Annotated in this window: 365 protein-coding genes, 6 rRNA genes, 6 pseudogenes and 4 riboswitches (2 of these 381 only partly in view); of the genes and pseudogenes, 200 read left to right on the top strand and 177 right to left on the bottom strand. The window is 74.0% G+C overall.

Features of this window, described 5'->3' with window-relative positions; genetic code table 11:
* The 7 genes from ACW14Y_RS34705 to ACW14Y_RS34735 form a co-directional block, all read left to right on the top strand.
* Positions 1-1,048, top strand: partial view of a sulfate adenylyltransferase subunit 1 gene (locus tag ACW14Y_RS34705; RefSeq protein ID WP_380386040.1) — the 3' portion only. The gene continues 293 nt to the left of window position 1, outside the view; 1,048 of the gene's 1,341 nt are visible here — the last part of the coding sequence; the start codon falls outside the window, past its left edge; it ends in the stop codon at positions 1,046-1,048.
* A 193-nt stretch (positions 1,049-1,241) separates the two neighbouring features.
* A complete protein-coding gene (locus ACW14Y_RS34710; RefSeq protein WP_456984706.1) occupies positions 1,242-3,098 on the top strand; it encodes a prolyl oligopeptidase family serine peptidase in 1,857 nt (618 codons plus the stop codon).
* Complete coding sequence (locus ACW14Y_RS34715; RefSeq protein WP_167349777.1) at positions 3,095-3,253, top strand: hypothetical protein; 159 nt, start codon at positions 3,095-3,097, stop codon at positions 3,251-3,253. Before ACW14Y_RS34710 ends, ACW14Y_RS34715 begins: the two co-directional genes overlap by 4 nt.
* Before the next feature lie 131 nt (positions 3,254-3,384).
* A complete protein-coding gene (locus ACW14Y_RS34720) occupies positions 3,385-5,307 on the top strand; it encodes a RiPP maturation radical SAM C-methyltransferase (protein WP_456984707.1) in 1,923 nt (640 codons plus the stop codon).
* Entirely contained in the window at positions 5,288-5,962 is a 675-nt protein-coding gene (locus ACW14Y_RS34725) for a DUF5825 family protein (protein ID WP_456984708.1), read from the top strand. Before ACW14Y_RS34720 ends, ACW14Y_RS34725 begins: the two co-directional genes overlap by 20 nt.
* An 86-nt stretch (positions 5,963-6,048) precedes the next feature.
* The gene (locus tag ACW14Y_RS34730) at positions 6,049-7,248 is read left to right on the top strand and encodes a cytochrome P450 family protein (protein ID WP_456984709.1); all 1,200 of its coding nucleotides are present in this window, start codon (positions 6,049-6,051) and stop codon (positions 7,246-7,248) included.
* Entirely contained in the window at positions 7,241-8,521 is a 1,281-nt protein-coding gene (locus ACW14Y_RS34735) for an MFS transporter (RefSeq protein WP_456984710.1), read from the top strand. The genes ACW14Y_RS34730 and ACW14Y_RS34735 overlap by 8 nt, the downstream gene beginning before the upstream one ends.
* Before the next feature lie 10 nt (positions 8,522-8,531).
* Here the strand turns inward: ACW14Y_RS34735 and ACW14Y_RS34740 are convergent, their stop codons facing one another.
* The 3 genes from ACW14Y_RS34740 to tuf form a co-directional block, all read right to left on the bottom strand.
* The gene (locus ACW14Y_RS34740; RefSeq protein WP_456984711.1) at positions 8,532-8,993 is read right to left on the bottom strand and encodes a rhodanese-like domain-containing protein; all 462 of its coding nucleotides are present in this window, start codon (positions 8,991-8,993) and stop codon (positions 8,532-8,534) included.
* A 132-nt stretch (positions 8,994-9,125) separates the two neighbouring features.
* Positions 9,126-9,653 carry a hypothetical protein gene (locus tag ACW14Y_RS34745; RefSeq protein ID WP_456984712.1) on the bottom strand — a complete coding sequence of 176 codons (528 nt, stop codon included), beginning with the start codon at positions 9,651-9,653 and terminating at the stop codon, positions 9,126-9,128.
* Between the two features lie 120 nt (positions 9,654-9,773).
* Complete coding sequence (tuf, locus tag ACW14Y_RS34750; RefSeq protein WP_456984713.1) at positions 9,774-10,955, bottom strand: elongation factor Tu; 1,182 nt, start codon at positions 10,953-10,955, stop codon at positions 9,774-9,776.
* Between the two features lie 1,409 nt (positions 10,956-12,364).
* On the opposite strand from tuf, the gene ACW14Y_RS34755 reads away from it, so the two are divergent.
* The 3 genes from ACW14Y_RS34755 (at position 12,365) to rrf (ACW14Y_RS34765) (ending at position 17,489) form a co-directional block, all read left to right on the top strand.
* A 16S ribosomal RNA gene (locus ACW14Y_RS34755) occupies positions 12,365-13,888 on the top strand.
* A gap of 277 nt (positions 13,889-14,165) precedes the next feature.
* Positions 14,166-17,287 (top strand): 23S ribosomal RNA (locus tag ACW14Y_RS34760).
* Between the two features lie 85 nt (positions 17,288-17,372).
* A 5S ribosomal RNA gene (gene rrf / locus ACW14Y_RS34765) occupies positions 17,373-17,489 on the top strand.
* Together the 16S, 23S and 5S rRNA genes form the textbook arrangement of a ribosomal RNA operon.
* A 123-nt stretch (positions 17,490-17,612) precedes the next feature.
* Here the strand turns inward: rrf (ACW14Y_RS34765) and ACW14Y_RS34770 are convergent.
* Positions 17,613-18,770, bottom strand: a complete 1,158-nt coding sequence (locus ACW14Y_RS34770; protein ID WP_456984714.1) for a ricin-type beta-trefoil lectin domain protein — start codon at positions 18,768-18,770, stop codon at positions 17,613-17,615.
* A gap of 268 nt (positions 18,771-19,038) precedes the next feature.
* Here ACW14Y_RS34770 and ACW14Y_RS34775 point away from each other — a divergent pair, with 268 nt between their 5' ends.
* From ACW14Y_RS34775 to ACW14Y_RS34785, 3 genes are all read left to right on the top strand, one after another.
* On the top strand, positions 19,039-19,584 hold the full coding sequence (locus ACW14Y_RS34775) for a sigma-70 family RNA polymerase sigma factor (protein ID WP_380302521.1): 546 nt from the start codon (positions 19,039-19,041) through the stop codon (positions 19,582-19,584).
* A gap of 20 nt (positions 19,585-19,604) precedes the next feature.
* Positions 19,605-21,398 carry a hypothetical protein gene (locus ACW14Y_RS34780; protein WP_456984715.1) on the top strand — a complete coding sequence of 598 codons (1,794 nt, stop codon included), beginning with the start codon at positions 19,605-19,607 and terminating at the stop codon, positions 21,396-21,398.
* Positions 21,399-21,499: 101 nt separating this feature from the next.
* The gene (locus ACW14Y_RS34785; protein ID WP_456984716.1) at positions 21,500-26,227 is read left to right on the top strand and encodes an FtsK/SpoIIIE domain-containing protein; all 4,728 of its coding nucleotides are present in this window, start codon (positions 21,500-21,502) and stop codon (positions 26,225-26,227) included.
* A gap of 79 nt (positions 26,228-26,306) precedes the next feature.
* Here the strand turns inward: ACW14Y_RS34785 and ACW14Y_RS34790 are convergent, their stop codons facing one another.
* Positions 26,307-26,609 (bottom strand): WXG100 family type VII secretion target, encoded by a 303-nt coding sequence (locus ACW14Y_RS34790; protein WP_030396211.1) that lies wholly within the window; start codon positions 26,607-26,609, stop codon positions 26,307-26,309.
* A gap of 71 nt (positions 26,610-26,680) precedes the next feature.
* Positions 26,681-27,463, bottom strand: a complete 783-nt coding sequence (locus tag ACW14Y_RS34795) for a hypothetical protein (protein WP_456984717.1) — start codon at positions 27,461-27,463, stop codon at positions 26,681-26,683.
* 208 nt (positions 27,464-27,671) lie between these two features.
* Here ACW14Y_RS34795 and ACW14Y_RS34800 point away from each other — a divergent pair, with 208 nt between their 5' ends.
* From ACW14Y_RS34800 to ACW14Y_RS34810, 3 genes are all read left to right on the top strand, one after another.
* Positions 27,672-33,815: a putative T7SS-secreted protein gene (locus tag ACW14Y_RS34800; RefSeq protein WP_456984718.1), complete on the top strand. Its 6,144-nt coding sequence runs from the start codon at positions 27,672-27,674 to the stop codon at positions 33,813-33,815.
* 2,260 nt (positions 33,816-36,075) lie between these two features.
* Positions 36,076-38,685 (top strand): right-handed parallel beta-helix repeat-containing protein, encoded by a 2,610-nt coding sequence (locus ACW14Y_RS34805; protein WP_456984719.1) that lies wholly within the window; start codon positions 36,076-36,078, stop codon positions 38,683-38,685.
* A gap of 65 nt (positions 38,686-38,750) precedes the next feature.
* Positions 38,751-39,119 (top strand): MazG-like family protein, encoded by a 369-nt coding sequence (locus tag ACW14Y_RS34810; RefSeq protein ID WP_456984720.1) that lies wholly within the window; start codon positions 38,751-38,753, stop codon positions 39,117-39,119.
* A 48-nt stretch (positions 39,120-39,167) separates the two neighbouring features.
* Here the strand turns inward: ACW14Y_RS34810 and ACW14Y_RS34815 are convergent, their stop codons facing one another.
* A complete protein-coding gene (locus ACW14Y_RS34815; RefSeq protein WP_380302535.1) occupies positions 39,168-39,488 on the bottom strand; it encodes a hypothetical protein in 321 nt (106 codons plus the stop codon).
* A gap of 238 nt (positions 39,489-39,726) precedes the next feature.
* Between ACW14Y_RS34815 and ACW14Y_RS34820 the strand changes: the two genes are divergently transcribed.
* Positions 39,727-41,067, top strand: a complete 1,341-nt coding sequence (locus ACW14Y_RS34820; protein WP_456984721.1) for a GH1 family beta-glucosidase — start codon at positions 39,727-39,729, stop codon at positions 41,065-41,067.
* 24 nt (positions 41,068-41,091) lie between these two features.
* Here the strand turns inward: ACW14Y_RS34820 and ACW14Y_RS34825 are convergent.
* Positions 41,092-41,544 (bottom strand): annotated as a pseudogene (locus ACW14Y_RS34825) (protein kinase domain-containing protein); the annotation flags it as partial.
* Positions 41,545-41,794: 250 nt separating this feature from the next.
* Between ACW14Y_RS34825 and ACW14Y_RS34830 the strand changes: the two are divergent.
* Together ACW14Y_RS34830 and ACW14Y_RS34835 are read left to right on the top strand one after the other, a co-directional pair.
* Positions 41,795-45,160, top strand: coding sequence for a hypothetical protein (locus ACW14Y_RS34830; protein WP_456984722.1), 3,366 nt, complete (start codon positions 41,795-41,797; stop codon positions 45,158-45,160).
* Positions 45,161-45,662: 502 nt separating this feature from the next.
* Positions 45,663-46,145 (top strand): hypothetical protein, encoded by a 483-nt coding sequence (locus tag ACW14Y_RS34835; RefSeq protein ID WP_456984723.1) that lies wholly within the window; start codon positions 45,663-45,665, stop codon positions 46,143-46,145.
* A gap of 135 nt (positions 46,146-46,280) precedes the next feature.
* On the opposite strand, the gene ACW14Y_RS34840 is transcribed toward ACW14Y_RS34835, so the two are convergent.
* Positions 46,281-48,536 carry an MMPL family transporter gene (locus ACW14Y_RS34840; RefSeq protein WP_456984724.1) on the bottom strand — a complete coding sequence of 752 codons (2,256 nt, stop codon included), beginning with the start codon at positions 48,534-48,536 and terminating at the stop codon, positions 46,281-46,283.
* A gap of 141 nt (positions 48,537-48,677) precedes the next feature.
* Here ACW14Y_RS34840 and ACW14Y_RS34845 point away from each other — a divergent pair, with 141 nt between their 5' ends.
* The 6 genes from ACW14Y_RS34845 to ACW14Y_RS34870 all read left to right on the top strand — a co-directional run bounded on the left by ACW14Y_RS34845 (position 48,678) and on the right by ACW14Y_RS34870 (position 60,507).
* A complete protein-coding gene (locus ACW14Y_RS34845; protein WP_456984725.1) occupies positions 48,678-49,352 on the top strand; it encodes a TetR/AcrR family transcriptional regulator in 675 nt (224 codons plus the stop codon).
* Positions 49,353-49,703: 351 nt separating this feature from the next.
* Positions 49,704-50,426: an LURP-one-related/scramblase family protein gene (locus ACW14Y_RS34850; RefSeq protein ID WP_380302551.1), complete on the top strand. Its 723-nt coding sequence runs from the start codon at positions 49,704-49,706 to the stop codon at positions 50,424-50,426.
* Between the two features lie 835 nt (positions 50,427-51,261).
* Positions 51,262-55,884, top strand: a complete 4,623-nt coding sequence (locus tag ACW14Y_RS34855; RefSeq protein ID WP_456984726.1) for an AAA domain-containing protein — start codon at positions 51,262-51,264, stop codon at positions 55,882-55,884.
* Positions 55,881-56,732 (top strand): hypothetical protein, encoded by an 852-nt coding sequence (locus ACW14Y_RS34860; RefSeq protein WP_456984727.1) that lies wholly within the window; start codon positions 55,881-55,883, stop codon positions 56,730-56,732. Before ACW14Y_RS34855 ends, ACW14Y_RS34860 begins: the two co-directional genes overlap by 4 nt.
* Before the next feature lie 155 nt (positions 56,733-56,887).
* Complete coding sequence (locus tag ACW14Y_RS34865; RefSeq protein WP_456984728.1) at positions 56,888-58,141, top strand: hypothetical protein; 1,254 nt, start codon at positions 56,888-56,890, stop codon at positions 58,139-58,141.
* A 188-nt stretch (positions 58,142-58,329) separates the two neighbouring features.
* Positions 58,330-60,507, top strand: coding sequence for a DEAD/DEAH box helicase (locus tag ACW14Y_RS34870; protein ID WP_456984729.1), 2,178 nt, complete (start codon positions 58,330-58,332; stop codon positions 60,505-60,507).
* Positions 60,508-60,648: 141 nt separating this feature from the next.
* Here ACW14Y_RS34870 and ACW14Y_RS34875 read toward each other — a convergent pair whose 3' ends face one another.
* Positions 60,649-63,378, bottom strand: coding sequence for a hypothetical protein (locus ACW14Y_RS34875; protein ID WP_402725233.1), 2,730 nt, complete (start codon positions 63,376-63,378; stop codon positions 60,649-60,651).
* Between the two features lie 690 nt (positions 63,379-64,068).
* On the opposite strand from ACW14Y_RS34875, the gene ACW14Y_RS34880 reads away from it, so the two are divergent.
* The 3 genes from ACW14Y_RS34880 (at position 64,069) to ACW14Y_RS34890 (ending at position 73,983) form a co-directional block, all read left to right on the top strand.
* Complete coding sequence (locus ACW14Y_RS34880; RefSeq protein ID WP_456984730.1) at positions 64,069-66,426, top strand: hypothetical protein; 2,358 nt, start codon at positions 64,069-64,071, stop codon at positions 66,424-66,426.
* Positions 66,427-66,484: 58 nt separating this feature from the next.
* Complete coding sequence (locus ACW14Y_RS34885; RefSeq protein WP_456984731.1) at positions 66,485-72,601, top strand: AAA family ATPase; 6,117 nt, start codon at positions 66,485-66,487, stop codon at positions 72,599-72,601.
* 221 nt (positions 72,602-72,822) lie between these two features.
* Complete coding sequence (locus tag ACW14Y_RS34890; protein WP_456984732.1) at positions 72,823-73,983, top strand: AI-2E family transporter; 1,161 nt, start codon at positions 72,823-72,825, stop codon at positions 73,981-73,983.
* Between the two features lie 21 nt (positions 73,984-74,004).
* Here the strand turns inward: ACW14Y_RS34890 and ACW14Y_RS34895 are convergent, their stop codons facing one another.
* Positions 74,005-74,409, bottom strand: a complete 405-nt coding sequence (locus tag ACW14Y_RS34895) for a nuclear transport factor 2 family protein (protein WP_456984733.1) — start codon at positions 74,407-74,409, stop codon at positions 74,005-74,007.
* A 109-nt stretch (positions 74,410-74,518) separates the two neighbouring features.
* Here ACW14Y_RS34895 and ACW14Y_RS34900 point away from each other — a divergent pair, with 109 nt between their 5' ends.
* Both ACW14Y_RS34900 and ACW14Y_RS34905 read left to right on the top strand, forming a co-directional pair.
* Positions 74,519-74,968, top strand: a complete 450-nt coding sequence (locus tag ACW14Y_RS34900) for a MarR family winged helix-turn-helix transcriptional regulator (protein ID WP_456984734.1) — start codon at positions 74,519-74,521, stop codon at positions 74,966-74,968.
* Positions 74,969-75,046: 78 nt separating this feature from the next.
* Complete coding sequence (locus tag ACW14Y_RS34905) at positions 75,047-75,763, top strand: hypothetical protein (protein ID WP_380302559.1); 717 nt, start codon at positions 75,047-75,049, stop codon at positions 75,761-75,763.
* A gap of 34 nt (positions 75,764-75,797) precedes the next feature.
* On the opposite strand, the gene ACW14Y_RS34910 is transcribed toward ACW14Y_RS34905, so the two are convergent.
* Positions 75,798-76,484 (bottom strand): alpha/beta fold hydrolase, encoded by a 687-nt coding sequence (locus ACW14Y_RS34910; protein WP_456984735.1) that lies wholly within the window; start codon positions 76,482-76,484, stop codon positions 75,798-75,800.
* Positions 76,485-76,717: 233 nt separating this feature from the next.
* Here ACW14Y_RS34910 and ACW14Y_RS34915 point away from each other — a divergent pair, with 233 nt between their 5' ends.
* Positions 76,718-77,170 carry a VOC family protein gene (locus ACW14Y_RS34915; protein WP_456984736.1) on the top strand — a complete coding sequence of 151 codons (453 nt, stop codon included), beginning with the start codon at positions 76,718-76,720 and terminating at the stop codon, positions 77,168-77,170.
* A gap of 12 nt (positions 77,171-77,182) precedes the next feature.
* On the opposite strand, the gene ACW14Y_RS34920 is transcribed toward ACW14Y_RS34915, so the two are convergent.
* Entirely contained in the window at positions 77,183-80,089 is a 2,907-nt protein-coding gene (locus ACW14Y_RS34920; protein WP_456988329.1) for a helix-turn-helix transcriptional regulator, read from the bottom strand.
* A 140-nt stretch (positions 80,090-80,229) separates the two neighbouring features.
* On the opposite strand from ACW14Y_RS34920, the gene ACW14Y_RS34925 reads away from it, so the two are divergent.
* Positions 80,230-80,787, top strand: a complete 558-nt coding sequence (locus ACW14Y_RS34925; protein WP_380302565.1) for a TetR family transcriptional regulator — start codon at positions 80,230-80,232, stop codon at positions 80,785-80,787.
* Between the two features lie 42 nt (positions 80,788-80,829).
* Here the strand turns inward: ACW14Y_RS34925 and ACW14Y_RS34930 are convergent, their stop codons facing one another.
* A complete protein-coding gene (locus tag ACW14Y_RS34930; RefSeq protein ID WP_456984737.1) occupies positions 80,830-82,281 on the bottom strand; it encodes an amidase in 1,452 nt (483 codons plus the stop codon).
* A gap of 136 nt (positions 82,282-82,417) precedes the next feature.
* Between ACW14Y_RS34930 and ACW14Y_RS34935 the strand changes: the two genes are divergently transcribed.
* Positions 82,418-83,017 carry a TetR/AcrR family transcriptional regulator gene (locus tag ACW14Y_RS34935; protein ID WP_380390799.1) on the top strand — a complete coding sequence of 200 codons (600 nt, stop codon included), beginning with the start codon at positions 82,418-82,420 and terminating at the stop codon, positions 83,015-83,017.
* Between the two features lie 17 nt (positions 83,018-83,034).
* On the opposite strand, the gene ACW14Y_RS34940 is transcribed toward ACW14Y_RS34935, so the two are convergent.
* On the bottom strand, positions 83,035-84,675 hold the full coding sequence (locus tag ACW14Y_RS34940; protein WP_456984738.1) for an FAD-dependent monooxygenase: 1,641 nt from the start codon (positions 84,673-84,675) through the stop codon (positions 83,035-83,037).
* Positions 84,676-84,798: 123 nt separating this feature from the next.
* On the opposite strand from ACW14Y_RS34940, the gene ACW14Y_RS34945 reads away from it, so the two are divergent.
* Complete coding sequence (locus ACW14Y_RS34945) at positions 84,799-85,350, top strand: CGNR zinc finger domain-containing protein (RefSeq protein WP_380390795.1); 552 nt, start codon at positions 84,799-84,801, stop codon at positions 85,348-85,350.
* Between the two features lie 50 nt (positions 85,351-85,400).
* On the opposite strand, the gene ACW14Y_RS34950 is transcribed toward ACW14Y_RS34945, so the two are convergent.
* Complete coding sequence (locus ACW14Y_RS34950) at positions 85,401-86,150, bottom strand: hypothetical protein (RefSeq protein ID WP_456984739.1); 750 nt, start codon at positions 86,148-86,150, stop codon at positions 85,401-85,403.
* Positions 86,151-86,266: 116 nt separating this feature from the next.
* Positions 86,267-86,409, top strand: a riboswitch (SAM riboswitch).
* A gap of 194 nt (positions 86,410-86,603) precedes the next feature.
* Here ACW14Y_RS34950 and ACW14Y_RS34955 point away from each other — a divergent pair.
* The 4 genes from ACW14Y_RS34955 to rrf (ACW14Y_RS34970) all read left to right on the top strand — a co-directional run bounded on the left by ACW14Y_RS34955 (position 86,604) and on the right by rrf (ACW14Y_RS34970) (position 93,072).
* Entirely contained in the window at positions 86,604-87,317 is a 714-nt protein-coding gene (locus ACW14Y_RS34955; protein ID WP_030396176.1) for an IclR family transcriptional regulator, read from the top strand.
* Between the two features lie 629 nt (positions 87,318-87,946).
* Positions 87,947-89,470, top strand: a 16S ribosomal RNA gene (locus ACW14Y_RS34960).
* Positions 89,471-89,748: 278 nt separating this feature from the next.
* Positions 89,749-92,870: ribosomal RNA gene (locus tag ACW14Y_RS34965) — 23S ribosomal RNA — on the top strand.
* Between the two features lie 85 nt (positions 92,871-92,955).
* Positions 92,956-93,072 (top strand): 5S ribosomal RNA (gene rrf / locus ACW14Y_RS34970).
* A gap of 94 nt (positions 93,073-93,166) precedes the next feature.
* Here the strand turns inward: rrf (ACW14Y_RS34970) and ACW14Y_RS34975 are convergent.
* Positions 93,167-93,508 carry a hypothetical protein gene (locus ACW14Y_RS34975; protein WP_380393231.1) on the bottom strand — a complete coding sequence of 114 codons (342 nt, stop codon included), beginning with the start codon at positions 93,506-93,508 and terminating at the stop codon, positions 93,167-93,169.
* 177 nt (positions 93,509-93,685) lie between these two features.
* A complete protein-coding gene (locus ACW14Y_RS34980; protein WP_456984740.1) occupies positions 93,686-94,477 on the bottom strand; it encodes an alpha/beta hydrolase family protein in 792 nt (263 codons plus the stop codon).
* A gap of 99 nt (positions 94,478-94,576) precedes the next feature.
* Between ACW14Y_RS34980 and ACW14Y_RS34985 the strand changes: the two genes are divergently transcribed.
* From ACW14Y_RS34985 to ACW14Y_RS34995, 3 genes are read left to right on the top strand one after another with little or no spacing between them, the layout of a single operon-like run.
* Positions 94,577-95,272 carry a phosphopantetheine-binding protein gene (locus ACW14Y_RS34985; protein WP_456984741.1) on the top strand — a complete coding sequence of 232 codons (696 nt, stop codon included), beginning with the start codon at positions 94,577-94,579 and terminating at the stop codon, positions 95,270-95,272.
* A 1-nt stretch (position 95,273) separates the two neighbouring features.
* Complete coding sequence (locus ACW14Y_RS34990; RefSeq protein ID WP_380312185.1) at positions 95,274-96,659, top strand: AMP-binding protein; 1,386 nt, start codon at positions 95,274-95,276, stop codon at positions 96,657-96,659.
* Positions 96,649-98,193, top strand: coding sequence for a carboxylesterase/lipase family protein (locus ACW14Y_RS34995; protein WP_456984742.1), 1,545 nt, complete (start codon positions 96,649-96,651; stop codon positions 98,191-98,193). The genes ACW14Y_RS34990 and ACW14Y_RS34995 overlap by 11 nt, the downstream gene beginning before the upstream one ends.
* A 66-nt stretch (positions 98,194-98,259) precedes the next feature.
* Here ACW14Y_RS34995 and ACW14Y_RS35000 read toward each other — a convergent pair whose 3' ends face one another.
* Entirely contained in the window at positions 98,260-98,997 is a 738-nt protein-coding gene (locus ACW14Y_RS35000) for an SDR family oxidoreductase (RefSeq protein ID WP_456984743.1), read from the bottom strand.
* 152 nt (positions 98,998-99,149) lie between these two features.
* Between ACW14Y_RS35000 and ACW14Y_RS35005 the strand changes: the two genes are divergently transcribed.
* Positions 99,150-99,725, top strand: coding sequence for a TetR/AcrR family transcriptional regulator (locus ACW14Y_RS35005; protein WP_456984744.1), 576 nt, complete (start codon positions 99,150-99,152; stop codon positions 99,723-99,725).
* A gap of 78 nt (positions 99,726-99,803) precedes the next feature.
* Here ACW14Y_RS35005 and ACW14Y_RS35010 read toward each other — a convergent pair.
* Both ACW14Y_RS35010 and ACW14Y_RS35015 read right to left on the bottom strand, forming a co-directional pair.
* Positions 99,804-100,622, bottom strand: a pseudogene (locus tag ACW14Y_RS35010) (chitosanase); the annotation flags it as partial.
* A 672-nt stretch (positions 100,623-101,294) separates the two neighbouring features.
* Positions 101,295-102,455, bottom strand: a complete 1,161-nt coding sequence (locus ACW14Y_RS35015) for an iron-containing alcohol dehydrogenase (protein ID WP_456984745.1) — start codon at positions 102,453-102,455, stop codon at positions 101,295-101,297.
* Between the two features lie 134 nt (positions 102,456-102,589).
* On the opposite strand from ACW14Y_RS35015, the gene ACW14Y_RS35020 reads away from it, so the two are divergent.
* A complete protein-coding gene (locus ACW14Y_RS35020; RefSeq protein WP_456984746.1) occupies positions 102,590-103,564 on the top strand; it encodes a LysR family transcriptional regulator in 975 nt (324 codons plus the stop codon).
* 93 nt (positions 103,565-103,657) lie between these two features.
* On the opposite strand, the gene ACW14Y_RS35025 is transcribed toward ACW14Y_RS35020, so the two are convergent.
* The 7 genes from ACW14Y_RS35025 to ACW14Y_RS35055 all read right to left on the bottom strand — a co-directional run bounded on the left by ACW14Y_RS35025 (position 103,658) and on the right by ACW14Y_RS35055 (position 114,912).
* Positions 103,658-107,434, bottom strand: a complete 3,777-nt coding sequence (locus tag ACW14Y_RS35025) for an endonuclease/exonuclease/phosphatase family protein (RefSeq protein ID WP_456984747.1) — start codon at positions 107,432-107,434, stop codon at positions 103,658-103,660.
* A gap of 140 nt (positions 107,435-107,574) precedes the next feature.
* Positions 107,575-108,024 (bottom strand): peptidase inhibitor family I36 protein, encoded by a 450-nt coding sequence (locus tag ACW14Y_RS35030; RefSeq protein ID WP_380310160.1) that lies wholly within the window; start codon positions 108,022-108,024, stop codon positions 107,575-107,577.
* Between the two features lie 222 nt (positions 108,025-108,246).
* Entirely contained in the window at positions 108,247-109,956 is a 1,710-nt protein-coding gene (locus tag ACW14Y_RS35035; RefSeq protein ID WP_380300181.1) for an urease subunit alpha, read from the bottom strand.
* Entirely contained in the window at positions 109,953-110,771 is an 819-nt protein-coding gene (gene ureA, locus ACW14Y_RS35040) for an urease subunit gamma (protein ID WP_456984748.1), read from the bottom strand. The genes ACW14Y_RS35035 and ureA overlap by 4 nt, the downstream gene beginning before the upstream one ends.
* A gap of 80 nt (positions 110,772-110,851) precedes the next feature.
* Entirely contained in the window at positions 110,852-112,033 is a 1,182-nt protein-coding gene (locus ACW14Y_RS35045; protein ID WP_380300183.1) for an agmatine deiminase family protein, read from the bottom strand.
* Positions 112,034-112,334: 301 nt separating this feature from the next.
* A complete protein-coding gene (locus ACW14Y_RS35050; protein ID WP_456984749.1) occupies positions 112,335-114,080 on the bottom strand; it encodes a serine/threonine-protein kinase in 1,746 nt (581 codons plus the stop codon).
* Between the two features lie 202 nt (positions 114,081-114,282).
* Positions 114,283-114,912, bottom strand: a complete 630-nt coding sequence (locus ACW14Y_RS35055; RefSeq protein ID WP_380387966.1) for a TetR/AcrR family transcriptional regulator — start codon at positions 114,910-114,912, stop codon at positions 114,283-114,285.
* A gap of 220 nt (positions 114,913-115,132) precedes the next feature.
* Between ACW14Y_RS35055 and ACW14Y_RS35060 the strand changes: the two genes are divergently transcribed.
* The 9 genes from ACW14Y_RS35060 to ACW14Y_RS35100 all read left to right on the top strand — a co-directional run bounded on the left by ACW14Y_RS35060 (position 115,133) and on the right by ACW14Y_RS35100 (position 125,116).
* A complete protein-coding gene (locus tag ACW14Y_RS35060; RefSeq protein ID WP_380435463.1) occupies positions 115,133-116,335 on the top strand; it encodes an agmatine deiminase family protein in 1,203 nt (400 codons plus the stop codon).
* A gap of 214 nt (positions 116,336-116,549) precedes the next feature.
* Positions 116,550-117,554: an agmatine deiminase family protein gene (locus tag ACW14Y_RS35065; RefSeq protein WP_266314490.1), complete on the top strand. Its 1,005-nt coding sequence runs from the start codon at positions 116,550-116,552 to the stop codon at positions 117,552-117,554.
* 28 nt (positions 117,555-117,582) lie between these two features.
* Positions 117,583-119,235 (top strand): ABC transporter substrate-binding protein, encoded by a 1,653-nt coding sequence (locus ACW14Y_RS35070; RefSeq protein WP_380435467.1) that lies wholly within the window; start codon positions 117,583-117,585, stop codon positions 119,233-119,235.
* Entirely contained in the window at positions 119,232-120,191 is a 960-nt protein-coding gene (locus ACW14Y_RS35075) for an ABC transporter permease (protein WP_380300189.1), read from the top strand. Before ACW14Y_RS35070 ends, ACW14Y_RS35075 begins: the two co-directional genes overlap by 4 nt.
* Positions 120,188-121,042 carry an ABC transporter permease gene (locus ACW14Y_RS35080; RefSeq protein ID WP_380300190.1) on the top strand — a complete coding sequence of 285 codons (855 nt, stop codon included), beginning with the start codon at positions 120,188-120,190 and terminating at the stop codon, positions 121,040-121,042. The genes ACW14Y_RS35075 and ACW14Y_RS35080 overlap by 4 nt, the downstream gene beginning before the upstream one ends.
* On the top strand, positions 121,039-122,010 hold the full coding sequence (locus ACW14Y_RS35085; protein WP_380300191.1) for an ABC transporter ATP-binding protein: 972 nt from the start codon (positions 121,039-121,041) through the stop codon (positions 122,008-122,010). The genes ACW14Y_RS35080 and ACW14Y_RS35085 overlap by 4 nt, the downstream gene beginning before the upstream one ends.
* Positions 122,003-122,842: an ABC transporter ATP-binding protein gene (locus ACW14Y_RS35090; protein ID WP_380387962.1), complete on the top strand. Its 840-nt coding sequence runs from the start codon at positions 122,003-122,005 to the stop codon at positions 122,840-122,842. Before ACW14Y_RS35085 ends, ACW14Y_RS35090 begins: the two co-directional genes overlap by 8 nt.
* A 181-nt stretch (positions 122,843-123,023) precedes the next feature.
* Positions 123,024-124,235: an agmatine deiminase family protein gene (locus ACW14Y_RS35095; protein ID WP_456984750.1), complete on the top strand. Its 1,212-nt coding sequence runs from the start codon at positions 123,024-123,026 to the stop codon at positions 124,233-124,235.
* Positions 124,232-125,116, top strand: coding sequence for a DUF4436 family protein (locus tag ACW14Y_RS35100; protein ID WP_380300194.1), 885 nt, complete (start codon positions 124,232-124,234; stop codon positions 125,114-125,116). The genes ACW14Y_RS35095 and ACW14Y_RS35100 overlap by 4 nt, the downstream gene beginning before the upstream one ends.
* Before the next feature lie 19 nt (positions 125,117-125,135).
* On the opposite strand, the gene ACW14Y_RS35105 is transcribed toward ACW14Y_RS35100, so the two are convergent.
* Positions 125,136-125,828, bottom strand: coding sequence for a TetR/AcrR family transcriptional regulator (locus tag ACW14Y_RS35105; protein WP_456984751.1), 693 nt, complete (start codon positions 125,826-125,828; stop codon positions 125,136-125,138).
* A 132-nt stretch (positions 125,829-125,960) separates the two neighbouring features.
* Between ACW14Y_RS35105 and ACW14Y_RS35110 the strand changes: the two genes are divergently transcribed.
* The gene (locus ACW14Y_RS35110) at positions 125,961-127,166 is read left to right on the top strand and encodes an agmatine deiminase family protein (RefSeq protein WP_380387958.1); all 1,206 of its coding nucleotides are present in this window, start codon (positions 125,961-125,963) and stop codon (positions 127,164-127,166) included.
* A 253-nt stretch (positions 127,167-127,419) separates the two neighbouring features.
* Here ACW14Y_RS35110 and ACW14Y_RS35115 read toward each other — a convergent pair whose 3' ends face one another.
* The 3 genes from ACW14Y_RS35115 to ACW14Y_RS35125 all read right to left on the bottom strand — a co-directional run bounded on the left by ACW14Y_RS35115 (position 127,420) and on the right by ACW14Y_RS35125 (position 130,671).
* The gene (locus ACW14Y_RS35115; protein WP_380300197.1) at positions 127,420-128,664 is read right to left on the bottom strand and encodes an agmatine deiminase family protein; all 1,245 of its coding nucleotides are present in this window, start codon (positions 128,662-128,664) and stop codon (positions 127,420-127,422) included.
* A gap of 111 nt (positions 128,665-128,775) precedes the next feature.
* Entirely contained in the window at positions 128,776-129,825 is a 1,050-nt protein-coding gene (locus tag ACW14Y_RS35120; protein WP_380300198.1) for an agmatine deiminase family protein, read from the bottom strand.
* Between the two features lie 291 nt (positions 129,826-130,116).
* Entirely contained in the window at positions 130,117-130,671 is a 555-nt protein-coding gene (locus ACW14Y_RS35125; protein ID WP_456984752.1) for a TetR/AcrR family transcriptional regulator, read from the bottom strand.
* Between the two features lie 262 nt (positions 130,672-130,933).
* Here ACW14Y_RS35125 and ACW14Y_RS35130 point away from each other — a divergent pair, with 262 nt between their 5' ends.
* The gene (locus tag ACW14Y_RS35130; RefSeq protein ID WP_380300200.1) at positions 130,934-131,644 is read left to right on the top strand and encodes a hypothetical protein; all 711 of its coding nucleotides are present in this window, start codon (positions 130,934-130,936) and stop codon (positions 131,642-131,644) included.
* Positions 131,645-131,710: 66 nt separating this feature from the next.
* Here the strand turns inward: ACW14Y_RS35130 and ACW14Y_RS35135 are convergent, their stop codons facing one another.
* The 3 genes from ACW14Y_RS35135 to ACW14Y_RS35145 all read right to left on the bottom strand — a co-directional run bounded on the left by ACW14Y_RS35135 (position 131,711) and on the right by ACW14Y_RS35145 (position 134,802).
* On the bottom strand, positions 131,711-133,324 hold the full coding sequence (locus tag ACW14Y_RS35135; RefSeq protein WP_456984753.1) for a phytoene desaturase family protein: 1,614 nt from the start codon (positions 133,322-133,324) through the stop codon (positions 131,711-131,713).
* Between the two features lie 151 nt (positions 133,325-133,475).
* Complete coding sequence (locus ACW14Y_RS35140) at positions 133,476-133,892, bottom strand: hypothetical protein (RefSeq protein ID WP_456984754.1); 417 nt, start codon at positions 133,890-133,892, stop codon at positions 133,476-133,478.
* 61 nt (positions 133,893-133,953) lie between these two features.
* Positions 133,954-134,802: a helix-turn-helix domain-containing protein gene (locus ACW14Y_RS35145; RefSeq protein WP_456984755.1), complete on the bottom strand. Its 849-nt coding sequence runs from the start codon at positions 134,800-134,802 to the stop codon at positions 133,954-133,956.
* Positions 134,803-134,902: 100 nt separating this feature from the next.
* Between ACW14Y_RS35145 and ACW14Y_RS35150 the strand changes: the two genes are divergently transcribed.
* Positions 134,903-136,402 (top strand): amidase, encoded by a 1,500-nt coding sequence (locus ACW14Y_RS35150; protein ID WP_456984756.1) that lies wholly within the window; start codon positions 134,903-134,905, stop codon positions 136,400-136,402.
* Between the two features lie 65 nt (positions 136,403-136,467).
* Positions 136,468-136,806: a hypothetical protein gene (locus ACW14Y_RS35155; RefSeq protein WP_456984757.1), complete on the top strand. Its 339-nt coding sequence runs from the start codon at positions 136,468-136,470 to the stop codon at positions 136,804-136,806.
* Here the strand turns inward: ACW14Y_RS35155 and ACW14Y_RS35160 are convergent.
* Positions 136,790-138,034, bottom strand: a complete 1,245-nt coding sequence (locus ACW14Y_RS35160) for an MFS transporter (RefSeq protein ID WP_456984758.1) — start codon at positions 138,032-138,034, stop codon at positions 136,790-136,792. The genes ACW14Y_RS35155 and ACW14Y_RS35160 overlap by 17 nt on opposite strands.
* Positions 138,035-138,204: 170 nt before the next feature.
* Between ACW14Y_RS35160 and ACW14Y_RS35165 the strand changes: the two genes are divergently transcribed.
* The 3 genes from ACW14Y_RS35165 to ACW14Y_RS35175 are packed head-to-tail and all read left to right on the top strand — an operon-like array spanning position 138,205 to position 140,406.
* Positions 138,205-138,729 (top strand): MarR family winged helix-turn-helix transcriptional regulator, encoded by a 525-nt coding sequence (locus ACW14Y_RS35165; protein WP_456984759.1) that lies wholly within the window; start codon positions 138,205-138,207, stop codon positions 138,727-138,729.
* Positions 138,726-139,595 carry an ATP-binding cassette domain-containing protein gene (locus ACW14Y_RS35170; RefSeq protein ID WP_456988331.1) on the top strand — a complete coding sequence of 290 codons (870 nt, stop codon included), beginning with the start codon at positions 138,726-138,728 and terminating at the stop codon, positions 139,593-139,595. Before ACW14Y_RS35165 ends, ACW14Y_RS35170 begins: the two co-directional genes overlap by 4 nt.
* Entirely contained in the window at positions 139,555-140,406 is an 852-nt protein-coding gene (locus ACW14Y_RS35175) for an ABC transporter permease (protein WP_380300208.1), read from the top strand. Before ACW14Y_RS35170 ends, ACW14Y_RS35175 begins: the two co-directional genes overlap by 41 nt.
* Before the next feature lie 25 nt (positions 140,407-140,431).
* Here ACW14Y_RS35175 and ACW14Y_RS35180 read toward each other — a convergent pair whose 3' ends face one another.
* Entirely contained in the window at positions 140,432-140,956 is a 525-nt protein-coding gene (locus ACW14Y_RS35180) for a hypothetical protein (RefSeq protein ID WP_456984760.1), read from the bottom strand.
* A gap of 447 nt (positions 140,957-141,403) precedes the next feature.
* On the opposite strand from ACW14Y_RS35180, the gene ACW14Y_RS35185 reads away from it, so the two are divergent.
* Positions 141,404-141,904 carry a hypothetical protein gene (locus tag ACW14Y_RS35185; RefSeq protein ID WP_456984761.1) on the top strand — a complete coding sequence of 167 codons (501 nt, stop codon included), beginning with the start codon at positions 141,404-141,406 and terminating at the stop codon, positions 141,902-141,904.
* 52 nt (positions 141,905-141,956) lie between these two features.
* Here the strand turns inward: ACW14Y_RS35185 and ACW14Y_RS35190 are convergent, their stop codons facing one another.
* Entirely contained in the window at positions 141,957-142,568 is a 612-nt protein-coding gene (locus ACW14Y_RS35190; protein WP_456984762.1) for a TIGR03086 family metal-binding protein, read from the bottom strand.
* 181 nt (positions 142,569-142,749) lie between these two features.
* On the opposite strand from ACW14Y_RS35190, the gene ACW14Y_RS35195 reads away from it, so the two are divergent.
* The 3 genes from ACW14Y_RS35195 to ACW14Y_RS35205 all read left to right on the top strand — a co-directional run bounded on the left by ACW14Y_RS35195 (position 142,750) and on the right by ACW14Y_RS35205 (position 146,042).
* Entirely contained in the window at positions 142,750-144,018 is a 1,269-nt protein-coding gene (locus ACW14Y_RS35195) for a pyroglutamyl peptidase (protein WP_380300212.1), read from the top strand.
* A 171-nt stretch (positions 144,019-144,189) separates the two neighbouring features.
* The gene (locus tag ACW14Y_RS35200) at positions 144,190-144,462 is read left to right on the top strand and encodes a helix-turn-helix domain-containing protein (RefSeq protein ID WP_380435526.1); all 273 of its coding nucleotides are present in this window, start codon (positions 144,190-144,192) and stop codon (positions 144,460-144,462) included.
* 179 nt (positions 144,463-144,641) lie between these two features.
* Positions 144,642-146,042, top strand: a complete 1,401-nt coding sequence (locus ACW14Y_RS35205; protein WP_456984763.1) for an amino acid permease — start codon at positions 144,642-144,644, stop codon at positions 146,040-146,042.
* A 28-nt stretch (positions 146,043-146,070) separates the two neighbouring features.
* Here ACW14Y_RS35205 and ACW14Y_RS35210 read toward each other — a convergent pair whose 3' ends face one another.
* The 6 genes from ACW14Y_RS35210 to ACW14Y_RS35235 all read right to left on the bottom strand — a co-directional run bounded on the left by ACW14Y_RS35210 (position 146,071) and on the right by ACW14Y_RS35235 (position 151,091).
* The gene (locus ACW14Y_RS35210) at positions 146,071-147,441 is read right to left on the bottom strand and encodes a HEAT repeat domain-containing protein (protein WP_456984764.1); all 1,371 of its coding nucleotides are present in this window, start codon (positions 147,439-147,441) and stop codon (positions 146,071-146,073) included.
* A gap of 83 nt (positions 147,442-147,524) precedes the next feature.
* Positions 147,525-148,154: a cysteine hydrolase family protein gene (locus ACW14Y_RS35215; RefSeq protein ID WP_456984765.1), complete on the bottom strand. Its 630-nt coding sequence runs from the start codon at positions 148,152-148,154 to the stop codon at positions 147,525-147,527.
* 70 nt (positions 148,155-148,224) lie between these two features.
* Positions 148,225-149,217 carry a GlxA family transcriptional regulator gene (locus tag ACW14Y_RS35220; protein ID WP_456984766.1) on the bottom strand — a complete coding sequence of 331 codons (993 nt, stop codon included), beginning with the start codon at positions 149,215-149,217 and terminating at the stop codon, positions 148,225-148,227.
* 88 nt (positions 149,218-149,305) lie between these two features.
* The gene (locus ACW14Y_RS35225) at positions 149,306-150,082 is read right to left on the bottom strand and encodes a rhomboid-like protein (protein ID WP_456984767.1); all 777 of its coding nucleotides are present in this window, start codon (positions 150,080-150,082) and stop codon (positions 149,306-149,308) included.
* Positions 150,083-150,090: 8 nt separating this feature from the next.
* A complete protein-coding gene (locus ACW14Y_RS35230; protein WP_456984768.1) occupies positions 150,091-150,459 on the bottom strand; it encodes a hypothetical protein in 369 nt (122 codons plus the stop codon).
* Positions 150,460-150,518: 59 nt separating this feature from the next.
* Entirely contained in the window at positions 150,519-151,091 is a 573-nt protein-coding gene (locus ACW14Y_RS35235) for a DUF4291 domain-containing protein (protein WP_456988333.1), read from the bottom strand.
* Positions 151,092-151,353: 262 nt separating this feature from the next.
* On the opposite strand from ACW14Y_RS35235, the gene ACW14Y_RS35240 reads away from it, so the two are divergent.
* On the top strand, positions 151,354-151,884 hold the full coding sequence (locus ACW14Y_RS35240; protein WP_380300220.1) for a universal stress protein: 531 nt from the start codon (positions 151,354-151,356) through the stop codon (positions 151,882-151,884).
* 48 nt (positions 151,885-151,932) lie between these two features.
* Here the strand turns inward: ACW14Y_RS35240 and ACW14Y_RS35245 are convergent, their stop codons facing one another.
* A complete protein-coding gene (locus tag ACW14Y_RS35245; RefSeq protein ID WP_380300221.1) occupies positions 151,933-152,553 on the bottom strand; it encodes an L-threonylcarbamoyladenylate synthase in 621 nt (206 codons plus the stop codon).
* 149 nt (positions 152,554-152,702) lie between these two features.
* On the opposite strand from ACW14Y_RS35245, the gene ACW14Y_RS35250 reads away from it, so the two are divergent.
* Together ACW14Y_RS35250 and ACW14Y_RS35255 are read left to right on the top strand one after the other, a co-directional pair.
* Positions 152,703-154,001 carry a cytochrome P450 gene (locus ACW14Y_RS35250; RefSeq protein WP_456984769.1) on the top strand — a complete coding sequence of 433 codons (1,299 nt, stop codon included), beginning with the start codon at positions 152,703-152,705 and terminating at the stop codon, positions 153,999-154,001.
* A 204-nt stretch (positions 154,002-154,205) separates the two neighbouring features.
* Positions 154,206-155,399, top strand: a complete 1,194-nt coding sequence (locus ACW14Y_RS35255) for an agmatine deiminase family protein (RefSeq protein WP_456984770.1) — start codon at positions 154,206-154,208, stop codon at positions 155,397-155,399.
* A 21-nt stretch (positions 155,400-155,420) separates the two neighbouring features.
* On the opposite strand, the gene tatA is transcribed toward ACW14Y_RS35255, so the two are convergent.
* Complete coding sequence (gene tatA, locus ACW14Y_RS35260) at positions 155,421-155,729, bottom strand: Sec-independent protein translocase subunit TatA (protein ID WP_456988335.1); 309 nt, start codon at positions 155,727-155,729, stop codon at positions 155,421-155,423.
* Positions 155,730-156,030: 301 nt separating this feature from the next.
* Here tatA and ACW14Y_RS35265 point away from each other — a divergent pair, with 301 nt between their 5' ends.
* The gene (locus tag ACW14Y_RS35265) at positions 156,031-157,302 is read left to right on the top strand and encodes an ATP-binding protein (protein ID WP_456984771.1); all 1,272 of its coding nucleotides are present in this window, start codon (positions 156,031-156,033) and stop codon (positions 157,300-157,302) included.
* Between the two features lie 31 nt (positions 157,303-157,333).
* Here the strand turns inward: ACW14Y_RS35265 and ACW14Y_RS35270 are convergent, their stop codons facing one another.
* The 4 genes from ACW14Y_RS35270 to ACW14Y_RS35285 form a co-directional block, all read right to left on the bottom strand.
* On the bottom strand, positions 157,334-157,990 hold the full coding sequence (locus tag ACW14Y_RS35270; protein ID WP_456984772.1) for a DUF6058 family natural product biosynthesis protein: 657 nt from the start codon (positions 157,988-157,990) through the stop codon (positions 157,334-157,336).
* A 44-nt stretch (positions 157,991-158,034) separates the two neighbouring features.
* A complete protein-coding gene (locus tag ACW14Y_RS35275) occupies positions 158,035-159,333 on the bottom strand; it encodes an MFS transporter (protein WP_456984773.1) in 1,299 nt (432 codons plus the stop codon).
* Between the two features lie 177 nt (positions 159,334-159,510).
* A complete protein-coding gene (locus ACW14Y_RS35280; protein ID WP_380300227.1) occupies positions 159,511-160,671 on the bottom strand; it encodes a ThiF family adenylyltransferase in 1,161 nt (386 codons plus the stop codon).
* 273 nt (positions 160,672-160,944) lie between these two features.
* On the bottom strand, positions 160,945-163,095 hold the full coding sequence (locus tag ACW14Y_RS35285) for a prolyl oligopeptidase family serine peptidase (protein WP_456984774.1): 2,151 nt from the start codon (positions 163,093-163,095) through the stop codon (positions 160,945-160,947).
* 422 nt (positions 163,096-163,517) lie between these two features.
* On the opposite strand from ACW14Y_RS35285, the gene ACW14Y_RS35290 reads away from it, so the two are divergent.
* Positions 163,518-164,243, top strand: coding sequence for a VC0807 family protein (locus ACW14Y_RS35290; protein WP_456984775.1), 726 nt, complete (start codon positions 163,518-163,520; stop codon positions 164,241-164,243).
* A gap of 185 nt (positions 164,244-164,428) precedes the next feature.
* On the opposite strand, the gene ACW14Y_RS35295 is transcribed toward ACW14Y_RS35290, so the two are convergent.
* Together ACW14Y_RS35295 and ACW14Y_RS35300 are read right to left on the bottom strand one after the other, a co-directional pair.
* Complete coding sequence (locus tag ACW14Y_RS35295) at positions 164,429-165,277, bottom strand: CbtA family protein (RefSeq protein WP_402722795.1); 849 nt, start codon at positions 165,275-165,277, stop codon at positions 164,429-164,431.
* Between the two features lie 37 nt (positions 165,278-165,314).
* Positions 165,315-165,539, bottom strand: coding sequence for a CbtB domain-containing protein (locus ACW14Y_RS35300; RefSeq protein ID WP_030394041.1), 225 nt, complete (start codon positions 165,537-165,539; stop codon positions 165,315-165,317).
* Between the two features lie 324 nt (positions 165,540-165,863).
* On the opposite strand from ACW14Y_RS35300, the gene ACW14Y_RS35305 reads away from it, so the two are divergent.
* Entirely contained in the window at positions 165,864-166,520 is a 657-nt protein-coding gene (locus ACW14Y_RS35305; protein ID WP_456984776.1) for a histidine phosphatase family protein, read from the top strand.
* Between the two features lie 56 nt (positions 166,521-166,576).
* Here the strand turns inward: ACW14Y_RS35305 and ACW14Y_RS35310 are convergent, their stop codons facing one another.
* The 3 genes from ACW14Y_RS35310 to ACW14Y_RS35320 all read right to left on the bottom strand — a co-directional run bounded on the left by ACW14Y_RS35310 (position 166,577) and on the right by ACW14Y_RS35320 (position 168,437).
* Positions 166,577-167,131: a GNAT family N-acetyltransferase gene (locus tag ACW14Y_RS35310; protein WP_456984777.1), complete on the bottom strand. Its 555-nt coding sequence runs from the start codon at positions 167,129-167,131 to the stop codon at positions 166,577-166,579.
* 80 nt (positions 167,132-167,211) lie between these two features.
* Complete coding sequence (locus ACW14Y_RS35315) at positions 167,212-168,099, bottom strand: cytochrome P450 (protein WP_456988337.1); 888 nt, start codon at positions 168,097-168,099, stop codon at positions 167,212-167,214.
* Positions 167,982-168,437 carry a hypothetical protein gene (locus ACW14Y_RS35320; protein ID WP_456984778.1) on the bottom strand — a complete coding sequence of 152 codons (456 nt, stop codon included), beginning with the start codon at positions 168,435-168,437 and terminating at the stop codon, positions 167,982-167,984. Before ACW14Y_RS35320 ends, ACW14Y_RS35315 begins: the two co-directional genes overlap by 118 nt.
* Positions 168,438-168,790: 353 nt before the next feature.
* Between ACW14Y_RS35320 and ACW14Y_RS35325 the strand changes: the two genes are divergently transcribed.
* Both ACW14Y_RS35325 and ACW14Y_RS35330 read left to right on the top strand, forming a co-directional pair.
* Complete coding sequence (locus ACW14Y_RS35325) at positions 168,791-170,227, top strand: APC family permease (RefSeq protein WP_380300233.1); 1,437 nt, start codon at positions 168,791-168,793, stop codon at positions 170,225-170,227.
* 146 nt (positions 170,228-170,373) lie between these two features.
* Positions 170,374-172,011 carry an amidohydrolase gene (locus ACW14Y_RS35330; RefSeq protein ID WP_380435548.1) on the top strand — a complete coding sequence of 546 codons (1,638 nt, stop codon included), beginning with the start codon at positions 170,374-170,376 and terminating at the stop codon, positions 172,009-172,011.
* A gap of 132 nt (positions 172,012-172,143) precedes the next feature.
* Positions 172,144-172,334: riboswitch (cobalamin riboswitch) on the top strand.
* Here ACW14Y_RS35330 and ACW14Y_RS35335 read toward each other — a convergent pair.
* Entirely contained in the window at positions 172,304-172,504 is a 201-nt protein-coding gene (locus ACW14Y_RS35335; RefSeq protein ID WP_456984779.1) for a hypothetical protein, read from the bottom strand. It overlaps the preceding riboswitch by 31 nt.
* A 35-nt stretch (positions 172,505-172,539) precedes the next feature.
* On the opposite strand from ACW14Y_RS35335, the gene ACW14Y_RS35340 reads away from it, so the two are divergent.
* The 7 genes from ACW14Y_RS35340 to ACW14Y_RS35370 all read left to right on the top strand — a co-directional run bounded on the left by ACW14Y_RS35340 (position 172,540) and on the right by ACW14Y_RS35370 (position 179,617).
* Positions 172,540-174,069: a CoA-acylating methylmalonate-semialdehyde dehydrogenase gene (locus ACW14Y_RS35340; RefSeq protein WP_380387900.1), complete on the top strand. Its 1,530-nt coding sequence runs from the start codon at positions 172,540-172,542 to the stop codon at positions 174,067-174,069.
* Positions 174,066-175,214 carry an acyl-CoA dehydrogenase family protein gene (locus ACW14Y_RS35345; protein ID WP_380387897.1) on the top strand — a complete coding sequence of 383 codons (1,149 nt, stop codon included), beginning with the start codon at positions 174,066-174,068 and terminating at the stop codon, positions 175,212-175,214. Before ACW14Y_RS35340 ends, ACW14Y_RS35345 begins: the two co-directional genes overlap by 4 nt.
* On the top strand, positions 175,214-176,323 hold the full coding sequence (locus ACW14Y_RS35350) for an enoyl-CoA hydratase/isomerase family protein (RefSeq protein ID WP_456984780.1): 1,110 nt from the start codon (positions 175,214-175,216) through the stop codon (positions 176,321-176,323). The genes ACW14Y_RS35345 and ACW14Y_RS35350 overlap by 1 nt, the downstream gene beginning before the upstream one ends.
* Positions 176,320-177,204, top strand: coding sequence for a 3-hydroxyisobutyrate dehydrogenase (gene mmsB / locus ACW14Y_RS35355; protein WP_456984781.1), 885 nt, complete (start codon positions 176,320-176,322; stop codon positions 177,202-177,204). Before ACW14Y_RS35350 ends, mmsB begins: the two co-directional genes overlap by 4 nt.
* A complete protein-coding gene (locus ACW14Y_RS35360; protein ID WP_380387889.1) occupies positions 177,201-177,974 on the top strand; it encodes an enoyl-CoA hydratase in 774 nt (257 codons plus the stop codon). Before mmsB ends, ACW14Y_RS35360 begins: the two co-directional genes overlap by 4 nt.
* 123 nt (positions 177,975-178,097) lie before the next feature.
* On the top strand, positions 178,098-179,303 hold the full coding sequence (locus ACW14Y_RS35365; RefSeq protein ID WP_380387886.1) for a Shedu anti-phage system protein SduA domain-containing protein: 1,206 nt from the start codon (positions 178,098-178,100) through the stop codon (positions 179,301-179,303).
* Positions 179,300-179,617 carry a hypothetical protein gene (locus ACW14Y_RS35370; protein WP_380387883.1) on the top strand — a complete coding sequence of 106 codons (318 nt, stop codon included), beginning with the start codon at positions 179,300-179,302 and terminating at the stop codon, positions 179,615-179,617. Before ACW14Y_RS35365 ends, ACW14Y_RS35370 begins: the two co-directional genes overlap by 4 nt.
* A gap of 88 nt (positions 179,618-179,705) precedes the next feature.
* On the opposite strand, the gene ACW14Y_RS35375 is transcribed toward ACW14Y_RS35370, so the two are convergent.
* Complete coding sequence (locus ACW14Y_RS35375; protein WP_456984782.1) at positions 179,706-180,563, bottom strand: SAVMC3_10250 family protein; 858 nt, start codon at positions 180,561-180,563, stop codon at positions 179,706-179,708.
* 1,075 nt (positions 180,564-181,638) lie between these two features.
* On the bottom strand, positions 181,639-183,042 hold the full coding sequence (locus tag ACW14Y_RS35380; RefSeq protein ID WP_456988339.1) for a hypothetical protein: 1,404 nt from the start codon (positions 183,040-183,042) through the stop codon (positions 181,639-181,641).
* Positions 183,043-183,228: 186 nt separating this feature from the next.
* Positions 183,229-183,306: riboswitch (cobalamin riboswitch) on the bottom strand.
* Between the two features lie 373 nt (positions 183,307-183,679).
* Here ACW14Y_RS35380 and ACW14Y_RS35385 point away from each other — a divergent pair.
* The 6 genes from ACW14Y_RS35385 (at position 183,680) to metE (ending at position 194,567) form a co-directional block, all read left to right on the top strand.
* Positions 183,680-186,688, top strand: a complete 3,009-nt coding sequence (locus ACW14Y_RS35385) for a prenyltransferase/squalene oxidase repeat-containing protein (protein ID WP_456984783.1) — start codon at positions 183,680-183,682, stop codon at positions 186,686-186,688.
* A complete protein-coding gene (locus ACW14Y_RS35390; RefSeq protein ID WP_456984784.1) occupies positions 186,685-188,040 on the top strand; it encodes a hypothetical protein in 1,356 nt (451 codons plus the stop codon). Before ACW14Y_RS35385 ends, ACW14Y_RS35390 begins: the two co-directional genes overlap by 4 nt.
* A 4-nt stretch (positions 188,041-188,044) precedes the next feature.
* Positions 188,045-189,325, top strand: coding sequence for a CbiQ family ECF transporter T component (locus tag ACW14Y_RS35395; RefSeq protein ID WP_456984785.1), 1,281 nt, complete (start codon positions 188,045-188,047; stop codon positions 189,323-189,325).
* The gene (locus tag ACW14Y_RS35400; protein ID WP_456984786.1) at positions 189,322-190,977 is read left to right on the top strand and encodes an ABC transporter ATP-binding protein; all 1,656 of its coding nucleotides are present in this window, start codon (positions 189,322-189,324) and stop codon (positions 190,975-190,977) included. The genes ACW14Y_RS35395 and ACW14Y_RS35400 overlap by 4 nt, the downstream gene beginning before the upstream one ends.
* Positions 190,974-191,858 carry an ECF transporter S component gene (locus ACW14Y_RS35405; RefSeq protein ID WP_380390473.1) on the top strand — a complete coding sequence of 295 codons (885 nt, stop codon included), beginning with the start codon at positions 190,974-190,976 and terminating at the stop codon, positions 191,856-191,858. The genes ACW14Y_RS35400 and ACW14Y_RS35405 overlap by 4 nt, the downstream gene beginning before the upstream one ends.
* A riboswitch (cobalamin riboswitch) is annotated at positions 191,851-192,088 on the top strand. It overlaps the preceding gene by 8 nt.
* Before the next feature lie 163 nt (positions 192,089-192,251).
* Positions 192,252-194,567 (top strand): 5-methyltetrahydropteroyltriglutamate--homocysteine S-methyltransferase, encoded by a 2,316-nt coding sequence (metE, locus tag ACW14Y_RS35410; RefSeq protein WP_456984787.1) that lies wholly within the window; start codon positions 192,252-192,254, stop codon positions 194,565-194,567.
* Positions 194,568-194,624: 57 nt separating this feature from the next.
* Here the strand turns inward: metE and cobF are convergent, their stop codons facing one another.
* The 4 genes from cobF to ACW14Y_RS35430 all read right to left on the bottom strand — a co-directional run bounded on the left by cobF (position 194,625) and on the right by ACW14Y_RS35430 (position 199,154).
* Complete coding sequence (gene cobF, locus ACW14Y_RS35415) at positions 194,625-195,386, bottom strand: precorrin-6A synthase (deacetylating) (protein ID WP_456984788.1); 762 nt, start codon at positions 195,384-195,386, stop codon at positions 194,625-194,627.
* A 163-nt stretch (positions 195,387-195,549) separates the two neighbouring features.
* Positions 195,550-196,686: a bifunctional 2-methylcitrate synthase/citrate synthase gene (locus ACW14Y_RS35420; RefSeq protein WP_380307274.1), complete on the bottom strand. Its 1,137-nt coding sequence runs from the start codon at positions 196,684-196,686 to the stop codon at positions 195,550-195,552.
* Positions 196,687-196,707: 21 nt separating this feature from the next.
* Positions 196,708-197,613, bottom strand: a complete 906-nt coding sequence (gene prpB, locus ACW14Y_RS35425; protein ID WP_380307292.1) for a methylisocitrate lyase — start codon at positions 197,611-197,613, stop codon at positions 196,708-196,710.
* A 29-nt stretch (positions 197,614-197,642) separates the two neighbouring features.
* Positions 197,643-199,154 carry an MmgE/PrpD family protein gene (locus ACW14Y_RS35430; protein ID WP_456984789.1) on the bottom strand — a complete coding sequence of 504 codons (1,512 nt, stop codon included), beginning with the start codon at positions 199,152-199,154 and terminating at the stop codon, positions 197,643-197,645.
* A 266-nt stretch (positions 199,155-199,420) separates the two neighbouring features.
* Between ACW14Y_RS35430 and ACW14Y_RS35435 the strand changes: the two genes are divergently transcribed.
* Together ACW14Y_RS35435 and ACW14Y_RS35440 are read left to right on the top strand one after the other, a co-directional pair.
* Positions 199,421-200,839, top strand: coding sequence for a short-chain fatty acyl-CoA regulator family protein (locus tag ACW14Y_RS35435; protein WP_456984790.1), 1,419 nt, complete (start codon positions 199,421-199,423; stop codon positions 200,837-200,839).
* A gap of 209 nt (positions 200,840-201,048) precedes the next feature.
* On the top strand, positions 201,049-201,606 hold the full coding sequence (locus ACW14Y_RS35440) for an NUDIX hydrolase (RefSeq protein WP_456984791.1): 558 nt from the start codon (positions 201,049-201,051) through the stop codon (positions 201,604-201,606).
* A gap of 12 nt (positions 201,607-201,618) precedes the next feature.
* Here the strand turns inward: ACW14Y_RS35440 and ACW14Y_RS35445 are convergent, their stop codons facing one another.
* A complete protein-coding gene (locus ACW14Y_RS35445) occupies positions 201,619-202,254 on the bottom strand; it encodes an HAD family hydrolase (RefSeq protein WP_456984792.1) in 636 nt (211 codons plus the stop codon).
* Between the two features lie 152 nt (positions 202,255-202,406).
* Here ACW14Y_RS35445 and ACW14Y_RS35450 point away from each other — a divergent pair, with 152 nt between their 5' ends.
* Positions 202,407-202,616 (top strand): hypothetical protein, encoded by a 210-nt coding sequence (locus ACW14Y_RS35450; protein WP_456984793.1) that lies wholly within the window; start codon positions 202,407-202,409, stop codon positions 202,614-202,616.
* Between the two features lie 52 nt (positions 202,617-202,668).
* On the opposite strand, the gene ACW14Y_RS35455 is transcribed toward ACW14Y_RS35450, so the two are convergent.
* From ACW14Y_RS35455 to aceA, 3 genes are all read right to left on the bottom strand, one after another.
* Positions 202,669-203,535, bottom strand: a complete 867-nt coding sequence (locus ACW14Y_RS35455; protein WP_380388493.1) for a 3-hydroxybutyryl-CoA dehydrogenase — start codon at positions 203,533-203,535, stop codon at positions 202,669-202,671.
* 23 nt (positions 203,536-203,558) lie between these two features.
* Positions 203,559-205,172, bottom strand: coding sequence for a malate synthase A (gene aceB, locus ACW14Y_RS35460; RefSeq protein ID WP_456984794.1), 1,614 nt, complete (start codon positions 205,170-205,172; stop codon positions 203,559-203,561).
* Between the two features lie 139 nt (positions 205,173-205,311).
* A complete protein-coding gene (gene aceA / locus ACW14Y_RS35465) occupies positions 205,312-206,607 on the bottom strand; it encodes an isocitrate lyase (protein WP_456984795.1) in 1,296 nt (431 codons plus the stop codon).
* A 413-nt stretch (positions 206,608-207,020) separates the two neighbouring features.
* Here aceA and ACW14Y_RS35470 point away from each other — a divergent pair, with 413 nt between their 5' ends.
* A complete protein-coding gene (locus ACW14Y_RS35470; protein ID WP_380303378.1) occupies positions 207,021-208,445 on the top strand; it encodes a short-chain fatty acyl-CoA regulator family protein in 1,425 nt (474 codons plus the stop codon).
* A 233-nt stretch (positions 208,446-208,678) separates the two neighbouring features.
* Complete coding sequence (locus tag ACW14Y_RS35475; RefSeq protein WP_456988341.1) at positions 208,679-209,233, top strand: hypothetical protein; 555 nt, start codon at positions 208,679-208,681, stop codon at positions 209,231-209,233.
* A 7-nt stretch (positions 209,234-209,240) separates the two neighbouring features.
* Here the strand turns inward: ACW14Y_RS35475 and ACW14Y_RS35480 are convergent, their stop codons facing one another.
* From ACW14Y_RS35480 to ACW14Y_RS35525, 10 genes and pseudogenes are all read right to left on the bottom strand, one after another.
* Positions 209,241-210,884, bottom strand: a complete 1,644-nt coding sequence (locus tag ACW14Y_RS35480) for an amidohydrolase (RefSeq protein ID WP_456984796.1) — start codon at positions 210,882-210,884, stop codon at positions 209,241-209,243.
* Entirely contained in the window at positions 210,884-211,738 is an 855-nt protein-coding gene (locus ACW14Y_RS35485) for a PaaX family transcriptional regulator (RefSeq protein ID WP_380303382.1), read from the bottom strand. Before ACW14Y_RS35485 ends, ACW14Y_RS35480 begins: the two co-directional genes overlap by 1 nt.
* 106 nt (positions 211,739-211,844) lie before the next feature.
* Positions 211,845-212,606: a maleate cis-trans isomerase family protein gene (locus ACW14Y_RS35490; protein ID WP_340635584.1), complete on the bottom strand. Its 762-nt coding sequence runs from the start codon at positions 212,604-212,606 to the stop codon at positions 211,845-211,847.
* Positions 212,607-212,640: 34 nt separating this feature from the next.
* Entirely contained in the window at positions 212,641-213,546 is a 906-nt protein-coding gene (locus ACW14Y_RS35495; protein ID WP_456984797.1) for a fumarylacetoacetate hydrolase family protein, read from the bottom strand.
* A 16-nt stretch (positions 213,547-213,562) separates the two neighbouring features.
* The gene (locus ACW14Y_RS35500) at positions 213,563-214,678 is read right to left on the bottom strand and encodes a cupin domain-containing protein (RefSeq protein WP_456984798.1); all 1,116 of its coding nucleotides are present in this window, start codon (positions 214,676-214,678) and stop codon (positions 213,563-213,565) included.
* Complete coding sequence (locus ACW14Y_RS35505; RefSeq protein ID WP_380303388.1) at positions 214,675-215,679, bottom strand: carbon-nitrogen hydrolase family protein; 1,005 nt, start codon at positions 215,677-215,679, stop codon at positions 214,675-214,677. The genes ACW14Y_RS35500 and ACW14Y_RS35505 overlap by 4 nt, the downstream gene beginning before the upstream one ends.
* Positions 215,676-218,138 (bottom strand): oxidoreductase, encoded by a 2,463-nt coding sequence (locus ACW14Y_RS35510; protein ID WP_456984799.1) that lies wholly within the window; start codon positions 218,136-218,138, stop codon positions 215,676-215,678. The genes ACW14Y_RS35505 and ACW14Y_RS35510 overlap by 4 nt, the downstream gene beginning before the upstream one ends.
* On the bottom strand, positions 218,135-218,572 hold the full coding sequence (locus ACW14Y_RS35515) for an acyl-CoA thioesterase (RefSeq protein WP_380303444.1): 438 nt from the start codon (positions 218,570-218,572) through the stop codon (positions 218,135-218,137). The genes ACW14Y_RS35510 and ACW14Y_RS35515 overlap by 4 nt, the downstream gene beginning before the upstream one ends.
* 15 nt (positions 218,573-218,587) lie before the next feature.
* Positions 218,588-220,228 (bottom strand): annotated as a pseudogene (locus ACW14Y_RS35520) (AMP-binding protein); the annotation flags it as partial.
* A 183-nt stretch (positions 220,229-220,411) separates the two neighbouring features.
* On the bottom strand, positions 220,412-221,140 hold the full coding sequence (locus tag ACW14Y_RS35525) for an MBL fold metallo-hydrolase (RefSeq protein ID WP_380303392.1): 729 nt from the start codon (positions 221,138-221,140) through the stop codon (positions 220,412-220,414).
* A 104-nt stretch (positions 221,141-221,244) separates the two neighbouring features.
* Here ACW14Y_RS35525 and ACW14Y_RS35530 point away from each other — a divergent pair, with 104 nt between their 5' ends.
* A complete protein-coding gene (locus tag ACW14Y_RS35530; RefSeq protein WP_456984800.1) occupies positions 221,245-222,201 on the top strand; it encodes a GlxA family transcriptional regulator in 957 nt (318 codons plus the stop codon).
* A gap of 71 nt (positions 222,202-222,272) precedes the next feature.
* On the opposite strand, the gene ACW14Y_RS35535 is transcribed toward ACW14Y_RS35530, so the two are convergent.
* Positions 222,273-223,742 carry a phytoene desaturase family protein gene (locus tag ACW14Y_RS35535; protein WP_456984801.1) on the bottom strand — a complete coding sequence of 490 codons (1,470 nt, stop codon included), beginning with the start codon at positions 223,740-223,742 and terminating at the stop codon, positions 222,273-222,275.
* A 46-nt stretch (positions 223,743-223,788) separates the two neighbouring features.
* Positions 223,789-224,526 (bottom strand): DsbA family oxidoreductase, encoded by a 738-nt coding sequence (locus ACW14Y_RS35540; protein ID WP_456984802.1) that lies wholly within the window; start codon positions 224,524-224,526, stop codon positions 223,789-223,791.
* Positions 224,527-224,883: 357 nt separating this feature from the next.
* On the opposite strand from ACW14Y_RS35540, the gene ACW14Y_RS35545 reads away from it, so the two are divergent.
* Positions 224,884-225,597, top strand: coding sequence for a TNT domain-containing protein (locus tag ACW14Y_RS35545; protein ID WP_456984803.1), 714 nt, complete (start codon positions 224,884-224,886; stop codon positions 225,595-225,597).
* 109 nt (positions 225,598-225,706) lie between these two features.
* Here ACW14Y_RS35545 and ACW14Y_RS35550 read toward each other — a convergent pair whose 3' ends face one another.
* The 6 genes from ACW14Y_RS35550 to ACW14Y_RS35575 form a co-directional block, all read right to left on the bottom strand.
* Positions 225,707-230,494: an SAV_2336 N-terminal domain-related protein gene (locus ACW14Y_RS35550; RefSeq protein ID WP_456984804.1), complete on the bottom strand. Its 4,788-nt coding sequence runs from the start codon at positions 230,492-230,494 to the stop codon at positions 225,707-225,709.
* A gap of 6 nt (positions 230,495-230,500) precedes the next feature.
* Positions 230,501-231,637, bottom strand: a complete 1,137-nt coding sequence (locus ACW14Y_RS35555) for an AAA family ATPase (RefSeq protein ID WP_456984805.1) — start codon at positions 231,635-231,637, stop codon at positions 230,501-230,503.
* 41 nt (positions 231,638-231,678) lie between these two features.
* Positions 231,679-233,079, bottom strand: a complete 1,401-nt coding sequence (locus tag ACW14Y_RS35560) for a VMAP-C domain-containing protein (protein WP_456984806.1) — start codon at positions 233,077-233,079, stop codon at positions 231,679-231,681.
* A 100-nt stretch (positions 233,080-233,179) separates the two neighbouring features.
* On the bottom strand, positions 233,180-234,154 hold the full coding sequence (locus tag ACW14Y_RS35565) for a trypsin-like peptidase domain-containing protein (protein WP_456984807.1): 975 nt from the start codon (positions 234,152-234,154) through the stop codon (positions 233,180-233,182).
* Positions 234,151-234,630, bottom strand: coding sequence for a CU044_2847 family protein (locus ACW14Y_RS35570; RefSeq protein ID WP_456984808.1), 480 nt, complete (start codon positions 234,628-234,630; stop codon positions 234,151-234,153). The genes ACW14Y_RS35565 and ACW14Y_RS35570 overlap by 4 nt, the downstream gene beginning before the upstream one ends.
* Positions 234,631-234,748: 118 nt before the next feature.
* Positions 234,749-235,606 carry an alpha/beta hydrolase gene (locus tag ACW14Y_RS35575; RefSeq protein ID WP_402722692.1) on the bottom strand — a complete coding sequence of 286 codons (858 nt, stop codon included), beginning with the start codon at positions 235,604-235,606 and terminating at the stop codon, positions 234,749-234,751.
* A 230-nt stretch (positions 235,607-235,836) separates the two neighbouring features.
* Here ACW14Y_RS35575 and ACW14Y_RS35580 point away from each other — a divergent pair, with 230 nt between their 5' ends.
* Entirely contained in the window at positions 235,837-236,091 is a 255-nt protein-coding gene (locus ACW14Y_RS35580; protein WP_340635568.1) for a hexameric tyrosine-coordinated heme protein, read from the top strand.
* Between the two features lie 25 nt (positions 236,092-236,116).
* On the opposite strand, the gene ACW14Y_RS35585 is transcribed toward ACW14Y_RS35580, so the two are convergent.
* Positions 236,117-236,491, bottom strand: coding sequence for a DUF6401 family natural product biosynthesis protein (locus ACW14Y_RS35585; RefSeq protein WP_456984809.1), 375 nt, complete (start codon positions 236,489-236,491; stop codon positions 236,117-236,119).
* Between the two features lie 203 nt (positions 236,492-236,694).
* Here ACW14Y_RS35585 and ACW14Y_RS35590 point away from each other — a divergent pair, with 203 nt between their 5' ends.
* The 5 genes from ACW14Y_RS35590 to ACW14Y_RS35610 all read left to right on the top strand — a co-directional run bounded on the left by ACW14Y_RS35590 (position 236,695) and on the right by ACW14Y_RS35610 (position 241,596).
* Positions 236,695-237,621 carry an LLM class F420-dependent oxidoreductase gene (locus ACW14Y_RS35590; protein WP_380303416.1) on the top strand — a complete coding sequence of 309 codons (927 nt, stop codon included), beginning with the start codon at positions 236,695-236,697 and terminating at the stop codon, positions 237,619-237,621.
* Positions 237,622-237,872: 251 nt separating this feature from the next.
* The gene (locus ACW14Y_RS35595; RefSeq protein ID WP_380303418.1) at positions 237,873-238,619 is read left to right on the top strand and encodes an AAA family ATPase; all 747 of its coding nucleotides are present in this window, start codon (positions 237,873-237,875) and stop codon (positions 238,617-238,619) included.
* 308 nt (positions 238,620-238,927) lie between these two features.
* A complete protein-coding gene (locus tag ACW14Y_RS35600; RefSeq protein ID WP_380303420.1) occupies positions 238,928-239,956 on the top strand; it encodes a zinc metalloprotease in 1,029 nt (342 codons plus the stop codon).
* Between the two features lie 248 nt (positions 239,957-240,204).
* On the top strand, positions 240,205-240,675 hold the full coding sequence (locus tag ACW14Y_RS35605) for a universal stress protein (protein ID WP_380303422.1): 471 nt from the start codon (positions 240,205-240,207) through the stop codon (positions 240,673-240,675).
* A 48-nt stretch (positions 240,676-240,723) separates the two neighbouring features.
* Positions 240,724-241,596 (top strand): DNA-formamidopyrimidine glycosylase family protein, encoded by an 873-nt coding sequence (locus ACW14Y_RS35610; RefSeq protein WP_456984810.1) that lies wholly within the window; start codon positions 240,724-240,726, stop codon positions 241,594-241,596.
* 16 nt (positions 241,597-241,612) lie between these two features.
* Here the strand turns inward: ACW14Y_RS35610 and ACW14Y_RS35615 are convergent, their stop codons facing one another.
* The 3 genes from ACW14Y_RS35615 to ACW14Y_RS35625 form a co-directional block, all read right to left on the bottom strand.
* Positions 241,613-242,248, bottom strand: coding sequence for a nucleoside/nucleotide kinase family protein (locus tag ACW14Y_RS35615; protein ID WP_380435623.1), 636 nt, complete (start codon positions 242,246-242,248; stop codon positions 241,613-241,615).
* Positions 242,249-242,315: 67 nt separating this feature from the next.
* Positions 242,316-243,608, bottom strand: coding sequence for an outer membrane protein assembly factor BamB family protein (locus ACW14Y_RS35620; protein ID WP_456984811.1), 1,293 nt, complete (start codon positions 243,606-243,608; stop codon positions 242,316-242,318).
* Between the two features lie 92 nt (positions 243,609-243,700).
* On the bottom strand, positions 243,701-244,036 hold the full coding sequence (locus ACW14Y_RS35625; protein WP_456984812.1) for a DUF4326 domain-containing protein: 336 nt from the start codon (positions 244,034-244,036) through the stop codon (positions 243,701-243,703).
* A gap of 183 nt (positions 244,037-244,219) precedes the next feature.
* Here ACW14Y_RS35625 and ACW14Y_RS35630 point away from each other — a divergent pair, with 183 nt between their 5' ends.
* From ACW14Y_RS35630 to ACW14Y_RS35655, 6 genes are all read left to right on the top strand, one after another.
* Positions 244,220-246,691 carry a SpoIIE family protein phosphatase gene (locus ACW14Y_RS35630; RefSeq protein ID WP_380303432.1) on the top strand — a complete coding sequence of 824 codons (2,472 nt, stop codon included), beginning with the start codon at positions 244,220-244,222 and terminating at the stop codon, positions 246,689-246,691.
* A 147-nt stretch (positions 246,692-246,838) separates the two neighbouring features.
* Positions 246,839-248,566 carry a sensor histidine kinase gene (locus ACW14Y_RS35635; protein ID WP_456984813.1) on the top strand — a complete coding sequence of 576 codons (1,728 nt, stop codon included), beginning with the start codon at positions 246,839-246,841 and terminating at the stop codon, positions 248,564-248,566.
* 85 nt (positions 248,567-248,651) lie between these two features.
* Positions 248,652-249,320, top strand: a complete 669-nt coding sequence (locus tag ACW14Y_RS35640) for a response regulator (RefSeq protein WP_380303436.1) — start codon at positions 248,652-248,654, stop codon at positions 249,318-249,320.
* A 664-nt stretch (positions 249,321-249,984) separates the two neighbouring features.
* Positions 249,985-250,749 (top strand): transglycosylase family protein, encoded by a 765-nt coding sequence (locus ACW14Y_RS35645; RefSeq protein WP_456984814.1) that lies wholly within the window; start codon positions 249,985-249,987, stop codon positions 250,747-250,749.
* A gap of 276 nt (positions 250,750-251,025) precedes the next feature.
* Complete coding sequence (locus ACW14Y_RS35650; RefSeq protein ID WP_402722687.1) at positions 251,026-251,784, top strand: SDR family NAD(P)-dependent oxidoreductase; 759 nt, start codon at positions 251,026-251,028, stop codon at positions 251,782-251,784.
* 274 nt (positions 251,785-252,058) lie between these two features.
* A complete protein-coding gene (locus tag ACW14Y_RS35655; RefSeq protein WP_380308657.1) occupies positions 252,059-252,658 on the top strand; it encodes a TIGR03086 family metal-binding protein in 600 nt (199 codons plus the stop codon).
* 22 nt (positions 252,659-252,680) lie between these two features.
* Here ACW14Y_RS35655 and ACW14Y_RS35660 read toward each other — a convergent pair whose 3' ends face one another.
* Positions 252,681-253,877, bottom strand: coding sequence for an alpha/beta hydrolase (locus ACW14Y_RS35660; protein ID WP_456984815.1), 1,197 nt, complete (start codon positions 253,875-253,877; stop codon positions 252,681-252,683).
* 175 nt (positions 253,878-254,052) lie between these two features.
* On the opposite strand from ACW14Y_RS35660, the gene ACW14Y_RS35665 reads away from it, so the two are divergent.
* Entirely contained in the window at positions 254,053-255,078 is a 1,026-nt protein-coding gene (locus tag ACW14Y_RS35665) for a polyprenyl synthetase family protein (protein WP_456984816.1), read from the top strand.
* 42 nt (positions 255,079-255,120) lie between these two features.
* On the opposite strand, the gene ACW14Y_RS35670 is transcribed toward ACW14Y_RS35665, so the two are convergent.
* Positions 255,121-256,824, bottom strand: coding sequence for a hydroxysqualene dehydroxylase (locus tag ACW14Y_RS35670; RefSeq protein WP_456984817.1), 1,704 nt, complete (start codon positions 256,822-256,824; stop codon positions 255,121-255,123).
* A gap of 142 nt (positions 256,825-256,966) precedes the next feature.
* Between ACW14Y_RS35670 and ACW14Y_RS35675 the strand changes: the two genes are divergently transcribed.
* Complete coding sequence (locus ACW14Y_RS35675; RefSeq protein WP_380308648.1) at positions 256,967-257,278, top strand: hypothetical protein; 312 nt, start codon at positions 256,967-256,969, stop codon at positions 257,276-257,278.
* 1 nt (position 257,279) lies between these two features.
* On the opposite strand, the gene ACW14Y_RS35680 is transcribed toward ACW14Y_RS35675, so the two are convergent.
* Positions 257,280-257,795 (bottom strand): (2Fe-2S)-binding protein, encoded by a 516-nt coding sequence (locus tag ACW14Y_RS35680; RefSeq protein ID WP_456984818.1) that lies wholly within the window; start codon positions 257,793-257,795, stop codon positions 257,280-257,282.
* A gap of 126 nt (positions 257,796-257,921) precedes the next feature.
* On the bottom strand, positions 257,922-260,276 hold the full coding sequence (locus ACW14Y_RS35685) for a molybdopterin cofactor-binding domain-containing protein (RefSeq protein WP_456984819.1): 2,355 nt from the start codon (positions 260,274-260,276) through the stop codon (positions 257,922-257,924).
* 483 nt (positions 260,277-260,759) lie between these two features.
* Between ACW14Y_RS35685 and ACW14Y_RS35690 the strand changes: the two genes are divergently transcribed.
* Entirely contained in the window at positions 260,760-262,085 is a 1,326-nt protein-coding gene (locus tag ACW14Y_RS35690; RefSeq protein WP_456984820.1) for an MFS transporter, read from the top strand.
* Positions 262,086-262,148: 63 nt separating this feature from the next.
* Here ACW14Y_RS35690 and ACW14Y_RS35695 read toward each other — a convergent pair whose 3' ends face one another.
* Positions 262,149-262,790 (bottom strand): hypothetical protein, encoded by a 642-nt coding sequence (locus tag ACW14Y_RS35695; RefSeq protein WP_456984821.1) that lies wholly within the window; start codon positions 262,788-262,790, stop codon positions 262,149-262,151.
* Positions 262,791-263,129: 339 nt separating this feature from the next.
* On the opposite strand from ACW14Y_RS35695, the gene ACW14Y_RS35700 reads away from it, so the two are divergent.
* Positions 263,130-264,770 (top strand): alpha/beta hydrolase, encoded by a 1,641-nt coding sequence (locus tag ACW14Y_RS35700; RefSeq protein ID WP_402722682.1) that lies wholly within the window; start codon positions 263,130-263,132, stop codon positions 264,768-264,770.
* A 119-nt stretch (positions 264,771-264,889) separates the two neighbouring features.
* Here ACW14Y_RS35700 and ACW14Y_RS35705 read toward each other — a convergent pair whose 3' ends face one another.
* From ACW14Y_RS35705 to ACW14Y_RS35720, 4 genes are all read right to left on the bottom strand, one after another.
* Positions 264,890-266,146 (bottom strand): NAD(P)/FAD-dependent oxidoreductase, encoded by a 1,257-nt coding sequence (locus tag ACW14Y_RS35705; RefSeq protein WP_456984823.1) that lies wholly within the window; start codon positions 266,144-266,146, stop codon positions 264,890-264,892.
* Positions 266,147-266,288: 142 nt separating this feature from the next.
* Positions 266,289-266,720 (bottom strand): nuclear transport factor 2 family protein, encoded by a 432-nt coding sequence (locus tag ACW14Y_RS35710; protein ID WP_380308635.1) that lies wholly within the window; start codon positions 266,718-266,720, stop codon positions 266,289-266,291.
* A 5-nt stretch (positions 266,721-266,725) separates the two neighbouring features.
* Entirely contained in the window at positions 266,726-267,529 is an 804-nt protein-coding gene (locus ACW14Y_RS35715; protein ID WP_380308633.1) for an MBL fold metallo-hydrolase, read from the bottom strand.
* Between the two features lie 140 nt (positions 267,530-267,669).
* Positions 267,670-268,998 carry an MFS transporter gene (locus ACW14Y_RS35720; protein ID WP_456984824.1) on the bottom strand — a complete coding sequence of 443 codons (1,329 nt, stop codon included), beginning with the start codon at positions 268,996-268,998 and terminating at the stop codon, positions 267,670-267,672.
* A 101-nt stretch (positions 268,999-269,099) separates the two neighbouring features.
* On the opposite strand from ACW14Y_RS35720, the gene ACW14Y_RS35725 reads away from it, so the two are divergent.
* The 4 genes from ACW14Y_RS35725 to ACW14Y_RS35740 all read left to right on the top strand — a co-directional run bounded on the left by ACW14Y_RS35725 (position 269,100) and on the right by ACW14Y_RS35740 (position 274,529).
* Positions 269,100-270,197, top strand: coding sequence for a DUF5937 family protein (locus ACW14Y_RS35725; RefSeq protein ID WP_380308629.1), 1,098 nt, complete (start codon positions 269,100-269,102; stop codon positions 270,195-270,197).
* Positions 270,198-270,335: 138 nt separating this feature from the next.
* On the top strand, positions 270,336-271,238 hold the full coding sequence (locus ACW14Y_RS35730; RefSeq protein ID WP_380394497.1) for a PhzF family phenazine biosynthesis protein: 903 nt from the start codon (positions 270,336-270,338) through the stop codon (positions 271,236-271,238).
* Positions 271,239-271,393: 155 nt separating this feature from the next.
* Positions 271,394-273,169: an ALF repeat-containing protein gene (locus ACW14Y_RS35735; RefSeq protein WP_456984825.1), complete on the top strand. Its 1,776-nt coding sequence runs from the start codon at positions 271,394-271,396 to the stop codon at positions 273,167-273,169.
* Positions 273,170-273,296: 127 nt separating this feature from the next.
* The gene (locus ACW14Y_RS35740; protein WP_456984826.1) at positions 273,297-274,529 is read left to right on the top strand and encodes a phosphotransferase family protein; all 1,233 of its coding nucleotides are present in this window, start codon (positions 273,297-273,299) and stop codon (positions 274,527-274,529) included.
* A gap of 121 nt (positions 274,530-274,650) precedes the next feature.
* Here ACW14Y_RS35740 and ACW14Y_RS35745 read toward each other — a convergent pair whose 3' ends face one another.
* Both ACW14Y_RS35745 and ACW14Y_RS35750 read right to left on the bottom strand, forming a co-directional pair.
* The gene (locus tag ACW14Y_RS35745; RefSeq protein WP_380395207.1) at positions 274,651-274,923 is read right to left on the bottom strand and encodes a ferredoxin; all 273 of its coding nucleotides are present in this window, start codon (positions 274,921-274,923) and stop codon (positions 274,651-274,653) included.
* The gene (locus ACW14Y_RS35750; protein ID WP_380435798.1) at positions 274,920-276,176 is read right to left on the bottom strand and encodes a cytochrome P450; all 1,257 of its coding nucleotides are present in this window, start codon (positions 276,174-276,176) and stop codon (positions 274,920-274,922) included. The genes ACW14Y_RS35745 and ACW14Y_RS35750 overlap by 4 nt, the downstream gene beginning before the upstream one ends.
* 424 nt (positions 276,177-276,600) lie before the next feature.
* Between ACW14Y_RS35750 and ACW14Y_RS35755 the strand changes: the two genes are divergently transcribed.
* The 4 genes from ACW14Y_RS35755 to ACW14Y_RS35770 all read left to right on the top strand — a co-directional run bounded on the left by ACW14Y_RS35755 (position 276,601) and on the right by ACW14Y_RS35770 (position 279,131).
* On the top strand, positions 276,601-277,686 hold the full coding sequence (locus tag ACW14Y_RS35755) for an S-(hydroxymethyl)mycothiol dehydrogenase (RefSeq protein ID WP_380312694.1): 1,086 nt from the start codon (positions 276,601-276,603) through the stop codon (positions 277,684-277,686).
* The gene (locus tag ACW14Y_RS35760; protein ID WP_380312692.1) at positions 277,683-278,321 is read left to right on the top strand and encodes an MBL fold metallo-hydrolase; all 639 of its coding nucleotides are present in this window, start codon (positions 277,683-277,685) and stop codon (positions 278,319-278,321) included. The genes ACW14Y_RS35755 and ACW14Y_RS35760 overlap by 4 nt, the downstream gene beginning before the upstream one ends.
* Positions 278,322-278,390: 69 nt before the next feature.
* Complete coding sequence (locus ACW14Y_RS35765) at positions 278,391-278,792, top strand: pyridoxamine 5'-phosphate oxidase family protein (protein ID WP_380312370.1); 402 nt, start codon at positions 278,391-278,393, stop codon at positions 278,790-278,792.
* Between the two features lie 147 nt (positions 278,793-278,939).
* The gene (locus tag ACW14Y_RS35770) at positions 278,940-279,131 is read left to right on the top strand and encodes a hypothetical protein (protein WP_380312368.1); all 192 of its coding nucleotides are present in this window, start codon (positions 278,940-278,942) and stop codon (positions 279,129-279,131) included.
* A 121-nt stretch (positions 279,132-279,252) separates the two neighbouring features.
* Here the strand turns inward: ACW14Y_RS35770 and ACW14Y_RS35775 are convergent, their stop codons facing one another.
* Entirely contained in the window at positions 279,253-280,464 is a 1,212-nt protein-coding gene (locus ACW14Y_RS35775) for an alpha/beta hydrolase family protein (protein WP_456984827.1), read from the bottom strand.
* A gap of 146 nt (positions 280,465-280,610) precedes the next feature.
* Entirely contained in the window at positions 280,611-281,948 is a 1,338-nt protein-coding gene (locus tag ACW14Y_RS35780) for a DUF5685 family protein (RefSeq protein ID WP_380312364.1), read from the bottom strand.
* A 279-nt stretch (positions 281,949-282,227) separates the two neighbouring features.
* Between ACW14Y_RS35780 and ACW14Y_RS35785 the strand changes: the two genes are divergently transcribed.
* Together ACW14Y_RS35785 and ACW14Y_RS35790 are read left to right on the top strand one after the other, a co-directional pair.
* Positions 282,228-283,724 carry a hypothetical protein gene (locus ACW14Y_RS35785; protein WP_456984828.1) on the top strand — a complete coding sequence of 499 codons (1,497 nt, stop codon included), beginning with the start codon at positions 282,228-282,230 and terminating at the stop codon, positions 283,722-283,724.
* Between the two features lie 363 nt (positions 283,725-284,087).
* Positions 284,088-284,996 (top strand): ArsR/SmtB family transcription factor, encoded by a 909-nt coding sequence (locus tag ACW14Y_RS35790; protein WP_380435810.1) that lies wholly within the window; start codon positions 284,088-284,090, stop codon positions 284,994-284,996.
* A 129-nt stretch (positions 284,997-285,125) separates the two neighbouring features.
* Here the strand turns inward: ACW14Y_RS35790 and ACW14Y_RS35795 are convergent, their stop codons facing one another.
* Complete coding sequence (locus ACW14Y_RS35795; RefSeq protein WP_380313059.1) at positions 285,126-285,527, bottom strand: hypothetical protein; 402 nt, start codon at positions 285,525-285,527, stop codon at positions 285,126-285,128.
* Positions 285,528-285,722: 195 nt separating this feature from the next.
* Between ACW14Y_RS35795 and ACW14Y_RS35800 the strand changes: the two genes are divergently transcribed.
* The 3 genes from ACW14Y_RS35800 (at position 285,723) to ACW14Y_RS35810 (ending at position 288,597) form a co-directional block, all read left to right on the top strand.
* A complete protein-coding gene (locus tag ACW14Y_RS35800; RefSeq protein ID WP_456984829.1) occupies positions 285,723-286,286 on the top strand; it encodes a helix-turn-helix domain-containing protein in 564 nt (187 codons plus the stop codon).
* The gene (locus ACW14Y_RS35805) at positions 286,283-287,800 is read left to right on the top strand and encodes an MFS transporter (protein ID WP_380313064.1); all 1,518 of its coding nucleotides are present in this window, start codon (positions 286,283-286,285) and stop codon (positions 287,798-287,800) included. The genes ACW14Y_RS35800 and ACW14Y_RS35805 overlap by 4 nt, the downstream gene beginning before the upstream one ends.
* 104 nt (positions 287,801-287,904) lie before the next feature.
* On the top strand, positions 287,905-288,597 hold the full coding sequence (locus ACW14Y_RS35810; protein WP_380312872.1) for an alpha/beta fold hydrolase: 693 nt from the start codon (positions 287,905-287,907) through the stop codon (positions 288,595-288,597).
* A 40-nt stretch (positions 288,598-288,637) separates the two neighbouring features.
* Here the strand turns inward: ACW14Y_RS35810 and ACW14Y_RS35815 are convergent, their stop codons facing one another.
* Positions 288,638-290,092, bottom strand: a complete 1,455-nt coding sequence (locus ACW14Y_RS35815; RefSeq protein WP_402722672.1) for a DUF2252 domain-containing protein — start codon at positions 290,090-290,092, stop codon at positions 288,638-288,640.
* Between the two features lie 238 nt (positions 290,093-290,330).
* Here ACW14Y_RS35815 and ACW14Y_RS35820 point away from each other — a divergent pair, with 238 nt between their 5' ends.
* Positions 290,331-290,762, top strand: a complete 432-nt coding sequence (locus ACW14Y_RS35820) for a ribosomal maturation YjgA family protein (RefSeq protein WP_380312868.1) — start codon at positions 290,331-290,333, stop codon at positions 290,760-290,762.
* A gap of 7 nt (positions 290,763-290,769) precedes the next feature.
* Here ACW14Y_RS35820 and ACW14Y_RS35825 read toward each other — a convergent pair whose 3' ends face one another.
* Entirely contained in the window at positions 290,770-291,552 is a 783-nt protein-coding gene (locus ACW14Y_RS35825) for an SGNH/GDSL hydrolase family protein (RefSeq protein WP_380312866.1), read from the bottom strand.
* Between the two features lie 512 nt (positions 291,553-292,064).
* On the opposite strand from ACW14Y_RS35825, the gene ddaH reads away from it, so the two are divergent.
* A complete protein-coding gene (gene ddaH, locus ACW14Y_RS35830) occupies positions 292,065-292,889 on the top strand; it encodes a dimethylargininase (RefSeq protein WP_456984830.1) in 825 nt (274 codons plus the stop codon).
* A 106-nt stretch (positions 292,890-292,995) separates the two neighbouring features.
* Here the strand turns inward: ddaH and ACW14Y_RS35835 are convergent, their stop codons facing one another.
* Together ACW14Y_RS35835 and ACW14Y_RS35840 are read right to left on the bottom strand one after the other, a co-directional pair.
* The gene (locus tag ACW14Y_RS35835) at positions 292,996-294,210 is read right to left on the bottom strand and encodes a globin domain-containing protein (RefSeq protein WP_456984831.1); all 1,215 of its coding nucleotides are present in this window, start codon (positions 294,208-294,210) and stop codon (positions 292,996-292,998) included.
* Between the two features lie 131 nt (positions 294,211-294,341).
* Positions 294,342-294,821, bottom strand: a complete 480-nt coding sequence (locus ACW14Y_RS35840; protein ID WP_380312642.1) for an RrF2 family transcriptional regulator — start codon at positions 294,819-294,821, stop codon at positions 294,342-294,344.
* 437 nt (positions 294,822-295,258) lie between these two features.
* Between ACW14Y_RS35840 and ACW14Y_RS35845 the strand changes: the two genes are divergently transcribed.
* The 6 genes from ACW14Y_RS35845 (at position 295,259) to ACW14Y_RS35870 (ending at position 302,555) form a co-directional block, all read left to right on the top strand.
* Positions 295,259-297,118 carry a hypothetical protein gene (locus ACW14Y_RS35845; protein ID WP_456984832.1) on the top strand — a complete coding sequence of 620 codons (1,860 nt, stop codon included), beginning with the start codon at positions 295,259-295,261 and terminating at the stop codon, positions 297,116-297,118.
* Positions 297,115-297,564, top strand: coding sequence for a hypothetical protein (locus tag ACW14Y_RS35850; protein WP_456984833.1), 450 nt, complete (start codon positions 297,115-297,117; stop codon positions 297,562-297,564). The genes ACW14Y_RS35845 and ACW14Y_RS35850 overlap by 4 nt, the downstream gene beginning before the upstream one ends.
* A 165-nt stretch (positions 297,565-297,729) precedes the next feature.
* Positions 297,730-298,584, top strand: a complete 855-nt coding sequence (locus tag ACW14Y_RS35855) for an SAM-dependent methyltransferase (RefSeq protein WP_375910786.1) — start codon at positions 297,730-297,732, stop codon at positions 298,582-298,584.
* A gap of 224 nt (positions 298,585-298,808) precedes the next feature.
* Positions 298,809-300,476, top strand: coding sequence for a YVTN family beta-propeller repeat protein (locus ACW14Y_RS35860; RefSeq protein WP_380306976.1), 1,668 nt, complete (start codon positions 298,809-298,811; stop codon positions 300,474-300,476).
* 167 nt (positions 300,477-300,643) lie between these two features.
* Positions 300,644-301,396, top strand: coding sequence for a PAS domain-containing protein (locus tag ACW14Y_RS35865; RefSeq protein WP_456984834.1), 753 nt, complete (start codon positions 300,644-300,646; stop codon positions 301,394-301,396).
* A 25-nt stretch (positions 301,397-301,421) separates the two neighbouring features.
* Positions 301,422-302,555, top strand: coding sequence for an aminotransferase class I/II-fold pyridoxal phosphate-dependent enzyme (locus tag ACW14Y_RS35870; RefSeq protein WP_456984835.1), 1,134 nt, complete (start codon positions 301,422-301,424; stop codon positions 302,553-302,555).
* A gap of 21 nt (positions 302,556-302,576) precedes the next feature.
* On the opposite strand, the gene ACW14Y_RS35875 is transcribed toward ACW14Y_RS35870, so the two are convergent.
* The 3 genes from ACW14Y_RS35875 to ACW14Y_RS35885 form a co-directional block, all read right to left on the bottom strand.
* Positions 302,577-303,770, bottom strand: a complete 1,194-nt coding sequence (locus tag ACW14Y_RS35875; protein ID WP_456984836.1) for a GNAT family N-acetyltransferase — start codon at positions 303,768-303,770, stop codon at positions 302,577-302,579.
* 201 nt (positions 303,771-303,971) lie between these two features.
* Positions 303,972-304,784, bottom strand: coding sequence for a polysaccharide deacetylase family protein (locus ACW14Y_RS35880; protein ID WP_380306984.1), 813 nt, complete (start codon positions 304,782-304,784; stop codon positions 303,972-303,974).
* An 800-nt stretch (positions 304,785-305,584) separates the two neighbouring features.
* On the bottom strand, positions 305,585-306,016 hold the full coding sequence (locus ACW14Y_RS35885) for a hypothetical protein (RefSeq protein WP_380306986.1): 432 nt from the start codon (positions 306,014-306,016) through the stop codon (positions 305,585-305,587).
* A 314-nt stretch (positions 306,017-306,330) separates the two neighbouring features.
* Here ACW14Y_RS35885 and ACW14Y_RS35890 point away from each other — a divergent pair, with 314 nt between their 5' ends.
* From ACW14Y_RS35890 to ACW14Y_RS35920, 7 genes are all read left to right on the top strand, one after another.
* Positions 306,331-307,179 (top strand): serine/threonine protein kinase, encoded by an 849-nt coding sequence (locus ACW14Y_RS35890; RefSeq protein ID WP_380391664.1) that lies wholly within the window; start codon positions 306,331-306,333, stop codon positions 307,177-307,179.
* 7 nt (positions 307,180-307,186) lie between these two features.
* A complete protein-coding gene (locus ACW14Y_RS35895) occupies positions 307,187-308,851 on the top strand; it encodes a serine/threonine-protein kinase (protein ID WP_456984837.1) in 1,665 nt (554 codons plus the stop codon).
* A 73-nt stretch (positions 308,852-308,924) separates the two neighbouring features.
* A complete protein-coding gene (locus tag ACW14Y_RS35900; protein ID WP_380306992.1) occupies positions 308,925-310,025 on the top strand; it encodes a calcium:proton antiporter in 1,101 nt (366 codons plus the stop codon).
* Positions 310,026-310,321: 296 nt separating this feature from the next.
* Positions 310,322-311,659 (top strand): geranylgeranyl reductase family protein, encoded by a 1,338-nt coding sequence (locus tag ACW14Y_RS35905; protein ID WP_456984838.1) that lies wholly within the window; start codon positions 310,322-310,324, stop codon positions 311,657-311,659.
* A 258-nt stretch (positions 311,660-311,917) separates the two neighbouring features.
* Positions 311,918-312,244, top strand: a complete 327-nt coding sequence (locus tag ACW14Y_RS35910) for a hypothetical protein (RefSeq protein WP_402722661.1) — start codon at positions 311,918-311,920, stop codon at positions 312,242-312,244.
* Positions 312,241-313,866 carry an alpha/beta hydrolase gene (locus tag ACW14Y_RS35915; protein ID WP_456984839.1) on the top strand — a complete coding sequence of 542 codons (1,626 nt, stop codon included), beginning with the start codon at positions 312,241-312,243 and terminating at the stop codon, positions 313,864-313,866. The genes ACW14Y_RS35910 and ACW14Y_RS35915 overlap by 4 nt, the downstream gene beginning before the upstream one ends.
* 137 nt (positions 313,867-314,003) lie before the next feature.
* Entirely contained in the window at positions 314,004-314,429 is a 426-nt protein-coding gene (locus tag ACW14Y_RS35920) for a hypothetical protein (RefSeq protein ID WP_456984840.1), read from the top strand.
* Between the two features lie 25 nt (positions 314,430-314,454).
* On the opposite strand, the gene ACW14Y_RS35925 is transcribed toward ACW14Y_RS35920, so the two are convergent.
* Positions 314,455-314,847 (bottom strand): hypothetical protein, encoded by a 393-nt coding sequence (locus ACW14Y_RS35925; protein WP_380307002.1) that lies wholly within the window; start codon positions 314,845-314,847, stop codon positions 314,455-314,457.
* Positions 314,848-315,317: 470 nt separating this feature from the next.
* On the opposite strand from ACW14Y_RS35925, the gene ACW14Y_RS35930 reads away from it, so the two are divergent.
* The 4 genes from ACW14Y_RS35930 to ACW14Y_RS35945 all read left to right on the top strand — a co-directional run bounded on the left by ACW14Y_RS35930 (position 315,318) and on the right by ACW14Y_RS35945 (position 317,405).
* A complete protein-coding gene (locus tag ACW14Y_RS35930; RefSeq protein ID WP_456984841.1) occupies positions 315,318-315,776 on the top strand; it encodes a hypothetical protein in 459 nt (152 codons plus the stop codon).
* 67 nt (positions 315,777-315,843) lie between these two features.
* Positions 315,844-316,344 carry a hypothetical protein gene (locus ACW14Y_RS35935; protein WP_456984842.1) on the top strand — a complete coding sequence of 167 codons (501 nt, stop codon included), beginning with the start codon at positions 315,844-315,846 and terminating at the stop codon, positions 316,342-316,344.
* Positions 316,344-316,688: a PRC-barrel domain containing protein gene (locus ACW14Y_RS35940; RefSeq protein ID WP_380391687.1), complete on the top strand. Its 345-nt coding sequence runs from the start codon at positions 316,344-316,346 to the stop codon at positions 316,686-316,688. The genes ACW14Y_RS35935 and ACW14Y_RS35940 overlap by 1 nt, the downstream gene beginning before the upstream one ends.
* A gap of 78 nt (positions 316,689-316,766) precedes the next feature.
* Positions 316,767-317,405, top strand: a complete 639-nt coding sequence (locus ACW14Y_RS35945; RefSeq protein WP_402722656.1) for a DJ-1/PfpI family protein — start codon at positions 316,767-316,769, stop codon at positions 317,403-317,405.
* 42 nt (positions 317,406-317,447) lie between these two features.
* Here the strand turns inward: ACW14Y_RS35945 and ACW14Y_RS35950 are convergent, their stop codons facing one another.
* Positions 317,448-318,302: an ATP-dependent DNA ligase gene (locus ACW14Y_RS35950; RefSeq protein WP_456988343.1), complete on the bottom strand. Its 855-nt coding sequence runs from the start codon at positions 318,300-318,302 to the stop codon at positions 317,448-317,450.
* A 93-nt stretch (positions 318,303-318,395) separates the two neighbouring features.
* Positions 318,396-319,277: pseudogene (gene ligD, locus ACW14Y_RS35955) on the bottom strand (non-homologous end-joining DNA ligase); the annotation flags it as partial.
* A gap of 188 nt (positions 319,278-319,465) precedes the next feature.
* Between ligD and ACW14Y_RS35960 the strand changes: the two are divergent.
* On the top strand, positions 319,466-319,762 hold the full coding sequence (locus ACW14Y_RS35960) for a putative quinol monooxygenase (protein ID WP_045941811.1): 297 nt from the start codon (positions 319,466-319,468) through the stop codon (positions 319,760-319,762).
* 134 nt (positions 319,763-319,896) lie between these two features.
* Here ACW14Y_RS35960 and ACW14Y_RS35965 read toward each other — a convergent pair whose 3' ends face one another.
* The 5 genes from ACW14Y_RS35965 to ACW14Y_RS35985 all read right to left on the bottom strand — a co-directional run bounded on the left by ACW14Y_RS35965 (position 319,897) and on the right by ACW14Y_RS35985 (position 323,583).
* Complete coding sequence (locus ACW14Y_RS35965; protein ID WP_456984843.1) at positions 319,897-320,529, bottom strand: TetR/AcrR family transcriptional regulator; 633 nt, start codon at positions 320,527-320,529, stop codon at positions 319,897-319,899.
* On the bottom strand, positions 320,526-321,665 hold the full coding sequence (locus tag ACW14Y_RS35970) for a saccharopine dehydrogenase family protein (RefSeq protein ID WP_380307018.1): 1,140 nt from the start codon (positions 321,663-321,665) through the stop codon (positions 320,526-320,528). Before ACW14Y_RS35970 ends, ACW14Y_RS35965 begins: the two co-directional genes overlap by 4 nt.
* A 58-nt stretch (positions 321,666-321,723) precedes the next feature.
* A complete protein-coding gene (locus ACW14Y_RS35975; protein WP_456984844.1) occupies positions 321,724-322,068 on the bottom strand; it encodes an MmcQ/YjbR family DNA-binding protein in 345 nt (114 codons plus the stop codon).
* A 66-nt stretch (positions 322,069-322,134) separates the two neighbouring features.
* Positions 322,135-322,590: a VOC family protein gene (locus tag ACW14Y_RS35980; protein ID WP_456984845.1), complete on the bottom strand. Its 456-nt coding sequence runs from the start codon at positions 322,588-322,590 to the stop codon at positions 322,135-322,137.
* 54 nt (positions 322,591-322,644) lie between these two features.
* Positions 322,645-323,583 (bottom strand): helix-turn-helix domain-containing protein, encoded by a 939-nt coding sequence (locus ACW14Y_RS35985; RefSeq protein ID WP_380307024.1) that lies wholly within the window; start codon positions 323,581-323,583, stop codon positions 322,645-322,647.
* Between the two features lie 233 nt (positions 323,584-323,816).
* Here ACW14Y_RS35985 and ACW14Y_RS35990 point away from each other — a divergent pair, with 233 nt between their 5' ends.
* The 3 genes from ACW14Y_RS35990 (at position 323,817) to ACW14Y_RS36000 (ending at position 326,228) form a co-directional block, all read left to right on the top strand.
* Complete coding sequence (locus ACW14Y_RS35990; RefSeq protein WP_380391701.1) at positions 323,817-324,251, top strand: CBS domain-containing protein; 435 nt, start codon at positions 323,817-323,819, stop codon at positions 324,249-324,251.
* Positions 324,252-324,618: 367 nt separating this feature from the next.
* On the top strand, positions 324,619-325,188 hold the full coding sequence (locus tag ACW14Y_RS35995) for an RNA polymerase sigma factor (RefSeq protein WP_328953252.1): 570 nt from the start codon (positions 324,619-324,621) through the stop codon (positions 325,186-325,188).
* Complete coding sequence (locus ACW14Y_RS36000; RefSeq protein WP_456984846.1) at positions 325,185-326,228, top strand: hypothetical protein; 1,044 nt, start codon at positions 325,185-325,187, stop codon at positions 326,226-326,228. The genes ACW14Y_RS35995 and ACW14Y_RS36000 overlap by 4 nt, the downstream gene beginning before the upstream one ends.
* A gap of 143 nt (positions 326,229-326,371) precedes the next feature.
* Here the strand turns inward: ACW14Y_RS36000 and ACW14Y_RS36005 are convergent.
* The 4 genes and pseudogenes from ACW14Y_RS36005 to ACW14Y_RS36020 form a co-directional block, all read right to left on the bottom strand.
* Positions 326,372-326,788, bottom strand: a pseudogene (locus ACW14Y_RS36005) (NPCBM/NEW2 domain-containing protein); the annotation flags it as partial.
* 36 nt (positions 326,789-326,824) lie between these two features.
* Positions 326,825-328,498, bottom strand: a pseudogene (locus tag ACW14Y_RS36010) (NPCBM/NEW2 domain-containing protein); the annotation flags it as partial.
* Between the two features lie 148 nt (positions 328,499-328,646).
* A complete protein-coding gene (locus ACW14Y_RS36015) occupies positions 328,647-330,764 on the bottom strand; it encodes an alpha-galactosidase (RefSeq protein WP_456984847.1) in 2,118 nt (705 codons plus the stop codon).
* 494 nt (positions 330,765-331,258) lie between these two features.
* Entirely contained in the window at positions 331,259-332,068 is an 810-nt protein-coding gene (locus ACW14Y_RS36020; protein ID WP_380311202.1) for a DeoR/GlpR family DNA-binding transcription regulator, read from the bottom strand.
* 195 nt (positions 332,069-332,263) lie between these two features.
* Here ACW14Y_RS36020 and ACW14Y_RS36025 point away from each other — a divergent pair, with 195 nt between their 5' ends.
* Positions 332,264-333,367: a trypsin-like serine peptidase gene (locus ACW14Y_RS36025; RefSeq protein WP_456984848.1), complete on the top strand. Its 1,104-nt coding sequence runs from the start codon at positions 332,264-332,266 to the stop codon at positions 333,365-333,367.
* A gap of 125 nt (positions 333,368-333,492) precedes the next feature.
* Here ACW14Y_RS36025 and ACW14Y_RS36030 read toward each other — a convergent pair whose 3' ends face one another.
* A complete protein-coding gene (locus ACW14Y_RS36030; RefSeq protein WP_456984849.1) occupies positions 333,493-333,882 on the bottom strand; it encodes a transglycosylase family protein in 390 nt (129 codons plus the stop codon).
* 563 nt (positions 333,883-334,445) lie between these two features.
* Here ACW14Y_RS36030 and ACW14Y_RS36035 point away from each other — a divergent pair.
* Positions 334,446-334,859 carry a universal stress protein gene (locus ACW14Y_RS36035; protein ID WP_045943418.1) on the top strand — a complete coding sequence of 138 codons (414 nt, stop codon included), beginning with the start codon at positions 334,446-334,448 and terminating at the stop codon, positions 334,857-334,859.
* Between the two features lie 151 nt (positions 334,860-335,010).
* On the opposite strand, the gene ACW14Y_RS36040 is transcribed toward ACW14Y_RS36035, so the two are convergent.
* The gene (locus ACW14Y_RS36040; RefSeq protein WP_380311208.1) at positions 335,011-335,316 is read right to left on the bottom strand and encodes a chaplin; all 306 of its coding nucleotides are present in this window, start codon (positions 335,314-335,316) and stop codon (positions 335,011-335,013) included.
* Between the two features lie 316 nt (positions 335,317-335,632).
* Here ACW14Y_RS36040 and ACW14Y_RS36045 point away from each other — a divergent pair, with 316 nt between their 5' ends.
* The 9 genes from ACW14Y_RS36045 to yidD all read left to right on the top strand — a co-directional run bounded on the left by ACW14Y_RS36045 (position 335,633) and on the right by yidD (position 345,648).
* Positions 335,633-335,920 (top strand): hypothetical protein, encoded by a 288-nt coding sequence (locus ACW14Y_RS36045; RefSeq protein ID WP_380395333.1) that lies wholly within the window; start codon positions 335,633-335,635, stop codon positions 335,918-335,920.
* A gap of 124 nt (positions 335,921-336,044) precedes the next feature.
* A complete protein-coding gene (gene pdxR, locus ACW14Y_RS36050; protein ID WP_456984850.1) occupies positions 336,045-337,733 on the top strand; it encodes a MocR-like pyridoxine biosynthesis transcription factor PdxR in 1,689 nt (562 codons plus the stop codon).
* A 163-nt stretch (positions 337,734-337,896) separates the two neighbouring features.
* The gene (locus ACW14Y_RS36055) at positions 337,897-338,406 is read left to right on the top strand and encodes a hypothetical protein (RefSeq protein ID WP_380312982.1); all 510 of its coding nucleotides are present in this window, start codon (positions 337,897-337,899) and stop codon (positions 338,404-338,406) included.
* 224 nt (positions 338,407-338,630) lie between these two features.
* Positions 338,631-339,515 (top strand): DUF1963 domain-containing protein, encoded by an 885-nt coding sequence (locus ACW14Y_RS36060; protein ID WP_456984851.1) that lies wholly within the window; start codon positions 338,631-338,633, stop codon positions 339,513-339,515.
* A gap of 150 nt (positions 339,516-339,665) precedes the next feature.
* Entirely contained in the window at positions 339,666-340,748 is a 1,083-nt protein-coding gene (locus tag ACW14Y_RS36065; protein ID WP_380305171.1) for a hypothetical protein, read from the top strand.
* Positions 340,749-341,233: 485 nt separating this feature from the next.
* Positions 341,234-342,640 (top strand): family 2B encapsulin nanocompartment shell protein, encoded by a 1,407-nt coding sequence (locus ACW14Y_RS36070; RefSeq protein WP_380305173.1) that lies wholly within the window; start codon positions 341,234-341,236, stop codon positions 342,638-342,640.
* Between the two features lie 248 nt (positions 342,641-342,888).
* Positions 342,889-343,944, top strand: coding sequence for a hypothetical protein (locus ACW14Y_RS36075; RefSeq protein WP_456984852.1), 1,056 nt, complete (start codon positions 342,889-342,891; stop codon positions 343,942-343,944).
* Between the two features lie 160 nt (positions 343,945-344,104).
* Complete coding sequence (locus ACW14Y_RS36080; RefSeq protein WP_380305179.1) at positions 344,105-344,878, top strand: bestrophin-like domain; 774 nt, start codon at positions 344,105-344,107, stop codon at positions 344,876-344,878.
* A gap of 113 nt (positions 344,879-344,991) precedes the next feature.
* Positions 344,992-345,648 (top strand): membrane protein insertion efficiency factor YidD, encoded by a 657-nt coding sequence (yidD, locus tag ACW14Y_RS36085; protein ID WP_456984853.1) that lies wholly within the window; start codon positions 344,992-344,994, stop codon positions 345,646-345,648.
* A gap of 118 nt (positions 345,649-345,766) precedes the next feature.
* Here yidD and ACW14Y_RS36090 read toward each other — a convergent pair whose 3' ends face one another.
* On the bottom strand, positions 345,767-348,148 hold the full coding sequence (locus ACW14Y_RS36090) for a glycosyl hydrolase family 18 protein (protein WP_402722640.1): 2,382 nt from the start codon (positions 348,146-348,148) through the stop codon (positions 345,767-345,769).
* Between the two features lie 325 nt (positions 348,149-348,473).
* Between ACW14Y_RS36090 and ACW14Y_RS36095 the strand changes: the two genes are divergently transcribed.
* The 3 genes from ACW14Y_RS36095 (at position 348,474) to ACW14Y_RS36105 (ending at position 351,181) form a co-directional block, all read left to right on the top strand.
* Positions 348,474-349,148: a class I SAM-dependent methyltransferase gene (locus ACW14Y_RS36095; protein ID WP_380305185.1), complete on the top strand. Its 675-nt coding sequence runs from the start codon at positions 348,474-348,476 to the stop codon at positions 349,146-349,148.
* A gap of 166 nt (positions 349,149-349,314) precedes the next feature.
* The gene (locus ACW14Y_RS36100) at positions 349,315-349,899 is read left to right on the top strand and encodes a TerD family protein (protein ID WP_375911163.1); all 585 of its coding nucleotides are present in this window, start codon (positions 349,315-349,317) and stop codon (positions 349,897-349,899) included.
* Between the two features lie 178 nt (positions 349,900-350,077).
* Complete coding sequence (locus ACW14Y_RS36105; protein WP_456984854.1) at positions 350,078-351,181, top strand: DUF5954 family protein; 1,104 nt, start codon at positions 350,078-350,080, stop codon at positions 351,179-351,181.
* Between the two features lie 49 nt (positions 351,182-351,230).
* Here the strand turns inward: ACW14Y_RS36105 and ACW14Y_RS36110 are convergent, their stop codons facing one another.
* The 3 genes from ACW14Y_RS36110 to fxsT form a co-directional block, all read right to left on the bottom strand.
* Positions 351,231-352,592 (bottom strand): cytochrome P450, encoded by a 1,362-nt coding sequence (locus ACW14Y_RS36110; RefSeq protein ID WP_456984855.1) that lies wholly within the window; start codon positions 352,590-352,592, stop codon positions 351,231-351,233.
* A gap of 52 nt (positions 352,593-352,644) precedes the next feature.
* Entirely contained in the window at positions 352,645-353,586 is a 942-nt protein-coding gene (locus ACW14Y_RS36115) for an ATP-grasp domain-containing protein (protein ID WP_380305191.1), read from the bottom strand.
* Positions 353,587-353,766: 180 nt separating this feature from the next.
* Positions 353,767-356,646: an FxSxx-COOH system tetratricopeptide repeat protein gene (gene fxsT, locus ACW14Y_RS36120; protein ID WP_456984856.1), complete on the bottom strand. Its 2,880-nt coding sequence runs from the start codon at positions 356,644-356,646 to the stop codon at positions 353,767-353,769.
* A gap of 524 nt (positions 356,647-357,170) precedes the next feature.
* Here fxsT and ACW14Y_RS36125 point away from each other — a divergent pair.
* Entirely contained in the window at positions 357,171-357,338 is a 168-nt protein-coding gene (locus tag ACW14Y_RS36125; RefSeq protein ID WP_456984857.1) for a hypothetical protein, read from the top strand.
* A gap of 92 nt (positions 357,339-357,430) precedes the next feature.
* Positions 357,431-357,910, top strand: a complete 480-nt coding sequence (locus ACW14Y_RS36130) for an SRPBCC family protein (RefSeq protein WP_380390921.1) — start codon at positions 357,431-357,433, stop codon at positions 357,908-357,910.
* Between the two features lie 36 nt (positions 357,911-357,946).
* Here the strand turns inward: ACW14Y_RS36130 and ACW14Y_RS36135 are convergent, their stop codons facing one another.
* From ACW14Y_RS36135 to ACW14Y_RS36175, 9 genes are all read right to left on the bottom strand, one after another.
* Entirely contained in the window at positions 357,947-358,597 is a 651-nt protein-coding gene (locus tag ACW14Y_RS36135) for an SIMPL domain-containing protein (protein WP_380390923.1), read from the bottom strand.
* A gap of 134 nt (positions 358,598-358,731) precedes the next feature.
* A complete protein-coding gene (locus tag ACW14Y_RS36140; RefSeq protein ID WP_456984858.1) occupies positions 358,732-360,336 on the bottom strand; it encodes a lytic transglycosylase domain-containing protein in 1,605 nt (534 codons plus the stop codon).
* 232 nt (positions 360,337-360,568) lie between these two features.
* On the bottom strand, positions 360,569-361,501 hold the full coding sequence (gene pqqB, locus ACW14Y_RS36145) for a pyrroloquinoline quinone biosynthesis protein PqqB (protein ID WP_380305228.1): 933 nt from the start codon (positions 361,499-361,501) through the stop codon (positions 360,569-360,571).
* Between the two features lie 36 nt (positions 361,502-361,537).
* Positions 361,538-363,046: a pyrroloquinoline quinone biosynthesis protein PqqE gene (gene pqqE, locus ACW14Y_RS36150; RefSeq protein ID WP_456984859.1), complete on the bottom strand. Its 1,509-nt coding sequence runs from the start codon at positions 363,044-363,046 to the stop codon at positions 361,538-361,540.
* A complete protein-coding gene (pqqC, locus tag ACW14Y_RS36155) occupies positions 363,043-363,819 on the bottom strand; it encodes a pyrroloquinoline-quinone synthase PqqC (protein ID WP_380305205.1) in 777 nt (258 codons plus the stop codon). The genes pqqE and pqqC overlap by 4 nt, the downstream gene beginning before the upstream one ends.
* Complete coding sequence (gene pqqA, locus ACW14Y_RS36160; protein WP_380305207.1) at positions 363,816-363,974, bottom strand: pyrroloquinoline quinone precursor peptide PqqA; 159 nt, start codon at positions 363,972-363,974, stop codon at positions 363,816-363,818. The genes pqqC and pqqA overlap by 4 nt, the downstream gene beginning before the upstream one ends.
* A 283-nt stretch (positions 363,975-364,257) precedes the next feature.
* Positions 364,258-365,901, bottom strand: a complete 1,644-nt coding sequence (locus ACW14Y_RS36165; protein WP_456984860.1) for an outer membrane protein assembly factor BamB family protein — start codon at positions 365,899-365,901, stop codon at positions 364,258-364,260.
* 308 nt (positions 365,902-366,209) lie between these two features.
* A complete protein-coding gene (locus ACW14Y_RS36170) occupies positions 366,210-367,331 on the bottom strand; it encodes a DUF4185 domain-containing protein (RefSeq protein WP_456984862.1) in 1,122 nt (373 codons plus the stop codon).
* Between the two features lie 222 nt (positions 367,332-367,553).
* A complete protein-coding gene (locus ACW14Y_RS36175) occupies positions 367,554-368,258 on the bottom strand; it encodes a hypothetical protein (RefSeq protein ID WP_456984863.1) in 705 nt (234 codons plus the stop codon).
* 476 nt (positions 368,259-368,734) lie between these two features.
* Between ACW14Y_RS36175 and ACW14Y_RS36180 the strand changes: the two genes are divergently transcribed.
* Positions 368,735-369,118: a hypothetical protein gene (locus tag ACW14Y_RS36180; RefSeq protein ID WP_266272726.1), complete on the top strand. Its 384-nt coding sequence runs from the start codon at positions 368,735-368,737 to the stop codon at positions 369,116-369,118.
* 106 nt (positions 369,119-369,224) lie between these two features.
* Complete coding sequence (locus ACW14Y_RS36185; RefSeq protein ID WP_380305215.1) at positions 369,225-369,536, top strand: hypothetical protein; 312 nt, start codon at positions 369,225-369,227, stop codon at positions 369,534-369,536.
* A 41-nt stretch (positions 369,537-369,577) separates the two neighbouring features.
* Here the strand turns inward: ACW14Y_RS36185 and ACW14Y_RS36190 are convergent, their stop codons facing one another.
* The 5 genes from ACW14Y_RS36190 to ACW14Y_RS36210 all read right to left on the bottom strand — a co-directional run bounded on the left by ACW14Y_RS36190 (position 369,578) and on the right by ACW14Y_RS36210 (position 373,032).
* Complete coding sequence (locus ACW14Y_RS36190) at positions 369,578-370,309, bottom strand: ribonuclease H family protein (protein WP_402722627.1); 732 nt, start codon at positions 370,307-370,309, stop codon at positions 369,578-369,580.
* Between the two features lie 55 nt (positions 370,310-370,364).
* Complete coding sequence (locus tag ACW14Y_RS36195; protein ID WP_456984864.1) at positions 370,365-371,078, bottom strand: AAA family ATPase; 714 nt, start codon at positions 371,076-371,078, stop codon at positions 370,365-370,367.
* 131 nt (positions 371,079-371,209) lie between these two features.
* A complete protein-coding gene (locus tag ACW14Y_RS36200) occupies positions 371,210-371,977 on the bottom strand; it encodes a class I SAM-dependent methyltransferase (protein ID WP_380305220.1) in 768 nt (255 codons plus the stop codon).
* Between the two features lie 88 nt (positions 371,978-372,065).
* The gene (locus ACW14Y_RS36205) at positions 372,066-372,320 is read right to left on the bottom strand and encodes a ribosomal protein L7/L12 (protein WP_380439820.1); all 255 of its coding nucleotides are present in this window, start codon (positions 372,318-372,320) and stop codon (positions 372,066-372,068) included.
* A gap of 124 nt (positions 372,321-372,444) precedes the next feature.
* Entirely contained in the window at positions 372,445-373,032 is a 588-nt protein-coding gene (locus tag ACW14Y_RS36210; RefSeq protein WP_402722624.1) for a MarR family winged helix-turn-helix transcriptional regulator, read from the bottom strand.
* Positions 373,033-373,079: 47 nt separating this feature from the next.
* Here ACW14Y_RS36210 and ACW14Y_RS36215 point away from each other — a divergent pair, with 47 nt between their 5' ends.
* Both ACW14Y_RS36215 and ACW14Y_RS36220 read left to right on the top strand, forming a co-directional pair.
* A complete protein-coding gene (locus tag ACW14Y_RS36215) occupies positions 373,080-374,195 on the top strand; it encodes a DMT family transporter (RefSeq protein WP_456984865.1) in 1,116 nt (371 codons plus the stop codon).
* Between the two features lie 128 nt (positions 374,196-374,323).
* Positions 374,324-375,223: a spherulation-specific family 4 protein gene (locus ACW14Y_RS36220; protein ID WP_456984866.1), complete on the top strand. Its 900-nt coding sequence runs from the start codon at positions 374,324-374,326 to the stop codon at positions 375,221-375,223.
* Between the two features lie 96 nt (positions 375,224-375,319).
* Here ACW14Y_RS36220 and ACW14Y_RS36225 read toward each other — a convergent pair whose 3' ends face one another.
* Together ACW14Y_RS36225 and ACW14Y_RS36230 are read right to left on the bottom strand one after the other, a co-directional pair.
* The gene (locus ACW14Y_RS36225) at positions 375,320-375,631 is read right to left on the bottom strand and encodes a hypothetical protein (RefSeq protein ID WP_380390954.1); all 312 of its coding nucleotides are present in this window, start codon (positions 375,629-375,631) and stop codon (positions 375,320-375,322) included.
* 161 nt (positions 375,632-375,792) lie between these two features.
* Complete coding sequence (locus ACW14Y_RS36230; protein ID WP_380439814.1) at positions 375,793-376,578, bottom strand: GNAT family N-acetyltransferase; 786 nt, start codon at positions 376,576-376,578, stop codon at positions 375,793-375,795.
* A gap of 607 nt (positions 376,579-377,185) precedes the next feature.
* Between ACW14Y_RS36230 and ACW14Y_RS36235 the strand changes: the two genes are divergently transcribed.
* From ACW14Y_RS36235 to ACW14Y_RS36245, 3 genes are all read left to right on the top strand, one after another.
* On the top strand, positions 377,186-379,390 hold the full coding sequence (locus ACW14Y_RS36235) for an elongation factor G (protein WP_456984867.1): 2,205 nt from the start codon (positions 377,186-377,188) through the stop codon (positions 379,388-379,390).
* 339 nt (positions 379,391-379,729) lie between these two features.
* Complete coding sequence (gene ypfJ, locus ACW14Y_RS36240; protein WP_380306960.1) at positions 379,730-380,632, top strand: KPN_02809 family neutral zinc metallopeptidase; 903 nt, start codon at positions 379,730-379,732, stop codon at positions 380,630-380,632.
* A 174-nt stretch (positions 380,633-380,806) separates the two neighbouring features.
* Positions 380,807-381,172 carry a hypothetical protein gene (locus ACW14Y_RS36245; RefSeq protein ID WP_380306958.1) on the top strand — a complete coding sequence of 122 codons (366 nt, stop codon included), beginning with the start codon at positions 380,807-380,809 and terminating at the stop codon, positions 381,170-381,172.
* Positions 381,173-381,403: 231 nt separating this feature from the next.
* Here ACW14Y_RS36245 and ACW14Y_RS36250 read toward each other — a convergent pair whose 3' ends face one another.
* The 4 genes from ACW14Y_RS36250 to ACW14Y_RS36265 all read right to left on the bottom strand — a co-directional run bounded on the left by ACW14Y_RS36250 (position 381,404) and on the right by ACW14Y_RS36265 (position 385,994).
* Complete coding sequence (locus ACW14Y_RS36250; protein ID WP_456984868.1) at positions 381,404-382,393, bottom strand: hypothetical protein; 990 nt, start codon at positions 382,391-382,393, stop codon at positions 381,404-381,406.
* 103 nt (positions 382,394-382,496) lie between these two features.
* The gene (locus ACW14Y_RS36255) at positions 382,497-384,113 is read right to left on the bottom strand and encodes an alpha/beta hydrolase (protein WP_456984869.1); all 1,617 of its coding nucleotides are present in this window, start codon (positions 384,111-384,113) and stop codon (positions 382,497-382,499) included.
* 235 nt (positions 384,114-384,348) lie between these two features.
* Positions 384,349-384,987, bottom strand: a complete 639-nt coding sequence (locus ACW14Y_RS36260) for an NAD(P)-dependent oxidoreductase (RefSeq protein WP_456984870.1) — start codon at positions 384,985-384,987, stop codon at positions 384,349-384,351.
* Between the two features lie 59 nt (positions 384,988-385,046).
* A complete protein-coding gene (locus tag ACW14Y_RS36265; RefSeq protein ID WP_380439802.1) occupies positions 385,047-385,994 on the bottom strand; it encodes an EamA family transporter in 948 nt (315 codons plus the stop codon).
* A 101-nt stretch (positions 385,995-386,095) separates the two neighbouring features.
* Between ACW14Y_RS36265 and ACW14Y_RS36270 the strand changes: the two genes are divergently transcribed.
* A complete protein-coding gene (locus tag ACW14Y_RS36270; protein WP_380306949.1) occupies positions 386,096-386,602 on the top strand; it encodes a MarR family winged helix-turn-helix transcriptional regulator in 507 nt (168 codons plus the stop codon).
* Positions 386,603-386,626: 24 nt separating this feature from the next.
* Here the strand turns inward: ACW14Y_RS36270 and ACW14Y_RS36275 are convergent, their stop codons facing one another.
* Positions 386,627-387,502 carry a methyltransferase domain-containing protein gene (locus tag ACW14Y_RS36275; RefSeq protein ID WP_456984871.1) on the bottom strand — a complete coding sequence of 292 codons (876 nt, stop codon included), beginning with the start codon at positions 387,500-387,502 and terminating at the stop codon, positions 386,627-386,629.
* A gap of 28 nt (positions 387,503-387,530) precedes the next feature.
* On the opposite strand from ACW14Y_RS36275, the gene pdxR (ACW14Y_RS36280) reads away from it, so the two are divergent.
* The 6 genes from pdxR (ACW14Y_RS36280) (at position 387,531) to ACW14Y_RS36305 (ending at position 393,283) form a co-directional block, all read left to right on the top strand.
* A complete protein-coding gene (gene pdxR / locus ACW14Y_RS36280; RefSeq protein ID WP_456984872.1) occupies positions 387,531-389,123 on the top strand; it encodes a MocR-like pyridoxine biosynthesis transcription factor PdxR in 1,593 nt (530 codons plus the stop codon).
* Between the two features lie 183 nt (positions 389,124-389,306).
* Positions 389,307-390,638 (top strand): glycoside hydrolase family 3 N-terminal domain-containing protein, encoded by a 1,332-nt coding sequence (locus tag ACW14Y_RS36285; protein ID WP_456984873.1) that lies wholly within the window; start codon positions 389,307-389,309, stop codon positions 390,636-390,638.
* A gap of 323 nt (positions 390,639-390,961) precedes the next feature.
* A complete protein-coding gene (locus tag ACW14Y_RS36290; protein WP_266314713.1) occupies positions 390,962-391,789 on the top strand; it encodes a nucleotidyltransferase domain-containing protein in 828 nt (275 codons plus the stop codon).
* Positions 391,790-391,978: 189 nt separating this feature from the next.
* Positions 391,979-392,449: a hypothetical protein gene (locus tag ACW14Y_RS36295; RefSeq protein ID WP_380394424.1), complete on the top strand. Its 471-nt coding sequence runs from the start codon at positions 391,979-391,981 to the stop codon at positions 392,447-392,449.
* Positions 392,450-392,687: 238 nt separating this feature from the next.
* Entirely contained in the window at positions 392,688-393,062 is a 375-nt protein-coding gene (locus ACW14Y_RS36300; protein ID WP_456984874.1) for an ArsR/SmtB family transcription factor, read from the top strand.
* Positions 393,059-393,283 (top strand): DUF6126 family protein, encoded by a 225-nt coding sequence (locus ACW14Y_RS36305; RefSeq protein ID WP_456984875.1) that lies wholly within the window; start codon positions 393,059-393,061, stop codon positions 393,281-393,283. Before ACW14Y_RS36300 ends, ACW14Y_RS36305 begins: the two co-directional genes overlap by 4 nt.
* 55 nt (positions 393,284-393,338) lie before the next feature.
* On the opposite strand, the gene ACW14Y_RS36310 is transcribed toward ACW14Y_RS36305, so the two are convergent.
* Positions 393,339-396,377: a cytochrome P450 gene (locus tag ACW14Y_RS36310; RefSeq protein WP_456984876.1), complete on the bottom strand. Its 3,039-nt coding sequence runs from the start codon at positions 396,375-396,377 to the stop codon at positions 393,339-393,341.
* 429 nt (positions 396,378-396,806) lie between these two features.
* Here ACW14Y_RS36310 and ACW14Y_RS36315 point away from each other — a divergent pair, with 429 nt between their 5' ends.
* From ACW14Y_RS36315 to galE, 5 genes are all read left to right on the top strand, one after another.
* On the top strand, positions 396,807-397,586 hold the full coding sequence (locus ACW14Y_RS36315) for a sigma 54 modulation/S30EA ribosomal C-terminal domain-containing protein (RefSeq protein ID WP_380394452.1): 780 nt from the start codon (positions 396,807-396,809) through the stop codon (positions 397,584-397,586).
* A gap of 87 nt (positions 397,587-397,673) precedes the next feature.
* Positions 397,674-398,222 carry a hypothetical protein gene (locus ACW14Y_RS36320; protein ID WP_380394454.1) on the top strand — a complete coding sequence of 183 codons (549 nt, stop codon included), beginning with the start codon at positions 397,674-397,676 and terminating at the stop codon, positions 398,220-398,222.
* Positions 398,223-398,643: 421 nt separating this feature from the next.
* The gene (locus tag ACW14Y_RS36325) at positions 398,644-401,022 is read left to right on the top strand and encodes an RICIN domain-containing protein (protein WP_456984877.1); all 2,379 of its coding nucleotides are present in this window, start codon (positions 398,644-398,646) and stop codon (positions 401,020-401,022) included.
* Between the two features lie 106 nt (positions 401,023-401,128).
* Positions 401,129-401,803 (top strand): hypothetical protein, encoded by a 675-nt coding sequence (locus tag ACW14Y_RS36330; RefSeq protein WP_456984878.1) that lies wholly within the window; start codon positions 401,129-401,131, stop codon positions 401,801-401,803.
* Positions 401,804-401,986: 183 nt separating this feature from the next.
* Positions 401,987-403,066, top strand: coding sequence for a UDP-glucose 4-epimerase GalE (gene galE / locus ACW14Y_RS36335; RefSeq protein ID WP_456984879.1), 1,080 nt, complete (start codon positions 401,987-401,989; stop codon positions 403,064-403,066).
* Positions 403,067-403,130: 64 nt separating this feature from the next.
* Here galE and ACW14Y_RS36340 read toward each other — a convergent pair whose 3' ends face one another.
* The gene (locus ACW14Y_RS36340) at positions 403,131-403,325 is read right to left on the bottom strand and encodes an antitoxin (RefSeq protein ID WP_030393215.1); all 195 of its coding nucleotides are present in this window, start codon (positions 403,323-403,325) and stop codon (positions 403,131-403,133) included.
* Between the two features lie 201 nt (positions 403,326-403,526).
* Here ACW14Y_RS36340 and ACW14Y_RS36345 point away from each other — a divergent pair, with 201 nt between their 5' ends.
* Positions 403,527-404,132 carry a DUF6542 domain-containing protein gene (locus ACW14Y_RS36345; protein ID WP_456984880.1) on the top strand — a complete coding sequence of 202 codons (606 nt, stop codon included), beginning with the start codon at positions 403,527-403,529 and terminating at the stop codon, positions 404,130-404,132.
* A complete protein-coding gene (locus ACW14Y_RS36350; RefSeq protein WP_456984881.1) occupies positions 404,125-405,477 on the top strand; it encodes an LCP family protein in 1,353 nt (450 codons plus the stop codon). The genes ACW14Y_RS36345 and ACW14Y_RS36350 overlap by 8 nt, the downstream gene beginning before the upstream one ends.
* A gap of 92 nt (positions 405,478-405,569) precedes the next feature.
* On the opposite strand, the gene ACW14Y_RS36355 is transcribed toward ACW14Y_RS36350, so the two are convergent.
* Positions 405,570-407,873: a DUF7927 domain-containing protein gene (locus ACW14Y_RS36355; RefSeq protein ID WP_456984882.1), complete on the bottom strand. Its 2,304-nt coding sequence runs from the start codon at positions 407,871-407,873 to the stop codon at positions 405,570-405,572.
* 230 nt (positions 407,874-408,103) lie between these two features.
* On the opposite strand from ACW14Y_RS36355, the gene ACW14Y_RS36360 reads away from it, so the two are divergent.
* The gene (locus ACW14Y_RS36360) at positions 408,104-409,093 is read left to right on the top strand and encodes an endonuclease/exonuclease/phosphatase family protein (protein ID WP_380389140.1); all 990 of its coding nucleotides are present in this window, start codon (positions 408,104-408,106) and stop codon (positions 409,091-409,093) included.
* Between the two features lie 42 nt (positions 409,094-409,135).
* Here the strand turns inward: ACW14Y_RS36360 and ACW14Y_RS36365 are convergent, their stop codons facing one another.
* Positions 409,136-410,386 carry a DUF6777 domain-containing protein gene (locus ACW14Y_RS36365; protein ID WP_456984883.1) on the bottom strand — a complete coding sequence of 417 codons (1,251 nt, stop codon included), beginning with the start codon at positions 410,384-410,386 and terminating at the stop codon, positions 409,136-409,138.
* 530 nt (positions 410,387-410,916) lie between these two features.
* Here ACW14Y_RS36365 and ACW14Y_RS36370 point away from each other — a divergent pair.
* Positions 410,917-412,278, top strand: a complete 1,362-nt coding sequence (locus ACW14Y_RS36370; RefSeq protein WP_380309175.1) for a streptophobe family protein — start codon at positions 410,917-410,919, stop codon at positions 412,276-412,278.
* 57 nt (positions 412,279-412,335) lie between these two features.
* Here the strand turns inward: ACW14Y_RS36370 and ACW14Y_RS36375 are convergent, their stop codons facing one another.
* The 5 genes from ACW14Y_RS36375 to ACW14Y_RS36395 all read right to left on the bottom strand — a co-directional run bounded on the left by ACW14Y_RS36375 (position 412,336) and on the right by ACW14Y_RS36395 (position 418,006).
* Positions 412,336-413,106, bottom strand: coding sequence for a transposase (locus tag ACW14Y_RS36375; RefSeq protein ID WP_456984884.1), 771 nt, complete (start codon positions 413,104-413,106; stop codon positions 412,336-412,338).
* Positions 413,107-413,146: 40 nt separating this feature from the next.
* Positions 413,147-413,533, bottom strand: coding sequence for a DUF4259 domain-containing protein (locus tag ACW14Y_RS36380; RefSeq protein ID WP_456984885.1), 387 nt, complete (start codon positions 413,531-413,533; stop codon positions 413,147-413,149).
* Positions 413,534-413,627: 94 nt separating this feature from the next.
* Positions 413,628-414,695 carry a protein kinase domain-containing protein gene (locus tag ACW14Y_RS36385; RefSeq protein WP_456988346.1) on the bottom strand — a complete coding sequence of 356 codons (1,068 nt, stop codon included), beginning with the start codon at positions 414,693-414,695 and terminating at the stop codon, positions 413,628-413,630.
* A gap of 200 nt (positions 414,696-414,895) precedes the next feature.
* Positions 414,896-415,513, bottom strand: coding sequence for a hypothetical protein (locus ACW14Y_RS36390; RefSeq protein WP_402722600.1), 618 nt, complete (start codon positions 415,511-415,513; stop codon positions 414,896-414,898).
* 66 nt (positions 415,514-415,579) lie between these two features.
* Positions 415,580-418,006 carry an FHA domain-containing protein gene (locus tag ACW14Y_RS36395; protein ID WP_456984886.1) on the bottom strand — a complete coding sequence of 809 codons (2,427 nt, stop codon included), beginning with the start codon at positions 418,004-418,006 and terminating at the stop codon, positions 415,580-415,582.
* A 247-nt stretch (positions 418,007-418,253) separates the two neighbouring features.
* Between ACW14Y_RS36395 and ACW14Y_RS36400 the strand changes: the two genes are divergently transcribed.
* Positions 418,254-419,603: an acyltransferase gene (locus ACW14Y_RS36400; protein ID WP_456984887.1), complete on the top strand. Its 1,350-nt coding sequence runs from the start codon at positions 418,254-418,256 to the stop codon at positions 419,601-419,603.
* Positions 419,604-419,721: 118 nt separating this feature from the next.
* Here ACW14Y_RS36400 and ACW14Y_RS36405 read toward each other — a convergent pair whose 3' ends face one another.
* From ACW14Y_RS36405 to ACW14Y_RS36455, 11 genes are all read right to left on the bottom strand, one after another.
* Complete coding sequence (locus ACW14Y_RS36405; protein ID WP_380389129.1) at positions 419,722-420,681, bottom strand: alpha-ketoacid dehydrogenase subunit beta; 960 nt, start codon at positions 420,679-420,681, stop codon at positions 419,722-419,724.
* Positions 420,678-421,754 (bottom strand): thiamine pyrophosphate-dependent dehydrogenase E1 component subunit alpha, encoded by a 1,077-nt coding sequence (locus ACW14Y_RS36410; protein WP_456984888.1) that lies wholly within the window; start codon positions 421,752-421,754, stop codon positions 420,678-420,680. Before ACW14Y_RS36410 ends, ACW14Y_RS36405 begins: the two co-directional genes overlap by 4 nt.
* Positions 421,751-422,665 carry a phytanoyl-CoA dioxygenase family protein gene (locus ACW14Y_RS36415; RefSeq protein WP_380309188.1) on the bottom strand — a complete coding sequence of 305 codons (915 nt, stop codon included), beginning with the start codon at positions 422,663-422,665 and terminating at the stop codon, positions 421,751-421,753. The genes ACW14Y_RS36410 and ACW14Y_RS36415 overlap by 4 nt, the downstream gene beginning before the upstream one ends.
* A 37-nt stretch (positions 422,666-422,702) precedes the next feature.
* The gene (gene hppD, locus ACW14Y_RS36420) at positions 422,703-423,716 is read right to left on the bottom strand and encodes a 4-hydroxyphenylpyruvate dioxygenase (RefSeq protein WP_380309190.1); all 1,014 of its coding nucleotides are present in this window, start codon (positions 423,714-423,716) and stop codon (positions 422,703-422,705) included.
* Between the two features lie 68 nt (positions 423,717-423,784).
* Positions 423,785-425,047, bottom strand: a complete 1,263-nt coding sequence (locus ACW14Y_RS36425; protein WP_456984889.1) for a beta-ketoacyl-[acyl-carrier-protein] synthase family protein — start codon at positions 425,045-425,047, stop codon at positions 423,785-423,787.
* Positions 425,044-426,711 (bottom strand): class I adenylate-forming enzyme family protein, encoded by a 1,668-nt coding sequence (locus ACW14Y_RS36430; RefSeq protein ID WP_456984890.1) that lies wholly within the window; start codon positions 426,709-426,711, stop codon positions 425,044-425,046. Before ACW14Y_RS36430 ends, ACW14Y_RS36425 begins: the two co-directional genes overlap by 4 nt.
* Before the next feature lie 213 nt (positions 426,712-426,924).
* A complete protein-coding gene (locus ACW14Y_RS36435; protein ID WP_456984891.1) occupies positions 426,925-427,467 on the bottom strand; it encodes a beta-ketoacyl synthase chain length factor in 543 nt (180 codons plus the stop codon).
* Positions 427,464-428,585, bottom strand: coding sequence for a beta-ketoacyl-[acyl-carrier-protein] synthase family protein (locus ACW14Y_RS36440; RefSeq protein WP_456984892.1), 1,122 nt, complete (start codon positions 428,583-428,585; stop codon positions 427,464-427,466). The genes ACW14Y_RS36435 and ACW14Y_RS36440 overlap by 4 nt, the downstream gene beginning before the upstream one ends.
* Positions 428,582-428,920, bottom strand: coding sequence for an acyl carrier protein (locus ACW14Y_RS36445; RefSeq protein WP_380437092.1), 339 nt, complete (start codon positions 428,918-428,920; stop codon positions 428,582-428,584). Before ACW14Y_RS36445 ends, ACW14Y_RS36440 begins: the two co-directional genes overlap by 4 nt.
* Positions 428,917-429,192, bottom strand: a complete 276-nt coding sequence (locus ACW14Y_RS36450) for an acyl carrier protein (protein WP_266272667.1) — start codon at positions 429,190-429,192, stop codon at positions 428,917-428,919. The genes ACW14Y_RS36445 and ACW14Y_RS36450 overlap by 4 nt, the downstream gene beginning before the upstream one ends.
* A 223-nt stretch (positions 429,193-429,415) precedes the next feature.
* Positions 429,416-430,846 carry a class I adenylate-forming enzyme family protein gene (locus ACW14Y_RS36455; RefSeq protein WP_456988348.1) on the bottom strand — a complete coding sequence of 477 codons (1,431 nt, stop codon included), beginning with the start codon at positions 430,844-430,846 and terminating at the stop codon, positions 429,416-429,418.
* A 205-nt stretch (positions 430,847-431,051) separates the two neighbouring features.
* Between ACW14Y_RS36455 and ACW14Y_RS36460 the strand changes: the two genes are divergently transcribed.
* The 4 genes from ACW14Y_RS36460 to ACW14Y_RS36475 all read left to right on the top strand — a co-directional run bounded on the left by ACW14Y_RS36460 (position 431,052) and on the right by ACW14Y_RS36475 (position 435,489).
* The gene (locus ACW14Y_RS36460; protein ID WP_380309524.1) at positions 431,052-432,137 is read left to right on the top strand and encodes an alpha-hydroxy acid oxidase; all 1,086 of its coding nucleotides are present in this window, start codon (positions 431,052-431,054) and stop codon (positions 432,135-432,137) included.
* Positions 432,138-432,249: 112 nt separating this feature from the next.
* Positions 432,250-433,023 (top strand): class I SAM-dependent methyltransferase, encoded by a 774-nt coding sequence (locus ACW14Y_RS36465; protein WP_380437094.1) that lies wholly within the window; start codon positions 432,250-432,252, stop codon positions 433,021-433,023.
* A 169-nt stretch (positions 433,024-433,192) separates the two neighbouring features.
* Positions 433,193-434,134: an alpha/beta hydrolase gene (locus tag ACW14Y_RS36470; RefSeq protein ID WP_456984893.1), complete on the top strand. Its 942-nt coding sequence runs from the start codon at positions 433,193-433,195 to the stop codon at positions 434,132-434,134.
* Complete coding sequence (locus ACW14Y_RS36475) at positions 434,131-435,489, top strand: aminotransferase-like domain-containing protein (protein WP_380389121.1); 1,359 nt, start codon at positions 434,131-434,133, stop codon at positions 435,487-435,489. Before ACW14Y_RS36470 ends, ACW14Y_RS36475 begins: the two co-directional genes overlap by 4 nt.
* Positions 435,490-435,578: 89 nt before the next feature.
* Here the strand turns inward: ACW14Y_RS36475 and ACW14Y_RS36480 are convergent, their stop codons facing one another.
* From ACW14Y_RS36480 to ACW14Y_RS36500, 5 genes are all read right to left on the bottom strand, one after another.
* Positions 435,579-436,001: a hypothetical protein gene (locus ACW14Y_RS36480; RefSeq protein ID WP_456984894.1), complete on the bottom strand. Its 423-nt coding sequence runs from the start codon at positions 435,999-436,001 to the stop codon at positions 435,579-435,581.
* A gap of 305 nt (positions 436,002-436,306) precedes the next feature.
* A complete protein-coding gene (locus ACW14Y_RS36485; RefSeq protein WP_380309515.1) occupies positions 436,307-437,071 on the bottom strand; it encodes an ABC transporter permease in 765 nt (254 codons plus the stop codon).
* A 32-nt stretch (positions 437,072-437,103) separates the two neighbouring features.
* Positions 437,104-438,069: an ATP-binding cassette domain-containing protein gene (locus ACW14Y_RS36490; protein ID WP_456984895.1), complete on the bottom strand. Its 966-nt coding sequence runs from the start codon at positions 438,067-438,069 to the stop codon at positions 437,104-437,106.
* A 115-nt stretch (positions 438,070-438,184) separates the two neighbouring features.
* On the bottom strand, positions 438,185-439,366 hold the full coding sequence (locus ACW14Y_RS36495; RefSeq protein WP_380437104.1) for a glycosyltransferase: 1,182 nt from the start codon (positions 439,364-439,366) through the stop codon (positions 438,185-438,187).
* On the bottom strand, positions 439,363-439,662 hold the full coding sequence (locus ACW14Y_RS36500; RefSeq protein ID WP_380309510.1) for a hypothetical protein: 300 nt from the start codon (positions 439,660-439,662) through the stop codon (positions 439,363-439,365). The genes ACW14Y_RS36495 and ACW14Y_RS36500 overlap by 4 nt, the downstream gene beginning before the upstream one ends.
* Before the next feature lie 147 nt (positions 439,663-439,809).
* Between ACW14Y_RS36500 and ACW14Y_RS36505 the strand changes: the two genes are divergently transcribed.
* The 5 genes from ACW14Y_RS36505 (at position 439,810) to ACW14Y_RS36525 (ending at position 444,612) form a co-directional block, all read left to right on the top strand.
* Positions 439,810-440,742: a 3-oxoacyl-[acyl-carrier-protein] synthase III C-terminal domain-containing protein gene (locus ACW14Y_RS36505; protein ID WP_456984896.1), complete on the top strand. Its 933-nt coding sequence runs from the start codon at positions 439,810-439,812 to the stop codon at positions 440,740-440,742.
* A gap of 116 nt (positions 440,743-440,858) precedes the next feature.
* Positions 440,859-441,149 carry an acyl carrier protein gene (locus ACW14Y_RS36510; RefSeq protein WP_266272654.1) on the top strand — a complete coding sequence of 97 codons (291 nt, stop codon included), beginning with the start codon at positions 440,859-440,861 and terminating at the stop codon, positions 441,147-441,149.
* 3 nt (positions 441,150-441,152) lie between these two features.
* Positions 441,153-441,971, top strand: a complete 819-nt coding sequence (locus ACW14Y_RS36515) for a hypothetical protein (protein ID WP_380309505.1) — start codon at positions 441,153-441,155, stop codon at positions 441,969-441,971.
* The gene (locus ACW14Y_RS36520) at positions 441,968-442,729 is read left to right on the top strand and encodes a 4'-phosphopantetheinyl transferase family protein (RefSeq protein WP_456984897.1); all 762 of its coding nucleotides are present in this window, start codon (positions 441,968-441,970) and stop codon (positions 442,727-442,729) included. The genes ACW14Y_RS36515 and ACW14Y_RS36520 overlap by 4 nt, the downstream gene beginning before the upstream one ends.
* A 152-nt stretch (positions 442,730-442,881) precedes the next feature.
* Complete coding sequence (locus tag ACW14Y_RS36525; RefSeq protein ID WP_456984898.1) at positions 442,882-444,612, top strand: condensation domain-containing protein; 1,731 nt, start codon at positions 442,882-442,884, stop codon at positions 444,610-444,612.
* 43 nt (positions 444,613-444,655) lie between these two features.
* Here the strand turns inward: ACW14Y_RS36525 and ACW14Y_RS36530 are convergent, their stop codons facing one another.
* Positions 444,656-446,923: an MMPL family transporter gene (locus ACW14Y_RS36530; protein WP_456984899.1), complete on the bottom strand. Its 2,268-nt coding sequence runs from the start codon at positions 446,921-446,923 to the stop codon at positions 444,656-444,658.
* A gap of 175 nt (positions 446,924-447,098) precedes the next feature.
* Here ACW14Y_RS36530 and ACW14Y_RS36535 point away from each other — a divergent pair, with 175 nt between their 5' ends.
* From ACW14Y_RS36535 to ACW14Y_RS36565, 7 genes are all read left to right on the top strand, one after another.
* On the top strand, positions 447,099-448,271 hold the full coding sequence (locus tag ACW14Y_RS36535; RefSeq protein ID WP_380310616.1) for a sensor histidine kinase: 1,173 nt from the start codon (positions 447,099-447,101) through the stop codon (positions 448,269-448,271).
* A complete protein-coding gene (locus tag ACW14Y_RS36540) occupies positions 448,246-448,908 on the top strand; it encodes a response regulator (protein ID WP_380310614.1) in 663 nt (220 codons plus the stop codon). Before ACW14Y_RS36535 ends, ACW14Y_RS36540 begins: the two co-directional genes overlap by 26 nt.
* 221 nt (positions 448,909-449,129) lie before the next feature.
* A complete protein-coding gene (locus ACW14Y_RS36545) occupies positions 449,130-449,507 on the top strand; it encodes a hypothetical protein (RefSeq protein ID WP_380310612.1) in 378 nt (125 codons plus the stop codon).
* 122 nt (positions 449,508-449,629) lie between these two features.
* Positions 449,630-450,646 carry a hypothetical protein gene (locus ACW14Y_RS36550; protein ID WP_456984900.1) on the top strand — a complete coding sequence of 339 codons (1,017 nt, stop codon included), beginning with the start codon at positions 449,630-449,632 and terminating at the stop codon, positions 450,644-450,646.
* On the top strand, positions 450,643-451,452 hold the full coding sequence (locus ACW14Y_RS36555) for an SDR family NAD(P)-dependent oxidoreductase (RefSeq protein ID WP_456984901.1): 810 nt from the start codon (positions 450,643-450,645) through the stop codon (positions 451,450-451,452). Before ACW14Y_RS36550 ends, ACW14Y_RS36555 begins: the two co-directional genes overlap by 4 nt.
* Positions 451,449-452,243, top strand: a complete 795-nt coding sequence (locus ACW14Y_RS36560; RefSeq protein ID WP_456984902.1) for a polysaccharide deacetylase family protein — start codon at positions 451,449-451,451, stop codon at positions 452,241-452,243. The genes ACW14Y_RS36555 and ACW14Y_RS36560 overlap by 4 nt, the downstream gene beginning before the upstream one ends.
* Positions 452,244-452,282: 39 nt before the next feature.
* A complete protein-coding gene (locus ACW14Y_RS36565; protein ID WP_380437122.1) occupies positions 452,283-452,708 on the top strand; it encodes a hypothetical protein in 426 nt (141 codons plus the stop codon).
* Here ACW14Y_RS36565 and ACW14Y_RS36570 read toward each other — a convergent pair.
* The 3 genes from ACW14Y_RS36570 to ACW14Y_RS36580 form a co-directional block, all read right to left on the bottom strand.
* Positions 452,689-453,810, bottom strand: coding sequence for an MGDG synthase family glycosyltransferase (locus ACW14Y_RS36570; protein ID WP_456984903.1), 1,122 nt, complete (start codon positions 453,808-453,810; stop codon positions 452,689-452,691). The two genes, ACW14Y_RS36565 and ACW14Y_RS36570, sit on opposite strands and share 20 nt — an antisense overlap.
* Positions 453,811-453,824: 14 nt before the next feature.
* Complete coding sequence (locus ACW14Y_RS36575; protein ID WP_380310601.1) at positions 453,825-454,793, bottom strand: NAD-dependent epimerase/dehydratase family protein; 969 nt, start codon at positions 454,791-454,793, stop codon at positions 453,825-453,827.
* A gap of 115 nt (positions 454,794-454,908) precedes the next feature.
* A complete protein-coding gene (locus ACW14Y_RS36580) occupies positions 454,909-456,033 on the bottom strand; it encodes a DegT/DnrJ/EryC1/StrS family aminotransferase (RefSeq protein WP_380310599.1) in 1,125 nt (374 codons plus the stop codon).
* Positions 456,034-456,592: 559 nt separating this feature from the next.
* On the opposite strand from ACW14Y_RS36580, the gene ACW14Y_RS36585 reads away from it, so the two are divergent.
* Positions 456,593-456,961 carry the 5' portion of an MMPL family transporter gene (locus ACW14Y_RS36585; protein WP_380310597.1) on the top strand. It continues 1,866 nt past the right edge of the window, so the window shows 369 of its 2,235 coding nt (coding positions 1-369); it begins with the start codon at positions 456,593-456,595; the stop codon falls past the right edge of the window.

Raw genomic sequence — 456,961 nt, forward strand, 5'->3', positions numbered from 1 at the left:
GTTCATCCTCGCCGACACCCCCGGGCACGTGCAGTACACCCGCAACATGGTCACCGGCGCCTCCACCGCCGAGCTGACGGTCGTCCTGGTCGACGCCCGCAACGGTGTCGTCGAGCAGACCCGCCGGCACGTCGCCGTCGCCGCCCTGCTGCGCGTCCCGCACGTCGTCCTCGCGGTCAACAAGATGGACCTCGTCGACCACCGGGAGTCCGTCTTCGCCCTGATCGCCGAGGAGTTCACGGCGTACGCCACCGCGCTGGGCGTCCCCGAGGTCACCGCGATCCCGATCTCGGCGCTGGCCGGGGACAACGTGGTCGAGCCCTCCGCGCGGATGGACTGGTACGGCGGCCCGACCGTACTGGAGCACCTGGAGTCGGTGGAGGTCGGGGACGGCGCGGCCGAGGGCTCCGCCCGCTTCCCCGTCCAGATGGTCATCCGGCACGAGGGGGAGCGCTACTACGCGGGCCAACTGGTGGGCGGCCGGCTCCGGGTGGGCGAGACGGTGACCGTGCAGCCCTCCGGGCGGGTCACCACCGTCGTCGCGCTCGACGTGCTCGGCCAGGCGGCGGACGCGGTGGCCGCGGGCGCCTCGCTCAGCGTCCGGCTCGCCGACGAGATCGACGTCGGCCGGGGCGACATGCTCACCGCCGGGCCCCGGCCGCCGCGGATCACCAGGACGGTCGAGGCCACCGTCTGCCATGTCGCCGACACCCCGCTCACCGTCGGCCTGCGGGTCCTGCTCAAGCACACCACCCGCACCGTGAAGGCGATCGTCGAGGACATCCCGTCGCGGCTCGCGCTGGACGACCTCTCCCAGCACCCGGAGCCGGGGAGCCTCGTCGCCAACGACATCGGGCGGGTCAGGGTCCGCACCGCCGAACCGCTCGCGCTCGACTCCTACGCCGACTCCCGGCGCACCGGGGCGTTCCTGCTGATCGACCCGGCGGACGGCACCACCCTCGCCGCCGGGATGGCGGGCGAGGCCTTCCGGGCCGCCGCCGCACCGGTCGGCGCGGGGGCGGCGGAGGCCGACGGCTGGGACTTCTAGGACGTTTCCCCGTCGGGCGGTGTCCATTTCAATTTTCTTTCGGCCAACCGTGCGAGAGGTCTGTTCGAGGCCGCAGCACCCCCCTAGAGTGGACCGCGCCCCTCCACAAGTGACCTTTCCGTCACAGGAGTTCACTGGTTCATCGAGCGTTCGGCGCAGCCTGTTCCCACCATCGAGCCGGAAGGGCGGGTCCGTGACACAGGCGTTCCAGTCCCCGGGCTTCGCCGCGCTCGCGGCGGGCCGCGCGGTCGAGACGCGGCTCGTCGAGGAGCGCTGGCAGGCGGTGGCCTGGGACCTCGGCACGGACCGGCGCCGGGTGGTCACCGACCGGCCCGGCGGCGTGCACCTGAGCGAGATCGAGCCCGACGGCGACGCCATCTGGTGGTTCGACTCCGACAGCGACGAGCAGGGCCGCTGGCGGCGCGAGCCGTTCGCCGGCGGTCCGGACGGCGAGGCGCTGCACGGGGTGCCGCCCGGGCGCCCGTACGGTGTCGCCTTCGACCGGACCGGCGCGCTGGCGGCGGTGGCGGTCGGCGTCGACGGGGCCTCGCACTGCTACGTCGGACCGCCCGCGGGCGAGGCGCGGCTGATCGGCTCCGCGCCGGGGTACCTGAGTCTGGCCGACCTGTCGCCGGACGGCCGGCTGCTCGCCCTCGGCGGTCGGCCCGACGGGGACGACGCGGTGCTCCTGTGGCGGACCGACGGCGGCCCGGCGGTCAGCGCGGCCGGGGGCGCCGGACTGCGGCTCTGGCCGATCGAGTTCAACCCGCTCTCGGTCGTCGATCCGGAACTGCTGCTGGTGGTCGAGGAGGACGAGCGCTACACCGTCGCGACCTGGCGGGCCGGCACCGGGCTGCGCCGCTACCCGGGCCTGTCCTTCGACGCGCAGATATCGGCCGGCTGGTACCGGGGGCCGCGCGGGGTGCTGATCCAGCACGAGCGGGCCGGGCGGAGCCGGCTGCTCCTCGCCGAGCTCGACCCGTCGCCCGTCGTCCGGGAGCTCGGCACGCCCGGCGGCACCATCCACGACCTGTCCTGCGCCCCGGACGGCACCCTGCACTGCGTCTGGAGCCGGGAGTCCACCCCGCCCCGCCCGCTGGTCCTGCGCCCGGAGACGGCGGCGGGAGCGGGGGCGACGGACCGCCCCGGCCCCGATCCGGACCACCCCGGCCTGGACCTCGACGGCACCTCCCGCGGCCGCCGCTGGACGGCCCGCCCGTACGGACGGATCCACAGCTTCGTCAGCACCCCGCCCGGCCGGGGCCCGTGGCCGACGCTGTTCCTGGTGCACGGCGGCCCCGCCACCCACGACCGGGACTCCTACGACCCCCGGGTGAACATCCTGGTCGGCCACGGCTACGCGGTGGTGCGCACCAACTACCGCGGCTCCACCGGCTACGGCGCCCGCTGGCAGCACGAGTACGAGCACCGGGTCGGGCTGGCGCAGATCGAGGACCTCGCCGCCGTCCGCGCCGAGCTGGTCGCCGACGGCACGGCGCTCGCGGACCGCACCGGCCTCTGCGGGTTCTCCTGGGGCGGTTATCTGACCCTGCTGGCGATGGGCGTCCAGCCGGAGCTGTGGACGCTCGGCATGGCCGCCCAGCCGATCGCGGACTACCCCGCGACCTACCGCGGCACCACCCCGGCCCTGCGCGCGCTCGACCGGCAGCTCTTCGGCGGGAGCCCCGACGAGGTGCCCGAGCGCTACCGCGCGGCCGACCCCCGGTCGTACGTGCACCGGGTCCGCTCGCCCGTGCTGCTGGTCGTCTCGAAGGACGACGAGCGGTGCCCGCCCGAGCAGGTGGCCCGGTACGCCGCGGACCTGCGCCGGCTGGCGGTGCCGCACGAACTGCTCCGGGTGGACGGCGGCCACTACAGCCGCCGGACCGCCGACCACCGGTCGGTGCTGGCCGCGATGGTCCGGTTCGCCGGACAGGCCTGGCCGGCGCCACCCGCACCAGCCGCACCACCCGCACCACCCCACCGACCACCCCGGGGCGACCGTCCCGGGGGATCCGCCCAGCCGTTGGAAGGAGGTGAACAGCCATGAAGCGTCGCAGCATCCAGAACGACCCGATCGGTACCCCGGAGCGTGACCGTGGCGCGGTGATCGTCCAGAACTTCGCGCTCGACATCACCAAGGCCGCACCGGTCGCGCCCGCCCTCAAGGGGCAGCCGAAGCCGAAGCCGGAGTCCAAGAAGTGATTCCCGGTCGCTCCGGGGCGCCTCGGTGCCCCGGAGCGACACCCCGCGCACCGCCCCCGCGCACCGCCCCTGCCCACCGCCCGTTGCCCGCTGCCCGAGTCCACCGTCCGCGCACGACAGAAGTGGCCATCATGCGTATCGTCCTGCTGCACATGCCCTGGGGTGCGATCGACGTGCCGTCGCTGGCGCTCGGGATCCTGCACACCGCCGCCGCCCGCGCCGGCCACGAGGTCGAAGTGCGGTACGCCAACCTGGACTTCGTGGACTGGGCGGCCGAGACCGCCGGCTTCGGCGTGGACGACTACGAGTACTTCTCCGAGAAGTCCTACTTCCAGGGCGCGGGCGACTGGGCCTTCGCCGGCGCGCTGTACGGCGACGACGAGCCCGGCCCGGGCTTCGCCGAATCCGCCGACGCCGAGCGCTACTTCGAGTACCTGGCCACCAACGGCGCGAGCGAGCAGGAGATGGCCCTCACCCGGGCCACCCGGGAGCTCGCCCCCGTGTTCATCGCGCGACTGGTCGAGGAGCTCGCCGCCGACCCGCCGGACCTGGTCGGCTTCACCACCACCTTCCAGCAGAACACGGCGAGCCTCGCCGCCGCCCGGCTGCTCAAGCAGCGCTGCCCGCAGGTGCGCACGGTGTTCGGCGGCGCGAACTGCGACGGCCCGCAGGGCGCCGCGCTGCACCGCAACTTCCCCTTCCTGGACTACGTGGTGCGCGGCGAGGGCGAGGCGGCCTTCCCGGCGCTGCTGGCGGGCGGCGACCTCGCGGACGTCCCCGGGCTGTGCTGGCGGGACGGGTCCGGGACGTCGACGGCCAACGAGATGTCGAGGCGCCCGCTGCCGCCCGCGGCGATCCTGACGCCCCGCTACGACGGCTTCTACGAGCGGCTGGACGCCTCCGTCGCGGCCGGCTGGGTCGACCCCAAGCTCGTGCTCGAAGGCTCCCGGGGCTGCTGGTGGGGGGAGAAGCACCACTGCACCTTCTGCGGTCTCAACGGCTCCTCGATGGAGTTCCGTTCCAAGCCGCCGGCGGACTTCCTGGCCGAGGTGCTCACCCTCGCCGAGCGCCACCAGCTGCTGGACGTCTACGTGGTCGACAACATCCTGGACATGGGCTACTTCGACACGGTGCTGAAGTCCCTGGCCGAACTCCCGGTCGACCTGCGGCTGCACTTCGAGATCAAGGCCAATCTGCGCCGCCACCAGTTCCAGTTGCTCGGCGACTCCGGCGCGGCCCAGGTGCAGCCCGGCATCGAGAACCTGAGCACCCGGGTGCTGCGGATCATGGACAAGGGGGTGACGGGCTGCCAGAACGTCCGCGCGCTGCGGGACGCGCAGAGCGCCGGCGTCTCGGTCACCTGGAACTACCTCTACGGCTTCCCGGGCGAGCAGCCGGACGACTACGAGTCGGTGATCCGCCAACTGCCCGTACTGCACCACCTGGACCCGCCGACCGGCGCGGGGCGGATCGCGATCGAGCGGTTCAGCCCGTACTTCGACCGCCCCGAACTGGGCTTCGCGATCACCAGGCCGGCCTTCCAGTACCGGGCGACGTACCGGCTGCCGGAGAGCGAACTCAACCAGCTGGCCTATGTGTTCACCGCACCGCCGCGGGGGATCGGCGGGGAGCTCGCGGAGCGGCTGGGCGAGGCGGTGGACACCTGGCTCGCCCGGTTCCCCGACAGCCGGCTCACCTACCGGGAGGCGGGCGGGCGGATCGTGCTCGTCAACACCCGGCCCGGGTACGACTGGCGGGTGGCCGAGCTGACCGACCCGGTGGAGATCGCCGCCTTCCGGCTGCTGGGGCAGCCCCGCTCGCCCGCCGCGCTGGCGGCGAAGCTCCCCGGCGGCGCGGCGGCGGTCGCACCGGTCCTGGAACGGTTCACCGCGCTGGGCCTGCTGTTCCACGACGGGGACAGCTACCTCCAGGTCGCCGTCGAGTCCGACAACCAGGTGCTGATGCGGATGCGGCACCGGCACGGCCCCGCCGCCGTCCTTCCCGGCGCCGGGACCGAGACCGAGGAGGTGCTGGATGCCGTCCCGATCGGCTGAGCGGACCGACGCCGGGGCCTGGCGGGCGGCCGGCCCGGAGGCCGAGCTCTGGCTCGACTACGACCCCGCCGCACGGGAGTTGCCGGGCATCGCGCTCGGCCGCCGGACCCTGACCGGCCCGGCGGCGGAGGAGGTCACCGAACTGCACCGGGCCGGGGTGCGCTGCCTGCGGCTGACCGAGCCGGTGCGGCTGTGCGCCGACGCGCCGGCGGCCTCGGCGCGGGCCCTGATGCTGCTGCGCGAGGCGACCGGGCAGGGGCTGGCCGTGCTCTGGCACGCGGTCTGCACCGACGGCTGCGCGCAGCGGCGGCGGTTCCACCACCTCTACCCGCCGGAGGAGTTGACCGGTGCGGCGGCCGAGGTGGCCGTCGACTGGCGGGCGAGCTACTTCCCGAGCAAGTGCGTCTACCGGCGCGGCCCCGGCTTCGTCGAGGTGCGGGACCGCCGCTTCGGGACGCTGGAGCTGTTCACCGTCGACGAGCCCGGCCATCTGGCCCAACTGGACGCGCTGGCCGACGGCGTGGAGGTCGGGCTGCTGCCGGAGGCGGTGTACCGGGACTTCGCCGAGGCCGGCCTGATCGCCGAACACGCGGGGCGGGCCTGGTTCCTGCCCATGCGGGTGCGCCGCTGGCCCTTCCCGTCGCTGACCGTCTAGCCCGTCCCGGCTGTCCGTCCGACCCGCCCGACCCGCCCGACTTGTCCAGCCCGCCCGACCCGTCCGACCCGTCCGAGGAGAGAAGCATGAGCACCGCGGTCGACGACGCCGCCGCGCGGATGTCCGCGTTCATCCGCGACCCCTACCCCACGCTCGCCCGGATCCGCGAGGCCGGCGCGGTCTCCGTGGTGGAGTTCGGCGAGGGCCTGCCGGTCTACCTGGTGACACGGTACGAGGACGTCCGGGCCGCGCTGATGGACCCGAGGTTCGGGCAGGACGTCCGCCGCAGCCAGGCCATCGCGAGCGGACGGGGCGCCGGTCTGACCCTCGGCTCGGACGTCGTCCACATGCTCAACAGCGACCCGCCGGACCACACCAGGCTGCGCCGGCTGATCCAGGGCGTCTTCACCCGCCGCCGGGTCGACCTGATGCGGCCGCTGGTCGAGCGCATCTCCGGCGGCCTGCTGGACGGGCTGCGCGGGCGGGGCACGGCCGACCTGGTGACGGACTTCGCCTTCCCGCTGCCGATCATGGTCATCTGCGAGCTGCTGGGCTTCCCCCCGGAGGACATGCAGTCCTTCCGCACCTGGTCGACGGCGATCCTGACCCAGGGCGGCGAGATGACCTTCGACCAGGCCACCGGCGAACTGAACGACTACCTGAGGGAGTTGATGACCGCCCGGCGGGCTTCCCCGCGCACGGACATCCTCACCGACCTGGTGCAGGCCTGCGACGCCGGGGAGCTCAGCGAGAAGGAGGTGTTCTCGATGGTCTTCCTGCTGCTGATCGGCGGCCACGAGACCACCGTCAACCTGCTCGGCACCGCCACCCTGGCCCTGCTCCACCACCCGGACCAACTGGCCTGGCTGCGCGCCAACCCGGCGGAGATGCCGGTCGCGATCGACGAGTTCCTGCGCTACGAGTCCCCGGTGAGCATGGCCACGATGCGGTTCACCAACGCCGAGGTGACGGTCGACGACGTGGAGATCCCGGCGGACGAGCTGGTCCTGCTCTCGCTCGGCGCGGCCAACCGGGACCCGGCCCGCTTCACCGACCCGGACCGGCTGGTCCTGGACCGGAACGACCCGGGCCACCTGGCCTTCGGGCAGGGTCTGCACCGCTGCCTCGGCTCCTTCCTCGGCAAGCTGGAGAGCGAGGTGGCGCTCACCGGCCTGCTGGAGCGCTTCACCCGGATCGAGCTGGCCGCCGCGGAGGAGACCCTGCCGTGGCGCAACACGATCATGCTGCGCGGTCTGGAGTCGCTCCCGGTCTCGCTCGATGGCTAGCAGCACGGGCACGGGCGGCAGCACGGGCACGGACCGCGATGCCAAGGGCGGACTGCTGCGCTTCCGCCCCCGGATCGGCCTCGCGCCGCTGCGCTCGCGCGGCTACCGGCTGCTGGTGATCGGCCAGGGCACCTCGGAGTTCGGCAACGCCTTCCAGGTCGTCGCCCTGCCGCTGCTGGTCCAGGCCCTCGGCGGCGGCGCCCGCCAGCTGAGCCTGGTGGTCGCCGCCTACGGCGCGGGACGGCTGGCCGCCACCCCGCTCGGCGGGATGTTCGCCGACCGGTTCGGCGCCTGGCGGGTGATGATGACCGCCGACCTCGGCCGGCTGCTCGCCACCGCCGGACTGTGCGCGGCCGCCGCCGCCGGAACGGCGAACTTCTGGTTGATCGGCGCCCTCGCGCTGCTGGTCGGCCTCGGGGCGGGGGTGTTCCTGCCGGCCGCCTGGGCGATCACCCCGACCCTGCTGCCCGCCGAGGACCTGCACGCGGGCAACGCGCTCAACAGCACCGTGACCTTCGGCGCCGGCCTGCTCGGCCCGGCCGCCGCCGGCCCCCTGGTCGCCTGGCTGAACCCGGCCGTCGCCCTCGGCCTGGACGCGGCGACCTTCGCCGTGTCGGCGGCGACGCTGCTGCTGATCGGCCGCGGCAGCACGGTCGCACCACCCCGCCCGATCTCCGAACGGGCCTCCGTACCAAGGAACTTCCGCGCCCTGCTGCGGGAGTCGCCGCTGCTGCGCGCGGTACTGACGGTGACGGTGATCGCCAACCTGACGGTCGGCGGCGCCACCAGGGTCGCCCTGCCGACCCTGGCCACCGACGGCTTCGCCGCCGGCGCCGTCGGCCTCGGCCTGCTGCTGGCCGCCTTCACCGGCGGCGCGCTGGTCGGCGGCCTGTTCGCGGCCGGCCTCACGGCGGTGCGCTCGCGCGGCCGCACGGCCATGCTCTCCGGTCTGGTGATGGGTGCGGCGATCGGCCTGGTGCCGTTCACCGGCCTCGTCGGTGCCCTGCTGCTCCTGCTCGTCGCCGGCGGCGCCAGCACGGTGACCAACGTCCTGGTCGTCACCGGCGTCCAGAAGAGCACCCCGCCCGCCCTGCTGGCCCGGGTGATGGCGGCCATCACCTTCTGCGGGCTGGGCGTCTTCCCCGTCTCCGTGATCGCGGCCGGCGCGGCGGTCGAGGCCTTCGGCAGCAGCGGCGTCCTCGCGACCACCGGCCTCTGCCTGCTCGGCGCCTTCGGCTACGCCCTGACCCGCCCCGAGATCCGCGAGCTGTGAGCCCACCGCCTCAGCAGGCGCAGGAGATGCCCGAGCGCGGGGCCGTCAGGTCGTCGATCGGCCGCCGCTCGGTGCCCTCGGCGGTCTCGAAGGCGAAGCCCTCACGGACCCAGTACTCGAAGCCGCCGAGCATCTCCTTCACCCGGTAGCCGAGCCGGGCGAAGGCGAGCGCGGCCCGGGTGGCACCGTTGCAGCCGGGCCCCCAGCAGTAGGTGACCACGGTGGCCCCGCGGTCGACCAGCTGCCCGGCCAGCTCCGGGATCCGGGCGGTGGGCAGGTGCAGCGCACCGGGGATGTGCCCCTGCGCCCAGGCGACCTCGCTCCGCGAGTCGACGAGGACCAGCCCGGGCACCCCCGCCGTGAGATCGGCCCGCACGTCCGAGACATCGGCCTCGAAGCTGAGCCGGGAGAGGAAGTGCGCCTCGGCCACGGCCGGCTCGGTGGGCGGAACGGAGAGAACGGCGCTGGTCATGGTGGGCTCCCGAGGACTTGGTCGATCCGTGCTGACACCTCGATCCTGTCGCACCCCCACCCGGGCCCACGAGTGTCGTGATCGCCGCCGTTCGCCAAGATCCCGCCACCCTCTCGCCCCGCCGCAGCCGCGCTACCGCAGCGGCCCGCACTCGTCGACGAACACGGTCGGCTCCGACAGGAACACCTCGGCGTCCACCGGGCCGTAGGCGATGTTGTAGGTGTCCAGCCAGTAGGACCAGTCCTGCGTCCCCGCCGCGCTGCTGAAGCGGTGGTTCAGCTGCCAACGCACCCACTCGCCCGGGCGCAGCCGCACCGCCGGCGGCCTGCGAAGGCGGGGCGGCAGTCCGAACAGCGGGTCCACCCGGGGGAGTACCCGCAGTCGGCCGTCGGCCTCCCGGAGGCCGACGGCGATCCCGCGGAGCTCCTCCTGGGTCTCGCGCGGCGCGAAGCCCTCGCGCTCGGCCATCCGGACCACGTGCGCCGTCCGGACCTCGTGTGCCGTCCGGACCTCGTGCGCCGACCGGACCTCGTGCGCCGAGGAAGCCGGGCCGGAGGGCAGCACGAAGCCGACCGGGGCCGCGTTCCTCCGGGCGGCGCCCTCGCCTCCCCGGGACCGCTTGGTCCACGACGTCCTGACCCACTGCACCGTGTGCTCCACAGCAGCTGCCTCCTCCGACGTGCCTGTTCGACGTTCGACGTTGGACGTGCGGAGTTGGACGTGCGGCGCACGGCGGCCGCGCGGGCGGCCGGCCCGAGGGCCCGCCGCCCGCGCGGGGGGTCAGCCGAGTACGGTCTCCACCGTGCCCGCCGCCACCGTCCGTCCGCCCTCGCGGACGGCGAAGCCGAGGCCGGGCTCCAGCGGCACGGACTGGCCGAGCGTCACCGTGACCTCGACGGTCTCGCCCGGCAGCGCGACGGCGACCCCGTCGGGCAGCCGGACCTCGCCGACCACGTCGCCCGTCCGCAGGTGGAACTGCGGGCGGTAGCCGCCGGTGATCGGTGTCCGGCGGCCGCCCTCGGCCGTCGACAGCAGGCGCAGCCGGGCGGTGAAGCCCGTGTGCACGGAGGCGCTGCCGAGTGCCGCGACCACCTGGCCGCGCCGGACCTGCCCGCGCTGCACCCCGCGCAGCAGCAGCGCGACGTTGTCGCCGGCCTCCGCGGACTCCATGGTCCGGCCGAAGGTCTCCACGCCGGTCACCACGGACTGCACCTCCGCGTCGTGGCCGAGGACCTCCACCCGGTCGCCCGTCCGGACCCGTCCGCGCTCGACCGCGCCGGTCACCACCGTGCCGCGGCCGGTGATGGTGAGCACGTTCTCGATCGGCAGCAGGAACGGCGCGTCGGTGTACCGCACCGGCGTCGGCACGTGGGCGTCCACCGCGTCCAGCAGCCGCAGCAGCGCGGCCGACCAGTACGGGTCGCCCTCCAGCGCGCGCAGCCCGGAGACCGGGACCACCGGCAGGGACGCGCCGTCGTACCCGTGCGCGCCGAGCAGCTCGCGCACCTCCAGCTCGACCAGCTCCAGGAGTTCCGGGTCGCCCGCGTCGGCCTTGTTCAGCGCCACCACGACGTGCTCGACGCCGATCTGACGCGCCAGCAGGACGTGCTCGGCCGTCTGCGGCATGATGCCGTCCCGGGCGGAGACGACCAGGATCGCACCGTCCAGCTGGGCCGCACCGGTGATCATGTTCTTCACGAAGTCGGCGTGGCCGGGCATGTCGACGTGCGCGTAGTGCCGGGTCGCCGTCTCGTACTCGACGTGCGAGATGTTGATGGTGATGCCGCGGGCGGCCTCCTCCGGGGCCCGGTCGATCCGGTCGAACGGGACGAAGGTGCCGCCGTCGCGGTCGGCCAGGACCTTGGTGATGGCGGCGGTGAGGGTGGTCTTGCCGTGGTCGACGTGACCCATGGTGCCGATGTTCAGGTGCGGCTTGCTGCGCACGAAGGCCTGCTTGGCCATGGTTTCTCTCCGGGAGTCGTCAGTGAGCTGACGGGACCTCTGCGACGGGCCGACCTTCCCCGTCCGAGGTCCCGGGGACGACCCGGGGAAGGTCAGCTTCGTGCGCCGTCGAATGCGGCTGCGACTGCCAGGGCAGCAGCCATCGCGCCCGCGACTGCGGGGAATGCGGCGATGGCGTACTGGGACATGCGGTTCATCATGCCGATGCGCGAGGCGGCCCGCGAGCGAATTTCCGCGGGGCACCGGTCGGCGGTGCCACGGCGGCCCGGATCGCGGGCGCCGACGGTGGTGCGGCGCGCGGCGTCCTCGACTCCGGCCTGCCTTGACTGTGGCACTACGACCCGGGCGGGATCCTCTTCAGGGCCCGGGTCTCACCGTCCGGCCACCTGGCCGCCTGGCCGGCCTTCCTCAGCGGTGACTCCTACGCGGATATGTCGAGTGCTCCTCGCTCTCCCCGGACGGGACCGCGTCGCCTACAGGAGGAGGGATCCCGCGCAGCCCGACGACGACCTCTGGCGGCTGTACGTCCTGGACCTCCGCACCATGGCCGAGACCCCCACTGCGGAACGGCGCGGCATCGACGGACCAGGCCCTGTGGCTGGACGGCCGCACCCTCGCCTACGCGATGCCGAGCGACAGCGGCAGCGACTTGCGGAGCGTCCCCACCGGCGGTTCGGGAGCCGGCCCTGCTCGTAGCCGCCGCGCTTGCACCGGCAGTGGTGCGGTGAGGGACCTCCTTCAACGGCCCCGCGGCACGGCCGGGGCCTCCGGTCCGGGCCGGCCCCCGTGTCCGGGCGGGGGTGTCTGACGCGTCCGTCGCCCGTTTTGAATCGGGCACCGATCAGCAGTACTGTTTTCCAGTCGCTCGACAGGGAGCACCGGACACGCATCGGCGCGGACGGTCCCGGGGCGGCCAATCCTTCGAACACACGACTTCCCGTTCCGGGTCGGTCCCGCCATGTGCGCAATCGGCCCGGTGCAGTTCCGGCGTGCTCGTTTTCGGGATTGTGGCCGGATTCGCTTTTCGGAGCGTGGGTCGGCTAAAGTTTTGGACGTCGGACGGGGTGCGAATCCCGGAAAGACATCGGCTGGTCGGGCGAATGAAACTCCGGAAAACGGAGCGGAAAACGTCTGATAAGCTGGGAACACGAAAGAACGAAGCGCCCGGAGGGCCGGTGTGAAAGCCGCCTGAAGGAAGTGTCCGTTCCTTGAGAACTCAACAGCGTGCCAAAAGTCAACGCCAGATATGTTGACATCCCCGGCCTCGGACTTGTTCCGGGGTTGGAGATTCCTTTTGAAGTAAAACACTAGCGAGGACGCAGTGCGCGGGATCACCCTATTCCGGTGGTTGCCGTGCCGCTCGACGCGAGTGCCGACCGGCCCCTTCTAACCATTGGGCCGAGTAATCATTCACGGAGAGTTTGATCCTGGCTCAGGACGAACGCTGGCGGCGTGCTTAACACATGCAAGTCGAACGGTGAAGCCCTTCGGGGTGGATCAGTGGCGAACGGGTGAGTAACACGTGGGCAATCTGCCCTGCACTCTGGGACAAGCCCTGGAAACGGGGTCTAATACCGGATATGACCTGGGACCGCATGGTCCCGGGTGTAAAGCTCCGGCGGTGCAGGATGAGCCCGCGGCCTATCAGCTTGTTGGTGGGGTAATGGCCTACCAAGGCGACGACGGGTAGCCGGCCTGAGAGGGCGACCGGCCACACTGGGACTGAGACACGGCCCAGACTCCTACGGGAGGCAGCAGTGGGGAATATTGCACAATGGGCGAAAGCCTGATGCAGCGACGCCGCGTGAGGGATGACGGCCTTCGGGTTGTAAACCTCTTTCAGCAGGGAAGAAGCGCAAGTGACGGTACCTGCAGAAGAAGCACCGGCTAACTACGTGCCAGCAGCCGCGGTAATACGTAGGGTGCGAGCGTTGTCCGGAATTATTGGGCGTAAAGAGCTCGTAGGCGGCCTGTCGCGTCGGATGTGAAAGCCCGGGGCTCAACCCCGGGTCTGCATTCGATACGGGCAGGCTAGAGTGTGGTAGGGGAGATCGGAATTCCTGGTGTAGCGGTGAAATGCGCAGATATCAGGAGGAACACCGGTGGCGAAGGCGGATCTCTGGGCCATTACTGACGCTGAGGAGCGAAAGCGTGGGGAGCGAACAGGATTAGATACCCTGGTAGTCCACGCCGTAAACGTTGGGAACTAGGTGTTGGCGACATTCCACGTCGTCGGTGCCGCAGCTAACGCATTAAGTTCCCCGCCTGGGGAGTACGGCCGCAAGGCTAAAACTCAAAGGAATTGACGGGGGCCCGCACAAGCAGCGGAGCATGTGGCTTAATTCGACGCAACGCGAAGAACCTTACCAAGGCTTGACATATACCGGAAACGGCTAGAGATAGTCGCCCCCTTGTGGTCGGTATACAGGTGGTGCATGGTTGTCGTCAGCTCGTGTCGTGAGATGTTGGGTTAAGTCCCGCAACGAGCGCAACCCTTGTTCTGTGTTGCCAGCATGCCTTTCGGGGTGATGGGGACTCACAGGAGACTGCCGGGGTCAACTCGGAGGAAGGTGGGGACGACGTCAAATCATCATGCCCCTTATGTCTTGGGCTGCACACGTGCTACAATGGTCGGTACAAAGGGCTGCGATGCCGCGAGGCGGAGCGAATCCCAAAAAGCCGGCCTCAGTTCGGATTGGGGTCTGCAACTCGACCCCATGAAGTTGGAGTTGCTAGTAATCGCAGATCAGCATGCTGCGGTGAATACGTTCCCGGGCCTTGTACACACCGCCCGTCACGTCACGAAAGTCGGTAACACCCGAAGCCGGTGGCCTAACCCGTAAGGGGAGGAGCCGTCGAAGGTGGGACCAGCGATTGGGACGAAGTCGTAACAAGGTAGCCGTACCGGAAGGTGCGGCTGGATCACCTCCTTTCTAAGGAGCAATATGCCGCTTGCAGGCGAATGTCCTGCACGGTTGCTCATGGGTGGAACGTTGACTATTCGGCACAGGAAGAGACCAGGGGCTAGTACTGCTTCGGCGTGGAACGCGTTCTGGGATTGACTGTGTCGGGCACGTTGTTGGGTCCTGAGGGAACGGCCGTGAGGCTGTTGCTTCAGAGATGCCGGTCTCATGCGAGGTGGTCTTCGGGCTGCTGAGTGTGGGTGTCTGGTCGTTGTTTGAGAACTGCACAGTGGACGCGAGCATCTGTGGCCAAGTTTTTAAGGGCGCACGGTGGATGCCTTGGCACCAGGAACCGATGAAGGACGTGGGAGGCCACGATAGTCCCCGGGGAGCCGTCAACCAGGCTTTGATCCGGGGGTTTCCGAATGGGGAAACCCGGCAGTCGTCATGGGCTGTCACCCATACCTGAACACATAGGGTATGTGGAGGGAACGCGGGGAAGTGAAACATCTCAGTACCCGCAGGAAGAGAAAACAACCGTGATTCCGGGAGTAGTGGCGAGCGAAACCGGATGAGGCTAAACCGTATTGGTGTGAGACCCGGCAGGGGTTGCCGATACGGGGTCGTGGGATTTTTCTTGACCGGTCTGTAGGCCGGTCGGCGAGTCAGAAACCGTACAGGTAGTCGAAGGACATGCGAAAGGTCCGGCGTAGAGGGTAAGACCCCCGTAGGCGAAATCTGTACGGCTCGTTTGAAGAACTCCCAAGTAGCACGGGGCCCGAGAAATCCCGTGTGAATCTGGCGGGACCACCCGCTAAGCCTAAATATTCCCTGGTGACCGATAGCGGATAGTACCGTGAGGGAATGGTGAAAAGTACCGCGGGAGCGGAGTGAAATAGTACCTGAAACCGTGTGCCTACAAGCCGTGGGAGCGTCGGACATGCAGCTTGCTGTGTGTCTCGTGACTGCGTGCCTTTTGAAGAATGAGCCTGCGAGTTTGCGGTGTGTAGCGAGGTTAACCCGTGTGGGGTAGCCGTAGCGAAAGCGAGTCCGAACAGGGCGATACAGTTGCATGCCCAAGACCCGAAGCGGAGTGATCTAGCCATGGGCAGGTTGAAGCGGAGGTAAGACTTCGTGGAGGACCGAACCCACCAGGGTTGAAAACCTGGGGGATGACCTGTGGTTAGGGGTGAAAGGCCAATCAAACTCCGTGATAGCTGGTTCTCCCCGAAATGCATTTAGGTGCAGCGTCACGTGTTTCTTGCCGGAGGTAGAGCACTGGATAGGCGATGGGCCTCACCGGGTTACTGACCTTAGCCAAACTCCGAATGCCGGTAAGTGAGAGCGTGGCAGTGAGACTGTGGGGGATAAGCTCCATGGTCGAGAGGGAAACAGCCCAGAACACCGACTAAGGTCCCTAAGCGTGTGCTAAGTGGGAAAGGATGTGGAGTCGCAGAGACAACCAGGAGGTTGGCTTAGAAGCAGCCACCCTTGAAAGAGTGCGTAATAGCTCACTGGTCAAGTGATTCCGCGCCGACAATGTAGCGGGGCTCAAGCACATCACCGAAGTCGTGTCATTGCAGCATATAGGGCCAACGCCTGCTGTGATGGGTAGGGGAGCGTCGTGTGCCGGGTGAAGCGGCGGTGGAAACCAGTCGTGGACGGTACACGAGTGAGAATGCAGGCATGAGTAGCGATACAAGAGTGGGAAACTCTTGCGCCGATTGACCAAGGGTTCCTGGGTCAAGCTGATCTGCCCAGGGTAAGTCGGGACCTAAGGCGAGGCCGACAGGCGTAGTCGATGGACAACGGGTTGATATTCCCGTACCCGCTTTGAAGCGCCAACGCTGAACCAGGTGATGCTAAAGCCGTGAAGCCGGCCCGGAGTCTTCGGACAAAGGGACGTGGTGGAGCCGCTGGACCAAGTCTGTACTAGGTGAGCGATGGGGTGACGCAGGAAGGTAGTCCAGCCCGGGCGGTGGTTGTCCCGGGGTAAGGGTGTAGGGCGTTGTGTAGGCAAATCCGCACAACATGAGCCTGAGACCTGATGCCGAGCCGATTGTGGTGAAGTGGATGATCCTATGCTGTCGAGAAAAGCCTCTAGCGAGTTTCATGGCGGCCCGTACCCCAAACCGACTCAGGTGGTCAGGTAGAGAATACCGAGGCGTTCGGGTGAACTATGGTTAAGGAACTCGGCAAAATGCCCCCGTAACTTCGGGAGAAGGGGGGCCATTCCTGGTGACGGCACTTGCTGCCAGAGCTGGGGGTGGCCGCAGAGACCAGCGAGAAGCGACTGTTTACTAAAAACACAGGTCCGTGCGAAGCCGTAAGGCGATGTATACGGACTGACGCCTGCCCGGTGCTGGAACGTTAAGGGGACCGGTTAGCTCTGATTCGTCGGGGCGAAGCTGAGAACTTAAGCGCCAGTAAACGGCGGTGGTAACTATAACCATCCTAAGGTAGCGAAATTCCTTGTCGGGTAAGTTCCGACCTGCACGAATGGCGTAACGACTTCTCGACTGTCTCAACCATAGGCCCGGTGAAATTGCATTACGAGTAAAGATGCTCGTTTCGCGCAGCAGGACGGAAAGACCCCGGGACCTTTACTATAGCTTGATATTGGTGTTCGGTTCGGCTTGTGTAGGATAGGTGGGAGACTTTGAAGCCGTGACGCCAGTCATGGTGGAGTCGTCGTTGAAATACCACTCTGGTCGTGCTGGATGTCTAACCTGGGTCCGTGATCCGGATCAGGGACAGTGTCTGGTGGGTAGTTTAACTGGGGCGGTTGCCTCCTAAAGAGTAACGGAGGCGCCCAAAGGTTCCCTCAGCCTGGTTGGCAATCAGGTGTTGAGTGTAAGTGCACAAGGGAGCTTGACTGTGAGACTGACGGGTCGAGCAGGGACGAAAGTCGGGACTAGTGATCCGGCGGTGGCTTGTGGAAGCGCCGTCGCTCAACGGATAAAAGGTACCCCGGGGATAACAGGCTGATCTTCCCCAAGAGTCCATATCGACGGGATGGTTTGGCACCTCGATGTCGGCTCGTCGCATCCTGGGGCTGGAGTAGGTCCCAAGGGTTGGGCTGTTCGCCCATTAAAGCGGTACGCGAGCTGGGTTTAGAACGTCGTGAGACAGTTCGGTCCCTATCCGCTGTGCGCGTAGGAGTGTTGAGAAGGGCTGTCCCTAGTACGAGAGGACCGGGACGGACGAACCTCTGGTGTGCCAGTTGTCCTGCCAAGGGCATGGCTGGTTGGCTACGTTCGGGAGGGATAACCGCTGAAAGCATCTAAGCGGGAAGCCTGCTTCGAGATGAGCACTCCCACCTCCTTGAGAGGGTAAGGCTCCCAGTAGACGACTGGGTTGATAGGCCGGATATGGAAGCCCTGTGAGGGGTGGAGTTGACCGGTACTAATAGGCCGAGGGCTTGTCCTCAGTTGCTCGCGTCCACTGTGTTGTTCTGAAACAACGACCCCCACGGCATGGCCTGTCGTGGGTGCGGTTGACAGTTTCATAGTGTTTCGGTGGTCATAGCGTGAGGGAAACGCCCGGTTACATTCCGAACCCGGAAGCTAAGCCTCACAGCGCCGATGGTACTGCAGGGGGGACCCTGTGGGAGAGTAGGACGCCGCCGAACAATCATTGTGAAGAACCCCCGTCGGGAAACCGGCGGGGGTTCTTTGCGTTCTGCGTGAATTACCGCGGAGAACGCCGAGAATTCGGGAAGTGTGGCTCCTCGCGCGATCAGGGGGCGCAGGGCTCAGCGCAGGTACCACTTCTGGTTGGGGGTGCCGGAGCAGTCCCACAGCTGGAGCGGGGTGCCGGCGGCGGTGCCCTTGTCCTTGGCGTCCACGCACTTGTTCGCCTGGGGGTTGACGAGGTCCTCGGGGCCCGCGAGGACGAACCGCTGGGCGGGGCTGCCGTTGCAGATCGCCACCTGGATCTTGGTGCCGTTGACGACCGAGCCCCAGGCCACGTCCATACAGAGCTCGCCGGCCCGGACGGTGCCGTCCGGGCGGAAGTCCCAGGTCTGCCAGGCGCCGCCGGTGCAGTCCTGGAGCTCCAGACCGACGCCGTCGGCGAGCCGGTGGCCGATGGTGCCGATGCAGCGCTGCGAGCCGCGCCCGGCGACGGGACGGCCGGGCGGCGGAGCGGGTGCGGCGGGTGCGGGCGCCTGGGTGGTGGAAGCGGGCGCCGGGGCCGGGGCGGCGGCGGGTGGTGCCGGCGCCTGGGTGGTGACGGCCGGTGGGGCCACCGGGGCGGCCGGTTGGGCCGCAGGAGGTTGGGCCGCGGGGGCCGGGGCGGCGGGGGCCTGCGCGGAGGCCGCCGGTCGGTCGGCGGTGCCGACGGGTGCCGGTGCGCGGGTCTGCGGTCGGGCGGCGGCCGGCGGGGGAGCGGCGGGCCGGTCGGCGCTGTTCCGGTCGGTGGAGCCCGGCCGGTCCGGCGCCGCCTCGGCCGCCACCGGATCGGCCGTCACCGGGGCGGGTTCGGCCGCCGGGGGAGGCGCGGAGGGCACGTCGGCGAACGGCTCCGGCGCGGGCGGGACGGACGGCGGGCCGTCCGCGGGGTCGGGGGTGCCGGGTACGGCGGCGGTCGTCGTGATCGCGGGTCCGACGGGGACGGCTTCCCGGGCGGAGTGCGGTGCGGCGCCGTTCCCGGCGGGCAGCAGGGCGGAGCCGAGGGCGACGGCGCCGACCAGCGCGGCCGCGGCCGCCGTGGTGGTCCAGACCCTGGCCTGCGGCAGCAGCCCGCGCGGCGGGTTGGGGGTGTGGCGCAGGAAGCTGTCGGAGAAGCGCGAGGGCGCGGGGAGCCGGCCCGGTGCCGGGGTGCCGCCGTCCACGTGCGGCCGGGACGCCGCGAGCTGAGGGGACTCCCCGTCGGGCACGGCGGCTGACGGCGGGTCGGACGGTCCGGACACGTGGCCTCCAGGGCGAGGGCGGGCGCTGGGCATGCTCCTCCGGCCGTCCGGCCGCGACATGAACCCGGGGTGTCCCGCGGGTGGCGGCGGCCCGACGTTCATGGCGTGTCCATCTCACGACAGTCCGGGGTGGCCCGGAGTTCACCGAAGGATCGGCCGCCCTTTCCCCCGCAGCGCTACGGTGACGGCCGTCCGGGGGCGGACCCGTGATCCGATCGAGGACGCGGCACCGTCCGGACCGGTCCCGCGAGGAGAGCAAGGCACCATCATGGAGCACACAGCCGACCAGGCCCGGCCGGGGTCGACCACCGCACCGTGGGCGGAACTCCTGGCGGCCGAACGCGAAGTACTGCACCGCTTCATCAGCGGACTCAGCGGCAACGACCCGCACCGGGCCGAGGACATCGTCCAGGAGGCGATGTTACGGGCCTGGCAGTCCGCCGAGGCGCTGGACTGGGAACGCCGGCCGATCCGGCTGTGGCTGTTCACGGTCGCCCGCCGCCTGCTGATCGACGACTGGCGCAAGAACCGCGCGGTGCCGGTCGGCCTCGCGGTCGAGGCCTTCCCGACCCCCGCGGCGGACACCGCCGACCCGTCCGACCGGATCCTCGACCGGCTGGTGCTGGTCGAGGCGCTCCGCTCGCTCGACCGCATCCACCAGGAGGCCGTGGTGCACGTCCATCTCCTCGGCCGCCCCGGCGCGGAGGTCGCCCGCACCGTCGGGATACCCGGCGGGACCCTCAAGTCCCGCACCCACCACGGTGTCCGGTCGCTGCGCCGGCACCTCGCGGACCGGGGCGTGGTCGCCTCGTGACCGGTGCCGTCGTTCCTCTCGTGACCGGGGTCCGCCCCGGTGCCGTCGTTCCCTCCGAGGCCGGTGCGCTCGTCCGTCCCGAGGGCGGAGCCGTCCCCGGCGCCCCGGGCGGGCTCCCGGCCGCGGGGACCGCCGTCGCGTCGTTCCCGCCGGCCGGCCTCCTGCCGGCGATGCCCGGCACCACCACGCTGATCGGCATCGGCGGGGTGGTGCTGCTGCTCGCCGTCCTCGCCCACCTCGCCGCCCGCCGCGCGGGCGGCCGGCGCGTGCTCCAGCGCCGACTGCGCCGTGAACTCGCTCTCACCGCAGGCGCGTTCGCCGCCCCGGTCGCGGCACGCCTGCGGTACGGCCGTCAACTGCGGACCGTGCGGCGGCTGCTGACCGACCGGGCCGGCTGGGTGGACGCCGAGCGCGCCGCCCTCGGCGCCGGCCGGGTGGCGGGGGCGCGCCCGTACGCCGTGCTGCTCGGCGCGCACACCGCCGGGGTGCTGGTCGCCTGCGGCCCCGGCCGGCCGCCCGTCCCGCCCGAACCGTGGGTGGTGGACGAGGCGGACCCGAGGCTCTGGTGGGCGGCCCGGGACGAGCTCAGGTCGACGGCCGCGGAGGGCGGCCCGGCGCCGCTGCTGGCGCTGATCGGCACCGACGGCCCCCGCGCGGTGCTGCTCGACCTCGCGACCGGACCGGCCGTGACCGAGTTCGGCGGCGACCGGGTACTCGCCCGTGCCGTGGTCCAGGCGGTGGCGGCGCAGTTGGACGCCCGGCTCCCCGTGGGCGCGGTGGTGGTCGCCGACGGCGTCCACGCGCGGCACGCGGGTCCGGCGCCGGTCGAGGCGCTCGCCGAGGCCGACCGGTTCGCGGCGGACGGCGAGCCCGCCTTCGCGGTCTGTCCCGCGGCCCCCGACGGGTTCCGCCCCGCGACGGGCGCCCGGATGCTGGTCCTCGGCGGCGCGCGGGGCTCGGCCCGGCTGGTGACGGTCGACCGCGACGGCCTCCGGCTGCGCGGGACGGCGCTGCGGGTCGAGGTGGTCGCACTGGCTCGGGCCACGGCCCGGATCCTGCGGGCCCTGCCGCCCTACCCGGCCTTCGCGCCGGCCGAGTTGGACGACTCCGATCTGGTGGAGCCGGGCGGAGCGCCGGTGGAGTCGGTGGAGTCGGCGGAGCCGCCGGAGCCCGAGGCGTCGCCTGATCCGCCCGAGGCGTCGTGGGAGTCGGCCAAGTCGTCGGAGTCGACGGATCCGGAGGAGCCCGGGGAGTCCGTGGCGGGGCCGCTGCCGGACCCGGAGGCGGCAACGGATCCGGAGCCGTCGGAGGAGCCCGGACCGGACGGTGAACTGCCGGGCGCCGGAGCGTCGGTGGCGCTCGCGCCGCGGCTGTTCCGGGTCGGACCGGTGTACCCGGAGCCGAACGAGGGGAGCGGCGCCGGTGCGGAACCGCCGTTCCGGGTCGGCCCGGTGGCGCCTGACCCGACCGCCCTGCGGCTGCTGCTGCGCGGACCGGAGCCGGCGGAGGAGCCGGTCGGCGGATCCGGGTCCGTCGGCCCGAAGCCCCTTCCGGAGGCGGAGTCCGAGTCCTCGCTCCCGCCGGAGGCGGAATTCTGGCCCCCGCCGAACCCGGAGCCCGATCCGCGACCCGACCCCGAGCCGCAACCCGAGCCCGACCCGCGACCCGAGCCCGAGCCCGATCCGCCATCGGACCCGGACCCGGTCGAGGACGACTTCGCCGAGCCCGACCCCGGGCCGGCCGGGCCCGCAGCGGGTGTCTCCGCCCGTCCGTCCGCGACCGCCCTCCTGCCCGCCGCCCGGCCCGTCGGCTGACCGTACGGCCGGGCCCCGCCCCGGCACCCCGGTGCCCCGGCACCCCGGCCGACGACCTGCCCGCCCCGCCCCGCCTGCCCGACCCCCCTGGAGACCACCCGGTGAAGCTGACCGTCACCGTCGCCGACGGCACCGACCGCCGTGACCACGTCCTCGACCTCCCGCCCGGTGCGACCGTCGGCGAGCTGGCGGCGGCGCTGGACCGGCGGGACCCCGACCCCGCGGAGGCCGTCGGGAGCGCCGGTCCCGGGTACGACCCCGGTCCCCCCGGCGGTGACGTCGAGGCCTTCCTGGCCGGGACGGGCACCGCCGCTCCGCGCGGGCTCCACATCGGGCCGCGGCGTCTGGACCCGGGGACGGCGGTCGCCCGGGCGGGTGTGCGGGAGGGCGCCGTGCTCGGCCTCGGCGCCCCCGCCGACGAGCCCGACCGGGTCCGGAGCAGCGCGCCGGACCGGCGCCCGGACGACCCCGTGGAACTGGAGCTGCACCTCGTCTCCGGCCCGGGGGCGGGGCGGATCTGGCGGCTCGGACCGGGCAGCCACGAGATCGGCACCGACCCGTCCTGCACGGTCCGCCTGCGCGGCTCCGGCGTTCCCGGGGGCGGCCTCTGGCTGACCGTCGGCCCGGACGGCTCGGCGGGCTGGCACCGCGCGCCCGGCGGCACCGCGCGCCCGGACGCCCCCGACGGCGCCGCGGGTGGTACCCCGCCTCCGGAGGAGGGCGACGAGGCGGTCGCGCTCCGCACCCCGAGCCCGCCCGCCACCGACCGGACGGGCCGCACCGGTAGCGATCGCGCCGGTACCGACCGCACCGCCACCGGGGAGCGCGGCACCGCCCCCGCCCGCCGCGCCCGCCGCACCGGCCGGAACGCCCCGCACCCGGACTCCCACCGCACCCACGACGGCACCGCCTGGCCGCTCGGCGCCGACCTCACCGTCGGCGCCGTCCTGCTGCGCCTGGTCGAGCCGACCGAACCGGACGCCGCCGTGGTGCCGTCCGCCGACGGCCTCGGCGTCGACTACAACCGCCCGCCGCGGATCGTCCCGCACCTGGACGCCGAGCGGATCCGGCTGCCCCTGCCGCCGACCGCCCCCTCCCGGCGGCCGTTCCCGCTGCTGCTGATGCTGGCCCCGATCGTGCTCGGCATGGTCATGGTGGCGGTCTTCCAGTCGTACTTCTACCTGGTCTTCATCCTCTTCAGCCCGCTGATGGCCGTCTCCAACTGGATCGTCGGCCGGCGCGGCAACCGCAAGCAGCACGAGGAGGCGGTGGCCCGCTACGAGGCCCGGCGCCGGGTGCTGGAGCAGGAGGTCCGGACCGCCGCCGACCGCGAGCGCCGGGTCCGCGGGGTGGCCGGGCCGGACCCCGCGACGGTCGCGCTGACCGCCACCGGCCCCGGCGGCCGGCTCTGGGAACGGCGCCGGTACGACCCCGACCACCTGGTGCTGCGGATCGGCACGGTCGACCAGCCGTCCGTGAAGGAGATCGACGACCCGGCGCGGGACGAGAACCACCGCCTGGTGCGCTGGAGCATCCCCGACGTGCCGATCGGCATCGAGGTCGCGGAGTTCGGCGTGGTGGGGGTGGCGGGCACCGAGAGTTCCGTCCAGGCGCTGGCCCGCTGGCTGGTCGCCCAGTCCGCCGTCCTGCACAGCCCGCGGGACCTGCGCGTCGTCGTCCTCTCCGACCGCTCGCGCGCCGACGGCTGGGCCTGGGTGCGGTGGCTGCCGCACCTGCGCCCGCCCGGCGGCGGGGCCGGACCGGTGGTGGCCGTCGGCAACGATCCGGAGTCCACGGCCAACCGGATCTCCGAACTGGTCGCCCAGATCCAGGCCCGCCGGCGGGTGCTCGGCTCCTCCATGGGCAAGGCGATGTTCAACGAACCGGACGTCCTGGTGATCGCCGACGGGGCCCGGCAACTGCGGGACGTGCCCGGCATGGTGCAGGTACTCACCGACGGCCCCGGCGTACGGGTCTTCAGCGTCTGCCTCGACGCGCAGGAGCGGCTGCTGCCCGAGGAGTGCGGCACCGTCGTCCTCGCCGCCGGGCACCGCCTCACCGTCCGCCGGACCGGCGCGCCCGACCTCACCGAGGTGCGGGCCGACCTGGTCGGCGCCGGCTGGTGCGAGCAGGTGGCCAGGGCGCTCGCGCCGGTCCGCGACGTCAGTCCCGAGCACGACGCCGGACTGCCCCAGCTGGTCCGGCTGCTGGACCTGCTGCGGCTCGAACCGCCGGACCCCGCCGCCCTGCTGGCCCGCTGGCGCCGCCGCCCGGCCGCCACGTCCTTCGTCCTCGGGACGGGCTACGACGGGCCGCTCACCCTCGACCTGGTCCGGGACGGACCGCACGCCCTGGTCGCCGGGACCACCGGCTCCGGCAAGTCGGAGCTGCTCCAGTCCTTCGTGGCCTCGCTGGCCGCCGCCAACCGCCCGGACGAGCTCACCTTCGTCCTGGTCGACTACAAGGGCGGCTCGGCGTTCCGCGAGTGCGCCGAACTCCCGCACACCCTCGGCATGGTGACCGACCTGGACGCCCATCTGGTGGAACGCGCCCTGGAGTCGCTCGGCGCCGAACTGCGGCGCCGCGAAAGGCTGCTGGCCGAGGTCGCGGCCAAGGACCACCCCGAGTACCGGTCCAAGCGGGTCGCGGACCCGACGCTGCCCCCGCTGCCGCGACTGCTGCTGGTGATCGACGAGTTCGCCACCCTGGTCCGCGAGGTCCCCGACTTCGTCCCGGGGCTGATCGGCATCGCCCAGCGCGGCCGCTCGCTCGGCATCCACCTGGTGCTCGCCACCCAGCGGCCCTCGGGCGCCGTCACCAGCGACATCCGCGCCAACACCAATCTGCGGATCGCGCTGCGGGTCACCGACTCCACCGAGAGCCAGGACATCATCGACACCTCCGAGGCGGTGCACATCCCGGCCTCCGCGCCCGGACGCGCCCTGGTCCGGCTGGGTCACCGCTCCACCGTGCCGTTCCAGAGCGCCTGGGCCGGCGCGGCCCGCCCCGACGCGGCCGGCGCGGCCGCCGCCGAGCGGCCCCGCGGGCCGGTGCGCGCCACCGGACTGTCCTGGACCGGCCTCGGCCGCCCGCTCGCGCTGCCGCTCGCCGCGGGGGACCCCGCCGCCCCCGCCGCGCCCGTCCCGACCGACCTCCAGGCCCTGGTCGCCGCCGCCCGCGAGGCCGCCGCCGCCCTCGACGACTTCACCCCGCAGCCCAGCCCCTGGCTGCCCGCCCTGCCCGAGGAGGTGCAGCTCGACGAGGTGACGGAGCTGCTGCCGCCCCCCGGGGACGCGGCGCTCCCGGTGGTCCCCTACGCGCTGGAGGACGTCCCCCAGCTCCAGCAGCGCCGGGTCGCCACCGTCGACCTGGCCTCCTTCGGCCACCTGTACGTGATCGGCGCCCCCCGCTCCGGCCGGACGCAGGTGCTGCGCACCCTGGCCGGCTCGGTGGCCCGGACGGCCTCCAGCGCGGACGTCCACCTGTACGGGATCGACGCGGCGGGCGGCGGACTGGCCGCCCTCAACGCCCTGCCGCACTGCGGGGCGGTCGTCTCCCGGCACGACCAGGAACGCCTGGAACGCCTGCTGCACCGGCTCACCGCCGAACTGACGCGACGTCAGGAACTGTGCAGCGAGCGGAACGCGGCCGGCCTGAACGAGCTGCGCGCCGCCCTGCCGAAGCCGGAGCGGCCCGCGCACGTGCTGCTGCTGATCGACGGCTGGGACGCCCTGTCCGGGCTGCTGGACGACCACGACAACGGCCGGCTCGCCGACCTGGTCACCCGGCTGCTGCGGGAGGGCGCGGCGGCCGGCATCCACGTCGTCGCCACCTCCGAACGGTCACTGCTGGGCGGCCGGCTCGCCGCGCACAACGACCACAAACTGCTGCTGCGCCAGGGCGACCGCAACGACTACCAGCTGGTCGGGCTCTCGCCGAGCAAGGTGCCGGCCGGCATCCCGGCCGGCCGGGGCTGGCACACTCTCAGCGGCACCGAGACCCAGGTCGCGCTGCTCGCGCCCGGCGCCGGCGGCCGGGAACAGGCCAGGGCGCTGGCGGCGATCGGCGCCGAGAGCACCCGCCGGGACAGCGCCGTGCCCGCCGGGCTGCGGCCCTTCCCGGTCGCCGCGCTGCCCCGCTCGGTGGACTTCGCGGAGGCGTACGCGGCCGTCCCGGAGGAGTCCCGCCGCCCCCTGTGGGGACTGCTCGGCCTCGGCGGCGACGACGCCGGACCGGTCGGGGTGGACCTCGCCGGGGCCGCCGCGGCCTTCGCGGTGCTCGGCCCGCCCGGGTCCGGGCGCAGCACGGCGCTCGCCTCCCTGGCCGTCTCGCTGCTCGCCGGCGGCACCGGGCTGGTCGTCCTCGCCCCGCGCCACTCCCCGCTGCGGGCCCTGGCCCGGCACGCCAGGGCCCGGGTGCTGACCGACGCGGACCCGTCCGCGCAGGACGTGCAGGCCGCCCTGGACGCACTGACCGGCCCCCGCGTGGTGGTGGTCGACGACGCGGACCTGCTGGCGGCGCCCGCCTGCGACCGGGTGCTCAAGGAGGTCGCCGCCTTCGGCCGGGACCGGGGCCTCGGCCTGCTCTACGCGGGGTCGGCGGACGCCCTCCAACTGGCGATGGGCAGCTGGCTCAGCGCGGCCAAGCGGGCCCGCCGGGGTCTGCTGCTGGGGCCGAAGAGCCTCCAGGAGGGCGACATGATCGGCGTCCGGCTGCCGGTGCACCTGATCAGGGCCACCCCGGTCGCGGGCCGGGGCTGGACCACCGGGCGGGGCGGCGAGGCGATGGCCGTGCAGGTGCCGCTGACCGTGCTGCGCACCGAGGACTGAGTCGAGGACCGAGTCGGGGACCGGGTGGGCCGGGGTGCGCAGCACGGAGCTGCGCACCCCGGCCCGTGCGGCAGCGGTGTCAGCTGCTCTCGCGCAGGCTGCTCGCCATGTCCTGGTCCATCTGGTGCATCTGGTCCTTGATCTGGCGGAACTGCTTCGCGAAGCCCTTGATGCCCTCCATCGCGGCCAGCAGGCTGGTGTTGAACTTGTCGTACGCCTCCTGCATCGCCGGGCTGGACTGCTGGAACACCATGCCGTCGCCGAGCAGGTTGTTCACGTTGTTCTTCAGGTCGTTGAGCATCGGCACGATGTTCTCGGCCGCCGAGTCGAGCTGGCCCGAGGTGGTCTCGATCTTCTCGAAGTCGAGGGAGATGTTGGGCATGTCGCGGTCCTTTCGAAGGGGGGATCGCCGGCCGGGGAGGTCGTGGATCCCGGCCGGCCCGGGCGGGGCCCTCAGTCGTCCTGGGAGCTCCCGCCGCCGGTCTGCTGCCACTCCCGGCCCGGCCCGTCGCGGTGGTACTGGGTCGCGGTGCCGTCGTTGTCGGTGACGGTCATGTCGCCGCTGCCGTCCTCGTGCAGGTGCGTCTCGGCGTGGTTCTTGGTGCCGTCCGCGTACAGGGTGTCGGTGGTGAACGAGCGGCCGTGGTCGGAGTAGCTGGTGGTGGAGGTGTAGCTCTGCCCGTCGTGGGTGACGGTGGTCTCCTCCTTGATCACGTTGTGGTCGGCGTCCAGGGTGAGGTGGGTGTGCACCGAGCCGTTCGCGGTGTCGATGGTCTGGTCGACGGGCGGTGCGCCGGGGTCGGTGGCCCGGCAGAACTCCGGCACGCTGCCGTCCGCGCCGGGGTGGCACTGGTCGGCGTGGGCGTTGCGGTACTCCCAGGCGGCCTGCCGGTCGCGCCACTGGTCGAGCCCCATGTTGGCGCCCATCACGCCCAGCCCGTCGGCGATCTGGGCGTCCACGTCGAAGAAGCCGTCGGCGACCGCGCCGAACACGTCGCCGAGCTTCTTGAGATGGTCCACGGCCCGGTTCATCGGGTCCTTGGAGAGCCGGTAGAGGCTGCGGAAGCCGTTGGTGACGTTCGGGTCGCCGAACACCGCCTGGGCGTCGCCGAGCTTCCCCGAGCCGTACTGGGAGAACAGGCTGTCGTGGAGGGTCGGGGAGATCCGGTCGGCCAGGTTGTGCAGGTCCTTGCGGGCCTCGTGCAGAACGCCGTAGTCCATCGAGAAGTCGGGCACGGGATATCCCTCCGGTCGGATCGGCACGCGGTTCCCGGTCGACCACGTGCCGGCGGCCCCCGCGGTTCACCGGACACCGGGCGCCGTCCGTCGTGAACGGCGAACCCTGGACCGCCGTGAACCGCGCGGGACCCCGGCACGTGGTCCTCCCGAGAGGTGCCGCGCGCCGCTGCGGCCGGCCGTGTCCACGGACGAGGAGGAGACGACGGTGCCCCAGCGTCCGACCGACTGGAACGCCATCGGCCTGTCCGCCGACCCCACGCCGGGCGACCCGGACCGGATCGACGAGGTGCAGCGCTCGCTGGCCGACCTCGGCCGCACCGCCCGGGAGATCGACGACGCGCTCGCCGCCGTGCTCGACAAGACCGGCCAGGGCGCGTTCACCGGGCAGACGGCGGACGCCCTGCGGGACAAGATCAGCGGGCCGCTGCGGGCCTTCGTCCAGTCGGTGGCCGACGGCTTCGAGAACTCGGCCCGGGCCCTGACCACCTACTCCGGGGTGGTCCGCGACCAGCAGTGGCGCGCCGACAACGCGCTCTCCCAGGGCCGGGGCCTGGCCCAGGACGACACCCGGCGCACCGAGTTGGCGAGCACCGCCCGCCAGGCCGGCACCGCCCAGGACGAGGCCGGCCGCACCGCCGGCTCGGCCCTGAGCAGCGCCGCCCGGGGGATCAAGCAGCCGGTCTCCGACTGCGACCTGTTCTGGGAGGCGTTCCAGTGGCTGGCGATCGCGCTGATCCTGCCCGCGCTGATCTTCGGCGGGCCGATCGCGCTGCTCGCCATCGGCGTCAACCTGGCGATCTTCGTGAAGACCGCGGTCGACTTCTCCCAGGGCAAGGCCAGCGCGCTGGACCTCTTCCTGTCCGGCCTCGGCATGATCGCCCCGACCACCAAGGGCCTGCCGCTGCTCAAACTCATCAGCGCCGGGGCCAAGTTCACCTGGACCGGGATCAAGGGCGTCGCCCAGGCGGTCGGCGGCTTCTTCCGCGGCGTCTTCACCGGCGGCGGCTCGCACGCCTTCGCCTTCCTGCCGGGCCTCGCCGACCTCGCCCGAATGACCGGCGGCTGGGTGAAGGCCGGCGGCCTCTGGGTGCTGAACGGGGTCACCCGGCTGCCGCACTTCGCCGGCGTCACCTTCCGGGCGAGCGGGATCGCCGTGGTCAACGGCGTCAAGGGACTGCCCGCCCTGGTCCGGGGCCTGCCGGCCAACCTCGGCCGGTTCGGCTCCGCCTCCTGGGACTTCGCGCGCGCCCAGCTCGGCGGCGCCAAGTGGCTGCGGCTGGTGCTGCCCGTCGACGCGGCCGAGATCGGCCGGTACGGGCTGCGCGGCGCCCTGCGGATCGGCCTCTGGGAGCGCGGGGTCCTCGGCAACTTCCGGTACGGCGCGCCGCTGCTCGGCACCGCCGGGCGGACCGCGGCCGCCGTCCCCGTGCCGCCCCCGGTGCACACCGTGGACGCCCTGGTGGACCTCTCCCGCGCCGACCTGGCGAAGGTGCGGGTCGGGGACTGGGCCGGACCGCGCCGCCTGGAGATCCCGCACCTGGAACCGTCCGGCTCCGGCCTCTCCTACACCCGGCCGTCCGACTTCCGCCTGCACAACGACCTCGCCGACCGCCTCTCGCTCGCCCCGGACGCCGTCCGCAAGCTGGACGCGCTGCTCGACACCCCGATCCGCGACCTGCGCCCGGTCGGCAGCTGGACCGGCGGCACCGTCGTCACCCCGGGCGGACTGCACGTGGAGACCGGACTCGGCGTCGGCGCCGCACCCGGCGGCCTGCACGGGATCGGCGGACTCGTCGGCGGCGCACCGGCCCCCGCCCCCGTGCACCTGGCCGACACCCTCACCGTCGGCGGCCCCGCCACCGTCCACGCCCCGAACCTCCAGACCCAGGCCCTGGCCCTGCACCAGACCGGCGGCGCGCCGACCGCGCTCGGCACCGGCGCGCTGCACACCGCCGCCCCGGCGGCCCCGGCCGTGCACACGGCCGACCTGCTCAGCTCCTCCACCGTCGCCGTCCCGCACCTGAGCACCGGCACGCTGCCGACCGCCGCGCTGCACGGCGGCGGCACGGGCCTGCCGTCGGTCGTGACGGGTGCCGTGACCGTGCCCGGCCTCGGCACGACCGGTTCCGGCGCGCACCTGAACGGCGCCCTCGACCTGCTGGCCACCGGCTCCCCGCTGAACCGGGCCGACGCCCCGGTGTTCAGCACGGGCGGGAACCTCGGCGACCACAGCACGCGTGCCCTGGCGGCCAGCCAGGTCAACCTGCACCTGGGGGAGTTCGCGGCACCCCGGGTGACCCCGGCCACGACCGCGGCGCTGCCGCCGGTGCACGCCGTCACCCCGCCCACCGCCCTCGTCGGCGTACCCGGCCCCGGCGGCGTCACGGACCTCGGAGGCGCGGGAGCCGGGGCGCACGGCGGGCTCGGCCGGGTGGACGAGGCGCTCGGCCTGCTCCAGCCCGGCGGCCCCGGGCACGGCCCGGCCCAGGGGCTCGCCGGCCCGGTCCCGGCGGCACCGGCCCCGCTGCCGTCCGTCGTCGTCGGTCCGACGCCGCTGCCGCCCGTGACGCCGCTGACCCAGGGCCCGGTGGCGCCGCTGCCGCCGGTCGCCCCGGCGCACCCGGCCGCCGGGTCGGCGCACGACCTGCCGACCGTGCCCGGCACCGGCGGGCACGGCGGCCCCGAGCGGCTGACCGGTGCCCAGCTGGACCGGCTCTGGCGCGAGCAGGGCGACCGGGTGGCCGCGCTGTTCGGCGCGAGCGACGACCCCGGCCGGGGTGCCCGGCTGGACGCCTGGGCGGACCTCACCCTCGCCCGGCACGACCTCGGCCGGGCCGAGCGCCTGCTGTCCGACCTCCGGGCGCGCCCGGGCGGCGGCTCCCGGCCCAGCCCGGTGGTGATGCACGCCGAGGCGTCGGTGGACGCGGCCGCGTTCAAGGTCGACGTGGCCCTGGACCGGGTCACCGGACTGGGCGTCGACCCCGTCCGGATGGACCGCGACCTGGCCGCGCTGACGGCCGACAGCCTGCGCGAGCGCCCCCGGCTGCTCGGCGGCTCCGAGGGCGGCGGCGGGGTGCCCCCGCACCTCGGCCAGCAGCCCCAGCTCGCGCCGCACCCGGCGCCGCAGCACGGGCCGGCCCAGGCCGTCCAGCCCCCGCAGCACGTCCAGGCGCAGCCGCCGGTCCCGCAGCACGTCCAACCGCACCACGTCCAACCGCAGCACGTCCAACCGCAGCCGCCCGCGCCGCAGCCCGTCGTGCTCGCCCTCGCCGACCAGGGCACGGCGAGCCCCAACGGCCTGCGGGTCGAGTCCACCGTCACCCCGAACGGAACCGTCCACCGGGTCCTCGACTCCCACCACGTGCCCGACCCGATGCTGCAGCCGACGCCCCGGCCCGGCGGCGGCTTCGACCTGTACGACACCCGGCTCGGCACCACCCACTCGTACGACGGCGGGGGCCGTCTGGTCGCCGAGGACCTGCCGCTCACCGGCCTCGACGGCGGCCCGGTCGGCCTGCACGTCCACACCGACTTCGACGCCCAGGGGGCGGCCACCCACCGGGTGCTCGACCCCGACGGCGCGACCGGCCTCCAGGCCGCCCCGCGCCCCGGCGGCGGCTTCGACCTGCGCGACCCCGCCACCGGCGGCCACCGGGGCTTCGACCACGGCGGCGGGCTGGTCGAGGAGGGCCGCCCGCTGCTGCGCGGCGACGGCACGCCGTTCGGCCCGGTCCTGCTGCTCGGGCACGACAACGGAACGGTCACCCGCTCGCTGTCCGGTGGCGGCCACACCCTCACCGAACTGCCCGGCGGCGGCGGACTGCGGGTCACCGACCCTGCCACCGGCAGCTCGGCGCTGTACGACCGCGGCGGGGCCTTCCGGGCCGAGGGCCTGGCCCTGGGCGACGGCGTCGGCCTGCGTGGCCACCGTTTCGCGACCCGGCAGGGCGGCGGGTTCGTGGTGACGGACGTCGCGGGGGCGGTGGTGCCCGGTTCCACGGCGGTGGGCGTCGCGGGCGGCGGGGTGCGGGTCACGGAGGCGGTGTCGGGCGGTTCGGTGCGCTTCGGCGCGGACGGCCTCCAGGTGGAGCGCGGGGTGGCGTTGGCGGACGGGGCCGGGGTGCGGGGCGCGCGGTTCCTGGAGGGGACTCCGCCCCGGGTGACGGATGTGTCGGGTGCGGCGGTGCCGGGTCTGTCCGGCGAGGGCCTGGCGGGTGGCGGCTGGCGCGTCACCGACGCGGTGTCGGGTGTGTCCACGCGGTACACGGCCCAGGGTGGCGCGGTCGAGCGTGGTGTGGCGTTGGCGGACGGGGCCGGGGTGCGGGGCGCGCGGTTCCTGGAGGGGACTCCGCCCCGGGTGACGGATGTGTCGGGTGCGGCGGTGCCGGGTCTGTCCGGCGAGGGTCTGACGGGTGGCGGCTGGCGCGTCACTGATCCGGTGTCCGGGGTGTCGACGCGCTACACGCCGCAGGGCGCCGTGGTGGAGAGCGGGGTCGCGCTGGCCGACGGCGCCGGGGTGCGCGGTGTCCGGTTCCTGGAGGGGAACCCGCCGCGGGTGACCGACGTGACGGGCGGACCGACGGGTCTGTCCGGCGAGGGCCTGGCGGGTGGTGGCTGGCGGGTCACCGATCCGGTGTCGGGTGTGTCCACGCGGTACACGGCCCAGGGCGCCGTGGTGGAGAGCGGAGTCGCGCTCGCCGACGGCGCCGGGGTGCGCGGCGGCCGGTTCGTCGTCCCGCAGGGCGGCGGCGGGCACGCGCTCACCGACGCGGCCGGGGCCGTGCTGCCCGAGCGCGTGGTGGCGCACCCCGGTGGCGGGTTCCGGGTCGAGGGCGCGCCCGCCGTCCCCGGCGGCGGCGCTCCGTACGAGCGCTTCGCCGCCAACGGCACGCCGACCGCGGCGGTCGGCAACTGCTCGACGGCAACGGCACCGTCGTCGGCCACCTGGAGCGCCCGGTCCCGGCGCCCGGCCACCCGGCACCCGCCGGGCAGCCGGCCTGGCTGGACGCCGCCTTCCAGCCGGACGCCACCAGGGTGGTCACCGCCGACGGCGCCGGTCTGCGGGTCACCGCGCCGGGCGGCTCCTACCGGGTCTTCGACGACGCCGGACGCCTCACCGACGACGCGGCCCGGCTGCACGCGCCGGGCGGCGGCGCGCTCGACCAGTGGGTGGTGGTGCACACCCCGCCCGGCGGCCCGCGCACCCTGGAGGTCCTGGACGCCACCGGCACGCCGGTGCCGAACCTCACCGCCGCCGACCGCCCGGGCGGCGGCTTCCAGGTCACCGACGCGGCCGCCGACAACGGCTTCGTCCGCTACGGCGCCGACGGCGGCCGGCTGGAGACCGGCACCGCGCTGCGCGGCCCGGACGGCAACCCGGACCGGACCTTCGCCGTGCTGCCCCCGCCCGGCCCCGGCGGCGCCGCCCTCCCGGGCCACCTGGAGGACGCGGCCGGCCTGCGGATCCCCGAACGGGCCGTCACCGTCCGGGCCGACGGCGGCCTCCAGGTCTCCGTCGACCGGCCGAACGGCCCGCGGCACGGCGAGTTCACCGCCCACGCGCCGGGCGACGGACGGATCACCCACCAGGGCTTCAACGTCGTCGACGGCGGGCGGCGCACCGACCACCAGTACGTCGTCGACCACACCCCGGCGGCCGGCGCGACCTGGAGCCGGCAGCCGCACCCGGCGGCCGCCACCCCGCCGCCCGCCGGCACCGGCGCCTTCCACCACGGCCGGGTGGAGACCCTCGGCGGCGGAAACCGGATCCGGCTCGTCTCCTCCACCTACACACCCGTCGAGGTGTTCGAACGCCGGGTGCTGCCCGGCGGCGGTCTGCTGGACTCCTTCCGCCGCACCGACACCCTGCTGTTCGGCGACCTCGACCGCCGCACGGTCTGGACGCAGTGGGACGCCGCCGGCGGCCTCGGCGCGCACGGCACCCGGCGCTACGACACCTCCGGCTTCGGCTGGCGCGACCTCGACCACCGCGGCAACCCCGTGCACGAGTACCGGGACGGGCTGCAGAAGACCGGCGGGGTCACCGGTCACACCTTCGCCGTCCGCAACGCCGACCGCAGCTGGACCTGGCACCGCTTCGACGGCGCCGGCCAGGAACTCGCGCACGGCCCGCGCACCCCGCACCGGGACTCCGGCTGGACCGACCGGCTGGCCGACGGCACCGTGGTCCAGAAGCAGTGGGGCATGGGCCACGGCCCCGGCAAGGCCGGCCACTTCCTGGAGCACACCTGGCAGGGCGGCGGCGTGCGGCAGACCTGGGAGCGGCACTCCCCGCACGGCAAGGAGGTCGGCAAGCGCGAGGTCCTCGCCACCGACAACGCGGTGCTGACCACCAGCCGATGGTCCGAGCAGCGCCCGCCGCTGTGGGTGCGCCGGCACCTGGTGGGCGCCGGCGGGCCGCAGGGCGTCGCCGCGCACCTCGCCGACGACACCCGCTACCAGGTCTTCCTGTGGGACAAAGCGGGCGGCGTCAACCCGGGCGGCGGCGTCCGCTACGTCGGCATGGACGGCGCGGCGGTCGACCTCGGCGCCGACGGCCGCTTCGTCCGCTCCACCGGGAAGCTGCACGGCGGCACCACGCTCAAGGTCGGCGACCACGCCAACCCGCCCGCGCACCCGCCCACCAACCCGGCCCACCTGCCCTGGGAGGAGCCCGGACGGCGCGGCTACCGGGTCGAGGTGGTCCCGCCCGCCGGGGCCGGCCGCGACCACCCGCTGTGGCAGGACCGGTTCAGCCCGGACGGCGGCGCCAACTGGCAGGTCGCCCGGGAGGGCTCCGCGGACGGCTCGGTCCGCGAGTACCGGGTGCCGCCCCAGGTGGACCCGGCGACCGGCAACGTCCAGGGCCGGGGCACCCACGCCTGGGTCCAGCGGGACGCGCACGGCAACCTGACCGGCAGCCACGACATCTGGCAGGACCCCCAGGGCAACCGGCTGGAGGTCACCGGCACCGGCCGCCCGGACTCCGGGCGGTGGACCTGGACCGCCACCGACCACCTCGGCCACCGGACCACCGGCCGCCGCGAGTTCTTCCGCGGCTCCGACGACCCCCGGCTGCCCTGGGACGACTCCTTCCGGGACCTCGACGCGGGCGGCGCCCTGCTCCGGGAGCGCAACATGCTGGACGGCGGCCGCTGGGTCGACTCCTGGCGGGGCGCGGCCCCGCCCGGCGGCGGGCAGCGCTGGCACACCGCCAAGTACGAGGCCAACGGCACGGCCGTCGACTTCGGCGCCGGGCAGCAGGTCCGCCGCTGGTGGAACGCCGACACCCGGGCCTGGCAGGACGGCTGGACGGCCCGCACCCGGCACTTCCGCGACGAGTTCCGTCCGGCCGCCGGCGGCCCCGCCCTCACCCTGCGCGAAGTCCCCCCGCACCTCGCCCTCGGCGAGGGTCCGCTGCGCGTGCGCCAGTACATGCCCGGAGGTAACGCCCCGCACCCGGCCGGGAGTTGGAAGGAGTTCGACCACGGCGCGGTGGTCCGCGAGCGCAATCCGCTCGGCGACGGCACCTTCCTGGAGAAGGACGCCTGGCGCGGCCAGTGGCGCCGCTACGACCAGCACCAGCGGATCGTCGCCCAGCGCACCGACAGCGGCCTGGTCTGGGAGACCGGGCCCGGCGGCAACCTGCGGGTCACCGGCAACGAGTACGACTTCCGCGGCCCGCTGACCGAGATCCGCGGCTTCGGCCGGCGGATCCGCGAGGCCAACCGGCTGCCCTGGGGCGACTCGGTCGAGGTGCGGGTGCCGCGGATGCAGAACGCCCTCGCCGGCGTCCCCGGGCTGCCGGCGGCGCGCAACGGCGTCGTCCCGCTCGGCGAGGCCCTCTACCAGCCGTACTGGAAGGTGCTGGCGAAGAAGGTCGCGCTGGAGTTCGGCCAGGAGTTCGTCCTGGAGTTCGGGGCCAACCTGGCCGTCAACGGCATCGTCGCCGCCGCCAACAACAAGCCCTTCACCGGCAAGGACGTGCTCAAGTCCTTCGCCAACGCGGCGGTCGGGGCGGGCGTCAAGAGCCTGGTCTCCACCGGCATGCACGAACTGCGCGGCAGCGCGGCCGGCGGCCCCAAGTCGGTGTTCGGCAACGTCGACGGCGGCAAGCACGAACGGCGGCACCCCAACAACCACGACAAGAACTGGGCCAACGAGTGGGCGGGCAACGAGACCCCGACCCGCTGGCGCGGCGGCACCTACGACTTCTTCTACAACGCGGCGCTCGGCGGCGTCGTCGGCTGGGTCAACGGCGCGATGAACGCCTCCGTCTGGGGCGTCACCGGCGCCGACGGCAAGACCCATGTGCTCAGCGGCATGGACGCCTTCCTGGACGGCGGCATCGCCGGCCTGGCCGGTCTGACCACCGCGAGCAGCGCGGCGCTCGCCAAGAACGCCGTCATCGCCGGCGGCGGCAGCCGTCTCTTCCACCGCCAGGGCTTCGCCGAGTTCTGGCTCCAGCTCCCGTTCAAGATCTTCGAGAAGACCGTCACCTCGCTCTGGCTGACCAACGCCTACCGGGCGAGCATCGACCCCGCCTGGTACCGGGCGCCCCTGCCCGCCCCCGCTCCCGCCCCCGCGATGACGCAAGGACAGCAGCCCTGATGCCCCACCGGACCACCCGGACCCACGTCGTCGGCCCGCGCGGCCGAGGCACCCACCGCCTCGTCGCCGACGCCGTGCGGGCCGCGCAGCCCGGCGACACCGTGGTCGTCGCGCCCGGCCGCTACGAGGAGGCGCTGGAACTGGCCCGCCGGATCGTCCTGGTCGCCGAACAGGGCCCCGGCACGGTGGTGCTCGCGGCCCCGCCGGGCGGCGCCCCGGCGCTCGCCGTCCTCGGCCCCGACTGCCTGCTCCGGGGCCTCGAACTGGAGGGTGCCGACCCCGGGGACCCGGCCGTCACCGTCGCCGCCGGGGCCGGCCTCGTCCTCGACCACTGCACCGTCACCGGCGGCCGGATCGAGGTCCGGGGCCCCGAGGGCGCCGAGCCGGGGGACTTCCGCGAGGGCGAGGAGGGGACCTCCGCCGTCCTGCTGCGCGACTGCCGGCTGACCGGCGCCCGGCACGCCGCCCTGCGGCTGTCCGGCGGCGCCCGGGTCCGGATCGAGTCCACCACCGTCGCCGACATCGACGGCGTGGGCGCGGTGCTCGCGGGCACCGCCCGACTGGACGTCACCGGCCTGCGCCTGGAGTCCACCACCGGCTCCGGGATCCGGCTGCGCGGGAGGTCCCGGCTGCGGATGACGGACTCCCGGCTGACCTCGCCCGGCCGCGCCGGGCTGCTGCTGGAGGACACCGCCCACGCCCTGGTCACCACCACCCGGATCGAGACCCCCGGGACCGCCGGCCTCCACCTCGGCGGCGAGTCCCACGCCGACCTGACCGACAGCCGGGTGCTGCGCCCCGCCGCCAGCGCCCTGGTGCTCCAGGACGCGGCCCGGCTGACCGCCGACGGCTGCACCGTCACCGCCCCGGGCGCCAACGGGCTGCTCGCCACCGGTACGGCGCGCGCCGGCCTCACCGACTGCCGGCTGGAGGACTGCGGTTTCAGCGCGGTCCACCTCGCCGACCGGGCCGAGGCCTCGTTCACCGACTGCCGGGTCCGCCGCGGCGCCGAGCACGGCTTCCACGTGGCGGGCTCGGCCGGGCTGGCACTCACCGACAGCACGGTCTCCGGGATCGCCCTGACCGGGGTCGCCGTCACCGACGAGGCCCGGGCCACCGTCACCGGCTGCCGGATCGACAGCGCGCACACCGGGGTCTCCGTCGCCTCCCCGGCCGGCTCCCGGATCGACAGCAGCACGGTGGTCGGAGCCGCCAGGGCCGGTCTCGAGGTCTCCTCCGGCGGCCGCGCCGTGCTGACCGGCAACCGGGTCACCGGCGCGGGCGCCGCCGGACTCCTCTTCGACGCCGGCTCCGAGGCCACCGTGGAGGGCGGCTCGGTCGAGGGCGGCAGCGGCTCGGGCGTCGTCGTCTGGACCGGCGCCCGCCCGGTGATCAGCGGCCTGCGGATCGACGGCACCGGCCGCAACGGCGTCTACTTCGCGGAAGGCGCGGGCGGCCTGCTCACCTCCTGCGACCTGGTCGGCACCAGGCTGCCCGCCCTGCACCTGGCGGCCGGCGCCGCTCCGAGGCTGCGCCGCTGCCGGGTGCTGGACTGCCCGGCCCCGTTCGGCGGCGACGGGTCGGCGGCACCCGTCCTGGAGCAGTGCGACCTCGACGGCGCCCCGCTGGCGTTCGTCGGGGCGCTCCACCCGCCCGGCGTGCCTGTTGGGCCCGGCGCGCCCGGTGCGCCCGCCCTGCCCGGCGCGCCGCTGGTACCCCTCCCGCCCGGCGTCGGCGCCCCGCTACCGCCCGCCGCGGCCCCCGCTGAACTCCCCACCGCGGAGCCCGAGGAGGAGCACCTCGACGACCTGCTGGCCGAACTCGCCACCCTGGTCGGCCTGGAGCGGGTCAAGCACGACGTCCACTCGATGGTGAAGCTGATGCAGGCCGTCCGGCTGCGCGAGGAGGCCGGCCTGCCCGCGCCGCCGCTCAGCCGCCACCTCGTCTTCGCCGGCAACCCCGGCACCGGCAAGACCACCGTCGCCCGCCTCTACGGCCGCCTGCTCAAGGCCCTCGGCCTGCTGCGCCGCGGCCACCTGGTCGAGGTCGACCGCAGCGCCCTCGTCGGCGAGTACGTCGGCCACACCGGCCCGCGCACGGCCGCGGCCTTCAACCGGGCGCTCGGCGGCGTCCTGTTCATCGACGAGGCCTACTCGCTGGCCCCCGAGTCCGGCGGCCACGACTTCGGGCAGGAGGCGGTGGCGACCCTGGTCAAGCTGATGGAGGACCACCGCGACGACGTCGTCGTCATCGCCGCCGGCTACCCGGCGGACATGGCCCGCTTCATCGGCTCCAACCCCGGACTCTCCTCCCGCTTCACCCGCACCCTGCTCTTCGAGGACTACTCCGCCGCCGACCTGGTCGCCATCGTCGAGCACCAGGCGCGCGAGCACCGCTACGAGCTGACCGGTCCGGCGCGCCTGCGGTTGCTCGGCCACTTCGAGACGCTCCCGCGCGGCGCCGGCTTCGGCAACGGCCGCTCGGCCCGCCAGACCTTCCAGGAGATGACCGAACGCCAGGCCCAGCGGATGGCCGAGGCGGTCACCCCCACCCCCGACCAGCTCTCCACCCTCGAACCGGCCGACCTGCCCGCCCCGGCCCTCGGCTGACCGGCGGCGGCCGACCGGGCCGCGGGGTTGATCCCTCCCCCCGGCGCGGGCCAGGATCCCGACTCATGAACGACACCAACGACGTCAACGACACCAACGACAGCAACGACAGCAACGACACCTGGGACATCGTCAGCACCCTCGCGCACCGGCTCGACGCGCACTCCGACCGCACCGATGAGCAGCGCTGGACGCTGCAGGCCCTCAAGATCCAGGAGGAGGCCGGGGAGGTCGCGGAGGCCGTGATCGGCGCCCTCGGCGTCAACCCGCGGAAGGGCTACTCGCACGACTGGGACGACGTCCGCAGGGAAGCCTGCGACGTGGCACTCACCGCCCTGGTGATGCTCACCCGGATGGGCGGGGACCCGCGCCGCTTCTTCGAGGAGCACCTCCGCTCGGTGGCCGGCCGCGACCTCCCCGACACCGCGGCCTGACCACCAGGTGGCGGCCTGGCGCCGGTTCAGCGCCGGGTCAGCGCCGGTTCAGCGCTGGCAGAACACCTGGGACACCGCGGTGAACCAGCCGCCGGACTGCCGCACGTCCGAGGCGAGCCGGTAGCACTGGCTGCGCTGCCACCCGGCCGCCTGGGCGTAGGAGAGGGCGACATTGGTCGCGCTCTCGATGGCCGAGCCCATCGTGCCCCCGGTCCCGCTGCCGGTGAACTTCGCGGTCTCGGTCGCGGCGACCGCCCGGCCCGGGCCCGGCGCGACGGCCTGGGCGGAGGCCGCGCCCCCGAGCAGACAGGCCGAGGCGGCGAGCGCGACGGCGGTGACGCGCAGCCGGACGCTGGACGTACGGATCATGGGAACTCCTCGATGACGTGCGGCTTCTGGCGTGCCGCTTGTGGCGATCGGCGGGCCCGGAACCGGGCCGGCACGCCCAGTCTCAACAGCCCCGCCACGCCCGGCCAACCCCCTTCGACCCCCGTCGAATCCGGGCAGCCGCGCCCAGGGCCGTCGTCCCCCTGGCGTCCCGGCGAAGCGCCAGTAACATGAGCAGTCCTCACATTTCCTTCCTCATATTTCCATCCGGGAGGCTGCCATGCCGGACCGCTACGACCTGCCCACCGGTTTCCGCTGGGGTGTCGCCACCGCCGCCCACCAGATCGAGGGGGCGGTGGACGAGGACGGCCGGGGCCCCTCGATCTGGGACACCTTCACCGCCCGCCCCGGCGCCGTCCGCGACGGCCACACCGGCGCCGTGGCCTGCGACCACTACCACCGGTATCCCGAGGACATCGAGCTGATGCGCGGTCTCGGGCTCGACGGCTACCGCTTCTCCATCGCCTGGCCGCGCATCCAGCCCACCGGCAGCGGTCCCGCCAACCCCGCCGGACTCGCCTTCTACGACCGCCTGGTCGACGCCCTCCTCGAAGCCGGCATCACCCCGCTCCCCACCCTCTTCCACTGGGACCTCCCGCAGGCCCTCGAAGACCGCGGCGGCTGGCTGAACCGCGACACCGCCCACCGCTTCGCCGACTACACCGCGCTCGTCGCCGACCGCCTCGGCGACCGCGTCCCCGCCTGGATCACCCTCAACGAGCCCTTCGTGCACATGGTGTACGGCTACGCCCTCGGCATCCACGCCCCCGGCCGCGCCCTGATGCTCGACGCCCTCCCGGTCGCCCACCACCAGCTCCTCGCCCACGGCCTGGCCGCCTCCCTCCTCCACGAGCACGGCCTCGACGTCTTGATCTCCAACAACCTCACCCCGGTCGAACCGGCCTCCCCCTCACCCGCCGACCTCGCCGCCGCCGACGCCTACGACACCCTCCACAACCGCCTCTTCACCGACCCCCTCCTCCTCGGCCGCTACCCCGACCTCACCGCCTTCGGCACCGGCCCCGACCTCCACGGCGCCGTCCACCCCGGCGACCTCGACCTCATCACCGCCACCCCCCTCACCGGCCTCGGCGTCAACTACTACAACCCCACCCGCATCGCCGCCCCCACCGACCCGAGCCTCCCCTTCACCTTCGCCGAGATCCCCGACGTCCCCCACACCGCCTTCGGCTGGCCGATCGTCCCCGACGGCCTGCGCGACCTCCTCGTCGGCCTCCGCGACCGCTACGGCACGGCCCTCCCGCCGATCACCATCACCGAGAACGGCTGCTCCACCACCGAGGGCCTCGACGACCCCACCCGCGTCTCCTACCTCGCCACCCACCTCGACGCCCTCGCCACCGCCGTCGCAGCAGGAGTCGACGTCCGCGGCTACTACACCTGGTCCCTCCTCGACAACTTCGAATGGGCCGAGGGCTACCACCAACGCTTCGGCCTCGTCCACGTCGACTTCGACACCCAGCAGCGCAGCCCTCGCGCCTCCTACACCTGGTACCGCGACCTGATCGCCGCCCACCGAGCGAAGCTCGCTGCGCGGTAGCGGGGCCGGGTCCGATGGGCTGCGTTCCGGGGCGAGCAGCACGTTCGACGGCTTCAGGTCCCGGTGGACCACGCCGGCGCCGTGGATCGCTTCCAGCGCTTCGGCCAGGGCGGCGCCCAGGGCCAGCACCGGACCCTCGGGCTACGGACCGAGCCGCGCCACCGCGGCACCGAGGTCCACTCCGGGCACGTACGCCGTGGCCAACCAGGCGGGCCGTCCCTCCGGATCGGCATCGACGACCCCGGCGGTGAAGACACCGTTCACGCGACGGGCGGCAGCCACCTCGCGGGCGAAGCGGTGCCGGAACTCGCGGTCCTCGGCCAGTTCCGGGCGCACCACCTTCAACGCCACCAGTCGTCCCCCGGGCGTTCGTCCCAGGTAGACCTGACCCATCCCGCCGGCACCCAGCCGCGCCACGATCCGGTACCGACCCACCCACTCGGGGTCCCCGGTCTCCAACGCCTCGAACGTGCTCATCCCCGTCACCTCTTCGGCATCCCCGCCCACGGTCGCGCACCATGCGCAGCACATCCTTCCCGAAGCCCGGCCCGGGTGGGCGGCTTCTCCGGAAGCGGACGCGGAAGCGGAAGCGGAAGCGGAAGGCGGCACGGCCTCGGCCGCCGGACCCTGGTTGCTGCCTTCGCCCGTAAGACGCCTCGGCGGTCCACCACGGCCGGACGGCGGAAATTCCGTGGGAGGAACCGGCCGCACCGTCCAGAATGGCCGCATGTCCTACGAAGCCGATCAGTTGATCGCCGACCTCGACCCGCTTTCCCACCCGCAGCGCCAGCGCCATGTCGCCCGCAGGGCCCGGGAACTCGCCGTCGACGGCGAACTGGCGGCGTTGCTGGCCGGCCTGGAGCGATCCGGTGTGTACGGTCGTCGGCTGGCCGCGCTCGCCGCGTCGGCCGGCCGCGCCACCGGCTACCTCGCCGAGCGGCTGACCGACCCCGATCCGGTGGTCCGCGGCCACGCGCTGCGCGCCGCTCATTCCCAGGGCATTCCGGACGAGGCGATCGAGGCGGCCTTCAACGGCGCCTCCTGCGTGCTTCGCCGGGAGCTCGCCAGGGCCGTCCGGCGCGGCCGTCGGTACGGGCTGGCGGAGCGGCTGGTGGTCCGCCTGCGTGCCGAGTGGGGCGACACCGAGGCCGCCCGGTTGCTCTCCGCCGGCAGCCCCGGGTTCGTCGCCCGGATCCTGCCCGAGCTCGCGCACGCCGTGCCGCTCGCTCCCCTCGCCGCCCGCTTCCCGGACCAGGTGTTGGACCATCTGGAGCGGGTCCTCACCGAGCACCCCGAGGCGCTGCGGCTCGGGCAGCGGCACGCCTTCGCCGACGCCCTCGGCGCCGCTGCGCCGGCCCGCCCCGGGCGGGTCCTCGACCTGCTGGAACGGCTCGGCCCCCACCTCCCGCTGCGGAACGACCACCTGCCGCCGCTGGCCGCCACGGACGCCGAGCGCACCGTCCGGCTCCTCGCCGACCCGCGACGCGGCACGGTCGGCCCGTACACCACGCCGCCCTCGACCGGTACGCTCCGCCGGCTGGTGCACGCCGACCCGCCCTCGCTCCCCGCGCTGGGCCGCCGCTGGCTCGCCGCGCCCCGCTGCTTCGCCGCCCTGCTGCGAGCCCTCCCGCCGGGCCGGCGTGACGCGTTCCTCGACCTCGTCCACGCCGGCGCCCTCCCGAAGGAGGACGAACTCTCCCTCCTGTTCCCGCTGTTCCCGCACGCCCGGCGCCATGCCGAGGCGCGGCGGCTGGTCGCCGCACACCGCGCGCAGGGCCACCTCTGGGCGCGGATCGCCCCCGCCCTGGCGTACCTGCCCACGGAGGAGGCCCAACCGCAGCTACGGGCCGCGCTCTCCCGCCCGGACGCCGACGATCGGGCCGCCGCCTGGACAGCTCTGTTCGCCAACGCGGCCGCCTCCGCCGACCGGTCCGCCGTCCTGGACGCGCTCGGCCTGTTGCCGCGGCTGCGCAACGAGCAGGACCCGGTGCGCCGCGCGGCGCTGACCGCGCTCGCCCAGGTGCCCGCCCGGCTGGTGACCCGCGAGGCGGTAGCCGTTCTCGACGCCGCCGTGGACGACGCGGTCGACGCCCGCGACTGCTCGTACGGCACCCGCGCCGCCCTGCAACTGCTGGTCACCGAGGTCCTGCGCGAGCACGCCGTGGCCGACGGAACGGAGTTGGTCGCCTGGGCACTGCGGAGCCTGCGGCGGATCGCCGGGCAGACCGGCACGGTGGAGCTCGGCCGGCTGGAGCACCGGCTGCGGCGGGGCCAGGAACACGAGGTGTTCGCGACCCTGCGACCGTGGCTGGACGCCATGGCCGACACCGCGGACTACTGGCTGCTGTTCTCCCTGGCGCGCTCCCTCGGCCGACGCGCCCGCGGCATCCCGGAGCTGCAGGAACTCCTTCTGCGCGCCCTCCAGTTCGGGTCGGACAGCGCGTTCGGGACCGCCGCCGCCCTGTGGTTGGACGATCCGCGCACCAGGGGAGCCCGGGTCGCCGAGATCCTGGAACTCGAGCCCTCCGCCGCCGTCCTGGCTCCGGTGCGCGCCGTCCTGGCCGAACAGCGCACCGACCTGCTCGACCCGCTGCTTGCCCCCACTCCGCCGTACGGGCGGTTCCTCAAGCGGCCGCACCGTGCGACCCTGCTGGAGACCCGGTCGGCGAGCCGCTGGACGCCGCGCCAGTGGCAGGCGGCCGCCCGCCTCGCCGCCGCGGCGGCGAACGACGCCACCCTGCCGCTGTACAGGCGAGCCGAGGCCGTCCATGTCGCCGCCGGTATCCCGGAGTACGGTGAGATGGTTCTCCGCGCCCAACTGGACTCCTCCGAGGTGGTGCTCGTCGAGGCGGCGCTCGCAGCGCTGGCCTGGACGGACCGTCCTGCCGACGCGCTGGGTGACCTGCTGGCCCATGCGGGCGGGGACCGCGCCCGGGTCGCCGTCTACGCGGCCACCCGGGCCGCCCGATTCGCCGCGCCGGGCGAGCTCGCCGAGCGGCTCGGCGACCTGTTCTCCGGGACCAGGGACAGCAAGGTCACCAGCCGCAAGGAAGCCGTGCGGCTCGCCGCGGAGCACCTGCCGACCCGGACCGCCGCCGACGTGCTGGTCGCCGTGTACCGCGTCGAGGGCCAGCACCGCGATGTGCGGTCGGCCGCGGTCGCCTTCGCGACCGGTCTGCTGGACGCCGAACCCGTCTGGGAACTGCTCACCGAGGCCGCCGGGCCGGCCGAGGCCTCGGTGCGCCGCGCCGTACTCCGGGGCGTCCCGGGACGCCTCCCCGAGATCCATCGGGCCCGCTACGCCCGCCTGGTGGCCTCCGTCGCCGCCGCGCCGGATCCGGAAGTCGCCTCGCCCGCCATCGCCGCACTGTCGTGGTGGGCCGTGTGGGCCCCGGAAACCGCGGACGTGGCCCGACGGGTCGCCACCGATCCGGCGAACCGCGGCGCCTGGCGGGAGGCGGTGGGGACCGTCCGCGCGCTCGCCGCCTCCGGACTGCCGCACCCCCTCGGCGGCGCGGCCCCCGGAAGCCTGCTGCACGCCACTGTCACCGAACTCGCCGCCGCCGCGCGGACGGAAGCCGCCGAGGTCGGGGAGGACCGGGACCTGCCCGCCCGCCGGAGGTTGGCCCACCTCGCCGACCTGCCCGCGGACGACGACCACCGGCCGCTGCTCGCCGGCATCGCCGACCTGCTCGCCGCCGAACCCGACCTGGCGGGCATCAGGGCGGCCGCGCTGCGCGGGCTGGTCGATCCCGCAGCCGGTCCGCAGGCGCTGGCGACCGCGCTGGGCGCGCTCGCCGACGGGCATCAGGGCCGCCCGGCCGCGGCAGCGCTCACCGCGCTGGCACTGTCGCGCGAGCACGCCTCGGGACCGCTTCCGCCGCCCGGGACACTTGATGCGCTGGCGCGGACCGCCCGTCGGGACGGCGACACGGGCGCGGCCGCGGGACTGTTCGCCACAGCGCTGACAGAGGTGTTCGGGGGCCGCCTCGGCTGGCCCGGGGAATGGCAGGTCCTTCTGCACGAGCTGCGCCGCCACCCGTCGGCGGACGTCCGCGAGCGCGCCCACGCGGTCGTCACGCACCCGGAGTGACCGGCGGCCGGCTCCGGTGGCACACGAGGCCGGGCCGCCGGGTCGCCCGGGTTTCCGATCCGGCGGCCCGCGTCCGCCGGAGCCCGGCAGCGGCGTTGGCGCCGGTCGACATCGCCGGTCGGGGCTCCGGTGGTCGGCGGTCAGCGGCGACCGGCCGCCGCTGACCGCCGACCACCGGCGTGCACGGCCGCGCGGGTCGCTGCGCACGACCGCGCACGCCCGCTCGCGTCGAGCTGAGCCGTCGGCCCGGTCCGGAGCCGTTTCCCGCCGGGCGTCGCGCTGATGAGTGCTTGCTGAACCGTCCCCGGTCCGTTCGAGTGATGTCGAGTACCGTTCGTGACAGTCGCAGGCGGGCAATCGTGATTCATCGAAGCAGTCATTCGGGCCCAACCAGGGACCACACGTTGCCAGTTCGTCGTCGGACAGTCGGGGGCCCCCGTACCATCGGGGTGGTCGGTGGCGGTGGTGACGCCGGTCGGCTGACACACCAGGGAGGGTTCAGGTGGCGGACGGCAAGCACGAGGACGGCGAGGCGAACCTCTCGGAGCTGGCGGCGCTGCGACTGAGGCTCTACCTCGAGTCGCTCCAGCTCCTGTTGCCCGAGCGGCAGTTCAAGCTTCTGAGGGACCTTCTGTGCGGCTATGCCGAGCTCGGCGGTGGGCGGATCGAGGTGAAGCTGGACGACGAGGAGCGGGAGCTGTTCACGCCTGCGCTGCAGCGCGAACTGCTCGTTCTCCTCGGTCTGCTCGGTGCCCTGGCACCTGGGCATGAGGACCGCGCCGATCGTGTGGTGGCCGACCTCGGTGACGGTGAGTGGGTCAAGGGAGCCATGTCGCTCGTACCGCCGGAGGTCGCCTCCGACCCGACCCGTCTGCGCGAACTGCGTGACAGGTTCGACGCCGTTGAAGGCCGGCGGGCGGGCGACCGTGCGACGGTGGAGGGAATCGCAGAGGTGAGCGGGATGGCGGGGACGGAAGAGAACTGATCCGAGTGCGTTCGGCTCCGCGGACCACGGACTCACGTCTGCGTTCGGCCGGCCGGCCCGGTCGCGTCGGCGTGCTCGTCGGTCCCGTGACGGCGGACCGCGGGCGCCCCACGGCCCCGCGGTCCGCCGCTGCCACTACCGGGCCGCCGCCAGGGGGCGGGGTGCCTCGGTGGTGGGCTTCGGCTGGTAGTACTCCGTGTGTCCTTCGACGTGGAGGTGGGGGAGACGGCGGTCCAGCCAGCCGGGCAGCCACCAGTTGCCGCGGCCGAGCAGGTGCATCACGGCGGGTACCAGCAGCAGTCGGACCAGCGTGGCGTCGATCAGGATGGCCGAGCCCATGCCGACGCCGATGACCTTGATCGGCAGATCGGGGGAGGGGACGAAGGCCGCGAACACGGCGACCATGATGGCCGCCGCCGCGGTGATGACCCGCGCGGTGCCCGCTAGTCCGCTGACGATGGACTCGGCGTTGTCGTTGCTGCGGAGCCAGGCCTCACGCATCCGGCTCACCAGGAAGACCTCGTAGTCCATCGAGAGGCCGAACAGGACGGCGAAGGTCAGCACCGGCACGAACGCCGGCAGCGGGGTGGGGCTGTCGATGCCGATCAATCGGCCGGCGGTGCCGCCTTCGAGGACGAGCGCGACCACGCCGTACGCGGCTCCGACGGAGAGCAGGTTCATCACCGCGGCCTTGAGGGCGACGGCGACGCTGCGGAAGGCCACCAGGAGCAGGAGCATCGACACCGTCACCACACCGCCGACCAGCAGGGGGATGCGACGGGAGATGTTGTCGGTGCTGTCGATCGCGCTCGCGGTCGCCCCGCCGACGTGCACCCGGACGCCCGGGCCGACCGCGCCCGGGACGACATGGTCGCGGAGGTCGCGGACCAGGGCCTTGGTGGCGCCGGACTGCGGACCGCTGTCCGGGACGACGGTGAACAGAAGTGAGCGGCCGTCGGCGCCGGGCACCGGAGGGGTCACCGCCGTGACGCCGGGCACCGCCTTCAGGGCGGCGGGCAGCGCGGCTGTCGCGTCGGAGGGGGTGCCCGGCGCCAACTCGGCGACCAGGATCAGCGGTCCGTTGCTGCCCGGTCCGAAGCCGGCGGCCACCGTGTCGTACGCCAGCCGGTTCGAGCGTCCGGCGGGGTCGTTGCCCGCGTCCGGGAAGCCGAAGCGCACGCCCAGGAACGGTGCCGCGAGCGCCAGCAGGACGACGACGCCGGTGACGGCACCGAGGACGCGGTGACGCTCGACGAGCCTGCTCCAGCGCAGCCAGCCGGCGCCCACCGGGCTGCCGCCCCGGGCGGCGCGGCGCCGGGGCAGGGGGAGTCGGAGGCGCTCGATGTGTCGGCCGAGGTAGCCGAGCAGGGCGGGGAAGAGCGTGGCGGACGCGGCGATCACGACGAGCACGGAGAGGATCGCCGAGACCGCGGCGCCGCGCATGAACGACAGACCCATCGCGAACAGCCCGAGCATGCTGACCACCACGGTCATTCCGGCGACCACGACCGCGCGACCCGCGGTGTCGAGCGCGGCGACCGTGGCGGCCTCGGGTTCGAGCCCCTCGGCACGCCACTCGCGGAACCGGGTGACCAGCAGGAGCGCGTAGTCGATGCCGACGCCGATGCCCAGCATCGCGGCCAGCGAGGTGGACCAGTCCGGGACCGGCATGATCGCGGCGAGGACCGGCAGCAGGGTGGCGCTGACCGCGAGCCCGCCGAGCGCGGTGAGCATCGGCAGGCCGGCGGCCACGACCGAGCCGAAGGTGATCACCAGGATCACGGCGGCGGCCGCGATGCCGATGGCCTCCGAGCCGATCGCGCCCTGTTCGGCCTGCTGGACCGTCATACCGCCGAGGTGGACGCGCAGGCCGCCGTCGACGGGGCGGGCGAGGTCGAGCAGCCGCTGGGTGTCCGCCTTCGGCATGTCGGGTGCGACGGCGACGTCGAGGTGGATCTGCCCGAGGGCGGTGCGGCCGTCCGTCGACACCTTGCCGCGCGGCCCGTACGGGTCGTCGATGCCGCTGACGTGCGGCACCTCGGCCATCCGGGCGAGCAACTCCTTGACCCGGTCGCGGGTGGCGGTGTCGGTCACGCTGCCGTCCGCGCTCAGCACCAGGCTGATCGACTCACCGCCCAGCCCGGGGAAGTCCCGGGCCAGCAACTGCTGGGCCTGCTTGGAGTCCGAGCCGGGCGCGGTGTAGTCGGCGCTGTACTTGGCGCCGAGGCCGGCCGAGAGGCCGAAGGCCGCACCGGCGGCGAGCAGCCAGAGCAGCACCGTGCGGCCCCGGTTCCGGAAGCTCCAACCGGCTATTCGGCCGAGCGGGCCGGGCCGGTGTGGCCCGCTCTCCCCGGCGGCTGTCCGCCGGCCGTCGCGCAGTCCCTGGGACATGTGGTCCTCCGTGCGTCGTCAGGGGCTCCGCCCCCAGACAATGCGTTACGCTTCATAACGCACATGATGAAGCGTAACGTTCCCCTCGGTGGGTACCGATTGTCAACGCGGTGACTGGCGCGGCGGGCGGATGGAGATGCGATGACGGACGGGTCGCCCGACGAGAGCGGTCAGCTGAGCCGCCGTGAACGGCTGCGCGCCGACACCGTGGAGGAGATCAAGCGCGCGGCCCTGGGCCTGATCGTCGAGCGCGGCGCCGCGAACCTCCGCTTCACCGACATCGCCCGCAGTATGGGGATGACCCCGCCCGCCCTGTACCGCTACTTCGCCGACCGGGACGAGCTGCTCACCGCGCTGGTCGCCGACTCCTACGACAGCCTGTCGGACGCCTTGGCGGCGACCCGTGGGACCGTGCCGCCCGACGACCTGGACGGCCGCTTCGAGGCCACCTGCACCGCCTACCGCACCTGGGCGCAGCGGAATCCGGAGCGCTTCGCCCTGATCTTCGGCTCCCCCGTACCCGGGTACGCGGCCCCGCCGGACGGGCCGACCGTGGCGGCCGGCGAACGGGCGATGGCGCACATGGCCGAACTCGTCGCCGACACGGCCGAGCACGGTCGGCTCGGCAGCTCGCTGGCGCCGGACCCGGCGGAAGCCCTGATGCTGGCCTGGGCCACGGTGCACGGCTTCGTCACCCTCGAGGCGCACGGCCACTTCCACACGCTCGACCAGCAGGCGCGGGACCGCCTCTTCGCAGTCCAGGCGGGCGTCGCCGCGCGCACCGCGGGCCTGTCGCCGGCCGCGGACCGGCGGTGATCGGGGCCCGCGCGGCCCACGACGCCGGCTCGGGCGACGAGGGCGGCGCCATCGCGTCGGCCTCGTCCACGTCGACACCCAGAAGCGCACCCCGAGCGCCTCGTACACCTGGTACCGCGACCTGATGGCCGCCCACCGGGCCCCACGGGCGCGGCGGTTGAGGCCCGGTCGGGCTGCGGCGCTGTTGCCCCGGGTGTGACATCGGCCACACCGGGGCCCGTCGGCCGGTGGCCAACTGGCGCTCGCAGGTGCCGAATCCGCAGGTCAAGGGCACAATGCGGAGCTCCGGACGGGCCGGTGCCGGGCGAATGATCTGGCTGGCCGGGGAGGTTTGGGCCTAGCCTGCCCGCCATGTCCCAGAACACGAACACTCCCGGTTTCCCCGGGCAGCCGACCGCTCCGGCCGGCGACTCCGCCAAGGTCCAGCGCCAGGTGCAGAAGCAGGCGGGCGTCGGACCGGTCTCCGGTGGCGGCGGCACCCTCTTCTCCGAGCCCGTCCTGGTGGTGAACCAGAAGGCCAAGCTGATCGAGCTCACCAACGAGTACGCCGTCTTCGACCAGCAGGGCGCCACGCTGGGCTCGGTGGTCCAGGTCGGCCAGGGCGCTCTGCGCAAGGCGATACGGCTGCTCACCTCCCTCGACCAGTACCTGACCCACAAGCTGGAGATCCGCGACGCGCACGGCGCTCCGGTGCTGCTGCTCACCCGCCCGGCGAAGTTCATCAAGTCGCGGGTGATCGTCCAGCTTCCGAACGGTCAGGAGGTCGGCCAGATCGTTCAGCAGAACGCCATCGGGAAGATCAACTTCGCGCTGGAGGTCGGCGGCCGGAAGGTCGGCGCCGTCAAGGCCGAGAACTGGCGGGCCTGGAACTTCTCCATCGTCGACGAGACGGACACCGAGATCGCCCGGATCACCAAGACCTGGGAAGGCCTGGCGAAGACGATGTTCACCACGGCCGACAACTACGTGCTCCAGATCCACCGCCCGCTCGCCGACCCGCTGCTCAGCCTCGTCGTGGCGACCGCGCTGACCGTCGACACCGCCCTCAAGCAGGACGCCCGCGGCCTCGGCTAGCCACGCCCGCAAACCGACCGCAACCCGCCGTCGCCCGTGCCCCGCCCCTCCGTCCGGGGTCGGGGCACGGGCGGTGGACGGAGCGGGCTCGGCCGGGGTGGCGCCGGGTGTCCGCCGCGGCCTGGTCGCGCCGCATGGCGTCGGACCCGAGGCCCTCGCGACTGGGGTCGAGGGGACGGCATTGGGCCGGACCAGCGCCAGCTCGCAGCCGAAGTCGGCCAGCCGGTCGAGGCGTTCGGCGCGGACGGTGCCCGGTACCCGGGTTTTGCGGGACTGCTGGAGAGTCGGCCAGGGGTTCTGGTCCGGCGCATCGGCCCGATCTGCTCGAGGGCGGTCTTGTCGCCGGCGGACGGCGGCGGTCCCACTGCGCGGCCTCCAGCTCCCCGCCAGTGAGGCAGCCGAACGCGCCGACGAGTTCGTTGACCGGCATCCCGGCATCCCGGCATCCCGGCATCCCGGCATCCCGGCATCCCGGCATCCCGGCGAACGGCGCCGGCGCCGGGGTTCCGCTGTGTCCCTCATGGCCGGTGAGCAGTCGGGCGAGCGCCGCTCCGGCCGACGGCCCGCGTGGTGGCCTCCACGATGGCCGGGCTCCGACGTCCACCGTCACCTCATCGATAGGCGCCAGCGCGCCGCGGCGTCCGGGTGTCATCGCTCGGCAGTTCGTCAGAACGACTCCCAGTTCGAAAGAGAGCGGCGACAGAGCCGCAAAGGCATCCGTCACCCAGTGTTTATCGGTCATTGCCGAGTGTTGATCCGGCCACCTTGCCGCGACCCACCTCGAACCCCGGCGCCCGCCCCCATCCTGGAACGTTCGTCACCGACCGAGGGGAGAATGGTGAGCGTTCCACGACGCCATGCGAGTGATCCGGATGTCATCGGCCAGACCGCTGCGCTGGTCGGGTTCCTGCGCGAGGTCGTGCAGAGCAGTCATCAGCGACTCCGGGACACGCGTTCCTGGGGTCCGCTCTGGCTGGCCGACCTGCCGGCGAAGGTGCCCAGGCCGTCCGACGACGACCGACCGTTGTTGCTGCTCGACCACGTCCCGCAGGTGGCCGCACCGGAACTTCCGCCCGTGCTGGAAGGGTGGGTGGACGAGCGGTCGTACCAGGAGGCCGACGCCGAGGATCCACCGTTGGCGGAGGAGGGGCCGGACCGGGCCTGGGTTCCGGGCGTGGGTGCCGCCGGTCGCTGGCAGGACGGCGAGGCGACCGTCGTGAGAGAGGACGCCGAGGAGGTCCTGCGGGCGTACGGGCCGTGGCTCGCGCGCTGGCGCCTGTGGGCTGAACGGGAACGGGCCGAGCGGTCGCATCGGGAGCTCTACGAGAGGATCTATCACTGGCACCAGCAGTTGGCGCAGCAGGACGACCAGTACGAACTGGTCCTTGCCGTAGGCCTGTTGTCGTGGAGCGAGCCCAGCGGTGGCGTGATTCACCGGCATCTGCTCTCACGGCGGGTGGAGACCCAGGTGGACCGCCGGACTGCACGGATCACCGTGCGTCTCACGGGTGGCGGGGCAGTTCGTCTGGAGGACCGTGACTTCCTCGACACGGACGACGGATGGGTTCCGGAACGTGCCGCGGCGTTCGACGAGGAGCTCTCCACGAGGCCTCTCCACCTGCTGGGCGAGGAGGCGTTGGAGTGCCTCTCCCAGTGGCAGGACCTGGTGCTTCCCCGCCCGGTGGCGTTCAGCAGCAACTGGCGCCCGCCGACCGGGCCGGAAGGCGGTGCGCGGCTGACCTTCGCACCGGCGCTGATGATGCGCCCGAGGGACCGCAACGCGGTCCTGGGCTTCTACGACCGCATTGCCGAGAGCGTGGTGTCCGAACGGCAGGCTCCGCTCGGGCTCGCACAGTTGGTGATGTCGCTGGACGCCGAGGACCGGCAGAACTGGGGCGGGAAGTCGGCGCCCGCACTCTTCGGTGACGAGCCGCTGTTTCCCGGGAAGACCAATGCCCAGCAGCGATCCGTCCTCCAGCGACTGCAGCGCGACACCGGTGTGGTGGTGCAGGGGCCGCCGGGAACGGGCAAGACGCACACCATCGCCAATCTGGTCTCCGCGCTCCTGGCGCAGGGCCAGCGGGTGCTCGTCACCAGTGCGAGGGACCAGGCCCTGACGGTCCTCCGGGACAAGCTTCCTCCGGCTGTCCGGGACCTGTGCATCCTCCTGCTCAGCAGCACCAGCCAGGACGGAGCGAACGAGCTCGAACGCACCATCAACGCGTTGAGCGATCAGGTGGCGGCAGGCGACACCGAGCAGCTGCGGGACGAGATCCGCCGTCTGACCCAACGGCGGTACGAGGTGCGCAGCCGGATCAAGCTGCTGACCGAACAGGTGGTCGCGTTGCGGGAGGCCGAGGTCTACCAGCATCCGGAGGTCGCGTCGGGCTACTCGGGAACGCTCGCCGCGATCGTGCGGAAAGTGCAGGACGAGGCGGTGCGGTCGAACTGGATCGGAAGGCTGCCGGACCGGGTACCCGCCGTACCTCCGTTGTCGCCTGTCCAGGCGGAGGAACTGCTCGCCCTGCTGAGGGAGGGCGCCGGGAAGTGGGCGGAGTCCGGGGAGTACCCGTCGGCCGAGACACTGCCGACTCCCGGCCAGGTCGCGACGGCCCTTGCGGCGAGCAGGCTGAGTGTCAACGGGCTCTCTCCGGCGGCGGTCGAGATCAGGAACCTGCTGGCGGCGCTGGAGGCATCCAGGACCGACGAGCTGGCGGAACTGCTCGGCTCAGGTCGAAGCCGGTTGCACCGGCTGGGCATTCCGTGGGAGGCCACGCGCTGGGGCACCGAGAACTGGGTTGCGCGTGCTCTGGCCGATCGGCTCGCCCGGCACAACTCAGATCTCTGGCAGCGCGTCACGGATGTCGAGAGCGTCCTGTCCGACGTCACCGATGCCCTCGAACGGGTCGGTCTGACGACAGTCGTTCTCCCGGATTCGCTGACACCGGATCGTGCCCATCGTATGGCGTCCACGATTCCGGCCCTGGTGGCCTACCTCTCCGGGGGACGCCAGCTGCGTACGCGCTTCGCGTCGAGGGCTCAGCGGGAGGCCGACGAGTTGCTCAGCACCTGTCGGGTGGACGGGAGCCCGCCGGGCTCCGCGGACGACCTTCTTGCTGTGCTCGCCCACCTGCAGGCCCACGCGGCCCTGGTGGCCGTCGCCACCCGCTGGGAGCAGGTGGGCGCGCCCCTGACGGAGGGGCCGCTGGAGGTTCGGCTGGCCGTGCTGCGCGAGCGGCACCGGCAGCTGGCCGAGATCGACGCCTTCGGTCGGGTCCGCGAGCAGGTCGACGAGGTCCTGGTTCGTCACGGCGTCTACCTCGACCTGACCCGGCCGCAGGGGTGGCAGGACTTCGCCGAGGCCGCGTCGGCCTTGGCGGGTCGGCAGCGTGCCGAAGAGGCTTCGGCGTGGTTGGTCCATTGGGAGGGCCTCCTGCGTGGTGAGGACGACCGATCGGCGCCGCCGGCCGAGGCGATCGCCATGGCCCAGGCCCTGCGGGAACGCGACGTCGACCGGTATGCGAAGGAGCTCGAAGTTCTGGCGGCGGCGCAGCAGCGGGACCGACGGCGGCGACGGTGCGCGGAGTTGATCGGTCATCTCCGCGGTGTGTCGCCAGGGCTCGCGGCTCGACTCGAAGCCGAGGCGGACGATCCGGCCTGGGACGAGCGGCTCGGACGGCTCCGCGAGGCCTGGGCGTGGGCGAAGGCGTGCGAGTTCGTCGACGACGAACGTGCGCCGGGCCGGGAGCAGCGCCTGGACGGTGAGCTGACCGAGCACGAGGCGAAGCTGGAGGCGCTCACGGGAGACCTGGCCGCCGCGCACGGCCGGCTCCACTGCCTCGTCCGGATGACCGCGGAGCAGCGCTCGGCACTGCAGGCCTACCGCACGCACATGGCCTCGTTCGGCAAGGGCAAGGGCAAGAACGCGTCGCACTTCAAAGCGGCTGCCCGCAGCGCGATGGACATCGCGCAGGGGGCGGTGCCGACCTGGGTGATGCCCATCGCTCGGGTGGCGGAGATGATCCGGCCGAGGCAGGACGCGTTCGATGTGGTGATCGTCGACGAGGCCAGCCAGGCCGGTATGGACGCGCTCTTCCTCCTCTGGCTCGCGCCGCGGATCATCGTGGTCGGCGACGACAAGCAGTGCACGCCCCCCGTCACCGGATTCGGACGCACCCAGCAGATCCAGGACCGTCTGACCGCACACCTTCCGGAGGTTCCGGCCCACCTGCGGCAGCTGTACATGCCGCATTCCAACCTGTACCAGCTGCTGTCGGCGCTCTTCCCGTCGACGATCCGCCTGCAGGAGCACTTCCGCTGCATGCCGGAGATCATCGGCTGGTCCTCCGCGACCTTCTACACACCGCCGGGCCTCATCCCGCTCAGGCAGTACGGCGGCGAGCGGCTCGACCCGCTACTGACGCACTACATCGAAGGCGGGGTCGCCGAAGGACGCGACAGCCGGATCCGGAACCCCAAGGAAGCCGCAGCGATCGTGGACTGCCTCGCCGAGCTGACCGCGGATCCGACCTACGAGAACAAGACCATGGGAGTCATCGTGCTCCAGGGTACGTTCGGTCAGGTCAAGCTGCTGGAGCAGCTGATCGAGCAGCGCCTCCCCGCCCCGGTCCGGGAGCGCCACCGCATCCGGGTGGGCACACCGGCCCAGTTCCAGGGCGACGAGCGGCACGTCGTCCTGTTGTCGATGGTCGTGGACCGGGTCCGCCGCATCGCAGGCGGCCTGCGCAGCGAACAGCAGGCCTACAACGTTGCGGCCAGCCGGGCCCAGGACCAGATGCGACTCTTCTACTCCGTGCCGCCGGACCAGCTCAAGCCCGGCGACCTGCGGCTGAACCTGCTCGGCTACATGCAGAACCCGCCCGCGGGGCTGGCCGAGGCCGACGACATCGGTCCGGTGCTGCCCGACGTCCGGCGGGCCCCCTTCGACTCGCTCTTCGAACAGCAGGTCTACCTGCGGTTGAAGCAGCGCGGGTACCACGTTGTGCCGCAGTACCCGGCAGGCAGCAAGCGCATCGACCTCGTGGTGGTGGGTGCCAGGGGCCGCCTCGGTGTGGAGTGCGACGGCGACCACTACCACTCGACCCTCGACCAGCTCCGGTACGACCAGCAGCGGGACCGTGAACTGCAGCGGGTCGGCTGGAGGTTCTGGCGGATCCGCGAGAGCGAGTTCAGGTTCGACCCGGACGAGGCCCTGGCAGGCCTGTGGCCGGAGCTCGACCGGCAGGGCATCCATCCGGCCGACTACTCCCGGCAGACCTCCGCGTCGCAGGACGACCAGCCGTGGACGGCGCTCGAACTACCGGCCGGTGACGAGCTCCCCGACGAGGGGGCGGAGGAACACGAGCTGGAGGGAACGCGACGCCCCGGCAGCGCGGCCGGGATGCCTGTGGGATCCGCCCCTGACCCGAACACCGAATCGACCGGAGGAATGGCATGACCCAGTTCCAGGCCCAGCAGCACGGTCTCGTCCTGGACGAGAACACCCTGCAGGAGCTCGCCCGTGTCGTCGCCGGTGACGACGACCTCTACTACCGCCGCGGCTTCGAGATCGCGGGCTTCCTCAAGCGGGCCGGTTGGCAGGAGGTGCCCGAGTACGACGGCCAGTACCGCAGGGAGTGGGCGACCGAACTGCTGATGGAACGGCGCGACCGGCCTGGCGAGATCGAGAAGGTACTGCTCAGGCTGGCCGATCCCCGGGAGTACCTCGACGAGCCCGAGCTGCTCGGTGAGGTCGTGGCAGCGGTCAACACCTTCCTGATCCACGAGGGCTACCGGCTGGAGAACCCCGGTGGCGCTGCCCGGCTGGTGGCGTGCGACCCGGCGCTGGCCCACCCGACGCACTACGGTTCGACCGAGCTGAAGGTGGTGATGGCGGACCTCATCGCGGACGACGGCATGGCCGAGCTCCTGCAGTGGCGGCTGGACGAGGCGCGAACCTGTTACGCCAACGGCGCCCACGTCGCGGCGATCATCATGCTCGGCTCTCTGTTGGAGGGCGTGCTGCTGCAGAGCGTCGTCGAGCGGGACCCTTCTGTCCTGGGGCGGGCTTCGGAGGACCGCGTCTCCCTGCACACGCTGATCGAGGTGTGTCACGACGCTGGGTGGATCGGCGCGGATGCCAAGAGGTTCAGCCACGAACTGCGGGAGTACCGGAACTTCGTCCACCCCAAGGCCGAGGCCCGCCAGAGCCACCGGCCGGACCGCGACACCCTGGGCATCTGCTGGCAGGTGGTCAACGCCGCGCTCAACGACCTCGCTGAGACGCGCTCGGTCCGTGCCGGGTAGCCCCAACACGGACGACCGGCATCAACGACGCGATCCACAACCTGATCAGGGGAGAGACGATGGGAAAGAACGCAGCAGCAGTCCTGAGGGATCTCGTCCAGCCGTGGAACATCGCGATCCACTCGACCTCCGGCCTGGCAGGGAGCGTCGCCGAGGTGTCCGACGCGGATGACAAGGAACGGCGCGGGAAGAGCCAGGAACTGCTCCGCCGGAAGCCGGGGTTGCGTGCCGTGCCCGTGGCGGACCGCGGGCAGTCGATCGAGCTCACGCCGTGGACGTTGCTTCACACGCTCGGCAGGGCGAACGTCCTGGCCAGGCAGGGCGCCGGCAGGGGGCTGGCGGAACACTGGGCCAGCCTCAAGTACTGCCAGGCACTCAACGGCAACCACGGGCGCTTCATGACCCTCTCGGACGAGGGTCGCAACCCGATCCGTCACTACAAGGCGGTCCAGTCGGGTGAGTTGGGTATCGGGTTGGCCCTCGCTGTCGCTCAGGAGGTGCTCCGGCGGCGGTACCCGGACCACTCGGTGTCTGTCGTCGATGCCGAGATCGCCCTGCGCGCGGGGTGGACGCTGACCGGCAAGGAGGACTCGGCACTCCGGGCACCCAAGCGTCCGCACTTCTTCCTGGAGGTGTGGAAGCCCGGCGCACCCTCGAAGGTCGTGCTGGTCGCCTGCAAGGGAACACACGGGAAGCCCGCGCAGGTGCACGCCCAACTGTCCACTGCGGCAGTCCATGTGGAGGCGGTCCACCTCGGCAGGCCGGACGGGACGCCGGCCATGGTGTTCGGTACGGAGATCCCCGGCAAGGACCCCATCACGCTCCACCTGCTGGAGGCGGCCGGGGACGGGTCGCTGCGCCTCCCCACCGGGGCGGGCGCGGTCGATCTGGACATCCCGCCGGAGGACCGCGCCGTCGCACCGGGGATCGACCTCGCGTGGGGGACCGGTGATGAGCCGCGGACGGTGGCCGGGTACCACGTTCGACCGGAGGACTATGGATGGTTCCGTCGCGTCCTCGCACATGCGAACGCGGCCGGTCTGACGGCCTTCAGCGGAGGGGGTGGACCTACCGCGCGGTACCTGTCGAAGCGTCAGGGAAAGCGCCACTTCGAGCAGTACACGCATGCCGGAACGGGCATCGTCCAGGACATCGCGTACCCGGTGCACGGCGTCGACTTCGTGGGCACGGATCACGTCTTCCGGCTGAACGGCACGCGGGTGGAGGCGTTCTCCGGGGTCGCGAGGGACCTCTTCAAGTACCTTGCCGCCGGACGGGTCGAGGAGTACCGGCAAGGCGCCCACGCTCTCCGTGAGGAGTGGTCCGACGAACAGTGGGACCCCAAGTGGAACGGGCCGGTCTCGCTGAGCCGGGACGGTTCGGTGCTGGCGATCCGGGTCCTGGGCTGACACCAGGCTCGGCGGACGACGAATTCGGAGGCTTCGGCGGGAGGTTCGGCCTCCCGCCGGAGCCTCCACCGACCGCGGGCGTGGGTGAGGGGGGAATGGTGCTGTTGGGCGGTACGGGCGGGGCTCGGGGTGCAATCATGTTGGGGCCCGGAGGGCGCCCGGCGGTCGAAGCGAGGTAGGAGCGGTACGTGGCGGACAGGCAGCGGACCCTTCGCAAGCCCAAGGCTGTCCTCGCGGAAGCCGGGCGGCTCCACGCGGCTGCTCTCGCGGTCACGGAGGACCACCGGGATGCCGTCGCGCAGGTGACCCGGGCCGCAAGCGCGCTGAGGGACCGGCTGGTTCGCGAGGAGCTGGAGAGCATCCCCGTCGCACGGCTCAAGGACGTGACCGCGGGGCGCCTCAGGGTCGGCGCGTTGGAGGCCGCGGGTTTCCGCACCGTCCAGCGGATCGTCGAGGCCTCGGCGTACTCGCTGCAGTCGGTCCCGGGAATCGGTGCGCAGACCGCTGCCCAGACCGTCGCCGCTGCTCGCAGGATCGCCGAGGCGGCCGAGCAGAGCGTGGCGGTCCGGCTCGACGTCGACCACCAGGACGCGACGAGCACGGCACTGGTCACCGCGCTTCAGCGGCTCGTCGTCGCCGGTCCCGAGGCAGCCCGCGCCGATGAGGTCGCGCAGCGCGTTGTCGGCGAGGTCGCTGCCCTCGTCGCCACGGCCCAACCGGCGCGGGGAGCCATCCGCGGTCTGTTGGCCGGTCGGCGGCGGAAGCAGGAGGCCCTCGCCGCCGTCGAGCGGCTCACGGCTCTGCTGGCGGAGTCGGAGGCGCAGGCGATACCGATGCTCTTCGCACAGGCTTCCGCGGACCTGCTGCGGCCGCCGGCGTCCGACGTGGAGGCGTGGACGGACTTCGAGCACCGCTCGGCCGAGTTCTACGGCGTTCTCGCCGGGATCGCCGGGATCGCGGGGCTCGCTCCGGACGAGGTCAGCGCGTCCGAGGGCTTCCTCCCCGAGGAACTGTCCGACGGTGTCCGGGCCGAGCCGCTGGACGAGACGCGGTTCAGGGTCTCGCTGCGCGGCTACCAGGCGTTCGGAGCCCGATTCGCCCTCAGGCAGAAGCGGGTGATCATCGGCGACGAGATGGGCCTGGGGAAGACCGTTCAGGCGATCGCCGCGATGGCGCACCTCCGGGCGCGGGGGAGCACACACTTCCTCGTGGTCTGTCCGGCGAGCGTCCTCATCAACTGGATCCGGGAGATCGAGAGCCGGAGCAGTCTGCGCGCCTACCGGTTCCACGGCCCGGAGCGGGAACCGGCACGGGCCGAGTGGATCCGCGAGGGTGGCGTCGTGGTGGTGACATTCGACGGCCTCCGCCAGCTGGAAGTCCCTCCGGAGCAGGCCGTGGGGATGGTCGTGGTCGACGAGGCCCACTACGTCAAGAACCATGCGGCGCAGCGCTCCCGGGCCGTGGCCGCGTGGACCGACCGGGTCGACAGGGTGCTCTTCCTCACCGGTACCCCGATGGAGAACCGGGTCGAGGAGTTCCGCAACCTGGTGCGGTACCTCCAGCCCGAACTGCTGTCCCGGATCGACGACGGCTCGACCGCGGTCGGTCCGAAGGCGTTCCGGAAGGCGGTCGCTCCGGCCTATCTCCGCCGCAACCAGAAGGATGTCCTCACCGAGCTTCCTGACGCCGTTCATGTCGACGAGTGGGAGGAGTTCTCGTCGGCCGACTTCGCGGCGTACCGGGCCGCCGTTGCCGCCGGGAACTTCATGGCCATGCGCCGCGCCGCGTACGCGGATCCCGCACGGTCGGCGAAATTGCAGCGGCTGCGGGAGATCGTCGAGGAGGCTGCCGCCAACGGCCGGAAGGTCGTGGTGTTCTCGTTCTTCCACGAGGTCCTGGCGGCCGTCCGGGGATCACTGGGCCGAGAGGTGTTCGGTCCGATCGACGGCAGCCTCCCGGCGGCGCGGCGCCAGGACGTCGTGGACGGGTTCGCCGCGGTGGCGGGCCACGCGGTGCTGCTGAGCCAGATCCAGGCCGGAGGCGTGGGGCTGAACATCCAGGCGGCTTCGGTCGTCGTCCTGTGCGAACCGCAGGTGAAGCCCACCTTGGAGAGCCAGGCCGTGGGCCGGTCCCAACGCATGGGCCAGGTCAGGCGTGTCCAGGTGCACCGGCTGCTCGTCGCCGACAGCGTCGACCAGCGGATGCTGGAGATCCTGCGGGTGAAGGACCGGCTCTTCGACGAGTACGCGCGCCGGAGCGAGGTGGCGGAGTCGATGCCGGAGGCCGTGGATGTCTCGGAGCAGTCACTGGCGGTGCGCATCGTGGAGGAGGAACAGCTTCGGCTGGCTGCCCTGCCGCTCGACTGAGCCCGGCGTCCGATCCGAGGAGAGCCCACGACGAGCCCACCACGAGCCCACCATGAGCCCACCACGACACCGGCCCTACCGGAGGTCCCAGGTGAACGGCAGTGAGCCGAGCAGCGTGGGGGAGACCTCCGCCCCCGGGGCTCACTGGCGACCGGACGAGAGATGCGACGGCTCGTTCGTCCCACGCAGAACGTCCCGGGCCTCCTCGTCGCGTCCGAGCAGGGAGAGCATCCGCGCCCAGGTCGCCGTTGCGTTGCGGAGTTCGTCGCGGAACCGTTCCGACCCGGTCGCGAGCCATCGGTAGATGGCCACGGCCTCTTCGATCAGGGCCAGCATCTCGGGGAGGTCGCGAGACTGTGCCATGTGGACCCAGGCGACCGTCCAGAGCAGGTGCGCCAGATCGTGAGCCTCGTCCGTGCCGCCCGTCGTCGCCAGATGCCGGCGAATGGAGGCGGCCCGTTCCCAGACCCGCAGCGCCTCGTGATGGCGTCCGACCGTGAACAGCCGTGTGCCGGCCACCGTCAGTGCGAGGGCCAGCTCGACCTCGTGGACACCTGGACTCCGGGCGGCCAGTGTGTCCAACAGCCCGACCGCAGAGGCCGTCGCGGCGAGCGCGTCGTTCTGCAGGCCCAGGGAGAAGCTCGCGGTGGCCAGGCTGAGGAGGGCCACCGAGAGATCGTGCTCGTAGGCGACCGGGTTCACCTCGGCCAGCTCGCGCCAGATCCGGACGGCCTCCGACGCCTCCTCCAGGGCGGAGCGGAAGTGGCCGATCTCGAGTCTGCGGGCACTCACGTTGACCAGCGAAGCGGCGAGTCCGGCCTCGTGCAGGCCCGGGCTCGCGGCGACCAGCTGCCGTCGGATCGCCAGCGCCTGCTGGGCGGCGTCGACTGCCTCCGAGCGTCGACCGGCCCTGGCCAGGCAGACGGCGAAGTTCGACAGCGCTGCGGCCAGGCTCGGGTCGCCCCCGGCAGGTTGGTCGCCCATCGACTGGAAGCGGATCGAGATGGCTTCCTCGATCGCGAACAGGGCCTCTTTCCAACGGCCGGACTGCGCCAGATCGGCCGATTGGTTGGAGAGCGCGGTCGCGAGCCCGTCCCGATGCTCCGTCCGTCCTGCGTCCACGAGATTCCGAAAGGCCCGGACGGCTTGGCCCGTTGCCGTGAGGGCCTCGTCCAGACGGCCGTTCTTGGCCAGGTAGACGCCGACGTCGGAGAGGGACCAGGCGAAATGCGGGCCATGGGCGGAAGGGTTCTGCTCGCCCAGCTTCCGGCGGATCTCCATGAACCGCAGACCTGTCTCCAACGCCTGCGGATGGAGGCCGGCGTAGGACTGGCGCTGGGCCAGTGCTTCGAGCAGCCGTGCCCGCTCCTGCTGGGCCGTGGCGCCGGGGAGTCGTATGTCGGTGAGGCGCTGGACGAGGGAGACGATACCCGCGTTGAGTTCGGGGTGGCTTCCCGCAGGCAGTCGCTGTTCCACGGCGGACAGGGTCGCCTCGTCCAACTGCCGGATTTCGCTGAGGGCAGCCAGGGTGGCGCCGCCGCCGGCCAGGGCCAGCTCGGGCCGTGCACCGAGCAGCGGAGCCAGCTGCCGGGTGGCGACGTGCGGCCAGCGGGCGGCGGCCGCGACGAGGACGGTCATGGCTGTGCCCTGCCACTCGGAGGGCTGTGACAGCAACCGGAGCGGAGCCCCTCCGGTCCAAGGGTCGGGGGTGAACGAGGCGACGTTGTGGCCGGCTGTCATCAGCGCCAGAAAGTCCTCGGCGAGCCGGTCCGGATAGAGCGGCTCCAGCACGGTCTCCGGCGTGGCCGCCGGGTAGGCGACCGCATGGTCCTTCAGGAGTTGGTCGGCGTGCTCCGTGGTGCCGATGCCGATCCGGTCGACGGCGTCGAGCCCGGCGCGGTGGTCGAGCGGATTGGTCAGCACCGCGGTGTAGACGGCCTGCGCGAAGCTGTCGGCAGTGATGCGCACCCGCCCGTTGTCGTGCAACGCCTCCCAGTGCGCGCGTTCGCGGGTGAGGAGGTACGCGGAAACCGCCGCAGCGCCGTCGGGAGCCTCGTCCCGGCGGCGGTGGGCCTCCACCGCGGCCAGCGCAGCCATGTGTACACCCAGAACCTGCCGGTAGTCGGGGTCGCCGGACAGGCCGGCCGGCAGGGCCAGATCCTCCGTACCGGGTACGGCCAGCACCTCCGCGAAGCGCGCCCTGGCCGCCGCGTACAAGGACTCGGGCGAATTCTCCAGGTCGGCGAGCGGCGGTACGAAGAGCTCAGAGGTCGGCAGGTCGAACTCGGAGAGCCGGTACGCCAGGTTCTGCCACCAGGTGCCCTTGGGGCGGGCGACAAGCAGGACCCTGGCCCGATGTCCCTGGCGGACCGCATCGATGATCAGCTCGATGAGGTCCCCGACCGGCCAGCGCTCGGCGTAGTCGGCGACCATCAGCACGCCGGCGGTGTCCGTACCCGGTTTCCCCGGGACAGCCGCGGTGGGGTCGGTCGCGTGCCGGGCCTGCATGACCTGCCACCCCTTCGCTCGGCTCGCGGCGGCGAAGTGCGCGGCCAGACGGGACTTGCCCTGGCCGCCGGGGCCGTGGATGAGGAACACCGAGACACCGTCGGGTCCGTCGCGCCACTCGGCCAGGTCCGCCAGCTCCTGTTTGCGGCCGATGAAGTCGATCAGGGCGTGTCGGGCGTAGAGCAGGCGTGCCGGCTGCCGACGCGCCTGCTCGGTCGAGATGACCCGCCGGTCCAGCGGGAAGGCGTCGATCTTGTAGAGCGGACGCTGCTGGTTGACCGTCAGGCCGCCGTTGACGTCGTTCAGTTGGAAGACCGATCCGTAGATCGTTGAGCCTTCGATCCATTGGCGATGCACAACCACGGGTCAATCATGATGCCTTGACCGCCGCTCTGTTGCTGCTGTCGGCCTCACCGCTCCTTCTCGGTGTCTGTCGGCGTGATGGTCGAGCCGAGCAGCGGAACGGGCGGGAGGTCCGACCGTCTGTGCTCGCGCCGGTCAGTGGTGAAGCCCTCGACCCGACTGACCTGCGCGAGCGTCCGAGTCGCCTGGCGGAGGGGAGGTCGGCGAGGCCGCTGGGGTGCTCCCGATGGGGATGACGTCCGGTCGGATTCAGCAGTCGGCCCGTCTATCTTTGCAAAGCGCTGCCACACCGAGGGCATCGGTTGCACAATGGGTCAGTCCCGAACTAGCCGCCCGTTTGGAGCGTTTGGTGCTCATCGGGCGTATAGGTACCACCAAGAACGGACTGTAATGAGCATGTCGAACGGCAGTCTGATGCCGACTGGTGCGGCACCTCTCCTTCGACTCGCCATCGTGCGTCCCGGGAGAATGCCCGCCTCGGGCCTGATGGCGGCACTTCGCGATCGCTGTCGGCGAGTATCTCTGCAGTGCTGGGCCGGATTTCTGTGTTCTGGTCGCGTGCAGCGGTACGCGGGTCGACATTCCCGCCCGTGACGAGTCCTGTGGGCGGGAGGGTCGGGGCCCGCTTTCCGGGGGCCGCACGAGCTCACCCGTTCTGTGGTCCATTGGGGTGGCGATGGAAGGTGTTGTGTGACCGTATCGGACGTCATTGCCCACCGCGTGTGGCAGCCCTACGATGATGCTCCGCTGATCACCCGGGAGATGATCTCCGGGCTGGACTCCTGCGATCCTGCGGCGCGGAAGCGACTGCTGGCCTACCTTGAAGCGGTCGTCTCTCAGCGTGTCGTACCCGTTCACACCGCCGTGGCATTCAATGCTGTCTACTTCGGGTACGACTTGTCTGCGGGCGGCTACGTCGGTGGCCCCCTGGACATCGGCGACTTCCCCTCGGTTGCTCTCGGCGAACGGGTGGAGGCGCTGCCGGTTGGTGCGATGATCAATATCCGGACAGGTGGGGACCTGCTGCCGGCGGAGGTCGTTTACAAGGAGGGGGCGCACCCCGAACTCGGTCCCTACGGCGAGGTACCTGCCTGGCTCTCCGGCGCCCCGGCGGGAACGCGTGGACCGGGGATACTGGATCCCGGCGAAGCTCCGATCCTGCGTGAGCGGCTGGTGTTCGACACCACGGCGTTCGGTCAGGACCTGGCGCCGACCGCGAATCGGCTTCAGCGGCTGCGCCGTCAAGGTCGGACGGACGAGTTCGAGCACTTGGTGGTCGAGTCCCGGTACGCGCTGGTGGACGCCGACCTGGGTGATGCCGAGTACTACGCGCGCTACCTCGTCACCCGTGGCCGGGCTCAGCTCACCAGCGCGCTGGCGCCGTCGCCGCTTCTGTCGCTGATCGAGCCCGGCAGCGGCGATGACGCGCTCCTGGAAGCGATCAGGGGACTGATGGCCACGGTGCGGCAGGGCCTGGCCTCGCTGGACACGGCGCGCGTGTGGGGGGAGTACGCGTTCACACGCGAATCGATGGCACAGCGGCTCTCGGACCCATTCCCACCGAACCGTGATGATCTCCTCCGGCTGGCCGAGTCGGCCTCGAACCAGGCTGTTCCCCGGGGAGCGCGCCGTGCGGGCGTGGGGCGGCCGAAGCCGGTGTACACGGCGGTGGGGCCTGTGCTGCGCAGTCGTGCGTCGTGGCAGGACCGAATTCGGGGCACCGACTATCCGCTGGCCGTCTGCCATGCCAACTCGGTCCTGTCCGACTATGCGCGGCGCGAAGGCGACGAGACGACCGGGCTGTTGGCCTCGGGGGTGCGACTGTGTCTGGACGACCGCTGGCAGGGAGGTGGTGTCTGGCGCGCGGTCTATGTGGGGGACGCCGTGGCCGAGGCACCGCCGGAGGGTTCGGTGGACGCACCTGTCGGTCGAGGCTGGACCGAGTCGTTCCCGCCGCAAGCAGTCGGTCCGGAGCCCTCACTGCCGCAGGATCACGGCTCGGCGGACACCGAGGACCTGGCGGCGCAGAAGGACGTCGAGGATTCGGATTCTTGGCCCGATGACAGCGATCTGGGCGCTTCGGTTCTTCTCTCGGCGGACGACAGCCAGGTCGAGTGGGCCCAACCGCTCCGACTGAGTCACGTGTTGGAGCAGTATCTGCCGCTGCCCCGGGAGATCGCGGCGGAATTCCGCACAAGTGGAGCCGCGGCCGGTTCGGTCCGTGTGGTGATCCATCACGCCGGGCAGGAGCTGCCGGCAGATCGAGCCTGCCACGACACGAGCATGACGGAAAGCGAGGGGAGCGTCCGGTTCGACGGCCTCGCCTGGCCGCCGGACCTCTTCCCCGGGATCTGGCTCTCCTTCACCTGGCTCCGAGGCAGCAGGGTGGTGTACGCCCGAACGACCCTGCTGCCGCATCCAGTGACCGTCGACGGCGATCTCATCAGGCACCGTTACGATCCGATGGTTTTCACCCGGGACTGGGTTTATGCGCAGCCGGTCTCGGCCCGATCTTTGAATGATTCATTCGAAGAGCGTCTTCTGATGACGGCGGTCCGACGGCTCGGTCTGCTTGACCAGTTCGGGCGGGCCATGCTGGCGCGGGCCGACGTCCCCGCAGCCGTGGACGCGGTCATGGACGGCAGCGAACTGGCTGCCGACCGTGTCGAGGCTGTACTCGTCGGTCTGCTCGCAGCCCGCTGTCTGACCGTTGCGCGCGGCAGCCGGGGGAGCGACGGGAGGACGTACCATCCACCTCGAACGGGTCAGACCCTCGAAGAACTCGTCTGCTACACGCCGCGGTGCGTGAAGACACGGGGCGGGGCATCGATCGACGATCGTGGCCAGGACACATCTGCTGCGGCGGATCAGCAGGTCCATGAGCACGGCGTGGCCGGATTCCTTCGTCGTATCGGGCATCTGGGTCATCAGGCCACCGACGAACAACGGGCGCTCTATCACGCGGACCATCGACGGTTCCGGCTGACCGGTCCGGCTCAACTGCCACCTGGATTCACCTATGTGCGCCCACACAAGCGAGGACGCTGACCAGGGAGCCATTGCTCTCTTTGCCTCCGCACCATTACCTGCCTCAGGAGGAGCCTGCATGACCTTGCCCCGTCAACTCCGTGCTGCCAGCGGTCTGGAGGACGGCCCACCGTTTTCCGTGGATCTCCGATCTCCGGATTCAGGAAACGTGTCCGGGGAACTGCTCGAAGCCCTTGAGGCTCTGTCGACCGCACTGACAGACGCATGGGAGGGGGATCCCAAGCCATTGGCGGTCGCCCTCGCGAGGCTCACCGAGGCGGACGTTGAGCACGCTCTCAACTCGACGCCGGTGCAGTGGCGTCGCAACCTGCTGAGCACGCTCCGCATTCCAGTTGACGGAGCCAGAGTCAACCGGGCCCTGTGCCGCGATGTGCTGACACGCCTGCAGCGGAATCCGGAGACGTCGCGAGCGCGTTCGGCCGCCTGTCATTTGACGTATCCGGTCGTTCACGACCTGGCACTGGCGGGCTTTCGTCACGCCGGGGGTGTTCCGGAGGACGCCTCACGGCCCCTCACACACCGCTGGAGTCCCGCACTGCTGCGGTTGACCGCCTGGACTCGGCTCGAGGTGAGTATCGACGATGCCCATCTGTGGTCGTGGGCCATGCTGCAGCCATGGATGGTCGACATGGGGATCCCGGTCAAAGTCGCCCTGGCGGCTGCCCAGCGGGTGGTGGAGTTGGCTCCGGACACGACAGGGATGGACCGGGACGGGGATCAGGAGGAGCCGCTGAACACTTCCGCTCCCAGATCGACGGACCGGGCCGGCTCCGCTGATGAGGTCGAGTCGGGAGTCGACAGTGCCGCTCTGCCCGACGTCGAGGAGCTGAACAGCTCTTTGCGGCAGGTGGCCGACAAACTGCAGGCAGCCGTCGATCCTGCCCGGCGAACGGCTGAGGCCATAGCCCGGCAGACCCGCCCGATGGACGAGGACTTGGCGGCCTTGCTCGAAGTGGCCGCCGCCTTCGACGCCGCAGTTCTTGCCCTTGCCGCGCATGGCGTGGTGCCGACCACGTCGGACCTGGTGAGCTTCACACGGGCGACCGACGCCGCGGTGAGTCGTCTGACCTCGGCGCCCCTCCGCGAACGACTCGGTGAGGTGGCACGGTTGAAATGTCGGCCGGGTGATGCCGCGCTCGCCCAGGATCTGGAGGCCGCGCGGGAGAGGGCTCGCGTCATCGCGGGGACCGCCGACTGGAGTCTCGCTCACCAGGAGGACGCCGAGGCGATCAACGCGTTGCTGACCATGGTTGAGCTCCACGCAGCCGACCGTCACCCCGCCGAGATCCTCGCGTTGCTTCCAACCGCGGCGAAGAGCCGATGGCTCGCCTATCCGGCCGGGCGCTACACGGAGCTGCTGCTGCAGTCCGGCGGCGAGGACAGGGCGGAGGCCGCCCAGCAGGAGCCTGTGTTGTCGGAGCCCGCACTCGAAACCCCCGTGCCCGAGCCGGAGAGTGCCGCGGCCGCTCGGCGCGAACGCGACTCCACGGCGTCGGTCGGCCGAGGCGGGCACGGCAGCGGTGATGTGACCATGGCTGGTGAAGCAGCGGTGAGCCCGGCCGTCGTCGAGCCGCAGTCGACGGAGCAGCTTCCCGAGACGATCGACCGGGCTCGGTCGGTGGCGGCCGACGCACTGGGCCTGAGTCCGGCGGAGCCCGAGCCGACAGCGGAAACGGTCAGTGCCATCGGCAACGCCCCTTCCGCCCGCCACCAGTCGACGCCGGCCGACGGTTCCGCCGAGGGCCCGAGCCCGGAATCCCGTAAGTGTCTCGCCGGCCTCGTTTCGGCACAGCGCTACGGCCTCGCCGCGTCACTGGCCGCCGGCCTCGGTGAACCGTCGCAGCGGATCGCCGCGCTTCAGCTGGCAGCCTGTGCGGAGGCGGCGCGGTCGGCGAGCAGCGAGAGCGTCTCGCGTATTCGCACGCTGCTCGCGGGCCCGGACCTCGATGATCTGACGGCAAGTCGGGCGGACGCCGCTCTCGCTACCGCAGCGCTTCTGCGCGCCGTGCTCGTCACCGGCGACTCCGAGGCCGGTGCGTCGCTCAGCAGAGTCGCGACCGGGCTTCCACCTGGCCTTGTCCAGGCGGCGGACGAGGTGGCCCAACGCGCGCTCAAGTCCTTGCTGGTGCATTCTCCGCCGCTTGCGCTGGCCCGTGACTCGGCTGAGCTCGAGCGCGCGCTGGAGGATGCCAGGGAGGACTGCAGGCAGGGGCTCGACCAGGCGCCGAGTATCCGCTTTCCACGGGGAAACAAGATCGTCCGTCACTGGTGGGACCCCGAGAAGGGTCTGGTCGGGTCGCTTCTGCGGCACGCGGTCGACGACAACAGAACTGGACTCGAAGCGCTTTCGCGAACTGTGCGCGAGCTCCGCGACCCGGCGGTCATCCAGTCCAGGCTGGACCGGATGGATCGCGAGCTCATGTCACCGGGTGCCCGCAGTCGCCTGGAAGGACCGGCCCGGCAGGATCTGCTGCGGCACACGGCAGACCGGTTGGCCTTGGTCGACAGGTGGTGCCGTCTGGCCCGAGAGCTCGGCGCCCGAGACTCGGACTGGAGTGCCGACCAGGTCCAGGAGATGCGATCCGTAGTACTCGGTCTCCGCGAAGACGTTCTCCGCGAGGTACGCGAGCAGGCAGCCGTAGCGGACGTCGTCGCCGCTGCCACCCTGGAAGCGACCGTGACGTCGCTCGCCCGGACCTTCGACCTGCTGTCGGGTGTGGCGCGGCTCGACGACATCGAGCTCCCGGCGGAGCTCGCTCTGCACGCCGAACTTCTCAAGGTTCCCGGAGCAGTTGTGGATGCTGCCACGGGCAGCGTGCGGTACCCCGAGGTCCCGGCCGTGGAACTGGCGCAGGCGGCAGAGCGCTCTTGGGAGGAGGCGGTCCGGTCCCAGACGGCGCACGAACACTTCGCCACGGCGCATCAGCTCCTCGACCTGTGGACGAAGCGGCAGCTTCCGGGCCTCGGGGAGCAGCCTTCGCCGTCGGAGCGGCTGCGCACAGTCGTACTGGAGAGCGGCAAGCAGGTCGCGCAGGAACTGCGCGAAACCCGCCAGCGCCTGGAGGAGAGCCTCCGGCGGGCCCGTGTGGACGGTGCCCTCACCGAGGAGCGGGAGCGCGCGTTCGAGCGCCGTATCCAGGACGCCGTGCCCGAACCGGACTGCGACCTCGCCGGTGTCCGACGTGAACTCGAGGCCCTCTCGGGGGAGCTCAATCGGGCGCACGTAAGTCATTCGGCTGCGCTGCGTACTCGGCTTCGGGAGATCGATGGACTTCACGCCGACGATCAGGAGCGCGTGGAGCAGCTGATCGACACTGGTGATCTGCTCACAGCCGATGAACTCATCTCCAATCTGGTGAACGGGGAGAGCATTCCCGAGACCCGCTCGAAGGACCGGAGCCTGGCGGCCTTTTTCCCGCAGGTGCCGACCGAGTTGGCCGGGACGGGCATCTCCCGGGAGCTGATCGACGCTGTGCGCCAGCAGAAGCGTTTTCTTGAGCTGGAGGCGCTCGATTACTCCGCCCTGTCGCCTGAGATTGCGGAGCAGAGCGCACAGGCCTTGGCCGGCTGGGCGGACCTGGCGAGTCGGAAGGGCAGCGCGCGAACCCAGGGTGTCCGCGAGAGCGAACTGTTGATGCCAGCTCTTCGGCTGATCGGCTACAGCAGCAAGAAGGGCCCGCAGCGAGTCGACCAGCCGCGCTCGGGCAGCTACCGCTTCCTTGACATTCCGTCCGTGGACTACATCGGTTCGGCCCTGGTGCCGGCGTTCGGGTCTGGCCTGCGCGGGAGCCTCCGGGTGATGCTGGTCTGGGACCGGCCCTCGGCCGAGACGCTGACGTCCTGGATGCAGCAGGACCCCAATGACGACAGCCTGGTCGTTGCCTATTTCGGTACCCTCTCGGTACGCGATCGCAGCGTCCTTGCGGCGCAGAGTGCTCGTGGACGGCGGGCAACAGTCGTTCTGGACGACGCCGCACTTGCTCATCTGGCGGCCTGCGGCAATCAGCGTCTTGACTCCGCGATGCGTGTCCTGCTGCCGTTCTCCGCGGTCAATCCGTACGTCATGGGTAAACGTGCTCCGGTCTCCGAGGAGATGTTCTTCGGCCGTGACAAGGAGCTGAGCTCGGTTCAACGGGCCACCGGTGACCAGGTGGTCTTCGGTGGGCGGGGGCTGGGCAAGTCGGCGCTGCTGAAGCAGGCCGGGCGGAAGTACGAGGCGCAGGTCCCGGACTCGCGGTTCAGCCTGCTGCTCTCGCTCGACTCGACGTTCACCGGCACCAACGCTCCCTCGGCCACGGTCTGGGACCGGATCGGCCGACGGCTCATCGAGCGGGGTGGGCTCGTCCTGCCGCGAAGGGTCAAGGCCGACGGTGTACTGGCCTACCAGCACGTGCTGGACGGCATGAAGGCCTGGCTCAACGAGGACACCAAACGAGGACTGCTGATCATGCTCGACGAGGCCGATGGCTTCTTCGAGTCCGACTCCCCGCAGTTCACCGAGACCCGCAGGCTGCGTGACCTCGGTGCGGAGACGGAGGACAGGGTCAAGGTGGTGTTCGCGGGCCTCCACTCGGTGCAGCGATATGCGAAGATCGCGGTCAACAGCCCGTTCAGCCACCTCGCGCAGCGACCCACGGTGATCGGGCCGCTCAGGCCGCAGGACGCGGCAAAGCTGCTCATCGAGCCGCTTGCCGTGCTGGGTTACGAATTCCAGGAACCCGCCCTGGTGCACCGCATTCTGGGGCACTGCTCGTACCAGCCGTTCCTGCTCCAGATGTTCGGTCATCGGTTGGTGCAGACCATGCATGTCAAGCGAACCAGCGTGGCGTCAGGTCCGCCCTACACCATCACGCGCGCCGACGTGGAGGAGGTCCAATCGGACCGGGACCTCAGGGCGAGCATCACCGAGGCGTTCCATGACACGCTGCGACTCGACTCCCGCTACAACGTGATTGCGAATGTGGTGGCCCACCACGCACATCACTTCGGGTTGGATGCCAAGCTGAGCCAGCTCCAATTGCGGGAAGCGTGCACGTACTGGTGGCCGGAGGGTTTTGAGAACCTGGACACCGACCAGTTCCGTGCCTACCTCTCCGAAATGGAAGGGCTCGGCGTGCTCGCGCCGGATCCCGATCACCGCGGCTGGCACCTGCGCAGTGCCAACGCACTGAGCATGATCGGTAATCTGGGCATGGTGGAGGCCGAGCTGGAGGAAGCGTCGAGTCGAAAGGTGGCGGAGCACTTCAGCCAGTTCGAGGCGCGGCACCGGTCACGGGACGGCCAGTCGCACTCCCCGCTCACTGCGGACCAGATCGCCGATGTGCTTCCCGGGCACGGGAACCAGGCCCGCTTGATCATCGGCACCGTCGCTACCGGGATCGACCGGGTCGGCGCCGCTCTGCGGGACGTCGCGGAAGCCACCGGCTGGGAGATGCCGCATGTGTCGAAGCGATCGGACTTCGATCGCGAGCTCGTCGTGGGTCAGCCGGGCCAGCGGCGGGTTGTGGTGTCGGACCTCAGGGTGAAGACGCCGTCCGAGGAGGCATGCCGGGGCACGTTGGAGAGCGCCGTCCGGCGCACCCCGACTGCGGCCGGTGTCACCCGTTCAGCGGTCATCATCGCCGGGCCCGAGCAACCGCTGCTCTGGGCGATCGCCTACGGTGACAGTCAGGGCCACGGCATCGAGGTCGATTCGGTTTCCCTGCGTCGGTTCACCTCGGACGGGCTGCGCTCGTGGGCCCAGGACAAGGAGGCGTTCACCTCCGAATCACAGTTGGAACAGCTCCGGGACCGGACAGGCGGTTGGCCGGTACTGGTCCACAAACTGTCCGCCGCGCTGGACGAGGGGCTGCACGGGGACAGGGCGCTGCGTCAGGCAACGGCGGGTCTCGAAGACGTCGACGGGGCACGCGAGTTCCTGGTAGAGGCAGGCCTGGTTCCGCAGAGTGCGCAGTGGGCCGGCTACCGGGCCGTTCTGGAGTTCATGACAGCGGACGGCATGACTCTGGACGACCTGCACACCGCGATCGAGGCGGACACCGACGGCGACTCGATGGACGCGGCCTACGCACTCCGTCTGCTGCGTGCCCTCCAGGTCTTCGACGTGGCCGCTGATGGCAAGCACCACCTCGAGGCTGTCCTTCGGGAGGCTTGGAGGCGGGCTGGTATCGGTTGATCAGGTGCGGGTCACTCCACCGCCCGTGTGGAGTGACCCGCATTCGTATTGGATACGTCGGGATCCGCCGGGGCCCGTCCGATCGGCCGGGTGGGTGCCCGTCGGCGCGGGAGCACGGCGTGGGGGTGGTGGACCGGCTATCCAGGGTTCATGCCGCTCTCGCACCCCAGCAGTACCGGAGGACTCCCCGGAAGGCGCTCCGCGCCGGGTGGTGGTGCGGCATGCCGGTGAGGCGGCCCGGCCCTCGGCGCCCGGGCGGACCGGCGGCCGGTTCGGCGACCGGCCCGGCCGGTGCGGGTCCTGTGCTGCGGCGGCTCTCCGACTACGCCTGGCGGCTGCTCGTCGTCGCGGTGGCCGCGTACCTGGTGCTGACGGTGCTGGGGCGGTTCCACCTGATCACGCTGGCCGCCTTCCTCGCGTTGGTGATCACGTCGGTGGTGCGGCCGCTGGTCGATCTGGCCGGGCGGGTCGTCCCGCGTCCGTTCGCCGTGCTGATCGGCCTGGCTGTCGCGATCCTGGTGCCGGCCGGCCTGCTCGCGCTGATCGGCGAGACCGTGGCGGCCGATGTGGACCGGCTGAGCCGGGAGTTCCAGGGCGGTCTGGACCGGCTGGAGAAGGCGTTGGAGGGTGCGCCGCTCCACCTCGATCCCTCGACCTTCGACGACCTCCAGCGGAAGGTCGCCGACTTCGTCTCCGAGCACCGCTCGACGCTGATCAGCACGGCCCTCAGCGGCGCCGGGCGGCTGGTCGAGGTGGGGACCGGGGCCGCGCTCGCGGTCTTCATGTCGGTGTTCTTCCTGCACTCCGGGGACCGGATGTGGCGGTGGACCGCCGCCCAGTTCCCGGCCGCCGCCGGGGATCGCCTCGACCGGGGCGGCCGGGTCGCCTGGCGGACCTTCGCCGGCTACACCCGGGGCATCTTCGTCGTCGCCGCGACCAACGCGGTGATGGTCGGCATAGCCCTGTACTTCCTGGACGTGCCGCTGGCCCTGCCGTTGACGGTGCTGGAGTTCTTCGCCTCCTTCGTCCCGCTGGTCGGCTCGCCGGTCGCGATGCTGGTCGCCTCGGTGGTGGCACTGGCCGCCCGGGGGCCGGTGATCGCGATCGTCGTGCTGCTGCTGATCGTGGTGATCGGGCAGATCGAGGGCCATCTGCTCCACCCGCTGGTGATGAGCAGGGCGGTCAGCCTGCACCCGGTGGTGGTCGCCGTGTCGGTGCTCGCGGGCAGCATCGCGGCGGGGGTCATCGGCGCCGTGGTCGCGGTGCCCCTGGTCTCGGTGCTCTGGGCGGTCTACGCCGACCGGCGCGGTCCGGTGGAGGGGGAGGAGACGGTACCCGGGCCGGGGGCCGCGGCCTCGGTGCCGGTGGGGCGGCGCCGGTGACCCGCGCCGGGCCCGGTCGGTTCAGCGGGCGCTGCCGAGGTTCCGGTCGGCGTCGCTGCCTTCGAGCATGAGGGTGGTCTCCTCGATGCGGCGGAAGCGGCCGTCGGCGGCGAACTCGGCGAAGACGTAGACCTCCATCCGGACGGTGGAGCCGTCCGTCTTGACGACCTCCATGGTGTGCCGGTCGGCGTAGCGGTCGCCGTCGGCGAGCTCGTCGTGCACCGCGACCGATCCGCCGGCGACGACCGTGCGCAGGTGGGCGATGTGGGCGAGGAACTCGGTGCGGTCCGCCCAGCTGCCGTCGGTGCGCTGGCGGTAGTCGGGGGCGAAGTGCCGGTCGGCGGCCTCGTCGAGGTCGAGGCCCGGGGTGAGGAGGAGGTCGGTGAGGGCGGCGCGGATGTCGGTGTGGGTGGCGGTGGCGTTCACGGGTTCCTCCGGTGGGATGACGAGTGTCTCCCTGACACTCGATGCGTGCCTTGAGCACGCTTATGACTGTAGCAGGCGAAGCGTGCCTAGCGCACGCTAATCTGGAGGGGTGAACGATTCGACAGGACAGGACATCGCCGAGGCCCTCGGGCTGCTCCTCCGGCGCAGCACCCGCGCCAACCTCCACGCCCGGCTGACCGAGGGGCTGGGCGAGGGGGTCGACGACCTCACCTACCCGGTCCTCAGCGGCCTCGCCCGCACCGGCCCCCTCAGTGCCGCCGACCTCGGCCGCGAGATCGGGCTCGACCGCACCACCGTCACCCGCCGCGCCGACCGCCTGGAGCGGACCGGCCTGCTCGAACGCCGCCCCGACCCCGCCGACGGCCGCGCGACCCTGCTCGCGCTCACCGACGACGGCCACGCCACCGTCGCCGTGACCCGCCGACGGCTGGCCGCCGACATCGAGACCTCCCTCGCCGGCTGGCCACCGGCGGACGCCCGCACCTTCGCCCGCCTGCTGCGCCGCTTCCTCGACGAGGGGCCGTTCGCCCCCGACTGAACCCGCCACCCGCTGCCCAATAGCCTCTCCACGGGGATCGACCGATGCGACAGGGGTGTCATGACCGGGGGCGGGACAATGGACGATGACGGAACGGTCCGCGAGAGCGGAACAGCGGACGAGCACGGCGGGCGGCCGGCCGAGGAGTCGGCGCCGGACCGTCAGCCGGAGGCGGTGCCGCAGGAATCCGCGCCCCCGGCCCGGCGCCGCTGGTCGCGCGGCAGGCATCGGCTCGTCGCACTCGGACTGCTGGTGCCGGTCGCGCCGCTGGTCGCGCTGATGTACGAGGGGATGCTGGCCAGCCAGGACGGAGGGCCGGCGGTGGTCGTCGAGGTCGCCTACCACCCGCTGTCCGTCGGCGCCGCGATCGTGGTGCTGACCAGCCTCGCGATCCTGATCGGGATCCTCTCCGTGCCGGTCAGGGCAGTGCTGATCACCCTGTTCCTCACCGGCGCGATGGTGACATCACCCCTCGTGATGCTGATGTTCGGCGACATGCCGGAGAAGACCGCGGACCGACCGGCGCCGGGCCGGCCGGACCGCAGCCTGGTGATCCACGAGGGCGCCTCGACGATCGAGCCGATGTGGTGGGTCTCCGTGGACGAGGGCTCCGGGCTGACCGCGCACCGGTGGCCGGCCGGCTTCTTCGACGGTGTCAACGCCGTGAACGCGCTGGCCTCGGCGGAGTGGGACGGCCCGGACCGGATCCGGCTCGCGACCCGGGGCGGCGAGGTGTACGTGGTCGCCCTCGATCCGGAGACCGGCCGACCGGAGCGCAAGGTGCGGGCCGGGTGACCGGGGCAGCAGGTGCGGGCCGGGTGACCGGGCGCTACGCCGCGAGGCTCCGCGCGGCGTCGCGGATGACGTCGAGCACGAAGTCCGGGTGGGACAGCATCGGCACGTGGCTGCTGTCGACGGCGTAGGTCTTCGCGCCCATGCGTTCGGCGGCCGCGCGCTCCAGGTCCGGGTTCACGGTGCGGTCGTTGTTCGCGACGATGTACCAACTGGGCTTCGTGCGCCAGGCGGTGCCGGGGACCTGCTGACCGAACAGGTCCGGGACGGGCACGGCGCCCGTGGCCAGGACGAGCTGCTGCTCCTCCGCCGGGAGGTCGCCGCAGAAGTCGGCGATGCCCGCCTCGGTGAGCCAGATCCGGCCGCCGGAGATGTCGAGGCTCTCGAAGACGGGTGTGCCGGGGAACTTGCTCTGCTGGTCCTGTGAGGTCTCCTCCTCGTCGGGGGCGAGGGCGGCGATGTAGACCAGCGCGCCCACGCGGTCGTGCACGCCGGCCTTGGTGATCAGGGTGCCGCCGTAGGAGTGGCCGACGAGCACCACCGGGCCGGGTACATGGTCGATGGAGCGGGTGACGCACGCGACGTCGCCCGCCAGCGAGTCGAGGCCGTGCTGCGAGCACGACACCGTGTGGCCCTCGGCCTGGAGCGTGGGGACGAGCTTGTTGAAGCACGAGCCGTCGGCCCAGAGTCCGTGGGCGAAGACGATGCTGGCCTTGGTCGTCATGATGTCCTCCTGCGTCGATGTCGAGGCGTGCCGGAAACCGTCGAGGCGTGCCGGAAGCCGTCGGGGCGTGCCGGAAACCGTGCGGGCCGAAGCCCACTCCAGCCTCGGGGCTGCCCCGGACTTCCGCGCCCCCAGCCGGGCGCACGCCGCATCCGAACGGGTGGCCTGGCCGGGGTCGCGGCCGTCCGCCGGTTACCGTGGCCGGAGTTCCGCACCCACCCAGGAGGCCCCTCATGGCGGTCCGGCGCATGGACAACGTCCTCATCGTCGTCGAGGACCTCGACGCCGTCGTCGCGTTCTTCGTCGAGCTGGGGATGGAACTGGAGGGGTCGGGGCCGCTGGACTGGCCCGGGGCGGAGCGGGTCATCGGACTCCACGACGTCCGCCAGGACGTCGCGATGCTGCGGGTCCCGGACGGCCCCGGCCGGGTCGAGCTGGCGAGGTTCCACCGGCCGAGGGCGATCGCCCCCGAGCCGAGGGACGCCCCGGCGAACACGCTCGGCCTGCGCCGCGTCATGTTCGCCGTCGACGACCTCGAGGACGTCGTCACCCGCCTGCGCGCCCGCGGCGGCGAACTCGTCGGCGAGATCGTCCAGTACGAGAACGTCTACCGGCTCTGCTACGTCCGGGGCCCCGAGGGCATCGTCGTCGGCCTCGCCGAGGAACTCGGCCGACCGGGCCGATGACCGCCGCCGTGCTCAGGGTGCCGGGGTCGGTTGCGAGACGCGGGTGAGGGCGTCGCGGAGGGCGGCGCGGGTGGTGATGCCGAGCTTGGGGAAGGCGCGGTAGAGGTGGGCGCTGACGGTGCGGGGGGAGAGGCGCATCTGTTCGCCGATCTCCTTGTTGGTCAGGCCTCCGGCGGCGAGTTCGGCGACGCGGCGTTCCTGCCAGGTCAGCGGGACCGAGGTGGGGGCGGGGGCCTGGGGTGCGACGCCGGCGGCCCGGAGCTCGGCGTGGGCGCGGGCGGACCAGGCGGGGGCGCCGAGGCGGTCGAAGGCCTTCGCGGCCTGGGTGAGCGGGAGCCGGGCGGCCGCGGCGCCGTGGAGGCGGCGGACGGCGATGCCGTGGGCGAGCCGGATCCGGGCCAGTTCGAAGGGGAAGCGCTCGGCGGCCGGGTGGGACTGGGCGCGGGCGTAGTGGGCCGAGGCCTCGACGTCGTCCTCGGCCGTCATGGCCAGGGCGCCGTGGGTGACCAGGGCCAGCCGGGGGGAGAGGTCGGGCAGGCCGGCGTCCCGCGCGGCCAGCGCGTGGGCCCGGGCCTGTTCGGCGCGGCCGGTGTGCAGGGCGGCCTCGACGAGGTCCAGCAGGGTCCGCGAGGCCTGGTAGGCGTAGGGCCGGAACGCTCCCGGCGGCGTGATGCCGATGGCGTGCAGGAACGCGGTCTCGTAGTCGCCGGCGCTCAGCGCGGCGGTGGCGCCGACGGCGTCGGCGATCTGGGTCAGGAATCCGACGCCGCGCGGTCGGGCCCACGCCTCGACGGCGGTCTGCAGCTCGCGGGCCTCCGCCGTACGGCCGCGTACGGCGGCGAGCTGGGCCAGGTAGGCGCGGGTCTGGTGGGCGAAGAGACCGTGGCCGCGCTCGGTGGCCAGAGCGAGGGCGCGGTGCCCGGTGCGTTCGGCGGCGTCCCACTGGCCGAGCGCCAGTTGGTCGAGCAGGACCAGGTGCAGCATGACGATGCCGCTGGACATGGCGCCCGTGTCGAGTTCGCGGTCCACGACGCGCTCCAGGTAGGGGCGCAGCGGGCTCAGGACGTCGAGGTGGTAGGCCGACACGGCGAGGCGGGTGACGTCCCACGGGTCCTGCTCCTCCAGGCCGGCCGAGGCCCGCTCCACCCGTCGGGACCAGCCGGAGCCGTGCCGGACGACGTCGCTCCAGGTGCTGCCGTACATCCACGCGCGTTCGGTGGCGAGGTCGCCGAGGGTGGCGAGGACCTCGTGGGTGCGCCGCCAGGTGGCGCGGTCCCCGGCGTACTGGCTGACGGCGAGCAGGAGGCTGACGAGCCGGTCGAGCACCTCGTCGGGGCGGTCGGGTCCTCGGTCGGCGCGGTCGGCGCGGCCGGGGAGGTCGTGGCGGTCAGCGAGGCCGGGGAGGTGGTGGCCGCGGTCCGGGGAGTCCCGGAGCCGCTCGACGGCCGCGACGATCCGGCGGTGGGTGGCCCTGACCTCGCCGTCCCGGTACAGCGCCAGGTAGGAGTCGGCGAGGACGGCGGCGGGGCTCTCGTCCGTGCCGGGGGCGGCGGCCAGCGCGAGGCTGCGCGCCCGGCCGAGGTGGTCCGTCTGCCCGGCGACGTACGCCGCCTCGCCGAGCCGGCGGGACCGGTCGACCCGGGTCTCGCTCAGTTCCGCGGCGCGGGTCAGCCAGGAGACGGCCAGCCGCGCGCCGCCGCGCCGGGTGGCCGACCGGGCGGCGGCCTCCAGGTCGGCGGCCACGCCCTCCTCGGGGTCGACGGTGGCGGCCGCCAGATGGATGGCGCGCCGTTCCGGGTACTCCCGGTGCAGCTGCGCCAGCACCCGGTGGGCGGCGCGGCGTTGGTCGGGCGTGGCGAGCTGGACGACGCTCGACCGCACCAGCGGGTGCCGGAACGCGAACTCGCCGGCGCCCGGTTCGACGACCAGCAGGCCGCACGCGACGGCCTCGTCGACCTCGCGCATGCGGTAGCGCGCGATCGACGCCGGGCCGTCGCCGGGCCGGGCCGCCGCTCCGTCGAGGGCGCCCCGGAGCAGTTCCGCCCGGACGGTGTCGCCGAGGCGGGCGAGGCGGGCGGCGTAGATCTCCTGGATCCGCCGGGGGAGCGGTACGCCGTGCAGGCCGAGGAGGTCCTGGCCGGCCCGGTCGCCCGGTCCGTCGGCGAGGTGGGCGGGCAGTTCCAGCAGGGCGAGCGGGTTGCCGCCGGCCTGTTCCAGGACGAGCCCGCGGACCTGCCGGCCGAGCCGCGGGTGGTGCAGGTCCAGCAGGCGGGTGGCGTCCGCGTCGGCGAGGGCGCCGATCGGGGCTTCCGGCAGCGCCGCGGTGTCGAACGGCGAGGCGGTGTCGCCGCGGACGGCCACCAGGAGCTTGACGCCGGGGCGGCCGGCCAGTCGGCGGCCGACGAATCCGCACACCTCGGCGCTGGCCTCGTCCAGCCACTGGCCGTCGTCGAGGACGAGCAGCACCGGGCGGCCCTTCGACGCCGTCCAGGAGAGCAGGTCGAGGACGGCGATGCCGAGCGCCATGACCGGCGGTGGCGGTCCGTCGGGCCGGCCGAAGACGGCGTCGAAGGCGGCGCGGGCGGCGGCGCCCAGCTGCGGAGCACCGGAGGGCCGGTCGTCGGACAGCCGGTGGTCGGTGGGCCGGTCGTCGAACGGCCGACCGTCGCAGGGCCGATCGTCGGAGGTCGGGAGCAGCGGGTAGAGGAGCTGGTGCAGCCCGGCGTGCGGCAGCCCGCTCTCCGCCTCGACCCCGGTGGCGCGGACGACCAGTTGCCCGTCCTCGGCCGCGAGCCGCGCCGCCAGGTCGAGCAGGGTGCTCTTGCCGACGCCCGCCTCGCCCCGGAGGACCAGGGCCTGTCCGTCGGGGGCCAGCACGAACGCGGACAGCCGCGCCCGCTCGCCGTCCCGACCGACCATCACCATGCCCGGTTCCAACCCCGGTTCCCTCCCCTGCCCCGAAGGCGCGCGCCCGCGACCATATTCAACTGGACGGTTAGTTGATTACACTGTGGCCCTGGTGAACCTGTCAAGTAAACGGTTAGTTAGGAGCAGGGTGCATGGAGCGCGACGCCGAAGCCACCAAGCGGAGACTCATCGCGGCCGGCCGGGCCGAGTTCGCCGCACACGGGCTGAACGGCGCGCGTGTCGACCGCATCGCCGCCGCCGCGCGGAGCAACAAGGCGCAGATCTACCACTACTTCGGCAACAAGGCCGGTCTGTTCGACGCGGTCTGGAACGGGATCGTCGAGCAGATCGTGGCGAGCGTGCCGCTCGACGTCGACGACCTGCCCGGGTTCGCGGCCGGTCTGGGCGACCTCTACGCCGAGTACCCGGACCTGCCCCGGATCATCACCTGGCAGCGGCTGGAGCACGGTGACGCCTTCAACGAGCTCGCCGTGGCCGAGGTGCACAGACGCAGCGGCGAGATCGCCCGGGGGCAGGCCGACGGCCGGGTCTCGACCCGGTTCGAGCCCGAGGTCCTGTTCGCCCTGCTCGTCCATGTCGCGATGCTGTGGGCGGCCGCGAACCCGGAGGTGCTGACGGTCGTGGACGTCGCGGACCGGGCGCGCGGCCGCGAGCTGATCCGCCGCATCGCCACCGTCCTGGCGGAGTGAGTCGGCCGGGGCCGGGGCCGAGGACCCCGGCCCGGGGCCCTTTCAGCGGCCGCGACGGTGCCCCGCCCACACCGCGGGCCTCCGCTCCGACCACGGGTTCGCCCGTTCGAGCTGTCCGGCGAGGCGGAACAGGCGGCCTTCGAGCCCGTACCCGGCGGCGAACTGCATGCCGATCGGGAGCCCCGTCCCGGTGTCGGCCGCCAGCGGCACGGACATCGCGGGCGTGCCCGCCACGTTGAACGCCGCGGTGAACGGCGAGAGTTCGAGGATCCGCCGGAGCCAGCCGAGGCCGTCCAGGGCCTCCGCGCCCCGGCCGTGGGTGCCGAGGGGCACCGGCAGGTCCGGCACGGTCGGGGAGAGCAGGACGTCGTACGCCTCGAAGGTCCGGGCCAGGCCGCGGGAGACCCGGTTGCGGACCGCCAGGGCCGTCACGAACTCGGTGCCGCCCACCCGCCGCCCGTAGTGGTAGCCGGCGAGTGTGGGCGCTTCGAGGGTCGAGGAGTCGACCGGCCGGCCGAGGGCGGCGGCCAGTTCGTCGATCCAGGCGGTGAGGTTCACCGTCCACAGGCGGGCGTTGGCGAGGACGAACTCCTCCCAGTCGACGCCGAGTCCGGCCTCGGCCTCGGTCACCCGGTGGCCGAGCGACTCCAGCAGCAGCACGGTGCGCGCCAGCGCCTCGGCGACCGGCGGGGCGACGGGCCGCCCGCCCCACGGCCGGGTGAGCACGCCGATCCGCAGCGCTCCCGGCTCCCGGGTGACCTCCTCCGCGTACGGGCGGGCCGGCTCCGGTGCGGCGTACGGGTCGCCCGGCTCGGGGCCCCGGACCAGGTCGAGCAGGGCGGCGCTGTCGCGCACCGTCCGGCTGACGCTGCCGTGCACGGCCAGGCCGTTGAAGATCTCGTCGACGGCCGGGCCCATCGGCACCCGGCCGCGGGTCGGCTTGAGTCCGAACAGGCCGTTGTAGGCGGCGGGGACGCGGATCGAGCCCGCGGCGTCGGTGGCGTGCGCGATCGGCACGATCCCGGCGGCGACGGCCGCGCCCGCGCCGCCGCTGGAGCCGCCGGCGCTGCGGGTGAGGTCCCAGGGGTTGCGGGTCGCGCCGTACAGCACGGGTTCGGTGGTGGTGCTGTAGGCCATCTCCGGGGTGGCGGTGCGCCCGAAGGTCACCAGGCCGGCCCGGCGCAGGCGCGTCATCAGGGTGGAGTCGTCGGCGGCGACCCGGCCGGCGGCGAGGCGGCTGCCGAGCTCCGACCGCCGCCCGGCCGCGTCCACCCCGAGGTCCTTGACCAGGAACGGGACCCCGGCCAGCGGGGTGCTGCCGGGGCGGGGCGCGTCCTCGGCCGGCCAGGTCTCCACGACGGCGTTGATCCGCGGGCCGACCGCCCGCTCGGCCTCCCGTGCGGCCGCCTCCAGTTCGGCGGGGGTCACCTGCCCCCGGGCGACGAGTTCGGCGAGCCCCACCGCGTCGTGGCGCACGTACTCGGTGATGTCCATGGTCCCTCCCGGAAATCGCTGACGGTACCGCCCGGTCCTTGACGATACCGATCGGTATCGCGTGGAACGGACTGGTACCGTAGCAGCACCCTGGGGACGCTCAGCGGCCGCAACCGACCGGAGGCCACGAACAGCCATGACAACGCCCGTCAGAAGGCCGAGCCGGGTGGCGAAACTGCCGCCGCGCGAGCGCATCCTCGACGCCGCCGAGGAGCTCTTCCAGAGCGAGGGGATCCGGCGGGTGGGCGTCCAGGCGATCGCCGAGAAGGCCGAGACCACCAAAATGGCGATCTACCGCCATTTCGAGACCAAGGACGCCCTGGTCGCGGAGTGGCTGCGGATCGTCGCCGCCGACTATCGGGCGGCGTTCGACCGGGTCGAGGCCGAGCACCCGGACCGGCCCGAGGAACAGATCCTGGGCCTGGCCCGCTTCATCGCCGAGGGACTGCCGGCGGTCTCGTACCGGGGCTGCCCGTTCATCAACTCCCTTGCCGAGCTGCCCGACCGTTCCCACCCCGCGCGCCAGGTGATCGAGGGCCACAAGGAGCACCAGGCCCGGCGGCTGACCGCCGTCTGCGCGCGGGCCGGACTGTCCGACCCCGAGCAGGCGGCGGCCGAGATCACCTTCCTGCTCGAAGGCGCGCAGGTCAGCGCCCAGAACGGGAGCGTCGACCGGGTGGGGGAGCGGCTGCTGCGGGCGGTCGGGGGGATCGTGGCGCGGTACCGCCCGGCGTGATCCCGACGGAGGAGGGCTTAGACCGCGCGATCGGCAGGCGGCTCCGCCGAGAGGATCCGCCGCAGGACGCCGAGCAGTTCGGCCCCGTCCGCCGGTGGGCGCGGCGCCCGCCAGGCGATGTGGGCATCGGGCCGGACCAGGACCGCCCCGGTGGCGGGGACGCCGAACGCCCCGGTCCACTGCGCGGCGGTCCCGGGCGCGTCGTCCGCGAGCGGGCGCACGGTCACCGGCAGGCCCGCCGCCCCGGCCAGGTCGGCCTGCCGCTGCCAGGCGGCGTCCGGGGCCGGGGTGAGCAGGGTGAAGCCCCGGCCGAGCAGGTCCAGGGTGGACGCGGCGCCGTTCCCGCCGGCCGGCCGGAGGTGCGGGAGGCGGCTCCCGGGCACGCCGTCCGGGTGCTCGCGGCCCGGGTCCAGCGGCGGCCGCGGCGTCGGATCGGTGCGGGGGTCGGGCGCGGTGTCGGGGATGACGGCCGTGGAGCGGTACGCCGCCGTGAGCAGCAACTCGTCGTCGATCCGATAGCCGTTCCGGGCACGGGAGTTGTCCAGCGAGTGGTCGATGACCTGCCGGGCCAGCGGGCGGCGTTCGTCCTGGTAGCTGTCCAGCAGGGCCGGGCCGGCGGTCCCCGTGACGACGGAGGCGAGCTTCCAGGCCAGATTGTCCGCGTCGCCGATCCCGGTGTTCATCCCGTGCCCGCCGGTCGGGGGCACCACATGGGCGGCGTCGCCCGCGAGCAGCACCCGGGAGCGGCGGTAGGACTCCGCGAGCCGGGCGTCCATCCGCCAGGTCATGGTGTCCCGGACGGTGACGTCCAGGTCCGGCAGGCCGGCGGCCTCCCGGACCAGGCGCGCCAGCTGCCGATGGTCGCCCAGGGCCTCGGGGACTCCGCCGGCCACGGGGTCGAACGGGTACTGGTAGATCCAGTGGCGGTCGTTGTCCACGGCCATGAAGCCGCCGCGGCCCGGCTCGGTGAGGAAGTACGAGGCACTGGCCCGGTCGGCCACGACCTCGCCGAGCGGCGCCTCGAAGCGGACGCTGAGGTAGTGGCCGAGGCCGGTCGGCCCCTCCATCGCGATCCCGGCACCGGAGCGGACGGTGCTCGCCGCGCCGTCGCAGCCGACCAGCCAGTCGGCGCGCACGGTCCGTCGGTGACCGGTGGCCCGGCCCTCCAGGGTCGCCAGTACACCCTGCCCGTCCTCGGTGAAGGCGACCAGGCGGGTGGCGAACTCGACGGCGTCGGGGGCGAGTTCACGGGCCCGGCGGAGCAGCACGGCCTCCAGGGCGTCCTGGGAGCAGATCAGGCCCGGCGCGGGGGTGCGTTCGGCCCCCGCCGCCGCCCCGTCCGCCGTCCTGTCCGTCGGCCCGTGCGCCGCTTCGGTGCGGACGAAGTCCGGGTCGACCAGGCTCCGGCCCCGGTAGAAGCGCACGTGCGAGGCCGGGAGCCCGGCCCGCCGGATCTCCTCCTCCAGGCCGAGGCTCCGGAAGATCTCCATCGAACGTGCCGAAACCCCACGGGCCTTGGGGTGCAGCGAGGTGCCGGGACGGGCCTCGACCAGCAGGTGCCGCACGCGGTGGGCGGAGAGCAGGAGGGACAGGGTCAGGCCGACCGGGCCTCCGCCGACGATCAGTACGGGCGTCGCCGCGGGGAATCGGGATCGCACGGGTCGCATGCCACTCCAGACCGTTGTAACGGCTAATATTCGATTTCGAAGTTACCATGAGCGGGTAGGAGCGGGAGCGCGGCACCGTGGGAAGCTGCGGCGGACGATCGGAGAGACCACGCCATGACCGACGACCTCAGCGGCGGCAACCCCCGCGGCCTGCACTTCGTCACCGAACTCGCGAACACCGTCCGGGCCGACCCGGAAGCGGGCGCCGCCGAACTCCAGGGCCTCCTGGAACGCCACGGCGGGCCGCCCTTCCGGCTCACCGACGCCGACGCCCGGGAACTCCGCACCGCCACGGACCACTTGATCCGCATCCTCGGCACACGCGACGAGGACGAGGCCGCCGAGGCGATCAACACCCTGCTCGACCAGTACCCGGCCCGCCCCCGCCTCGTCCGCCTCCCCGGCCGGCCCTGGTCCCTGCACACCCAGGCACCCCCCGCCGCCGGCCTCACCCACTGGCTGCTCTCCACCGCCGCCCTCGCCCTCGGCCTGTGGCTGAGCGAACGCGGCTCCTGCGCCTGGGGCCGGTGCGCCGCACCCGGCTGCGACCGCTTCTTCATCGACGCCGGCCGCCGCGACCCGCAGCGCTTCTGCACACCGCGCTGCGCCACCCGCGTCCGCGTCGCCGCCCACCGGGCCCAGCGCGCCGGCGGCCGGACCGGGTGAGGGCGAGAGCGGCGGGGGCGTGATTCAGGGGCCCGGAAGGCCCTCGGGGTTCAGCACTGCCAGAGGAACGCCGCGTCGGAGCAGGGGGAGCAGGTGAAGGCGTAGGCCCGGCCGCTGCCGAAGTTCATGGCGGTGAGGGGATCGGGGCCCTCCTGGAGCTGGACGGCGAGCCGCATCGGCTCCGCGCAGGTCGCACAGCTCGGCGTCCGGTCGTACTGGAGCCAGGCGGGTGTGCCGTTGAGCTGGCCGAGGACGTGGTTCCGGGGACGGCCGGTCCGGGCCGCCCAGGCGGCGCGGGCGCTGTCGAAGTCCGGGGCGTCCGGGAGGAGTTGGGGTTCGACGGCGCGGGTGGCGCCGAGGAGCAGGACCTCGTCCTCGTCGTCGTCCTCGTCGTCCTCGAACTCGTCCTCGTCGGGGTCGTTCTCGTCGGGGTCGTCCGGGGTGTCGTCCTCCTCCCCGTTCTCGTCGAGGTCGGCCGGCCCCGGAAGGGGGATCGGCACCAGCCCCTGGGCCGGGAGGACCAGTGCGAGGTTGGCGCCCGAGCGGGCCTCCCAGTCCTGGCAGACACCCGGACGGTTCTGGCAGGCGAACAGCACCAGCAGCCGGTCCTGCTGCCCCGGACCTCCGGTGACGGCGGCGCCGGACCCGTCCAGCACGATCTGCGCGAGGAACTGCAGCGGGCCGCCGCAATCGGCACAGGACGGCCAGGCGGTGCCGGGCGGGGCGAGCGGCACGCCGCCGACGCGGGTGACCGTCGTGTCGGCCGCGACCGGGCCGCCCTCGGTGATCAAGGTCGTCATGCGGCCCGACTGTAGGACACCGCGCCGACAGCGCCGGGCCGGGCGCGGGCACTGCCCGGCCGCAGCCGGGGGGCGGGCTTGGCGGGCGGGAGGGGGAGTCTTGTATCGTTCCTCGCGAATCATCCAGAGGGGTGGAGGGACCGGCCCTACGAAGCCCCGGCAGCTCCCCGTTCGACCCGGCGTCCGAAGTACGCGCCGTGCCGTGCGGGATCAGTGCCAACTCCGGCCTGTCGCCAATGTGGCGCGGGAAAGATGAGGAGACACGGTGCTCTCTGTGCTGTCCTTCCCCCGGGCGCTTCCCGTCCCGGACCTTTCGCGTACCCGTCTCGTGCCCGGCGCAGCCAATCGGCCGACTTCTGCGGCCCGCCCTCGCTGACCACCCCCCGGCTCCCCGCGGGGGGCCTCCGCGAGCGCGCCCCGGGCGGCTCGCGGGACCTGAGACGGAGACATCCCATGGAGAACACGAGCGGCGTCGGCGTGCTCGACAAGGTCACCTCGATCCTCGGCACCCTGGAGGCCGGTCCGGCCACCCTGGCCGGACTCGTCGCGGTGACCGGCCTGGCCCGGCCCACGGCGCACCGGCTCGCCGTCGCACTCGAACAGCACCGGCTGGTCGCCCGGGACGTGGAGGGCCGCTTCATCCTCGGCCCCCGGCTCGGCGAGCTCTCGGCGGCCGCCGGGGAGGACCGGCTGCTGGCGGCCGCCGGTCCGGTCCTCGCCCGGCTGCGCGACGTCAGTGGGGAGAGCGCCCAGCTCTACCGCCGGCAGGGCGGCGTCCGGATCTGCGTGGCCGCCGCCGAGCGACTCTCCGGCCTGCGCGACACCGTCCCGGTGGGGGTCACCCTCCCGATGAAGGTCGGCGCCGCCGCCCAGGTCCTGCTGGCCTGGGAGGAGCCCGAGCGGCTCCACCGGGGCCTCCAGGGGGCCCGCTTCACGGCGACGGCGCTGAGCGGTGTCCGGCGCCGGGGCTGGGCCCAGTCGATCGGGGAACGCGAGCTGGGCGTCGCGTCCGTCTCCGCGCCGGTCCGGGGCCCGGCCAACCGGGTGGTGGCCGCCGTCACCGTCTCCGGTCCGATCGAACGGCTCACCCGCCACCCCGGAGCCCTGCTCTCGCAGACGGTCGTCGAGGCGGCCGACCGTCTCACCGAGGCCCTCCGCGTCACCTGACGCGCCCCGGTCGCGGGGAGGTCTGTCCGCCCCCGCGACCGAGGCCGCGGCCGCACCCCGGCGGTGCTCCCGGCCCGGCCGGGCGCGATTTGTTCTGGGCGCGCAGGCGGAGTACTGTCGCCCAGTCGCCTGGCAGGGAGCACCGGACACGCAACAGCGCGGACGGTCCCGAGGCGGCCAATCCTCTGGAAATAACATCGTCACCCGGCTTCGGGTTTCTTTGTCGTGTCCATTTGTGGGGATTGCGGCCGGATTCGCTTTTCGGAGCGGGGGTCGGCTAGAGTTTGGAACGTCGGACGGGGCGTCAAGCCGCAGAAGACAGCAGCGAGTTGGATGAAGGAAGCGCCGGGAACGGCACGGAAAACATCTGATAGGCTGGGAACACGAAAGAACGAAGCGCCCGGAGGGCCGGTGTGAAAGCCGCCTGAAGGAAGTGTCCGTTCCTTGAGAACTCAACAGCGTGCCAAAAGTCAACGCCAGATATGTTGACATCCCCGGCCTCGGATTCTTCCGGGGTTGGAGATTCCTTTTGAAGTAAAACACTAGCGAGGACGCAGTGCGCGGGGCCGCCCTATTCCGGTGGTTGCCGTGCCGCTCGACGCGAGTGCCGACCCGATTACGGGTAATCATTCACGGAGAGTTTGATCCTGGCTCAGGACGAACGCTGGCGGCGTGCTTAACACATGCAAGTCGAACGGTGAAGCCCTTCGGGGTGGATCAGTGGCGAACGGGTGAGTAACACGTGGGCAATCTGCCCTGCACTCTGGGACAAGCCCTGGAAACGGGGTCTAATACCGGATATGACCTGGGACCGCATGGTCCCGGGTGTAAAGCTCCGGCGGTGCAGGATGAGCCCGCGGCCTATCAGCTTGTTGGTGGGGTAATGGCCTACCAAGGCGACGACGGGTAGCCGGCCTGAGAGGGCGACCGGCCACACTGGGACTGAGACACGGCCCAGACTCCTACGGGAGGCAGCAGTGGGGAATATTGCACAATGGGCGAAAGCCTGATGCAGCGACGCCGCGTGAGGGATGACGGCCTTCGGGTTGTAAACCTCTTTCAGCAGGGAAGAAGCGCAAGTGACGGTACCTGCAGAAGAAGCACCGGCTAACTACGTGCCAGCAGCCGCGGTAATACGTAGGGTGCGAGCGTTGTCCGGAATTATTGGGCGTAAAGAGCTCGTAGGCGGCCTGTCGCGTCGGATGTGAAAGCCCGGGGCTCAACCCCGGGTCTGCATTCGATACGGGCAGGCTAGAGTGTGGTAGGGGAGATCGGAATTCCTGGTGTAGCGGTGAAATGCGCAGATATCAGGAGGAACACCGGTGGCGAAGGCGGATCTCTGGGCCATTACTGACGCTGAGGAGCGAAAGCGTGGGGAGCGAACAGGATTAGATACCCTGGTAGTCCACGCCGTAAACGTTGGGAACTAGGTGTTGGCGACATTCCACGTCGTCGGTGCCGCAGCTAACGCATTAAGTTCCCCGCCTGGGGAGTACGGCCGCAAGGCTAAAACTCAAAGGAATTGACGGGGGCCCGCACAAGCAGCGGAGCATGTGGCTTAATTCGACGCAACGCGAAGAACCTTACCAAGGCTTGACATATACCGGAAACGGCTAGAGATAGTCGCCCCCTTGTGGTCGGTATACAGGTGGTGCATGGTTGTCGTCAGCTCGTGTCGTGAGATGTTGGGTTAAGTCCCGCAACGAGCGCAACCCTTGTTCTGTGTTGCCAGCATGCCTTTCGGGGTGATGGGGACTCACAGGAGACTGCCGGGGTCAACTCGGAGGAAGGTGGGGACGACGTCAAATCATCATGCCCCTTATGTCTTGGGCTGCACACGTGCTACAATGGTCGGTACAAAGGGCTGCGATGCCGCGAGGCGGAGCGAATCCCAAAAAGCCGGCCTCAGTTCGGATTGGGGTCTGCAACTCGACCCCATGAAGTTGGAGTTGCTAGTAATCGCAGATCAGCATGCTGCGGTGAATACGTTCCCGGGCCTTGTACACACCGCCCGTCACGTCACGAAAGTCGGTAACACCCGAAGCCGGTGGCCTAACCCGTAAGGGGAGGAGCCGTCGAAGGTGGGACCAGCGATTGGGACGAAGTCGTAACAAGGTAGCCGTACCGGAAGGTGCGGCTGGATCACCTCCTTTCTAAGGAGCACTATGCCGCTTGCAGGCGAATGTTCTGCACGGTTGCTCATGGGTGGAACGTTGACTATTCGGCACACTTGGTTGGCATCCGCCAGTACTGCTTCGGCGTGGAAAACGGATTGTTGATGGGGTGTTTCGGGCACGTTGTTGGGTCCTGAGGGAACGGCCGTATGGTCGTTGCTTCAGAGATGCCGGTCTCATGCGAGGTGGTCTTCGGGCTGCTGAGTGTGGGTGTCTGGTCGTTGTTTGAGAACTGCACAGTGGACGCGAGCATCTGTGGCCAAGTTTTTAAGGGCGCACGGTGGATGCCTTGGCACCAGGAACCGATGAAGGACGTGGGAGGCCACGATAGTCCCCGGGGAGCCGTCAACCAGGCTTTGATCCGGGGGTTTCCGAATGGGGAAACCCGGCAGTCGTCATGGGCTGTCACCCATACCTGAACACATAGGGTATGTGGAGGGAACGCGGGGAAGTGAAACATCTCAGTACCCGCAGGAAGAGAAAACAACCGTGATTCCGGGAGTAGTGGCGAGCGAAACCGGATGAGGCTAAACCATGAGCGTGTGAGACCCGGCAGGGGTTGCGCTCATGGGGTCGTGGGATTTTTCTTGACCGGTCTGCCGGCCGGTCGGCGAGTCAGAAACCGTACAGGTAGTCGAAGGACATGCGAAAGGTCCGGCGTAGAGGGTAAGACCCCCGTAGGCGAAATCTGTACGGCTCGTTTGAAGAACTCCCAAGTAGCACGGGGCCCGAGAAATCCCGTGTGAATCTGGCGGGACCACCCGCTAAGCCTAAATATTCCCTGGTGACCGATAGCGGATAGTACCGTGAGGGAATGGTGAAAAGTACCGCGGGAGCGGAGTGAAATAGTACCTGAAACCGTGTGCCTACAAGCCGTGGGAGCGTCGGACATGCAGCTTGCTGTGTGTCTCGTGACTGCGTGCCTTTTGAAGAATGAGCCTGCGAGTTTGCGGTGTGTAGCGAGGTTAACCCGTGTGGGGTAGCCGTAGCGAAAGCGAGTCCGAACAGGGCGATACAGTTGCATGCCCAAGACCCGAAGCGGAGTGATCTAGCCATGGGCAGGTTGAAGCGGAGGTAAGACTTCGTGGAGGACCGAACCCACCAGGGTTGAAAACCTGGGGGATGACCTGTGGTTAGGGGTGAAAGGCCAATCAAACTCCGTGATAGCTGGTTCTCCCCGAAATGCATTTAGGTGCAGCGTCACGTGTTTCTTGCCGGAGGTAGAGCACTGGATAGGCGATGGGCCTCACCGGGTTACTGACCTTAGCCAAACTCCGAATGCCGGTAAGTGAGAGCGTGGCAGTGAGACTGTGGGGGATAAGCTCCATGGTCGAGAGGGAAACAGCCCAGAACACCGACTAAGGTCCCTAAGCGTGTGCTAAGTGGGAAAGGATGTGGAGTCGCAGAGACAACCAGGAGGTTGGCTTAGAAGCAGCCACCCTTGAAAGAGTGCGTAATAGCTCACTGGTCAAGTGATTCCGCGCCGACAATGTAGCGGGGCTCAAGCACATCACCGAAGTCGTGTCATTGCAGCATGAAGGGCCAACGCCTGCTGTGATGGGTAGGGGAGCGTCGTGTGCCGGGTGAAGCGGCGGTGGAAACCAGTCGTGGACGGTACACGAGTGAGAATGCAGGCATGAGTAGCGATACAAGAGTGGGAAACTCTTGCGCCGATTGACCAAGGGTTCCTGGGTCAAGCTGATCTGCCCAGGGTAAGTCGGGACCTAAGGCGAGGCCGACAGGCGTAGTCGATGGACAACGGGTTGATATTCCCGTACCCGCTTTGAAGCGCCAACGCTGAACCAGGTGATGCTAAAGCCGTGAAGCCGGCCCGGAGTCTTCGGACAAAGGGACGTGGTGGAGCCGCTGGACCAAGTCTGTACTAGGTGAGCGATGGGGTGACGCAGGAAGGTAGTCCAGCCCGGGCGGTGGTTGTCCCGGGGTAAGGGTGTAGGGCGTTGTGTAGGCAAATCCGCACAACATGAGCCTGAGACCTGATGCCGAGCCGATTGTGGTGAAGTGGATGATCCTATGCTGTCGAGAAAAGCCTCTAGCGAGTTTCATGGCGGCCCGTACCCCAAACCGACTCAGGTGGTCAGGTAGAGAATACCGAGGCGTTCGGGTGAACTATGGTTAAGGAACTCGGCAAAATGCCCCCGTAACTTCGGGAGAAGGGGGGCCATTCCTGGTGACGGCACTTGCTGCCAGAGCTGGGGGTGGCCGCAGAGACCAGCGAGAAGCGACTGTTTACTAAAAACACAGGTCCGTGCGAAGCCGTAAGGCGATGTATACGGACTGACGCCTGCCCGGTGCTGGAACGTTAAGGGGACCGGTTAGCTCTGATTCGTCGGGGCGAAGCTGAGAACTTAAGCGCCAGTAAACGGCGGTGGTAACTATAACCATCCTAAGGTAGCGAAATTCCTTGTCGGGTAAGTTCCGACCTGCACGAATGGCGTAACGACTTCTCGACTGTCTCAACCATAGGCCCGGTGAAATTGCATTACGAGTAAAGATGCTCGTTTCGCGCAGCAGGACGGAAAGACCCCGGGACCTTTACTATAGCTTGATATTGGTGTTCGGTTCGGCTTGTGTAGGATAGGTGGGAGACTTTGAAGCCGTGACGCCAGTCATGGTGGAGTCGTCGTTGAAATACCACTCTGGTCGTGCTGGATGTCTAACCTGGGTCCGTGATCCGGATCAGGGACAGTGTCTGGTGGGTAGTTTAACTGGGGCGGTTGCCTCCTAAAGAGTAACGGAGGCGCCCAAAGGTTCCCTCAGCCTGGTTGGCAATCAGGTGTTGAGTGTAAGTGCACAAGGGAGCTTGACTGTGAGACTGACGGGTCGAGCAGGGACGAAAGTCGGGACTAGTGATCCGGCGGTGGCTTGTGGAAGCGCCGTCGCTCAACGGATAAAAGGTACCCCGGGGATAACAGGCTGATCTTCCCCAAGAGTCCATATCGACGGGATGGTTTGGCACCTCGATGTCGGCTCGTCGCATCCTGGGGCTGGAGTAGGTCCCAAGGGTTGGGCTGTTCGCCCATTAAAGCGGTACGCGAGCTGGGTTTAGAACGTCGTGAGACAGTTCGGTCCCTATCCGCTGTGCGCGTAGGAGTGTTGAGAAGGGCTGTCCCTAGTACGAGAGGACCGGGACGGACGAACCTCTGGTGTGCCAGTTGTCCTGCCAAGGGCATGGCTGGTTGGCTACGTTCGGGAGGGATAACCGCTGAAAGCATCTAAGCGGGAAGCCTGCTTCGAGATGAGCACTCCCACCTCCTTGAGAGGGTAAGGCTCCCAGTAGACGACTGGGTTGATAGGCCGGATATGGAAGCCCTGTGAGGGGTGGAGTTGACCGGTACTAATAGGCCGAGGGCTTGTCCTCAGTTGCTCGCGTCCACTGTGTTGTTCTGAAACAACGACCCCCACGCCTGGTCACGGTGTGGGTGCGGTTGACAGTTTCATAGTGTTTCGGTGGTCATAGCGTGAGGGAAACGCCCGGTTACATTCCGAACCCGGAAGCTAAGCCTCACAGCGCCGATGGTACTGCAGGGGGGACCCTGTGGGAGAGTAGGACGCCGCCGAACAATCATTGTGAAGAACCCCCGTCGGGAAACCGACGGGGGTTCTTTGCGTTTTCGGTCTGCTTTTTCCGAATGTCGAACGGGGTGTTCCGGTGCGTCAGCCGTTGTAGGAGCCGACGGTGGCGTCGTTCAGGGCGTTGATGGCGTCGTCCCCGGCGACCTGGTTGTCGTCGCCGACGATGACCGTCCCGTAGTTGCCGCCGGCCGTCTGGGCCGCGTCGACGGCGCCGCCGCCCACTCCGCTCGAACCGTTGTGGGAGCCGACGGTGGCGTCGTGGCCGGCGTCGATGATGTCGTAGCCGGCGACCTGGTTGCCGTCGCCGACGATGACGGTCCCGTGGTTGCCGCCGGAGACGACGTCGGCGCTCGCCGCGGTCGGGACGGCGGCGAGGCCGAGGGCGGCGAGCAGCGCCAGGGTTCGGCCGATGTGACGGTTCATGAGGGGTTCTCCGCTTCTGTCCGACAATGCTTCTGTTCGGTGCAAATCGGTGCAAAGGTGACAGTAGGTGCGGAACCCGGCGGGGGCGGGTGATGGTCCGCCGCCCGTGGCGTGTCGGCCGGAGGGGTCGGCGGTCGGAGCGGTCGCTGGTCGGAGCGGTCGGTGGTCGACCGTCGGTCACCCGCCGGGCAGCAGGGTGCTCAGGAACCGGGTGGCGGCCGGCAGTAGGGCGAAGCCGTTGTGGGCGAGGCCGGGGACGACCTCCAGGGTCGCCGGGACTCCCCGCTCCAGGAGGTGCTGGTGCAGGGCGAGGGCCTGGCCGAGCCGGGTGGCGCCAAGGGGCCTGCGGAGCGGCCGGGTGTCGAGCTCCCCCACGGTCACATGCACCGGCAGCGGAGGCCGAACCGGTAGCGGCCCGCCCAGGGGGTGCGCGACGCCGAACTTCTCGGCCACGTCCGCGATTCCGGCGGGCCAGGGCAGCGCCGGGTCGAGCCGGGTGATCGAGCTCGGGGCGCCGACGGACACTCCGACCAGCCGCTCCGGGTGCAGATAGGAGAAGCGGAGGGCGAACTGGCCGCCGCCGGAGTAGCCGTGCAGCAGGAAGCGGTCCGATCGCACCGGCCACCGGGCGGCGGCCTCCTCGACCATCCACAGCAGCACCAGGTCGAACCGGACCTCGCGCCGGCGCAGCCGCTTGTAGCTCAGCACGTCCTCCGGTTCCGGGACGCCGACGGGGAACAGCGGCGCGAGGACGACGCATCCGTGGGTGTCGGCGAAGTCCGTGAGCGCGTCCCGGTAGCGCTCGGCGGTGCGGCGGTCCCCGTGCACGACGACCAGCAGCGGCCGGGGTCCGGCCGGGGCCCGGGGCGGCACGTACAGGCAGTAGGAGAACCGGGGGTCCGCCCGGCAGGCGAGGAACGGGGTCCGGCGGCGCTCCAGTCGCTGGGTGTGGCGGACGGCGAGGCTCATCGGACCTCCGGAATCGGTGACGGCACCCGACATCCTGGTGGCTGGGGCGGCGGAGCGCGGTACCCGGTCGACGGAGATCACCCATTGGGGTGAGCGAATATGACTGGCCGTCAGCAGCTGTGCAGACTGGTGGCCGACAAGCCGGAGACCAGGGACTGGAGCGTCATGGGTGGGGTAGTCGAGAAGCCGGTACAGGTACCGGCGCCAGCACCGGCACCGGCACCGACGGCGGCAGCGACGGTGGTGGTCGAGCGGGCGCTCGCGGCCCACCCGGGCGTGCTGGAGGCGGCGGTGGTGCCGGCCGGCGACGGGGTCGGCGTCCTGGTGGTGCTCGACGAGATGTCCACGGCGCTGGAGGTGCGCGAGGACCTGCGCGCCTCGCTGCTCGCCGCCGGGCTGGAGGCCGAGCCCGCGGTGCTGCCCGTCGTCCGGCTCCCCGCGCCGCCGCTCGGGACCTTCGAGGAACTCACGGCAGAAGTGGCCGAGCCGGCCGACTCGGCCGGGGCGGCCGGGTCGGGCGCCGCGGAGGTCTCCCGCTACGAGCCGCCGAGCGCCGGGCCGGAGGCGGACCTGGCGGGTCGGCTGGCCGGTTTCCTCGGCCTGCCGCGGGTCGGCGCCCTGGACGACTTCGTCGAGCTGGGCGGGGACTCGCTGGTCGCGGTGGCCTTCCTGCACGCGGTCCAGGAGGCGTACGCGGTGCCGCTGGGCGTGGTCGAGCTGTTCACCGCCGGTACCGTCCGCGGCATCGCCCGGCTGCTGGCCGCCCGGCCCGCGGCCGCCCCGCAGGTGGCGTGAGGTGCACGCGCTCCGGCTCGCGGCGGCGCCCGTGCTGGTGGACGGCGTCGAGGCCGTGCCCGCGTCGACCGTCGCCGCCGGTCTGGCGGCGGTCGGACGTGGCCTGGCCGGGCCGGACAAGGCGCTGGTCGCGATCCTGACCGGGCGCGGCCCGGCCGGTCTGCTGGTCTACCTGGGGGCCCTCGGCCTCGGCCACGCCGTCCTGGTGAAGGAGCGGCCGGACCTCGCCGCCCGGGACGCCCTGCTCGCGGCCTACCGGCCGGAGTTCGCGCTCGACGCGGGTGACGAGCCCGTCCCGGCGGGGTACCGGCCCGTCGGTGAGCTGTGCGGGGCGCGGCTGCTGGGCCGGACGGAGGCCGCCGGGAGCGCGATCCACCCGGAGCTGGCGGCGCTGATCACCACCTCGGGCTCGCTGGGCCGCCCCAAGGCCGTCCGGCTGTCGTACGCGAACCTGGCGGCCAACGCCGGCGCCGTCGCGGCCGCGCTGGGTCTCGGGCCGCAGGACGTCGGGATCACCTCGCTCCCGTTCGACTACAGCTTCGGCCTGTCCGTCGTGAACTCCCATCTGGTGGCGGGCGCGCCGCTGGTGCTCTCCCGGCTCAGCCCGACCTCGCGGCGGTTCTGGCAGCTCGCCGCCCGGACGGGTGTGACCGACCTCGGGGCGGTCCCGCTCACCTACCGTCTGCTGCACAGCACCGGCTGGCGGCCGGACGCGCTGCCCGCGCTGCGGCTCGCCTGCCAGGCCGGCGGCCCGCTGGAACCGGCCCTGGTCGAGCACTTCGGGCGGCTGATGGCCGGGCACGGCGGCGGGTTCTGCCCGATGTACGGGGCGACCGAGGCCACGGCGCGGATGTGCTGCCTCGACCCGGAGGAGCTCTTCGAGCACCTCGGTTCGGTCGGGCGGCCGGTGCCGGGCGGGCGGATCCGGCTGGAGGGCGCCGGCGCGGACGGCGTCGGCGAGATCGTCTACGAGGGGCCCAACGTCATGCTGGGCTACGCGTCCGGCCGGGCCGACCTGGCCGAGGGCCGCAGCGTGCCGGAGGTGCTGCACACCGGCGACCTCGGGCGGCTGGAGCGCGGGATGCTCTACGTCCTGGGCCGCAAGGACCGGCAGCTGAAGCTGTACGGCAAGCGGGTCCTGCCGGACGAGATCGAACGGCGGCTGGCGGCGGTCGGCCCGGCGGCGGTGGTGCCGACGGCGGCCGACAGCGCCGTGGTGTTCGTCGAGGGCCGCACCGAACCGTTTCGGGACGCGTGGCTGGAGGTGCTGCGCGAGCTCGGACTGCCCGCCGAGTGCCTGGTGCTGCGGGCGACGCCGGGTCTGCCGCGCACCGGCTCGGGCAAGGTCGACCTCGGCCGGTTGCGGGAGTCGGCCGATGCGCGCTGAGGGGGCCGTCGGGGCACCGGTGGTGGAGACCGGCTCGGGCCGGGTGCGCGGGGTGGCGGCGGACGGGGTGGTGGCCTTCCTCGGGGTGCCGTACGCCGCGGGCACCGGGGGCGGGGCACGGTTCCGGCCGCCCCGGCCGCACCCGGGCTGGGCGGGGGTGCGGGAGGCGGAGGCGTACGGTCCGGCCTGCCCGCAGCGGCCGCTGGCCGAGGCCTTCGGGGCGCGTCCGGCGGTGGTGCCGCTGCTGCCGCTGTTCGGCATCCCAACCGAGGCGGGCACGCAGGGCGAGGACTGCCTGGTGCTGAACGTCTGGACGCCGGGCGTCCGCCCGCCGGCGGCCCGCCCGGTGCTGGTCTGGCTGCACGGCGGCACGGACTTCGGCGCGGGCGACTGGCCGAGGTTCGACGGGGCGGCGCTCGCCCGGGCGGGCGGTCTGGTGGTGGTGACGGTGAACCACCGCCTCGGTGTGCTCGGCCACCTGGACCTGTCCTGGACCGGCCGTTCCGAGTACGCCGACTCCGGCCGGGTGGGGCTGCTGGACCTGTGGGCGGCGCTGGACTGGCTGCGGGACAACGTGGCGGCGTTCGGCGGCGATCCGGCGAACCTGACCCTGGCGGGCGGTTCGCGCGGCGCCTCCCGGGTGGCGGCCCTGCTGTCGGCGGGCGCGCCCGAACCGCCGTTCCGGCGTGCCGTCCTGAGCAGTCCGCCGCCGCCCCGCCCGGCCGCCGCGACGTCGCCGGAGGAGGCGGCCGGTGCGGTGCTGCGGCTGCTGGGCGTCCCGGCCGACCGGCCGGAGCTGCTGGCCGCCCGACCGGTGGGTCGACTCCTGGACGCCCAGGCGGTGTTGCGGGCCAGGGACCGGTTCGCGTTCCAGCCCTCGGCCGACGGCGGGCCGGTCGAGGAGCGGTGCTACGCGGACCTGGCGGCCGGTGCGGCCCCGGGCGTGCCGCTGCTGATCGGGAGCGCCCTGCACGAGACCACCCGGACCATCGACGCCGACCGGGCCTCCTGGGAGGGCCTGAGCGAGGCCGGGTTCGCCCGCCGCTGTTCGCGGATCGCCCGGCACGACGTCACCGGGCTGATCGCCGAGTACCGGCGCGAGCGGCCGCGCGACCCGGCGCGGCGGATCGCGGTCGCCGTCACCACCGACGCGCTGTACCGCTTCCCGGCGCTGGACCTGGCCTCGGCCCGGAGCGCCAACGCCACTGCCCCGACCTACGCGTACGTCTTCGCGGGCGGCACCGGCAGCCACGGCGAGGACGTCCTGTTCTTCTTCGACAATCTGCGCCACGCGGCCCTGGTGTCCCGGAACCCGGCCAACGCCGCGCTGGCGCGGGCGGCCAGTGCGGCCTGGATCGGCTACTGCCACGACGGGCGGCCCGAGATCCCCGGCGTCGGACCCTGGCCCGCCTACACCGAGGACCGGCGGGACACCCTGGTCTTCGGCACCCCCACCCGCTCGGTGGCCGACCCGTTCGCCACCCGCCGGGCCGCCTGGTCCGCCGTCCGCCGGGTGGCCGAGCCGGTCGGGTGACGGGGGCCGCCCGATCCGGACGATCGGCGCGGCCCTGCGGTGGGTGCGGTCCTGGGGCGGGCGCGGTCAGGCCTGCGCGGTGGGCCGGACCACGATCTCGCCGACGTCGATCCCCTCCGGCTGCTCGATCGCGAAGCCGACGGCGGCGGCGACGGCGGAGGGCGGCATGGCGATCTCGTCGCGCTGCCTGACCATCGCCGCCGCGATCTCCGGGGCGGCGCCCTTGCCGATGCCCTCGGTGTGGGTGAAGCCGGGGGAGACGAGGGTGACCCGGAGGTGGGGCCCCGACTCCTGGCGCAGCCCCTCGGTGAGGACCTTCACCGCCGTCTTGGTGGCCGCGTAGACACCCTGCGGCGACTTGACGGTGTAGGCCGCGGTGGAGCCGATGGTGACGAAGTGCCCGGAGCGCTGGTGGCGGAAGAGCGGCAGGGCGGCCGCGATGCCGTTGAGGAGGCCGGTGACGTGGGTCGCGACCATGGCGTCCCAGTCGTCCTGGCGCAGCTCGTCGAACGGCGAGACGGCCATCGTGCCCGCGTTGGAGACGAGCACGTCGAGCCGGCCGAACCGGTCGACGGCGGTGTCGGTGAGCCGTCGGAGGTCCTCGCGGCGGGTGACGTCGACGAGGACGCCGGTGGCGGTGCCGCCCCGCGCCGTGATGCGGTCGACGACCGCGTTCAGCCGGTCCTCGCGGCGGGCGCCGAGGACGAGCAGGGCGCCGCGTTCGGCGAGGTGGGCGGCGGTCGCCTCGCCGATGCCGCTGCTGGCACCCGTGATCGCGACGACCTTGCCCCGGATTCCCGACATGGCCGGCCTTCCCTTCCTGGGTGTGCGCCGGTGGTGGGCCGACGTAGAGTGAAAGCGGGGACGCCCCCGTTTTCCCGAAGGCTAAGTGGGGGCGCCCCCGTTTGGCAATCCGACCGGTGGACCGGGACGGGACGAGGAAGGAACGAGGAACGGTGACGGACGACGGGACCCAGCGCCCGCTGCGGGCCGACGCGCGGCGCAACCGGGAGAAGATCCTGGCCGCCGCCGTGCGGGTGTTCACGACGCAGGGGCTGGACGCGCAGATGGAGCGCGTCGCCAAGGAGGCGGGCGTGGGCAGCGCGACCCTGTACCGCAACTTCCCCACCAGGGAGGCCCTGGTCGAGGCGGTCTACCGGAACGAGGTGGCCCGGCTGTGCGAGGCGGCGCCCGCGCTGCTCGCCGAGCATCCGCCGATGGAGGCCCTGCGCGCCTGGACCCACCTCTTCCTCGACTACGTCACGGCCAAGTACGGCATGATCGACGCGCTGCGCGCCGTCGCCGAGGCGGGGGCGAGCCCCTACGGTCGCAGCCGGGAGATGGTCCGGGACGCCGTCGCCACGCTGATGGACGCCTGCGCGGCCGCCGGGGTGATCCGTACCGACCTCGGCCCCGCCGACCTCGCCGCCGCCCTCGAAGGCATCGCCCTCACCTCGGCGGGCGCCGAGCGCCGCCCGCAGGCGGAGCGGCTGCTCGGCCTCACCCTGGACGGGCTCGCCGTCCGGCCGTGAGTCCGTGCCGGTCGTGGGTCCGTGCCGACCCGTTCCGGTGCCGGTGCCGGTGCCGGTGACGCTGCCGGTGTCGGTGGCTCAGGACCGGATGGTGTAGGAGTCGCCGTAGACGGTCCAGCGCAGCGGCGTGGCCAGGGTGAGGTTCCCGGCCTTGAGGAAGACGCGCTGGACGGTGTCGACCCGGCCGGTGTCCTGGTGGGAGGGGTCGGCCTTCATGGCCGCGCGGCGGGCGTCGAGGAAGGCGTTCAGGAAGGCGGTCTCGTCACCGCCCTGGGACGGCGGCTTGGCCTTGCCGAGGGCGGCGGCGCGGATGCCGCCGAAGCTGAGCCGGTCGCTGCCCGGTCCGTGCATCACGATGGCGTCGTAGTACATGAACTGGCCCAGGGCGCGCAGGCCGTCCGCCTTGGCCTGGCCGACGGCCGGGTCGAAGTAGACCCGGTCGCGCTCGTCGTCCTGGGCCCGCTGGAAGGCCGGGTCCTGGGCGGCCCGGTGCCAGTCGGCGACGAAGGACGGGTCCAGGCCGGCGTGCGAGGCGGAACCGTCGACCTTCTCCAGGGCCGGGAGGTAGCGGGCCAGCACGTTGTCCGGCTTCAGGGCCCGGTAGTGCCGGACGAGTTGCAGCATGTCGTGGGTGCCCGAGGTGAAGCCGATGATCCCGCCGGTGTAGCCGCGCCCGTCGTGGATGTCCTCGATGTAGGTGTACTGGGCGCGCCAGTCGAGCGAGGAGTTCTCGGCGCTGGAGACCAGTTGCTGGGCGATGTCCTTCAACCGCGGGTTGTCCAGGCCGGCGCCGTCCACGACGGGGGCCGGGCCGGGGGGCTGGGGGACGGGGGCGGGGACTGCGGGAGCGGGGGTGCCGGGGGCAGGGGGGTTTCCGCCGGTCGCGGGGGCCGGCGGGGCGCCCTGGTCGGGTCCGGCCGGGGCGCCGGGAGCGGGGGTGCCCGGACCGGAGGCGCCCGGCGCCCGGGGCGCGGAGGCGGGGGCGGTGGTGCGGCCGGTGGTGGGGCCGGGCTGGGGCGCCCGGGCCGCGGCTGTGGCCGGTCGACCGGTTCCCGCCCCCGGAGCGGCGGGGGCCGGTACGGCGGTGGCGCCCCCGGCCGTCTTCGGCGCGGCCGTCGCCGTCGCGCCGGTGGCGGCGAGGGGCGAGGCGCTCGGGGTCCCGGCGGGCGATCCCGCCACGGGCGGCGCGACGGCGGGGTCGGCGGCCGGTCCGGTGGTCGGGACGGCCGGGCGGGACGGCCTCGGTGCGGCGGCCGGTGCGGCGGCCGGCGCGGGATCGGCCGAGCCGCCCGCGGTGAGGGCCGCGGCGCCCACCGCCGCGCCGAGGCCGCCCACGACGAGCGCGGCGATGCCCGCCCGCCGCCTGACCGTCCGACCGATCGCTCCGCGCTGCTCCGCCATGCTGTCCGCCCCTTGCCCGTCGCGCAGGTCCCCGCGGACCGGACCGGCGTCCGCGGGTTGTCGTCGAGCAGAGGAACGGACCCGGGCGGTACGGGGGTTCAGCCACCGGGGGCCGTGCTCCCGGGCGCCCTCCGGTGGACGGGAACCGGCCCCGGCCCCGGCTCAGGCTCAGGCGTAGACGCGGGCGTACAGCTCCTCGATCTGGGGGGCGGTCGGCACGGCCGGGTTGTTGGCGGGGGAGCCGGAGGCCAGGGCCTGTTCGGCCATCAGCGGGGTGAGCCCGGTCCAGGCGGCGTGGTCGATGCCGTAGCTGCGGGGGGTGGGGACGTCCAGGTCGTGGCAGAGGGTGTGCAGGGCGTCGACCAGCTTCGCCGAGGCGGCCGCCGCAGGGTCGGCGGTGGTCGCCACCCCCAGGGCGCGGGCGCAGTCGGCGTAGCGCTCGGGCGCCGCGTGGACCGAGAAGGCGGTCACCGCCGGGAACAGCATGGCGTTGGACAGGCCGTGGGCGACGTGGAAGTGGGCGCCGATCGGGCGGCTCATGCCGTGCACCAGGGCGACGCTGGAGTTGGAGAACGCGATGCCGGCCTGGGTCGCGGCGAGCATCATCGCCTCCCGGGCCGCGGCGTCCGAACCGTCCGCGTAGGCGCGGCGCAGATGGCGGCCGATGGTGGCGATCGCGGTGAGGGCCAGGCCGTCGGTGAAGGGGCCGGACTTGCGGCTGACGTAGGCCTCGACGGCGTGGGTGAGCGCGTCGACGCCGGTGTCGGCGGTCAGCCGGGGCGGCATCGAGAGCGTCAGTTCCATGTCGACGACGGCGGCGATCGGCAGGAACGCCGGGCCCAGGCACATCATCTTCTCGTCGGTGGCGCTGTCGGTGATGACGGTGACCTGGGTCGCCTCCGAGCCGCTGCCGGCGGTGGTGGGGACGGCGATCACCGGGAGGGCCGGCCCGAGGTTGACGTGCGGCGCCTTGTAGTCGCGCATCCCGCCGCCCTGCACGCCCAGCAGGGCGAGGGCCTTGGCGGTGTCCATCGGGCTGCCGCCGCCGAAGCCGATCACCGAGTCCGCCCCGTGCGCGCGCAGGGCCTCCAGGCCGGGGACGAGGGAGTCGGTGGTCGGGTCGGGCACGGTGCCGTCGAACAGCGCCGGGTGGAGTCCGGCGCCGCGCAGGATCCCCAGCAGGCGCTCGGCGGCGCCGGTGCCGGAGAGGAACGCGTCCGTGACCAGGAGCGGACGCCGCAGGCCGAGGCCCGCGACGACGGCGCCCAGTTCCTCGGCCGCGCCCCGGCCGATGCGCAGGATCCGGGGCAGGGACAGACTGGCAACCACGGGCAACCCCTCGGCGGTGGGAGGACGGTGGCCCCCGGTACGGGCGGGCTGGTCCGACTCTGCCGCCCCCGCGGTGTGCGTTCAACCGCCAATCGCGCAGAGGGGGTGTGCGGAAATGCAGATAGGCTGCGTCGATGCGCCCCCGCCCCCGCCCTGCTGAAGACACCCCGGCGGCGGCGGAGCGCCCCGGCGGGCCCGAGCCGCGCGACCTGCGCGCGGACGACCTGCGCCATCTGCTCGCCGTGGCCCGCACCGGGCGCCTGGTGAGCGCCGCCGACGCGCTGGGCGTGGACCACACCACGGTGTCCCGCCGGATCACCGCGTTGGAGCGGAGCCTCGGCGTGCGGCTGATGGAACGCGGCACCGAGGGCTGGGTGCTGACGGACGCCGGCCGGGCGGTCGCCGAGAGCGCCCGCACCATCGAGGACGCCCTGGTCCGGGTCGTGGACGCGGTGTCCGGCCAGGACCCGCCGTCGCTGCACGGCACCGTCCGGGTGAGCGCCCCCGACGGGTTCGGCACCTGCTTCGCCACCCCGGCCCTGGCCCGGGTGCGCCGCCGCCACCCCCGGCTCCAGATCGAACTCATCACCGCGACGCGGGAGTTGCCGCTGCGCCCGGCGGGCTTCGACCTCGCCCTGACGATCGGCCGGCCGCCCCGGAGCCGACTGGTGACCGAGCACCTCACCGACTACGCCCTCGGCCTGTACGCCGGTGACGAGTATCTTGCCCGGCGCGCGGCACCGGCCTCGGTGGCCGAACTGCGGGAGCACCCGCTGGTCTTCTACATCGAGTCGATGCTGCAGGTCGGCGATCTCGACATCGAACGCCATCTGCCGGGCTGCACACCGGCGTTCTCCTCCACCAATGTCTTCGCCCAGGTGGAGGCTACCCGGCTGGGCACGGGGGTCGGCGTGCTGCCGGCCTTCCTCGCCGACCGGGCCGGACTGCGGCGGCTGCTGCCCGGGGAGGTCGACATCCGGCTCCCGATCACCCTGGCCGTCCGCCGCGAGGCCGTCACCCACCCCGCCGTCCGGGCCGTCCGGGACGCCCTGCACCACGAGGTCGCCGAACGCGCCGCCGAGCTGCTCCCGCCGCGGGGCGACGGGTAGGGCCCCGGGCCGACCGGGCCGGACACGGGACGGCGGCCGCGGTACCCGGGAGAACCGGGTACCGCGGCCGCCGTCCGCGTCGGGCCGGGTCCGTTACTGGGTGACCGGGCGGAAGAGCCAGTGGAGGCGGGCGGTGCCGGCTCCGGGGCGGGTGATGGTGACGGTGTCGACCGTCGTGCTGCGGGTCAGGTCGAGGTGTTCGTAGGGGCTGGAGAAGTTGGACAGCAGGGTCCCGTTCGGGCCGTCGGCGGTCTTGCACCACAGGTAGCCGCTGTCATTGGGGCGGTAGTCGCCCATGGTGACGGAGTCGCCGTTCTGCGGGGTCCCGGGGTGGGCCGCCGTGGAGTTGGCGTACTGGCGCCCGTAGACCAGGTAGAAGCAGTTGTTGTCGCCGCCCGGTCCTGCGGCGATGGTGCTGAACCGCTGATGGTCGCTGTGCGCGTCCGGGGCCAGGTAGACCGGGTAGGGCGCGGTCTCCAGATCGTCGACGGCGAGTGCCGGGGTCGAACCGCCGGAGTCCGTCGCCACGATCTCGGTGAGCGCGGTGCTCTCCTGGGGGGTCTGCAGGAACCAGCGCTGGCCGGCCGAGCCGTTCTGGTCCCGGCCGACGATGCCGAGACCCGGGCCGAGGTCGGTGAGGAACTGGCGGGTGACGTAGTTCTGCAGGAGCCAGGTGCCGTCGCCCTGGGGAACCGGCTGCCAGAGCTGGTCGGGAGCCGTGTTCGGCCACAGCACCGTCCGGGCGTCCCGGGCCGCGCCCTCCTGGCCGAGATAGCGGCCGGCGTAGGGCGCGTTGGCGTAGTGCAGGCGGTAGAAGCCGCTGTACTCCGGGTCGGGCAACAGGTTGAACACCTGGGTCTGGATTCCGGCCCGGTTGATCGGCTGGTCACTGACCGCGTGGGTGCTGCTGCCGGGGGCGGCCACATTGGTGGTCGCGGCGCTGCGCAGCACGGTGGGGCCCTGCACGGGAACCGTCACCGACTGGGACGCCCGCGGCGGGTTCGGCAGGTTGCCGACATCCATCACGACGGGGTAGTGGTCCGACAGCAGCATGGTGTCGACCCGGTTCATGCCGAGGACGGTGGGGTTCGCGCCGCCGACGGGGACGGCCGCGTAGTCGAGGACGCGGTCCGGAGTGGTCGAGTTCGGCCGCCGGACGGTCGGATGGGTCGGAACCGCCGGGGCGTGCACCGTGAACTCGCCGGCGACCGCGGTGGCGAGCGAGGTGTCCCGCGTGTTCGGGTCGGCCGGGGGCAGCGGCGCGCGGTTGTAGTCGCCCACGGCGATCCAGGGCAGCGGGGTCCCGTTGGGGCCCGCGGTCGCCATCCGCTGCCGGATGTTCCGCAGCAGCCCCGGGTCGTCGCCGCCGCTCCCCGAGAAGCCGTGCACCGTGAAGTACACGACGCCGTCGACGTTGACGCCGAGCGCGGGCCGGCCGCGGGAGCCGCTGTCCACCCCGGCCTCGATGACGTACACGTCCTGCGACGGGACCTGGTAGCGGGTCATGAGGGCAAGGTTGACCCGCCCGGTCTCGGTGCGCGGGTCGGTGTCCGTGTGCAGCCAGTACAGGTAGCTCTGCGGCCTGGCGGCCGTGCCCCCGTAGCGGTACTCGCGGACCGGGGGAGTGCGGCCGATCCAGTCGAAGAACACCGGCGGGTTCTGCGGGATGTCCTGCGAGAACGTGGCGCCGCTGGGCGGGGCGCCGGCCTCCTGGAGGGCGATGACGTCCGCCTGGTTCTGCAGCGCCAGCTGGTTCACCCCCAGCGTGTACTTGTTCTCGTAGGAGGAGGAGTCCTCGCCCGTCCCGCCTGCGGAGCCCGCGCCCTGCATGTTCCAGGTGACGATCTTGCGGTGGTTGCCGGCGCGAGGGTCGAGCCCGCCGGTGTCCCGCAGGAACAGCGACGGCCGCTTGCCGACATCCGTGGGGACGACGCCCTGGCCGGCGTAGTCGAGGGTCTCCCGGCCGCCCCAGTCGGGGATGGCCTGGCCGCCCTGGGCGAGCGGCTGGAACCGGCTCGGCGCGCCGTTGGCGGAGCCGAACTGGTAGGCGGTGCCGCTCCCGGTGCCGTAGGGCGCGTACGGGAGGTAGGCGCCGCCGGGGGTGGTCTGCTTGACCATGGTGTTGTTGTAGAAGACGTTCTGCGGGCCGGAGGAGCCGGACCACTTGACCGCCTTGGGGCCGGCCGCCCACCAGATCGGGTACCACGTCCCCTCGTCGATCTCGCCGCCCTCGCCGCCGCAGTTGGTCTCGCAGCTGCCCGAGCGGTGCTCGTAGGGGACGCGCAGGGTGTTCTGCTCGAACAGGTTGTTGTGCTCCCACCCGCCGTGCAGGTTCAGGTCGGAGTCGAGGTCGTTGCGGAAGGCGACGTTGCCGCTGGCCGACCACTGGAAGGTGAAGTGGCGCAGGTTGCGGCTGAGGTTGTAGGCGTAGAGGGAGTCCCAGACCCGGCTGCCGCGCAGGTAGCCGTTGCCGCCCTTGCCCTTGTTCCAGGCGCCGTCGAAGCTGTTGCGCTCGATCTGGAGGTTGCGGGCGTCCTCGGTGACGATCGGGTGCGAGCCGGTCATCTCGGCCTTCAGCCCGCGCGCCCAGTCGTTGGCGGCCCACTTGAAGACGATGCCGTGCATCGCGTACTCGGGTGCCATGTTGCCGTAGTTGTGCACGGCCTGGGCGGGGGTGAGGTTGTAGCTGCCGCCGCCGAGCTTGGGCAGGCCGGTCATGTCCTGGGTGAAGGCGAAGTTCTCGAAGCCGACGCCCTGGACCACCTTCAGCGGGGTGACCTTGCTGGGGTACGGCTTGTCGCCGAGCGCGGTGGAGCCGTCCGAGGTGGAGTCGACCGGGAGGTCCCACTCCAGCGGGCGGTCCAGGGTGACCGTCCGGGCGGAGGCGTCGATCGCGGTGAGCCGGAACATCTGCTGCCGCATGTGGAGGTTGTCCATCTGGCTGCGGTCGGAGACGCCCTGCTGCTCGTAGAACTTGACGCTGTTGGCCGCGCCGACCCAGACGTAGCCGCCGAGGGCGAACTTCTTCATGTCGGCCTTGGCGTCCAGCTGCACCAGGTTCTGGCCCTGCCGGGCCGCCCAGCCGGGGTCGGCGGCCTGGGCGCCGACCTTGATGCCGGAGGCCCAGTGCTGGTTGACGCTGCCCTCGAAGATGTCCTTGCGGTTCGCCGGGGCGGCCGCCCAGTCGTCCTGGTAGCGCTCGGCGATGTCCCGGGTCTGGACCCGGAACAGCCCTCGGCCGGGCCAGATCCAGCCGCCGGTGCCGACGTCGCTGCCGCTGCCCGCCTTCATGCTGTCCTGGTCCCAGCGGCCGTTGACCAGGGTGTCGTAGCGGGTGTTGAGGTCGGGCCGGAACACCAGACGGGTGCCGCCGTCGCCGGAGCCCTGGCCGCGCAGCACGAGGTAGTCCGCGTCGGCGTAGATCTGCCGGGAGAGGTCGATCCGGCCGGCCGGCAGGGAGATCAGCGAGAGCCGGTCGAAGTTGGCGCCCGGCGAGCAGGCGGACTTGATGTCGTCGATCGCGCGCTGGAGGCCGGTGGTGTCGTCGACGCCGTCGTTCGGCCGGACCGCGTACTGGGAGGCGAGCCGGTCCGGGGTGATCCGGCAGGCGGGGTCGTCGGTCAGGCTGCCGTCGTCGGGCAGCGGCAGGCCGCCCCGGTACCCGGCCCGGGACCAGTCCGGCATGCCGGGGGGAGGGCCGGTCCGGTTGGCGTAGCTCAGGTCGGGGCCCTCCGCGCCGGGGCCGGCCGTGACGGCGGCCACCGGGGCCGCCCCGGCCGCCGGGGCGAGGACGGTGCCGGAGAGGGCGGGCAGGGTGAGGGAGAGCAGCAGGCCGGAGAGCAGCGCGGCCGCCGGTCGTAGGCGTTTCATCGGACCTCGTTCCGTGTCGTGGTGGTGTTCCCGGCCCGGGGAGAGGGGCCGGGAGACCGCACCGGAACGCCCCCGGCACCGTGCGGGAGCCGGGGGCGTCGGGGCGAAACGGCGCCGGAGCGCCGGGTGCGCCGGGCCCGTTACGGGCAGTAGAAGCGCAGGCCGGAGATCCGGTCGTTGAGGTAGTAGGTGCTGGTCCCGGCGTTGTAGTCGCCCTTGGTGCCCCAGCTCCACGAGGACGCGAAGTCCAGCTGGGAGGGGTGCAGCTCGCCGTAGGCGTCGTCCCAGAACTCGATCTGGCACTGGGAGTTGTTGATCCAGGACGAGACCTGGTCGTTGGCGAGGTCGCCGTTGAGGAAGTGGACCTTGGTGAGGCGGACGATCTCGTTGTTGCCGCCGGCCGGCGGCGGTACGACGATCGCCTTGGAGCCCAGGCCGCCGCCGTTCTGGTACAGGCAGAGTGCCCAGGCCGGGCAGCCGTCGTAGGGGGGATTGGCCGCGGAGGCCGGGGTCGCCGTGAGCAGCATGACCGCTCCGGCGACCGCGCCCGCGACGACGGTGGCAGCCGACTTGAACGATTTCAGGGCCACGGTGGAACTCGCTTTCCAGGACCGCCCGGGTCTGGACCCGGGCTGGTTGACAGTACGCATCGTGCGGCGGGCCCCGGGTCGGGGCCCGCCGCACGGTCAGCCTGCGGGAGTGGGAAGCGTGGGCGCATCAGTCATCTGACTGCATGACGTGTCTGTGCAGGTCGGAGCCGGTGCGGTCGGGTGTCGTCAGCTGCGCCCGGGTCGGCGCCGGGTGTCGACCGGTCAGAGGAAGTAGAGGCGGTTCAGCGGGACGTCCTGGGCGGGCTCGGAGTGCAGCGCGGTGCCGTCGAGGGTGACCAGGCCGCGCCGGGCGTCGACGAGGACCTCGCCCAGGCGGGTGTTGCGGACCAGGTCGGCGGGGCCGATGCCGCGGGTGTGGCGGACGGCGACCCGGCGGCGGCGGGTGGTCATGCTGTCGTAGGGGCGGGAGTGGGTGCCCGCCTCGGCGGCGGCGCGGCTGGTGAACGCGACCGAGAGGTCGGCGGGGGTGGCACCGTGGGCGCCGAACAGTGGCCCGAGGACCAGCGGCTGGCAGGTGTCGGTGGCGGCGTTGGGGTCGCCGGTCACGCCGTAGGCGGGGAAGCCGGCCTTGAGGACCATCTGCGGCTTGGCGCCGAAGAAGGCGGGCTGCCAGAGCACGATGTCGGCGAGCTTGCCGGTCTCGATGGAGCCGACCTCGTGGGAGAGGCCGTGGGCGATCGCCGGGTTGATGGTCAGCTTGGCGATGTAGCGCAGCACCCGCTGGTTGTCGTCGTCCGGCCCGTCGCCCTCCATCGGGCCGAACTCCGCCTTCATCTTCCCGGCCACGGCGAAGGTGCGGCGCACGGTCTCGCCGGCCCGGCCCATGCCCTGGGCGTCGGAGGAGGTGATGCCGATCGCGCCGAGGTCGTGCAGCACGTCCTCGGCGCCCATGGTGCCGGCCCGGATCCGGTCGCGGGCCATCGCGGCGTCGCCCGGCAGGTCGGTCTTGAGCGCGTGGACGGACACGATCATGCCGTAGTGCTCGGCGACCGCGTCCCGGCCGAAGGGCAGGGTGGGGTTGGTGGAGGAGCCGATGACGTTCGGCACGCCCGCCATCTTCAGCACATTGGGGACGTGGCCGCCGCCGCAGCCCTCGATGTGGAAGGCGTGGATGGTCCGGCCCTCCAGTACCCGCAGGGTGTCCTCGACCGACAGGCACTCGTTCAACCCGTCGGTGTGCAGGGCCACTTGGACGTCGTGGACCTCGGCGACGGAGAGCGCGGTGTCCAGCGCGCGGGTGTGCGCGCCCATGTCCTCGTGCACCTTGAAGCCGCAGGCGCCGCCCTCGGCGAGGGCCTCCACCAGCGGGGCCGGGTGCGAGGAGGAGCCCCGGCCGAGGAAGCCGATGTTCACCGGCCAGGCGTCGAAGGCGTTGAAGGCGTGCCGCAGCGCCCAGGGGGAGTTGACGCCGACGCCCCAGGCCGGGCCGAACTCCTGGCCGATGATCGTGGTGACGCCGGAGGCGAGCGAGGCCTCCATGATCCGGGGGGACATCAGGTGGACGTGGGTGTCGATGGCGCCGGCGGTGGCGATCAGGCCCTCGCCGGAGACGATCGCCGTCCCGGTGCCGACCACGACGTCCACGCCGTCCAGGGTGTCCGGGTTGCCGGCCCGGCCGATCGAGGTGATCCGGCCCTCCCGGATGCCGATCGAGGTCTTGCGGATGCCCTGGATCGCGTCGATCACCAGGACGTTGCTGATGACGAGGTCGCAGGTGTCCCGGACGGCGGCGGCCTTGAGGTGCAGGCCGTCGCGGGCGGTCTTGCCGAAGCCGGTCAGGAACTCGTCGCCCGGCCGCTGGGAGTCGGACTCGACCCGGACGACCAGACCGCTGTCCCCGAGCCGGACCCGGTCCCCGGCGCGCGGGCCGTGCACGGCGGTGTACTCGGCGGCGTCGATGCTCTGGCTCACGGCCGGTTCTCCTGTCCGTTGTCGGGTTCGTTGTCGCGTCGGCTCCCGGGCCGGTTCTTGGATCCGGTGTCGGGTCCGGTGGCGGGTCCGGTGGCAGATCCGGTGTCGGGTCCGTGCTCCGGTCCGTGGTCGGGCTCCGCCCCGAGGTAGCCCCGCTCGGCGGCGCGGCGCAGGGCCTCCCGCCGGATCCGGGGCGAGTCCAGCGGCCCGTCGACCAGGCCGGCGAAGCCGATCGCGACCCGCTCGCCGCCGATCGGCACCAGGCCGACCTCGACCGTGGTGTCCGGGTCGAAGCGCACCGAGGAGCCGGCCGGGACGGCGAGGCGCATGCCGTAGGCGGCGGCCCGGTCGAAGGCCAGCCTCGGGTTGGTCTCGAAGAAGTGGTAGTGCGAGGTGACCGAGACCGGCACCTCGGCGGTGTTGCGCACGGCGAGGGTGCGGACGGGCCGCGTCGGCGGCTCGGGGCGGTCCTCGGTGAGGACGGCGCCCGGGGCGTCCGAGGCCAGTCCGCCGCCGCCGAAGGGGTCGGTGATCACCGCGAGCCGGGTGCCGTCCTCGAAGACCGCCTCGACCTGGATCTCGGTGACGAGGTCGGGGACGCCGGGCAGGACGTCGTCGGCGCCGAGCACGGAGCGGCCCCGGGCGACGGCCTCGGCCAGCCGGAGGCCGTCCCGGGCGGCCTCGCAGACGGTGTCGGAGATCAGCGCGGTGGCTTCGGGGACGTTGAGCCGCAGGCCGCGGGCGCGGCGGGCGCGGGCGAGCTCGGCGGCGGTGAAGATCAGCAACCGGTCGCGTTCGGTGGGGGTCAGTTGCACGGGTGTCCGTTCTCCCTCGGGTGCGGGCAGGCGGGGTGCGGGCAGGCGGGTGCGGGGCGTGTCCGGGGTCGGGCGGCCGGTCAGCCGGCGGCGGGGATGTCGTGGGTGGCGCAGTGGATGCCGCCACCGCCGCCGGCGATGGTGTCGATCTGGAGCGGGACGATCTCGCGGCCGGGGAAGTACTCCCGGAAGACGTCGTGGGCGTGGTCGTCGGCCCGGGGGTCACCGAACAGCGGCAGGTAGACGCCCTTGTTGCCGAGGTAGAAGTTCATGTACGAGGAGACGAAGGCGTCGCCGCGCCCGGTGATCTTGTCGGGGTCGGGCTGCTGGAGCTCGACGACCTTGAGCCGGGCGCCGGTGGCGTCGGTGGCCCCGTCGAGCACCGAGCGGGCCTGGTCGGCGGAGCGGGACCAGACGTCCGGCGGGGTGCCCGGGAACGACCGGTCGAGCAGGACGACGCCGGGGGCGGCGAAGCGGACCAGGCAGTCCACGTGGGCGTCGGTGATGTCCTTGCCCTTGACGCCGGCCAGCCAGATGACCTTGGTGACCCCGAGCAGCTGCTTGAGCTCGGCCTCGACCTGGTCGCGGGTCATGCCGGGGTTGCGGTTGTCGTTGACGATCGAGCTCTCGGTGATGAGCAGGGTGCCCCGGCCGTCGCTCTCGAAGGAGCCGCCCTCGGCGACCAGCCGGGTCTCCACGCGCTCGATCCCGTACTTGGCGAGGACGCCCCGGGCCACCTTGGCGTCGTTGCCGTGCTGCTGCTTGCGGCCCCAGCCGTTGAAGTTGAAGTCGACGCCCTTGACCTTGCCGCCCTCCTCGACGAACACCGGAACGGTGTCGCGCGCCCACAGGTCGTCGACCGGGACGGTGAGCAGCTCGACGTCGGAGCCGCAGGCGTTGCGGGCCGAGGACTCCTGGCCGGGCCGGACCAGCAGCACCACCGGCTCGCGCTCGCCGACGGCCCGCGCCACCTCGGCGATGTCCTTGCGGACGGCGGTGAGGTGCTCGCCCCAGACGTCCTCGGAGGCGGGCCAGGACATCATGGTCCGCTCGTGCTTCTCCCATTCGGCGCCGAGCCGCCGCCCCTGCCCGGGGGTGCCTCCGGGAGCGCCTCCGGCCGGCCCGGAGGCGGCGGGGGAGGAGGGTTCGGCCGGGTCGATCAGGTCGTCCACGGCGGCGCAGCCGGACGCGCCGAGCGCGATCAGGCCGGCGCCGGCGAGCGAGCGCAGGACGGTGCGACGGGCGAGGGGGGAGTGGGACACGGTGGACTCCGGTGGGGCTGGGAGCGGTTCGGTCCGGCGCCGAGGGGGCGGGGTTCCGGGGAACGCCGGGTGCGGCGCCGGACCGGCGGCGGACGAGTCGTCCGGCATCGCCGTGAACTGCACTGTTGCACTGACTGAAAAATCAGTCAAGCCGAGAGGAGGGGCGAAGCCCCCGGCCGGGAGCAGTCCGGCCGGGGGCTTCGGGCAGGTGCCGCCGCCGCGGCGGAGCGGGCCCGGACGCTGCGGCGGCGCGCGGGTCCGGCCGGGCGGCGGGCGGGTTCGGGCGTTGCGACCGGTCGGTTCAGCCGTTGCGGCGGTAGTGGTCCACGGACACTCTGACCGGCCCCTCGCTGCCCGCGGTGGAGAGCACCCGGACCACGGCGAGCGACCGGCCGTCGGCGGACCGGACGCAGAAGGCTCCCCGGGGGCCGACGGCGGAGAACGGCACCCGCCCGGTCGGGCGGCTGCTCAGCCCCTTGACGCACTCGGCCACCCCCAGGGCGGCGTCCCGGCCGATGTAGGAGTCGGCGGTCTCCGGGACGAGGAACTCGTTCTCGCCCCGGCCCAGGTACCAGGACACGCTGTCGGCCGGGACCACGCTGCCGGTCGCGAGGTCGAACTCGTAGCCGGCGTCCGACGAGGTCAGCTCGGCCGCCCGGTAGGCGACGGCGTAGTCGGCGCCCGGCGTCGGTGTCGGGGCGGCGGACGGGGTCGGCGCGGACGGGGCCGGTGCGGAGGTGGCCGCCGGTGCGCCGGGTGAGGGGGCGGCGGACACCAGGTCCTCGGAGGTCGCGGCCTCCACCGTCTCCGGGGTGTCCAGCAGCAGCACCGTCGCCGCGGCGCCGACGGTCAGCGCGACGGCGGCGGTCACCGCGGTGCGCCCGAGGCCCCGGCCGCGGCGCGGCTTCGCCCGCGCGCGGTGGCCGTCGGTCGGGTCGTCGGCGAGGACCGCCGGCGCGGCCGCCGTCAGGGTCGCGTCCGGGGGCGGCAGCGTCGGCGCCACCAGGGTCGGGGCCGCCGCCGAGCGCGGGGCGAGCACCGTCAGGGCCTGGTCCGGATCGTCGCCGACGGACCCGCCGACGGACCCGCCGGTGGGTGCGCCGGCCGCCTCGGCCGGTACCTGCGGCAGCTCGGCGTGCCGGTTGATCTGGCTGGTCAGCGGGTGCGGCAGCCAGTCGTCGCCGAACCGCAGGTGCCCGGCGACGGCCGGGTGCTCGCGGACGGCTGCGATCACCTCGGCGGTGCTCGGGCGGTCCTCGGGCCGCTTGGCGAGGCAGCCCAGCAGCAGTCCGCGCAGGCCCTCCGGGACCGGTCCGAGGTCGGGTTCCTCGTGCACGGTCCGGTAGAGCGTCGCCGGGTCCGGGCCGTCCCCGAACGGCGGGGTGCCGGTCGCGACGTGGACGGCCAGGGCGCCGAGCGCGTAGACGTCGGTGGCCGGGGTCGCGGGGCGGCCGGTGGCCTGCTCGGGCGCCATGTAGGCGGGCGAGCCGATGCGCAGGCCGGTGCTGGTGAGCGCCCCCGCGTCGGCCGCCCTGGCGATGCCGAAGTCGATCACCCTGGGGCCGTCGGGGGCGATCAGGACGTTGCCGGGCTTGAGGTCGCGGTGCACCACGCCGGTGGCGTGGATCGCCTGGAGCGCCTCGGCGATGCCGGCGATCAGCAGCAGCACCGTCCGTTCCGGGAGCGGGCCGAAGCGCTGCACCACCTGGTGCAGGGACGGGCCCGGCACATAGGTGGTGGCCAGCCACGGGGTGGCGGCGTCCACGCCCGCGTCGACCAGCTGGGCGGTGAAGAGGCCGTGGATCCGCCGGGCGCTGGCCACCTCGTGGGCGAAGCGGGCCCGGAACTCCGGGTCCTCCGCGAGTTCGGGCCGGACCACCTTGAGGGCGACCGGCCGCCCGCCGGGGGTGTAGGAGAGGTAGACCCGGCCCATGCCGCCGGCGCCGAGCCGGGCGAACAGCCGGTAGCCGCCGACCTCGCGGGGGTCGTCCGGGGTCAGCTCCTGGAAGACCGGCGGCGTGGCGAAGGGGGATCGGTCAGCGGACATGCGGGCTGCCTCTCTCGGCGGGCTGGGCTGGGCGGGGCGGGACGCGGGCGCCCCGCCCCGGCCCGGCCGGGCCCGGGAGCGGGCGCGGTGGGGCACGAGCGGGGCAGGGTCGGACGGGCCGTGGGCCGCACGGGCCGGGGGGTCGGACGGCCCGTGGAAGGGACGTCCGGCCTGCGCGGTGCCGCCGAGTTTAGAGGTTGCGTCAGGATCGACCGAATCCGGCCCCGGCCGCGACCGCCGGAGCGCCGCGGCCGGGCGGGCCGGGCCGGTCCAGTTCCGCCCCGATCGCCCCGCGCAGCAGCAGCCGGGCGTGCTCGACCGGCAGTGAGCCGCTGTGCCAGCGCACGCTGAGGCCCTCGACCAGCGCGGTCAGCCGCTCGGCGGCGGCCGCGTGGGCCGGGGCGGTGCCGCCGGGGTCGGCCCGGGCGAGCAGTTCGGCGACATCGTGCACCCAGGTGTGGGTGGTCCGGGCGAGGTCCTCGCGGAGGTCCGGCTCGAAGACCGCGGTGGCCCTCAACTCGCCCCAGGCGATGCTGTTCTCGCGTACGTCGACGGTGTCCTGGAGCTCCAGCAGCAGCACCTGTTCCAGGTCCGCCCTGGGGTCCTCGGTGCGTGGCGCGGGGTCCGGTTCGGCGGTGTAGTGGTCGGCCCGGTCGCTGATGAAGTCGAGGGTCCGGCGCAGCAGTCCGGCGCGGTCGCTGAAGTGGTAGTAGATGAGCGAGGTGGACACGCCGGCCTCGGCGGCCAGCTCGCCCACCCGCAGTCCGCGGACCCCTCGGCGGGCGATCACGCGGGTGGCGGCTCTGAGAATTTCTGTCCGACGGTCCGACATGGGCGCCCACTCTACGCGTTTCCTGGCCGGTCGGACACGTTCCTGATGATCGTTTCAGGGGAATCGGTAAGCCCCGAAGCAAATGCTTGACTGAATTTTCAGTTCGGTGCAGGATGCGGGGCAACCCCACGGGACCACCCTCCCCACAGGGCAACCCCCACGGGCCCGTCCGCACAGGGCGACCCCCCCACACCTCCCACCTTCTGCCAGGGAGCGCGACATGCCCACCCCCACCCCCTCGCGTCGCGGCCTGCTCCGGTTCGGCGCCGCCGCGGTACCCCTGATCGCCCTCGGTTCCGCCGTCCCGGCCGCCGCCCGGGCGGCCGCCGCACCGGCCTCCGCCGACGCCGTCGCCCCGGCCGACCGGGCCGCCGCGCCGCTGCTGCGGATGCCCGCCGAGTCCGACCGCCACGACCGCACCTTCATGGCCTGGCCGGCCCTGCCCTCGGTCTGGCGGACCCAGCTGTCCGCCGTCCGCGACGACATCGCCAAGCTGGCCCACGAGATCTCCCGCTACGAGCCGGTCGTCGTGGTGGCCCGCCCCGGGCAGGCCGCCGACGCCCGCTACTACTGCGGTCCCGGCGCCTACTACCGGATCACCGTGGTCGAGATCTCCAACGACGACCTCTGGATCCGCGACTTCGGGCCGACCTTCGTGGTCGGACCGGGCGCGATCGCCGGCGTCGACACCAACTTCAACGGCTGGGGCAAGGACGGCACCCCCTACTACCAGCGGTACGCCGAGGACGCCGCGGTCGCCGGCACCCTCCTCGCCGAGTACGGGGTGGACCGGATCCGGGCCCCCTTCGTCGGCGAGGGCGGCGCCCTGGAGACCGACGGCGAGGGCACCCTGCTGGCCACCGTCAGCTCCTGGGTGAACCCCAACCGCAACCCCGGCATGTCCCAGGACGAGGTCGAACGCGCCCTGCGCACCACGCTCGGCATGGACAAGGTCATCTGGCTGGACGGCGTGGCCGGCCAGGACATCACGGACGCCCACATCGACTGCCTGGCCCGCTTCACCGCGCCCGGGCGCGTCCTGCTCGACCGGCCGGGACCCGGCACGGACCAGGTCTGGGTCAAGGTCTACGAGCAGGCCAAGCGGGCCCTGAGCACCGCCACCGACGCCCGCGGCCGCGCGCTGACCGTGGTCGAGCTGCCCGCCCCGGACCGCAAGCGGATCCGCGGCCGCGACCTCGGCAAGGACTTCCTCTCCAGCTACAGCAACTTCTACGTGGCCAACGGCGCCGTGTTCGTCCCCCAGTTCGGCCACGGCGCGGCCGACGCGCGGGCCCGCGCGATCCTCCAGGCCGAGTTCCCGACCCGCGACATCGTCCAGGTCGACATCGACAACATCGCCTCCGGCGGCGGCGGCATCCACTGCGCCACCCAGTCCCAGCCGTCCGTCCCGCCGCTCCGCTGACTCCCCGGCGGCCCGTCCGGTTCCCCACGGAGGCGGGCCGCCGGGGCTCCCCGCCCGCCCGGCAGCGCCGGGCCCGCAGCACCGCTCCCGCAACACCGGTCCCGCAGAGCCGCTCCCGCGGTGCCGGTCCCGCAGTACCAGTCCCGCAGCACCCGGCCGGCCCGCGCACCCGACGTGCCGGGCCCGGCCGGGCCCGAAGAGAACGAGGATCCCCATGACCCACCGCATGCCCGCCGAGTGGACCGAGCACGACGGCTGCCTGATGGCCTGGCCGGTCCGGTCGGACCTCTGGGGCGACAGCCTCGACGAGGTGAAGCGCGAGTACGCGGCCGTCGCCCGGGCCATCGCCGAGTTCGAGCCGGTCACCATGGTGGCCCCGCCCGGCCACGGCGACGAGGCCCGCACCCTGTGCGGCCCGGGCCTGACCGTCGTCGAGATCCCCCAGGACGACTCCTGGTTCCGCGACTCCGCGCCGATCTTCGTCCTGGACGAGGAGGGCCGCCGGGCCGGCGTCGACTTCCGCTTCAACGCCTGGGGCCGCAAGCACCACCCCTGGGACGCCGACGACCGGATCAGCGGCCTGCTGCTGGAGCACCTCGACGTGCCGGCGATCCGCTCCGAGATGATCCTCGAAGGCGGCGCGATCACCGTCGACGGCGAGGGCACGCTGATCACCACCGAGCAGTGCCTGCTCCACCCCAACCGCAACCCCGAGCTGGGCCGCGAGGAGATCGAGGCCGAGCTGAAGGCCCGGCTCGGCGTCACCAAGATCATCTGGCTGCCCTACGGCGGCGCCCTGGACACCGAGACCGACGGCCACGTCGACGGCGTCTGCGCCTTCGCCGCCCCCGGCAAGGTCGTGGTGCAGCTGCCCGCCGACCCCGCGCACCCCGACTACGTGCGGATGCGCGCCAACCGCACGGTGCTGGAGCACTCCACCGACGCCCAGGGCCGCCCGTTCGAGATCGTCGACGTCACCCAGGCCGCCTTCGTCGAGGTGGACGACGTCCGGGTCGAGGTCGGCTACCTGAACTTCTACGTGGCCAACGGCGGTGTCGTCGTCCCCGTCGCCGACCACCCCGAGGACGCCGGCGCGCTCGCCGTGATCGCCGCCGCGTTCCCCGACCGCAAGGTCGTCGGTGTGCGGGCCCGGGTGATCGCCTTCGGCGGCGGCGGTGTCCACTGCATCACCCAGCAGATCCCGGCCGCCCGCGCCTGACCCAGCCAGCGAACGGAGAACCACCCTCATGACTCCCACCGCACCCGCCAGACGCACCCGGACCAGGCGCCCGCTCCTCGCCGCCACCGCGCTGCTCGGCGCCGCCGCCCTGGTCGCCGCCTGCTCGGGACCGCCCCGCGGCGGCTCCGCCGACCGGGCCGACGTCCAGCTGTCGCCCTCCAGCCCGCCGGCCGCCGGGGACATCGACTCCTTCACCTGGGCCACCTACGCGGAGCCGCCCACCCTGGACTACCTCCAGGCCTTCGACTACCCGCAGAACACGGTCCTGTCGAACGTCTGCGAGAGCCTGATGCGCTGGACGCCCCAGCTCACCCTGGCCCCCGGCCTGGCCGAGAAGGCGTCCAACCCCGACCCCACCACCTGGGTCTACGACCTGCGCTCCGGCGTGCACTTCCACGACGGCTCGGTGATGACAGCCGAGGACGTCGTGTACAGCCTCGGCCGGCAGATGAACCCCGACAACGCGGCGGCCTGGGCGCAGTCCTTCCAGAACGTCGACACCGTCACCGCGACCGGCCCGCTCCAGGTCACCGTCAAGCTCAAGCGGCCCGACTCGCAGTTCCCGCAGTACATGGCCACCGCCGCCGGCACCGTCGCCGCCAAGGCCGGGGTCGAGGCCGCCGGCCGGGACTACGGCACCAGCGGGAGCCTCGACTGCACCGGCCCGTTCAAGCTCGGCAGCTGGACCAAGGGCCAGTCGATCGAACTCCAGCGCTTCGACGGCTACTGGGGCAACCGGGCCAAGGCCGGCAAGGTCTTCGTCCGCTTCCTCACCGACCCCTCCGCGCGCACCAACGCCATGCTCAGCGGCGAGGTCGACGGCGGCTACCTGATCCCCACCGAGAGCTACGACCGGCTCCGCAACGGCGGCACCGGCACCCTGTACTTCGGCGAGGGCCTCAGCACCGTCAACCTCAACGTCACCAGCATGGACGGCCCGCTCGGCGATCTCCGGGTCCGCCAGGCGCTGTCGCTGGCCCTCGACCGCACCGGCTTCGTCCGCACCGGCCTCGCCGGCGCCGGCACCGTCACCGGCTCGCTCACCACCAGGGCCGCCTGGGGCACGCTGCCCGAGGACGTGCGCGCCACCGCGTTCGCCCACCTCACCCCCACCACCCAGGACATCGAGCGGGCCAAGGCCCTGGTCAAGGAGGCCGGTGCCAGCGGCCGGACCCTCACCGTCGCCACCAGCAGCATCGGCCAGGACGTCTCGCTGCTCGCCACCGCCGTCCAGTCCGCCGGCGCCCGGATCGGCCTCAACATCCAGTTGCGGACCATCGCCCCGAACGCCTTCACCTCGCTGTTCACCGACCCCAAGGCGCGCGAGGGCCTGGACATGTTCCCGGAGACGTACTACGACTCCATCACCGACCCGCTCGACCTGCTCGCCAACTTCCGCACCGGCGCCTACCAGAACTTCGCCGGCTACAGCGACCCGGCCTACGACGAGCTGGTCGACAAGGCCTCGGCCGAGTACGACCCGGCCAAGCGCGGCGCGATCGAGGCGCAGCTCCAGCAGACCGCCTCCGAGAAGCTGCTGTGGATCCCGGTCGCCGAGTGGCCCACCGCCGTCTTCCTGAACAAGCGCATCACCGGCGCCCCGACCACCATCTCCTACCTGTACTACCCGTGGGCCGCCGACGTGGGGGCCGCGCGGTGACCTTCCTGCGATTCGCCGTCCGACGGCTGGTCGAGATGGCCGTCACCCTGCTCGGCGCCTCCTTCGTCGTCTTCGGGGCGATGTACCTGGCGCCGGGCAGCCCGGCGAGCTTCCTGCTGTCCGGGCGCTCGGCCTCCCCGGCCGCCCTGCAGGCGATCAACGAGCAGTACCACCTGGACGACCCCTTCCTGGTGCGCTACCTCCGCTGGCTCGGCCAGGTGGTGCAGGGCGACTTCGGCCGCTCGCTCACCTACCGCACCGACGTGTCGGGCCTGCTCGCCGACCGCCTGCCCGCCACCCTGCTGCTGGTGGCCATGGCCCTGCTGGTGGTCGTCGTGATCGGCCTGGTGCTCGGCTGGGTCGGCGCCGTCCGCGGCGGCGCGACCGACTCCGCGATCCTGGTCACCACCACCCTCGCCGTCGGCACCCCGTCCTTCGTCGCCGCGGTGCTGCTCCAGGGCCTGTTCGCGGTCAAGCTGGGCTGGTTCCCCAGCAGCGGCGCGGGCGACGGCCTGCTCGACATGGTCTGGCACCTCACCCTGCCCGCGATCGCCCTCGCGCTCTACCTGATCGGCATGCTCGCCCGGGTCACCCGCTCGGCGATGCTGGACGCCCTGGAGGGCGAGCACGTCACCGTCGCCCGCAGCCGGGGCGTGCCCGAGCGCGAGGTGATCCGCCGGCACGTGTTCCGCAACTCGCTGGGCACCGTGCTCACCACCGGCGGCCTGATCGTCTCCACCCTGCTGGTCTGCACGATCCTGGTGGAGTCCGCGTTCAGTGTCGGCGGCCTCGGCCAGCTCCTCGAACTGTCCACCACCACCAAGGACTTCCCGACCGTCCAGGCCATCTCCCTGATCATCGTGGCCCTGTTCATGACGGTGAACCTGCTCGTCGACCTGCTCCACCCGCTCGTCGACCCCCGGGTCACCCTCGGCTCCAGGAGGTCCGACGCATGAGTGTCGCCCTCGCCCGGCGGCCCGGCCTCGCCCGGGTCAAGTCCGCCCGCGCCCCGCTCTACCGGATCTGCCTCGGCCTCGCCGCCCTGGTCGTGCTCGCCGCGCTGCTCGCCCCCTGGCTGGCACCCGACGACCCGAACGCCGTCGACCTCGGCAACGCCCTCGCCGGTCCCTCCGCCGACCACCTGCTCGGCGTGGACGCGGCCGGCCGCGACACCCTCGCCCGGCTGCTGATCGGCGCCCGCACCTCGCTGCTCGGGCCGCTCGGCGTGGTCGTCTTCTCCACCGTCGCCGGTGTCGCCGTCGGCCTCCTGGCGGGCTGGCGCGGCGGCTGGATCGACTCCGTGCTGTCCCGCAGCACCGAACTCGTCTTCGCCTTCCCCGGCATGCTGCTCGCCATCCTGATCGTCGCCGTCTACGGCGAGGGCCTGATGGCCCCCGTCGTCGCCCTCGCGATCGCCTACCTGCCCTACGTCTCCCGCCTGACCCGCTCCCTGGTGCTGGCCGAACGCATGCGGCCCTACGTCTCCGCCTACCAGGTCCAGGGCCACTCGGCCGTCCAGATCTGCCTGCGGCACGTCCTGCCCAACATCGCGCCGATCGTGCTCGCCCAGTCCACCGTCAACTTCGGATACGCCCTCATGGACCTGGCCGGCCTGTCCTTCCTCGGACTCGGCGTCCCCGCCCTCACCCCCGACTGGGGCCGCATGGTCTTCGACGGCCAGACCGCGATCCAGCACGGCTACCCGCTCTCCGCGATCCTGCCCTGCGTCCTCATCGTGCTCACCGTCGTCGCCTTCAACGTCGTCGGCGAGCGCTGGGCCGACCAGGTCGCCCGGAGGACCCCGTGAACGCCCTCGACGTCCGGGAGCTGCGTCTGCGCCTGCCCGGCACCGCCCGCCCGGTGCTCGACGGGGTCGACCTCACCGTCGCCCCCGGCGAGACCGTCGCCCTGGTCGGCGAGTCCGGCTCCGGCAAGTCCCTCACCTCGCGCGCCGCCCTCGGCCTGCTGCCGCCCGGCGCCGTCCCCACCGGCGAGGTCCTCGTCGACGGCCGGGACGTCCTCACCATGGACGCCGCCCGGCTGCGCGAACTGCGCACCGGCCGGGCCGCGATGGTCTTCCAGGACCCTCGGGCGGCCGTCAACCCGCTGCGCCGGATCGGCGACTTCCTCACCGAGAGCGTCCGCCTCACCGGCACCATGAGCGCCGCCGACGCGGACCGGCGCGCCGTCGAACTCCTCGACGCCGTCGGCCTCGGGCCCGAGCTGATGCGCCGCTACCCCGGCCAGCTCTCCGGCGGCATGCTGCAACGCGTCATGATCGCCGCCGCCCTGATGGGCGACCCGGTCCTGCTGCTCGCCGACGAGCCCACCACCGCGCTCGACGTGACCAGCCAGGCCGAGGTCATCGCCCTGCTGGACCGGCTGCGCGAACGCTTCGGCACCGGCCTGCTGTTCGTCACCCACGACCTGGGCCTCGCCGCCGCCATCAGCGACCGGGTCTACGTGATGTACGCCGGGCGGATCGTCGAGTCCGGCCCCGCCGAGGCCCTGTTCGAAGCACCCCGCCACCCCTACACCGCGGCGCTGCTCTCCTCCACCCCGCGGCTGGACGGCCCGACCGGCCGCCTCGCCGCCATCGACGGCCAGCCGCCGGACCTGCGGCAGGAGCTCACCGGCTGCGCGTTCGCGGCCCGCTGCCGGTACGCGACCGACACCTGCCGGGAGGAGGCCCCCGTGCTGCGCCCGGCCCCCGGGCGGCCCGGGCAGCCGGCCGCCTGCCACCACCCGCTCGAAGGGAGCCCCGCCGATGTCTGAGGCAGCCACCGGCACCGCCCTGCCGGGCCTCGCGGCGGACACCGCCGCGCTGGAGGTCACCGGCCTGTGCCGGACCTTCGGCGCCGTCCGGGCCGTGGACGAGGTCTCCTTCACCCTCCCCGCCGGCGGCTCGCTCGGCATTGTCGGCGAGTCCGGCTCCGGCAAGACCACCACCGCCCGGATCGTCGTCGGCCTCGAACGGGCCGACGCGGGCCGGGTCCTGGTGAAGGGCCGGGCCCGCACCGGCGGCGCCCGGGGCAAGGCCGAACGCCTCGCCCGGGCCCGCGAGGTCCAGATGGTCTTCCAGGACCCGTACCTCTCGCTGGACCCGCGCACCAGCGTCGAGGCCGCCCTGCGGGAGACCCTGCGGCTGCACTTCCCCGGCACCGACCACCCGGCCCGGATCAAGGAACTCCTCGACCAGGTCGGCCTCGGCACCCGGGCCGCCGAGGCGCTGCCCCGGCAGCTCTCCGGCGGCCAGCGCCAGCGCGTCGCCATCGCCCGGGCGCTGGCCGTCCAGCCGGCCGTCCTGGTGCTGGACGAGGCGGTCGCCGCGCTGGACGTCTCGGTCCAGGCCCAGGTGCTCAACCTGCTCGCCGACATCCGCGAACAGACCGGCATCGGCTACCTGTTCATCACCCACGACCTCGGTGTGGTGCGGTGCGTCACCGACGAGGTCGTGGTCATGCGGCACGGACGGATCGTCGAGGCCGGCCCCACCGCCGAGGTCCTCGACGACCCGCGGCACGCCTACACCCGGCTGCTGCTGGAGTCCGTGCCCCGGCCCGGCTGGGATCCCGACCGGATCGCCGCCGCGCGCCGCGCCCTGTGAGCCCCCCGGCCCGGCAGCCGCTCGGGGTCTGCCGGGCCGGGGTCCCGTCCCCTTCCGGGGGCCGACGGTGGCGGGCCCGGGATTCACCCCGATGGCGGGTACCTGCCGCAGCCGGTCCTGACCCGGCTTTCAGTAGCGTGCGGGACCGTACCCCCTCAGGCACCTACCGGAACGAGGCCCCATGGCTCACCCGGCCCACCCGGCTCACCCCGGGCCGTCCCGCCGTTCGCTGCTGCGCTCCGGGACGGCGCTCGCCGCCCTCGCCCTGACCGCCGGCTGCTCCTCCGACAGCGGCGACGAGCAGCCGCCGAGCCCCGCCGGCACCGCCTCGGCCCCCGCGCCGTCCGCCTCCGGCAGCCCGAGTGCCGCGGCCGCCCGCGCGATGCCGGCCGAGTCGGCCCCGCACACCCGCACCTTCATGGCCTGGCCGGCCCTGGAGGAGGTGTGGGGCGACCAACTGTCCGGCGTCCGGGAGGACATCGCCGGGCTGGCCCGCGCCGTCGCCGGCTTCGAGCCGGTGGTGCTGCTGGCCCGCCCCGACCAGGCCGAGCAGGCCCGGCAGGCCTGCGGCTCCACCGTCGAGGTGCTGGAGCTGATGGTCGACGACCTGTGGGCCCGCGACACCGGCCCGACCTTCGTCACCGGCCCGCAGGGGCTCGCCGGGGTCGACCTCAACTTCAACGGCTGGGGCAACAAGCAGACCCACGCCAACGACAGCCAGGTCGCCCGCAACGTCCTCGACCACTACGGCGTCCCGCGGATCCAGGCGCCGATCACCGGCGAGGGCGGCGGCATCGAGGTGGACGGCGAGGGCACCCTGATGGCGACCGAGAGCTCCTGGGTCAACCCCAACCGCAACCCCGGCAAGAGCCGGGACCAGATCGAGGCGGCCTTCAAGGACCTGTTCGGCGTCAGCACCGTGCTGTGGTTCCAGGGCGTCGCCGGGCAGGACATCACGGACTGCCACATCGACGCCCTGGCCCGGTTCGCCGAGCCCGGCACCGTCGTCATCCACCGCCCAGGCCCGGACACCCCGCCGGACATCTGGACCACCGCCTCCGACCAGGCCCTCCAGGTCCTCGCCTCGGCGAAGGACGCCCGGGGCCGCACCCTCAAGGTGGTCGACCTCCCCGAGCCCGACATCGACCTGATCCCCGGCGCCGGGAAGGACTTCCTCGCCACCTACCTCAACTACTACGTCTGCAACGGCGGCGTGATCGTGCCGCGCTTCGGCGACCAGGCCGCCGACGACCGGGCCGCCGGGATCATCGGCGACCTCCACCCCGGTCGGAAGGTCTCCCAGGTGTCCATCAACCACATCGCCTCCGGCGGCGGGGGCATCCACTGCGCCACCCAGCAGCAGCCCGTCGCCCCCGGCACCAGCCCGACGTGAGCGGGCGCAGGCTGCGGGACCGGCGCTTCCTCCTCGTCCTGCTGATCCTCGCGGTGCTGTGCTCGGCCGGCATCGCCCTGTACCTCAACGAGCGCAACACCCGCCAGCAGACCCGGGAACTCTCCCTCCCCGGCACCGGCGACTGGGTCGAACTCGACGTCACCTCCCAGGACATCGACGCCGCCGGCGGCGAGATGACGCTCTACGTGGTGCCCGTCCCGCACGGCACCCTGGCCCAGGACCCGGAGTCCGGCACCTTCACCCGCCGGGTCGACATCACCGTCCGCGCCACGACCCGCACCGAGCTGCGGGCCGACCCGGGGGAGGCGGCGACACCCAAGCCGGTGTCGGCCAACCTCTACGACGGCACCCCGACCGACTACCCCTTCGACCGCTACCGCTTCGAGGTGCTGTTCTCGGCCGCGGACGCCACCGGCGCCGTCCCGGTCGGGGTGGTGTTCGGCGACGCCGACCCGTTCTTCGTCGTCCGGCCGACCGGCACCCCGTACGGGGCGGAGGGCACGGTGTTCGAGGGGCGGGTGAGCAGGGCGCGGAGCACCTTCATCCTGGCCTGGTTCATGATCGCGGCGATGTGGGCGCTCGCGCTGGCGGTGCTGGCCGGGGCGGAGGTGCTCTACCGGGGCCGGCAGGGCATGGTGTGGCCCTCGCTGGGGTGGATGGCGGCGACCCTGTTCGCGCTGATCGGCATGCGCAACGCGGCGCCCGGTACGCCGCCGATCGGCTCGCTGATCGACTACGTGGCCTTCTTCTGGGCGGAGGGCATCATCGCGGCGTGCCTGGTGGTGACGGTGGTCTCGGGCAGCCGGGTCGAGCACCGAAAACGGGTCGAGGCCGACGGGGCGGCCGGGGCGGGGCCGTGACGGGCGGGCTACCGGGCCCTCACGGCCGCTGGGGTCCGACGGTCGAGGCCAGCGAGTCCAGCAGGGTGCGCAGCACCCGTGCGGCGTCCACCGTCCCGTCCAGCGAGCCGATGGCGGCGATGCCGTCCACGGCGGCGGCGAAGGCCTCGCCGAGCGGGGCGGGGTCGGTGTCGCCGCCGCGCTCGTCCACGAGGGCCCGGAACAGCCGGACGAAGCAGGACCGCCACCGCCCGTACTCGGCCTCCAGGGCGACCCGGACCCGTTCGTCGTTGAGGGCGAGCCAGTGCAGCGCGGCGTGCAGCCGGGCGAGGTCGGGGCTCTCGGGGCGGGTGAGCAGGGTCAGCACGCGTTCGGCCCGCTCGGCGTAGCCGCCCGGGCCGGCCACGGCCTCCTCCAGCGGAGTGATCCACTCGGGCCTGATGTCCGCGACCACGGCCACGATCAGGTCGGTGCGGTCGGCGAAGTGGTAGTGGCACATCCCGTGCGAGACCCCGGACAGCGCGGCCACGTTGCGGGTGGTGAACCGGCCCGCCTCGCCGCCCGCGAGCAGGATCCGGGCCGCCGCGATCAGCCGGGCCCGGGTCTGCTCGCCCTTGGCCGAGGTCCGGGCGCGGCCGGTGCCGGCCGGGCGCGGGGCGGTCGCGCCCTTGGCGGTGCCGGTGACCGCGTCCTGGGTGGTGGCCGGGTCCGCGCCCGTCGCCTGTGTCGCCATGGCGGTCACTGTAACGACTGCCGGGGCCGGGGGAGGGGCCAAAGCTGCGCAAAGTATTGACCGAGCGCTTGGTCAGTTCTACCTTTTCGGTCAACTGCTCGACGAGCAGGGCACCTTGACCCGGAGGTAGAGATGAACGACCGCTCCAGATCCGACAGAGCGACCGGCGGACCGACCGACGCGAGCACCGCCGACAGCCTCGACCGCCGCCGGTTCCTGGCCGTCGCGGGCCTGGCCGCCGCCGGCACCGCGCTCACCGTCGCCACCGGCGGGTCGGCCGCCGCAGCCGCCGGCCGCAGCAGCGCCGGGGCGGACCGGGCCGCGGCCGCGGCCGGTTTCCGGGTGCCGATCGACACCCTGCGCCACACCCGTACCTGGATGGCCTGGCCGGACAGCACCAGCATCTGGCGCAACAAGCTCGCCGGCGTCCAGTCGGACATCGCGCTGATCGCCAAGACGATCGCGAAGTACGAGCCGGTGACCATGTGCGCCAACCCGGCCAGCGTCGCCAAGGCCCGTTCGATGTGCGGCTCGGCGGTCACCGTGATCGGGGACATCCCGGTCGACGACTGCTGGATGCGGGACACCGGCCCGGTCTTCCGCACGGACGGCGCCGGCGGCCTGGACACCATCGGCCTCAACTTCAACGGCTGGGGCAACCACCAGACCCACGCCAACGACTCGCTGGTCGCCGGACGGGTCGCCGCCTACCTGGGCCTGCCGTTCACCGCCGCCGGGCTGGTCGCCGAGGGCGGCGCGGTGGAGGCCGACGGGGCCGGCACCCTGATGGCCACCCGGAGCAGCATCCTCAACTCCAACCGCAACCCCGGCAAGTCCCAGGCCCAGGTCGAGAGCGCGCTGTGCGCCGCCTTCGGCGCCTCCAAGGTGATCTGGTTCGCGGGCATCGCCGGCCAGGACATCACCGACGACCACGTGGACGCCACCTCCCGCTACCTCGGCGGCACCACGGGCGTGGTCCAGATGCCGCTGGCGGGCGACACCGACGCCTGGTCCCAGGACGCGCGCCAGCAGTACCAGATCCTCTCGGCCGCCACCAACGCCCAGGGGCAGCGGTACACGGTCAGCCAGATCCAGGGACCCAACTACAACCTCATCCGCTCCACCGACCCGAACTTCGTCGGCTCCTACGCCAACTACTACCTGTGCAACAACGCGGTGATCTCCGCCCAGTTCGGCGACACCCGGGCCGACAGCGCGGCGAAGGCCACCCTCGCCCGCCTGTTCCCCGGTCGCACCGTCGAGCAGCTCAACATCGACCGCCTCGGGGCGGGCGGCGGCGGGATCCACTGCGTCACCCAGCAGCAGCCCGCCGTGTGAGGGGCACCGCGCAGGGCCGGTGCGTGACGGCCCTCGGGTGCGTGCTGCCCCGCGACTGCCCTCGTGCGGCAGCATCTGCGTGACTGCACCTGCGTGACTGCACCTGTGCGACAGCGGTTGCGTGACAGCGCGAGCGTGACGACGTTCGCGTGACACCCGCCCGGTGGGGGCGGGGCCGGGTCCGGTGGGGCGGACCCGGCCTCGGAGGGGCGGTCGGCCGGTCGGCCGGTCGGAGGGTCAGCCGCTGGGCCGGTCAGCCGACGGCGGGGATGTCGTGGGTGGCGCAGTGGATGCCGCCACCGCCACCGGCGATCCCGTCGATCTTCACGGGGACGATCTCGCGGGTGGGGAAGTACTTCTTCATCACCTGCTGGGCGTGCTCGTCGGCCTTCTGGTCCCCGAACTTCGGCAGGTAGACGCCCTTGGTGCCGATGTAGAAGTTCATGTAGGAGGAGACGAAGGCGTCGCCGCGCCCGGTGATCCTGTCGGGGTCGGGCTGCTGCAGCTCCACCACCTCCAGCTTCCGGCCGCGCGCGTCCGTCGCGTTCCCGAGCACCGAGCGGGCCTGGTCGGCGGAGCGCGACCAGACGTCCGGCGGAGTGCCGGGGAAGGCCTTGTCTAGCACGACGACGCCCGGCGCGACGAAGCGGACCAGGCAGTCCACGTGGGCGTCGGTGATGTCCTTGCCCTTGACGCCGGCCAGCCAGACGACCTTGGTGACGCCGAGGGCCTTCTTGAGCTCCGCCTCGACCTGGTCGCGGCTCATCCCCGGATTGCGGTTGGCGTTGACGACCGAGCTCTCGGTGACCAGCAGGGTGCCCTCGCCGTCGGTCTCGAAGGAGCCGCCCTCGGCGACCAGCCGGGTCTCGATCCGCTCGACGCCGTACTTGGCCAGGACGGTGCGGGCCACCTTGGCGTCGTTGGCGTGCTGCTGCTTGCGGCCCCAGCCGTTGAAGTTGAAGTCGACGCCCTTGACCTTGCCGCCCTCCTCGACGAACACCGGCACGGTGTCGCGCGCCCACAGGTCGTCGACGGTGACCGGGACGACCTCGACGGCCGCGCCGCAGGCCTTCTGCGCGGCGTCCTTCTGGTCGGGCCGGGCCATCAGGACGACCGGTTCCCGGGCCGCGATCGCCTGCGCCAGGCCGGCCACGTCCCGGCGGACCTCCGCGAGCTGCTCGCCCCAGATGTTCTCCGAGGACGGCCAGGACATCACCGTGCGCAGGTGGTTCTCCCACTCGGCGCCGAAGCGGCGGGCGCCGGTCGTACCGGGCGTGCCGGTGCCGGTGGGGGCGGCGGTGGCGCTCGGAGTGCCGGGCGCGGCGGTGGGGGTGTCGACCGGCGGGGTGGTGGGCTGTCCGGACGGCGGAAGGGCGCCGGTGCCGTCGGGGTCGCTCGCGCCGGTGGGGTCGCAGGCGGTGAGGCCGAGGACGAGGGCCCCGGCTCCGACGCCGGCGAGGGAGCGCATCACGGTACGGCGGGACATGGCGTTGGTCATACGGATCCTCCGGCTGGGACGGGGTCGGTGGGGGCGAGGGCGCAGCTGGTCGGGGTGCTGCGGTCGGGGTGCTGCGGTCGGGGTGCTGTGCGCGGCTCGGGCGTGCGCGGGCTACGGCAGGAACTGCGGCAGGGGCTCGTGCATGGTCGAGCAGTGGATGCCGCCGCCCCCGGCCATCAGGCGGTCGACGTCGATCTGCACCACCGTGCGGCCCGGGAAGGCCGCGGCGAGGGCCTCCTTCGCGGCGGCGTCCTTGTACGCGTCGCCGAACTGGGCGGTGATGACGCCGCCGTTGACGACGTGGAAGTTGAGGTAGGAGTCGACGAACTTGGAGCTGCGGGAGCGGACGGTGTCCGGTCCGTGCACGGGGATCACCTGGAGCCGGCGGCCCCGGGCGTCGGTCGCGGCGGAGAGGATGGCGAACTGCTCGCGGGCGTCCTTGGCCCAGGCGTCGTTGCGGTCGGCGGGCGGCAGCTGGACCATCACCACGCCGGGGCGGACGAAGCGCGAGGTGACGTCCACGTGGTCGTCGGTGATGTCCTGGCCCTTGATGCCGGGCAGCCAGATCATGGTGTCCGCGCCGTAGGCCTCCAGGACGGCGTCCTCGATCTCGTCCCGGCTCATGCGCCGGTTGCGGTTCTTGTTGACCAGGCTGCTCTCGGTGGCCATCACGGTGCCGTCGCCGTCGGTCTCGATGGCGCCGCCCTCGCCGACGAAGTCCGCGTAGGTGTAGCGCAGACCGCGCCTGGTGGCGAGGCGCTCGGCGACCAGGGCGTCGTCGTAGTGGACCTGCTTGTCGCCCCAGCCGTTGAAGTTGAGGACCACGGCGTCCAGGCCGCCCCGGCCGTCCAGGCGGAACACGGGCGCGGTGTCGCGCATCCACAGGTCGTCGGTGGGGATCGCGGTGATCACCTCCACCGCGGCGCCGCACCGGTCCTGGGCCTTGCCCGCCGTCCAGTCGTCGGGGGCGCACATCACCACCGGCTCGAACTCGGCGACGGTCCGCGCGATCAGGGCGATGTCCTCCTGGACGCCGCCCAGGCGCAGCCCCCACACGCCCCGGCGGGAGGGCCAGGACATCCAGGTCCGCGCGTGCGGGACGTCGTCCGCCGGCACCCAGGGGAAGTCCTCGGCGGAGCGGTCGTGGCGGAAGCGGGTCATGAGGGTTCTCTCCGATCGTGCGACGGTGCCGGGAGGGGTGCACGGGGCCATCGGATCCACTCTTCGCGCCACTACGCACCGGCGCACCACGGGAACGGCCGACGGCTGCACCCCGCCTGCGGTGTCAGCGTCGCACTGACTGAAAGTTCAGTCAAACTTCTGGGCAGAGTTTGACCCAGCATGCCGAATTGGTCACTCGGAGTGATGATCGGGGGTGTTCTGTCGGTGGATGCCCGGTTTGGCGGCTGCGCTCAGCAGTCGGGCCGGGACTTCGGGGGCTCGCCCCGGGGCTCAGGAGCCGAGCCGGGCCACCTCGGTGTCGATCGCCTCGGACAGCAGCGTCCGGGCGTGCGCCAGGGGGAGGCTCCCGCTGAGCCAGCGCACGCTGAGGCCCTCCAGCAGCGCGGTCAGCCGCTCGGCGGCCCCGGCCAGTGCGACCGCCGAGGACATCGGCTGCAGCATGCCGAGCAGTTCGGCGACCTCCTGCACCCAGATCCGGGTGGCCCGCGCCAGGTCCTCGCGCAGCGTCTCGTCGAACACCGCACTCGCCCGCAGCTCGCCCCAGGCGGTGCTGTTCTCCCGCACCTCGACGGTGTCCTGGAGCTCCAGCAGCAGCGTCTGCTCCAGCTCCTCGCGCGCGGTCGGCGGCGGGGCGTCGGGATCGCGCTCGGTCGTGTACCGCTCGGCCCGGTCGTTGATGAACTCCAGCGTCTGCCGGAGGATCCCGGTGCGGTCCTTGAAGTGGTAGTAGATCAGCGCGGTGGACACGCCCGCCTCGGCCGCGAGCTCCTCCACCCGCAGTCCGCGCACCCCGCGCCGCGCGATCACCCGCGCGGCTGCTTCCATGATCGACGTTTTACGACTGGCCACGATCCACCACCTTACCCGGGCGCCGTACGCCGGTGCGCCCACCGGCTGAAAGTCCCGTCAGGTGGGCATTCGGTGGTGCACGGACGGATTTCGGACAAAGTGGGTCCTGTGACGGACTTTCTCGGGGTCTGCACCAATTCATCACCCGGTGATCACTCTAGGGTTGCCCCGTCCCCGCCGGAGACCCCGGCGTCCGGGACGCTTCTTCGTTCCTCGACCCGACCGGATTGGATCGAACATGAGTACTCATCGGATGTGGAAGCGGCTGGCGGCCGCCGTCGCCGACCGTGGGACCGGCGCCGTCGTGGCGGCCTTCGCGCTGGTCGTGGCCGTCCTCCTGGGCGGCACGGTGGCCGGCGCGACCGCGGCCGAGGCCAAGCCCGCCGGCTGGGGCTCGGGCCGGTGGGCCTGTGCCGGCGAGGCCGTCGACCCCGGGAACGTCAACACCGACCACGATCCCAAGGGCTGCGGCGGCCGCGGCTCCTGGTACCAGGAGCCGGCCAAGGACGGCATCTGGACGTGCTCCGGCTCCCCGGTGGTGGCCGGGTACGTGATCACCGATCACAGCAAGCCCGGCTGTCGCGGCATCGGCGCGTGGCGCCACAGCCTGGTCAAGGACGGCATATGGACGTGCTCCGGCTCGCCGGTCGTGCCCGGCTACGTCATCAGCAACCACCTGCGCGCCGGCTGCGGCGGCATCGGCTCCTGGCAGCACAACCTCCCGCACGACGGCATCTGGACCTGCTCCGGCTCCCCGGTCGTCACCGGCTACGTGATCACCGGGCACCAGCGGACCGGCTGTGACGGCGCCGGTGCGTGGCTCCACAACATCGCCCGGGTCGGTCTGCTGACCTGTCCCGGTTCGCCCGTCCCGGCGGGCTTCCGGTCCACGACCTACCAGGCCGGTGGCTGCAACGGCCTCGGCGCCTGGGTGCTCGCGCGCGCCTGACGCACCGCCGACTCCACTGCGGTGGGGGCCGGCCGGGGTGTGCCCGGTCGGCCCCCGCCCCCCGCGCTACCGGGCCGGGGCAGTCAGGTCCTCCAGGGCGGCCCGCGCCGCGTTGTGCCCCGGGATGCCGCTGACGCCGCCACCCCGGACGGCCCCCGCCCCGCAGAGCAGTACGTCCGGACGGGCCGTCGCGACGCCCCAGCGCTCGGCCGCCGTCGCCCCTTCGTTCGTCCCTTCCGTCGCCCCGGGCTCCTCGGCCGCGAACGGGAAGGCCAGGTCGCGGTGGAAGATGTGGCCGCCCGGCAGGCCGAGCTCCCGCTCCAGCTCCGGCGGCGTCCGCGCCTCGACGCAGGGCCGGCCGTCGGCGTCCACGGCCAGGCAGTCGGCGATCGGCTCGGCCAGCACCGCGTCCAGCTGCGCCAGCATCGCGGCCAGGGCGCGCTCCTTGGCCGCCGGGTCGCCGAACAGCCGGGCGGGCATGTGCAGACCGAACAGGGTCAGCGTCTGCAGCCCCTGCCGGACGGCCTCCGGCCCGAGGATCGACGGATCGGTGAGGGTGTGGCAGTAGATCTCCGACGGCGGCGCCGAGGGCATCCGGCCGGCCGCCGCCTCCGCGTACGCCGTCTCCAACTGCCGGTAGCCCTCCGCGATGTGGAAGGTCCCGGCGAAGGCGTCGCGCGGGTCCGCGACGGGGTCGCGCAGTCGCGGCAGCCGGCGCAGCACCATATTGACCTTCAACTGGGCGCCCTCGGGCGCGGGTTCCGGCGCGGTGCCGAGCAGCCGCGCCAGCGTCGCGGGCGCGGCGTTCACCAGCACCCGGCGCGCGGCCACCGTCGCCTCGCCGTCGGCGTGCCGGTACGACACCTCGGCGTCGCCGCGCCCGTCGCCCGCGATCGCGGTGACCTCGTGCCCGGTCCGGATCTCCGCACCGGCCGCCAGCGCCGCCCCGGCCAGCGCGTCCGTCACCGCGCCCATGCCGCCGACCGGGACGTCCCAGTCGCCCGTGCCGTTGCCGATCACGTGGTAGAGGAAGCAGCGGTTCTGCCGGAGCGCGGGGTCGTGGGCGTGGGTGAAGGTGCCGATCAGCGCGTCCGTCAGGACGACGCCGCGCACCAGGTCGTCCGTGAAGGTCCGCTCGACCGTCTCGCCCAGCGGCCGTTCGAACAGGGCCGTCCAGGCGGCCTCGTCCCCGATCCGCCGGCGCAGCTCGGCCCGTGACGGCAGCGGCTCGGTGAGCGTCGGGAACACCCGCTCGGCGACCCGCCCGGTCGTCCCGTAGAACTCCTGCCAGGCCCGCCACTCGCGGTCGGAGCCGGTCAGCGCCCGGAACGACTCCCGGGTCCGACCGGGGTCACCGGCGTCCACCAGCAGGCCGGTGGGCTTCCCGTCCCGGACGGCCGGGGTGTAGGAGGAGATCCGGCGCCGCCGGAGTTCAAGTCGCAGCCCGAGCTCCCGCACCACCTTCGCCGGCAGCAGGCTGACCAGGTAGGAGTACCGCGACAGCCTGGCGTCGACCCCCGGGAACGCCGCCGCGGACACCGCCGCCCCGCCCGTCCGCGCCAGCCGTTCGAGCACCAGTACCCGGCACCCGCCCCGCGCGAGGTACGCCGCGGCGACCAGCCCGTTGTGCCCACCGCCGACAATCACGGCGTCGTACCGCGAGGACCCGTTGGTAGCCATGCGGTCACGGTACGCCACGGCCCTGCCGCTCCGGAACAGCCGTGCACGGCGGTCGCGGCGGCGGGCTGCCGGTTCGCGGGGTGAGGCTCCGCCCGGCTCGGCAGTCGGGCCTGCCTCCGTCGCGGTGCGGCGCTGCAGCCCTGTGGCGGGATCAGGGCGCGAAGTACCAGCAGTAGAGGTCGAGGTGCATTTCCGTGCGGCTGCCGGCCAGCGCCGCCGCACGTTCAAGAAGGTCCACCGCATCGTCCGGCGAGATCGGATCGCCCGGTTCGGAGGTGGCCTCGGCCCACACGAGGGCGGTGGCCCGTAGCCGGTCCCTTCCCGCGGCGGCCAGAGCCGTGCACAGCGGTTCCGGGACGGCGAAGACGGTGAATCCGTCGTTGGCCAGGGGCACCACATCACGGAGGTTGCTCATGGCGCCCGTCAGTCGGGCTTCCCAGATCTGAACCGCGTCGTCCGGGTAGATGCCGTCGCACCGCACGGCCGGGAAGTCGTGACTGCTGCGGGGGCGCACCTGACGGGCGGACTCGTCGTCCTGGGCGAGGAAGAACTCACCGATGAGCACCATGCTCCGATCTTCGCATCCGCCGGGGGCGGGGGTTCGTCGGTGCGAGGTCGGGCCGGGTGGTTCAGGACTGATCGCCGTCGGGCCTGGTGGTGGGCCAGGCCGTGGGGTCGACGGTGAGCCAGGGGGCGGTGGCGAGGGTGGTGGGGGTGGTGCCGGTGAACGTCCTGATGTCGCGGTGGAGGTGGGACTGGTCGGTGTACCCGGTGTCGGCCGCCACCCGGGCGGCGCTGTGGCCCGCGGCGAGGCGGTGGGCGGCGTCGTCGAAGCGGACGAGCCGGGCCGCGTGCTTGGGGCCGAGGCCGGTCTGGGCCTGGAAGCGGGACCACAGCCGTTTGCGGCTCCAGCCGATCTCGGCGGCGATCCGCTCGATCCGCACCGCGCCCCGGTGGGTGACCAACTGGTCCCAGGCGAAGGCGACTTCGGGGTCGACCGGGCGGCCGTCCGCGTACCGGTCGAGGAGCGCGTCCTCGGCGATCGCGAAGCGCTCGTCCCAGGAGGCGGTGGCGCGCAGGCGCTCCTCGGTCCGCGCGGCCTCGCGGCCCCACAGCTGGTCGAGCCCGACCACCGCGCCGGCCAACTCCGAGGAGGCGCCCAGGATCCGGTGCGCGACCGGCGGGGCGAGCCGGAGCTGCAGGCAGGTGATGGCGCTGCCGTGGCCGCGTACGCCGCCGGGCGCGAGTCCGACCACGACGCTGCCGCACGTCCGGCGGCCGGTCGCGTCGTCGACGGCGAGCGGCGGGTCGCCGAGGTCGAGGGCGACCGTGACGGCCGGGTACGGCACCACGTCCAGCTCGATCGGGGCCAGGGCGCGGAAGCCGGCCATGCCGACACCGCGGATACGGCCGGGACGCGGGGGAGTTGCGATGTCCCACAGCGGCGCGGGGGCGCGGGTCGGACCGACGGGGCGCATACCGCCAGGCTACGCGACATTCGTCCAAGACGCGGGGCCGCGGGCGGCGCGACTCTGAGGTGGGCGGACCCACCGCCCCGTTCGGAGAGGACAGTTCGCGATGAACCCGTCGATCGAAGCAACCAGTACCGTCGCCGCTCCCGGCACCGTCGCCGCCCACGGCACCACCCCCGCCACCGCCTACGGCTCCGCCGTCGAGCTCGCCGCCGCCGTCCGCCGGAAGGAGGTGAGCCCGGTCGAGGTCGTCGAGGACTGCCTCGCCCGGATCGACGCCCTCGACCCGGCGCTGAACGCCTTCTGCTTCCGGGACGACGACGCCGTCCGCGCGGCCGCCTCCGCCGCCGCCGACGCGGTCGTCCGGGCCGCCTCCACCGACGGGCTCCCGCCGTTCCACGGCGTCCCGCTGCCGATCAAGGACCTGCTGGACGTGGCCGGCTGGCCCACCACCTACGGGTCCGCGGGCGCCGGCCGGGGCCCGGCCGAGCGCTCGGAGCCGCTCGTCCGGCGGTTCCTCGCCGCGGGGTTCGTCCTGCTCGGCAAGACCACCACCTCCGAGTTCGGCAGCCTGCCGTTCACCGAGAGCGAGGCGCTCGGCATCACCCGCAACCCGTGGGACCGGGAGCGGACGCCGGGCGGCTCGTCGAGCGGCGCGGGCGTCGCCGTCGCCGCCGGGATGGCGCCGCTCGCCCACGCCGAGGACGGCGGCGGCTCGATCCGCATCCCCGCCTCCTGCACCGGCCTGGTCGGCCTCAAGCCCACCCGGGGCCGGGTGACCAACGGGGCCGTCGTCGTCGAGGGGCTCGGCATCGGCGGCGTGGTCACCCGCACCGTGGCCGACACCGCGGCCGTGCTCGACGTGCTCGACCGCCACGATCCGACCGCCTGGTGGTCGCCCCCGGCCCCGGACCGCTCCTTCGCCGACGCGATGTGGGCCGACCCGCCCGCCGGACTGCGGATCGGCGTCCTGGTGGACCCGCCGTTGGCCGGGATCGCCGTGGACCCGGCCTGCGTGGCGGCCGTCGAGGCCGTGCTGCGCACGCTCGAAGCGGCGGGCCACCACATCGTCGGGACCCCGCTCCCGCTGCCGCCGACCGAGGAGCTGGTCAAGGAGTTCACCGCGCTGTGGAACCTCGGTGCCGCCGGGGTGCCGCTGGCCGACCCGGAGCGGATCGAGCCGCACAACCGGGCGCTGCGCGACGCGGCGCACGCGATCGACTCGTGGGCCTACGCGGAGGGGGTGCGGCGGGCCCAGCGGATGTCGCGGCGCATCGTCGAGGGCTTCGTCGCCGGGTTCGACCTGCTGGTGACGCCCACCATGGCGTGCCTGCCGCCGCGCATCGGCGCCTGGCGGGCCGGTACCGACAAGGATCCGCTGGCGGCGCTGCGGAACAGCTATCCGATGGCGGTGTTCACCTCCCTGTTCAACGTGACCGGCCTGCCGGCCGTCTCGCTGCCGGTCCACCACGACGGGGCGACCGGCCTGCCGGTCGGGGTGCAGCTCGTCGCCGCGCCGTGGCGCGAGGACCTGCTGCTCCAGGTGTCCCGCACGCTGGAGCTGGCCCACCCCTGGGCCGACCGCCGCCCGCCCGGCCTGGGCTGAGTCCACCGGCGCCCGGGACCGGGCCGGGCCCACCCGGCCGCCGGCGGCCCGTGGATACTGATCGGATGCGAACGTACCCGACCGCCGCCGTCGCGGTGAACCTGCTGCTCGGCCTGCCGGCGGTGGTGCCGATCTGGCTGCTCTGGTACTTCGCCGTCAACTGGCCGCTGGCGGAGCTCGGTTGGACCGATCGCAATCCCACGGAGAACGACGGGATGCTGCCGTGGTTCATGCTCGCGGTGCCGGTGCTGTCGGTGTTCGCGGGCCTCTGGTGGCTGGCCAACCACCTGCTGCGCAGCCGCCGTCGGCACCGGTACGCGGACCGGGGCCCGGCCGGGGCGTACTGGACGACCAGCGCGCTGCTGACCCTGGTGCCCACGGGCGTGCTCATCGCCGTGCTGTAGCGGGGACCGGGGCGGTCAGCAGCGCGGTCCCGGCGGCGAGCAGCGCGGTGAGGCCGGCCAGGACGAGCACGGTGCCGGGGGAGGTCCGGTCCACGACCCCGCCCCCGGCCAGCGCGGCGATCCCGATGGTGGCCTGGAACGACGAGGTGAAGAGCACCCCGGCGGCCTCCGGGGCGTGCGGCGCCGCGGCGAGGAACCAGCTGAGCGAGCAGACCGGCACGGCTCCGTAGGCCGCTCCCCAGACCAGCAGCAGGGCGGTGGCGCCCGGCCGGTCGGTGCCGAGCACCGGCAGCAGCAGCGTGGCGGCCGCGAGCAGGACGGCGACCGACACGAAGGCGGGCCGCAGGGCGCGGGCCGCGCGGGCGCCGCCGAGGAGGTTGCCGAGCAGTCCGGCGGCTCCGTAGCCGAGCAGCAGGGCGCTGATCGTGCCGGGCCCGACCCGGGTGACCTCGGTGAGGAAGGGGGTGACGTAGGTGTAGGCGCCGAAGTGGGCCAGCACGATCAGGAAGGTCACCGCGAGACCGGCCAGGGTGCCCCGGCCGGTGAGCAGTCCGCGCAGCACGCCGAGGCCGGTGGTGGTGGCGGGCGGCGGCAGCGGGGGCAGCGTCGCCAGCAGGGCGGCCAGCGCGAGCAGCGTCAGGACGGCCATCGCGGCGAAGGCCGCGCGCCAGCCGGCGAGGGAGCCGAGCAGGACGCCGGCCGGGACGCCGAGAACGGAACCGAGCGGGACGGCCGTGAGGATCACCGTGTTGGCCCGGGCCTGCCGTTCGGCCGGGACGAGGCGCGGGGCGAGCCCGGAACCGATGGACCAGAAGGCGCCGATCACCAGGCCGAGGGCGACCCGGGCCAGCAGCACGGCGCTGTAGGCGGGCGCCACCGCGTTCAGCAGGTCCGCGAGGGCCAGGAGCAGCAGCAGGGCGCAGAGCACGGTGCGCCGGTCGGCCCGCCGGGTCGCGACGGTGACGGCGGGTGCGGCCACGGCGGCGACCAGGCCGGGCAGGGTCATCATCAGGCCGGTGGTGCCGTCGGAGATCCGGAAGGTGGCTCCGATCGGGCCGAGCAGTCCGACGGGGAGGATCTCGGTGGTGACGATGGCGAAGACGCCGGTCGTGACGGCGAGGACGGCCGGCAGGCCGCCGGTCCGGCGCCGGGTCCCGGCCACGGTCTCGGTCGCCGGCTCCGGCAGGTGCACGGGTACGGTCTGCGGCTTCGGCACGGTCTCGGGCACGGCGGAAGCTCCTGTTCTCCGAGGGGTGGGGCGGGCACGGACGCTCCGGCGACGGATCGTGGTCCGTGTCGAAGTCCACCAGGACGGAGGGGGGTCGGTCCGGCGTGAATCGGACGTGAACCGTCCCGCCCCTCGACAGATAGCTCTCACTGAGAGCTAAAATCGGAGACATGAGTGCCGCCACCCCGGACCCGTCCGACCCGGCGCTGGGCGAGGAGTTCTCCACCCTCCTCGTCGGGATCCAGCGCCTGGTGCGACGGCGGCTGCGCGAGGGCCTGGCCGAGCCCCGGCTGCGCGGTGCGCAGGTCGAACTGCTGCGGCTGGTGGCGGACTTCCCCGGCCTGCGGGTCTCCGACGCCGCCGCCGAGCTGTGCCTCGCCGCCAACTCGGTCTCCACCCTGGTCAACCAACTGGTCGGGCTCGGCCTGCTGCGCCGCGAGGTGGACCCGGCCGACCGCCGGGCCGCCCTGCTGTACGTCACCGGCGAGGCCGTGGAGCGGCTGGCGGCCTGGCGGGCCCGGCGGGAGGCGCTGGTCGGCGAGGTGGTGGCGGGGCTGCCCGCCGAGGACCGGGCGGCGCTGGCCGCCGCGCTGCCCGCGCTGCGCGGAGTGGCGACAGGCCTGCGCGAGCGCGCGGGCGAACCGGGCACGGCGGCCCCGGCCGCCGGAGGGAGGACCGGACCATGGCAACCATGACGACCGGGACGGCAGGGCCGGACGACGCGGTGGTCTGCCGAGGCCTGACCTACACCTTCCGCCGGGGCCGGCGGAAGGGCGGCGACACCACGGCCGTCGACGGCGTCGATCTGACCGTGCGGGCCGGCGAGGTCTTCGGCCTGCTCGGCCCCAACGGCGCCGGCAAGACCACCACCATCCGCGCGATCACCACCCTGCTGCCGACCGCCTCCGGGATGGTCCGGGTCTTCGGCCACGACGCGGCCGGACGCCGGGCGGAGGTCCGCCGCCTGCTCGGCTACGTGCCGCAGCAGCTCTCCGCCGACGCCGGACTGACCGGCCGGGAGAACGTCGCCCTGTTCGCCCGGGTCTTCGACGTGCCGCGCGCCGAACGGTCCGCGCGGGTCGCCCAGGCGCTGGCCGCCGTCGACCTCACCGAGGCCGCCGACCGGTCGGCCGGCACCTACTCCGGCGGCATGGTGCGACGGTTGGAACTCGCCCAGGCGCTGGTCAGCGCCCCCCGGCTGCTGGTGCTGGACGAGCCCACCATCGGCCTGGACCCGATCGCCCGCGCGAGCGTCTGGGAGCGGGTCGACGCCGTCCGCCGCGCCACTGGCATGACGGTGCTGGTGACCACCCACTACATGGACGAGGCCGACCGCCACTGCGACCGGATCGCCCTCATGGACCGGGGCCGGATCCGCGCCCTCGGCACCCCCGAGGAACTCAAGACCCGGGTCCACGAGCAGGACACCGCCCTGCCCGATCCCACCCTCGACGACGTGTTCCGCCACTTCTCGGGCCGCGGACTCGCCCGCGGCGAGAGCGCGGAAGGAGACTTCAACGATGTCCGCCGGACCCGTCGCACAGCCAACCGCGTCGGCTGACGCACCCGACCTGGGCCTGCTGCTGGTACCCCCGCCGCCCCGCACCGGCTGGCGCCAAGTGCCAGCCCGGGTCGCCGCGATGTGCGTGGTCGAGCTCCAGAAGCTGCGCCACGACCGCACCGAGGTCTACACCCGGGCGATCCAGCCCGCGCTCTGGCTGCTGATCTTCGGCGAGACCTTCACCCGGTTGAAGGCCATCCCCACCGGTGGGATCCCGTACCTGGACTACCTGGCCCCCGGGATCATCGCCCAGTCCGCGATGTTCGTGGCGATCTTCTACGGCATCATGATCATCTGGGAGCGGGACTCCGGTGTGCTCACCAAACTGCTGGTGACACCGACCCCGCGAGCCGCCCTGGTCACCGGCAAGGCCTTCGCCGCCGGGGTGAAGGCGGTCATCCAGGCCGTCGTGGTCGTACTGCTCGCGGCGGCGCTCGGGGTGGCGATGACCTGGAACCCGCTGCGGCTGCTCGGGGTCGTCGTGGTGGTGGTCCTCGGCTCGGCCTTCTTCTCCTGCCTCTCGATGACCATCGCCGGGATCGTGCTCACCCGCGACCGCTTGATGGGCATTGGCCAAGCCATCACGATGCCGCTGTTCTTCGGCTCCAACGCCCTCTACCCGGTCGACCTGATGCCCGGCTGGCTCCAGGCGATCAGCCTGGTCAACCCGCTCAGCTACCAGGTCGACGCCCTGCGCGGCCTCCTGATCGGCACCCCCTCGCACCTCCTGCTGGACTTCGGCGTCCTCACCTTCGCCACCGCCCTCGGCATCACCTCCGCCTCCGCCCTCCTGGGCCGCCTCGCCCGCTGAGCAGGGCCCGTGGGGGAGGGCGGTGCTACCGGGTGGAGATCCGCACTGCTTCGACGAAGGCGTTGGTGGCATCGTTCATCGCGGCCACGAGCTTGGCGTTGCCGCGATCGTTGGTCGTGGGGGACAGTCGCTCGCGATTGACGATCGCGGCAATGTCGATCGCGACAAGGAGGGCTGGCTGGTATGTAATTCCGTGCGACCGCTGTGCGTCGGTGAGTATCGGTCGGGCGGCGAATCGCGCCCGGTGAAAGGCCGACCGGACCTCGGCAGGTGCGAACAGGTCGAAATCGCTGACCAGGCCGTCGAGGGACGAGCAGTGGGCGGTCAAGGTCTTCAGCTGTCGGCGGTTCGAACCCACGACGCGCCAGGTGATGCCGGAGGCCACTTCGACGATCGCCAGGAAGGTCGCATGGGCGGCTCGGTACGACTCGCGCAGGTGGTTCTCCTGCGCCGCTCCTCCGATGTGCAGGCTGCCGATGCTCCCCGCCTGCACGGCGTTCGCCACCTCGGAACCGTCGATGCTGTTCCGGACCTCCTCGCCGTCGGTCATGCCGTCCCCGCCGTCCGTCCCCGAATCCGTCGCTGTCCGTCCAGAATAGGCCAGCCCTCAGCGGAATTTGAGGCTGAATCAGCTGCCCGGGCTCGGCTGTCGGGCAACGCGGCGGCGGCCTCGGATGCGGTCGCCCGACCACGCCGGGTCGCGGTCCGTGCTGGGCCGGCAGCTACCAGTTCGACGCCCTGCGCGGACTCCTGATCGGCACCCCCTCGCACCCGCTGCTGGACTTCGGCGTCCTCACCTTCGCGACCGCCCTCCTGGGCCGCCTCGCCCGCTGAGCGGCTGCTCCGGTGCGCCCGGCGGCAAACGGGGGAGTGGGTGTCGCCCGTTGGAGTGGATCGCCGGGTCCGTCCGTGCGGGGCGGGCGATCCGCTCGCGAACGGTGCGCTCGGATACGGATCGGCCATTGGGCCCTCATTCCGAACGATCCTGGAGCAACCTGTGCGACGTCCCTCCTTCTTCAAGCAGCCCTTCCCCGTGGCGGTCGCCGCCCTGGTGGTCGGTGCGACCGTCGCGACGGGCGTGCCGGCGCTGGCGGACGGTCAGGACCCGGCCCGAGCCCACCACCGGGCTGTGTCGGTCCCGTGGGTCACCATCAGCAGCAGCGGGTACACCACCGCCCAGGGCGGGGTGCCGCAGGAGCTGGGCAACTCCTTCGGCACCCGGACGACACTCCTCGACCAGTACGGCGAGAACACCATCGGCACGATCTACTCCACCTGCAGCAAGGTCGAGGCCGGCCCCGACCAGCTGTACTGCACCAGCCTGCTCAAGTTCGGCCCGGAGAAGCAGGTCACCCTGTCCGTGGTCGTTCCCCTCGGCGAGGGAGCTGCCAAGGAGTTCGACGGCACGATCACCGGTGGCAACTACGCCTACGAGGGTGTCACCGGTGTCGCCCACTTCGAGCTCAAGAACGGCAACTACGAGGTGACCTTCCCCTGAGTCGCCCCCCGCATCCGCCCGGGGCCGTCGGCGCGCAACGCGTCGGCCGGCCTCAGATGCGGTCGGCCGACCACGCCGGGTCGCGGCCGGTGAGGGCCAGCAGCTGGTCCTCGGCGTCCGCGCCCGGCGGCGCGGCGAACGGTGGGTCGAAGCGGCCGGTGCCGGCCAGGTCGCGGTAGCCGTGGAACTCCGCCAGCGCGTAGCGGGCGGAGCCCGGGGGGATCCGGCCGCGCTCGCCGAGGGCGCGGGAGAGGTCCCAGCTGTGGACGACGGTCTCGGCGATGAGTTCGCGGGCGTAGCCGCCGGCGTCCCGCACGCCGTAGCCGAGGTGGACCAGGAGGTCGGGGGCGCCGGGCCGGGCGAGTGCGCGTTGTGCGCTGCGCGTGGCCATGGTCCAGACGCCCAGCGGGTTGCGGCCGAGGACGTCGCCCTCGAAGCGGTGGCCGATCTGGGCCGGGGTGTAGCCGGCGATCGCCTGGCACACCCAGAGGTGCTGGGCGGCGAGGTGGTTCACCAGTGTGCGCACGTCCCAGTCGCGGCACGGGGTGGGTGCGGTCCAGAGGTCCTCGGGCGCCGAGCGCAGCAGCCGGGCCACTTCGGCGCCGGTGGCCGCGTAGTGCTCGCGGACCTCGGTGTGGAATCCGGGTGGGTGGGGACACTCCATCGCCGGGCCTCCGTTTCTGCCCTGCTCACTCCCAGTAAACCGCTACGGGGCGTGACCCGCCAGAGGGGTGGGGGCCGCTTCTGCTGGGGGTCTCCGGAAGAAGGCGCGGCCCGTGCTCACTGTGCGTGGTGGTGGTGAGGCGCTCTGGTGGAGCCGGGAGGGCCTCTGTAATGTCCACGCCATGACGACCGTTCGGCGCCGGGCCGCCCTCACCGCGACCCTCATCGGCGCTCTCGCCGCCTCGATCCTCCCCACCGCCGCCACCGCCCACGCGGCCGGTCCCGGCTGCCGGACCGTCGAGTCCGCGCCGCTCGACCGGGAACAGGCCCGCACCTCGGACCCGCGGACCGCCGCGCTGACCGACCGCGGTGGCTTCGGCGACTTCGTCGCCCGGTTCCCCGCCGCGCTGTGCAGCTCCCGGAACGCCGACGAGGCCGGTCGGCTCCTCGATGCCTGGGGCGGGGCGCTCTGGCGGGCCGGCGTGGACCGCGCCCAGGGCCGCCGCCCCGGCGGCGACCTGCCGACCGCCGACGACCGGCCGCTCTACTGGACCAGGGTCGCCATGACCGTCCGCCTCGCGCGCTGGCAGCCGGGCTTCACCGTCGACCCGGCCGCGCTGCGGCAGCGCTTCGAGGACGCCTCGCGCGGACTGGCCGACAGCGGGTTCAGCGGCCGCCCGGGCGTGCGGCGGATCTTCATCAGCGGCTTCGACCCCTTCGGCCTGGACGCCGAACCGCGCCGCGCCAACCCCTCCGGCTCGGCCGCCCTGCAACTCGACGGCCGCCGGATCACCCTGGCCGACGGCACCCCGGCCGAGATCCGATCGGTGCTCTTCCCGGTCCGCTACGGCGACTTCGACCGAGGCCTCGTCGAGCGCGCCTACGCCCCGAAGCTCACCCGCGGCCCCCGCGCCGCGGACCTCATCACCACCATCAGCCAGGGCTACCCCGGGCTGTTCACCCTGGAGGCCTGGGCCGGCCGCGCCCGCTCCGCCGACCCCTACCCCGACAACATCGGCGCGCTCTCCGGCGGCACCCGGGACCACCCCGTCAACGCTCCCGGGCTCGGCCCGGGCGCCGAGTTCATCGCCACCAGCCTGCCCACCGGCCCGATGACCGCCGTCCAGCAGCCCTACCCGGCGCGACTGAACACCACCGTCACCGAGATCCCGGCCGGCGGGACCGCGCCGGTCGACCGGGAGGACGGGCCGACCCCCGGTTCGCGGGCGGTCGCCGGCGGCGGCGGGGGCTACCTCTCCAACGAGGTCGCCTACCGCACCAACCGGCTGCGCCTGGAACTCGCCCCGCAACTGCCCGGCGGCCACCTGCACACCCCGGTGCTCACCGGCCTCCCGGACCGGCCGGAGCTGCTGACCGGGCCGGACTTCGAACAGAACGAGGCCGCGATCACCGGCGAGGTCCTCGACATCCTGCGGCACACCTCGGGCTGACGAGAGGTCGGCCGGTACAAGCAGGTGGATGCGGGCGGCGGCCGGGGTGCCGCCGCCCGCCGCCCCACCGGTGGATACGCCTGCCGCGCACATGGCAGAATCGTGCGGTCGCACATGTTCATCGGGGGATGACAGCTCATGTGGTCGGTGGAGAAGGAGCGGGACGTCGGTGTGCCCGACACCCGCGGCGAACGCGGGCCCGGCGCGCGGCGGCCCGTCGGGCTGAGCCGGGCCGAGCTCCGGGTGGCCGAGCTGGCGGCGCGAGGACGCACCAACCGTCAGATCGCCCATGAGCTCTTCCTCACCGTCAGCACCGTCGAACAGCATCTGACCAGCTCCTACCGCAAGCTCGGGGTCAAGCGCCGGGCGGACCTCCCGGTGTACCTGTTGCCGGACGCGAGGGCCGACGTGACGGTGGACGCGAGGGCCGGCGCGGCCGGTTGATCCCGGCCCCCGCGGCGGCACCGGACGAGTGACCGTCCGGGTGCTTCGCGACCGGAGGTTTTCCGGCGGGCGGGCCCGTCCGGAGAACAAATCCCATCGATTTGGTACAAGGTGCCGCCTGCACCAGCATGGGCGTCCGCTCCACCGAGCGCGCAGGACAGGAAAGGCCCGACGTCCCCATGCAGACCAGCCCGGCCGCGACCCGGCAGGCACCCCGACCCACGCGGACGGACCTCGACCCGACGCCCCCGCCCCAGGCTCCGGCCATGCCCCCGGCCGGCCGCCGCTTCGGTCTGCCGACCGCGACCGCGCTGGTGATGGGCAACATCATCGGCGGCGGCATCTTCATGATCCCCGCCGCCGTGGCCCCCTACGGAACGGTCAGCCTGCTCGCCTTCGCCGTGCTGACCGTCGGGGCGATCACCCTGGCCCTGGTCTTCGGCCGGCTCGCGCGCCGCGACCCGCGCACCGGCGGCCCGTACGTCTACGCGCGCGAGGCCTTCGGCGACTTCGCCGGCTTCCTGGCCGCCTGGTCGTACTGGGTCACCACCTGGGTCAGCAACGCCGCCCTCGCCGTCGCCGCCGTCGGCTACCTCGACGTGCTGTGGCCCCTCGGCCGGTCCACCGGCCTCACCCTCGCCTGCGCGCTCGCCGTCCAATGGCTGCCCGCGCTCGCCAACCTGGCCGGCACCCGGTACGTCGGAACCGTCCAACTCGTCTCCACCGTACTGAAGTTCGTCGCCCTGATGGTGGTTTCGGTGGCCGGTCTCACCGCCTTCGACCCGGCGAACCTCGGCCCCTTCGACGCGACCGGCGAGGGCTGGCTCGGCGGGACGACGGCCGCCGCCGCGATCCTGCTCTTCAGCTACCTCGGCGTGGAGTCGGCCGCCATGAGCGCGGGCCAGGTCCGCGACCCGGAACGCAACGTCGGCCGCGCCAGCGTGCTCGGCACCGCCGGCGCCGCGGTGGTCTACCTGCTGGGCACGCTCGCCGTGTTCGGCACCGTGGCCCACGAGCGGCTGATCCACTCCACCGCGCCCTTCTCCGACGCCGTGAACACCGTCTTCGGCGGCTCCTGGGGCGGAACGGCCGTCGCCGTCGCGGCCCTGGTCTCGATGACCGGCGCGCTCAACGGCTGGACCCTGCTCTCCGCCCAGGCCCCCTGCGCCGCCGCCAAGGACGGACTGTTCCCCGCCGTCTTCACCGTCGAACGCCGCGGCGTCCCCGTCGTCGGCGTCCTGGTCGGCGTCACCCTCGCCTCGCTGCTCACGGTCCTGAACTTCGCCTCGGGCGCGAAGTCCGCCTTCGACACCCTGGTGCTGGTCACCACCTTCACCGCGACGGTCCCCTACCTCCTCTCCACCGCCGCCCAGCTCCGCTGGCTGCTGCGCGGCGACCGCACCCGCGTCGCCCCCGCCCGCCTCGCCCGCGACCTCGTCCTCGCGCTGGGCGCCTTCGGCTTCTCCGCCTGGCTGGCCGTCGGCTCCGGTTACGCCGCCATCTGCCAGGGCGCCCTCTTCCTCCTCGCCGGCGTCCTCGTCCACGCGGTCCGGACCGCCCGGACCGCCCGCCGCCGCTGACGGTCCCCCCGCGGGCGGGTCACTCCGTTCAGCCCTGGTCGCTCCGATGGCTCGCCCGGTAGTTCCAGAGGCCGGAGGTCCGGTGGTCGTGCTGCGAGAACACGTCGAGCGGTCCGACCCGCGCGTACGCGGCCTCGGTGCGGGGGTCGTCGCGGAGGGCGAGTGCCCAGGCGGCCTCCAGGCGCAGATTCGCGTCGTCCTCGTCGAGGAGGACGAGGAAGGCCTCCAGGACGGGGGCGCTTCGGTCGTCGTAGCCGGAGAGGGACTCCGCGGCGCGGTGCCGAACGTCGCGGCTCTCGTCGCGGACCAGTCGGAGCAGGGCGTCCAGGGCCAACGGCTCCAGTCGGCGGTCGGGAGTGAACTGCGGGCCGAGGGCCTGGGCGACGGAAGCCCGGACCTCGGGCGCGGGATCGTGGACGAGGCCGAGCAGCGCCGATGCGGCCGCGTCGCTGCGGGCGGTCCGCTCCTGGCTCAGGCACCACACGACCTCGCCGCGGACGCGGGGGTCGGGGTGGCCGACATACCGCAGTCCGATGGTCTCCTGCTCCGGATGGTCGTGGCCGGCGTAGACGCCCAGGACGGCGGCGAGGACCCGCCCGTCGGGCTCCTCCAGTGCCCAGGAGGCCAGGAAGTCGCTGTCCTGGGCGAGGTCCGGCGCGCGGTCCACCGTTCCGAAGAGGTTCCGGTGCCACATCACCTGGGCGATGAAGTAGCGGCGCAGGGGATCGGGGTGCCGCCGTAGTTCGGTGAGCGCGGCCCGGATGCGTGGGCCGCCGCGCAGGCTCGGGTAGTAGGTGGCGGCGAACCAGTTGCTGTCGTCGTCCGGCGTGTGCGGGACGACGCGTGCCATCACTTCGTCGAGGGGCGGGAACAGACCGAAGGCCCATTCGAGGTGGGTGAGGATCGCCCCGTGCCCGTCCCGCACGGTGCGGCCGCCCAGAGACACCTCCTCGATCGTGTCGCCCGCCGGTTCGTCGACCCGGCGGACCGCGGCCGGTTCGGCGGATCCCGTCCGACGGCGCAGCTCCTCGACGACGCCGGTCTCGAACCAGTGCCGCGCGAGGTCGAGGAGTTGTTGCCGGGAGGTCTCCGGCAGACGGAGCCGAGGGGCCGTCCCGAGCACCATGGACACCAACGTGGGTGAGCCCGTGTCGACCGCCCGCAGCAAGGGGGTGCTGCCGTCCGGAAGCTCACGGTCCTGGTCGGCGCCCCCGTCGACCAGGACCTCCGCGGTGGAGTGGTCGAGCCTCGCCACCGCCGTGCAGAGCAGGGGCAGGCCGTCGGGACCCGGGGTGTCCGGTGGTGCGCCCTGTTCCAGACAGGCCCGCACCGCCTCGGTGTCCCCGGTGGTGACGGCACCGGCCAACCGGTCGGCCAGGTCCGACGGCGAATCCGTCATTGCTCCCCCTGATGGTGTTTCGAGGAGAGCAACCTAGTCGAGCGGCGGGCCGGTGCCCGGCCCGGGGTACGCCCCGGGGCCGGTCAGGCGGGGAGGGCGGCCGGGGTGGGGGCGACGAGGCCGAAGAGGTCGGTGACGGTGGTGAGGGCGGCGGCCTGCAGGGCGGCGGCGGGGACGAGGGTGCCGTCGGGGGCGGCGAGGGGGCGGGTGGCGGTGGTGGAGGCGACGACGGTGGGGCGGTAGCCGAGGCGGAAGGCGCCCTGGGCGGTGAAGGTGACGCACATGTGGGTCATGAAGCCGGCCAGGACGAGGTCCTTGCCGCTCTCCGGGGCGAAGCCGAGGCCGGTGAGGGTCGCGGTGAGCTCGGTGGCGTGGAAGGCGTCGGGGAAGGTCTTGACGACGACGGGTTCGCCGGCGACCGGAGCGACCTCGGCGCTGATGGCGCCGATGTCGGCCCGGATGTCGTACGGGGTGCCCGGGCCGCCGTCGTTGACGATGTGGATCACCGGGGTGCCCGCCGCGCGGGCGCGCCGCAGGAGGTCGGCGGCGGAGGCGAGGGCCTCCTCGGCGCCGTCCAGGGCCATCACGCCGGTGCGGTAGGTGTGCTGGAAGTCGATCATCAGGAGGACGGAGTCGGCCAGCCGGGGCAGCCGGTCGTCCAGGCCGATCACGGTGCGCAGGGGAGTGGCCGGGGTGGTGGTGTGCGTGGTCACAAAGGTGCCTTTCCAGGACATTTCGGGTGTTCGAGGGCATGCGGGAGCGCCGCGTGAAGGGAAGGGGTTGTCAGCCGGCCGGGGTGCGGAAGCGGCGGCGGTAGGCGGCCGGGGTGGTGGCGAGCCGGCGGCGGAAGGCCCGGTGGAGGGTCTCCGCCGAGCCGAGTCCGGCCGCTGCCGCGACCTGGTCGAGCGGTCGGTCGGTGGTCTCCAGCAGGCGCCGGGCCGCTTCCACCCGGGCCGCCTCGACGTAGCCGGCCGGGCCGGCGCCGGTCTCCTGGGTGAAGACCCGGGCGAAGTGCCGCTCGCTGAGGCACATCCGGGCGGCCAGGGCCGGGGTGGAGAGGTCGCCGTCGAGGTGCTCGGCGATCCACCGCAGCAGCTCGTCGATGTCGCGCCGCTCGCCGGCCGGGTGGCTCAGCGGGACGGAGAACTGGCTCTGCCCGCCCTGCCGCTTGAGGTACATCACCAGCTGCCGGGCCACCGCCAGCGCCGTCCGTTCGCCCTGGTCCTCGGCCACCAGGGCGAGGGCGAGGTCCAGGCAGGCGCTGATGCCGGCCCCGGTCCACAGTCGGCCCCGGTCGGTGCGGACGAAGATCGGGTCGGGGTCGACCGTCACCTCGGGATGATCGGCGGCGAGCTGTGCGGCGGTCGACCAGTGGGTGGTCGCCGTCCGCCCGTCCAGCAGCCCGGCGGCCGCGAGGACGTGGGCGCCCACGCACACCGAGGCCACCCGGCGGGCGTGCGGCGCGGTCTCGCGCACCCAGTCGACGACGGTGGTGTCGACCTTGGCCACCGGTCCGTGGTCGGTCAGTTCGACCGCGCCCGGCACCAGCAGGGTGTCCACGTCGGCGCCGACCTCGGCGAAGGAGAGGTCGGCGAGCAGCCGCACCCCCGCCGAGGTCCGGACGGCGCCGCCGACCGGACCGGCGAGCCGGACGTCGTAACCGGCCCGGCCACCGGTCTCCCGGTTGGCCAGCGCGAACACCTCGGCCGGGCCGGTGACGTCGAGGAGGTCGACATCGGGGAAGACCGCGATGACGACCCGGTGCGGAGTGGGCATGGCTCCATCCTCGGCCGGGCGGCCGGACGGCGGCAATGACGATTCCCTGTCACATCCGGACACGGCACGGGACGGCGGGAGGTGAGGGCTAGCGGGACGGGGCGCGGGCCGGGCACGGGTCCGGGTCGGTGGCCCCGGGCGTGGACGCAGGCGCTGCCCCGGACGCGGTCTCGGTCTCGGGGCGGGGTGCGGCGGGGGTGCGGCGGCGCAGTGGTGGGAGGCCGAAGCGGTGGGCGGCGGCGAGGGCGAGGCCCGCGAGCAGCGAGACCAGGTGGCCGACGGCGGCGGTGTCGCCGTCCGGGAGGCCGGCCAGCAGCGCGGGGGCCGCGACCGCCAGCATCAGCAGCCAGATCGCCCGCGACCACGCCGGGCGGGCCCGGGTGGCGGCCAGCGTCAGGGCGGTGACCACGACGTAGGACGGGCCGGTGTCCATCGCGTGCGCGGCCTCGGCCGGCAGCGAGCCGTGCTCGATCCGCCACCACACCAGGCCCTCGGTGAGAGCGGTGGCCGCGACGTGGACGAGGGCCACGGAGGCCACCGCCCGTCGGGCGCCGAGCGCCCCGACCACCGCGAACAGGGACAGCGCGAAGACCGGCCAGACCCAGATGGTGTCCTGCGGCACGAACACCGAGACGGTCAGCGACTCGATCGGATGGCCCTCCGGCCACAGGTGCAGATTGCCCAGGTCGGTGGACGCCCAGGTGCGCAGCGCGTGCACCCGTTCGGACGGCAGCAGGTGCAGCACCGGCCACATCGCGGCCAGCGCGGCCACGTACCAGAACGCCGGATTGCGCGGCAGGCGCCGTATCCAGGGGCCGAGCGAGGAGCCGAGCAGGGGGCCGGGGGGCGGGAGCTTCGTCGCCATGCCGGGCTCTACCGGCGGCGACGGGGGGACGTCGAGCCGCCCGCGAGCGCCGCCCCCGCGGCGACCGCGACCACGCCCGCCACCATCAGGCCCCGCCGGGAGCGGTAGGACATGACCGACCACCGCGAGTTCGCGGAGAGCAGCGAGCCGACACTCAGCCACGAGCCGATGGACAGCGCGGAGGCCGCGGAACCGGCCGAGCCGATCGACAGGATGCTGCCGACGGAGCCGACCGACAGCACCGAGCCGACCGAGCCGATGGACAGCACCGACCCCACCGAGGCGAGGGACAGGACGGAGTCCCCGGACGGCAGCGTCCACCCGTGCGAGAGCACCGTCGCCGGGGAGGATGACGAGGAATCACTTCGCTTGCTCATCCGCTGATCGTATGCGGCCGCGGTGACGCCCGGACGCCGCCCCGCCTCCTCCGGGCGTCTCAGCCGCCCAGGTGGGGCGGCAGGCCGCCGGTCACGGGGTAGGGCCGCTCGGCGGGCAGCAGGAGGCGGGCCGCCTCCGGCTCGCCGTCCCGGAGGTGCCCGTGGATCCGCCGCGCGAGCGGGGTGAGATCGGTGATCGACACCGTCCATTCGTCGGCGTAGCGCCGCGCGGCCTCGCCGCCGAGGCCCAGCTGCAGCGAGCGGTACGGCAGCGGCCGCAGGTGCAGGTCGCGCTCCGGGTCCCACTGCACCCGGGCGGGGGAGCGCTTCAGCAGCCGCTGCCAGGTCGCCCGGTCCGGATGGACGCCGCGCTCGTAGTGGGCGAGGCAGGCGTGCCGCAACGCCCACTCGAAGCCGGCCCGGTCGATCTCGACGGCGAGTACGGTCTCCTGCCCCTCCTTGGTGGCCCAGCCGCAGCGGTACATCATCCAGAGGAAGGAGGGCTTGATCCACGTCGTCCGGTTGCGCTTCCAGTGCGCCGGGAACCGGCCGTCGCGGGCGGCCGGCAGGCCGATCCCGGGGGAGTACGCCTGGTACACGGTCACGGTGGTGGCGGTGTGGACGGCACGGATGCGGTGCTTCGGCTCGGGGGCGGGCGCTTCGGGGGCGGTGTCCGAGAGGGCGGGCGCATTGGGGGTGTTGGACAGGGGCACGTCGATCAGGGTGGCGAGGGCCGCAGGTCGGCCGCCAGCGAATTACCCGGGGCGGGGGCGTCGCGTGTCTGCATGATGCAAGGCCACATACAGTTTAAGCCTTTGATTTGCAGGCTGTGATCCCTTGTGGAACCATAATCGCCAAGCACAGGGACGATCGAACACCGGAAAGTGAAGGATCATGTCGGACGGCGCACGCGTCATCGTCGGAGTCAGTGGCTCGCTGGGGAGCCTGACCGCTCTGCACCGGGCGGTGGGCGAGGCGCGCGACCGGGGTGCGGTGCTGGTGCCGGTGCTGGCGTGGACGCCGGCGGGCGGGGAGCACAACTACCGGCTGCGGCCCTGCCCGCCGCTGCTGCGGGCCTGGGAGGACATGGCCGCCGCCCGGCTGGAGGGGGCACTGGACGAGGCGTTCGGCGGGCTTCCGGCCGGGGTCCGGGTCGAGCCGCAGGCGGTCCGCGGACCGGCCGGGCCGGTGCTGACCGGGCTGGCCGACAGGCCGGGGGACCTGCTGGTGGTGGGCGCGGGCCGGCACGGCGCCGTCCGAGGTGCGGTGCGGCGGATGCTCGGCGGCGGCTCGGTGGGCCACTACTGCCTGGCCCACGCGCGCTGCACCGTTCTCGCGGTGCCGCCGTCGGACCTCCAGGACGACCTGCGCGCGCTGCGCCGGGGCGTCGACCTGCGCGAACTCGCGGCCCTCGCCGCCGCCTGATCCAACGCCGCAAGGGGCCCGAGGCTCAAGGCCCCGGGCCCCGAACGGTCACTCGAAGCGGCTGGGGTCGCCGGCCCCCCGCCGGACGATCTCCGGCTCGCCCTCGGAGAAGTCGACCACCGTGGTGGGCACCGTGCCGCAGTCGCCGGAGTCCACCACGGCGTCCAGGACGTGGTCGAGCCGCTCCTTGATCTCCCACCCCTGGGTCAGCGGCTCCTCCTCGCCGGGGAGGAGCAGGGTGCTGGAGACCATGGGCTCGCCGAGCTCGGCGAGCAGTGCCCGGGTGACGGCGTGGTCGGGGATCCTGACGCCCACCGTCTTCTTCTTCGGGTGCAGCAGACGGCGGGGGACCTCCTTGGTGGCGGGCAGGATGAAGGTGTAGCTGCCCGGTGTCGCGGCCTTGATCGCGCGGAAGACGTTGTTGTCGAGCTGGACGAACTGCCCCAGCTGCGCGAAGTCCTCGCACATCAGGGTGAAGTGGTGGCGCTCGTCGAGACGCCGGATGGTCCGGATCCGGTCGAGGCCGTCACGGTTGTCCAGCTGGCAGCCCAGCGCGAAACAGGAGTCGGTCGGGTACGCGATCAGGGCCCCGGACCGGAGACTGGCCGCCACTGTGCTGATGGTGCGCGGCTGGGGGGACTCTGGATGCACGTCGAAGTACTTCGCCATTGGCCGACCCTACGGGATCCCGGCGACCGGCGGGCGCAGCCGCGACGGCCGGCGGCCCGGTGGTGCCGCATCGCGTCGGAGCAGGTGGGGCCGGTCGGGCCGGTCGGCGTGCTGGTCCTCGGCCGGGGCGCGGCGTACGGTCCCTCGGTATGGCCATCGATCAGGCGCGGGCGAACCGGATCTTCCTTCCCGGGACCTATGCCGAGGGCGTGCCGTACGAGCTGTTCCGTGAGCTGCGCGCCGAGGCGCCGGTCTGCTGGGTGGAGGAGCCCGCGGTGGGGCCGTGGCCCGCCGGTCCCGGCTACTGGGCGGTGCTGCGGCACGCCGACGTCAAGCAGGTGCTGCGCACGCCCGAGCTGTTCTCCTCGCACCTCGGCGCGACCCAGATCCGGGACCCCGACTCGGCGGCCGACCTGGACTTCGCCCGCACCATGATGCTCAATCAGGACCAGCCCGACCACTCCCGGTTGCGGCGCGCCGTCGCCGCCGCCTTCACCCCGCGGGCGCTGCGCGAGCTGACGGCGGCCGTCGAGGCGCGCGCGGAGGAACTGGTCGGGGGGATCGCCCCGACCGGTGAGGTCGACGTGGTGCCGATCGCCGCCGACCTGCCGGTGTGGACGCTGGCGCGCATCCTTGGTGTGCCGGAGCAGGACCGCGCGCTGCTGGTCGACTGGTCGAACCGGGTGATCGGCTACCAGGACCCGGACCACGCCCGCTCCAGTACGGCGGACCCGTCCCGGCTCACCGCCATGGGCCGGGACGCGCTCGGTCACCGCCCCGCGGACCTGACCGCGCCCGACGGCCGCCCGCTGAACCCGCGCTCCCGCGCGGCGCTCGCCGACATGTTCGCCTACGCCCACGCGCTCGCCGAACAGCCGCCGCCGGGCAGCATGGTGGCCCGGATGCGGGAGGCCGGGCTGAGCGCCGCCGAGTTCGAGACGATGTTCTTCCTGTTCGCGGTCGCGGGCAACGAGACGCTGCGCAACGGCCTGCCCGGCGCCCTGTACTCCCTGCTCACCAACCCGGACCAGTACCGACTGCTGCGCCGGCGGCCGGAGTTGACCGGCTCCGCAGTGGACGAGCTGCTCCGGTACTGGCCGCCGGTGGTCGAGTTCCGGCGCACCGCCACCCGGGACGTCGTGCTCGCCGGGCAGCGGATCTCCGGCGGGGAGAAGGTGGTCGTCTACCACGCCTCCGCCAACCGCGACGGGACGGTGTTCCCCGACCCGGACCGCCTCGATCTCACCCGCACCCCGAACGACCACGTCAGCTTCGGCTACGGCCCGCACTTCTGCGTCGGCGCGCGGCTCGCCCGGATCCAGATGGCGGCGCTGCTGCGCCGGATCGTCGCCGCCTGGCCGGAGCCGGAGTTGGCGCCGGGGCCGCCTCCGGTGCGGCTGGTCTCGAACTTCCAGAACGGGTTGAAGGAGCTGCGCGTCCTCCGGTGAGGGGCCGCGTGACGGGCCGCATGGTGGGCCGCGTGAGGGGTGGTCACGCGCCCCGGGAGGTGGATATTGACTGAATTTTCAGTTCAAGGCAGGATGTGGCCGCCCCCACCGGCCTGCCCCGGGTGCACCGACGGGACGCCCCACTCGTCCCGTCTCCCGTCCATCGCACCCGGGGCAGGCCGCCCTCACCCACCGGAGGTACCGATGGACAAGCCCGACATCTCCCGACGCCGACTCCTGCGCCTCGGCGCCGCGGCCGTGCCGCTCGCGGCCCTCGGCCCCGCGCTGGTAGGCACCGTCTTCGCGGACACCGCCTTCGCCGACGCCGCCCCCGCGGCCGGCCCCGCGCCGACGCTGCGGATGCCCGCCGAGACCGACCCGCACGTCCGCACCTTCATGGCCTGGCCCGCTCCGAGCGCCGCCTGGGGCAGCCAACTCCCCGCCGTGCAGCGGGACATCGCCAATCTCGCCAAGGAGATCTCCCGCTTCGAGCCGGTCGTGATGGTGATCGGGCCCGAGCTGGTGGCCGCCGCCGCCCCGCTCTGCGACACGGCCGCCGTCCCCGGCTCCAAGGGCATCACCTTCCTGCCGGTCGGCAACGACGACCTGTGGATCCGGGACTTCGGCCCGACCTTCCTGGTCGGCCCGGGGGCGGTCGCCGGCCTCGACACCAACTTCAACGGCTGGGGCAAGACCGGCACCAGCTACGAGCAGAACTTCGCCAAGGACGCCAGGGCCGCCGCCGCGCTGCTCGCCCAGTACGGGATCGCGCGCGTCCAGGCCCCGTTCGTCGGGGAGGGCGGCTCGCTGGAGACCGACGGGCAGGGAACCCTGCTCGCCACCGTCAGCTCCCTGGTGAACCCCAACCGCAACCCCGGACTGAGCCAGGACGAGGTCGAGCAGCGGCTCAAGTCCTCGCTCGGCCTGGAGAAGGTGATCTGGCTGCCCGGTCTGGCGGGCCAGGACATCACGGACGGCCACATCGACTGCGTGGCCCGGTTCAGCGCGCCCGGGCGGGTGATCCTGGACCGGCCCGCGCCGAACAGCACGTCGATGTGGCTCCGCGTCTACACCGAGGCCAAGCGGGTGCTGCAGACCGCCACCGACGCCAGGGGCCGCGCGCTGACGATCGTGGAGCTGCCGGGGCCGGACCACACCAGGATCCGGGGGAAGGGGTCCTCGTTCCTGTCCAGCTACACCAACCACTACACCGTGAACGGGGCCGTCCTGGTGCCGCAGTTCGGGCACCAGGAGGCCGACGACGCGGCCCGGACGATCCTCGCGGCCGAGTACCCGGGGCGCACCGTCGTCCCGGTGGTCATCGACGCCATCGCCAACGGCGGTGGCGGCATCCACTGCGCGACCCAGTCGCAGCCGGTCGTCCCCGCGGCGGTCTGACCTGCGGGCCGACCGGTCGGCTCAGGCCGGTCGGTCGGCCCGGGCGGGAGCCTCGGGCTTGGCGGCCGGTGCCGTCGCGGCTGCGGGCGCGGGCGTGGCTGCGACCGGTGCGACCGGGGCCGCGGGTGCCCCCGGTGCGGCGGCGGTCGGCGCGGGAGCCTCCTCGCGTGCCGGGCCGTCCTCGCGCATCGCCGCCGTCTCGGCCTTCAGGATGCGCATCGACTTGCCCAGCCCGCGCGCCATGTCGGGCAGCTTCTTCGAACCGAACAGCAGGATGACGACCGCCAGCACCACCAAGAGGTGCCAGGGCTCCAGACCGTTGCGCAGCATGTCACTCACCGGGCCTTTCCGTATCGCCGTCGAACCGGACGTCCCGCCAGCGTAGGTGTGACTGATTTTTCAGTCAATGTGACGGTATTCGGTCGTACGCGTGCCTGTACACGTGCTGTATGCGTGCCTGTACGTGTTGCCCGTGCCCGGCGCGTGCCAGGGCGCGGCCGGTCCGGGAAGTCGCTGCCGCGTACGGTTCGTCCACGCCGCTTTGGCCCCAGTGGCGCGCGACGGCCCCGCGGTGGCGGACCTAGGTTCACCGGAACCCGCAGGCGACCGGCGCACCCGAGGAGCGACGCACGTGAACTGGCTGATCCACGACTACCGCGAGGACGACCTCGCCGCCGTCGTCCATCTGATCGACAGCACCGCTTGGCTCGGGCAGGAGTCGGTGTTCTCGCTCGCCGAGTGCATCGGCGCGCTCACCGCCCGCCAGCCCGCCGTGGTCGCGGTGCACGACGGCCTGCCGATCGGCGCCGCCCTCGCCCAGGTGGCGGGCACGGGCGAACGGGCCTGGGTGATGCGGGTGGCGATCGCCCCGGCCTGGCGCGGGCGCGGCCTGGCCAGCGCGCTGCTGCGGGAACTGGAGCGGCGGCTGGTCGAGGCCCGGGTGCGACGGATCGCCTATGTGCTGCCGGCGGAGGAGCTGCTCGGCGAGGGGCTGCGCAACGCCGGCTACGAACGGCGGCCCGCCGCCGCGTACTTCGAGAAGACCGAGCCCGCCGCGGGCCCCGCCGCCGGGGCCCTGGACGAACTCGGCGGGCGGGTGCTGAGCGGGGACCTGTGGGACCGGGTGGCCGGGATGACGGCCGAGAAGGAGCTGATCGAGCGGCGGGTCGTGCTGCCGCTCGCCGAACCGGAGCGCGCCGCCCGGCACGGCGTGCGGCCGCCGCGGGCGATCACCCTGTTCGGGCCGCCCGGCACGGGGAAGACGACCTTCGCCCGGGCCATCGCCTCCCGCCTGGGCTGGCCGTTCGTCGAACTGCTGCCCTCCCGCCTCGCCGACGAGGGCAACCTCGCCGCCGCGCTGCGCGGCGCGTTCACCCGGATCGGCGAGCTGGAGCGGGTGCTGGTCTTCATCGACGAGGTGGAGGAGATCGCGCCCGTACGGGGCGAGCCCGGCCGGGCGGGGGCGACGCACGGGGTGACCAACGAACTGCTGAAGCTGATCCCCGGCTTCCGGGAACGGGACGGACGGCTGCTGGTCTGCGCCACCAACTCGGTCCGCTCGCTCGACCCGGCGTTCCTGCGCACCGGCCGGTTCGACTACGTCATCCCGATCGGCACCCCCGACCCGGACGCGAGGGCCGCGATCTGGGCGCGCTACGCGCTCGACACCGACCGGGTGGACGTGGACGTCCCCGCGCTGGTGGCCGCGAGCGAGCACTTCTCGCCCGCCGACATCGAGCACGCCGCGCGCCTCGCCGCCCAGACGGCCTTCGAGCGCGACGACGCCGTGCCGGGCGCGACCACCGCGGACCACCTGGCCGCGATCGGCGCCAGCCGCCCGACGGTGACGGCCGCCATGGTGGAGGCGTTCCGGGCGGACATCGGGGCCCACGCCCGGTTGTGACCGCAACGGCGCGGGCCGGTCGCGCGGTGGGTCAGCCGAGCGGGTGGTCGCGGCGGACGGCGTCGATGCAGGTGTCCCGGGAGACCGGGCCGCCGAAGCGGAGGCGGTCGTAGGCGGTGAACGGCGGCTCCAGGGCGTCGAGTTCGTCGACCAGGGCGTGGAGGGCGGACAGGTCGGGCAGCCGGTCGGACCGCCCGTCGGCGGGGCGGCCGAGCGCCTCGGTGATGCCCCGGACGAGTTCCGCCTTGCGGCGCATGGTGACCGGGTGGAGGCGGTGCAGACAGACGTTCTGGCCGCTGAGGTACGACTCGTACTCCTCCGCGCCCTCCTCCCGGTCCGCCCAGTGACCTCGGAACCAGTCCGGCAGCTTCGCCAACCCGCCCGCCTCGTCGACGAGTTCGAGGAGGTCGGGGGCGACCATCTCGGTGCCGTCGGAGCGCAGGTAGCCGGGCAGCGGGAGGCGGCCGTCGAGCATGTGGCCGCGGACCTCGTCCGGGTCCTGCCCGTGGCGGGCGCAGAGCGGCTCCAGTGCGGCGAAGTGCCGGTCGACGTAGGCGTCGTCGGCCTCGGTCATCGGGTGCTCGCCGTTGACTTCGAGGTAGCGCCGGGCGACCCGCGCCCTCGCCGTACCGATTTCCGTGCTGCCGGTTCCCGTGCTGCCGGTTCCCGTCGTTCCGGTCTCCGTCATGCCGGTTCCTCCTTCGGACGCCGTGGTGTCCCCGCCGCGCCGGGTCAGCCGGCCTCGACCGCGTCGGCCTCGGCAGCTCCGTCGCCGGTGCCGGTGCCAGTGCCGGTGTCGGCGGGGCCCGGGTCGATGCGCACCACCGGGGAGAACGCGGTGCCGAGGAACACTACCGCCTGCACCACGGCCGCGCACACGAAGAGCGTGCGGGTGGGGGAGGCACCGGAGACCAGTCGGCCGCCGAGCACCGCGCCGAGCGGGATGGTCGCGTAGGCGGCGGCCCGACTGACCGACACCACCCGGCCGATCACCTCGGAGGGCACCACCTTCTGCCGGGCGGTGAACCAGCTGACGATGACCAATGAGGTGGCGACGCCCTCCACGCCCCAGGCGATCAGCACCGCCCACCAGGTGGGCACCAGGGCCGGCAGGACCATGGTGGCCCCGGACAGGCCCATGCCGAACGCCAGCAGCGGGCCCAGCCGGTAGCGGTCCGTCAGGCGGGGTGCGAGCACCCCGCCCAGCACGGCGCCGAGGCCCTGCGCGCCGAGGACGAGGCCGAGCACGACCTTCGGCTTCTCCTCGACCTCCAGGACGAGGTAGAAGAGGCTGCCCTCGATCGTCCACGCGGCGAGGTTGGACAGGGCCATCAGCACGGTGCCCCAGAGCACCGCCCGCATGGTCCGCAGGGCCCGCAGGCCGTCGGCGAAGTCCTTGGCGATCCGGGCGGCCGTGGTCGGCCCCGAGGCGGGGGCGGGGGTGGTGGCGATGGAGGTGATCAGCAGCGCGGAGGCCCCGAAGGAGAGCGCGTTGACCAGCGCGGAGACCGGCACGCCCAGCGCCGCGACGGCGGTGATGCCGGCCACCGGGCCGATGAAGCCGAGCGCGCTGTCGACCGTCTGGGTCCAGGAGTTGACCCGGGCGAGCCGCCGCTCGGGCACCACGTCGACCAGGAAGCCCTGGAACGCCGGGAAGTAGAACGGCCGGACGCAGGCGAGCAGGAACGCGCAGAGGTAGATCGCGGCCAGCGGCGGACGGTCGAGGGTGGCGAGCGCGGTGACGGCGAGTGCCAGCACGGCGGAGGCGAGGTCGCAGAGGATCATCACCCGGCGGCGGTCGAACCGGTCGGCGATGACGCCGGCGAAGAGTCCGATCACAATGTAGGGAATGAACTCGATCGCATAGGCGAGAGCGGTCGAGGTGGCCGATCCGGTGATTTTCAGGACGAGGACCGGAATGGCCAGCCGGTAGATCCAGTCGCCGATTCCGGAGACCAGGAATGCGGCGCGCAGGCGGATGTCCGCCGGGCCCGGGGTCGGACGTTCCTCGATCGGCTTCGCGGTGGGCACCGGCGTTCTCCTATGCACTTTTATCGACGGTGGATCGGTGGAAGGAAAGTGGTTTTCCGTTGTCGTTCCGGGAACGCCCGGAATCCCGGCGGGCGCCGTCGGTACGGCGTTCCCGCCGGGTTCCCGGCCGTTCGCGGGCCGTGGGCTCCGCGGTCGCGGAACCGTGGGGTCGCCGGGTCAGAAGGGGAGCTCCTCCCGGTCGACCCGGGTCAGCCACTCGGCGCCGGCGGCGGGCCGGGCGTCGCGGCAGACGGCGCAGTCGGGGTCGCGGGTCCAGGTCTCGGCCTGGCGCACCCGGGGGTTGTGGAAGGTCTGCTCCAGCAGCCGGCCCACCGCGAGCGGCGGGCAGACCCGGGAGGCCAGCCGGACCATCTCGGAGACCATGTGGGCGGCGGCGACCACCACCAGCCCGTTGAACGCGGCGGTGTCCTCGCCGTAGGCGCTGCCCTCGCGGTCGATGTCGTCGAGCACGTCCAGCACCATCCGCGAGGTCGGGTCCTCCCGGCGGACCTGCCCGTACCAGCACTCCACGCAGCCGCTGACGCCGGGCACCATCGTGTAGTGGATGGCCCGCTGGGTGTCGACGCCGCCGCCGATCAGGGTGGCTCCGGCCCGGACGCAGCCCTCGTTGAGCCAGTGCGCGACGTGCACCTTGGGGCGGTCGACGACGGCGATCACGATGTCCCGGTCGTGCACCACCGCGTGGACGTCGTCGGCGGACATCAGCTTGGCCTCGACCGCGTCGACCCGCACCCGGCTGTTGAGCCGGCGGGCCCGTTCGGCGGCGACATGGACCTTGGTGCGGCCGACGTCGGGCTCGCCGTAGATGATCTGGCGGTTGAAGTTGGAGACCTCGATCTTGTCGAAGTCGACGATCCGGATGTCCGTGAAGCCGATCGCGACCAGGTCGATCAGGGTGTGCGAGCCGATGCCGCCGACGCCGAGCACGGCCACCCGGGCGTCGCGGATGCGGCGCTGGAACTCGTACTTGGAGGTCCCCAGGGAGGCGTAGGTCTCGAAGAAGCCCAGGTTGTTGGACCAGCGCTCGCGGGCGGCGGCGTCGAAGTCCTCGCCCCGGTCGGCGGTGTCCTGCACCAGGCCGCTCGCGTCCAGGTCGTCGACCGCCTCGCGCACGTCCTCGGCGGTGAGGTCGGGGTAGTCGGCGCTGAGGTCGCGGTGGACGGCGTCCAGGTCGCGGGTGCCGTCCAGGAGCTGGAGCAGCCTCAGCACGCGGCCGTCGGTGTCCTCCAGCGAGGTCAGCTCACCGCCGAGGCGGAAGTGGACCGAGCCGTCGGACACGAAGTAGGGGATGCTCGTCTTGAGCGCGGGACGTGCCACGAATACCCCTCCGGGGACTGGGCGACGGAAATCATGGAAATACCGGTCCGGTCATGTGCGGAGGAGTTCCGGACGGGTGCGGCGGGGCGTCGTTGCGAAGGAAGCCCCGCCGCATTTTCAGGCTCAGCCCTTGGCGGTGCTGGCGGCGCTGCTGTAGCGCTTGGTGGACTTCTTGATCATTGGAATCACCTCCCCCCCTCCGATCGGACTCCATGCTATTCATCGCCGAACTTCCCGGACAAGATGTAAGAACACCTTTTCGCGGGGGGATCTTCAGTTCCCGCCGGCCCGGACGGAAAGTCCCAGGTATTCGGCCTGGAAAGCCAGCACATCGGCGAAATAGGCGAGCCGCCCGGTGCGGGCGCGGGCCCCGTGCCCGACGCCGGCCTCCTGACGGAGCAGCACCGGGCGGTCCGAGGAGGTGGCGCGCTGCAGGGCGGCGCACATCTTGCGGGCGTGCAGCGGGTCGACCCTGGCGTCGTCCTCGAACGCGGTCAGCAGCACGGCCGGGTAGGCGGTGCCCGCCGTCACCCGGTGGTAGGGCGAGTAGCCGAGCAGCCAGCCGAGCTCCTCCGGATCCTCCCGGGTGCCGAACTCGTCGGTCCAGTAGGGGCCGTAGCCGCTCAGCTCGTAGCGGGCCATGTCGAGCGGGGCGGCGGTGGCCGCCACCGCGGCGAACAGCCCCGGGTGCTGGGTCGCCGCCGCGCCGACCAGGAGGCCGCCGGCGCTCTGGCCGAACGCGCCGAGCCCGTCGGGCGGACACAGGCCCCGGTCGTGCAGCGCGCGGGCGGCGGCCAGGAAGTCGTCGACGCCGTTCTGCTTGTGCTCGCGCATCCCGGCGCGGTGCCAGCCCTCGCCGTGCTCGCCGCCGCCGCGCACCCGGGCCACCGCGAACTGGCCGCCCTGGGCGGCCCAGGCGAGCGCCGCCGCGTAGTAGTCGGCGACCTGCGGTTCGCCGAAGGCGCCGTAGCCCTGGAGCACGGTCGGCAGCGGGCCGGTCGGGCGGTCGGCGGGCCGGGTGAGCAGCACCGTCACCTCGGTGCCGTCCGCGGAGGCGCAGCGCAGTTCGGAGACCAGGACGGCGGGGATGTCCGGGGTGCCCGGTGCCTGCCACACCGCGGTCGTGCCCCGGCGGGCGTCGTAGTGGTGGACGGTCTCGGGGGTGGTGGGGTCGGAGTAGCCGAACCAGGCCTCGTGGCCGCCCTGACGGAAGGTCAGATCGGTGACGACACCGGTGCCGGGCAGGGGGACCGCGCCGAGCGGTGCGCCGGTGCGCAGGTCGTGCCGGGTGATCCGGCCGTGGCCGCCGGCCGAGCGGAGCACCAGCAGCAGCGGGACCGGCAGCGCGGGGTCGTCGAGGACGGCGAAGGACTCCAGGACCTCGTGCTCGTGCTCCGGGACGAGGGTGCGCGGCCGCTCCGGCGCCGCCGGGTCCAGGAGCAGGATCCGGCCCCGGTCCGCGTCGAGGTCGGTGAGCACGTAGAGCAGGCCGTCGGCGGCGGGCCAGGGGGAGCTCCAGCCGCCGTCCAGGGCGGTCAGCGGGCGCCAGTCCGGCTTCTCCGGGGTGCCGAGGGCCAGGTCGGCGATCCGGATCCGGTTGCCGCTGGAGAGGCCGTCGGCGGTGGCGGCCACCAGCAGCCGGCCGTCCGCGCCGAGCAGGACGTCCAGCTCGGGGGGCGGTCCGTCGTCCGCGTCGGTGTCGTGGTCGTGGTCGTGGTCGCGGTCGGGTCGGTCGGTGGGCGCCGCGGTGCCGGGGACTTCGGTGTCGTCCGCCGGGTCCTCGCCGATCCGGTGCAGGTACAGCCGGGCGCCACCGGTGCCGTCGGCGCCGCCGCCCGGGCCGCCGCGTACGTGGTAGAAGGCGTCCGGCCCGCCCGACCAGGCGACGTCGCCGTACGGGCAGCCGGTGATCGGCCCGTCCACCGTGCGGCCGGTCGCGACCTCCAGCACCCGCAGGGTGAACTCCTCGGCGCCGCCCTCGGCGGTCTGCACGGCGACCAGCGCGCCGGTCGGGTCGGGCGTCCAACCGCCCAGCACGGTACGGCCGGTGGGGTCGTGGCGGTGCGGGTCGAACAGGATCCGGCGGCGGCCGGAGGCGTCGGCGACCGCCAGCGCGGGGTGCTCGTCCGAGGGTCCGCGGACCGTGAAGAAGGCCAGTCCGCCCGCGGGCCGGGGCGGGGTCAGATGCTCGAAGGCGGTCAGCCGGGTCAGCGCGGCCCGGAACGCTTCCACCGCCGGCCAGCCGTCGCGCAGCCGGTCGAACAGCCGTCGCTGGCCGGCCGACCACTCCCGGGTCGCGGGGGCGTCGGCGTCCTCCAGGGCACGGAAGGGGTCGGGGACGTCGCGCCCGCCCAGCCGGTCGACGGTGTCGCCGGGTGCGACGGGCGGGTATTCCGGCCGCCCGGCCGGGTCGATCGGCAGCATGGCCCCCTCCAACCGGCGTGCGGACGGAACGGAGATCGCCACTCGGGGGCGGCCCGCTGGCCGGCCGCCGTCGAGAGCGCCGACATCCTAGCGACGGTTTCCGCGTACTCGTCAATGGCCTTGTCGGGAGCGGTGTTCCTGCCGATCGGCGGGCCGGGACGGGTGCCGTCGGGCGGCGCACACGCACGACTGGTGCGGACCTGGACGTTCGGCGGACGGGCGGCGGTCGTGCGGCGACGGAGCCCGGGCCGCCGGGCGGCGGATGAGAATTCGCGACGAACACGTGTCCGTCCTCCCGCCGTTGCCGGGGGCGGTCGACAGGTCGCCGACGACCTGTCGGGCCGGGTGTGCGAGCCGTAGCGGGCCCGACGGGGGATCCGCTAGAGTCCCTCCGCCCATCATCAAGATCATCGGGGGAAACCTTGCCGTCCGAGGCAACGAAGGAGCGCGGCGGTGCGAACGCACTCGGCTGGGCGCTCACCATCGGCCTGAACGTCGTCGCGCCGATCATCACCTACAACCAGCTCACCGGCCACGGTTACGGTGAGTTCACCGCGCTGGTGATCTCGGCCGTCTGGCCCGCCGTCGATCTGGGCGTCTACCTGGCGTGGCAGCGGCGGGTGGACGAGTTCGCGGCGGTGTCGCTGCTGTTCCTGGGGCTGACCGTCGCGGTCACCCTGGCCGGGCCGGCCGACGCGCACTTCCTGCTGGTGAAGGACTCGGTGATCACGGGCCTGTTCGGAGTGATCTGCCTGGCCAGCCTGGCCGCGCCCCGGCCGCTGATGTTCTACTTCGGCCGCAAGTTCGCCACCGACGGCTCGGCCTCGTCGCTGGAGCGCTGGGAGGGGTTCTGGGCGCTGCCGGGGTTCCGGCGGGTCCAGCGCAATCTGACCGTCGGCTGGGGCGTGGCCTATCTGCTGGAGGCCGGGCTGCGGGTCGGGCTCTCGTACGTGCTCGACACCGACGCGATGCAGGCGCTGAACACGGTGCTGTCGCTGGGTGTGACGGCGCTGCTGGTCACCTGGACGATCGCCTACGCCAAGCGGGCCCGGGCCCGGGGCGCGGCCGCCGGTGCGGAGCGGGCAGTGGCGGGGCAGGCGGCGGCGGGGCACGAGGCGGTGGAGCAGGCCGAGGCGACGACGGTCTGACCCGACGACGGTCTGACCCGACGACGGTCCGACCCGACGGCCGGAGGACTCCGCCGCAGCACCACGAGACCCCGCCGGCGCGCCTTCGGCGGGGTCGAGTCGTGGTGCGGTGCTGTGCTGTGCGGTTCGGAGCGGAGTGCTTCGGTGCAGAGCGGTGCGGTGCGGTGCGGTCCGGTGAGGGCCGGTCAGACCGCCGGGGCGGCGACCGGTGCGCGCTCGGCGGCCGGGGCCGCCGGGGCGAGGGCCCGGTCGGCCAGGGTGCCGAAGAGCAGGGCGAACCCCGTCCACAGCACCACCTGGAGGCCGATCGAGGCGAGCCGGAAGTCCCACAGCAGCGCGGCCGGGAAACCGTCCGGGATCGCGTCGTCGTTGGGCGGCAGGACGAAGGCCAGCACGGCCATCACCACGGCGTAGCCGAGGCCGGCCGCGACGGTGGCGTTCCAGGTGCCCAGGCGCGGGGCCAGGCGCTTGCCGAGGATCACCGCGGCGACGCCGATCAGCACGCTGAGCGCGATCATCAGGAAGAACAGCGCGGTGCGCTTCCCGATGGTGTCCGGATTGCCGACCGCCGGCGGGTTCGCCGGGTACTTGAGGAACGGCACGAAGTAGACGGTGACGAAGGCCGCGCCCGCGACCAGCGCGGCGGTGGCCCGGGGGCCGAACCGGCCGACCCGGCCGAGGGCGAAGCAGAACGCCAGCGCGGCGATCCCGCCGACCGCGACGCCGTACACCAGCACACCGGTGGCGAGACCGGCGGTGGACTGGAGGTCCCGGCTGACCAGTTCCTCCTCCTCACCCCCGGCGTCGGCGGCCTCGTGCTCGTGCGCGGCCGCGTCCCCGGTGCCGGCCGCGGCCGCGGCGCCGCCGCCGTGGTCGTGGTGCCCGGCCGGGGCGGAGTGCGCCTGCTCCTGCGCGATGGAGTCCGAGACGGGGCCCTCGCCGACGGTGTAGGCGAAGACGAAGGCCACCAGCCCGGCGATCAGACCGGCCAGCAGACCGCGCAGCAGGAGTCTGCCCACGGTGCCGGACGGCATGGTTGCGGAGTTGTTCATCGGTGCGTGTTCTCCGGGATCAGTGGCAGGGGAAGCCGAGCAGGTGCCGACCGTCGTGCACCCATTCGTGCACCGTCGCACCGGAGAAGACCGAGGTGGCGCCCTGCTCGGCGCCGACGAAGTAGAGCAGGACCAGCATCAGGGTGCCGAGGAACAGCGCCCAGGGCAGGATCGCGCGGATCGGCAGCGATGCGGGGGCGGAGCCGGCCGAGGGCAGGCTGGGGGAGAGGACGGACTGGGCCATGGCAGGACCTCCTGGGGGAAACACGCGTCCCGTTCGGTGGAGCTCGGACGACGGCCATCGGGTCTGACTTGCCGGGCCCCGCCGTTGCGTGAGGTGGCCTGGTCCGGCATACAGTGGCGCGACCGTGCCGGATTCACACCGGACTTCCGTCTCGCCGTCGTCTTCAGTTGTCGGGGGAGACCGTAGCGCCCTGCGCCGACGGCGCCAAGGGCGCTCACGGAATCGTTGTCGTGGCGCGACCTGCGGATTCGCGCGCCGGGAGGGCACGGAGCACGGCGCTCCGAGAGCCCCCAAGGGTGACAGGTGTACGAAGGGGGAAAACACGTGACGGTACGGGTGATCTTCGTCTCCCCGGCGATCGGACCCGAACTGCGGCAGGCACGGTTCGCCGACGAAGCCTCCGCGTACGGGGTCGGGGCGGCGAACGGCGGCGTGGTGGACGGCGGCGCGGTGGGCGACGGCGCGGCGGACGCTGGAGCGGTGGCCGACGGTGACGCGCTGGACGAGGCCGGGGTGCGCGCCGCCCGCGCCCTCCGGCCGGACCTCCCGGTGGCGTCCCACCGCTTCGTCTCGCCCTCGGCCCGCTGCCGCCGCACGGCCGAGGAGCTCGGCCTCGCCGACGCGGTCGCCGAGCCCGCGCTGCGCGGCTGCGCCGCCGGGCGCTGGCGGGGGCGGACCCTCGACGAGGTGGCGGCCGAGGAGCCCGAGGCGCTGATGGCCTGGCTCGCCGATCCGGCCGCGGCGCCGCACGGCGGCGAGTCGGTGCGGCAGTTGTGCGCCCGGACCGCCGGATGGCTGGACGGGACGGCGGCCGGGCTCACCGGCCGGGTCCTGGTGGTGGCCGAGCCGGACACCGTCCGGGCGGCGGCCGTGCACGCGCTCGGCGTCCCGGACCAGGCCTTCCGGCGCCTGGACGTGCCCCCGCTGGCGGTGGTCGAACTGACCGGTCGGGCCGGCCGCTGGAACCTCCGCCTCGGCTGAACCCGCCTCGGACGGATCCGTCGCGGCCGGACCTGTCGCGGCCGAACCCACCGCGGTCAGAAGCGCTCCAGGTCGAGCCTCCAGTCGTTGCAGCGGATCGGGTGGCCGGGCGGGTACTCGAAGTCCTGCGGCCCCAGGAGTTCGAAGCCCGCCGCCCGGCAGACCGCGTTCGACGCCGGGTGGTCCACCGAGGGGAAGGCGTGCAGGTGGCGGTGCAGGCCCTCGGCCCGGGCCCGCTCCGCCACCGCGCGGGCCGCGGCCCTGGCCACGCCCCGGCCCTGGAAGGCCGACAGCACGGCCCAGCCCGTCTCGTACACCTGCTCCCCGGCCCACTCGCGGTCCCAGAAGCCGATGGCCCCGGCCGTCGCCTCCGCCGCCCCGGCCGCCCCCGCCGACCCCGTCGGCAGCAGCACGATCCGGAACATCCGCCCCGCGCGGGTGCCGTCGGCCGTCAGGTCGACGTACCGGCGGTGGCGGCGGGCGAGCGCCTCCTCGGACTCCGGGCCGCCGAGGTGGGTCATCAGCTCCGGCGCGTTGAGGGCGCGCAGCAGCTCGGCGTCGCCCTCGGACCAGGGCTCCAGGCGTACGGTGGCGGCGCGGTTCTCGTCCATGGCCGTACGGTAGCGGCCGCCTCCGACAGTCGGCCCGGTCCGGCGCTCCGCCCGTCCTGCCGACGGTGGCGGCCGCCCGGTCAGGACGCGGGGGAGAGGCGCACCGGCAGGGCGCTCAGCGCGTTCACGATGAAGGACTCCTGGCGCCGCAGCTCCTCCGCCGGCACCGCGAGCTCCACCTCGGGGTACCTCCCGAACAGCGCGGTCAGGGCCTCCTCCGCCTCCAGCACGCCGAGCGCGGCGCCCAGGCAGTAGTGGCGTCCGAACCCGAAGGCGAGGTTGGCCTTGTCGGGCCGGGTGAGGTCGAAGGCGTCCGGCCGGTCGGGGTGCAGCTCCGGGTCCCGACCGCTCGCCCCGTACGCGATCAGGACCGGTTCGCCGGTGCGGATCAGCACGCCCTCGCCGAGGTCGATGTCCTCGGCGGCGAAGTGCAGCGGGAGGTGCATCACCGGCGCTTCGAGGCGCAGCGCCTCCTCGATGGAGTCCCGCCAGGTCGCCGAGCCGTTCCGGACCAGCGCGAGCTGTTCGGGGTGGGTGAGCAGCAGCGCCGCGGTGTGGTCGATCAGGTTGACGGCGGTCTCGGAGCCGGCGCCGATCATCAGGATCAGGGTGGACACCAGCTCCTGCTCGCTCAGCCGGCTGCCGGCGGCGTCCCGGGTCGCGATCAGCTCGCTGGTCATGTCGTCGCCGGGCGTCTCCCGCTTGGTCGCCACCAGGCGCGCCATCGCGGCGAACAGGTCGTCGAGGAGGGCCTCGGCCCGCTCGGGGGTGGCGCCGGTCTCCAGGGCGCCGTCCACCACCCGCCGCACCTCGGGGCGCTGCTCCTCGGGGACGCCGAAGAGGTCGCAGATCAGGGTGGTCGGCAGCGGGTAGGAGAGCCGGGTGTGCAGGTCGACCGGCGCGCCGGGCGCGGTGTCGCGCAGCCCGTCGAGCAGCGCGGCGACGATCGCGCGGACCCGGGGCCGCAGGGCCTCCACCCGGCGGGGGCGGTCAGGGTGCGCAGCCGGTGGTGGTCCTCGCCGTCGCTGGTGAACATGCTCTCCACCGCGACCCAGCTGGCCAGCGGCCAGTCCGGGCCGACCCGGCCGTCGATCCACTCCGGCCAGTGGCGGCGGGCGTTCTTGGCGAGCCGGTGGTCGGCGAGGAGCCGGCGGGCGACCTCGGCGCGGGTCACCGACCAGGCGAGGACCTTGCCGGGGAGTTCGACCCGGACGGCCGGGGCGTGGGTGCGCAGGTGGGCGGCCTCGGCGTGCAGGTCGGCGGCGTGCGGGTCGAGGACGTGGGTGAACGGGCAGCGGGGTTCCACGGGCCCTCCTTGGTCGGGGAGCGGCGGGCCGGACGGTCGGCCGGTTGTGACCGTACGGCGGGTGCGGTGGCGGGGAAAGGGCGTCCGGTCGGCGTTCCGGGCGCCCCCGGCGGCGCGCCCGCGCGCGGTGCGGAGCGTTCGCCGCCGAGCGCTCGGTACGGCGTCAGCGGTGCCGGGCCTGCGGGCATCCTTATGACAACAGCATTGACGTGTCTCGAAGCCGCCGGTTTCATGGCTCGCACTTCACCCCCACCCCCACACCCCCCCACCAGCAAGGCGGTGATCCCTTGGCATCGACGGCGAAGGTCATGGGCAGCGGTCCGAGAGCGGACAGCAGCGGCCCCCAGGACTCCATGCCCCGCTCCCTGGGCCTTCTCGACGGGGCGGCGATCGCCGCCTCCAGTACCGCCGCGACCAGCAGTATCGGCATCGGTCTCGGCCTGATGGCCGGCGTCGTCGGGCTCCACCTCCCCGCGATCATGCTGCTGGCGTTCCTCCCCGTGCTGGCCATCGCCGGCGGCTACGGGCGGCTGAACCGCTCGGAGCCGGACGCCGGAAGCAGCTACAGCTGGGTGGGGCGCACGCTCAACCCCTGGCTCGGCTTCCTCACCGGCTGGGTGAACACCGTCGGCACCGTCGTGTTCATGGCCTACACCACGACCGTGACCGGCTCCTCGATCGTCCAGCTCCTCGACGAGGCGCACCTGCGCAGCGTCGCCGGGCTGCGGCTGGACGCCGACTCCACCGTGCAGTGCACCCTGATCGGCCTGGTCGTCCTGGTCGCCGCCGCGCTGGTCGCGGTGCGCGGGCTCGGCCTGGCGGCGCGGCTGCAGAAGGCGCTGCTGGTGTTCGAGTACGCCGTCCTGCTCGGCTTCTGCGGCTACGGGCTGTTCGCCGGCGACCAGCCGTTCTCGCTCGACTGGTTCAACCCGCTCGCGATCCCCTCCTTCGACGCGCTGGCCCAGGGCATGGTGCTCGCGGTGTTCTGCTACTGGGGCTTCGAGTCGGTGTTCAGCGTCGGCGAGGAGGTCCACGACCCCCGGGACGCCTCCCGGGCCGGCACCCTCGCCCTGGTCGTGATGCTGCTGCTGTTCCTGCTCGCCGGCACGGCCTTCCAGCGGGTGCTGCCGCTGGACGAGCTGGCGGACAACGGCGCCCACGGCCTCACCTACTTCGGCGCCCGGCTGGCCGACCAGCCACTGGCCGCGCTGCCGCTGATCGCGCTGATGTTCTCCGCGGTGGCCTCGCTGCAGTCCTCGGTGATCCCCACCGCCCGCGGGCTGTTCGCGATGGGCCGGGACGGCGTGCTCGGCCCGGTCTGGACCAAGCTGCACCCCAAGCACCGGACGCCCGCGGTCGGCACCCTGCTGATCACCGCGGTCGCGGTGGCGCTGGCGCTGTGCTCGATCGTCATCCCGACCGTCAACGACCTCATCTCGGCGGCCGTCAACGCGATCGGCATCATCGTCGCCCTCTACTACGCGCTCACCGCGGTCGCGGCCGCCGTCCGGTTCCGCCACCTGCTGCGCACCGACCTGGTCGAGGGGCTGCGCGCGGTGGTCGGCCCGCTGCTCGGCGCGGCGGTCCTGCTGGTCGTCGGCGGCTACCTCACCTGGACCTTCTACGACTCCGCCGACCACTTCGAACTCTCCGCCGACAACGGCTGGTTCGAGCTCACCGTCGTGGTACTGATGATCGTCACCGGGCTGCCGGCGGCGGCCTGGGCGCGCTGGCGGCGGCGCTCGGCGTACTTCCTCGGCGAGGCCGCGGGTACACCCGAGAAGGTCTGAGGACGACCGACGGCGCGGGTCCGGTGCACCCCCACACACCGGGCCCGTGCTCTCCCGCCGTACCGGGCACACCGCACGAAGCACCCCGCATGCCGGCACACCCGCACACCCGCACACCCGCACCACCCGAGAACGGAGTTCCACCCATGACCAAGGCCGATCTGGTCTTCACCCGCGGCCCCGTGCACACCGGCGACGCCGCCCGCACCCGGGCGACCGGTCTGGCCGTCACCGGCGGACGGATCACCGCCGTCGGCCACGACGAGGTCCGGGACCTGATCGGCCCGGACACCGAGGTCGTCGACCTCACCGGCAAGCTGCTGCTGCCGGGCTTCCAGGACGCGCACATCCACGCCGTCTTCGGCGGCACCGAGCTGGCCGTCTGCGACCTCACCGGCACCGTCGGCGTGGCCGACTACCTGGAGCGGATCCGCGCCTACGCCGACGCCAACCCCGACCAGGAGTGGATCACCGGCAGCGGCTGGTCGATGGAGAGCTTCGAGGGCGGACTGCCGACCCGGCAGCTGCTCGACTCCGTCGTCCCGGACCGTCCGGTCTACCTCACCAACCGGGACCACCACGGCGCCTGGGCCAACACCCGGGCGCTGGAACTCGCCGGCGTCGACCGCGACACCCCCGACCCGGCGGACGGCCGGATCGAGCGCGAGGCCGACGGCACCCCGAGCGGAGTGCTCCAGGAGGGTGCCACCGGCCTGGTCGCCCGGCTGGTGCCGCCGGTCACCGCCGCCGACCGGCTGGAGGGGCTGCTGCGGGCGCAGCGGCTGCTGCACTCGCTCGGCATCACCGGCTGGCAGGACGCGCTGCTCGGGGAGTTCAACGGCCAGCCGGACCCGTCCGACGCCTATCTGACCGCCGCGCGTTCCGGCGCGCTGACCGCGCGGGTGAACGGCGCGCTCTGGTGGGAGCGCGAGCGGGGCGCCGAGCAGATCGCCGAACTCGTCGAGCGCCGGGCCGGGTCGGCCCACGGCCGGTTCCGGGCCGGGTCGGTGAAGATCATGCAGGACGGCATCGCGGAGAACTTCACCGCCGCGATGACCAGCCCCTACCTGGACGGCTGCGGCTGCGCCACCGCCAACTCCGGCCTCAGCTTCGTCGATCCGCTCGCCCTGCGCGAGTACGTGACCGCGCTCGACGCGCTCGACTTCCAGGTGCACTTCCACGCGCTCGGCGACCGGGCGGTGCGCGAGGCGCTGGACGCCGTCGAGGCCGCCCGAACCGCCAACGGCCGGCGCGCCACCCGCCACCACCTGGCCCACCTCCAGGTGGTCCACCCGGACGACCTGCCCCGGTTCGCCCGGCTCGGCGCGATCGCCAACATCCAGCCGCTGTGGGCGGCGCACGAGCCGCAGATGGACGAGCTGACCATCCCCTTCCTCGGCCCGGAGCGCGCCTCCTGGCAGTACCCGTTCGGCGCGCTGCTGCGGGCCGGGGCCACCCTGGCGGCGGGCAGCGACTGGCCGGTGAGCAGCCCGGACCCGCTGGCCGGACTGCACGTCGCGGTCAACCGGCGGGAGCCGGAGGCCGAGGACGACCGGGTGTTCCTGCCCGAGCAGCGGCTCGACCTGGCCTCCGCGATCGCCGCCTACACGGCCGGTACCGCCCATGTGAACGGTTTCGACGACGCCGGGGTGCTCGCGCCCGGCCTGCTGGCCGACCTGGTCGTCCTGGACCGCGACATCCTCACCGGCCCGCCCGAGGAGATCGCGTCGGCCCGGGTGCTGCGCACCTACGTCGGCGGCGAGCTGGTCCACGCCGCCGAATGAAGACGCTTCCTGATGAGGCTGTCTGACGTTGCGTCGACTGCCGTCCGGGCCCCGGGGTGCTCCCCGGGGCCCGGCGCGTTCCCGGTGGTGCGTGCTCCGACGCGCCCGAACGGCGAGGGGCTCTGGACTTACTAGGACGTCCAACTATATGGTCGGAACAGGTCCGCGGTGTCAGGGAAGCCGGTGTGAGTCCGGCACGGTCCCGCCACTGTGACCGGGGAGTTCGTCCTCGCAGGAGTTCGGCCACTGGCAGCCAGCCGGGAAGGCCCGGGGGCGCGCGTCGATCCGGGAGTCAGGATACCGGCCGCGGACGGTCCGTGTTTTCCACGAGGATGGAGACGACACGCATGAATCCGGGCTGCTCCCGTTCCATCGCCCCCGGCTCTGCCGTGCCGACGAGCCCCGGGGTGAACCCGCGCTGACGGTTCGTCAGCCGCCGCCGTCCTGCCGCCGGGCGCACCACCGTGCGCCCGCGCACCGGCGCGGCCTCCATTCCTCCTCTCCCCATCCTGACGAGAGAAGGAATCAATGCTCCCCGACCCGACCGCCCCCGAGTCGATCGTCCCCGAACTGACCCATTTCGTCGGCGGCAAGCGCACCGCCGGGACGTCCGGCCGCTTCGGCGACGTCCACGACCCCAACACCGGGCGCGTCCAGGCCCGGGTGCCGCTGGCGAGCCGCGCCGAGGTCGAGGCCGTGATCGCCGACGCGGCGCAGGCCCAGCCCGCGTGGGCGGCCTGGAACCCGCAGCGCCGGGCCCGGGTGCTGCTGCGCTTCCTCCAACTCGTCGAGCAGGAGCGGGACTCCCTCGCCCGGCTGCTCTCCGCCGAGCACGGCAAGACCGTCGCCGACGCCCACGGCGACCTCCAGCGCGGCCTGGAGGTGGTCGAGTTCGCGGCCGGGATCCCGCACCTGCTCAAGGGCGAGTTCACCGACAACGCCGGCACCGGTATCGACGTGTACTCGATGCGCCAGCCGCTCGGCGTGGTCGCCGGCATCACCCCGTTCAACTTCCCGGCGATGATCCCGCTCTGGAAGGCCGCGCCCGCGCTGGCCTGCGGCAACGCCTTCGTCCTCAAGCCCTCCGAGCGCGACCCCTCGGTGCCGCTGCGGCTGGCCGAACTGTTCCTGGAGGCCGGACTGCCGCCCGGCGTGCTGAACGTGGTGAACGGCGGCAAGGAGGCCGTCGACACCCTGCTGGAGGACCCCCGGGTGCAGGCGGTCGGCTTCGTCGGCTCCACCCCGATCGCCCAGTACGTCTACGCGACCGCGGCCGCCCACGGCAAGCGCGCCCAGTGCTTCGGCGGCGCCAAGAACCACATGATCGTGATGCCCGACGCCGACCTCGACCAGGCGGCGGACGCACTGGTCGGCGCCGGCTACGGCTCGGCCGGCGAGCGCTGCATGGCGATCTCGGTGGCCGTCCCGGTCGGTGAGGAGACCGCCGACGCGCTGGTGGCCAAGCTGGTCGAGCGGATCGGCGCGCTGAAGGTCGGCCGCTCGGACGACCCCTCCTCGGACTTCGGGCCGCTGGTCGGCCGGGACGCGCTGGAGCGGGTCCGCGGCTACCTGGACCTCGGGGTCGAGGAGGGCGCCGAACTCGTCGTCGACGGGCGCGACTTCCGGCTGGAGGGCCACGAGGAGGGCTTCTTCCTCGGCCCCTCGCTGTTCGACCGGGTGACGCCGGGGATGCGGATCCACCGCGAGGAGATCTTCGGCCCGGTGCTGAGCGTGGTCCGCGCGGCCGACTACGAGGAGGCCCTGCGCCTGCCCAGCGAGCACGAGTTCGGCAACGGCGTGGCCATCTACACCCGCGACGGAGACACCGCCCGCGACTTCACCCGCCGGGTCAACACCGGCATGGTCGGCGTCAATGTGCCGATCCCGGTGCCGATCGCCTACCACACCTTCGGCGGCTGGAAGCGCTCCGGCTTCGGCGACCTCAACCAGCACGGCCCGGACTCGATCCGCTTCTACACCCGCACCCGCACGGTGACCTCGCGCTGGCCCTCCGGGGTCAAGGAAGGCGCCAGCTTCACCATGCCGACGATGGGATGATCGCCGTGCACGATCTCACCGACGACCAGCGCGCGATCGCGGAGACCACCAGGGCCTTCGCCGACGAGCACCTCGCCCCGAACGCCGTGGAGTGGGACCTCGCCAAGCACTTCCCGGTCGACGTGCTGCGCAAGGCCGGCGAACTCGGCCTGGCCGGCGTCTACGTCCGGGAGGAGAACGGCGGTTCCGGTCTCACCCGCCGCGACGGCGCGGTGGCCTTCGAGGCCCTCGCCACCGGCTGCCCGTCCATCGCCGCCTACCTCTCCATCCACAACATGGTCGCCTGGATGGTCGACCGCCACGGCGACGACGCCCAGCGCGCCCGCTGGCTGCCCCGGCTCTGCACGGCCGAGGACCTCGCCAGCTACTGCCTGACCGAACCCGGGGCCGGCTCCGACGCCGCCGCGCTCACCACCCGGGCCGTCCGCGACGGCGGCCACTGGGTGCTCGACGGCGTGAAGCAGTTCATCTCCGGCGCCGGCAGCGCCCAGGTCTACCTGGTCATGGCGCGCACCGGCGGGCCCGGCCCGAAGGGCATCTCGGCCTTCCTGGTCGACCGGGACGACCCGGGCCTGTCCTTCGGCGCCAACGAGCGCAAGATGGGCTGGAACGCCCAGCCGACCCGGCAGGTGGTGCTGGACGGCGTGCGGCTGCCCGCCGACCGGCTGCTCGGCGCCGAGGGGGAGGGCTTCAGGATCGCCATGGGCGGTCTCAACGGCGGCCGCCTCGGCATCGCCGCCTGCTCGCTCGGCGGCGCCCAGAGCGCGCTGGAGCGCACCGTGGCCCACCTCGCCGAACGCGAGGCCTTCGGCGCCCGGCTGCTGCACGCCCAGGCGCTGCAGTTCCGCCTCGCCGACATGGCCACCGAACTGGAGGCCGCCCGGGCCCTGCTGTGGCGGGCCGCCGACGCCCTGGACCGCGGCGACGCCCGCGCCCCGCAGCTGTGCGCGATGGCCAAGCGGCACGCCACCGACACCGGTTTCGAGGTGGCCGACCAGGCGCTCCAACTGCACGGCGGCTACGGCTACCTGGCCGAGTACGGCATCGAGAAGATCGTCCGCGACCTGCGGGTGCACCAGATCCTGGAAGGGACCAACGAGATCATGCGTGTCATCGTCGCCCGCGGCCTGACCGGGGCCGCCTGATGACCGGGAACGGGAACGGGAAGGTGACCGCGAACGGGACCGGGAACGGGACCGCGGAGGTCCTGCTCCAGCGCGAGGGGCGGGCGGGGCTGATCGTGCTCAACCGCCCCGCCGCCCTCAACGCCCTCACCCATGGGATGGTGCGGCGGATCGCGGCCGCCCTGGACGACTGGGAGCAGGACCCGCGGGTCGCGACCGTCGTCGTGACCGGGGCCGGCGACCGGGCCTTCTGCGCCGGCGGCGACATCGTCGCCATCCACCGCGCCGCGACCGGCGGCGACCCGCGCGAGGTGGAGGAGTTCTGGCGCGACGAGTACCGCCTCAACGCCAGGATCGCCCGCTACCCCAAGCCCTACGTCGCGGTGATGGACGGCATCGTGATGGGCGGCGGGGTCGGGGTCTCCGCCCACGGCAGCGTCCGGATCGTCACCGAGCGCACCAGGATCGCCATGCCCGAGGCGGGCATCGGCTTCGTCCCCGACGTCGGCGGCACCTATCTGCTCGCGCTGGCGCCCGGCGAGCTGGGCACCCACCTGGCCCTGACCGCCGGCTCGGCCGGCGCCGCGGACGCGCTGCTCTGCGGCCTGGCCGACCACTTCGTGCCGGCGGGGCGACTGCCCGCCCTGCTCGACGACCTCGCCGAGTCGACCGTCCACGAGGCGCTCGCCCGGCACGTCGAACAGCCGCCGCCCGGCCGGCTGGAGCGGCAGCGGGAGTGGATCGACACCTGCTACGCGGCCGACACCGTCGAGGAGATCCTCGAACGGCTCGGCGCCAGCGGCGAACCGGAGGCCGAGGAGGCGGCCGAACGGATCACCGCCAACGCGCCGACGGCCGTCAAGGCGACGCTGGCCGCGCTCCGCCGGGCCCGGGAGCTGGGCCCGCTGGAGGCGGTGCTCGACCAGGAGTACCGCAGCTCCTGCGCGGCCCTCGCCACCCCGGACCTCGCCGAGGGCATCCGGGCCCAGGTGATCGACAAGGACCGCACCCCGCACTGGAGTCCGGCCACGCTGGACGCCGTCGACCCCGCCGCCGTGGCCCGCTGGTTCGCCCCGCTGGGCGAGCGGGAACTCGGCCTCGCCGACCTCACCCCCCTGGAGCGCTGGTGACCCACCGGATCGGATTCGTCGGACTCGGCAACATGGGCGGCCCGATGGCCGCCAACCTGGTCGAGGCCGGTCACACCGTCACCGGCCACGACCTGGCGCCGGAGGCCCGGGAGCGGGCGGCCGGCCAGGGCGTACGGATCGCCGCCTCGGCCGCCGAGGCGGTCGCGGACGCCGAGCTGGTGCTCACCATGCTCCCGACCGGACGCCATGTCCTCCAGGTGTACCGCGAGTTGACCGTCTCGGCGGTGGACGCGCTGTTCGTCGACTGCTCCACGATCGCGGTCGGGGACGCCCGGGCGGCCCGGGACCTCGCCCGGACCTCCGGCCACCGGGCCCTGGACGCGCCGGTCTCCGGCGGGGTCCCGGGCGCCGAGGCGGCGAGCCTGACCTTCATGGTCGGCGGCGCGGCGGAGGACTTCGCCGCCGCCGAACCGGTGCTGGCGGCGATGGGTCGCAAGGTGGTGCACTGCGGGGACTCCGGCACCGGGCAGGCCGCGAAGATCTGCAACAACATGATCCTCGGCGTCTCGATGATCGCGGTCGCCGAGGCCTTCGTCCTCGGTGAGAGCCTCGGTCTGAGCCACCAGGCCCTCTTCGACGTCGCCTCCACGGCCTCCGGCCAGTGCTGGGCGCTCACCAGCAACTGTCCCGTCCCCGGCCCCGTCCCGGCCAGCCCCGCCAACCGGGGCTATCCGGCGGGCTTCGCGGCCGCCCTGATGGCCAAGGACCTCGGCCTGGCCGCCGACGCCGCCGACGCCTCCGCCGTGCCCGCCGAACTCGGCCGCCGGGCCTCCGAGTTGTTCACCGCCTTCGCCCAGGGGGAAGGCGCCGGGCGGGACTTCTCGGCCATCATCACCACCCTCCGGGAGAACACCGCATGAGCTACGAGACGATCCGGGTCGAGCGTCACGACCGGGTGGGCCTGATCACCCTGGACCGGCCGAAGGCCCTGAACGCCCTCAACACCCGGCTGATGAACGAAGTCGTCGGGGCCGCCGAGGAGTTCGACCGGGACCGGACGGTCGGCGCGGTGGTCGTCACCGGCTCCGACCGGGCCTTCGCCGCCGGGGCCGACATCAAGGAGATGCAGTCCCTGGACTTCGTCGACGCCTACCTCGGCGACTGGTTCGCCGCCTGGGACCGCTTCGGCGCCCTGCGCAAGCCCGTCGTCGCCGCCGTGGCCGGCTACGCGCTGGGCGGGGGCTGCGAGTTGGCGATGCTCTGCGACGTCCTGATCGCCGCCGACACCGCGAAGTTCGGCCAGCCGGAGATCAAGCTCGGCGTGATCCCGGGCATCGGCGGATCGCAGCGGCTGACCAGGGCGATCGGCAAGGCCAAGGCCATGGAACTCTGCCTGACCGGCCGGACCATGGACGCCGAGGAGGCCGAGCGGGCCGGTCTGGTCTCCCGGATCGTCCCCGCCGACCGGCTGCTCGACGAGGCCCTCGCCACCGCCACGACGATCGCCGCGATGTCCGCCCCCGCCGCGATCATGATGAAGGAGAGCGTCAACCGCGCCCTGGAGACCACCCTCGCCGAGGGCGTCCGCTTCGAACGCCGCCTCTTCCACGCCACCTTCGCCACCGCCGACCAGAAGGAGGGCATGACGGCCTTCGCCGAGAAGCGCCCCCCGGAGTTCCAGCACCGGTGACCCCGCCACAGCGCCGGTGCCCGGGCCCCTCGCCGAAGCGAAGGGGGCCCGGGCACCGGCGTCGTGGGGTCATCGGGGTGGACGGCAAGGCACCCTGTCGGTACTCGGTTCTATGGTGTCTGGATGACATTTCGATCCAGTTCCTCGCTCGTGCGCATGGTTGAGGCGGCAAGAGAGCTGACCGAGTACCCGAGCGTTCTGAAACGCATCGATGCCGTACTGCGCATCATGGGGGTGGACCGGACTTACGGCAAAGGTCGCCCGTTGGTGGAGGCACTGGAGCGTGTGGCCCAGGAGGCGATTCTGTGTGGTGACTTCGGGCTTGCTCAACGCTTCCAGCGATTCGCCGGCTATGCCGATGGAGAGCTGTTCCTCGAAGTTGTGGAGGGGTACTACGACGAGGAAGCTCGGCAGCGCGGCGAGGAGTTCATGCGGAGGATGGCTGCGCTCGGGGCCGACCGGGCGGCTGCGGTTCTTGACGTACTCTGCCGTGATGATCCGGACGCGACAGCTGCGGATGCCCGAGATGTCTTCCGGGGCATCGCCCAGTCTGCCGACCACCTGGGGGTGGAAGCCGGTGAGGGCGGGGTCCGGCTGTCCACTCGGGAAGTAAGACGGCTCCAGCAGTACGGGCACCTGGAGATGGTCCTGCGGAGCTTGCCGCAGTTGGCGTCCACCGAGACTGCCCGACTTGTGGGCGATGTCCTGGCGGATGCCGATGCCGGGCTGCTGGCCCAGATTCTTGAGCTCAAGGCCAGGCGAGCCGCACTTGCGGACCTGCGAGCGGCTGTGAACGACCCGGAGAGTACCGAAAGTACGCTGCATGCCTGTCTGAAGAATCAGGCCTGGATCTTTGGTGGGGCCTATGTCGGTGAGCTGGCACGCCGACAGTACACGCCGGACACCATCCTCGATATCCCACTCCTGCGCGCCGACGGATCCCTGCACGTCGTCGAACTCAAGCGTGCCAACGTCAAAACCCTGGTCGTTCGCCGGAATGGGCATCTGATGCTGGGCGCGTTGCCCCACCAAGCCGTTTCCCAGGCCCAGAACTACCTACGAACCCTGGACGAGGGCAGACGGAGCATCCTCGCCGACTACGGTGTCGATGGCCGAAGGGCCTCGTCAACGATAGTGATCGGTCACTCGCGCTATGTGGGCGGGGACATCACTCCGCAAGAGGTTGCCGAGACCCTCCGCACCTACAATTCGCATGCCACCCGCACGGAAGTCATCACTTACGAGACTCTGCTGGACTCGGCAAACCGAATGCTGGCGCTGTCGGCGGAGCAGGGAGGGCCCGAACCGGTCGAGGAGGACGAGGCATGATCGACACCCCGCCCCTGATCGAGCAACTCCTGGCCCGCCTCTGCGGCGGATCGATCGTGGCAGAGGACTATGTGGGCTACTTCCTAAATGAGCACGGGGAGGAACTCGTCTTCGCCCAGCGCCCAGGGGAGAAGACGGCGAGACTTTGGCACAGTGACATGGACTGGCAGCTCTTCCACGTCGGCGACAACTCCATTCGGGTTGGCGAGCCTATGGACGGGATGATCACCGTCAGCGGTCTGATCATCGACCGGCCCGAGGCGACCTGGCTGTCCTCGTGTCTGGCCGCATCCAGTCACCTGCGCCGACGGTAGACGGAGGAAGCCGACGGCCGGGACCTCAACATGCGGTCCCGGCCGGGGGCATCGGGCGGTGGATCTGTGAGGACCGAAGGCCTGGAGGTCAGGGCGGTGGTTGGTAGAACCGGTCGCGGTCCCTGTCTGGCAGATCGGGCCGCCACTTCCAGATCGATCTGTTGTAGCGGCGGCAGAGATCCCGATGGAGTCGCAGACGGGTCAACCAGCGCAGCGGTCTGACGGAGGCGTCCTGTACATAGAGTGGTGTGGCGACGATGAGCCGCGGAACCATCGCGGCACTCTCGATGTTGAGATCGACTCGGGCGAGCCCTTGTACACGTGCCCGGTGCTGCGGCGAGTGATGCCGTGCGATGACGTCGAAGACCCACCGGGACACCGTTTCAGGGCGGTTGATGCGCGGTGCGGAGAGCGCCGCATGCGTCAGTTCATGGGGAATGTCCGTCGTGCCAGTTTCATCGAGATCGTTGATCTTGAGGATCAACTGATGAAGCCAGTTCGTACCTGATCCCATGCGGCCCGCAGTTGCTGTCCGCTGGAGAAGATGCTCCGTTGATCCGCAGAGCATCAGGTCGACAGGGTGACCGACGGGACTCTCCTCGCGGCCAAGCGAGCCGAAGAAGATCAGCACGTCGTCGAGGTCCGGCAGATCGGTGTCTCTGTGCGTCGTGCTCCACCCCATGCGCAGGTCGAAGTGAATCCACTCCCCAGTGCTCAGGCCAGGGGCGTAGAAGTGCGACATCCTGTTCTCGAGCTCGTTCCTCACCTCGCGAAGCCGGTTCAGTTCGGCTTCGCTCGGCCCCCGAGGGGCCGGTGTACCGATCTCGACGGACGCGCCGGGGAGGGTGGCGCTGATCTTGACGGCGGGCACGGAGCGAGGCGCCCGGTCGGGAAAGAAGGCGCTCAGGCGGCGGCGAGAAAAGTAGATCATGTTGTTCAGGTGCACGGTCGGTCCCCTTCGAGCACGGCTGACGCAGTGTCCCACCTTGAGCTCGGACTCGCCGACGAGGGCTTGTGATCCAGGTGACGTGCCGTTGGCTCCCAGTTCGGCAGAGTGGTCTGATGAACCGGTTTTTCACCCTCGGCACCCAGGGGAAGCCGGTCCGAATCCGGCGCTGACCCGCAACCGTAGATCCGCCCCCGGGCGGATGAGCCGGAATGCCTGGACCGGGGGTCTGTTCTCGAAGTACTTGCGTCGTCGCGGACTACGACGTGGTCATGGTGGTCCCCGGATCTGTTGGGGGCTGCCGGCTGCGCCGTTGCACCCGTGTCGATCGACCAGGGAGTAGCCGGTGAGGGTCAGCAGCAGTCGTGCGCGGCACAGAGGCAGGGGAGTCGTGTCCCTGCTGGCCACCGGGGCGGTCGCGGCGGGCGGTACGGTGCTGCTCGGCAATCCCAAGGAGGGCATGACGGCCTTCGCCGAGAAGCGCCCCCCGGAGTTCCAGCACCGGTGACCCCGCCACAGCGCCGGTGCCCGGGCCCCCTTCGCTTCGGCGAGGGGCCCGGGCACCGGCGCGTGGGCGTGCTCAGGGGCGGCGGGACACCCGGCGCCGGGCGGCGAGCCGTTCCACCAGCAGCACCGTGGCGACGGCCGCGGCCGTGAACAGCAGCGTGTTCGCCACCACTCCGGCCGCGGTCAGCCACGCCGGGGTCGGCGCCGTCCGGCCCGCGCGTCTCCGTGAACAGGCCGCCGACGCCGGTCAGCAGGCCCCGTGCCACGTACACGGCGACCAGGGCGGCCAACCCGATCGGAAGGGTGAGCAGGACGGCCGCCAGGTAGAAGCGCCCGTTCTCCGTCAGCCCTCCCAGGGCGGCCAGCCCGCCGACCGCGGCGACGTAACAGGCCGCCGCCCATCCGGAGATCCCCATCGCTGCCATTCCCCCTGTGGTCCTTCGGTGTTCCGTCGCCGTGTCGTCGGTGCGTGTCGTCGGTGCGCCGTCGTCGCTGCGTGGTCGTCGCTGTGCTTCTGCCCGCGCCGGTGCCGGGCGACCCGCGTCGCCCGGCACCGGCGCGGAGCCGGTCAACTGCCGTAGCGAAGCGAGACGGTGTCGCCCAGGTGGACCGTGGTGCCCCGGGTGGCGGCGGTGGCCGTACCGGCGTCCAGGTCGACCTTCCAGGTCGCCGAGCCGCTGTTGGCGGTGCCGTTGAGCGCGGTGATCGTGCCGGAGCCGGTGGCCGGGGTGACGGAGCCGACGCAGCCGGCCGGGGTGGCGGTGGCGGCCGCGTCCAGGACGTCACCGAGGGTCGTGGTGGTGCCGGTCGGGGTGAGGGTCACGGCGCAGACCTTGAGCGGGGCGGTGCCGTTGTCGACGACCAGGGCCAGCCGGGCCGGGGTGCCGGGGGTGAAGCCGGTGGTGGCCGCCCAGGCCGGCTCACCGGCCGCGCTCGGCGCGGGCGGGGTGGCGGTGAAGCCCGCGCCGGCGACGGCGCGCAGGCCGTCGACGGAGGCGTAGGCGGAGGGGACGGTGTCGGTGGGCAGGTACTTGAAGCCGCCACCGGGCTTGAACTGCTGGGCGATCAGGAAGTCGATCGGGGTCTTGCCGGCGCCGCTGGTGAACTCGGCGCCCTGGGGGTTGATGCCGCAGGCGTTGAGACCGGAGACGGCCCAGCCGTTGGAGTCGGTGTTGGCGCCCCACATCGAGTTGAACGCGCCGGAGGCGACCAGCTTGCCCTTGAGGAAGTTCTTCGCGGCCACCACCGCGGCGTCGGTGTTCGGGACGCCGCCGCTGCACAGGGACGCCATGGCGGCGCCCGTCATGTCGATGTCGCTGCCCTGGGCGAGCGCCGTCGGGTCGCCGGCGGCCTTGCTGTAGTTCCAGCCGCCGTCGGTGTGCTGGTTGGCGCGCACAACGGCGACCGAGGTGTCCAGCAGGGACTGCGGCACCCGCTTGGTGCCGCTCTGGGTCCTGGCGCCGCCGAGCGCGAGCAGGCCGAAGACGGTGCCGTTGAAGTTGGCGGACGGACCGTAGTAGCCGGGCTCGGCGGTCTGCCAGTGGGCGACCAGGTCCGCGATCAGGTTGCGGCCGGGCCCGACGCGCGCGGGGTCGATCCCGGCGGCGTAGGCGTTCAGGGTGCCGCGCTCGTAGTCGGTGACGACCGGCGAGGCACTCGGCCAGCCGCTCGCGGCGAGCTGGTTGCGGTAGACCAGGCGGGCGTTCTTGGTGGCGTCCCCGCCGGGGGTGACGTCCGCCGCGGCGGTGCCGGCCGCCGCCAGCGCGCTGAAGGCCCACTCGTTGGAGAGCCCGCCGCCGGTGACGTAGCTGCCGTCGGCGGCCTGGAGCGACTTCAGGTACGTCACACCGGTGCTCTTCGAGGTGGCTGTCTGGGCCGGGGTGGCGGTCGCCTGCGCGGGAACGGCCGACAGCAGCAGCGCTCCGGCCGCCAGCGGGACGGTCACCGCGACGGCGGCGCGCGAGCGGGTGATGGTCCGCGAGGTGGTGGCTGTCCGCGAGGTGGTGGCGCGGGAGGTGGGGACGGACACGGGCATGCTCCTTGGGGTGGCGGACGCCGACCCGGCCCCGGCCCGTGGCACCCCTGCGGGAGCGCGGCGACCGGAGCGGCCGCCGCCCGGATCGCGTGGGCAGGTTTTCGCCGTGGTGCGCGGCCGGGCGGGCATTCGGACTCGGGGCACCGACGGACGGCACCCCACACCGCTGCGCGTCAGCCCCGGATTCGCACCGGGTTCCCCCGCTCGGCCACCGCGGACGCTACCGCACGTGGCAGGCGCCGACGAGGGCTTGTGATCCAGGTGACGTGCCGTTGACTCCCGCTTCGGCAGCGTGGTCTGATGAACCGGTTTTTCACCCTCGGCACCCAGGGGAAGCCGGTCCGAATCCGGCGCTGACCCGCAACCGTAGATCCGCCCCCGGCGGATGAGCCGGAATGCCTGGACCGGGGGTCTGTTCTCGAAGTACTTGCGTCGTCGCGGACTACGACGTGGTCATGGCGGTCCCCGGAATCGTCGGGGGCGGCCGGCTGCGCCGTTGCACCCGTGTCGATCGACCAGGGAGTAGCCGGTGAGGGTCAGCAGCAGTCGTACACGGCACAGAGGCAGGGGAGTCGTGTCCCTGCTGGCCACCGGGGCCGTCGTGGTCGCGGCGGGCGGTACGGTGCTGCTCGGCAACCCCCGGGCCGCGGTCGCGGACCCGATCGAGGACTGCACGGCGACGACCGGCGCGATCGTCGCCGTCGACTTCGGCCACTGGGGCGGCGGTGTCGTCCGGGGCTGCGACGCCGACCCCAGCACCGGCATGAACCTGCTGCACAAGGCCGGATTCAGCACCGCCGGCACCGAGCACGACGGACCGGCCTTCATCTGCCGCCTGGGCACCGGAGGTTTCAACGGCGGCACCCAGTACCCGACCCCGGCCGAGGAGCCCTGCACCACCACCCCGCAGGCGACGGCGTACTGGTCGTACTGGATCGCGGCCCCGGGCCAACAGACCTGGTCCTACAGCCAGTTCGGCGCCGCGACGCAGAAGCCGAAGCCGGGGGAGGTGGAGGCCTGGGTCTACGGGGGCACCGACATCGGCGGCACCAGCGGGGCGCCGTCCTTCACCCCGGACTCGGTCCGGGCCAGGAACGCCGGGCCGTCGCCGTCGCCCTCGGCCTCGCCGTCCGCCTCGCCCACCGCGACGGCGAGCCCGACCGGTCCGGCCCGCACCGGCGACCCCGCCGCCGCGGCCGCCTGGCTGGCCGCCCGCCTGGTCGACGGCGACCACATGGAGAACTGGGCCTTCGAGGGCCCGGACTACCCCCGCACGGCGCAGACCGCGATCGCGCTCGCCGCCGCCGGGAGCCAGGACCCGGCGCTGCGCAAGGTCCTCGCCTTCCTCCGGGCCCACACCGACGCCTACCTGTACCCGGACGGCCCGGCCGGCAAGCCCGACTCCGGCGCCGCCGCCCTGCTCGCCCTCGTCGCCGGGAGCACCGGGGGCGACCCCCGGTCCTTCGGCGGCCGGGACCTCCTCGCCGCGCTCACCGACCATGTGTGCGCCGCGCCGGGCGAGAACGGCAAGTGCACCGCCGCCGGGGACTTCTACGGCGCCTCCTCGCCCTGGACACAGGCGTGGGCGGTCGTCGCCCTGCGCCGCGCCGGGGTCACGCCGCCCGCGTCGGCGCTCGCGCGGTTCGCGGTGCTCCAGTGCGCCGACGGCGGCATGGCCGGATCGATGATCGTCGCGGGCGGCTACTGCGAGTCCGACCCCGGCTCCACCGGCCTGGCCGTCCTCGCCCTGCGCGGCGCCACCGGCTACGAGTCGATGGCGAAGAAGGCCGCCGAGCAGCTCGCCGCGAGCCAGCAGGCCGACGGCTCCTACGCCCCCTACGCCGGTGCCCCCGGCGACACCGGCAGCACCGCCCACGCGGCCCAGGCGCTGCTGGCCGTCGGCCAGGGCGCCCGGCAGTCGGTGGCCAAGGCATGGATCGCCGCCCGCCAGGGCGAGGACGGCGGCGTCCGCCCCGACGAGGCGACGACCGACGCGGACCCGGCCGCCACCGAGCAGGCCGTGCTGGCCCTGACCGGCACCGACTTCGGCACCGTCCGTCACGACCCGGACGGCGCCACCACCCCGCCCGCGGGGCGGACCCCCGACCCGGCCCGGGGCAGCGCCTACCTGACCGACCGGGCGCGCCTGATCGACGGCCACTACTACGAGGCCTTCCCGGCCTTCGCCGACTTCGGCCTCACCATCGACGGGGCCTTCGCCCTCGCCGCCACCGGCACCGACGACACCGCGCTGCGCGGGATCGTCGACTTCCTGGACCGGCAGGGCAAGGACGCCAACGACCGCACCGTCAACGACTGGACCGCGATCGGCACCGAGTACGCGGGCGGCGGCTCCATCGGCAAGGAGGCGCTGCTCGCGGAGGTCGTCGGCCGCGACCCGCGCGCCTTCGGCGGCCACGACCTGATCGCCGCCCTCGCGGCGGTCACCTGCGCCAAGGCCGACGACAACACCGGCTGCGCGGGTGCGGGCAACTACACCTGGGCCACCTCGGTGTTCTCCCAGGCACTCGGCATCATGGCCCAGCTGCGGGCCGGTGACACCGCGAACGCCGCGGCCCCGATCGCCTACCTGAGGAGCCTCCAGCACGCCGACGGCTCCTGGCCCAGTCTGATCCCCGCCACCGGCGACTCAGACGTGGACAGCACCGCGATGGCCGTCATGGCGCTCGCCCTCGCCCCCGGTGACGAGGCCGCGGCGGCCGTCGACAGGGGCGTGGCCTGGATCGCGGGCCGGCAGCTCGCCGACGGCGGCTTCCCCGGCGCGGCCGGCGACTCGACCAACTCGGCCGCGCTCGCGGTCCAGGGCATGACGCTCCGCCGGTCCGCCCATGTCGCGGCGATCGCGAAGGCGCTGGACTTCCTCGCCGGTCAGCAGAACGAGGACGGCGGCTTCAACGTCGCCTCCGAGGGGCAGCGGGGCTCGGACGTGCGGGCGTCCACGCAGGCGCTGGGTGGCGCGACCGGGATCTCCTTCGGGACGCTGCGGCGGGAGGTGGGCGGGACGCCCACGCCCACGCCTACGGCGACCGGGACTGTTACGCCGACTGCCACGGCTACTCCGACTCCGACTCCGACTGCTACGGCTACGGTTACGCCGACCGGCACGGCGACGGCGACGCCGACTGTGACGCCGACCGTGACCGGGACGCCGACCGCTACGGCCACCGCTACCGCCACCGCTACCGGGACGCCGACTGCCACGGGTACACCGAGCCCGACCGCGACGCCGAGCACGACTCCGCCGGGTACCGCTTCCCCGACCGCCACCGCCTCCCCGGCGGCCTCCGGGGCTCCCGTCCTCCCCGGCACGTCCGTCCCTCCGGCCGTCGATGCCCCCGTGGCCGGGGGCATCGACGAGCCCGTCCGCGGTGGCGTCGGCGCACCGGTGGTGGCCGTCCCGGTCCGGGGCGGCAGTGGTACCGGCACCGGTGGCGGCCTCGCCAGTACCGGTACCGAGACCCTGGTGCTCACCGGCGCCGCCGGGCTGCTGACCGCGCTCGGTGCGGCGGCCGTGCTCGTCGCCCGGCGCCGGACCGGAACCGCCCCGGGGCGTCACCGGTGAGCGGGCGGTTCGGCCGGTTGACCGGGGCCGCCGCACTGACCTTCGCCGTCGCGTTCGGCGGCGTCGGCGCGGCCGCCGGTCCGGCCGCCGCCTCGCCGCTGCCGATCGAGGAGTGCACGACCACCTCCGGTGTGGTGCTGGCGGTGGACTTCAGCAAGTGGGGCGGTCCGCTGCTGCGCTCCTGCGGCACCACCCCCACGACCGGGTACGTCCTGCTCAACCAGGGCGGTTGGAAGACCACCGGGACCGGGCACGACGGTCCGGCGTTCATCTGCCGCATCGGCTACAGCGGCTTCCAGGGCGGCAAGCAGTTCCCGACGCCGGACCAGGAGAAGTGCGTCCTGACGCCGCCGGCCACGGCGTACTGGTCGTACTGGCACGCCGATCCCGGCCAGAACGATTGGTCGTACAGCCAATTGGGCGCGATGAGCTATCAGCCGAAGCCCGGCAGCGTCGATCTGTGGATCTTCGGCGGCACCAACATCGAGGGCACCGAGGGCCGTCCCTCCGTCTCGCCCGACACCCTGCGGGCGCACAACACGACCCCGGGCGGCGGGACCACGCCCGTGACTCCCGAACCGCCCCAGCCGCCCGCGGGTTCGGGCGGCGGTGGCAGCACCGGTGGAAGTGGCGGCGGCACTACCGGCACCGCCGGTGGCAGCGGCAGCAGCGGGAGCACCGGCGGCGCGAACGGCGGCTCGTCCGGGACGAGTTCGGCCGGTTCCTCGGGTTCGTCGAGCGGCTCCTCGGGCGGATCCTCGGGAGGGAGCGCGAGCGGCTCCTCGGGCGGTAGCGGCGGCGCGTCCTCCGGCTCGGGTTCGTCCAGCTCCTCGGGCGGCAGCACCGCCGGTGGCACGGGCGGCGGCAGCACGGGCTCGGGCGGCGCGCCCGTCACGAAGCGCCCGCCCACGACCGGCGGCACCACCACCGGCGGCACCACCGGCGGCACCACCGGCGGTACGTCCGCCGGCACGGCCGGTGCACCCGCCACCACCCGGCCCGCCACCGCCCCGGCGAACCCGCCGGCCGACGCGCCCGCGCCGACCGCTCCCGAGCCCGAGGTCCCGGCGGCCACCGCCGACCCCACCGGGGACCCCTCGGCGGAGCCGGCCACCGTCGACACCCAGCCCGCCACCGACGCCGCCACCGAAACCGCCGTGCCCACCCCCGACGCCAGTACGTCGCAGCCCGCGCACGCGAGCGGCCCCGTGGTGGTGGACGCGGCACCGGCTGCCGACGCCCCGCACGACTCCGGCTCGATGGTCCCGGCCGTGGTGGGCGCCGTCCTGGTCGTGGTGCTCGGCGTGGCCACCGTGCTCACCGCGCGGCGCCGCCGCCGACAGGCCGAGTGATCGGGTGAGCACGCCCGACAAGCGCTCCGCCAGCTCCCCGTCCGCCGCCCCCGGGCGGCTCGCGGGGGGCCGGCGCAGTCCGCGGAACCTGCACCCGCTCGCCTGGTGGACCTGGGCGCTCGCCCTGGCGACGGCGGCCAGCCGCACCACCAACCCGCTGCTGCTCCTGCTCGTGCTCGCTGTGCTGGGCTACGTGGTCACCGCCCGTCGCACCGACGCCCCGTGGGCGCGCGGCTTCGGGTACTACCTGGGGCTGGCCCTCACCGTGGTGGCGATCCGGGTGGTCTTCCGCTGCGTCTTCGCGACCGGCATCACCCCGCACGACCACCTGCTGTTCTCGCTCCCGCACATCCCCACCCCCGCCTGGTACGCGGGCATCGAGATCGGCGGGCCGGTCTCCCTGGAGGCCACCCTCTCGGCGGCCTTCGACGGGCTGCGGCTGGCCTGTCTGATCTGCTGCATCGGCGCCGCCAACACCCTCGCCAACCCCAAGCGCGCCCTGCGCGTCCTGCCCGCCGCCCTCTACGAGCTCGGCGTCGCCGTGACGGTGTCGCTCAGCGTCGCCCCGCAACTGGTCCAGAGCGTCCAACGGGTCGCGCGGGCACGGAGGTTGCGGGCGGGCCGGACCAAGGGCGTCCGCGCGCTGCGCAGCATCGTCGTCCCGGTGCTGGAGGACGCCCTGGAGCGTTCGCTGCACCTGGCCGCCGCGATGGACTCGCGCGGCTACGGACGGGCGGGGACGGCCACCCGCCGGTCCCGCCGCACCACGGGCGTCCTGATGCTGCTCGGCATGTGCGGGCTCTGCGCCGGGGTGTACGGCCTGCTGGACGGAACGGCCCCCGCCGCCCTGGGACTTCCCGCACTGGTGGCCGGGGCCGTCCTGTGCGCGGCGGGCCTGGCGCTCGGCGGGCGCCGGGTGCGGCGCACCAGCTACCGGCCGGACCGCTGGCGGGCCGCCGAGTTCGGGGTGGCCGGCTGCGGGGTGGCCGCCGCCGTGCTGCTCTTCGGGACCGTCGGCTACGACGCCACCGAGCTCAATCCTTCGCTGTATCCGCTGACGTGGCCGAGCCTGCCGGTCGTCCCGGTGCTGGCCCTGCTGCTGGCCGGGGCCACCGGGGCGATCGCGCCGCCGCCCGGCCGCCGGCCCGAGCCCGCGACCCCGCCCGGGCCGCGCCCGGCGGCGCGCACCGGCGACCACCGCACCACGTCCGACCGCACCACGTCCGACCGCACCACGTCCGACCGCACCACGTCCGACCGCACGACCACCGAGGTGAGCAAGTGATCCGATTCGACCGGGTCGGCGTGCTGTACGAGGGCCGCGGTGCCCCCGTCCTGCGCGACGTCGACCTGCACGTCCCGGAGGGCGAACTCTGCCTGGTGGTCGGCCGGACGGGCGTCGGCAAGTCGACCCTGCTCGGCGCCGTGAACGGTCTGGTGCCGCACTTCACCGGCGGCACCCTGCGCGGCCGGGTCACCGTCGACGGCCGGGACACCGCGCACCACCCGCCGCGTGAACTGGCCGACGTGGTCGGGGTGGTGGGGCAGGACCCGCTGGCCGGCTTCGTCACCGACACGGTGGAGGAGGAACTCGCCTACGCGATGGAGCAGTTGGCCGTCCCGCCGGAGGTGATGCGCAAGCGGGTCGAGGAGACCCTCGACCTGCTCGGCCTCGCCGAGCTGCGCCACCGCGCGCTGCACGAGCTGTCCGGCGGCCAGCAGCAGCGCGTCGCCATCGGCTCGGTGCTGACCGCGCACCCCCGGGTGCTGGTCCTGGACGAACCGACCTCCGCGCTCGACCCGACGGCCGCCGAGGAGGTGCTCGCCGCGATCACCCGGCTGGTGCACGACCTCGGAGTGACCGTGCTGCTCGCCGAACACCGCCTGGAGCGGGTGGTCCAGTACGCCGACCGGGTGGCCTACCTGCCCGGCGACGGCACCGTCGTGCACGGCCCGCCCGCCGAGGTCTTCCGGGACACCTCGATCGCGCCGCCGGTCGTCGAGCTCGGCCGGCTGGCCGGCTGGAGCCCGCTGCCGCTCTCGGTCCGGGACGCCCGCCGGGCCGCCGCCCCGCTGCGGGAGACCCTGGCCGCGCGCCCGGCACCGGCGCCGCGCCGCGGCGCCGCCGAGGGCGGCACCGTGCTGTCCGCCGAGCGGATCGTGGTCCGGTACGGGCCGGTGACCGCCGTCCGGGAGGTCGGCCTGGAGCTCCGGGCCGGCCAGGTCACCGCCCTGATGGGGCGCAACGGCTCGGGCAAGTCCTCGCTGCTGTGGGCCCTCCAGGGCTCCGGGCCCCGGCAGGGCGGCAGCGTACGGGTGCTCCGGGAGGACGGCGGGCCGTCCAAGGACCCCAAACGGGTCACGGCGGCGGAGGCCAGGCGGCTGGTGGGGCTCGTCCCGCAGACCCCGACGGACCTGCTGTACCTGGAGTCGGTGGCCCAGGAGCTGGCCCAGAGCGATCTGGAATCGGGCCGCGTGCCGGGAGGGGAGGCCGGGCCGACCGCGCGGGGGATCCTCGACCGCCTCGCCCCCGGCATCCCGGACGGCACCCACCCCCGCGACCTCTCCGAGGGCCAGAAGCTGGCCCTGGTGCTGGCGATCCAACTGGCCGCCGCACCCCGGGTGGTACTGCTGGACGAGCCCACCCGCGGCCTGGACTACCACGCCAAGGAGGCGCTCACCGGCATCGTGGCGGCCCTCGCCGCCGAGGGCCGCACGGTCGTGGTCTCCACCCACGACGTCGAGTTCGTGGCCGCCGCGGCCGACCGGGTGGTGGTGCTGGCCGAGGGCGAGATCGTCGCGGACGGCCGCACGGACGAGGTCGTCGTCGCCTCGCCGACCTTCGCCCCGCAGACCGCCAAGATCCTCGCCCCGCTGGCCTATCTGACGGTCCGCCAGGTCACGGAGGCGCTCGAATCGGCGGGGGCGGCCCGATGACCGCCGTCCGGATCCCCGGCCGCGCCCGCGTCGTCGTGGCGCTCGCCGCCTTCATCGGGCTCGTCGCCTTCACCTGGCCGTTCGTCGTCGCCCCGGGGAAGTTCGGCTCCTCCTACGCCCCGCCGCTGATCTTCGGGGCGCTGATGCTCCTGGTGCTCGCCGTCGTCGTCGCCGAGATCTCGGCGGGCGGCATCGACGCCAAGGCCCTCGCCATGCTCGGCGTGCTCTCCGCCGTCAACGCGGGCCTGCGCCCCCTGGGTGCGGGGACGGCGGGGGTGGAGACGGTCTTCTTCGTCCTCGTCCTCGCCGGTCGGGTCTTCGGCCCGGGCTTCGGTTTCACCCTCGGCTGCACCTCGCTGTTCGCCTCCGCCCTGCTGACCGGCGGGGTCGGTCCCTGGATGCCGTACCAGATGTTCGGCTGCGCGTTCGTCGGCCTGCTCGCCGGGCTGCTGCCGCCCCTGCGACGGCGCTGGGAGGTGCCGGTGCTGGCCCTCTACGGCGCCTTCTCCGGCTACCTCTTCGGCTTCCTGCTGAACCTCTCCTTCTGGCCGTTCTCGACCGACCCCAACAGCTCGATCGCCTACCTGCCCGGGCTGCCGTTCACCGAGCAGTGGCACCGCTACCTGCTCTTCGACGTGGCGACCTCGCTCGGCTGGGACACCGGCCGCGCCGTCACCACCTTCGTCGCCGTCCTCGTGGTCGGCCCCGCCGTCCTGACCGTCTTCCGCCGCGCCGCCCGCCGCGCCAACTTCGAGCCGACCGTGCGCTTCGAGGCCCCGCCGGGGGAGTCCGGCACCCCGGCCGCCGACGGCCCCCGGTCCCGATCCGTGGACACCGCGGTGGAATCCGTCGCCCCGACCGGTGGTTTGCCTCTAGGCTGACCCCGTAGCTGGTTCGTCCTGCCCGCCAGGCAGGACGTCGTAAGAGGGAACCCGGTGACGCCTTTCGACTGGCCAGTCCGGGACTGCCCCGCAGCGGTGAGCGGGAACGACCGCCGTCATACGCACTGGGTCCGAGCCGGGCCCGGGAAGCGACGGCCAGTAGGTGTCCGCCCTCGACGAGGGTGAGCGTGCCCGCGAGTCCGAAGACCTGCCCGCTGCCCGTCCGCGGAGGAACCGCGGGCGGCTGTCCGATGACCTCGAGGGCGGGTCGGCGACCACAGCAGGCGGTTGAGGCACGTCCGTTCGCGGCGGCCACCGTCCGGCTCGTCGTCCCTTCGCGCCCTCGTCCCGTCACCGGGCACTTGAGGAGCAAGACTCGCGAAGGAGAGTCCCTTGACAGCGAAGTCCGCAGCCGCGGCCACCCGGGCGACCGTGCACGGCTACCCCCGCCAGGGCCGGAACCGGGAGCTCAAGAAGGCGATCGAGGGCTACTGGAAGGGCACCGTCACCGCCGACGCCCTCCGGGACGCCGCCATCGAGCTGCGCCGGGAGAACTGGCGGCAGCTCGCCGACGCCGGCGTGCTCGAAGTCCCCACCGGTGACTTCTCGTTGTACGACCACGTGCTCGACACCACGGTCGCCGTCGGGGCGATCCCGGCCCGCCACCGGGCCGCCGTCGACGCCGACCCGCTCGACGGGTACTTCGCCATGGCGCGCGGCACCCAGGACGTCGCGCCACTGGAGATGACCAAGTGGTTCGACACCAACTACCACTACCTGGTGCCCGAACTGGGCCCCGACACGGTCTTCGTCGCGAACCCGGCCAAGGCGGTCGGCGAACTCGCCGAGGCGCTCGCGCTCGGCCACGAGGCCCGGCCGGTTCTGGTCGGCCCGGTCACCTACCTGCTGCTCGCCAAGCCCGCCCCCGGCGTGGCGGCGGACTTCGAGCCGATCACCCTGCTCGACCGGCTGCTGCCGGTCTACGCGGAACTGCTCGCCGCCCTGAAGGCCGCCGGCGCCGACTGGGCGCAGCTGGACGAGCCCGCGCTCGTCCAGGACCGCACCCCGGCCGAACTGAACACCGCCGCCCGCGCCTACCGCGAGCTCGGCGCCCTCACCGACCGGCCGAAGCTGCTGGTCGCGAGCTGGTTCGACCGCCTCGGCGAGGCCCTGCCGGTGCTCGCCAAGGCACCCGTCGAGGGCCTGGCGCTGGACTTCACCGGCCCCGCCGCCGCCAACCTGGACGACCTCGCCGCCGTCGGCGGCCTGCCGGGCAAGCGACTGGTCGCGGGCGTCGTCGACGGCCGCAACATCTGGATCAACGACCTGGAGAAGTCGCTCGCCACCCTGGCGACCCTGCTCGGCCTCGCCGACCGGGTCGACGTCGCACCCTCCTGCTCCCTGCTGCACGTGCCGATCGACGCCGCCCTGGAACGCGACGTCGACCCGCAGATCGCCCGCTGGCTCGCCTTCGCCCGGCAGAAGGCCACCGAGGTCGCCCTGCTCGCCCGCGCACTGCGCGAGGGCACCGGCGCGATCACCGCCGACCTCGCCGCCAACCGCGCCGACCTCGCCTCCCGGGCCGGCTCGCCGATCACCCGCGACCCGGCCGTGCGCGCCCGCACCGCCGCCGTCACCGCGGACGACGCCCGCCGCCCGCAGGCCTACCCGCAGCGCGCCGAGGCCCAGCGCGCCCGCCTCGGCCTGCCGCTGCTGCCGACCACCACCATCGGCTCCTTCCCGCAGACCACCGAACTGCGGCTCGCCCGCGCCGATCTGACGGCCGGTCGGATCGACGCCGCCGCGTACCGGGAGCGGATGGAGGCCGAGGTCCGCGAGGTGATCGCCTACCAGGAGAAGGCCGGCCTGGACGTCCTGGTGCACGGCGAGCCCGAGCGCAACGACATGGTCCAGTACTTCGCCGAGCAGCTCACCGGCTACCTCGCCACCCGGCACGGCTGGGTGCAGTCCTACGGCACCCGCTACGTGCGCCCGCCGGTGCTCGCCGGGGACATCTCCCGCCCGCACCCGATGACCGTCGACTGGTTCCGCTTCGCCCAGGACCTCACCGACCGCCCGGTCAAGGGCATGCTCACCGGCCCCGTCACCATGCTCGCCTGGTCCTTCGTCCGCGACGACCAGCCGCTCGGGGAGACCGCCCGGCAGGTCGCCCTCGCCCTGCGCGACGAGGTCACCGACCTGGAGGCCGCCGGCGCCGCCGTCGTCCAGGTCGACGAGCCCGCTCTGCGCGAGACGCTGCCGCTGCGGGCCGCGGACCGCCCGGCGTACCTGGACTGGGCCACCGAGTCCTTCCGGCTGGCCACCTCGGGCGTGCGGGCCGACACCCAGGTGCACACCCACATGTGCTACGCCGAGTTCGGCGCGATCATGACCGCGATCGAGGAGCTCGACGCGGACGTGATCTCGCTGGAGGCCACCCGCTCCCACATGCAGGTCGCCGGTGAACTCGCCGCCGCCGGCTACCCGCGCGAGGTCGGCCCGGGCGTCTGGGACATCCACTCCCCGCGGGTGCCGAGCACCGAGGAGGCCCTCGCCCTGCTGTGGGCGGGCCTGGCCGCGATCTCGGCCGAGCGGCTCTGGGTCAACCCCGACTGCGGTCTGAAGACCCGCGGCTGGGCGGAGACCCGCGCCTCGCTGGACAGCCTGGTCGGCGCCGCCCGCCGCCTGCGCGAGGAACTCGCGGGCTGACTCGACCCGGTCTGCCCCGGTCCGCCCCGGTCCGCCTGGACCGGGGCGGACACGTGGTCAGTCCTCGGTGCGGCGCAGCAGATAGGTGTCCATGATCCACCCCTTGCGCTCGCGGGCCTCCGCGCGCAGCCGGGCGATCTCCGGCGCCTTCTCGCCGAGCGGGCCGGAGACCAGGATCTCGTCCTCGCCGCCCAGGTAGGCGCCGTAGTGGATGTGCACGCCCTCGGGGTCGATCCGCTCGAAGGCGGCCTGCCCGTCGAGCATCACCACCGCGTCCTCGGACCCGGGCGGGAAGCCCTCGGCGGCCAGCCGGCGCGCGGTGGTGATGCGCACCGGGCGGCCGACCCGGGTCAGGGTGGTGCGGTGCCGGGCGGCGAGCACCGAGACGCTGCTGATGCCCGGCACCACCTCGTAGCTGAACGCGCCGGGCTCGGCCGCCAGCACCTCGTCCAGCACGGCGGTCACACTGTCGTACAGGCTGGGGTCGCCCCAGGCCAGCAGCGCGCCGGTGCCGTCCGGGCCCAGCTCCTCGCCGACGAGCCGGCCGACCAGTTCGGCCCGGCGGCGGCGCCAGTCCTGGACCGCCTCGGTGTAGGCCGGAGTGGTCCGGTCGCGCTCGGCGTCCGGCACCTCGACCACCCGGTGGCCGGGCCGGGCGTGCTCCTCGATCATCCGCCGGCGCAGCCGCATGAGGTCCTGGCGCTGCTCGTTCTTGTCGAGGAGGAGGAAGACGTCGGTGCGGGCGATGGCCTTGACCGCCTGCAGGGTGAGGTGGTCCGGGTCGCCCGCACCGATGCCGATGACGTAGATGTGCCGCATGCCCATGATTCTGCCCGGTCGGGAGGGGTGTGGGGTAACGGGCCCGGTCGCCGTCCGGCCGGAGCCAGGGGCCGTCCGTCCGGCCGGAGCCAGGGGCCGTCCGTCCGGCCGGAGCCCGGGCCCGTCGGACGGCGACCGGGCCCGTCGGACGGACCCACCGCCGTCAGGCGGAGACCGGTACCGGCCGCTGCTCCGGGCCGTCGTAGCGGGCGAGCGGGCGGATCAGCGCGTTGTGGGCGAGCTGTTCGGAGATGTGGGCCGTCCAGCCGGTGATCCGGCTCATCACGAAGATCGGCGTGAACACCGGGGTGTCGAAGCCCATCAGGTGGTAGGCCAGGCCCGCCGGGTAGTCCAGGTTGGGGTGGATGCCCCGGCGCTCCAGCATCGCCTCCCGCAGCGCGCCGTGCAGCGCGGCCAGGCGCGCGGCCCGCGGGTCGGTGCTCCGGGCGACCAGGTCGTCCAGGGCGGCCTGCATGATCGGGACCCGGGAGTCGCCGTGCTTGTAGACGCGGTGGCCGAAGCCCATGATCTTCCGCCGGTCGGCGAGCGCCCGGTCCAGCCAGTCCGCGGCGCGGGCCGGGTCGCCGATCTCCTCCAGCATGCGCATCACCGCCTCGTTGGCGCCGCCGTGCAGCGGCCCCTTGAGCGCGCCGATCGCGGCGGTGACGGCGCTGTAGAGGTCGGAGAGGGTGGAGGTGACGACCCGGGCGGTGAAGGTGGAGGCGTTGAAGCTGTGCTCGGCGTAGAGCACCAGCGAGACCTCGAAGCAGCGGACCACCTCGGGCGCGGGCACCGCCCCGAAGCACATCCGGAAGAAGTTCTCGGCGTACCCCAGCTCCGGGTCCGGGGCGATCGGGTCCAGCCCGCGCCGGCGGCGCTGGTCCGCGGCGACGACGGTGGGCAGCCGCGCCAGCAGGGTCAGGGACTTGGCGAGGCCGGGGGCCGGGCGGCCGTCGTCCTCGGTCGGGTCCTCGGCGCCGAAGAAGCTGACGGCGGTGCGCAGCACGTCCATCGGGTGGCAGGTCTCCGGCAGCCGGGCCAGCAGCTCCGCGGTGGTGCGGTCCAGCGGCCGCAGCGCGCGCTCCCGGGCCCGGAACTCGCGCAGCTGCGCCGGATCCGGCAGTTCCCCGTACTGGAGCAGGTGGGCCACCTCCTCGAAGGACCGACGGGCGGCCAACTCCTGGACGGGGTAGCCGCGGTAGGTGAGCGAGTTGGTCTCCCGGACGACGGTGGAGATCCCGGTGGTGTCGGCGACGACACCGGCGAGGCCCCGGTGGACCTCGGGTGCGGTGGTGGACATGGGGGCGGTCCCTCCGGAGCGTCAGGTGCCGGGCGGCAGGGTGAAGTCGAAGACGGTCGAGTCGAAGGCCGAGTACTCCTGGTAGCCGAGGAGTTCGTACAGCCGGGAGCGGGTCTGCATCCGGGGCAGCAGGGCGGACTGGGTGCCCTCGGCGGCGAGGGCGCGCAGCCCGTCCTCGGCCGCGCCCATGGCGAGGCGCAGCAGGGTGACGGGGTAGAGGGCGAGGTCGTAGCCGAGGTCCTGGAGGGTCCGGGCGTCCAGCAGCGGGCCCTTGCCGAACTCGGTCATGTTCGCCAGCAGGGGGACGTCGACGGCCTTGCGGAAGGCCGCGAACTCGGCCTCGTCGGCGAGCGCCTCGGGGAAGACCGCGTCGGCGCCCGCGTCCACGTAGGCCTTCGCCCGGTCGATCGCCGCGGCCAGGCCCTCGACGGCGCGGGCGTCGGTGCGGGCCATGAGCAGGAAGTCCGGGTCGCGGCGGGCGTCCACGGCGGCCCGCAGACGGCGGACCATCTCCGCGCGGGGGGCGACGGTCTTGCCGTCGAGGTGGCCGCAGCGCTTGGGGTTGACCTGGTCCTCCAGGTGCAGGCCGGCCACGCCCGCGTCCTCCATCAGCTGAACGGTGCGGGCGGCGTTCATCGGCTCGCCGAAGCCGGTGTCGGCGTCGACCAGCACCGGCAGGTCGGTGGCCCGGGTGGTCTGGCGGGCGCGGTCGGCGACCTCGGTGGCGGTGGTGAGGCCGATGTCGGGCAGGCCCAGGTCGGCGGCGAGCACCGCCCCGGACAGGTAGGCGGCCTCGAAGCCGAGGTCCTGGATCAGTCGGGCGGAGAGCGGGTTGAACGCGCCGGGCACGGTCAACAGCCGTCCGGTGGCGAGCCGTTCGCGCAGAGCGCGGCGGCGCTGCGAGGCGGTGGTGCGGGTGTGCAGCAGGTGGGTGTGCGGCATGTGGGTGCGCGGCATCAGAACAGCCCCTCCGGCAGGGTCTCGTCGAACTCCCGGACGGCCTGCGTGTCGACGGCCGGGAACAGCTCGTCGAGGTCGGTGGCCCGCAGATCCGCGAGGCCGTCGGCGGCGGTCAGGAAGCGGTCCTGGTCGGTGGCCGTGACGACCCCCTCGGCCAGGGTGCGGAACTTCCGCTCGTACGCGGGCCGGTCGAAGGGCCGGGCGCCGTTGGGGTGGGCGTCGGCGACGGCGAGTTCGTCCTCGACCACCGTGCCGTCGTCCAGGGTGACCACCACCCGGCCGCCGAAGGCCCGGCGCTCCGGGTCGGGGTCGTGGTAGCGGGCGGTCCACTCCGGGTCCTCGACGGTGGTGATCCGCCGCCAGAGCGCGACGGTCTCCGGGCGCGCCGCCCGCTCGGGCGCGTAGGAGCGCTCGTGGTGCCAGCCGCCGTCCTCCAGGGCCACGGCCAGGATGTACGGGATCGAGTGGTCGAGGGTCTCCCGGCTGGCGGTGGGGTCGTACTTCTGCGGGTCGTTCGCGCCGGAGCCGATCACCTGGTGGGTGTGGTGGCTGGTGTGCAGGACGACGGAGCGGACGTTCCCCAGCGGGCCGGTCTTCTCGCGCAGCCGGCGGGCCAGGTCGATGATCGCCTGGGCCTGGTACTCGGCGGAGTACTCCTTGGTGTAGGTGTCCAGGATCGCCCGGCGCGGCTCGCCCTCGCCCGGCAGCAGCACCGTGTAGTCGGACCGGGGTCCGTCGAGCATCCGGGCCAGGAAGCCGTCCTCGCCCTCGTAGATCGGCGAGGGGCTGGTCCCGCCGCGCATCGCCCGGTCCACCGCCTCGATCGCCGCCTTGCCGGCGAAGGCCGGGGCGAAGGCCTTCCAGCTGGAGATCTCGCCCTTGCGGGACTGCCGGGTGGCGGTCGTGGTGTGCACCGCCTGCTGGACGGCCTGGTAGGTGACCTCGGTCGGCAGCCGCAGCAGGGTGCCGATCCCGCAGACGGTGGCGGCGCTCAGATGGGCCACATGGTCGATCCGGTGCTCGTGCAGGCAGATGCCCTTGACCAGCGCCACGTGCACCTCGTACGCCGCGACGATGCCGCGCAGCAGGTCGGCGCCGGTCCGACCGGTGTGCTGGGCGACGGCGAGCAGGGGCGGGATGTTGTCGCCCGGGTGGGAGTAGTCGGCGGCGAGGTAGGTGTCGTGGAAGTCCAGCTCGCGCACGGCCGTCCCGTTGGCCCAGGCCGCCCACTCGGGCGCGACCCGCACCAGGCTGCCGAACACCCGGGCGCCCGGCGCGGCGTGGTGGGCGCGGGCGTGCGCCTGGGCGCGGGCCACCGCCACCGGGCGGCGCAGCAGCGAGGCGGTGGCCACGGCGGCGTTGTCGACCACCCGGTTGACGGCCATCGCGGCACTCGCGGGGTCCAGCTCCTCGGTGGCGGCGGCGACGGCGGCGAGCCGCCAGGCGAGCTGCTCCTCGCGCGGCAACCGGTCGGCACTCGGGTGGACGCGGACGTGGTACTCGATCACGGGGGCTCCTCGCGGGCTTCGGCGGAACGGACGCACCACGAGCCTTTCCCACGACGGCGCCCGTGGCGAGGAAGCCACACTGCGGAATCGGGCCACGTCGGAGCGGTGGAACTGCGAATTCTGCGGATCCGGCCGACGGGTGGGAGTGGTACTTTTCGCAAGCCGGGCGAGGAAGCCGCCGGTGCCGTCGTTCCGCTGTGCCGTCGTTCTGCCGTTCTGCCGTTCCGTCGTTCCACCGCTCCGCCGTGAGGAGTACCACCGGTCCCATGACACGCCCGGCCGCCCGGAAGATCTACGCACACGCCAAGCTCCGCCGACTGCGCCGCGCCCACGGCCTCAACCAGGTCGAGCTGGCCCGCGAACTCGGCATCTCCACCAGCTACCTCAACCAGATCGAGCACAGCCAGCGCCCGCTCACCGCGCCCGTCCTGCTGCGGATCGCCGAAGTCCTCGGCGTCGAACCGGAGTTCTTCTCCGACAGCGACGAGGAACGCCTCGCCACCGACCTGCGCACCGCCCTCGCCGACGAGGCCTGCGGCGGCACGGTCCCGCCCGAGCAGATCACCGAGGTCAGCCGGGACCACCCCGAACTCGCCCGCGCCCTGGTAGCCCTGCACCGCCGCTACCGGGAGGCCGTCGAACACGTCGCCGGGCCCGCCGTCACCCGCCCGGCCGCCGAACCCCACGACGAGGTACGGGACTTCTTCTACACCCACCACAACCACATCGACCCCCTCGACCGCGCCGCCGAGAATCTCGCCGGCACGCTCGACGCCCCACCGGGCGGCCGGTCGGCACCCGCCCTCGCCGCACTGCTGGCCGACCGGCACGGCGTCCGGGTGACGGAGACCGACCACCGCGACACGGCCGACCTGCGCCGCTACGACCCGACCACCGGCGTGCTGCGCCTGTCGCCCTGGCTCACCGACGGCCAGCGAGCCTTCCAACTCGCCACCCAGCTGGCCCTGCTGGAGCAACGGGAGCTGCTGGACGACCTGGTCGCCGAGGCCGGCCTCACCTCCCCGCAGGCCGAGTCGCTGGCCCGGATCGGTCTCGCCAACTACTACGCCGGGGCCGTGCTGATGCCCTACACCGCCGTGCACGCGGCCGCCGAGGAGCTGCGCTACGACATCGAGCTGCTCCAGGCCCGCTTCGGCGTCGGCTTCGAGACCGTCTGCCACCGGCTCAGCACCCTCCAGCGCCCCGGACGCCGCGGCGTCCCGTTCTCCTTCCTGCGCGCCGACCGGGCGGGCAACATCTCCAAACGCCAGTCCGCCACCGGCTTCCACTTCTCCCGCCTGGGCGGCACCTGCCCGCTCTGGACCGTCTACGAGGCCTTCTCCGCACCCGACCGCGTCCTCACCCAGGTCGCCGAAATGCCGGACGGCAAGCGCTACTTCTGGATCGCCCGGACGGTCACCCACGGCGGCCACGGCCAACGCGCCGCCCGCGCCGGCTTCGCCGTCGCCCTCGGCTGCGAACTCCGCCACGCCCACCGCCTGGTCTACGCCGAGGGCACCGCCCTCGACGACCCCCGCGCCACCACCCCCATCGGCCTCGGCTGCCGCATCTGCGAACGCACCGACTGCGCCCAACGCGCCCGCCCCCCGGCCAGCAGCCCGCTCACGGTGGACCCCAACCACCGCAACCGCATCCCGTACCCGGTGCTGCCCACCCACCCGTGACGGCACCCCTGGGCACAGGCGGGCCGTGATCGGTGGGTTGCGGGCCCGGTGCCCGGTGCGTCGGTCCGGCTGCCCCGTGTACCTGCAGTAGCCGTAGCAGTAGTCGTAGCCGCCACAGGTCAGCCAGAGTCCGCCTGTCCCCGCCTCCGTCCCCGAAGCGCGCATGAGAGGGTCGGGCCGTCGGCTCGTACGTGCGTGAGGAGTACCCGGTGGCGGGAGCGGAGTGGCCGGTCCACGGTCGGCGGCAGGTCTACGGGTCGTCGTGGGTCGAGCTGTGGCTCGACGAGGTCGACATCCCCGGGACGGGGCGGATCGAGCACCATGTCGTCCGGATGCCGCGGGCCTCCACCACGGCCGTCGTCACCGACGACGACGGCCGGTTCCTGCTCATCCACCGGCACCGCTTCATCACCGGCCGCTGGGGCTGGGAGGTCCCGGCCGGCTGGGCGGACCCGGGGGAGGAGCCGGCCGAGGCGATCGCCCGCGAGGTCGAGGAGGAGACCGGCTGGCGGCCCGGCCGGGTCGAGCCGCTGACCGAGTACGACGCCATGTCCGGAATCAGCGACGCCCACTTCCGGGCGTACCACGTCACCGGCTGCACCCGGATCGGCGAGCCCCAGGACATCTCCGAGGCGGCCCGGGTGGAATGGCTGCCCGAGGCCGAGGTGGTCCGGCTCCTGGTCACGGGCGGGATCCCGGACGGCCCCTCGCACGCGGCACTCTCCTACTACCTCGGCCCGCACCGCCTCGCCGGTGCGGGCCACTGACCGGCAGCGCGCCTACTGCCCGTTGAGGAGCAGATCGGTCAGCTCGGTGAGTGAGGACACCGTCCAATCGGCCTCCGGAGCCGGGGTGGTGAGCCCGATCGGGCCGCGGCGGAGGTGGGCGGTCCGCAGACCGGCGGCGCGCGCCGGGGTCACGTCGTTCGCCGGATGGTCGCCGACGTACACGATCTCGCCCGGGGATCCGGGTGCCCATGCGGTCACCCGCTCGAAGAAGGCGGGAGAGGGCTTCGGGACGCCCCACTCGCCGGACGTGGCGATGGCATCGGCCGGAAGGCCGAGCCTCCGGAGCAGGCGACCGACATCGGCGTTCTGATTGCCCGCGATGCCGACCCACAGGCCGGCAGCGCGCAGCCCGCCCAGCGCCGGCCGTACGTCCGGGTACAGGTCCGTCTCGTCGAGACGGTCGCCGTGGCCGGCGGCCTGTCTGGCCCGCCACTCGGCGCCCACGTCGATCCCCGGCCGCAGGATCCGGAGGGCGTCCGCGTTGTCCCGGCCCTGCGCCACCACCATGCCCACGAGCGCCGACAGTGTGTGCTGCGGGACACCGAGCCACCGGGCCCAGTCGGCCCAGTAGCGGGTGTCATTGGTCAAGGTCTCACCGATGTCGAACACCACCGAGCGAATCCGCATGACCCGACCCTATCGAGCAGGACCCGGTGGGCCGACGGAGTGCCCGCGTCGGTCCGGTTTGCGGATCGACGGGCATCTGCCGGACCATGGCGGCCGGTGGGGTTGCACCCGGTGCGGGTCGACCTGGTCCTGACCGGCCTCGGGAGGCCCTGATGGCGGACTGTGCGCAGTGCGGGATGCCCGCGGTGATCGAGGATCTGGACGAGCAGCCGCCGCGGCCCTGGTGCCTCGGGTGTGCGACCGTGCTCGTGCGGGCCGGTGATCCGGTGCTCCGCTATCGCTCGCTCGACGGCGCGGACAGGTACGGGCGGGTCCTCTTCGGCGGCAGTACCGAGGTGCTGCCGTTCCGTCCGACCGGTTGAGACCGGTTGAGACCGATGGGGACGGTTCCTCGCCCCGACGGGCGAGGAACCGTCAGCTCGACCGGTGCGGGTGGAAGCCCCGGCCGGTCTTGCGGCCCAGGAGGCCCGCTTCGACCATGCGGGTGAGCAGCGGCGGGGCGGCGTACAGCGGTTCCTTGTACTCCTCGTACATGGACTTCGCGATGGCCTGGACGGTGTCGAGGCCGATGAGGTCGGCGAGTTGGAGCGGGCCCATGGGGTGGGCGCAGCCGTGGACCATGCCGGTGTCGATGTCCTGGGCGGTGGCGTGGCCGGCTTCGGCGAGGCGGATCGCGGAGAGCAGGTAGGGGATCAGGAGGGCGTTGACGACGAAGCCGGCGCGGTCGCGGGAGCGGATGACCTGCTTGCCGAGGACGTCGTGGGCGAAGGTCTCCACGCGGTTGAGGACGGTCGGGTCGGTGTGCAGGGAGGAGACGAGTTCGACCAGGGGCATGACCGGGGCGGGGTTGAAGAAGTGCAGGCCGAGGACGTTGGCCGCCCGGCCGGTGGCGGTGCCGAGGCGGGTGACGGGGATGGCGGAGGTGTTGGTGGCGAGGACGGCGTCGTCGGCGGCGAGCACCTTGTCCAGGGCGCCGAGCACGTCGGTCTTGACGCGCTCGTCCTCGACGACGGCCTCGACCACGAGTTGGCGGTCGGCGAGGGCTTCGAGGTCGTCGGCGAACAGCAGGTGCGCCCAGGCGTCGGTGCGCTGCTGCTCGTCGATCCGGCCCCGCTCGACGGCGCGGTGCAGGGAGCGGTCGATGCGGGCGCGGGCGGCGCGCAGGGCGGCGGAGCCGTGTTCGCAGACGATGGTGTCCAGGCCGGCGCGGGCGAAGACCTCGGCGATGCCGGCGCCCATCTGTCCGGCGCCGACGACGGCGACCCGTCGGATGTCGTTCATGGCGTGCCTTTCCGGGGGTGGTGTCACAGGGCCGGTGCGGTCGTGCGGACGAGGTGGCGGGCGTACGCCTCGGTGGTGAGGAACGCGGGCAGTTCGGCGCCGAGGGCCGTGTCGACCAGGATCCGGGTCGCGTCGTCCAGCAGCGCCGGGTCGGTGCCCTCGGCGAGCAGGGTGGCCCGTTCCCGGTCGATCAGCCGCCGGACGAGGTCCGGGGTGGCGAGCGAGCCGCCGGTGAGCCGGGTGCAGTGGTGCTGCCACTGCCAGAGCTGGCAGCGGGCGATCTCGGCGGTGGCGACGTCCTCCATCAGGCCGAACACGGCGACGGCGCCGGTGCCGCCGAGCCAGGCGGTGAGGTAGCGCAGGGCGACGGCGACGTTGGCGCGCAGGCCCTGTTCGGAGGGCAGGCCGACGGAGAGCCGGTGGACGCCGAGCAGGTCGGCGGCGGTGACCTCGACGTCCTCCCGGCCCCGGTCGAGCTGGTGCGGCCGGTCGCCGAGCACGGCGTCGAAGGCGGTGCGGCAGGTGCCGACCAGTCCCGGGTGCGCGACCCAGGAGCCGTCGAAGCCGTCCCCGGCCTCGCGTTCCTTGTCGGCGCGGACCCGGGTGAGCGCCGCCTCGTTGGCGTCCGGGTCGCGCTGCGGGATCGCCGCGGCCATGCCGCCGATGGCGTGGGCGCCGCGCCGGTGGCAGGTGCGCACCAGCAGGTCGGTGTAGGCGCGCATGAACGGCTGGGTCATGGTGAGGGAGGCGCGGTCCGGCAGCACGAACCGCGGCCCGTGCTGGGCGAAGTTCTTGATCAGGCTGAACAGGTAGTCCCAGCGGCCCGCGTTGAGGCCGGCGGCGTGCTCGCGCAGCTCGTGGAGGATCTCGTCCATCTCGAAGGCGGCGGTGATGGTCTCGATCAGTACGGTGGCGCGGATCGTGCCGTGCGGGATGCCCAACTCGGCCTGGGCGACGGTGAACACGTCGTTCCAGAGCCGGGCTTCGAGGTGGTTCTCCAGCTTGGGGAGGTAGAAGTAGGGGCCGGAGCCGGCCTCGATCTGCGGCCGGCCGCAGTGGAACAGGTAGAGGCCGAAGTCGACCAGGGCGCCGATCGCCGGGCGGCCGTCGATCAGCAGGTGGTGCTCGTCGAGGTGCCAGCCGCGGGGGCGGACGACGATGGTGGCCGGGTCGTTCCCGACGAAGTACCGCTTGCCCCCGGCCGTGGTGTCGTCGATCCGGCGCTCGATCGCGTCGATCAGGTTGAGCTGGCCGGACACGAGGTTGTGCCAGGTGGGGGAGGTGGCGTCCTCGAAGTCGGCGAGCCACACCCTGGCACCGGAGTTGAGCGCGTTGACGGCCATCCGGCGCTCCGGGGGGCCGGTGATCTCCACCCGCCGGTCGTGCAGGCCCGGTCCGGCCCCGGCCACCCGCCAGCTGTCGTCCTCCCGGACGGCGCGGGTCTCGGGCAGGAAGTCCAGGGTGCCGCCGGCGGCGAGGGCGTCGGCCCGGCGCCGCCGTTCGGCGAGCAGCGCGGTGCGGCGGGCGGCGAAGGGGAGGTGCAGGCGGGCGACGAAGGCGAGGGCCTCGGGGGTGAGGACCTCCTCGAAGCGGTCCTCGGGGGCGCCGAGGACCTCGATGCGGGTGGGCAGGCTCATCCGGTTCTCCTGGAGGCGGTCGGGGGGCCGCCCGGGCCCCGTCCCTCAACGGGGGCCGGGCGGCGGGGTGGACGGTGGGCCCGTCCCCGACGGGACCACCGGGCTGGTTCGGTGGGACGGACCGGGGGAGTGCCCGGTCTCAGTGGAACTGCTCGGCCTCGGTGGAGCCGGTCAGGGCGAGCGTCTCCGCGTGGGGGTTGAGCGCGGTGCTCACCTGGTCGAAGTAGCCGGTGCCGACCTCGCGCTGGTGCTTGACGGCGGTGTAGCCGTCCGGCACGGCCGCGAACTCGGCCTCCTGGAGGTCGACATAGGCGGTCATGCCGTGCTCGGCGTAGCCGCGCGCCAGCTGGAACATCGAGTGGTTGAGCGCGTGGAAGCCGGCCAGCGTGATGAACTGGAACCGGTAGCCCATCGCCCCCAACTCCCTCTGGAACTTGGCGATCTGGTCGTCGTCCAGCGCGGCCTTCCAGTTGAAGGACGGCGAGCAGTTGTAGGCGAGCATCTTGTCCGGGTGCTCGGCCTTGATCGCCTCGGCGAACTCCCGGGCCTGGGCGAGGTCCGGGGTGCCGGTCTCCACCCAGATCAGGTCCGCGTACGGGGCGAAGGCGAGGCCGCGGGAAATCACCGGGGCCATGCCCGGCTCGACCCGGTAGAAGCCCTCGGCGGTGCGCTCGCCGGTGCAGAAGCGGGCGTCGCGCTCGTCCACGTCGGTGGTGAGCAGGTTGGCCGCCAGCGCGTCGGTGCGGGCGACGATCAGGGTCGGCACATCGGCGATGTCGGCCGCGAGCCGGGCGGAGTTGAGGGTGCGGATGTGCTGCGCGGTCGGGACGAGCACCTTGCCGCCGAGGTGGCCGCACTTCTTCTCCGAGGCCAACTGGTCCTCGTAGTGGATGCCCGCCGCACCGGCCGCGATCATGGCCTTGGTCAGCTCGAAGGCGTTCAGCGGGCCGCCGAAGCCGGCCTCCGCGTCGGCGACGATCGGCACCAGCCAGTCCGGGCCGCCGTCGGTGCCCTCGGCGGCGTCGATCTGGTCGGCGCGCAGCAGTGCGTTGTTGATCCGGCGCACCACCTGCGGGACCGAGTTGGCGGGGTAGAGGCTCTGGTCGGGGTAGGTCTGCCCGGCCTGGTTGGCGTCGGCCGCGACCTGCCAGCCGGACAGGTAGATCGCCCGCAGACCGGCCTTCACCATCTGGACGGCCTGGCCGCCGGTGAGCGCGCCGAGGGCGTGGACGTAGTCCTGCTCGTGCAGCTGCTGCCACAGGCGCTGGGCGCCGCGCCGGGCGAGGGTGTGCTCCTCGCGGACCGACCCGGCGAGCCGGACCACGTCCGCCGCCGTGTAGCTGCGCTCGATGCCCGCCCAGCGCGGGTCGGACGCCCACCGGGCGGCCAGTTCCGCCGCCTGCCGCTGCTGCTGCTGCCGTACCGACTGGGTCATGGTGATCCGCTCCCGGGCTCGTTGCTGTGTGCTGTGAAGGGCGTGCTGCGAAGGGACGTGCTGCGAAGAGATGTGCTGTGAAGGACGCGCTGCGAAGAGATGTGTTGCGAAGGATGTGATGCCCGCCACCAGGAGGGCGGGCGCGGCCGGGGTACCGGGCGGGCGGTGCGACACCGCGGGACGTGGATCCGCCGCGGACGGGTGCCAACACCCGACGTCCGTCCGGTGGTTGGCGCCGTCCGGGTTCGGGGCCCGGCCGCGGTACGACTCTGGCAGGCCGACGGGGGTGCCGTCACCGCTGGACGGGTGCCAAGTTCTGCGAAGCCGGAACGGCGAATCGGCGAAGGCTGCGAAGGCCGGGGCGGGCCCGAACGGTTAGGGTGGGCGCCCGTCGACCAGGGAGGCCGGGACACATGGGCAGGACCTTCGCCGGGGCGCGGCTGCGCCGGCTGCGCGAGGAGCGCGGCCTCAGCCAGGCCGCGCTCGCCCGGCTGCTCGACCTCTCGCCCAGCTACCTCAACCAGCTGGAGCACGACGCCCGCCCGCTGACCGTCCCGGTCCTGCTGCGGCTCACGGAGGCGTTCGGCGTGGAGGCCGGCTACTTCGCCCCGCCCGACACCGCCCGGCTCACCGCCGAACTGCGCGACTCCCTGGGCGAGGAGGTCGCCGCCGGGCGGATCACCGCCGGGGACCTCGCCGAACTGGCCCAGCGGCTGCCCGCCGTGGCCGCCCTGCTGCTCGACGTGGACCGCCGCCGCCGCACCGCCGCCGAGCAGCTCGCCGTCCTGGCCGAGGACCGGGGCCCGGCCGCGGGCCTGACCGAGGCCCGCAATCCGCACGAGCAGGTCCGCGAGTTCTTCTACCGGCGGGCCAACTACGTCGACGAACTCGACCGGGCGGCGGAGGAGTTGGCGGCGCGGATCGGGGTCCGCCGGGGCCGGGTGCGGACCGCGCTGACCGACCGGCTGGCCGAGGCGCACTCCGTCCGGGTGAGCACCGGGACGGGCGGGAAGGACGACCGGCTGCACCACTTCGACCCGGTCGGCCGCACCCTCCACCTCTCGCCCCGGCTGCGGCCGGGCCAGCAGGCCTTCCGGCTCGCCACCCAGCTCGGTTACCTCGAACACGACGCGCTGCTCGGCGAACTCGCCGCGCAGGACGGCCCGGAGGGTGCCCCGGCGCACGCGCTCACCCGGATCGGGCTGGCGAACTACTTCGCGGCCGCGCTGGTGCTGCCCTACCGGGTGTTCCACGGCGAGGCGGAGACGTCCCGCTACGACCTGGAGCACCTCGCCGACCACTTCTCGGTCGGCCACGAGACGGTGTGCCACCGGCTCAGCACCCTGCAGCGGCCGGGACTGCGCGGGGTGCCGTTCTCCTTCGTCCGGGTCGACCGGGCGGGCAACGTCTCCAAGCGGCAGTCCGCCACCGACTTCCACTTCTCCCGCACGGGCGGCACCTGCCCGCTGTGGAACGTCTACGAGACCTTCGCCGCCCCGGGCCGGGTGCACGTCCAGGTGGCCGCGATGCCGGACGGCCGCCGCTATCTGTGGACCGCCCGCGCCGTCACCCGTTCGCCCGGCGGCTGGGGGCGGCCCGGCAAGACCTTCGCCCTCGGCCTCGGCTGCGAACTGCGGCACGCCTCACGGCTGGTGTACTCGGCCGGTCTCGATCTCACCGACGAGGCCTCGGCCACGCCGATCGGCCTCGGCTGCAAGGTCTGCGAACGCGCCGCCTGCCCGCAGCGCTCCGCCCCGCCGATCGGCCGCCCGCTGGCCGTGGACGAGCACAGCAGCACCTTCGCGCCCTACCCGACCGGCGGCGGCGACGGCGGCTGACCGGTCGTCCGACACCGGCTGACCGGCTGACCGGCTGACCGGCTGACCGGTCGTCCGCCGCCGACACCGGCTGACCGGCTGACCGGCTGACCGGTCGTCCGCCGCAGACACCGGCTGACCGTGCGGCACGCGCCGTGCGGTCGTGTCCGGCCGGTCCGGGGCGGCCCGCCCGGTAGCCTGCCGGGGTGCACGGGTTCGGGGTGACGGAGTTCCAGTTGGTCCTGCTGCGCCGGATGGCGGACTTCCGACCGGAGTTGGTCGAGGACGCGGTCCGCGGGCTCGGGGAGACCCGGGCGGGGATGCGGGAGGCGAACAAGCGCTGGCAGGCGATGCTCAGGGCGCCGGGCTTCCCGGGCGGCGGACGGCGGTACACGGCCGTGCTCGGACCGCCCGAGGCGGTGGTCGAACGCCGCATCGGCGACCTCGCCTGCTCCGCCCGGCAGTGGGCGCTGCCGCTCTGGCCCGGGTTGCGGTTCGAGGTCCTGTCCGGTCCCGCAGGGGCGGGCGCGCCGGTGCTGAACGCCTGGCTGGTGCGGGCCGCGGACACCCCGCCGCCGGTGCTCCGCACGCTCGCCGACCTGCGGCCGTGGAGCTGCGTGGTGGCCGATCTGGGCGGGGCGTTCCCGCCCGCCGTGCCGCGCGAGGGCAGCGCGCCGAACCGCTTCCGGCTGGACTTCACCGCGCCGGACGCCGACGGTGGGACGCACGCCCTCACGGCGGACTTCACCTGGGGCCTGCTCCAGGAGGTGCGACCGCTCGACAACCCCGTTCGCACCGAACCAAACTGACGACAGCTCAGTGCCGGTGCACCGTGCGCCCGCCGACCACCGTGCGGTCGGGCAGCAGCTCCCGCAGCTCCTCGACCGGGCAGCTCAGCGGGTCGGTCGGCCACAGGGTCAGATCGGCGAACGCGCCGGGCCGCAGGGCGCCCCGGTCCGTGCTCTCCCCGGTCAGCCGGGCCGCCGCCGAGGTGTGCAGGGCGATCGCCTCGGACCGCCCGATCGCGTGCTCGGGCCCGACCACCCCGGCCACCGTGCGGCGGGTGGTCATGCCCCAGACGGACAGCATCGCGCCGTACGGGCCGACCGGGAAGTCCGAACCGGCGGCCAGCAGCGCGCCCTCGTCGAGCCATTCGCGCAGCGGGAACAGCGCGCGGGTGCGCTCCTCGCCCCAGGCCCGCTGCTGGGTGGGGGCGCCGTCGTGCAGCAGCGGGTGCTGCACGGTCACCGGGACGCGCAGGGCGACGGCCCGGGCCCGCTGTTCGGCCCGGGCGAGGCCGCCGTGCTCCACGACCAGGGTGCCGGCGGGCAGTCCGGGGCGGCGCGCGAGCACCTCCTCGAAGACGTCCAGCAGGGTGCGCAGGCCCCGGTCGCCCCAGGCGTGCACGCCGACCCGCAGTCCGCGCCCGACCACCCGGTCCACGGCGTCGGCCAGCTCCTTCGGTTCCCACAGCAGTCGGCCGTGGTAGCAGGGCTGCCCCTGGTAGGGCTCCTCCAGGGCGCCGGCCTCGAAGCCGCCGTCGATGCCGAACTTGACCCCCCAGACCGAGAGCCGGTCGTCCTCGTGACCGGCGGCCCGCCAGGCGTCGACGCGGTCCAGCAGGGCGTCCACCTCCTCGAGGGTGCGGACGGCGAAGCCGGAGACCAGCGCCCGGACCCGGACGGCGAGGGCGCCCTCGGCGCGGGCGGCGCGCAGCACGTCGAGGTCCTCGACCGGGACCAGGCAGTCGCGGACGGTGCCGATCCCGGTGGCGGCGTAGGCGGCGGAGGCGGCGCGCAGTCCGTCGATCCGCTCGGCGAGGCCGGGCCGGGGCAGGACGCGTTCGGCGAGCTCGATCGCCTTGTTGATCAGGCGGCCGGTGAGGCGGCCCTCGGCGTCGCGCTCGATCACGCCGCCGGTCGGCTCGGGGGTGGCGGCGGTGATGCCGGCGAGCCGCAGCGCGGCCGAGTTGAGCACCATGTTGTAGGCGCCGCGGCGGACCAGGACCGGGTGGCGGTCGGTGGCGGTGTCCAGCTCCTCGGTGGTGGGCATCCGCTGCTCGGCGAGGTTGAGCTCCTGCCAGTTGACGGTGGTGGTGATCCAGTCTCCGGCGGGGGTAGTGGCGGCACGTGCGCGGACCAGGGCGAGGAACCCGGCGAGGTCGGTGGCGCGGTGGACGGGCACGCCGTGCACGCTGTGTCCGGCCAGGATCAGATGGGTGTGGGTGTCGTCGAAGGCGGGCAGCACGGTCGCCCCGGGCGCGTCGACGACCTCGGTGGCGGGGCCGATCAGCCCGTCCAGGCCGTGCGGGTCGGCGGCCAGGGCGGTGATCCGGTCGCCGGTGACGGCGACGGCGCGCCGCGGCGGCTCGCCGGGGACGAGGGTGTGCACGGCGGCCGCGCGCACCAGCAGGTCGGCGGGGGGCCGAGGGGGCTGGGGCCGGTCGGGCTGCTGGGTCATCACGGCTCCTGGTGGTGGGCGGCGGTCACCAGCCCGGTGACCTCTTCGACGTGGCGCAGGCTCGGCCCGGCGAGCAGCGTGTGGAGCCCGGTGAAGACGGCCCGGGCGGCGACGGCGTTCCAGTCGGGCGGCAGCAGCGGGGCGGGCAGCCCGGGGTCCAGGTAGGGCAGCCGCCGCCACTGGGTGAGCATCGGGACGTAGTCGCGGAACGCCTCGGCCGGGTCGGGGCCGGGGTCGCTCCCGCGGGCGGCGAGCACGGGCCGCCAGGTGTCGGTGAACGCGGCGTACTGGCCCTCGATGGCGGGGAAGTCCCACCAGGCGGCGACGGCGGTGCGCAGATCGGTGAATCCGGCGTACTCGGCGGAGAGGAAGAGGTGGACGTACGCGTCCAGGCCGAGGCGTTCGAGCAGGCGCCGGGCGTCGGGCAGGACCCGGGCGGGCGCCAGCCAGACGCCGGGGGCGGCGTTGCCGAAGCCGAGCCAGCTGAGCCGGGAACGCAGGGTGTGGCGGTGGGCGCGTTCGGACTCGGGGACGGAGAAGACGGCCACCACCCAGCCGTCGGAGAGTTCGGCGGGCTCCAGGCTGCGGAAGATCCGGCGGTCCCCCTCCTCGAACACCGGGCCCATCGCGGGGGAGAGGCGGTAGCCGGTGCCGGACCCGTCGCCGCGCTCCTGGAGCAGGGTGCCGGCCTTCTTGAGACGGGAGATGGCCGAGCGGACGGCGGGTGCGTCGACGTCCAGCTCGGCCATCAGGGCGATCAGGTCGGCGATGGATATCCAGCCGCCGAGACGGCGGACGAACTCGCCGTAGACGGTGTGGATCAGCGAGCTCGGCCGGGGCGTGCTCTCGGTCATCCGGATCTCCTCCCGACGGCTCGTGGTGATCATAGCGGTGGCTCCCGGCGGGGGCGGTTCGGGCCGGGACAGGTTCGGGCCGGGACAGGTTCGGCCCGGGCCGGGTTCAGGACTCCGCGAACGCCCCGGAGAGCAGGTGGCCGGCGCCGGGGGCGAAGGCCGGCAGGCCGAGGGCGCGCAGCAGCTGGTGGGCGGTGCAGACGGCCGCCGAGACGACCGGTTTGCCGAGCCGCTGCTCGGCCTCCTCGATCGCCGACAGCGAGGGCATCTGCACACAGGCGGACAGCACCACCGCGTCGGCCCGGCTGTGCGCGAGGCCGGCCGCGATGTCCGGCAGCTTCGCCGGGTCGTGGGCGGCGACGTCGAGGTTGTCGGCGATCTCCAGGGCCGCGAAGTCCACCACCTCGATGCCCTCGTGGCCGAGGTAGTCGACCACGGTGCGGGCCAGCGGGCGCAGGTAGGGGGTGACGACGGCGACCTTGCGGGCGCCGAGCGTGTGCAGCCCGGTCACCAGCGCGCCGGCGCTGGTGACCACGGGCGCGGCGGCGCCGTTCTCGACGGTGCGCCGGTGCAGCCGCTGCTCGGCCTCCCGGTGGTAGCCGGGACCGGTGGCCATCACGGCGACCAGGCAGGCGTAGCCGAGCACATCGACCCGGGCGTCCGCGAGTTCGGCGGCGCACCGGTCGGACTCGGCGTCCATGGCGCGCAGTTGCTCGGGGGTGACCCGGGTCATCCGCATCCGGCTGGAGTGGAAGGTGAAGCGCTCGGGCGCGACCCGCTCGCGGGCCCGCAGCAGGGCGGGGACCTCGGTCTCCATGGTGACGTTGGAGCTCGGGACGATCTGGCCTATCCGGTAGCTGGTGGTCATCGGGGCGGGCTCCTCTGCGGGGGTGGGCGGCCGGTCAGCGGGCGTCGACCACGGGGTTGGCGAGGGTGCCGATGCCCTCGATGGTGGCCTCGACCAGGTCGCCGGGCCGGAGGAACTGCGGGGGCACCATCCCGGCGCCGACGCCGGACGGCGAGCCGGTGGCGATGACGTCGCCGGGTTCCAGGGTGACGCCGGAGGAGATGTCGGCGATCAGCCGGGCGATGCCGAACAGCATGTGGCGGGTGTTGGAGTCCTGCCGCAGTTCGCCGTTGACCCGCAGGGACAGGTCGAGCCGCTGCGGGTCGGGGATCTCGTCGGCGGTCACCACGACCGGGCCGAACGGCGCGTAGCTGTCCTGGCCCTTGGAGAAGAACCACTGGCCGGAGCGGCGCTGGTCGCGGGCGCTGATGTCGTTGACGATGCTGTAGCCGAAGACGTGCCGGAGGGCGTCGGTCTCGGTGACCCGGAAGGCGGGAGTGCCGATGACGACGGCGAGTTCGCACTCCCAGTCGAGCTGCTCGGTGAGCTCGGCGTTGTGCAGGATCGGCTGGCCGGGGCCGGTGACGGCGGTCGAGGGCTTGCTGAACAGCACCGGCCGGTCGGGCAGTTCGCGCTCGGTGTCGAGGGTGCGGTGCGACTCGGCGACGTGCTCGACGTAGTTGAGCCCGACGCCGACGATCTTGCCGGGCCGCAGCGGGGCGCGCAGCACCACCTCGGCGAGCGGGCGGACCAGGGGCCCCTCGCCCGTTGTGCCGGTGAGCAGTTCGCGGACGGCGGCCAGGGCCGGTGCGCCGGCCGCGACCAGGCCCAGCAGGTCGGGCGGCAGCCGGACACCGGAAACGGCGGCGAGGGCGGACAGGTCGGCGACCCGGTCCCCGGCGAGCAGGGCGCCGGGGCGGGGGGTGTCGTCGCCGGGGGTGCAGTAGGTCAACAGCCGCATGGGTGTGCGCTCCTGGTCACGGGGTGGTGGTGGGCTGGTGCCCGTCGTGCTCCGGGTAGGGCTCCTCGCGGTACAGGCCGAGCGAGTGCATCACCGGGAAGTCGTTGAAGGAGAACAGGCAGGCGTCCTCGCCGGGGTCGAGGTTCGCGTGCTCGTGCCAGGCCCAGGACGGCACCACGAAGATGTCGCCCTGCTGCCAGGTGAAGCGGTGCCCGGCGACCACCGAGACGCCCCGCCCCTTGGCGGCCGTGTAGACCACCGAACCGGTGTGCCGGTGGGCCCGGGTGGCCTGGCCGGGGCGAAGCAGCTGCAGATGGGCGCCCATGGTCGGCATCACCGAGCCACCGGTGACCGGGTTGGTGTACTCCATGATCACCCCGTCCCAGGGCGAGCCCTCGGTGGCGCGGGCGAGCCGGGTGAGCGCGTGGTAGCTGGGCTCCCAGGGCCAGCCGAGCAGCGGCGAGTACGGCCGGGTCCACTTCTCGACGCCGTACGGCAGCAGGTTGCCGCTGTAGCTGAGCAGCGAGGAGTTGGCCACCGTTCCGGGCCGCTGGTACAGCTCGGGGTGCACCTCGTAGAAGTTGGCGTCGAGCATGTTGACCAGCGGGATGTCCAGGCCGTCCTGCCAGATCACGGGGGCGTCCTCGGACTCGTTCCCGTGCTCGTGCCAGGCGCCGTTGGGGGTGATCGCGAAGTCCCGCGGGCCGACCTTGAGCTTCTGGCCGTCGACGATCGTCCAGGCGCCGGTGCCCTCGTGCACGAAGCGCAGCGCGGAGGCCTGGTGGCGGTGCGCGGTCATCGCCTCGCCGGGGCCCATGATCTGCAGGCCGGTGTACAGCAGGCCGACGGCGGCGCTGAGTTCGCGGCGGCCCGGGTTGACCAGCATGACCACCCGGCGGCCGGCGTCGTCGGCCCTGACCAGGGGCAGCGCCTTGCGGACCAGCGGGCGCAGGTCGGCGTAGCGCCAGAGCACCGGCACCGACTTCGGCTGCGGGTACCAGGGCTCGATCTCGTTCGCCACGGTCCACAGCGCGCCCGCGTCGACCTTGGCCAGCTCTTCGTAGTAGGCGGCGAGTTCGGCATTGTCGGCGACCCGGGCGCGGCCGATCCGGTCGTCGTCGTAGTCGGTCATTCCTCCTCCTTCGGGAGCGGTTCGGGAAAGGTCAGCGGCTGCAGCGGGCGGTTGTCGACGTGCAGCCGGAAGACGTCGAAGCGGTTGTAGTGGCCGACGATGTCGTGCATCTGCTTGGGCCGGACGCAGTCGCCGAGGTCGATCTCGGCGTACACGATCCCCTCCTCGTCCACCAGCGGCTCGGTCACCGCGCGTCCGTCGGGTCCGAAGATCCCGGACAACGCGCTGCGCGGGCGGGAGAGTTGCTTGCGGAGCTGCTGGTCCTCGCCGGCGATGGCGTCGACGATCTCCGGGGAGATCGTGGAGCAGGAGACCACGGTGAAGACCTTGCCCTCGAAGCAGTGGGCGGCGGCGCGCAGGGCGATCGCCTCCGCCATGTCGTAGTCCTCGGGGGCGACCGGCAGCGCGATGTAGCAGGCCGCGTGGACGAGTTCGCCCTGGGCCAGGAGGGTGAACCGGGCCAGCGGATTGGTGTTCTCGCCGCAGGCCAGCGCGCCGAGCGGGCCGACGGCGGTGTCGTGCACCCGCAGTGTGCTGCCGTCGCCCGGGGTCCAGGTCAGCTTCTCGGCCCAGGTGGGGACCAGTTTGCGGTGCACGCTCAGCAGTTCGCCGTCGGCGTCGATGACCAGCACGGTGTTGTACAGCACCCCGAGGCTGTGCCGGCCGCGCTCGTTGACGCCGATCACCAGTACCACGCCGGCCCGGCGGGCGGCGGCGCGCAGGGCGTCGACGTACGGGCCCGGCACGTCCACCGAGGCGCGGTAGAGGCGCTCGTACCAGGGGGAGCCCTGGACCGGGTTCATGGTCCAGTTCCAGTACGGGTAGCCGGGGACGAACACCTCGGGGAAGACCACCAGGGTGGCCCCGTGCTCGGCCGCCTCGTGGATCAGGGCGACCGCCTTGGCCACGGTGGCGGCGGGGTCCAGGAAGACGGGCGAGGCCTGTACGGCGGCCGCGGTGAAGCGCGGTCGCCGCAGCGCGGCGGCGATCGGCTCGGTCATCGTTCCTCCTCGGTGCGGGCGGTGCGGGCGGTGCGGGCGGTGCGGGCGGTGTCATCGGTGCCGTCGGCGGCGCCGGGCCGCCAGCGGCGGTGCACCGGCGGCTCGGGCTCGCGCACCAGCCGCAGCCTCGGTGCCACCCGGTCGGAGCCCGGCCCGGGCGGGCGCCGGCTGCCCGCCGCCCACGGCCCGGGCCAGCGCGCGCCAGGACCGGTGTACCCCTGCTCGGCGGCGGCATGCAGGGTCCACAACGGGTCGTGCAACTGGGCCCGGCCGACCGCGACCAGGTCGGCCCGCCCGGCCAGCAGCACCGAGTTGGCGTCGTCGTGCCCGGAGATCGCACCGACCGCGACGGTGGGCAGACCGGTGGCCGCGCGCACCAGCTCGGCGAACGGCGTCTGGTAGCCGCGCCCGTACGGCGGGCGCTGGTGTGCCACGACCTCACCGGTGGAGACGTCCACCGCGTCCGCCCCGCCGTCCCCGAGGGCCCGGCAGATCGCGACGGCCTCCGCCTCGCTGGTGCCTCCCGGCGCCCAGTCGCTCGCCGAGATCCGCACCAGCAGCGGCCGTCCGGCCGGCCAGACCGCGCGGACCGCCGCCAGCACCTCCAGCGGCAGCCGCAACCGCCGGTCGAGCGGGCCGCCGTAGCGGTCGGTGCGCCGGTTGGTGAGCGGCGACAGGAAGCCGGAGAGCAGGTGGCCGTGGCCGAACTGGAGCTCCAGCACCTCGAAGCCGATCCGGGCCGCGCGCTCGGCGGCGGCGGCGAAGTCCGCCACCACGGCGGCCAGTTCGATCTGGTTGGCCTCGTGCGGCCGAGGACTGTCGGCGTCCCAGGGCAGCGGTGAGGCGGCCAGCAGCGGCCAGCCGTCCGCGCCCAGGGGGCGGCCGATCCCGTCCGGTCCGGGCACCGAGGTGGCGGCCCGCCGCCCGGCGTGGGTGAGCTGGATCCCGAGCGGGGTGTCGCTCACCGCCCCGATGCCGGCGACGAGTTCGCGCCAGGCCGCCTCCTGTCGGTCGTTCCACAGTCCGGGGCAGTGGTCGGTGGCCCGGCCCTCCGGGGTGACCGCCGTCATCCCGGCGATCACCAGCCCGGCGCCGCCGAGCGCGTGGGCGGTCAGCTGGGCCCGGTCGAAGGCGCTGGGCAGCGCCTCGGGGGAGGTGAAGGTGGCCAGCGGCGGTACCACCACCCGGTTGCGCAGCTCCAGCGCGGCCAGCTTGAGCGGCCGGAACATGGGCGGCACCGCCGCCGCCCCGGCCGGATCGGCGCCGCCCGCGAACGCCGTCTCCACGGCCGCGACGAACCCGGGGTCGCGGGCCCGGAGGTTCCCGTAGGTGACCCGGCGGCTGCGGGTGAGCAGATTGAACGCGAACCGGTCGGCGTCCTGCCCGGTCCGCCGCTCGATCGTCTCGAACCACTCCAGACTGGCCTGCGCCGCCCGCTGGGTGGATTCCACCACCGGCCGCCGTTCCGCCTCGTAGGCCGCCAACGCCTGCTCCACGGTGGGCTGTTCGTCCAGGCTCGCGGCCAGGGCGAGGGCGTCCTCCAGGGCGAGCTTGGTGCCCGAGCCGATCGAGAAGTGCGCCGAGTGCGCGGCGTCGCCGAGCAGCACCACGTTCCGGTGCCGCCAGGTGGCGTTGCGCACCGTGGTGAAGCGGATCCAGCGGGAGGCGTTGGGGATCAGCCGGTGCCCCTCCAGGTGCGGCGCGAGCAGCTCCGCGCAGCGCCGCACGCTCTCCCCGTCGCTCTCGCCGCGCGCGAACTCCCGGTCGGCCAGGGCCTCGAAGCCGCCGCGGCGCCAGGCGTCCTCGGCGATCTCGACGATGAACGTCGACCGTTCGGCGCTGTACGGGTAGGCGTGCACCTGGAGCACCCCGAAGTCGAAGCGCTCGACGAGGAAGGTGAAGGCGTCGAAGACCTTGTCGGTGGCGAGCCACATGTAGCGGGCGTGCCGCTCGTCCAGCTCCGGCCGGAAGGTGGCGGTGTACGCCGCGCGGGTCGCCGAGTGGATGCCGTCGGCGGCGACCACCAGGTCGTACTCCTCGGCGAGTTGCCCGACCGGCGGCGCGGGTGTGCGGTAGCGGACGTCCACCGCCAGCTCGTCGCACCGCCGTTGCAGGATCGCGCGCAGCCGGTTGCGGTCCAGCGCCGCGAAGCCGTGCCCGCCGCTGGTGCGCACCTGCCCGGCGTACCGGACGTCGATGTCGCTCCAGCGCGCGAACTCGGCGCCCATCGCGGCGAACACGGCCGGGTCGGCCTGGGCGATTCCGTCCAGCGTCTCGTCGGAGAACACCACCCCGAAGCCGAACTCGTCCTCGCGGCCGTCCCGTTCGAAGACGGTGATCTCGCGCTCCGGTGCCAGCTGCCGGGCCAGCGCGGCGAAGTAGAGCCCGCCCGGACCGCCGCCGATCACCGCCACCCGGCGGGCGGCCCCACTCGTCGGGCCGGTCCCGTTCCCGGTCACCGGATCGCCTCCGGTTCCTGCCGTCCGGCCCCGGACAGCGCCCGGCGCACCGGCTCCGGCCAGGGCTCGGTGCCCTTGGCGTGCGGCGTGGCGTGCACCACCGACATCCGTCCGCCGGCGGCCGGGCCGTTCGGGCCGTGCACCTCGAAGGCGTAGTGCAGCGAGGAGCCGCCGATCCGCTCGACCCGCAGCTCGACCCGGACCAGGTCGCCGAACCACAGCCGTTCGCGGTAGTCGGCCTCGAAGTGCACCCGGGGGATCCGGCCGAACAGCCCGTCCAGGCCCAGTCGGCGCAGCAGCGTCGCCTCGGCGGCCTCGGCCCAGCGCTGTACGGCCGAGAAGTGGTAGTGCCCGGCGGCGTCGGTGTCCGACCACTCGACCCGCCGTTCGACGGTCACGCTGGCGGGCTGCGGACCGGCCGCCGCCGTCGTCACGGGCGTCGGCTCGGGCGCGGCCCGGCGGCGCAGCTCGGCCCGGGCCAGCTTCCCGGTCGCGGTGCGCGGCAGCGCGTCGACGAACTCGACCGCGCGCGGGTACTTGTAGGGCGCGATGGCCTGTTTGACGTGCTCCTGGAGCGCCCGGACGGTGTCGGGCCCGGCGGTGACGCCCGCGCGCAGCACCACATAGGCCTTGACCACGGTGCCGCGCCGCTCGTCCGGCGCGCCGACCACGGCGCAGTCGGCGACGTCGGGGTGGTCGGCGAGCACCTGCTCCACCTCGGGCCCGGCGATGTTGTAGCCGGAGGAGACGATCATGTCGTCGTTGCGCGCCCGGTACCAGAAGTACCCCTCCGGGTCGCGCACATAGGTGTCCCCGGTGAGGTTCCAGCCGCCGCGCACGTACTCGTGCTGGCGGTCGTCGCGCAGGTAGCGGCAGCCGGTGGGGCCCTTGACGGCGAGCCGTCCGGGCTGGCCGTCCGGCACCGGCCGGCCCTGCTCGTCCAGTATCGCGGCCCGGTAGCCGGGGACGGGACGGCCGGTCGAGCCGGGGCGGATGTCGTCGTCGGCGGCGGAGATGAACACGTGCAGCAGCTCGGTGGCCCCGATGCCGTCGATCAGCCGCTGCCCGGTGGCCTCGCGGAACGCCTCCCAGACGGCGGCCGGCAGGTGCTCGCCGGCCGAGACGCACCGCCGCACCCCGGCGAGCCGGTCGGCCAGCCCGGCGGCCAGGATCGCCCGGTAGGCCGTCGGCGCGGTGAACAGCACGTCGACCCCGTGCCGGTGGACGTGCTCGGCCAGTTGCTCGGGTGTGGCCTGCTCCAGCAGCAGGGTGGCCGCGCCGGCCCGCAGCGGGAAGACCACCAGGCCGCCGAGCCCGAAGGTGAAGGCGAGCGGCGGGGTGCCGGCGAAGAGGTCCTCGGCGGTGGGGCGCAGCAGGTGGCGCGAGAAGGTGTCGGCGTTGGCGAGCACGTCGCGGTGGAAGTGCAGGGTGGCCTTGGGCCGTCCGGTGGTGCCGGAGGTGAAGGCGATCAGCGCGACGTCGTCGGCGGCGGTCGGTACGGCGGTGAACGGTACGGCGGTGGCCGGGTCGCCGGTGGACGCGCCGGCCGTCGCGGCGCAGCGCGCGAGGAGGTCCTCGGGCCCGGTGCCGCCGTACGGCACCACGGTCAGCCCGGGTGTCGTGGCCTGCTCCAGCTCGGCGAGGAACCGGTGGTCGCAGAGGGCCAGTACCGGCGCCGCGACCTCGTGCAGGGCGGTCAGCTCGGCCGCCCGCAGTAACGGCATGGTGGTCACCACCACCCCGCCGGCCTTCAGCACCCCGAGCCAACAGGCCACCAGCCAGGGCGCGTTGGGCCCCCGTAGCAGGACCCTGTTGCCGGGCACCAGACCCAGCGGCCCGGTCAGCAGCCGGGCCACCGCGTCGGCGTGCCCGCGCAGTTCGCCGTACGACCACTCGCCGTCCGGCGTGACCAGGCAGCGCCGGTCCGGGCCGAACCGCTCGATCGTCGCGTCGAGCAGCTCGTGTGCGCAGTTCAATCGGTCCGGATAGGCCAACTCCGGTAGGTCGAAGAGGAATTCGGGCCACTCCTCGAAGGGTGGCAGGTTGTCGCGACAGAACGTGTCCACGTGCGCGGAGGGCGAGAGCTCCATGGGTGGGCCACCTCATCGGGCGAGCGGGAGTGAGGCAAGTATCGCGCTTCGGTGACGCCAGTCAAGAGAGCGATACATACATTCGGCCCAGTCCCTGTCCGCGGTCGGCCCGGTCCCCGCCCGGCCACGGCCGGCCCCGGCCCGGCTCCCGTCCGCCGTCGGGCGCCCACCGTGCGGCCCGCGCTACCGGGGGGTGGACCCGTCGCCGCGGAAGGGAGCGCCGTGACCGGGCACGATGAGGTCCGCGACGGCCAGCACCCGGAGCCGGGAGGCCCGCAGGAGCTCGCGGTCCGGAGCCACCGGGTCCTCCGCCGGACCGGCCGCGTGCCACCACAGGTCGCCGGCGAACGCGACCACGCCCTCCGCCGTCCCGGCCAGCAGCGTGATGTCCTCGGCGCTGTGCCCGGGCGTGCGGATCAGCCGCAGGGACGGGGTCAGCTCGTACCCCTCGGCGTCCCGGTTCGTCCACCGGTGGCCCCGGTACTCGACCCGGTGGTCGTGCACCCGGGCCCGGCCGAAGAGGCCCACGTTCATGGTGTTGTCGGGGTGGTGGTGGCTGAGCACCACATCGGTGATGTCCTCGGGGCCGAGTCCCAGCGCGGCCAGCGGGCCGAGGATGTCGTCCTGGCTCGCGACCATGCCCGGGTCGAAGACCACGTGCCGTCCGGCGTCCGTGACGTAGGAGACGGTGGCGGCCACCCCGGGTCCGGTGGAGCCCACGTAGCCGGTGGTCAGGACGTGGAAGGCGGCGCTGCGGCCGAGCGGGGCGTCCGCCGGCGGTGCGTCGGTCGGGGCAGCCTCGGTCAGCGGTGCGTCGGTCGGGGCAGCGTCCGTCGGCGGTGCGTCGGTCAGCGGTGCGTCGGTCGGGAGAGCGTCGGTCAGCGGAGCGTCGGCGATCGGTGCGTTCGTCATGCGTCGATCCTGTCGAAGGCCCGCGTCCCCGACGAGTGGCACAGATGCCAGCGATCGCAGGAAAGATGCCAGCCTCCCGCCGCCCGCTGTGCCACACTCCGCGGATGGCCCCCTTCACCACCGTCGCCGCCTACGTCCCGCCCGGTGCCGGCATGCTCGCCGTCGGCATCGTCGCCGAGGTCTTCGGCCCGCACGGGGCGGAACTGCCGGGCTTCGACTTCGCCCTCTGCGCCGACCGCCCCGGCAGCGTCGACACCGACCTCGGCGTGCCGCTGGCGGTCGCCCACGGCCTGGACCGGCTCGCCGCCGCCGACCTCGTGCTCGCCCTCCCCGGGGCCGGCTTCCGCACCCCGCCCCCGCCCGCCGTCCTGGACGCCCTGGTGGCGGCCCACGACCGCGGCGCCCTGGTCGCCGCCCACTGCGTCGGCACCTTCGCGCTCGCCGCCGCCGGCCTGCTCGACGGCCGCCGCGCCACCACCCACTGGCGCTTCGCCGGACTGCTGGCCCGCAGCCACCCGGGCGTCACCGTCGAACCCGAGGCGCTCTACCTGGACGACGGCCGGATCACCACCGGTGCGGGCGCCGCCGCGGGCTTCGACCTCTGCCTGCACCTGATCCGGCGCGAGCACGGCGCCGCCGTCGCCAACCACATCGCCCGGGACATGGTGCTGCCCTCCCACCGCGACGGCGGCCAGGCCCAGTACCTCGCCGCACCGGTGCCCGAGGACGGCGAGGACGAGCGACTGGCCGAACTGCTCGGCTGGGCCCGCGCCAACCTCCACCGGCCGCTGCCGGTCGCCGAACTCGCCCGCCGCGCCGTGATGAGCAAGCGCTCCTTCCTGCGCCGCTTCACCGCCGCCACCGGCACCACCCCGCACGCCTGGCTCGGCGAGCTGCGGCTGACCGCCGCCGAGGAACTCCTGGAGACCACCGACCTGCCGGTGGAGGAGATCGCCCGCCGGGTCGGCTACAGCGGCGCGGCGGTCCTGCGGGAGCGCTTCGTCCGCCGCCGCGGCGTCCCGCCCCGGGTCTACCGCCGCTCGTTCTCCCGGGTGACCTGATGATCTGGTGACCGGACGACTTGGTCCGAGCGGCCGCGGGCCGTCGGCCGCCCCCGTCCCCGCCCCCGCCGTCAGCCGCCCGCCGCGCCCCGCCCGTCCCGCCCGCCGCGCCCGCCGGAGGGCCGACCGCGCAGCCACCGCAGGGCCGCCTCCGCGGCATTGGCCCCGCACATCCCGTGCACGCCGGGCCCGGGCGGGGTCGCCGCCGAGCAGAGGTAGTGGCCGGGCAGCCCGGTGGCGTAGGGGTGGAGGGTGGCCCGGGGGCCGAGGACCAGCTGACGGACGTCCTTGGCACCGGTCATGATGTCGCCGCCGACGAAGTTCGGGTTGTCGGCCGCGAAGCCGGCCGGGCCGCGGACCGCCAGTCCGAGCACGCGCTCGCGGAAGCCGGGCGCGAAGCTCTCGATCCGGGCGATCACCGCCTCGGTCGCGTCCCCGGTCCAGCCGTGCGGCACATGGGCGTACGTCCACAGCGGGTGGACGTCGCCCGCCGAGCGGCCGGGGTCGGCCAGGTACTGCTGGCCGACCAGCACGAACGGCCGCTCCGGCATCCGCCCGGCGGTGACGGCGCGCTCGGCGGCGGCCACCTCGGCGAAGCTGCCGCCGAGGTGGACGGTCCCGGCGCGGCGGGCCGGCTCGGCCGTCCACGGCACCCCGCCCGCCACCGCGAAGTCCACCTTGAACGCGCCCGGCCCGTGCCGGAACCGGCGGTAGGCGCGGGCGGTCCGGGGCGGCAGCCGGTCGCCGAGGATCGCCGCGACGGCGCCGGGCGCGAGGTCGTACAGGACGAGGTCGGCGGGCGGCAGCCGGTCCGCCGACCGGACCGGGGCGCCGGTCTCGATCGTCCCGCCCAGTTCGGTGAGCAGCGCGGCCAGGGCCCGGCTGATCGCCCCCGAGCCGCCGACGGCGACGGCCCAGCCGTACCGGTGCCCGGCGGTCAGCAGCCCGAGGCCCACGGCGGCGCTGAGCGGCCGGTCCAGCGGCTGGAAGGCGTGCGCGGCGGCGCCGCCGAACAGCGCCCGGGCCCGCTCCCCGCCGAAGGCCCGGGCGACGACGGTGGCCGGGAGCAGGGCGGGAGCGCCGAAGCGGGCGAGCCGCAACGGGTGGCGCGGGACCCGCAGCAGCGGGCCCATGAGGTCGTCGGCGAGCCGGTCGTACCCCGCGACCGGCCCCTCGAACAGCTGCCGCCAGCGCCGGCCGTCGGCGCCCCCGAGCCCGGCGGCCGTCGCGGCGACCGAGCGGTGCAGGACCCCGGCCGTGCCGTCCGCCAGCGGGTGCGCGCAGTCGATCTCCGGCAGCCGGAACTCCAGCCCGAAGCGCTCCAGGCCGAGGCCGCGCAGGAAGGGCGAGCCGATGGTCATCGGGTGGACGGCGGAGCAGTGGTCGTGCAGCAGCCCGGGCACGATCGCCTCGCCGCTGCGGGCCCCGCCGCCGACCTCCCCGGCGGCCTCCAGCACGGTCACCCGCACACCCGCCAGGGCCAGCCGGACGGCGGCGGCGAGCCCGTTCGGCCCGCCGCCCACCACTACCGCGGTCGTCATGCGGCCAGCATCCCGCATCGGCCGCCCGTCGGCGCCGTCATTGCCGTCAGCGCTGCGGCACCTCGCAGCCCTCCGGCCCGCAGACCTCGCCGGTGTCCGAGCCGCTGCTCTCGCCGGCGCCGCCGCCGACGGTGACCAGCGGCACGACCGTCCGGCTCTCCCAGGCCTGCTCCAGCGCCGCCGTGAAGGTCTCGGCCGGCTGCGCGCCCGAGACCCCGAGCCGCCGGTCGAGCACGAAGAACGGCACCCCGGTCGCACCCATCGCGCTCGCCGTCGCCTCGTCCTCGCGCACCGCCTGCGCGTAGGCGTCCGGATCGGCCAGCACCCGGGCCGCCTCCGCCCCGTCCAGACCGGCCTCGACCGCCAGCTCGACGAGCCGGCCGGGCGCGAACGCGGACCGCTCCTCGGCGAAATTGGCCCGGTACAGGGCGTCCAGCAGCTCCGCCTGCCGGCCGTGCTCGGCCGCGAAGTGGAGCAGCCGGTGCATGTCGAAGGAGTTCGCGGCATCACGCCCCGAGCGCAGGTACGCCAGCCCCTCCGCCTCGGCGTTGTCGGCGATCCGCTGCTCCGCCGCCTCGGCCTGCTCCAGCCCGAGCCCGTACTTGGCGGCGATCAGCGGCACCACCGGCCGGGCCTCGTGCGGCGCCCGGGGGTCGAGCTCGAACGACCGGTGGACGACCTCCACGGCCTCCCGGTGCGGGAAGCGCTCCAGCGCCCGCTCGAACCTCGCCTTGCCGATGTAGCACCACGGGCAGTTGATGTCGCTCCAGATCTCGACGCGCACGGGGTAGCTCCTGTCCTCGCCCGGTGGCGGGCCCTTCCCGCGCACACTCCCGGGAGAACATCCGTGGGGAAGTAGATATTTCTCCTCATTAACCATTTTCCCTGCAGCCGGGACCGGCACCGGCCTCGGCCGGGACGAAAGCCCCGTCCCGCCCGTGGAATTGGCGCCGGTCGCGGCGGACCTCCGCCGGTCGGGTGAATGGGGCCGGGGTGGGCGTTTCGCCCACGAATCAAGGCCGTGGCGGCGTGTAGCTTCCGGTGCCGATCGACCCGTTGTCGATCAATCCCGTCCGTGCCACCGGGCGCTCCCCTGCGCGCCCGGCCGGACCCCTGCCACCGCCCCGGAGGACCCGCCCCCATGCGTTCCCGCCATCTCGCCGCCCTGTCCCTGGCGGCCGCCCTGCTGGTGACCGGCACCGCCGCCACCCAGAGCGCCGCCGCCACCACGCTCCCGGTCACCGAGACCCAGGCGGACCCGACCGACTGCCCCAGCGAGCAGTACCGGCCGACCCCCGAGGACAAGAAGAACTTCTACTGCGGCTTCAAGGAGCTCGGCCCCAGGAACCTGCCCACCGGCGTCGCGAAGCTGCTGAAGGGCTACGACCGCTTCGGCGGCCTCACGCCGCAGCAGTTCCTCTCCTGGTACCGCGACGGCCTCGACTGGAAGTACCCCGCGGACGACGGCTTCCGCGACGTCAACGGCACCATCGACCGGACCACCGTCGAGATCCCCACCGGCACCAAGCTCGACCGCTTCGGGCTCTACTACGGCCGCTACCTGTCGAAGACCGGCACGTCCTTCCCCGAGCGCGCGCTCCCGCCGGACAGCCTCAACCCGGTGGTCGAGGAGGGCAAGGAGGTCGACAGCTACCACTGCTACGGCGTGAAACTGCCCTTCAAGGTCGAACAGGGCGGCATCGCCTCCGGCTTCGCCCAGCCCGGCAGGGGCATCCAGCAGTACCTGAACGAGAAGCTGAAGCCCGCCGAGTTCGGCACCGACTCCTACAACGTCAAGACCCTGCTGGACCGGAAGTACCTGGAGGCACTGCCCGACGCCGCCTGCCTCGCCTGACGCCCGCCCGACCACGGCCCCGCCCGCCCCACCACCACCGGTGGGGCGGGCGGGGGCTGTCCGACAGGTCCTGCCGCGCGTTGATGCGACGCGAATTGTCGGACAACCCCTAGGAGTCGATGATCCGGCCCGCCACCAGTCGGGAGAGGATCAGGCCGAGGAGCTGGGGATCACCGGTGTAGACGTAGGTGGCGACCTCGGCCGGAGCCGCCGCGTCGCCGGGCGCCAGAAGGTCGAAGCTGTTCGCCAGGTCCCTGCCGAACTGCTGGGTGAGCATGGTGAGCACCTGCAGGGAGACCGTGACCGCGGCGATCGGCTTCTCCCGGTGGTACGCCTTGCCGGTGACGCGGCTTCTCAGTCGAGACGCACCGGGAAGCAGGTCGGGAGGGTCGCCGTGGAAGACGGAGACGGCGACGGGCGTGCGTGGCCCGGTGGAGAAGTCGAGCCGTTTGAGCCGGTCCCAGAGGTCCAGGAGGACGAGGCCGGCGGTGGCGAGCGGATCACCGGGTTCGGGGAACGTGAGCAGCCACTCGGCGCCGAACCCGGGCCCGGGCCGGACCAACGTGCCTTCGACGGTCGACATGCGCAGGACATCGTGCAGGACCTCGTTCAGTACGAGCATCGCCCACTGACTGGCGTTCGCGACCTGGACGGCCAGATGCAGTTGATCGGTCCGGGCGCCCCTGGAGGCGAGTCGGAGCACTTGGTCGAGCGCGGTGCGCTGTTCGAGGGGCAGGGTCTCGATCCGGATCCGGGCATCGGCCATGGCCTGGAGCAGGGTGCGCACGAACTGCAGCTCGCCCGCGTCGTGCCCCCGCTGCCGGACGGCGCGCACGGTCTCGTCGGCGACGGCGGCCAGGTCGTCGAACCGGCGCTCGGCGAGAAGGAGCCGCAGTGCGACACGGGTGAAGGCGGCCGTGTCTTCGGCGTCGCCGTGCTCGGCGGCGAACGGGACCAGGGCCAGCATGATCGGCCGCTCCGCCTCCAACCACGCGCGGGCCCGCTCGGGGTCCAGGAAGCGGGCGGCGTATCCGCCGACCCCCGTACGGATGCGGCTGGTGGGGTCCCGGCTCCACGGTGCGTCGGCCGCTGTCGCCGCCTGGTGGTAGTGGTTCAGCAACCGGGTGAGCGCGTTCGCACGGTCGTCGAGGCCCGCCTTGGTCTCCGACTCGCCGAGGGCGAAGAGCCGGAGCAACGGGGGGAAGCGCCAATGGTCCCGGGTCGGGGCGGGCTCGACCAGATGGGCGTGGGACAGCGCCGCCATCAGCTGCTCCGCGACCAGGATGTCGATGCTGGCGAGCGCGGCGGCGACGTCGTTGGACACCTCGGGGTGCGGGTACACGGAGAGCAGCCGGAACAGACGGGCCTCGCTGCTCGACAGTTCCACGTACGACGCGGTGAACGCCTCCCGCAGGTTCTGCCCGTCATGGCCGATCGCGTCGAGCCGGTGACGGGGGTCCCGCAGCTCCTGGGCCAGGTCTATGACCCGGAGACCCGGGTCGGCGACCAGGCGGGCGGCGCAGAACACCAGCGCGAGCGGCAGGCCGTCGCACAGCTCGGCCAGGGCCTCCGCGGGTCGAACGGCAACGGTGAGGCGGGGGTCGTCGGGGCGGGCCAGCAGGAGACGGTTCCGGAGGAGTTCGACGGAATCGTCCGCGGTCATCGGCTGCAGCTCGAACCGGGCAGCGTCGATCGGCAGCGAGTGGCGGGAGGTGACAAGCGTGGTGACCCGGCCGTCGAGCGGGAGGTACGGCGCCAGGTCCAGGTGTCGTGGTGCGTTGTCGAGCACGAGCAGGACCGGTCCGGCCTCCGCGGAGAGCTGGGCGAGAACGTCGTGGAACAGGTCGCGTTGGTTCTGGGGATCCTGCGGCACGATCCCGACCGGGACGTCCAGGGCGCGCAGCAGGGCGGCCAGGCCCGGGGTGTTGTGCGGTACGGACGGGTCGGTGTGTCGGCGAAGGTCGAGGTAGAGCGCTCCGCCGGGGTACCAGCCGCGTTCCAGGGCGGTCGTGGCGCCCTGGAGGGCCAGTTCGGTCTTCCCCACCCCGGGCGGACCGGTGACCACGGCGGTGCGGGTCGGGAACCGGCCGGGTTCGGTGGGTGTCAGGAACGACAGCAGCGCGGTGAGCGCCCCGGCGCGGCCGGTGAACCCGGGGGACGGCGGGGGAAAGCCGGACCGCGTCGGCGAGGCCGGGAACGGCAGGCGCAGCGTCATCGGCGTGCCCCGGACGGTGGTGTCGACGAGCACCCGGCCGCTGCTCGTCCGGCGTGGCGACGGATCGGGAGCGGCGGCGAGGGCGTGGCGCAGTTCCGCGTCGAGGTCGATGTCCGCGAGGGTGTTGGGCCGGTGCGGCAGTTGCTGCGCCAGTCGCAGCAGGGAGCGGGCCTGCTGCGGGTCGTCCGGTGCGTAGCCGGGGCCGAGTCGGGCCCGGAGTTCGTCGAGCACCTCGTCGGTGCGGAGCGGGCCGAGTTCGATGACGGTCGCACCAGGGGCCGGCCAGGTGGCGAGGGAGTCGGTGGTGACGAGCACGCAGCCCCGGCCGCGAAGAGGGGACATGTCGAACGGGCGGTGGAGGCCGTCGGACCGTCCGGCCCCGCGGTGGTTGTCGAGGACGACGAGCCAGTCCCGGTGCTCCGCCAGCCGGTCCCCGAGCTGAACGGAGGCGTCGAAGGGCTCGTCGACGGGGGTGAGGGCGTTCCACAGCCGGAGCAGCCCGCGCTCGACGGAGTCGGGCAAGGCCGCGTCGATCCAGTGGGTGAAGCTGTGGCGCCCGCCGTACGCCTGGACGTACTCCTGGACCAACCGGCGTCGCCCCATGCCGGCGTCGCCGACGACGACTGCCACAGCAGGCTGCTCGGGCGGTCCGGACGCCGCCCGGTCGGGGTCGAAGGCGGCTGCCAGAGCGGCGAGTTCGCGCTTCCGGCCGATCATCCTCGCCGGTTCCGGCGGGCTCAGCACAGGCCGGACCGGGGACAGCCGATCGGGCCGCGGCGGCGGGCCCGGCAGGGGTGACCGCGTCGCCTCCGCCCCGCGCGTCGTCCGCCCGACCGCCTCGGCCAGCCGCGCGGCCAGCGCGGCGTGCTGGCCGCCCGCGCTCGCGAGCACCGTCACCGCGACCTCGGCGAACGGCAGGCTCCGCGCCGACAGCCGCACCTGACCGTCGGCCTCCTCGCCCACGTCGACCGCACCGACGAGCCTGGCGACGGCACGGAAGTCGCGGGTGCCGCCGAAGGTCGCCGCGACCCGGCCGGACACCTTGGTGAGCACGTGCTCCAGCACTTGGACGGCCTCGGTGCGGGTCAGTTCGGCGAGCAGTTCCTTCCGCACGCCGTCCCGGAAGTCGTAGACCTGCTCGTCCGGGTCGGTGGCCGTTCCGCCCCGGGGTGCGATCAGCCCGGAGAGGAACAGTTCGGCGAGGTCGGTCTGCCCGGACTCCGGCACGGTCGCCCGCTGGACCAGCCGCATCACCGGCAGGCTGAGCGGCGCCGCCGCCAGGTGGCAGGCCAGCCGGTACGCGGCGGGCGAACTGCCGGCCCGGAACCGGGCGACGCGTTCGGCGGGCCTGGCCGGAGTGCCGGCGGGACGGGTCGGACGCTGCCGCTCGGGCATACCCGCGATCGGTGCGGCGAGCATCGGCGTCCACCCGGAGGTGCGGCCTGCGGTCAGGTCGGCCCACGGGGTGATCCAGTCGGCGTCGACCTCCAGCACCGGCAGCCAGCGGATGTCCGCCCGGGCCTCGGCGCCCCGGGTGCCGGGCGGGATGCCGGGCAGGGCGGCGTCCGAACGGAAGGCCGGGACGGGTCGGCCCGCCACGGAGGCGCGGGCGGCGACGAGGGCGGTGCGCAGCGCCGTCCGGTGCCAGAGCCGCCGGGGCAGCACCTGGAGCGCGGCCGCGGGCCGGGCGGCGGCGACGCCGGCGAGGAACTTCGGCAGTTCCTTCCCGTACCAGGCCGGGCCGACGCCGTCGGTGAGGACGAGCAGGATCCGGCGGTCGGTGGGGTCGTTGAGCGGTCGGGACCAGCCGGCCCTGGCGGCGGCGGGTGCGCCCGGACGGCGCTGGTGGAACGGTGTGAGGGTGGGGACCGACCGGTCGGTGTCCAGCGCCCAGCACCGCACGTCGGCGAACGCGCCGTGCCGTTCCAGCAGGGTGCTCAGTTCGCCGGCCAGCCGGTGCCAGACGGCCATCGTGGCGCCGGTGTCCACCAACAGGTCGACCGAGAAGCGCGGTTGCTGGGCGGGTCGCCAGGCCGGGAGCAGGATGCCGGTCTCGGCGGTGGCCTCGGCCGTCGCCTCCTCGTCGAGGGTGGCCCGGCCGGGGGCGTCGACCGCGCGGCGCAACGGGCGCAGGGCCCTGGCCAGGGCGAGGCCGCCGTCCAGGGCGGCGGGCTGGGTGACCCGGATGACGTGGCCGTCGGCCCGGTCCGTGTCGCCGGGCTCGTCGGATCCGGGGTTCTCGGAATGCCCGTGGCTCCCGGGCCGGTGGTGCAGCGCGACGTGCGGTCCGGTGGGTGGTCGTACGGGCGGTGGCGGTGGCGGTGGCGGTGGCGGTGGGGGCGGTACGGCGACGGCGGGTGCCGGGCCGGTCGGGGTCCGCCCGTCGGGCAGGGGCGGCGAGGACTGCCACGGGACGACGGTCGACTTCGGCCGGGCCCGTGCGGGCCGCGGCGCCGTGGACGGTCGAGGTGCGGAGGGCATCGGTGGTGGTGGGGCCGGCGGGGACGGCGGTGACGGCGGCGCGGGCGGCGGCGGAGGAGGCTCCAGCAGTCCGGCCAGCCCGGCGATCCACAGGACGTCCGCGAGGTCCTGCGGCTGCGGCCCGCCGTCCGTCTGCCGGAGCAGCCCGGTGAGGGCCTCCGTCAGCCCCTCCGCCGGTCCGCCCGGGGATGCCGAACCCATCGCCGCTCAGCTCTCGTTGAGCGGACGGAGCAGGGCGTCACGTACCGCGTCCCGCCCCTGCTGGTCGGCCCTCAGCACACGTCCGGCCATCAGCAGGGCGTTCAGGAGCTGGTCGTTGGCCAGTTCGGCCCCGTCCTGCTGCCGGCGGAGGAACTTGGCGATCAGATCGGTGGTCGCGGCCGCGGCGGCGGTCTCCTCGCCCAGGTGGGCGGCGACCATCGCGGCCAACCGCTGCTCGTCCGGCGCCCGGATCTCCAGCCGGACGCAGCGCCGCAGCAGCGCGCTCGGGAAGTCCCGCTCGCCGTTGCTGGTGAGCACGACCAGCGGGAACTGCGCGCAGCGCACCACACCGCCGCGCACCACCGCCGTCCGGCCGTGGTCGGCCGTGCCGACCTCCTGCGGCTCCGGGCCGAGCCGCAGCAGTTCGGGGATCTCGAACTCGCCTTCCTCGAAGACGTTCAGCAGGTCGTTGGGCAGGTCGATGTCGCTCTTGTCGATCTCGTCGATCAGCAGGACGCGCGGCGTCCGCCAGGGCAGCAGCGCGGTCCCCAACGGGCCCAGCCGCAGGAACCTGCCGATGGCGGGGGCCGCGCGTTCCCCCGGTGGGGGTGGGATCAGGAAGTCCTCCTCGGGCCCGCCCCGCCGCACGGCCAGGCTCACGGTCCGCTCGTCCCCGTGCAGGCGGGACACCGGAGCGTCCGGCCGCCGGTCGTTCCGGGAGAGTCCGGCCTCGTGCAGCCGCCCGATGGCGTCGTAGCTGTACAGGCCGTCGCGCAGGCTGGAGCGGCTGCTGATCGACCAGCGCAGCACCGGGCCCAGGCGCAGTTCGTGGGCGACGGCATAGGCGAGGGTCGACTTGCCGACACCGGGCTTGCCGGTGATCAGGAGGGGGCGGCGCAGGTGCAGGGCGAGGTTGACCAGCCGGACCTCCCGCTCGTCCGCCTGGTACGCCGCCGCCTGCCGGACCCGGCCGAGCCGGCGGGCCGTGGAACCGGCCGCCGAGTCCTCCGGGGGCGGTGGCGGCAGCCGTGCGGGGTCGCTGTCCGGGTCACCGAAGGCACGCCAGGCGGGTGCCGGCGGGAGCCCGGCGATCCCGCCGTGGGGGACACCGGTGCCCCGGTAGATCCACCAGTCCTCGGCCATGGACGCTCCTGACTCGTCGCTTGTCGTCGTGGGGTTCGTGGTCATCCGACGATTCCGGGGAAGGAGTAGTCCTGATCGGGATCCACGCAGTCCGGGTCGTCCCAGAGCAGGGTGACGGTCTGGTCCGGGTCGGGGTACGGGCCGGCGTTGTCCTGCCGGTACTGGTGGACGGCGTCGGGCAGTTCGGCCAGCCGGGTGGGTTCCAGCTCGCGCAGGGCCGCGACCAGTGGGTCCGGGTCACCGGCGACCCGCCGCCAGATCAGGACGGGGATCCCGCCGTAGTACATCGCGGTGTCCACCGCGTACTGCACCTCGGGGGCGAGCTGCTCGTACGGGACCGTCAGGCCCATACAGGCGAGGTTCTCCCTGTTGACCACCCAATTGAGCAGCTTCTTGGCCTTCGCAGGGTCGAGCGAGGGCCATTCGATCCGTTCGAGGACCTCGTTGGAGTCGGCACCCTGGATCTGGAGCTTGGCCCACCGCTGCCGCCAGCGCGCGAGGCCGAGGTGGGGCTCGCAGTAACGCTCCAACTGCCGCACCACCACCGGGTGGAACTCGCCCAGGGGTCGACGGGTGGCACCGGTGGACCAGAGGTCGGCGGTGTAGCCGAGGATCGAGCGGGGCAGCAGGAACTCGATCCGGACCGGGTCCGGTGTCCGGAATGCCAGGCTCAGTTCCTTCCACGCGACCAGTCGAGCACCGCCGACCCTGAGCAGCTCGCTCCGAGTGAACTCCAATTCGTCGTCGTAGCTGCCGATCCGCCGGAACGGCCCACCGGCCAGGGGCTGGCGGTAGTAGGAGACGTGCAGCCGGTACGGCGTGTCGGTGGCGTGAGGTGGGCCCTTCTCGTCCAGTCGGACCTGGACGATCAGTCGCTCGGGGGCGGTTGCCGCCGTGGCGGGCTCCTGGTACGAGTGGGCGGCCAGGAACCGGCGCAGGGCCGGGAGCGGGTGCTTGTCGACTGCGGGGTCTTTGCACAGCTTGTGGAGGAAGGCAACCAGCGGGCCGAGCCGGTCGTCGTCGATCCGGGTGAGAAGGAGGTCCAGGAGCTCCGGCAGGGTGAGCGGCGCCGTGCTGCGTTCCCGCAGCCCCGGGGTGTCCTCCGGCAGGTACCGGTTCGGTGCATCCGGAGGAGCGATTTCGTGCAACTCTCCTATGACCAGCAGTAGTTCACTGCGGGGAAGGTCGTCGCCGGAGTTCAGGACGCGCGCGGCGAGCGTCAGCCAGCCCACCGCGCCGTCGTTCTTCCTCAGCTGCTCCAGCGCGTCGGTTAGGGCATTCAGAGCGGCCCTCGGATCCCGGAAGGTGCGGATCGCCCGGAGTATCGCCCGGAGGTGCGCCTGCAGGACTCCGTTCTCACGGATCCCGCCGTGTATGCCGCGGGCCTCCGCAGACTCGCCCATGGTTTCCAGGACCTCCAGGCGGAAGTCGAGGCTGGCCATCCCCCGCACGCGGAGGAGGATTTCGACGAGGACGTTATCGGCCCCTTCCGGCCACGGCCCCCCGCCCGCCGGGGGCACGATCGGTGTCGCGTGCATCGGGCTAGCCGTCCTCCCGTTCGCCGAGGGCGCGGCCGACCACGGCGTCGAGTCCGTCGAGTGCGCCGTCGTCCGGGGCGAGTTCGGCCATCGCCGTGGACAGCGCCCGCAGGGCCGACCGGCTGTCGCGGAAGCTGCGGCAGGCGCGCACGATCCGGTGCAGATGGGTACGGCGGTCGGAGCGTTCCTCGGCCTCGAAGGAGTGCTTCAGGTGAAGATGCCGACCCATCGTGTCGAGCAGGTCGAAGCGGCCCTCGGCGCGCCGCAGCAGCTCGAACTCCATCAGGGCGGCCACCAGCTCGCCGTCCCCGGGCGGTGCGGGCGGTGCCACGGGGGCGACGCCCGCCGTACCCAGCAGCGCGGTCAGCGCGCCCACCGGGGTGTACCAGCCGCCCTCGTCCCGTTGGAAGGAGCGGCTGCCCTTGAGCACGCCCCGCACCAGGCCGTCCCCGTCGACCAGCATGCTGCCGCTGTGGCCGTCGCGGATGCCGTCGCCGCGCACACCGAGGTACCGATCCGCGAGGCCGACGACCCGCAGTCGCAGGGTGTCGGGCCGGGCGCCGGTGGTCGGCGTGTGGGTGGAGTACCCGAGTGCGGTCAGGACGGTGTCCGGCTCGGCCTCGGCGGCCGCGAGCCGGGCCACCGGGTGGCCGGTCCAGTCGGGGACGCCGAGCAGGGCGAGGTCGGGGAAGGGGTAGTAGCCCTTGCCGTTGCCACCGCTGCTTCCGCCGTTGGCCTCACCCGCCCCCGGGGCCAGCCGGATCCGGTCGGCCGGGACGGCGTGCTCGCCGGACTCGTGCCGGACGCCCACCGGCTGCGCCGCGCGCGCCGCCCGTGCGACCACGTGCGCGGCGGTCACGGCGAGACCCGGCGCCACCAGGAAGCCGCTGCCGCGGAAGCCGCCCGCGACGGTGATCACGACGGTACTGCGGCGCAGCGCCTCGGTCGCGGCGAGGTCGGGCCGCGCGGGGACGGTCACTCGGCGTCGGCCGCTCTGGGGGCCGGGGCGTTAGCGCTGTCGGAGGCGTTCTGCGCGGCCGGAGCCGCCGCGGCTTCCTGCTGCCGGCGGCGTTCGGCGAGGTCCCAGGAGAGGCGGACGGTGAGTCCGGCCTCGCTGCCGGCCTCGGCGATGACACCGAGCAACTGGCCGGACTTGACGGCCAGTTTGAGCCCGAACTCGACCTCGAAGGTGTCGGGGGAACCGGCCTCGCCCTGGGCGATGCTCTCCGCCGCCCAGCGGCCGACGCCCTGGACGGTGCTGCGCACCTGGTCCAGCGTCAGTGCCACGGCCGAGCCGAGCTGCGAGGCGGCTCGTCGGCCGCCGCCCCAACCGGCGTCGCCGGAGTCCGCCCAGACGTCCGAAGGCGTTTCGGGCTGCTGGAAGTTCACCTCGCCGATGACCTCGGCCCGGACGGTCGTGCCGTCCCCGAGATCGATCGTCACCGTTTCGGCCATGTGTGTCCGCCCCCTTGGAGATCCCGCCCCCCGACGGTCCCTCACCATACCGGCGTCCTCGCACCGTTTGGCGGTGATGACCAAGTCGGCTCGTTGGCAGGGGAGTCGGGCGGGCCGGTCAGGCGTCGGTGGGGAGTGGCCGGGACGGGCGGGCGGCCGGCGGGGCGGTGCGGGGGTAGTGGGGGAGGGGCAGGTCGAGGGCGGCGGTGGAGTGGGAGGGGAGGGCGAAGGCGGTCGTGACCTCCGGCGGGAGGTCGCGCAGCCCGAGGAGGCCGGCGGACAGCCGGGCGGTGGCGCGGTGCCAGTCGTTGATCCGCCGCATCAGGGTGTGGCCGGTGCCGAGGACGGTGTAGCCGCAGACCCTGGCCCCGGCGGCGCGGCCCCGGGCGGCGAAGGCGCGGGTGCCGGCGGGGGAGGTGATCCGGTCGAGGTCGCCGTGCAGCATCAGGACGTCGCGGTCGGCGAGCTGCTCGCACGGGTCCTCGGCCGGGCACCACGGGGCGAGGGCGACGACGCCGGTGACGACGGGGTGGCCGGCGACCCGCAGCGCGGCGCGGCCGCCCATGGAGTGGCCGACCAGGACGGTCGGGACCGGGCCGAGTTCCTCGGCGAGGTCGTCGAGGGCGGCGATCGCGTCCTTGGCGGCGTCGGCCCGCTCGCCGTTCCAGCCCCGGTGGCGGTAGCGGACGGTGCCGACGGCGACCCCGGCGCCCTCGGTCTCCCGGCGCAGCGCGTGCACGAAGCCGGCCATCCGCAGGCCGGCCAGGTTGACCGGGCCCGGGCGGGAGAGGCCGTGCTCCTGGCCGCCGTGCAGGACCAGCACCGCGGCGCCGGGCCGCTCGGGCAGTCCGCGCCAGACCAGCGCTCGGTGCCCGCCGGTTCCGGCTCCGGTGCCGCGGCCGCCGCCGGAGGTGCCGCCGGAGCCGTTCCCGGGGGTGGTGCTCCCGCCGTTGCCGCCCGTCCTGATCCCGCTCACGCTGTCCCGTTCCCGCCCGCCGTCCGGGTCGTGCCGCGGACGGCCGTCCGTACCGTGTGGACCGCCACTGTACGCACGGGATGCCCGGGTGCTTCTAGCCGTTCTCCATATCCCGGCAGTCGGCGGCCGGGTGGACGGCGTTCCGGCGGCCGAGGCGGGGCTTCGCCCGTTCGGCGCCCTGGTCCGTGTCACGGGTCGGCCGGGTCCGACCGGTGGCCCATCGTGGGGCCATGCACAGAGTCCCCGACGACGCCCTGGTCCTGGTCCCCGGCAATTCGCTGATCACGAGCACGCCCGAGGAGGGGCGGGCCCTGGCGCTCACCCTCGCCCGGCACACCGTCCACAACATCCAACCCGATCTCGACATCCTCAAGGGCGGGCGCCCGGACTACTCGGCGAACCCCGACAGCATCATGCGCGCGGCCCACGTGGTCGCGGTGGAGTTCGCCACCGTCGCGGCCGCCAACGACTACTGGCGCGCCTGACCGGGGCGGCCCCGCCGTTCGCGCCTCAGGCCGCGAGCAGGCCGTTCTGCCGTACCAGCCAGCAGATCGCGGTCAGCCGGTGCACCGCGAAGTCGTACCCGACCGGCTCGCGCCAGCCGATCTCGGCGAGCCGGTCCAGGAAGCCGCGCGCGTAGTCGGACAGCTCCGCACGGTTCACCCGTCGCGGCCGCAGCTCCGGCCCCTGCGCGTACAGCAGCTCGCGCAGCTCGGCGGCGTGCTGGTCGACCGCCGCGACGAGGCAGGGCTCGAAGGCGAGCTCGGCCAGCCGGGGGCCGAAGGCGGCGACGATCCCGGGCAGCGGACAGTCGTCCGGCCGGGGCAGCGGGGCGGCGGAGTCGAAGGGGAGGCGCCGGGGCGACTCGTCGGGCGTGGCGGACATCCGTCCACGGTAGGCGAGCGCGGCGCCGGGGCAGGCGGCCCGGGGAGGAGACCTTGGCCACCCCGGGCGCCACCCCGGGCGCCACCCCGGTCGTCATTTCGGTGCGCGAGGCTGCCCGACACCCCCGCCCGACACCCCGTCCGACGGCCCCGCTTCCCCGGTTCGGGCGTGGGCACGGGGTGGTCTGTACCAGAATGGCCGGTATGGATCTTCGAATCTTCACCGAACCCCAGCAGGGCGCGAGCTACGACACCCTGCTCCGGGTGGCCAGGACCGCCGAGGAGCTGGGGGCCTTCAGCGCCTTCTTCCGCTCCGACCACTACCTGAAGATGGGCGGCGTCAGCGGCCTGCCCGGCCCGACCGACGCCTGGATCACCCTGGCCGGCCTGGCCCGCGAGACCAGCACGATCCGCCTGGGCACCCTGATGACCGCCGCCACCTTCCGTCTCCCCGGCGTGCTGGCGATCCAGGTCGCCCAGGTCGACGCGATGAGTGGCGGCCGGGTCGAGTTCGGCCTCGGCGCGGGCTGGTACGAGGAGGAGCACACCGCCTACGGCATCCCGTTCCCGAAGGAGAAGTTCGGTCGGCTGGAGGAGCAGCTGGAGATCGTCACCGGTCTCTGGGGCACCGCACTGGGCGAGACCTTCGACTTCGCCGGGACCTACTACCAGCTCAGCGAGTCGCCCGCGCTGCCCAAGCCGGCCCAGGCGAAGATCCCGGTCCTGGTCGGCGGCACCGGACCGACCCGCACCCCGGCGCTGGCCGCCCGGTTCGCGGACGAGTTCAACCTGCCGTTCGCGTCGGTGGCGGACACGGAGGCCCAGTTCGGCCGGGTCCGGACGGCCGTCGAGCGGGCCGGCCGCAAGGCCGACGACCTGGTGTACTCCAACGCCCTGGTCGCCTGCGTCGGCCGGGACGACGCCGAGGTGGCCCGCCGGGCCGCCGTGATCGGCCGCGACGTGGACGAGCTGAAGGCCAACGGCCTGGCCGGGACCCCGGACGAGGTGGTGGAGAGGATCGGCCGCTATGCCGCCGTCGGCAGCGAGCGGATCTACCTGCAGATGCTGGACCTGGACGACCTGGACCACCTGGAGCTGATCGCCTCCCGGATCGCTCCGCAGCTCGGCTGACGCGGCTCCCGGCGGGCTCCTGGCGGGCTACCGGGCGGGGGCCCGCCGGCTCCGGGTCCGGGCCCGGACCCGCGCTCCCCTCCGCACCGTTGTGACGCTCCCGGAGCGCTTCTGTGACGATCCTGGAGCGATAAAGGGCTCGGCCCGGACCCGGTCTGACCATTAGTCTTTACTTTCTCTTGAAGGGGGAAAGCTCTTCGGGAGGAGGGGCCGGGAGCGCCCGGACCGGTGGGGAAGCTGGGGGAGTGCCGATGTCGGACGTACAGGTCTTCGGGGCGGCTCGCGACCGGGCCGCGGCTCGTGACCGGGCCACGGCCCACGACCGTGCGGCCCACGACCGTGCGGCCCGCACGGTGCCGCGCCCCGGCTGCCGGGAGCTCGCGGCGGAGCCGTCGGCCGGCGTGCTGCGCCCGCGCGGCCTCCGGGACCTCCGCTCCGGTCGCGGCCCCGGTACCGCGCCGAGCACCCTGCACTATCCGGCGGGCGACCTGGTGGTGGTCTCCGGGCTGCCGGGCAGCGGCAAGAGCACGCTCATGCGCCGCTGCGTGCGCACGCCGATCGTGGACTCGCAGCTGGTCCGCGAGGAGTACGCGTCCCGCGTCCCGTCCTGGCTGCCGTACGCCCTGTACCGCCCGCTGGTGCGCCTCGCCCACTACCGGCGGCTGCGGCGCGCGGTGCTCGCCGGCGGGCCGCTCACCGTGCACGACTGCGGGGCGGTGCCGTACGTGCGGCAGTGGCTGGCGCGGACCGCCGAGCGGCAGGGGCGCCGGGTGCACCTGATCCTGCTGGACGCCAGTGCCGAGGAGGCCCGCGACGGTCAGCGGGCGCGGGGCCAGGCCGTCTCGGCGTACGCGTTCGCCCGGCACCGGGACGCCGCGCACCGGCTGCGCCGCCGCCTGGCCGGGACGGGGCGGCCGCCCGCGGGCTGTGCGTCGGCCGTGGTACTCGACCGGGCCGGTGCGCGTGCCCTGCGGGAGATCGTCTTCGCGGCGTCGTAGTCTCGCCGGAGGCGGTCCGGGCGCCCGGTTCACCCCGTTCGTCCCGTTCCGCCGGTGGCGCGCCGCGCCGCGCGGCAGACGGGGTGTCACGTTTCGGACAGGCCGGGGCCGGTACTGTGCGCATGCGCGCGACGGGAAATGCTCCATGTGCGGTGCCGTTCGACCGCTCAAACTTCCGGTTTATGTCCGATTTGCCGTCAGAAGTTCCAGGCCGGAACGCATCTGACGCGTACACGCGACCCTGCGTAGCCTGTGGCTCGGCGGCCCCCCTCGACCGCCGTCCCCCACCACCCCCCTCAGGAGCGCAGATGCGTCGTTCCGCCCGTGTTCCCTCGCGTGCCACCGGCAGATTCCTCGGCGCGGCCGCCGTCGCCGCCGCCCTCGGGCTCACCCAGTTCGCGGCCCCGGCCGCGTTCACCACCGCCAGCGCGGCCGCCAAGGCCCCGACCTCCACCGAGTGCAGCACCGGCGAAGCGTCCCAGGACTCCGCCGCCCAGGACTCCGCGGCCCGCAAGCCCGCCGGACACCCCACCGGCCAGGAGCCCAACGCCCTCACCGACGCCCAGGCCAAGGCGATGGACAGCGACCTCCAGGGCCGGCTGGCCCAGCTGGCGCACTCCGCCCAGGGCAACACCCTGCTCGCGCCCGGCGAACTGGCCGCCACCACGACCATTCCGGTGTACGTGCACGTGGTCCACTCGGGCACCACCGGCAAGCTGTCGGCGGCCACCGTCGGCAAGCAGATCGACGTCCTCAACGCCGCCTACAGCGGCCAGGGCACGGGCAACACCGCGAGCCAGTTCCGGTTCCAGCTGGTGGCGACCGACTACACCGACAACTCCAGCTGGTACAACGGCGTCAGCCCGGGCTCCAGCGCCGAGAAGGCGATGAAGACCAAGCTGCGCAAGGGCGCGGCCAACGCCCTCAACCTCTACACCGCCAAGCTCGGCCAGTCGCTGCTCGGCTGGGCGACGTTCCCCAGCTCCTACCGCTCCAACCCGAGCGACGACGGTGTGGTCATCCTCGACTCCTCGTTCCCCGGCGGCTCCTCCGCCAACTACAACGAGGGCGACACCGCCACCCACGAGGTCGGCCACTGGCTCGGGCTCTACCACACCTTCCAGGGCGGCTGCTCCGGCCAGGGCGACTACGTGGCCGACACCCCGGCCGAGCAGAGCGCGGCCTACCAGTGCCCGGCCGGCCGGGACACCTGCACGGCCACCGGGGTCGACCCGATCCACAACTTCATGGACTACACCTACGACTCGTGCATGACCCAGTTCACTCCGGGCCAGGTCGCCCGGATGGCCAACTCCTGGGCTGCCTACCGGGCCTGACGGGCCCTCTCGGTCCGCACGGGCCGCACCCCGAGACGCTGGCGGGTGCGTGGCGACTGCGCCGCGCACCCGCCAGTACCAGTAGTAGGACCATGTCCGGGACCAGTTCCAGTGGCAGTGTCGGTGCCGGTTCCGGCGCGGCCATGAGCGGGCGAATGTACCGGTTGATCTAAGTTTGGCGGGATACGAGCAGGTCGGACGCTCAGGTCGGACGAGCCGGTCGAACCCGTCGAGCAAGGAGCAGCGGCATGGCCAACAGCGCGAACCCCAGGATCGTCGTCGGTGTGGACGGCTCGCCCGCCTCGGTGCAGGCCCTGCGCTGGGCGGTCGACTACGCCCGGTTGGCCGGTGGCACCGTCCACGCCGTCGCCGCCTGGGAGTACCCGGCGTTCTACGGCTTCGCCGGGGCGAGCGTGCCCTCGCCCGAGTTCAACCCGGAGGAGCTCGCCGGCCGGATCCTCTCCGAGGCCGTCACCGAGATCGCCGGCGCGCGGCCCGAGGTGCCCGTCGTCGAATCGGTCCTGCCGGGCAACGCCGCCCAGGCCCTGCTGGAGGCCTCCGGCGCCGCCGCGCTGCTGGTGGTCGGGAGCCGAGGCCGGGGCGGATTCGCAGGAGCCCTGCTCGGCTCGGTCAGCCGGCACGTCACCGAGCACGCCACCTGCCCGGTGGTCGTGGTCCGCCACGGCGTGGCCGGCGGCACGGCGGGCGACGCGGGGTGACCGGAGGGCGGTGGCGCGGTGGAGCGCCGCGCCGGGGAGGATGGGACCGTGCCCGAAGGTGACTCCGTCTTCCGCGTGGCGGCCCGGCTGCGCGCCGTCCTCGCCGGACAGGTGCTGACCGCCGCCGAACTGCGCGTGCCCGCCCACGCCACCGCCGTCCTCGCCGGGCGCCGGGTGCTGGAGGTCGTCCCGCGCGGCAAGCACCTGCTCACCCGCCTCGAAGGCGTCACCGGCCCCGGAGGCGCCGGCCGCTCCGAGGAGGGCCTCACCCTCCACACCCACCTGCGGATGGACGGCCGCTGGTCGGTGTTCGCCCCCGGCGAGCGCTGGACCGGCGGTCCGGCCGCCCAGATCCGCGTCGTCCTCGGTACCGGGCTCGGCACCGCCGTCGGCTACCGGCTGCCCGTCGTCGAACTGCTGCGCACCGCCGACGAGCAGCGCGTCGTCGGCCACCTCGGACCGGACCTGCTCGGACCGGACTGGGACCGGGCCGAGGCCGTCCGCCGCCTCCGCGCCGACCCCGGACGGCCGCTCGGCGAGGCCCTGCTCGACCAGCGGAACCTGGCCGGCATCGGCAATGTGTACGCCAACGAGCTCTGCTACCTCGCCGGGGTCACCCCGTGGACGCCGGTGGGCGAACTCCCGCACCTCGACCGACTGGCGGCCCGGGCCCACCAGTTGCTGGAGGCCAACCGGCTCCGCCCCGGCCACATCACCACCGGCGACACCCGCCGCGGCCGGGGTCACTGGGTCTACGACCGGGCGGGCCGCCCCTGCTCCCGCTGCGGCACCCTGGTCCTGACGGCCCAGCACGGCACTCCGCCGCAGGACCGCCCCGCGTACTGGTGCCCGTACTGCCAGCGCGGACCGGCCCCACCGGGCCGCGGCCCGGCCCCGCGCGGCCGGCGCCCCCACCGCTGAGGCCCGGTAGACGGGGTCAGGGCAGCTCCACCAGGGCCGGGTGGCGGGGATCGTCGACGCGGACGGTCAGATCGGCGGCCTCGGTCGGGACCGTCTCCGCCGCGTAGCGGGCGAAGGCGGGCAGGGTCCAGTGCTCCTCCGGGGCGGTCCGGCGTCGCAGGGCGGCGGGGGAGAGGGCCAGGTGGACGGTCAGTTCCAGCGGGAGCCAGCGGCCGAGGAGCAGCGCGCCGTCCAGCAGCAGCACCCCGCCGGGCGGCAGCTCGGTGTAGGGGGCGCGGGTGGCGCGGTCGGTCGCCGGGTCCCGCAGGGAGGGCAGCACCCGGCCGCTGCCGCCCGGCTCCAGCGGGTCCAGGACCTCGCGCAGCAGCGCCCCGTCGTCGAGCCACAGGTCGTGGTAGGCGTCCGCGTCCTGTTTGCCGTACTCCAGTCGGACCGAGGCGGGGCGCAGGAAGCCGGCCGCCGGGACGCGCAGCGTCGGCAGGCCGCGCAGCCGCAGCGGTTCGACCAGGGCGTCCGCGAGCTCCCCGGGGCGGGCGGCCGGGGCGCCGTCCACGGCCACCCGGAGGCGGCGGTCGCCGGCCCCCGGCAGGGCGGCGATCCGGTCGGCGAGCAGCTCGACGAGGCGGTCGGGCGAGATCGGGCGAATCGGCACGGCGTCATCCTGCGGTCGGGGAGCCTCCCCGGTGGGGTCGGCGTTCGTCGTCGAAGGGGACGGTCGTTCAGGGGACGGGCAGCTCGCCCAGGCAGTACAGGGTGCTGTCGTGGCCCGCGTAGAGCCGGGTGCCGTCGCTGGTGACCGACCACACGGCGACGCCCGGACCGGTGTCGGAGAAGATCGTGGACAGCCCGCCCTTCTCCGCCTCGACGGCGACGACGCCCGCGGCGGCCGGGCCCGGGACGAGCAGGGCGGAGCTGAGCAGCAGCGGCCGGCAGCGGCGGTCCAGCCGGAACGGCAGCTGGCACTGCCAGGTCTGCTCGCCGCTGCCCGCCTCGTGCGCGGTGATCAGCCCGTTGTCGCGCGGCACGTACACCCGGTAGCCGTCGCTGAGCGGCGGCAGGGCGCGCCACTCCTCGCCCGGGCCGGGGCGGACCGACCAGCGCGGCGCGCCGTCCTCCAGGCGCAGGGCCTGGACGCCGGGGGACCCGGGGGGCGGCAGGTAGACGTGCTGCTGGTCCATCATCGACCAGGCGGGGGCGGAGCCCGCGGTGGTCCAGAGCCGCCGCCCGGTGGTGCCGTCCACCAGCGACATGCCGGCGGTCGGGTCGGCGCCCCAGGTGAGGAGCCGGCCGCCGATCGGCAGCACGGTGACGGCGTTCTCGCCGCGGTCCGCGAACGGGCGGGACCAGAGCAGGCCGTTGCCGGTGACGTCCACGGCGAACAGGGTGCCCCGGGTGTCGGTCCGGCTCTCGACCGTGCCGTAGACCTGCGCGCCGTCGCTGCCGAAGAGGGAGATCCGCTCGCCCAGCTCGGGCGGGAGCGGCTGGCTCCAGCCGGCCGCCGGGCCGGTCAGCGCGCGGGCGTCCACATGGCCGGTCGAGGTGGTGAAGAGCCGGCCCGCCCCGACGATCAGCGGGGAGTCCTCCGGTCGGCCCCTGAGCGCCGGCTCCTCGACGGTGCCGACCACGGCACCGCTCGCCGGGTCGAGGATCCGCACGCCCTTGGCCGTCACGTAGGCGGGCGCGAAGAGGCGACCGTTCAGCCGGTCCGGCGTCATCGGCTCCGGCCCCTGGTACACCCAGAGCGGCTCGGGCCCGACCAGCTTGCTGGGCAGCGGTCGCGGCTGCAGCTTCTCGGTCGGGGCGGCGCTCATCCGCCGGGACACCCCCCAGACGGCGGCGCCCGCCGCCAGTACCCCGGCACCGATCAGCAGCCGCCGCCGGCTCGGCCGGGGCCCGCCGCCGTCCTCACCACCGCTCACCACGTCGGCGGGCGCGGTCGTCCCGCCCTCGTCCTCGCCGTCCCACCGCCAGGACGCCTCGCCCGCCGAACGGTCGGCCGGTGTGCTCCCCATACTTCGCCACTCGTCTTCCCCCGGGGGCAGCCCTCGCGCTGCACTGTCCACGGAGAATACCCAAGCCACGGGCCCGCAGGCGGTCCCAGGGCTCAGCCGGGAAGACCGGGAAGACCTCGGAGTCCGTGGTCGGCGAGGTCGGCCAGGACGTCCGCGTGGCAGGGCAGCGGGGCGCACCAGCAGGCGAGGCGGTGCCCGCGCAGCTCGGGGCGGGCCAGCAGGTACGCCCGGTACTCGCGCAGCATCGCCTCGCGCGGGAGCCCGGGGCCCGGGCGGAACGGGCAGTGCAGCGGCGACTCGACGAGGTGCCAGCCGCCGCGGTGCATCGCCCGGCCGACGTAGACCACGTCGGCGAAGGCCGGGTCGTCGCGGTGGCCCTTGAGATTGACCACGGTGGTCGGGCCGGGGCCCGGGGTGCGGGGCGTCATGGGCACGATGGTGGCGCGGTCGGGACCGGTGGGCACCCCGGGACCGGTGGGGTTCGCCTTGACAGCCCCTGGGGCCCGGCGTAGCAAGAGAGGATGCGCCAGGGTGTTCCGGCGGACCCGCCCGGTCCGCCTCCTCGCGACGGGGATGCCCGGGCGGCGCGTCCCGATCCGCGCCGCCCAGCGGTGGGTGCTGCCCGCGAACCGGCCCGCGAACCGGCGGGGCCGGAAGGCCGGGACCCGGCGCGGGAGCGGGAGGCGCTGCTGACCTCCGCCGTCCGGACGGTGCTCGGCGGCACCGACGCGCACGGCGCGACCGTCTACCTGCGCTCCCGCGACCGCCGCTCGCTGGTGCTGTGCGCGGTCGCCGGGGTGCCGCTGTCGGTGCTCGGCCCGTTCCGGCGGATCGCCGCGGCCGGTCCGCTGCCGATCGCGGTCACCTACCGCACCGGCCGCACGGTCCTGCTCGCCGACACCGAGGACACCATGCGGCGCTTCCCGCAGCTCGCCGTCGGCCTGCCCTACGACTTCGCCTCCGCCTACGTCCCGGTCCGGGCGGGCGAGGAGGTCTTCGGGGTGCTCGGGATGCTCTGGGCGGCCTCGGACGACGGCGTGCCCGAGGGCGCGCGCCGACATGCGCGCGCGGTCGCCGCCCGGCTGGCCGCGGGACTGGCCGAGCTGGAGGCGGCCGGCCACCCGGTGGAGCCCAACGGCGAGACCACGGTCGTCGAACTCACCCCGCCCTCCGCGCCGACCACCCGGGTCGGCCTCTTCGACTGGGACGTGGCGCTCGGCGAGGTCGCCGCCGACGACCAGTTCTGCGAGATCTTCGGGCTCGCCCCCGGCGACTTCGACGGCCGCGCCGAGAGCCTGGCCGCCCGGATCGCCCCCGGCGACCTGCCGGAGTTCCGGGCCGCCGTGCGCGGGGCCCTCGACCGGGGCCGGGTGCTCGCCGCGCGACTGCGGGTGCTGGACCGGGACGGCCACCCCTACCCCGTCGAACTCTGGGCCCGGGTGCCCCGCGACGGCCCCGGCGCCCGCGGGCGCCTGGTCGGCGCCGTGCTCGACACCCGTACCGGCACCGCCGCGGCCGCCGCCGTGGAGCGGCTGCGCGAGGGCGTCTTCTCGCTCGACCCGGACGGCCGCATCACCTACGCCAACCACAGCGTCGAGCTGCTGCTCCAGGCCCGCCGCGAGGACCTGGTCGGCCACCACCCGTGGCAGGTGCTGCCCTGGCTGTCCGACCCCGTGTACGAGAACCGCTACCGGGCCGCGCTGCTCTCCCAGCAGCCCACCGCCTTCCTCGCCCGCCGGCCGCCGGACCACTGGCTGGCCTTCTCGCTCTACCCCGACGCGCACGGCGTCACCGGCCGGGTGGTCGCCGCCGACCCGCCGCCCGACGCCGCCGCCCCGGCCGCCGAACCCCCCGCGCCCGGCACCTGGACCGGCCTCGGCGTCATGTACCACCTGCTCCAGCTGGCCAGCGCGCTGAGCGAGGCGGTCACCGTCCGCGAGGTCTGCCGGGCCGTGGCCGACGAGATCCTCCCGGCCCTCGGCGGACAGGAACTCGCCATCTACACGATCCGCGAGAAGCACCTGCACCTGGTCTCGCAGAGCGGCTACCCCGACGGCTTCCTCGACCGCTTCGAGGGCACCCCGGTCGGTGCCCGGGTGCCCGGGGCCGAGACGCTCAGCACCGGCACCCCGATCTTCTTCGAGAACGTCGGACAGCTCGCCGCCGCCTACCCCGGACTGGCGCTCGACGACATGGGCGCCTGGGCGTTCCTGCCGCTGATCGCCTCCGGCCACCCGGTCGGCAGCTGCATCCTCGGCTTCGACCGGCCCCGCCCGTTCACCCTGGAGGAGCGCGGCCTGCTCACCGCGTTGGCCGGCTTCATCGCCCAGGCCCTGGAACGCGCCCGGCTGTACGACGCCGAGTTCACCCTCGCCCGGGGCCTCCAGCAGGCGCTGCTCCCGCACCGGCTGCCGCGCCTGGACGGGGTCCGGATCGCGGCCCGCTACCTGCCCGGCACCCAGGGCATGGAGATCGGCGGCGACTGGTACGACGCCATCGTCACCGGGCGGGACCTCTGCCTGGTCATCGGCGACGTCGAGGGCCACAGCGTCGGCGCCGCCGCCACCATGGGCCAGCTGCGCAGCGCCGTGCGGGCCTTCGCCACCGGCGGCAACCCGCCGGACGAGGTGCTCGCCCGGACCAATCAGCTGCTGCTCGACCTCGACCCCGGACTGCTCGCCAGCTGCTGCCTGGTCCGCCTCACCCCGGGGGAGGGCACCGCCCTGCTCGCCCGGGCCGGCCACCTGCCGCCGGTGCTGCGCCACCCGGACGGGCGGGCCGAGGCGCTGGAGGTGCCCGGCGGGCCGCTGCTCGGCGTCGACCAGCACGCCGTGTACCCGATCAGCGAGCTGCGGCTGGAGCCGGGCTCGGTGCTGGCCCTCTACACCGACGGCCTGGTCGAGGACCCGGCGGTGGAGATCGACGCCGGAGTGGACCGGCTGCGGGCGGCGCTGGCGGGCCCGGAGGTCGGCCGGCTGATCGCGACGGCCGGGCTGGACGGCCTGGCCGACCGGGTGCTGCGGGAGGTCGGCTCCACGCACCGGGTCGACGACGTCGCGCTGATGCTCACTGGGTACCGCTGACTCCCGGCGCGGGGTGCGCGGCACGTCCCGACGCGGGGGAGTACGGGGGCGAGGGGCCGTCCGGGCGGACCGGGAACGACTTTCGTCGGAGCCGGCGGCGACGAACGGTGACGGCGGTGACCAGCGGCGATTCGTTAGCCTCGACGGGTGGACGTCATAGCGAGAGCCTGGTCGAAGGCGGTTCGAACGGCACTGCCCGGCCCCTGGCGGTTCGGGCTGGTGGTCCGCGAGGTGGTGGGAGCGCTGCTGATCGCCGGGCTGGCCGCGCCGATCGAGGTGCTCAGCGGCACCGGGCTGGCCCTGCCGACGGCGGTGGGCTCCGGCCTCCTCTTCCTGGTGCGCCGAGGACTGCCCGCGACCGCCCTGGTGCTCACCGCAGTGGCCAGCGGTTTCGGCGGCGGCACGCTGCCGCTGCTGGTCTGCGTCGGCTGGTCGGCCGGTGCCCGGATCCGCCGGGTCGGGGTGCTGGCCGGTTCGTTCGCCGCCGGCTGGGCGCTGATGACCCTGTTCGGGGTGCTCAAGGACGCCGGGCAGGTCCCGGCCAAGCTGATCGTCGGCTTCTCGCTGGGCGGCTACCTGCTGCTCGCCGTGCTGCCCGCGCTCTGGGGCCGGTACCGGGCGCAGCGCCGGGCGCTGACCGACGCGCTGCGCGAGCGCAACGAGCAACTGGTGCGCGAGCACGCGATGATCGCGCACCAGGCGCGGCTGCGCGAGCGGCACCGGATCGCCCAGGACATGCACGACAGCCTGGGCCACCAGTTGGCCCTGATCTCGGTGCACACGGGGGCGCTGGAGGTCGACCGGACGCTCACCGACCGGCAGCGCGAGGCGGTCGGGGTGCTGCGGCTGGCCGCGGTCGCGGCGATGCGGGAGCTGCGCGAGGTGGTCGGCGTGCTGCACGACGAGTCGACGGCGCTCCCGCCGGGGCCGGGGCCCGGGCCGGCGGCAGTAGGAGGTGTCGGAGCGGGGGCCGGGGCCGGGGGCGTCGGGACCGGGGGTGTGGACGGGATCGAGGGTTTGGTCGAGTCCTCCCGCGCGGCCGGTACGCCGGTCTCGCTGCTCCGGGACGGCGAGCGCCGTCCGCTGGCCGCCTCCGCCGGGCACGCGGCGTACCGGGTGGTGCAGGAGGCGCTGACCAACGCGCACAAGCACGCCCCCGGGGCGCCGATCACGGTGGCGCTGCGCTACGAGCCGGACGCGCTGGTGGTGGAGGTGGTGAACCCGGCGGCGCCCGAGCCGGTGGGTGTGCGCGCCGGAGGCGCCGCCCCGGCGGTGGTCAGCGGCGGCCAGGGGCTGACCGGGCTGCGCGAGCGGGCGCGGCTGGTCGGCGGCATGGTGCACGCCGGCCCGACCGCGGGGGCGGGCTTCCGGCTGGCCGCCGTGCTGCCGTACCGGGGCGCGGACGGTGCCGCGGCCCAGGGCGTCGACGCCGGGTCGGAGACCGGGGGCCCGGAGGCGGACGCCTGGCCGGGCGGGGTGCCCGGGGCGGCGGCCGCGCCGCCGAAGCGGCGCAGCCCGGCGATCGGCTGCGCGGTCGGCGGGGTCGCGGTGCTGGCGGCCGTGCTCGGGCTGCTGGTCTGGGGCGTGGCCGGTTTCGTCCGGGCCGCGGAGGAGTCCACGGTGAAGCGGTCGGTCTACGACAGTACGGAGCTCGGCACCCCGGAGGCCGAGGTGCGGAAGCAGCTGCCGAGGGGCAGCGACTTCTTCCTGAGGAACCTGGAGGGCACCGGCCCCACCCCGCCGGAGGGGGCGGACTGTGTCCGCTACCTCTCGGACGACAACGGGGGGACCGCCTGGGGCGAGGACGCCGTCGTCCGGTTCTGCTTCAAGGACGGGGTGCTGGTCGAGAAGCAGCACTACCGGGTGAAGCAGTGAGCGAGGGGGATGCCAGGATGGTCCGCGGGGCACCGGCCGGTCCGCCGCCGCGCCGTCCGGACCAGTACCAGGGGGATGACCAGCAGTGATCCGAGTCCTCGTCGCCGACGACGAGCCGCTCATCCGGGCCGGGATCAGGATGATCCTGTCCTCCGCCGAGGACATCGACGTGGTGGCCGAGGCCGCCGACGGCCGGGAGGCGCTGGAACTGGCCCGCGCGCACCGGGTGGACGTCGTCCTGCTGGACATCCAGATGCCGGTGCTGGACGGTCTGTCGGCGCTCGCCGAGCTGCCGAGGGTCGCCCCCGGCGCGCGGGCGCTGATCCTCACCACCTTCGGGGAGCGCGACAACGTGCTGCGCGCCGTGAGCGACGGTGGCGCCGGCTTCCTGCTGAAGGACACCGCGCCGGCCGAGCTGATCCAGGCCGTCCGGGCGGCCGCCACCGGGCACGCCTTCCTGTCGCCCGCCGCGACCCGGCACATCGTCGACTCGCTGGCGGGCGGGTCGGCGGGGCCGGTCGCGGCACGCGGCGCCCGGGCCCGGCAGCGGCTGGAGGTGCTGACCGAACGCGAGCTGGAGGTGCTGGCGCTGCTGGGCGAGGGGCTGTCCAACGCGGACGCCGGGGCCCGGATCCATATGAGCGAGGCGACGGTGAAGACGTACGTCAGCCGGATCCTGGCCAAGCTGGGGTGCGAGAACCGGGTGCAGGCGGCGCTGCTGGCCCGGGACGCGGGGCTGGGCGACGTCGGCTGAGAGCGTGCTGACGGGGCGTCGTCCGGACGTTCGACATTCGGTCACCAGGTCGATCGACGCGTCGTCGGCGTGCCGTTCGGTGTGTACAAGGACGGGTCGTGTGCCGTGCGCTGAGCGACTTTCCGCTCACGCTGGGTAGTCGGAGTGGCGAACGCCACCTTGCCGCTCGGTGGAATCGGGAACTCCGGTCCGCGAGGTGACGGCGCGTCAGGAATTGGTGACGGTAAGTCGACAAAGCGGCCGGACTTTCGGCCGACCCGATGTGAGCGAGCGCACGGAAATCGACCGTTTGGGCCGGGGAATGCGGTCAAAGCCGGTCGTTTCCGGGTCGGTTTCATGATCGATACCGCCGGTAACAGTCGACTGACCTGGGACGACCAAGAATTGCTTGATGCGGCCCGGTAGCGCCCGTAGCTTCTTTGGCGGTGCAACGAGCACCACCCGGGTTCACCCCCGACCCACGGCCCGCCGACCGACCATCGGCACCAGGGCGGTGGCCGTCGACACGACCGGCCTCAAGGGGCAGTCGGCGAGCGGAGGGTGGCCGGGGCGGCACGGCACGTCGGACACGTGCGCCGGCCGCCCATCGAGTGAGGGAGCGACAACCGGCCCCGGCAGGGGCCTGGTTCCGCATGCCTGCCCGGGTTCTGCCGAAAGGACTTCCATGAATCCCCGTCACGAGACCGCCGCTGCCACCACCACCGCCGCCACCAAGCGCAACCGCGTTCGGATGGCCGTGGTCGCGGGAGCCGCTGTCGCGGCCCTGCCGGTGGCCGGCCTCGTCACGGCCACCTCGGCCGCTGCCGCCCCCGCCTCCGCCTGGGACGCCGTCGCCCAGTGCGAGAGCGGCGGCAACTGGAGCATCAGCACCGGCAACGGCTTCTCCGGCGGACTGCAGTTCACCCCCTCGACCTGGAGGGCGTACGGCGGTGCCGCCTACGCCGCGCAGGCCCACCAGGCGAGCAGGGCGCAGCAGATCGCCGTCGCCGAGAAGGTCCTCGCCTCGCAGGGCCCCGGCGCCTGGCCGGTCTGCTCGGCCAAGGCGGGCCTGAGCCGCGGCGGTGCGCCCGCCGTCGTCGCCGACACGCCCGACCAGGAGCCCAAGGCCCCGCAGCCGGCCAAGCAGCAGCCGGCCAAGGCGGACCGGGCCCCCGCCCAGAACCAGAAGTCGCCCGCCCGCAAGGCCCCGGCGCAGACCCCGCCGCAGGGCGCCGCGAAGCCCGCCGCGCCCGCCACCGGGTCCACCGGCGGACCCGCCGCGCCCGAGAAGGGCTTCGCCGGCGGCGGCTACGTCGTGAAGAGCGGCGACACGCTGAGCGGCATCGCCGCCAAGTTCGGCCTCGACACGGCCGGCCTGCACGCTCGCAACATCAAGGCGATCGGCGCCAACCCGAACCTCATTTTCCCGGGTCAGACCCTGTCCTTCTGACCCCGCTCCACTGGGTCCCGCACCCCGGTGGACCGAACGGCCGCCCTGCCCCCGGGGCGGCCGTTCGGCGTGTCGGGACGTGTCGGGGCGGGGCGGGGAGCGAGGCGGGGGGCGGACCCGGCGCGCGTGCGGAGGCGCGCGGATCGGGGCGCCCGGATCGGGGCGCGCCGGCGGTAGTTGAACGTTGAACGCGACGTCCGAATACCGCCGGACTCCGGGACCGCCACGGCCGAGGATCGAGTCATGTCCACGAACGACACGAGGAGTTCTGACGAGATGACGATCACGACCGGTATCGCGGCGCTCGACGGCAAGGTGGCTCTGGTGACCGGCGGCAGTCGGGGGATCGGGGAGGCGGTGGCCCTGCGGCTCGCCGAGGACGGCGCCGACGTGGTGGTGACCTACCTGGGCAGCGCCGAGCGGGCCGAGGCCGTCGCGGCCAAGATCACCGCGATGGGCCGGCGCGGCTGGGCGGTCCGGGCCGACAGCGCCGACCCGGAGGCGGTCCGCGCCGCGGTGGCGGCGGTGGCCGAGCGCTTCGGCCGCCTCGACATCCTGGTCAACAACGCCGGGGTGGGCCACATGGGCCCGATCGAGGAGACCGCCCTCGCCGACGTCGACCGGGTGCTGGACGTCAACGTCCGGGCGCCGTACCTGTTCGCCCAGGCGGCCGCGGCCCATCTGACCGAGGGCGGACGGATCGTCACCATCGGCAGCTGCATGGCCAAGCGGGCGGCGTTCGGGGGCGGCAGCCTCTACGCCACCAGCAAGGCCGCGATGATCGGGCTCACCAAGTCGCTGGCCCGCGAGCTGGGCCCGCGCGGGATCACCGTCAATGTGATCCACCCCGGCCCGATCGACACCGAGCTGAACCCGGCGGACGGCCCGGGTGCCGACTTCCAGTCCGGCTTCACCTCGGCCGGCGGCTTCGGCCGGCCCTCCGAGGTCGCCGCCATGATCGCGCACCTGGCCGGTGCGGAGGGCCGGTACATCACCGGCGCCGAGATCGCGGTGGACGGCGGCTTCGCCGGCTGATCCGGGTCCGACCCGCCGACGACCGGCCGGACACGTCGGACGGGTCGGACACGCCGGGGACCCGGTGCGGCCCGCCGCGAACCGGCCGGACGCGCCGGACACGTCGGACGCACCGACGACCGGCCCGGGGTGTTGCTCCGGGCCGGTTGTCGGTGCCCGCGTTTACGATCGGCCGGTCCGACCACGTGTGCGGGCGCGCGTCCGAACGGCCGCGCGCCGGCGCACGGGTCCCGCGTGAGGGGCCGGAGCGGCCCCGCCGACGGAGAGGTGCGTCATGACCGGAGCGGAAGACCCGATCGAGCTGCTCGCCCGCGCGCTCGCGCAGACCGCAGGGCTGATCGACGGCGTCGGCACCGAACTCGCCGGCCACCCGACCTCCTGCCGGTCCTGGGACGTCGGACAGCTGATCAGCCACCTGCTGAACGACCTGCGGCAGTTCACCGTCCGGGCGGAGGGCGGCACGCCCGACTGGTCGGAGCCCTTCGAGCGGGTCGAGGACGACTGGCTGCACCGCTTCGAGAGCGGCGCGGAGCGACTGGTGGCCGCCTGGCGCGGAGCGGGCGACCTCGGCGGTGTCATCGAGATCCCCGGCGTCGGGGAACTGCCGGCCCGCTTCCCGGTGGACCAGCAGATCGCCGAGTTCGCCGTGCACGGCTGGGACCTCGCCCGGGCCACCGGCCAGTCCACCGCCGGGCTGGACCACGAGGTCGGGCAGGCGGCACTGGTCTGGGGGCGCGGTGCGCTGCGGCCCGAGTACCGGGGAAGCGAGGAGGAGCAGCGCGCCTTCGGCCCGGAGATCGCGGTCGCCGAGGACGCGCCGGTGTACGACCGGCTCGCCGCGTTCTTCGGCCGCGACCCCGAGGCCGTCGGGTAGGGCGGGTCGCTCGAACCCCACCTCAGCCGCGGCTCCAGACGAACGAGATCTCCGGGTGCCGCGGCGAGGGGGCGTTCAGCAGCGGCGAGGGGCGCCCGCGCAGGAACCGGTCGAAGTACACGCGTACATACGTCCGGGCCAGCTCGGTCGCGCGCTCCGGCGCGATGGTGCCGAACAACTGCGTGTAGACCTCCGGCGGCGCGTGGTCGGCCAGGTGCCCCGGGCCGGCCACGTGCGGCAGGTCCGTGAAGCTCAGATGGCCGGAGTCCCGCTGCCGCAGGTGCCGCCCCCAACCGCGCTGGTGCTCGCGCCAGCGCCGCCAGGTGTCGTGGTCGTCGAGCGCGGTGAACAGCAGGAACGGCCGGTCCAGGCCCTCGTCCGGCACCGGCGAGCCGAAGAGTCCGCCGTCCAGGTCCAGTCCGGCCGCGAACCGCCGGTCCTGCCGGACCGCCTCGGCGGCCGCCGCGCCGCCCAACGAGTGGCCGAGCACACCGATCCGCCCCGGGTCGCCGCACGGCAGCCCGGGGTGCCGCCGGACCGTCCGGCCGGTGGTCAACTCCGTTGCCACGAAGCGGAGATCGGCGGCCCGGACGGCGATCTCCTTGCGTTCGGCGGCGTCCCAGTCGGCGGGCTCGTCCTCCAGTGCGCTGAGCACCACCCGGCCGTCCGGGAACTCGACGGCGGCCGCGTCGTAGGTGTGGTCGAGCGCCGCGACCAGGTAGCCGTGCGCGGCCAACTCCTCGGCCAGCGCGGTGCAGTTGCTGCGCCCGCCCTTGCGGCCGTGCCCGAGCAGCAGCAGCGGGAGCGCCCCCGGCGCAGGCGGCGCGGCCACCCGCGCGGTCGGGCGCAGCCGGCCGAACGTGCCCGGGTTGAGGAAGGCGGTCCGATCCAGCACGGCCGCCACCCGCTCCGTGGAGTACGCCGCGCGCGCCCGCCCGGCGGTCCCGGTCGCGGGGTACCAGAGCTGCACCATCAGCTCGCGCGGTCCCGGCGCCGGGGCGAACGGGTCCTGCCGGTCCTGGTCGACCAGCCGCAGTGACACCGTGCCGACCGGCCGTCGCACCGTCGGCGCCGGCAGGTCGATCGGCCCCGGCCCGGCGGCGGTGGGAGCGGCAGCCGGAGCAGGGGAGGGAACGGCCTGCGCGGCGGCGGCACCCGGCAGTGTCAGCGCCGCACCTCCCACGCCCGCGAAGGTCAGCAGCGATCGGCGCCGGATCATCCTCAACCACCCCTTGGACAAGCGACATTGGTGCCGCCCCACCCTAGGCGGACCAGCCCCTCGCCACCAGGCCGGACCCCGGGCGGGACCTCGGTGGTCCCGCGCACACGGAGGCGGGGGAAGATCGTCGCAGTGCGTGGGCGGAGGCGCGGGGAACGGACGGAGGGGCGGGGTCGTGACGGGAGAGGTGTCGGCCGAGCGGCTGCTGAGGGCGGCCGGGGAGGCGTGCGAGCTTCAGCTGCGCACCTGGGTGGACCGGTTGGGCGGGAGCGCCGGGCAGGTGGCGGCGTACCAGTTCGGCTGGTCCGGGGAAGGCTCCGGGCAGGGCGGGAAGTTCGTCCGGGCGGCGCTGACGCTGGCCTGCGCCGGGGCGGTCGGCGGGGACCGGCGGCGCGCGGTACCGGCCGCCGCCGCGGTGGAGGTGGTGCACAACCTCTCCCTGCTCTACGACGACGTGCTGGACGGCGACACCGTGCGGCGGCACCGGGAGGCCGCCTGGCGGGTGTTCGGGCCCTCCGCGGCCGCGCGGTCGGCGGACGGGCTGCTGCTCACCGTCCTCGACGTGCTGGTGGTCGGAGAGGAGGACGGCGACGGGGACGGCGTGGGCCGGGAGGCCTCGGCCGCGCTGCTGACGACGCTGGTCGACCTGGCCGTGGGGGAGAGCCTCGACCTCGTCTTCGAGCGGAGGGACGGGGTGGGCCCGGACGAGTGCCTGGAGATGGTGGCGGCCAAGACCGCCTCGCTGTTCTCCTGCGCCTGTCGCCTGGGCGCGCTGTACGGCGGGGCCGGGCCCGAGGCGGTGGCCGGGTGGGCGGCGTTCGGCCATGACCTCGGGATGGCCTTCCAGCTGGTGGACGACCTGCTGGGGATCTGGGGCGACCCGGCGGTGACCGGCAAGCCGGTCTTCAACGACCTGTGTCGGCGCAAGCTCTCGGTGCCGGTGGTGGCGGCCCTCGAATCCGGCACGGCGGACGGCGACCGGCTCGCCGAGCAGTACCGGCGGGCCGCCGCCGGGGAGGCGGTGGACCCGGCCGGGCTCGCGCTGCTGGTGGAGCGGGCCGGCGGGCGCCGGTGGACCGAGGAGCGGGCCGCCGGGCACGCGGCCTCGGCCCGTGACCGGCTGGGCGCGCTCACCGGGGACCCCGCCGCCGCGGCAGAGCTGGTGGCGCTGGCCGGGCTGATCACCGACCGGGAGCGCTGACGCCGGACACCCGGTCACGCGTACTCGTGCCCGGCCACCCGGTCACGCGCCCCGTCCGGCCTCCTCCCACGGGGCCGGACCGTCCAGGATGTGCGCCCGGCCCTGGCGGAACAGTTCGGCGTCCACCTCCTTCAGCCGCCGCAGTTCGGCGGGCCGGTGGAGCTCGTGCACCTCGGCCGGCGCGGCGTCGTCCCCGGCGGCCGCGAGCAGCGCGTTGACCGCCAGCCGCGCCGACTGGTTGGCGCCCTCCATGGTGGCCAGGTTGACCGGGCACCGGGCGTGGTCGCCGGCCATGAAGAGGTTGGGCGCGGCGGTCGCGGCGGCCGGGCGGGCCGCCCAGGAGCCGGTGGTGTTGATCAGCAGGGGCTCGTCGTTGACGGCCGGGCCCGGTCCGTCCAGGCCGCGCACCGCCGGGTCCAGGTGCCAGGAGTGCAGCAGCCCCCGGTGCAGGGTCGGCCGGCCGGGGCCGTTCAGTCCGTCGCAGAGCTGGGCCCAGACCTCGGCGGCGACCTCGGCCCTGGTGCACTCGCGGGCCGGTTTCCCGTAGCGGATGCCGGGGGTGTCCCAGTCCGAGATGTCGACCGACAGGCAGTCGGCCACCGTGCCGTCGCCGTACGTCGCGCGGAAGTCGCGGTCCCAGAACTGGGCCTGGCTGATCGAGGTCAGCGCCCAGGGCGAGTCCAGGTACTGCACATGGCCGCGGACCACCGGCACCGGTTCGGTCAGGTAGAACTGGATGCCCACCATCCAGTCCGTCCGCAGTTCCGTGACGCTCTTCAGCTCCGGGTCGGCGGCGGCCAGCCCGCGTTCCAGCAGGGCCCCGATCCGGTCCACCGGCAGCGCGCAGACGTAGTGGTCGGCGGTCAGCTCCTCGCGCTGCCCGAGCGGTCCGCGCAGCACCGCTCCGGTGACCGAGCCCCCGGCCACCGTCAGCCGTTCCACGGCCCAGCCGAGTTCGGTCCGGACGCCCAGGGTGCCGAGGTGCGCGACCCACGGGTCGATCCAGGCGGTGCTGGTCGGGGCGTTCAGCACCCGGTCGGCGGCCTGCACCTCGCCGAGGCCGAGGAAGCCGTAGCCGAACGCCTCCAGGAAGCCGCCGACGGTGTGGGTGCTGCACACCTCGGCCCGGGCCGCCACCACCGTCCGGGTGTTCCCGACCACGCACGTCCGGCGGTACTCCTCCGAGGCGCCGTCGGCGCGGGTGAAGTCCCACCAGGAGGTGGACTCCCACTGCCCGAGCCGCCGTTCGTCGCTGCTGGTCATGTAGACCAGCAGCCGGTTCGCGTAGTAGAGCAGTTCCTCGTCGGTCAGGCCGGGACCGAGGGCGGTCCCGTTGCCGGGGCGCAGGCCGGTGGCGCGGAGGAACTCCAGCGGGCTGCGTGCCCCGGCCGCGAGCGAGACGTCCGTGAGGAGTTCGCCGACCCGGCCGGAGCGGGCCGTCAGCATGTGCGTGGCCTCCCGGAGGTTGCCGGCGACGCCGTCCGGCTGCCCGGCGAAGGGGATCCGGCGCAGCGTGTCCGGCAGGCTCCGGTAGAAGCCGGGGAAGAACCGGAAGCCGTGCTCGCTCGGCAGGTCGAGGCGTCCACCGGTCCCGGTGCCGGGGACGGCGGAGCTGCGGGCCTTGCCGCCCCAGCCGGTCGGCTCCACCACCGTCACCCGGTAGCCGCGCTCGGCGAGTTCCGTCGCCGCCGTGAGCCCGGCCACCCCGCCGCCGAGGACGGCCACCCGCCCGCCGCTGCTCACCATGTCCGTCTCCCCCTGCTCACCGACCGGTCCCGACGGATGATTCGATCATGGGCGGGGCGGGCGCGGCGAACGAACACCGCGGGCGCGCGGCGCCGCGTACGCTCGGGGGGATCGCGGTGGCGCGGCGGGGGAGGGGGCTCGGATGCTCGGCTGGTGGTTCGTGGTGACGGTACCGGCGGCGGGGGACGGCGAGGACGTCGTACTGGCCAAGTGGGAGACCGGGATCGGCGGGCTGGACTGGATCGCCGGGCTGGTCGCGGCCGGGCGGGCGGAGCAGCTGCGGTTCGACGGCTACCCGCAGCGGTACACGGCCCGGGCGGGCGAGGTGCTGCCGCTGCTCGTGGACGGATCCGTGTTCGGAGCCGGGATCCGGCGCCGCGACCTGTACCCGGACCTGATCGCCGCCTGTCCGGCGGAGGCGCTGCTGACCGTCGACGCCTGGGACCAGTCCTGACTCAGCTGCCGCCGGTCGCTGTCGCTGTCGCTGTCGCTGCCGTTGTCGCGGTCGTTGTCGCGGTCGCGGCGGCGGCGGCGCGCTTGACGGCCTCGCGGATCCGGGGGTAGCTGCCGCAGCGGCAGATGTTCTGGATCAGATCGATGTCGGCGTCCGTGGGCGCGGGGTTGCGGCGCAGCAGCGCGACCGCCGTCATGATCTGGCCGGGCTGGCAGAACCCGCACTGGGCGACGTCGCAGTCCAGCCAGGCCTCCTGGACGGGGTGCAGGGTGTCGCCGTCCGCGAGTCCTTCGATGGTGGTGACCCGGCGGTCGGCGCAGTCCTTGACCGGCACGGTGCAGGGCTGGATCTCCTCGCCGTCCAGGTGGCTGGTGCAGGCGCGGCAGACGCCGACGCCGCAGCCGTACTTGGGGCCGGTGACGCCCAGCTTGTCGCGCAGTACCCAGAGCAGCGGCATGTCGTCCGGTGCCTCGACGGTGACCGGTCGGCCGTTGAGGACGAAGGTGTGGCTGGGCATCGGAGGCGCGTTCCTCGGGGGCTCGTGGGGTTCGTGGGGTTCGTGGGGAGCGGGTCGGACGTGGTCGGACGGGTCGGTCGGGTCGGCGGGGCCGGACGTGGTCGGGCGGTCGGAGGTCGAGCGAGGTCAGAAGTTGATCGGGAAGGACCGCGGGCTGGTCCCGGTGGCCCGGGCGTAGGCGTTGGCGACGGCGGCGGAGGCCGCCGGGACGCCCAGTTCGCCCGCGCCGCCGGGCGGTCCGCTCGGCGGCAGCAGGTGGATCTCGACCACCGGCGGGGTGTGCCGCTGCCGGGCGTAGTGGAAGTCGCCGAAGCTGCCCTCGCGCACGGCGCCGCCGTCGATGTGGTTGCCGGCCTGGAGGATCACCGAGATCCCGTCGATCAGCGCGCCGGTCAGCTGCGCCTCCAGGCCGGTGGGGTTGATCACCGTGCCGACGTCGGCGGCGATCACGGCCTTGGTGACCCGGGGCTGCTTCGGGTCGGCCGCGTCGATCTCGACCAGGTAGGCGGCGCGGCCGCCGTTCTCGGCGTGGTAGCCGATGCCCTGGGCCTGTCCGGCCGGCATGGCGCGGCCCCAGCCGCCCGCCCGGGCGACCGTGTCGAGCACGGCCCGGCCGGCCGGCTCCCGCAGCCGGGCGCGGCGGAAGGCGACCGGGTCCTGGCCGAGGCGGCGGGCCAGTTCGTCCGCCATGATCTCGTCGGCCACCCGGACGGTGCCCGAGTAGACCGAGCGCCAACTGCCGGTCGGGATCCTCAGCGGCACCTCGGCCAGCAACTGGGTGGGGACGCCCAGGTTGTACGGGTTGCTCTGGCTGAGCAGGAAGAAGGCCTGGGCGAGCGAGAGCCCGGCGACCGAGAGCTGGAAGCCGGCGGCGGTGAGCGCCTCGCCGAGTCCGTGGCCGAAGTCGGTCGTCACGGTGGCGGCGCGGTGCTCGTAGCTGAGCACCTGGCCGAGCCCGTACGTGGCGCGGACCCGGTGGTGGCTGGCGGGGCGCATCCGGCCGTGCCGCATGTCGTCGTTGCGGGTCCACATCAGCTTGACCGGGCGGCCCGCGGCGCGGGAGATCCGCGCGGCCTCCACGGCGGCGTCGAAGAAGAGGCGGCGGCCGAAGGACCCGCCGCCGCGCACCACGTGCACCGTCACCGCGTCCTGCGGCAGGCCGAGTTCGGCGGCGAGGGTCTGCTGCGCGACGATCGGGGTCTGCGCGGCGAACCAGAACTCGGCGCGGTTCGGGCGGACGTCGGCGATCGCCGTCAGCACCTCCATCGGCGCGTGGTTGACGAAGGCGAAGTCGAACTCGCCGTCCACGTACTGGGTGAGCAGCGGCGGGATCAGGAACGGCGCGTGCGCGGCCCGCAGCTTCCCCCGGATGTCCGGGTCGGAGAGCGCGGCGACCGGGCCCGGGTTCCAGGTGGTGCGCAGCGCGTCGCGGGCCTTGAGGGCCTGGTCGAAGGTCTCGGCGAGGACGGCGACCCCGGTCGGCACGGTGACCACCGCGAGCACGCCCGGCATGGCGCGGGCGGCGGAGGCGTCGAGCGAGGCGAGGGTGCCGTTGATGGTGGTGGGCCGGGCGACGACGGTCGGCACCGCGCCGGCCACGGCGAGGTCGCCGGCGTACTTGGCGCGGCCGGTGACGATGTCGCGGGCGTCGATCCGGCCGGTGGGGCGGCCGATCACCCGGCGCTGCTCGGGCGGCTTGGGGGTGGCGGGGACGGCGGGCACCGCGACGGCGGCGGCCTCGACGGCGAGTTCGCCGTAGCCGGCCCGACGGCCGTCGGGGGCGGTGACGGCGGAGTCGGCGGTGCGCAGGGTGTCGGCGGGCAGCGACCAGCGGCGGGCGGCGGCGGTGACCAGCCGGGCCCGGGCGGCGGCGGCCGCGCCGCGCACCGGGTCGTAGAGCGTGCGGACCGAGTTGGAGGCGCCGGTGAGCTGGTTGAACAGCAGGTCGGGGCGGCTGTCGGAGAGCGGGACGTCGACATCGGACAGCCGTGCGTCGAGTTCCTCGGCGACCATCATGGCGACCGTGGTGGTCAGTCCCTGGCCGACCTCCAGGCGGGGCAGGTGGAGGACGGCGCGGCCGGCGGTGGTGATCTCCAGGACGAGCAGGTGAGCGGTGGGCAGGCCGGCGACCTGCAGGGCCTGACCGAGGTCGACGATGTCCGGGATGCCGGGCAGGCCGATCAGTTGGGAGGGGGCGGCGGACGGCGCGGCCGCTGCGGGCGCCGGAGCGGGCGGGGCCGGCGCCGGTGCGGCCGCGGCGGCCCGGGCGGTGGCGGGTGCGACGGCGTCGAGTCCGGCCCGGGCGGCGACGGTGAGGGTCGGCGCGGCGAGCAGATAGGTGAGGAAGCGTCGGCGGTCGGTGTCGGTGTCGGTGTCGGTGTCGGCGGGCCGCCGCTCGGCGGTGGGCAACTGCTCGGCCGCGGGCCCCTGCTGGGGGGCGGGCGGCTGCTCGGCGGCGGGGTCCGTGCCGGCCGGGGGCACGATGGAGATGTTGATGGGAGGAGCCCCTCTCGCCGGGTGACGGCTCCGGACGGGCGGGCCGTGAGGGTCCCGCCCCGGTGCCGGGCGGTGCCGGACGGTGCGTGCGACGGCGGCCACGTTCTGGTCGTGTCCACGTTCGCCAATGAGAACGCGGATGAGCATAGGAGGGGCCTACTGGCCGGTCAACACGGGCACTTGGGGCATGCTCGGACATCTGTGCGGATGTCGGATCGGGCGGACACAGAGGGCGCGTGACACGCCGCGCAGGGCGCACGGTACCGCCGTACGAGTGACGCCTACTCAGGGGGCGCGTGCGGGCGGACAGGGGCGGGCGGGGTGAGGTCGGCGCCGGAGCGGGGGCGACCCGGAGCGCGGTCCTCCGGAAAACGATTTGCCGAAGCGGCCCAGGATCATGATGATCCACTGGACCTTCCGCGTGGTCCGCCATCGGCACAGACTGGTGTCCACACCGAAGAACCACTGATGGCCCACCACCCCAGGAGCATCGTGCCGTCCCGCCGCACCCCGCTGTCCGGATCCCAACGAACCCTTGCGACAGCCCAGTTGGTGAGCGCGATCGGAGACGGCGCCTACTACACCAGCTCGGCGCTCTACTTCACCCGGATCGTCGGTCTCTCGCCGACCCGGCTCGGCCTCGGCCTCGCGGTGGCCTGGGCGATCGGTTCGGTCGCCGGCGTACCGCTCGGCCACCTCGCCGACCGGCGCGGCCCCCGGGGCACGGCGGCGGCGCTGGCGTTCGTCACGGCGGCGGTGGTCGCCTCGTTCCTCGTGGTCGACGACTTCCTGCCGTTCCTGGTCGCCGCCTGCCTCTACGCCACCGCCCAGTCCGGACTGGGCGCGGCCCGGCAGGCACTGGTCGGCGGCCTCGTCCCGGAGGGCGAGCGGACGGCGGCGCTCGCCCGGCTGCAGGCCACCCTCAACGCCGGGCTGGCGGTGGGCGCCGCGCTCGGCGGCGTCGCGCTCACGGTCGGGACCAGGGTGGCCTTCCTCGCCGCGTTCACGCTGACCGCGCTCGGCTTCCTGGCCACGGGCCTGATCCTGCTGCGGCTCCCGGCGGTGGTCCCGGCGACCGTCGCGGTGGCCGGTGCGGCGGGCGGTGCCGGGGCGGACGGTGCGACGGCCCGGAAGGGCCGGGACGGCGGCTTCGCGGTGCTGGCCGACCGCCGCTACGCGGTCGTGACGCTGGTCAACACCGTGCTGCTGCTGCGGATGCCCCTGCTCAGCCTGGTGATCCCGCTCTGGATCGCCGACCGCGCCCCGCAACTCGGCTGGCTCGGCTCGGCCCTCTTCGTCCTCAACACCGTCGGCGTGACCCTCCTCCAGGTCCGCACCGCCCGCGCCGTCACCGGCCTGCCCTCCGCGGCCCGGGCCGTCCGCCAGGCCGGCGCCGTCCTGCTCGCCTCCTGCGCGGTCTTCGCGCTCTCGGCCGCGCCCGTCCCGGTCTGGGCGGTGGCGGCCCTGCTCGTCGGCGGCGCGGTGCTCCAGGTGTTCGGCGAGATGAAGCAGTCCGCCGGATCCTGGCAGATCGCCTTCGACCTGGCCCCGGCCGACCGGCTCGGCCAGTACCAGGGCTTCTTCGGCACCGGCGTGGCGGTGGCCCGCACCGCCGGACCGCTGCTGCTGACCACCCTCCTCCTCGACGGCGGCGGCCCGGGCTGGCTGGTCCTCGGTGTCCTCTTCCTCGCCGCCGGCTGCGCCATGGGCCCCGCGGTCCGGTACGCCGAGCGCGACCGTTCCTCCTGGCTCACCCCCGCTCCGGCCACCGCGCCGCTCACCCCCACCGGCTGAGGCCGGTCTTCGCCCCGGGGGCCGGGTGCGGGCGCGGTGCCCCGCCCGCACCCGGGGATCGGGTTACAGGTGCGGGAGGACGAAGTCGTACCCGGCCACCGAGTGGGCGTTCCCGGCCGGGCAGACGCCGTTGGTGGGGTAGCCGTAGAAGTAGAGGCCGTAGCACTTGGGACAGAAGCGCCAGTTGCGCTGCGAGCCGGGGGGCTCCGGGATGTCGTGCGGGAGGACGAAGTCGTAGCCGGCCGCCGCGTGGGCGTTTCCGGCGGGACAGCGGCCGTTGTCGGGGTAACCCCAGAAGAACATGCCGTAGCACTTGGTGCAGAAGCGCCAGTTGTGCTGGGCGGTCGGGGTCTCGGGGATGTCGTGCGGGATGTTGAAGTTGTAGCCGGACGAGTCGTGGCCCGCGCCCGCCGGGCAGGCGCCGTCGGTGGGGTAGCCGCGGAAGTACAGGCCGAAGCACTTGGTGCAGAACCGCCAGTCGGTCTGACTGGCGAGGATCCTGGCGCCCTCGGCCTCCTTGCCTTCCTTGCTCTCCCTGCCGTCCTTGCCCTCCTCGGCCGCCGCCGGTCCGGCCGTGGCCCCGATCGAGGCCACGGCGCCCAGACCGGCCACCGCCGTGAGGCCCAGTGCCCGGGTCAGGACCGTGCGCCGGTCGGGCCGGGGGCCCGGTGCGGGGTCGTCGTCGTGTGTGGTCGGGAAGCCCATGACTGTCCACCTCTCCGCCGGTGGTGGCCGGCGAATCCTCGGGAACGGTTCGGTCGGGTTTCGCAACGCCGAGTATCGAGTCGGGGCTGTACACGGTCAACGGAGCGCAGGCGCACGACCCGGCGTCCGCCGCTCGCGGCGCGCCCCCGGGCTGCCAGACCATACGGTTAATGATGATCTTCGGCCATCGGCCGCACTGTTTCCCGTCAATCTGGCTCCGATAAAGGATATTGACGGCCAATCGGGCACTCCTCGCAAGAATCTGCGGTCACGCACGTCTTCCGCTGTTGATCGAGGGCTGACAGGCTGTCCGGCGTTCGCAGAACCGGAGGAGGTTTCGTGTCCCGATTCACCGGCACGGTACTGGCGGTCACCAGTGCCCTCGCCCTCGTCGCAGGCTCGGCCGCGGCGGCCGTCGCAGCACCGGCCCCCGGCGCAGCCGCCGAGGCCAAGGTGGCACCGGTCGACTGGAAGCCGTGCAACCCCGATCCGAGCCAGCCGGACCCCAAGATCTACGACTGCGCCGTCTACCAGGTGCCGCTCGACTACGACCACCCCAAGGGCGAGACCACCGGCATCGCGATGATGCGCCGTCGCGCGAGCGACCCGGCCAAGCGGATCGGCTCGCTGTTCCTCAACCCCGGCGGCCCGGGCGGCAGCGGTTACCTGTGGGCGACCACCACCCGCTTCGGCAAGGACGTCCAGGACCGCTTCGACCTGGTCGGCTTCGACCCGCGCGGTGTGGCCCGCAGCAACCCGCTGAAGTGCTTCACCACCGACGAAGAGGCCGCGGCCGTCAACGACCGCATGATCGGCGTCCCGGTGACCAGGGCCGAGATAGCCCAGACCATCGACGCCACCGAGGACTACAGCGACGCCTGCTCGCGCAACGCCGGCCCGCTCATCGAGCACATGTCGACCATCAACGTGGTCCGCGACCTCGACCGGATGCGGCGCGCCGTCGGCGACAGCAAGCTGAACTTCGCCGGCTTCTCCTACGGCACCCTGATCGGCGCCACCTACGCGGGCATGTACCCGGACAAGGTGCGCGCCCTGATCGTCGACGGCAACGTCGACCCCAACCTGCGGATGCACAACGGCGTCGAGTACGACCGTCAGCGCGCCACCGGCTTCGAGGTCGCCCTGACCGAGTTCCTGAAGCGCTGCCAGACCGCGGGCGCCCCGCGCTGCGCCTTCGGCGAGGGCGACACCCGGGCCAAGTTCGACGCCCTCCGCGACCACCTGCGCACCAGCCCGGTCACCCTGCCGGACGGTACCCAGGTCACCCTGTCCAGCTTCACCAGCCAGGTCGCCAGCTCCCTCTACGCGCAGCGCCTCCAGGCGCCGCTCGCGGTGTCGCTGCAGGCGATCCACCAGGTGCTCAACGCCCCGGCCGCCGCCCCGCAGGGCCTGGCCGCCGGCGCGCCCGCCGCCGCGCCCGCCGTCGACCCGGCCGTCGTCGAGAACGCCAAGGTGCTCGCCAGGACCGTGCCGAACGCCCTGCGCGAGGCGCTGCCGGAGACCCCGTACTCCTCCGACGACTCCTACTACGGCGTCAACTGCCAGGACAAGCCGTACCCGTCGAACCCGTGGACCCTGGCCAACCTGGCCAAGCCGTGGGAGAAGGAGTCGCCGACCTTCGGCCGCTACCAGGCCTTCGACGGCCCGACCTGCGCCTCCTGGCCGGCCCCGGCCCGCGACGCCGAGACCTTCACCGGCCCGTGGAACCGCAAGACCGCCGCCCCGGTGATGGTCATCGGCAACCTCTACGACCCGGCGACCAACTACGGCTTCGCGCAGCGCATGCAGCGCCAGCTGGGCAACGCCGTGCTGGTCTCGGTCGACGTGGTCGAGCACTGCGCCGTCGGCCGCAGCAAGGAACTGAACAAGCTGGTCACCGACTACCTGGTGAACCAGAAGGCCCCGGCCCCCGGCCAGCTCCTGAAGCCCGATGCCGAGGCCTTCCCGCCCGTCGCCTGAGCCACACCCGAGCCACGCCTGAGCCACCCCTGGGAAACACCGAACGGCCCGCCCCCGGAAACAGCCTTCCGGGAGCGGGCCGTTCGGCCGTGCGGGGGCGGGGCTCGGCCCGTGCCGGATCAGACGTCGCCGAGCGGCACCTCGGGGTCCGCCAGGCGGGCCGGGTCGATGACCCGTCCCGAGCGGATCAGCGAACGGATCGGGTCGGTGACGTCCCAGACGTTCACGTTCATACCGGCCAGGACCTTGCCCTCGGCCAGCCAGAAGGCGATGAACTCCCGGGTCGCCACGTCCCCCCGGAACACCACCCGGTCGTAGCCGCCCGGCTCCACCCAGCCGACGTACTCCAGGCCGAGGTCGTACTGGTCCGAGAAGAAATAGGGGACGCGGTCGTACACCGCGTCCTCGCCGAGCATCGCGCGGGCCGCCGTCTGGGGCTGGTTGACGGCGTTGGCCCAGTGCTCGACGCGGATGTGGCGCCCCAGCTGCGGGTGGTAGGCGTTGGCGACGTCGCCGGCCGCGTGGATGTCGGGGTCCGAGGTGCGCAGGTGCTCGTCGGTCTTGATCCCGTTCTCCACCTCCAGTCCGGCCGCCTCGGCGAGTTCGGTGTCCGGGGCGATGCCGACGCCCACCACCACCGCGTCCGCCGGTACCACCGTGCCGTCCCCGAGGCGGACGCCGGTGACCCGGTCGTCCGCGCCGGTCAGTTCGGCGACCTTCGCCCCGAACCGCAGGTCCACGCCGTGGGCGCGGTGCAGGTCGGCGAAGACCTGGGCCACCTCGCGGCCGAGCACCCGCAGCAGCGGCAGCTCGGCCGCCTCCAGCACCGTCACCTCGGCGCCCGCCGTCCGGGCCGCGGCCGCCGTCTCCAGGCCGATCCAGCCCGCGCCGATCACCACGATCCGGGCGCCCGGGCGGAACTCCTTGCGGATCCGCTCGCTGTCCTCCACCCGGCGCAGGTAGTGCACACCGCCGAAGTCCCCGCCGGGAACCGGCAGCCGGCGCGGCACCGAACCGGTGGTCAGCAGCAGCTTGGCGTACTCCACCCGCCCGTTGTCGGCCAGCGTCACCGTGTGCGCGGCGGGGTCGATCGACACCACCCGGGTGCCGAGCCGCAGCGTCACGTCGTGCTCCGCGTACCACTGCGCCGGGTGGACGTAGATCTTCTCCCGGGAGCTCTTGCCCAGCAGATAGCCCTTGGAGAGCGGCGGGCGCTCGTACGGGCGCTCGTGTTCCTCGCCGATCAGCACGATGCCGCCGGTGTACCCGGCCTCGCGCAGCGCCTGCGCCGCCTTCGCGCCGCCGAGGGAGGCGCCGACGATCACGATGGGACGCTGCCGCCCGGCGCCGTCGGTGCCCGTACTGTCCGTGGCCATGCTGAACTCCTCGCTCTGCGGCGGAAACCACGGACAGCCTGCCGCCGGCCGGCGAGCCTGTCGAGACGGCGTCCGGCGCGCCGCCGCGGCTCCCCCGAACGGGTGACGCCGCCCGGGAGCGGGAGCGGGATCGGGGGAGTGCTCAGGGAGTCATCGCGTCCCGGACCAGGGCGGTGTCCGTGAACTGCTCGAACCGCACGATCCGCCCGCCGCGCACCGTGAAGTGGTGCGCCACCCGCACGTTCAGCGCCCGCCGGGTGGCCCGGTGCACCGCCGTGTAGCGGGCCAGCACCACCACGTCCTCGCCGTCCACCACGTACCGGTCGTCGTGCGCCGCCCAGTCCTCCCACTCGGCGGCCAGCCGGTCCATCACCCCGCCCGTCACGCCCTTCGGCGTCCGGTAGGTGCCGGCCAGCGGGAATCCCGCCATCTCCGTCCACTCCACGTCCTCGGCGAGCGTCGCCCGCAGCGCCGCCAGGTCGCCGCGCGCCGAGGCCAGGTACTGGCGGCGGACCACGTCGGCCGGGGCGTCCGACTCGGCGAACGCGGCCGCGGCCCTCGGAATCTCGATCATCGCGCTCAGCCCCAGACCAGCTCGCCCTTGGCGACCTTCGTCCCGAGGTCGACCGCCAGCGGCATGCCCAGCCCGGGGAACCGCTGGTCCAGCGCCTCCCGCGCCGAGGCCGCGTCCGGCGCCCGGCCGACCTCGGTCTCGAAGCCCCGCAGGTAGTCGCGGGTGTGGTCGATCGAGGAGGTGTCGGTGGGCGCGTCGGCCGTCCGGTGCCCGGCCACCACGAACTCCGGCTCCAGCGCCGCCATGCCGTCCAGCAGGTCGATCCAGGCCGAGCGCTGCTCCGGGGTCGGGGTGTCGGCCGTCCACACGTGCAGGCCCTGGAACAGCAGCACCCCGCCGAACAGCGCGCGGTGGTGGTGCTGCCAGAGGTAGTGCCGGTCCGGCAGGTGGAAGTCGGCGCCGCGCAGTTCGAAGCGGTGGCCCTCGAAGACCAGTTCGTCGCCGGGCAGCACCTCCGGGAGGACCAGCCGGGTCGGCAGCTCGGGGCCGAGGTGCGCCCAGGCGCGGAGCTTTGCCTCGAAGGTCTCCGTGATGTGCTCGACGGTCGACGCGGTGGCCAGGAACCGGGCCTCCGGGAAGGCGTCCTGGACCTCCTGGGCGCCGAAGTAGAAGTCCGGATCGCCGTGGCTGACGAAGACCGTGGTCAGCCGCTTGCCGGAGGCCCGGATCCGCTCCACCAGCCGGCGGCCGTCGGACCGGGTGAACCCGGCGTCCACCAGCAGCGCGTCCTGGGGGCCGGTGACCAGCACGGAGGTCTTGTTGAGCGAGCTGTCCGGGCTGTCGATGACCTCGAAGTCGAGGGCGCTCATGAACGGTGTCCTTCCTCGCGGCCGGGCGCGTCGTCCTGCGTGCCGGGGTGCGCACGTCTCGCGTGCCGGGTGTGCACGCCTCGCCGCCCAGCATCGGCGACCCGGCGCACGCCCGCACCCCGGGGACGGCGGCCTGCGGTTCACCCGCGCGGGCGCAGCCGGGCCACGGCGACCGAGGAGAGCAGGGTGGCACCGGCCAGGACGGGCCAGAGCACGCCGGGACCGACGGCCAGCAGCGCGGTCAGCGCCGCCGGGGCCAGGGCGCGGCCGACACCCATCGACAGCTCCCAGCGCGCCAGCGCCCGGCCCAGCAGGTGCGGCGGGGCGGTCGCGGCCACCAGTGCCGTCCCCGAACCGGAGTAGAGGATCTCGCCGAACGTGTACAGCACCGACACCGCCGCCACCGCGCCCGCCGCCGCCGTGCCGCCGAGCCCGCCGGCCGCCCAGAAGCCCAGGTAGGAGAGGGTGAGCGCGATCCCGCCGGTGGCCAGCACGGTGTGCCGGGACCGCTCGCCGAGCCGGAGCACCACGGCCAGCTGGAGGGCGATCACCAGCACGGTGTTGCCGACGAAGATGCCGGAGGACCAGGCGGCGGAGGCGTGCAGGTGCAGCACCAGCAGGGCCGGCAGGGCCACCTCCAGGACGTCGAAGGTGAAGGCGAAGGGGAGGTTGGCGACGCTGAGCAGGGTGATCCGGCGCAGCGCGGGATCGGTGGTGGAGGCGGGGGCGGGACCGGTGGTGGGGGCGGCGGTCGCCGCGGACGGCCCGGGCGACGGTGCCTCCACCGGTGGTGCGGACACCCGGAGCGAGTGCACCAGCCCCGCCGCCAGCAGGCAGGCCGCCGCGGTGACCCCGGCGAGCAGCTGGAGCGTCCCCGTGCCGCCCGCCACCGCCAGCGTCGCCAGCAGCGCGCCCGCGCCCAGCCCGGCGTTGCGCAGCGTCCGGCCGGCCGCGAGCGCGGCGTCCCTGGTGCGGCCCTCGGTGAGCGTCGACACCACGGCGGCGTGGGTGGCGGGCCAGGACTGGCTGCCCACGCCGAGCAGCACCGCCGCCGCCGTGAACCCGGCCACCCCGTCCGCCAGCAGCAGCGTCACCGACCCGGCCGCCCGGACCAGCAGCGTCGCCGCGGCGGGCAGGCTGCGGGCGCCGAGGTCGATCCACCGTCCGGTCAGCGGGAGCACCAGCAGCCCCGCGACCATGCCGGCGGACATCGCGAGGCCCGCCGTCCCGGCGTCCAGGGCGAGGACGCCGATGCCGTAGAGCAGCAGGAACGGCCGCAGCAGTCCGGTGCCGAGGGCGTCCACCAGCAGGGCGGCGGCGTAGCGGGGCCCGCCGGCGGCGGTCAGCAGGCCGAGCAGCGCGGCCGGTCCGCTCCGGGGCCGTTCGGCGTCGGCACCAGTGGCGGCGCCAGTGGGGGAGGGAGCGGTGGGGGGAGTGGGGGCAGGCTTCGGGGTCTGGATCAGGCTCATGGCCGGTACCGTCCGTCCGCACCCGGCCCGCACGCACGTCGATTGACGACTCCCGTCAATCGACGCCGGACCGCGCCGGCGCGGGTGACAGGATCGGGGCCGTGAGCCTGACCATCGACATCACCGGCCTGCCCGACGAGCGGCTGCTCTTCACCCCCTCGCCGCTGGCCGAACTCAGCGCCGTGCTGCACGTGCTCGCCGAACCGGCGCACCACCCCGACCTGCACGGCTGGGCGGCGAGCACCATCGCCACCGTGCCGCCCGCGCTCGCCGAGCGGCTGACCGAGGCGGAGTTCCTCTGGCGCTCCTCGCGCGCCGACTTCCTCGTCCCCGGCATCCCCGGCGCCACCCTCGCCGAGGAGCTCGACGCCGTCGACCGGATCGACGACGAGCAGTACGTCCGGGCCGCGCTCGTGACGACCTGCGGCGTCTCCCGGCTGTCCCACCGGACGCGCTCGCCGCTCACCGACCCGGCGGAACAGGAACGGGCCCGGGAGCTGGCGCTCGCCCGCGGCCCCCGGCAGGCGGACTTCGCGGACCGGCTGCTCACCGACCCGCCCGCCGTCCGGGCCATGGTCCGGCGGATGCTGGAGGACTGCGCGGACGCCTTCTTCACCGACGCCTGGCGCCGGGTGCTGCCCGAACTCGCCGCCGACGCCCGCCGCAAGACCGACCTCCTGGTGCGGCACGGCGCGGTCGAGGCGCTGGCCGCCGTCTCCTCCTCGGTCGTGCTGGAGGACGGGGGCGAGGGGCGGCGCCGGATCGTGGTCGACAAGCTCCAGGACAACACCACCAGCGCGACCGGCGCGGGCGGCGTCACCTTCATCCCGACCGCGTTCGGCCGCCCGCACCTGCTGGTGGTGTCCGCGGCCGGCTGGCGCCCGGTGGTGCAGTACCCCCTGGCGGCGCCGGGGGTGCCCGAACCGGTCTCGCTCGCGTTGGTCCAGCAGCGGCTGGAGGCGCTCGCCCACCCCGTCCGGCTCCGGCTCGCCCGCACCATGGCGCGGGGCCCGCACACCACCGGCGAGCTGGCCGCCGCCTGGCAGCTGAGCGCGCCCGAGGTGTCCCGGCACCTGGCGGTGCTGCGCCGGGCCGGGCTGCTGACCACCCATCGGCGCGGGCGCTACATGCTGTACCAGCTGGACCTGACGGTCGGCGCCCGGCTGGGCACCGACCTGCTGGAGGCGGTGCTGCGGTGACGGGGGCCTCGTCGACGGGGACCTCGTCGACGAGGCCGCATCGACAGGGCCGCATCGACAGGGCCGCATCGACAGGGCCGCACCGACAGGGCTGGATCGACGGGGAACAGCGGCCGGGCCGGGCGCGTTCGTGCGGGCATGACCACTGACGCCACATCTGCCGCTGCCGCCACCGCCGCCGCTCCCGAGATCCTCCGCTACGCCGCCTTCGCCACAGACCCCGCCGGGGGGAACCCGGCGGGCGTGGTGCTCGACGCCTCCGGCCTGAGCGCCGACCGGATGCTGGCGATCGCGGCCGAGGTCGGCTACTCGGAGACGGCGTTCCTGGTCCCCGGCCCGGGTGCCGGCGAGTACGGCGTCCGCTACTTCAGCCCGCTGACCGAGGTGCCGTTCTGCGGCCACGCCACCGTCGCCTCCGCCGTGGCCCTCGCCGAGCGGGTCGGCACCGGCCGCTACCTCTACCGCACCGCGGCGGGCGAGGTGCCGGTCGAGGTGGCGGAGGACGCGGACGGCGGCCTGCGGGCCACCCTCACCAGCGTCGAACCCCGGGTGGAGGAGGCCGCCGCGGCGGACGTGGAGGAGGCGCTCGCCCTGCTCGGCTGGGCCGCCGGGGACCTCGACCCCGCGCTGCCGCCCCGGTACGCGTACGCGGGCGCCCGCCACCTCGTCCTCGCCGCCGGGACCCGGGACCGGCTGGCCCGGCTCGACTACGACTTCGACGGTCTTGCGGCTTTCATGACGGTCCGGGACCTCGTCACCGTCCAGCTGGTGTGGCGGGCCGCGCCGGACGTCTTCCACGTCCGTAACCCGTTCCCGGTCGGCGGCGTGGTCGAGGACCCGGCCACCGGGGCCGCGGCGGCCGCTTTCGGCGCCTACCTCCGCGACCTCGATCCGGCCGCCGCCCCGGCCGCCCTCACCCTCCACCAGGGCGAGGACCTGGGCCGACCGGGCACTCTCCATGTCGACCTGGGCACCGCGGCCCCGCGGGTCCGGGTCTCCGGTGCGGCGGTCGCCATCGAGCAGGAGGACTCCGCTTCCTGATTGTTGAGAAGGCGTCAGGCGGGGGCGAGAGGGCGGCGTCGTGGGTCTGTGACACCGGATGCTCATGAGCCGTAAATATGGTGGTGTGAAGATCCGTTTGAAGGCCCTATGCTTCGTGCGTTCACGATGTCTTCGCACGAAGCAAGGTCTGCCGGATGAAGCTTCCCAAGGTGTCCGCCGTGGTCGCGGCCGCCGTCCTGGCCCCCGCCGTCCTCTTCCCCTCCTCGGCCTCGGCCGCCGACGCGCCCCGGCCGACCGGGGCCTCCGGGCCCGACAACGGTTCCGCCGGTACCCCCGACGCCGCGCCGACCGACGCGGGCCAGGAGGACCTGGACCGGGCCGAGGTCCGGCGGATCCTCGCCGACAAGGCCAGCGGCGTGTCCGTGCGCGAGGCCGCCGAGAAGGCGCTGGCCGCCGGGACCGCCGCCGCGCTGCGGGAGTTCCTGACCACGGGCCTCCAGAACGCCCGCTACATCGACTACCGGGTGGACACCCTCCGGATCCTCGGCGTCGGCGGCCCGGCGGTCAAGAAGGCCGCCGATACGGCGCTGCGCGGCTCGTACGCGGACCTCGTCAAGTTCCTGGAGGAGGGTCAGTTCACGGCCCGGGCCCAGGACGACCGGGCGGAGGTCGAGCGGATCCTCGCCGACCCGGCCACCGGACGCCTCGTGCGGGAGGGGGCGCAGAAGGCGCTGGACGCCGGGACGCCCGCCGCGCTGCGGCACTTCCTGACGGTCGACCTTCCCAAGTGGCGCGAGAGCGACGACCGGGTCAAGCTCGTCCAGATCATGTCCAAGGGCGGTCCCGCGGTACAGGCCGCCGCGATCGCCGCGATGGACGGCTCGTACGCGGACATCGTCAAGTTCCTCCAGGAGGGCCAGTACACGGCCCGCGCCCAGGACGACCGGGCCGAGATCGAGCGGATCCTCGCCGACCCGGCCACCGGCCCGGACACGCGGGAGGCGGCCCAGAAGGCGCTGGACACCGGCACGCCCACCGCGCTGCGCCACTTCCTGGAGGTCGAGCTCCCCAACCGGCGCGAGGGCGACGCCCGGCTCAAGCTCACCCAGATCATGTTCATGGGCGGCCCCGCGGTGAAGGACGCCGCGAACACCGCGATGATGGGTTCCTACGCGGACGTCGTGAAGTTCCTGGAGGAGGGTCAGTTCACGGCCCGGGCCCAGGACGACCGGGCCGAGATCGAGCGACTGCTCGCCGACCCGGCCGCCGGCCCGGGGGTGCGGGAGGCGGGCCAGAAGGCGCTGGACACCGGGACGCCCGCCGCGCTGCGCCACTTCGTGGAGACCGAGCTCCCCGTCCAGCGCGAGCACGACGCCCGGGTGGCGCTCAGCCAGATCATGGCGAAGGGCGGTCCCGAGGTGCGGGCCGCCGCGAACACCGCGATGGACGGCTCGTACGCGGACGTGGTCAAGTTCCTCCAGGAGGGCCAGTACACGGCCCGGGCGAAGGACAACCGGGCGCAGGTCGCGCAGCTCGCCGAGACCGGCGGACCGGCCGTCAAGAAGGCCGCGCTCGCCGCGCTGGCCGGCAACGAGCAGGCCGTGGCGACCTTCCTGATCGAGGGCTGGGCCAAGGCGCGGGCCGAGGACGAGGCCGCCGCTGCCAAGCCGGGCACCGACCCGACGGCCCGGCCGACCGAGCCGACCACGGCCCCGGCGGCGCAGACCCCCGCCACCGGCGGCCAGGTCGTCCAGGCCGCCGCCCGCACCACCTCGGGCACGGGCACCGGCACCGCCGCCGTCACCCGGACGACCACCGGGACCACCGGCAGCGCGACCGTCGGCTCCGGCCAGCTCGCGGCCACCGGCACCGAGGGCCTCGGCCTGGAGGCCGGCGGCGCCGCCGCGGCCCTCGCCGCCGGTGCGGCGCTGGTCGTGGTGTCCCGCCGTCGTCGCTCCGCCGAGGGCTGACCGCCCAGCAGGACCCGACCCCCGACCCCCGGCCGCCCGTACTGGCGGCCGGGGGTCGCGTGTCTGCGGGCGCGGCCGGTCGGAAAATCGCTCGCGCGGCCGTGGGCGGGTGCGGGAGGCTGCGCGGATGGATCGAGAAACCGGTCGGACGGCCACCGTCCACCTCACCCATGACGGCGACCACCTGGGGCAGCTCGGCCCGTTCGACCTGGCGGACCCGTGGTGGTCGTCGGTCGGGGAGCTGACCGGGCGTGTCTCGGCGGAGGCCGGGGTGGCGGTGGCGGTGGTCCGGCTGGCCGGGGTGACGGGCGGTGGGGGCTGCCGGGGCGGGCACACGGTGTACCACGCCGAGGCGCTGGAGAGGCCGACGGACCGGGCGCCGAGCCCGGCCGGGCCGGAGCTGGACGCGTTGCTGGGCCCGGCCGAGCGGCGGGCCGGGTGGGCCACGCCCGCCGGGCTGCGGGCCGCCCTCGACTGGGCGGAGCGGGCGTCGGCGGCCGCCGGACGGCCGGTCACCGGGCGGGCGGAGCAGGTCCGGACGTGGAACCTGTCCGGGGTGTTCCGGCTGCCCACGGCCGCCGGAACGGTCTGGCTGAAGGTGATCAACCCGGCCTTCAACGTGGCCGAGGCGGAGGCGATCGCGCTGTTCGCCGCCGTCGCGCCCTCGCTGGTGCCGACGGTGCTCGCCGCCGACCCGGCGCACGGGCGGGTGCTGCTCGACGACGTGGCGGGGGAGGACTGCTGGGGCCCGTCGGCCGAGCAGGTGGCGCTCGCCGTACCGGGGCTGGTCGCCGCCCAGGCCGCGCTGGCCGCCGACGGGCGGGCCGCCTCGGCCGCACTGCCCGACCGCACCCCGGGCGCGGTGGCCGCCGCCGCCCCTGGCCTGCTGGACCGGCTGGCCGCGACGGGCGAGCTGACGGGCGGGGAGCTGACCGCCGCCCGGGCGCTGGCCGCGCGCCTGCCGGAGCTGGCCGCGGAGCTCGCCGCCTGCGGGCTGCCGGAGACCGTGGTGCACGGCGACTTCCACCCCGGCAACTGGCGCTCCGACGGCTCCGGGCTGGTGGTCATCGACTTCGCCGACACCTGTTTCGGCCACCCGGTGGCGGACGGGCTGCGGCCGCGCGGCTACGTGGACGGGGAGCGCTGGGCGCAGGTCGCCGAGGAGTGGGCACGGGCCTGGCGCGAGCGGGTGCCGGGGTGCCTGCCGGAACGCGCGCTGGAGCTGGCCGGGCCGCTGGTCCACTTCGGCTACGCGCTGCGGTACCAGGAGTTCCTGGACCACATCGAGGACAGCGAGCGCCCGTACCACGAGGGCGATCCGGCGGCGGAGGTCCGGAGCGCGCTGGCGGCGGCGGGCTGATCCGCGCGGGCCGTCCGGCGCACCGTTGTCGTGGCGGCGCCGCGCCGGGCGGGGCGCGGCGCCTGTCGGCAGGCTCGGCCAGGCTCGGCCGGGGCCGGCCGGATCGGCAGGGTGGCCGGGGTCAGCCCGTCGGGTCGATCCGCCGCCCGTCCCGTACCCCGTACAGGGAGAGCGCCTCGACCGGACAGTAGTCGACCGCGTCGGCCAGTTCCGAGGTCAGCGGTTCGCCGCCGGCGCCGGTCGGCTGCTCCCGCACCGGCCGGGCGAGCCCGTCGGCGCCGAGCGCCAGCGAACCGGGCGCGGTGGCGGCGCACATGCCTGAGCCGATGCAGCGGTCCCGGTCCACCTGGACGATGACCGCCGGCGCCGCGCCGGGCGCCTCCCCGCCCGTCACCAGGCGACCCGCAGGTGCTGCGGGCTGCGGGTGAGCAGGCCGCGCCGCCAGTCGATGGCCGCCGCCGTCCCGGCGAGCCGCAGCGAGGGCAGCCGGCGGGCCAGCCGGTGCAGGGCGAGCTCCAGTTCCATCCGGGCCAGCCAGGCCCCCAGGCAGTGGTGCGGCCCGGCGCCGAAGGTGTACATCGGTGCGGCGAGCGGGGAGAAGAGCTCGGTCAGCAGGTCGCCGGTGAACACCTCGGGGTCGGTGTTGGCGGCGCCGGTGTCGGCGGCAACCACGCTCCCGGCCGGGATCCGCACCCCGCCGATGTCGAGGTCCTCGACGGCCCGCCGCAGCAGCCCGGGCAGGACGTCGGAGTCCCCGAGCGGGACGGCGCGCAGCAGTTGCTCGGTGGCGGCGGCCGCGCTCTGCTCGTCCGAGGCGAGTTGCTGCCAGGCCTCGTGCCCGTCGCTGAGCAGGTAGACCAGGGCGTTGCCGAGCGAGGTCATGGTGGTCTCGTGCCCGGCCACCACCAGGCCGATGACGAGCGTGACGATCTGCTCCTCGGTGATCCCCGGGGTGTCGGCGGCGGCCGCGAGCAGGCTGCTGACGAGGTCGTCGCCGGGCGCGGCACGGCGTTCGGCGATCACCTCGGCGCCGAAGCCGGCGAACTCGGTCATCGCGGTGCGGATCGCCTCGGCCGAGTACGCGGTGGCGGACAGGGCGTGGTCGCTCCAGTGTTCGAGACGCTTGCTGTCGAGGCCGTCCAGGCCCATCAGCCGGCTGATCACGGCGATCGGCAGCGGGCGGGTGTAGCCGGCCACGATGTCGGTGGGCGAGCCCCGGTCGATCAGCTCGTCGATCAGGCCCTCGACGACCGAGGCGACCCAGGGGCGCCACCGGGCGATCGCGCGCGGGGTGAAGGCGCGCTGCACGGTGCGGCGCAGCCGCTGGTGCTCGACGCCGTCGATGTTGAGCATCGAGGACGGGTCGTCGAGCAGGTTCGGGGTGAGCGAGACGGGCGGGGCGCCGGGGGCGTGCAGCGGCGCGCGCCCCAGCCGCGGGTCGGTCAGCACCTGCCGGACGTCGGCGTGCCGGCTGACCAGCCAGACGGGGGTGCCGGTGGGCAGGGCGGCCAGCCGGGGCGGGCCGGGTTCGAGCAGCCGCAGGCAGTGCAGCGGCGGCAGGACGGCCTGGGTGGTGCTGCCGACGGCGGGACCGGGGTCGGTGGCGGTGCCGGTACGGGCACCGGTGGCACTGTTCTCGGCGGACATCCGTACTCCAGACTCCAGGGCGGTGGCCGCTGGGAGGGCGGCCGACGGGGGGTGGATCCGGGCGGTGCGCGGGGACGGGCGGCGTGGTCGACGGCGTGCCGAGTGGGCCGGGTTCGCTACGACCGTACGTGGGCGACGGGCCACAGTCAGCGACGATTCCAGCCAACGCCGGGGTGGCGAGGGGGTGGTGAGGGCACGGCGGCACTGATGGGCGCTCAGCGCCGGCCGCGCGCCCCACCTCGCGCCGTGCCCGAGGTCCCGAGGGTGCCGTCGGAGGGCCGGGACGACCGGTGAGGCGGATCACCAGGGGCGTTCCCCGGCCGCCCGCCGTGACGGGCGCTAGGCTTCGTGGGCGGGTCGTACGATCCGCGTCGACGCAGGTCACGCCGGTACACAGGGGTACCGGCCGACGGAGGAGAACCGGATGGCCCAGCAGGTCAAGGCAGTCGTCGCACGCGCCAAGGGCGCGCCCGTGGAGGTGACGACGATCGTCGTGCCCGACCCCGGGCCGGGCGAGGTGGTGGTGCGGATCCAGGCCTGCGGCGTGTGCCACACCGATCTGCACTACCGCGAGGGCGGGATCAACGACGAGTTCCCCTTCCTGCTGGGGCACGAGGCCGCGGGTGTCGTGGAGACGGTCGGCGAGGGCGTTTCCGAGGTCGCGCCCGGCGACTTCGTGGTCCTCAACTGGCGCGCCGTCTGCGGCCAGTGCCGTGCCTGTCGGCGTGGACGCCCGCAGTACTGCTTCGACACCCACAACGCCAAGCAGAAGATGACGCTGCTGGACGGCACCGAGCTGTCCCCGGCCCTGGGCATCGGCGCGTTCGCCGAGAAGACCCTGGTCGCGGCCGGCCAGTGCACCAAGGTGGACCCGGCCGCCGACCCGGCCGTCGCCGGTCTGCTCGGCTGCGGCGTGATGGCGGGCATCGGCGCCGCGATCAACACCGGCAACGTCGGCCGCGGCGACTCGGTCGCCGTGATCGGCTGCGGCGGGGTCGGCGGGGCGGCCGTGCTGGGCTCCCGGCTGGCCGGCGCGGCGAAGATCATCGCGGTGGACATCGACGACCGCAAGCTCGCCACCGCCCGCAAGCTCGGTGCCACCCACACCGTCAACTCGACCGCCACCGACGCGGTCGAGGCGATCCGCGAGCTGACCGGCGGGAACGGCGCGGACGTCGTGGTCGAGGCGGTCGGCCGCCCGGAGACCTACAAGCAGGCCTTCTACGCCCGCGACCTGGCCGGCACCGTCGTCCTGGTCGGCGTGCCGACGCCGGAGATGCAGCTGGAGCTCCCGCTGCTGGACGTGTTCGGGCGCGGCGGCGCGCTGAAGTCCTCCTGGTACGGCGACTGCCTGCCCTCGCGGGACTTCCCGATGCTGATCGACCTCTACCTCCAGGGCCGCCTGGACCTCGGCGCGTTCGTCAGCGAGACCATCGAACTCGACGCGGTGGAGCAGGCGTTCGAGCGCATGCACCACGGCGACGTGCTCCGTTCGGTGGTGGTCCTGTGAGCACCGGCGACCTCCGGATCGACCGGCTCGTCACCGCCGGCACCTTCGAACTCGACGGCGGCAGCTGGGAGGTGGAGAACAACGTCTGGATCGTCGGCGACGACGCCGAGGCCGTGGTGATCGACGCGGCCCACGACGCCGCGGCGATCGAGGCGGCGCTCGGCGGACGCCGGCTGCTCGCCGTCGTCTCCACCCACGCCCACAACGACCACATCGACGCCGCCCCCGCGCTCGCCGAGCGCACCGGCGCGCCGATCCTGCTGCACCCGGACGACCTTCCGCTGTGGAAGCTCACCCACCCCGACCGGCTGCCGGACGGCGAACTCGCCGACGGACAGCGGATCGAGGTCGCCGGTACGGAGCTGACCGTGCTGCACACCCCGGGCCACGCGCCGGGCGCGGTCTGCCTGTACGCGCCGGAGCTGGGCACCGTGTTCACCGGTGACACCCTCTTCCACGGCGGCCCCGGAGCCACCGGCCGGTCGTTCTCGCACTTCCCGACCATCATCGACTCGATCCGGGAGCGCCTGCTGACGCTGCCGCCGGAGACGGTGGTCCGGACCGGCCACGGCGACCCGACCACCATCGGTGCCGAGGGCCCGGCCCTGCCGGAGTGGATCGCCCGCGGGCACTGACCCGAGTCCGTACCCGGGGCGTCGGGCCCGGCGGCCGTCCGCCGGGCCCGACGACGTAGCATCGCGGGCATGGCCCATGACCCCCGCGCGCTCGACGACGCCTTCCTCTCCTTCTGGCGGGAGCGGCACATCGCCACCCTGACCACCCTGCGGCCGGACGGTTCGCCGCACGTGGTGCCGGTGGGGGTGACCTTCGACCCGGCGACGGGGATCGCGCGGGTGATCAGCAGCCGGACCAGCCGGAAGGTGCGGAACGTGCTGGAGGCCGGGGCGGCGGGCCAGCGGGTCGCGGTCTGCCAGGTGGACCGGGCGCGCTGGTCGACGCTGGAGGGTGTGGCCGTGGTCCGGCAGGAGCCGGAGGCGGTGGCGGAGGCGGAGCGCCGGTACGCCGAGCGCTACCGCGAGCCCCGGGTGAACCCGGACCGGGTGGTCGTCGAGATCACGGTGGACCGGGTGCTCGGGCGGGCCTGAGCCGCACTCCGGACAACCCCCTCCGGACAACCCCCTCCTGAGTACCCCCTCCTGAGCACCCCCGGCACCGCCCCGGCAGCCGGGGTTCCGTTCGGTCGGTCCCCCTCCGTTTATCCGGCGTTGATCGTCGGCGCCTAGGGTCGGGGCATGACCGAGGGAACGAGGGGCGGCCGGGGCACGCGGACCCAGGCCGAGGGCGGCCGGATGACGGCCGAGGACACGGACCGGTTCCGGGTGCTGCTGGCCCGGCTGGAGGACTCGCTGGCGGCCGACCGCCGCGGTGCGGCGGCCGTGACGACGGTGGGGGCGCCGAGACCGGCGGTGGGCCGCGATGGGTGAGCGCCGTCCGGCGGACCACCGCCCGGTGGACCGCCGCCCGGCCGCCCGGGTCGAGGTGCTGCCGCTGTGGCAGCGCGGCGCCCGGACGGGCGAGCCCGCCCGGAACGCCGTGCCCGGAGCGCTACTTGGCGAAGCGGACCTCGGGGAAGGCGCGCGAGGGCCGGTCGAGCAGCGGGGCCGCACGGCCCAGCAGGTGCCGGTCGAGGAACGCGCCGAGGTAGGCGCGGGTGGCGGCGAGGGCGCGGTCGCCCCGGACGCTGCCGAAGAGGTCGGGCCCCGAGTCGGCCGGTAGCTGGTCGCGGCTGCCGAGGGCGTCCACCACCCAGTGCTCGTCGGAGAACGAGAGGTGTCCGGCGGTCGGCAGGTCCACCCAGTACCGGGGGCCGGTGAGCCGCTTCCAGGTGTCCTCCCAGTTCCCGGTGGCGCCCGGTGAGCCGCCGAGCTGGGCGCTGAACAGCAGGACGGGGCGGGAGCGGAGGCCGGTGGGCGGGATCCAGACGCTGCCGTCGAGGTTGGCGGCGGCACGGATCCGGCGGTCCTCGGCCATCGCCTCCAGGGCGGCCGCGCCGCCGAGCGAATGGCCCACCGCGGCGATCCGGCCCGGGTCGACGGTGAGCCCGCGGACCGGGCCCCGGCCGCCGGGGGCGGTGAGCCGGTCGATCACGAACCGCAGGTCGGCCGCCCGGGCGCGGGAGGCCGTCGCGCCGAAGTCCGGGTCGGTGCCCTCCCGTCCACAGACCAGGCAGGGTTCGATCCGCCCGCCCGGGAACTCCACCAGGGTCTCGTAGGTGTGGTCGACCGCGGCCACCGCGTAGCCCCGGGCGGCGAGTTCCTCGCCGAGGGCGGTGAGGGTGGTACGGCTCAGGCCGAAGCCGGGGGAGAGCAGGACCAGCGGATGGCGCCCCGGGGCCGGGCGGGCCCCGTCCACGGCGCCGGTCCGCACCCCGGCCGGTTCGGGGCCGCCGTACAGGGCGGTGGACAACTCCGGTGACAGGTAGGGCGCGTGGGCGCCCCGGACGGAGTCGGTCGGGTACCAGAAGGTGACCATCAGCTCGCGGGACGGCGTGTCCGGGCGCCAGGGGTCCGGCCGGTCCCGGTCGACCAGGCGGGCCGAGGTCGTCCCGACGGGCCGGTGGGTGCTGGTGGCCGGCACCCGGGGGCCGGCGGCCTCGGGCCTGGCGCCCGCGGCGGCGTCGGGCGCTGGGTCCGCGGCGGTCGTGGTGGCGGTGGCGGCAGCCGGGGCGGAGGCGGCGGCCGGGCCGGCGAGGGCCAGCACCAGGGCGGTGGAGGCGATCGGCAGGGCGGCGGAACGCCACCGGGCGGTCTTCGACATGACGCCACGTTAAGGAGGCGGACCGCTCCGGCGCGTCGCTCCGCCGGGGGACGGCGGGTACGCCGCGAGGCGGAGCCGGCCCGGTCCGGGACACGCCGTCGGACCGGGTCCGGCTCCACCTGCGGGCGTGCCCGGACGGGGTGGCCTCAGCAGTCGCAGCCGCAGTCACAACCGTCGCAGCAGCCGCAGTCGCTGCAGCACTGGGCGTTCTCGCCGCAGCACTCGCAGCCGTCGCAGCAGTTGTCGCAGCTGCAGCAGTCGTTGCGGGCGCAGAAGCCCTCGCGGCGCTCGCCGGAGAACGGGTGGTTGTGCTCGCAGCAGAGCAGCTGGCAGGTGCAGCCCATCAGCGCCCAGGCGGCGCAACCGGCCAGCAGATTGCGGCGGTTGGGCGGCGGCGCCCCGGGCGGGGTGAAGCCGGGGCCCTGCGGCACCCAGGGCGGGACCGGGGCGCCCGGGCCCTGCGGCGGGGCCTGGCCGGGGTCGTGCCGCGGCGGGCTCTGGTAGGGGTTGGAGCCGGTCGGGTCCAGCTGCGGGTGGGCGTGCGGCGCGTGGCCGTGCGGCTGATGGTCGGTCGGCGCCGTGCCGGGCTCGTGCCCGACCCGGCAGGCGGCGTGGCCGGGCCGTCCGAAGACCCGCTCGACGGCCCGCTCGGTCTCGTGCGCGAGCAGGATGTGCACCAGCGCCCGGTCCGTGAGCTCGACGTCCCGCAGGGCCAGCCGGATGCCGTGCACGGCGTCCCGGCACAGCCGTTCGGCCTCGGCCCGGTCGGTGCCGGTGGCGGCGAGCGGGTTCCAGGCGCCGCTCGCGGCGTCGGCCTCCTGGTCCTCGGCGGCGTCCAGCAGGTGCGCCAGCCGCCCGAACAGCCGCCCGGCCTCGGCCAGCGGCGCCTCGTTGCCCGGCCGTCCGGCCAGCACGGCGGTGTGCGCGAACGCGGCGGCGGTGGCGGTCTCGGTGGGCTCGGTGACCAGCAGCACCGAGCCGCCGGCCGGCAGCTCGCGCTCCAACTCGCCCTGGCGGGAGGCCGCGTCCAGCAGGACCGAGGTGTCGAAGCCGACCACCGAGGCGCTGCCCGCGCTCTTGCGGTCCCAGCGCCGGGTGACCGCCCGGGCGCCGGCCGCGACCGGGCGCCGGGCGAACACGCCGTCCTCGTCCTCGACATGGTCGCGGATCTTCACCGAGGCGAGCGCCAGCGAGACGGCGGCCGCGAGCCGGGCACCCTCGCCCCGGGCGACCGAGGCCGTCCGCATGCCGCGCAGCGGGCACGGCCCGGCGGTCCGCCGGCCGGCCCCGGCGGCGGTGTGCCCGGCGGCGGCCTGGGCCTCGACCAGCACCGAGATGATCAGCCCGTCGTAGTTGGTGGCGGTCCGCGCCAGTTGCCCGTGGTCGTCGCGCAGGGCCAGGCAGAGGCCGCAGAGATGGGCCATCCAGCTCGCCTGGAGCCGCTCCGAGAGCCGATGGCGGCACGGCCTGATGATGCCGAACATGTGGTTCCCCCGTGTTGTGCATGGGCCACCCGGCCCTCGATCGCGCACATCATACGATCGACAGCCCGTTCGTCCGGAACCGAAGACGGGCCCCGAACCCGCCGGCCCGACCGCAGGGCCCGACCGCCGGGACCAGTTCGTCCGGATGCGGAGGAAAACCGGGCGCCCGGTGTTTATTCGTTGTCCATTCCCGTCCGTCATCATTCCGTCCGCACGTCGCCGAGTGAACCGGCTTGCCAGGAAGGCCGGTTGGCGAACCGAGCCGCGGAGGAACCCCCCTTGACCCGAGACCTGTCCCCGGCCGAGCAGAAGGTGCTGGCCACCATCACCGCCCGGATCGACGCGATCGTCGCCCTCGGCACCGTCGCGGAACTGACCGCGACCACGGTGCTGAACGGCCCGGGAGCCGCCCCCGACTACCCGGCCTTCCAGCAGCGTTTCGCCCGGCTGGGCCGCCGGATGCGCGAGGTGCGGTTCGTGGTGCGGGAGGACCTGCCCGCCACGATGGGGGCGAACACGGTCATCACCAGCGACGAAGTCCCCTCGGTGCGGGAGATCCAACTCCGTCCGAGCCTGGTCGGCCCGGGCACCCGGAGCCTGACCGACCGCGCCCTCACCCTGGTGCACGAGCTGTCCCACAGTCTGCAGGAGGGCCTCGGGGACCACCCGGTCAAGGACTACGCGTACCGCAGCGGCTGGGCCTGGACCTACCTCTCCGCCGAGGTGGCCCGGAGCAACGCCGACACGTACACCGAGGCCGCCGTCATGCTCCTCGAACGGAGCGAGAACGCCTGGGGCCGGTACCAGCGTTTCGGACGGCTCGCGGCCCAGCGGGGCGAGTTGGCGCGGCGGTCCGGGACCACCACCCTCGGCGGCGCGCTGGCCTGGCTGGACATCATGGTCAACCGGGCCTGGGTCCGCGCCGGCGACTGCGAGGGCTTCGCCCGGACCACCTTCACCGAGGCCAAGTGGAAGACGCCCGAGTGGGCCGTCTGGAAGCGCCACGCCCGTTCGCTCGCGCTGGAGAACCTGCTGGCCTCCTGGGGGTACATCACCGAGCGGACCGTGCGCGGCGGCGTCGCCTGCCTGCTCCCCAAGGACCAGGCGGTGGTGGCCCAGCTCTTCCCCTACCTGAGCGAGCTCAAGCACGCGGTGGACCGGATCGACCCGCTCCTGGTCGAGCGCGGCGACCGGATCACCTTCGACGCCGCCTCCGGCACCCTGCGGGTCCCGCGCGGCACGGTCGACCGCGCACCGCTGGCGCTCGCCGAACTCCTGCTGGACGCCGTGATCGAGGGCACCGCCGGCCTGACGGAGGCGAAGCCCTTCGCCCAGCGGGCGCGGGAACTCGTCCGCGCCCTGGTCGACCAGGACCGGGACGTGGAGCGGCAGGGAGTCGCCACGCTCCGGAGCGTCTTCGCGGCCGTACCGGCCGTCCAGCCGAGCGCCGACCGGTGGGCCGCCCTGGCCGTGGAGCTCGATGCCGCCGTCCTCGCCGATGTGCAGTACCGCTGGGAGCGCCTGGCGAAGGACATCCCCGCGGTGACCGGGCTGCCGGACGAGGTGGACCGCGAGGTCCTGGCCGGCCTCGCCCCGTACTTCACCGAGGACATCGAGACGCTTCGCACCGTCCATGGCCGTACACCGGTCCCGTCGGACGTCCGCAGGGAACTGGCCGCCACGATGAAGGCGACAGCCCTGCACATCACCAACGCCTACCCGGGCCAACGGCCGGAGCTCGACAGGCTGCGCGCCCGCCTGGAGGCCCTGGCCTGACGCCGGTCGCGGAAGGCCGGTCGACACCGCCCCGTCGGACCTCGTCCGTCGGGGCGGAGCGCTGTCCACGTCCCTGTCGCGTCCCGGTCGCGGCCCTGCCGCCCGGCCGGAACGCCGGGTGAACGCCAGGTTCCCGCCATGGAAGGAGCCGGGGCGGAGGCACAGGATGGTCCGCGACGTCACCGACCCGGCCCGGGACCACCCCCGTCGGGCGGCGTCGATCCGGCCTGTCGCCGAACCCGGCCGGGGACAGCCGTCGCACCGCGAAGCGCAGGCCGACGCGACCGGGCCACTGGGGGATGTGTGCTGACCGTCAACTTCGCTGTCCCGGATCTCGCCCGTACCCGGTTCGTGGTCTCACCGATGGACCACGTACTGACCGCCCTGGCCGGGTCCCACAGCTGGGCCGGCACCCGCCGCGCCCGCTGGTGGACCCGGATGCGCGGCCGGATACCGCAGACCGCCGCACCGCTGATCGAGCTGCTGGGCACCTGCCGCACCGGTGTCCCGGACTTCCTGGTGACCCATCCGCAGGGCACTCGCCGACAGCTCGCCGACGAACTCGACGCCCTGGCGGCCACCACCCCGGCCGAGCTGCGGCAGGCGCTCGCCGGGTACGGCGGCGGGCGGGGCGTGCCCCGGATCGTCGCCGAGCTCCGCGAGGGCGACACCCGCCGGCTGCGGCCGCTCGCCGACGGCGCCCTGGCCCTGTTCCGGACCTGCCTCGCCGAGGACTGGTCCGACATCCAGCGCCATCTGCAGACCGACATCGCCCACCGCGCCCACGTCTCTGGCGAGGCCGGGATCGGCGCCATGCTGGGAGTGCTGCACCACCGCGTCGGCTGGCAGGAGGACGGGGTGCTCCGGTGCGCGGTGGGCGGAGCGGACCGGACCGTCGACCTGGACGGCCGGGGCCTGGAGCTGCACCCGAACTTCTTCGTCCAGGACGGCGTCGGCGCCGTCCTCGCGCCGGGCCGGCCGGCGGTGCTGCTGCACCCGACCACCGGCCCGTCGACCGACCGCGGGACGAGCGGCGCCGACCCGCTGACCGGCCTGATCGGTTCGGCCCGCGCCCGCGTCCTGCGGGCCGTCGGGCAGGCGCCCTGCAGCACCACCGAACTCGCGGCCCGCCTCGGCATCGGCCTGTCCAGCGCCAGTGCCCACGCCACCGCCCTGCGGACGACCGGTGCGATCACGACGCAGCGGCAGGGGCGTCACGTCCGCCACCTCGTGGCACCGCTCGGGCGCGCCCTGCTGTCGGCGGGCACCTGAGCCACCGGGTTCCGGACCGCTCCCGGACCGCTCCCGCACTGCACCCGCACCGCACTGCACCGCTCCCGTACCGGTCGGCCCCGGTCGCCTCGCGAGGCGACCGGGGCCGACCCCCGGGTGGGGCCGGGGTCAGTTGAGCGGGCCGCAGCTCGGGGTGCCCTGGGGCGTGGCGTTGTAGTAGCGCTGGACGCAGGCCTTCATGGAGTGGCCCGGACCGTCGTAGAACCACGGCGACTGGGCCCCGCTGCCGGGGGCGGGGGAGGAGCTCCAGACCAGGTTGCCGTTGTCGTAGAGCGTGAAGCGACAGCGGTAGGGGTCGCTCGCCGAGTTCTGGGTCGGGTTGTTCGCCATCTCGTCGTGGTAGGCGCCGTTGACGAAGTGCAGTTCGATCTTCTCGACGGCCTGGCACTGCCCGGAGCCGATCGGGAAGCTGCCCTCGGCGGCGAACGCCTGGCCGGGGCTGAGGGTCAGGGTGGCGCCGAGGCCGAGCGTGGCCACGGCGAGCAGACGGGCGGCACGGGCAGAAAGCATGGTGGTCCTTCCGAGGACGGAGGCGGTTGCAGGTGCCGGGCGCCCGCCGGCGCCCGGGACCAGTGCACCGCCGGTGGGGTCGACGGGGCCAGCTGTTCGGCCCCGGGGCGAAGGGTCGGCCCGGACCCGCGTCCCTCCCGGCCGGCCCCGCGGCCCGGACCGGGGGCGTCCCATATCCGGGATAGCATCACGGATATGGGAATCGACACGGCCGCCGACGAGCGGCTGGCGGAACGGCTCGCGGAACTGCGGGTCGAACGCGGATGGACGCTGGAGGAGTTGGCGCGGCGGGCGGACGTCAGCCGTTCGACGCTCTCGCGCGTCGAACGGGCCGAGGTGAGCCCGACGGCGGCGCTGCTCGGGCGGCTCTGCACGGTGTACGGGCGGAGCATGTCGCGGCTGCTCGCCGAGGTCGAGGCGGCGCCCGCCCGGCTGGTGCGGGCCGCGGACCAGCGGGTCTGGCGGGACGAGGCGACCGGGTACGTCCGGCGCTCCGTCTCCCCGCCGCACGGCTCGCTGCGGGCCGAGGTGATCGAGGGACGGCTCCCGGCCGGCGCCGACATCGCCTACGACAAGCCGGACAACACCGGCCGGGAGCACCACCTCTGGGTGCTGGACGGCCTGCTGTCGATGACCGTCGACGGCACGGAACTCCTGCTGGAGGCCGGGGACTGCCTGCGGTTCACCGCCGAGACCAGCCGCTTCCGCTGCCCCGGCCCGACCGGTGCCCGGTACGCGCTGGTGGTGGTCGAACCGTGAGCGCGACCGGCACGACACCGGCGCCCCCGGTCAAGGAGCGGTTCGACGCGGCCGGGCGGCGGGTGCTGCTGGTCTGCGTCGCCGGCGGCTTCACCACCCTCATCGACCAGTCGGTGCTCAACACCGCGATCCCCGCGCTGCGCGAGTCGCTGCACGCCCAGCCCGCGCACCTCCAGTGGATCGTGGCCGGCTACTCGCTGGCCTTCGGCCTGGCCCTGATACCCGGCGGGCGGCTCGGCGACGTGCGCGGCCGCAAGTGGTTCTTCGTCGGCGGCCTCGCCCTGTTCACCGTCGTCAGCCTGCTCTCCGCGACCGCCACCGAGCCCTGGGTGCTGGTCGCCTCCCGGCTGCTCCAGGGCGCCGGTGCCGGACTGGTGAACTCCCAGATGATCGGCACCCTCCAGGACGTCTTCCAGGGCCAGCTGAGGGCCCGCGCGCTCGGCATGTACGCCGTGACCGGCGGCCTCGCCTTCGCCCTCGGCCCGCCGATCGGCGGCGCGGTGCTCGCCGCCGTCGGACCGGAACAGGGCTGGCGGCTGACCTTCCTGCTCAATGTGCCGTTCGGGCTGGCCACCCTGCTGCTGGCGGTCCGCCACCTGCCGCGCCCGCGCCCCAGCGCCCGGCACGCCGACCTCGACCTGGTCGGACTGCTGCTCGTCGGCGCGCTCACCCTGGTGCTGATGCTGCCGTTCGTCCAGCCCCCCGGCTGGGCCGGCTGGCTCGGGTTCGCCGCCGCGGCGGCCGCGCTGCTCGGCGCGCTGGCCCGGTGGCAGCACCGCTACGCCCGGCGCGGCGGCCATCCGCTGATCCACCCGGCGCTGATCCGCTCCGCGCCGTACGCGCTGGGGACGGCGGTGGCGATGTTGCAGTTCGGCTCCTCGCTGGCCGCCGGACTGGTGCTGACGATGTTCCTCCAGGACGGACTCGGCCTCTCGCCGATGGGCGCGGCCCTGGTCGCGCTGCCGTCGGCGGTCGCGATGGGCTTCGCCTCGGCGTTCGCCTGGCGGGTCGTCCAGCGCTTCGGCCGGCGGACCGTCACCGCGGGCATGGCCGGCTCGGCGCTGGTGATGCTCGCGGGCGGCCTGGTCGCGCGCTGGTCGCCGACCGGTCCGCTGCCCTGGCTGCTCGCGCTGCTCCAACTGCTCGGCGGCGCCTCGGTCGGGCTGATGGCGGCCTCCAACCAGGCGTTCGTGCTGCGGCACGCGCCGGCCGAGGCGGCCGGGGTGAGCGGGGCGATCCTGCAGATGGCGCAGCGGATCGCGGCGGCGGTGAGCGTCTCGGCGCTGTCCGGCGTCTATCTGCGGGCGACCGGCGGGGGCGGCGGGCACCGGGCGGCGTACGCGTGGGCGAGCGGGGTCTGCGCGGCGGTGGCGGCGCTGGCGGTGGTCGCCTCGGTGCTGGCGGGCCGGGTGTCGGCGCGCGGAGCGGGGTCGGTCGAGGCGGGAGCCGCGGCGGCCGGGGAGGTCGCGGACGCGCCGGGTGCCGCCGCCCGGGAGAACACCCCGAGCCGCTGACCGCTGGTTGCCGACCGCTGGTTGCCGACCGCTGTTCGGCGACCGCTGTTCGCTGTGCGAAAAGCCGGGTCCGGACGGCGCGGGCCCCGGCTACGGTGGCCGGTATGACCGAGCCTCTGACGGCGGTCGTCGAACTGCCGGGCCTCTCCCTCGCCTGCCGGGAGAGCGGCCCGGCCGACGGCCCGCCGCTGGTCCTGCTGCACGCCCTCGGCGAGCGGGCCACCGACTGGGACGTGGTGCTGCCCGCCCTCGCCCCGCGGCACCGCGTCCACGCCCTCGACCTGCGCGGCCACGGCGACAGCGGCCGCCCCGGCCGGTACGGCCTGGAGGCGATGCGGGACGACGTGCTCGCCCTGCTGGACGCGCACGGCCTGGACCGGGTGGACCTGGTCGGCCACTCGATGGGCGGTGTGGTCGCCTACCTGGTCGCCCAGGAGCGTCCGGAGCGGGTCGCCCGGCTGGTCCTGGAGGACGTCCCCGCCCCGCGCCCGCGCCCGGCGAGTGCGGTGGCCGACGCCCCCGAGGAGCCCGTCGACTTCGACTGGGCGGTGGTCGGGGCGGTCAAGGGCCAGATCGACCGGCCGGACCCGCGCTGGCTGGAGCGGATGACCGCGATCACCGCGCCCACCCTGCTGGTCGCGGGCGGCCCGACCAGCCACGTCCCCCAGGGCGGACTGGCCGAACTGGCCGGACTGGTCCCCGACTGCCGTCTGGTCACCGTCGACGCGGGCCACCTGGTGCACCAGGACCGCCCGGCGGAGTTCGTCGCCGCGGTGGCCCCGTTCCTCGCCCCCTGAACGGGAGCGAGGGCCGGGAGCGAGGGACCGGACGCGTCCGTCAGATGCCGTGCTCGGCCGGGAGACGGCCCGCCCGTATGGCGGTGAGGAGGTCGGCGTGGTCGGCCTCGGTGCGGTCGGCGTAGGCGACCGCGAAGGTGGCCACCGCCTCGTCCAGGGCCTCGTTCTTGCCGCAGTAGCCGCTGATCACCCCCGGGTCGGCGGTGTGGGCGTGGGCCCGGGCCAGCAGGGCGCCGGTGATCCGGGCGTAGTCGTCCAACTGCGCGGGCAGCAGGGCGGCCGGGTCCACACTGCCCTTGCGGTTGCGGAACTGGCGCACCTGGTAGGGGAGTCCGTCGACCGTGGTCCAGCCGAGCAGGGTGTCGCTGACCACCTGCATCCGCTTCTGCCCGCGCACCACCCGGCGGCCCTCGTGCACGTCCGCCGCGGCGACCGGGTGGCCGGCCCGGGCCAGGTGCGGCAGCAGCACCGACGGGCGCGCCTCCTTCACCTGGAGCACCAGCGGCTGCTCGCGGTGGTCGGTCAGCAGGACGACGTAGGAGCGGGTGCCGACGCTGCCGGTGCCCACGACGCGGAACGCCACGTCCTGCACCCGGTAGCGGGACAGCAGCGGGTGCAGCTCGCCGGGCACGGTCCCCACGTACTCGCCGAGCGAGGCGGCGACGGCGGCGGCCGTGGCGTCCGTCACCTCGCTGAGCACCGGCGGCGCCGAGGTGAAGCGCCAGGAGCCGTCCTCGGAGCGGACGGCGGACTTGGCGGCGAACCGGGCGCTGGTGTTGCCGAGCGCCTTCGCGCCGACCTTCTCCAGCAGTTCGGCCAGGTCGTGGGCCTGGGCGAAGGAGACCAACTGCTCGTCCGCGACGGCGTTCCAGGCGTCCAGCGCGGGCAGCTTGGCCAGGGCGCGCATGGTCCGGCGGTAGGCGCCGGCCGCGTCGAAGGCGGCCCGGCGGGCGGTCGTCTCGTCGGCGCCGATCTCCCGGCCGGCCAGCACCAGGCTCGCGGCGAGGCGCTTGAGGTCCCACTCCCACGGGCCGGGGACGGTCTCGTCGAAGTCGTTGATGTCCATCACGAGCTGTCCGCGCGCGTCGCCGTACAGGCCGAAGTTGGCGGCGTGGGCGTCGCCGCACAGCTGGGCGACGGTGCCGCTGGTCGGGGTGGCGGCGAGGTCGGCGGCCATCAGCCCGGCCGAACCGCGCAGGAAGGCGAACGGGGTGGCGGCCATCCGGCCCAGCCGGATCGGCACCAGCTCGGCCAGCCGGCCCTCGTTGGAGGCCTCGATCGCCTGGACGGCGGTCGGGCGGTCGGTGGCGGGCGGGAACTCGGCGTGCCGCTCGCGCGGGGTGCGGGTGCGCAGGGCCTTGCCGCGCTCGCGCGCCCCGTCGTCCTGGCGCGGTGCGAAGCCCTCGACGGTGAACCGCCGCCCGGTCCCTTGCCCGGCCCCCGCCACGTCCGCCGGTGTCCCGGACCCGTTCACCGTCTCGGTCAGCTGCGTCACTGCGCCCCGCCCTGTCTCTGTCGTTCCCGTCCGCGGCCTGCGCGGACCCGGCCCGGAAACGGGCCGGCCAGCAGGGTACCGGTCCGCGCGTCCGGTCTTTCGGCAGGGAGGGACGCATCGGGGGCGACCGCGGTTCCCGGGGCGGCCGGCGGGTTGTGGCAGGTGGGCGGGGCTCGGCCGGTCGGTGCCCCGGTTCGGCCGGTCGGTCGGAGGCGCCGGCCGGCCGTAGGGTGCGGGGATGAACGATCTTCGGGGGCGGTGGGCGGTCCGGGGCGCGGCCGCGACGGCGGTGGTGCTCACGGTCGGGGCGGGGCTCGGGGTGCGGACGGTGGCGGGCGGCGCGGCGGCCAAGTACGCGGGCGACGCCCTCTACACCGTGCTGCTGTACGCGCTCGCGGTGCTGGTCGCGCCGAGGCTGCGGCCGCCGGTCGCGGCCGCCTGGGCGGCGGGCCTGAGCTGGGCGGTGGAGCTGTTCCAGCTCACCGGCGTCCCGGACGACCTGGCCCGGCGCAGCACGCTCGCCCGGCTGGTGCTCGGCTCCACCTTCAACCCGCCGGACCTGTTCTGGTACCTGGTCGGCGCCGGTCTGGCCGCCCTCGTGCACGCGGGGGTCCGCGCGGGCACGGGGGCGGCCGGACGACCGGGCGTCGTCCGACGGTCCGTCAACTGACGGATCATCAGAGCGGCATCAGTTCGGGGCGCTTGGCCTCGACGTTGTCACCGGAGGACTCCCCGCGCAGTCGGCGGCCGACCCACGGCAGCAGGAACTCGCGGGCCCACTGGAGGTTCTCCCGGCGCTGCTCGGCGGCGGAGAGCTCCGGGGTGGACGGCCAGGGGGCCTCCGGGTCCTGCTCGGTGCGCAGGCCCAGCGAGCGGGCGGCCAGCAGGGCGACCCGCTGGTGGCCCTCGGGGGAGAGGTGCAGCCGGTCCTCGCTCCAGGCGCGGCGGTCCTGGACGGCCCGCAGCGACCAGAGGTCGGCGACCTTGCAGCCGTGCCGGTCGGCGACGGCGCGCATGTGGCCGTTGTAGGTGGCGATCTTCCCGCGCAGGTGCTTGAACAGCGGCACGCCGCGCGTGTCGAAGCCGGTGCAGATGAGCACCGTGCCCGCCGCGTCGACGAGTTGGACGATGGCGGCCTCGAAGCGCTCGGCCACCTCGTCCGGGTCGCTGCCCGGGCGCAGGATGTCGTTCCCGCCGGCGCAGAAGGTGACCAGGTCGGGCTGGATCCGGCGGACCTCCGGCACCTGCTCGGCCATGATCTGGTCCAGCAGCCGGCCGCGCACCGCGAGGTTCGCGTATTGGAAGCTCCCCGGCGGCCGGTCACCGGAGAGCAGCCCCGCCAGCCGGTCGGCCCAGCCGGCGAAGGCGCCGTCGGCGCCGGGGTCGTTCAGGCCCTCGGTGAAGCTGTCCCCGAGGGCGACGTACGAATTGAGGTCAAGAGTCTCCTGGAGGTACGACATGAAGGAGATAGTTCACTGTCTCAAGTGACCTACGCCACCGTAGGTGGCCGGTGGCGGTACGTGAGATCGGCCACGTGCGGCCGGAAGCCGGAACGGAAGCCCGGAACGGAGGGGTCGGAGCGGGAGGGTCGGCGCGGGGGTCGGCGCGGCGCGGGCGGAAGGGCCGAAAGGCCCCGGGCGGAGGCCCGCGGGGGCCGGAACCACGGGTTCGGACGTTCCGGAACGGCTCGCGCGCGCCCTTGTGCGCCAGGGGCGCGCGGGTGGGCGCACCGGATGCGCGGGGTACTGCGCCACCCGGGCCGCCCGCCCGGGTGTGGGAACGGCGCGGCCGGGGCAGCCGCCCTCTGGACCGTACGGACGCGGGTGTGGCTTTCGGATCACGCCCACCCGGCGTGATCCGAAAGCCACACCCCGGGCGGCGGGCGGTGCCCGCGCCCCGTACGGGGGGCCCGTTCGCACCCCGCCCCCGTCCGTCCCCGCTCCGTCCCGTTCCCGACCGCGGAGGTCGCCGCATGCCGTACCGAATCCCGGAGCGCACCGCGAGGCCGCGGCGCTACCTCATGTGCCGGCCGACGTACTTCACGGTCGAGTACGCGATCAACCCCTGGATGGACCCGGGGCGGCCGACCGACACCGCGCTCGCCGTCCGGCAGTGGGAGCGGCTGTACGCGCTCTACGAGCGGCTCGGCCACACCGTGGAGCTGATCGATCCGGTGCCCGGCCTGCCGGACATGGTCTACACGGCCAACGGCGCCACCGTGATCGACGGCCGGGTGCTGGTCGCGAACTTCCGCCACCCCGAGCGGGCCGGCGAGTCCGAGGCCCACCAGGGCTGGTTCGAGGCGGGCGGCTACCGCGAGGTGCGGCGCGCCGCGCACGTCAACGAGGGCGAGGGCGACCACCTGGTGGCCGGCCGCCGGGTGCTGGCCGGCAGCGGCTTCCGCACCGATCCGGCCGCGCACGCCGAGGCCCGCGACCTCTTCGGCCTCCAGGTGCTCACCCTGGTCCTGGTGGACCCGCGCTTCTACCACCTGGACACCGCGCTCGCCGTGCTCGCCGACGACCAGGTCATGTACTACCCGGAGGCGTTCACCCCGGACAGCCAGGCCCTGCTGCGCAGCCTCTACCCGGACGCCGTCCTCGCCGACCAGGAGGACGCCGAGGTGTTCGGCCTGAACGCCGTCTCGGACGGCCGCCGGGTGCTGCTGCCGGAGGCCGCGAAGGCGCTGGCCGCCCGCCTCGCGGACGAGGGTTACGAGCCGATACCGGTCGACGTGTCCGAGCTGTTCAAGGGCGGTGGCGGCCCCAAGTGCTGCACGCTCGAACTCCGGCCCTGAGCCTCGCCGCCCGCACCGCCCGCCTTCCCCCGTCGTCCGCCCCCGGTCCGCGCGGCGGGCGCGGACCGGGGGCGGACGGAGTGCCGGACGGAGTGCCGGACCGGGGTCAGGCGTCCTGGCCGAGCCAGAGGTCGGGGCCGAACACCTCGTAGTGGATGTCGGCGGCCGGGACGCCCGCCGCGAGGAGCTGGGCCCGGACCGAGCGCAGGAAGGGCAGCGGGCCGCAGAGGTAGGCGGTGGCGCCCGCGGGGACGTCGACCGTGGACAGGTCGACCAGGCCGGTCCGCCCGGCCGGCCAGTCGCCGAGCGGCCGCTCGTAGAAGACGTGGGCGGCGGCGTCCGGCAGCTTGGCGGTCAGCTGGGCGAGGTCGGCCCGGAAGGCGTGCGACAGCTGGTCGCGGTCGCCGTGCACGGTGACGACGCGGCGGGTGGAGCCGGTGGCGGCGAGATGGGCCAGCATCGCGGTGATCGGCGTGTTGCCGATGCCGGCCGAGGCGAGCAGCACCGGACCCTCGCCCTCGCCGAGCGCGACGTCCCCGAACGGCGGGGCGATGTCGAGCACGTCCCCGGCGCGCAGGTGCTCGTGCAGGTGGTTGGAGACCTCGCCGGCCGGGCCGCCCGCGGTCTCGGCGGTGGCCCGCTTGACGGTGAACCGGAGCGCGCCGTCCGCCACGCCGGAGAGGCTGTACTGGCGGATCTGCCGCGCGCCGTCGGGGAGTTCGGCGCGCACCGAGAGGTACTGGCCGGGCCTGGCGGCCGGCAGCGGGCGGCCGTCGGCGGGGCGGACCAGGTAGGTGGTGACGTCGTCGGTCTCCGGGTAGCGGGCGACCAGGGTGTACGGGCGCCAGAGGTCGGCGGGGTCGAGCTGCTGGGCGGCGGCGGCCTCGGCGCGCAGCCGGTCCTCGATGGCGATCAGGGCGTTCGCCATCAGCCAGTAGACCTCGTCCCAGGCGGCCGCGACCTCGGGGGTGACGGCCTCGCCGAGCACCTCCACGATGGCGGCGAACAGGTGCTCGTGGACGATCCGGTACTGGTCCTCGCTGATGCCGACCGAGACGTGCTTGTGCGCGATGCGGGCGAGCAGCGCGTCCGGGCGGGTGTCCGGGGCGGCGATCAGAGCGGTCGCGAAGGCGGCTATCGAGCCCGCGAGCGCCTGCCGCTGGCTGCCGTTGGACTGGTTGCCCCGGTTGAACAGGTCGCGCAGCAGCTCCGGGTGGGCGGCGAACATCCGGTCGTAGAACAGCGGCGTGATCTCGCCGATCGCGCCACCCACGACGGGCAGGGTGGCTTCGACGACCTCGGCGGACTTGGCGGAAAGCATCGGAGGCGCTCCAAACTGGAATCTGAGAGTCGTATTTTTGCCCGTGCGGATGCGCGGACCGGCGTGGGGTGGTGCCGCGGGTGCGGCGGTGGGGCCGTGCGGTGGGGTGGTGGGGTCGGGGCCGGGGTGGGTCAGTCGGAGGGGCCGGTGTCCCGGTCGGGTCTTGTGCCGAGACCCGGTCGGGTGGTGAGGCCGAGCAGGACGGGCCCGGTCGGCGCGGCCACCAGATCGCCGATCGAGAGCGGGTCCAGGGTGGCGAAGAACGCCTCCTGCGCGGTGCGCAGCGCCCCGCGCAGCCGGCAGGCCGCCCGCAGCGGGCACGGCGGATCGTCCTCGCAGCCGACCACGTCGCCCACTCCCTCCAGCTCGCGCAGCAGCGGGCCGAGCGAGCCGGTGCGGCCGGCCGAGGTGAGGGACAGGCCCCCGCCGTGACCGCGCCGCGCCTCCACCACGCCGAGGTGCTGCAGTCGGCTGACCACCTTGGCGGCGTGGGTGTAGGGCACGCCGACCGCCTCGGCCACCTCGCGGGTGGTCGGGTTCGACCCCTCGTCGAGGACGGCCAGCCGCATGGCGATGCGGAGGGCGATGTCGGTGCTCTTGGTCAGCCTCACGTTCGAAAGGCTAGCGAATGCGACTCCAGGACTCCAATTTCCTGCACGCACCACGCGCCGGAGCCGAACCGTTACCCGCCGAAGCCTCCGGCGCGCTGTCCGTCGGACAGGTCAACTGCTTTACTGGCCAAGCTCGTTCGCCGGAATGCGACCTGGGGAATGGGGACAGCATGGACAGTGGCACCCCACCGCCACCTCCGCCACAGGAACCCTCGCGGACACCACCGCCCTACCCTCCGCCCTCGCTCTACCCACCGCCGCGCCCGCCCGCCCCGCCGCAGGGGTATCCGCCGCCGTCACCGCGGCCGCCGTCACCACCACCGTCACCGCGGTCGCCGTCACCGCCGCCGTCGCCGATCCGGACCGGGCCGGTCCTTCCGTCGGGGCCGGGGCCGGGGCCGAGACCGGTGCCACCGCGGCCGGAGCCCGCCGATCAGGTGCCCGCCGAGCCGCCGGAGTCCGACGACACCCCGACGTACCTCGGCCCCTCGTTCACCTCCGCCGGCACCCCCGGCCCCGCTCCCGGCCCCGCTCCCGGACCCGGCGCCGCACCCCCGTCCGGTCCCGCCGTCCCGGCGACGCCCGAGAACCTGCACCACCAGGCGGGCACCGTCCCCGGCGACGCCACCCGCTACCTGTGCGCCGCCGCCTGGCTGGACCGGCGCTTCCGCGCCGCGCTGATCGAGGAACTGGTCGAACAGTCCTTCCGGATCCCCGCCCCCTCGCCCGGCACCGACCTCGTCCGGGTGCTGCACGAGGCCCTGACCGCCCGTCGCTGGGAGGCCAGGACCGGCCTGTTCTGCCTCCTCGTCGTCGTCCTCGCCTTCCCGGTGCTCGGCGTGGGCGCCGGACTCGCGGCCCTGGTGCTGCTCCTGCTGCTCACCCTGGCCGCCGGCGGCCTCGGGTCCGGCCGGATGGACCACCGGCTCGGCCTGGAGATCGAGCGGCTGATGATCACCCCGCGGTCGCCGCGCGCCACCGGCTGGCGCGGGGCCGTCGCCGGTGTCGGCCGGCTGCTCGCCACCCTCGCCCTGGTGGCCGCCGCCGCCACCTACCTCTACGGCCCGCTCCAGGACTCCGGCCTGAACCGGATCTTCGTTCCCGACCTGTTCGGCCCGACCGGCGCCGGCCTGCTGGTCGAACTGGCCCTGATCTGGCTCGCCGCGGCCCGGTTGCGCTACCGGCTGCGGCGCCGGCTGTCCGCCCTGGTGGGGATGGACCCCACCCCCGTCCCGCCGCCGAGCCCCCGCGGCTCGCGGACCGCCCGGGTGTACGAGCGGCTGGGCGAGCAGCAGGCCGGACCGGAACTCCTCTACCAGCGCCAGGCCCCGCTGGTCGGCCTCGGCGCGGCCGGCCGGATCTGGCGGATGACCTTCGAGCTGCGCCCCTCCGCCGAACGGGCCGCGCGGGGCCGGGCGCCGGACCCGATCGACACCACCACGCTCTACCGCTCCGTCGCGGCGCGGGTCCGCGCGCTCGCCCAGGACCCGCGCTACCCGGAGGACTCCCTGCGCGGACTCTCCGTCACCGACCGGGTGTTCCGCCCCAGTCTGCGCGACGACGCCCCGGACAGCTGGCTGGGCGCGATGTCCGGCCGGGCCGGGGAGCAGGTCCTGCTCGAACCGGCCTGGGCCGACCTGCTGAGCCGCTCCGGCCACGAGCGGCTCCGGCACTACCTGGCGATCCGGGTCGGCTCCTGGCAGGAGGAGGTCGTGGTCACCGTGCTGGTCCGGGCCAGTACCCGCGGCGGTCTGCTGTACCTGGAGTGGCTGCCGTACGTGCTGGGCCCGGTGGCGCAGGAGTACCACGTGGTCGACCTGCTGGGCCACCGCTCCGGTTTCCTGCACGCGATGAACGCGCTCGGCTGGTCCGCGCGCCGGCTCGGCGGCGACGCGGCGATCGCGGTCGGCCAGGTCCGGCAGGTCTGGCAGTCGCGCCGCCGGGCCGCCCGGCTCGCCCGCCGGTACCGCCACCTGACCCGGGCCGGCTACGCCGTCGACTACGCGCCCCGGTCGAGCGTCCGCGAACTCGGCGCCGGCGCGGCGTACCAGAACATCTTCCAGGAGCACGACGTGCAGCGCTTCCTGAGCACCGTGACCGAGCGGGTGTTCAGCGCGGTCGGCGCCGAACTGAAGGCGCGCGGCTACGACAGCGCGGCCTTCGAGGAGCAGTCGCAGAGTATCACCAACATCAACAACGGCGGGGTCCAGGTGGTGGGTTCCACCGTGCACGGCCCGGTCGCGGGCGGTGCCGGGGCCAGGGTCGACATCGGCAAGGAGAAGAGGAATGCCAAATGACCGAGAACACCGACGCCACCGCCGGGCCGGAGGCGAACCGGCCGCCCGCCGGGGCCAATTGGAACACCGGCGGGGTCCAGGTGGTCGGTTCCACCGTGCACGGCCCGGTGGCCGGAGGCCAGGGCGCGACCGTGCGGATCGGCGCGGACGCGGCCCCGGCGGCCCCGGTCGGTCCCGAGGCCCTGCGGGCGGCGGCCGAGTCGCTGCGCGCCGCGCTCGTTCGGCTGCGGGCCGAACGGCCGGGCGCCGTGGCGGACGCCGACGCGGCGGACGCGGACGCCGCCCTGGCCGGCATCCTCGCCGAGACGGAGCTCGACGAGCCCCGGGAGGGCCCGCTGCGCCGACGGGTCGGCACGGTGGTCGACGCGCTGCGCACCGTCGCGGTTCTGGCGGCGGCGGTGACCGGTCTGGAGGCGGCCTTCGCGGCGCTGTTCGGGCAGGTCTGAGCCCCTGCCCGATCGCGCCACCCCTTCAGGCAGCACCCCCGATGCCCTGGTGTACGGTCGGTTACCGTGCGCACGAACGTGTGTCCGCTGCCGAGTTGACGCGGCGGCGGGCCGCCGACGGTAGCCGGACCGGAACGTCAAACGGGGACAGAGCGGGAGAGCGACATGGGGCGCGCTGACTGGGTGTCGGGAGAGCGGCCGGGCGAGCCGGCCCGGGAGTCGTGGACGGGGGTGGACCTCCGGATGGACGTCCCGCACTCGGCCCGGGTGTACGACTACCTCATCGGCGGCAAGACCAACTTCGCGCCGGACCGGGTCGCCGCGCACGCCTCCGTGCAGGCCTGGCCCGCCCTGCCGACCTCGATGCGGACCACCCGCACCTTCATGGAACGGGTGGTCCGCCACCTCGCCGAGAAGCACGGGGTGCGGCAGTTCCTCGACATCGGCACGGGCATCCCCACCTCGCCGAACGTGCACGAGCTCGCCCAGGCGGTGGCCCCGGAGTCGCGGGTGGTGTACGTCGACAACGACCCGATCGTGCTGACCCACGCCCGTGCGCTGATGTCCAGCTCGCCGGAGGGTCGTACTGCCTACCTGGACGCCGACCTGCGCGACGTCGACTCGATCCTGGACTCGCCGGCGCTGCGCCAGGTGCTCGACCTCTCCCGGCCGGTGGCGCTGTCGCTGATCGCGATCGTGCACTTCGTCCTCGACGCGGACGACCCGCAGGGCCTGGTGCGCAGGCTGATGGACCGGCTGGCGCCGGGCAGCTTCCTCGCGCTGACCGTCTTCACCGGCGACACCGACCCGGTGGGCGTCGGCGGGGTGGGCCGCGAGTACAACGCCCGGGGCATCCCGCTGCAGATCCGGGACCGGGCCGAGACCCTGGCCTTCTTCGACGGCTACGAGCTGCTGGACCCCGGGGTCACCCTGGTCCACCACTGGAACCCCGACCCGGACGCCGCGCCGATCCGGGACCAGGACATCGCGATGTACGGCGGAGTGGCCGTCAAGCGCTGATCCCACGCCGCCCGGCTCCCCGCCCCTGGGGGGCCGGGCGGTTCGAATAGTGACCAATTGAACAGACTTGAACGGTTGGCAACAATCCCGGTCATCTCCTGACGCTTCGTCAATCGACCTTCTACGCTTCGGGCGATCCGGACGGTCCCCCCGGGTCGCCCCGGAATGCCCGGTGCGGCCGTGAAGCGTCCGGTTCCGACGATTCCGACGAGTCTGGAGATCCCGTGACAACACGCCCGTCCCCGCGCCGCTTCTGGACGGCCGCGGCCGCCGTAGGCGCGGCCACGGCCGCCCTGCTGGCCCAGCCCGGCGCCGCGTCCGCCGACACCGCGGGCACCGCCGCGGCCGCCGGGCTGCCGCCCACGGTGGCGGCCACCGTCACCGTCGCCCCGTACCCGGCGGGCGTCGCGCTCACCCCGGACGGGGCCCGGGCCTATGTGACCAGCCAGGGCAGCGGCACGGTCACCGTCCTGTCCACCGCCACCGGCACGGTCGCCGGCACCTTCACCGCAGGCACCGGCTCCTACGCCGTCGCCGTCGCGCCGGACGGCCGGCACGCCTACCTCACCCACCACCTCGACGGCACGGTCAGCGTGGTCGACACCGCCACCGGCACGGTCGCCGCCACCGTCCCGGTCGGGGCCGGTGCCTTCGGTGTGGCGGTCGCCCCCGACGGCGCCCACGCCTATGTGACCAACGCCGAGGCCGGCACGGTCAGCGTGCTGGACACCGCCAGCTCCACCGTCACCGCGACCGTCCCGGTCGGCGCCGAGCCGCACGGTGTGGCCGTCGCCCCGGACGGCGCGTCCGTCTACGTCGCCGCCTCCGGTGACCAGCGGGTCGACGTGATCGACACCGCCACCGCCGCGGTCGGCGCCTCGATACCGGTGGGCCACGGTGTGTTCGGCCTCGCCCTCGCCCCCGACGGCTCCCGACTGTGGACCGCCAACGGCGGCGACTCCACCGTCAGCGTGCTGGACACCGCGCACCGGACCGTCACCGCCACCGTCCAGGTCGGCACCAACCCGTACGCGGTCGCCGCCGCCCCCGACGGCCGGTCCGTCTACGCGAGCAACTACGCGGACAACACGCTCACCGCGATCGACGCCGCCACCGGCACCGTCAGCGGCACCGTCCAGGTCGGCGCGAGCCCGTTCGGCCTGGCGATCACGCCCGACAGCCGGCGCGGCTACCTGGCCGACTTCGACGGGTCCGCCGTCAGCGTGCTCGACTTCCCGCCGCCCGCGCCGGTGGTCACGGGCGTCAGCCCGGCCTCGGGCCCGCAGGCCGGCGGCACCGCGGTCACCGTGACCGGCACCGACCTGGCGGGCGCGACCTCGGTGAGCTTCGGCGGGCAGAACGCCGCGTCGTTCTCCTGCGCCGCGACCTCCTGCACCGCCACCGCGCCGGCCTCGTCGGTCGCCGGGACGGTCGACGTCCGGGTCACCACGGCGGGCGGCACCAGCGCCGTCGTGCCCGCCGACCGGTTCGGCTACGTCGCGCCGACCGCCGACGCCGCCGTCGGCCTGACCGCCTCCCCGGTGTCCGGCCTGCTGGGCGGCCGGGTCGACTACACGCTGACGGTGACCGGCAAGGGCCCCGACCCGGTGACCGCCGTCACCGTCACCTCGGCGCTGCCGAGCGGCATGGTCGCCACCAGCAGTGACTGCACCGTCGCCTCCGGCCGTCTGACCTGCGCGATCGCCGGTCCGTTGGCCGTCGGCGCGAGCGTCACCCGGCACTTCACCGTGCAGGTCGGCCTGCTCGACCTCGGCCGGACCTTCGCCGTCACCACCGCCCGTACGGCCGGCACCCCGGCCGACCCGGTGGCCGGCAACGACTCGGCGAGCCGTAGCTGCAAGGTGGCGCTGCTCCAGATCACCTGCAGTTGATCCGGCCTGATCCGGCCTGATCCGGCCTGATCCGGTGTGATCGCACCTGGTCTCACCTGTCCCGCCCGATCCGTCACGGGCCCGTCCCCGGGTTCCTCACCCCGGGGACGGGCCCGTGTCACTCTCCGCCCTGGACGGAACGTCCAGCCTGGACGTACAGTCCAATCATGACCTCCGAGACCCCCGACCCGCGCCTGCGCGCCTGGGCCCCCGTCTGCCAGGCGGTCGCCCTGCTGCTCGGGCCCTACGCCGAGGTGGTGCTGCACGACGCCGCCCGCGACGAGGTCCTCGCCATCTGGAACCCGATGGGCGGCCGCGGGCCGGGCGACCCTTCGCTGCTCGGCGAGCTGGACGCCCTGGACCAGGCCGCCCCCGACGTCTACGGCCCCTACCCGAAGCTGCTGCCCGACGGCCGACGGCTCTCCTCGGTCAGCGCGGTGCTCCGCGACGAGGACAGCCGACCCGCCGCCGTCCTGTGCGTCAACCTCGACCGGGGCCCGCTCGAACACGCCGCCGCCCTGCTCGCCGCCTTCGCCGCGCCGACCGCTCCCCGCCCCGAGCCGCTGTTCGAGCAGGACTGGACCGAGCGGATGAACGAGGTGATCGGCGGTTATGTGCGCGCCCACGGCCGCCCGCTCCAGCGGCTCGGGCGCGAGGACCGGCTCGCCGTGCTCCGCGAACTCGACCGGGCCGGGGTGCTCGCCGTCCGGCGCGCCGTCCCGGCCGTCGCCAGGGCGCTGGAGGTGTCCCGCTCCACCGTCTACACCCTGCTCGCCGAACTGCGCGGGACCCCCGGGGCGGCCGGTACCCCGGGGGCTGCCGATGCACCCGACGTACCCGATGCACCCGGTTCACCGGATGCACCCGATGCACCCGACGTGCCCGAAGCGCCCGGTCCGACCGCCCTCCCGGCCGACTGACCCGCACCGACGAAGGAGACCCGCCATGACCCGGCTCCCCGACTTCCGCCTGGAGACGTACTTCTCCCGCTGGGAGTTCACCGCCCGCCACCACCTCACGGCCTCCGACGCGCAGACCATGGCGATGTCCGAACTGCTCGCCCTCGCCGACCCGGAGGACCGCCGCGCCTGGGACACCCTCGCGCTCGGCTACACCGAGACCTTCGGCGACCCGGCCCTGCGCGAGGCGATCGCCGGACTCTACGAGCGGGCCGACGCCGATGACGTGATCTGCTTCGGCGGCGCCCAGGAGGGGCTCAACCTGGCGATGCAGGTCCTGCTCGGCCCCGAGGACCACGCCGTGGTGCTCACGCCGAACTACCAGTCCGCCGAGACCGTTCCGCTGTCCCTCTGCGAGGTCACCGGTGTCGCCCTCGACCCCGGCCGCGACTGGGCGCTGGACCTCGACGAACTCACCGCCGCGCTGCGCCCCAACACCCGGGTGGTGTCCGTCAACTTCCCCAACAACCCCACCGGGGCGGTGATCGACGCCGCCGACTTCGTCCGGCTGGCCAAGATCTGCGACGAGCGCGGCATCCACCTCTTCAGCGACGAGGTCTACCGGGGCCTGGAGCGCGACCCGGCCCGCGCCCTGCCCCAGGCCGCCGACCTGTCCGAGCGCGCCCTCTCGCTCAACGTCACCTCCAAGTCGCTCGGCCTGCCCGGTCTGCGGATCGGCTGGATCGTCTGCCGCGACCGGGAGTTGCGCGGACGACTGGAGCGCGCCAAGCACTACACCACCATCTGCAACGCCGCTCCCAGCGAGGTCCTCGCCCGGATCGCGATCAAGGCACGCGAGCCGATCCTGGCCCGCAACCGGGCGATCGTCGCGGCCAATCTGCCGCTCTTCGACGAGTTCTTCGCCCGCTTCGACGGCCTGTTCGAGTGGCGCGCCCCGGACGGCGGCTGCGTCGCCTATCCGCGCTACCTGGGCGCGGACGGTGTCGAGGCGTTCTGCACCGGGCTGGTCGAGGAGGCCGGCGTCCTGCTGCTGCCGGCCTCCGTCTTCCGCTCGTCGTTGACGCCGACGCCCGCCGACCGGTTCCGGATCGGCGTCGGCCGCCGTGACCCGGCCGCCGCGCTCGACGCCTTCGCCGACTGGCTGAAGGGCCGGCGCTGAGGCACCGGCTCCGATTCCTCGTCAGTGCGCGGCGGGCACGGTCCCGGTCTCCGTCGCCGGCGACCGGGCCGCCTCCGCCGAAGACTCCCGACGGGCCGCCTTGGCACGGTACTTGAGCCCGAGCAGCGCCCCCGGCAGCCCCTGCGGCACCAGCCAGGAGACGTCCTCCCGGTCCACCGCGTCGAAGCGGTACTTGTACGGCTCGGTGCCGCGCAGGAAGTCGAAGGTGCTCAGCCCCCGCCCGGCGGCGGCCCGGATCGCCTCGGCGATCACCGCCGTGCCGAGCCGCAGCGGCGCCCAGGTCTGGTCCCAGCCGATCTGGTAGTAGGCGAAGGTGTCCCGCCACTGGAACCCGTACAGCACGCCGACGACTTCGCCCGCCCGCTCGGCGACCAGGAACGCCGGGCCCTCGCCGCGTCCGGTGTCGGCCGCCCGTTCGATCACCCGCAGGTGCAGCGGCGCCCTGGCCCCGTCGAAGGTGGTCGGCAGGCCGAGCGCGGCCCGGCGCAGCCCGTGCAGCCGGACGGCGGTGTGCAGGAGCTCGAAGCGTTCCGGGAGTTCGGCCGCCGCCAGCGCGGGCGGCACCCAGCGGAAGGTGATCCCCTCGGCGGCCAGCTTCCGGCCGTAGCGGCGGAGGTTGGCCCGGAACTGGCGGCTCCCCAGCGCCTCCGGACCAGCGGTCAGATCGGCGCGCGGGCAAGCGGTGCGCCCGATCTCCACCGCGCCGGGCGGCAGCAGGGCGGCCTGTCCGGGATCCAGGTCGGTGAGCAGCAGGCTCGTCCGCCGCCCGCGCCGGGCGAGCCAGTCGGCCACCTCGGCGCGGCGGTGCGGCGCGACGACGAAGCCGCAGTGGTCGGCGGCGCCCGCGCCGGAGCCGAGCACCGTCAGGCAGGGGACGGGCAGCGGCGCCCGCGGGTGGAGCCGCTGCACGGTGCGCAGCAGCGGGAGCACGGCGTCGATCCGGCCGTCCCCGTCCCGCCACACCACGATCTCGCCGTCGCCGGCGGTCGCGCCCAGCGTCTCCCACCAGGCGAGGGTCCACTCCGGTGTGCTGAACCAGGCGCTGCCGGCGCCGCCCGCCGCCAGGTCGCGCCAGCCGTCGACCACCTCCGCGGGGAGTGCGGCCGTCCGGTGGCGGACCGGCAGCGTGCGCGCCGCGGTCGTCCTCGGACGCGCGGCGCCGAGGTCGCCCGTGCCCACGTCCCCTGCCCCCACGGCTCCTGTTCCCACGGCTTCGGTCCCCACGTGTTCTGCCCCCACGTCCCTGCCCCCAGGTCTCCGCCGCCCCGGTGCGCCGCCGGTCGGCGCCCCGGTCGCGGTCAGGTCCCGCATTCTCCCGGATTCCCGCCCCCGGGCGACGCGGTTCGGCTTGCTCCCCCTGTCGTTACCGGTCCTCACCGGAAGGGGAGTTGACGGTCAGCTGCCGCCGCGCAGGTGGTGCACGGCGGGGTGGAGCCCGGACAGGATGGTGTCGAACCGGTCCCGCCCCGTGGTCGAGTTGACCCGCAGTCGGCTGATCCGCAGCGGGTGCGGCGGCAGCAGCCGGTCGTGGCGGTGGTCGAAGAGGAAGCCGGTCCGGTAGCCGAGGCGCCGCAGTTCGGCGTCGGCGCGCGGGTCGACGTTGCCGTTGGGGTAGGCGAAGGCGGTGGGCGCCTCGCCGCCGAGCCAGCCGGTGAGCGCCTCGTGCGCGCGTCGGATCTCGTCCCGTACGGTGCCGCCCTCGCAGTGGTCGAGGCACGGGTGACCGGCGGTGTGGTTGCCGACCGCGACGCCGTTCCGGGTGAGTGTCAGCAGATCGGCGGGGGTGAGCTGGTCCTGACGGGGTGCGCGGGCCCGGGCGCTCTCCCGGAGTTCGGCCAGGGCGGTCCGGCGCTCCCCGTCCGGGAGGGTCTTCATCCGGCGGACGGCGCCGCCCGGCGGGCAGTCGGCCAGGCTGCGGGCGGTCCCGCCGTGGGTGGAGAGGAAGGCGGCCTCGGTCCACCAGAACGGCTGGTCGCCGCCGATGAGGTCGGTGACCACGAAAGCGGCGGCGGGGATGTTGAGCCGGGTCAGTACGGGCAGGCCCTCGGTGAGCACGGTGCGGTCGCCGTCGTCGAAGGTGACCAGGACGCTGCGGGGCGGCAGGGCCCGGCCGGTGTGCACGGCCTCCTCGACGGCCGCGAGCGGGACCGGGCGGGCGACGCGGACCAGGCGTTCCATCTGGAGCGCGAACACCCGGGGGTCGTCCACCCCGTGGTAGGCGAGGACGGCCAGCCGCCGGGTGGCGGCGAGCCGGAACAGCGGCTGGAGCGGCGACCGGCGCAGAACGGCGTCGACGGTGGCGCGGCGGCCGGCGAGCCGTGCCCGCCGCGGAGTTGTGGCCGGTGCCGGTGCCGGTGCCGGTGCCGGTTCCTGTTCCGGGCCGGCGCCAGGAGTCGGACCAGGACCAGGGCCAGGATCCGCGGCCGGGACCGGTGCCCCGGTCGGTGCCGGGCCCGTTCTCGTGGCCGTGCCGGTGGCGCTCCCGCCGCCTCTTCCGCCGCCTCTTCCGCCGGCCGTTCCGCTGGCCGTTCCGCCGGCCGTTCCGCCGGCTGTCCCGTCGGCCGTTCCGGTGCTCGGGCCGTGCTCGGTCCCGGTCGAATGCGCGGTCGAATGCGCGGTCCCCTCGGGCATGGACACGCTCCCCCCTTCCTCCCCGTGTGATGCTGCGGCGGCGGGGGTGGGACACGATGCACGGGCAGTTCCGGCCGTTCGGCACAGGTCTGCCCGGTGGGCGGCCCGCCCCGTCCACGAATTCCCAAGATAGTGCAAAAACCCATGCTCCGAACCGGGTTGTGCGTTGCGAACGGGCTTCGGAGAGAGGTTGGCGAATTCGGCGACGCGGCGGTGACCTGTGCGACGGCTGGGAGCATTCTGAGTGATTGCTGGTGGGAGCGGGGGCGGTGCGGTGGGAGGGAAGCGGTCCGGCCGCCGGTTGCGGACCCGGCGGCCGGCCGTGGCCGGGGCTGCGGGGCCCCGACCGCGTCACCCCTTCCTCGCCCGACGGGGCCTCAGAAGGGGTAGGTGCAGGTGGTCACCTGCTGCCCGGCCTCCAGGGCCGGGCCGGCGGTGGCGCAGACCATCTTGAGGTCGCTGGTGACCACGCGGGGGGTCACGGCCCGGGCGGAGCCCTTGGTGACGGTGGTCGCCGAGGCGGTCGTCAGCCACGGGCTGCCCCAGGCGCGCTGGGTGCGCACCTCGACCTTGACTATCGTCAGCTGACCGGGGTCGGCGGACACCTGGGCGACGCCGACGAATCCTCCGCCGTCCTTCTCCTGCCAGACGCACGGCTGGTTCAGCACCGTCGTACAGGAGACGCCGCCCGTCCCGTTCGTGGCCGGGGTCGTGCCCCCGGTGGTGACCGTCGCGGCCGAGGCCGGAGCGACCGTGGCCGCCATGATCCCTGCCGCCGCGACCATCAGAGCTGCGATACGAGCGTTCATGATGTCAACCTCCTTGGAATGAAAGGGAATCTCACTCTGTGGGATGAGTCTTGCACAAAATATGGACGTGTCCCGTGTGTGCTGCATCACACTCATGGTGACCGTTCAACTACAGCTTGCAATCTCGCCAGTGACCCCACGATTACCGTCGGGTGTCACTCCGCCGACGAACGGGTGCCGCCCCCCGCGCGCGTCGACCGCGTCCTCACTCGGCAACTCGCCGGTCACGACGCGGTGTTCACTCGTTCGGGTGGCGTCGCGCCCACAGGTCGTTCGGGCAGCTACGATCGGGCCGACCCCCGGAGGTGACCTGGATGAACACGGTCATCGTGCAGTTGCCCGACCCCCACCAGCCGGTCCGAGCCGACCGTCGGTTCGCCCGGCTGCCGCGGCCGCCCCGCAGCGCCCCGCCCACCCGACCGGCCCTGTTGCACCTCGGGCCGGGCGACAGCGTGGAGTTCGGGCGCGGCGAGCCCGGCCGGCCGCTCGCCGTGCCGATCCCCGACCCCGGCGTGTCGCGTCGGGCCGGCGAGATCACGGCCGCCGAGGACTACTGGCGGCTCTCCAACTTCAGCGCCACCGCGACCTATGTCGTCGAGAACCTCGAAGGCGCCGGCGAGCACGTCAAGGTGGCGCCCGGACGGCTCGGCGCGCCGGTGCCGTTCGAGTTCTCCCGGGTGCTGCTGCCGGCCCTCGGCGAGCCGGCCTCGTTCAAGGTCTTCGCGCCCCAACACGCCTATCTGGCAGGCGGATCGGGCGGACCGGAGGGCCCGGGCGACGGCGGCGCGCCGGGGGCCGGCTACGGCGAGCCGACCGTCAGTCCGTTCGCCCTGGACCCGGGCGCCAAGTACTTCCTCGTCCTGCTCGCGCTCTGCGAGCCGCGCCTGCGCTCGCCCTCCGCGGCGGCCGTCCCCGGCGTCACCGAGGTGCTGGCCCGGCTGCGCTGCCTGCCCTCCTGCCGCGACCTCACCCGATCGGCCGTCAACTACCACATCGACTACCTGGTCGGCAGCAAGCTCCGGCTGCGCGACCCGGCGGAACCGGCCGACCCCGGGGGAGCCGGTGCCGGTGGCAAACGGGAGGAACTCGTGGCGCTGGCACTGAGGTTCGACCTGGTCCGGGAGGAGCATCTGGCGCTGCTCCCGCCCCGGCGCGGCGGGTGACCGGGAGGTGGCGCCACGCGCGGCGGACCCGCCCGGAGCCCGGCCGTCCGGCGGCGGGGCGGGATTCACGGTCCCGGCGGGCTACCCCGTCGGGGGCTACCTGGTCGGCGAGCGGATCGGGGCGGGCGGCTGGGGCAGCGTCCACGTCGCCCGCGCGGCCGGTCCCGATCGCGCAGGCGGAGTCGAACCCGCCGAAGTGGCAGTCAAGTTCCTCCATCCGGGGCGACTCGGCCCGGGGCAGCGGCAGGCGGTCGCCCAGGCCGCCCGCGGCGAGATCCGGTTCAGCCGCCGCGCCGACCACCCGCACCTGATCCGCACCTTCGCGGTGGTCACCCTCGCCGACCCGGACCGGCCCGAACTCGACGGCGCCGTCGCCCTGGTGATGGAACGCGCCGCGCGCAGCCTGCACGACCTCCTGGCCGAGGCCCGGCCGCCGCACCCGCCGCCGGGCGCCGAGCGGATCCTGACCGAGGTCGCCGCCGGGCTCCGCCACATGCACGGCTCCGGCTGGGTGCACGGGGACCTCAAGCCCGGCAACGTGCTGCTGATGGCCGACGGCACCGCCAAGCTCGCCGACTTCGGACTGACCTCGGAACTGGAGGGCACCCACGCCTACGCCCCGCCGCTCGGCTCGCCGGACCACGTCCCGCCCGAGTGGTGGTCCGAGCGGACCGGTGCGCGCGGTGCGGCGCTCCGCCCGAGCGCCGACCTGTGGGCCTACGGCGTGCTCGCCCACCAGGTGCTGACCGGCGGACTGCACCCCTTCCTCGGCGCCACCGCCCGCGCTCGCTCGCTGGCCGCCGTCGCCTACGCGCGCGGCAGCGCCCCGCTGCGGCTCGACGCCGCGCTGCCGGAGCGGTGGCGGCCGCTGGTCACGGCCTGTCTGACGGCCGACCGGCGGCGGCGTGCCGAGCTGGACCTCGCCGCTCTGCTCGCCGGCGCCCTGGGCGGGACCGGGACCGGGGGTGCCTCGGTCGTGATCCGGGCCGCCGACCTCCGCCCGTACTCCGCCGACCTCCGCCCCCGCCCGGGGCGGCGCGGGCGCCGGGGCCGAACCGCCGGCCGCGCGGCGCTGCTGCTCTCCGCCGCCGCGGCCCTGCTGCTCCTCACCGGTGCACCCGAGCGGTCCGAGCGGTCCGAGTCCCGCGACTCCCTGTCCGCCGTCCCCGCACGCGCCGTCCCCGCACGCCCCGGCGCCCTCCCGCCCGGCGCCGACGTCCCCGCCGCCCTGCGCGGCCCGATCGAGGACGCCGCCCGCCGCTGCCCCGAGCCCGAGATCACCCCGGCGCTGCTGGCGGCGATGCTCAAGGCCGAGTCCGGCTTCGACCCGGCCGCCGCCCGCCCCGCCACGGGCGAGTACGGCGTGGCGATGTGGACGCCGTCGGTGTTCAACGCCTGGGCGCAGGACGCCGACCACGACGGCGTCAAGAGCTATCTGGACCCGGACGACGCCATCGCTGCGATGGGCGGTTACGTCTGCTGGCTCGACCAGCGGTTCAAGCAGCGGGGCTTCCCCGCCGCGCAGCTGCCCGCCCTGGTGACGGCCGGCTACCGGACCAGCGACAAGACGGTCGCCGACACCGGTGGTGTCCCCGAACGGGTGAAGGGACACGTCGCACTCGTGCTCGGCTACCTCGCCGAGTACGGCGGGAGCGGTGCGGCCGGGCCATGAGGTCGGCCACATCCGCCGCCTCCCCGGCGGCGTCGCCACGGAACCCGGGCTTCCGGATGGGATGCTCGGCGGCATGTTCACCAAGCTCCGACCGCTCGTCACGCAGTGGACCACCGTCGTCCCGCTGCTGGCCCTCCTCGTCCTCGTCCTGACCTGGCACCGCGACCTCCCCGGCTGGGTGGTGGGGGTGGTGTCCTGCTTCCTCGCGGGCGCCGTGCTCGCCGCCGTGCACCACGCGGAGGTGGTGGCCCACCGGGTGGGGGAGCCGTTCGGTTCCCTGGTGCTCGCGGTCGCGGTGACGGTGATCGAGGTCGCGCTGATCGTGACCCTGATGGCGGACGGCGGGGACAAGTCGGCGACGCTCGCCCGGGACACCGTGTTCGCGGCGGTGATGATCACCTGCAACGGCATCGTCGGCGTGTCCATCCTGGCGGCGGCCATCAAGCACCGGGTGGCGGTCTTCAACGCCGAGGGGACGGGCGCGGCGCTGGCCACCATCGGGACCCTCGCCACGCTGAGCCTGGTCCTGCCGACCTTCACCACCAGCTCGCCCGGCCCCCAGTTCAACCCCGCCCAGCTGGCCTTCGCGGCAGCCGCCTCGCTCGTGCTGTACCTGATGTTCGTGGCCACTCTGACGTTCCGTCACCGGGACTACTTCCTGCCGGTCACCTCCGACGGCAAGGTGCTGGACGAGGAGGACCACGCCGACCCGCCGACCAGGCGCGCCATGGTGTTCAGCCTGGTGCTGCTCGGTGTGGCGCTGATCTCGGTGGTGGGCCTGGCCAAGGGCGTGTCGCCGACCATCGAGTCGGCGGTCGAGTCGGCGGGGCTGCCGTCCTCGGTCGTCGGTGTGGTGATCGCCCTGCTGGTCCTGCTGCCGGAGACCATCGCGGCCCTGCGCGCCGCCAGGCGCAACCGGGTGCAGACCAGCCTCAACCTGGCGCTCGGCTCCGCCCTCGCGAGCATCGGCCTCACCATCCCCGCCGTGGCGATCGCCTCGCACTGGCTCTCCGGTCCGCTGGTCCTCGGCCTGGACCCCGCGCATCTGGTGCTCCTGACGCTCACTCTCGTGGTCGGCACTCTGACGGTCATCCCGCGCCGGGCGACCCCGCTCCAGGGCGCGGTGCACCTGGCGATCCTGGCGGCCTACGTGGAGCTCGCGATCGTCCCCTGAGCCGCCGCCCGCCTCCCCTGCGGAGCTGAGCGGGACGGTCGAACGGGCCGGCGACCTGATGAGGTCGCCGGCCCTTCGTTCGTCCGTGATGATCGTCCGACCGGTGCACCGTCATGATCCGGACATTCCGGAGCGATGGGGCCGGGCGCCGGATCCGCCCGGAGCGGCCCGGAACGCCCGGGCGGGCCGCCGGATGCCCGCGTGTCGGGTGCGGCGCGGCCGTCGGGCTCCCTATCGTCGGATGTCCGCCGAACCAGCCGAGTCCGCCGCAGGACCGACACCCGTGGGAGCGTCGCATGCCCGGCCCAGCACAGCAGCCGTCCACCCGCCCGGCCCACCCGTCCGACCCGGCCCACCCGTCCGCCGACACCGCCGACGTGATCGTGGTCGGCGCGGGCCCCGCCGGCTCCACCGCCGCCTACCACCTCGCCCGGACCGGCCTGGACGTCCTCCTGCTGGAGAAGTCCGCCTTCCCCCGGGAGAAGGTCTGCGGCGACGGTCTCACCCCGCGCGCGGTACGGCAGTTGATCGATCTCGGTATCGACGTCTCGGAGTCCGCCGGCTGGCTGCACAACCGGGGACTGCGGATCGTCGCGGGCGGACACCGGCTGGAACTCGACTGGCCGGAACTCTCCGCCTTCCCGGGATTCGGACTGGTCCGCCGCCGCGCGGACTTCGACGAACTGCTCGCCCGCCGCGCCGCCGCGGCCGGCGCCCGACTGGTCGAACGGGCCAACGTGGACGGCCCGTTGCTCGACGGGCGGACCGGCCGGATCACCGGCGTCACCGCCCGGCTCGGCGAGGAGCGCCGCCCCGTCGCCTACCACGCGCCGCTGGTCGTGGCCGCCGACGGCAACTCCACCCGGCTCTCGCTGGCGATGAAGCGCTACCGCCGGACCGACCGGGCGATGGGCGTCGCCTACCGCACCTACTTCACCACCCCGCGCCACGAGGACCGCTACCTGGAAGCCTGGCTGGACCTGCGCGACCCGTCCGACCGGGACCGCCGCCTCCTGCCCGGCTACGGCTGGGTGTTCGGCATGGGCGACGGCACCGCCAACGTCGGCCTGGGCGTCGTCGACACCGGCGCGGTGTCCGGCGAGGTGGACTGGAAGCACCTGCTCCGCCGCTGGTGCGAGAACCTCCCCGCCGACTACGGCTACCACCCCGAGGCCGTCACCGAACCCATCCGCGGCTCCGCCCTCCCGATGGGCCTCAACCGCCAACCCCACTACGCCGACGGCCTGTTGCTGATCGGCGACGCGGGCGGCACGGTCAGCCCGGCCACCGGTGAGGGCATCGCCTACGCGATGGAGTCCGGCCGCTACGCCGCCGAGACCGTCGTCCAGGCGCTCGCCCGCCGCACCGACCGGGGCCGCGACCTCGCCCTGCGCGCCTATCCGCAGACCCTCCGCGCCGCCTACGACGGCTACTTCGCCCTCGGCCGCCTCGCCGCCGCCGCCCTGAGCCGCCCCCGCCTGGTCGGCGCCGCGGGCGCCGCCGGCCTCGGCAACCCCGTGCTCCTGCGCGCCGCCTTCCGGCTGATGGTCAACCTGACCGAGCCCAACTCCCGGGACGCCCTCGACCGCCTCCTCCACCTCCTCGGCCGCCTCGCCCCGAGCAGCCGGGGCTGACCCCACCCCGGGAGGGCAGCCGGGGGTCCGGCTGCCCTCTGACTCCCCAGGAACGCCGACGCCCACGGCCCGCACCGCGTGCCGCTGGGCGTCGTCTGCTCGTCGCTGTTGAGTGGTTTCTCACCAGGTCGCCGCACGTGCATGTCGGGTGCTACTCGTATCATCTGAACATCTGTACGCGTGTGCTGCGTACACCGCCTGCCTGGCGCTCTAGGGGGAGCCGAGGCCGGGCGTTCGTCCTGGGGGAGGGGAAACCGCGTGGCTGACAATGTCAATGGGAAGGTCGTGGTCCGACCGGCGGACCTGCGAGCGTCCGGGGGTGTCGCCAGGGGGCTGGGGGAGGAGCTGAAGGCGCCGGTCCAGAACGCCGTGACCACGAGCGAGACCGTCGCGGGCCAGCTCACCGGCTGGTCGATAGCCGGCGGGCTGGGGCAGCTGGGGACCGGCTGGTCGAAGCCGCTCGCCGATCTGCGTCAGCGTTTCGCGGACACCGCGGCCAACCTCGACGCCAACGCCGCCGCTCACGAGGGCACCGAGCGGGCGATCGCCGGTGGCTTGGCTGCCGCTCCGCAGGGGGCCAGGTGAGCCTCTACCAGCTTCTGCTGCGGTTCGATCCGCACGGGCTGCACGACGCGGCGAAGACCTGGACGGCACTGGGGCACGCGGTGGAGAGCGCCGGCCAGCGGCACCGCAGCCAGGTCGCCGGGCCGCTGGCAGGCAACTGGGAGGGCGACGACGCCAAGGCCGCGGTTCCGTTCATGGGGAAGACGGAGCAGCAGCTGAACATCGTCAAGATGGAAGCGAGCACCGCCGCCCTGGTGCTCAACACCGTCGCCGACCGGATGTACCAGGCGCGGACCAACCTCCTCAATGCCGTGAACCGTGCGGTGGACGCGGGCCTGAACGTGTCCGCCGACGGGGTCGTGAGCCTCCCGCCCGAAGGCGCGGGCGAGCACAACGATCCGGACGCGCAGAACGCGCGTCAGCAGCTCGGACGGGACATGAAGGGCTTCCAGGGCCGGATCGACGCCGCGTTGAAGGAGGCGCAGACCGCGAGTGATCAGGGCAATACCGCCCTGGGGCGGCTCAGCTCGGGTTCCCTCGACCCGGCCAAGGTCAACGGTGCGCTCGCGGGGGCGAAGAACGCGGCGGCGGCCGCGATGCAGGACCTCGGACTGGTCGATCCCTACATTCCGGACGGCAAGGATCCGGAGCAGTCCGCGGCGTGGTGGAAGGGACTCACTCCCGAGCAGCAGGACGCGTATCTGGCCCTGCACCCCGATCGGGTCGGCAAGTTGGACGGGTTGCCCGCGACCGTCCGGGACGAGGCCAACCGCCTGGTGCTCGACGAGAAGTTGGACGCCTACCGCACCGGCAAGCCCGGCGACTTCGGCATCGACGAGGACGAGTACAAGTCGCGGATCAACGCTATGGAGGAGATCAGGAGGAAGCTGACGGCGTCCGACGGGAACCCCGAGAAGCATCAGATGTTCCTCCTGGGTATCGATCCCGACGTGAACAACGGCCGGGCCATCGTCTCGACGGGGAACCCCGACAAGGCCCAGCACACGGCGATCTTCGTGCCGGGCACCGGGACCGTACTCACCGGAGTGCCGGGACAGATGGACCACGTCCGGCGTCTGCAGAAGGCCGCCGAGGACGAGGCCGACGGCGACAGCGTGGCCGTCGTCTCGTGGCTGGGCTACGAGACACCGAACTGGCTGAACGGCAGCGTCGCCGAGACCGACCGCGGCGATGCCGGGGCACCGCTCCTGCGCAACTTCACCAAGGGGCTGCGGGTGGCCGAGGGTGACAACGGTGTGTGCTCGCACCTGACCCTGATGGGGCACAGCTACGGGACCTACGTCGTCGGCGCGGCCGCACGGGACGGAGGGGCCAACGCCGACGACATCATCGCGCTGGGCAGCCCCGGCATGGGAGTGGACCGAGCATCGGAGCTCAACATCGACCCGAAGCACGTGTGGGTCGGTACGGCCAAGAACGACTTCATCCAGACGTTCACCGGCACCGTCTTCGGCGAGGGTCCCCAGTACGGGGTCTTCGGCGCCCAGCACATCGAAGTCGACACCAGTGGACACGGCGGCTACTGGGACATGGGTCCCCACGGGGCGAGTACCACCCTCGACAACCAGGGACGGATCATCGCGGGCCGCGCGCCGACGCTCGCCCCCACCGTCCCGCACTGACCCCCAGCAGCCGATTCAGGAGCACCATGACTGCCAGCGTGTCCCGTACCTCCGGGCGGATCATCGCCACTGCGCTCCTGCTCGCCGTGCTCGGCGGATGCTCGGCAGCCCAATCCGACAGGAATGAACCACTACCCGTGAAGTCCAAGACCGACGCCCAGGCCTGGGCCCAGCAGATCACCGAGCACATGGCGCGGACCGGCGGGATCGAGCCCGACCCGGCGACCGTCGACGCACTCTTCACCCCGTGCACGGGGAAGAACGGCGAGACCGCCTCCGACGACCGGTACATTCTGATGTACAGCGTCAGGAGCTCCGTGCCGCGCGCCCGGCACCCGGAAGCGGTCCGGAAGATCCGCGACATGCTGATAAGCGAGGGCCTGACCCAGAAGGGCTATCGCGAGGACGTGGACGGCAAGCCGGACGCCCTCGTCGACGCCTTCCACCCCAGCAGCCGGTACTCCGTGACCGCGTCCACCGCGGGCACCGGGGACCGCATGTACCTGCGGGTCATCACGCCCTGCCTGCTTCCCCCGTCGGACGCTCCCACCCCCGCACCCTGAACCGACGACTCCACCTGGCAGGCCACTACGGGCCGTCGAACCAGGCGCGCCCGGCGGGGGAGAGGAAGGCGCGGAGGACGAAGCCGCCGAGGGCGATGCCGGTGAGGGCGGCGAGGGAGCCGGTCAGGAGGAGGAGGGCGGCGGTCGCCACCGAGAGGGCCTCGATGACGACCACCGTGGTCCTGGTCCAGCCCGCGCGGCGGGAGGCGAGGCCGGCGCAGGTGCCGAGCAGCAGGCCCACCAGGACGGAGGCCATCGCGATGAACCGCACCGGCGCGACCTCCCCGGCCTGGTTGCGGCCGAGGGCGGCGAGCAGCACGAGGCCCGCGAATCCGCTGAGCGCGGCGTGCACCCACACGCCCGCGACCGCCCATCTGACCGCCGGTGGCATGCGTCGCGCTGCCCACTGGTCCGTCATCGCTGACCACCCCCGGTCGTCGAGCGGCCCCGCTCGGTGGCCGGGCCGTACCGGCGAGGATCGGGGCGGGTCCGGCGGGCTGTCAATGGAACGGATGCGCTCCGCGTCGGTGCGGTCACCGTCCGCCGCTGGTTGCGAGGGTTGCCGCGACCCGAGCTTGGGGGCGTGAGCTGATGAGCCGCACGCCCCCGGGGTCCGGTCCGCGCTGGGGCGCGTCGTCGGAGGCCACCGTTCCGTGGGTCGTCCTCGTCCGGTGCGGTGGTGCGGGCCGTGAGCCGGGTGATCATGGCCCGATCGTGGCACGGCCGGGCGCCGGTGCCGAGCGCTGATGCCCGGGGTCGGGGCCGAGCGGATTCCGGACAGCTGCGAGTCGTCACCAGGAGTGACCGGGGACGCCGGGCGGACCCGGGGGTGCGGGCCTAACCTGGAAGGGCGCGCCGGTGCGTGGTGCGGAACGGGAACGGTGGGCCATGACGGTCGTTTCGGCGGCACTCTTCGGGGCCGGTTGGCGTGCGACGTCACGCGGTTCCGCCGCCCTGCTGCGCGAGTGCGCGGCACGGGGCTGGACGGTGGTCCTGACCGCCCCCGGCCCGAACGGGACCCCGGCACTCACCGTGACCGATCCGGGCCTCGACCCGGTCCGGGTCGCCCTCGACCTGGTCGACGGCACGCCGTCGCACGCCGTGTTCGTCGCCGCGAGCGCGCCCGAGGTCCGGGTCGCGCGGCTGGCCGGAGTGCCCTGTGTCGCGGTGCTCGGCCCCGGCCCCGGCGCCACGGCCGCGGAGGTGCGGGCGGCCGGTGCCGCCGAGGTGCACCCCGACGCCGCGGCCCTGTTGTGTGTGCTGGACGACAGCCTGCTCGCCCGTCCGCGGGCGTTCGGCGACCGTCGCCCGGCCGCCTCCGTCGCCCTCGCGGGCTGGAGCGGTTAGCGCACCCCCACCGGGCAGTCGCCCGGACTGGATGTCGTCGTCACCGGACGTGCCGGAGGTGACCGAGATGGACGGACCCGCTTTGAGCGGACGGGAGCGGCGGCTCCTCGCCGAGATCGAGTGCGATCTGAGCCAGGACACCCGCCTCGACCGGCGGTTGAGCACGATGGGAGCCGAACGGCCGCACCGCGTCCGGACCGCGCTGCGCGGCCTCGGCCGCCGATTGCCGACCGGTGTGCTGATGACGGCGCTGGTGATGGCGGCGCTCTGCCTCAGCATCGCGGTGCGCAAGCCGACGGCTGTCGTGGCGATCGCCACGGCCGCCGTGTGGGTCGGCAGCGTCATGATCGCGGCCGGGCTGTCGGTCGTGCTGCGCCGCCACCGGCGGCACCGCGTCGATCCGGCGGACGGCTCGCCGGACCGGGGTGACCGCTGGGGCCGGGGGCCGTGGCCCGGTGAGCACCGGAGCTGGGGCTCGTACCGCGACCGGGGCGACGGTCGGGGCGACGAGCCGGGCGACGAGCGGGGCCGCCGCGAACGCCGCCCGTGGGACCACCCGGAGGCGTGATGACCACCGACCTGAGGGAGTACCGTCCGGGCTCCCACCATGCCGCCGACCTCACCCTGGTCGGCTACGACGTCGAGGCGACGGACGGCCCGCTCGGCCGGGTCGAGCAGGACGCCGGTGACCACCTGCTGGTGGACACCCGGCCGTGGGTGCCGGGCGCCCCGGTCCCGGTCCCGATCGGGACGGTCGCCCGTGTCGACCACCTGGAGCTGGTCGTGCACCTGGACTGCCCGCGCGCCCGGATCCGCCTCGCCCCGCCGCCGGCCGCCGTCGAACTGACCGGGGGCGGTCCGGCCGCCGCCGCCGACCGCGCGAGCCGGTCCGGTGCGCGCCCCGGGAGCTGAGCCGGTGCGAGCCGTGCCGCTGCGAGCCGTGCCGGTGCGAGCCGTGCCGGTGAACGGGCGGTGGACGGGGTGGCCCCCATGCCGCTGACCGTCCTCACCGGCCGGACGATCGCCTTCCTGGTCGCCCCCGAGGGCGCCGAGCAGGTGGAACTGACCGTCCCCTGGCAGGCCGTGGCGGAGGCGGGCGGCACGCCGCGCCTGTTGTCCACCCGCCCAGGACGCGTCCACACGTACCGGCACCTCGACCGGGCGGACGCCTTCCCGGTCGACGACGTGGTCGGCGTGGCCCACCCGGGTGCCTACGACGCCCTGGTACTGCCCGGGGGAGTCGCCAACCCCGACTGCCTGCGCCTGGACCGCGCGGCCGTGGCCCTGGTCCATCAACTGGCCGCCGCCGGCCGGCCGGTCGCGGTGACCGGCCACGGCGCGTGGACGCTGATCGAGGCCGACGCGGTGCGCGGCCGCACCCTCACCTCCTGGCCGAGCATCCGCACCGACCTGGTGAACGCCGGCGCCTACTGGGCCGACGAACCGGTCCACGTCTGCCGGGACGGCCCCGGGGTGCTGGTCTCCGGCCGTCGACCCGGCGACCTGCCGGCCTTCACCGAGGCCCTGGTGACGGAGTTCGCGCACGCCCGGCCGGCCGGGGGCCCGCACCCGCCGTGGCCCGTCGCCCACGAGCCGGTCCCGTCCCGCCACGCGGCGGGGGAGGCGTAGGCGGAGCCGGACCGACGGCGCCCGCGCCTGGTCGCCGCCCGCTCAGTCCCCGCGCAGGCGGACGAAGCGCGCCGTCGGCGGGCGGCCGGTGACGGTCACCTCGGCCCGCAGCGGCACGGTCAGCGGCCGGACGTCGCCGTACTGCGGATCGTGGACGGGCGTGCCGAGCCGTCCGGCCGCCAGCTCCGCCACCTGCCGGGACTGGAGCGGCGACAGCGGCGGGGAGGAGAGCAGCACCCGGCCGTCGTCCAGCTCCAGGACCACCGCCCGGGGCCGGGCGGGCGGTCCGGTCACGGCGCGGACGGTGGCGTCCACGGTGTCGCCGCGCCGGTACTTCACCCAGACCCGGCCCGCCCCGCGCGGCCGGTACGCCGAACCGGCGGCCTTGCAGACCAGCCCCTCCACCCCGGTGTCGGCGAGCTGCTCCATCCAGGTCAGCGCCTCGGCCCGGTCGGTGGTCGCCAGGACCGGCTGGACCGGCGGCGGCACCTCGGCCAGCGCGGCCAGCAGCAGCCGCCGCCGGTCGGCCAAGGGCAGGGCGCGGACGTCCCGGCCTGGCAGGGCGAGCAGGTCGAAGGCGACCAGCCCCAGCGCCACGTCCGCGGCGGCCCCGTCCCGCCTGGTCCGCAGCAGTTCCTCGAAGGCGAACCGGCCACCGCGCCAGGCGACCAGCTCCGCGTCCAGCACCAGCCCGGCCGGCAGCCGGGCGACGGCCGCCGCGATCGGCGGGAACTCGGCGGCGAGGTCCCGTCCGGAACGGGACTGGAGGAACGGCGGGCGGTCCGGACCGCGGGCGAAGGCCACGCAGCGGAAGCCGTCCAGCTTCAGTTCGTAGAGCACCCCGGCGCCGCCGAGGCCGTCCGCCGGCGGCACGGCGGTCACGGCGGTCGGGCGCATCACCTCCACCGGAGGCGTCAGGACCACCGGGTCGCGGCCGCCGGGACTCTCGGCCCCGGTGCTGCTCGGACGCCGGGCGCGGTGCGGCGCGGCCGAGGGCAGCGGCCGGGCCCGCGCCGGGTCGAGCAGCGGCCCGAGCGGATCCCCGTGGGCCGCCAGCCGCTCCGGCACCTCGGCGATCGTGAACACCAGCTCCGCCGCCGAACCGGCCGCGTCCAGCTCCGCCCAGGACAGCGGCGCCGACACCGTCGGCCGCTCCCGCGCCCGCACCGTGTACGGGGCGGCCGTGGTCTTCTTCGCCGAGTTCTGGGACCAGTCGACCAGCACCCGGCCGGTGCGGCGGGCCTTCGCCATGGTGTGCACGACCAGCTCCGGGCGGGCCGCCTCCAGCTCGGCCGCCAGCTCCTTCGCGTAGGCGGACACCCGGGCGCTCGGCGTGGGCTCCAGCGGCACCAGCAGATGGAGGCCCTTGCCGCCGGAGGTCTTCACCCAGGGCTCCAGGCCGTCCGCCGCGAGCCGCTCGCGCAGCAGCCCGGCCACGGTGCGACAGGTGAGGACGTCCGCCCCCGCGCCCGGATCGAGGTCCAGCACCAGCCGGTCGGCCAGCCCGGGCGCGGCGGCGTGCCACTGCGGCACGTGCAGCTCCAGACAGCCCAGGTTGACCACCGAGAGCAGCCCGGCACCGTCCTCCAGCACCACCTGGCGCAGTTCGCCGCTGTTGCTCGGCACCTCCACCGTGCGCACCCAGCCGGGCGTGCCGGGCGGCGGGTTCTTCGCCACGAACACCTCGGCCGCCACGCCGTCAGGGCAGCGCAGGAAGGACACCGGACGGTCGCGCAGATGCGGCAGCAGGGCGGTGTGGACGGCGGCGTAGTAGCGCAGGACCTCGCCCTTGGGGGTGCCGGTCCGGGGGTAGTAGACCTTGTCCAGGTGCGAGAGCGCGAGGGTGCGCCCGTCGACCGTCATCTGCGGCATCGCCGCCTCCGGGGCTGCGCGCGGGCCCGGGCCCACCGGGCCCGTCGCGGCCAGTCTGCCCGCGCCGGGCGCGCGGCGCGAGCCGTCCCGGCGGGGCCCGTCCGCCGCTCGGACGGCCGGAATAGGTGGTGCCCCGGTCCGGTTGGCCACCAGTGATCGCAAACGATCACCGAATCCAGGGGGATGTCATGAGTGGACCGATCACCGCTGTCGCCAGACTGAAGGCCGCACCGGGGCAGGAGGAGCTGGTAAGGGCCCAGGCGCTGTCACTGGTCGCGCCGACGCTCGCCGAGCCGGGCTGCCTGTTCTACCGCCCCTACCAGGACCCGCTGGACCCCGCGTCCTGGGTGGTCGTCGAACAGTGGGCGAGCCGGGCGGACTTCGACGCCCACCTCGCCGCACCGCACATGGCCGAGGCCTTCGCCGCCGGCGCCACCCTGCTGGCCGGCCCGCCGGACCTCCAACTCCTCACCGACCTGGCCTGACACCCGGGCGGGGTACCGGTACCGGGACGGCGGCCGGCGGGAGCACGCCCGCCGTGCCGTCCCGGTCCGTCGGCGGGCTCCGAGCGGCGCGTCCCGGTTCACGCCCACGCGCCCGCCCGCCGGCACGAGGTGGATCAGGGTCCGAGCAGGGCCAGCGCGGTGCGGACCAGTGCCTCGTCGGTGGCGGGGTCGCGTTCGCCGGCCACTCCGGAGCGGAACAGGGAGGCGCCCTCGACCAGCATGATGAACACCCCGGCGCGGGCGCGGCGTTCCTCCTCCGGGAGGTCGGGGTGGCGGCGGGCGAGGAAGGCGGTCACCTGGGTCCGGTAGTCGCCGTAGAACCCGTGGACGGCCGCCGCCACGGTGGTGTCCCGGGCGGCCAGGGCCCACACCTCGACGAACAGCCGCATCAGGCGGGCGTCCTCCTGCTCGGCCAGCAGCGTGGTGACCACTCCGGAGGCGGCCCCGGGGCTGTCGTCGTCGGCGGCGAGCAGGGGTGCCAGCCGTTCGGCCGACCGCCGCAGTACTCGCTCCAGTACGGCGGCCACCAGCTCCGCGTGGGTGGGGAAGTAGTACTGGAGGTGGCCGAGCCGTACGCCAGCCGCCGCGGCCACGGCCCGCATCGTCCACTCCGGCCCGCCCTCGGCGACCAGGACCTCCTCGGCGGCGTCCAGCAGGGCCTCCCGCCGTTCGGCGCCCTTCCGCCCCCGCGCTCGTGCGGGGGCGGCGGACGGGGCGGTCGGAGCGGGGTCGGGTGCGGTGCTCATGCAGCAGCATCCAAGCCGGGAGCGGCGCCGATGTCGACCGCGACCCCCAGGGCGGCGAGGTCGGCCACCACCCGGTCCGGCCGGGGGGTCTGTTCGGGGAAGGAGACGCCGGCCGGGGCCGCCGCCGCGCCGTCCGAGCCGAGGGCGCGGCGGAGGGCGAGCAGGCCGCCGACGGCGGTGAGGTGGGCCTGGCCGGACCGGTCCTCGACGACCGCGGTGAGGGTGCGGCCGGCGTGCTCGACGTCGACGCGCAGCAGCGCGGTGCCGCCCGCGCCCGGGGAGTACAGCAGGGCGCGGCGGGCGGACTGCCAGCGCTCGCCCCGGCCCCAGCGGAAGAAGCCGGTGTGCTTGGCGGCCAGCAGGGCCCGGGTGCTGAGGTCGGAGCTGAAGCCGATCCGGGTGGTGGCGGTGGTGGTGCCGAGGGTGAGCGGCAGGGTGAACTGCTCGGGCGTGTCGATCCGGGCGACCCGGGTGGGGCGGTCGCCGATCCGGACGGTGCGGGCCCCGGTCAGCGGGGCGACGGTGCGGCGTCGGCCGTCGCCGATCACCTCGTAGTCCAGCCCCAGCCGGTCCATGAACTCCACCGAGTCCGCGCCGGCCCGGTCGGCGAGGTCCCAGCGGATCGCGGTCTCGACCCGGTCCGCCCCGCCGAGGCGTTCGGCCAGCGCGGCCGCGACGAGTCCGACCACGCCGCCCATCCAGGCCGAGGAGAGCAGCACCGGCGCGGTGGGGCGCAGCAGCGCCGCGACGGTGGCGGCCCGCTGGAGCCGGACGGTCCAGCGGGTGACGTCCACGTACGGGACGCCGGCGCGGGCCGCCGCGCGGAGCACCCGGTCGTCGGGGTCGTTGACGACGCCGACGACGGCGCTCACCGCCGCGCCGAAGGGGGCGGGGTCGGCGAGGTCCCAGCGGCGGACGGCGGCGTGCGGGGCGCCGCCGAGTTCGCGGACGAGGGCCGCGCCCCGCTGCTCGGAGCGGCCGGTGAGCAGGACGGGGCGCTCGGCCGCGACCAGGCGGGCGAGTTCGGTGCCGACCGTCCCGTAGCCGCCGACCAGCAGGACCGGTCCCAGGGGGTCGAGCGAGAGGCGGTCGGGGCCGTCGACGGCGGGGGCGCTGGTGTTCTCCGAAGTGGTCATACCCAAAAATAGGTCAGGTGACCTAAAAATTGCATCAAGAGGGTGGGACGGGCACAGCTCAGGGCCGCTGCCCCCCGCCGGTCACCAGGGCGTGCGCGTCCGCGACCAGGTCCTCGACCCGCTCCCAGTCCACCGGCGGCAGGTCGAGGCGGACGCCGACCCAGCCCCGGTGGCCGACGTAGGGCGGGCGGAAGAAGAGCTCGGGCTCCTCCGCGACCAGGAACTCCTGCGCGCCGGCCGCCGCCGGGCACCAGAACGCCAGGCGGTCGTCGTGGTGGTGCTCGGCGAGCATCACGAACACCCGCGCCCGGCGGCCGGTGCCGGCGAACCAGGTCGGCTCGCCGTGGCTGACCCGCTCGTCCACCTCCGGCAGGGCCAGGCAGACGGCCCGCAGACGCTCCACCGCCGCCCGGTCCTCGGTCGGGCCCGGCCCTGGGACCGGGCCCGACGGCTCGCCGGTCCGCACCGCTCAGCCCGCCGAGGGGCGCGGCGCACCCGGGTAGCTGCCGAAGTACCAGTGGTTGCCCTCGGGGTCGGCGGCGGCGAAGTCCCGCGAGCCGTAGTCGGTGTCGTACAGCGCCATGGTGATCCGCGCCCCGGCGGCGGCCGCCCGCGCGTGCAGGGCGTCCGGGTCCGCCGTCACCACATAGCAGGAGAAGGTCCCGGGGCCGCCCGGCCAGGGCTCGCCGCCCTCGGGGGTCGGCCGGTCGGAGCCCAGCATGATCCCGCCGCCCTCCGGCCACGCCAGCTCGGCGTGGGCCACGAACTCGCCCTCGCCGTAGGCGACGACCTCCTCGAAGCCGAACGCCTCCACCAGGAAGCGGATCAGCGCCCGGGCGTCACGGGCCCGCAGACTGGGCCAGACCTGCGGGGCGGGCGCCGCCCCGCCGCCGGTGCCACCGTCACTCGCGCCGTCGGTGTTCATGGCCGGTACCTCCTCGGTTCGGGGCGACCGGCCCGGGTGGGGGCAGGTCCGCCGTCATGCCTCCCACTCTGGCCCGGGCCCGGCCGCCCCGCCTTGGACGTTTCGGAACTTCGCCTCGTCCGGGCCCTCCTCGGCGAGCCAGACCGTCGGCGCGCACCCCGCGAGCGTGCGGAACTCGCGCGCCAGATGGGCCTGGTCGAAGTACCCGCAGCGCACCGCCAGCTCCGCCAGCCGGGGCGCCGGACCGGGCGCGGCCAGCAGCCGCCGGGCGCGGTCGAACCGGATCACCCGGGCGGCGGCCTTCGGCGTGAGCCCGGTCTCCCGCCGGAACCGGTCCTGCAGGTGGCGCCCGCTCCAGCCGGTCTCCTCCGCGAGCGCGGACACCGGCAGCGCCCCGCCGCTGCGCCGGAGCGCGTCCCAGGCCCGCAGCACCTCGGGCGGCACCCGGCCGGACGGGTGGGCGAGCCGCAGCAACGCGCCGTCCAGCGCCGCGAACCGCTCCGGCCAGGTCCGCGCCGCCCGCACGGCCTCCTGGAGCCGCTCGGCCACCGCGCCGAGCACCGCCTCCGCCGGTACGTCCAGCTCGGCCAGCTCCCCGGCCGGCAGCCCGAACAGCGCCCGTGCCGCCAGCGGGTGGACGGCGACCTGGATGCCGGACTGCCGGCCGTCGTGGCTGATCAGCGCCGGTGCGGTGTGCAGCCCGCCGAGCAGGGTGGCGAACCGGCCCGGGGGCTGCGCCGGGTCGGGGTGGCCCGCCATCGTGAGCGGTTCGTCGAGGGTGACGATGAAGGTCAGGTACGGGGACGGCAGGCCCCGGTGCAGGGCGGGCGGTACCCCCCGTTGGCGGTAGCCCGAGTACCAGGCCACATAGGGGCGCAGCGCGGTCGCGGGCCGGGCCCGGACCGCCTCGTCGACCAGGTCGGGGGCGGTCGTCACCGCTGTCCGGTCCGGCACCCGTACCGCGCCGGGCGCCCCGGTGAACTCCTCCGTCACGCCCCCAGTATCGTCCCGCCGGGTGACAGTCACGTCTCGTGACGGCCTCTTCGGCAGGCCCGACGCCCTCCCCGGGCAGGCCCCGGCGACGTCCTCCCGGCAGCCCCGGCCGCGGCCTCCCGGCCACGCTCGGCGACGGCCGCCCCGGATGCGCTCGCGGACCCCCGGCACCCGTGCGTAGGGTGGGCGCACCGGAACACCCGGTGCTCGGGGGAGACCCTGAGGAGGAGCCCGTGACTACTGCCCGAGACATCATGCACGCCGGCGCCCAGTGCGTCGCCGCCGACCAGAGCCTCGCCGACGCCGCCCGGATGATGCGCGACATGAACGTCGGCGCCCTCCCGATCTGCGGCGCGGACCAGAAGCTGAAGGGCATCATCACCGATCGCGACATCATCGTCCGGTGCATCGCCGAGGGGCGGGACCCGGCGTCGATGAAGGCCATGGAGCTGGCCGGCCACCTGCACTGCGTGCACGCGGACGACAGCATGGACGCGGTGCTCCAGAAGATGGAGCAGCACCAGATCCGCCGCATCCCGGTCATCGACGGCGACCGGCTGGTCGGCATGATCAGCGAGGCCGACCTCGCGACGGGCCACCGCGAGGGACAGCGGCTGACGGACCAGCAGATCGTCGACTTCATGGACAGCGTCTACATGACGCGGTGACACCGCGCGAGGACCCCCGGGCCGCAGTGAGGCGGCGGCCCGGGGGTCCTCGCGCGCGGTCGGTCGTTGTGTAACAGAATCCCCCGAATCCGCCCACGGGTTAACGCGACGGCTCTCCCGGGACTCCTGGTTGCAACAGAGTTGGTGACGACGACAGGAGCGCAGGTGGATCCCGTGACGGGCTCGGTGGTGGCAGGTGTGCTGGGGTTGCTGGGCGCCCTGGTCACGCTGGTGGGGCAGTTACGGCCGCGTCGACGGGACCGGCCCCAGCCGCCCCCGGTCGTGGTCGTCCTCACGCTCCGGGCGCGCCGGGCCGAGGACGAAGCACCACCGCCGGAGCCGTACGAGGAGCGGGGTCGCGGCGCGCATGAGTGAGACCGGCCCGGAGGGGGAGGCCGCGTCGGCGGCGTCCCTCGGCCACCTTCCGGCCCCCGCCGACGGCAGCGGGACCGGAGCCCGGCACGGCGAGTTCGCGTACTTCTACCGCACCTGCCTCCGCCGGCTGGTGGCGTTCCTGATGTGGCAGGGGGCCCCGGCCGCGCTGGCCGCGGACCTGGCCCAGGACACCATGGTGAAGGCGTACGAGCGCTGGGACCGGATCCAGTCGCCGGAGGCGTGGTGCCGGAGAGTCGCGTCCCGTGAACTCGTGCGCGCCTTCAGCCAGGTCGAGGACAGCATCGAGGAACTCGCGCTCGAACCGACCTCGTTGCTGCCGGCGCCCGGGCACGCCGCCGAGTGGGAGGGCGAGCAGGAGATCCTGCGGCTGCTGGGCGGCCTGCCCGCCCGTCAGCGCCAGGTCCTGGCGTGGACGCTGGACGGCTACACGCCGACGGAGATCGCCGCCGAGCTGGGCATGCGGCCCGCCGCGGTCCGCGCCAGCCTGTTCAAAGCGCGACTGGCCGTCTCCAGCAGAATGACCGATCGAGAGGGGGAATGATGGCCGAGCGCGGTTCTCCCGAGCGCCGCACCCGTGATGTCTCGGACCGGATGGCGGCGCTGCGGAAATCCTTCCTGCACGGGCTCGACGCCCATCTGGACGTGGAGGCCGGGCTGCGCGAGGTGATGCTGTGCGCCCGTCACAAGGAACTGGCGGAGGGCCTGGACACCGTGCTCGACCTCGAGGCCGGGCTGGTGTCCGTACTGTCCCGGGGCACGGCCAGGACGGAGTTCGAGGAGGCCGCCGCCCCCCTCTACGACGTCGGCCTGATGCACCAGCGGTTCGAACTGATCGGCCCCGAACAGCGCCTGGTGTTGCGCGGGCACCCGCTGGTCACCTCGGCCATCCTCGCGGACCTGCTGATCCGCACCGTGGTGCTGGCCCAGGACCTCACCTACGGCCTGGGATTCGGCCGCTACCACGGGATGCCGCTGAAGCGGGCGGCGTTCGCCGCCCAGGGCGTCGCCCGGGGCATCGCCCAGGAGCTCGACCGGCGGGCCGCCCTCGCCTGGGACCTGCGGGACCGCGCCCACGAGATCGTGGCGCTGCTCGAACCCCACTACCCGGAGATCGACCGGGCCCGCCGGGTGGGACAGCTCCTGGTACGGGAGATGGTGACCACGATCGACGCGCGGGTGCGGACGGCGGACCACCCGGCGATCGCCGAATTCCTGCGCGCCTGCGAGGTGTTCATGTACGCGGTGATCGGCGGGGACCTCACCCGGGCGGTCCGGGAGGTGGAGTACCTGTCCCGGGTGCTGGTCGAGCAGGTCGGCGAGCTGCTCGAACTCGGCGAACCGGAGACCCTGGACCTGGAGTTCCTGGCCGAGGTCCTGGACGACTTCACCACCGCCGACCTCACCTCGGTCGACCTGGCCGGGGTCGACCTCGCGGGCGTCCGCTGGTCCGAGCTGCGCACCCGGTGGCCCGCCGCCGTCAGTGTCGACCAGCTGCGGGCGGACTCCCGGGAGACGCTGCCCGGGTCCGGGATCTACGTCGTCCGGCCGGGCACGGGGACCCGTGACGTGACCAGGGTCTGAGGACGCCGGACGGGCGCGGCGCCGGAAGTCCGGCACCGCGCCCGCCCTCGATCCGTCGGCCGTGTCCGGCGGCCCGGCGGGTGGGTGCCACCAGGTGGGCGGCACCGAACGAGCATCACCGAACGAGCGTCACCGGGTCGGCATCAGCAGGTGAGCACCGGCGCGGCCCAGTCGGCGTGGTCGCTGTTGGTGCCGTCGCCGCCGTCCGTCACCACGAGCCGCAGCTCGTTGGCCCCGGCCAGCGCCGCCGTCAGGTGCTTGACGCCGGACGCGGAGGTGACCCGGCCGCTGTCGGCGACCTTGGTGTCGTCGGCGTAGATCTCGAAGGAGACCGAACCCCGGCCCTGGGCCTCGGCGTCGATGCCGACATCGGTGCTGATCGAGGAGCAGGCGCCGCCGAGGTAGTAGACGATCTCGCTGAAGGCGTTGACGCCCAGGCCCTTGGCGTAGGTGGCACCGCCGATGGTGATGGTGCCGCCGTCCCGCGCCTGGTTGTCGCCGTTGCTCATGTCGCGCTCGACCGGGCCCCAGCTGTTGCCCGCCGCCGACCAGTTGAGGTCGGAGACCTGGTACGTCCCGGCGGCCGGACCGTCGCCGCAGGCGACCCGGACGTTCGCCCAGTCGGCGTGGTCCCAGGAGGTGCCGTCGCCGCCGTCGGTGACGACCAGCTTCAGCTCCTGCGCCCCGGTGAGGTCGGCGGTGAGCCGCCGCGCCGGGTCCTGGCCGGTGACCGGACCGCTGTCGGCGGCCTTCACACCGTCCTTGAAGACCTGGAACACCACCGAGCCGTTGCCGTAGGCGTCGTCGTCGATGCCGACGTCGGTGACCAGGTTGCGGCAGGTCCCGCCGAGGTGGAAGCCGACCTCACTGGGGGCGTGCACCCCGAGGCCGTTGGGGAACTGGGCGCCGCGGATGGTGATCGTCCCGCCGTCGCCGGCCACGTGGTCGCCGTTGCTGCGGTCGCGCTCCACCGGGCCCCAGAAGTTGGTCGCCGAGGTGAACGGCAGGTCGCTCAGCCGGGTCACGCCCGAGGGCGGGGAGACCGGCGAGCTCGGGGTGACCCGGAACATCGCCGTGCCGTGGCCGGGCACGACCGCGCTGATCGCGCCGTTGCCGGTGCTGGTCCTCTTCGACCACAGGTCCTTGACCTTGTAGGACTCGGCGCCGCCGATCCCGACCGCCTGCGCGGTGGTGCTGATGGTGGCGTCGTAGGAGCCCTCGTTGGTGAGGGTGACCGAACGGCTGCCGTCCGCCAGCGGCTTGCTCATCACCACCAGCCCGTTCTCCCGGGAGACCACGGAGCCCTGCTTGCCCAGCGGGTCCTGGTCCACCGCGATCACATCGGTGTTGGTGAGGATCTCCAGGGTCTCCGGCTCGGCGGTCCGCAGGTCGGTGCCGATCATCAGCGGGGCGGCCATCTGCGCCCAGAGGCTGAAGTGGGTCCGGTACTCGGTCCCGGTCATGCCGCCGTTGCCGACCTCCAGCATGTCCGGGTCGTTGAACGCCCCGGCCTTGGCGTAGTTCGCCAGGCCCTGGTTGGCCTGCGCTATGGAGATCATGCTCTGCCAGTTGTCGCTGATGTCACCGGTGGTGCGCCAGGAGTTGCCGACCGGCTGCGCCCAGTTCCACGGCCCGGTGCTGCCCCACTCGCAGATGCTGTAGAGGATCGAGCGGCCGGTCTTCTTCAGCGCGTCGCCCATGGCCTTGTACCGGGTCCGCGCGTCGACGCCCTTGTTGTTGCAGTTGTCGTACTTGAGGTAGTCGACGCCCCAGGACGCCCACAGGTCGGCGTCCTGCTGCTCGTGGCCGAGTCCGCCGGGGAAGCCCTTGACGTCACAGGTGTGGTCGCCGGCGCTGGAGTAGATGCCGAACTTCAGGCCCTTGCCGTGCACGTAGTCGGCGAGGGACTTGATGCCGTGCGGGAAGCGGACCGGGTCGGCCACCAGGTTGCCGCTCGCGTCGCGCTGGGGCAGGGCCCAGCAGTCGTCGAGGTTGACGTACTGGTAGCCGGCTGCCTTGAGGCCCTTGGAGACGAAGATGTCGGCGATGCCCTTGATCATCGCCTCGTTGAACTGGGCCCCGCAGTAGGTGGAGTTCCAGTTGTTGAAGCCCATCTGCGGCGTCAGGTTGAGGCCGTTGTCGAGGGCCGCGGCCGGCGGTGCGGTCGCGAGCTGGAGCCCCACCGTCACGGCGCCGCCGCCGGCGAACAGGGCTAGTGCGGTGAGCGCGGACGCGGCACGGCGCGCCGGTCGGGCGTCGGGGGTTCGCACGAATCCTCCATCGAGGGATCGGAGTTGGGCGGGGGAAACAGACCGGCCGGCCTGGCGGGGGAGCCGGGCGGCAGACCGGTCGGACCGGCTTGAGGGGGTGGGTGGTCCCGTCCGGATCACTCCGGGCGGGGCCGGTGGAGCGGGCGGCTCAGTTCAGCGGCGTCCAGGCCTGGCCGGCCGCGGCCGGGTTCGGCGGGTTCAGGACCACCGAGGAGGTCGGCGCGGACCGAGGGGCCTCCAGGGCGAGCCCGCTGGCGACGTTGGTGATGCTCAGCGCGCCGGTGGCGGCGTTCTGGGTGACCCGCCACTTCTGGTTCGGGCTGTTGGGGTCCCAGCGGTTCAGCACCCAGGCGGACGAGCCGTTGCCGCTGCCGCCGGTCAGGGTGCCGTGGGTCTGGGTGGGCGTGTCGCAGTTGTCGGTGATCCGGACGGTGCCGTCGGGGTTCGGGGTGAACTTCCACTGCTCCGAGGTGTGCCAGTCCCACCAGGTGTTGATGTCGGTGGCCGAGCCGTCGGGCGCGGAGCACATGCCGTTGACCTCCAGCACCTGCCCGCCGGTGCCGCCCGCGCTGATGCCGTGGTAGCGGCCGTCGCCGACGACCGCCGCCGGGACGGTGGTGGGCAGCGCCTTGAGGCGGTACATGGTGACGCCGTGGGCCGGGACCCAGCCGCCGAGGGAGTTGGTGAAGGTGCCGGTGGCGCCGGTCCAGAGGTCCTTGGCGGTGTAACCGGGGCCGGTCAGTCCGAGGTCGGCGAGCGTGGTGGTGATGTTCCGCCAGCCGGACGGGTCCTGGTTGATCAGCAGCACCGCCGTGTCGCCGTCGGCCAGTTGGCGCTTGAGCACGATCGGGTCGGTGGCGTTGTTCGGCGCGTGGCCGACCAGGGTGGCCGGCTTGGCGAGGCGGTCCTGGTTCACCGCGATGACGTCGGCGTTCTTGTAGACGGCGAGCGCCGAGTCGCTGATGCCGGTGGACCAGGTGTAACCCTGGTAGCTGCGCCGGGAGTCGGCGGCGGTCCGCAGGTCGGCACCGCTGATGAGCGGGGAGGCCATCATGGCGAGCACGGACATCTCGCTGCGCGACTCGTCGTCGGTCATCGGCTTGTGGCACACGCAGCTGTCGGTGGTGCCGTAGATGCCGTAGGGGTTCAGCCACCCCGCGAACATCATGTCCATGTCGTTCCAGCTGCCGGGCCGGACGTTGGCCGGGTACTGGAGTGCGGTCCGCAGCTGGCCGTTGTACAGCACGCCGTCCAGGTCCGGGCCCCGGTCGCCGCCGATCCGGCACAGGTTGGCGACCTGGCCGCACCACTTGCCGGTCGGCGCGTAGCCGGGCGCCTCGCGTTCCGGTGTGCCGGCGGCGACCACCACCGGATCGGTGCGGGCCGGGTCGTCGGCGGCCAGCAGGTAGGGCACGCCGGAGTGCACCGGCTGGGCGGACACGCTGAGGGTGACCCTGGGCCGGTTCCGCGCGGCCGAGGCGGCGTCCAGTGCCCGGCGGAAGTCCTGCACCCGGGCGTAGATGGAGCGGGTGAGCTCGCGGCCGATGCCCTGGGTGTAGTAGTCGTGGCCGTCGGGGCCGATGATCTTCGGCCCGTAGGGGCAGTCGTCGTACTTGACGTAGTCGACGCCCCAGGAGACGAAGTCGGCGGCGTCGACGGTCTCGTGGCCCAGGCTGCCGGGCCGGCCCTGGCAGGTGGTGTAGGTGGTGGTGGCGTAGAGGCCGAACTTCATGCCCTTGCTGTGCGCGTACCAGGAGAGGTACTCGATGCCGTTGAGCGTCCGGCCGTCGACGGTGCGGTCCGGGAACCGCTGCGGGTCGGGCACCAGGTGACCGCTCGTCAGGTCGAAGCCGTTGCCGTCGGTGCCGGCGACCGGGTTGCGGTTGGCGTCGTACAGCTGCATCGCGCCTTCGGCGGTCTTCGCGAAGTCGGCGCTCTGGCCGTCGCGGTGGCCCAGCGACCAGCCGTCGTCGATGGTGACGGTGTTGTAGCCGGCCGCGACCAGGCCGCGGGAGACCATGAAGTCGATGGTCTGGAGGACCTCCTGCTGGGTGACGGCGGTGCCGAGGGTGTTCCAGGAGTTCCAGCCCATCGGCGGGGTGAGGGCCTGTCCGTTCTCGACGGCGGCGGCGGGGGTCGCCGAGGGGCCGAGGGCGAGGGTGCCGAGTCCGGCCGAGGCGAGGGTCAGGGCGAGCAGCGTGCGGGGCACTGCTCGGAGCACGGCTCGGGACAGGCTGCGGGGGAGGTTCGGCGCGGTTCTGCGCATGGGCGCTCCAGGGCGCGAGTGGGGGTGGGTGGGGGTGCGTGGAGGCGCTGAGGTGCGGCAGGCAGGGGAGTCGCCGTGATGCTTTCTGTCTCTTTTTCGAACAGAAAGCAACGCAGCATAGACATGACTGAACCTGTCACTCAAGAGGGCGTGCGAACCGCGGAGGCCGTTGTCATTACTTGTCCCATATGGCGCGTCACGACTTGATCTCGGCGGCGAAGGGTACTTGACGGCCCATCAGAGGCAGGTGTGCAATTTCACATTGCGTTTGAATGTGTTTGGTTCTGGACGGTGTTGGGCCGCCGTCCATCGGCAGGACGGGAGGGCGCGGCAGTGGCCGCGAAGTGGATCGGGGTGTGGCTGGAGAAGGCGCGGCCCCGGCGCCTGCCCGCGCCCCGGCTCGGGTCCGTGCCCCGGCCCGTGCCTGTGCCCCGGCTCGGGTCCGTGCCCCGGCTCCGGTCCGTGCCCCGGCTCCTCCCTCGGCGAGGGGTCGGTCAGGCCTCCGCGACCGGGGCGACGACGAGCTCGCCGACGGTTTCCGTCAGGGCCGCCCGGGCCTGGGCGTTGAGCGCCGAATCGGTGACGAACACGTCGATCTCGTCGAGCGTGGCGAAGCCGCTGAGCGCGACCACGCCCCACTTGGTGTGGTCGGCGACGACGGCGACCCGGCGCGCGGAGGCGACCAGCGCCCGATTGGTCTGCGCCTCGGCGAGGTTGGGCGTGGTCAGACCGGCCCGCTCGGAGACGCCGTGGGCGCCCAGGATCAGCAGGTCGACGTGGAGCGAGCGGACGGCCTGGTCGGCCAGCGGCCCGACCAGCGCGGCCGAGGGCGTGGGCGCCCCGCCGGTCAGCAGCAGCGAGGGCGCGCCCGTCCCGTGCTCGTCGCCGGCCGAGCGGACCAGCTCCGCGACCGGCAGCGAGTTGGTGACGACGGTGAGCCGCGGGATGTGCAGCAGCCGGGCCGCGACCGCGTAGGCGGTGGTGCCCGCGGCGACGGCGATGACACTGCCCGGCTCGACCAGGGTGGCGGCGGCCTCGGCCACCGCGGCCTTCGCGGCCGACTCCAGGCCGGACTTGGCCTCGAAGCCCGGTTCGTCGATGGCGGTGTCCGAGGCGGAGACGGCGCCGCCGTGCACCTTCTTCACCACGCCCGAACGCTCCAGGGCGTCGAGGTCGCGCCGCACGGTCATGTCCGAGACGCCCAACTGGTCGACCAGCTCGGCGACGCGCACGGCCCCGCTGCGGCGCACCATCTCGGCGATCAGCGCTTGCCGCTGGTGGGCCAGCAGTCCGGTGTCCGCCACGGATGCGCTCCCTCGTGCTGGTGTGCCATCAGTCCCGACAGTCCGTAAAGGATACTGGCTGGCCGCATACGCCCGACCACCCAGGTGCGCGCCGATACACGACCGAGACGCCTTTACCGGATCCTGACCCGATCGCCGGGCGTCCGCGACGCAGTCCACACAGAAGCCGGATGTGTCCTGGCTAGCGTCCCGGTCATGTCCAAGACACCTGGAACCACCGCCAAGACACCGACCACCGCCGGGGCGCCCGGAAGCACCGCCACCGACCGGGCCCTCCGGCGTGGGCGCGCCGCCCTGGGGGTGCTGCTGGTGAGCGCGACCGCGGCGGCGCTGCTGCCGACCGCTGCGGTGGCCGCGGAACGCGAGTCCGTCACGACCCACGCGGGCGCCACGACCACCGAGGAGCGCGACCGGATCGACGGCTACTGGACGCCCGACCGGATGCGGCTCGCGGGCGCCCTCGTCCCCGAGATCACGCCCGTGCCCGAGGACGACCGCACGCCCGACGACCCCCGGCCGCTGCCCGCCGGCGCCCCGGACCCGGGGGCGGTCTGGACCCACGGCGGCGCGGTGAACCGCAGCGTGGGCCGGCTGTTCTTCACCTTCTCCGACGGCTACGACGGCAGCTGCACCGCCACCGTCGTCACCACCGCCAACCGCAGCACCGCCGTCACCGCCGCGCACTGTCTGCGGGGTGTCGGGTCCGCCACCGCCGACGACACCTGGCGCCACAACCTGTACTTCGTCCCCGGTTACCGCAACGGCACCAAACCGCTCGGCGGCTTCAGCGTCCGGAGCATGGCCACGTCCTCCCGCTGGGACGCCGACCCGGGCGGCACGACCTCGGACGCCGTCGCCGCGGCCGGCCACGACACCGGGATGCTGGTGCTGAACCGTTCGGCCGACGGGCGGCGGGTCGCCGAGGTCACCGGAAGCCAGCGGATCGCGTTCACCCGGCCCGTGGCGGGCGAGTTCGTCGACACCTTCGGGTATCCGAAGGACCGGCTCAACGATCCCGCAGCCAAGTACGCGGGCTCGCGCATGATCCACTGTGCCGGCCCCGCCCGCCAAGGTCCGGCGGCCCCGCTGCTGTGGGGCGAGTCCTGCGACATGTCGCACGGGGCCAGCGGAGGCCCCCACCTGATCGGCTTCGACCCCCGGACCGGTACCGGCACGGTCGTGGGCGTCACCACCACGACCGAGGAGCTCGCGGGCGGCAGCGCCGGCACGCTCTACGCGACCCGTCTGGGAGACGGCGCACGCCGTCTGTACGACTGGGCGGGTGGTCGGGCGGTCTGACGCCGGTCGGGTGTTCGTCCGTCGGGGGACGCACGACGCCGCTGGTCACCTGGCCGTCCCCGGGGTGGGGGTGGTCGGGTGCAGCGGCGTTGTTGTGGTGCGCCCCCTGTGTGGGGGTGGGGGTGTTACTTGGTGAGGCCGGCCTTGACGGAGCAGACGGGCCAGGCGCCGGGGCCCTGGGCGGCGAGGACCTTCTCGCCGATGGTGATCTGCTGGGCCTTGGTGGCCTGGTGGGCCTGGGGGGCGTAGGCGGTGCCGCCGAAGGCGGCCCAGGTGGAGCTGGTGAACTGGAGGCCGCCGTAGAAGCCGTTGCCGGAGTTGATGGCCCAGTTGCCGGTGGCCTCGCAGGCGGCGACCTTGTCCCAGACGCCGGCGGGGGCGGCGGAGGCGGTGTTGGCCGTGACGAGGCCGGCCACGGGGAGGGCGAGGACCGCCCCGGCCATCAGTGCCGTCCGGACGCGGTTGCGGCGCTTGGTGGCGGTGGTGGCGGTGGCGGTCTCGTTACGGAAGGTCATGGGTTTCCTTTGCGGAAGGGGATGCGGGCGTGCGGAACCAGGCCCTGGGGGCTTGTGGTTTCGCGGGGTTCGCACGGGGTGTTGCCGGTGAGCGGTGTGCTCGTTCGGTGCGACGCATTCGAAGTTACGGGGGTGGGGGTGGGGTTTCAAGGATTCGTAGGTTTAGGCACGTCAGTGGGGGGTTACCGTGGGTATGGATCTTGATATTGGCCTGTTTTGAAGGCATATGTCCGCATTTTCAAGATCGAATACTGGCTGGAAGTGGTCCGGGCCACTCCGGGGGGTCTGTGAGGCCGGGCACACGGTCGACGCGCGGTGGTGGTCCCGTCGCGCGGGGTGCGGGAATCGGGGTTCCGGGCGGGGTGCGGCGGTGGTGCCGGGTGGTCCGGGCCACAGCCCTCACCCGCCGTGCCCCGTGCGATCACCCACCGTGTCCGGCATAGCCTCGGGCCATGAGCAACGAGAGCGATGCGGAGCAGGGGTCGGCGGCCGCCGACGGGGCCGAGGAGCCGGGCGTGGCCGTGACGCCGTCCGGGTTCGAGCTGGGCACCGACGGGCCCAAGATGATCGTGGCGGGCCTCGACGGCTCGGATTCCTCCTGGCGGGCGACCGCCTACGCGGCGGGCCTGGCCCGGCGGCAGAACGCCACCCTGGCGATCGCGTACATCCAGCCGGTGCTGGGCGCGGCCACCGCGCTCGCGGGCGCCGCCGTCGAGGAGACCACCCAGGAGATCGCCGAGGAACTGCTCGCCGCCGTCCGTGAGGCCGAGCACCGGCTGCGCGACGTGTGGCGGGTGGAGTGGCGCTTCCTCACCGTGCGCGGCGACCCCTATACGGGCCTGGCCCGGCTGGCCGACGAGCTGCGGGCGGACGCGGTGGTGGTCGGCGCTTCCGAACAGGCGGGGCACCGGGTGATCGGATCGGTCGCGGTGCGGCTGGTCAAGGCGGGCCGCTGGCCGGTCACCGTGGTGCCGTAGCCGTAGCCGGTGGCTGGTGGCCGGTGGCCACTGCGGCTGGGGAGCGGGGAAAGGGGACGAGGGCCGCGGCCCCGGCGGGTGCCGGGGCCGGGGCCCTCGTGCGGTCGGTGCGGGGGCGCCGGGCGAACCTCGGGCGCGGGCCGGGCACCGGTCAGAGAATGGAGAGGCTGTTGCCGCAGATGTTGGTCTGGATGTTGATCGGGATCTGGATCTGGTTGCCGGACAGCACACCCGGGGAGTTGGCCACGACGCCGTTGGCGTAGGCGCCGCCCTCGTTGATGCAGACGGTGCCGCCGCCCCCGCCCGGGAGGCCGCCCGGGAGGCCGGCGTGGGCCGGGGCGGTCGGGGCGTGGTGCACGGGGGTGTCGCAGTCGAGCGCGAGGGCGGGGCCGGCGGAGAGGACCGCCAGTGCGGCGCCGAGGCCGGTGGCGAGCAGGTACTTCCTGGTGTTGGTCATGGCGAAGGAATAGCCAGTCGACACGCCTATAGCGACATAATCCGACCATAAGGTCACCCGATCGCAGGCGGAACCGCACACCGATGCAGGAGTCCCGCCGCCCGCCCGGCGCACCGGAGGGGCGGTCCGGCGGCCGCTGTGGTGCGGTCCGGCCCCGGAGTCCCCCCGCGCCGGTCCCGGTCGGAGAGCGGGGCCGGAACAGCACCCCGGCCCCGTGCACCCGGGACAGCCGCTCCCCGAAGCTCCGGGTACGGCCCCCACCGGGGTCGGACCACTCCGGCGGCGGCCGCCACCACGGCACGAACGGGAGACCCGCATGTACGCACACTGGGGTACCTTCACCAAGAACGACACCCTCGGCGACTGCCTCGGCCTGGCCCGGACCGCGCTGCAGCGCCAGGGCTTCCAGGTCTGGGACCTCGCGGGCGACGGCGACCACCAGGTGATCGGCGGCAACGCGGACGTGATCGCGATCGTCGTCTGCGTCCCGCAGTCCGGGAACATCTGGCTGACCGTCAGCGCCTGCTCCACCGACTCGACGCCGGCCGAGCGCACCCGCAACGACGTGCGCTCGTTCATCGTCGACTCGATCCGGATCGACTGACCGGTACTGAACCGCGCCGGACCGGCAGCGGACCGGCGGCGGACCGCGCCCGGCGGTCCGGCGGCCCCGGGGGCGGCAGGCCCGGCCCCGGGGCCGCCGCGGCCCGGCGCTAGGCTGCGGGACCATGACGGACACCTCGGTCGATCCGCCCCGGACACCCCGCCGCAGTCCCGCCGGAGCGGCCGAGGCACCGCGCCCGGCCGCCCGGTGGGGGCACCGGCCGGGCACCACCCGGCCGGACGACGGGAACGCCACCGCCGCCACCCGCCCCGCCGGCACCCGGCCCACCACCGCCCGCCCCGCCGAGAGCACGACGGGCGCGAACCGCTCGGCCCCCTCCGCCCCGTCGGCCGCCGGGCGCTCCGCCCCAGGGGCTGCCGGGGCCGCGGGATCCGCCGGCCCCACCGGGGCCGACCTCCACCTCGACCTGCCCGCCACCGGCAGCCGCCGGTCCGCCCTGATGGACGCCCTGCGCGAGGCGATCCGCAGCGGCCGGCTCGCCCCGGGCACCCGGCTGCCGCCCTACCGCGCGCTCGCCGCGGACCTCGGCATCGCCCGCAACACCGCCGCCGACGCCTACGCCGAGCTGGTCGCCGAGGGCTGGCTCACCGCCCGTCAGGGCTCCGGCACCACCGTCGCCGAACGGGCCGAACCCGTCCCCCCGACCCGGGCCCGCCGCTCCTCCCGCCCCCCGCGCCCCGCCCACGACCTGCGGCAGGGTCAGCCCGACGCCGCCGCCTTCCCGCGCACCGCCTGGCTCGCCGCCGGGCGCCGGGCGCTCACCGCCGCGCCCAACGAGGCGTTCGGGCCCGGTGATCCGCAGGGCCGGCGCGAACTGCGGGACGTGCTCGCCGACTACCTGGCCCGGGCCCGCGGCGTCCGCACCGACCCGGACCGGATCGTGGTCTGCTCGGGCTTCGCGCACGCGCTGCGGCTGCTGTTCGACGGCCCGCGGGCGGTCCTCCCGGCCCGGACGGCCGGGTCGCTCGCCGTCGAGGGCTACGGGCTGGCCTTCCACCGCGGGCTGCTGGCCGCCGCCGGGGCCACCACCCGCCCGCTCCCGCTCGACGAGCACGGCGCACGGGTGGGCGGGCTGGCGGAGGATCCGGAGATCCGCACCGCGCTGCTGACGCCCGCCCACCAGTTCCCGACCGGCGGACCGCTGCACCCAGGCCGGCGCGCGGCGGTGGTCGACTGGGCGCGCGGCCGCGGCGGGCTCGTCCTGGAGGACGACTACGACGGCGAGTTCCGCTACGACCGGCAGCCGGTCGGCGCCCTGCAGGGCCTGGACCCGGAGCGGGTGGTCTACCTGGGCACGGCCAGCAAGAGCCTCAGCCCCGCGCTGCGGCTCGGCTGGATGGTGCTGCCCGACCACCTGGTGGACCGGGTGCTGGCGGCGAAGGGCGAGCGGGAGGCCTGGGCCAGCGCCCTGGACCAGTTGACCCTCGCCGAGTTCATCGACTCCGGCGGCTACGACCGGCACGTCCGGCGGATGCGCCGCCGCTACCGCGACCGCCGGGACCGGCTGGTCGGCGCGCTGGCCGAGCACGCCCCGCACATCGAGGTCACCGGGATCGCGGCCGGGCTGCACGCGGTGCTCCGGCTCGCGCCCGGGACGGAGCGCTCGGTGCTCAAGGCCGCCGCCTACCGGGGGCTGGTCCTGGACGGCCTGGCCGACTACCGGCACCCGCTGCTCGCGGCGGAGGCGATGCCGGCGACGGACGGACTGGTCGTGGGCTACGCGACCCCGCCGGACCACGCCTACCCGGCGGCGCTGGAGGCGCTCTGCGCCATTCTGCCGCCGCCGCTCTGACGGTCGGGTGCGGAGGGTAGGCGTCCGGCCGCCGGGGAGTGGGCGGAACCGGGGCGCAATCGGGAGGTTATGGCCCGGGGCGTCCGCTCCGCTGTCATATGCCAGTACGGACCGGTACGGAGGCGGGCCCCGGCGCGGGCGGGGCCACCTACGCTCTTTGGTCATGCGCACTTCATTTCTGAGCCGTACCGGCCTGCCCGCGATCCTCGCCCTCCTCATCGGCCTGCTGCTGTCGGCCACCCCCGCCCACGCGGACACCCCGTTGCTGTCGGTCTCCGTCGACAAGACCACGGCCACCCCCGGCTCGGCCGTCACGCTGACGCTGACGCTGACCAACCCGCACGACACCGCCGCGTACTTCGTCTACGAGTCCGTCCAGCCGACCTACAACACCACCCTGAACACCGGCCTGAAGTACGCCTTCTCCTCCTGCGGCGGCAACGTCACCGCCTGCGACACCGGTGCCACCAGCGGACTGGTCCACCACTCCGTCCCGGTCGCCGCCGGCGCCACCACCACCGTCACGCTGACCTACACCATCGGCGCCGACTCGGTCTGCGGCAACGGCGCGCGGATCGACTTCTACACGTACCTCTACTACGAGTACGCCGCCGGTGCGGCCAGTGACTCCGGCATCTTCCAGGTCCCCGGCAACGAGATCACCTGCGCCTGAACCACTCCCACAGCCGGGCCGGCAGGTCGTCGGCCCGCTCCCCGTCAGGTGCCGATCATCCCCCCGTACCGGCACCTGACGGGGCCTTCGGCGTTCCCGGCCGCCGTTCCCGTCCGCTTCTCCCGACCGCCGTTCCCGCCGTTCCCACCGCGTCCGCCGTTGTCGCCCGCCGTGCGCGGGGTCGGCCGACCGGCGTTGTCGGACCCTCGTGGCAGGCTTGGCGCATGGCCGAACTCGTGACCACCGACACCCCCGTGGCCGCGCCCGCCGAGGGCGCGCCGCCGATTCCGGGCGACGTCGCGGAGCTGATCCGGGCCCGGGTCGGCGAGCGGCCGGCGCCCCTGGTGGAGCGGTTGTTCCGCTCCTCCCTGGTCCTGGACCGGCTGCCGGACCAGGACTCCTCGAACCCCTCGGACCCTGCGGACTTCCCGGACCCTTCGGGGCCCTCGGACCGCACCGGCGCCGCCCCCGGTCCGGACACGGTGCCGGTCGGGCAGCTCGGCGGCCTGCCCGCGCTTCCGGCGGGCACGGCCTGGCCCGAGGCCGGCGGCCGCCCGATGCAGCTGCTCGCCCAGCTCGACTGCGCCGCCCTCGCCGCGGCCTTCCGGTCCACCCGGCCGGGCACCGAGAGGTGGCCGCTGCCCGCCGAGGGACTGCTGCTCTTCTTCCACGACGAATGGCTCTCCGACTTCACCGGCCGGGGCTGCCGGGTGCTGCACGTCCCCGCCGGTGCGCCGCCCCGGCCGGCCCCGGCCGTCGAGCGGGGCACGCCCGCCGTCCCCGCCGTGCCGGTCCGGGCCGCCTGGGCGCTCTCCGCGCCGTCCTACCAGGACCAGGAGCTGGAGCGGCTGTTCCCGGACGACTTCCTGGTCGCCTTCGACCTCGCCCAGGACGTCGCGGAGCGGCTGCCCCGGCCCGAGGTCCGGCTGCTGGGCTGGTGCGACACGGACACCGGCCGACCCGAGGGCCACCGCCCGCTGCTCCAGATCGGGAGCGGCGCGCTGGCCGTCGACTGGGGCGAGTGCGTCAACGTCTCCTTCTGGATCTCCGAGGAGGACTTCGCGGTCGGCCGCCTCGACCGGGTCCGGCACGGCTTCGAGGTCGCCTGACCCCGGCCGGGCGGCCGCCCGGCCGTCCGGCAGGCGGGAGCCGGAGGGCTGGGCCTAGGGTGGAGGAAGGCCCGGGTGAGCGGTCGGCCGCGCGCGGTCGGACGCCGGTCCGGGCACGGCCGGAGCGTGCGGCGGAGCGGTGGGACGAACGTGGCCCCGAAGACAGACGCGGACCCCGAGCACCCGGACCCCGCACGACCGGAACACTCCGGGCGGCCGGGGCCCGCAGGCGAGCCCGACACCCCGGCGGCCGCCCCGAACGCGGTCCCCGGAGCGGCGAAGGAGGGCGCTCCCGTCGCCGAGCTGGTGCGCTCGATGCGGGCCCACCCCGCCCGGCTGCCGGAACTGCTCGCCGTCTTCGCCGTCCGCCACCGGGGCCCCCGGGCCGCGCGCCGGGTCGCGGCACTCCGCGCGGCCCATCCCGAGGCCACCACCGGCGACCTCGCCGCCCGGGCCGTCGACCACGCCCGGCTGGTCAGCCAGAGCGAGGGCGCCTTCGTCGGCGGGCCGTTCCTCTGGCTCATCCCGTTCGCCTTCTGCACCGCCCTGCTGGCCCAGGCGCAGCTGCTGCTGGAGCTGGCCGCCCTCGCCGGGAAGGACCCGACCGACCGGGCCCGTGCCCCCGAGCTGCTCGTCCTCCAGGGCGCCCACCCCGACCTCGCCGCCGCCGAACGGGCGCTCGCGGAGGGCCCGGAGCCCGACGCCTCCCGTCCCCCCGGCCGCCTCCGGGGGTTCCTGGAGCTGGTCCGGCGGATGGCCCGCCTGCTCGGCATCACCAGCGAGGACACTGTCCCGCCGCCGTCCCGCTGGCGGTCGGCGGGGGAGTGGTCGCTGCTGGCGCTGGTCCTCCTGATGGGTACCGTCGCCCCGCTGGTCTGGCTTCCGTACATGGCGCTGTCCTACACCTGGGCCACCGACCGGCTGGCGGTCCGCGGGGTGGCCCACTACTTCGGCGGCGACCCGTTCGGCTGGCCCGGACTGCACCGGGCCCGCGCGGACCCGGGGGTGGTGGCCGCGACGGGCCGGGCCCTGGCCGCGCTGCTCGTCCCGGTCGCGGCGGTGGCCGGGCTGCTGCTGGCCGACATCCGGCTCGCCGACAGCCGCTGGCCGGTGCTGGCCCCGGTCCTGATCGTCCTGTCCGTCACGGTGGGCGCGCTGTGGTGGACCGTGCACCGGCGCAACCTGCGGGAGGCCAGGCGCGCGGCCCGGTCGGAGGACGGGCCCGGGGAGTGACCGGGGCCGGGGGCCGGGCCCGGGAGGTGACCGGGGCGGGGCTCGGGGGCGCCCGCGGCGGGCCGGCCGGCACCCGGATTCGCACTCTGTTCGAGTCTCGAACAGGTGTTTGCAGGGCCGGTACCCCACCGGTCGGGGTGCCGGTCTTCGCGCTGCTCCGTTCGGGTGGGGTGAATCGTTCCTACGTCTGGACGATTCGCATGCGCAGAAACGTGACGGCCCACCGGCGCAAGGGTGACGGATTCAAACCTTCCGATCGGAGAGATTCACCCAATCGGGGGGCACTCGGTTGTCGTACGGGATGGGCCGTGCGGTGGTGATCTAGGGTTCCGGTGGATCGCCCGAGCGGGCGCACCGCATCGCGAAGACAGTCAACACCCGCACCGATACGCGTATCTGATGATCCGTCGATACCTGGCCCCCGGCTGCCGCCGGTCGCGCGACGGGTCGGCGTGACTGATCACACGAAATGGAGAACCCTGCCGATGACCGTGGAGACGGCCCCGGAGACACCGCAGGTGGCGCAGTCGAGCCTGACGACGGCTGCTGCCCGCAATCTCGCCACCACCACGAAGTCCGCGCCGCAGATGCAGGAGATCACCTCCCGCTGGCTGCTCAAGGTGCTGCCCTGGGTGCAGGCCGCCGGTGGCGCCTACCGGGTCAACCGCCGACTCACCTACACCGTCGGTGACGGCCGGGTCGAGTTCATCAAGACCGGTTCCCAGGTCCGGGTCATCCCGCAGGAGCTGGGTGAGCTGGCACTGCTGCGCGGGTTCGAGGACGACGAGGTGCTGACCGCGCTGGCCGACCGCTGCGAGCAGCGCGACTTCGGCCCGGGCGAGGTGCTGGCCGAGCGCGGTGACGCGGCGGACCGGATCTACCTGATCGCGCACGGCAAGATCAACCAGATCGGCACAGGCAAGTACGGTGACGAGACGGTGGTCGGCGTGCTCGGTGACGGCGACCGGTTCGGCGAGCAGTCCGTGCTCGACCAGGACGCCGTCTGGGAGTTCACCGCCAAGACGGTCACCGCGGGCACGGTGCTGTCGCTGCCCCGCCGCGACTTCGAGCAGATCCGGGACAACTCCCCGGCGCTGCAGGAGCACCTCACCGCCTTCCTGGCCCTGCCGCTCCAGCGCCAGAACGAGCGCGGCGAGGCCGAGATCGCCATGTCGGCCGGCCACCACGGCGAGTACCAGCTGCCGGGCGCCTTCGTGGACTACGAGTTGAAGCCGCGCGAGTACGAGCTGAGCGTCGCGCAGACGATCCTCAAGGTGCACACCCGGGTCGCCGACCTCTACAACCAGCCGATGAACCAGATCGAGCACCAGCTCCGGCTGACCATCGAGGCGCTGCGCGAGCGCCAGGAGCACGAGCTGGTCAACAACCCGGAGTTCGGCCTCCTCAACAACGCCGACTTCGCCCAGCGGATCCAGACCCACTCCGGCCCGCCCACCCCGGACGACCTGGACGAGCTGCTCAGCCGCCGCCGGGACCCGGACTACCTGCTCGCCCACCCGCGGGCGATCGCCGCGATCGGCCGTGAGCTGAACGCCCGCGGGATCTACCCGCACCACGTGGACCTCGGCGGACAGCAGGTGCCGGCCTGGCGCGGTGTGCCGATCCTGCCGTGCAACAAGATCCCGATCAGCAAGGAGAACACCAGCTCCATCCTGGTGATCCGGACCGGCGAGGACAACCAGGGCGTCATCGGCCTGCACCAGACCGGCCTCCCGGACGAGTACCAGCCGGGTCTCTCGGTCCGCTTCATGGGCATCGACGAGAAGGCGATCATCTCCTACCTGGTCAGCGCCTACTACTCGGCCGCGATCCTGGTGCCGGACGCCGTCGGTGTCCTGGAGAACGTCGAGATCGCCCACGGCCGCCACTGAGTCGCGTGCCGCGGCGTCACGTCGCGGCGCCGGTCCGCTCGCACGCCCGGGTCGCACGCCCCGGGGCGGCCGTAACCGGCTCTCCGCATGATCGTTTCACCTGATGCCGGACGGCCCGCCCACTGCGGCGGGCCGTCCGGTGTCGGCCCCCCTTCCGGCGTGGGCCGGTCCTCCTGACGACACGAGAGGTGCATGGAGCCCATGCCGCAGCACCAGCCGCCCCGGCGGATACCGATGGACGGGGCACCGTGACCGCGGACCGGGCGTCGGCGGACGGCGCCCCCAGCAGCCGCGCCGTCTTACCCGGAACCGGCCGCGCCAAGGGCGTCGACCCGCGGGCGCGGAGGGTCCGACTGGTCGGAGCGGCCGCCGGTGTGGTCGCGCTCTGCGCGCTGCTGACCGGCTCGGCCACCGCCCGCTCCTCGGCGGACCGGCACGGCGGGCACCCGCACGGCCCGGTCGTCGACACCTGCGTCCACACCGGTACCGGCGTGTCGGTCGGAGTGGGCCGGGACGGCGTGGGCACCGACGTGGACGTGGACGTCGAGGTGGGCGTGGACGTCGACCTCTCCGGAATCCTGCACCACCCGAAGCCGTGGCCCACCAGGCCCTGGCCGCCGAGGCCGACGCACCACCACCCGTGCCCCTCGCCGACGCTCACCCCGACGCCGACGCCGACGCCGACGCCGACGCCGACTCCCACGCCGACGCGGACGACGCCCACGCCGACTCCGACGCCCACCCCGAGCCCCACCGTGACGCCGACGCCCACCCCGACGCCGACCGTCACCCCCACTCCCACCCCGGTGCCGACCCCGCCGCCGGCTCCGACCCCGGCCCCGGTGCCGCCCGCACCGCCCGCCCCGACGCCGCGGCCCACCCCGCCGCCCGCGTCGCCCCGGCCGCCCGCGCCCACCCCGACGCCGTCACCGCCGAAGCCCTCGCCCGGACCCGCGAGCCCGCAGCCGTCCACGGCACCGGCGGTCCCGCCCCCGGTGCCGCCCGCTCCGGCGCCGCCGGCCCCGGTCCCGACGCCGACGCCGACGTCCCCGAAGCCCAGCCCGGTCCGCCCGGCCCCGACGCTGCGGCCCGTTCCGAAGGCCCAGCCCGTTCCGGCGCCGCCCGTGCACCACGGCCACTCGCCGACCCGGACCATGCTGGTGGTCACCGTGCCCGCGGTACTCGCCGTGGCGGCGCTGCGCCCGCGCGGTGGCGGAGGAGGCGGCCGGGGACGTGCCGGCGGTCGCGCCGGAGCCGGTGGTTCCGCCGGTTCGAGCGGCTCCGGCGGTTCGAGCGGCTCCTGACGCCGCCGCGCCCCCTGTTCCGTTCCTCCCGCTTGCGTCCTCGCCCGCCCGACCGGTGGGCCTTCCTGTTCCCCGTGTGCCGGGCCCGGTACGGCCCGACCCACCTGTCCGACTGATTCCGATCGACTCCCGTCGATCCCCGACCGAGAAAGGAGTCCCGATGTCCGAATGGTTGGCGCTGGCCATCGCCATGCTGGCGGCCTGTGCCGTGGTGGTGGCGGTGGTGCTGCTGAGGCACCGCCGCGCCGGTGCGGACGAGGACACCGACGAGACACCCGACGTCATCGAGTACATGACGATGATGATCGGCGTGGTCTACGCCATCGTGCTCGGCCTGGCCATCGCCGGAGTCTGGGAGACCCGCGGCGCGGCACAGGACGACGTCTTCCGCGAGGCGCAGGCGCTGCACGAGGTGAGCGCCCGTGCGCAGGTCTACCCGGTGGAGGTCCGCGACAAGATCCGGGCCGACGTCGACGCCTACGTCTCCTACGTGGTCGACGTGGAGTGGACGTACATGCGCGAGAACGGCGAGATCTCCGACCGGGGCACCGAGCTGCTGGACAAGCTGCGCACCGATGTGGCGACCCGCCCGCCGGCCTCCGACCTGGAGGCGCAGGCGTACCAGCCGATGCTGGACCGGATCAGCGTCGTCGACGACGCCCGCAACGCGCGCGGCCAGAACGCCGGCCCGAGCATGCCCGGCGTGGTCTGGTTCGGCCTGATCGTCGGCGCCGTGGTGACGGTGGGCATGGTGTTCTTCCTCCAGATCCGGCGCTCCCCGCGGGAGTTGATCCTGGCCGGTGCGTTCAGCGCGCTGATCGCCTTCCTGCTGTTCCTGATCTGGGACTTCGACGACCCGTTCGGCCGGAGCGTCTCGGTCACCACCCAGACGTTCACCGATCTGTTCCCCACCCTGGGTGGCGGCAGCGGCTGAGCGCACCGCGCGGGATTCTCCTGCGGGCCGACCCCCACGATCCGGGCCTTCGATAATCTGATCGGGCCGTTGGGGGTCGGCCCCGGCGTGCGCGCCGAGAGGAATCGCGAGCAGTGGCGTACCAGCAGCCCGGTCAGGGCGAGCAGTTCCCGACGACCCAGCGTCCCGGACGTGCCTGGTGGTGGCTGCCGGCCGAGGAACGGCGCGACCGCAAGCGGCGGCAGCAGGAGTGGAAGGCCTACCTGCGCCGGCACGGCGAGCGGAAGAAGGACAACGACTTCGACGACTTCCTGCCTCCCGGCTGCAGTGGCGGCGGGGGTGGCGGCGGTTGCCGGAGCGGTGGCAACGGCGGTGGTGGCAACGGCGGTTGTGGTGGCGGCAACGGGGGCTGCGGCGGGGGAGGCGGCGGGTGCGACGGGCCCTGCCTGCTCGCGCTGCTCCCGATGGCCCTGGTCGCGGGACTCCGGTTCGCCCTCACCGCCGGCCGGGGAGGCGCCGCCGGGGCCCGTGCGGCCGACCGGGCCGCGCCCGCGCCGAAGGGCCTGGTGGCCGGGGTGCTCTACGGCGCGGTGCGCCACTACCGCACCGAGATCAGCCCGAGGCGTCCCGCCTGCTGCCTGTACACGCCGAGCTGCTCCACCTACGCCGTGCAGGCCCTGCACCGGCACGGCGCGGTGCGCGGCGCCCGCCTCACGGCGGGCCGGCTGCTGCGCTGCCGCCCCTCGGCCGCCCGCCGCAGGAACGGCGTCGACCCGGTGCCGGAGCGCTGAACCGCCCAGGTGCCGGAGGGCCGAACCGCCCACGTGCGCCGCGTCGGACGGGGCACGCCTAGTCGCACGCGGGGCCCGACCGGATCGTCCCGGCCGGGCCCCGCTGTCCGACTGAGCGTCAGTTCAGGCTGCTGTTCATCGCGTTGAGCATCGTCCCGGCGGCGTCGTCGTTCTCCAGCGAGAAGGCGAACATCCCGGCCAGCCCCTTGCTCCTGGCGTAGGCGCCGCGGGCCTGGACGGCCTGCGGGGTGTCACCGGTCCAGAAGTTGGTGCCGTCGTACACCCAGGAGGACTCCGTCACCGGGTCCCAGTGGGTGTTGGCGGCGGTGGGGTTGAGCTCCTTCCAGGCGGCCAGACCGGCCTCCGCGCTCAGCGGCTTGGCCGGGGTCGGACCGGTCGCGCTCTGGTACAGGCCGAAGTTGGAGCCGGCCGGCACGCCGGTCCAGCCGCGCCAGTAGAACGGCACACCCAGCACCAGCTTGGCCGCCGGGAACCCGCCCGCGATGCCGTACTCCGGCAGGCCGGTGGTGTACGCGGTGAGCGTGGTGTCGATGTTGTACTTCCGGTTGCCCGGGGTGATCGGCGTGGTCGGGTCGGCCGGGCTGTCGTGCAGCGGGTCCTGGTGGTTGGTCGGGCCCTTGGCGTCCCACGAGCCGTGCATGTCGTAGGTCATGATGTCGGCGTAGTCGAGGTACGCGCCGATCTTGTCGGTCTCCAGCTGGGCGATCTTGTCCTGGCCGCTGGGCAGCGCCGCCGTCAGCAGGAACCGCTTGCCCTGGGCGTTGCCGAGGGTGTCCAGCTGGGTGCGGAACTCCTTCAGCAGCAGGGTGAAGTTCTGCTTGTCGGCGGGCGAGGTGTGGTTGCCGGTGTGGCCGCCGGCCGAACCCGGGTACTCCCAGTCGAGGTCGACGCCGTCGAAGAGCCCGGCCGCCGAGGCCGCGCCGCCGGCCGGGTCACCGGCGACGTTGGCCGGCAGGTTCCCCTTGAGGAACATGTCCAGGCAGGAGGAGACGAACTTCTTCCGGGAGGCGTCGGAGGCCGCCGCGTCCGAGAAGTACTTGGAGTAGGTCCAGCCGCCGATGGAGATGGTGAACCTCAGGTTCGGGTACTTGGCCTTGAGCTGGCGCAGCTGGTTGAAGTTGCCCTTGAGCGGCTGCTCCCAGGTGTCGGCGCTGCCGTCCACGCTGGCCGCGCCGTTGTAGTCGGCCTGGTAGTCGGCGTACGCGTCACCGGCGCCGTCACCGGCGTTGGGGTTGTTCTCGTTCGCCGAGTCCGAGGCCTTGACCGCCTGGAAGCAGGTGAGGTTGGTCGGGTGGATGTTGGCGAACGCGTAGTTGATGACGTCCAGCTTGCCGGCGGCGCCGCTGGTGTCGACGTTCTTCGCGTGGTACGCGTTCTCGTAGACGCCCCACTGGTCGAAGTAGGCCGAGCGGAACGGGCTGCTGGCGGGCGCCGCGGCGGTGGTGGTGCTGACCCGGGCCGACTGGGCGGAGGCGTGGCTGCCGGAGTAGCCCTGGACGGTGAAGGCGTAGCCGCGGGCGGGCAGCAGCGAGCTGATCGCCACCGAGGTGCCCATCGAGGTGGCCACCAACTGGTCGCCCGCGTAGACCTTGTAGGCGACCGGGGCGTCACCGGCGGTCGCGGTGGACGGCTGCCACTGGAGCACCACGGCGTTGTGGGTGACCTTGGTGACGGTGACGCCGGCCGGCGTGGTGACCTTGCCGTCCCCGGCGGGGCCGGTGGCCGTCGAGGTGGCGGTGGGCGTCGCGGTCCCGGTCGCGGTGGGGCTGCCGGTGGCGGTCGGACTGTTCGTCGCCGTCGGGCTGCTGGTCGCGGTGGGGCTGGTGGTGGGGCTGCCGGTCGCGGTCGGGCTGGTCGTCGGGCTGCCGGTCGCCGTCGGGCTGCTGGTGGCGGTCGGGCTGTTCGTCGCCGTCGGGCTGGCGGTGCCGGTCGGTCCGGCCGGGCCGGTCAGGCTCAGGTCGTCGGCCTGGTAGGCGCCGGTGCCGTACCAGCCGTGGGTGAAGACCGTCACCGAGGTGGTGCCCGCGCCCGTGGTGAAGGTGCTGCTCAGCTGCGTCCAGCCGCCCGTACCGGGCGTCCAGCTCTGGGAGTTGACGCCGGTCCCGGTCGCGCCGAGGTAGACGTAGTTGCCCCGGACCCAGCCGGCCAGGGTGTAGGTGGTGTTCGGCAGGACGGCGACCGTCTGCCGGCACTCGGCGGTGTCGGAGGCCGAGACGGCGCCGTTGAGCGCGTAACCGCCGCCGTGGACCGGGGTGGTGACCACGGATCCGTTGGCGCAGGTCCAGCCGGCCAGGGTGCCGGTCTCCAGGTCCGCGTTGGTGAGCAGGTTGACGGCGGCGGCCGAGGCGGTGTCGAGCGTGAGCGCGAGGGCGGCGCCACCGGTGCTGAGGGTGGCGGCCAGGGCGAGTGCGAGCGCTCGTCGGCGCGGCGCGGCGGCCCGGCGCTCGGCAGGGCGCGCGGACATGACACGGTCGTGCATGCGGTGGTCCTCCGGAGGAGTGGGGTTTCCGGCGGTGCGACGGCCCGGATGGGCCAGGGGAGCCGGGCCGGGCGCTGTGGGGGCGCGCGGCCGGGTGAAGACGGTGCGGCAGAAGGCGGGGTCGTACGGGTGCACGGCGTGCGAGAGCCTCGACGCGGACCGGCCGGGGCCGGTGCATCACGACATCACAGATTGGACTGGACCAATATTCGCCGTCAAGGGTGCCCGGCGGGTGAATCGCGGACCGGTCGGCCGCCCGGTGGGTCGGTCGGGGGACCGGTACGGTGGCCTCCCGAGAAGTCCCCGCGTCGAACGGAGAACGGCCATGGACAGCCGCGCCTGGGACGAGCGCTATGCCGCCAGCGAGCTGGTCTGGGGCACCGGGCCCAACGCCTGGGTGGTCCGTGAGCTGGCCGGACTCGCACCCGGACGGGCCCTGGACCTGGCCGCCGGGGAGGGCCGCAACAGCATCTGGCTCGCCGGTCTCGGCTGGGAGGTCACCGGGCTCGACTTCTCCACCGTCGCCCTGGGCCGCGCGGAACGGCTCACCGCCTCGCTGCCCGACGAGGTCGCCGACCGGCTGACCTGGCGGCACGGCGACGCCCGGGGCTTCGAGGCCCCGCCGGAGGGCTACGACCTGGTCGTGGTCGCCTACCTCCAGATCCCGGCCGAGGACCGCCGGGCGGCGCTGCGGTGCGCCGCGGCGGCGCTCGCGCCCGGCGGCACCCTGCTGGTGGTCGGGCACGACTCCAGCAACCTGACCGAGGGGGTCGGCGGCCCGCAGGACCCGGCCGTGCTCTACACCCCCGAGGACGTGCTCGCCGACCTGGCCGGCGCCGGTCTGCGGACGGTCCGGGCCGAGCGGGTCCTCCGTCCGGTCGCCGCCGAGACCGGCCACCGGGACCGGGACCGGGATCAGGGGCAGGACCAGGACCAGGGCCAGGAGCGCGGCGGCGCGGTGGCGGTGGACGCCCTGGTCCGGCTGGAGCGGCCGGCCTGACCCCGCCGTCCCGGATCCCCCCGACCGGGCGCGGTGCGGTGTCGCCCGCATCCGCGGCGGTCGCACGGGGTATGCAGGTGTCCCGGGACGAAGGCGTCCCGCAGCGCCAAAAAGATCTACAGTGCTGTAGATTCAAGGTGCGAGTGCGATCAACGAGGAGGGCGCGATGAGCGTTTCGCTGGCGAAGGGGCAGAAGCTCAGCCTGGAGAAGCCGGGCGGAGGCCGCCTGGGCGTGGTACGGATGGGCCTCGGCTGGCGGGCGGCGCAGCGCAAGGGCTTCCTCGCCAAGCTGTTCGCCTCCCAGGAGATCGACCTGGATGCCTCGGCGGTGCTGTTCTCCGGGGGCAAGCCGGTCGACGTGGTCTTCTTCCAGCACCTCACCAGCAACGACGGCTCGGTGCGGCACAGCGGCGACAACCTGACTGGCGGCGCCGGGGACGCGACCGACGACGAGACCATCACCGTCGACCTCAACGCCGTACCGGCCGAGGTGGACCAGATCCTCTTCACCGTGAACTCCTTCACCGGCCAGACCTTCCAGGAGGTCGAGAACGCCTTCTGCCGGCTGGTCGACACCCAGACCGGCACCGAACTGGCCCGGTACACGCTCACCGGCGGCGGCGCCTACACCGCGCAGATCATGGCCAAGATGCAGCGCACCCAGGCCGGTTGGCAGATGACCGCGATCGGGCAGCCGGCCGGCGGCCGCACCTTCCAGGACCTCATGCCCGAGCTGGTCAAGTACCTCTGAACCAGCTCTGAACCACCGCTGAACCACCGCTGAACCAGCTCGGCCGCGCGGCCCGCCCGGGTGTCCCGGACGGGTCGGTCGGCTGTCCGCGCGCCCGGCGGACGGCGGGCGGGCCCGGTCGGGTGGAGTTCCGCGATAACCCTGCGAGGCTCTCGGCGGGTCCGCTAACACTGGCCGCATGGACGACGACGCCGCGCAGCTGCCGGAGCACCTGACGATCCGGGTCACCCACACGGACGACCCGGTTGCCGCGGTGGCCGGTCTGGAGGCCTGGGCATCCCGCGAGAAGTACCCGAACCTGATGATGATGCCGCCGGTCTTCGGCAGCCTGGAGCGCACCGGCTCGGGCAGCTGGCGGATCGTCGAGTTCCACGCCGCCACCCCGCAGGCCGCCCGGGACGACCTGGGGCACGCCTTCCGGGCCTGGGCGCTCGCCGAACCCGGGTCGGTCCAGGCCGCCGACCGGGACCTCGACGAGGCGGAGCGCGCCTCCTACAGCGCGGCCTACGAGCGGCTGGAGTGGGAGCCGCTGGACGAGATCTCCGCCGGCGGGCGCGACTACCGGATCTTCCGCGCCGAGCAGGTGCTGCGCTCGGGCCCGGACGGTATCGAGCCGCCCCGGCCGACCGACCCGGACCCGGCCGCCGTCGGCGAGGGGCACCGGCTGCCGTCCCGGACGAACGGGTTCGTGATCGACCCGGCGGCGGGGGTCACCCTGGTCGACGGGATCCTGCGGCTGGACATGATGTCCCTGGTGCCGACCGGCCGTTCCATCCCGGAGGACGTCCGGGAGCAGGCGCGGCGCTCCTCCCACCTCTACCCGAACGTGCTGGTACTGCCCGCGCACTGCGCGGTCGCGGAGTACCGGGACGGCGGCTGGGGCCCGATGACCGGCGCCTGCGAGACCCCGCAGCACGCCCGCGACACCCTGGCCGCCTACCTCCGCGAGTTCGCCCCCCGGCTGGACCCGCACCTCGGCGCGGAGGAGCTCGCCCGCTACGCGGCGGCCGCCGACCGGCTGGACGCCGAGCGCTCCGACGAACTCCGCGCCGCGGACCGGCACTTCCGGCTGGTCCGGGTCGAACCCGTGGTCCGCCTCGGCCCCGACGGCCCGGAACTGCCGCGCAGTTCGGACTGGGACCCGGAACTCCCGCTGCGCGTCCAGGAGCAGCGCGACCGCGAGGCGGGCATCTTCTACGCGGAGGACGAGGGCGAGGGCGAGGAGAGCCGAGACGGGGACGGCGGGCACGGCGGGCACGGCACCGGAGCGGAGAACGGCTGAGGGACCGCCCCGGAGCGCGCGCACCCGCGTCCGGTCGGCGCCGGGTCCGTCACCTGTCGGTGGGGCGGCCCCAGTTGACGGGGAGGGTGCGGAGGCCGCCGGTGACGCTCGTGCCGTCGACCGCGACCTCCTCCGGCGCGCAGGCGAGGCGGAGGTCCGGCAGGCGGCGGAACAGGGTCTCGTAAGCGATCCGCAGCTCCAGCCGGGCCAGTCCGGCGCCCAGGCAGAAGTACTTGCCGTGGCCGAAGGCCAGGTGGGGATTGGGGGTCCGGCCGAGGTCGAGGGTGCCCGCGTCGGGGAAGACCCGTTCGTCCCGGTTGGCGGACTGGAAGGAGAACACCACGAGGTCGCCGGCGGCGATCCGGCTGCCGTGGTACTCCAGGTCGGTGCGGGCGTAGCGGGGCATCCAGCTGCCGCCCGGCACCGCGAGTCGCATGACCTCCTCGACGGCGGCGGGGGCGAGGCCGGGGTCGGCGACGAGCGCCGCGCGGGCGGTGGGGTGGGCGAGCAGGTACAGCAGGCCGTAGGGCAGTCGGGTGGCGACGGTCTCGTAGCCGGCCAGGAGGATGCCGCTGAGGGTGTGCGGGAGTTCGTCGGGGCGCAGGGCGCCGCTCCGCGCTGCGTCCGGCGCGTCGGCACGGGCGGCGAGCTCGGTGAGGAGGTCGTCGGCGGGGGCGAGGCGGCGCTGGTCGAGAAGCTCGCCGATGGTGCGGTCGAGGCCCCGCCGTTCCGCCGCGTCCGCCGTCCCCCCGGGGTCCGGGACCCGGCGCACCCGGTCCGACCAGGCGGCGAAGGCGTCCCGCCGCTCCGTCGGGATGCCGATGAGGTCACAGATCACGCCGAGCGCGAAGGGCCGGGCGAGGTCCGCGCACAGGTCGGCGGGCGGGCCGGTGTCGAGCAGCGCGCCGAGCAGTGCGTCGAAGGAGGCCTGGAGCCGCGGCCGGAGCCGCTCGACGCGGCGGGCGCCGAAGGCCTCGGTGAGGGTGGTCCGCCAGCGCCGGTGGTCCGCGACCGCCGTGGCGTGATTGGTCTCGGGGCCGAGCAGCGCGGCCTCCCAGAGCCGGGGCGCGCGGGCCGGGTCGGGATGGGACTTGCCGATCCGGGGGTCGCCGCAGAGCGCGCGGACGTCGGCGTGGCCGGTGACGAGCCAGGCCCGGTCGCCGGTGGCCGTGGGGAGCCTGGCCAGGCCGCCGCGCTCGCGGAGCCCGGCGAGCCCGGGCGGCTCGGCCAGGGCGGCGGGGCAGGCGAACGGAAGCACGCCCTCCTCGACCGCGGCCCCGGCCGCCTTCCGGACCGCCTCCCCGGTCGCATCGGCCGCCGGGTCGGCCGTCGGGTCGGCGGCCGTTGTACCTCCGACCGCCCCCCTGCCGGGTGCTCCGGTGCCGGTGGCGGTGTCGTCGCCCGAACTCATCAACTGTCCCCCCTCGCCGGCCGCGGTGGCCGGTGCCAGTCGTGTTCCCGGCTCAGCGTCGTTCGTGGACCGCCCGGTCGTCCTCGGCGTGGCGCCGGGTGCCGCGCTGGGCGGCGGCCGCCGCGGCGGCCGTGGTGATCGCCTGGACCACGGTGGACATCGAGCCCGGGTGCGCGGCCAGGAAGAGGTTGGGCTCGACCAGTTCGAGCTCCATCACCAGGGGGGTGCCGTCGGCGTTGTCGACGAGGTCCACCCGGGCGTACAGCAGGTCCGACGAGCCCGGCACCGTGGCCAGCGCCCGTTCGGCGACCGCGAGGTCGGCGGCGGTCGGCGACCACGGCCGGATCCCCGGGTGGGCGACCTTCCGCTGGTCGAACGCCACGTCGGGGGAGAGCACCGCGTTCTTCCGGATCGCGTGCAGGAACCGTCCCCGGACGAAGACCAGCGCCCGTTCGCCGGTGGTGTCGATGCCGCTCATGTACGGCTGGAGGATGGCGGTGAGGCCCTCGGCGTGCATCCGGGCCACCTGGTCGTGCGCCTCGTCGCGCTGCTCGGGCCGGTAGCGGGCGGCGTAGCGGGCACCGGCGCCGATCACCGGCTTGAGCACGTACTCGTGGTCGTCGGGCAGGTCGGCGGGGTCGCCGGGGGCCAGGTAGCGGGTGCGGACGACCGGGACGCCGGCCGCCGCGAGGGTGCCGAGGTAGCTCTTGTCCGAGCTCCAGCGCACCACCTCCGGGGGGTTGACCAGTCGGGTCGCCCGGCTGCAGCGGTCGACCCAGTCGAGGAATTCGGGCTTCCGCCAGGTGTAGTCCCAGGTGGATCGGATCACCGCGAGATCGAATTCCGACCAGTCGACGCCCGGATCGTCCCATTCCGCAGAGATTGCGTCGGCACCGGCCTCGGAAAGCGCCCGGAGGAGCAGGGGCATGTCATGGTCGGCATTGATTTCCGGACGGGGCCTCGCCATTACCAGTGCGATCTTAGGATCGATCATCGGCCATTTCCTCGGCTCGGGGGCGGCAGTGCGGCAGTAAGCTACCAGCTGGCCGGCCCGGGGAATTCCCACGCGATCGATGCGCGGATTACTGACCGGTGTCGGTCAATCGTAGAATGTCCTGACCGTCGGCGGCCAGCGTTGTCCCAGGAATGGCGGAAGTCCGTACGTCCCGTCCGGTCAGCGGCCCGGATCGGACCGGATGAGCGCCAGGTGTCGGGCCGCGTGGAGCGTCTCCGGGTGGTCCGCGCCGAGCACCCGCCGGGCGGCCTCCAGGGCGTCGGCCTGGAGCCGGTGCGCCTCCTCGCGCTCTCCCCGGGCGAGGAGCGTCTCGGAGAAGTTGTGCGCCGTCCGCAGCGTCTGCGGGTGGTCGTCGCCCAGCACCCGCCGGTACCGCGCCAGCGTGTCCCGCTGGAGGCGGTGGGCCTCGTCCAGCCGCCCCAGGCGGCGCAGGGTGGTGCCGTAGGAGTCCGCCGCCCGGAGCGTGTGCGGGCTGTCCTCGCCGAACGCCCGTCGGCAGCGGGCGAGGGTTTCCTCGTGGAGTTCGCGGGCCTCCTCGTAGCGGCCGAGCGCGCTGAGGTCGGCGGCCAGGTGGTTCGCCGAACGGAGGGTGTCGGGATGATCGTCGCCGAGTACCCGCCGGTACCGGGTCAGGGTCTCCTCGTGGAGTTCGCGGGCCTCCTCGTAGCGGCCGAGCGCACTCAGGTCGGCGGCCAGGTGGTTCGCCGAGTGCAGGGTGTGCGGGTGGTCGTGCCCGAGCAGCCGCCGGTACCGGGTCAGGGTGTCCTCCTGGAGCCGCCGTGACTCCTCGTAACGGCCCCGGAGACGCAGGTTGATCGCGTGCCCGTGCGCCAGCCGCAGGGTCTGCGGGTCGTCCTCGCCCAGGACCCGGCGGCTGCGCGGCATCGACGCCTCGTAGAGCAGGTGCGCCGTCTCGTAGCGGCCCTGCTCGCGGTGGGCGCGCGCCAGGCAGCGGCTCGCCCGGAGGACGTGCCGGTCGTCGGGACCGGAGGCGGCCGTCCAGCGGGTGCGGAGGTCCGTCGCGAGGCGGGCGCTGGCCTCGGAGTCGCCGCGCTCGGTGAGGTACCAGGCGGCGTCGCAGGCGAGGTCGCGCAGCTCCGGCGAGTCGGCGCCGCCCGGGTCGACGGCGAGCAGGTGCGGCACCACCCGGGCCCAGGTGGCCCAGGTGGCGGGGTCCTCCGGGTCGCCGGGCGCGGCCTGGACGAGGACGGTCCGCGCGTGGCGGCGCACGTCGGCGGCGTCCGCGCCCAACTGGTCCCGGATGACGGCCTGGACGAGGCGGTGCAGCCGGACGCCGTCATGGGTGCTGGTCGCCAGGCCCAGCCGGACGGCCGAACCGACGCCCCGGTGCAGGGCGACCGGGTCGGTGTCGGCCAGCGCCAGGGCGGCCAGCGGGCCGCCGGGGGCGTGCGGACCGGGGGCCAGCAGGGCCCGGGTCGCCGTCGACCGTCCGAACGCGAGCAGCCAGTGCACCGGGACGGACTCCGGGGCGAGGAAGGCGCACAGCCGCACCACCGCCAGCCCGAGCGGGTCCAGCCGGGCCAGCCGCGTCGCGCTGAGGTCGATGGCCCCCGCGAGCGGCTTGCGGTAGTCGCCGGTGCTGCCCTCGGTCAGCACCGCCGTCGCGTGGCTGTCCAGCAGGGTCAGGTAGTCGACGACCCGGGTGGCCGTTTCGGCGAGGAAGCCGCCCGCCTGGGCCAGGGCGAGCGGCAGGTCGGCGAGGGCCCGCGCCAGCAGGTCCGCGTCCTCCGGGCTCAGCTCGGGGCGGCGGGTGCGCAGCAGGGCCACCGACTCGTCCCGCTCCATGACGTCGACCGGGACGGTGGTCGCGATCCGTTCCCAGCCGCCGGCCCGTGAGGTGATCAGCACGTGGCCGGGGCCGCCCGGAAGCCACTTGGCCACCCCGGCGCGGTCGTCCGCGTTGTCGAAGACCAGCAGCCAGCGGTTCCGGCCGCGCAGATGGGCCTTGAGCACGGCGACCGCCGTCGCCGTGTCGGTGCCCGGTTCGGCCAGCGCCAGCTCCACCGCCAGGGCCGCCACCTGCTCGCCGATCAGTGCCGGGTCCTCGGCGGCGATCCACCAGACCACGTCGTAGTGGGAGGCGAACCGGCAGGCGTACTCGATCGCGATCTGCGTCTTGCCGACACCACCGACCCCGCGCAGGGCCTGCACTCCGCCGGTGCTCCCGCTGTCGAGGCGGTGGCGCAGGTCGGCCAGGACGGTGTCGCGGCCGGTGAACTCCGGATTGCGGGGCTCGACGTTCCAGACCGCCGGGAGGCTGCCGCTGACCCGGCCGGGCAGCGGTGCGGCGTCCGGGTCGGCCTCGGGCGCCGACCGGGCGGGCGGGACGGGCGCAGGGGCGGGAGCGGGACCGGCGGTGGTCCGCTCGGCGAGCGGGGCCGCGGCTCCCGCACCGGCTCCGGCCGCTGTTCGCACTCCGGCGGCGGCCCCGGCGAACTCGGCTTCGGCCAGCTCGGCGAGCGCGGTGCGGGCGCGGGCCGCGAGCGCGCGCTCGCCCCGTCGGTCGAGTTCGTCGGCCACCGCCGTCCAGGCCTCGACGGCCCGTCCGACGGCCTCCCCGGCCTGCCGGGACGCCTCGGTCCGGGCTGTGGCGGCGGCGTGCAGCTCCGCCACCTCTTCCTCCAGCTCCCGCACCCGCTGCCGGGCGGCCCGGAGCTCCTGGCGGGACACGTCGGGGCGCGGGTCCTCCGCCCCCGGTCTCGGCTCGGCGCGCACGTCGGCCTTGTAGCGGACGGCCAGGCGGTTCCAGGCCCCCTCCCAGGCCGGTTCGGCGGCCGGGTCGACGCCGCACAGTTCGACGAAGACGAGCAGGAACGCCTTGCTCGGGAAGCGGCGGCCGGACAGGACCTCGCCGAGTGTCGTCCTCGGCAGCGAGCGGCCGATCTGGAGGGCCTGCTTCTCCAGATCCCGGTAGGAAGGGCTGTCCGCGCGGATCCGCAGCATTCTCAGACAGCGCGCGAGGTCTTCCTTGCTCGCGGCGGAAGCGGGATCGAGATGATCCGTGGAGTTCCCGTTCATCGAGATCGCACAGCCCCCATGCCTGTCCGACGGTGTCCCGAGGTGTCCGACAGCATACGCGTCCGGCGCCAATCCGGGACGCGCCGTGTCCCAAGTCGTCGAACCGTTGTCCGTGAAAAGGAGGGATCTGCCCGGACCTGGCGCGTGATCGGCTTCGAATCTGGCGGGACGCCCCGGGGGGTGGTGATCTGTAGACACGGTGCGGTGTCGGGAAATACCGCCGGCGCACCGTTCGGTTCCGGGTCCGCCGCGCGGTACGGGGAGTTTTCCGCGAGGTCGATCGACGGACATTTCCGGAATCGAATCGGACGACGACATTCCGAGGTCTCGGAGAACGGCGGTTCGGCCGGCGGGCCGGACCGCACGGGAGGAGGGCTTCGCGTGCACAACCAGACACCCTCGACCGGCCGCGATCCGCGGCGGCCGGCCGAGCGGACCCGCGGCCGCCGGCTCCGCGGTCGGCTCGCGGCCGAACCGCCCGGCTCGCCGGGCTCACCCTGTCCGGAGCGATCGCCGGAATCGCCATGACCCTCGCCGGAGCCACCGCGGTCAACGCCGGGAACTTCGGCCTCGCCGTGACCACCACGCTCATCGCGGCCTTTCCCCCGTCCGGCCGGGCCCCCGGCCGACCGGACGGCAGCCCCGCCGGTACCGAGGACCCGGACCCCGGCCCGGACCCGGACCCCGCCTGATCCGCCCGGCCCGTCCCGATCGGTGAAGCCCTTCCCCGGCGCTGCGCCGCTCCGGTCCCGACCCGGTCGCGTTCTGACGGACAATGATCGTGATGCATCGTCAGTCATCGCCACGGGCAAGGAGAACGGCCATCGCCACCGTCGTGCAGGACATCGTGATCGAAGCCGGCGCCGACGACGTGTGGGACGCGGTCCGGGACGTGGCCGCGGTGCACGAGCGTCTCGTTCCCGGCTATGTCCTCGACGTCCGGATGGACGGCGACACCCGGTACCTGACGGTGCCGGGCGGCGCTGTCGTGCGGGAGCTGATCGTGAGCGTCGACGACGCCCTGCGCCGGCTGGCCTACTCGGCGGTGGAGGGGTTCCGGATCCCGCTGACCCACCACCACGCCTCCTTCCAGGTCGTCCCGGAGGGGGCCGGGCGCTGCCGACTGGTCTGGATCACCGATGTGCTGCCGCACGAGATGATCGACCAGGTCCGGCCGCGCGTCGTCCGGGGTGCCCAGGTGATGAAGGAGACGCTGGAGCGGCGGGCCCGGAGCCGACTGCCCGGCCCCGGCGCCCGGCCGTAGGCGGGGCCGGGCACCGCGACCCGGTGGGGAGTGCCGTCAGCCCCCGATCAGCGAGAAGCCGACGACCACGCCCGCGGTGACACTGATCCTGCCCGGCGTCAGATCGCCGTCGCCGTCGCCACCCGCGCCGCCGCCGCGGTGACTGCGGTAACTGTTCTGCACCTGCTCGGAGTCCACGTCCTTGATGTGGACGACCGGACCGAGCCGGACCTGCGCGGCCTCCGCGTACAGCTCCGCCTTCTCCCGCGCGGCGGCCACCGCGGCCGCGCGGGCCTGCGCGCGCAGCTCCTTCTTCGCGCTCACGTCGAACTCGACTCCGTCGACCTGGTTCGCCCCGGCCTCGACGACATCGACGAGCACGGGCTCCAGCAGGTCGAGCTCACGCAGCTCGATCACGAACGAGGCGGTGCACTCGTAACCGAGGAACCTGCGCTCACTGCCGTAGTCCCACGAGGACTTGAGATCCAGTCGGGAGGTCGAGACCGCGGTGTCGGGGATCCCGTGACCGCGCAGGACGTCCCGGATCCGGTTGACCCCGCCCCGGGTGGCCTCGAACGCCTCGCCCGGCTTCGGCCGCGTCTCCGCGATCGCCACCCGGAGCCGCGCCAGGTCCGGCGCCGCGTCCACGCTGGCCGCGCCGAACACGGACGCGCCCCAGGGGGCGTCTATGGACTGATTGCCATACATACGCTCGTCCGATCAGCTCGATGACCGACGAGGGCCCGGCGGTCGCGCCGGGCCCTCGTGTATCGCTTCCGTGCCACCGTGCCCCGTGCCCCGTCCCCCGGGCCGTTGACCGGGGGACGGGGCACGGCTCAGTACTAGTGGGCCGAAGGGGACGGCGCGGCGGACGGGGAGGTGGTGGCGCTCGGGGTGGCGCTCGCGGACGGGGTGTCCGTCGGCGTGGGGGTGGGGCAGCCCGGTGCGGGCGGGGTGGCCGTCGCGCTCGGGGTGGCCGAGGGGGTGGTCGACGGGGTGCCGGACGGCGTCGCCGTCGGGCTCGCGCCCGCGGTCGGGGTGCCGGTCGGGGTGGGGCAGGCCGTCGGGGTGCCCGTGGGCGTCGCCGTCGGCGTGGCGGTGGGCGTCGTGGACGGGGTGCCGGTCGGCGTCGCCGTGGGCGTGCTCGTCGGGGTGGCGGTCGCGCTGGGGCTCGGGCTGCCCGACGGCGTGGTGGTGGGGGCGGTGCTGGGCGTGCCGCTCGGGGTGCCGCTCGGCTCGGCGGACGGCGAGGCGGACGCGGACGGCGAGGGGGTGCCGGAGGGCGTCGCGCTCGGCGAGGGCTCGCCCGACGGCGTGGTGGTGGGTGCGGTGCTCGGGGTGCCCGGGGTGCCCGGGGCGGTCGGTGCGGTGCTCTGGCTCGGCGTCGGCGACGTGCCGGGGGTCGTGGGCGGCGTCGTGGCCGGGTTCGGCACGACCGGGGCCGGCGGGGCGGTCGGCACGAGCGGCGCCACCGGAACGACCGGGAGCAGCGGCGTCAGCGGGCTCGGGGTGCCCGGGCGGTTCGGGGTGGTGACCGGGCTGCCGGTGCCGAAGTGGGCCATCCAGTTCCGGACCGTGCGCAGGTACTCGGCGGAGTGGTTGTAGCCGAGGATCGCCCGGTCCAGCTGGGCCGGGTCGTTCAGGTCGCGGCCGCCCGCGCACAGGTAGCGGCCGGCCGCCTCGGCGGCGTCGTAGATGTTGTTCGGGTCGGCCTTGCCGTCCCCGTTGGCGTCCACGCCCCAGGAGGCCCAGGTGGAGGGGATGAACTGCATCGGCCCGACGGCGCGGTCCCACTGGGTGTCGCCGTCGAAGCGGCCGCCGTCGGTGTCGCCGATCGCCGCGAACCCGGCGCCGTTCAGCGCCGGGCCGAGGATCGGACGGAACGTCGTCCCGCCGGCGTCGACCGCGCCGCGGCCGGCCTGGCCGGACTCGACCTCGCCGATCGCGGCGAGCAGCTGCCAGGGCAGGTGGCAGCCGGGGGAGCGGAGGATCAGCGCGGCCTCGGCCTTGCGGTAGGCGGCGAACACCGTCTCCGGCAGGGCCGGACCGGAGCGCAGCGGATCGGCGAAGGGCGAGGTGAGCGGCGCGAGCGGCGGCTGGGCGAGCGGCAGGGTGCCGCCGCCGTCGACCGGCGCGGTGCCGAGGGTGCCCGGGAGCGGGGTGGCACCGGTGCCGAACGGCGCGCCGGTGCCGTCGGCGCCGAGGCCCGGGAATATCGCGGCGCTGCCGCCGAGCTGGTCCGGGACGGGCTCCGCCGCGGCGGCGGGGGCGAGCCGGAGGCCGGTCACCTGGGAGCCGGTCAGCGCCGCGAGGGCGGTGAAGACCGCCAGCATCCCGGTGAGCCGCTTGCCGAGCCGCAGCCGGCGGCCGGTCGTCCGACCGGTCCGTCGCTCCGTGCCCGTGGGCCCGCCGTCTCCTCGCGTGGCCGTGCCGTTCCTGGTCACCATGCCCTGCCCCTCCCCGTCACCGTCCGGTCCCCTGGGAACGGACCGGCTGTCACCATCGTGCCTTCCGGTGCATGACAGATCTCATGACCCGAATGATTAGTATCACGACGATCTGACAGGCCCTCGATGGCCTGGGGCGATACCGGGCGCCACCGTTCGGTGAACGGACGGTGGAGCAGTTCGACCGGACACGGTCAGGGACAGCCGGGGTGGCACGGGACGGGGCCGCGTTTCAGAGGTCGAGGAGCATCCCGTCCTCGGCCACGGCCGCGCCGGCCGCCGCCAGTGCCGGGGCCAGGGCGGTGGCTTCCGGCGAGCCCGGGTGGGCCAGCGGGTTGGTGTTGTTGAGGTGGGTGTAGAGGTAGCGCGGGCCGGGGCGGCCGGCCAGGTGGGGGAGCGAGTCGGCGACCGCCAGGTGTCCCATGCCGCGCGAGCCGCGGGCGCCGCCGGTGCGCTCGGCGAGCTCGTCGTCCGTCGCGAAGGTGCCGTCCAGGATCACCACGTCCGCGTCGGCCACCGCCCGGTCGACGGCGGGCGTCCAGGCGGCCAGCCCGGGGGCGTACACGGCGCCGGCGCGGCCGCCGGCCTCGGTGAAGCGGTAGCCGATCACCCAGTCCGTGCGCCCGCCGGACGGTTCCTCGGGCCGTGCGCCCGCCGGCAGGGCGGCCAGGTCGGCGGCGTACCGGGGGCGCTTGCCGCCGAGGGCCAACGGTTCGGCGACCAGCCCTCCGGCCAGTTCGACCGGCTCCCCGGGGACGACGGTGTGCCAGCGTGCCTTGGTGTACGGGGCCAGCAGCGGACCGACCGGGAACGCCTCGTGCAGCGCGGCCCGGACCGGAGCGGTCGCGTGCACCGTCAGCCCGGCGGCCTCGCGCAGGGTCACCAGGCCCAGGGTGTGGTCGAGTTCGCCGCTGGTCAGCAGGACGCCGCGGAGCGGGGTGTCCCGGGTGCCCGGCGGGGGCGCCAGTTCGGGGGCGGCGAGCAGCTGGGACCGCAGGTCGGGGGAGGCGTTGACCAGGTACCAGGCGGCGCCGTCGGCGCTGACCGCGAGGCAGTCCTGGCTGCGGGCGGCGCCGGTGCGGCGGGCGGTGGCGCAGCCCGCGCAGCCGCAGTTCCACTGGGGCAGGCCGCCGCCGGCGGCGGTGCCGAGGATCCGGATCTTCAGTGCGTGCTCCGAGGGACGGGTCCCGGGCCGGGGCGCTCAGGCCGGGCCCGGCACGGACGGGTCGGGCGACAGGGCGGGGACAGCCGGGACGGCCGGGACCGGCAGCACCGACGGCATCGGGGGGACGGGCGCGGTGAACCGGCGCGCCCGCGGCGCCGGGTCGGCCTCCGGCGCGGGTGCGTGCACCAGGTGGTGCTGCGGGGAGAGCCGGCACGCGGGGTCGGTGGCGCCCGCGTCGCCGGTGAACTGGAAGGCCTGGCAGCGGCAGCCGCCGAAGTCCTGCTCGCGCAGGTCGCAGCTGCGGCACGGTTCGGGCATCCAGTCGGTGCCGCGGTAGCGGTTGAACGCGGGCGAGTCGTGCCAGCTCGCGGCCAGACCGTCGGTGACGGCGTTCGGCACCGGCAGCCCGGGCAGCTGGGCGGCGGCCAGGCAGGGCAGCACGGCACCGTCGGGCGCGACCACCAACTGCTCGTTGCCCCAGCCGTTCATGCACGGCTTGGCGGTGCCGCTGTGGTGGTCGGCGACGACATGGGTGATCTCGATCCGGTCGCCGTGCCGCGCGCGGGCGGCGGCGACGTCCAGTTCGGCCTGCCGGACCTGCTCGTCGCTCGGCGCGAGGTGGGCCCGGTTGACCCAGGCCCAGCCGTAGAACTGGGTGTGGGCGAGCTCCACCCGGTCGGCGCCGAGCGCGACCGCCAGGTCGGCGATCTCGCCGAGGCGCTCGACGTTGGCGCGGTGCAGCACGGCGTTGACGGTGAGCGGCAGTCCGGCGCCGGTGAGCAGGGCGGCCGAGGCGAGCTTGCGCTCGTGCCCGGTGGGGCCCTTGAGCCGGGTCAGCCCGGCGATGCTGTCGGCCTGCCGAGGGTCGGCGTCCTGGACGGACAGCTGAACGTGGTCCAGCCCGGCCGCGGCGAGTTCGGCGGCGCGGTCACCGTCCAGCGGCAGACCACTGGTGATCAGGTTGGTGTAGAGGCCGAGCCCCCGGGCGTGCGCGACGATGGTGGCCAGATCGCGGCGGAGCAGCGGCTCGCCGCCGGTGAGGTGGACCTGCAGCACACCGAGCCCGCGCGCCTGGTCGAGCACCCGCAGCCACTGGCCGGTGTCCAGTTCGTCCCGCTGTCGGACGAGTTCGACCGGGTTGGCGCAGTAGTGGCACTGCAGGGGGCAGCGGTGGGTGAGTTCGGCGACCAGACCGAGCGGGGCGGGGGCGCGCTTGCCGGCCGCGGCCCCGGGCAGTCCGGCGGCCGGGTGCGGGTCGGCCGGGCCACCGGTGCCGTCGAGGGCGAGCAGCCGCCGTTCGGCGAGGTCGGCCAGCAGGGCGAGCACCTGGCCGGCGTCCACGCCCTCGTACTCCTCGGCGAGCCGGGCGGTGACCTCGGCGGCGTCGCGCCGTCCGTCGCAGTGCCGCAGCACGGCGGCGGCGGTCCCGTTGAGCAGCAGCACGCCCTCCGGGTAGAGCAGGGCGTCCTGTCGGCGGACCGGGTCGTGGACCAGCCGCACCCCGCGCCGCAGCCCGGGGGCCGCGGCGGCGGGTGCGGCGTTCACCGGCCGGCCCCGGCGGGCACGGGGGTTCCGGCGGTCCCGGCGGCTTCGGTGGCGGCGGCCCCGAGGGTGGCGGCGGTCTCCGGGCCGTAGTCGACCGCGTCGAGCATCGCCCGCAGCACCTCGCACTTGAAGGCGAGCGCCGACACCGCGGCCTGCTGCTGCTCGGCCGTCACGCAGTGGTCCAGCACCACGTCGAGCGTCCGGGCGCTGTCCCGGCGGGCGTCGGGGATCCGGTGCTCGAAGTAGGCGTAGCCGGCCGGGTCGATCCAGTCGTAGTGCTTCTGCCAGGCGATCACCCGCTCGGCCATGTGGTCGGGCGAGAACATCTCGGTCAGCGCGGCCGCGACGCCCTCGGTCCACGGCCGGGTCTGACAGAAGTGCAGGTAGCCGTCGACGGCGAAGCGCACACCGCGCGCCACGTGCCGCTCGTCCAGGACCTCGGCGCGGTCCAGGCCGACGGCCTCGGCGAGCACCAGCCAGTCGGCCAGCCCGCCCTCGCCCTCCTGCGGCCCGTCCTGCTGGCCGAGCCGCCGGGTCCACTCCCGACGGACCTCCGGGAGCGGGCAGTTGGCGATGATCGCGGCGTTCTTCCGGGTCAGGCACAGCTGGTAGTACCAGCGGTTGGCGACCCAGCGCCGCAACTCCGGTGGCGTGCAGCCACCGGAGTGCAGGCGCAGATGGAACGGGTGGGTGTCCCAGTACCGTCCCCGCAGGCCGTACAGCCTGGCCGCGAACTCCTCGCGGGTCGACGCGATGGTGGAAGCCTGGGTCACCGAGTGGTCCGCGCGGCGTACGCGGTGACCTCCGCGCCGGTGCGGTGGCACTGCACCGACGGGGCGGACCAGGCGGGCTTGGCGGCGGACGCCGGAGCGGCCGGCGCGACGGTGGCGGTGGTGACGGGCGGCTGGGGCGTGAGCGTGGACTTCATGGGAGTTGCCCTCCTCGGTGAAGTGGGGTGGGGGTCGGGGTCCGGCGGCCCCTGGAGCAGGACGCTACGAGCCACCGGGTCCGCCCGCCGGTCCGGACCGTGCGATCGTGTGACATTCGCGATCGAACGGGTGACGCGACGGACTCCGTACCCGGGCGGGGCCCGGGACGGAAACCGGTGTCGAGTGTGCCGGTCCGGCAGTGCCGTGTCGAGTGGGCGTCACGGGGTGTGTCGGGATTCGGCGGGGTGTCCGGAAAGCTGTGGCGGGACCGGACGGACCGGCTCAGGCGGACCGGCCGAAGGCCACCAGGTGGCCGTCCTTGGTGCCGACGAACACCCGCCCGCTGTCCGTCGCCGGGACGGAGAACCTGGTCACCGTGCCGAGCGCGAAGCTGCGCCGCAGCTTGAGCGAGCCGTTGACCGGAAGCGCGTCGTAGACCCGCAGTTCGCCGTTCTGGCCGCCCGGTCCGGTGCCCGAGTAGACCGACCACACCAGGGCCGAGCCGGCCGCCGTCCCGTTGGAGGTGACGACGGGGGAGCCGGAGGCGTAGCCGAAGCCCTCGGGGCTGGTCGCGGCACTGGTCAGCTGGGGGTTCCCGGCGCTGTTCACCGAGTACTTGAGGGCGCGCAGCGAGCCGTAGTTCTCGACCAGGTAGACGTAGCCGCCGTCGCCGCCCCAGACGCCGGCGTGGCCCCAGACGCCCTTGAACGGGCCGGTGGTGCCGATCACGCCGTCGGTGCCGTTGGGGCCCTGGCCCATGCCGCCGAGCCTGTCCCGGTCGAGCAGGAAGATCCGGCCGTCCTTGCCGACCTGCACCATGAGGTGCGGGTGCGCGGCGTTGCCGAAACCGGACGGCAGGGCGACCGGTCCGCCGGAGCCGAGGTCCACGTCGCCGTGGTCCATCTCGCGGTTGTTGGTGGGGCTGAAGAAGTCCCGCGGGGCGAGGCTGCCGTCGCTGTTGACGCCCAGCCGGACGACGGACTCGGCGAAGTGGCCGCCGGGCTTGTCGCCCGGGCCCTTGAGCGGCGAGGAGCCCTCGCCGGCGCCGTTGCCGGTCGCGATGAAGATCCGCCCGGAACCGTCCGAGACCAGGCCGCCGCCGCTCATCCAGACACCCGCGTTCTGCGAGGCGGAGCCGGACTCGGTGGACCAGAGGGTGAGTTTGCGGGTGCTGGTGTTGACGCCCGCGACCGTGCCGACGTACGTGCCGAGCCCGCAGTCCGAGGCGAAGCCGAAGTAGACCGCGCCGTCGAGCAGCAGCAGTCCGGCCCGCTGGGCGGAGGTGCCGGTGTTGAACTGCACCCCGGGGCTGTTCACCGGCGAGCCCGCGACGGTGACCGGCCAGCCGCTGCGCGAGGCGCCCGTGGTGGCGTCCAGCGCGTGCACCGAGAAGTGCGCGCCGCCCTCGCTGGACTTGCTCACCAGGTAGACGGTCTTGGTCGCCTTGTCGTAGACCGGGGTCGAGATGATGCCGGTGCCCGGGGAGAGGCAGGCGCTGGAGGACGCCACCGGGGTGCCGAGCGCGCGCTGCCAGACGATCTTGCCGTCGGCCGCGTTGACGCCGTAGACGTGGTTGGTCGCGGTCGCGACGATCACGGTCGAACCGGCCACCAGCGGTTGGGCGTACACCGCGCCGTCGACGGCGGTCGACCAGCGGCGTCCGAAGTCGGAGCCGGACACCTGGGCGGGCGCGAGGCCGGGTTCGTTGGCGTCCCAGGCGGTGCGCATGGTGTTGACCGAGACGGTCGGGCTGTCGGCCCGGGCGGGGGCCGCGCCGCCGAGCGCGCCGGCGGCGAGGGCCGGGGCGAGCAGCGCGAGGCCGGAGAGCAGGGCCGCCCCGGTGCGCCTCCGCCGGGGGCCCGCCGGCGGCGCCGCGGGGCCCGGTGGCGGGGAGGTCGGACCCTGGGACATCGGACCCTGGGACATCGGACCCTTGGATATCGGCTCCGAGTGCGGTCCGGTGGGCTGCGGTCCGGTGGAGTGGGCGGGTGGGTGAGATCGGCTCATGCGATCCGCCTTGGCTGTCGGGGGGAGTACGGCTGCGGCGCCGTCGCGTCATTCTGCGAACGCCCGCGCCGCACCCGCATCCGCCCGAACCCCGGAGCCCGCCCCGTTCACGCCCCGGGGGGAACGCACTGCGCCGGGCGGCGGCGCCCGGGGCGGGCTCCGGTGCCCGCTCCCCGGCGGCCCGGACCCCGGTACCCGAATCCCGATACCCGATTCCCGATCCCCGGTCAGGACAGCAGGGCGCTGCGGTACTGCATGATCCGGTAGTTGGTCGGGTCGTACCACTGGCTGACGACGATGTGGAAGTTGCCGAACGTGGAGCCGGGGACGACGAAGCCGCCGTACGGGGCGGCGACCAGGTTGCCGATCTCCTGCCCCGGGGTGCCGGGGAGGATCATGGTCTGCTCCAGCGTCCTGGTCAGGTCGGAGGTCGGGAGCGGGAAGACCATCGCCCTGATCGACAGCGGGTCCATGTTGAGCCAGGTGAGGACGTACTTGCCGTCCAGGGCGCGGAAGCACAGCTCGCCCCACTTACGGGTGCCGAAGACGGTGGTCGGGGGCGCGCCCCACCGCCAGCCGCCGTCGAATCCCCACGGCTCGTAGGCGTCCGGATCGCCGAGGCTCTCCTTCCGGACCCGGTGCAGCAGCATGCCCGACCGCACGTCGCGGTTGAAGACCGTGGACAGCACGTAGCAGTAGCCGTCGTCGGCCACGGCGTAGGTCTTCTGCTGGAACTGTCCGCCGTGCAGGTCACCCGGCCACTGGCAGAGGTACTCCCAGGTGTTGCCGTTGTCCGTGGAGCGCCAGAAGTCGGTGTGGTGGGTGTCGTAGATGACGCCGCGCATGAGGTGCATGTACATCACGCCGTCGACGACGAAGGCGTCGGACGGGATCGCCGTGGTGTGCGCGGTGTCGCCGACGGGGTTGTGCGGCTCGTCGACCAGGCTGATGTCGTGGGGAGTGCGGACGACGCTGTCGATGCGGAGGTTGCCGAGGTCCGCGCTGCTGGACCGCAGGCCGACCGGGGCGTTCCAGTCGGGCGCGCCCACCTCGGTGCCGCCGAAGGTGTCGCCGCAGACGAAGAGCATGCTGCCGTCGGGGCAGCGGACGGGGATGCCCAGGTCCGTCCACGGCGCCCCGAACTGCCCGGTCTCGGCCGGGCCGCTGAGGTTCTTCACCTTGACCGTGATCGTCGGGCTGGTCGGGTCGTACGGGCCGTTGGCGACGGCCGCCGGGGCGCCCGCGCCGATGGCGCCCGCCCCCACCGCGACCCCGAGGCCGATCCTCAGGAGCTCGCGGCGGGAGGGGCCGCCGGGGGTCGCTCCGTGTTCGTCCGATGCATGTGTCACAGTGCCGATGGCCCTTCCGGAGAGCCGCGTTCCCGCGGCTGCGAACGGACCGCGGACATCCGGGTGGTGACGGTGACGGTCCGTCACCGAGACTATGGCGCGGGGTGCTCGCCGCATCGGTCGGTGGACGGACCTTCACCCGAACTGAGTAGACCGGGGGCGGTGCACCCCCGAGCGGCCCCGGTGTGTCCTGGACGAGCTGTGTCCTGGACCAGCTGTGTCCTAGACCAGCTTGGACAGGACGAGGGCGAGCGCGCTGGCGGCCGTCGCCTCGGCCGGGGCGTTGACCCCGTCGTCAGGGCTCCGGTCCTTGACCACCTCGACGGAGTAGAGGTGTCCGGAGGAGACGAAGTACACCTCGGGTCGGAAGCCGTCCTTGCGCTCGACCAGGTAGGCCTCCTCGCCGACGCCCGGGAGCGGGGTGAGCTTGTAGTCCGGGTTGGTCCTCAGTCCGGCGAGGACGCTGGGGGAGGTCTCCTGGATGTGGGCGTAGGACTGCGGGGAGCCCCAGGTGCAGCCCCAGACCTCCTTGCCGTCCACCTTGTCGGGGTGGGTGCCCCGGAACGGGCCGGCGGTGCCGACGGCGGCGACGACCTGCGGGGAGGTGAGGAGGGTGCAGGCGTCCGCGGGGCGCTTGGTGGTGCCGGTCGGGGTGGTGGCGGCCGTGGGAGTCGGTGCCGGCGTGGCCGTGGGCGGTGCGGCGGGGGTGGTGGCCGTCGGGCTGTTCGGGGTGCCGGGGGCCGTGCCGGTGGCGGGCGTTGTGGCGGTGCCGGTGCTGCCGGCGGTGCTGGCGCTGCTCGGCGGTGCGGAGGCCGAGGTGGATCCGCCGCCCGAGGACGAGCAGCCGGCCACCGCGACGGCCGCGAGGGCCAGCGCGGGCAGCCAGGTGTACCGGCGGCCGGCCGAGATCGGTGTCCTGCGGTCCATGGAACCCCCTCCGATGGTCGTCCACCGGTGCGGCGGACTGCGTGGTGGCAGGATCCTACGGCCGGGAAGGGGCCGATATTTCCCGTTCCGGCTACGGGAGTTGGACAACCCGGTCACGGGCGGCGGGACAGCTCGGTCACGGGCGGCGGGACAGCTCGGTCACGGGCGCGGAGCCGGCGCCTCCGGAGGCCGGAACGGCGGTCCGGGGCACGGGGGTGGTACGCGCACGTGCGGCCGGGCTCCCGGCGGCGCCGTCGGCCGACCGACTGACCAGGCCGGATGCGGAACCCTTCCATACCAGTGCGGTCGGGTCGCTGTCGAGGACCGGAAGGCGTCTTCCCCGGACGGGTGACGTTCTGGTGAAAGTGGTCATGCCAGGAACGGCGGCCCGGCATCCTGAGCCCGTGATCAGGCGGATCCCGGGACGGGGCGGGTCGCGCGACCAGTGGGACACCTGAGGGACGGAGGCCCTGACAATGAGCACCAACCTGCCGGAGACCGTGGTCGAGGCCCCGGCCGCGCTTCCCGCGCCGCCGAGAGTCGTCGACGATCTGGCCCGCGACCTCACCCATGCGGCCGCCGCGGTCCGGGCCGCGTCCCGGGGCGGCCGGAGCGGAGGGGACCTCGCGGTGGCCGCGTACACCGCGGTGGTGTGCACCGGGCGGTCGGCGGCCCGCGCCCTGGAGGAGGCCGCCGCCTGGTGCCGGCAGGCACCGGAGGCCGAGGTGCATTCGCTGGCCTGGGCGCGCGTCCCCGGCCATCGCGACGACGTCTTCGAGTACCGGGTCACCCTCGCCGTCAGCTTCCCCGACCGGGAGACCGGCGAGCATTCCGGGGACACCCACCACGCCCGGCGCTGACGCCCGGGAAGTCCTCGCAGGAGGGGCCGATCGGCGGGGGCCGGGGGTGGCGGGAGCGGCCGATCGGCGGGGACCGGGCCGGTCGGCCCGTCGTTAGACTCACCCCATGAACACTGGGGGAACGAACGAGCCGGCGCCGGAGGCCCGGGGGCCGGCGACCGAGGACCGCGGTCCGGAGCCGGAGGAGCGCGAACTGTCGACCGGACTGGCCGTGCTGGTCACCGTCCTCGCCGCGGTCTGCGGTGCGCTGGTGGTGCTGCTCGTCCTGCACGGGCTGGGGTGGACGGCTCCCGGCCTCGGCTGGCTGGTCGCCAAGGGCGCCGTGAAGCTCGGCGTCGGCGGCACGGTCGGACTGGTCGCCGCCGTCGGCTGGCTGCGGGCCCGCCGCGCGGAGCGGCGGACGGCGGACGCTGCCTGAGGCGCCCGGGCCGGCCCTGGGACCGGCCCGGGCGCGGGAGTTCAGTCCTGCGCGGCCGTCGCGCACTCCGGGTGACCCCAACCGCCGCCCACCTTGGTGATCCTGTCTCCCTTGGCGTAGGGCCGCGAGCACGGGCAGGTGCCCGGGAAGCGCGCGGACAGCGTCGGAGCGCCGCCCGAGGACCGGCGCTTCGCCGCGGCCGGGGAAGCGGCCCCCGTGCTCCGGGCGCCGCTCCGGGCCGCGCCGCCGCGCGAGGCTCCCCCGCGGGCGGGGCCGCTCGCGGCCGGGTCCGGCACGGGCAGGTCGGCGGCCGTCCCGCCGGCGGCCTCCTGGGTGCGGGCGGCGTCGCTCGCGGCCTTGTCGGCGACGGCGTTCAGCGGGTCGCCGTCCACCTGGTGGGCGGGCACGTAGACGAAGGTGACGTCCCGCCCGTCCAGCAGCTCGTCGATCCGCTGGATCAGCTCCTGGTTGGCGACCGGCTTGCCCGCGGCGGTCTTCCAGCCGTTGCGCTTCCAGCCCTTCAGCCACTTGGTGACCGAATCACGGGTGTAGGTGCTGTCCAGCCGGACCTCCAGCGGCACGGCGGCGTCCGTGGCGGCCAGCAGCCGCTCCAGCGCGGTGAGTTCGCCCACGTTGTTGGTGCTGTGCCCCAACGGTCCGGCCTGCCAGCGCTGCGGCACCCCGGCGCTGTCCGCCACCACGTAGGCCCAGGCCGCCGGGCCCGGGTTTCCCTTGGCCGCCCCGTCACAGGCGGCAATGATTCGGTCGTTCATACGGCGATCATGCCAGGACGGGAGGTGTCCCCCGGACCACGGCGGGCCGCGCGGGCTACGGGGCCTGCCGCGAGGGCGTTCCGGTCCCGTCGGTCGTCGCGGCGGCCGGTGCGTCGCCCGGTGCGCTGCTCGTCCTGTCCCTCGGTACGGCGTCCGGCGCGGCCTCCAGAGCGGCGTCCAGGCGGTCGGCGAGCGTGCGCCACGGGCGGCAGTCGACCACCGGGAGCGCGTACCGGCGGGCCTCGTCGGCGAGCCAGTGCGAGTACCGGGCGCCGACCTCGGCCCGCCCGGTCTGGTCGCCGCCCGCCGGTTCGCGCGCCGCGTAGTTGGCGGCGATCCGGTCCGCGTCGCCCTCGTGCAGGAACACCGCCCGGACGTCCCGGCCCGCCGCCCGCCCGAGCGCGACCGCCCGGGCGCAGACGGCGGGAGTGAGGTAGTCGCCCTCGACCACGGCCGGGACGGGGACGGTCAACCGGTTGCGCACCACGCCCAGCGCGGCCGGCTCCAGTGCTTCGGCGGTGGCGATCTGGAGCTCCAGCACGCGTGCGGGCGGCCAGGTGTCCTCCGGCCGCTCGGGCGCGGTGGGCCCGTCGAAATGGTGCAGGGCCGGGTGCTGTTCGGCGGTGGTGAGCTCCTGGACGGCGGCGACCACGTCGTCGAACTCCACCACGAAGGCGCCCGTCGCCTCGGCGATCCGGGCGGCGGCCACACTCTTCCCGACGCCGGAGGCGCCACCGAGCAGTACGAGTTCCCAGGTCCGTTCCGGCATCCGGTGACACTATCGTGCGGGATCCGGACGGATCATCCGGATTTCGCCGCCCGGCCGACGGTCCACCGGTCGGTCACGCCCGGGCGACGGGTCACTGGTCCGTCACGCCCGGGCGACGGTCGACCGGTCGGTCACGCCCGGGCGGTGAGCACGGGCTGGTAGTACCCGCTGGACTCCGGGCTGTGCCAGGTGATGTCGGTGAAACCGGCCCCGGCGACGAACTCCGTCAACTGCGAGCGCGTCAGCGCCCAGTAGGTGGTCCGGCGGACCCGGACGTCCCAGGTGCTCCCGGCGGGGACGAGCTGGAAGTGCTCCAGGTCGTAGCGCTCACCGTCCTCGTGCCACTGCCAGAGCTGGAAGGTGACCGCCTTCCCGTCGTTCGTCTCCGAGACCTGCGGAGGCGTCGCGGTGGGTCTGGCCCGCCGTGCCTCGTCGTAGTCCCGGACGGTGACCATCAGCAGCCCGTCGTCCCGGAGGACCCGCCTCATCCCGAGCAGCGCCGCCCCGAGGTCCTCGCCGGAGAGCAGGTGCGGCAGCGAGTTGTCCGCGCAGACGATCGCGTCGAAGGCCCCGTCCGCGAACGGCAGTCGGCGCATGTCCGCCGCGGCGGTCGGCAGCCGGCCGCCCCTGGCCGCCGCCTCGGCCGAGGCCCGGGCGGCGGCGGCCGGACTGAGGTCACTGCCGACGACCCGATGCCCGGCCGCGGCCAGCCCGATCGCCTGGGTGCCGATCCCGCACGAGCAGTCCAGCACCCGCTGCGGCCCCGGCCCGAGGCCCCGGCGGACGAACCCGCCCAGCACCCCGGCCTGATGCGCCACGCTCGCGTCCCAGTCCCGGAACATCAGGTGGTAGTCACGGGCCAACTCGTCGTAGAAATCCCGCACGGAGAACTCGGACATGTGCCCGCCCTTGAGTCGTCGAGGTGATGAGGCTCGGCTCGTGGAGAGCGGCGTCGCCCGCGCGTTCCGCCACGAGTGTTTCCAGCAGTTATGCCAGTTGCCGCACTTCGGCCTTGGCCCCCACCTCGACGAGTTCACGGACCATGGCTGCGGCCATCTCCTGTGACACGTCCTCGAGGACGGTTGCCGGAAGACGATCCAGGAGCGACCTGCCCTGCCACAGGCTCAGCCCGGCCCGCCGACGAAGCACCTTCACGACCTCGATCACCCTGGGGCCGAAGTCGGTCAGAACCACCGCGTTGGGCACGTTGTCGCAGATCAGCTGGTAGGAGTAGCCCGCCAAGGTGCCTCCTCGGTCCACGGGTTGGAAAGCAGCCTAGAACGCACGTCCAATGATCCGCAGGCATTATTCGTCCTGGGCCGGGGCCCGGCGATCCGGTCGCCGTGGTGGCCGCCGGGGCGGTTGCTCACGGGTGAGGGCGCTCGGTCGGGGACGGTTCGGGGTGGTCGAGGCGGCGCTGCCAGGTCGTGAGCAGGACCTCCAGGGAGGCGGCCTCTTCGGGGGTGAGGACGCTCAGCAGGCGGTGCTCGTTGCGCATGTGGGCCGTGAAGGCCTCGTCGAAGAGCCGTCGGCCGGCCTCGGTGAGTGCCACCACCCGCCCCCGGCCGTCGGTCTCGCTGCGGCGCCGGGTGACCAGGCCCGCCCGTTCCAGCCGGTCGACCCGCTTGGTCATGGCGCCGGTGGTGACCATGGTGTGGGCGGCGAGCTCCCCGGGGGCCCGCTCGAACGGCGCGCCCGCCCGGCGGAGTGCGGCGAGGACGTCGAACTCGCCCTCGCCGAGGCCGTAGCGGCCGTAGACCAGGCAGAGTTCCTCGGTCAGCCGGCCGGACAGGCGGTGCAGCCGTCCGATCACCGCCTGCGGGGAGACGTCGAGGTCGGGCCGTTCCCGGCGCCACTCGGCCTGGATGGTCGCCACGTGGTCGGTGGTCGTGCTGTTGGTGGTCGCGGGGGTGGCTGCTGCGGGAGTGGCGGGGCCGGTGGGGGTGGGTGCCATGGCTCCATCCTAGGGCAGTAGCTTCTGTGGAAGGTATATTGTCTTCCATGGAAGCCAGTTTTCGGTGGGTGCTGCTGACCGCCGTCGCGCCGGTGGCATGGGGCGCGAACTACTACGTCACCCGCGAGTTCCTCCCGGCGGACCGTCCGCTCTGGGGAGCCGCCCTGCGGGCCCTGCCCGCCGGACTGCTGCTGTTCGCGCTGCGCCCGCGCCGGCCGCGGGGGGCCTGGTGGTGGCGGACGGCCGTCCTCGGGTTGCTCAACACGGCGGGATTCTTCGTCCTGCTCTACATCGCCTCGCAGTCCCTGGCCACCAGCGTCGCCTCCACCGTGATGGCGGCCTCGCCGCTCGCGATGCTGCTCCTGGCCTGGGTGCTGACCGCCGCCCGCCCCGCCCGGGCGCACCTGCTCGGCGCCCTGGTCGGCCTGGCCGGTGTCGGGCTGATGCTGCTGACCAGGAGCGATCCGGTCAGCCTGCCGGGCCTGGCCGCCTCGGCGGCGGCGATGCTGGTCTCCTCGCTCGGCTACGTCCTGGCCGCCCGGTGGCGCGAAGGGGCGGACGTCCTCGCCACCACCGCCTGGCAACTGCTGGCGGGCGGGCTGGTCCTGCTGCCCCTGGCCGCGGTGTTCGAGGGCCCGCCCGCGGTGCCCGTCGGGCGCGAGCTGGCGGCCTTCGGTTATGTCGCGGTGGTGGCGACCGCGCTGGCCTTCGCCGCCTGGTTCGTGGGCCTGCGCCGGCTGCCGGCGGGCACCGTCGGGCTGCTGGGGCTGCTCAATCCGCTGACCGGTGTGCTGCTCGGCACCGTGGTGGCGGGCGAGCGGCTCGGCCCGCCGCAGTTCGCCGGACTGCTGCTGGTGCTGGCGGGGGTCGCGCTCGGCCGTCCGCGTGGCGGTGCGGAGGGTGGTTCGGGCGGCGGCTCGGGGGGTGCCCCGGAGGGCGTTCCGGAGGGCGTTCCGGAGGGTGTTCCGGAGAGCCGCCCGGGGGGTTGCCCGCTCGGGCGTGTCGCGGCGGCGGGTGTGGCCGGAGGCGGTGGGAGCGGCACCGGTGACGGTGGTGGCAGCCGTGGCAGGAGTGCTGGGGGTGACCCCGAGTGGCATCGGTGCTTGCGCGAACTTCCTTGCGTTCACCAGAAGTTGGTCACCCGGTGCGGATCGGACCGGTAGGAATGGGAGCGCCCGACCCGGCCGGGGCGGGTGGAGGGGACGGGGCGCGAGGGGCTGGACGGACCGTGCCCGGGCGCCGCGGGGGGTGCCCCCTCCGGTTTTCCTGTCTTCTGCGAGCAAGGGACCCGATGCGTTCGTTCACCAAGACCCTGCCCGTCCTGCTGGCCGGCGTGGCGCTCACCGCAGCCGCGCTGGCGTCCCCCAGCGGGGCCGACGCGGCGACCGCCGAAAGACCCCACGGTCTGGAGGTCGCCGTTCCGGCCTACGTCCTTCCCGGCGAGCCCATGCTGACCGCTGCGGCGAGCGCCCACCCTGCACCGTCGATCGTCGTCCTCAACCCGTCCAACGGCTACGCCCCCTTCGACGCGGCCTGGCAGGCGCAGGCCGACGCGCTGCGCGCCGGGGTCACCGCGCACGGCACCGCCACCCGGGTGCTGGGCTACGTCGACACGGGCCACGGTTCGCTCCCGCTGTCCGCCGTCCGCGCGGTCGTCGACAACTACCTGAGGACGGCCGACCACCGGCTGCACGTCGACGGCATCTTCTTCGACCAGACCGGGCGCGACTGCGGCCCCGGCAACACCGTCCGCGACTACTACGCGGACCTGCGCCGCTACGTCCAGGAGACCGTCTACGCCGTCGCCCCGCAGGCCCAGGACCTGGTGGTGAACAACCCCGGTACCGCCGTCGCCGACTGCTACCTCGAACTCGGCCACCGCACGGCCGATGTCTTCGTGACCTTCGAGGGCGACTACGACGACTACACCGGCGCCTGGTTGGGCGGCAACGTCTTCAACGCCACCGCGGGCTACTACTCCGGCGCGGCCCTCGACGCCAGCGGCACGGCCTTCTGGCACCTGGTGTACGACACCCCGGACCGGGCCGCGATGCGCACCGCCCTCGACGCCGCCTTCACCCGGGGCGCCGGCTACGTCTACGCCACGGACGACGCGCTGCTGGTGCCCTGGGACGACGCCCCGGGCTGGGGCTTCGCCGCCGAGACCGGGTACGCGGCCGCGAAGGGCTGACGGGCACCGGCCGGCCGGTCCGGTCGAGGTTGCCCCGGCCGTTCTCGTGGCTCCGGCCGCTCCCGCAGGGGCCTCCGTGCCCCTGCGGGAGCGGCCTCAGTACTCCCGGTCCCGACGGGCGGCGGTGGCGGTCCAGGAGATCGTGATCACGACCGCGAGTGCCAGCAGGACGGCGCCGAAGCCGATCGCCGTCCAGCCACCGCTGGTCAGACCGTCCAACTGCTCCTGGTAGGTGGTGTCATGAGGTTCCGGCATGCCGTCACCGAAGGAGCCCTTCACCTGGACGTGGCAGACGTCGCCGGGTGACATGGGCCGGCCGTAGCAGGTGGGTTCGGCGCTGTTGAGCTTGTCGACGCCCATGAGGACCAGGCCGACACCGGCGATCAGCAGGACGAGTGGGATCAACATATGGAGAGCCTCCCCGGATTCCGCCGACCCCGCCGACCCCGCCGACCCTGTCGTCTCCGCGCAGCTGTGGCGGGCGGCCGGTGCGTGCGCACACGCGCTTCGACGCGCCGGAGGCCCGGGGCGGTTCCGTTCGGGGACGGTGCTGCGAGGGTGCGGGGTACTCAGTGCAGGGGGACGGCGTAGACGGGTTCCGGTCCGAAGGCCGTGAAGCCGGTCCTGCGCAGGATCGGGCCGGACGTGGTGCTGTTGGCCTTGACCAGGGCCATCGTCGCGCCGTGCGTCGCGGCGTAGGAGAGCCGGGCGGCGAGCACCGCGCGGTAGACGCCCCGGCCCCGCCAGGGCGGTGCGACCACGCCGCCGGTCAGCCGCGCTACCCCGTCCACGACCGAGACGCTGCCGCAACCGGCCGGTTCACCGTCCACGTAGGCGACGACCGTGCCGCCCTCGCCGGCCGGAAGGGACTTCGCGACCTTCGCCGAGGTCGCTTCGATCCGCTCCTCGGGCGGGAGCGTGCCGCCGAACCCGGTGACCTCGACCGCCGCCGCGTCCCGGGCCGTCGCGAGGTCCGTCGCCCAGCGGAGCGACACGTCCACCGTCGGCGGCCGCAGCGGGGGCGCGCCGGCGCTCAGGTCCGCGGCCAGGAGCTCCAGGCCGAGCTTCACCCGCCCGCCCCGGGCCGCGAGTTCGGCGGCCAGACCGGCCGGGGAGCCGACCAGCACCTGCCAGTCCAGGATCGGCGGCCCGAAGGCGCGGGCGCGGTCGAGGACGGCGTCGACGGCCGCGGGGAGCGGTCCGGCCGGGGTGAAGGAGACCACCGAGAGGTCGAAGGCGACGTGCTCGGGCAGTCGCAGGATCGTGTACTCGGCGGTCTCGACCACCTCGGCGTCGTCCGGCTTCCACACCCAGGCCGCACCGGCGGCGGCGACGTCGGTCGTTGAAAGACTCATGCGGCGGAGCCTAGGTGTCCCGGTCGGTGCGTACGCGGTGCTGTTGCGGAATCAGGACCCGGCTGTCACACGGTCGGTGCGCCGCCGGTCGGGAGGCAGGGTGAATCGGGAAAACCACGTGACCCGGCGGCGGTCCGCTCCCTACACTCGGCCTCCAGAGACGCACCGCCGTGGTTCCGGTGGCGGTGCGCGCCGTGATGAGCAGAGGGAGGACCGGTCGTGCGACACCGCACCGCTGCCGTCGTCCCCTCGTCCCGGTACGAGGTGATCCTGGTGTCCTCGTCCCTCCGGTGCCCGCTGCGCGGCCGGCACCGGATCCGCGCGACGCATCGCTGACCTCGGGTCGCACCTCCGGTCGTCCGCCGCCTTCCGGCTCCTCTGCCCTCCTGTCCCGTTCTGCCCGTCCGAGTGCCCTGGTCCCCGTGTGTCCTGGGTGCTGCATGTTCGGGTGCCCGATCGCCCGCATGCCCGTGTTGACCGGGGCGGTGGCGGTGGTCGGGGCGGGTTCGTGGGTGGAGCGGAGGGGGCGGGGCCGGCCGGGCCGGGCGTGTCGTCGCCGCAATCGCGCCGCCCCAGCACCTCGCTCCACCTCGAAAGGCACCGGGCCATGCGCACCGACGTCCGCCGTACGCACAACGCCGTCACCACCACCACCGCCAGCACCGCCGCTGCCGCCGCCGTCCTGGCCGGCATCAGCACCGTCCGCAACCTGGGCATCCTGGCCCACGTGGACGCGGGCAAGACCACCGTCACCGAGCGGATCCTCTTCCTGGCCGGCGAGACCTACAAGCGCGGCGAGGTCCACGACGGGACCACCGTCACCGACTGCCACCCGCAGGAGCGCGAACGCGGCATCACCATCTTCGCCGCCGCCGTCAGCTGCCTCTGGGACGGCCATCGGATCAACCTCATCGACACCCCCGGGCACGTCGACTTCGCCGACGAGGTCGAACGCTCGCTGCGGGTGCTGGACGGGGCGGTCGCGGTTTTCGACGCCGTCGCCGGGGTGGAGCCGCAGAGCGAGAGCGTCTGGCGCCAGGCCGACCGGCACGGCGTGCCCCGGATCGCCTTCGTCAACAAGATGGACCGGGCCGGCGCCGATCTGGACGCGGCCGTCGCCTCCATCCGCGACCGGCTGCATCCGGTGCCGCTCGCCGTCCAACTGCCCGTCGGACGGGAGGGCGACTTCACCGGCGTCGTCGACCTGCTGACGATGCGTGCGCTGACCTGGGACGACGGCCCGGGGCGGGACGGCCTGCGGGAGGGGCCGGTACCGGAGGAGCTCCGGGCCGAGGCCGAGCACCGGCGCCGACGGCTGGACGAGGCCGTGGCCGGGCTCCATCCGGCCGCACTGGAGGAGTACTACGAGCACACGGCGCTCTCCACCGCGACCCTGGCCGCCGCGCTGCGGGACCTCACCCACAGCGGCGAGGCCGTGGTCGTGCTGTGCGGATCGGCCTACCGCAACCGTGGTGTCGAACCGCTGCTGGCCGCCGTCACGGCCTACCTGCCCTCGCCGCTGGACGTCCCGGCGGTGCGCGGATCCGCCGTGGGTGCGGCGGGCTCCGGCGGTGCGGCGGGCACTGGGGGCCCGCAGGGTGCGGACGGTGCGGAGAGCTCGCAGGGCGCCGAGGTGGAGCGGGCCGCCGATCCCGCCGGGCCGCTCACCGCGCTGGTGTTCAAGGTGAACGTCACCGCCTCCGGCCGTCTGACCTACCTGCGCCTCTACACCGGAACACTGCGAAAGGGGGACACCGTGCTGGACGCCACGACCGGCCGCACCGAACGGATCGCCCGGATCCTGCGGGTGCAGGCCGACAGCCACACCGAGACGGACTCGGCGGTCGCCGGGGACATCGTCGCGGTGATCGGGGTCAAGGCCGCGCGTACGGGCGCCACGCTCTGTGCGCCCGGCTCGCCGCTGGTCCTCGAACCACCCGTCACCGCCGAGCCGGTGGTGACGGTGGCGGTCGAGGCGCGGCGCTCGGTCGACACCGACCGGCTCGCCGTCGCGCTGGCCCGGCTCGCGGAGGAGGACCCGTCGCTGGTCGTCCGCACCGATCCGGAGACCGGGCAGCGGGTGCTCTCGGGCCTGGGCGAACTGCACCTGGAGGTGGCGGTGGAGAAGATCCGCCGTGACCACAACGGTCTGGAGGTGACCGTCGGCCGCCCGCAGGTCGCCCATCGGGAGACGGTCGAACGCGGAGTCACCGGCCACGTCCACCGTCATGTCAAACAGGACGGCGGCGCCGGCCAGTTCGCCCAGGTCGTGATCGACGTGGCGCCGCTGGACGGACCGGTCGGCGCGCAGGAGGGCGGGGGCTTCGTGTTCGCGTCCACCGTGACCGGCGGGAGGGTGCCGAAGGAGTACGTCCAGGCGGTCGAGGCCGGCTGCCGGGACGCGCTCGCCGAGGGCCCGCTGGGCGGCCACCCGGTCACCGGCCTGCGGGTCACCCTGACCGACGGGGCCACCCACAGCAAGGACTCCTCGGACCTCGCCTTCCGCACCGCCGGGCGGACGGCGCTGCGGGACGCGCTGCGCGCCTGCCGGATGGTGCTGCTGGAACCGGTCGTCGAGGTGACGGTGACCGTGCCGCAGGAGGCGGTGGGCGGGGTCCTCGGTGACCTCGCCGCGCGCCGGGGCCGGGTCCAGGGCTCGGACCCGCACGGCGCGGCGGCGGCGGTGACGGCGGTCGTGCCGCTGGCCGAGCTGTTCGGCTACGCGACCGCCCTGCGCAGCCGCACCCAGGGCCGGGGCACGTTCACCACCCGTCCGTCCGGGTACGCCCCGGCACCGGCCGCCGCCCGGTAGCCGCAAGCCGCAAGCCGCAAGCCGGTAGCCGGTGGGCGGCCCGGTGGGCGGGCGGTGCCGCCGGACCCGCCTCGGGGTGGGTCCGGCGGCACCGCCGGCGCAGCAGCGGGCGGGTGTCGTGCGGGTGTGTGGCGTGGGAGCGTGGCGCGCGGGTGGTGGCGGGCCGGGCTGCGCCGGTCGGTCCGTTCGGCGGTTCCCTGCCCGTGGAGGGTGGGGAACCGCCTCTGACCTGCGCGTCCTTCCTCGGCGGTGGCAGGCCGAGCGGTTAGCGTGGCCGGGCGGCCGAGGTCGGTCGCGCGGCGTCGTGGGGCGCCGTCGGCACGACCAGGGACGGCAGGCATGCAGTTCGACGATCAGGGCGACCTCGACACCTCGCAGGTCGACGACCGGCGCCGCATCCCCGGCGGGAAGGTCGCTGTCGGGGGCGGCGCGGCCGGTCTGATCGCCGTCCTGATCGCGGTGCTCTTCGGTGTCGACCCGAGCGTCCTCGGGCTTTCCGACAGCCCGGGGGACACGGGCGCCGGGTCCGGCCGGGGCACCACGGCGGGCGAGGTGCAACAGGTCTGCCGGACCGGTGCCGATGCCAACAGCCGCCAGGACTGCCGGATCGTCGCCGTCACCAACAGCCTCCAGGACTACTGGGGCGGCCAGTTGCCCCGGTCCGGTGTGGCCTACCGCCCCGCCGAGACGGTCCTGTTCACCGGACGGGTGTCCACCGGCTGCGGCGCGGCGAGCTCGGCGGTCGGCCCGTTCTACTGCCCGGCCGACCGGCGGGCCTACTTCGACCTCGGCTTCTTCGACGAGCTGGCCACCCGCTTCGGGGCCTCCGGCGGCCCGTTCGCCGAGGCCTACGTCGTCGCGCACGAGTACGGGCACCACATCCAGAACCTGACCGGCACCATGCAGAAGGTCGGCCGCGACCGGCAGGGCGCCAACAGTGCCTCGGTGAAGCTCGAACTCCAGGCGGACTGCTACGCCGGCGTCTGGGCGCACCATGCCACCACCACCCCGCAGGCCTCCACCGGACGGCCGCTGATCCGCACCCTGACCGACCAGGACATCGCTCAGGGCCTGGACGCGGCGGCGGCCGTCGGTGACGACCGGATCCAGAAGCAGTCGACCGGCCGGATCGACCCGGACACCTGGACCCACGGTTCCTCGGACCAGCGCAAGGCCTGGTTCACCGCCGGCTACCGCTTCGGCGACCCGGCCCGCTGCGACACCTTCGCGACGCCGAGCTGACCCGGGCTCCCGGCCGTGCGCCGCCGGCCGTGCGCTCCCGGCGCTGCGTCCCGGCGCTGTGTCTCGGCCCCGTGCGACCCTGTCATCTGTCAGGGACCGCTGCGGGCGGTGGCTTCCTACGCTGCTGGACACCGGCCGAATCCGGGCCGGACCGGCAACCGGAAGAGAACCACTATGCGCAAGATCATGCACACCTTCGCCGCACTCGCCCTCGCGGCGGCCGCTGTCACCACGATGGGCAGCTCCGGCGCCCAGGCGGCCGACGGCTCCTGGGACGGGTGTCCGTACGGGGCGGTCTGTATCTACCCCCAGGACTCCGACACCAGCCGGCCGCCGACCGATGTCTTCTACAGCTACGGCCCCCACAACCTCCACAACCAGTACGGCTGGCACTGGGTGCTCAACAACCAGTCCGGCGGAGCCCACGCCCACCTGTGCACCGGCTACAACGGTGGCGGCTGCGGCTACGACATCGCTGCCCAGGCCGGCGTCTACGCCGACCTCGGCCCGATCAACTCCATCACCCTGGACCGCCCCTGAGCCCCTGAGCCCCTGAGTCCGAGAGCCTGAGTCCCTGATCTCGTCTCTGGGGCGGCGGGCCGCCGCCAGTGCTCGCCGTGCGCGCCGTCGCCGGGTCCTCCGGGGGAGACCCGGCGACGGCGGTCGCGACCGGGGTCGGGGTCGGGTCAGGGGTGGGGCGAGGCCCGGTTGCCGGTGGACGGGGTGGCCGTCAGCGGCGCCCCGCCGGTGGGGCCGGGACGCGCGGGGTGGTCAGCTGTACCACCCGTGCTCGATCTGCTGCTGCTTGCCGAAGGTGAACAGGTCGATCCGGTTCGGGCCCCAGGAGACGGCACCCACGGTCGGAACGCCGACGCTCCCGAGGTCGTCCCACTGGTCCCAGCCGGTGGAGTCGTAGGAGAGCTGCCAGATGTGGTTGTCGGCGATCGGGGCGAAGACGTCCAGACGCCCGATCCCCCGGGAGGAGATCGCCGGCCTGCCGTCGGTCCGCGCGGCGAGGGTCTCCCAGCCGGCCCAGGCCCCGTTGCTGTACCAGTTGTGGCGCAGTCGGCCGTCGGTGGCGCGGCCGACGACGTCGATGCGGCCGGGGCCCCAGGAGACGGCGGCCGGGGAGCTGACGGCCTCGGTGCCGATGCTTCCCCACTGCGTCCAGGTGCCGTTGCTGTACGAGCGGTGGAGCAGGGACCCGCCATTGGTGATGAAGAGGTCGAGCTTGCCGAGGCCCTGGGAGGAGACGGCCGGGTTCACCGTCGTCAGACCTTCGCTGAGGTCCTCCCAGGTGTACCAGGTGCCGTTGTCGTACCAGCGGTGAACCAGGTGGAAGCTGCTGGCGTCCGTGCCGACGACGTCGATACGGCCGGGCCCCCAGGAGGTGGCGGACACGTTGCCGGTCAGGTTGCCGCCGAGCGGTTCCCAGGGATTCCAGGTGCCGTTGTCGTACCAGCGGTGCCAGAGGCCGTTGTCCCCGCCGACGACGAACAGGTCGAGTCGGCCGGCGGCCCAGGAGGACACGGTCGGGGCGCTGAGGGCGTAGCCGCCGAGGTCCTGCCAGCCGGACCAGCCGGCGGCAAGGGTGGCATTGGTCGCGGGGTCGAGGTTGCTGGTCGGTGCGGGTGCGGGTGCGGGTGCGGGTGCGGGTGAGGCGGCGGCGGGCGCGGCCGAGGCTGCGGCCGGAGCGAGTGCCGCTGTGCCGAGCAGTGCGAGCACAGCCGCGAGGAGTACGGACAGTGGACGTCGTGGCATTCTTCCAAGCCCCCCTTGGATGATGGACAAGTAGCTGTTCGATCAAAGTAGTTGGTGATGTCGGTACAAACCAGAGGGGGTTGGGGGGAGGGCCGGGAGAGCGTCAGGAGGTGGTGGGGGAGGGGCAGGTGAGGTCGCCGGCGGGGGTCGCGCCGGTCAGGAGGTAGGACTCGACGGCGCTGCGGACGCAGGGATTGGGGCCGGGGTACTGACCGTGGTCGCCGTTGTCGGCGACGGTCACCAGGTGGGAGCCGCGCAGGGCCCGGTGGGCGGAGAGGGCGGCTTCGTAGTACGTCGCGGGGTCGTGCACCGAGTTGAGCATCAGGGTGGGCGGCAGGCCCGCGCCGGTGACCCGGACCCGGGGCGCGGTCGCGGTCGGGGGCGGTGTCGGCCAGGAGGCGCAGACGGCGGCGAAGGCGAGGGTGCGGGCCCCGACCAGCGGCCAGCGGGCGGCGTTCTCGGTACCCCGGGCGGTCCAGAGGGAGAGGTCTCGGGTCCAGGGGGTGTCGCCGCAGGTGACGGCGAAGAATTCGGCCAGGAACTCCGGGCTGAGGTAGTCGCCGAAGACCCGCCGGGCGGTGGTGCGGGCGGCCGGGTCGGCGGCCGGCCAGTCGTCGAGTGCGGTCAGCGCGGTGGCCAGCAGGGTGAAGCCGTTGTTCTCGCGGTAGATGCCCTGGATGGTGCCGTTGTCCAACTGGTTCGGCCCGAGGGTGAGTTGGCCGTCGACGATCGGGTTCTCGCGCAGCGCGGCGCGGCGGGCCTCCCAGCGGGCCTTCACCTCGGCGGGGGTCGTGCCGTAGTGGTAGGTGGCGTCGCGGGCGGCGAGCCACGGCAGGAAGTCCTCCTCGAAGCGCCGCTGGAAGCTCATCGGCTGGCCCAGCTGGAACCGCTCCCAGGTGCCGTCGAAACCGATGTTGCTGTCCAGCACCATCCGCTCGATCCGGTGCGGGAAGAGGGTCGCGTAGTAGGCGCCGATCATGGTGGCGTAGGACGGCCCGTAGTAGCTGATCCGGCGCTCGCCGAGGAGAGCGCGCAGCAGGTCGATGTCCCGGGCGGTCTGTTCGGTGGTCAGGAAGGGCAGCAGGCCGCCGCTGCGCTGCTCGCAGCCGGTGGCGAGGGCGGCCGAGTTGGCGATCACGCGGGCGCGGTCGGCCGGCGTGTCGTCGCGGAAGTCCCCGGCGAAGAAGGAGCGGAACTCCTCGGGGGTCTGGCAGACGGCCCGGGTGCTGTGGCCGACGCCGCGCTGGTCGAAACCGATGATGTCGTAGGAGGCGCCGAGGGCGGGGGCGTTGCGCACGTGGTCGGCCGGGCGGAGCAGCCCCTGGCCGCCGGGGCCGCCCGCAGCCGTGAGCAGGGTGCCGATCCGCCGGGCCGGATCGGTCGCGCGGTGCCGGGAGACCGCGACGGTGATGTCCGGACCGCGGCCCGGATGGTGCCAGTCCCTGGGTGCGGTCATGGTGGCGCACTCCAATGTGGCCTCCTCCGCACAGGTCTGCCAGGTGAGTTGCTGGTGGGCGTAGCGGGCGGGGACGGCGAGGGTGGTCGCCCCGGTGGGCGCCGCGACGGCGCCGGCGGTGCCGGTCGCGGAGGCGAGGGTGAGGAGGGCGAGCAGTGCGGCGGTGCGCCGGCCGAATGCGGTGCGGCGGGTGCGGGCGGTTCGGCGGGCGGAGGCGCCGGTGGTGGGGGTGCTGGCGGTACGGATCAGGTCTCGTGTGGTCATGGCACGATCCTGGCGGTCGGATCGATCGTGGTCGATCAGGCACGCACCCGTCTTTCCGGTGGTGCCTGCACCACCTCGACCCGGTGGCCCAGTACAGCCTCAGCGCCCGCCAGAGTCACGGTCCCATACGGCAGTTGACGTGACGTCATGCCTCTCCGCCCGAAGCACCCCATCGTGTCGGTGATGGGGCGTTTCGGGCGGAGAGGGCGGGGGGAGGCATGCCGGTGGGCGGCACTCAGTAGCCGGCGGTGAAGCGGGTGCGGCGGTGGGCGGGCCGCTCGGCCTCGTCGAGGAGGGCGACGGCGAGGTCCTCCATGGAGATGGTCGAGGTGCCGTCGGCGGCGACGAGGAGTTCGTCGCGGCCGAGCCGGAAGAGTCCGGTGCGCTCGCCCGGTGCGAGGAGGGCGGAGGGGCTGAGGTAGGTCCAGTCGACCTCGGTCTCGGCGAGGTAGAGGGAGAACTGCTCGCCGCAGGCGTTGGCGATGGGCAGCAGGCCTGCGGGGAAGTCCGGGGACTCGGCGAGGGTGACGCCGTCGCCACCGGGCAGGGTGAGACTTCCGGCGCCGCCGACGACCAGCAGTCGGACGCCGGTGCCGGCCAGTCCGGCGAGCAGGCCCTTGGTGGCGACGGCCAGTTCGTCCTCCCGCCCGGGGGCCGGGCGGGTGGCCGTGACCAGCAGGTCCTGGCCGGCGGCGAGGCGGCGGACGTCCTCGGGGTCGCGGGCGTCCCCGGTGGCGATCCGGACGGTGGCGGGGAACGGGTGCGGGCGGTGCGGGTCGCGCAGCACGGCGGTGACCTGGTGGCCGCGGGCGACGGCCTCGGCCACGACTCGGCTGCCGACGTTGCCGGTGGCGCCGAAGACGGTGATGTTCATGGGTGGTTCTCCTTGGGCCGGGTCGGGAACGAAGGGAAGGAGGTGGTGCGGCCGCTCGGTCAGGCGGACTGGTGGGTGCGGTCGTTGGCCGGTCGACCACTGTCGTCGGAGGGTACGCCGACGGGCGGGCCGGTCACCGTCCTCGACGGGGTGCGCGGGCGCTGGGTCTGGGCGGCGACCAGGGAGCCGAGCACGATCAGCGCGCCGAGGGCCTGGACGGGCGAGAGGTCCTGGCCGAGGACGAGCCAGCCGAGGGCGGTGGCGACCACCGGGCTGAGCAGCCCGAGGAAGGTGACCGAGGTCGGAGGGAGGGCGCGGATGCCGCGGAACCAGAGCGCGTACGCGACGGCCGCGCCGATGAGGCTCAGGTAGCCGTAGCCGAGCAGGTTGGCGCCGGTGAGGTGGGACGGAGGCGGTCCCTCGACCAGGAAGGCGACCGGGAGCAGCAGCAGGCCGCCGGCGGTGAGCTGCCATCCGGTGGTGGCGAGCAGTGGCGCCGGTGACGTCCAGCGCTTGGAGAGGACGACGCCGGTCGCCATGACCACCGCGCCGCCCAGTGCGGCCACGATGCCGAGGGCGTCCAACTGGGCGCCGGCACGCAGGACCAGCAGGCTGACGCCGGCCACCCCGGCTATGCCGGAGAGGAGGGTGCGAAGGGAGAGCCGGTCGCCGAGCAGGGCGGCCGAGAGGCCGGCGGCGATCAGCGGCTGTACGGCGCCGACGGTGGCGGCGACCCCGCCGGGGAGGCGGTAGGCGGCGACGAAGAGGAGGGCGAAGAAGGCGCCGATGTTCAGGGCGCCGAGGACGAGCGAGCGCCACCACCAACTGCCGGTCGGCAGGCGGCGGGTGAGGGCGATCAGCAGCAGCCCGGCGGGCAGGGCGCGGAGCACGCCGGCGAGCAGCGGGCGTCCCGGCGGCAGCAGTTCGGTGGTGACGAGGTAGGTGGAGCCCCAGATGGCGGGGGCCAGGGCGGTCAGCAGCACGACGGCGAGTCGATTCCTTAGCACTAAGCCAATATATCTCAGCGCTAAGGAATATCCGCAAGGTCCGATCGAAGGGTGGGTGCTGTGAGGTATCTCACCGCTAAGGCATCGTTTAGGCTGGGGGCATGGCAGAGCGCGTGGATCATGTGGACCGGATCGTGCAGCAGTGGGGCGCCGAGCGCCCCGACCTGGACGTCTCGCCGATGGAGGTGATCGGCCGTCTCAAGCGGTTGTCCCGACTGGTCGACGCCGAGTTGAAGGAGACCTTCGCCCGGCACGACCTCGACTTCGCCTCCTTCGACGTGCTCGCCACCCTGCGCCGCAGTGGCCCGCCGTACCGGCTGACACCGACCATGCTGATGCAGTGCGCGATGGTCACCTCCGGGGCGATCAGCCAGCGCCTCGACCGGCTGGAGGCGCGGGGCCTGGTCACCCGCACCCCCAGCGGCTCCGACGGCCGGAGCCGTGAGGTCCAGCTCACCGAGGAGGGATACGCCCTGATCGACCGTGCCCTGCCGGACCACCTGGCGACCGAGCGCCGCATCCTGGGCGACCTCGACGAGCCGAGGACCGCCGCCTTCGTCGCCGCCCTGCGCACCCTCCTCGGCACCCTCGGGGACGACCCGGAGTGACCGCGCCGCCCCGCCGACGGCCGGTCACGGGTTGACCGCCACCGCCTTGAAGAACGTGTAGTGGAACGACCCGTCCGGCTCGGCCGTGCGGCGCAGTTCGGCGACGCCGCGGTCGAAATCCTCGGCCGTGTCGAGGTCGGCCGCGAGCGCGTCGGCGCGGACCGCCTCGACCATCGCGACGAACGTGCGCCGAGTGAACCCCTCGGCCAGGTCGGGCCGGCCGCCGTCCGCGTACACCGTGCGCGGGGCGACCGAGATGTCCCGGAACCCGGCCCCGGCGAGCAGCGGATACAGCCGCCGCCCGACCAGGCTGTCCCCGCCGCCGTCCGCCTGGAGCCGGACCAGATGGCCGACGACCCGCTCCGCCGCCTCACCACGGGGGTGGAAGAACGCCGAGCCGTGGTCGCCCTCGATCACCGTGACGGTGCCGCCCGGGCGCAGGACCCGGCGCAGTGCCGTCAGTGCCGCCGCCGGGTCGGCGAGGTGTTCCAGCACGAAGCAGACGAAGAGGTGGTCGAACGAACCGTCGGGGAAGGGCAGCCGGTGCAGATCGCCGTGGTGCCAGGAGACCTGGGCCTCCGGCAGTTGTTCCGCGACCCGGGCCCGGGCCCGGGCGAGCGAGTCGGCGGAGATGTCGGCGGCGGTCAGCAGCAGACCCGGGCTGGCCTCCAGCAGGTGCACCGTCTGGGCGCCGACCCCGCAGCCGGCTTCCAGGACCCGGCTGCCGGGCGGGTACACCGTGCCGGCGTGCAGCAGACCGGCGAGGGTGTCGGCCTGGTCGCCCAGACGGCGGGCCTCGGCGGGGGAGTAGCCGTGCACATAGGCCTGGTCGGGGTGGGACGGGGAAGGGGTCGAGGAGGAAGCGGCCGGGGTGGTGGCGGGGGCGGTGGTGGTCGTCATGGCTTCACCCTCTCGGCACAATGGACCGGTGCACAGGTCCAATGATCATTCGATCGACAGGTCCATAACGGCGGGCGCGGACTTCCTCCAGCTCGACCCCGGGCAGGCGCCCGCCGGTGGACTCGCGGACTGGCTGGCGCGACGGCTCCGGGAGGCGATCGCTGACGGCCGGCTCCCCGTCGGCAGCCGGCTGCCCGCCACCCGGGTGCTCGCCGCCGACCTGCGGGTCTCGCGCGGCGTGGTGACCGACGCCTACCGCCGCCTCGGCGAGGAGGGGCGGATCGCGGGCCTGGGGCGGGGCGGCACCGTCGTGGTCGACCAGTTCGCCCCGGGGACCGTGCCCCTGTCCCCACCCCGGCCGGCAGCCGCCCGGTCGACGGTTCCCGGACCGACGGCCGCTCGCCCCGAAGGCACCCGTCCCGGACCCGCCCGGCCTGACCCTGCCCGCGACACCACCCCCACCTCGCCCTTCGACGGCGAACCCGCCACGACCGTCTTCGACGCCCTCCGCACCGCCCCCGCCCGGATCGACCTCGCCCCCGGCGTGCCCGACCTCGCCGCCTTCCCCCGCGCGGCCTGGCTGCGCGCCGAACGCGCCGTCCTGCGCGACCTCGCCGCACCGGACTTCGGCTACGGCGACCCGCGCGGCACCCCCGCCCTGCGCCGCGCCGTCGCGGACTGGCTGGCCCGCAACCGCGGCATCCGCGCCGACCCCGAGGAGGTCCTCGTCGTCGCCGGGGCGGCCCAGGCGCTGGCCCTCGTCGGCGAGGTGCTCCGGGCGGACGGCCTCGACGTGGTCGCCGTCGAGGACCCGGGCTCCCTCGGCACCCGCCAGCACCTCGGGCACCGGATCACGGCCACCCCGCCCGTCCCCGTCGACGCCGAGGGCATCCGGGTGGACTCGCTGCGCGCCGCCGGCGCCCGGGCCGTGCTGCTGACGCCCGCCCACCAGTTCCCGACCGGCGTGGTGCTCGGCGGCGCCCGACGGCGCGAGCTGCTCCAATGGGCGGCCGAGGGCGGGCTCGTGATCGAGGACGACTACGACGCCGAACACCGCTACGACCGCCCGCCCGTGCCCGCCCTGCGCGGCGTCCTCCCCGAACAGGTCCTCTACCTGGGCAGTGTCTCCAAGCTGCTCGCCCCCGCGCTGCGCACCGGGTGGGTGCTCGCGCCCGCCCGTTACCGGGAGGCCCTGGTCGACGCCAAACGGCTCAGCGACCTCGGCAACGCCGCGCTCCCGCAGCTGGTCCTCGCCCATCTGATGGAATCGGGTGCCCTGGAGCGCCATCTCCGGCTGCAGCGCTCCCGCCACCGGCGCCGACGCGACGCCATGACCGCCGCTGTCGCCGTCCATCTCCCGGGCGCCTCGGTCCACGGCGCGGCGGCCGGGCTGCACCTGATGCTCACCTTCCCGGACGGTCTGCCCTGCACCGACACCGAGCTCGCGGCGGCGGCGCTGGCCCACGGGGTGAAGGTGCACCCGTTGTCCTGGCACGCCCGGCTGCCGCACCCGCCGGGGCTGGTCCTCGGGTACGCGGCCGGCACGCCGGGCGAGATCGAGGAGGGCATCGCCGTCCTCGGACGGCTGCTCCGGGAGGCGGGACCACCGCTCCCGGGGTGAGGCTGCTGCTGTTACGCCGTCCGGTCGCGGTGTCCGCGGCACCGGCGGCGTGTCCGCGGTCGAACCCGTCGACTCCCGCACGCCGATCGACGATCCTGGCCGTTCCGGGGCCGGCTCGCCCGAACGGCCCGGACCCGACCGACCGAGGGAGGCCGGATGCCGACGCCCCGCCGCCGACGCCCCATGCCACGCCCGTCCCACCGCAGCACCCGTCGGACGCCCCGTCGGCCGGTCCGCATCGCGCTCCTGGCGCTGCTGCTGGCGGCGGTGGGACCGGCGACCGCGCTCGGCCCGGTCGCGCCCCTGGCCGTACAGGCGCCGCCCGACCGGCCCGCCGGGCCCGTCGACCCGGGCGCGGGCACGGGGACAGGCGCTGGCGCGGACACCGGAACCCGCACCGCCACCGACAGCGACACCGCCACCGGGGCCGGTGCCGTCGGGACGAATCCGGGGACACCGACCCCCACCGGGAGGACCACCGACGTGCCCAGCACCGTTCCCGCCGCCGCCTCGCTCCGGCTCGCCGGCCGTCGGATCGTCTACTCCTACCCCGGCGACACCCCTCCGCCCGAACTGCTCGACACCATCCGGGCGGGCCGTGCCGCCGGCGTCATCCTGTTCAAGGAGAACGCCCCGTCGCCCGAGCAACTCCGGGTGGCGGTGGATATGTTGAAGAGCGCGGCGCAGGAATCGCCCTCCGGCGCACCGCTGTTGCTGATGACCGACCAGGAGGGCGGGAAGGTCCGGCGGCTGCCGGGGGCGCCGGTCCACTCGGCCCGGCAGACCGGCGCGGCCGCCGACCCGGCCGGGGACGCGGCCCGGTCCGGCGCGGGAGCGGCCGGCACCCTGGCCGACGCTGGTCTGAACGTCAACCTGGCGCCCGTGCTCGACGTCTTCGACGCACCGGACAACTTCATCGACCACTTCGAACGCTCGTACAGCGGGAAGCCCGAGGTGGTCGCCGAGTTGGGCACCGCCTTCCTCGCCGCCCAGCAGCAGGCGGGAGTGGCCGCCACCGCCAAGCACTTCCCCGGTCTCGGGGCCGCGGCCCGGGAGGAGAACACCGACGAGCGCCCGGTCGTCCTGCCGGTCCCGCTGGCCGAGCTCCGGGCGCGGGGCGAAGAGCCCTACCGGGCCGCCATCGCCGGCGGGGTCCGGCTGGTGATGGCTTCCTGGGCGGTCTATCCGGCCCTCGACGCCGACCGCCCGGCCGGACTGTCGAGCGCCGTCGTCCAGGGTGAGCTGCGTCGGCGCCTCGGGTTCCGCGGGGTGACCGTCACCGACGCCCTGGAAGCCGGTGCTCTCGCCGCCTTCGGGGACACCGGGGACCGGGCGGTCGCCGCGGCCGGGGCGGGCATGGACCTCCTGCTGTGCTCCGCCCGCGACATCCAGCAGGGTGACGCGGCCGCCGCGGCCCTCGCCACCGCCCTCGACAGCGGCCGTCTGGACGCCGGGGAGTTCAGAAGCGCCGTCGGCCGCGTCGACACCCTCCGTACTTCCTTCAACCGGTCCTGAGTCCGCGCACCACGGCACCTTCACGCCCCGGCACCCGCACACTCCAACAGCTGCATCGGCACACTCCAACACCTGCGCCGCCGGCACCCGCACGCCCCGACATCCGCGAGCCCGCCCCCGGCGCCCGCCGGGTCGCCGGCCGCCCCCTGCCGCCCCTGCCCGCCCGCGCCCACCCGGGGTGGCGCGGGTGGCGAGGGTGGCGAGGGGGTGGCGCGAAAGGGAGTGAGGGTGGCGCGAAGAGGGTGCACAGCTGACCAACACGCGCCGATCCTTAGCGGAAACGAGCGGACACGGAGGGTCATCCGGATGGCAGGCTTGCCGCCGTGACTGTGCACCCTCTCGTACACGAGATCGCCGACGCCTACCTGACCCTGGTCGACGCCGCCGCACCCGGGCTGGTCGAGGGCCTCTACGTGGTCGGTTCGGCCGCGCTGGGGGACTTCCACCCGGCGCGGAGCGACATCGACTTCGTGGCTGTGTCCGCCGATCCGGTGACGGCGGCGCAGCTCGCGGGGCTGGAGCGCGCGCACGCCCGGCTGGCGGCCCGCTACCCGCGCCCCGCGTTCGACGGCCCCTATCTGACCTGGCACGAACTCGCGGGCCCGCCCGCGCAGGCGGCGCCTGGCCCGCAGGTGTTCGGGGGGACGGTCCGGCACCGGGTGAGAACCGACCGCACGCCGGTGCTCTGGCACACCCTGGCGCGGCACGGCGTCACGCTCTGTGGTCCACGGGCGCAGGAGCTGATGATCGACACCGGCCCGGGGGAGCTCGCGGTGTGGACGGCCGAGAGCCTGGAGGAGTACTGGCGTCCGTGGCGGCGGCGCTCCTCGCGGTTGGCCTCGCGGTCGGGGCTGGCCCTGCTGAACGGGGCGGGCCCGGCCCACGGGGTGCTCGGGGTGAGCCGTGCGCACTACACGCTGGCCACCGGGCGGATCGCCTCGAAGCGCGGGGCCGGGGAGTACGCCCGGGCGGTGTTCGACGAGCGGTGGTACCGGATCGTGGACGAGTGCCTGCGGATCCGGGACGGCGGGCGGCGTCGCTCCCGCTATCCGAACCCGTTCACCCGGCGGGCCGACGCGCTCGCGTTCATGGACATGGCGATCGAGAGTGCCCAGCGACTGAGTGCCGGCCGATTGCCGCTGGGCGAGTAGTGATTCAAGCCATCGGAGGCTGAAAATCATGCCATCGAAGGTCAGTTTCCAGTCTGATCATCAAGTGTTCGGATCTTGGCCCTTTCCTGCATTGGAATCGCATGAAAGTCTTACGACATGCCACATGTGAAATGTCACATGTGGTGATGCTGATTCCTTGCAGTCAAAGAGAGAAGAGGAGGAGCGGACATGCGGATGAACCGACTCACCCTGACCGCGGCCGGGATCGTCGGCGCGGCGGCCCTGCTGGCCGTGCCGGCCGAGGCGAACGCGGCCCAGACCACCACCACGGGCATCATCGGCACCACCACCACCTGCGGCGCCTCCGGCCTGCAGGCCGGTCTGTCGACCCGGGTGTGTGCCGAGATCACCGGCGACAGCGTCCAGCTGTACGGGCAGATCAGCCTGGCCGGCCCGCCGAGCCCCGGCACCCCGTGGCCGCAGACCGTCGAGCTGATCACCGGCCTGTCCGGCCAGGTCGTCGGCGGCGCGTCGCTCGGTTCGATCAGCGGGTACACCCGCTTCACCGCCAGCACCGTGCAGGTGCGCGGCGTCGGCGGCACCGTTCCGTGCGGCTCCACCGTGCACGGCAGCTTCAGCGCCGCCGCCTACCCGTGGGGTCCCGTTCCGGTGACCGTCGACGTTGTGGTGCCCTGTTGATGACACGCGCCCGGTAGGGGGCGGTGCGGGCCCGGGATCCTCGGATCCCGGGCCCGCACTGTTGTCCTGTCTCTCAGGCCCCTCCGTGTCTCTCCGTGTCCCTCGCTTTCCTTCCGCTTTGCGTCCGCTTTCCGCGTTCGGGGATGACGACTTGAAGAAATCTTCATCTGCCTGGATGATGCTTCACGCCGCCCGGCGGCCAACGAGCCCATCCTCGACCCGCAGGAGAGAACGGACGATGCCGGTCCCGCTGTACCAGGCGAAAGCGGAGTTCTTCCGGACGCTCGGACACCCGGTCCGCATCCGGGTGCTGGAACTGCTCCAGAGCGGACCACGACCGGTGCGCGAGCTGCTGGCCGAGATCCGGATCGAGCCGTCCAACCTCTCCCAGCAGCTCTCCGTCCTGCGCCGGACCCAGCTGGTCACCGCGACCCGCGAGGGCAACACCGTCGTCTACGCCCTCAGCACGCCGGACGTCGCCGAGCTGCTGCGGGCCGCCCGGCGGATCCTGACCGAGCTGATCACCGACCAGGACGCGCTGCTGGGCGAGCTGCGCGCGCCCGAGACCACCGACACCCCCGCGACCCAGGCGACCCCGGCGGGCCACCGATGAGCCCGGGCGGGACCACGCCAAGCGGCGGGGCCGCGAGGCCGAACGGGACCACGAGCGGCGACGGTGCCACGAGCGGCGACGGCGCCACGAACGCGCGGGCGACGCTGGAGGAGAAGGCCCGGCGCCGGGCGATGCTGATCCGGGCCGGCATCTACATCTTCGCCACGCACCTGTTCGCCGGCTTCGTCCTGCTGCTGTTCGCCCTCGGCGACCGGAAGTGATCGACCGGAAGTGACCGACCGGAAGTGACCAGGCCGCCCGGGACCGGCGACGGCATCAGCGCGCGGCGTCCTCCCCGGTGTAACGGCGGCTGGTGCTGGTCCAGGCGTGGACGCCGTCGACGAGTTCCCGGGTGCCGTGGAGGTACCAGCCGCCCTCCGGGTACCGCAGCAGCAGCCGGCGGCGCAGCGACTCGCTCTCCGCGCTCAGCCGGGCGATCCTCGTCCCGACGGACCGGACCGCCCGCGCCCGGGTGCAGCCGCGGACCCGTTGCAGGGTGAGCACGGTGTTGAAGGCCGCGACCTGCTGGCGTTCCTCGCGGTCGGCCGAGTACAGGTCGTTGATCAGGGTCGCCACGTCGGCGGTGTTCGCGCGCAGTCGGCGCAGCGCGGGGTCCCGGTGCAGGGCGGCCGGTGCCTCACCGCCGTGGACGTGCTCCAGTATGCCCATGAACGGGTAGAGACAGCTGGCGTGGCGGCGCAGCCGGACGGTCTCGGCGAGGTCGGGGTGGGTGCGCGCGGCCCGGTGGGCGGTCTCGGCGAGGAAGGTCTCCAGACAGGAGCGCCATTCGTCGGCGGTGCGCCGGCGCCACTCCGGCGACATGGGGGCGGTCTGGCGTTGCCACAGTTCCCGCCAGGCGTCGAGCAGGTGGGGGAGGGGGCCGCCGACCGGGACGGGGCGGCCGTCGGCGACGGCGAGCAGTGGTCCGACGACGGCGCGCGCCTCGGCGGGGTCCCGTCCCGGTGGGCCGTCGAACCGGTCGTCGAGGATGGTGAACCAGCCCAGGATGTCGACCAGCAGGTCCAGTTCTTCGCCGCGGGCGCGGGGGTAGGCGTGGCCGATCAGCTCGGGCAGCGCGTAGGACTGGTAGCGGGCGAGGTCGGCCGGGGCGAGCAGGCCGTGGGCGAGTGCCCAGTCGCCGTGCCGGGCGGTGGCGGCGGTCAGTTCGGCCGGAGTGCGGGCCTCCTCGGTGCCGGGCCGGAGCAGCGGGCGGACGGCCGTGTCGGTGCGGCCCGCCGGTCGGGTCGGCGCCGCGGTGCGGGGGGACAGCACGGGCCGGGGCGCCGCGGTGGCGGGTCCGAGGAGGACGAGGCGCCGGGGGGAGGCCAGGGCCCGGACAGTGCCCGTGCCCGGGGCGAGGGCCTCACCACCGACACCGCCACCGCCGCGGGGACGCGGGCCGGTTCGGTCGGAGGTGCGCGAAACGGTTCGCGCCTCGGAGACGCGCGAATCGGCCCGCGAAGCGGTGCGTGCCTCCGGAGTACGTGCCTCCGCAGTGCGAAGGTCGGAAGTACGCGGGTCGGAGGCGCGCGAAGCCGTGCGCGAAGCGGTGCGGGCGACCGTCCGGGCGGCTGTCCGCAGGGCGCTGGTGTGCAGCGCCGCCGGGTACGAGCGGCCGGGCGCGGACCGGCCGGGCAGGACCGTCGACCGGGCGGGCAGCAGGGTCGACCGGCGCGGGCCGGCGATCGGAAGGCACCGGGTCGGTGCGTCCTCCCGGCCGCCCGGCGGGGGAGTGCGGCGTGCGCCGGGGGCGTGCGGCGCCCGGCTGCCGCCGCGCGGCGCGAGCCGGACCCGCAGGCCCTGGGCCTGGACGGTCGTCCAGACGACCTCGCGGGCCCGCGCGTGGGGGACGGCCGTGGGGCGCCAGCGGCGCAGGATGGCGGCGGTGGCCACGGTCAACTCGGCCCAGGCGAAGGCCTCGCCGATGCACTTGTGCTTGCCGGCGCCGAACGGGAGGAACGCCTGACGGGCCGCGGCGGTACCGCCGGTGCCCGTTCCTTCCGCTCCGTCGGCGTCGTACCAGCGGCCGGGGTCGAACCGGAGCGGGTCGGGGTGGAGCGCGGGGTCGCGGTGGACGGCGGTGAGGCTGTAGAGCAGTTCGGTGCCGGCCGGGATCCGGTAGGCGCCGAGCGTGACCGGGACGCGCGCGGTGCGCATCAGGAAGGCGTTCGGCGCGTGCAGCCGGACGACCTCCTGGGTGACGGCACGGGTGTAGGGGAGCCGGGCGAGGGCCTCCGGGGTGGGCACCGTCCCGGCCGGGAGGTGCTCGTCCAACTCGGCCAGGACGCGGGCCTCGATGTGGGGGTGCCGGACCAGTTCGTCGATCAGCCAGGTCAGCGTGGTGGAGACGGTCTCGGTGCCGGCGCCGAACATGGTGATCGCCTCGGAGCGGACGTCCGCCTCGGTGAGCGGGCGACCGGTGGCGGGGTCGACGGCGGCGCGCAGCAGGGCGGGCAGGGTGGGGCGCCGGGCCCCGCCCCCGGTCATCGGGCAGCCGCCCCCGGCCGCGCCACCGCCGCCCGCGCCGGTGCCGTGTCCGCCGGACTCGCTGTACCCGCCGGGCCCGCTGTGTCCGCCGGCTCCGCCGTACCCGCCGCCGGGCGCGGTGCCGTTGACGGCCTGGTCGACGACGCGGTTGAGCACCCGGACGGCGGCGTCGAACCGCCGGTTGACCGGCAGCGGCAGCCGGGCGAGCGCGGGGTGCGGGTAGAGGGACTGGACGATCTGCCCCTTCACCAGGTCGGGCAGGGCACGGTGGAAGGCGAGGGTGGCGTCCTCGCTCAGCCGGGCGTCGAACAGCGCGCGGGTGACGATCTCCAGCGCGAGGTGGTTCATCTCCTTGGCCACGTCGAGGACCTGGCCGGGGCGCCAGCGGTCGGCCCGCTCCTCGGTGACCCGGTGCATGACGGCCAGGTAGTCGGCCATCCGGTCCGGCCCGAAGGCGGGCTGGATGATCCGGCGGCGGTCGCGGTGGGCGCGGCCCTCGGACATCAGCAGGCCGTCGCCGAAGGCCGTCTTGAGGGTGTCCTGGACGGCGCCGCGGGGGCAGTCGTGGGCGAGTGCGACCAGCAGCGTGTGCACGAGTCCGGCGTCGGTGACGACGCAGACCGTGCGCGGGCCGAGGCGGATCCGGACCACATCGCCGTACCGGGAGAGGGAGCCGAGGAAACCGAGCGGGTCCCGCAGCAGGGCCGGGGCGTGGCCGAGCCCGGGCAGGGCGCCGGGGGCGAGCGGGGGAACGGCCGCTCGGCGGGGCCCTGCCGCGGGGGATCTGGGCGGGGCGGGCGGTCTGCGGGTCTCGTTCGTCAGGATCATGACATCACCTCTCACCAGATGGACCGGGGGACGGACCGGTGGGACGGTCCGGCGCGACCGGTCGGTGTCGGACCGGTCGAACGGCCCGGCGCTTCGGTACCACCGGAGCCGCCGCCGCGACAGCCGGGTTCCGGGGGCCGTTCGACGCGGACCCCGCGCGCGCCGCTGCCAGAGGGCGCACGCCATGGGAAACGCGCCGGTCCCGTGAGCGTTGCGCCGTACCCGGGTTGATCACCCCATCGGTGGAGTGTCCTCAAGGTGTACGCGTGGCGTCCCGATGGGGCGGCCCGGACGGTCGCGGGCGACTGCGCCGGAGGACGAACCGTTCGGGTCCGCCCGGGTCGTCCTGCCTGGTGGGCAGGGTCTTTCGGCCCTCGGCGGGAGGGTGCGCGCGGGTCCAGCATGGTGGCGAACCGAGGAGGATCCCTGATGACCCGTCTGCGCCACCGGCCCGCCCTCGACGTCCGGGTGGAGATCCGGGGCGAACTGCCCCGCGAGGAAGCGGAGTACGCCCGGAGCCGGTGCCTGGCGCTGATCGCGGACCTCGGGCCGGACGTGCACACCGCCCGGCTGCGGCTCACCCGGCCGCGCGACCGGTCGGTGACCAGGCCCGCCGTCGCCCAGGCCGCGCTGGACCTGGCGGGCGTGGGGCGGGTCCGGGTGGAACTGGCGGCGGTGACCGTCCGGGAGGCGGTCGACCTGGCGCTCGGCACCCTCGCCGGGCGCGCCGTCCGGCTGCGCGAGCTGGGCGACATCGGGCTCGCGACGGCGTACGAGAGCTCCTACCGGCCCCAGTACGCGTCGCGCCCGCTCGCCGAACGGCGGATCGTCCGGCGGAAGTCGGTGCTCCTGGCGCGGCACACCCCCGAGCAGGCGGTGCGCGAGATGCTGGCCCTGGACCACCGGTTCCACCTCTTCTCGGACGTGCTGACCGGCCAGGACAGCGTGGTCCACCGGATGCCCGCGAGCGGGGGATTCCGGCTGGTCCGGGCCCACTCCACCGCCCGGCTGGGCGGCTCGGGACTGCCGCTGACGGAGAGCGCGCACCCGGCGCCCCGGCTGGACGTCCTGGAGGCGGCCCGCCAACTCTGGCTGACCTGCTGGCCCTTCGTCTTCCACACCGACCCCGGCGACGGGCGCGGCCGGATCCTGTACCGCCGCTACGACGGCCACTATGGCTTGATCACGCCGATAGCGGACCCCTACTGACGGGCAGGTAATGATCGGCAAGGGCTGACCGGTACACGACCGACGACGGACGAGCACACCCTCACGCTCTGGACGGGAACTGGGACCATGGACTGCGAAGAAGTCATGCTGACCGTCAGGATCGCGTCCGCCGAGCGGGCCCTGCTGCGCGAACTCGCGCGCGGACACGGCGCCGACATGTCCGACGTCGCGGCGGACGGCCTGATCGACGTCGTCCCCAGCCTGCACGTCCTCCCGGCCTTCCCCGTCCGGCCGGAGGCGGCGGTGCTGCCCGTCGGTCCGGGGACCGGGGCGGGGGCCGGGCTCGGCGCCGCGTCAGGGGCAGGGCCTGGGGCAGGGTCGGCGTCGGGGGCTGCGGACGCGGGTGTGCTGCGGCTGCTTCGGGTGCTGGCCCGGCCCGCGCCGTGCGCGCTCACGCTCTGGCTGCCGGCGCCGGTCGCCGATCTGCTCCCGCTGGTCGGCGAGCGGATCACGGCGGTGACCGGGCTGCGGATCGGCCCGGCGAGCGCCGCTCTGTCGGCCGCGCTCCGGTACTGGCTGGCGGGGGATCCGCAACAGCTCGCGGCGGGCCTCGCCGTGCTGCACCGCCAGGGCAGCCCCGGTCTCGCCGCGCAGCGGCTCGACGTCGCGGCCTGAGGAGCACCGCACCGGCTCCAGGAGCCGGACGGCACCGGGAGCCGGACGGCACCGGGAACCGGACGGCACCGGGAACCGGACGGCACAGGGAACCGGACGGCACCGGAAACCGGACGGATCCGGCCGCTCCCGTCCGCGCGCACCCGGACCCCGCCGCGCGCCCCCGCCCCGCGCCCCGAGGTGCACGCCCCGCGCCCGCACTCCGCGCCCCGCGCCCCGCACTCCGCGCCGACGGCGTGTCACCGGGGGTGTCGCCGACCCCTCCGGGCGTCCCGCCCCGACCCCCTCGTCCGTCCGCGCGAATTTCGAAAAGAGGTTTTTGTTATCCGGCCCGCCCGGGCCGGTCTCCGGAGTGTCGGAAGGTTCAGGCCATCACCCCGAGCGGTGGTCGGGACCCTCGCACGAGGAGAGGAGTCACCCGATGGGGCACCGGAGCACGGAGCTCCGCCGTCGGCGGCGTCGACGGACGGGCAAGCGCACGGCACTGATCTCACTGGCGGTCGCGGCCGGACTGGTCGCGGGCGCGCTGGGCATCAGCACCGCCATGGAGTCGTCGGCGGTGCACGACACCGCCGCGGCGAGCGCGGTGGCGGGTTCGGTCGACGGAGTGGGCGGTGCCATGGCCGGCACGATCGCCGACGACGGCACGGGCCAGACCGGCACCGCCGAGAACGCCACCAGGGCCCCCGGGCCGAAGCGCGACCAGAAGGCCGCGCCGATCAAGGAGATACCCAAGGACCAGCCCGAACGCGGCCTGGTCTACGCCGGACTGAACCTGCCCGCCGGCGACCGCTGCGCGGGCTCCCTGGAGGTGACCGGCGGCGAGCTGTGCAGCCACGGCCCGGACGCGCCGCCGAAGGACGTGGACATCCGCAAGGACGTCCCGCCGGTGGCCGCCGCCGTCGCCCAGCCGGCCGCGCTGACGCCCCCGGCCGACGCCCAACCGCCCGCCGCCGCGGACCTGCTGAAGGGAACGATGCCGGTCCTGGACGCCACCACGAAGACCCTGCTGGCCGACGCGGCCGGTGACCAGTCGGCCGCCGCCGCGCCCGCCGCCGGTGGCCAAGGCGTCGTCTGCGAGGGCGACGGCAGCGTCGGCAACCGGGTCCAGGTGGTCTACGCGCACACCCCGGGCAACGACCGCTTTGCCCAGTACCTGGCCTCCTTCAAGAAGTGGGCGGCCGACGTCGACGTCATCTACAACGCGAGCGCCCAGGAGACGGGTGGTGTCCGGCACGTCCGGTTCGTCACCGAATCCGACTGCTCCGCCTCGGTGTTGAACATCCAGGTGTCCGACGCGGAGATGGCCGACTTCAACACCAGCAACCGTGCGATCGCGGCCCAGGGCCTCAACCGCAAGGACCGCAAGTACATGATCTTCGCCGACGCCAAGGTGTACTGCGGCATCGGCACCTTCGCCGGCGACGAGCGGCCCGGTCAGGACAACCTGAGCAACTTCGGCCCCTCGTACGGCCGGACCGACTCGGGCTGCTGGGGCGGCCACACCGCCGCGCACGAACTCGGCCACAACCTGGGCGCGGTGAGCAACAGCGCGCCCAACTCCAGCAAGGGCGGCCACTGCGTCGACGAGTGGGACATCATGTGCTACTCGGACGCGCCGTACTACCCGGCGATGCGCACGGTCTGCCCGGACAACGCCAGTGACATGCGCCTGGACTGCCGGCACGACGACTACTACCACACCGACCCGGCGCCGGGCAGCTACCTCGCCACCCACTGGAACGTCGCCAACAACCGCTTCCTGATCGCCGGTGGCGGCACCGGGCCGACGCCCGACCCGACCCGGACCCCGACCGCTTCGCCCACCCCGACGAACTCGCCGACCCGCAACCCGTCGCCGACCGCGAGCCCGACCGGCACCCCGACGCCCACCGGCACGCCGACCGCGACCGGTTCGCCCACCGCGAGCCCGACCGCCACCCGCACCGCCTCGCCGACCGCGAGCCCGACCGGCACCCCGACCCCGACCGGTTCGCCGACCGCGACCGGCACTCCGACGCCGACCGGGACCCCGACCGCGACCGGTACCCCGAGCCCCACCGGGTCGACCACCCCGACCCCGAGCCCGACCGCCTCGCCCACCGGCGGGACCACCGGCCCGGCTATGACGGTCAGTCAGGTCACCCAGACCTCGGCCGTGTTGAGCTGGCCCGCGGTGAACGGCGCGAGCGGCTACGACGTCCTGCTGAACGGCCAGACGATCGGCACCGTCCGGGCGACCGTGGTCGGCGTGGTCCGACTGGCGCCCGACACCTCGTACTCCGTCGCGGTGGCCGTCAGGGATGCCGCCGGAGCGGTCTCCAAGCCGGGTCGCGCGGCGGCCTTCCGCACCTCGGCCGACGCCGGGAAGCCGCAGCCCGGCACCCGCTACAGCCTGCTGAACGGCCTCACCGGCCAGGCCGCCGACCTCTGGGGCAGCTCGCTCAACGACGGCACGGTGGCCATCGCCTACCAGCGCACCGGCTACGCCAACCAGAAGTGGACCTTCGAGGACGCCGGCTCGGGCACGCTGCGGATCAAGTCCGTCCGCTCGGAGAAGTGCCTGCAGCTCGGCGGCAACCCGGTCTCCGGACAGTACGTCGCGCAGCGCCCCTGCTCGGACGCGGCCGGCCAGAAGTGGCGGGTCACCTCCGCCGGCGGTGCGGTCACCCTGACCGCCGAGGCTTCCGACCTGGTCCTCGGTGCCAGCAAGCGCTGGTACTACGGCGGTTGGCTGCTGGAGCTGCAGAAGCCGAACGGCCAGACGTACCAGAGCTGGAACCTGCAGAAGACCACCTGACGTCCGGGGTTCGACCCCCGATCCCCGGACCCCGAGCCGGGTGCGGCCGCCGCTGACACGGTGGCGGCCGCACCCGGCCCGTTCCACTTCACGAGGAAGACCCGCGATGCCCCGCACCCGTCAGTCCCTCGCCGCCCTGGCCCTCGCCGGGGCGGTCGTGCTCGCTCCCGCCGCAGTCCCCGCCGCCGCGCACGGCGACACCGTCCACCTGGAGGTGTCCGGACAGGACGGTGGGCACGTCACCACCGTCGCCACCTGGGAGAACGACCGCGACCCGGTCACCGAGCAGTTCGCCGGGACGCTCTCCGCGACCTCGGCCGACGGCCGGGCGGCCGGACCGTGGCGGCTGGTCGCCGTGCCGGGGCGGCCGGGTACCTACACCACGCGGGAGTTCCTGCCGGCCGGGCACTGGCGGATCGTGGTGGACTGCGCGTTCCCCTCGCTCGGGCACGGTGAGCGCGAACTCGACGTCGAGGCCGCGGTGATCTCGGACCCGACGCTGCCGACGCCCACCGGTCCGGGGACGGCGGGGCCGGGCACGACCGGTCCCACGGTCCGGCCCACGGCTCCGGGCACCGCGCCCGACGCCACCACCACCCGCACCCCGCCGGGCGCCGCCACCGCCCCGGCCACCGCCCCGGGCGCCACCGCGACCGTCGCCGGGCCCGACGCCTCCGACAGCTCCGGCCTCGCGACCTGGGTCGCCGTGGGCACCGCCGTCCTCGCCGTCGCCCTGGTCACCGTCGGCCTCCTCCTGCGCCGCCGCGGCCGCCGTTCCTGAGCCCCCGTTCCCGAACCCGCCCCGCCCCGGTACGCCCCGCCCCGCCCCGCCCCGGTCCGGTCCCGGGACCCCCGTCGGCTCCGTGCCCGCCTGCCGACGGGAACCGCCGGGTGCGAACCGGTCGTCCTCCCCCGCAACAGGCGTCACGGGACGTCCGTACTGAGGCAAGGGAGCATGCGGATCGTGCGGAAGGTACTGATCACCGGCGGGGCAGGCTTCATCGGAAGCACCGTGGCGTCCGCGCTGCTGGACGCGGGCATCACCCCGGTCGTCCTCGACGATCTCTCCAAGGGCCGGGCCGAGTTCGTCGAGGGCCGGGAGTTCTACCAGGGGGACATCGCGGACGCGGCGCTGGTCGACCGGATCTTCGCGGAGCACCCCGACATCGACGCGACGCTGCACTGCGCGGCCCGGATCGTCGTCCCGGAGTCGGTCGCGCGGCCGCTGTTCTACTACCGGGAGAACGTCGGCAAGACCGTCGAGCTGCTGGAGTCGCTCCAGCGCAACGGCTGCACCCGGGTGGTCTTCAGCAGCTCCGCCTCCATCTACCTGCCCACCCCGACCGGCAGGGTCGACGAGAGCTGCCCAGTCGACGGCAGCAGCCCGTACGCGCGCACCAAGCAGATGATGGAGCAGGTGCTCCAGGACTGGACCGGGGGCGCCGACGCGGACGGGACGCGGGTCGTCGCGCTGCGCTACTTCAACCCGATCGGCGCGGACCCGCAGCTGCGGACCGGTCTCCAGGACCTCGCGCCGAGCCACGCGCTCGGCAAGCTGATCGAGGCGCACGTCAACAGCACCCCGTTCACCATCACCGGTGTCGACTGGGACACCCGGGACGGCTCGGGGATCCGGGACTACATCCACGTCCAGGACGTCGCGGACGCCCACGTCGCCGCGCTGGTCCGGTTCGACGAGGTGGTCCGGCCCGGCGCGGGGGAGCGCTTCCGGGTCGTCAACATCGGTACCGGTGACGGCACCACGGTCCGCGAGCTGGTCGAGGCGTTCGAGCAGGCGATCGGCGAGAAGCTGGACGTCCGGGAGGCGGAGCCGCGCCCCGGTGACGTGCTCGGCTGCTACAGCGATGTGACGGCAGCGCGCGAACTGCTCGGCTGGGAGCCGCGCCGGAGCATCGCGGAGGGTGTCCGGGACGCGCTCGCGTGGCGCGCCCGCTGGATCGAGCGCCTGGCCGCCACCGGCACTGCCGCCACCGGCGCCAGCACCGCCACCGCCACTGGCACTGCCGTCACCGCCGCCGTCTGACGGCTTGCGGCCGAGCGCGGACCCACCCCGGCCCGGCCGGGTTCGGGGTGGGTCTCCGTCGGCGCTACTTGGACTCGTCCAGGCCGTTGACGAAGTCCTTGGCCTTGCCCGTGGCCGTGTCGATGTGACCGCTGTACTTGCCGTCCGTCTTGTCGTCGACGATCCCGGCGACCTTGTCCAGGCCCTGGGTGACGGCGCCGCTGTGCTCGCGGGCGAGGCCGGTGGCCTTGTCGGCGAGGTTCTTGAGGTGTTCGAACATGATGGTCCTTCTGTTCGTTCCGCCCGGTTCGTGCCCATCCTAGCCGCCCCTGACCTGCTGCTTTCCCGGTCGGGAGGCCCTGTGGTGACGAGGTGGCGGGTGGGGGCGGGGTGATTTCGCGGGGACGGGTTTGTATGCTCCACTCTTGCTCTACAGCATTGTAGAAGTTCACCGGAGGGCATGGCGGAAGGGGTGTGGGGCATGGTCGGGCAACACGCGAGAGGCGCGGGCGGAGCGGCCCCGCCGTCCCGCCCCGGTGGGACGGCGGCGGTCCTGCTGGCCGCGGCCGGGCTGCCGCTGGCCGGAGCGGTCGCCGGGGAGCTGACCGGGAACGGCGGCGGTCCGCTGTTCGCCCTCGGCGCCGTCCTCGGCACCGGCGTCGCGGCGGCCCGCTGCACCCGCCCCGGGCGCTGGTGGGTCGTCATCGCCGCGCCGCCCGTGGTCCTGGTCGCCAGGGTCGGCACCGCCTGGGCCGCCGGCTCCGACGCTGCTCAGGGCAAGGCGCTCGCCTCGTCGGCCGTGCGCTGGGTGGTCGACGCCTTCCCGGTGATGGCGGTGGCCCTGCTGGTCGCGCTGTCGGTCGTCGCCGGACGAGCGGCCCTCGCGGCCCGGTCGGCCCGCACCGCTCCGACCGCGAACCCGAGCCGAGTCCCGAACCCCCGCCGGACCGCTGGCCCGCGCCGGGCCGCGGACCCGCGCCGCACCGCGGATCCGAGCACCGACCGGCCCGCCACCCCGGCCGCCGTCCCCACCCCGGCCGCCGTCCCCGCCGGCCCGACCACCGACCGGAGGCGCCGTCATGGCTGAGCCCCGCACCGGACCGTTGACCGTCGCCGGCCGCGTACTCGCCGGCACCCTCTCGGTGGCCGTTCTCGGCGCGAGCGGCCTGGTCTGGTACGAGTACCGGCAACTCGACAGCGGCATGGTCAAGTCGGGCGCGCTCGCGGAGGCCCGGAAGAACGCGCCCCCGCACCTCGACCAGTCCGTCAACCTGCTGCTCATCGGTCTCGACAGCCGCAAGGACATGGACGGCAACGACCTGCCCAAGGAGTTCGTCGAGGAGGAGCTGCACGCCGGCTCCAGCGAGATCGGCGGGTACAACACCAACGCGCTGATCGTCCTGCACATACCGGCCAACGGCGGCAAGGTGACGGCGCTGTCCGTCCCGCGCGACGACTATGTGCAGACCGTCGGCGCGGACGGGAAGATGCACAAGATCAAGGAGGCGTACGGCATCGCCAAGGGCGCCGCCGAGCAGAAGCTGAGCGGGAAGGGCCTGTCCAAGCCGGAGCTGGAGCGGCAGAGCCGGGAGGCCGGGCGGGCCGCGACCCTCCAGACCGTCCAGTCCTTCCTGGACATCCCGATCGACCACTTCGCGGAGGTGAACCTGATCGGCTTCTACGACATCGCCAAGGCCGTCGAGCCGATCCAGGTCTGCCTCAACAACCCGGTCGACGACCCGATCGTCGCCCGGACGGCGACCCACGAGGGCGGCGGGACGGGGCTCCGGCTCCCGGCCGGCGTCAGCTCGCTCGACGCCCGGCAGGCGCTGTCGTTCGTCCGTCAGCGCCACCACCTGAAGAACGGCGACCTGGACCGGACCCACCGGCAGCAGGCCTTCATCTCCTCCGTGGTCTACAAGTTGAAGCAGGACGGCGTGGTCGGCGACCTCGGCCGGCTCCAGCGGCTGTTCGACGTGGTGAAGAAGGACGTGGTCATCGACGACCGTTGGAACGTCCTGGACTTCGCCCAGCAGGCACCCAACCTGACCGGCGGCAATGTGGAGTTCAACACGCTGCCGATCACCGGGTTCAAGAACATCGGCGGCCAGGAGGTCAACACCGTCGACCCGGGCCAGATCAAGCGGATCGTCAAGCAGCTGTTCGGCCACGAGGTCCCGCCGGAGGCCGCGCCGTCCGCCCCGGCGGAGCAGGTCGCGCCCGTCGTACCGGCCGCGTTCGCGGTGCCCGTCGCCACCCGGACGACGACCCCGGCCGCGCCCCGCTCCACGCACTCCCCCCGCACCGGGAGCCCGTCCGCCTCCCCGGAGGCCCCGTCGACCGGGCCCGGCGCCGATCCGACCGGTCCGGCACCGGACCTCCCCATGCAGGGCCCCGCGGTGCGGGCCGGGGGCATCCCCTGCGTGGACTGAACCCGGGGCGCCGTTCCACGACAGCGAGCCCGTGCCGGGCGAAGGCGCCCGGCACGGGCTCGCTGTCGGTCCGTCCGAGGACGGGGCAACCCCTAGTGTCGGCGGCCGCGGCCCCGGGTGCGCAGGGCGATCAGGCCGATCATCAGGCAGCCGAGCGCGCCGAGGGCGAGCGCCGGGAGGGCACCGGAGCCGGTGCTGGGGAGCTCTCCGTCAGGTCCGGGGCTGTGCGTCGGCCTGGCGGTGGGCTTGTGGCTGTGGCTGTGGCTGTGCGTCGCCGTGGGGGAGGGGGTGGGGCTGGGCGACGCGGTCGGGGAAGCCGTCGGGGACGGGGAGGCCGTCGGCGAGGGTGAGGCCGTCGGGGACGGCGACGGCGTGGGGACCGTCACCGTGACGTCGGCGCGGCAACGCGCGTCGCCCTCGCCGGGCGGGCAGTTGTTGCGGTAGGTGCTGGAGGTGACGGTGTTGGCGAGGGCCGTGGCGCTGGTGAGCGAGCCGTGCACGGTCACCGAGTAGGTGATGGTGGCGCTCCCGCCGACCGGCAGGTCCCCGCTCCAGTGCAGGGTGTTGCCGGTGACCGTGACGTTGCCCAGGTCGGTGGCGGCGTCACCGTTGTAGTCGGCCCGGGAGAGCACGTCGGCGAGGTTGTCGTCGAGGGTGACACCGGGTGCGGCGACGCGGCCGGTGTTGGTGACCTTGATCCGGTAGCCGACGGACTTGCCGGGGGTGGTGGAGGTGGGGTCGGCGGTCTTCTCGATCGAGTAGACCGGGGTGTCGACCACGGTGTTGCGCACGGTGTTGCTGGTGCGGGTCTGCTCGCGCTGCGTCTGGTTGCCCTTGAAGGCGAGGGTCGCGCTGTCGTCCAGGACGGTACCGGCGGTGGCGGCCTGGTCGACGGTGGCCCGGAAGGCGACGGTGGTGCTCGCGCCCGGGGCGAGGTCGGCGACCTGGCAGGTGACCGTCTGTCCGACGGCGCTGCAGGAGGGGTTGGAGCCCGCGACGAAGGTGGTGCCGGCGGGCAGCTGGTCGGTGACGGTGATGCCGGTGGCGGTGTCGAGGTCGCCGGTGCTGCCGTCGGGGTGCTGGTTGCTGACGTTGAAGGTGTAGGTGATGCTGTCGCCGGGGCCGACGTTGCCGGGCGGGTTGTTGTCGGTGGTGCCGGCCGGGTTGTTGGCCTTGGTGATCTGCAGATCGGGTTCGAGGGCGTCGACGGCGAGCCAGACGGCCTGCGGGTGCAGCGCGTCGCCGGCGCCGTTGATCCGGAGCACGGCCTGGGTGGCGTCGGCGGGGATCTTGCCGGTGACGTCGATCATGCGGGCGTCGTAGCCGTAGTTGTTGACCGGCGCGGGGTCGCGGGTGGTGATGTTGCTGCCGGTGCCGTCGGCGGCGACCCGGTCGATCCGGCTGGTGAAGGCGTTGTCGGTGACGACGCCGGTGGGGCCGGGCATCGGCAGCAGGGTCAGGTTGTCGGTCGCGGAGCCGACCAGCAGCTGGTCGCCCGAGATCGGCACGTCGCCGTCGCCGACGGTGACGCCCATGGTGGCCGGCGGGGCGGTGGCCGGGGTGCGGATGCCGGCGAGGGTGAGGGTCGCCAGGTTGTCGGGGGAGCGCAGCAGCTGGAAGCCGTCCCAGACCTGGAGGTAGCGCAGCGGGGCGGCCTGGTCCTGGTAGGCCACCACGAGCGACCAGCCGCCCCAGCAGCCCACGTTGTTGCCGCCGGAGTTCTGCGCGGAGGAGCGCCCGGCGCAGGCCTGGATGTCCGCGACGGTGTAGCTGCCCGCGCCCGCGGCCTTCACCTGGGAGGTGACGTCCTTCACGCCGGCCCCGGCGAGCAGCGGCTCGGGCGGGGTGCCGCCGACCTGCTGGTCGAACCAGTCGTAGGTGTCGGCGGTGACCTGCTCGTAGGAGGCGCCGCCCGGGACCTTCCAGGACACCGTGTTGCCCTTGTTGATGTCCCCGGAGGTGCCGCCCGCGTTGCTGGTGTTGGTCGGGTTGAACTGCCAGTACAGCCGGGCGGAGAGCACCTCGGCCCCGGCCGGGATCACCAGCTGGGCCGAGGACGCGTTGTTCCCGGGCGCGTTCGGGTCGGTCTTGATGTACTTGGTGCGGCCGTTGTTGGTGCCCTCGGTGTCGTTGCAGACCGATCCGTCGCTGTCGTCGCAGGTCAGGACCGAGTTCGAGGCCATCGTCAGGTTGCCGTGGGCCAGCAGGTCGAGCACCGGGTCGGGGCCGATCGGCCGCTGGGTGCCGGCCCCGCGGACCGCCGTCTGGCGCTGCGGCAGGTCCGGTGCCGCGAAGGCCCGGTCCAGGGCGGACGGAGCCGCCAGCCCGGCGGCCAGCGGGACCGCCAGGCACAGGGCCCGCAGGCGTTTGCGGTGCGGGGAGGGTCGATGAACCACGGGTGGCCTCACAACGGGCAAGGGGATGGGGGCAGGTCCGTCCCACCCTCGCCCGGCCTCCGGACCGTTCGGTCCGGACACGCAGAAACGATCACCTCAATAGCTCAGTGACCCGGGGTGCCGGGCGAAGGCACGGTGCCTCCCCGCCGGAGCCCCCGTGCGCGGAGCGGTGCGGAACCGCGCCGCGCACGGGGGCGTCCTGAGCCAGAGGCACGGGGCTGGAGCGAGGGGTGGGGAAGCCGGTGGAGCGGGCACGCTGGTGGGTGTGGGTGCGGCGGGTGCTGGAGTGGTCCGGCTGGGCGGTGTCGGCGCTGTCGGCGGTGCTGGTGGCGGTCCGCCTCGGCGGGTGGGACGACGGGACGCCGCTCGCGCTCGCCGTGGTGCTGCTGCCGTACGCGGCGCTGGGCGGCGTGCTCGCGCTCGGGGTGCTGCTGGCGCTCCGCTCGTGGTGGGCGGCGGCGGTCGCCGGTGTCCTGGTGGCGGTGCAGCTCTTCTGGCTGGTCCCGAGGCTGGTGCCGGACGGCGGGGCCGCCCCGGCGGCCGACGCGCCCCGGCTGCGGGTCGCCACCAGCAACGCCTGGGTCGGGCAGGCCGATGCCGCCGAGATCGTCCGGCTGGTGCGCGAACAGCGGGTCGACGTCCTGGCGATGGAGGAGCTGGGCCCGGGCGCGGTCGCCGGGCTGGACCGGGCGGGCATCGCCGAGGTGCTGCCGCACCGCGAGCTGCGGCCCGGTCGCGACACCGCGATCTACTCGCGGCTCCCGCTGACGCCGCTCGACGGCTCGGCCTCGGAGGCGGCCCGGGAGCAGATCGCGGCCGAGGTGACGGTCGGCGGCCGCACCGTCCGGCTGACGGCCGTGCACACCTACTACCCGCTGGGCGACTCCGGGCGCTGGTCGGCGGACTTCGACGGACTGCGGGCGGCGGTGTCCGGCGCCACCCGCAACGCCGTCCTGCTGGGGGACTTCAACGCGACGCTCGACCACACGCCGATGCGCGCCCTGCTCGACACCGGCCTCGCCGACACCCACGCGGAACTGGGCCGGGGGGTCGCGCCCACCTGGCCGGAGCCGGACACCTACTTCAGCGCGCTGTGGCCGGTGATCCAGATCGACCACGTGCTGCACGGGGAGGCGCTGCGCGCGGTGTCGGTGACGGAGCACCGGGTGCGGGGCACCGACCACCGCGCGGTGGTCGCGGAGCTGGCCGTCACCGGCTGACGCGGGGCCGCCGGGGCCCCGCGCGGCCGGGCCCGGCCCGGCTCAGCCGGTGGTCGCCGTGACGGTGGGGCAGGGCGGCAGGGTGGACGGCGCGGCGGTGGCGCAGGTCGCCGTGGCCGTCGCCGGCTGCTGGGCCGTGGTGGTCGACGCGGCCGTCTTCGTGGTCGTCGTGGTGGCGGCCGGCGTGGTGGTCACCGTCGGCTTCGAGCTCGCCGACTCGGTGGAGGCACTGGTCGAGGTGCCGGCCGAGGCGGACGAGGAGGTGGCCCCGGAGGAGGTCGCGCCCGAGGACGTGGCTCCGGAGGAGGTGGCCCCCGAGGAGGTCGCGCCCGAGGAGGTCGCGCCGGACGTCGAGGCGCTCGCCGAGCTGCTGGACGGCCCGGTGGAGCCGGAGGTCGAGCCGGACGGCGAACCCGAGGTCGAGGACGAGGTCGAGGCGGAGGTGGAGCCCGAGTTCGACGGGCTCGACGAGGCGGACGGCCAGGAGGTCGCGGGCGGGACGCCGGGTGCCAGCGGGCCTCGCGGCTCCCGGACCTCCTTGTCGACGACCTTGATCTGCCCCGTCAGCCGCGCGAACCAGCCGCCGGTCACGATGTCCACCAGCACGATCTCGGTCACCGGTCGGGGCGCGGCGACCACGATGACCAGCGTGCTCGGCTGGAAGCCCGTCCACGGCTTGCCGACGTACTTGGCGTCCGAGACCAGGGTCGGCGCCTTCAGCGGGTTGCCGCAGCTGCAGCGCACCCGCGGCACGCCCTGCGCGTCGACCAGCACGGCGGTGCCGGCCTGGAGCACGGACTGGTAGGCGACGGCCGCGCCGCCCTGGTAGCTGTGGTTGGTGACCCGGGTGTCCACCCGCAGGTAGGCCGAGGTCAGCGACCGCAGGTAGCCGGGGATCGCGGACTGCTCGATGCCCTGGGCCGAGGCCCAGGCCCGGCCGGTGTCGCCGGTCGAGGTGATGGAGATCAGCCGCTCCACGTCGCAGCTCGGCTTGTTCATCGTCCCGCCGTAGACGCCGGCCGACGTGCCCTCGACGTTGTGGAGGCCGGTGCTCGCGGTGGCCGTGGCACCGGCCGTTCGGGTGGCGGTCACCGTGGCCGGCGCCGCGGCCGGGGCCTGTACCGCCTCCGTCTGGACCGAGGGGGTGAACGGCGCCGGGCCCGGGTCCTGCGGACCCTGCAGCGCGACCTCGTTCGCGGTGGGCACGGTGGTGTCGTTGCTGCCGCCACCGCCGTTGTTGTTGTTGATGATCAGCACCGCGGCGACCACGGCGAGCGCGGCGGTACCGGCCACCAGGGCGGCCTTCCGTCCGGAGCGCCACCACGGCGTCGGACGCCCCCCGCCCGGCCCGCCCTGACCGGACGACCCGCCGGGTCCGCCACCACCGGACGGTCCGCCGGCTCCGCCGGAGGCCGGGCCCGACGGGGGACCGGGCGGCCCGGACCGGCCGCCCGAGGGCGGGCCGGAGAGCGGGCCGGACGGCGGTCCTGAGGGCGGGCCGAGGGGCGGCCCGGACGAAGGCGGTTGGGAACTCATCGAGGCTCCGTTTCGCAGGCGGCCGGTCCACCCGGCCGGCGCAGGAGGCTCCTGCCACTGGGATCCATTTCTGCCCCGGGTGTCCGTCCGTCGCAACAGCAGCGGGCAACGGGCGGCCGGGCGGTGGACCGGTGGCGGACCGGTGGCAGGTCGGTGGCGGGTCGGCGGGCGGGGTCGCGGCGTCGGGAGGCGGACAGGCGGGCGGGCCGGTCCTGGGCCACCCTGGTGGCAGGCGTGGGGGCCGGAACCGGACGCACGGGGGACACCGAGCCGACAGGGAGAGCCGCATGCACCAGCAGGCCCGTTCGAGCGGGTCGGCCCGCACCGGGGCGGCCGGAGCACCCGGCGCCGTGCGCGGCTGGCTGGACGCGGTGGCGGTGGTCCTGGCCGGGTTCGCCGCGATGGCCGTCGTGGCCGCGCTCGGCCTCTGGGCGGCCGGGGCGAACGACCTGCCCGGCGGCGGCTTCCCGTACGTGCTCGCGGCCACCCTCACCCTCGCGGTCGGCGGCTCGGTCGGCCTCGACGGCGGGGCGGGCTTCTTCGCCTCCGTCGATGCCGGGATCGTCGCGATGCCGCTGTCGGTGAGCCTGGTCGGCGCGCTGGCCGTGGCCGAGGTGTTCCTGCGCCAGCTGCGGTTCCGGGCGGTCGCGGGCGGCCGGGAACTGCTCGGCCGCGCCGCCCGGACGGCGGTGGTCTGGCTGGTCGCCCTCGCCCTGCTCTGCGTCGCGGCCCGGCACACCTTCCCGGTGCCGCTCGGCGGCGGGCTGGTCGAACAGCTCGGCGGCGCGCTCGGGATCGACCCCGAGGTGGGCTTCCACGCGGAGCCCGCGCCCACCCTCGGCCTGGGGCTGCTCTGGCTGCTGGTGGTGCTGGCCGCGACGTTCGCCGTCTCCCGCCGGGCGCCGCTGCCGCGCTCCCTGGTGCCCTTCCAGCAGGCCGTCCGTCCGGCCGGGTTCGCGATGCTGCTGGTCCTGCTCGGCTGCGTGGCGCTGGGGGTGGTGGCCGCGATCGTCACCGCCGCGGTGAACGGGAACGCCCGGGAGGTCGCCGCCGTCGCGCTGCTCGCCCTGCCCAACCTGGTCTGGCTCGCCTTCGGCGTCGGCCTCGGCGGCGAGTGGCACGGCCACCTGGTCGGCGCGATCGGACTGCCCGTGCCCAAATCGCTGGCCGCCGTACTGCGCGTCGGCGAGGGCCAGGACGGCACGGTGAGCCTCGGCACGCTCGCCGAACAGAACGCCCGCGCCTGGTGGTTGCTCCCGGCGGCCGCCGTCCTGATGCTCGCCGCCGGGGTGTTCGCCGCGCACCGGGCACCGCGCGGGGTCCGGCTGTGGCAGCACGCGGTGCGGCTGGCGGCGGCCGCCGCCGTCACCATGCTGCTGGTCGGCGTCTGGACCAGGATCTCCGCCGACTACGGCCTCTCGGTGCTCGGGGTCGGCCTCGGCGAGGGCGGCCTGGGCGACCTGCTCAGCTCCGTCCTCGGCCCGGCGGTGGGCCCGGTCGGCCCGGCCGCCGCCCTGACCGGCGGCACCCTGACGCTCGATCCGGTGCTCTGGATCCTCGTACCGCTCGCCGCCGGCTGGGGCCTGCTGACCGGCACCCTCGGCGCCCTCGCCGCCACCCGCCTGCCCCGCCGCGGCGAGACCTCCTAAAGCTTGTTGCAGAAGTCCGGGTGGGGGCAGGTCGGCGTGTGCTTTGACCTGCTGGTTTCATGCGGTTCGGGCGAGGTTGTGCATGTGGGCGACGGCCTGCACGGCGTGGTGCAGGCCGTCGCCCTTCTGCCGGCAGTCCCGGAGGATCTTCCAGTTCTTCATGCGGGCGAGGGTGTGCTCGACGCGGGCGCGTACGCGTCGGTGTTCGGCGTTGTCCTCCTGCTGGGCCCGCAGGAGGGGACGGCCGGCGCGTCTGCGGTGCGGGACGGCCAGGCCGGTGTTGATGTACGCGCCGTCCGCCAGGACCGTGGTGCCCGCGCACGTGGTGGGCAGGTCGGAGGCCCGCCAGGCGTGCGCGTCGGCCCTGTTGCCCGGCACGGGGCGGGCCGTAGCCACCACGAGGCGGGTGTCGGCGTCGACGACGACCTGCACGTTCGCCGAGAACCGGTAGTTGCGGCTCGATGCGGCGACGGTGCGGTCGCGCACGGGGACCAGGGTGCCGTCGACGATCCACAGCCGCTCCACGCCCGGGGTCGGGCGTGGAGCGGCCTGAAGTGCCAGGAGCGGGCCCAGGCGCTGGACGACGCGGCAGACCGTGGCCGTCGAGATCCCGAACAGCGGCGCGAGCTGGCGCATCGTGAGGTTGGTCCGGTAGTACACGGCCACCAGCAGGACCCGGTCGGGCAGCGGCAGGCACCACGGCCTGCCACCGCCCGGCCCGTTGCCACCCCGCTCCCGCACCACCCGCACCAGGCCCTTGAACTGCCGCATCCGCAGACCCGTGAACGTCTCCACCCACACCGGCTCAACCCGGAGCACCCCACCCATACCGGAGAAATGCCCAGTCCCAGACCTTCCGGAACAAGCTTTAGACGTCCTGGTCGGCCGCTGCCTGCCGCGCGTCGGCGGCCAGTTGGTCGAAGGTGCGGATCAGCACCTCCCGGCGCTGCTTCTTGTACTCGGGCTTGGGCTCCAGGCCGTCGATGGTGCGCTCCCAGACGGCCATGAACGTCTCCTTCCAGCCCTCGACCACCTCGGCCTCCGGCAGCTCGCCGCTGGCGTGGCCGGACCGGGCGAGGACGTGCAGCAGTTCCAGCTGGCACGGCACGGCGACACCCCAGTACTCGTCGGGTTCGAGGCCGACCGGATCGCCGGCCATCGCCTCGGCGACCTCCTCGACGAGCCGGCCGACGACGGCCGACAGGTGGTCCAGCGCCGTGTCGCTCTCGAAGTTCCCACTGCCCCACGTGCCCACGGATGCTCCCCGGTCGCCGCTCTGCCGTTCTCGCTGTCGGGGACATCGAAGCAGGCGGCACCGACAACGGCCCGGGCCGTCGCCCGGTGGGCCGTTACCGCCAGTGGCCGGGGCCGGGCGGGTGGACGGCCGGGAGGGCCCAGGCGGGGGGTTCGGGTACGCCGGGGGTGGCGCCGAACGGGGGTGCGACGGCGGCGACGACCTGGGTCGGTGGGCCGGCCGTGCCCCACTGGGCGCCGGGCGGGCCGGTGGCCGGGGGGACGGTGGCCGCCGCGCGCAGCTCGGCGACGAACTGCAGACAGGTGGCGAAGCGCTCCTCGGGGGTCTTGGCGAGGGCCCGGCCGACCACCTCGTCCACGGCCGGGGGCAGGTCGGGCCGGTGCTCGCGCACGGTGGGCGGCGGGTCGTTGAGGTGGGCCCAGAGCAGCGCGAGGTCGCTCTCCCGGCGGAACGGCGGTGCTCCGGAGAGCATCTCGAAGACGACGCAGCCGAGGCCGTACTGGTCGCAGCTGCCGTCCAGCGGTCGGCCGGAGATCTGCTCGGGCGCGGCGTAGTCGAGGGTGCCGACGATCTGGCCGACGCCGGTCAGGCCGCTCAGCGAGAGGGACTTCTTGGTGAGGCCGAAGTCGGCGAGGTAGAGGTGTTCGGGGTGCTCGCTGTCGGTGCCGGGGGCGACGAGCACATTGCCGGGTTTGACGTCCCGGTGGACCAGGTCGTGGTCGTGCGCGGCGTCCAGCGCGGACGCGATCTGCAGGGCGAGCCCGGCGGCCCGCTCGACCGTGAAGGGGCCCTTCCGGGAGATGAGGCCGCGCAGGTCGCCGTGCTCGACGTAGCGCATCGCGATGAAGAGGATGCCGTCCGCCTCGCCGGCCTCGAACACCGGGATGATGTGCGGGTGGTCGATCGCGGCGGCCACCTGCGACTCGTGGATGAAGCGGCGCCGGAACACCTCGTTGCGGGCCAGTTCGGGGGCGAGCAGTTTGACCGCGACGGTGCGGCCCAGCCGCAGGTCCTTGGCCCGGTAGACGACGGCCATGCCGCCGCGGCCGATCTCCGCCTCCAGCCGGTACCCGGCGACCCGGCGGCCGACCAGGCCGGCGGGCAGGCTCGGCAGGGCGAGGGCGTCGTCGTCGGGGTCCGCCGGGAGGTCGGGTCCGGGCACGGGTCCGGGCACGGCGGGGGCGGCCGCCGCGGTGGGGCCGGCGTCGGGAACCTCGGTGGGCCGCGCCGCGGTGGGCGGGTGCGGGGAGGGCTCCTCGGGCGGGTGCGGGGAGGGCTCCTCGGGCGGGTCCGGGGCGGGCGACGGATCGCCGGGCGGCCGGTCACCGGGCGACGGTGCGGGCGGCGGGTCCGGGGGCGTGCTCACGGCCCCACCAGCCGGGTCGGCTCACCGGCGTCCGGTGGCGGTCCGTCGTCCGGCGTCCCGGCGTCGGGCCGCGCGGCCTTCGGCGTCCCGGCGGCCGGCCGCCCGCTGTCGGGCAGCCGCGGCCGGTCGCCGACGGCGTAGGTGTGCAGCTGGAGGCCGTCGCAGTAGGACCAGCGGTCGTGCACCGGGTCGAACACCCAGAGCCGCTCGCCGTCGACGACCAGCCCGATCCGCAGGCCGCGCGCCCGGTCCCGGAAGGTCTCCAGGTCGACGCCGCCCGCGGCGAGGTCCTCCAGCAGCGAGCGGTAGCGGGCCAGGCCGCCCTCCGCCTCGGCGAGGGCGGGGCGCGGGTCCGCGGTGCGGGCCGGCGGGCCGGTGGCGGTGGGCGGGGCGCCGGGGAGCGAGAGCAGCAGCCGGCCGTCGACCCAGGTGGTCCAGCCGTTGGAGCAGAGCACCTGGGCCCAGTCCCCGGCGCGGCCGAGCAACTGCAGCGGCAGCAGCGGGTCCAGCGGGGACGCGGGTTGCGCCGGGTCCGGGGCGGCCCAGCTGGGCAGGCCGTCGGGTGGGGCCACATGGGTGGGGCGGAACCCGAACTCGTCCATCGGCAGGTTCACTTCCGCAGGGTCGCTTCCGCTGGTTCACTTCCGTTGATCCGCTCGCGGCGATTCACTCGCGCCGGTTCATTTCCGCATGATCGCCGGCTCCTGCCGGCGCAGCAGGGCGAGCACGGCCACGGCCAGCAGCACCGCGAGTCCGACCAGCAGGGCCAGTGACAGCAGCCACCCGGCCCGGTCCTGCCGGAACATCGGGTCGGCCGTGATCGCGGTCGGCAGGACGGTGTGCAGGTCGACGGTGCGGGCCATCGCCGACAGGCCCCAGCGGGACGGCACCAGCCAGGAGAACTGCTCCAGGCCGGGCACGCCGTGCAGCTTCAGCATGGCGCCGCTGAACACGATCTGCACCACGGAGAGCAGCACCAGCAGCGGCATCGTGGCCTCCTCCTTGCGGACCACGGCGGAGACCAGCAGGCCGAGCATCATCGCGGAGAAGGAGAGCAATGCCACCGCGATGATCAGTTCGGCCAGTGGTGGCAGCAGGACGCCGCTGTGCACCGTCACCCCGTTGGCCAGGGTCGGGCTCAGGTCCACGCCGGCCAGGCCGACCACCGTCAGTACGGCGGCCTGCGTCACCGTGATCGTGCCGAGCACCACCACCTTGGAGACCAGATAGGCCGAGCGGGACAGCCCGACCACGCGTTCTCGCTGGTAGATCGGCCGTTCCTTGACGATCTCGCGCACCGCGTTGGCCGAGCCGGTGAGCAGGCCGCCGATGCAGAGCGTGAGCAGGCAGTTCAGCGCGTTGTCGGAGGAGAGCCGGCTGCCCGCCATCGCCCGGCACATCACGCCGATCAGGAACGGCAGGGCGATCATCACGGTGAGGAACAGCCGGTCCGCGGCGAGCACCGCCGTGTAGCGGCGGATCAGCGTGCCCAGCTGGGCGAACCAGCCCTGCGGCTGCTCCGGGCCGATGCTGTCGGCGGCCTGCGCCCCGGGGCCGGCCACCGGGACCGGGCGGACGGGCGGCAGGGCTCCGGCGGCGACGTAGCGCTCGTACTGGGGAGACTCCCGGAAGCGGCGCTGCCAGGCCGCGTGGTCCTCGTTCTCGAACGCCTCGAAGGCCTGCGGCCACTCGGTGAAGCCGAAGAACGGCAGGGCCTCGTCGGGCGGGCCGTAGTAGGCGGTGCGACCGCCGGGGGCGAGCACCAGGAGCCGGTCGCAGACGTCCAGGCTGAGCACACTGTGGGTGACCACGACGACGGTGCGACCGTCGTCGGCCAGGCCGCGCAGCATCTGCATCACCGAGCGCTCCATGCCCGGGTCCAGGCCGGAGGTGGGCTCGTCGAGGAAGAGCAGCGAGGGCTTGGTGAGCAGTTCGAGGGCGACGCTGACGCGTTTGCGCTGGCCGCCGGAGAGGCTGGAGATCACCAGGTCGGCGCGGGCGTCCAGGCCGAGCTCGTGGATCACCTCGGAGACCCTGGCCTCCCGTTCCTCCTTGGCGGTGTCGCCGGGGAAGCGCAGCTCGGCGGCGTAGGAGAGCGCGCGGCGGACGGTGAGCTGGGTGTGCAGGATGTCGTCCTGCGGCACCAGGCCGATCCGGCGGCGCAGCTCGGCGTAGTCGCGGTAGAGGTTGCGTCCGTCGTAGAGCACGGTGCCCTCGTCGGCCGGACGCAGCCCGGTGAGCGCGTTCAGCAGGGTGGACTTGCCGGCGCCGCTGGGGCCGGCCACGGCGAGCAGGGCCTTCTCGGCGAGCGGGAAGGAGACGTCGTCGAGCAGCACCCGCCGGTCGGAGCCGACCCGTACGACCAGGCCCTGCACATTGAGCGAGACCTCTCCGGTGTCGGTGTACTCGACGAGCTCGTCGCCGGACAGGCAGAGCGCGAAGTGGCCGATGCCGACGATGTCGGCCGGGCCGATCGGGGCGCGCTGGACGGGGCGGCCGTTGAGGTAGGTGCCGTTGTGGCTGCCCAGGTCGACGATCTCGTGGCCGCCGTCGGGCAGGGTGCGCAGCTCGGCGTGGTGCCGGGAGACCACGAGGTCCTCCAGCACCAGCTCGTTGTCGGGGGCCCGGCCGATCCGCACCGTGCGGCCGGGCAGCCTGAGGACGGCGCTGGGCCGGCGGAAGGTGCCGGAGAGGGCCGGGGCGACGAGCGAGGGCCGATCGGCGGCGGGGGCGGCGGGGGCAGCGGGCGCAGCGGGAGCAGCCGGCGCAGCGGCCGGCGCGGCGGCGGGAAGGCCGGCGAAGGTGGCGGACGGCCCGTCCGCCACGTCGCCGAACCGCAGCCTGGTGCCGGGGCCGACCTCCTCGGACCGGATCCGGCGGCTGTCGGCGAAGGTGCCGTTGGTGCTGCCGACGTCCTCCAGCTGCCAGTGGTCGGCGCTGGCGCGCAGCACGGCGTGGTGCCAGGAGACCCGGGGGTCGTCGAGGACGATCTCACTGGTCGGGTCGCGGCCGACGTGGTACGCCCGGCGCGGATCCAGCAACTGCGAATCCGTGTCGGTGACGAGGACCAGGGGCGGCGCGTCGGGCGCGCCCGGGCGCTCTCCCATGCTTCGGAGTCTAGTCGGGTGGCGCCCGCCCGGCCCGGCCACCGAGTCCGCCCGACCCGGTCACCCGGTACGGCGGCGCCCGCCGGGCCCGGTCACGGAGGGTGCGGGGCGGCCGGGCGGGCCGATGCCGGGGAATTGGACTGGACCACTGGATTGCCGCCCGGGTACTGCCCTATCGTTCGGGGAGATCGGTACGGTCGTCGGGGCCCTCCGTACGACACGCCACGCGAGCCCCGGGATGGATCCATTGAGCGTCTGGCCGCAGTTGCGCGACACCCGAACGGTCAGAGCCGGCGTCGCGCCCGGGACGGTGCTCCGCTGCGGTCTCGTCGACACCATGCTCGCCGACCTCTCGGTCTCGGTCGTGCTGTTCTTCGACCGGGCCCTGGACGAGGAGCGGCTCGCCGCCGGGCTGGCCCGGGCGCTGGAGCGGGTCCCGGTGTTCGCCGGCCGACTGCGCACCGTCGACGGGGTGTTGGAGGCGGTCTGCGACGACTCCGGTGTCCCGATGGTGAGTTACCGCGTCGAGGGCACCCTCGCCGAGTCGATGGGCCGGGTCACCGCGCCCGGCGCGCAGCACGTCGACCCGCTGGACGCCCGGGCCGCCCGCACCGGCGACGGGCCGCTGTTCGGCGTCCGGGTCACCCGCACCGGCGACGGCGGCACCGTGCTCGGCTGCTCCTGGCACCACGCGATCGGCGACCTGCAGAGCTTCGCCCTGCTGCTGCGCGCCTGGTCGGCGGCGGTCGAGGGGGAGGAGCTGCCGGTGGCCGAACTCGTCGAGGACCAGGACGCGCTGCTCGACCGGGTCCTGCCCGCCGAGGACTGCGGCCGGCCCGGCTTCCGGGTGCCGGAGGAGGCCGAACGCCTGCTGCTGGAGCGGGAGGTGGCCGCCGGACCGCGCGCCAACCGCACCGTGCAGCTCTACTTCGGGGACGATGAGATCGCCCGGATGCGCGAGGAGTTCGGCGCGGCGGCCGGGGTCAAGGTCTCCGCCGGCGACGCCGTCTGCGCCCATGTCGTGCACACCGTCAGGGAGTTGGACGACGACCCGGAGACCCGCTGGCTCGCCGTCCCGGTCAACGTCCGACGCCCGCTCGGCCTGCCGGACACCCTGATCGGCAACCTGCTCGGCGACATCCACCTGCCGTACACGCCCGCCGACGGCCCCGGCGCCCTCGCCGGCGCGCTGCGTACCGCCGTGCGGGACTACGCGGAGGAGCACCTCAACCTGCGCTCCAACCTCCGCTTCCTGGCCGAGCTGGGCCGCCCCGGGCTGGCCGGGTGCGTGCCGCTCGGCTTCGACCCGCAGCACCGCCGGTTCAGCTTCTCCAACTGGAGCCGCTTCGGCCTCTACGACGCCAGCTTCCAGGGGCAGCGGCCGGTGTTCTTCAGTCCGACCGCCAACTACCCGTTGCCGTGGGTCTCGTGGAGCGTCGAGGGCTTCGGCGGCACCGGGCTCCTCACCACGCTGGTGGTCCCCGCCCGGCTGGCCGCACGGCTGCGCGGCACGGACGGCCGGGCGGCCCTGCACCGCTACCGGGACCCGTCGGACCGGCTCCCGGCGCTGCTCGCGGCCGTGCCCAAGGTGCTCTGAGCGCGGCCGCGCCCACGGTGCTCCGAACGCGGCCGCGCCCACAGTGCTCCGAACGCCGACCGGGGGCGGCCTGGGTGGCCGCCCCCGGAGGGTGCTCGACGCTCAGCGAGCGCGGGATCTACTTCATGACGGCGCGCAGCGCGTGCCGCAGCTGCTCCCGGTCGGGCTGCAGCGCCCGGTCCAGCTCGGGGGCGAACGGCAGCACCGTGCCGTCCGGGCGGGTGATCCGGCGGGGCGGGGCGGTGAGCCGGAACTCCTCGGCGGCGGTGGCCAGCACCTCCGCGCCGATCCCGCAGCTGCGGTTGGAGTCGTCGATCACCACCAGTCGCCCGGTGCGCTCCAGCGACGCGCCCAGCGCGTCCCAGTCGAACGGGTACAGGGTGCGCGGGTCGAGCACCTCGACCGAGATCTCGCCGGCGAGTTCCTCGGCCACCGCCAGCGCGTCGTGCACCAGGTGCCCGACCGCCACCACGGTGACATCGGTGCCCTCGCGGTGCACCCGGGCCCGGCCGAGCGGCACCGGCGCGAGGTCCCAGGTGACGGTCTCGCGGACCGGCAGCGCGGCGGCCGGGGCGAACACCACCACCGGGTCCGGGTCCTGGATCGCCGAGCGGAGCAGCCCGTAGGCGTCGGTCGGCGTGGCCGGGACGACGGTCTTCACACCCGAGTGCGCGAACAGGCTGTACGGGTGGTCCGAGTGCTGGCCGGCCCAGCCGCTGCGGGAGCCGGAGCCGGGGACCAGACAGGTCAGCGGGACGCCCGCCTGCCCGCCGCTCATCAGCGAGAACTTGTGTGCCTGGTTGACGAGTTGCTCGAAGACCAGGAACAGCAGGGACGGGATCTGGAACTCCAGCACCGGCCGCCGCCCGGCCAGTGCCGCACCGACCGCCATCGCGGTGAACGCCTGCTCGGAGAGCGGGGTGTCGACGATCCGCTCCGGCCCGAACCGGTCCAGCAGCCCGAGCGTGGGCCCGGCCATCCCGGCGCCGATGTCCTCGCCGAACACGCAGACCGAGGGGTCGCCGTCCAGTTCGTCGGCCAGCGCCCGGTTGAGCGCCTTGGTGTACGACAGTCTCATGCGACCGCCCCCGCCCGGGGCCGCAGGCCGGAGGCGTACAGGTGGTCGGCGGCGCCGGCCGGATCGGGGTGCGGCGAGGCGAGCGCGAACTCCTCGGCCGCCGCGAGCCGGGCGTCGACCTCGGCGTCCAGGGCGGCGGCGCGCGCGGCGCCGATCGCGTCGGCGGCCCGGAGGAGCGGGTCGCGCTCGCGCCAGGAGGCCACCTCCTCGGGGGTGCGGTAGTTCAGCTTCATCAGCCGTTCCATGGTGTGGTGGCCCTCGAACCGGTAGGTGCGGCATTCCAGGAAGCCGGGCCCGCCGCCGTTCCGGGCCCGGGCGACGGCCTCCTCGGCGGCGGCCCGCACCGCCTCGGTGTCCATGCCGTCCACCTCGGTGGCCGGGATGCCGAAGGCGGCGGCCCGGCCCACCGCGCTGCCCGCCACCGCGGTGCCGGCGGGCAGGGTGGTGGCGTAGCCGTTGTTCTCGCAGACGAAGAGCACCGGCAGCCGCCACATCGCGGCCAGGTTGAGCGACTCCAGCAGCACGCCCTGGTTGAGCGCGCCGTCGCCGAAGAACGCCACCGCGACCGCGTCCGTGCCGGCCTGCCGGTCGGCCCAGGCGGCGCCGACCGCGATCGGGGCGCCGGCGCCGACGATGCCGTTGGCGCCGAGGATGCCCAGCCGTAGGTCGGCGGCGTGCATCGAGCCGCCCCGGCCCCGGTTGGACCCGCCGACCCGCCCGGCGAGTTCGGCCAGCATCCGGGCCGGGTCGAGGCCCCGGGCCAGCACATGGCCGTGGCCCCGGTGGGTGGAGGCGAGCCGGTCGCCGGCGCCGAGCGCGGCGCAGACGCCGACCGCGACGGCCTCCTGCCCGATGTAGGGGTGGATGCCGCCGGTGATCACCCCGGACTTGACCAGGCCGAGGGCCCGCTCCTCGAAGGAGCGGATCAGCCGCAGCATCCGGTACCGCCGCTCGGGCGTGTCGAGCGCCGCCACGGCGGGCGCGGGCGCGGGCGCGGAGCCCGCGGCCGCCGCGGCGGGTGCGGCGGGTACGGTGTCGACACCTGCGGTGTCGGCGGGTGCCCCAGGGGTCACAGCGCTCCCCGCCAGACGGTCGGGCAGTAGTCCGGGTCGGCGTAGTCGGGCCGGCCGTCGGGGGTGCGGCGGACCAGCACGTCGTGGTTGTAGACCACCGGCCCGCCGTCCGGGCGGGTGGCGGCCTGGTACGTGTTGCCGCCGTCCTGGAGGTGCAGCGAGACGGCGCGGCGCGGGAAGGAGGCCAGGTTGGGGCCGCTGCCGTGGTAGGTGCGGCAGTGGTGGAAGCTGACGTGCCCGCGCGGGATGATCATCGGGACCTTGCGGACCTCGGTGCCGTTGTACTCCGCGTTGGCGTCCAGGATGGAGTCCAGCTCGGAGTTGTCGCGCTCGGCGAAGTGCCGGGTGGAGTCCTCCCCGGAGGACAGCTCCTTCCAGCGGTGGCTGCCGTCGACCATGGTGATGGTGCCGTTCTCCTCGCCGCAGTCGTGGAACGGCAGGAAGGCGGTCAGCATCCGGTCCGAGGAGGAGGTCTGCCAGTAGTGCTTGTCGAAGTGCCACGGCACCTGGTTGCTGGGCTCGCCCGGCACCGGGGGCTTGTAGATGAGCGTCGCCTGGAAGACCCGGACCTCCTCGGCCTCGGCGAGCAGCGCGGCGACGGCGCCGAGCAGCGGCTTGCGCAGGATCGCGCCGATCGCGTCGCTCTCGTAGTGCACGTAGTCGTTGTGCCGCTGGACCGGGCCGTCCGAGGCCTCCCAGGAGGCGAGGCGCGGCGGGCGGACCGGCAGGGTGCGGTCGCGGTGGCCGGTGTAGTAGTGCTCGGTGGCGGCCTGGAGGGTGTCCAGCTCCTCGTCGCTGAACAGCCGGCGGGACAGGTACCAGCCGTGCTCCAGGTAGCCGGCCACCTCCTCGGGGGTGGGCAGCAAGGCGCGTTCGGCCTCGGTGAGGTGGAACTCGGGTGCGGTGGTCATGGGGGTCGGGCCTCCTCTTCGGGCGGTGCGGGGGGACTCAGACGGAGGCGGCGGCGCGCTGCCGTTCGACGGCCTCGTACAGGGCCTTGATGTTGGCGGTGCCGAAGGTGCCGGCGCCCTGGCGCTCGATCAGCTCCACGAAGTACGTCCGCCGGGGGTGGGTGGACCGGGCGAAGATCTGGAACAGCTGCCCGCCGTGGTCCTGGTCGACCAGGACGTCCAGCTCGCGCAGGGTCTCGACCGGGATGGCGGTGGCGCCGAGCCGCTCGGCGAGCGCGTCGTAGTAGGTGCCGGGCGTGGTCAGGAACGCCACGCCCCGGTCGCGGGCGCTGCGCACGGCGGCGGCGATGTCCCCGGTGCGGAAGGCGAGGTGCTGGACGCCGGCGCCGTCGTGGTCGGCGAGGAAGGTGTCGATCTGGCCGGACCGGCGGCTGGTGTCGGGCTCGATCAGGGTGAAGGTGACCTCGCCGGAGGCGCTCTGCACCACGCTGGAGTCCATCGCCTGCTCGCCGACCTCGATGTACTCGCCGAAGATCCGGTGCATGCCGAGCGCGGCCTCGCAGAAGCGCACCGCGTCCGCCAGTTGGCCGGCCGGCAGGCAGATCGCGGCGTGGTCGAGGGCGTCCAGCAGCTGCGGGCCGGCCCCGTCCGGCTCGGCCGCGGCCGGGGCCTCGGGGACGAACCGCAGCGCGGTGTCGCCGAAGCCGGCCACCAGCCCGCCGGCCCGGTCCAGGACGCGGGCGCCGTGCCGCTCGGCGCGGTCGAGGGCGGCCTGCGGGTCGGGGCAGGACAGCGCGAGGGCGGCCACGCCCTCGCCGTGGCGGGCGGCGTAGCGGGCCACCGGGTGCGCGGGGTCGGTGGCGGAGCGCAGCAGGAACTCGATGCTGCCCTGGCGCACCAGGACGGTGCGGGCGTGCGCGGACTCGGCCGCGGCGAGCTGTTCCGGCTCGGGCGGGACGGCGGTGAAGCCGTAGTCGGCGCAGAGCGCCGCCGCGGTGGCGTCGGCGTCGGCGCTGTGGTACTCGACGTGGGCTATGGACTGGATGGACAACGGGATCTCCCCGGGGGATCGCGAGTTGAGGCCTGGCACTGGTGTCCGGGCTACGGCGCGGTGCGGCGTCAGCGGAGGGACGGGGTGGAGGCGGGCTCGAAGACCAGGCTGAGGTTGTGCCCGCCGAAGGCGAAGGCGTTGCTCAGGGCCGCGGTGAGCGGGCCGGTCCGGGCCGCGCCCAGGACGTGGTCCAGGTCGCAGGCCGGGTCCGGCTCGGTGAGGTTGACGGTCGGCGGCAGCGTCCCCCGGGCCACCGCCAGGGCGGTGACCGCTGCCTCCAACGCGCCTGCGGCGCCCAGTAGATGACCGGTGGCCCCCTTGGTGGAGCTGACCGCGGGGGTGTGTCCGCCGAAGACCGACCGCAGGGCGGCGGTCTCGGCGACGTCGCCGAGCTTGGTGCCGGTGCCGTGGGCGTTGACGTAGCCGATGTCGGCCGGGGCCAGGCCCGCGTTGGCGAGGGCGGAGCGCATCGCGTCGGCGGCGCCCGCGCCGTCGGGGCGCGGCATGGTCGGGTGGTGCGCGTCGGTGGAGGCGCCCCAGCCGGTGAGCTCGGCGTAGCCGGCGGCGCCGCGGGCGGCGGCGTGCTCGGGGCTCTCCAGGATCAGGACGGCGCTGCCCTCGCCCAGCACGAAGCCGTTGCGGCGGCTGTCGAACGGCCGGCTCGCCTGCGCCGGGTCGTCCCAACCGGAGGCCAGCGCACGGGCGTTGGTGAAGGCGGCGGCGATCGTGGGGTGCAGCGAGGACTCGGTGCCGCCGCACACCACCACGTCCGCGTCGCCGGAGCGGATCAGGCGCAGGCCCTCGGCGACGGCCTGGGCACCGGCCGCGCAGGCGGTCACGATGGCGGTGCTGAAGCCTCGGATGCCGTGCTTGATGGCGATCCGGGCGGTGGCCATGTTGGAGAGCATGCCGGGCAGCAGGTACGGGCTGACGCCGGGGCGGCCGCGTTCGGTCCGCCGCTGCGACTGCTGCTCGAAGGTCTCCAGTCCGCCGCCGCCGGTGGCCAGCACCACGGCGGTGCGGTGCGGGTCGGCGTCCCGGCCGACGACCAGGCCTGCGTCGGCGAGGGCGTCGTCGGCGGCGGCCAGCGCGAGCAGCACGAAGCGGTCCACGCAGCGGGTCTCGGTGGGCGGCAGCACCTCGCGGCCGTCGATCGCCGGGGCGATTCCGGCGGCGTTCAGCCAGCCGTGGGCGGCGTGGCCCTCGGGGACGGCGCGGATGCCGGAGCGGCCGGCGGTGAGGGCGTCGAAGACCTCGGCGGGCTTGCGGCCGAGCGGGGTGACCAGGCCGATGCCGGTGACCACGGCGCCCGGGCGGCGGGCGGCGCTCATCGGGCGGCCACCGCCTCGGCGGGAGCGGTTGCCCGGGCTGCCACCGGGGCGGTGGCGACCGAGTCGAGGTAGCGCTGGCGCAGCAGCACCTTGCGCACCTTGCCGGTCGGGCCGAGCGGGATGTCGTCCCCGGAGACCACGAGCACCTGGCGGACGGTGGCCGCGGCGGCCTCGTCCAGGGCGGCCGTGACGGCCTCGGTGCGGTCGGCGTCCGGGTCGGCGCCGGCGGCGAGGACCAGCAGCACATCGGTGACCACCCGGTCGCCGTCGCGCACCGCGACCACGGTGCAGTCCAGCACGTCGGGGTGGGCGGCCAGCACCCTCTCCTCCGACATCGCGGTGAACAGCCGCTTGCCGTCGCCGAGTTCGACCGAGTCGACGGCCCGGTCGACGTGGTAGTAGTAGCCCTCCTCGTCCCGGTACATCAGGTCGCCGGTGAGGAAGCGGCCGCGCAGCCGGGTGCGGTAGGTGGTGGCCGAGTCGTTCCAGTAGCCGAGCGCCAGGGTCGGTGAGGTGGTGGCGAGTTCGCCGACCTCGCCGGGGCCGAGCGGCTCGCCGTCCGGGCCGACCAGCTCGCAGTCGACGAAGGCGTGCGGGCGGCCGACGCAGCGGCCGTAGCGCTCGGTGCCGGGGCCGTGGGTGATGAAGAAGTGCGAGTGGCCCATCTCGGTGGAGCCGAGGCCGTCCACGAACAGCGAGCCCGGCACCCGGACCCGGCCCTCGCGGGTGACCGACTCGCGGCTGCCGGAGGCGACCAGGCGGCGGATGTGCACCTCGTGGGCGCAGTCCCCGGTGTTCCACCAGAGCGCGACGGAGTCCAACTTCCTCGCGGTGAGGTCGTGGTGGGCGAGCTCGGCCCAGGTGGCGGCGAAGCCGACCACGCCGCTGGGGCTCCACTGCTCGATCGCGTCCAGCACACCGGCGCCGGACTGGCTGGAGAGCACGGCGAGCTGGGTGTGCGAGGCGAGCGAGAGGTTGACCGCGATCAGGGTGGCGGCGTGCGGGGCGGGCAGCGCGCTGAGCATCCGCTCCTGCCCCTGCGGGCGGGGCAGCCGGGCGCGGTGGCGGATCGCCGCGTAGAGGCTCGCGTGCGAGTGGACCACGGCCTTGGGCAGTCCGGTGGTGCCGGAGGAGTGGGTGATCGCCACCGGGTCGTCGGGCGAGTGCCGGTAGGGCGCGGGGGCCTCCTCGGGGTCGCCGGCGCCGAGCGTCGCGATCTCCGGCAGCGCCGGGGCGCCGGTCTCGTGGCCGGCCAGCGCGGCCAGGTGCGGCGGGTCGGCGAGGACGCCGACCGGTCCGAGCTTGGCGATGTAGCGGGCGGCCCGCTCGCCGTCCAGGTTGGGGTTGAGCAGCGCCGGGATGGCGCCGATCCGGGCCAGCGCGAGGAAGGCGAGGACCTGGTCGGCGGCGTCGCCGGCGTACACCACCACCGGGTCGCGGCGGCCGATGCCGAGGGCGTGCAGGGCGGCGGCCCTGGCCCGGACGGCGCGGTCCAGCTCGGTGAGGGTCAGCGGCTGCCAGGCGGCGTGGTCGTCCACCGGGGTGTCGAAGGTCAGCAGCGGCTCGTCGAGACCGAGGCCGAGTTCGATGCGGCGGGTGAGGACGTTGCCGGCGCCGACGGCCGGGTCGTCCGCCAGCAGGGTGCGGATACTGCGGATGCTCACGGGGTGGATCCCTCCCGAGGTGCGGGGCGTGCGGGCGTGCTGCGGCGGGACGCGGCGGGCGGGGGACCGCTCGCGCCGCTGGGTGCGCAGGGGTGGGGCTGGGGCGGGCGGCGGGTTCGGGTCGGTGCTTCGGTCGGTACGTCGGGTTCGTGCTGCGGGTTCGTGCTGCGGGTTCTTGCTGTGGGTTCGGGTCGGGGCCGGTTCGGGGTCCGGTCAGGCGGTGGCGACCAGGAGGGCCACCGCCCGGTCGGTGTTGTCGGCGCCGTCGGCGTCCTCGTCGGTCTGCTCCGCCTGCTCTGCGGCGATGACCAGGACCTGGTCGGCGTCGCCGTCGGCGAGCAGCAGTTCCGCCAGGTCCAGCGCGTCCTGGGGGACCCGTCCGGGTGGCGGAGGTTCGGCCGGGCAGATCGCCACCACGGGGCCGGTCAGGCCCCAGCGGGCGGCGATGTGGCCGAGCACGGCGTTCGGGTTGGACTGGAAGAACAGCAGCGGGGGCATCCGCCGGGCGGTGTCGGCGGCGGCCTCCTCGATGGCCCGGGCGGTGGCGAGGTCGCCGCTCGCGCTGACCAGCAGCAGTGCCGTCCGGCCGGGCGCGGGGGCGGCGCCGTGGCGGGCGCGCAGGCAGCGCTCGGCGGTCTCGGCGACCAGCGGGTTGAAGGTGGACGCGGAGAAGCCGGGCAGCGGCGGCAGTTGCTCGGGCCCGCGGGCTTCGGGGTCGGGCCAGGCGGCCTCGGCGAGGATGCGCAGCGCGGTCATCGGGCGGCCACCAGGAGTGCGGTGTTGGCGCCGCCGAAGGCGGAGTTGAGGGTGAGCGCGTAGCGCGGCCGGGCGGTGCGCGGGCCGTCCAGGACGAGGTCCAGGTCGATCTCCGGGTCCGGGCCCAGCCAGCCGGCGTTGACCGGCAGCAGTCCGTCGGTCAACGCGCCGATGGTGACCACGAGTTCGAGCAGGGCCGAGGCTTCCAGGGCGTGGCCGTGCACGGCCTTGCTGGAGCTGACCGGCAGCCGGTCGGTGTGCTCGCCGAAGACCCGCCGCAGGGCGAGGGCCTCGGCGTGGTCGGAGAGGGTCGAGCCGGTGCCGTTGGCGTTGACGTAGTCGACCTCCTCCGGCGCGACGCCGGCCCGGCCGAGCGCGGCCCCGATCGCCCGGGCCACGCCGTCGCCACCGGGCTCGGGGCGGCAGACGTGGTGGGCGTCGCCGGCCCGGCCCCAGCCGGCCAGCCGGGCCAGTACGGGGGCGCCGCGCCGCTCGGCCTCCGGCTCGGCCTCGACCAGCACGGCGACCGCCGCGTCGCCGAGCAGGGTGCCGCTGCGGCCGGTGCTGAACGGGCGCAGTTCACCGTCCCGGGCGAGCGCCCGGCCGGCGTCGAAGGCGGCGAAGACGCCCGGTTCGACCAGGTGCCCGGCGGCGACCAGGACCCGGTCCCGGCGGCCGGTGGCGACCAGCTGGGCGGCGTCGGCGACGGCCGTCCCGGCCGCCACGCAGGCGCCGGTGTAGCCGCGCAGGACCCCCGGGCCGCCCCAGCGGGCGGTGGTCCCGGCGGACACCTCGGCCAGGGTGGCCCGGGTGTGCCGGTCGCTGTGCAGGGCGAGCAGCACGGGCGGGCCGCCGTCCGGGTCGGCCGGGTCCAGACCGGCCGCGCGGCAGGCCTGGCCGACGGCGGCGAGCACCGCGTCGGCGAGCGGGCGCGGTTCGGGCAGCAGCGCGGCGCGGGTGGTGCGGCGGGCGGACACGTCGAACCGGGTGACCGGGCCGAACGCGGCCTTGCCGTGCACGACGGCCTCGGCCAGCGCGGTGGTCCCCTCGCCGGCGGCGCTGAGCACGCCGACACCGGTCACCACGGGCCGGACGGCGGTCGGGGCGTGGCGGTTCATGGCCGCGCGGCTCCTGCGGCTCCCGCAGTGACGGCGGCCCCGGCGGCCCCGGTGGCGTCGGCGGGCGTGTCGGCCGTGCCGCCGTCGACCGCACCGCCGCCGGCCGCGAGCACGGCCGCGCGGAACACCGCGACGGCGTCGTCCACCGTCCGGACGGCCTCGAAGGCCTCGTCGTCCAGATCCGGCTCGATGCCGTAACGCTGCTCGAACTCGGCTATCAGCCAGGTGAGTTCGAGCGAGCCGAGTTCATCGGGCACGTCCTCGGCGGCGCGCTGCCCGAACGCCGCGAGCATCTCCAGGACCTCGGCCCGGTCGGGGCGGGCGAGGTCGGTCACGCCGGGCTGCCCGAGGTGGCGGTGGCGGCGGTGATCCGGGCCTCGACGTCGGCGGTGAACTGGTCGAGCGTCATCAGCGCGGTGGTCTCCATCTCGTCGAGGTCGAACTTGACCCCGAACTCGTCCTCGACCTGGACCGAGAGGTCGGCGAGGGCGAGCGACTCCAGGTCCAGGCCGGCCGGGCCGAGGTCGGTGTCGCCGGTGACGCCCTCGACGTCGTACTGCATCTCGGCCAGTGCGGAGAGGACGAACGCGCGGATGCGGTCCTGCATGGTGTGCTCCTTGTGCCCGGGCGCAGGCGGTGCGCACGGGGTCGTCGGGGAGGGGAAAGCGGTCCTTCGGGGCGGACCGGGGGCTCCGGGGGCAGGCCGTGGCTGCCCGTCGGGGAATCCCGCCCGGCCCTTCCGGGTGGTTCGTGGCGGCCGGGGCGCGAGGTCCCGGCCGGTGGCGTGGGGTGGCATGCGGGCGGGCGCGCCGGGTCGCGGCGCGCCCGGTTCAGCCGGCGGCGGCGCGCAGGGCGGCCGGGTCGCGCAGCAGCTTGCCGGTGGCGGTACGGGGGAGCTGGGGGAGGAAGGCGAGCCGGCGCGGCCGCTTGTAGGCGGCCAGCTGCCGGGCGAGCCCGTCCTGGACGAGTGCCCGGTCGGCGCCGTCCTCGGCGGAGAGGTAGGCCTCGATCGCGCCCTCGTCGAAGACCACGACGGCCTCCCGGACGTGGGGGAGGGCGGCGAGGGTCTGCTCGACCTCGGTGAGGTCGACCTTGAGGCCGCCGATCGAGACCTGGGAGTCCCGGCGGCCGAGTACGGTGACCCGGCCGGTGCCGGGGTCGAGGGTGGCGGCGTCACGGGTGTGCAGCCAGCCGTCCGCCCAGCGGGTCGGGTCGTCGAGCCCGGGATAGGGGGAGGCGGCGGTGCGCAGCTGCAGTTCGCCGTCGACGAGCCGCAGTTCCATGCCGTGCACGGGCTGCTTGGCCGGGTGCAGGGTGCCGTCCAGGTCGGTGGCGATCACCCCGAGCTCGGTCATCCCGTACATGGTGCCGAGCGGGACGCCCCAGCGGGCGGTGAAGGTCTCGGACAGTCCGGGCCGGACGAGTTCGCCGGCGACCACCATCCGCCGCAGCTGCGGGAGTTCCGGCGGACCGGCGGCTCCGGCCAGCAGTTCGGCGTGGAACGGCACCCCGATCACGGTGGTGGGGCGGTCGTCCTCGGCGACCGCGGCGAGGATGCCGGCCGCCGTCATCCGGTCCGGGACGGTGAGCGGCGCGCGCCCGTGGAGGCTGTTGAGCAGCCCGCCGACCAGGCCGAGCACGTGCACCACCGAGGACAGCAGCACCACCCGCTCGCCCTCGCCGGGGAACGACACCAGCCTGCGGTAGCAGTCGAGTTCGCGGATCAGGTCGCTCGCGGTGCGGGCGATGACCTTGGCCGGGCCGGTCGAGCCCGAGCTGAGCTGGACCAGCGCGTGGCCGGTCCCGGCCGGCCGGCCGTCGGGCAGCGCGACGGCCACCGGGTCGACCACGGAGTAACCGCGCAGGGCGGACGCCGCGGACCGCCCGGCGGAGCCGACCAGGACCTGCGGGCGCAGTCGGGAGACCGCCCGCTCGACCTCGTGCTCGGTCAGCCGGTGGTCGAGCAGTGCCACCTGGGCGCCCAGCCGCCAGGCGGCCAGGAGCACGGCGACGAAGCCCAGCGAGGGCGGCAGCCGCAGGGCGGCGGTGCCGCCCGGGCCGAGCCCGGCCGAGGCCAGTCGTTCGGTCTGCTCGGCGACCAGGGCGCGCAGGGCGTCGCGGTCGACGGGTGTGCCGAAGCGGAGGCACTCCTCACCCCCGGGGCCGGCCAGCAGCACCCGGTCGACCCAGTCGGCGGGAGCATCGGCGTGCGGGGGTGAGGAGGGCGCCGGAGAAGAAGAGGAAAAGCCGGTCAACGCCACTCCACACGTGAGGAGATTTGTCATGGACACTTGGTCGTCACTTTCCCGGGTCGGCGTCGACACCAGGCAATACGTCCAATTCCGTTGCCAGACGATTGCACAGACGATTGGTCAAATCAAGGTCTATACCAATCAGGTCCAGACCTCCTACGCTGCCGATCCGTGGGCCGGTCCGAACGCGGCCGGTCCGGGAACGAGGACGCCCGTGGCACCACTCACGCTGGCCGGGATCGAACGCGCGGCGCGCGATCAACTTGCCCCGGAAATCTGGGACTTCGTCGAAGGCGGCAGCGGTGCGGAACGCACCCTGGCGGCGAACCGGGAAATGTTCGGACGCCATGCGTTCCGCCCGCGCGCGCTCGTCGACGTCTCCGAGTGCGCCACGGCCGTCGATCTGCTGGGCGCCGCACTGCAGTTCCCGGTCGGAATTGCCCCGATGGCCTACCACCGGTTGGTCCATCCGGACGGGGAAACAGCGACCGCCCGGGCGGCGGGAAAGGCCGGCGCGCTGCTCGTCGCCGGAATCTTCGCCAGCCGCACCCTGGAGGACATCGCCGAGGCCGCCACCGGCCCGCTCTGGCTCCAGCTCTACTGGCTGCGCCGCCGGGAGGCCCTCGCCGCCCTGGTGGAGCGCGCCGAGGCGGCCGGCTACGCCGCCCTGCTGCTCACCGTCGACGCCCCCAGGATCGGCCGTCGGCTGCGCGATCTGCGCAACGGCTTCGCCGTCCCGCCGGAGATCCGCGCGGTCAATCTCGACCCTGCCCTGATGGCCGCCAGCCACCACGCCGGCCAAGGGAGTTCGGGCATCGCCGAGCACGCCAGGGAGCAGTTCGACCCCACTCTGACCTGGGCCGATCTCGCCTGGCTGCGCGAACGCAGCCGACTGCCGCTGGTCCTCAAGGGCGTGCTCACCGCCGAGGACGCCCGCCGCGCCGCCGACCACGGCGTGGACGCGGTCGTGGTGTCCAACCACGGCGGCCGTCAGCTCGACGGCGCGCTGCCCGCCCTCGCCGCGCTGCCGGAGGTCGTCGACGCCCTGCCGCCGCACATCCCGGCGCTGCTCGACGGCGGCGTCCGGAGCGGCGCCGACATCGCCGTCGCGCTCGCCCTGGGCGCCCGCGCCGTGCTGGTCGGCCGCCCGGCGTTCTGGGGCCTGGCCACCGGCGGCGAGGCCGGCGTCGCCCAGGTCCTCGACCTGCTGCGCGACGAACTGGAGCACACCATGGCCCTGTTGGGCCGCCCCTCGGTCGCCGACCTGGACCGCACCGCCCTCGCGCCCTGGCCGGTCTGACGGTGCGTGCACCGACCGCCCAGCCGGCCCCCGGCCCGGCGAGCCCCGCCCCCGGCCCTGCCCCGACCGCCCCGAGCTCCACCCCGACCGCCGCGACCGAAAGAGCGAGACCATGAACAGACAGGACGCCTTCCCCGGCTGGGACTGGGAGGACCCCGACGGCCTCGCCGAGCAGCTCGACCGCTTCAGCGCCGACGTCGCCACCTGCCGGAGCCTCGAACCGGCCGACGGCGGACTCCCCTTCGACCACCAGGACTTCACCGCCCTGGGCCTCACCGGGATCGAGTTCGCGGCCTTCCGGACCGCCCACCCGGGCGGCCTCGGCAGTGACCTCACCGCGCTCCGCGGCCCCGACGCGGCCAGCGAGCCCGGCACCCTCTACCGGGTCGACGGCGACCGCTGGTTCACCCAGCTCGACATCTCCCGCCCGCTGCCCTTCGCCGACGCCAGCGTCGACTGGGTGTACGCCGAGCATCTGATCGAGCACGTCACCATGCCGGTGGCGGTCGGCTGGCTGCGCGAGGCCCGGCGGGTCCTGCGCCCCGGCGGCGTCCTGCGGATCACCACCCCCGACCTGGCCCGCTACCTGAACGGCTACGCCAAGGGCGACGGCTTCCTCGCCAAGCACCACCGCCGGCTCAGCACCATGGGCTTCGGCCCGCCGATGCCGCAGCGCCCGGCCTTCCTGGTCAACCAGATCTTCCGGTACTACGGTCACCAGTGGATCTACGACCTCGACGAGCTGCGGCACGTCCTCACCGAGGCCGGCTTCGAGGAGGCGCGGATCCGCCACTGCGCCTACCGCGAGGGCGTCCGCGGCGACGTCGCCGACCTGGACACCGCCTTCCGCACCGACGAGACCATCTACGTCGAGGCCGACCGCTGACCCGACGGCGGCCGCCGCGGTGGCCCGACCGGCCGCCCGACCGATGATCGCCCGATCGGCGACCGCCGCCACGGCCGCCCGACCGGCCGCCCGACCGGCCACCGCCCAACCGGCTGCCCACCCGACCGCCGGCCGCCGCCGCGGCCGACCGCCGCCCCGAGGAACCCCGATGCCCCTGCACCCCCAGGCCCAGGCCCTGCGCGACCGCCGCGCGGGCGCCGGCACACCCCCGCTCTACGACCTCACCGTGGCCGAGGCCCGCGCCGCCGACCTCGCCGACATCCGCGCCGCCGCGGGCACGCCCGAGCCGGTCGAGGCCGTCGAGGAGCACCGCCTCCCCGGCCCCGGCGGCGAGCTCGTGCTCCGGCTCTACCGGCCCGCACCGCCCGCCGACGGCCGCCGTCCGGCCGTCCTGCTCTACCTGTTCGGCGGCGGCTGGACCCTCGGCTCGCCCGACACCAGCGACGCGATCTGCCGCGCGCTGACCAACGCCGTCGGCTGCGCCACCGCCTCCGTCGGCTACCGGCTGGCCCCCGAACACCCCTTCCCCGCCGCGGTCCAGGACTGCGCCGCCGCCGCCGACTGGCTCGCCGCCCACGGGGCGGAACTCGGCCTGGACACCGAGCGCCTCGCCGTCGGCGGCGACAGCGCGGGCGGCAACCTCGCCGCCGTCCTCTCCCTGCTCGCCCGCGACCGGGGCGGCCCCGCGCTCCGCCACCAGCTGCTCGTCTACCCCAACACCGACGCCCGCGCCGACACCCCGTCGATGCGCGAGCACGACGACCCGGCGCTGTTCAACCGCCGCTCGGTCGCCTGGTACTGGGGCAACTACCTGGCCGACCCGGCCGACGGCGAGCACCCGCACGTCTCCCCGCTGCGGGCCCCGGACCTCACCGGCCTGCCGCCCGCCACCGTCGTCACCGCCGAGTACGACCCGCTGCGCGACGAGGGCGAGCAGTACGCGGAGGCGCTGCGCGCGGCCGGGGTCCCGGTGGAGCTGCGCCGCTGGGAGGGCATGCCGCACGGCTTCTTCGCCATGACCGGCACCCTGGACGGCGCCGCCGAGGCCCAGGCGTACGCGGCCGCGCGGCTGCGCGAGGCCCTCGCGTGAGCGCCCCGGCCGTCCCGGCCCCGGAGGCGGTGGCCGCCGCCGCCGAGCCCGTCACCCTCCCGCTGGCGGAACTGCACGGCTCGCTCGCGGACCCGCTGCTGGACGCGATGACCTTCCTGAACGAGGTCACCACCCGCTACCCGCAGGCGATCTCCTTCGCCCCTGGCCGCCCCTACGAGGGCTTCTTCGAGCCCGAGGACGTCCCCGCCTACCTGGACGCCTACCTCGACCACCTGGCGGCCACCGGCCTCGACCGCGACGCGATCCGCACCACGCTGTTCCAGTACGGCCCGACCAAGGGCATCATCAACGACCTGGTCGCCCGCACCCTGGCGCACGACGAGGGCCTCACCGTGGCCCCCGAGGCGCTGGTGCTGACCGTCGGCGCCCAGGAGGGCATGCTGCTGACGCTGCGCGCGCTCTGCGCCGGCCCGGACGACGTCCTGCTGGTCAGCTCGCCCTGCTACGTCGGCGTCACCGGGGCCGCCCGGCTGCTCGACCTGACCACGGTGCCGGTCCCCGAGGGGCCGGAGGGCGGCCCCGACCCGGAGGCCGTCCGGGCCGCCGCGCGGGAGGTCCGCGCCGGCGGTCGGCGCCCGCGCGCCCTGTACGTGGTGCCGGACTTCGCCAACCCCTCCGGGACCTCGATGCCGGTGGCCGCCAGGGCCAGGCTGCTGGAGACCGCGGCCGAGGAGGGCCTGCTGATCGTCGAGGACAACCCGTACGGGTTCTTCGCCCGGGACATCGCCGCCCGGCCCACCCTGAAGGCGCTCGACCGCCGGCGCCGGGTCGTCTACCTGGGCTCCTTCGCCAAGACCTGCTTCCCCGGCGCGCGGCTCGGCTACCTGGTCGCCGACCAGGAGGTGACCGGTCCGGGCGGCCGGCGCACCCTGCTGGCCGACGAGATCGCCAAGCTGAAGAGCATGACGACGGTCAACACGCCGGCCCTCAGCCAGGCGGTGATCGGCGGGATGCTGCTGACCCACGACTGCCGGCTGCGGGCCGCCAACGCGCCCGCGACGGCCCACTACGCGGCCTCGATGGGGGCGCTGCTGGCGGAGCTGGAGCGGCAGCTCCCGGCGGCCGAGCGGGAGCGCCTGGGCGTGTCCTGGAACGTGCCCGAGGGCGGGTTCTTCGCCGTGCTGACGGTGGGGTTCGCGGCCGACGAGGCGGCGATGGAGCGCTGCGCCCGGGACTTCGGCGTGCTGTGGACGCCGATGGCGCCGTTCTACCCCGCCGGGGGCGGGGAGCGGCGGCTGCGGCTCTCCATCAGCTCGCTGACGCCCGAGCGGATCGCGGAGGGCGTGGCCAGGCTCGCGGGCTTCCTGCGGGCCGGGAGCGGCGCGGCCGGGTAGCCCGCGGCCCGCGGACGCGCAACGGCGGTGCCCTTTCGTGCAAGGGGCACCGCCGTTCGGCGTTCCGCCGGTGGAGTCCGGGCGGGGCGTCAGTTGCCCCGGGCGGCCCGGGGGTCGCTCGCGACGGCCTTGACGGGCGGCTTGGCGGCGGCGATCTTCGCCGGGGGCTTCGCGGGGACGGCCTTCGCCGGCGGCTTGGCGGCCACGGCCTTGACCGGGGGCTTCGCGGCGGCGATCTTCGCCGGCGGCTTCGCGGCGACCGCCTTGACCGGGGGCTTGGCCGCGACGGCCTTCACGGGCGGCTTGGCGGCCACGATCTTCATCGGCGGCTTCGCGGCCACGCTCCCGGCCGCCGGGCGGGCCTCGGCGGCCTTGACCGGCGGCTTGGCGGAGGCCGGGGTCGCGGCGAGCAGGCCGACCACCGGCAGCGCGGCGATGGCCCCGCCCGCGATGGCCAGGCGGGTGCCGCGGCGCCGGGCGGAGGCCGGGGTGTTCTCGGACCGGGGGCTCATGCGGGTTCCTCCTGACGAACGGACGATCGACCGGTCCCGACCATAGGGCCGCCGGGTCCGCGCCGACAACAGATCACCGTCCGAACCGTGTTGACGAGACGGCGGACGGGTCGGCGGACGGGTCGGCCGGTCGGGTCGGCGGCCCGGGCGGCGGACGGGCCCGGGCGCGGGAACGCCGGAAGGCGGGCCGGCCGGATCCCCTCCGGCCCGGCCCGCCCGCCTCCCGCTTGTCTGTCTGTCCGCCTGTCTGTCGTTCTGTCGTTCTGTCACTCGTGGGTCCGCGGACCCACCGTCCCGAGCCCGGTTCAGCGCACCCGGGTCGAGAACAGCCGGGCCGACCAGTACACGGCCGCCGTCGTCATCACGGCGACCACCAGCAGCCCCTGCCAGACCGCGCTGTCCCCGACATGGCCCGAGAACAGCGCGCGCATGCCCTCCACGGCCCAGTAGAAGGGGTTCCACTTGGCCATCGACTGCAGCCACATCGGCGCCAGCGCCAGCGGCAGCAGCACCCCCGAGAGCAGCGCGATCGGCTGGGCGAGGGTGTTCACCACCGGTGCCATCGCCTCGTCGGCCGGCAGCACCAGCGCGATCCCGTACGAGATCGCCGAGGTCATCAGCGCGAGCAGGCCCATCAGCAGGAAGGCCAGCAGCAGGTTCAGCGGGCCGACCCGCAGGCCGAACGGCAGCGCGATGAGGGTGATGATCACCGCCTGGACGAGCAGCGCCACCGTCTCCCGCAGGGCCCGCCCGAGCAGCAGCGCGAGCCGGCTGACCGGGGTCACCCGGGCCCGCTCGATGATGCCGGCCTTGAGTTCGCCGAGCAGGCTGAAGCCGGTGTACAGGCCGCCGAAGATGCACAGCACCGCCAACAGGCCCGGCACGTAGATCTGGTAGGTCTCGGCGTAGGTGGTGGCGCCCATCGGCACCAGCACCTGCTTGAGCAGCGGTGCGAACAGCAGCAGGTAGAAGATCGGCTGGATCACGCCGACGGCGATCCAGATCGGGGTCCGCCACATCAGCAGCAGCTGGCGCTGGAAGACCAGCCAGGTGTCGCGGGCGAGCTTCATCGGAGCCCCTCCTCGGGGTTCGGAGGTGAGGATCAGGACTGCTCGATGGAGCGGCCCGTGCGGGCCAGGAACACGTCGTCCAGGCTGGGGCGCTGCAGCTGCACGGTGCCGGTGGTGACACCCGCCCCGTCGAGGGCGCGCAGCAGGTGCGGGACGGCGGCCGCGCCGTCGTCCAGGTAGAGCCGCAGGCCGTCCTCGTCGCGCAGTTCCAGTCGGTGCAGTTCCGGCAGACCGGGCTGTTCGCGCAGGGCCTTGGCGGCCCGTTCGGCCTCCCCGGTGCCGAGGCCGATGAGGACGACGTCGCCGGATATCTCGCGCTTGAGCGTCTCCGGCGTGCCCTCGGCGACGATGCCGCCGTGGTCGACGATGGAGACCCGGTCGCAGAGCGCGTCGGCCTCGTCGAGGTAGTGCGTGGTGACGACGACGGTCATGCCCTCGCCGCGCAGCCGCCGGATCTCGGTCCAGACGTGGCCGCGGCTGGCCGGGTCGAGGCCCACCGTGGGCTCGTCCAGGAACAGCACCTTGGGCGCGTGGATGACGCCGAGCGCGATGTCCACCCGGCGGCGCTGGCCGCCGGAGTAGGTGCGGCACGGCCGGTCGCCGAACTCGGTGAGTTCGAACGCCTCGAGGGCCTCGTCGGCGCGCCGCACGGCCTCGGCCTTGCCGGAGCCGTGCAGCCGCGCCTGCATCACGAGTTCCTCGCGCGCGGTGACGACGTCGGTGGTGCCGCCGCCCTGGGCGACGTAGCCGATCCGGCGGCGGACCTCGGCGGGGTCGGCGAACAGGTCGGCCCCGGCGATCCGGGCCTCGCCGCCGTCGGGGCGGATCAGGGTGGCGAGCATCCGCAGGGTGGTGGTCTTCCCGGCGCCGTTGGGGCCGAGGAAACCGAAGATCTCACCCGGAGCGACGTCGAGGTCGATGCCTCGGACGGCGTCCACGGGGGGCTGGCCGCGTTTCTTGGAGGGGTAGGACTTGCTGAGCCCCTTGGTCTCGATCAACCAGAACTCCCGTGCGGGGATGGGGTTGCCGGGGCGCCGGAAGACGGCGCGCGGGACACCTGGGAAGTGGTGCTGCGGGCCACCCTAGGGGTTCCGGCACCCCGGAAACAATGGCCTAGACCAATGGATTGGCCCGAGGGGCACCCGGTGTGACCAGTGCCTCCACCCGGTCGGCCGCCGTTTCGGCCCCGCCGCCGGCGAGCAGCTCCGCCCCGACCCGGGCGGCCGCCGCCCGGTACCCGGGTTCCTCCAGCACGCTCCGCAGGGCTCCCGCCAGATGATCCGGCGTCACCCGGGCGAACGGCACCCGCAGTCCCGCCCCGGCGGCCGCCAGCTGGGCCGCGACGAACGGCTGGTCGTGCCGGATCGGGGCCGTGACCAGCGGCAGCCCGTGCGCCAGGGCCTCGCCGACGGTGTTCATCCCGCCGTGGCACAGCACCGCGTCCAGCACCCCGCGCCGCATCAGCTCCAGCACCGGCGCCCGGTCGACCGCCACCGCGTGGCCGGGCAGTTCGGGCAGCAGCTCGCCGGGCGCCGCGAACACCGGCTGCACGTCCGGCCCGCACAGCTCCAGCGCCCGCACCGCCCGGGCCAGGAAGTCCGCGCCGAGCTCGCCGGACAGGGTGCCCATGGTGACCAGCACCCGGCGCCGTCCCGGCAGCAGCCGCTCCCAGGGGAACGCCGGATCGGCCGGCCGGTCCGTCAGCACCGGGCCGACGGCGGCATGGTGCGCGGGAACCGGCTCGGGGCCGGTCAGCGCGGGGCCGGTGAAGGCGAGCACCAGGGCGGGGGAGAAGCGCGGGTCGACGTACTCCTCCTCGGGCAGCCCGGCCCGCCGCCACAGGCCCAGCAGCAGGCCGGTCATCCACTCCTCCAGCAGCGGCAGCCCCCGGAACGGCCGCCCCAGCTCCATCGCCCCCGGCGCCAGGGTGCCCCAGGGCAGCCGGTGCCGGTGCGCCACCAGCGCCCCGGCCGGGGTGTGCTGGTCCACCAGCAGCGCGTCCGGCCGGAACTCCCGCACCGCCGCGTCCAGCGCCTTGGTGGTGAACCGCGCGTACGGAACGATGAAGCCCTCCCACAGCGAGCGGACGGCGGCCAGCCCGTGCCCGCCCTGCGCCCGGAACGCCCGGGTGCCGGTGCCGAACACCGTCGCGTCCGGCCCCAGCAGCGGCCGCAGCGCCGTCTCGGTGCCGGTCCAGGCCACCTCGTGGCCGCGCGCCACCAGCTCCCGGGCCAGGCCCACGGTCGGATTGACGTGCCCGGTCAGCGGCGGGACCACCAGCAGGAAGCGGCTCATCGGGCGTCCTCCGCGGGCAGCAGCCGCTCGACGTCGGCGACGGTGAGGGCCTCCAGCGCGGCCAGGTCCAGGCCGGCCCGCAGCGCGGCGAGGTCCACCGACGGGCCGAAGCTCCGGCGCAGGCCCTCGTGCAGCGCGGCGAGCTCGGTCTCGTCCAGCAGCAGGTCCCCGTCCAGCCGGGACGACCCGGTCACGCCGGCCTCCCAGCCGGGCGGTGCCTGGGCGGCCTCCGCCAGCAGTGCGACCAGGGCCGGACGGACCGGCGGTACGGGGACGGGACGTTCACGATCGTTCATCAGGGACTCCACCGGCTCGACGACGCGGGGGCGGGGGGACGGCGGCACGTGGCCTGCGCGTTCCGTGGGGTGAGCTGTGCGGACTCTGCGCCGCAACCGCCCGAGATCACTTGTGCGGACCCGTCGGGCGTGGGAATACTAGCCCGCGTGACCGCACTGGAGGCAGTGGCCGTCCACCTCCCCCACCACACCGTGCCCATCGAGGCAGTGGGCGAGCGTCTGGGCCTGACCCCACGTCAACTTCGACTCTTCCGCCGCTTCCACGGCCTGGACCAGCTGCGACTGGACCCGGACGGGAAGCTGCCCGACCTGCTCGGCGCCGCCGTCGACGCCCTTCCGGAGCTGCGCGGACGCGAACGGGACATCCGTTTCGTGATCCACGCGCGCAGCATGCCGGTGGCCGTGCCGTACCCGCTCAACCCCCTGCACGACCTGCTCCACCGGTACGGCCTCGGCCACGCCCAGGCCTTCACCGTGACCCACCACGCCTGCGCCGTCGGCCTGCTGGCCGTCGACCTGGCCGGGAGGCTGCTCGCCGAGGAGCCCGACCCGCGGGCGCTGGCCCTGGTGCTCGCCGGGGAGAAGACCTTCACCAAGGACGCCCAGGTGGTGCCCGAGACCGGCATCTTCGCCGAGGGCGCGGCCGCCTGCCTGGTCAGCGCCGACGGCGAGCACGACCGGGTGCTGTCCTACGCGGTGCGCCAGCGACCCGAGTTCGACGGCCGGCTGGTCGAGGACCAGGACCTGCTGGCCCGCTACCAGCGGGAGTACCCGGATGTGATGGTCGAGGCGATCGAGGCCGCCCTCGACCAGGCAGGTCTGGACCTCTCCGACCTGGCGCTGCTGCTCCCGCACAACGTCAACCAGGCCTCCTGGCGCACGATCGCGCGCCGGATCGGCTTCCCGATCGGGAAGGTGGTGCTGGACAACGTGACGTCGGTGGGGCACAGTTTCGCTGCGGACGGCCTCATCAATCTGCACACCGCGACCACGCGGGGGCTGCTCGAACGGGGCGACCGCTACCTCGTCGCGGCCGCCGGTATCGGAGCGACCTTCTCCGCCATGGTCGTCGAGCACTGACGCCGGACGGCCGACCCGCCGTCGGCCCGTCCTCCCCGGTCCTCCTCCCTTCCCCGGGCGCCGGTCCTTCGGCCGCTCCGCCCCACTCCACCACGCACGACGGGACGGTCCCACCCATGTCCGACCAAGTGGTCCAGACCACCGACACCGAGCTGCGCGTCCGGATCCTGCACAGCCTCGGCGAGCTGATCCCGCGCGTCCTCAAGCGGGACCCGTTCGAGATCCCCGAGAACGCCTGCCTCTTCGACGATCTCGGCCTCACCTCGGCCGGCACCATCGAGCTGATCCTGGAGGTCGAGGAGGCGCTCGACATCCAGGTCGACGTCGAGCAGATCACCGAGGACGACCTGCGCTCGGTCACCAACCTGGCCGACTACGTCGCCGCGCACGTCATCGCCGAGGACTGACCGGTGTCCGCCGCCCCGGGTCTCACCCGGGTGCTGACGCGGTACGCCGACGGCCGCTCCGAACTCTCCCTCGACCCCGACCTCCGGGTCTTCGTCGCCGACCTGGTCCGCCCGTACGGCCTGCCGCTGCGCGAGGACCTGCTGGCCGAAGGGGTCGGGCACGCCTACGAGGAACTGGCCGCCGGCCTGCTCGCCGAGGCCCTCGGACCGGACGAGCCCGCGGACGTACTGATCCAGGCCTTCGACTCGCCCGACGTCCGGCCCGGCGCGCCCACCTCGCTCGCGCTCAGCCGCTCCTGCGCGGGCACACCCACCGCGCTCGCGCTCTGCGACCAGGGCACCGCCGGGGCGTTCGCCGCGCTGCGCGCCGCGCTCGCGTACCAGCGGACCGGTGTCGCCCGGCGCGCGGTGGTCGTGCTCGCCGAGCAGACCGCCCTGCACCACCTGCCGCCCGAACCGGTCACCCTGCCGGACCGCCACTGCGCCGTCGTGCTGGTCTGCGAGACCTTGCCCGGCGAGGAATTGACGGTCCGTCAGGACAGTGGAACGTCGTCCTCGGGGGCGTCCGCCGCCGAGGAGGTCCGCCGGCAGGCGAAGGCGCTGGGGGAGGGGGCGGCCGTCCTGCTCGCCGCCGGGCTGGAGGTGCCGGGCCTGGACGCCGTCCGGGTCCCCGCCGGCCAGCCGTTCACCGGACTGTGGTCCGCCCTCGCCGACCGGCTGCCCGGCTGGCGGGCCGAGCGGCGACCCGTGCTGCTGGCCGACTTCGACCCCAGGCTCGGTGTGCTCTCCACCCTGACCCTGCGCGCCGGTCCGCCGTCGTGAGCGGCCCCGGTGCGGCCCCGGCCGGCACCGGGTCCGCCGGTTCTGTTGCTTCCGCCGCTCCGCTCGCTCCGGGTGCTCCGGTCGGCGGCGCGGACCTCGTCGACGTCTGGCTGATCCCCACCGACCAGCCCGAGCCGGTGGTCCGCGCCCTGTACGAACTGCTCGACCCGGCCGAACGCGCCCGCGCGGACGGTCCCGACCGGCGCTTCGGGCGACGCTTCACCGTCGCCCACGGCGCCGTGCGCCTGCTCGCCGGCGCCCGGCTCGGCCGCGACCCCGCGCGGCTGGTCTGGCGCTACGGCCCGTACGGCAAGCCAGGGTTCGACGGCCTCGCGGTCAACCACTCCGCCTCCGGCGCCCTCGCGGCCGTCGCCCTCACCGAGGGGCGCGCCGTCGGGGTGGACGTCGAGCGGGTCCGGGACGCGCGGGTCGCGGTGCGGATGGCCCGGCGCTGGTTCCCGGCCGCCGAGGCCGGGTCGGTCGCCGCCGACCCGGACCCGGCCGGGCGCTTCACCGTGCTCTGGTGCCGCCGCGAGGCGTGCGTCAAGGCGTACGGCGGACGACTGGTCCAGGGCTTCGGGCTGCCGCTGGACGGACCGTCGCCGGTGCTGCTCGCCGACCCCGGCGCGCTCGGCCCCGGCCCCTGCCGGGTCGAGGACGTGCCCGCCCCCGACGGGTTCCGGGCCTCGGTCGCCGCGGTCGGCGGCGACCCGGTCGAGGTCCGCCGACGGTTCTGGTTCCCAACTGGCCTGGCATGACAGGTACTTGACGAAACATCAGAATTGTTCGGGGCCCGCCGGTATCCCAGGTTTCTGGTCTGGACCACATGATCGGCCCGCTGGTAGCGTCCCGACCGCACCTCGCCCAGACCTGCGAACCGAAGGGCGCGATCGACGTGATGACGCACGACGTGACCGAGACCGAAGGCCGGATCACGGCCCGCTTCCACGGCGTGGGAGGCGGCTCAGGACCGCTCACCCTCGGCCAGGACAACATGCTCCGCTGCATCGGGCGCGACCGGCCCGAACAGATCAACCGCGAGTCGGTCTGGCCCGTCCCCGAGGGCACCACCGTCGCCACCGCCGTCGACGCCCTGCGCGCGCTGCTGGAACGGCACGAGTCGCTGCGCACCGTCTTCCCGCCCGGCCCCGGCGCGGACGGCTTCCCCGAACGCCAGGAGGTGCGCGCCGAGGGCGAGTTCACCGTCACCCTGGTCCCCGTCGGTGACCGCGAGGGCGCCGGGATCGACGCCCTCGCCGACGAGCTGGGCCGGGCCGACGTCGCCCGGCCGTTCGACCTGACCGCCGCCCCGCGACTGCGCTTCACCCTGCTCACCGAGGGCGAACTCGTCCACCGGCTGGTCGTGGTGGGCTGCCACGCCGGGGTCGACGGCGTCGCCGTCACCCTGCTGATCCGCGACTGGCTGGCCCTCGCCACCGGGACGCGACTTCCGCCCGCCGAATCCCGCACCCCGCTCGAACTGGCCGCCCTGGAGCAGAGCCCCCAGGGGCGCCGCAAGACCGCGGCCGCGCTCAAGCACTGGGAGAGCGTCCTCACCACCGGACCGTCCAGCTCCTTCTCCGTCGACGGCATGACCTCCGGCCCCACCGAGGGGACGGCCGCCCTGCTGCTGCGCTCCCGGACCGCCGCCGCCGACCTGGAAGCGGTCTGCCGCCGCACCGCCGCCGGCCCCTCGGCCGTCCTGCTCGCCGTCTTCGCCGCCCTCGCCGCGCACCGCGCCGCCCGTACGGACCTGGTGGTCTCGGCCCTGTCGGCGAACCGCCAGCGCTCCGCCCTCGCCGACCACATCGGCACCCTCGCCCAGGACGCCCTGATCGCCCTGGAGGTCGGCCCCTCCGGCGCGGACGACGACCTGGACGCCCTGATCGGCCGCACCAAGGTCGCCTCCTTCACCGGCTACTGGCACAGCACGCTCAACGCCGACAAGGTCTGGCGGCTGGTGGAGGACGTCGCCGAGCGGCGCGGCGCCCGCTTCAACCGCCAGATCGTCGTCAACGACCTCAGCCTCGCCATCCCCGAGACCATCTCCGACGCCCGCCCGGCCCCGACCGCCGACCCCGAGGTGCAGTGGCTGCCGGACCAGCCGCTGCCGGTGCGCCTGATGCTCAACATCCTGCGCACCGCCGGCAGCCTGGACTTCGCCCTGCTGGCCTGCCCCCAGGTGTTCGAGCGCGCCGACGCCGAGCGGTTCGCCCGCGCCGTCCCCGCCGTCCTCGCGGCCGCCGTCGCGGGACCGCTGCCGCTCACCGAGCTGGCCGCCCTCAGCGGCCTGCGCCCCGCCACCCGCACCGGCGACTGGCAGCGGATCGGCGCCGACTGGATCGACCTCGCGGCCGTCCGCGCCCTCGTCGCCGACGCCCTCGGCGCGCGGGCGACGGCGGTCGACCTCGGCTACGAGGACGGCCGGCTCACCGCCCGGATCGCCACCACCGACCAGGAGCTCACCCCCGCCGCCGCACACCGGGCGGTCGTCGGCGCCCTCCCCGGCCACGAGACCGCGATGGCCCCGCACCACTACGCCGTCCACCACCACCCCGGCCCGCTGCCACTGCTCACCTGGCCGACCCTCCCCGCGCACGCGGAGGGCCCGGGCCGCGCGGAGGCGGCACTCCCGGCGTAGGCCAGGTCGGCCAGGGCCGCCCCGGTCCTGGCCGTCGGACCGTTCACGGGTGGGGAGTTACCGGAGGTCGATGCTCGTCCTCCGTCCGGTCGGCGCCGACCGGGCCGCGGGGAAGCATCCGGTCCAGCCACGTCGGCAGCCACCAGTTGGTCCGGCCGAGGAGCGTCATGGTCGCCGGTACCAGCACCATCCGGACGACCGTGGCGTCGATGAGGATCGCGGTGGCCAGGCCGAGCCCGAACATCTTGGTGGAGGGATCGTCGGCGACGGCGAAGGACAGGAAGACCGCCACCATGACGAGGGCGGCCGAGGTGATGATCCGGGCGGTGCGCGAGACGCCCTCGACGATCGCCGTGCCGTTGTCGCCGGTGCGCAGGTACTCCTCGCGCACGCGGGAGAGGAGGAACACCTCGTAGTCCATCGACAGGCCGAACAGGATGGCGAAGAGGAACATCGGAATGAACGACACGATCGGAACCGTCGCTTCCAGCCCGACGAGTGCGCCTCCCCAGCCCCACTGGAAGACCGCGACCATGATGCCGTAGGCCGCGCCGATGCTCAGCAGATTCAGCAGGACCGCCTTGAGCGGTACGAGCACCGAGCGGAAGACCAGCGTCAGCAGCAGGAACGACATCGCCAGCACGGCGGCGACGAACGCCGGCAGGCGTTCGCTGGTGCGTCGGCCCACATCGGACAGGCTCGCGGCGGCGCCGCCCACGTGGGCCCTGGCCGGGCCCTGCCCGATCGCCGCGGGCAGCACGTCGGCGCGCAGCCGGGCGACGGTGTCGGCCGTGGCCCTGTCCTGAGGGCCGGTGGTCGGGAACACCACGAGGGTCGCGATGCCGGTGGCCCGGTCGACGCGCGTCGGCGCGACGGAGGCGATGCCCGGGTCCGCCGCGACCGTCGCGACGAGTCGGTCCAGCACTCCCGGATCACCGGCGGGGTCCGCGGCGATGACCAGGGGACCGTTGACGCCCGGGCCGAACCCCTCGGCGACCAGGTCGTAGGCCCGGCGCTCGGTACGGCTGGGGGGCAGTGAGCCGTCGTCGGGCAGGCCGACGCGCAGGCCGAGCACGGGCAGCGTCGCGGTCAGCAACAGCCCCGCCGCGCCGAGCGCGTACGGCACCGGGTGCCGGCAGACGTGCCCGATCCAGCGGTGCCACCCGGCGGCGCGGGCGGCGCCCGCCGCCGGGTCCCGTCGCCGCGCGCGTCGGCCCGGCCTCCCGGTCCGCAGCGCCCGGCCGAGCCGGTCGAGCCGGCTGGCCCGGGCCAGGCGTGCGCCGGCGACGCCGAGGAAGGCCGGCAGCAGCGTCACCGACGCGACCACCATGATCAGAACGACGATCGACACGGCGAGCCCGCCCACCGTCATGAACGGCACGTCCGCGACCGCCAGGCCGAGGATCGACACGACGACGGTGCCGCCGGCGAAGACCACGGGCCTCCCCGCCGTGGCCACCGCCCGCCCCGCCGCCTCGCGGGGACCGAGCCCGCGCGCGAGGTACTCCCGGTGCCTCGCGAGCACGAACAGCGCGTAGTCGATGCCCACTCCGAGCCCGACCATGCTGCCCAGGACCGGTGCGAAGGTGGGGACGTCCGTCACCCCCGCCAGTACCGTCATCGTGGCGACCCCGACGGTCAGTCCGAAGACCGCCATGCCGATCGGCAGCGCGGCGGCGACGAGCGAACCGAACGACAGGAACAGGATCGCGGCTGCGGCGAGGAGGCCGATCAACTCGCTCGCGCCGCCGTCGGGGTCGGAGAAGGCGTAGAAGAGGCTCCCGCCCATCTCGACGCGCAGGGGCAGTTCGGCGCGCAGCCGGCCGCCGAGATCGACGAGGGCGTCGAGGTCCTCGGCCGAGAGCCGGTCCTGGTCGGGGTACTGGACCCGGACGACCGCGATCCGCCCGTCGGCCGAGACGAGGCCTTCGCGCACGGTGGTGTCCCCGCCCGTGTCGAGTGCCCCCGCCGGGTCGCTCGTGCCGAGCACGTGCGGCAGCCGCCGCACCTCGGTCTGCAGCCGCGCGAGCGCGGTGCGCGCGCCGTCGTCGTCGAAGAACGTCGCGGCGCCGTCGAGGGGGGTGACCACCACCTGGGCGGTCATCCCCTCCTGGCCGGTGCCGGCCCGCTCGATCAGTTGCGCGGCCCGTCGGGAGTCCAGTCCCGGAGCGGTCATCGAATCCGCGTTCCGCCCGCCGAAGGCGACCGCGGCGAGGACGGCGAGCGTGGCGGCGACCAGCCATGCCGCGATCACCCGCCGGGGACGGCGGGCGGCGCCTGTGCCCAGGCGCAACAGGGCTTTCGAGAGCATCGGTTCCTCCAACCGCCTCGGCGGCCGTCCTTGTACGGCCGCCGAGGTCGAGGCTCGTCGCCGCGGCGCGCCGCGGCATCGGCCCGCGGGCCGCGGATCCGTCGGCCCCGGGGCGGAGTGACGACCCGTCCTTTCGGCCGATGCACGTCCCGCCGCGGTCCCTAAGCTGAGAACCGTGCTCCGAGACGACCTGCGAACGCTGTGGACCGAACCCCGGCCGACCGACGCGCCCGCCCGGGTGCGGCGGGACTGGGCGCTGCTCGCCGCGGGCCTTGCCGGGGTGGCGCTGGAGGCCGCTCTGCGCGAGGACGTCGTGTGGCGTCCGACGGCGGTGGTGTTCGCCGTCTGGCTGTGCCTGCTGCCCCTGTGGCGCCGAACCCGCCCGCTGGCGACGGTCGCGTCGGCGTTCGGCTCGGTGATCCTGCTTCAGACGGCCGCGCTCGTCGCCGCACCGCGCGAGCCCGTCGGCCTGTACACCGGCGCGGTCGTGCTCGTGCTGGTGTACGCGCTGCCCCGGTGGGGATCGGGACGGGAGAACGTGCTGGGCGGCGCGATGATCGTCGTGGCGTTCGCGCTGTGTGTCGTCGCGGACGACACCCCGGTCGTCGAGAAGGTGGTCGGCTTCGTCTTCGGGCTGCTGCCCGGCGTGCTCGGCGCCGCGGTGCGGTTCCGGGTGACGGCTCGTGAGCGGCAGTTGGAGCAGGTGCGCTCCCGAGAGCGCGAGCAGCTCGCCCGGGAACTGCACGACACGGTGGCCCACCACGTGTCGGCCATGGTGATCATCGCCCAGGCGGGCCGGGTGCTCGCGGGCACCGATCCGTCCGCCGCGGTCGAGGTACTGGAGGGGATCGAGGAGGAGGGGGCGCGCACGCTGGAGGAGATGCGCGCCATGGTCGCCGCGCTGCGCGACCGCGGGGTCGGCGCCGAGCTGGCGCCCCCCGCCGGCGTCGCGGACCTGGAGCGCCTGGTGCGCACCCCCGGCGGTCGCGTCAGGGTCGACCTGGGGCTCGACGGCGAGCTGGACGCGCTGCCCCCGGCCGTGGACGCCGCCGTCTACCGGATCGTGCAGGAGTCGGTGACCAACGCGCGGCGCCACGCGGTCGACGCGACCGAGGTCGTCGTCCGGGTCGCCGCGGAACGGCACACGGTACGGGTGAGCGTGCGGGACAACGGCCGGCGCACCGGCCGGGGTCGCGACGGATACGGACTCACCGGACTGCGCGAGCGCGCGACCCTGATCGGCGGCACACTACGGGCCGGCCCGGGCACCGACCGCGGCTGGCACGTCGAGGCCGAGCTGCCGAGAGCGAGGAGCGAGAGCGGTGTCCATACGCGTCCTCGTCGCTGACGACCAGGCGATCATCCGCACCGGGCTGCGGATCATGCTGAACGCCCAGCCCGGCATCGAGGTGGTCGGAGAGGCCGCCGACGGCCGGGAAGCGGTCCGCCTGGCCCGCGAACTGCGCCCCGACGTCTGCCTGTTCGACATCCGCATGCCCGTTCTCGACGGGCTCGGGGCCACCCGGCTGCTCGCCGGCCCGGGCGTCGTCGACCCGCTGGCCGTGGTCGTCATCACCACGTTCGACCTCGACGAGTACGTCTACGGCGCGCTGCGTGCCGGTGCCCGCGGATTCCTCCTCAAGGACACGGGACCGGACCTTCTGGCCCAGGCCGTACGGTCGGCCTCCGACGGGGAGGCGCTCATCGCGCCCAGCGTCACGGTCCGGCTGCTCCGGGCGTTCGCGGACCTGCCCGCCGGCCGGCCCGCGGCCCAGCCGGTCTCACCGGTCACCGCCCGCGAGGAGCAGGTGCTCCTCGCCGTCGCCCGCGGGCTGACCAACACCGAGATCGCCGACGCGCTGCACATCAGCCTCAGCACGGTGAAGACGCATCTGGCCAGCCTGATGGCCAAACTCGGCGCCCGGAACCGGGTCGAGATCGCGATGTGGGCGTACGAGACGCGCCGTGTCCTCCCCGGGACCTGAGCCGGCCGCCGGGTGGCGATCCGGGGTCGACGACCTCACCGAGACCGCCGGCCGCCCACGGCTCGGTGCGCGCCCGGGGGAGTGCCCCGGGCCGCCGTCCTTCCTCCCCGGGAGCGCCTGCCCGCGCTCACGCGGCGCGTTCGGCCCCGTACCGTACGCGCTCCTCCCCGGGTAGCCTCCCGGGAGGGGCGCGCGGAGGGGCGTGCAGAGGGGGGAGCGACATGCACGTCCGGGACATGGTGGCGGCGACGGTGGTGGCCGAGATCTTGGGAGTCCTGTTCGCCTGCCTGCTGGGCCTGGCGGTGTGGCTGCTGCTGGGGGAGGGGTGGCTGCGTGACCTCCCCTGGGCCTTCAGCGCCGTCGGAGCCGTCGGGGTCGCGGTCGAGTACGACCGCAAGCGCCCGCCGCGTCGGCTGCGCGGAGTGCTGGCCGGCGTGGCCGCCCTCGGCGCGGTGGCCGTCCTGGTCGCGGCGGTGGCGGACCGCGTGCTCCCGGACGCCGCCGGGACCGGGCTGATCGGCGCGATCGCCCTGCTGCTCGCGGTGCCGGTGGCCAACGGTGTGCTCGCCGCCGCCGCGGGGCGTCCGGCCGAGGGCTGACCCCTACCGGTCGCGCTCCTCCCCGCTGCGGCCCGCTCCTCCCCGCTGCGGCCCGGCCGGGCCCGGCGGAGACTGGGGACGGACCCCCGGCCACCGGGGGCGCCCCGGACGCCGGGAGGGCCATGCTGCTCGGACTCACCACCGCCCTGGTCGCCACCGTCTGCTTCGGCTTCGGTTCGGTGTTCCAGGCGGGCGGCGCGCGGGAGGCGCCGCACGCGGACCGGGTGCGGGTCGGCCTGCTGGCCGCCCTGCTCCGGTCCTGGCGGTTCCTGCTCGGCACCGGCCTGGACATCGCGGGCTTCGCCCTGAGCGTCGTCGCCCTGCGCACCCTGCCGCTGTTCCTGGTCCAGGCCGTCACCAACGCCAGCCTCGCCGTCACCGCGCTCGCCGCCGCCCGGCTGCTCGGGGCCCGGCTGCACCGGGCCGACCTGCTGGGCATCGCCGCCGTGGTGGTCGGCCTGACCCTGCTGGCCCTCGGTTCCGGGCACGCGGGCCGCGACCACGCCCCGGCCGCGTTCCACTGGGCGCTGCTCGCCACCACCGGGCTGATGCTGCTGCTCACCTTCCTCCTCGCGCGCCGCAGCGGGAACGCGGCGGCGGTCGGCCTCGGCCTGCTGGCGGGGGTCGGCTTCGGGGTCACCAGCCTCGCCGTCCGGGTCCTCGACGTGGCCGGGCCGCTCGAAGTGTTCACCGACCCGGCCGCGTACGGGCTGGCCCTGGGCGGTCTCGGCGGCTACCTCGCCTACGCGCTGGCGCTCCAGCGCGGCACGGTGACGGCGGTGACCGCCGCCGGGACGGTGTCGGAGACCTTCGGCCCGGCGCTGGTCGGGGTGGTGGCGCTCGGCGACACCGCCAGGCCCGGTTACGCCTGGTGCGCGCTGACCGGGTTCGTGGTGGCGGTCGGCGGCACCTTCGTGCTCTCCCGGTTCGGCGAGGTGGACTCCGAGCTGGGCCTTCCGCCCGCTCCGGCGCCGTCCGGCCCGGCGCCGCCCGCTCCGGCGCCGTCCGGCCCGGTGCCGCCCGCCCCGGCGCCGTCCGGCCCCGACCCCGGCCGGGTCGCCCGGGCGGCTCGGCCATGCAAAGGTGATTTGCCGGACAAATCGGACGGCGAGGTGCGCACAGAGCGGCAGGTGCCATGACCACGGACGCCACGGACGACGCCCGTCCACGCTCCCGAGGGCCCCGGCGGCGCCCCGCCGACAACCCGCCGATCGCCCTCGTCACCGGAGCCTCCTCCGGAATCGGCACCGCCACCGCCGACCGGCTCGCCGCCGCCGGCTGGCGGCTGCTGCTCTCCGGCACCGACCAGAGCAGGCTCGACGCCGTCGCCGCCCGCACCGGCGGTCGCCCGCTCCCTGCCGACCTCGCCAAACCCGACGGCGCCCAGCGCCTCGCCGAAGCCGCCCTCGCCGCCGCCGGCCGGGTGGACGCCCTGATCGCCAGTGCCGGACTCGGCTGGCGCGGCCCCTTCGCCCAGACCCCCGGCGACACCCTGGACCGGATGCTGGAGGTCAACCTCGCCGCCCCGCTGCGGCTGGCCCGGCTGTTCCTGCCCGGGATGCTGGAGCGCGACCGGGGCCGGATCGTGCTGCTCGGCTCCATCGCCGGCCAGGTCGGCGTCCGCGACGAGGCCGCCTACGCCGCCACCAAGGCCGGGCTGACCATGTTCGCCGAGAGCCTCTGGTACGAGCTGCGCGGCACCGGCGTCGGCGTCCGGCTGATCCTCCCCGGAGCGGTGGCGACCCCCTTCTTCGCCACCCGCGGCACCGACTACCAGCGCGAACGCCCCCGCCCCGTCACCGCCGAGGCGGTGGCCGACCTCGTCCATTCGGCGATCACCACCGACCGCGACCGCGCCTTCCTCCCGCACTGGCTGGACCTCCCGGCCCGGATCCACGGCGCCGCCCCGGGCTTCTTCCGGCGGATGGCGGCCCGGTTCGGGTGACGGCCCGGAGAGGTGCCGGCCTCCTGCTCGGCGCCGCCGCCGGCGTCGAACTGCTCCACCTCGCCCCGGCGGCCGTCCGACTGCCGCCCGTCAAGCGCCTGCTGGCCCGCCGCACCGCCGGCCACGGCACCACCCCGGGGCACGTCGCCCTCACCTTCGACGACGGCCCCGACCCGCGCGGCACCCCGCCGATCCTGGACGCCCTCGACGCCCTCGGTCTGAGCGCCACCTTCTTCCTGCTCGGCACCATGCTCGAACGCTCCCCGGGCCTCGGCCGCGAACTGGTCGCCCGGGGCCACGAGGTCGCCGTGCACGGCTGGCACCACCGCCGCCAGTACCGCCCCGCCCCCGCCCGCGACCTGCGCGAACTGCGCCGCGCCACCGAGGCGGTGACCGCCCTCACCGGCACGCCCCCGTCCTGGTACCGCCCGCCCTACGGCGTCCTCGTGGCCGGCCAGGCGCTGGCCGCCCACCGCCTCGGCCTGCGCACCGTCCTGTGGACGGCCTGGGGCCGCGACTGGGAGGCCGGCGCCACCGGCCCCTCCGTCCTCGCCACCGCCCGCCCCCACCTCACCGCCGGCGCGACCCTCCTCCTCCACGACTCCGACTGCACCTCCGCCCCCGACTCCTGGCGCGCCACCCTCGCCGCCCTCCCCCTGCTCGCCGCCCACTGCCGCGCCCGGGGCCTCACCCTCGGCCCGCTGCGCGAGCACGGAGTCCCCCGAAACGGCTCCGGGGGCCGCGTCGCTCGGGTAGGAAACGCCATGACCGGGTTGCCCGCCAGTACATGACGGCCCGTCATGCGGGCGCCCGACGGGAGGAGTTCCATCGTGCAGGACATGACGCGGCCCGCGGTGCGCTATGCGAGCGACATCACCGCCGAGGACGTCCAGGAACTGAAGGTCTTTGTGGACGGCCGGATCCGTGAGGCCTACGAGGCGTCCAGGAACGTCGGCGACTACACCTGGCAGAGCCAGATCAGCGCGGTGCTCGGCCTGGCCGGCAACCTGCTCCGCCCCCTTCGGCAGCGGCTCGATGAATTGTCCCTGATGATGTTCGCGGAATCCGAACCCGTGGCGGTGCCGAGCCCGGCCATCGATCGCGAGGCCCTGTTGGACGAGCTGGGCCGGCTCTGGAACCGCCTGGTCGGGCTGGTGCGGGACAGCTGGTCGAGCCACCACGACTTCGACGTACTGCGGTGGCGCGAGGTGAAGTACCGCGACCCCCTCGGCGAGGTCAATCAGCAGCCGCTGTAGCTGCGCCCCGGCCCTGGGAAGCCAGGCCGACCCGTTCCAGGGCCGCCGCGAAGCCGGTGCGCCAGCCGTCCGGGGTGGCGCCCTGCGACGGGGGCGGTTCGGGGCGGGTGAGGGCGGCGAGGGCGGAGCGGACCACCTCGGCGGGGCGGGCGGAGACGACGTCGGCGTGGCCCAGCTCCAGTTCGTGCTGGAGGTTGTCGCGGCCGTGGCCCTGGACGACGTCGAGGAGCAGGAGGCGTCGGCCCAGGGCGCGTGCCTCGCTGCAGGTGTCGCCGGAGCTGGTGACGACCAGGTCGGCGGCGGCCATCAGGGCGGGCACCCGGTCGGTCCAGCCGAAGGGGTGGAGGCGCGGGCGGCGGGTGGCGGCGTGGCGCAGGCGGCGTTCGAGTTCGGTGTTGCTGCCGGCGACGGCGAGCACGTGCGGTCCGGCGTCGGCGAGTTCGGCGGCGGTGCGGGCCAGCGGGCCGAGGCCCCAGGCGCCGGACATCAGCAGGACGCAGCGCGCGTCGGGCGGCAGGCCCAGCCGTTCCCGGGCCCCGGCGCGCGAGGGCGGCCGGTAGAAGGGCGCGCGCAGCGGTGCGGGCAGGACGGCCACCGGGGCGTCCGGGCGGTAGCGGCGGACCCCGCAGGCGGCGACCTCGGAGGTGACCAGGAACAGGTCGGTGCCGTCCTGCACCCAGAGCCGGTGCGGGGTGACGTCGGTGCAGAGCACCAGGTGCCGGAAGGCGGGCGGGTCGCCGCGCAGCCGGTTGACGGCGGAGGTGGCGGTGGCGAACACCGAGACCACCAGTTCCGGGCGCTGCTCCGCGAGCAGCGCCCGGACGGCGGGCACCAGCCGCCGCCTCGCCGCCGCGTCGGCGAGCAGGGCGATCCGGGCGCCGGGGCGCAGGGCCGAGAAGTGGAACGCGTCGTAGACGCCGGGCAGGTCGAGCAGCCGCCGGAACACCGCTTCCCCGGCGTTGCCCGCGCGCTGCCCGAGCAGGGCCATCGCGTCGACCGTGCTGGTGGTCCAGCCGCGCGCCTCCAGGGAGTCGGCGCAGGCCCGGGCCATCACGTCGTGGCCCTGGCCGAGCGAACCGGAGACCAGCAGCGCGTGCGGCACCGCCCGGCCCCGGCTCAGGCGCCCTGGCGGGGGCCGGTCGCGGGGCCGGTCGCCGGCGCGGCCTCGGAGCGGTACCAGTCGGCGTAGCGCCGCACGCCGTCGGCGAAGTTGGTGCGCGGTGACCAGCCGAGCAGCCGCTTGGCCTGCGCGGCGGAGATCCGGCGCCCGGCGTAGTCGGCGGTGCGGGCCTCGATGTGCTCGATCGTGACCGGTCCGAGCAGCCGGTCGACGGTGTCGGCGATGTCGCGGACCGAGACGGCCGTGGAGCCCTCCAGGGCGAAGGTCTGGTCCTCGGCGGCGGGGGAGAGGGCGCGGACGTGCGCGTCGGCGAGGTCCTCGACGTAGACGAAGTTGCGGCTCTGCCGCCCGTCGCCCGCGATGGTGATCGGCCGGCCGTCGAGCGCGGCCTGGACGAACCGGGCGACCACCAGCTCGTCGCGCATCCGCGGTCCGTACGGGATGCCGTACCGCAGGATGGTGAAGTGCCGCCCGTACAGCTGGCGGTAGCTGTGCACGAGCATCTCGGCGGCCAGTTTGGTGGCGACGTAGAGGTGCCCGCTGTGGTCCAGCTCGATCGGCACGTGCTCGTCGAGCTCCTGCTCCTCGTCCTCCATCCCGGCCTCGCCGAGGGCCGCCCCGTACACCCAGACGGTGCTGGCCAGGACGGTGCGGCTGAGGTCGTTGCGGCGGGAGGCCTCCAGGACGGCCTCGGTCCCGTCGATGTTGGCCCGCACGGCGCCGACCGGGTCGGCGGCGACCCGTTCGACGTCGGCCTGCGCGGCCAGGTGGAAGACCACCTCGCAGCCGTCCAGGGCGGCGGTGAGGGCGGGCAGGTCGAGGATGTCGATCCGCGCGTGGTCGGCGTCGGGGTTGAGGTACTTGTCGGTGGAGTCCACCGCGAGCACCTCGTGCCCGGCGGCGAGCAGCCGGTCGACGACGTGTGAGCCGATGAAGCCGCATCCTCCGGTGACCGCTATCCGCACGGTTCTCTCCTATCCTTTGTCGACCGGCTGTTCCCGGCTGCTCCCGACGGTTCTCGCGACCGGCGGGGTCCGTCGGCCGTGTCCGTCGGCGTGTGATCCGTCGGCGTGTGATCCGTCAGCCCGTGAAGCGGCGATGGACGGCGGACACCGCCTCGATCACCAGCTCGGTCTCGTCCTCGGTCATGTCGGAGTGCACCGGCAGGCAGATCTGCCGGGCGCAGACGTCCTCCGCGACCGGCAGCGCCGCCCGCCGGTACGGGGCGAGCACCGGCTGCAGGTGCAGCGGCAGGTCGTAGACCTCGCCGGAGAGCCGGACGTCGTACTCCTCGGCGACGGCCCGCTTGAAGGCCGCGCGGTCGGTGCCGGGCGCCAGCAGGGCGACGTACTTGTAGTAGTTGCCGCGGGAGCCGGCCGGTTCGAGGACGGGCGTCAGGCCGTCCAGCGCGCCGAGCGCGGCGTCGTAGCGCTGGGCGACCCGGCGCCTGGTCTCCACGAACTCCTTGAGCCGGCGCAGGTGGACGGTGCCGATGGCGGCGTTGGGCTCGCTCATCCGCCAGGACGCGCCGAGCCGCACGTGGTGGTTGGTGGTGAAGGAGCCCTTGCCCTGGTCGCGGTGGATCCGGGCCTCGTCGCGCAGTTCGGCGGACTCGGTGAGGATCATGCCGCCCTCGCCGCTGGTGGTGACCTTGGTCGGGTAGAAGGAGAAGGCTCCGGCCGTTCCGAAGGTGCCGGCGGCGCGCCCGAGGTAGCTGCTGCCGTGTGCGTGCGCGGCGTCCTCGACCAGCGGGACGCCCCGGGCGTCGCAGATCGCGCGCAGGGCGTCGACCTCGGGGGTGATCAGTCCGCCGATGTGGACCAGCACCACGGCGGCGGTGTCGGGGGTGAGCGCGGCCTCCAGGGTGTCCGGGGCGAGCGCGAGGGTGGCCGGGTCGACGTCGGCGAAGACCGGCCGGCCGCCGGCGTGCAGGATCGCGCCGGCGGTCGCGTAGAAGGTGACGGCGGGGACGACCACGTCGCGGCCGCGGACGTCGAGGCCGCGCAGGACGATCTCCAGCGCCGCGGTGCCGCTGGCGACGGCGACGGCGTGCGTGGCGCCGTGCTCGGCGGCGAAGGACTGCTCGAACCGTTCGGTCCAGGGGCCGAGGGTGAGCGCGCCGGTGGCGAGCATCTCGCTCACCGCCTCCGCGACGGCCGCGCGGTCGTTCTCGTCGAACACGATGCGGGCGGCGGGAACGCCCATGGGCCACCTCCGGCAGCGGACGAGCTGCGGACGGGCGGTGTTCCGGGGGCCCGCGGGCTTCCCGGTACACCGGTGACGGACAGGTCTGGACGAACGACGGACAGGTCCGGACGAACCGGTGCGAAACGTCCGGTCCAGGCACATCACGCTACTTCGCCGGTCGGGGCGCGGCCCGTCCGTACCTCCTCCCGGGTGACCCGGGCGACCCTCGCGCCCCGCCCCTCGGACCCCGAGCCCGGCGCCCGCCCCTCTCGGCCGCAGGTCGGAGCAGGACGGCCGTCGGCGCGCTCCGGGCACTACGCCGTCCGGGTCGTCCTGCTGCGTCCGCAGTAGTCCGGAATGCCTGCACAGGGCCGACGCCGACGAGACGCCCTCCGACGCAGGATGGCCATGCTCCGGAAGCCCCTGGCCGTGACGGCCGGGCAGCGCTCCCGGCCACCGATCCCGCCCGACGCCCGCAGCCCGACGCCCGACGCCCGTAGTCCGGCATCCGGCTTCCGGCTTCCGGCTTCCGGCACTCGACGTCCGCCGACCGACATCCGAAGGAGTCCGCTCTCCCGTGGCCACTTTCCTGTACCGCCTGGGCCGATGGTCCTTCCTCAGGCGCCGGCTGGTGACCCTGCTCTGGGTCGCCCTGCTGGCCGCCGTGGGGGTGCTGGCCGCCAAGGCGCCCGCCGCCCCCGACGACGGCTTCGCCATGCCCGGCACCGAGGCGCAGAAGGCCTTCGACCTCATGGACGAGCGCTTCCCCGGCGCGATGTCCGACGGTGCCTCGGCCCGGATCGTCTTCGTCGCGCCGTCCGGCCAGAAGATCACCGCCACCGAGAACCAGCAGACGGTCGAGAAGACGGTCGCCGAGCTCGCCCACGGCGAGCAGGTCGTCGGAGCCGCCGGACCGTTCAAGACCGGCGCCGTCTCCCAGGACGGC

The sequence above is a fragment of the Kitasatospora sp. cg17-2 genome (assembly GCF_054031055.1).

Bases quoted from the DNA above. Each gene is read 5' to 3' on its own strand.
- ACW14Y_RS36180 (WP_266272726.1), top strand. From the start codon at position 368,735: ATGAGCACCAACCTGCCGGAGACCGTGGTCGAGGCCCCGGCCGCGCTT.
- ACW14Y_RS35065 (WP_266314490.1), top strand. From the start codon at position 116,550: ATGACCCACCGCATGCCCGCCGAGTGGACCGAGCACGACGGCTGCCTG.
- ACW14Y_RS36405 (WP_380389129.1), bottom strand. From the start codon at position 420,681: ATGAGACTGTCGTACACCAAGGCGCTCAACCGGGCGCTGGCCGACGAA.
- ACW14Y_RS35500 (WP_456984798.1), bottom strand. From the start codon at position 214,678: ATGACCGACTACGACGACGACCGGATCGGCCGCGCCCGGGTCGCCGAC.
- ACW14Y_RS35780 (WP_380312364.1), bottom strand. From the start codon at position 281,948: ATGTTCGGCATCATCAGGCCGTGCCGCCATCGGCTCTCGGAGCGGCTC.
- ACW14Y_RS36340 (WP_030393215.1), bottom strand. From the start codon at position 403,325: ATGTTCGAACACCTCAAGAACCTCGCCGACAAGGCCACCGGCCTCGCC.
- ACW14Y_RS36190 (WP_402722627.1), bottom strand. From the start codon at position 370,309: ATGAACGACCGAATCATTGCCGCCTGTGACGGGGCGGCCAAGGGAAAC.
- ACW14Y_RS36315 (WP_380394452.1), top strand. From the start codon at position 396,807: ATGACCCGTCTGCGCCACCGGCCCGCCCTCGACGTCCGGGTGGAGATC.
- ACW14Y_RS35735 (WP_456984825.1), top strand. From the start codon at position 271,394: ATGAAGCTTCCCAAGGTGTCCGCCGTGGTCGCGGCCGCCGTCCTGGCC.
- ACW14Y_RS36000 (WP_456984846.1), top strand. From the start codon at position 325,185: ATGATGGCCGAGCGCGGTTCTCCCGAGCGCCGCACCCGTGATGTCTCG.
- ACW14Y_RS35560 (WP_456984806.1), bottom strand. From the start codon at position 233,079: ATGGCCAGCCTCGACTTCCGCCTGGAGGTCCTGGAAACCATGGGCGAG.
- ACW14Y_RS35110 (WP_380387958.1), top strand. From the start codon at position 125,961: ATGAACGACCGCTCCAGATCCGACAGAGCGACCGGCGGACCGACCGAC.
- ACW14Y_RS35925 (WP_380307002.1), bottom strand. From the start codon at position 314,847: ATGACGGACCAGTGGGCAGCGCGACGCATGCCACCGGCGGTCAGATGG.
- ACW14Y_RS35855 (WP_375910786.1), top strand. From the start codon at position 297,730: ATGGGGCGCGCTGACTGGGTGTCGGGAGAGCGGCCGGGCGAGCCGGCC.
- ACW14Y_RS36070 (WP_380305173.1), top strand. From the start codon at position 341,234: ATGACCGTGGAGACGGCCCCGGAGACACCGCAGGTGGCGCAGTCGAGC.
- ACW14Y_RS35890 (WP_380391664.1), top strand. From the start codon at position 306,331: ATGAACACGGTCATCGTGCAGTTGCCCGACCCCCACCAGCCGGTCCGA.
- ACW14Y_RS36030 (WP_456984849.1), bottom strand. From the start codon at position 333,882: ATGACCTTCCGTAACGAGACCGCCACCGCCACCACCGCCACCAAGCGC.
- ACW14Y_RS34715 (WP_167349777.1), top strand. From the start codon at position 3,095: ATGAAGCGTCGCAGCATCCAGAACGACCCGATCGGTACCCCGGAGCGT.
- ACW14Y_RS36055 (WP_380312982.1), top strand. From the start codon at position 337,897: ATGCGCACTTCATTTCTGAGCCGTACCGGCCTGCCCGCGATCCTCGCC.
- ACW14Y_RS35525 (WP_380303392.1), bottom strand. From the start codon at position 221,140: ATGACGAACGCACCGATCGCCGACGCTCCGCTGACCGACGCTCTCCCG.
- ACW14Y_RS35105 (WP_456984751.1), bottom strand. From the start codon at position 125,828: ATGGCGACACAGGCGACGGGCGCGGACCCGGCCACCACCCAGGACGCG.
- ddaH (WP_456984830.1), top strand. From the start codon at position 292,065: ATGCCGTACCGAATCCCGGAGCGCACCGCGAGGCCGCGGCGCTACCTC.
- ACW14Y_RS34980 (WP_456984740.1), bottom strand. From the start codon at position 94,477: ATGAGCCTCGCCGTCCGCCACACCCAGCGACTGGAGCGCCGCCGGACC.
- ACW14Y_RS34830 (WP_456984722.1), top strand. From the start codon at position 41,795: ATGTCCTACGAAGCCGATCAGTTGATCGCCGACCTCGACCCGCTTTCC.
- aceA (WP_456984795.1), bottom strand. From the start codon at position 206,607: ATGACCCAGTCGGTACGGCAGCAGCAGCAGCGGCAGGCGGCGGAACTG.
- ACW14Y_RS35190 (WP_456984762.1), bottom strand. From the start codon at position 142,568: ATGGAGTGTCCCCACCCACCCGGATTCCACACCGAGGTCCGCGAGCAC.
- ACW14Y_RS36510 (WP_266272654.1), top strand. From the start codon at position 440,859: ATGTCCGACCAAGTGGTCCAGACCACCGACACCGAGCTGCGCGTCCGG.
- ACW14Y_RS34985 (WP_456984741.1), top strand. From the start codon at position 94,577: ATGACTGGCCGTCAGCAGCTGTGCAGACTGGTGGCCGACAAGCCGGAG.
- ACW14Y_RS36225 (WP_380390954.1), bottom strand. From the start codon at position 375,631: ATGTTGATCCCACTCGTCCTGCTGATCGCCGGTGTCGGCCTGGTCCTC.
- ACW14Y_RS35435 (WP_456984790.1), top strand. From the start codon at position 199,421: ATGACACGCCCGGCCGCCCGGAAGATCTACGCACACGCCAAGCTCCGC.
- ACW14Y_RS35125 (WP_456984752.1), bottom strand. From the start codon at position 130,671: ATGGAAGCAGCCGCGCGGGTGATCGCGCGGCGCGGGGTGCGCGGACTG.
- ACW14Y_RS35865 (WP_456984834.1), top strand. From the start codon at position 300,644: ATGACCTCCGAGACCCCCGACCCGCGCCTGCGCGCCTGGGCCCCCGTC.
- ACW14Y_RS35470 (WP_380303378.1), top strand. From the start codon at position 207,021: ATGGGCAGGACCTTCGCCGGGGCGCGGCTGCGCCGGCTGCGCGAGGAG.
- ACW14Y_RS36215 (WP_456984865.1), top strand. From the start codon at position 373,080: ATGGAAGCCAGTTTTCGGTGGGTGCTGCTGACCGCCGTCGCGCCGGTG.
- ACW14Y_RS35090 (WP_380387962.1), top strand. From the start codon at position 122,003: ATGTCTGAGGCAGCCACCGGCACCGCCCTGCCGGGCCTCGCGGCGGAC.
- ACW14Y_RS34730 (WP_456984709.1), top strand. From the start codon at position 6,049: ATGAGCACCGCGGTCGACGACGCCGCCGCGCGGATGTCCGCGTTCATC.
- ACW14Y_RS36115 (WP_380305191.1), bottom strand. From the start codon at position 353,586: ATGATCGATCCTAAGATCGCACTGGTAATGGCGAGGCCCCGTCCGGAA.
- ACW14Y_RS36235 (WP_456984867.1), top strand. From the start codon at position 377,186: ATGCGCACCGACGTCCGCCGTACGCACAACGCCGTCACCACCACCACC.
- ACW14Y_RS36200 (WP_380305220.1), bottom strand. From the start codon at position 371,977: ATGTCCGAGTTCTCCGTGCGGGATTTCTACGACGAGTTGGCCCGTGAC.
- ACW14Y_RS35245 (WP_380300221.1), bottom strand. From the start codon at position 152,553: ATGGCGAAGTACTTCGACGTGCATCCAGAGTCCCCCCAGCCGCGCACC.
- ACW14Y_RS34810 (WP_456984720.1), top strand. From the start codon at position 38,751: ATGAACGACACCAACGACGTCAACGACACCAACGACAGCAACGACAGC.
- ACW14Y_RS35135 (WP_456984753.1), bottom strand. From the start codon at position 133,324: ATGGCTACCAACGGGTCCTCGCGGTACGACGCCGTGATTGTCGGCGGT.
- ACW14Y_RS36275 (WP_456984871.1), bottom strand. From the start codon at position 387,502: ATGACGACCACCACCGCCCCCGCCACCACCCCGGCCGCTTCCTCCTCG.
- ACW14Y_RS36090 (WP_402722640.1), bottom strand. From the start codon at position 348,148: ATGCACGACCGTGTCATGTCCGCGCGCCCTGCCGAGCGCCGGGCCGCC.
- ACW14Y_RS35550 (WP_456984804.1), bottom strand. From the start codon at position 230,494: ATGGGTTCGGCATCCCCGGGCGGACCGGCGGAGGGGCTGACGGAGGCC.
- ACW14Y_RS35600 (WP_380303420.1), top strand. From the start codon at position 238,928: ATGCGTCGTTCCGCCCGTGTTCCCTCGCGTGCCACCGGCAGATTCCTC.
- ACW14Y_RS36330 (WP_456984878.1), top strand. From the start codon at position 401,129: ATGCCCCGCACCCGTCAGTCCCTCGCCGCCCTGGCCCTCGCCGGGGCG.
- ACW14Y_RS36465 (WP_380437094.1), top strand. From the start codon at position 432,250: ATGAACAGACAGGACGCCTTCCCCGGCTGGGACTGGGAGGACCCCGAC.
- ACW14Y_RS35455 (WP_380388493.1), bottom strand. From the start codon at position 203,535: ATGAACGACATCCGACGGGTCGCCGTCGTCGGCGCCGGACAGATGGGC.
- ACW14Y_RS36435 (WP_456984891.1), bottom strand. From the start codon at position 427,467: ATGACCGCGCTGCGCATCCTCGCCGAGGCCGCCTGGCCCGACCCCGAA.
- ACW14Y_RS35660 (WP_456984815.1), bottom strand. From the start codon at position 253,877: ATGATCCGGCGCCGATCGCTGCTGACCTTCGCGGGCGTGGGAGGTGCG.
- ACW14Y_RS35370 (WP_380387883.1), top strand. From the start codon at position 179,300: ATGATCGACACCCCGCCCCTGATCGAGCAACTCCTGGCCCGCCTCTGC.
- ACW14Y_RS35140 (WP_456984754.1), bottom strand. From the start codon at position 133,892: ATGGTGCTCATCGGTGAGTTCTTCCTCGCCCAGGACGACGAGTCCGCC.
- ACW14Y_RS34820 (WP_456984721.1), top strand. From the start codon at position 39,727: ATGCCGGACCGCTACGACCTGCCCACCGGTTTCCGCTGGGGTGTCGCC.
- ACW14Y_RS35350 (WP_456984780.1), top strand. From the start codon at position 175,214: ATGACCGGGAACGGGAACGGGAAGGTGACCGCGAACGGGACCGGGAAC.
- ACW14Y_RS36295 (WP_380394424.1), top strand. From the start codon at position 391,979: ATGCGGATGAACCGACTCACCCTGACCGCGGCCGGGATCGTCGGCGCG.
- ACW14Y_RS35850 (WP_456984833.1), top strand. From the start codon at position 297,115: ATGACCGAGAACACCGACGCCACCGCCGGGCCGGAGGCGAACCGGCCG.
- ACW14Y_RS35285 (WP_456984774.1), bottom strand. From the start codon at position 163,095: ATGCTGCCGATCGACCCGGCCGGGCGGCCGGAATACCCGCCCGTCGCA.
- ACW14Y_RS35570 (WP_456984808.1), bottom strand. From the start codon at position 234,630: ATGGCCGAAACGGTGACGATCGATCTCGGGGACGGCACGACCGTCCGG.
- ACW14Y_RS36130 (WP_380390921.1), top strand. From the start codon at position 357,431: ATGCATCGTCAGTCATCGCCACGGGCAAGGAGAACGGCCATCGCCACC.
- ACW14Y_RS36305 (WP_456984875.1), top strand. From the start codon at position 393,059: ATGAGCCCGGGCGGGACCACGCCAAGCGGCGGGGCCGCGAGGCCGAAC.
- ACW14Y_RS36370 (WP_380309175.1), top strand. From the start codon at position 410,917: ATGCACCAGCAGGCCCGTTCGAGCGGGTCGGCCCGCACCGGGGCGGCC.
- ACW14Y_RS35675 (WP_380308648.1), top strand. From the start codon at position 256,967: ATGCTCGGCTGGTGGTTCGTGGTGACGGTACCGGCGGCGGGGGACGGC.
- ACW14Y_RS35335 (WP_456984779.1), bottom strand. From the start codon at position 172,504: ATGGAGGCCGCGCCGGTGCGCGGGCGCACGGTGGTGCGCCCGGCGGCA.
- ACW14Y_RS35145 (WP_456984755.1), bottom strand. From the start codon at position 134,802: ATGCGCCCCGTCGGTCCGACCCGCGCCCCCGCGCCGCTGTGGGACATC.
- ACW14Y_RS35965 (WP_456984843.1), bottom strand. From the start codon at position 320,529: ATGAGCACCGCACCCGACCCCGCTCCGACCGCCCCGTCCGCCGCCCCC.
- ACW14Y_RS36140 (WP_456984858.1), bottom strand. From the start codon at position 360,336: ATGGTGACCAGGAACGGCACGGCCACGCGAGGAGACGGCGGGCCCACG.
- ACW14Y_RS35970 (WP_380307018.1), bottom strand. From the start codon at position 321,665: ATGACCACTTCGGAGAACACCAGCGCCCCCGCCGTCGACGGCCCCGAC.
- ACW14Y_RS34725 (WP_456984708.1), top strand. From the start codon at position 5,288: ATGCCGTCCCGATCGGCTGAGCGGACCGACGCCGGGGCCTGGCGGGCG.
- ACW14Y_RS34930 (WP_456984737.1), bottom strand. From the start codon at position 82,281: ATGGACATCACCGAGTACGTGCGCCACGACGCGGTGGGGCTCGCCGAA.
- ACW14Y_RS35475 (WP_456988341.1), top strand. From the start codon at position 208,679: ATGGCGGACTTCCGACCGGAGTTGGTCGAGGACGCGGTCCGCGGGCTC.
- tatA (WP_456988335.1), bottom strand. From the start codon at position 155,729: ATGCTGCGCAACGGTCTGGAGCCCTGGCACCTCTTGGTGGTGCTGGCG.
- ACW14Y_RS34805 (WP_456984719.1), top strand. From the start codon at position 36,076: ATGCCCCACCGGACCACCCGGACCCACGTCGTCGGCCCGCGCGGCCGA.
- ACW14Y_RS36220 (WP_456984866.1), top strand. From the start codon at position 374,324: ATGCGTTCGTTCACCAAGACCCTGCCCGTCCTGCTGGCCGGCGTGGCG.
- ACW14Y_RS36105 (WP_456984854.1), top strand. From the start codon at position 350,078: ATGGACGACGACGCCGCGCAGCTGCCGGAGCACCTGACGATCCGGGTC.
- ACW14Y_RS36425 (WP_456984889.1), bottom strand. From the start codon at position 425,047: ATGAGCGCCGCCCGCCGCCCGGGCGCCGTGGTCACCGGCATCGGCCTG.
- aceB (WP_456984794.1), bottom strand. From the start codon at position 205,172: ATGAGCCTGCCCACCCGCATCGAGGTCCTCGGCGCCCCCGAGGACCGC.
- ACW14Y_RS36270 (WP_380306949.1), top strand. From the start codon at position 386,096: ATGGCAGAGCGCGTGGATCATGTGGACCGGATCGTGCAGCAGTGGGGC.
- ACW14Y_RS35225 (WP_456984767.1), bottom strand. From the start codon at position 150,082: ATGGCGACGAAGCTCCCGCCCCCCGGCCCCCTGCTCGGCTCCTCGCTC.
- ACW14Y_RS35820 (WP_380312868.1), top strand. From the start codon at position 290,331: ATGAACGATCTTCGGGGGCGGTGGGCGGTCCGGGGCGCGGCCGCGACG.
- ACW14Y_RS35120 (WP_380300198.1), bottom strand. From the start codon at position 129,825: ATGACCCGCTTCCGCCACGACCGCTCCGCCGAGGACTTCCCCTGGGTG.
- ACW14Y_RS34775 (WP_380302521.1), top strand. From the start codon at position 19,039: ATGGAGCACACAGCCGACCAGGCCCGGCCGGGGTCGACCACCGCACCG.
- ACW14Y_RS36210 (WP_402722624.1), bottom strand. From the start codon at position 373,032: ATGGCACCCACCCCCACCGGCCCCGCCACTCCCGCAGCAGCCACCCCC.
- ACW14Y_RS36250 (WP_456984868.1), bottom strand. From the start codon at position 382,393: ATGCCACGACGTCCACTGTCCGTACTCCTCGCGGCTGTGCTCGCACTG.
- ACW14Y_RS35730 (WP_380394497.1), top strand. From the start codon at position 270,336: ATGACCACTGACGCCACATCTGCCGCTGCCGCCACCGCCGCCGCTCCC.
- ACW14Y_RS35080 (WP_380300190.1), top strand. From the start codon at position 120,188: ATGAGTGTCGCCCTCGCCCGGCGGCCCGGCCTCGCCCGGGTCAAGTCC.
- ACW14Y_RS36310 (WP_456984876.1), bottom strand. From the start codon at position 396,377: ATGATCCTGACGAACGAGACCCGCAGACCGCCCGCCCCGCCCAGATCC.
- ACW14Y_RS36245 (WP_380306958.1), top strand. From the start codon at position 380,807: ATGCGCAAGATCATGCACACCTTCGCCGCACTCGCCCTCGCGGCGGCC.
- ACW14Y_RS36060 (WP_456984851.1), top strand. From the start codon at position 338,631: ATGGCCGAACTCGTGACCACCGACACCCCCGTGGCCGCGCCCGCCGAG.
- ACW14Y_RS36015 (WP_456984847.1), bottom strand. From the start codon at position 330,764: ATGCGCAGAACCGCGCCGAACCTCCCCCGCAGCCTGTCCCGAGCCGTG.
- ACW14Y_RS35545 (WP_456984803.1), top strand. From the start codon at position 224,884: ATGCGTTCCCGCCATCTCGCCGCCCTGTCCCTGGCGGCCGCCCTGCTG.
- ACW14Y_RS34850 (WP_380302551.1), top strand. From the start codon at position 49,704: ATGTCCCAGAACACGAACACTCCCGGTTTCCCCGGGCAGCCGACCGCT.
- ACW14Y_RS35595 (WP_380303418.1), top strand. From the start codon at position 237,873: ATGTCGGACGTACAGGTCTTCGGGGCGGCTCGCGACCGGGCCGCGGCT.
- ACW14Y_RS36545 (WP_380310612.1), top strand. From the start codon at position 449,130: ATGCACGTCCGGGACATGGTGGCGGCGACGGTGGTGGCCGAGATCTTG.
- ACW14Y_RS34840 (WP_456984724.1), bottom strand. From the start codon at position 48,536: ATGTCCCAGGGACTGCGCGACGGCCGGCGGACAGCCGCCGGGGAGAGC.
- ACW14Y_RS35770 (WP_380312368.1), top strand. From the start codon at position 278,940: ATGACCGAGGGAACGAGGGGCGGCCGGGGCACGCGGACCCAGGCCGAG.
- ACW14Y_RS35585 (WP_456984809.1), bottom strand. From the start codon at position 236,491: ATGTCCGCCACGCCCGACGAGTCGCCCCGGCGCCTCCCCTTCGACTCC.
- ACW14Y_RS35715 (WP_380308633.1), bottom strand. From the start codon at position 267,529: ATGAGCGCCCTCGACTTCGAGGTCATCGACAGCCCGGACAGCTCGCTC.
- ACW14Y_RS35950 (WP_456988343.1), bottom strand. From the start codon at position 318,302: ATGCGCCCGACCGCCGTGACCGCCGTGCCGCCGGCGGACGGCCTCGGC.
- ACW14Y_RS35505 (WP_380303388.1), bottom strand. From the start codon at position 215,679: ATGACCGAGCCGATCGCCGCCGCGCTGCGGCGACCGCGCTTCACCGCG.
- ACW14Y_RS34740 (WP_456984711.1), bottom strand. From the start codon at position 8,993: ATGACCAGCGCCGTTCTCTCCGTTCCGCCCACCGAGCCGGCCGTGGCC.
- ACW14Y_RS36175 (WP_456984863.1), bottom strand. From the start codon at position 368,258: ATGGACCGCAGGACACCGATCTCGGCCGGCCGCCGGTACACCTGGCTG.
- ACW14Y_RS36125 (WP_456984857.1), top strand. From the start codon at position 357,171: ATGACCCTCGCCGGAGCCACCGCGGTCAACGCCGGGAACTTCGGCCTC.
- ACW14Y_RS35590 (WP_380303416.1), top strand. From the start codon at position 236,695: ATGGATCTTCGAATCTTCACCGAACCCCAGCAGGGCGCGAGCTACGAC.
- ACW14Y_RS34955 (WP_030396176.1), top strand. From the start codon at position 86,604: ATGGAGAACACGAGCGGCGTCGGCGTGCTCGACAAGGTCACCTCGATC.
- ACW14Y_RS36285 (WP_456984873.1), top strand. From the start codon at position 389,307: ATGCCACGCCCGTCCCACCGCAGCACCCGTCGGACGCCCCGTCGGCCG.
- ACW14Y_RS35300 (WP_030394041.1), bottom strand. From the start codon at position 165,539: ATGGCCCAGTCCGTCCTCTCCCCCAGCCTGCCCTCGGCCGGCTCCGCC.
- ACW14Y_RS36375 (WP_456984884.1), bottom strand. From the start codon at position 413,106: ATGGGTGGGGTGCTCCGGGTTGAGCCGGTGTGGGTGGAGACGTTCACG.
- cobF (WP_456984788.1), bottom strand. From the start codon at position 195,386: ATGCGGCACATCTACGTCATCGGCATCGGTGCGGGCGACCCGGACCAC.
- ACW14Y_RS36035 (WP_045943418.1), top strand. From the start codon at position 334,446: ATGATCGTGGCGGGCCTCGACGGCTCGGATTCCTCCTGGCGGGCGACC.
- ACW14Y_RS35195 (WP_380300212.1), top strand. From the start codon at position 142,750: ATGACGACCGTTCGGCGCCGGGCCGCCCTCACCGCGACCCTCATCGGC.
- ACW14Y_RS35405 (WP_380390473.1), top strand. From the start codon at position 190,974: ATGACCGCCGTCCGGATCCCCGGCCGCGCCCGCGTCGTCGTGGCGCTC.
- ACW14Y_RS36470 (WP_456984893.1), top strand. From the start codon at position 433,193: ATGCCCCTGCACCCCCAGGCCCAGGCCCTGCGCGACCGCCGCGCGGGC.
- ACW14Y_RS35115 (WP_380300197.1), bottom strand. From the start codon at position 128,664: ATGACCAACGCCATGTCCCGCCGTACCGTGATGCGCTCCCTCGCCGGC.
- ACW14Y_RS35810 (WP_380312872.1), top strand. From the start codon at position 287,905: ATGACCGAGCCTCTGACGGCGGTCGTCGAACTGCCGGGCCTCTCCCTC.
- ACW14Y_RS35795 (WP_380313059.1), bottom strand. From the start codon at position 285,527: ATGCTTTCTGCCCGTGCCGCCCGTCTGCTCGCCGTGGCCACGCTCGGC.
- ACW14Y_RS36080 (WP_380305179.1), top strand. From the start codon at position 344,105: ATGTCCGAATGGTTGGCGCTGGCCATCGCCATGCTGGCGGCCTGTGCC.
- ACW14Y_RS34815 (WP_380302535.1), bottom strand. From the start codon at position 39,488: ATGATCCGTACGTCCAGCGTCCGGCTGCGCGTCACCGCCGTCGCGCTC.
- ACW14Y_RS35240 (WP_380300220.1), top strand. From the start codon at position 151,354: ATGTCGGACGGCGCACGCGTCATCGTCGGAGTCAGTGGCTCGCTGGGG.
- ACW14Y_RS36230 (WP_380439814.1), bottom strand. From the start codon at position 376,578: ATGAGTCTTTCAACGACCGACGTCGCCGCCGCCGGTGCGGCCTGGGTG.
- ACW14Y_RS35705 (WP_456984823.1), bottom strand. From the start codon at position 266,146: ATGGCCACGGACAGTACGGGCACCGACGGCGCCGGGCGGCAGCGTCCC.
- ACW14Y_RS35270 (WP_456984772.1), bottom strand. From the start codon at position 157,990: ATGACGGAGACCGGAACGACGGGAACCGGCAGCACGGGAACCGGCAGC.
- ACW14Y_RS35885 (WP_380306986.1), bottom strand. From the start codon at position 306,016: ATGAACGCTCGTATCGCAGCTCTGATGGTCGCGGCGGCAGGGATCATG.
- ACW14Y_RS36530 (WP_456984899.1), bottom strand. From the start codon at position 446,923: ATGCTCTCGAAAGCCCTGTTGCGCCTGGGCACAGGCGCCGCCCGCCGT.
- ACW14Y_RS36025 (WP_456984848.1), top strand. From the start codon at position 332,264: ATGTCCAAGACACCTGGAACCACCGCCAAGACACCGACCACCGCCGGG.
- ACW14Y_RS35930 (WP_456984841.1), top strand. From the start codon at position 315,318: ATGACGGTCGTTTCGGCGGCACTCTTCGGGGCCGGTTGGCGTGCGACG.
- ACW14Y_RS35255 (WP_456984770.1), top strand. From the start codon at position 154,206: ATGGACAAGCCCGACATCTCCCGACGCCGACTCCTGCGCCTCGGCGCC.
- ACW14Y_RS36260 (WP_456984870.1), bottom strand. From the start codon at position 384,987: ATGAACATCACCGTCTTCGGCGCCACCGGCAACGTCGGCAGCCGAGTC.
- ACW14Y_RS35940 (WP_380391687.1), top strand. From the start codon at position 316,344: ATGACCACCGACCTGAGGGAGTACCGTCCGGGCTCCCACCATGCCGCC.
- ACW14Y_RS36495 (WP_380437104.1), bottom strand. From the start codon at position 439,366: ATGAGCCGCTTCCTGCTGGTGGTCCCGCCGCTGACCGGGCACGTCAAT.
- ACW14Y_RS36550 (WP_456984900.1), top strand. From the start codon at position 449,630: ATGCTGCTCGGACTCACCACCGCCCTGGTCGCCACCGTCTGCTTCGGC.
- ACW14Y_RS36045 (WP_380395333.1), top strand. From the start codon at position 335,633: ATGTACGCACACTGGGGTACCTTCACCAAGAACGACACCCTCGGCGAC.
- ACW14Y_RS35490 (WP_340635584.1), bottom strand. From the start codon at position 212,606: ATGACCACCAGCTACCGGATAGGCCAGATCGTCCCGAGCTCCAACGTC.
- ACW14Y_RS35530 (WP_456984800.1), top strand. From the start codon at position 221,245: ATGGCCCCCTTCACCACCGTCGCCGCCTACGTCCCGCCCGGTGCCGGC.
- ACW14Y_RS35720 (WP_456984824.1), bottom strand. From the start codon at position 268,998: ATGAGCCTGATCCAGACCCCGAAGCCTGCCCCCACTCCCCCCACCGCT.
- ACW14Y_RS35155 (WP_456984757.1), top strand. From the start codon at position 136,468: ATGCGAACGTACCCGACCGCCGCCGTCGCGGTGAACCTGCTGCTCGGC.
- ACW14Y_RS35055 (WP_380387966.1), bottom strand. From the start codon at position 114,912: ATGTCGGACCGTCGGACAGAAATTCTCAGAGCCGCCACCCGCGTGATC.
- ACW14Y_RS35330 (WP_380435548.1), top strand. From the start codon at position 170,374: ATGACCAAGGCCGATCTGGTCTTCACCCGCGGCCCCGTGCACACCGGC.
- ACW14Y_RS36555 (WP_456984901.1), top strand. From the start codon at position 450,643: ATGACCACGGACGCCACGGACGACGCCCGTCCACGCTCCCGAGGGCCC.
- ACW14Y_RS35165 (WP_456984759.1), top strand. From the start codon at position 138,205: ATGAGTGCCGCCACCCCGGACCCGTCCGACCCGGCGCTGGGCGAGGAG.
- ACW14Y_RS35480 (WP_456984796.1), bottom strand. From the start codon at position 210,884: ATGACCCAGCAGCCCGACCGGCCCCAGCCCCCTCGGCCCCCCGCCGAC.
- ACW14Y_RS36440 (WP_456984892.1), bottom strand. From the start codon at position 428,585: ATGAACCGCCACGCCCCGACCGCCGTCCGGCCCGTGGTGACCGGTGTC.
- ACW14Y_RS36165 (WP_456984860.1), bottom strand. From the start codon at position 365,901: ATGTCCCAGGGTCCGATGTCCCAGGGTCCGACCTCCCCGCCACCGGGC.
- ACW14Y_RS35800 (WP_456984829.1), top strand. From the start codon at position 285,723: ATGGGAATCGACACGGCCGCCGACGAGCGGCTGGCGGAACGGCTCGCG.
- ACW14Y_RS35250 (WP_456984769.1), top strand. From the start codon at position 152,703: ATGGCCATCGATCAGGCGCGGGCGAACCGGATCTTCCTTCCCGGGACC.
- ACW14Y_RS34720 (WP_456984707.1), top strand. From the start codon at position 3,385: ATGCGTATCGTCCTGCTGCACATGCCCTGGGGTGCGATCGACGTGCCG.
- ACW14Y_RS36395 (WP_456984886.1), bottom strand. From the start codon at position 418,006: ATGGGAGAGCGCCCGGGCGCGCCCGACGCGCCGCCCCTGGTCCTCGTC.
- ACW14Y_RS35980 (WP_456984845.1), bottom strand. From the start codon at position 322,590: ATGAACACCGACGGCGCGAGTGACGGTGGCACCGGCGGCGGGGCGGCG.
- ACW14Y_RS35775 (WP_456984827.1), bottom strand. From the start codon at position 280,464: ATGTCGAAGACCGCCCGGTGGCGTTCCGCCGCCCTGCCGATCGCCTCC.
- ACW14Y_RS35905 (WP_456984838.1), top strand. From the start codon at position 310,322: ATGCCCGGCCCAGCACAGCAGCCGTCCACCCGCCCGGCCCACCCGTCC.
- ACW14Y_RS35325 (WP_380300233.1), top strand. From the start codon at position 168,791: ATGCCCCGCTCCCTGGGCCTTCTCGACGGGGCGGCGATCGCCGCCTCC.
- ACW14Y_RS36100 (WP_375911163.1), top strand. From the start codon at position 349,315: ATGAGCGTTTCGCTGGCGAAGGGGCAGAAGCTCAGCCTGGAGAAGCCG.
- ACW14Y_RS35485 (WP_380303382.1), bottom strand. From the start codon at position 211,738: ATGACCGAGAGCACGCCCCGGCCGAGCTCGCTGATCCACACCGTCTAC.
- tuf (WP_456984713.1), bottom strand. From the start codon at position 10,955: ATGGCCAAGCAGGCCTTCGTGCGCAGCAAGCCGCACCTGAACATCGGC.
- ACW14Y_RS35130 (WP_380300200.1), top strand. From the start codon at position 130,934: ATGAGTACTCATCGGATGTGGAAGCGGCTGGCGGCCGCCGTCGCCGAC.
- ACW14Y_RS35995 (WP_328953252.1), top strand. From the start codon at position 324,619: ATGAGTGAGACCGGCCCGGAGGGGGAGGCCGCGTCGGCGGCGTCCCTC.
- ACW14Y_RS35070 (WP_380435467.1), top strand. From the start codon at position 117,583: ATGACTCCCACCGCACCCGCCAGACGCACCCGGACCAGGCGCCCGCTC.
- ACW14Y_RS34945 (WP_380390795.1), top strand. From the start codon at position 84,799: ATGACCGACGACCTCAGCGGCGGCAACCCCCGCGGCCTGCACTTCGTC.
- ACW14Y_RS34790 (WP_030396211.1), bottom strand. From the start codon at position 26,609: ATGCCCAACATCTCCCTCGACTTCGAGAAGATCGAGACCACCTCGGGC.
- ACW14Y_RS35710 (WP_380308635.1), bottom strand. From the start codon at position 266,720: ATGATCGAGATTCCGAGGGCCGCGGCCGCGTTCGCCGAGTCGGACGCC.
- ACW14Y_RS34905 (WP_380302559.1), top strand. From the start codon at position 75,047: ATGGACGATGACGGAACGGTCCGCGAGAGCGGAACAGCGGACGAGCAC.
- ACW14Y_RS36320 (WP_380394454.1), top strand. From the start codon at position 397,674: ATGGACTGCGAAGAAGTCATGCTGACCGTCAGGATCGCGTCCGCCGAG.
- ACW14Y_RS36185 (WP_380305215.1), top strand. From the start codon at position 369,225: ATGAACACTGGGGGAACGAACGAGCCGGCGCCGGAGGCCCGGGGGCCG.
- ACW14Y_RS35835 (WP_456984831.1), bottom strand. From the start codon at position 294,210: ATGCTTTCCGCCAAGTCCGCCGAGGTCGTCGAAGCCACCCTGCCCGTC.
- ACW14Y_RS34890 (WP_456984732.1), top strand. From the start codon at position 72,823: ATGCCGGTGAGGCGGCCCGGCCCTCGGCGCCCGGGCGGACCGGCGGCC.
- pdxR (WP_456984850.1), top strand. From the start codon at position 336,045: ATGACGGACACCTCGGTCGATCCGCCCCGGACACCCCGCCGCAGTCCC.
- ACW14Y_RS35625 (WP_456984812.1), bottom strand. From the start codon at position 244,036: ATGACGCCCCGCACCCCGGGCCCCGGCCCGACCACCGTGGTCAATCTC.
- ACW14Y_RS35025 (WP_456984747.1), bottom strand. From the start codon at position 107,434: ATGAAACGCCTACGACCGGCGGCCGCGCTGCTCTCCGGCCTGCTGCTC.
- ACW14Y_RS36325 (WP_456984877.1), top strand. From the start codon at position 398,644: ATGGGGCACCGGAGCACGGAGCTCCGCCGTCGGCGGCGTCGACGGACG.
- ACW14Y_RS35360 (WP_380387889.1), top strand. From the start codon at position 177,201: ATGAGCTACGAGACGATCCGGGTCGAGCGTCACGACCGGGTGGGCCTG.
- ACW14Y_RS36195 (WP_456984864.1), bottom strand. From the start codon at position 371,078: ATGCCGGAACGGACCTGGGAACTCGTACTGCTCGGTGGCGCCTCCGGC.
- ACW14Y_RS34915 (WP_456984736.1), top strand. From the start codon at position 76,718: ATGGCGGTCCGGCGCATGGACAACGTCCTCATCGTCGTCGAGGACCTC.
- ACW14Y_RS35345 (WP_380387897.1), top strand. From the start codon at position 174,066: ATGATCGCCGTGCACGATCTCACCGACGACCAGCGCGCGATCGCGGAG.
- ACW14Y_RS35935 (WP_456984842.1), top strand. From the start codon at position 315,844: ATGGACGGACCCGCTTTGAGCGGACGGGAGCGGCGGCTCCTCGCCGAG.
- ACW14Y_RS34920 (WP_456988329.1), bottom strand. From the start codon at position 80,089: ATGGTCGGTCGGGACGGCGAGCGGGCGCGGCTGTCCGCGTTCGTGCTG.
- ACW14Y_RS35210 (WP_456984764.1), bottom strand. From the start codon at position 147,441: ATGACGGATTCGCCGTCGGACCTGGCCGACCGGTTGGCCGGTGCCGTC.
- ACW14Y_RS36300 (WP_456984874.1), top strand. From the start codon at position 392,688: ATGCCGGTCCCGCTGTACCAGGCGAAAGCGGAGTTCTTCCGGACGCTC.
- ACW14Y_RS36255 (WP_456984869.1), bottom strand. From the start codon at position 384,113: ATGACCACACGAGACCTGATCCGTACCGCCAGCACCCCCACCACCGGC.
- ACW14Y_RS35535 (WP_456984801.1), bottom strand. From the start codon at position 223,742: ATGACGACCGCGGTAGTGGTGGGCGGCGGGCCGAACGGGCTCGCCGCC.
- ACW14Y_RS36580 (WP_380310599.1), bottom strand. From the start codon at position 456,033: ATGGGCGTTCCCGCCGCCCGCATCGTGTTCGACGAGAACGACCGCGCG.
- ACW14Y_RS36415 (WP_380309188.1), bottom strand. From the start codon at position 422,665: ATGACCACCGCACCCGAGTTCCACCTCACCGAGGCCGAACGCGCCTTG.
- ACW14Y_RS35175 (WP_380300208.1), top strand. From the start codon at position 139,555: ATGTCCGCCGGACCCGTCGCACAGCCAACCGCGTCGGCTGACGCACCC.
- ACW14Y_RS34995 (WP_456984742.1), top strand. From the start codon at position 96,649: ATGCGCGCTGAGGGGGCCGTCGGGGCACCGGTGGTGGAGACCGGCTCG.
- ACW14Y_RS35620 (WP_456984811.1), bottom strand. From the start codon at position 243,608: ATGGGGAGCACACCGGCCGACCGTTCGGCGGGCGAGGCGTCCTGGCGG.
- ACW14Y_RS35650 (WP_402722687.1), top strand. From the start codon at position 251,026: ATGACGATCACGACCGGTATCGCGGCGCTCGACGGCAAGGTGGCTCTG.
- ACW14Y_RS36485 (WP_380309515.1), bottom strand. From the start codon at position 437,071: ATGAAGCTCGCCCGCGACACCTGGCTGGTCTTCCAGCGCCAGCTGCTG.
- ACW14Y_RS35445 (WP_456984792.1), bottom strand. From the start codon at position 202,254: ATGCGGATTCGCTCGGTGGTGTTCGACATCGGTGAGACCTTGACCAAT.
- ACW14Y_RS34855 (WP_456984726.1), top strand. From the start codon at position 51,262: ATGGTGAGCGTTCCACGACGCCATGCGAGTGATCCGGATGTCATCGGC.
- ACW14Y_RS36350 (WP_456984881.1), top strand. From the start codon at position 404,125: ATGGCTGAGCCCCGCACCGGACCGTTGACCGTCGCCGGCCGCGTACTC.
- ACW14Y_RS35095 (WP_456984750.1), top strand. From the start codon at position 123,024: ATGGCTCACCCGGCCCACCCGGCTCACCCCGGGCCGTCCCGCCGTTCG.
- ACW14Y_RS35295 (WP_402722795.1), bottom strand. From the start codon at position 165,277: ATGCCGTCCGGCACCGTGGGCAGACTCCTGCTGCGCGGTCTGCTGGCC.
- ACW14Y_RS36095 (WP_380305185.1), top strand. From the start codon at position 348,474: ATGGACAGCCGCGCCTGGGACGAGCGCTATGCCGCCAGCGAGCTGGTC.
- ACW14Y_RS35645 (WP_456984814.1), top strand. From the start codon at position 249,985: ATGAATCCCCGTCACGAGACCGCCGCTGCCACCACCACCGCCGCCACC.
- fxsT (WP_456984856.1), bottom strand. From the start codon at position 356,646: ATGAACGGGAACTCCACGGATCATCTCGATCCCGCTTCCGCCGCGAGC.
- ACW14Y_RS35230 (WP_456984768.1), bottom strand. From the start codon at position 150,459: ATGAGCAAGCGAAGTGATTCCTCGTCATCCTCCCCGGCGACGGTGCTC.
- ACW14Y_RS35310 (WP_456984777.1), bottom strand. From the start codon at position 167,131: ATGGACGAGAACCGCGCCGCCACCGTACGCCTGGAGCCCTGGTCCGAG.
- ACW14Y_RS34845 (WP_456984725.1), top strand. From the start codon at position 48,678: ATGACGGACGGGTCGCCCGACGAGAGCGGTCAGCTGAGCCGCCGTGAA.
- ACW14Y_RS35870 (WP_456984835.1), top strand. From the start codon at position 301,422: ATGACCCGGCTCCCCGACTTCCGCCTGGAGACGTACTTCTCCCGCTGG.
- ACW14Y_RS34925 (WP_380302565.1), top strand. From the start codon at position 80,230: ATGGAGCGCGACGCCGAAGCCACCAAGCGGAGACTCATCGCGGCCGGC.
- ACW14Y_RS35220 (WP_456984766.1), bottom strand. From the start codon at position 149,217: ATGCCCACTCCGCACCGGGTCGTCATCGCGGTCTTCCCCGATGTCGAC.
- ACW14Y_RS35170 (WP_456988331.1), top strand. From the start codon at position 138,726: ATGACGACCGGGACGGCAGGGCCGGACGACGCGGTGGTCTGCCGAGGC.
- ACW14Y_RS36480 (WP_456984894.1), bottom strand. From the start codon at position 436,001: ATGAGCCCCCGGTCCGAGAACACCCCGGCCTCCGCCCGGCGCCGCGGC.
- ACW14Y_RS35340 (WP_380387900.1), top strand. From the start codon at position 172,540: ATGCTCCCCGACCCGACCGCCCCCGAGTCGATCGTCCCCGAACTGACC.
- ACW14Y_RS35750 (WP_380435798.1), bottom strand. From the start codon at position 276,176: ATGTCCGCCGAGAACAGTGCCACCGGTGCCCGTACCGGCACCGCCACC.
- ACW14Y_RS35790 (WP_380435810.1), top strand. From the start codon at position 284,088: ATGGACCACGTACTGACCGCCCTGGCCGGGTCCCACAGCTGGGCCGGC.
- ACW14Y_RS35180 (WP_456984760.1), bottom strand. From the start codon at position 140,956: ATGACCGACGGCGAGGAGGTCCGGAACAGCATCGACGGTTCCGAGGTG.
- ACW14Y_RS35695 (WP_456984821.1), bottom strand. From the start codon at position 262,790: ATGGGCTTCCCGACCACACACGACGACGACCCCGCACCGGGCCCCCGG.
- ACW14Y_RS35670 (WP_456984817.1), bottom strand. From the start codon at position 256,824: ATGGTGAGCAGCGGCGGGCGGGTGGCCGTCCTCGGCGGCGGGGTGGCC.
- ACW14Y_RS35680 (WP_456984818.1), bottom strand. From the start codon at position 257,795: ATGCCCAGCCACACCTTCGTCCTCAACGGCCGACCGGTCACCGTCGAG.
- ACW14Y_RS35655 (WP_380308657.1), top strand. From the start codon at position 252,059: ATGACCGGAGCGGAAGACCCGATCGAGCTGCTCGCCCGCGCGCTCGCG.
- ACW14Y_RS35765 (WP_380312370.1), top strand. From the start codon at position 278,391: ATGGCCCATGACCCCCGCGCGCTCGACGACGCCTTCCTCTCCTTCTGG.
- ACW14Y_RS36040 (WP_380311208.1), bottom strand. From the start codon at position 335,316: ATGACCAACACCAGGAAGTACCTGCTCGCCACCGGCCTCGGCGCCGCA.
- ACW14Y_RS34885 (WP_456984731.1), top strand. From the start codon at position 66,485: ATGACCTTGCCCCGTCAACTCCGTGCTGCCAGCGGTCTGGAGGACGGC.
- ACW14Y_RS35605 (WP_380303422.1), top strand. From the start codon at position 240,205: ATGGCCAACAGCGCGAACCCCAGGATCGTCGTCGGTGTGGACGGCTCG.
- ACW14Y_RS35740 (WP_456984826.1), top strand. From the start codon at position 273,297: ATGGATCGAGAAACCGGTCGGACGGCCACCGTCCACCTCACCCATGAC.
- ACW14Y_RS35205 (WP_456984763.1), top strand. From the start codon at position 144,642: ATGCAGACCAGCCCGGCCGCGACCCGGCAGGCACCCCGACCCACGCGG.
- ACW14Y_RS35555 (WP_456984805.1), bottom strand. From the start codon at position 231,637: ATGGCCGAGGACTGGTGGATCTACCGGGGCACCGGTGTCCCCCACGGC.
- ACW14Y_RS35900 (WP_380306992.1), top strand. From the start codon at position 308,925: ATGTTCACCAAGCTCCGACCGCTCGTCACGCAGTGGACCACCGTCGTC.
- ACW14Y_RS35060 (WP_380435463.1), top strand. From the start codon at position 115,133: ATGCCCACCCCCACCCCCTCGCGTCGCGGCCTGCTCCGGTTCGGCGCC.
- ACW14Y_RS34950 (WP_456984739.1), bottom strand. From the start codon at position 86,150: ATGACGACCTTGATCACCGAGGGCGGCCCGGTCGCGGCCGACACGACG.
- ypfJ (WP_380306960.1), top strand. From the start codon at position 379,730: ATGCAGTTCGACGATCAGGGCGACCTCGACACCTCGCAGGTCGACGAC.
- ACW14Y_RS36450 (WP_266272667.1), bottom strand. From the start codon at position 429,192: ATGCAGGACCGCATCCGCGCGTTCGTCCTCTCCGCACTGGCCGAGATG.
- ACW14Y_RS35945 (WP_402722656.1), top strand. From the start codon at position 316,767: ATGCCGCTGACCGTCCTCACCGGCCGGACGATCGCCTTCCTGGTCGCC.
- ACW14Y_RS35050 (WP_456984749.1), bottom strand. From the start codon at position 114,080: ATGTCCGCTGACCGATCCCCCTTCGCCACGCCGCCGGTCTTCCAGGAG.
- ACW14Y_RS35755 (WP_380312694.1), top strand. From the start codon at position 276,601: ATGGCCCAGCAGGTCAAGGCAGTCGTCGCACGCGCCAAGGGCGCGCCC.
- ACW14Y_RS34975 (WP_380393231.1), bottom strand. From the start codon at position 93,508: ATGAACCGTCACATCGGCCGAACCCTGGCGCTGCTCGCCGCCCTCGGC.
- ACW14Y_RS34910 (WP_456984735.1), bottom strand. From the start codon at position 76,484: ATGACGACCAAGGCCAGCATCGTCTTCGCCCACGGACTCTGGGCCGAC.
- ACW14Y_RS36110 (WP_456984855.1), bottom strand. From the start codon at position 352,592: ATGAGTTCGGGCGACGACACCGCCACCGGCACCGGAGCACCCGGCAGG.
- ACW14Y_RS34935 (WP_380390799.1), top strand. From the start codon at position 82,418: ATGACAACGCCCGTCAGAAGGCCGAGCCGGGTGGCGAAACTGCCGCCG.
- ACW14Y_RS35450 (WP_456984793.1), top strand. From the start codon at position 202,407: ATGGCGGACTGTGCGCAGTGCGGGATGCCCGCGGTGATCGAGGATCTG.
- ACW14Y_RS35420 (WP_380307274.1), bottom strand. From the start codon at position 196,686: ATGTCCACCACCGCACCCGAGGTCCACCGGGGCCTCGCCGGTGTCGTC.
- ACW14Y_RS36135 (WP_380390923.1), bottom strand. From the start codon at position 358,597: ATGTATGGCAATCAGTCCATAGACGCCCCCTGGGGCGCGTCCGTGTTC.
- ACW14Y_RS35365 (WP_380387886.1), top strand. From the start codon at position 178,098: ATGACATTTCGATCCAGTTCCTCGCTCGTGCGCATGGTTGAGGCGGCA.
- ACW14Y_RS35690 (WP_456984820.1), top strand. From the start codon at position 260,760: ATGGCCCACCACCCCAGGAGCATCGTGCCGTCCCGCCGCACCCCGCTG.
- ACW14Y_RS34860 (WP_456984727.1), top strand. From the start codon at position 55,881: ATGACCCAGTTCCAGGCCCAGCAGCACGGTCTCGTCCTGGACGAGAAC.
- ACW14Y_RS35020 (WP_456984746.1), top strand. From the start codon at position 102,590: ATGCGCCCCCGCCCCCGCCCTGCTGAAGACACCCCGGCGGCGGCGGAG.
- ACW14Y_RS35825 (WP_380312866.1), bottom strand. From the start codon at position 291,552: ATGTCGTACCTCCAGGAGACTCTTGACCTCAATTCGTACGTCGCCCTC.
- ACW14Y_RS35000 (WP_456984743.1), bottom strand. From the start codon at position 98,997: ATGTCGGGAATCCGGGGCAAGGTCGTCGCGATCACGGGTGCCAGCAGC.
- ACW14Y_RS35150 (WP_456984756.1), top strand. From the start codon at position 134,903: ATGAACCCGTCGATCGAAGCAACCAGTACCGTCGCCGCTCCCGGCACC.
- ACW14Y_RS34735 (WP_456984710.1), top strand. From the start codon at position 7,241: ATGGCTAGCAGCACGGGCACGGGCGGCAGCACGGGCACGGACCGCGAT.
- ACW14Y_RS35960 (WP_045941811.1), top strand. From the start codon at position 319,466: ATGAGTGGACCGATCACCGCTGTCGCCAGACTGAAGGCCGCACCGGGG.
- ACW14Y_RS35495 (WP_456984797.1), bottom strand. From the start codon at position 213,546: ATGCGGCTGTTGACCTACTGCACCCCCGGCGACGACACCCCCCGCCCC.
- ACW14Y_RS36500 (WP_380309510.1), bottom strand. From the start codon at position 439,662: ATGAACGATCGTGAACGTCCCGTCCCCGTACCGCCGGTCCGTCCGGCC.
- ACW14Y_RS35580 (WP_340635568.1), top strand. From the start codon at position 235,837: ATGCACAGAGTCCCCGACGACGCCCTGGTCCTGGTCCCCGGCAATTCG.
- ACW14Y_RS36345 (WP_456984880.1), top strand. From the start codon at position 403,527: ATGGTCGGGCAACACGCGAGAGGCGCGGGCGGAGCGGCCCCGCCGTCC.
- pqqA (WP_380305207.1), bottom strand. From the start codon at position 363,974: ATGAAGTCCACGCTCACGCCCCAGCCGCCCGTCACCACCGCCACCGTC.